A 454,985-nucleotide genomic window follows, 5' to 3' on the forward strand; every position below is an offset into this window, starting at 1 on the left:
CCGGGCGGTCGCCCAGCGGCGTGCCGGGCCGGGGGTTGAGGAAGTTCAGCGGCACCTCGTGCGGGTTGAGCTCGGCGAGCTGCGCGGCGAACTCGGCGCGCTGCTCGACGGTCTCGCCGAGGCCGAGGATGCCGCCGCAGCACACCTCCATGCCGGAGTCGCGGACCATCCGCAGCGTCTCCCAGCGCTCCTCCCAGGAGTGCGTGGTGACCACGTTGGGGAAGTACGACCGGCAGGTCTCCAGGTTGTGGTTGTAGCGGTGCACACCCATGTCGACCAGGTCGTCGACCTGCTCCTGGGAGAGCATGCCCAGCGACGCGGCGACCTGGATGTCGACCTCCGCCTTGATGGCGGCGACGCCCTCGCGCATCTGCTTCATCAGCCGGTCGTCCGGGCCACGCACCGCGGCCACGATGCAGAACTCGGTCGCCCCGGTCTTCGCGGTCTGCTTCGCGGCCTCGACCAGGGACGGGATGTCCAGCCAGACCGAGCGCACCGGGGAGGTGAACAGGCCGGACTGGGAGCAGAAGTGGCAGTCCTCCGGGCAGCCGCCCGTCTTCAGCGAGACGATGCCCTCGACCTCGACCTCCGGGCCACACCACCGCATCCGCACGTCGTGGGCGAGCTGGAGTGCGGCGGGCAGGTGCTCGTCGGGCAGGTTCAGCACGGCGAGGACGCCGGCCTCGTCGAGGCCGACGCCGTCACCCAGGACCTGCGTCCGGGCCTGGTCGAGGATCTCTGGCATGGCTCGTACCCTACAAGGCTCCCCGGTCAGCCGGAACGGCCCGCCGGCCGGTCGATCCCGGTGTGAGCAGCGCTCACTGGCCGGATGACCGTGCCGGTTCGGCGGCGGCGACGAGCAGCGCGGCGGCCAGTGGATTCGTCGGGCCGGTGGTGGCGGGTGGTAATTTCGCCCGGCGGGTGTCGGCGTGACCGGCGCGGACGGTGGCGAAGGGGTGACGGTGGCGGACTGGCTGGCGGCGCTCGACCGCCGTGCGGAGTTGCGGGCGAAGGCCGGGCTGACCCGGCGGCTGCACCCGCGTCCGGCCGCGGACGGGATGACCGACCTGGCCGGCAACGACTACCTCGGCCTGGCCACCCACCCGGAGGTCACCGGCGCGGCCGCGGCGGCGCTGTCGGCGTACGGGCTGGGGGCGACCGGGTCGCGCCTGGTCCGTGGCTCCACGGACGCGCACCAGGCGCTGGAGGACGAGCTGGCCCAGTGGCTGGGCACCGACCGGTCCCTCGTCTTCTCCTCCGGCTACCTGGCCAACCTCGGCGCGTTGCGTGCCCTCGTCCAGCCCCGCACGCTGCTCGTCTCGGACGCGCACAACCACGCGTCCCTGATCGACGGCTGCCGGATCTCCGGCGCGGAGACCGTGGTCACCGCGCACGCCGACGTGACGGCCGTCGCCGCCGCTCTCGCGGTGGCCCCGGGTCGCCCGGCCGTGGTGGTCACCGAGTCGGTCTTCTCGGTCGACGGCGATCTCGCCCCGCTGGCCCAGCTGCACGCCGTGGCCCGCCGCTACGGCGCGCTGCTGCTGGTCGACGACGCGCACGCGCTCGGCGTGACCGGTCCGGCCGGCGCCGGCGCGGTCGCCGCCGCGGGGCTCACCGGCGAACCGGACGTGGTGGTCACGGCGACCCTGTCCAAGGCGCTCGGTGGCGCGGGCGGGGTGGTCGCCGGCCCCGCCGAGTTCGTCCGGCACCTGGTCGAGACGGGTCGTACGTTCATCTTCGACACCGCGCTGCCGCCGGCGGTCGCCGCCGGCGTGCACGCCGCGCTGCGGCTGGCCCGGGCCGGTGACGATCTGCGTGCCGAGCTGGCCGAGCGGGTGGCGCTGGCCGTCGAGCGGCTGCGTGCGGCCGGCCTGACCGTGTCCGCGCCGGACGCGGCCGTGATCTCGGTGACCGCCCCCGGGCCGGAGGCGGCGACCGCCTGGGCCGCCGACTGCCGGGACCGGGGCGTCGCGGTGGGCTGCTTCCGGCCGCCCTCCACTCCGGACAGCCGCTCCCGGCTGCGGCTCACGGTCAGCGCGGGGGTGCCCCGGGCGGCATTCGAGCGTGCCCTGGACGTCATCGTCGAGGTTGCCCCGTGAGCGCGAGGAGTGAGCCGGTGTTGCGAGCCCCGCAGTCGCCAACAGAGGTTGGCCCGTGAGCGCGAGGAGTGAGCCGGTGTTGCGAGCCCCGCAGTCGCGAACAGAGGTTGGCCCGTGAGCGGGTGGCAGGGGGCGGTGCTGGTCACCGGTACCGACACCGAGGTCGGCAAGACCGTGGTGACCGCGGCGATCGCCGCCGCCGCGCAGGCGGCGGGCCTGCGCGTGGCGGTGGTCAAACCGGGCCAGACCGGTACGGCCAGCGGTGAGCCGGGCGATGTGGACGCGGTCAACCGGCTGGCGGCCCCGCTCACCGGCCGCACCCTGGCGAGCTATCCGGACCCGCTCGCCCCGCTGGCCGCCGCCCGGGTTGCCGAGTTGCCGCCGCTGGAGCTGTACACCGCCGTGGACGCCGTCCGCGACGAGACCGACAAGCATGACCTGGTGCTGGTCGAGGGTGCCGGCGGGCTGCTGGTGCCGATGGGGCTGCGCCCGTCCGGCGAGCCGTGGACGATGGCGGATCTGGCGGTGTCGCTCGGCGCGCCCGCCGTGGTGGTCGCCCGCGCCGGGCTGGGCACCCTCAACCACACCGCGCTGACGCTGGAGGCGCTGGACCGCCGGGCGGTGCCGGCCGGCGTGGTGATCGGCGCCTGGCCGAGCACGCCGGAGTTGGTGCACTGGACCAACCTCACCGATCTGGTGCCGAACCTGCTCGGCGCGGTGCCCGCCGGCGCCGGCGCGATGGACCCGGGCGTGTTCCGGCGCTCCGCGCCGGGCTGGCTCACCCCGTCGCTGCACGGGGTGCTCGACGACTGGCGGACCTGGGCCGAGGAGAGCAGCTGAACACCTGACTTTCGTCGGTGTCCGCGCAGGTCGGGCGTGGGTAGCCTGGCCGCCGTGAGGATCGCGGGGTGGCCGTCGGCGGTGGCGCGGCGGCAGGGTCTGCCGGATGTGCTGCTCTGGGCGGTGCTCGCCGCCCCGATCGCGTACGCCGGGCTGACCCCGCCGCACTCGGGCCACGACCTGGCGTTGCTGGTCGGCGGGCTGACGGTGCTGACCGTGGCGGTGGCACTGGCACGGCGTCGGCCGCTGGTCGGCCTGCTGCTGGTGGTGCTCGGGTCGCTGGTGGACGGCAATTTCGTGTTCGCCATCCCGGTGTTCAGTTATCTGACCGGGCGGCGCAGCGCCATCGCCGCCCCGGCGGCTGTGCTGTTCGGAGTTATCGCGGTCGGTGGCACGGTGCTGAACCTGGGGTTGCTCGGCACCGGGGCGGGCACCTGGTTCCTGTTGGCCTCGGTGCTGCTGTTCGCCGGGGTCTTCCCGTGGCTGGTCGGCCGGTACCGCCGGCAGCAGCAGGAGCTGGCCGACGCGGGCCGCCGGCACGCCGACGCGCGGGCCCGCGAGCAGCGTGGCGCCGCCGAGCGGATCCGGTTGCGCGAGCGCGCCCGGATCGCCGAGGAGATGCACGACTCGCTCGGCCACGACCTCAGCCTGATCGCGCTGCGCGCCGCCGCGCTGGAACTCGCCGACGACCTCGACCCCCGGCACCGGGGGGCGGTGGGGGAGCTGCGGGCCAGCGTCGCCGCTGCCACCGAGCGCCTGCACGGCATCATCGGTGTCCTCCGGGAGGAGGGCGGCCGGGCGGGGCTCCGACCGGCCGGCGAGACCGTCGCCGATCTGGTGGACGGGGCTCGGGAGGCCGGGATGGCGGTCCGGTTGGACGCTCCACCCGGCGTCGTGGAGCTGCCCGGGATGACCGGGGCGGCCGCGCACGGGGTGGTCCGGGAGGCGCTCACCAACGCCGCCCGGTACGCCCCGGGCGCCCCGGTCCGCGTCACTCTCTCCCCCTTCGCGGACGGGATCGAGGTAGGGGTGCGGAACGGGCCACCACCGGCTGGACCGCTGCCCAGCCCGCCGTCCTCCGGGAGTGGTCTGCTCGCCCTCGCCGAGCGCGTCCGGCTGGCCGGCGGTGTCCTGGACGCCGGTCCGGGCCCGGACGGTGGCTTCGCGGTACGGGCACGCCTGCCGCTGCCCGCCGCCAGCGTCCTCGCCGACCCGGCCGGTGGCGTACCCGCCGATCTCGCGGCCGGCGTACCCGCCGATCTGTCCGCGGGCGTAACCGCCGGGCGGTGGTCGGCGGCGCTCGCCGAGCCCGGCGGCGGTTCGGTCGACGGCGAGGTGGAGCGGCCGGTCGACGCCGAGCGGCGGCTGCGCGAGGCCCGCCGCCGGGTACGGCGCAGCCTGTTGACCGCGCTCGCCGCCCCGGCCGGGCTGGCGCTGGCCCTGTCACTCGTCTACCACTCGTTCGCCACGGCGGGCACGGTGCTGGACGAGTCGACGTTCGACCGGATGCGGCCCGGCACCGCCCGCACCGACCTGGTCGGGTTGCCCCGCCGGCAGCTCACCCCGCCGAGCGGCGCCGGGGTGGCGGGTTGCGAGTACTACACCGACGGCAACTTCCCGCTTGCCGCGCCGACCTGGCGGCTCTGCTTCACCGACGGCCGGCTGGCCAGCAAGGAGCGAATCCCGCAGTGAACAGCGACACGGCCGTAGCCACCCCGGTCCGGGTGGTCCTCGCCGACGACGAGGCGATGATCCGGGCCGGCGTCCGCGCCATCCTCGCCGCCGATCCGACCATCGAGGTGGTCGCCGAGGCCGGAGACGGGCGGGCGGCGGTGGAGCTGGTCCGCGCGCACCGGCCCCGCGTGGCGCTGCTGGACATCCGGATGCCGCGGCTGGACGGGCTGGCCGCCGCCGCCGAGATCCGTCGGGTGGTGCCGGAGACGGCGACGCTCATGCTGACCACCTTCGGCGAGGACGACCACGTGGCCCGGGCGCTCGGGCACGGCGCCAGCGGGTTCCTGCTCAAGGCCGGCGACCCCCGCGAGCTGATCGCCGGGGTGCACGCGGTCGCCGAGGGCGGGGCGTACCTGTCGCCGCGGGTGGCCCGCCGGGTGATCGAGCTGGGCGCCGGGCGGCTGGCCCGCCGGCCCGCCGCTCGGGACCGGACGGCCGGGCTGACCGAGCGGGAACGGGAGGTGCTGGCCCTGGTCGGGGCGGGGCTGTCCAACGCGGAGATCGCCCGCCGGCTGCACCTGGTGGAGGGCACCGTGAAGGGTTACGTGACCAGCATCTTCACCCGGCTGGACGTCCGCAACCGGGTGCAGGCGGCGATCCTGGCGTACGAGGCGGGGCTGGTCGACGGCTGAGCGGGGGCCCGCGAGCCCCCGCTCAGTCCTCAGGCGTCGCGGCGGTGCAGCGCGGCCCGTCCCAGCAGCAGCGCCGCGCCGGCCCACCCGGCGAGCAGCAGCAGCCCGACCGCGCCCGGGTACGGCTCGGTGTCGCCGGCCAGGAAGTGCGCTCCGGCCACACCGGGGAAGATGTCGGCGATCCGGTTCAGCACGGCGATGTCCGGCTCCTGAAGCGACAGGGGCACGATCATCAGGGTGGCGAAGAGCACGGTGAGGGTGAGCACCGCGCTGCGCAGCGCCGCACCGAGGCCCAGCGCGAACACGCCGACCAGCGCGAGGTAGGTCGCCACCGCCACGACGTCGCCGATCGTGCCGGCGGCGGGCGTACGGCCCCACTCGCCGAGCACCGGCCGGGCGACCAGCGCGCCGACGCCGCCGAGCAGCAGCCCGAGGGCGAAGGTGACCGCGCCGGCGACCGTGGCCTTGGCCAGCAGCACCCGACCGCGGGAGGGGGTGCACTGCAGGGTGGTCCGGATGGTGCCGCTGGTGAACTCGGCGGTGATCGCCAGGAGGCCCAGCGCCAGCACCGCGTACTGGGTCAGCTCCATCGAGTCGATCACCACGCTGCCGGCGGTGACGATCCCCCGGTCGTCGGCCGGGTCGTCGTTGGTGTTGGCGTTGGCGGCGTAGATGGCGAGCTGCCCGGCGCTCGCGGCCATCAGCAGCAGCCCGGCCAGCGCCGTCCACCAGGTGGTCCGCACCGAGAACAGCTTGGTCCACTCGGCGGCCACCGCGCCGCGGAAGGGGGCGGGACGGGTGTCCGGCATGGTGTGGGTGCTCATCGTGCCCCGCTTCCGGTCGGGCCGCCGGCGTACTCGACGCTGCCGGCGGTCAGCTCCATGAACGCCTGCTCCAGCGACGCGCCGTGCGGGCTCAGCTCGTGCAACCGCACGCCCAGCTCGTACGCCAGGTCGCCGATCCGGTCCACGGTGGTCCCGGTGACGGTCAGCTCGTCGAGGCCGGCCGGTTCGACGGTGGCGCCGGCGGCGGTGAGGCGTGCGGCGAGGGTGGCCAGCCCGTCCGGGTGCGGACTGCGGACCCGGACGGCGACGGCGCTGCCGGCGATCACGTCGTCGATCGCCGCGTCGGCGAGCAGCCGTCCCCGGCCGATCACCACGAGCTGGTCGGCGGTGAGCTGCATCTCGCTCATCAGGTGGCTGGAGACGAAGACGGTCCGCCCCTGGTCGGCGAGCGAGCGCATCAGCTGTCGTACCCAGCGCACCCCGTCCGGGTCGAGGCCGTTCACCGGCTCGTCGAACATCAGCACCGGCGGGTCACCGAGCAGCGCGCCGGCGATGCCGAGCCGCTGGCCCATGCCGAGGGAGAGGGTCCGCCCCGGCTTGGCGGCGGCACGCCCGTCCAGACCGACGGTGTCGAGCACCTCGTCCACCCGGCGGTCCGGGATGCCGTTGCTGCGGGCCATGGCCAGCAGGTGCGCCCGACCGGACCGGGCGGGGTGGACGGCCCGGGCGTCGAGCAGCGCGCCCACCTCGTGCAGCGGCCGTCGCAGCTCCCGGTACGCCCGGCCGCCGATCAACGCCTGCCCGGCGGTGGGGCGGTCCAGGCCGAGGACCATCCGCATGGTCGTGGACTTGCCGGCGCCGTTCGGGCCGAGGAAGCCGGTGACCCGGCCGGGCGCGACGTCGACGGTCAGGGCGTCGACCGCGATGGCCGCCCCGAACCGTTTCGTCAACCCACGTAATGTGATCATGCGCTGACGCTAGGCGCGGGGACCGCTGTCCCGCCGCACCCGAACGGCACCACCCGACCCTGACCTTCGTCAGGCCGAGGGCCGGTTGGTCACCGTACGTAATCCTCCAGAAGTGCCGGTGTGAGCCCGGCCCGGTGGATCGCCTTCAGCGCCGCGAGGAGGTCGTCCATGAGCGCCGGCCGGAAGTGCATGAGCAGTACGTCACCGGGCCGTACCACCTTCTCGGGGGTCTGGTAACGAACCTTCCCCTCGTGGACCGTCTCGGTCCAGTGGATGACCGCCTTCGCGCCGCAGTCGTGTGCGGCCTGCAACGTGGTGGAGTCATGTTCACCGAACGGTGGGCGGAACAGCGTCGGCCGCTTGCCGAACAGCGCCTCCAGCCTGTCCGCCGCACCGCAGATCTCCTGCTTCTGGTAGCTGTACGACCGGCCGGCCAGTGAGGTGTGGTTGATGGTGTGGTTCTCGACGACCCCGCCCGCCACCTCGATCTGCCGGAAGTAGACGTCGTGCTCCTGGGCCGCCGGTGAGTTCAGGAACATCGTGACCGGGATGCGGGCCCGCCAGACGAATTCGGCCACCGCGGGCGGGCGGGCCAGACCACCGTCGTCGATGGTGATGAAGGCGACCTTCTGGTCGGTCGGCAGGCGGTGCCAGAACGCGGCCGTACCGGTCGCGGGCAACAGCACCGGTTGCGGTGGTGGCGCCTCGGGAAAGGTCGGCACCTGCGACACGTACCACTCCAAGCTCCCGGGCGCGGGCTTCGCCGTCGGGGACGGCGAGGCCGACGGTGTCGGGGGCGGGGTGGACGGGATCGGCTGGCCCGCGGCGATCTGCCGGGCGTGGGCCGTGTGGCCGGCGCTGGCTGCGCAGGCACTCAGCGCCAGCAGGGCCAGAAGCGCGACGACGACACGGATCCGACGAGCAGGGGTGGCTGACACGCCCGGAAACTTACCGAGGTGATGTCAGGATCCGGTCAGGCGGTGTGCTCCCGAAGAGCGTTGGACGACGAAGGCGTCCGGCATCCGGAAGGTGAGATTGTCCGGGCACCACGGCGGGCGGACCACGGTCGCCCCGTCGAGCAGCGGCGCGGCCTCGGCCACCACCACGGCCGCCTCCATCCGGGCCAGCACGTCGCCGACGCAGCGGTGTGCGCCCGCCCCGAACGCCAGGTGCCGGCGCGATCCCCGCTGGCCCGGGCGGAACTCGTCCGGCGCTTCGACGACCGCCGGGTCCCGGCCGGCGCGGGCCAGCCAGAGTACGAGGCTGGTGCCCGCCGGCACCGTGGTCCCGCCCAGCGTGCTGGCCGCCGCCGCGACCCGCCGCCAGGTGACGATCGGCGGTTCCAGCCGCAGTCCCTCCTCCACCACGTCGGCCACCGCGATCTCGCCGGCGCGGAGCCCGGCCCGCACCGCGGGCTCGCCGGCCAGCCGGTGCAGCAGCAGGGTGAGGAACTGCGAGGTCGTCTCCTGCCCGGCGACGAGCAGGAAGAAGAGCGCCGCGACCACCACGTCCGGCGGGTGCCCGGCCGCACGCAGCTCGGCGGCCAGCCCGCCGCCGGTGGCCGCGAAGGCACGCAGCACCCCGTGGAACCGGCCCACCTCGGTGGCGAGCGCCACCTGTCGGTCGGCGTCCAGCGGGGCCCAGAACAGCTCCAGCGCGGCGCGGGCGAACTCCTTGACCGCCTCGACCGGTGCGTCCGGCAGCTCGACCAGTCGGGCCAGCACCAGCAGTGGCAGGTCGGCGGCGAGTTCGGCGTAGAGGTCGACCGGTGCGCCGGCGTCGAGCGTGGCAGCCAGCCGGGTGACCCGGTCGCGGACCAGCGCGGTGAGCCAGGGGCGCTGTGCCGCGACCCGGGTGGGGTGCAGCGCGTCGGCGACGATCGACCGGATGGCCGGATGGCGGGCACCGGAGTTGTTGGCGAGGGTCGGCGGCAGCCGGAACCGGTGCCCGGCCAGCACCCGCAGAGCCGTCACCGGCATCGGGGTCACCGCGTCGAGCGCGTTGTCCGGCCGGTAGGTGACCGGGTCGGCGAGGACCTGGCGGACCAGCGCGTGTCGGGTGACGACCAGATGGCGTACGCCGACGTGGTCGGTCACCGTGGCGACGTCCGGCCAGGGTGCCTCGACCGCGGACCCCCAGCTCCGGAACAGCACGCCGACACGCTAGCCGGCGGCCCCCGGCAGCCCGGCCCGCAACCGCCAGACGGTGGTGCGCTTCACCCGGACGCTCTCCAGCGCCTCCGGTACCGGTACGTCGTAGTGGGCCAGCTCGTCGAAGCGGTCCCGGGGCAGGAACGCGCGGCCAGGGTCCCCGACCAGCACCAGGGCGCCGGCCCGGGTGGCGCGCAGCAGGAACCGCAGCATCCGGCGGGCCATCGCCTCGCTGTAGAAGGCGTCCCCGGCGAGCACCACCTCGGCGTCCCCGGCGTCGCCGTCGAGGATGTCGGCGAACTCGGCGTCGACGCGTACCCCGTTGGCCTCGGCATTGAGCCCGACGGCCGCGACGGCCAGTTCGTCGACCTCGACGGCCCGCACCGACGCCGCTCCGGCGCGGGCGGCGGCGATGGCCACCAGCCCGGAGCCGGAGGCGAGGTCGAGCACCCGGCGGCCGGCGACCAGCTCCGGATGGTCGGTCACGTGGCGGGCGAGCGCCTGGCCGCCGGCCCAGGCGAAGGCCCAGAACGGCGGCGGCCGGTCGCTGCTGAACTCACCTTCGGTCAGCTCCCAGAGCCCGATCGGCTCGTCCGCCTGGTGCAGCCGCACCTCGGGGACGAAGGCGACCGGGGCGAGCCGGGCGTTGAGCCGGACGAAGGTGGTGGAGAGTTCGGACACCGGGGGATTGTCTCCCACGCGGGATCGCCGGCGACGGACGGAGGCGGGAAGAACCGACGTCCGAAGGTCCGGCTTGGTGAGGGGTTCACCACTCTCGGTGAAATCACCCCCCGTCCTTGACGGCCGATGCGAAGACACCCGTCTGGTTCGCCCACCCGCGTGCTCCTAGCGTTTCCCGGAGGGCCGAGGAGAAGCGAGGCGGTGGTGGTCGTGTGGCGGTACGCGCTGAGGCTCGGGGTGGTGCTGGCCTGTCTGAGCGGCGTGGAGGTGGTCCTCGCCGCTCCGGCGCAGGCGGCGTTCGCCACCGAGCTGAGTGGGCTGCCGGCCCGGTTCAGCGCCGGCGACCAGGTGCGCACGGTCTCCGCGGTGGTCTCCCGGACGGACCGGCGCGGTGGATGCGTGAAGGTGCGCTGGTCGATGGTGCTCAGCGTGCAGGGCATCCGACTCGACCAGGTGAAGATGGACCGGGTGGAGGAGAGCGGCGACTTCCCGCTGGACATCCAGACCGAGGGCGACGTGGCCCGGTTGACGGACCGGCAGCTCGACCCGGGCACGCTCTGCCCGGGCCGCACGGTCACCGCCCGCTACCGGGTGGCCTTCGCCGAGGACGTCACGGATGGGCGGGTCACCCTCGCCGCGGAGGCGTACGACGCGAACCTGCGACTGCTCGCCCGGCAGACGGCCACCCGCTCGGTGGTGGGAGCGGGCGGCACCCCGAGCGCGTCGCCGGAGCCCACCGCCACACCGGCGGAGCCCAGCGCCCCGGCCGCGGAGCAGAGCGGTCCGGCGGAGGAGCCGGCCGTCGACCAACCGGTCGACGCCGCGCCGCCGGAGGCCGGTGCCGGCCGTCCGGTCGCGCAGTCCAGCGGTTTCGGCGTGGTGCAGGCCGCGTTCCTGCTCGGCGGGTTGCTGCTCTTCCTGGGGGCGGGGCTGCTGCTGCGGCTGCGCCACCTGACCCGGGCGGCGGCCGCCGAGGCCGACGACCCACCGGTGGACCGGCGCTGGGAGCGACCGGCCTGGCGCTGATCGGGGGCCGTCGGGGCCGGCGACGGTGCGCCGGCCCCGACGGTGTCACTTCGAGAACGCCTGGAACTCGGCGATCCTGATCTGGTCCCGGGCCGGGCTGGCGGTCGCGCAGTCCGTCGTCGTGGCCGGGTCGTCGTCCTGCTCACCGGCGTAGTGCGGGCCGCCGGTGCACTGGCTGGCCAGCACCTCCAGTCGCAGGTGGGTGGCGAGGGTGGTGGGCACCGCGAACGTCCGGAGGTTGATGTCCCGGCTGTACGCCCGGTACGCCCCGCCGGGGAACGCGTCGCCCGCACTGGTGTAGATCCGCTGCCAGCGCGCCGGATCCGCGCAGTCGGTGGTCTTCGCGTTGCAGGCGGACACCGCGAACGAACGCAGCGCGCTGAGCGCGTTCTGACTGCCGGTGTCGGCGTCACCGACGATCGCGGGGCGCAGCATGGCGCTGACGTTGACCCGCTTGACCACCTGCGGGGCGTCCCCGGGCAGCGCCACGGTGAGCTGCCGGCCAGCCACCCCGTCGAGCGAGGCCCAGTTCGTGGCCTCGGTGTCGTCCGCGACCCGGTCCAGGTTGACCCCGTCGCCGCTGATCGTGGCGCCGGACGCGGTGGACGCGAGGTTGCGGCTCATCCGCAGGTCCACGTACCCGTCGTGACCGGCCTTCGCGACCACGCTGAGCCGCTGGTGCCCGAAGCCGGGTGCCACGGCGAGCAGGTCGTACGTGCCGGCCACCAGCTCCACGGTGTCCGGCAGCGGCGTCGCCGGGTCGGTGTCCGCCACCGGCACCGCCCGCGCCTCGTACTGCCCGACGTACACGCGGATCGGCGCGTCGGCGCTGTCCCCGCGCGGCCGCAGGGTGAGCGTCGCGTTGCCGCTACGCGGCGAGGCGAAGCTCGGCGTGGGGTCGGTGTCGGCGGCGCCGTTGGTGACGGCGTCCCGGCCCATCCCGGAGCGGGCGAACTCGGCCCAGATCAGGTCCTGGTTGGCGCCGCCGAAGCGGAGCAGGTCGGCGGTGAGCATGTTGTCCCGCATGTCGAGCATGCTGACCTGGCTGGCGGCCTGGAGCAGGAACGAGTCGAAGACCAGCTGCGACCAGCGCCGGTTGCCCGGGCACTTGTCCGCGGCGACCTTCCCCTGCGCGCACTCCAGCTGCCGCTGCGGGGTGCCGAGGCCGTACCGCTTCACCAGGGCCGACCGGACCCGGAAGTTGGTGGCGCCCCAGATCTCCCCGTCGGCGTGCACGGCGGGGCCACCGGTGTTGTAGCCGATGTCGGAGTAGTTGAGCGGGCTGCGGCTGAGGTCGTAGTTGCGGATGCCGCTGACCAGGTTGCCGGTGACGTAGCCGCCGGTGACGAAGGGCGACTCGCCGGGGGCGCGCAGCCCGTTCTGGAAGAGGTACTCGGCGGCGAGCAGGTCACCCCACGACTCACCCATCGCCCCGCCCTGGTGGCCGCCGATCCCGCTGTCCGGGCCGGCGATCATCCGGTTGGTGATCGCGTGGGTGTACTCGTGGCCGATCACCGTCATGTCGTAGTCGCCGTCCACACAGGGCGGGTACGGGCCGCCGGCCTGCGGCTGCCACAGGTACATGTTGGTGGTCGGCGGCAGCCCGTCGCGCGGGGTGCCCTGGTTGGCGTTGTTGCGGTTGCCGGTCAGCGCGCCCTGCTGGGCGCGGCCCTGCTCGGCGTCACCGCCCAGCCCGGCCGGGGTGAGGTTGACCGCCTGGAGGTTCCACGCCGACTCGGTGAAGCCCAGCTGGTAGGACCAGTCGTGCATCCGGTTGTGCATGGCGAAGAGGTTGGCGATCGACGCGTCGGCGTCGTTGCGCTGCGCGGAGGTGAACACCGCCGGGTTGCACTTCGCCTGGTGCCACTGGTCGGTGAACGGGTACTCGTAGCGGCGTTCCGGGCTGGGGGTGGCCGGCACGACCGGGGTGCCGGCGCCCCAGGAGAGCACCGTGTTGGCCGAGTTGCCGCGCGAGGTGAAGGTGGGCGTGCCGGTGGCCGCGTCGACGTCCCACGGCTGGCCGGTGGCCGGGTCGCGGAAGGCGGCCTGGCAGCCGGGTGCGGGGTCGCCGCACCAGCGCACCCGAGGGTCCTGCCCGGGGCCGAGGTCGCGCGGTGGGGTGGCCGGGAAGACCGCCCAGCTCGGGTTGTCGGAGTCGAAGTCGACCAGGTCCTCGCGGACCAGCACCTGCCCGGTGATGCCGTCCACGTAGGTGGTGAAGGCGGCCGGGTGGTCGGTGTCGGCACCGATGAGGGTCACCTCGTACGCGGCTCGGGGCCCGTCCAGCGGGGTCGGCACGGCGACCGCCCGGACGGTGTGGCTGGCCACCGCGCTGGCGTCCAGCTTGGCGTCGGCGAGCGCGGCGGCGTACGCCTGCTCGGAGGTCCGGGTGGCCGGCGCGGGTGCGGCGGTGTCGCGGGCCAGCGAGGAGCTGACCGACAGCACCGTGCCCCCGGTGACCGCGATGGTGACCAGGCCGTCCGGCCCGGCCGGCAGGTCGCCGAAGCGCTGCCGCAGGGTGACCACGGCGCCGCTGCCGATCGGCCGGACCAGCACCCGCTCCAGGTCGGCCACCGCGGCGGCGTCCATCCCGAACAGGTCCCGGTTGGCGGACAGGTAGGCGCGGGCGGCGGCCTCCGGGTCGGTGGGCAGCCCGGTGGCGAGTGGGGCGCGGCCGGGGCCGAGGGCGTGCGGGGTGCCGAGCCGGTTCCATCGCACGTCGGGGTCGGCGGCGCGGGCCAACCCGCGTTGGCGGGCGTCCGGCGCCGCCGTACCGACGCGGTTGTCGACGTCGGCGTGCTGGTGCCCTTCGGCGAACGGCCCGGACCGGCGCTCGGCGGACGGTGCGCCGCCGGTGGGGGCGGCGGTGCTCACGCCGGTGGGAAGCAGCGCGGCGATCGTCGCCGTCGACGCCAGGACGGCGATGAGCCGGCGTCGACGCCGGCTCATCGGGGGTGACCACTCGGGTTGTGGCACGGGACCTCCTCGTGGGAGCGGATGGCCGGCGGCCGCCGGCCGGCGATGCGCGGTAACGCATGCGCATCTGTGGATATCAGCCGGTCGGAATGGCGGCAAGGTCCGGGCACGTCGACGCGCCGACGGATCGAGGTAATTCCCGTCGGAAGGATGCTCGGGCGTTCTGGTCGCGCAGGAACGACGCCTCAGCGCGGCTGCCGCCGCTGGGCCGGGTTCGGCGGGCTCAGCCGCCCGGCGTCCAGTCGGCGTCGCGGCCGAAGGCGGCAAGGAGGCGGTCCTGCTCGTCATCGTCGGCGGACGCCCGGGCATGGAACCGGACCAGATCGTTGCGTCGGTAGTCGTCGACCCGGCCGGCGAACCACCGGGCGCACGCCCGCACGACGTCCGGGTCCATCCGCGGCTCGGTCCCGATCGCCACCGCCAGGTCCCAGCCGTGCACCAGGTGCTCGGCGAGAAGTTGCTGGAGGTACTCGTCGGCGGGGGTGTCACCGGCGGACAGATGCACGGTGCGGTCGCGCGTGCCGGGATGGGTGGCGGCGATCTCGGCCTGCGCGGCCGCCTCCCGCGCCATCGTGGCCGGTTCGTCGCCGAGTTGGTCGCCGTCGAACCGGTCGCCCACCTCCTCGATGGTCCGGCCGGCGAGCAGCGGCACGCTCCACCGGTCCTCGCCGACCACGTGGTTGACCAGCGTGCGCACGTCCCAGTCGGGGCACGGTGTCGGATCGGACCACTGACCGGGACGGACCTGGTCCACCCGGTCGACGAACTCGGCCAGGCTCCGGCGGTACGCCTCCAGCAGGTCCATGCTGCCGATTGTTCCGGCCGGCGCGGCGGGCCGAGCTGTTTTGCCGGCCCCGGCCGGGTGATCTGTCCGGGCCCTCGACTGGCCGCCGGCGATCAGTCCAGGTCGGCCGGGTCCAGGCCGAGCTCCCGGGCGGTGACCAGGCGGACCCACTCGCCTAATTGCCGGCGGGAGATCACCCGGTCGTGCACGGCGAGTTGTACGGCCAGGCCGTCCATCACCGCGCTGATCCGCCAGGCGGCGCCGTCCGGGTCGGCGCACTGGAAGGTGCCTTCGATGACCCCGTCGGAGATCACCGCGGCCAGATCCTGCCGCCAGCGCAGGTCGAGCCGGCGGGACACCTTCTCCAGCTCCGGGGTACGCAGCGACTCCGACCAGCCGTCGATCCACATGGACCAGGAGGTGGCCCGCCCGGCCGGGGTGTAGAGCTTGAGGATCCGGCGGAGCTTGGTCAGTGGCGGGGCCAGGGAACGGGTCACCGCGTCCAGTCGGGCGAGATCCTGCTCGACCGCGTACGCGAACGCCTGCGCGAGCAGCCGCTCCTTGGTAACGAAGTGGTAGAAGACCAGTGCTTGACTGACTCCGGCGGCCTGCGCCACGTCCGCTGTCCGGGTGTTGGCCAGACCGCGCTCCACGATCACGTCACAGGCGGTGCGCAGCAGGGCATCCAGGCGGATCTCGGCCGCACGTCTCGTCACGACGTCACCGTAGCCCATTCGATCGAACACGAACAGTTACCAACAGCGTCCGATCCGCGAATGCGAAAGTCGGAAGCCGGACACTTCCTGGAGGCGCCTTCGGTCGTTCTCATAGGGGCGTTTCGTCAAGCTCCGCCGGCACCGACCGGTGCGCACGGACGCCCGTCGGTCGCCGCCGCACCCGGCGATGGCGGTCCCGGCCCGCCGATGTCGGAGTGTGACCGACCGTCGAGCATCAGACCAGCCCCCTAGGAAGCCGGCCGGGGGTGATCGACTCGATCTCGTCGATGTCGCGGTGTCCCGGCGGCTGACGCCCCGAGATCGGCGATCCGGAGTCGATCACCCCCGCGCGGTGCGGAGGGACGCGCCGACGTGGACCCCGAGTTGGCAGTCGTTCACCGGCTCGGCTAAAGTTCTCATCCGTCACCCGGGAACGCCGGGGGCGTGCGGACGTAGCGCAGCTGGTAGCGCATCACCTTGCCAAGGTGAGGGTCGCGGGTTCGAATCCCGTCGTCCGCTCGGAGCTGCCGCCACGTATGACGGGGGCAACCTCGGTGGGGTGGCCGAGAGGCGAGGCAACGGCCTGCAAAGCCGTGTACGCGGGTTCAAATCCCGTCCCCACCTCAGCAACAAGGCACGGGCGATTGGCGCAGTGGGAGCGCGCTTCCTTGACACGGAAGAGGTCACTGGTTCAAACCCAGTATCGCCCACCAGCTATATGAACAGGTCAAACGGCTCGTTACCGAGAATTCGGTAACGAGCCGTTCGTTTCCTGCCCAGGGGCGAACGGGTCCGGTGTGGGCCGGCGGCAAGAGGTAGGAAACGCCTCAGGTCTTCCGCGGATCGTTTCGGGAGTCGACGTAATCCAAGGAAATCGGACCGATCGCGGTTACTTGCGTCACGTATTCGCCGGATTTCGCCCAGTGGAAGTGGGAGGTTCCGCCCGGCAGCACGACGATGGCGCCCGGCGGGTACGCCTCCAGCTTGTTCTCGTCGAACTCGTCGCCACGGCCGATGTAGAAGACACCGGAGATGACCCTGTAGACCCGGTCCTCGTGGTGCCGGTGCGGCATCAGCCTCTCGCCGGCGGGCAGCCTAACCCGGACCACGTACGGCTCGGGCTCCGGCGGCTTGCCCACCATGACGGCGAGGCGGGCCGTAGGCGGAAACCCGGAAACGGTTGCCAGTCGATGTCCTCCTGCAGAACCGACCTGAAGACGTCCTGGCCAACGTGGTGGGTGCCCATCGGAGGTCGGCCGCTTGGGCTGCCCTGCCGCCTGAGCCGCGCCGGGGTCAGTGATGCGACGGAGCGGCCACCTCGACCGAGGCGGCCGCTCCGTCGGGATTGATCCCGCGACTCCACCGGCGACGGCCGGTGGTCGTGTCACAGCGGCGGTGCGATGTCCCGCCGCTCCTCGACCCGCCGGTACTCCACCGGCTCCTCGACCCGCCGGTACTCGACCGGCTGCTCGCTGGTGGTGACCACCTCGCGGCGGCGACCCCAGATCACCGCGGTCATGATCAGGCCGAGCACGCCGGCCGCCATGAGGATCCAGCCGACCACGTCGAGGTTGATGCCGCCGACGCTCGCGTCCAGCGCGAAGGTGAGGATCGCGCCGACCGCGATCAGGAAGATGCTGGTGCCGATACCCACGACAGCCTCCTTAAGGGGATGTGGTGTGCTGTCGAGCCCTTCAGTACCCCACCGCCGACCAGCGCAACCGCCACCGCGCAGGGTGGCGCGTCGGGCGATCTTGCGATCGGGTAGAGTTCACCCGTCGCCGGCGCACGCCGGGGACGTGCGGACGTAGCGCAGCTGGTAGCGCATCACCTTGCCAAGGTGAGGGTCGCGGGTTCGAATCCCGTCGTCCGCTCGCGATCCGCCCCACGGGCCTGGCCGCCGGTTCGGGCGGTCACCACGGGCGATTGGCGCAGTGGGAGCGCGCTTCCTTGACACGGAAGAGGTCACTGGTTCAAACCCAGTATCGCCCACCAGGTGAAACGGCTCGTTACCGCACGTTCGGTAACGGGCCGTCCCCGTATCGGCCACCGTGGCGCACGCCGTGCGCCGACAATAGGGTGGCGATCCCGGACCGGCCGTTGCGAGACTCTGGTCCGTGCGAGATCCCGACCGTTTCCGAGCCGCCGTGGGCGCATGGGCCGCCGGTGGCGCGGACGCCGCGGCGGCGGCCACAGTGGCCCGTCAGGTGGCCGGCGACGGCCTGACGGCGGTCGTGCTCGTCGAAGGGGTCAGCGACCGGTGCGCGGTCGAGGCGCTGGCCGAGCGGCGCGACCGTGATCTGGCCGCCGAGGGCGTGTGTGTCCTGCCAATCGGCGGCGCGATGGGTGTCGCCCGGTTTCTGCGGATCCTCGGCGCGAAGGGGCTCGCCCTGACCGTGCGGGGGCTCTGCGACGAGGCTGAGGAGAGCTTCTTCCGGCGCGGTCTGGAGCAGGCCGGCATGGGCGTCGACCTGACCCGGCCGGAGATGGAGGCGCTCGGCTTCCACGTGTGCGTCGCCGACCTCGAGGACGAGCTGATCCGTGCGCTCGGCAGCACGGGCGTCGAGCGGGTCATCGCGGCCGAACAGGATCTGACCAGATTCCGGGTCTTCCAGAACCAGCCCGCGCAGCGCGGTCGGGCGGTCGAGCGGCAACTGCGCCGGTTCATGGGCACGATGAGCGGCCGCAAGGCCCGGTACGCTCGCGCGCTCGTCCGGGCCCTCGACCCGGCCCGCGTCCCCCGTCCGCTGGATCGCCTCCTCGCCGACACCTGATCAGGGGCGCCGTCGCCGTTCTGCTGTGGGGAGATCCGCTACCGGTGAACACGGGTGCCGCCCGTGGCCGCCACCCGGCAGGGTGGACACATGAGACTGCTGGTGCTGGGCGGGACGGGGTTCGTGGGCGGGGCGACGGTCGCCGAGGGGGTGCGCCGGGGCTGGTCGGTGACGGTGTTCAACCGGGGGCTGCACGGGTCGACGCCGCCGGGCGTACACCGGCTGCGGGGTGACCGGACCGCGCCGGGCGGCCTGGCGGCGCTGGCGGGCGGCGAGTGGGATCTGGTGGTCGACACCTGGGACGGCGCCCCACGGGCGGTGCGGGCCGCGGCCCGCACCCTGGTCGCCGCGGTCCCGCACTACGCCTACATCTCCAGCGGCTCGGTCTACGTCCCGCCGGCACCGGCGCACATGGGCGAGGACGCGCCCACCGTGGACGCGAGCGCCGATGCCTCCGACGGGGAGTACGCCGAGTGCAAGGCGGGCGGGGAGTTGGCGGCGACGGAGGTCTACGGCGAGCGGGCGCTGCTGGTGCGCGCCGGGTTGATCCTCGGGCCGGGCGAGGACGTCGGCCGGCTGCCCTGGTGGTTGCAGCGGGTGGCCCGGGGCGGTGACGTGCTCGCGCCCGGCCCGGTGGACCTGCCCGTGCAGTACATCGACGTGCGGGACCTGGTCGGGTGGACACTGGACCGGGCCGTCGAGGGGGTCGGCGGCGCGTTCAACGTGATCAGCCAACCGGGGCACACCACCATGGGTGAGTTGCTGGACTCGGTCGTCGAGGTGACCGGCTCCGGCGCCACGCTGCGCTGGACGGATCCGGCACCGATCCTCGCCGCAGGCATCGTCCCCTGGAACGACCTGCCGATCTGGATTCCGCCGCGGCACGAGTTCCGGTGGTTGCAGGAGCGCGGCGTGCAGAAGGCGTACGCGGCGGGGCTGACCTGCCGCCCGGTGGCCGACACCGTGGCCGACACCTGGCGCTGGCTGGAGGCGGTGGGGTCGGTGCCACCCCGCGCCGGCAAGCCGCGCCGGGTGACGGTGGGGCTGGACCCGGCGCGGGAGGCGGCGCTGCTCGCCGCGTGAACGGGTTCGTCGAGCGGGGGTGGTGGTGCCGGCTCAGGCCGGCACCACCGGCAGGTCCAGCACCTCGTCGAGGGAACGGCGGGGGGTCGGGCGACCCGGCTGGCCGTACCCGATCCGCAGCACCATCTGCGGCGTCAGCGTTCCCGGACCACGGCGACCGGGCAGTGGGCGTGCTGGATGAGCTGCTGGCTGACCGAGCCCAGCAGCATGCCGGCCAGCCCACCCCGGCCCCGGCTGCCGACCACCACCAGCCGCGCCTCGCTGCTGGCCTCGATCAGCGTGGCCGCCGGGCTGCCCGGTACCAGGTCGACGGTCATGGCCAGTTCGGGGAACGTCCGCCGCCACGGCTTCAGCGTCTCCTCCACCGCCGCCCGCTCGTCCGGCACCCCGGCCGCCCCGCCCGGGCCGGGCGTCCAGGCCCGCAGGACGCGCAGGGGCACCCGCCGCTGGGCCGCGCGTTCGGCGGCGAAGCCGAGCGCCACCAGCGACGGCTCGGAGCCGTCCACGCCGACCGCCACCGGTCCGTCCGGTGTGTTGCGGGCGCCGTCGCGGACCACCACGACCGGGCAGTGGGCGTGCGCGGCGACCGCCACCGCCGTCGACCCGGCGAGCAGCCCCCCGAACCCGCCGTGGCCGCGGCTGCCCAGCACCAGCAGGCCAGCCTCGGCCGACCGTTCCTGCAACACCAGGGCGGGCGGGCCGTCGTACACCTGGCCGGTGACGGTGAGCCCGGAATGCGTGGCGGCCGCCTGCGCCGCCGCATCCCGGACCAGGTCCTCCACCTGCCGGCGGGCGGTGTCGTCCGGCCAGACGCCGGGCGCCATGCCCGGGCCGACCCAGCCGGCCACGGTCAGCCACTCGAAGACGTACGCCAGCCGCACCGGCTGGCCGCTGTGCCGGGCCTCGTCCAGCGCCCAGTCCAGGGCCACCGACGCGTCGGTGGAGCCGTCGTAGCCGACCAGAATCTCCGCGTCACGCACGTCGTCCTCCTCAGCGGTTGGTGGGGTCGGTCTCGCGGACCCAGCGCCACTCCGCGACCTGTGGGTCGTCCTCGCCGTACCGGCGGGTGTAGTCGCGGGCCGACTGCCGGGCGTCGACCATCTGCTGGCGCAGGTGCGCGGCGCGGGCGGCCAGCCCGGGCACCCGGTCGATGACGTCGATGACCAGGTGGAAGCGGTCCAGGTCGTTGAGCATCACCATGTCGAACGGGGTCGTGGTGGTGCCCTCCTCCTTGTAGCCGCGCACGTGCAGGTTGTCGTGGTTGGTACGGCGGTAGGTGAGTCGGTGGATCAGCCACGGATAGCCGTGGTACGCGAAGATGATCGGCCGGTTCGCGGTGAAGATGGTGTCGAACTCGTTGTCCGGCAGGCCGTGCGGGTGCTCGGTGGGCGGCTGGAGCCGCATCAGGTCCACCACGTTGACCAGCCGTACCCGCACGTCCGGCAGGTGCCGGCGCAGCAGGTCGGCGGCGGCCAGCGCCTCCAGCGTGGGCACGTCCCCGCAGCAGGCGAGCACCACGTCCGGCTCGCTGCCGCCGTCGTTGCTGGCCCACTCCCAGATGCCCACGCCGCGCCGGGTGTGCTGGATCGCCTCGGTCATCGACATCCAGTTCGGCGCCGGCTGCTTCCCGGCCACCACCACGTTGATGTAGTGCCGGCTGCGCAGGCAGTGGTCCATCGTGGCGAGCAGGGTGTTGGCGTCCGGCGGCAGGTAGACCCGTACCACCTCGGCCTTCTTGTTGACCACGTGGTCGATGAAGCCCGGGTCCTGGTGGGAGAAGCCGTTGTGGTCCTGCCGCCAGACGTGACTGGAGAGCAGGTAGTTCAGCGACGCGAGCGGTTGCCGCCAGGGGATGCCCCGGGTGACCTTCAGCCACTTGGCGTGCTGGTTGAGCATCGAGTCGACGATGTGGATGAACGCCTCGTAGCTGGTGAACACGCCGTGCCGGCCGGTCAGCAGGTAGCCCTCCAGCCAGCCCTGGCACAGGTGCTCGGAGAGCACCTCCATGATCCGGCCGTCGGGGGAGAGGTGGTCGTCGCCGGGCACCGTGGCGGCCACCCAGGCCCGGTCGGTCACCTCGAAGGCGGCGTCCAGCCGGTTGGAGGCGACCTCGTCCGGGCCGAACAGCCGGAACGTCTGCGGGTTGGCGGCGATGACATCCCGGATCCACGGGCCGAGCACCCCGGTCGCGCCGGCCATCGGCTCGCCCGGCCGGGGGACGTCGACGCCGTACTCGCGGAAGTCGGGCAGGGCCAGGTCGCGGAGCACCACCCCACCGTTGGTGACCGGGTTGGCGCTCATCCGCCGGTCGCCGCGGGGCGGCAGTGTTCGCAGCTCGTCCACGGGCGCGCCGGTGGCGTCGAAAAGCTCCTCCGGCCGGTAGCTGCGCAGCCAGTGCTCCAGCTCGGCCAGGTGCGCGGGATTGGTCCGCACCTGCGACAGCGGCACCTGGTGGGCGCGGTAGGTGCCCTCCACCTGCTTGCCGTCGACGTCGCGCGGGCCGGTCCAGCCCTTCGGCGTCCGCAGGACGATCATCGGCCAGCGGGGGCGCTCGACGACGCCGCCGGAGCGCGCCCGGCGCTGGATCGCCGCGATCTGGTCCAGCGCCCGGTCCAGCGTCGCGGCGAGCGTGCGGTGCACCTGGGCCGGGTCGTCGCCGGCCACCACGTACGGCTGGTAGCCGGAGCCGCGCAGGATGTCGAGCAGGTCCGACTCGGGGATCCGGGCCAGTACGGTCGGGCTCGCGATCTTGTAGCCGTTGAGGTGCAGGATGGGCAGCACCGCGCCGTCGCGCGCCGGGTTGAGGAAGACGTTGGAGAGCCAACTGCCGGCCAGCGGCCCGGTCTCCGCCTCGCCGTCGCCGATCACGCACGCCACCACCAGGTCCGGGTGGTCGAAGGCGGCGCCGTAGGCGTGGCTCAGCGCGTACCCCAGCTCGCCGCCCTCGTGGATCGAGCCCGGCACCTCCGCGGCCACGTGGCTGGGGATGCCGCCGGGGAAGGAGAACTGCCGGAACAGCCGGGCCATCCCCGCCTCGTCGCGCTCCACGTCGTGGTAGCGCTCCGACCAGGTGCCCTCCAGCCAGGTGTTGGCCACGATGGCCGGGCCGCCGTGCCCGGGGCCGGTGACCAGCATGGCGTTCAGGTCGCGTGCGACGATCACCCGGTTGAGGTGGGCGTAGATCAGGTTGAGCCCGGGGCTGGTGCCCCAGTGGCCGAGCAGCCGCGGCTTGATGTCGTCGGGGGTCAGCGGTTCCCGCAGCAACGGGTTGCCCAGCAGGTAGATCTGCCCGACGGTGAGGTAGTTCGCGGCGCGCCAGTAGGCGTGCAGGCGGCGCAGCTCGTCGTCGGTGATGGACCGGTTCGGGTCGAGTGCGGTGTCCATGATGCTGAGCCTCTCGCAGGTCGGGGAGTGGGGCATCCGACGTCCAGCCTCGCCGTCGCCTGCGCCCCGAGGTCAGGGCCGTTGGTCCCGGTCCGGGCGGGCGTCGGGCCCGGTGAACGGAGCCTCGGCCAGCCCGCGGACGACGATCACCGGGGCCGGGGAGTGGTAGAGCAGGGACTGGGCGACCGCGCCCAGCATCCCGCGCCCCGGTTCGTCCCCACGGGCGGCGACCAGCGCAACCTGCGCAGACCGGGACACGTCGACCAGCACCTCCCCGGGGTCGCCACGGATGACGCGGCACTCGGCCGGCACGTCCGTCCGACGGGCGGAGAACTGGGCGAAGACCTCGGCCATCTGGCCGGTGACCAGGTGGGTGTCCTCGTCGGTCTCCACCACCCGCAGCGCCAGCAGTCGCGTGCCGCGCCGGGCCGCGCTCTCGAAGGCCCACTCCAGGGCGAGGTTCGAGCTGGGCGACCCGTCCACCCCGACCAGCACCGGACCCTGCGGGACCGGCCCGCGGCGGACCACCAGCAGCGGGCAGCCGGCCCGCGCGGCCAGTTGCACGGCGGGCGTTTCGGACGGGATGCACTCGCCGCTGGTGGCCATCCCGCTGTCGGCGACCGCGAGCAGGAATGCCGCTTCCGATCGACGGATCAGGATGGGCAGCATGGCCCCCTCGACGATCTCGCCGCGGACGGTCAGCCCTGGCTCGATCTCGTGGGCCAGTTGGGCGCCCCGCGACATCAGATCCTCGGCCTGGTCCCGGGGCGCGGCGACGGAGTCCGCGGCGAAGGCCGCGTGCCAGTCGAAGGTGTGCAGCAGGTGCAGCGGCCGGCCGTGCGCGGCGGCCTCCTGCGCGGCCTGTTGGACGACCGGGAGGTCGCGGTCCGAGCCGAGGCCGACGAGCACCTCCGCATCGGCGGATGCGGCCATCCGACATCACCTCCCGGGCGTCGCGCCCGGCACGACCACGCTCTCCCTGACCGAGGGTAGTCGGGTGCTGACGGCGGCGGGCCGGTTCGGGTGGCGCGAACACCCTCGGGTTCGTCAACTGGGGTTGACAGGAGTGGCGCTGTCAACGTATGTTGACGGCATGAGTCAGGCGACGGAACTCGCGGCGGCAGCCGGCAGCACCGACCCCCGGGTCGGGCTGCGCGCCGTCCGCGCGCTGCGCCGGCTGCTCGAGCGGCTCGAGGTGGTCCAGGTGGACAACGCCCGTCGACAGGGCTGGTCCTGGCAGGAGATCGCCGACGCGCTCGAGGTCAGCCGGCAGGCGGTGCACAAGAAGCACGCCGGGCGACCGGCGGTCAATCAATCCTGGGAGGCGTGATGTTCGAACGGTTCACCGACCGGGCCCGCGGGGTCGTGCGGCGGGCGCTGGAGGAGGCGCGGGCCGAGGGCCAGCGCCCGGTCGGCACCGAGCACCTGCTGCTCGCCCTGACGGCCGACGAGGCGGGTCTGGCCAGCCGGGTGCTGGCCGACGCCGGGGTGCGCGCCGACGACCTGCGCGAGCGGATCCGCCGGCACACCGCCAGCGGCGGCGCCGGCCTCGGCGACGCGGACGCGGCGGCGCTGCGGGAGATCGGCATCGACCTGGCCGCGATCGTGGCCCGCATCGAGCAGTCCTTCGGCCCGGACGCGCTGCGCGAGGCCGTGCCGGCGCCGCGCCGCCGCTGGGGCCGCCGCCGGTTCCTGGGCGGCCCGTTCTCGCCCCGCTCGAAGAAGGCGTTGGAGCTGTCGCTGCGGGAGGCGCTGCGACTGCGCCACCGCCACATCGGCACCGAACACATCCTGCTCGGAGTGCTTCGAGAGGGGCAGGGGCTGGGCGCGCTGGTGCTCACCGAGGCCGGGGCCGACCTCGACGACCTGCGCCGCCGGGTGGAGAGCGCGCTGCGCACGGCGGCCTGAGACGTACGCCGTGGCGAAGCGGTGGCGGTCGCGTTGAAACCTGTCTGTGGCACTTCCGACGCCGGCCGCTCGCGGGCTCGCTGAAGCCGCCTCCGTGCTGCACACTGGCGCCGTGGATCCTGGACAGGACAGGCGACCCTCGGGCGGCGACGGCGGGCTGCGCTCCGCCGTGGTGGTCAACCCGGTGAAGGTCGACGATCTCGACGAGCTGCGCCGCACCGTCAACGACGCCCTGGCCGCCGCCGGCTGGCCCGAGCCGCAGTGGTTCGAGACCACCGTTGACGACCCGGGCCGGGGCCAGACCGAGCAGGCCGTCAAGGCCGGTGTCGACCTGGTCTTCGCCTGCGGCGGCGACGGCACGGTGATGTCCTGCGTCAGCGGGCTGGTCGGCACCGACGTGGCGCTCGCCGTGCTGCCCCAGGGCACCGGCAACCTGCTCGCCGCCAACCTCGGCCTCTCCACCGACATGGCCGCCGGCATCCAGGTCGCCATCGAGCGCGGCCGGCGGCTGCTCGACGTCGGCGCCGTCGGGGACAGATACTTCACGGTGATGGCCGGCATGGGCTTCGACGCCCAGATGCTCGCCGCCACCTCCGAGACCACCAAGGCCCGGATCGGCTGGCCGGCGTACGTGGTGGGGGCCGCGCGGCACCTGCGGGACCGGCCGATGCGGGTGCAGATCCGCATCGACGACCGACCGCCGGTGCGCCGCCGCGCCCGCTCGGTGCTGATCGCCAACGTGGGCCGGCTCCAAGGCGGGGTGCGGCTGCTCACCGAGGCCGAGCCGGACGACGGCTGGCTCGACGTCGCGGTGCTCACCCCGCGCAACCTGCGGCACTGGCTCGCGCTCGGCTGGGCGGTGATCCGCCGCAACGGCCGGGTGCCGCAGATGGAGGTGTTCCGCGGCCGTCGCGTGGTGGTCACCAGCAACCGGGCCCAGCCCCGGGAGCTGGACGGCGACCTCATCTCCCCGGGGCGGCAGTTGCGGGCGGTGGTCCGGCCCCAGGCACTCTGGCTCTGCGTGCCACAGCCCGAGGACGCCCCCGACCTGGCTGTTGACGCGCAGAGCGCCGGAAAGCGGGGCGAGCGGCTGATCGAGGAAGCGCGCCATGAGTAGCACCCGGATCGTGCCGGAGACCCGGCTGATGGCCGACGAGGAGCTCTCCGCCGACGACGCCTGGCGCACGCTGCGCCGCCAGGGCGGCTGGCACCTGCTGCGGGACGCCTTCATCCGGTTCCGCTACGGCGACGGGTTCAGCCACTCCCGGGCCTTCGCGCTGCAACTCTGCCTCGCCGTGGTGCCGTTCCTGATCGCCCTCACCGGTCTGATCAGCGAGCTGGGCGTCGAGGAGGGCGGCCGGGTCGTCGCCGACACCGTGCTGGCGCTCACCCCCGGCCAGAGCGAGCAGGTGGTGGCCGAGCTGCTCGGCGAGGGTGAACGCGTCGAGGAGGCGGGCGAGCTGGCCCTCACCCTCGGTCTGCTCACCGGACTGGTCGCGCTGACCACCACGATGGCCCAGATCGAACGGGGCGCCAACCGGATCTACGGCGTGGAGCGGGACCGCCCGGCGGTGTGGAAGTACCTTCGCGCCGCCTTGCTGGCGGTCGCCGCCGGCCTGCCCGCCCTCGCCGGCTTCCTGATCCTGGTGGGCGGCGGCGCGATGGGCGACTCGGTGCGCGAGCACTACGAGTGGGGCGACGTCGCCGACGGCATCTGGAACGTGGCCCGCTTCCCGCTAAGCCTCGGGCTGACCGTCCTCGCCGTGGCGGTGCTGTTCCGGCACGCGCCGCGCCGCAGGCAACCCGGCCTGTCCTGGCTGTTCTTCGGCGCCGGCATCGCCACGGCGCTGTGGTGGCTCGCCAGCCTGCTGCTCGCCGCGTACGTGCGGTTGAGCGACGGCTTCGGGCAGACCTACGGCGCGCTGACCGGGATGATGGCGCTGCTGCTCTGGGCCAACCTCACCGGCATGGCGCTCTTCGGCGGGCTGGCCTTCGCCGCCCAGTTGGAGGCGCTGCGTATCGGCGCGCAGGAGCCGGCCCAACCGGACCTGTGGGAGCCTGAATCCGACCGCGCCGAGCTCTTCGACACCGGCGACATGACCGCCCTCTAGCGCCATCCGCGTGTACGCGCAGCGCCGATCGGGTAAAGCGCCCTCGCCAGTGGACAAGGGAGGTGCGGGGTGACCGCGGTCAAAGATGTGGCGCGGCGGCCGATCGGGCATTTCACCGAGCGGAGTATCGCCGGTCTGGTGGCGGTCACCGGCGCCGGCGTGGCCTTCGGGTTGCTGTTGTTGCTCGTCCGGGTGCGGTGGAGCCCGTTGCAGGACGCCGACCACGCGGTCGCCGAGTGGTTCAACGACCTCGTCGCCCCGCACCACGCGCTGGTCACCGTGCTCCAGGCGGTGACCGACCTGGGTGGCCGGCCGGTCCTCATCTGGCTGGTCACCATCGCCGTGGTCGGGTTGCTGATCCGGCGGCAGCCGCGGCTGGCCGTCTACCTGATCATCACCGGGGTCGGCGGGCTGATCCTCGACCCGTCCCTGAAGACGCTGGTCGGCCGACTTCGCCCGGTCGTGGACGTGCCGATCGCCAGCGCGCCGGGCAACAGCTTCCCAAGCGGGCACGCGCTGGGCTCGTTCGTCGCGTACGGGGCGTTGCTGCTGGTGTTCCTGCCGGCGATGGCGCCGCGCTGGCGCAAGCCGGCGACCGTCGGCGTCGGCGTGCTGGTGGCGCTGATCGGCCTGACCCGGATCGCGCTGGGCGTGCACTTCATCTCCGACGTGCTGGCCGGCTGGCTGCTCGGCGCCGCCTGGCTGGGCGTCACCGCGTACGCGTTCCGGCTGTGGCGGCGTGAGCGGGGCCGCCCGGTGCCGCCGCTGACCGAGGGCCTGGAACCGGAGGCCGGGCACGACATCGCCCCCGCGCCGGCCGAGCAGCACGTGCTGGCCCACCCCCGCTCGGCGGTGGCCGAGCTGCTGGTCGGCTGGGTGTTGGTCTTCGGTGCGCTGTACGGCTTCGGCATGTACGTCAGCTACCACGCGAAGGGCACCTTCTTCGCCACTCTCGACACCGAGGTGCCACGCTGGTTCGCCGACCGGCACACCGAGGCGCTGACCGAGATCAGCTGGTGGTGGAGCAAGTTCGGCGACACCCACGCCATCCTGCTGATCTCGCTGGTGTTCTGTCCGCTGGTTCTGGCGGTGTGGCGGCGGTGGCGGCCGGTCCTGTTCGTGGCGCTGGCGATGGTCGGCGAGCTGACCCTCTTCCTCGCCTCCGCCCGCGCGGTCGACCGGCCACGCCCACCGGTGGAGAACCTGGACGGGCAGATGCCCACCTCGTCCTTCCCGTCCGGGCACATCGCGGCGACCATCTGCATCTGGCTCGCCATCGCCGTCATCGTGCTGCCCCGCACCGACCGCTGGTGGCGCTGGGTGTTCGTGGCGCTGGCGGTGATCATGCCGGTCGGGGTGGCCACCTCGCGGATGTACCGGGGGATGCACCACCCGACCGACTTCATGGGCGCGATCCTGCTCTCCGCACTCTGGATCGGGCTGCTCTACCTGGTCGTCCGGCCGAACGCCGACGTACGCGAGGGAAACCGGCCGAGCATCGAGTCGGAGGACGTGGACACCCTCGACGACGAGCTGGCCCGGGCGGGCCGGGCCGACTGAGCGCCGCCGTGCTGCGCGTGATGACCTGGAACATCCGCACCGGCGGCCGGGACCGGGGCGGCCCCGACCGGTTGGACGCGGTGGTCCGGGTCGTCACCGCGCAGGCGCCGGACGTGCTGGCCCTTCAGGAGCTGAGCGGCTTCGACCGCGGCGGGCTGCTGGCCGAGGTGGCGGGCCGGCTGGGAATGGCACCGCACCTGGCCCGGTCCTGCTTCGGGCAGCCGGTGGCGGTGCTGGTCCGGCCGCCGCTCGCGGTCGTCGCCGCGGGGGCGCTGCGCCGGCCGTTCCATCACGCCGCCGCCCGTGTCGTGGTGGCCACCTCGGCGGGCCCGCTGACCGTGCTCGGCACCCACCTCTGTCCGTACTCCGGGGGACGGCGTCGGATGGAGGTCGACTGGCTGGTGGCCGCGCTGCGACGCGCGCAGGGGCCGCTGACGCTGGTCACCGGTGATCTCAACTCGCTCGAGCCGACCGTCGACCACACCGCGCGCCTGGCCGGAATGCCCGCCCTCTACCGGCGGCGCCACCTGCGCCGGGGCAACGGCGACGTGGACACCCGCGCCGTCGCCCGGTTGCTGGCCGCCGGAATGGTCGACCTCTGGCTCTCCCGCGCCGCCGGGGCGCCGGAGGCCGACGGCCGCACCGTGCCCACCCGGCTCGGCGGGGCCGAGTTCGCGGGGATGCGGCTGGACTACCTCTTCGGCAGTCCACCGGTGGCGGCGCGGACCCGGAACGTCCGGGTGGTCCGCGACGGGGACGCCGCAACCGCCTCCGACCACTACCCGGTCGTCGCCGAGCTGGACCTCGACCCGGCCTGACCGCTCCCAGTCTCGCTCAGAGGACCAGGTTGACCAGGACGGTCAGCACGATCGAGGCCACGATCGAGAAGAGGATCATCAGGAGGCAGCCGAGGCCACCGCCGAGCGGACGGATCTCCACGTTTCCGAAGCGCATCAGGTCACCTTCTCGTCAGGGTCGGGGAGAGGAGCTGGCGGATCGCGTCGGCGACCGCCGTCGGGGCGGTGGTGGCCACGTTGTGGGCGGCGCCGGGCACGGCCACCGGGCGGGCGTCGGCGACCAGCCGGGCCACCTGGTCCCGCCAGGCTGCCGGCACCACCGGGTCCCGCCCGCCGGTGACCACCAGGGTGGGAGCGGTGATCCGGACCAGGTCCGCCTCGATGGCGTTGCGGACCGAGTGCGACAGGGCCGCGAGCACCCGCCAGGGCCGGGCGTCCCAGACGTCGCGGGCCAGGATCGGCGCCTGCAACGGCGCCTCGCGCAGGGCGTCCACCAGCCACCGGCCGAACTGGCCCCGCCGGGACCGGGCGGCCGGGTCGCTGGTCGGCCCGGCCAGCACCACCGCACGGACCAGCTCCGGGTGGGCCGCGGCGAGCGCGGCGGCGACCTCGGCGCCGAACGAGTGCCCGAGCAGGCAGACCGGCGGCAGCCGGTACGCGGCCAGCCAGGCGGCCAGGTGGTCGGCGTGCCCGCGCACGTCGTACGCGCGCCGGGGGCGCTCGGTCAGGCCGAAGCCGGGCAGGTCCGGCACGTACACCGGATGGGTGGCGGCGAGCGCGACGGCCAGCGGCGTGAGGTAGCGGTGCGAGACCGCCAGGCCGTGCACCAGCACGACCGGCGACGCCCCGGTCTCGGGATCCGCGCTGCGCCGGGTGTGTGTGCGCAGCCCGTCGACCAGCCGCCACTCGCTGGTCAGCCCGGCGGCAGGTCGGGGCGCGGCCCGCGCCAGCCGCAGCTCGGCGAGGCTGAACCGCCCGGCGGGGCTGAGCCTCACAGTTCGCGCAGGCGGGGGAGCAGTTGCTCCTGCGCCCAGTCCAGGAACATCGGCTGGGTCTCCCCGCCGACCTGCACGATCGCCACGTGGGTGAAGCCGGCGTCGACGAACTTCCGGAACGCCTCGACGTGCGCGTCCACGTCCGGGCCGCAGGAGATGCCCTCGGCGACGTCCTCCTCCCGGACGAACTGGGTTGCGGCGGCGAAGGAGTCCGGGCCGGGCAGTTCGGCGTTGACCTTCCAGCCCAGCCCGAACCAGCGGAACTGGTCGTGCACGATCTTGCGGCACTCCGCCTCGTCCGGGCCGTAGCAGATGGCCACCTGGCCGTAGCGGGGCTGGCCGGCGCCGCCGGCGTCGTCGTACATCTCGATGATGTGCCGGTCGGGCTCGGTGGCGATGATGCCGTTGGCGTACTCGGCGGCCAGGGTGGCGGACTGTCGGCCGGAGGCGGCGACGGCCATCGACACCGGCTGGTCCGGCCGGTCCCACACGTAGGCGTCGGGCACGTCGAAGTGGTTGCCGGAGAAGGTGAGCGACTCGCCGTTGAGCAACGGCCGGATGATCTGCAGGGCCTCCTCGAACATCTCGTGCCGCTGCTGCACGTGTGGCCAACCGCCGACCACGTGCTCGTTGAGGTTCTCGCCGGCGCCGAGACCGAGGGTGAACCGGCCGTCCGAGAGCGCTCCGATGGTGCTGGCCTTCTGCGCGACCACGGCGGGGTGGTAGCGGCGGATCGGGCAGGTCACGAAGGACATCAGCTCCGCCCGGGAGGTGGCGTGGGCGACCGCGCCCAGCACCGACCAGGCGTACGGGGAGTGGCCCTGGGCGTCCAGCCAGGGGTAGTAGTGATCGGAGATCACCAGCTGGTCGAAGCCGGCCGCCTCGGCCCGTACCGCATGGTCGACCAGTTGCTTCGGACCGGCCTGCTCGCACAGCAGGGTGTAGCCGACGCTGACCATTCTGGTTTCTCCTTCCGCCCACGGATCGTCCCGGGATACCCAGGTCAGCAGCCGTCAACCCTCCCGTCCGGTTCGGGCGGACGGTCCTTGACGGATGACGGCGAGCTGCCTACGGTCGCTCTTAACCGGTTAAGAGTCCCGGTGTGGCGCACATCCTGTGGTGGGGATGACCGCCCCGTGACGGCCCGCCTTCGCGTGGGCCGTCACGGCTGTCCGCAGCCAGGGGCTGGGCCACTGAACCGGTTGCGCCCATCGATCCATCGCCCTACGCTGATGCGTGCGCCGCCGGGATCCGGGCGGCGGCTGTCGGGCTGCAGCCGCCTTTCCCTGTCACGTCCCACCCCTGTCGGGCACCGGGGGTCCTCCCTGAGGAAGGCCATGAAGACTCGACTCTCCGCCGCCGGCGCGGCCCTGCTCGCGCTGCTCGTCGCCGTGCTGGCGTTCGGCCAGCCGGCGCAGGCCGCGGCCGGTTTCACCGTCGCGGGCGGCAAGTTGTACGACGCCAACGGCACCGAATTCATCATGCGCGGGGTCAACCACGCGCACACCTGGTACCCGCAGCAGACCAGCTCGTTCGCCAACGTGAAGGCCCTCGGCGCGAACAGCGTCCGGGTCGTGCTCTCCAGCGGCGACCGGTGGACCCGCAACACCAACGCCGACGTCGCCAACGTCATCTCGCTGTGCAAGGCCAACCGGCTGATCTGCGTGCTGGAGGTGCACGACACCACCGGGTACGGCGAACAGAGCGGCGCGGTCACCCTCGCCCGGGCCGTCGACTACTGGCTCAGCCTGGCCGACGTCCTCGCCGGGCAGGAGAAGTACGTCATCGTCAACATCGGCAACGAGCCGTACGGCAACCAGAACTACGCCTCCTGGGCCACCGACAACGCCAACGCGATCGCGCGGCTGCGAGGCGGCGGGCTGACCCACACCATCATGGTGGACGCGCCGAACTGGGGGCAGGACTGGTCGTTCACCATGCGCGACAACGCCGCCTCGGTCTTCGCCGCCGACCCGGCCCGCAACACCGTCTTCTCCATCCACATGTACGGGGTCTTCGACACCGCTGCGGAGATCACCGACTATCTGGGGCGGTTCCGCGCGGCGGGGTTGCCCATCGTGGTGGGCGAGTTCGGCTTCAACCACTCCGACGGCGACCCGGACGAGGACACGATTCTCGCCTACAGCCAGGCCAACGGGATCGGCTGGCTGGGCTGGTCGTGGAGTGGCAACGGCGGTGGCGTGGAGTATCTCGACATGGCCACCGCCTTCAACCCGGCCAGCCTGACCAGTTGGGGCCAGCGGATCTTCAACGGCGCCAACGGCATCCGGCAGACCGCCCGGGAGGCCAGCGTCTTCGGCGGTACTCCGCCGCCGACCACGCCACCGCCCACCACTCCGCCGCCGACGACTCCACCCCCGACCACGCCCCCGCCGGCCGGTGGGTGCACGGCGACGTACACGGTCGTCAACCAGTGGCAGGGCGGCTTCCAGGGTGAGGTGCGGGTGACCGCCGGCGCGACCGCGATCACCGGTTGGAGCACCCGGTGGACCTTCGCCAACGGCCAGAGCGTCAGCCAGTCCTGGAACGCGGCGCTGACCAGCAGCGGAGCTACGGTGACCGCCCGCAACGTGGACTACAACGGGCGGCTGGCCGCGGGCGCCAGCGCCAGCTTCGGCTTCATCGGCGGCTGGACGGGCAGCAACGCCAGGCCGGAGGTGAGCTGCACCGCGAGCTGACCGACGCGCAGGTGGCCAGGCCCGTGGTCCGTACCGGGCCCGGCCACCTGTCGTGGTCAGTGCTCGCCGACGAGGTTCACGATGACCACGCCCGCGATGATCAGCGCGATGCCGGCGAGCTTGGCCAGCCCGAGCGGCTCGTCCAGGAAGACCGCCCCGATCGCGACGATGGTTGCCGTGCCCAGACCCGACCAGAGGGCGTACGCCACGCCCACCGGGATCTCCTTCACCGCCTGGGCCAGCAGAATGAACGCCAGCAGGTACCCGCCGAGGCAGGCGACCGTCGGGCCGAGCCGGCTGAACCCTGCGGTGGTCTTGAGCAGGCTGGTCGCCAGCACCTCGGCGGCGATGGCGATCCCCAGCAGCACGTACGCCATGCGGTCCTCAGTCCTGATTGCTCGGCGGGAAATTCATCGCTGGTCAGGCTAGCGCCGCCGCCGCTGCTCGGGGCTCTGGCGATCCGCGACGTGCGAGCCTCGCCCGCCCGGTGGTGGGTGCGGCCTAGGCGGTGGTCGGTCCGGGTTCGGCGGCGAGCCGGGCCGCCCGCATCAGGAGGTAGCGCTGCTCCGGCAGGCTGCTCGTCCGCCCGGCGGCGGCCCGGTACTCGGCGATCGCCAGCGACCGCTCGCCGGCCATCTCGTGCAGGTGCGCCCGGGCGGCGGAGAGCCGGTGGTGTCCGGTCAACCGCGGGTCCTCGGCCAGCGCGTCGAGAGCGGCCAGGCCGGCTGCCGGCCCGTGCACCATGGCGGTCGCCACGGCCCGGTTGAGCGCCACCACCGGGCTGGCGGAGAGCTGTTCCAGCACCCCGTAGAGCGCCAGGATCTGCGGCCAGTCGGTCGCCCCGGTGCTCGGCGCCTCGTCGTGCAACGCGGCGATGGCGGCCTGCACCTGGTACGGGCCGACCGGCCCGCGCGGCAGCGCCCGGGTGACGAGGGCGACGCCCTCAGCGATCGCCGCCGCGTCCCAGAGGGTGCGGTCCTGATCGGCCAACGAGATCAGCTCACCGGACGGCCCGGTCCGCGCCGGGCTGCGCGCCTCGGTGAGCAGCATCAACGCCAGCAACCCGGCCGACTCGCTGTCGCCGGGCAGCAGCGCGTGCAGCGCGCGGGTCAGCCGGATCGCCTCCGCCGCCAGGTCGACGCGGCGCAGGTCCGGGCCGGCGGTGCTGGTGTGCCCCTCGGTGAAGATCAGGTAGAGCACCTGCCGTACGGCGGCCAACCGGTCGGGCCGCTCCGCCGGCTCCGGCATCCGGAACGGCAGGCCGGAGGAGCGGATGCGCTGCTTGGCCCGGCTGATGCGCTGCGCCATGGTCGCCTCGGGCACCAGGAACGCGCGGCCGATCTCGGCGGTGCTCAGCCCACCGACCGCGCGCAGCGTCAGCGCGACGGCCGACGCCGGGCTGAGCGCCGGGTGGCAGCAGAGGAAGAGCAGGACCAGGGCGTCGTCCCGCTCGGCGGTCAGCTCCTCGTCCGCCGCGGGCGCGTACTGTCGGTCGTCCGGGTCCCGGCGGGCGACCAGATCCTCGCGGCGGCGCCGCGCCTGCTCGCCGCGGACCAGCTCGATCATCCGGCGGTAGCCCACCTGGATCAGCCAGCCGCGCGGGTTCGCCGGCAGCCCCTCCACCGGCCACTGGGTGGCGGCGGCCAGCAGCGCCTCCTGCACCGCGTCCTCGGCGGTGGCGAAGTCACCGAACCGGCGCGCGAGCACGCCGAGGACCTGCGGCGCCAGCTCGCGCAGCAGGTCCTCGATGCGGGGATCGGTGGCGGTCAGCCCTCACAGCTCCTGGGATGGGGCGGACATGACCGGGTGCACCTCGATCGGCATGTTCAGCGGCCGGCCGCCGGGGCCGGGCGCGGTGGAGATGTACGCGGCCAGCTCCACCGCACGCTCCGGGCTGTCGCAGTCGACGATCCAGAAGCCGGCGAGGAACTCCTTCGTCTCGGCGAACGGCCCCTCGGTGACCACCGGCGCGCTGCCCTCACCGGCGCGGACGATCCGCGCCTGCTGCGGGCCGCCGAGGCCCTGCCCGTCGACCCACTCCCCGGCGGCGGTGAGCTTGCCGTTGACCTCGCCCATGAACGCGAGGTGCGCCTGGATCTCCTCCGGGGTCCAGGTGTCGATGGGCGGGAAGTCGGTCCCGGCGGCGCTGAACTGCATCAGCAGCATGTACTTCATGGTTTCGCTCCTCAGGCCTGCGCACCATCGTCGGTGCTCTCACCCTGAGGTAGAGGCAGGCGACGCGGTTCTCGACACCCCGGGAGAAGATTTCCCGGATTCTTTTCCCGAGCGGTCACTCGACGGCGGTGACCTCCAGCACCAGGCTCTGCTCCGGGTGCAGGGCGGGCATCTGCACCCCCACCCGGGCCAGTGCCGCCCCGCTGAGCGTGACACCGCCGGCCAGCCAGGCCGGCGCGGACCGGTCGATGGTCGCCGGGGCCGGCACGTCCGACACCGGCCGCACCAGGTAACGCCGGCCCGGGTCCAGGCCGGGCAACCGGACCGCGCCCGGGGACTGTGCCACCGACGTCGTCAGCCGTGCCACCGCGTACACCGCTCGGGTGCCGTCGTGGTCGACCACGCCGTGCGCCCAGACGGCCGGGTCCGGATGGTCGACCCGGACCACCCGACCGGCGTGCAGCAGCGGACGCAGCCGCTTGTGCAGCGCGACCCAGGCGGCCAGCTCGGTCTGCTCGGCGGTGCTGATCGACGCGATGTCCCACTCGATGCCGTGGTGACCGAAGAGTGCGGTGGCTGCCCGGAAACCGAGGTCGTGGACCCGGTTGGTGGTGTGCGAGCGTTCCGGTCCGACGTGCGTGCCGATCAGCTCCGGTGGCAGCAGCAGCCCGGTCCAGCGCTGGATGCTGAGCCGTTCCAGGGCGTCGTTGCAGTCGCTGGCCCAGACCCGGTCGGTGCGCGCCAGGATGCCCAGGTCCACCCGGGCGCCGCCGGACGCGCAGCTCTCGATCTCCACGCCGGGGTGGCGGCGGCGCAGCTCGTCGAGGAGCCGGTAGACCGCCAGGGTCTGACCGTGCACCCCGGGGCGGCCGTGGTGCCCGGCCTCGGTGAGGTCCCGGTTGTGGTCCCACTTGAGGTAGCTGATGCCGGGGTGCTCGGTGAGCAGCTTGTCGAGCCGTTCCAGCAGGTAGTCGTACGCCTCCGGGCGGCCCAGGTCGAGCACCTGCTGATTACGCCAGAGCGGCGGTAGGCGCCCCGGCACGGCGAGCAGCCAGTCGGCGTGCGCGCGGAACAGGTCGGAGTCGGGGTTGACCATCTCCGGCTCGACCCAGAGGCCGAACTCCAGGCCCCGGCCGGTCACGTGGTCGATCAACGGTTGCAGGCCGTCCGGCCACACGCCGTCGTCAACGAACCAGTCGCCCAGCCCGGCCGTGTCGTCGCGTCGACCGCGGAACCAGCCGTCGTCGAGCACGAACCGTTCGACGCCGATCTGGGCGGCCCGGTCCGCGAGCGCCCGCAGCCGGTCCAGGTCGTGGTCGAAGTAGACCGCCTCCCAGACGTTGAGGGTCACCGGGCGGGCGGAGCGTGGGTGCCGGGGCCGGGCCCGCAGGTGGGTGTGCAGTACGTCGCTGAGCCCGTCCAGCCCGGCGTCGGACCAGACCGCGTAGAGCAGGGGAGTGGCGTACGACTCGCCGGGGCCGAGCCGGACCTCGCCGGGGGCCAGCAGCTCGCCGCCGCCGAGGGTCGACTCGCCGGTGGGCCGGCGCTCGGCGAAGGTGACGTGATCGCCGCTCCACGCGGTGTGCACCGCCCAGACCTCGCCGTGGCGGAAGCCGAACCCGGCGGTCCCGGCGACCAGCAGCAGGGTGGCGTCGTGCCCGGTACGCCCGTGCCGGCCTTCCCGGACCCAACTGCCCTGCTGCCACGAATGCCGCTGTGGGGAGCGTTCCCGGCACCACCGGCCGGTCAGGTCGAGCAGTTCGGTGGCGACCGCCGGCACCGGCAGCACCGGGGTCAGCTCACGCAGCTCGTACGCGTCGTCGCCGTCGTTGCGCAGCCGGTGGCGCAGCAGCAGCAACCCGGTCGGGTCCACCTCGATCTCGATGGTCAGGGAGAGCCCTGCGGCCGGGTCGCTGGCCCGCACGGTCACCCGTGCCGCGCCCTCGTCGACGGGTGCGTCGACGTCGAGGCCGTCCAGACGGAACGCCGTGGACCAGCCGGTGCCGTCGCGGTGCCCGGCCAGCCCCGGCCGGCCGCTCCAGCCGGCGCTCGGCTCCGGCAGCAGGGAGAGCACGGTGGGCTCGTCGAAGCTGCTGGGCACCACCGGCGGTACGGTCGCGTCGACGAGCTGACGCAGGGCGTCGTCGTCGAGCTCGCCGATGTCGCCGCCCCAGTGCGCGACCCGGGGCAGCCCCGGGCCGCGCGCGTCGAGCACCAGGCTGGTCCGCGCGCGGCGCAGGTGCAGGATCGTCATCCTTTGGAGGCTCCCAAGGTCAGGCCCCGGACGAAGTGCCGCTGGAGCATAAAGAAGATCACCAGAGTGGGGATCGCGACGAGCACGCTGCCCGCCGAGACCAGGTTGTTGTCGGTGAAGAACTCGCCGCGCAGGTTGTTCAGCGAGCTGGTCACCGGGAACTTGTCGCCGGTGCGCATCAGGACGGTGGCCCAGAAGAACTCGTTGTAGATCCAGGTCACCTCCAGGGTCGCCAGCGCGGCCAGGGCCGGCCGGCACAGCGGCATGGTGACCTGCCAGTACTGCCGCCAGATGCTCGCCCCGTCGACCATCGCCGCCTCGTACAGGTCGCGGGGCAGCGCCTTCATGTAGTTGCTGAGCACGAAGACGCAGAATCCGCACTGGAAGGCCACGTTGATCAGGATCAGCCCCCAGTAGCTGTCGTAGAGCAGCTCCGAGTCGCTCATGAACTCCGGCAGCGGCACCTCGGTGAACAGCCGGAACAGTGGGATGAGCAGCGCCTGCTGGGGCAGCAGGTTGGCCGCGGTGAACACCCCGAGCAGCACGAGGTTGAGCTTCCAACTGAACCGGGCGATGACGAACGCCACGCAGGAGGCGAGGAAGAGCGTCAGCAGCACGGCCGGCACCGTGATGTACACCGAGTTGAGGAAGTGCTTGCCGAACTCCGCGGTCTGCCAGGCGGTGACGTAATTGTCGATGGTCCAGCCGCCGAACGAGACGTAGCCGTTGGCGGCGGTGTACTCGTAGGAGCGCAGTGACGTCAGCACCGCCCAGGCGATCGGGAAGAGCCAGGTCAGCGCGACGGCGATGAGGAAGCCGTGCAGCAGCAGCCGCGCCGGGGTCAGCTTGCGACGGGCCGGGGCCTCGACCCCACCCTCGGTACGCCGGCTCGCGGTCGCGCTGCTCATTGCCGGTTCTCCCTCATCACGGTCGCCAGGTAGATGGCGATGAAGACCAGCGAGACGACCAGCATGATGGTCGCCAGCGCCGAGCCGAACCCGATCCGGCTCGCCTCGCCCACCACGTTCTGGGTGACCAGCGCGGAGATCAGCTCCAACCCGTTACGGCCCTTGTTGACCACCCAGACCAGGTCGAACGCGCGCAGCGACTCGATCACCGTCACCACCAGCACGATGATGTTGATCGGCCGCATCACCGGGAACACCACCCGGAAGAACGTCTTGCTCTCCGAGGCGCCGTCCACCGCGGCGGCCTCCCGCAGCGACGGGTCGACGCCCTTCAGCCCGGCCAGGTAGAGCAGCATGATGTAGCCGACGTGCCGCCAGCCGGAGGCGACCATGACCGCCCAGATGTTGACGTTCGAGTCGCCGTACCAGTCGACGTTGCTGCCGAACACGGCGTTGATCAGACCCTGGTCGCGGGAGTAGAGCAGCTGCCAGACGAAACCGATCAGTGCCAGCGAGAGCACCACCGGCAGGTAGAGAGCGGTCTGGTAGAAGCGGCTGCCACGCAGCTCCTTGTCCAGCAGGACGGCCAGGAACATGCCGAACGGGCTGGCCACCAGGAACAGCACCGCCAGCCAGAGCAGGTTGTGCTGGATCGCCGGCACGAACGGCGGGTAGATGTTCACCACGTCGCTGTAGTTGCGGGCGCCGACGAACTCGATCTCGTTCAGAGGGCCGATGCCGTCCCAGTTGGTGCCCGAGAGCAGCACGGTGGCCGCCGCCGGCAGCCAGACGAATCCGGTGACGAGCAGCAGCGGGACGAGCACCATCAGCGTGATGACCACGCGGTCGGTGCGGGACAGGAGCCGTAGCCGCCGGCGACGACCACCCGAGGGGGTGGTCGCGGCCGGCGGCGGCACGGCGCGATCCGCTTGGATCAGGGGCAGGTCGGACACGATGTCCTCCCCCTTCCGCCGTCAGTCGGTGAAGATCGACTTCTTCTGGTTCTCGATGCTCGAGGTGAGCCCGCCGATGTCCTTGGGGTCCTTGATGAACTGCTGGAGCGCCGGGATGATCACCGTCGAGGCGAAGTCCGGCCGGGTGTCCCGGTCGAGGAACTGGGCGATCTCGGTGGCCGAGCCGACCAGCTCGGCCGCCTTCTTCTGCAGGGCGGTGTAGCCGCTGGTGTCGGCGCCGGTGTTGGCGACGAGGGTGGCCGGGTCGTTCTTGACCGTGATGTCCGCGGCGGCCTTGCCGCCGAAGTACTCCATCAGCTTCCGGGCGTTGGCCTCGTTCTTGGGCTTGCGGGCCATCATGTAGCCGTCGATCGGCGCGTCCAGGGCCTTGGCGCCGATCGACGGGTCGATCTCCGGGAAGGTGAAGAAGTCGAGGTCGCTCTGCTCCTCGTTGCTGAACTGCTGGCCGACGAAGAGACCGAGCAGGTACATGCCGCTCTTCTTCTGCTGCAGCGACTGCGCCGCCTCCTGCCAGGTGCGGCCGAGGCTGTCCGGCTGGTGCAGGGGGAGCAGGCCGGCCCAGGTGTCGAAGACCTTCTTGACCTTGTCGGAGGTCCAGGCCTCCTTGCCGGCCATCAGGTCGATGTGGAACTGGTAGCCGTTGATCCGCAGGTTGAGGATGTCGAAGGTGCCCATCGCCGGCCAGCCGTCCTTGTCGGCGAAGGCGATCGGGGTCAGGCCGTCCTTCTTCATCTGGCCGGCGAGGGTGGTGAAGTCGTCGAGTGTCTTCGGCTGCTGGTAGCCGTGCTGCTGCCAGACCGACTTGCGGTAGAAGACCGCCCACGGGTAGTACGACGCCGGTACGAAGTACTGCTTGCCGTCGTCCCCGGTGGACGCCTTCTTGAAGGCGTCGGAGTAGCCGGAGAGCTTGCCCCACACGTCGCTGATGTCGCTGGCCAGGCCCTTCTGCGCGAAGAAGCGCATCCGGTAGCCGGCGAACCAGGTGAAGACGTCGTCCGGCTTTCCCTGCAGGTAGTTGTTGATGTTCTCCTGGAACGTGTTGTGGTCGACCGTGTTCACCGCGACCTGAACGCCGGACTCGGTCTTGAAACCGTCCGCGACCTTGGCGAGGACGTCCTTCGGTTTCGGGTCGGACTGGTTCGAGCCGAGGGACACGTCCTTCGAGTCGGACCCGCCGGAGTCGTCGCCGCAGCCGGCGAGCAGGCCGGTGCCGAGCAGTGCGCCGGTGCCGGCCGCGCCGGCCAGCAGCGAGCGTCGGTTGATGCCGGCTACGGAGGGCGGTACGAGCCGAGCCAGGTACTCGGCTTGGGATCGGGGACGGGACATCTGTGCCTCCTGCGGATGAAGAGGTGCTACGCCCAAGGGCCGTCAGGGTGGTGAAGGCAGGTCCGGCGTCGTGATCACACATCGGGATCCACCGAGAATCCACATTGGCGAACACGAACGGCCATTGGGGCCTCAAGCTACCCGTCCCGAGGGAGCTGTCAAGAGGGCAGTTCGCCTCTGATAACCCAGTCGTGATACGGCCGTTACGAGGTAAACGTTGGAAAGAAATCGATGTTGGAACCTGTTGACTTCCGTGGTCTGCCAGGTGCACCCTCAGCTCTCATGCGGCGATGGCAGGGTGACGGCATCTATTTCGGCGGGGACTACAACCCCGAGCAGTGGCCCGAGCAGACCTGGTCGGAAGACGTCGAGCTGATGAGGCGGGCCGGCGTCAACCTGGTCTCGGTCGGCATCTTCTCCTGGGCCCTGCTGGAGCCTGTTCCGGGCCGGTTCGAGTTCGGCTGGCTGGACCGTGTGCTGGACCTGCTGCACGACGGCGGCATCCAGGTCGACCTGGCCACCGCCACCGCCAGCCCGCCACCGTGGCTGGCCCGCGCGCACCCGGAGACGCTGCCCCGCCGTGCCGATGGCGCGATCCTGTGGCCGGGCGGGCGGCAGGCGTACTGCCCCAGCTCCCCGGTGTTCCGCGAGCGGTCGCTGGAGCTGGTACGAGCGGTCGCCAGCCGGTACGCCGAGCACCCGGCCGTGGTGATGTGGCACGTCTCCAACGAGCTGGGCTGCCACAACGTGCACTGCTACTGCGACGTCAGCGCCGAGGCGTTCCGTGGCTGGCTGCGCGAGCGTTACGGCGACCTGGACGGGCTCAACGACGCCTGGGGCACCGCGTTCTGGAGCCAGCGCTACGGCGACTGGGCCGAGATCAGCCCGCCGCGCACCGCGCCGACCTTCGCCAACCCCACCCAGCAGCTGGACTTCCTGCGCTTCTCCTCCGACGAGCAGCGGGCCCAGTTGCGCGCCGAGCGCGAGCTGTTGAAGACGCTGGTCCACCAGCCGGTGACCACCAACTTCATGATCGGCACCGGTATCAAGCACATGGACTACCACTCGTGGGCGGACGATGTGGACCTGGTCTCCAACGACCACTACCTGACCGCGGCCGACCCGCAGGCGCACCTCGGGCTGGCGCTCTCCGCCGACCACACCCGCGGCGTCGCGGGCGGCGACCCCTGGCTGCTGATGGAGCACTCCACGAGCGCCGTGAACTGGCAGCCGCGCAACGTGGCCAAGCTGCCGGGGCAGCTGCGCCGCAACAGCCTGGCGCACGTCGCGCGCGGCGCGGACGGGGTGCTGTTCTTCCAGTGGCGCGCCTCCCGCGCCGGCGCCGAGAAGTTCCACTCCGCGCTGGTGCCGCACGCCGGGCCGGAGACCAAGGTGTTCCGCGAGGTCTGCCAGCTGGGTGCGGACCTCAGGGCGCTGGCCGAGGTACGAGGCAGCCGGGTGGACGCCGACGTCGCGATCCTGTTCGACTGGGAGGCGTGGTGGGGCGTCGAGCTGGACTCGCACCCCAGCGTCGACGTTCGCTACGCCGACCGGCTGACCGCCCTGTACGGCGCTCTGTGGCGGGCCGGCGTGACCGCCGACATCGTCCACCCGTCGGCCGACCTCACCGGTTACCGGCTGGTCCTGGCGCCCACCCTCTACCTGGTCCGTGACGCCGACGCCGACGCGCTGCGCCGGTTCGTCGAGGCCGGCGGCACCGCGGCGATCACCTACTTCAGCGGCATCGTGGACGAGAACGACCACATCCGACTGGGCGGCTACCCGGGCGCGTTCCGGGAGCTGCTCGGCGTACGGACCGAGGAGTTCTTCCCGCTGCGCGAGGGCGAGCAGGTCCGGCTGGACGACGGCAGCACGGCCGACGTGTGGACCGAGTGGCTGCACCCGGAGGGCGCCGAGGTGCTCGCCTCGTACACCGACGGGCCGTTGCCGGGCGTGCCGGCCGTGACCCGGCGCCCGGTCGGCGCGGGCGCCGCCTGGTACGTCGGCACCCGGCTGGACGAGCCGGCCACCGACCGGCTGGTCGCCCGGCTGCTCGACGAGGCCGGCGTCCGCCCGGCGGCGCAGGCGCCGACCGGGGTGGAGGTGGTCCGGCGCCGCGCGGGTGAGCAGAGCTGGCTGTTCGCGATCAACCACACCGGGAGCGAGGTACGGCTCGCGGTGACCGGCACCGAGCTGTTGACCGGAACGGAGTGTGCCGGTGAGCTGACAGTCCCGGCCGGCGAGGTCGCCGTGATCCGAGAGGGCCAGGCCGACGGACCGGCCTGACCCGGTGACAGTCACGGCGCGAAGGAGGTTCCCCAGGTGCTCGCCCAGCAGCGGCAGACCGCCATCCTCGATCTGATCCGCCAGCGCGGCGGCGTACGGGTGAGCCAGCTCGTCAGCCGGTTCGGCGTGTCCGACATGACAATCCGGCGTGACCTGGAGGTGCTGGCCGAACGCGGCCTGGTGGACAAGGTGCACGGCGGCGCGACGCTGGCCGGGCCGGGCTCGGCCGAGGAGCCCGGGTTCGCCGCGAAGTCGATCCGCCAGCAGGCGGAGAAGCGGGCCATCGCCGAGCGGGCGGCGACCATGGTGGAGCCGGGGATGGCCATCGCGCTCTCCGCCGGCACCACCACCGCCGCGCTGGCCACCCTGCTCTCCGACGTACGGGGGCTGACCGTGGTGACCAACTCGATCCCGGTGGCGGACGCGCTCTACCAGAATCCGCGCGCCGACCAGACGGTGGTGCTGACCGGTGGCATCCGTACCCCCTCGGACGCGCTGACCGGGCCGGTGGCCGAGGCGGCGATCAGCGCGCTCAACGTCGACCTGCTCTTCCTGGGCGTGCACGGGCTCAGCCCACGGACCGGCTTCACCACGCCCAACCTGCTGGAGGCCGGGGTCAACCGCTGCCTGATCGGCGCCGCCCGCCGACTCGTGGTGCTCGCCGACCACACCAAGTGGGAGACGATCGGCATCGCCACCATCGCCCCGTTGGAGGCGGCCGACGTGCTGATCACCGACCTCGGGTTGCCGGCGGAGGCGCGTACGGCGATCGGCGAGCAGGTCGGCGAGCTCATCGTCGTCCAGGCCGACTGACTGCCTGACGACGTGGCCTCAGGCCGGCCGGCCGCTCCGGCTCGACGGGCGAGCCGCTGGCGCCACCCACCGGATCCCTGCGGAAACGCACCGTCATCAGCGGGCGCGGTTCACAGCCACCTCACAGGGCTGCTGGATAAAGTGCCTGCGAGTCAACGTCCGACTCCATCCTGGAGCGGTCGGCTGTCGCACAGGAGTTCCGATGGTCTTCAAGAAGATGTTGAGCGCGTTCGGTGTCGGCGGTCCCAGCGTGGACACCGTGCTGACCAACCCCAACACCCGGCCTGGCCTGACCCTCGACGGGCAGGTCAACCTCGTCGGCGGTGACAGCCCGGCGGCCATCGAGCAGGTGGTGATCGGCCTGGTCACCCGGGTCGAGGTCGAGGGACACGACACCGAGTACGCGGGCACCATGGAGTTTCACCGGATGGCCGTGAGCGGCCCGCTCCAGCTCGCGCCGAAGCAGGAGCTCTCGATTCCGTTCCAGCTGCCGGTGCCGTGGGAGACCCCGATCACCGACGTGTACGGCCAGCGCCTGCACGGCATGACGATGGGCCTGCGCACCGAGCTGGCGGTGGCCCGCGCCGTCGACAAGAGCGACCTGGACCAGGTGGCGGTGCACCCGCTGCCCGTGCACGAGCGGATCCTGGAGGCGTTCCAGCGGCTCGGCTTCCGTTTCAAGCACGCCGACCTGGAGCGCGGTCACATCCGGGGCGTTCAGCAGACGCTGCCGTTCTACCAGGAGATCGAGTTCTTCGCCTCGCCGCAGTACGCGAGCACCATCAGGGAGGTCGAGCTGACCTTCGTGACCAGCCAGCGCGGGGTGGACGTGATCCTGGAGTGCGACAAGCGGGGCGGCTTCCTCAGCGCCGGGCACGACGCCTTCGGCCGCTACCAGGTGTCGCACGCCGACGTCGACCGGGTCGACTGGGCACAGGTCGTCGACGGCTGGCTGCGGGAGACCACCTCCCGCTACGGCAGCCTGCGGTCACAGGGCTTCGGGCCGGGTCACGGGCACGGCCACGGCCGGGGGCACGGGATGGGCGGCATGGTGGCCGGCGCGGCGCTCGGCGTCGCCGGCGGCATGATCGCCGGCGAGATGATCGAGGACGCCTTCGAGGGTGACTTCGGCGGTGACTTCGGCGGCGAGGAGTAGTCGTCCAGATACGACAGTGGCCTCCGGGAGGTTCTCCCGGAGGCCACTGTTCGATGTGGAGTCGCGTACCCGGTCAGTGCCGGGCCTTGCGCTCCTCAGCGCTGCGGTGATTGCTGCCGGCCTTGGCGAGGCCTCGGCTACCGAGGTAGCCCAGCGTCAGCAGGGTGATCAGGAACCAGGCGTTGTCGGCCCGGAAGATGTCCACCCCAGCGGAGTTCTTCCCGACGACCTGCGAAGCGCCCAGTACGGCTGCCACCGCGATCACGTAGATCCAGAACTCGGTGGTCTTGAACGCCTGCTTGGTCTCCGTACCGGGTGCCTGCATGTCGTTGCGGCGCCCGTCCTGCATGACCGGCATCTGCCGGGTCTGCGTGTTCTGCATCGACGCCGGGTTCTGCACGTCCGACGTCGGCCGGTTCATGGGCCGGGTGGAAGCAGCCTGCGTGCTCATCTGGTCCTCCTCAGGATGCGATGAGTCGTACCTGCATTCCCTCGCCCCGCTACCGCGTTTCGGCCACGGCACGGTTCGTGTTACATGGCGGGGACACCCCCGACTACCCGAGGCCACTGAGCAGGTAACACCCGACCGCCGGCGGAAAAAATCCCGGCCGGCGGTCGGATTTGGTCACCGCAGGCCGTTGCGGACGGCGACGCTCACCAGCAGGTCCGGGTCGTCGGTGATGATGCCGTCGACCCCCAGGTCGATGACCCGCTGCATCACCCGCGCGTCGTCGACGGTGTACGGGATCACCTTCAGGTCGTAGCGCGTCTGAAGGGTCCGTACGTCCGGTCCGTGGAAGTACGCCGGGTTCTCCCGCAGGTACCAGTCGGGCGAGGCGACGGTGCCCTGATGCGGGTCGTGCACCTGCCAGTTCGCCGAGACCGTGCCGGCGCCCGCGGCCTGGGTCAGCTTGCCCAGGTCCTGGTACTTCCACCAGTCCAGCCCGCCGGTCCACGGGCTCTGCACCGACGGGTCGCCGTACACCGCCTCGAGGGAGCACTCGTCGGCGAGGGTGGCGCACTCGGCCGGACCGTACTGCCAGACCAGGCCGACCGTACCGATCCGGCGGTCGAGCTGTCGGGCGTAGGTGATGGTGCGCCAGTCGAACGACTGGATGGTGGCCCGGCTGGTGAAGCCGGCGCGCTGGATCGCGTCGACGAGCTTGCGGGTGAAGCTGCGGTACGGCTCGGTGTCGTTCACCACCGGGCTGATCTTCGTCTCGATGTTCATCCCGATGTCGTTCCGGCCACTGGCCTTCACCAGGGCGAAGACCTCGTCCAGCGTGGGAATCCGGGCACCCGGCGCGGGCACCTGCGCGGGCAGCTCGGGCAGCGTCTTCGTGCCGCAGTCCACGGTCTTGAGCTGCGCCAGGGTCAGCTCGTGCACCGGCTTGCCCACGTACGGGAACTGCCGGTCGCCGGGGCGCACCGGGGCGGTGTCGACGCAGTGCGAGCCGTTGACCGTACGGTCGTGCAGCACCACGAGCTTGCCGTCGGCGGTCACGCCGGTGTCCAGTTCCAGCGTGGAGATGGCCCGGTTGGCGAGCGCGTTGGCGAACGCCGGCAGGGTGTTCTCCGGCCGGGTGGCCCGACCGCCGCGGTGCGCCTGGATGTCGAACGGCGCCGCGTACGCCTTCGGCAGCCGGTAGCCGCGCTGGGCCAGCAGGCCGCGCAGGCGGTCGGGGTAGTCGGTGATGATGCCGTCCACGCCGTCGTCGACGAGCTTGGCCATGGTCGGCAGGTCGTCGACCGTCCACGGGATCACCTTGATCCCGTTGCGGTGCGCCTCGGCGACCATCTCCCGGGTCACGTACGGCTGGTAGCCCGGGTCGGTGACCGTGCCGTTCTGCGGGAAGCCGTGCACCGGGGAGAACGCGCTGGCGCCGAAGCTGCGGATCGCCCGGATCGGGTTGCCACCGAAGTCGTCGATGTCCAGCCCGCCGAGCCACGGCGAGGCGCCCGGCTGGCCGGTCTGGAGGAAGTCGTAATTGGTCAGGGCCACCAGCGGCAGCTTCGGCTCCACCTGGCGCATGCGCATCAGCGCGCCCCAGTCGAAGCTCTGGATGGTCACCTGCTTGAGCAGCCCGGCGGCGCGGATCTCGGCCGCGGTGACCCGGACGAACTGCTCGCGGGGCGCGGTCTCGGTCGGCGCGCCGGCCTCCACCTTGGTCTCGACGTTGAGCGTGACGTCCTTCGCACGGTACCGGTTGACCAGCGCGAACACCTCACGCAGCAGCGGCATCCGGGCGCCCGGCACGGCGAGCTGACCGGGCTTGTCCGCCAGCGTCTTCGAGCCGCAGTCGAGGGTGCGCACCTGGGCCAGGGTGAGCGTGTTGACGTACTTCCCGACGTACGGGAACTCCGGGTCGCCGGGCGTCACCGGGGCGGTGTCGACGCACTTGGTGCCGGTGACCTTCCGGTCGTGGGTGACCACGGCCTGGCCGTCCTCGGTGATCTGCACGTCCAGTTCGAGGGTGCTCACCCCGAGCTGGAGGGCGTTGCCGAAGGAGGCGAGGGTGTTCTCCACCCGCAGCCCGAGGCCGCCGCGGTGGGCCTGCACGTCGAATGTCCGGTCCGGTCGCGGCTTCGCCTGGGCGGGCACCGCGAGCCCGGTCGTCACCGTCGCGGCCACCAGGGCCGCGATGGCGGTACGGCGTACTGTGCGCACGCTGTCATCCCCTCCTGCCGGCGGGCGTCTCCCACCGGTCGCCGGACAGCATGGACACCGGGGACAGCCGGCAGGCGGCCGGCGGACGGCGCGACGGTGAACCGGGGTGGACGACCTCCCGGTCAGGGAGGGTTTGGCCGGCCGGTGGTCGGGCACGCAGTCGGTTCCACAGCTTCTGTGAGGTGATGGACGTGCGTGAGGACGACATGCGGCAGGACGCCGCCCGCCAGGCGGAGAACCGGATCGCCGGCGGCGTGTACGGCGAGGGTGCCCTCGACGAGGTGACGGTGCCGCCCACCGACGTGCTGCGGGTGATCCAGGACGAGGACCCGGACGACCCGGCGCACGAGCCGGTCGACCCGAACGTACTGCGCGACGGCGGGCCCACCGGCGGGCAGGGCGCGGTGACCACCACCGGCGGCACCGCCGGCCCGGCCAGCGCGCGGCGGGTGGCCCGGCAGCCGGAGCGGCACCGAGGCAAGGTGGCGCCGACCACCACCGGTGACGCCACCACCGGTGGGCTGAGCACCCAGATGGGCGGCAGCACCAGCGACCAGTCCACGTCGGCGACCGGGCCGGCGAAGTCCACCCAGGACACGTCCAGGGACTGACCGGCGGAGCACGGACGCCTGTCACCGCCCCCGCCGACCGTCAGGGTCGGCGGGGGCGGCTCGGGTCAGCGGCCGGGGCGCAGGATGCCGAGGCGTTGGGTGGCGCGGGTGAGTGCCACGTACAGGTCGCTGCGCCCACGCGGCGACTCGGCGACCATCCGGTCCGGGTCGACCACCAGCACCGAGTCGAACTCCAGCCCCTTGGCCTGCGCGACGGTCAGCACCACCACCCGGCTCTCCAGCTCCGGATGCTCGCCCACGGCGGCCTCCGGCAGTGCGGCGGTCACCGTCGCGCCGAGCGCGTCGACCCGGCCGGCCGGCACGAGCACGCCGAGCCGGCCCTCGGCCAGTCCGGCCGCCTCCCGGGTGACCGCCGCGACCAGTTCCGCCGCCAACCGCTCGTCGGGCACCGTCCGGTCCCACGGCGGTACGCCGCTCTCCCGGACCGAGCGCGGCGGCCGCAGCGCCGGGTCGATCTCGGCCAGCACGTGAGCGGCGACCGCCATGATCTCGGCCGGGGTGCGGTAGCTGACCGTCAGCTCGGTCAACCGCCAGCGCTGCGCCACGTACGGGGCGAGGGCGTCCGCCCAGGACGGCGTGCCGGTGAGCGCCCCGGTCTGCGCCACGTCCCCGACGATCGTCATCGACCGGCTCGGGCAGCGGCGCATCAGCAGCCGCCAGGCCATCGGCGACAGCTCCTGGGCCTCGTCGATGATGACGTGGCCGAACGCCCAGGTCCGGTCGGCGGCGGCCCGCTGCGCGGTGGTCAGCCGGTCGGCCTCCTCCTGCCGTTCCAGCAGCCGGTCCGCGTCGATCAGGTCGGTCACGCCGAGGATCTCACCGCCCTCGGCCTCGTCCTCGACGTCGATCGAGCGCGAACCCCGGGCGATCTCGAGCACGCCCTCCGCGTACTCCCGTTCCATCCTGCGGATCCGGTCCCGCCGGGCGGCGGCGGCCCGCTCGTCCTCGCCGAGCAGCTCGGCGGCCTCGTCCAGCAGCGGCACGTCGGCCGGCGTCCAGCCACCCGGCTCGCGGTGCAGCAGGGCCCGCTCCTCGTCGGTGAGCATCGGCGCGGCGGCGGCGATCCGGGCCGGGTCGGCGTACAGGTCGGCGAGCAGGCGCTGCGGGGTGAGCACCGGCCAGAGCCGGTCGAGGGTGGCCTGGATCTCCGGTTCGTCGCGCAACTCCCGGCGGATCTCGGCCCGGTCGGCCTCGTCGAGCAGGTTCTCCCCGCCCAGCGGGTCGGCGCCGATCCGCTCGGCCACCTGGTCGGCGAGCGCGTGCACGATCTCCACGTCGAACAGCGCCCGGGCCAGGTTGTGCGGCCGGTCGGTGCGGCGCACCCGGTCCCGGACGGCGCGAACGATCTCCGGGTGGAGGGTCAGCGCCTCGCGCTCCACCTCGATCTCCAGCGGCTCGTCCGGCACCCACTGCCGGTCCCGTACGGCCAGGGCCAGCACCTCGGCGAGCACCGCCCGGCCCTTGAGGGCGGCGGTCTCGGCGGCCTCGGTCCGTTGGGCGCTCACCCCGGGGAAAAGGTCGCCCTGGGTACGCAGCAGCACGCCGGTCTCGGCCAGCGTCGGCAGCACCTGGGAGATGTAGCGCAGGAAGGTCGCGTTCGGGCCGACCAGCAGCACGCCCCGGCTGGACAGCTCCCGGCGGTGTGTGTAGAGCAGGTACGCCGCCCGGTGCAGCGCGACCGCGGTCTTGCCGGTGCCCGGGCCGCCCTGGACCACCATCACCCCGGGCAGGTCGGCGCGGATGATCCGGTCCTGTTCGGCCTGGATGGTCTCCACGATGTCGCGCATCCGGCCGGTCCGCCCCGCGTTGAGTGCGGCGAGCAGCGACGCCTCGCCGGTCAGCTCCTCGTGCGCGCCCGGAGCGGCCGTGTCGATGTCGAGTACCTCGTCGTTGAGCCCGGTCACCTTGCGCTGGCGGGTACGCAGGTGCCGGCGGCGGCGCACGCCCTGCGGGTTGGCGGCGGTGGCGAGGTAGAACGGGCGGGCGGCGGGGGCCCGCCAGTCCATCAGCAGCGGGTCGTAGTCGCCGGTGGTGTCGAAGATGCCGATCCGGCCGATGTAGCGGCGGGAGTCGTCGTCGCCGTCGAGACGCCCGAAACAGAGACCGTCCTCCACGGCGGAGAACTGCTCGACCTGGTCGGCGTACATCGCTACCGAGCTGTCCCGCTGGGAGCGGTCCTGGCGGGTGCCGCCGGTGGTGCGCAGCTCGTCGGTGAGCCGGGAGGCGGCCTGCTCACGCAGCCCGTCCAGCCGGTCGTAGAGCATCGAGACGTACTCCTGCTCGCGACCGATCTCGTCGTCGAGCGGCAATTCGCCCGAACCGCCGGAGTGCCTTGACAAGCCGTCTCCCTAAAGATTAGAATCCTTTGCAGGAACGGCTTTTAAGCCGTTCTTTTTTGTGCCCTCGAACTGTTGAAGATAGCGCGTTCCGCCGGCCTCGACCAAGCTGGCCGGGTCGGCGCGCCCGGCGATCGCGAGGTGGCGGCGGATGATCCTGCGGACCGGGCAACGGGTGGTCTTCATCGGCGACAGCATCACCGACTGCGGCCGCCGAGACACCGCCGCGCCGTACGGCACCGGTTACGTGAGCCTCGTCCGTGCCCTGGTCGGTGCCCGGCATCCCGAGCTGGACGTGCAGTGGGTCAACCGGGGTGTGAGTGGGGACACCGTCCGCCACCTGGCCGCCCGCTGGGACGACGACGCCATCGCCGAGCGCCCCGACTGGCTCTCGGTCATGATCGGCATCAACGACATCTGGCGGCGCTATGGCGACCGGCCGGACGAGGTCGTCCCCATCGACGAGTACGAGCGCACCCTGCGCGACCTGCTCCGCCGCGCGGTGGACGCCACCGGGTGCCGGTTGATCCTCGGCGACCCGTTCCTGATCGAGGCGGACCGCAGCGAGCCGCAGCGCGCCGACACGGACCGGTACGCCGCCGTGGTCGCCGGGCTGGCCGCCGAGTTCGGCGCGGTGCACGTGCCGACCCAGGCGGCGTTCGACCGGGTGCTCGCGGTCAGCCCGGCGAAGCGTTGGGCCGACGACCGGGTGCATCCGCACCTGCCCGGCCACGCGGTGCTCGCCGACGCGTTCCTCACCGCCCTCGGCGCGACCGCCCCCTGACAGAGCGACGCGCCGGGCCGACCGATGGTCGACCCGGCGCGACGACAACCGGCAGATCAGCCGCGGGCGGCCTGGTAGAGCCTCTCCGGGGTGACGGCGCCGGCGAGCACCCGGCCGTCGTCGGTGAGCAGCACGCTGAACAGCTTGCCGGTGAGCAGCCGACCGCTGCCCCAGTCACCGCTGACCGCCTGCAGCCCGCCGAGCAACTTAGACATGTCCATGTCCGGCGTGCCGGCCGGCTTCTCGGCGGCCGGCTTGCCGCCGACGGCCCCGTCGAGGCGGGCGACCAGCACGGTCGTCCAGCCGGTGCCGACGGCGCGCACCTGCGGATCACCCGCCGACTCGACGTGGTCGGGCCGGCCCGCGGACGGGCGCTCGGCCGACTCCTCGGTGACGGTCACCCCGGGCGGCGGGTTGAAGGTGAACTGGTCGGCGTCGGGGCGGCGGTAGTCGACCTCGGTGAAGGCGACCTCGAACGCCGGCTGGTCGCTGCCCCTGGCGAGCACCTCGAAGCGCAGCGGCACGTGCTGCTTGGCGTCGATGGCGATCCGCAGCTGGTGCACCAGCGAGTCGCGGTCGCGGGGCTGGAGCACCAGCTCGTACGCGTCCCGACCGGCGACGGTCGCCGACCGGCCGACGCTCACTTCGGTGCTCGGGTCGACCGCGCGCAACGCCAGGTCGGCTGCCTCCTGCGGCGTGGCCGGCAGGCTCGGCGCCGCCTCGGGCACCGCCTTCTCGGCCACGGCACCACGCAACGTCAGGTGGCGGGCGGTGTTGCTGCGGCTCTCCCAGGTCCACACGTCCCGGCCGTTGCGGATCACGTCCCGCTCGCCGAGGGTGTCCAGCAGCGCGACCCGCTGCTGCTCCGGCCCGGAGTACCAGACCCGCAGGGTGTGCGTGCCGGTCAACAGGGTGGTCAGGTCGTTGCCGGGGACCAGCCCGACCAGCGGCGGCAGACCGAGGTCGGCGCGCTGCACGACCGTGCCGGACAGCCCCTCCAGCCGGGAGGTCTGCAGGTCGACCAGGAGCTGGGCGGCCGTGCGCGGCGGCAGGCTCGGTTCGGCCTCGGCGGCGAACGTGCCGACCGCGGCGCCGCCACCGATGACGGCGACGGCGGCGGTCGCCGGGACCAGCCAACGCAGGACGGGACGGCTTCTCAGAACGGACATGTGGGCACCTCCTGCGACCATCCTGCCCGCTCGGCGCTGTGAACACGCTGAGGATGCCGATCCGGCGCCTTTGACCCAGGTGGCACCCTTGAGCGGTGCGGTTGCTGGTGGTGGAGGACGAGGCCCGGTTGGCGGCTGCGCTGCAGCGTGGGTTGCAGGCGGAGGGGTTCGCCGTGGACGTGGCGGCGACCGGCCCGGCCGGGTTGGACGCCGCCCGGCACGGCGGGTACGACGCGATGATCCTGGACGTGATGCTGCCCGGCCTCTCCGGTTACGAACTGGTCCGGCGGCTGCGCGCGGAGGAGCACTGGCTTCCGGTGCTGATGCTCTCCGCGAAGGACGGCGAGTACGACCAGGCCGACGGCCTGGACTGCGGCGCCGACGACTACCTCACCAAGCCGTTCTCGTACGTGGTGCTGCTGGCTCGCCTGCGGGCGCTGCTGCGCCGGGGCGCGCCGCAACGCCCGGCGGTGCTGGCGGTCGGCGACCTGCGGCTGGACCCGGCCCGGCGGCGGGTCACCCGGGCCGACGCGGAGGTGACGCTGACCGCGCGGGAGTTCGCGTTGCTGGACTACCTGATGCGCCGACCCGGCCAGGTGGTCTCCAAGATCGAGCTGCTGGACCACGTCTGGGACGCGAGCGTGGAGACCGCGCCGAACGCGGTCGAGGTGTACGTCGGCTACCTGCGCCGCAAGCTCGGCCGCGACCTGTTGGAGACCGTCCGGGGCGCCGGCTACCGGCTGGCGACGTGAGCACGGACGTGCCGGCCGACCTGACGCCCGGCGTGCCACCCGTCCCGGCGGCCACCGCGGCGACCGCCGCCGGCCAGGCGACGCCCGCCCGTCCGGCGCCCGTCGACGCGACGCCCGACGTTCGGGCGACTCCCGCCGGTCCGGTCGGCGCGGCCGGTCGGGCGCGCACCGGTCGCCCCTGGCGCGGCCGGCTGCCGGTGCTCGGGCTGCGGGGCCGACTCATGGCGATCGGGGTGCTCGGCCTCACCGTGGGGCTGGCCCTCGGCGGGGTGGTGCTGCTCGGCGCGCTCGGCTACGTGCTCCAGCGCACCGTGGACACCGAGGCGTTCCGGACCGCGGACGCGGTCGCCCTGCTCGCCGCCGAGGACGCTCTGCCCGACCCGCTGCCGGTGGCGGGCGGGCAGGTCCGCGTCCAGGTGATCGACACGCAGGGGCGGATCCGGGCCGCCTCGATCGACGCGGACCGGCTGGTACCGATGGTCCGCCCGGAGCGGCTGGACCGAGACGGTCGGCAGCGGCTGGAGGTGCCGGCCGAGCGGGTGGGGCTCGCCGGCCCGGTCCGGGTGGTCGCCGTGCCCGCCGGCACCGCGGCCGACCCGCTCACCGTGCTGGTCGCCCGCTCGATGGCCGACGTGCGGCACAGCACGCACGTGGTCCGGACCATCCTGCTGGTGGCATTCCCCCTGCTGGTGGCCGTGCTGGCCGCCGTGGCCTGGCGGGTGGTGGGCGCCACCCTGCGTCCGGTGGAGGCGCTGCGGCGGGGTGCCGAGGAGATCACCGGGCGGGCCGGGACCGGACGACTGCCGGTGCCGGCCTCGGCCGACGAGATCCACCGGTTGGCGGTCACCCTCAACGGGATGCTGGGCCGGCTGGAGTCCGCCCGGGCGCGGCAGCGGGCGTTCGTCTCGGACGCGGCACACGAGCTGCGCAGCCCGTTGACCAACATCCGGACCGAGCTGGAGGTCGCCGAGCGCCTCGCCGGCCGGACGGACTGGACGGCGGTGACCGCCAACCTGCTCGCCGACACGGACCGGCTGAGCCGCCTGGTCGACGACCTGCTGCTGCTGGCCCGACTGGACGAGACGCCACCGGCGCGGGGGACGGGGCCGGTGGAGCTGGGCGCCCTGCTGACCGAGGTCGCCGCCCGGTACCCGTCGCCGCCGGTGCGGGTGGTGCCGCCGGAGGGCCCGCTGTGGACGGTCGGGAACGCCGACGAGCTGCGCCGGGTGCTGGCTAACCTGGTCGACAACGCGGTCCGGCACGCGCCCGGCAGCGTCCTGCTCGCGGTGCGGGCGACGCCGGCGAGGCACCGGGAGGCGGCGTACCACCTGGTGACGGTGACCGACGACGGCCCGGGGATTCCGGTGGCCGACCGGGAGCGGGTGTTCGGCCGGTTCACCCGCCTGGACGACGGGCGGGGCCGCGACGACGGTGGGGCCGGCCTGGGCCTGGCCATCGTGTGGGAGCTGGTCCGCCGGGCCGGCGGCACCATCACCCTGACCGACGCCGACGACCAGCCGGGGCTGCGGGTGTGTCTGCTGCTGCCGGCGCTGCCGACGGACGGACCCTGACCAGCCCCGACGATGCCAGCCGGCACGGTCAGCGGCGGCGGGTGCAGACCTCGTCGGCGCTGGCGACGGTGTCGGTGGACCAGACGACGGCCACCGTGAAGCAGTAGTCGTTGGCGCGGTTGAGCGCGTAGACGACGAAGCTGGTGGCGCCGGCGGGCAGCGTGGCGATGGCGTTCTTGCCCTGACCGGCGCGACCCGCGGAGATCACCACCGGCCCCTCGCCGCCGGCCGGGTACGTCCAGCCCAGGGCGATGTTGTCCCGGTTGTCGCGCAGGGTCACCGCGCCCGGTGGGGTGCCCGGCGCAGCCGCGGGCGGCGGCGCGACGGTCGCGGCGCCGGTGGGGGCCGGCGCGCCCGTGCCGGTCGGGCCTGCGCTGGGGGAGCGGGCATCCGGGCCGGCGTCGTCCCGGTCGCCGACGCGGGCCACCCCGGCGATCACCGCCGCGGTGCCCAGCAGCACCACGACCACGCCGGCCACCAGCACCGGCACCAGCCGGTTACGCCGTGCGGGTGGCGCCCGGTGCACGGGCACGGGCAGCAGCCGGGACGGTGTGTACGGCTCGAGCGGCGCGTACGGATCCGGTGGCCCGCCCGTGCCGGGATGCGCGTACGGCTCGGCTGCCGTGTACGGGGGGCTCGGCTCGGCCGGCGCGCCCGGGCGGTGCAGCCGGTACACCCCGGAGGCCTCTTCGGTGCTGCCGGCGAGCCCCACCACGGACGGGGGGACCGGGGTGCCGGTGGGGTGGGGAGCGGATTCGTCCGCCGCAACGGGTGGCCAGGTGAAGCCCGCCGGCGCGCCCGGTTCGTCGGCGGGCGCTCGGGGGGTCGGCACCGCCCCGCCACCGGGCGTGGCCCCGTGCCCGGCCAGGGTTCCCTCCGCACCGAGGGTGTGGCCGGCCGCCGGCGGGTGGTAAAGGCTCTCGACCGGCCCGTCCCCGTGCGGTGGGGTGCGGGCGGCCGGCACCACCGGAGTGTCCGAGGGCGCGTCGTCGGCGCACACGTGGTCGGGGTTGGCCGCCGCCCGCGCCAGCGCCGCCACCTGCACCGCCAGCGGGTCGTCGGCGGCCAGGTGCTGCCGGCACAGCTCACGGGCCAGCGCCAGGTTGTCGTGCGCTTCGGCGAACTGCCCACAGTCGCGCTGCATCGCGCCGAGCCGGGCCAGCATCTTGATGCCGCTGGGGTGCCCGTCGCCGTACACCTCGCGGTGCAGCTCCCACGCGTCCTGGAGTCGGTCGCGGGCCACCGTGCACTGGCCGCGGGCGTACTCGACGGTGGCCAGGTCGGCGTGGGCGGCGAGCACCCGCAGCGACTCGGGGCCGTCCTGCGCGGTCAGCTCGATGATGACGTCCTGGTAGAGCCGGGCGGCCCGGGAGTGGCTGCCGACCCGGTGCAGCACCGCGGCCAGGGTCGCCGCGGCGGCGACGGTGCGCGGGTCGGAGCGGCCGTGCAACCGGGTGGTGGCCGCGTACGCGAAGGCGGCCCATCCCCGGGCGGAGTGCGGCTCGCCGAGCGCGACCAGCACCCGCGCCTGGAGGCTGGCGGCCTCGGCCAGCTCGGGGGTGGCGTTGGCCGGGCGGGGGTCGGCGTCGGTGAGCGCGTCGGAGAGCAGCCGCTGTGCGCCGGCCAGGTCGCCGGTGGACACGAGCTGGTGCGCCTGATCAGTCAGTTCGCCGAAGCCGGAGGGCACGCCCCATCGTGCTCATCCGACGACGGTAAGTACAAGACCCGCGCCGGTGTCGATCGGTCAGGATCTCGTCAGGTGCTCGGCCAGCGTCTCGCTGATCCTGCGCAGCTGGTCGACCTGGGCCGGGCTCAACGCGTCGAACAGGTGCCGGCGTACCCCCTCGACGTGGCCGGGGGCCGCGGCGGCGAGGGTGGCGAAGCCGGCATCGGTGAGCAGCGCGACCTGCCCGCGCCGGTCGGTGGGGCACTCCTCGCGGCGCACCCAGCCGGCCGCCTCCAGACGCGCGACGGCGTGCGAGAGCCGGCTCCGCGACGACCCGGTCGCGTCGGCCAGGTCGCTCATCCGCAGCTGCCGGTCGGGGGCCTCGGAGAGCCGGACCAGGATCTCGTAGTAGGCGTGCGGCATTCCCGCGTCGCGTTGCAGCTCGCGGTCGAGCGTGTCCATCAGCGCGCGGGAGGCGGTGAGGTACGCGCGCCAGGTGCGCTGCTCGTCGGAGTCCAGCCAGCGGGTCATGACCGTCATCATACCCGCAATGGTTGAGCGTTCAACTAAATGGCGCTAGCCTGGAGCCATGGGAATCCACCGGCTCAACCACGCTGTCCTCTACGTCAGTGACCTCGCCCGCAGCGTCGCCTTCTACCGCGAGGTGCTGGGCTTCCGCCCGGTGGCGATGACTCCGGACGGGTTCCGGGGCGCCACGTTCCTCCAGGCGCCCGACTCGACCAACGACCACGACCTCGGCCTGTTCGAGATCGGCGCCGGGGCGGGGCCGTCGACGGCCGGCCGGGCCACCGTCGGGCTCTACCACCTGGCCTGGGAGGTCGACACCCTCGACGAGCTGGCGGCCACCGCCGAGCGGCTCTCGGCCGCCGGCGCGCTGGTCGGCACCTCCGACCACGGCACCACCAAGAGTCTCTACGGGCAGGACCCGGACGGCCTGGAGTTCGAGGTGGTCTGGCTGGTCCCGGCCGACCGGCTCGACGACCACGCGCTGGCCGCCCGCAAGCGGATCGGTCGGCTCGACCTCGCCGCCGAGCGGCAGCGCTACGGCGGGCAGACCCGGGGCGGCGTGGGGATCTCCGTCCCGGCCTGACCGGTCGTAGGGTAGAACGGACCGATGTCGACCGACCGGACCACCGATTTCCTCCGCGAGCTGCTGGTCCGCCAGTTGACGACGTGGCTGCCCGCCGCCCTGCACCGCTCCCGGCGGGCCACCATCGCCCTGGCCTGGGCCGGTGCCGACGCGGGCGGCGCGGAGGCCGCGCTGCGGGTGGTCGCCGGGCACGCCGACCAGGTGCGCGGCCGGCGGGTGACCGTGCTGGTGCTCGCCGACGGCGCGGCCGACCTGCCGGCCCGGCTCGGCCCGGTCGAGGCGGAGTTGCCCGCCGAGGTCACCGTGCACCTGCTGCCGGGCGTCCCGGATCGGCTGCCGGTCGCGGTGAAGGCGGCCGGCGCCGCCGGCTCACCGCTGTTCTGCTTCCTGGACCTGCCCGGCGCCGTGACCCCGGAGCTGGTCGCCGCCGCGAGCAACGGCCGCACGGGGGAGCTGTTGCTGCACGCCGGCAGGGGCGCCCGCGACGCGCTGGTCGGCGCCGGCTTCCCGCTGGTCGCCGAGGTTTCCCCGGTGCTGCCCGACGGCGCGGCGGCCGGCGTGATCGCGTTTGGCAGCCGGTCGGACCGGAGCCTGGAGGCGGTCCGCGACGCGCTCTGGGCGGTCGGCGCGGACCTCGACGTGCGCCTGTCCGACCCGGCCGGCCCGGCGGGCGCGCCGGTCGACGTGGCCGGCGATCCCGACCCCGGGCCGCTGGCCCGTGAGCTGCTGGCCGAGCTGCGCCGAGGCGGGCCGCGGCCGGTCACCGAGCTGCGCCGGCACACCCTCACCGCGACCGTCTACCGGGCCTCCGACGCCACCCGGGCGCTCACCGGCCTGCTCGACGTGGGCGAGGTGCGTCGCGAACGCGAGGTCGGCCGGCTGGCCGGGGACGAGATCATCACGGTACGGCGCTGAGCGGCGCGCCGGCCGGCGTCACCGGCCCACGGACGCCGAGCGGGGTGCCGGTGGAGCACCGGCACCCCGCTCGACCCCCGGGACGCTACGACCGGGACTTGTCCTGCTTCCAGGACAGCGGACCCGGCAGGTCGACCCGGTGCGCCCGGGCCTTGGAGTTCCAGGACCAGCGCCCGATCTTGATGCTCCACGAGGAGAAGCCGTTCTCGGTGAAGTTCAGGATGATCGGGCCGATCTTCTTGCGCTTGCGAAACATGAGGCCCATCGGAGGACTCCCCTCGTCACCGTTCCCTACCGTGTCGAGATCGAACATTCCCGAACCGCTGACTTCCGAAACCCCCTCGACGTCCGGCGTGGACGGTCGCTCGGCGCGGCGTCGTAATCTCTACCCACCAGATAGGTGTTGCGCGGCGGTAAACGCTGCTCGTGACCGCTCGTAACATGGTCGGCGACACAGATCTCACCTTCTGGAAGAGCGTTGACCGGCGCATCTCGCCCCCGGCAGCATGGGGTCATGTCGCAGCGGGACGAGCTCTTCCTCACCGCTCGCGTGCACGTCGACCTGGTCCGGCACGCGAGCGCGCTCTGTTGAGCTGACCGGTCCACCCGGTTCGGCTCCATCGCCGCATCTCCCACCGCCCGCGCTCATCGCGGAGCAGCGTGCCTTCCGCGCCCCCCACCGGGCGTCCCGTACTCCCATCGTGGACACACCAGGAGACTCCTCATGTCCCCACCCCGTCGTGCCGTCCTGCGTACCCTCGCCACCGTCACCGCGCTGGCTCTGCTCACCGGCACCGCCGGCTGCGGCGGCGACGCCGAGGCCGGCGCCGGACAGGCCACCGAGCTGCGCTACCAGGGCTCGGTCGGCCAGGTCACCCTCCCCGAACTGGCAGCCGACCTCGGCTACCTCGGCGACGTCCGACTCAACTGGATCGGCAACGTCACCGGCGGCCCGCAGGACATCCAGGCCACCGCCACCGGGCAGAGCGACTTCGGCGGCGCGTTCAACGGCGCCATCGTCAAGCTCGCCGCCGCCAACGCCCCGATCACCGCCGTCGTCAGCTACTACGGCTCCGACGCGCAGTCCTTCCAGGGTTACTACGTGCTCGACGACAGCCCGATCCGCGGCCCCCGCGACCTGATCGGCAGGAAGGTCGGCATGAACACCCTCGGCGCGCACGCCGAGGCCGTGCTCAAGACGTGGCTCGCCCGCGGCGGCCTCACCCCCGCCGAGATCAAGCAGGTCGAGCTGGTCGCCCTGCCGCCGGTCAACACCGAGCAGTCGCTGCGGCAGAAGCAGATCGACGTCGCGGTGCTCGGCGGGGTGATCCGGGACAAGGCGGCCGCCGACGGTGGCATCCGCACCATCTTCACCGACTACGAGCTGCTCGGCGCGTTCAGCGGCGGCACGTACGTCTTCCGCGACGACTTCATCAAGCGCAACCCCGAGACCGTCAAGGCCTTCGTCACCGGCGTCGGCAAGGCCATCGAGTGGGCCCGCACCCAGCCCCGGGAGACCGTGGTCGCCCGGATGCGCGACATCATCGCCAAGCGTGGCCGCAACGAGGACCCGGCGCTCGTCGCGTACTGGAAGAGCAGCGGCGTCGCCGGTCGCGGCGGCGTGATCAACGACCAGGAGTTCGCCACCTGGATCGACTGGCTCGCCGCCGAGGGCGAGCTCAAGGGCGACCGGCCGAAACCCTCCGACATCTACACCAACCGGTTCAACCCCTACGTGGACGGGGGCGGCGCGTGAGCACCGACAAGATCCTCTTCGACCGGGTGAGCAAGACCTTCCCGGTCCGCGCCACCCGGCGCGGCGCCGCCGGCGCGGTCACCGCGCTGCACGAGGTGACCCTCGGGGTACGCCCCGGCGAGTTCCTGGTCGTCGTCGGCCCCAGCGGCTGCGGCAAGTCCACCCTCCTCGACCTGCTCGGCGGGCTCACCGAGCCGACCGGCGGCCAGGTGCTCGTCGACGGCCGACCGGTCACCGGCCCCGGCCTGGACCGGGGCATCGTCTTCCAGCAGTACGCCCTGCTGCCCTGGCGCACCGCCGCCGGCAACGTCGCGTTCGGGCTGGAGGCCAAGGGGGTGCCCCGGGCGGAGCGCGCCGACCTCATCGACTACCACCTGGACCTGGTGGGCCTGCGCGGCTTCGCCGACCGCTACCCGCACGAGCTGTCCGGCGGGATGAAGCAGCGGGTGGCCATCGCCCGCAGCCTCGCGTACGACCCGGACGTGCTGCTGATGGACGAGCCGTTCGCCGCGCTGGACGCCCAGACCCGCGACTCGCTACAGGACGAGCTGGTGCGGATCTGGGCCCGCACCGGCAAGACCATCGTGTTCATCACCCACGGCATCGACGAGGCCGTGCACCTCGGCCAGCGGGTGGCGGTGCTGACGTCGCGGCCCGGACGGGTCAAGCAGGTCATCGACATCGACCTGGGCGACCGGGACGCCGTCGAGGACGTCCGCTCCACCGACGCGTTCCGCCACCACCGCCACCAGATCTGGACGCTGCTGCGCGACGAGGTACGCGCCGCACAGGCCGCCGAAGGCGCCACCGGCGGCAGCCGCACCGCCCACACCGGAGCAGCCGGTGGTCGTACCCCCGTAGTGGCCGGAGCCGACGCGCGGCGCGCGACGCCGGCGGCGGCCCGCACCGAGGAGGCCCGCGTTGGTTGACATCGCCGAACGTCCCACCCGGCTGGCGCCCCCACCCGCCGTGCCCGGCGCGGCGGCCGGCCCCGCCGGCCCCGGCCTGGCCGGTCGGCTGCTCGGCGTCGGCGCGAAGGTGCTGCACCGCACCGTCGCGATCGCCGCGCTGGCCGCGGTCTGGGAGGGCGCACCCCGGCTCGGGCTGGTGGACCGGGTCTTCCTCCCCCCGCTGTCCGAGGTGCTGGTGGCCTGGTGGGAGCTGCTGCGCAGCGGGCAGCTCGCCGAGCACGTCGGCGCGAGCCTGACCCGGTCGCTGGCCGGGCTCGGCCTGGCCGTGCTCACCGCCATCCCGCTCGGGCTGCTGATCGGCTGGTACCGGCCGCTCGCCGAGCTGCTCAGCCCGCTGCTGGAGGTGTTCCGCAACACCGCCGCGCTCGCCCTGCTGCCGGTCTTCGTGCTGATCCTCGGCCTGGGGGAGACCTCCAAGATCGCCCTGGTGCTGTACGCGTGCTCCTGGCCGATCCTGCTGAACACCATCGCCGGGGTGAAGGGCGTCGACCCGCTGCTGATCCGTTCGGCCCGCTCGATGGGGCTCAACCACCTGCGGCTCTTCCAGAAGGTGATCCTGCCGGCCGCCGTGCCGACCATCTTCACCGGAGTCCGGCTGGCCGGGGCGTACTCGATCCTGGTGCTGGTCGCCGCCGAGATGGTCGGCGCGAAGGCCGGCCTCGGCTACCTCATCAACTACGCGCAGTACAACTTCGCGATCGCCGACATGTACTCCGGGATCATCACGATCTCCGCCATCGGCCTGGTCGTCAACCAGCTCCTCGTCGCCCTGGAACGGCGCTTCTCCACCTGGCGCGTCGACGTCTCCGCCGGATAGGACTGATAACAATGACTCGTACCCTGCACCTCAACGCGTTCCTGATGGGCGTCGGCCACCACGAGGCCGCCTGGCGGCACCCCCGCACCGACCCTCGCCGGGTCACCGACGTGCGGCACTTCCAGGAGCTGGCCCGGATCGCCGAGCGCGGCACCCTCGACTCGCTCTTCCTCGCCGACGGGCTCTCGGTCGGGCCCAACCCCCGGCACAACATCCAGGCCGTCTTCGAGCCGCTGACCCTGCTCGCCTCGCTGGCCGCGGTGACCGAGCACATCGGTCTCATCGCGACGGTCTCCACCACCTACAACGAGCCGTTCCACACCGCCCGCAAGTTCGCGTCGCTGGACTACCTCAGCGGCGGCCGGGCCGGCTGGAACATCGTCACCTCCGCCCAGGAACGGGAGGCGGTCAACTTCAACCGCGACAGCCACCCCGGGCATGCCGACCGGTACCGGCGCGCGGCCGAGTTCGTCGACGTCGCGATCAAGCTCTGGGACAGCTGGGAGGACGACGCGCTGGTCTTCGACACCGCGTCCGGGGTGTTCGCCGAGACCGACCGGGTGCACGAGGTGGCGCACCGCGGGCCGGAGTTCCAGGTCCGCGGCCCACTGAACATCCCCCGCCCGCCGCAGGGTCGGCCACTCCTGGTGCAGGCCGGCTCGTCGCCGGACGGAATCGCGTTCGCCGCCCGGTACGCCGAAGCGGTGTTCACCGCCCAGCAGACCCTCGCCGACGGCCAGCGCTTCTACGCCGAGCTGCGCCGACAGGTCACCACCGTGGGCCGCGACCCCGACCTGGTGAAGGTCCTGCCCGGCATCGCGCCGGTGATCGGCGGCACCGAGGCGGAGGCGCAGGCGCTCGCCGCCGAGCTGGAGGAGCTGATCGTCCCCGACTACGCCCTCGCCCAGCTCTCCGGCATGCTCGGCATCGACCTGACCCGCCTGCCGCTGGACGGGCCGCTGCCCGAGCTGCCGGACGCCGGCACGGTGCAGGCCCACCAGAGCCGCTACCAGCTCGTCACCGAGCTGGCCCGCCGGGAACGGCTCACCATCCGGCAGCTGATCGGTCGGCTCGGCGGCGGCCGTGGCCACCGGGTGCTCGCCGGCACCCCCGAGCAGATCGCCGACCAGATCGAGCTGTGGTTCACCCAGGGCGCCGCCGACGGCTTCAACATCATGCCGCCGCACCTGCCCGGCGGCCTGGCCGACTTCGTCGACCACGTGGTACCGGTGCTGCGCGCCCGCGGCCTGTTCCGCACCGAGTACACCGGCCGGACCCTGCGTGAACACTACGGCCTGCCCCGCCCGGCCAGCACGTACGCCGGGTCGACGCTGGTGCCGGCGTGACCACCGTGGAGCGTCCACCGACGGATGCGGCCGAGCTGCGGCCGGTGGACCCGGGCCTGTTCCGCTCGCTGCTGCGTCGGCAGGCCACCAGCGTCACCGTGGTCACCGCGGTGGCCCGGAGCACCGATCCGGCCTGCCTGGGCGGGATCGGCGCGCCGCTGCGGGCCGGGTTCACCGCCACCTCGTTCACCTCGGTGTCGCTGCACCCGCCGCTGGTCTCGTTCTGCCTCGGGGTGGCCTCGTCGAGCTGGCCGGTGCTGGCCCGCGCCGAGCACGTCGCCGTCCACCTGCTGGCCGCGGGGCAGCGGGAGGCCGCGACGGTCTTCGCCACCAGCGGCATCGACCGGTTCGCCGCGTACCCGGACTGGACGTCCGGGCCGTTCGGGGTGCCGCTGCTGACCGGAGTGCTGGCCCGACTGCTCTGCCGGGTGGTGCACCGGGTGCCGGCCGGCGACCACACGCTGGTGATCGCCGAACCGCTGGCGCTGGGCGACGGCGGCGACGGCGCGCCGCTGGTGCACCACCGGGGCGGCTACACCACGGCCGTCCCGCCGGTGTCGGCGTGAGCGAGCGCAGCGAGCGAACCATGGGGTACAGCAGCGTGGCGCCTCGCGCCGGCACGCAGCGAAGCGGAGTGCCGGCGTGAGCGAGCTGGCCGTGCGCGAGCTGCTCGCGTTGGACCGGGCCGCCCAGGACCTGCTGTTCCGGGCGGCCCGCACGGCGGACACGTTCACCGACGAGCCGGTCACCGACGCCCAGGTCGCGGCCATCCACGACCTGATCCGGTACGGCCCCACCGCGTACAACGGGCAGCCGCTGCGGGTGCTGCTGCTCCGCTCCGGGGCGGCCCGGGCACGGCTGCTGCCGTACGTCTCGTCCGGCAACCGGGCGAAGACGGCCACCGCGCCGCTGGTGGCGGTGCTCGCCGCCGATGTGGACTTCCACGAGCGACTGCCCGAGCTGTACCCGCACCGTCCGCAGGCCCGCGACTGGCTCGCCGATCGGGCGGCCCGGGCCGAGCAGGCCCGGTTCAACGCGGCCCTCCAGATCGGCTACCTGCTGGTGGGCGTACGCGCGGCGGGGCTGGCGGCCGGCCCGATGGCCGGGTTCGACGCCGTCGGCGTGACCCGGGAGTTCTTCCCCGACGGGCGGCACGAGGCGCTGCTGCTGATGAACGTGGGCCACCCCGGCCCGGACGCCTGGCGGGAGCGGCTGCCCCGGCTGGACGCGACGGAGGTGATCCGGACGCTGTGACCCGACCGGGCTCAGGCGTCCCGGTCCAGCGCGAGGACCCGGGTGACGGTGCCGTCCTCCTCGGTCACGTCCTGCTGGTGGACGAAGCCGAGCTTGGCCAGCAGACCCAGCGAGGCGTGGTTGGCGTCGGCGACCGTGGCGTACACCCGGGGCAGGTCGAGGCGGTCGAAGCCGTACCGGACCAGCGCGGTGGCCAGCTCAGTGCCCAGGCCACCGCCCCACGCCGGCTGGGCCAGGGCGTACACGAGTTCGTGGCCCTCGACGTCGTCGGTCCGCTTGATCTCGGCGTGCCCGACGTAGCGGCCGTCCCGGCGGACCGCCCACACGTCGAAGAGGTCGTCGGCGTACACCCGGCTGAACACCCGCCCGAACAGGTCGGCGGCGTCGGACACCGTCATCGGCCCGTCGCCCATGAACCGGCCCACCTCGGGGTCGGCGAGCAGCGCGACGAAATCATCGGCGTCGGCCGGCTGGTAGGGCTCCAGCAGCAGGAGGTCGGTGTGCAGGGTGGGGGTGGGCATCAGCGGGGCTCCCAGGCGTCGGGCAGAGCGGTGAGCTTGCGGACGTGGGCCGGCAGCCGACCGCTGACGATCTCGGCGAGGCTCACCTCGTCGACCACCCGACGGACCGCGGCGCGGACCGCCACCCAGAGGCCGGGCAGGTTCTCCGCCGCGCCCTCGTACCGGGTCTCCTCCGGGCGCAGGCCGCGCACCCCGGCCAGTGGACCCTCCACCGCGCGCAGCACCGCGCCGACGGTCACCTCGCGCGGCGGCCGGGCGAGCGTGTAGCCACCCTCGGCGCCGCGCTGGGCACGGACGATGCCGGCCCGGCGCAGGTCGGCCAGGACCGCCTCCAGGAACTTGCGGGGCATGTCCTGCTCCGCGGCGATGGCCTGGGTGGACAGCAGCGAGGGGTACGCGGTGGCCAGGCTCAGCGCCGCCCGTACCGCGTAGTCGCCGCGCGCGGAGATCTGCACCCTGCCATCATGCCCGGCTCGCGCCGCCACCTGGCCCGGCGGGCTACCCGGGTCGGGCGGCGAGACCGCCGTTGGCCGGTTCCCCGGGGGTGCCGGGACGGAACCGGCCGGCGTTGGCGTTCGTCGTCTCGGCCGGTGGGCGGGGCCGGACCACCCGGGCGGTGGCCGGCTGGTCCCGTGCGGCCCGGAACGCGCCAGGGCTGAGCCCGACCTCCCGGGTGAAGAAGCGGCCGAAGTTGGTGGGTTCGGAGAAGCCCAGCTCCCGGCCGATCTGTGCGATCGGCTCGTCGGTCGCGGCGAGCAGCCGCCCGGCCTGCAACGCGACCCGCTCGTCGATGACCTGCTTGGCGCTGCGCCCGGTGACGGCCAGGCAGGCCCGGGTCAGGGTCCGCACCGAGCAGCCGAGCGCGGCGGCGTAGTCCTCCACCCGCCGGGTGTGCTGGTAGCCGTGCTCCACCTCGCGGCAGAACCGGTGGAACGTCTCCATTTCGGGCCGGCCCGCCGACCGGTCCCCGTCGGGCAGGGCCAGCCGCAGGAGCAGCACGGCGAGCTGGTGGCGGAGCAGCGCACGGCCGGCGGGGCTGTCCCGGTGCCGCTGGCAGTCCACCGCCAGCTGGCTCACCTCGCTGATCACGGCGTCCTCGTCCTCGCCGGCCAGTTGCCGCCAGGTCGGCGGCGCGTCCGGGTCGACGTCCAGACCGCGCAGCGCCCCGGAGTCCCAGCCGACGACGGTGGCGTCGATCTGCGGGCCGGCGCAGCGCAGCACCTGGCCGGCGCGGACCCGCAGCAGCGTGCCGGGCCGGCACGGCAGCAGGCGGAAATCCAGCTCGGCGTCGCCGTGCCCACGGGTGGTGAGGATCAGCAGCTCCCGCTCGACGAACACCGGTCGGCGCCAGCCCCGGTCGCGGGCCAGGTCGGCCAGCGCGAACGTGGCTATCTCATCGGGGACGGGTGGCGCCGTTCCGATCATTGCCGTAGGAAGGGGACCGGTGGAGACCATCGCCTGCGACGGTAGCCCGAACCGCAGGTCACCGCATCCCGACCGGCGGTGCCCGCGCGCTGGCCCTTCCACCGATCGCCGCCGGCGCCCGCACCGGCGCGCCGGTGCGGGCTTGTCCCGATCATGGCGGCCGGGCTACGTTACCCGGCGGTAGCGCCGTCCGGTCCCCGGTCCGCCCGGCGCCCCGCCGGCCGCCCCACCGGACCGGCGGACCCCGCCGACTCGCGATGGGATGGGCATGACGCAGCTGTTCTCGGTCGAAGGCAAGACGGTTCTGGTCACCGGCGGGTCGCGGGGGATCGGCCTGATGATCACCCAGGGCTTCGTCCGGGCCGGCGCCCACGTGATCATCTCGTCCCGCAAGGCGGACGTCTGCGAGGCGGTCGCCAAGGACCTCTCCGCCGAGGGACGCTGCGAGGCGATCCCCGCCGACCTGGGCGCCGACGCCGGCGCCGAGTCGCTGGCCGCCGCCGTCCGGGAGCGCTTCCCCCGCCTCGACGTGCTGGTCAACAACGCCGGCGCGACCTGGGGCGCGCCTCTGGAGGACTACCCGGAGGCCGCGTTCGACAAGCTCTGGGCGGTCAACGTCAAGGCCGTCTTCCGGCTGACCACCGCACTGCTGCCGGCGCTGCGCGCCGCCGCCAGCGCCGACGACCCGGCCCGCGTGATCAACATCGGGTCGATCGACGGCATCCGGGTGCCGTGGATGGAGGTGTACGCGTACTCGGCCACCAAGGCGGCCGTGCACATGCTCACCCGCAGCCTGGCCCACCAGCTGGCCGGTGAGCAGATCACCGTCAACGCGATCGCCCCCGGCCCGTTCGAGAGCAAGATGATGGCGTTCGCGCTGAACGACCCGGCGAGCCGGGCCAGCATCGAGCAGCAGGTGCCGCTGGGCCGCATCGGGCGCCCGGAGGACATGGCCGGCACGGCCATCTACCTCTCCTCCCGGGCCGGCGCGTACCTCACCGGCGCGGTCATCCCGGTCGACGGCGGCATCACCACGCACGGCTGAGCACCGACCGACCCGGGGCGGGCGGGCCCGCGTACCCCCGGGTGTGCCGGAGCCGCGCGGTCGGCAGATCCGCGCGGCCCCGTGATGGCCGGTGTTGCCCGTTCGGGCGGTGGTCAGCGACCGGCGAGCAGCCGGTTCACCGCCGTGTCGACGTCCAGGTGCTCGGCCTCCCGGCCGCGCGGGACGACGACGTAGGTCCGTCGAAGGAATCGCACCAGGACGCTGCGCGGCACCTCGAAGAGGGCGTTGCCGTCCGGTGACGACAGGGCCAGCGCGACGAAGTCGCCGCGCGGGGTGGCCCAGGGCCAGACCCGCACATCGCCGATGCCGGCCGGTTCGTCGAGGCCGGTGACCAGCAGTTCGCGGGCGAAGGACCAGCTCACCGCCTCGCCACCGGCCGATTCGGCATGGAACAGGACATGGACCGCATACGGGTCAGCAGGGTCGTAACGCAGACTGGCACGCACCGGCAATGCGGTGGCGTCAGGTGCGACGAGCCTTAGCGACGTCTCGACCTCTACGGTCGTCGGTCGAATGACACTCATGGACGTTCTCCCCCCGGCACCGCTGCGGAACGCGCGTGTCCCGCTTTTCCCATACTCAGGTGCTACTCCTGGCTACGCTCCGCCATACGCTGACTTCACCCAGTGGTGGGAAGGGGGACGGAAAGGCCTCGTGAATGTGAGGATTCATGTAGGATTTCCGGTTCTGCCCAGTGCGTGATCCCGCCCGGCATCGGGTGGTTCAGTCGTCGACTTACTCCGGTAACGTCCAGTCGACCGTTGCAGTGACGGGCCCGAGCGACACTGGGGGGTGAAATGGTCACGAAACGATCCTCAGTGGATCGGGCGGCGGCGTCCGGTCGGTCGAACGTCGGGGTCCGAGCAGCCGAAAAGCGGGGGTACGCAGTGCCGATGGAGCAGCCCGAGCGGCCCGGACGGCCGGCGTCCGACCGCGGTCGCCCCGGTGCCACGGACGCGGGCCGATCTGGCGGCGGTGGCGCGGATCGCGCCGCCGAAGGAGGGGCCGACCGCGCCGGCGGGGTCCTCGTGGCAGCGGACCCGCCACGGCGCCCCCGCTGGCGGGAGCGCGTCTCCACCACCCTCGACCTGATCCGGGCCAACCCCACCGGGCGGATCACCCTCAAGATCTTCATTGCGATCGCCGGCGCGCTGGTCGTGACCATCGGCATCGCCCTCATCCCGCTACCCGGGCCGGGCTGGCTCCTGGTCATCGCCGGACTGGGCATCTGGGCCGTCGAGTACCACTGGGCCCGCCGGCTGCTCGGCTTCACCCGCCGTCACGTGCACGGCTGGACGCAGTGGGTGAAGCGACAGTCACTGCCCGTGCGAATCGTGCTCGGCTCCGTCGGCCTGGTCTTCGTGGCCGTGGTGGTGTGGCTGTCGCTCAAGTTCAGCCTCGGCATCGACGTGGTCGCCAAAGTGATGCAGTACCTCGCGACGCACTGACCCCGGATTTCCGGTCTGGTTCCACGATCGGGTAGAGTCAGCGGCGCTGAGGGCGATTAGCTCAGCGGGAGAGCGCTTCGTTCACACCGAAGAGGTCACTGGTTCGATCCCAGTATCGCCCACGCAGGTCAAAGGCCACTTCCCAGTCATGGGAGGTGGCCTTTCTGCTGTCGTACAGCAGCTTTGTACAGCAACGGGCAGCGAAAGGGTGACGACAAGGCGATGGGATGTCCGGCTGTGCTGTTACCTTGCCGGCCGTGACTGATCAGCTGACGTGGATCGACCGGATCATCGACGTGACCGGATGGCGCCAGGAGCCTGAGGACGGTGTCGGCTGGGAGCAGGTGGAAGCCCAGCTGGGCGTTCCGCTGCCGACGGACTTCAAGGAACTGTGCCGCCGGTTCGTTCCGGGGGCGTTCTACGCCTACCTGGACCTCTTCCGGCCGACCGACGATCACGCACAACCGCTGTTTCGGGCGTGGGCCTATTCTCGGCAGTGGCCAAGTGAGCCTGACTTCGCGCGGTTGTGGGCCCCCTACGAGATGTACGAGCCCGACAAGGAGACGGGGCTGATCCAATGGGGCAGTGATCAGACCGAAGGGGAGTACTACTGGCTGGCGGACCGCTCTATGGAGCCCGATCGGTGGCCTGTGGTCGCGCGGTGGGACGGCATCGAGCCGTGGCACCAACTCGACATGTCGACGGCCGAGTTCGTCTACCGGGTGATCGCGGATCCGGAGTTCAAGCCGTTTACGGTGGCCGACCCGCCGCGGCGACCGTTCTACCTGCCGTACGGGCAGACGATCTCCAGTGGTGAGGAGTGGGATGCTCTCACCAACCCGAACCGCGAGAGCCGGACCCCCTAGTACTCCAGCAGGAGATCCGTTCTGGTCTGCGGTGACGGTGCGGGTTTGTCCGTGAGCAGCAAGCAGCCACCGTCGAGTCTCCGTGGTCGTCCGTGACTTCTGGGACGGTCCGAACCCTCGCGTCAGGCGCGAGAACCGTCGTTCCGTCGTGAGGCAGCGGCCAAAGTGCCAGGCAATCACCTCAAGTCGTTACTCGTGTGGGCCGGTATCGCACGGCGACCGCCCCCGACTTGAACTCCTGGCGATCCACGAGCTCGAGCTGGATGCGCTCGCGCAGACCGGCGAGCAACGTCGGCCCGTGTCCGGCGAGGACCGGCTGCACAAGGAACGCGTACTCGTCGATCAGTCCCAGATCTGCCAACGCCAGGGGGAGCGTCACGCCACCCACGAACAGGCCCTCGCCGGGCTCCTGCTTGAGCCGCTGAACCGCCTGCCCCAAGTCGTCTCGCACCAGCTCGGCATTCCAATCGGCCTCGCTCAGCGTGCTCGACACGACGTACTTCTTCGCCCGGTCGATGGTCTCGGCGAACGGGATCTCCAACTCACCCATCCAGTCAGGCCACGTGCCCGTGGCCGGCCGCCGCCACGCCGACTCCATCATCTCGTAGGTCACCCGGCCGAATAGCAGGGCATCGGCTCGTTCCATCTCAGTGCTCCAGAAGCCCATCGACTCCTCGTCGGGAGCGAGCCCTGCCTCGTGATGGACGCAGCCGTCGAGTGTGACGTTGATCGAGTATCGAAGTGGTCTCATCTGGTTGCTCCCCTTGATGCGCGCAGCGCGTTCACCGGACCGTACATAGACTGCTGTCGGCGCCATTTCTCATCGGCGCCCCGATCCCACCTACTCAACACCGTCGTGGTGCGAACAGACCGCAGACCGCAGACCGCAGACCGAGCGCGCGACCGAAGCGGCTCCATCACATCGCCGACCGCCGGTACGCTGGCTGGGGCTCTCCGATCTGCATTCCATAGATGGTGGGGAATGCGAGGCCGTTCTCGTGCCACGCCTTTCCGGCGGCTGCTCGTGCCTCGTCGCGTTGTTCGCTCCGCAGCTTGAGCGCCGTCAGGCAGATGTCGGGCAGGGGGAGTGTGGCGTCGGATGCCTGGGTCTTGGTGTCGCGGTGCAGGAGCTGCCCGCGTACGCGTTGGAGCTGGCGGCCGATGGTCAGCTCTCCGGCATCGAGGTCGACATTCTTCCACGTCAGTCCGAGGGCCTCGCCCTTGCGAAGGCTGGTGACGAGGACCAGGGCGTAGGTGGCGTAGAGCGAGTCCTCGTCGGCACGGGCGGATTCGAGGAAGGTTGCGGTGGGGCCATCCCACCGCCGACGACCCGGGACGAGCCGAGCAGACCACCGCCGGGGCCGCCAGCGTCCGTCCGGGCACTCAAACTCAGGCAGAGAACGAACCATTGCCGACGCTAAGTGCAATGGGGCTCAAACCGGCGGTGGGGGAGGAGTGAGCCAGGCGAGGGGTTGTCCGCTGAGGGCGGCGTCGGCGAGGCGGTTGGCGCTCGCGGTTCTCAGCGCCGCTCGTGAGCTGTCGATCCAGCGCTGGACGTTGTCGATGCCCTGATGGCGGTACTCAACCGCTTGTACGAGGCATTCCAACTTGTCGGCGTCGCGGGCGACGATCGCTTCTGGTGTCTCGCCGGCTTCGTACTCGGCAACGGCGGCGGTGATGACGTCGGCGACGGCCGGTGGGCACGCGGCGACCTGGTCGGCGGTGACGGTGGTGTTGGGTACGGCGGTGAGGTAGCGCTTGGCGATATGCGGGATGTCGGTGATCCGGGTTTCCTGGGTGTCGTGCAGGACGCAGAGCATCGACACCCGGGCCGGGTCGGCGCCTTCCATGGCGGCGAGCATCATTCCGATGAGAGCCGTGCGGAAAGAGTGATCGGCGATGGACTCGGGGTGCTTGACGCCGGCGAACCACCAGCCGGTGCGGGCGGCGCGTTTGAGTACGCCGGCCTCGAAGACGAAGCTCATCGCTCCGGCTGCGTCCTGGTCGCTCATCTGCCCGTCCCTGTGCCGGTGAATCCGTCCGCCCGCAGGCTATAGACGATTGAGGTTAGTTCCTGCCGCGACTGCGCGGAGATCCGGTCACTGTCCAGGAGGGGGACACTGCGGTCGAGGAGTGACCGAGTCGCGGCGGGGTTGTCGAGAGCGAGACCGCGTCGCGCGGCCAGCAGAGCCCAGACGTTGTGGATGTTGAGGTCGGCGAAGGGGTGTCCTGGGTCCAGGCGCTGGACCAGGTGCCGAAGAAGGATCGAGCCGTGCCAGTCCGTGATCGTCCCGGGCATGAAGGAGTCGTCGCGGTGGCGGTAAGGGATCTCGCCCACCCAGTAGGCCGAGTAGTTGAGCGCTGCTCGTTCGCAGGCGTCGTCCGGGTGTGCGTGGGCGATGAAGTCCCGCAAAGGGTCCGGGTCGCCCTGGTTGGCGAGGGACGTGACGACGGAGCGGGCGTCCGGCCACAGCGTTGACCAGGTTTGGAAGGTAGTCATCCGGCCGGCGCGGGTTGTGCTCCGGGTGAGCCATCCTGCCGCCGCCTTGGTGGGGTCCATGCCGGCGAGGAAGCAGGCTTGCCGGTGCAGCAGTACGTATGGATCCCGACCTGCGGCTGCGCGTTCGGCGAGCACATGAAGGTGAGCGAAGAACGTGCGTTGTTCGTCAACGGCCACGGTCGGCCCGGACGCGACCGGACCTCGCCGCGGGTGGGCGATGGGTAGCCCTCTGGCGAAGGTGGGTGTCCGTCCGAGGACGGCCCAGAGGATCAGGTCGGTCAGGCGGTGGGTAAGTACGGACCAGCCCAGCGGCTGCTCGGCGATGTCGCAGCGGTCCACCTGTTCGTCGAGGACTGCGGCGAGGATGAAGTCTGCCTCCGCAGCGTCGTCGAGTGCGGCAAGCAGGACTGCGTTCGCGCCGAGCTGTCTGAGCCGGTGCCGGACGGAGACCGCGTGCCCGAGCGGTACCGCGGTGAATGGTCGCCGCCCGGATTCCCAGCTCTGTACGGTCACGCGGTCGACGCCCAGGCCCACGGCGAGCTGCTCCTGCGTCAGCGGGATGGACTCCCGGATCAGCTTGAACAGGTAGCCGGTCACCCCGCCGCGCTGTAGTGCCGATCGTCCGCGACCTGCCATCCGTCATCCCTACATTGACCGGTGGTCGACGTTCCCGCCGCGAAACCAACGCCGCGGAAGGGCATTTTGCCTGCTCACTCGTACTACGAGTGAGTCCAACCGCCGTCCCCGTGATCGTAGCGTCGCAGTTACCGAACGTTCCAGATCCGGTCCCGTGGTTCGGGGTCGGTTATGGAGCGCTGCCCGGCGGAGGGAGGCAGTGATGCGGGACAGAACATCACCATGGCGACGAGTTCCCTACGACCAGTACCTGATCGCCGTCGCGATCACCCTGGCGCGGCGACACCGCCCGGCCTGGTCGTGGCGCAAGTGGGCGTGGGTCTGTCGCTGTCGGGTCGACCTGCCCTGCCGTAACCGACACCGCATCCCGATCAACCGTAAGCACTGGCCCGCCCAGGAGGAGCAATGAGCGACCAGCCGGTAGGCGCGGTCGCTGACGGCGGCGCTGCTCGGCGGCCGCGCATGACCACGCACGGCCCGGTGCTGCCGATCTGGAGCTGCGGCGGCTGCGACGCGCCCTGGCCCTGCCGTACCCGACAGCGCGAGCTGCGTGCGGAGTTCGACGGCGCTCCGATATCCCTGGCTCTCTACCTGGGTGCCCAACTGGCGCGCGCCTCCGAAGACCTGACCTGGGTGCCGGCGGGGGTGCTGCACCAACGCTTCCTCGGCTGGCTGCGGTGAGCATCCTGCGGCCCGGGGACGAGAAGTTCCACTACAGCGACGGCACACACCGGTGGATTCCGCCGGACCCCGACTACGACCAGGAGGTCTGGAACGAACAGGTCCGCCAGCACAAGCAAGGCCACCTCAGGAACGAGCAGCCGAAGGTCAGAATCCAACGCCTCGTCTGACGCCAGCAGTACAGCAAAGTGCAGCAACCCTGCGGGGCGAACGCCAGAACATGATCCAACTATCCTCCGGGTCATGACTTCGCTCGCACCCGATGGGCACGGCGTCGACTCCGCCCTGGACCCGTCCGCGCAGCAGATCCGGGACATGGGTGGCCGCGCCGTCGAGTGGATCGCCGACTACCACGACTCGCTCCGGGACCTGCCGATCAGCCCGCGAACCTCCGCTGCCGCGCTCAAGGAGCTACTCGCCGAGCCGCTGCCCGTCGAGGGCCGTGACTTCGCCGACCTGCTGGAGGTCTTCCGTGACGTGGTCGTGCCCGGCAGCCGGCACAACGGGCATCCCCGCTTCTTCGGGTACGTCTCGGCGCCGGGTACCGCCGTCGCCGCGGTGGCCGACCTCCTCGCGTCGGCGCTGAACGCGAACCTCCCCGCGTGGCGGTCGGCACCGGCTCCCGTCGAGCTGGAGCACGTGGCCATCGACTGGATCAAGGAGGCTCTCGGCTGCGATCCGGGTGCCGGAGGCCTGTTCATGAGTGGCGGCTCGATGGCCAACCTCACCGCGCTCGCCGCCGCCCGACACCGCCACTGCGGCGACACGGTCGCCACCCACGGCATGGCCGCCCACCCGGCGCCGCTGCGCGTCTACGCCTCCACCGAAACCCACCACTCGATCCACAAGGCTGCGGCGTTGCTCGGCATCGGTCGGGCCAACGTCCGCGAGATTCCGGTGGACGTCCGGTTCCGACTGGACGTCAACGCCCTCGTCCGTGCCATCGAGGAAGACCGGGCCGCCGGGGCGGAACCGTTCTGTGTGGTGGCGAACGCCGGCACCGTCGTCACCGGCGCGGTCGACCCGCTCGCCGACATCGCGGTGGTCGCCCGGGAGTACGGGCTGTGGATGCACGTCGACGCGTGCTACGGCGGCTTCGCGCGGCTCGCGCCCTCGGCCCACGCGCTCTTCGACGGCTTGTCGGAGGCCGACTCGATCTCCCTCGACCCGCACAAATGGCTCTACCTGCCCGCAGACTGCGGCTGCCTCATCTACCGCGACCCCGAGGCGGCGCGGCCCGCCTTCAGCCTGGACGCCGACTACACCCGGGTCACGCAAACCGAACCGGCCGAGGCCTTCGCCTTCTGGGACTACGGCCCTGACCTGTCCCGGCGATTCCGAGCGCTCAAGGTCTGGATGACGCTGGCACACGCCGGTTCGCGAACTGTCCGCGATGCGATCGAGAGCAACCTCGACTGTGCCCGTCACCTGGCCGAACTCGTCGACGGCAGCGCGGACTTCGAGCTGCTCGCCCCGGTCGAGCTCTCCATCTTCTGCTTCCGATACCTGCCCCCGGACGCACAGGCCGGCTCGCGGTCACCGACCGGTGAGGAGCACCTCGACCGCCTCAACGAACGAATAATGGTGCTCCTGCAGCAGGCCGGCAGCTCGTACCTGTCGAACGCGACCATCAACGGCCGCTTCGCGCTGCGCGGCTGTGTGCTCAACTACCGCACCACCCGACGCGACATGCAGATCCTCCTCGACGACGTACGCCGCGCTGCCGAGCAGGCGATCGAGGAGACGGGCTGCGGGTGAACTGCGGGCTGCCGGCCCCCGAAGCGACGCTCTTCAGGACGTCGCCGTCGCCTGTCCGGTGTGGTTGCCCGCCCTCGCGGCGTGCCCGGGGCGGTGGGTCAGTACCCGGGGGCCGGCCTTGGTGATCGCGACGGTGTGCTCGGAGTGGGCTGTCCGCGAGCCGTCCGCGGACCGGATCGTCCACCCGTCCTCAGCAAATTTGATCTTGTCGGTGCTGCGGCAGAACCACGGCTCGATCGCGAGCGTCAGGCCGGGCTTGAGCTTCATGCCCCGGCCGGGGCGGCCGTTGTTGGGCACGTGTGGAGCCTCGTGCATGGTGCGGCCGATGCCGTGCCCGCCGAATTCGTTGTTGACCTGGTAGCCGTAGCGGCGGGCGACCTCGCCGATGGCGGCGGAGATGTCGCCGAGCTGGTTGCCCGGTTGCGCGGCGTCGATTCCAGCCTTCAGCGCGACCTCGGTAGCCTCGATCAGCTTCAGGTCGTCCGGGGTGGGGGCGCCGACGACGACGGACAGGGCGGAGTCGGCGACCCAGCCGTCGATCCCGACCGCCATGTCGATGCTCAGGAGGTCGCCGTCGCGCAGGGCGTAGTCGTGCGGCAGGCCGTGCAGCACGGCGTCGTTGACCGAGAGGCACAGGACGTTGCGGAAGGGGCCGCGGCCGAACGACGGTGTGTAGTCCCAGTAGCAGGACTCGGCGCCGCGCTCCTTGATCCGGCGGCGGGCGTGGTGCTCGAGGTCCATCAGGTTGACCCCGACGGCCGCGATGTCCCGCAGCTCCGCCAGCAGCTCGCCGACGAACTGGCCGGTCACGGCCATCCGATCGATCTCCTGGGGGGATTTAAGTTCGATCACGATCAGCCCTTCCCTCTCCGTAGCGGTATATTTATACCACGCTGTTCGGGGCGCCCCGCGAGTTGGCTTTGCCGCCCGGAGACGGCGGATCTATCCTGCTGACATGGTTCGCCCACCGCTCACACCTGCACAGATCGCAGCGGGGCAACGTCTCGGAGCGGCGCTCCGGGTCGCGCGAGGTGGCCGAAGCCTCGTCGAGGTGGCCCTGGCGGCCGGCATCTCGCCGGAGACGCTGCGCAAGATCGAGGTGGGCCGGCTCCCGGCACCCGCGTTCGGCACCGTGGTCTGCCTCAGTGAGGTCCTCGGCGTCGCGCTCAGCGACCTGGCCGGGGTGTGGCTGGCCGACCTGCGCCTCCGCGAAGCGTCCTGAGGGCTCGTTTCAGACGGCCTGATCTGGATGGGTGTTGCAGTCAGCATCAGGACGGCGATGAGTCTGCCGGTGCGCGCGGGTCTACCCCCCGACCGAGACAACCACGTCATTGGGAGTAGGGCATGGGCCTCATCCACATCGAGCTGTTCGCAACCCTCGACCTCGTCGGGCAGGCGCCCGGAGGCCCCGACGAGGACCCGGTGGGGTTCCCGTTCGGTGGCTGGCAGGCGCCCCTGCTGGACGAGGTCGCTGGGGCGCAGGTCGCTGCCGCGTACGAGGGCACGGACGCCCTCCTGCTCGGCCGGCGGACCTATGACATCTTCGCCGCCTACTGGCCGCACCAGGAGGGCGGCCAGGACAACGAGATCGCCACGCTCTTCAACAGCATCCCGAAGTACGTGGCCTCCCGCGGCAGGCCCGACCTGTCGTGGGCCGGGTCCACGCAGCTCGGCCCGGATCTGCCCGGCGCGGTGCGCGAGATCCGTGACCGGCATGAGCACGTGAAGGTCGTCGGGAGCCTGAACCTGGTGCAGACCCTCCTGCGTGAGAAGCTCTTCGACCGTCTCGACCTCTGGGTGCACCCGGTCGTGCTCGGCGTCGGGAAGAAGGTGTTCGACGGCGGTGCGGTGCCCACGAACGTCACACTCCTCGAACCGCCGGTGGCCAACCCGAAGGGCACCGTGTACCTGCGCTACGGGCTGGCCGATGGCACGCCCGCGACGGGGGACATGAGCGCACCCGATCGCGGTGCCGGCCGCGACGACTGAAGCCAGTCCACGGCAGGTGTCGTCGGCGGTGAATCCGCCAGGTCGGCAGTCCGTCACGGCGTCGGCAGTTCGTGGTGCCGACGCCGTGACGAAATGCCTCACCAGAGGGTTGCCGCGCGGGCGGCCTCTGGGTCGACGAGCGCGTTGCCTGCGGCTGGTTGGTTACCGCCGCCTGCCCGCCCGCCGGATGGCAGGGTGGATGTCCATGGACAGGAAACACGTCGCCGATTGGCTCGTCGCCTACGAGCGGGTGTGGCGGACGCCGGGCACGGACGAGCTGGTCACGCTCTTCACCGAGGATGCGAGCTACCAGCAGGGGCCGTACTGGACGCCCGTCGTCGGTCTGCCGGCCATCGGCCGGATGTGGGAGAAGCAGCGCAAAGGTCCCGACGAGGTGTTCCAGATGTCGTGGGAGATCGTCGCGGTCGACGGCGACACCGCGGTGTCGCGCCAGGAGGTCCGCTACGGCGACCCGGTCGACCAGGAGTACCGCGACCTGTGGATCATGCGATTCGCCGACGACGGACGTTGCCGGTCGTTCGAGGAGTGGCCGTTCTGGCCGGGGCAGCAGCCGGCCAACCCTCCGGACGGATCGTGACCCGAGGAATCGCTCCTACCCCGGCCCTACTCGCTGAAATGTGACTGACCATGGGCGGCCGACTTTCCATATCGTCGGCCGACATTGCATTCGATCGGACAATCTGCCGCTCCGCAGGCGTATCCGCCAATTCGCAGGACGCGTGTCGAGCGAGGGCTGACCTGGGTTCGACGGTCGGTGCCGGCCGGACTCCACGGCGTACCGCTGGGTGGTTGGCGTCGCCCCACACCCCTGACCAGCATTTAGTGAGGTCTGTCTATATTGACGTCGGACGTTTGCGGGGACAGGATCTCGGCACCACCACCGTGATCCTGGGAGGCGTCATGAACCGTCCCCACCTGCCGCTCCTGCGGGCAGCCACCCGGTTGGCCGCACTCGCCATGGCCACCGCCGGCGTGCTGCTCACCGTCGCCACACCCGCCAGCGCCGCCGTGCCCACCGGCCGCTACGTCGCGCTGGGCGACTCGTACACCGCCGGCCCGCTGATCCCCACCCAGGTCGACCTGAACTGCCTACGGTCCAACCGCAACTACCCGTCGCTGGTGGCCGCGACCGCCGGCTCGTCGCCGCTCGCCGACGTGAGCTGCTCCGGCGCCACCACGGACGACATCCTCTACGGCGGCAGCGGCCAACTGGGCATCGAGGTGCCGCCGCAGCTCAGTGCGGTCACGTCGAACACGGCACTGGTGACGGTGCAGATCGGCGGCAACGACATCGGCTTCTCGGGGATCATCAGCGAATGTGCGGAGGCGAGTCTCAGCAGCCCGCTCGGATCGCCGTGCAAGAACCGGTACACCGCCGGAGGCACGGACCAGTTGCAGGCCCGGATCGCCGCCGCCGCGCCGAAGGTGACCACCGTGCTCCAGGCGGTCCGCCGCGCCGCGCCGGGCGCGCGGGTCGTGGTGCTCGGGTACCCGGCGATCCTGCCGGACACCGGCTACGGCTGCTGGCCCGTCGTCCCGATCGCCTACCAGGACGTGCCGTACCTGCGCGGCATCGAGAAGTCGCTCAACGCGATGCTGGCCGGCGCCGCGTCGGCGAACGGCGCCACCTACGCCGACGTCTACACCCCGTCGATCGGCCGCGACGCGTGCAAGGGCAGCGGTACGCGGTGGGTCGAGGGACTGGTGCCAGAGAACTCGGCCGCGCCCTTCCACCCGAACGCCCGGGGCGAGCAGGGCATGGCCACCGCTCTCCTCGCCACGCTCAGCTGAGCGGGGCCCGCAATCGGTGAAGCCGGCCCCGTCCCGCAGCGGCGGGGCCGGCTCGCCGGGTCTGTGGTCCCCGGCGTCGCGTTCGGGCCGTCACGTCGTGACCCCGGCCTCCGCCCAGGCCCGTGTGCAAGAGTGACTCATGCCGTTGAGCGCTTATCACCTCAGGACGTCGATCGCCGTGTCCGACATCCAGCAGGCGGTCGCGTTCTACGAGGGCAAACTGGGCCTGCCGGTGCTGCGGTCCGGCCCCAGCGCCACCATCGCCGACGGCAGCCGCGTCTACGGTTCCGGTGGCGGGCCGGCGCTGAACGTGTACCAGTCGGTCACCGCCGGGAAGACCCCGGCGACGCTGGCGACGTGGTACGTCGACGACATCGACCAGATCGTCGACGAACTCGTCTCGTCCGGCGTCGAGTTCATCCGTTACGACCAGCTCGAACACGACGCCAGGGGCATCACCGCCCGGGCCGGCGGTGGACGTATCGCCTGGTTCCAGGACCCGGACGGCAACACGTTCGCCCTCGAAGCCGACGCCTGATTCCCCAACGGGGGACGGACCGGTCGGCCGGCCAGGTCGGTGGCTCAAGGCCCAGGAAGTCTCGGTAGTTTCCCTGTCATGAGTGACGACACCTTCCGCTCGGTGGAGATCGAGCGAACCAGTGTGGGCAACTACGTCGCGCGCAACGTCCGAGGCGGGTCGATGTCGATGGGCACGGGCGAGGACGCCAGCTTCACTCCGGTGGAGCTGCTCCTGGCCGCCATCGGCGGCTGCACCGCAGTGGACGTGGACCACATCACCAGCCGCCGAGCCGAGCCGACCCGGTTCTCCGTCGACGTCACCGGCGACAAGATCCGGGACGAGGCCGGAGGAAACCGGATGCAGAACCTAAGGGTCGAGTTCACCGTCACCTTCCCCGAGGGCGCGGACGGCGACCGGGCGCGCGAGGCACTGCCCCGGTCGCTGCAGCAGTCGCACGAACGACTGTGCACGGTCTCCCGTACCGTCGAACTTGGTACTCCCGTCTCGATCGTCGAGGCCGCCGGATCCACCGGAGACTGACCTCTCCGGGCGGGTGGCGAGGCGTTCGGACCTAGCCGGGCGATTCGCCCAGCCGGGCCAGGGCCCGGGTGACCACCGTCAGATCCTCGGACCCGAGCCCCTGGTCCGTCACCCACTGCCACTCCGCGGCCAGAGCTTCGGCGGCGGGGAGCTGACCGGCCTCCACCTCGCGCAGCGCCAGGTTGACGTCCTTGAGGGCCAGCGCCAGGGGATACTGCGCGCTGTAGTCGTCGCGGCCGATCCGCTCCAGCTTCTCCGCCGCCCAGGGGGCGACGAGCGGGCTCCCGTTCAGGGCTGCCAGGGTCGCCGCGCGATCCAGGCCGAGCCGTTCGCCGAGCGCGATCGCGTCGGCGAGGCCCTCGGCGACGAAGGCGAGCAGCAGGTTGTTGACCAGCTTCAGGCGGGAACCCGCGCCGGTCGGCCCGACCCAGACGGTACGTTTTCCGAGCGCGTCGAACACCGGTGCGATCGGGTCCCTGACCTGCTCCGGTCCGGAGGCGAGAACGATGAGCTCGCCGCGCTCCGCCGGGCCGCGGCTGCCCGCGACCGGGGCGTCCACCATGACCACGTCGGGGCGTTCCGCGGCGACCAGCCGGGCGAGGCGTTCGGTTTCAGTGACGCCGATGGTGCTCATCTGGGCCCAGACCGCGCCCTGCGCCATCGCGGCCAGCATGCCCTGGTCGGTGGCGATGGACCGGACCGCGTCCGCGTCGGTCACCATGGTGATCACCACGTCGGCCCGGCGTACCGCGTCGGCCGGGCTCTGCGCCACCTCCGCGCCCTGCTCACCGAGGCGGCGGGCGGGCTCCGGGCGGCGGTTCCAGGCGACCGTCGGCAGACCCGCCCGGATGATGTTCGCGGCCATCGGCGCACCCATGCCGCCGAGCCCGAGTACCGCCACCTGCTGAACCTGTTTCATCATGTCCCCGATCCTCGTACCTTGGCAGCGTAGGCCGGGGTGGCGCACGGGTGGACCGATCCGGCCGAAGCCGCCTCTGTGCTTGGGATCGGCGAGTCCGGGGTACCGAGGACCTCATGCCGAGTGTGGGGCAATTCGTCGGAGACCGTTACCGCCTGGTCGAGAGCATCGCCAGCGGCGGTATGGGCGATGTGTGGCGCGCGGTTGACGAAACGCTTGACCGCTGCGTGGCCGTCAAGATGCTGCACCCTCGCCTGGTCAGCGACGCCGGCTTCGGCGAACGGTTCCGCCGCGAGGCTCGCGCGATGGCGGCCCTGCGTCACCCGGGTGTCGCCCAGGTCTACGACTACGGCGAGGTGTCCCAGCCCGGAGCGCCGGTCCTCGCGTACATCGTGATGGAGTGCGTGCAGGGGCAGTCCCTGTCGGAGCGGATCGCCGAGGTCGGCCGGCTGGACGTGGCCGAGACGATGTCCGTCGCCGCGCAGACCGCCCGGGCGCTGCAAGCCGCGCATGACGCTGGCGTCGTGCACCGGGACGTCAAGCCCAACAATTTGATCATCGAGCCCGACGGGCACGTCGTACTCGTTGATTTCGGTGTTGCCGTGACGGAGGAAGCGGCGAGCCTGACCGGAACGAACCAGGTCGTCGGCACCGCTCTCTACATGGCGCCCGAGCAGGTCTCCAGGAACGAGACCACGCCGGCGATCGACATCTACGCGCTGGGTGCCGTCGTCTACCACTGCCTCGCCGGTGCACCGCCACACCAGGGTGAGAACGCCCTCGCGGTGGCGCTGCGGCACCTCGAAGAGGAACCGCCGCCGCTGCCCGAAGACGTGCCGGCGGAGGTGCGGCAGCTGGTGGCCACCGCGATGGCCAAGGAGCCCGCTGACCGGTTCCCGACGGCCGCCGCCATGGCCGCCGCCGCGCAGGCTCTGGCGGATTCGTCCGATCAGCTGGTTCGGGCCGCTGCCGGGGCGACCTCGACGTTGCCGCAGACCGAGCACCCGACCGCCCGGCGGTCGGCCCTCGGCGCTGCGGCGGGTCGGGGGATTCGTCCCGGGCACAAGACGCTCGCGGTGCTGCTCGGATCGTTGGCCGCCGCGGCTGCCGTCCTGGTGCTCGCCGATCCCACCGGGATGATGCCGGGCCCGAGCGATCGACCGCCGGTGCCTCCAGCGGTGCCGTCCACGGCGCCGACGTCGGGGGGACCTGGCCCGGGCAGCGGCGGCGGTGAGCCGGCGACCCGCGGTTCCGCCGGTGTGCCGGTTCGGGCGTCCGGATCCGCCACCCCGACGGGCACCCGTCCAGCGGGCGAGAGCCCGGCGGGCCCGTCCACGCCGTCACCCGACGGCACTGCGGCCCCCACCACCTCGGAAAGCGCCTCCCAGGAACCGACCGCGCCATCGACCGTGCAGCCGACGGAGGACCCGACGGCGGACCCGACCGAGGAACCAGCGGCGGACTCGACCCGGGAACCAGAGGCTGAGGAGTCGGCAGCCGGAGGGACCGCGGTGCCGCAGGTCTAGGTCGTTTCGCGGACCCCGGTGTGGCGCGACGGCCGAGACCGCCGCGCCACAGGTGCGATGTCCGGAGCTGGCCGGGGTCAGCCGGTACGGCAGGTGACCGTCGGCCAGGTCCAGTTGCCGTTGGCCATGATCGTCACGCCGAAGTTGTTGCCGTTGCCGTTCGGTCTGGCGGTGATGGTTCCGGTCGTGCCGCTGACGGAGGCGTTCCAGCTGTTCTGCAGACTCTGGCCGCCGCCCAGGCCGAGGGAGACGACCCAGTTGCTGGCGCCGCTGACCGCGACGTTGAGGTTGAACCGGTCGCTCCACTGCTGACCGGCGGACAGCGTCGCAGTGCAGTTCCCGGTTCCGGGCGTGCCGGTGGTGGGGCCGGGGCCGGGGTTGCCGCCACCGCCTTCCCGGACGGTGATGTCGGAGCTGCCGCTGCTCTGGTAGCCCTCGGTGGCCATGATCTGGTAGCTGTGGTTGGTGCCGAGGTTCAAACCGGCGCGGGCCCAGGCGTCGAAGTGGTTGGCGGTGGTGATGGTGCCACTCGAGCGCTTCTGCTGGCGGACGCTCCAGTACTGGTAGAACGTCTGGGTGCCGTCGATCGACGGGGCGTTGACCCGCTGGCTGCGGAGGATGTCGTAGGTGCCGCCGTCAGTGGTGACCGTGCCCATCCGGGTGGCGCCGCTGCTCGGGTTGTAGCTGCCGAAGTTCTCCACCACGTAGTACTCGATGAGCGGGTTGCGCGTCCATCCGTACAGGGCGAGGTAGGTGTTGTTGTTGCCCGGGTTGTAGCTGCCCGAGTAGGTGACCGTCCGTCGGCTGCCGGTCGCCCAACCCTTGCCGCCGACCCAGTTGTTGGTGCTCCTGTCCCAACTGCTGGAGTATCGGCCGTCGGCGCGCAGCGTCATGCTGGCGTTGCCGCTGTCCTTCCAGAACGAGTAGAAGAACCCGTTGTGCGTGCCGGTGGAGTTCGAGCTGACGGTGCGATCGGCCTCGGCGTACGCGTTGGTGGCCAGCATCGTGCTGCCGACGGCCAGCACCGCCGCGCATGCGGCGCCGACGAGCAGCCGTATGCGGCCGCGTCTCCTCGGTCTGGTGGGGGTGTGGTTCGTGTCGGTCATGTGCGTGCTTCCTCCTCGTGACGGCTGGCGGGAGGCCAGCAGTGCGGTACGACCCGGCGGGCTGTCGGTGGCCAGGGGACGGTGGCCGGACATCGGCGTCGTACCGCGTGGTGGTGGTTGCCGGTCGTGCTGCACGACGACCGGGGGAGTGGGTCGCGGTGGATGGCATCGACGGTGATTGAGGTCCGTCGATGGGGACCGTATTGACCCAGCGGTCGGATTGTCAATAATTTCCGGAAGTCTTCTGGCGGACCGACTTGGGCGAGGGGCTTCCCGCAGGGCGAGTGTTAATCCTGGCCAGTTGCCACATCTGGTCAACCATGATCGGGATCGATCACACCTGATCCTCGGCTGGCGGGTTGGGATTCGAACGGGTGTCACCGAAAGTTCCGGAGACTTTCCGGACCGTACGCAGCCGACGGGCTTCGTTACGCCCACGAGCGGGGAGGGGAGCGTCCGTGACGCGACCCGTCACCGACGCCGGCGGGCGTTGAGCCGGGCGGCCTGGCGCGTGAGGTGGTCGCGCTCGGCGAGGTTGGGTGCCTTCCGGGCCGCCTCGGTGTACAGGCGTGCTGCCGTTGCCGGGTCGCCGTCGCGTTCGTGCAGGTACGCCGCCACCGCGAGGTAGCGGGGCAGGGAGTCGTCCAGCACCGCGAGCGCCGCCAGGCCCGCGCGCGGTCCGTCCGCCTCGCCCACGGCCACCGCGCGGTTGAGCCGGACGACCGGGCTGTCGGTCAGGCGCGCGAGTTCGTCGTACCACTCGACGATCTGCACCCAGTCGGTCTCCTCGGCGGTGGGCGCGTCGGCGTGCAGTGCCGCGATGGCGGCCTGGGCCTGGAACTCGCCGAGCCGGTCGCGGGCGAGGGCCGCCTGGAGGATCTCGACGCCCTCGGCGATGGAGGTGGTGTCCCATCGGCCGCGGTCCTGCTCGGCGAGCGGCACCAGGCTGCCGTCGGGCGCGGTCCGGGCGGCGCGCCGGGCGTGGTGGAGCAGCATGAGGGCGAGCAGCCCCGCCACCTCGGGATGGTCGATCGACGCCGTCAGCTGCCGGGTGAGCCGGATGGCCTCGGCGGCGAGGTCGACGTCGCCCGAGTAACCCTCGTTGAAGACGAGGTAGAGGACGCGCAGCACGGTGGCGACGTCACCGGGCTGGTCGAACCGGACACCGGAGACGGTGCGCTTGGCCCGGCTGATGCGCTGCGCCATGGTCGCCTCGGGCACCAGGTACGCCTGGGCGATCTGGCGGGTGGTCAACCCGCCGACGGCGCGCAGCGTGAGCGCGACCGCGGACGACGGCGTCAGCGACGGGTGGGCGCACAGGAAGTAGAGCTGGAGCGTGTCGTCCACCGCGGGCGTGGGCCCCGGCGCCGGCTCCTCGTCGACGAGGTCCTCCCGCCGGCGCCGGGCGGCGTCCGCCCGGGTCGCGTCGAGGAACCGGCGCCAGGCCACGGTGACCAGCCAACCCTTCGCGTCCCGCGGCGGGTCGGCCGGCCAGGTGCGGACCGCCTCGACCAGCGCGTCCTGCACGGCGTCCTCGGCCGCCGCGAAGTCTGCTCCGCGGCGCACGAGGATCCCGAGCACGCTCGGCGTGAGGCTCCGGAGCAGGGCCTCGTTCATCAGAACGGTCACTCCGTGATGGTGGGCGGTTCGGTCAGGAAGGGGCGCAGTTCGAGCCACTCGTGGATCGGCTTCCCGCCCGCCCCGGGGGCGGCCGACAGTTCCCCGGCCAGCTCGACGGCGCGTTCGTAGCTGTCGACGTCGATCACCATCCAGCCGGCGATGAGGTCCTTCGTCTCGGCGAACGGGCCGTCGGTGACCGGCGGCCGGCCCTCGCCGTCGTACCGGACGAACGTCCCCTCGGGGGCGAGCGCCTGACCGTCGACGAACTCGCCGGTGCCCTCGAGCCGGGCCGCGAAGTCCTTCATGTACTGCACGTGCGCGGAGATCTCCTCCGGCGTCCACTGGTCCATCGGTACGTCGTTGACGGCAGCCGGAGCGCCGCGGTAGTGCTTGAGCAGCAGGTACTTGGCCATCCTGGTGTTCTCCTCGGTGCTGGTGCGACCCATTGTCGTCACGTTCACCTCGGGGACGGAGCCAGCCACCGGTTCTCGACACGGCCGTCGGACTTTTTGGGAAGCTCTCGCCGCTCGTGCTGGCGTCCTACCGGGATGGCGACGATGTCCAGCCCTGCTGGTGCAGCCGTTCGATGCCGTCCAGAAGCAGGTCCAACGCGAACTCGAACTCGAACTGGTCGTCACAGCCCTGCCCGAGGACGGACTCGTCGTCGTGGGCCGCCGCCATGGCGATCTCCGCGACGTGCGGGAACCTGGCCGCGATCTCCGGTGGGAGGGCTGACGGTGGCTCCGGTTCGGTCGTACCGGACCGGCCGGCGCGTCGGGAGGGGTCGAACAACTCCTGGCTGAAGCCCAGGATCCGGCTGCCCATCGCGTGCATCACGTGGTGCGCGAGGTCGACGGAGAACCCGCCGGCCCGGAACGTCCCGATCATCGAGTCGAGGTACGCCAGGATGGCCGGCGTCGCCATGTTCCGCGACTCGATCGCGAGCGGCGCCCAGGGGTGGCGCAGCAGCACCTGCCGCGCCGAGAGGATGCGCCGGCGGACCACCTGCTTCCAGCCGGCGTCGGGCTCGGGCGGATCGATCTCGCCGACGACCACGTCGATCATGCCGTTCAGCAGCTCGTCCTTGTTGGCCACGTGCTTGTAGAGGGCCATCGGCACGACGCCCAGATCCTGGGCGAGGTTGCGCATGCTGAGGGACTCGATCCCGGCCTCGTCGGCGAGAGCGACGGCCGCGTGCAGGACCCGGTCCCTGCTCAGCGGCGCGCGGCGCAGCGTCTCAGCCTGCTCAGCCATCTCGCTCCTCATCTTCGGGCGGCGATTGAACCCTAATCCTCTTGACAGGTGTACGGCGTACACCTACCGTGTTTTCCATAAGGTGTACGCCGTACACCTGACGGGAGGGGTAGATGATGAAGGCGATCGTCCAGGACCGATACGGCTCACCGGAAACACTCACGCTCGCCGACGTGGACGCGCCGGTGCCGGCCGGCGACGAGGTGCTGGTGCGGGTGGAGGCCGCCGCGCTCAACGCGTACGACTGGCATGCCATGCGTGGCGATCCGCGGATGGCGCGGTTGGCGATGGGGCGGTCACGGCCCCGGGCGCGCGTCCGTGGCCGGGATTTCGCCGGCCGGGTCGAGGCCGTCGGCCCGCAGGTTCAACAGGTGCGCCCGGGCGACGCCGTCTTCGGCGACCTCGGCGACGCCAACGGCGCGTTCGCGGAGTACGTGTGCGTACGCGAGACCCTGGTCGCGGCGAAGCCGGCGAACCTGACGCCGCAGCAGGCGGCCGCCCTGCCGCTTGCCGGCATCACCGCGCTCATGGGCCTGTGCGACGTCGCGCAGGTCGAGCCCGGTCATCGCGTCCTCATCAACGGCGCCTCCGGCGGCGTCGGCACGCTGGCCGTCCAACTGGCCACGGTGCTCGGCGCGAGCGTGACCGGCGTGTGCAGCACCCGCAACGTCGACCTGGTGTCCTCCCTCGGCGCCGACCACGTCTTCGACTACACCCGAGACGACTTCACCCACGACACCCGCCGCTACGACATCGTGTTCGACCTCGTCGGCAACCGCTCGCTCACCGCGCTCCGGCGCGTGTTGACCCCGACCGGGACGCTGGTGCTCTCCGGCGGCGGCGTCTACCGGGGCGGCAGCCTCATCGGGCCGATGGGTCTCATCGTGCGCGGGCGGCTGCTGGCACCCTTCGTCCGCCACCGCATCGCCATACTGACGACCGCACCCAGCCGGCGGCACCTCGACACGCTCCGCGCCCACGCCGAGAGCGGCCGCCTCACCCCGGTGATCGACCGAACCTATCCGCTCCACGAGGTGCCCCAGGCCATGCGGTACCTCGAAGGTGAGCACGCGCGGGCGAAGGTCGTCATCACCATCTGATGCCCACCCCTGGAGAGGGCTCGACGGGCACGGCGTCGTCGACGCACGACGATGCCGTGTCACCGGCGACGTGGCGTGACCAGTCCCGACTCGTACGCCCACACCACCAGCTGGGCGCGGTCGCGGCAGTGCAGCTTGGTCATCGCCCGGTTGATGTGTGTCTTGGCGGTCAACGGACTGATCACCATGTGTGAGGCGATCTCGTCGTTGCTCAGCCCCCGGGCGACGAGCTCGACGATCTCCTGCTCGCGGGCGGTCAGCACGTCGCGTCCCGCCGCTGGCTCGGCCGGCGACGGGCCGGCCACGAACTCGCTGATGAGCGTACGGGTGACGGCCGGGGCGAGCAGCGCGTCGCCGCGAGCCACGACGGCGATGGCCTGCAGCAGGTCGGCGGGGTCGGCGTCCTTGAGGAGGAAACCGCTGGCGCCCGCGCGGAGTGCGGCGAAGACGTAGGAGTCGAGCCCGTAGTTGGTGAGGATGAGGACGCGGATCGCGGCGAGGTCGGGATCAGCGGCGATACGCCGGGTGGCTTCGATGCCGTCGAGTCCCGGCATCTGCACGTCCATCAGCACGACGTCCGGGCGCTGGCGACGCGACAGCTGGACGGCTGACGTGCCGTCGATGGCCTCGCCGACGACCTCCAGGTCGTCCTCGGCGTCGAGCAGCGCCCGGAATCCAGCTCGCATCAGCGCCTGATCATCGGCGAGCAGCACCCGGATCATGCCGGCTCCTCCCCGCGCGAGCGCTCGGTCATGCCGCGTCCAGCGGGAACGTGGCCCGTACCGCGAACCCGCCGCCGTCGCGGGCGGCGGCCCGCAGTGTGCCGCCCAGCCCGGTCACCCGTTCCCGCATGCCGCGCAGGCCCACACCCGGTGTCGTCGCTCGGGCCGGCGAGGCCTGGCCGTCGTCCGTGACCGAGACGGTCAGCTGTGCCGGGGCGTACTCGACGTGGATCTGCGCGGTGGCCGGGCCGGCGTGGCGGGCCACGTTGGTCAGGGCCTCCTGGACGAGGCGATACCCGGCCTGGTCGACCTCGGCGGGCAGGTCCCGGGGTTGACCGGTGACGGTCACCTGCACGGGTACGCCGGCCGCCCTGGTCCGCTCGGCGAGCTCATCCACCCGGGCCAGTCCGACGTGGTCGCCGTCGGTGGGGGAGCGCAGGACGTCGAGTGTCGTGCGGAGTTCCCGCATCGCGGCGCTGCTGGCCTCCTGGATCGCCAGCAGCGTGGCCGACGGTTCGTCGCCGTGTTTGCGGGCCAGGTGCACGGCGATCCCGGCCTGCACCTTGATCACGGAGATGCTGTGGGTCAGCGAGTCGTGCAGGTCCCGGGCGATGCGCAGGCGCTCCTCCCCGGCGCGACGCAACGCCATCTCCTCGCGGGTGCGTTCGGCCTCGATCGCCCGCTGCTCGACCTGTTCCAGGTACGCCCGGCGCTGCCGCGCGACGAGCCCGGCGACGTTGGCCGCCACGAACCAGCCCAGCAGCAGCGCGGACCGCTCGGCGATCAGCTGGCCGGGCCGGTCGGCGGGCGCGACCGAGATGTCGCGGGCCAGGAAGCCGCCGAGGAAGAGGAGGCTGGCCAGGACGGCGGCCGATCGGCGTCCCCGCCAGGCGGCGACGTAGACCGCGCCGAGGACGGGGAACGCGGCCGACACCCCGGGGTGCACCCGGACGTGGAGGGCCAGCATGGCGGCGGTCACCACGCTCAACGCCACGACCGGGTACCGCCGGCACACCGCCAGGGCCGCCGCCATGGCCAGCACCAGGGCGACGTCGAGCGCCCGAACCGGTGCGGCGTCCGGTGCGAGCGCGGCGTTGCCGAGCAGGAGGCCCCCGAGGGCGAGGCCGCTGAGGGCGTACGGGAGATCGCGGCGCATGGTCGAACTGTAGAACGGGCCGTCATCGGGGAACATCTACCGACTGCGGTAGAGGGGCGTACTGCGGACGCGGTATCGGTGGACGGCAAGTGCCTGCGACGGTACGACGTTCCCGGCCCGTCAAGGCGAGCATCGAGCCCATGACATACCGCTTCTTCACCCCCGCGAAGGCGTCGGCCGCGACCGGTCTTACCGCGGAGGTCTACCGGCAACTGTCGGACGAGTTCCTCGGGCCGTTGCCCACCTTCCAGGCGCTCTCGGCGGTGCCGGAGGTGCTGGCCGCGACCTGGGCGCTGATGCGGGAGGCCCTGCTCGCCGGGGACACGTCCCGGGTCGACCGTGAACTCGTCGCGTCGGCGGTGTCCCGGGCCAATCGCTGTCGGTTCTGCCTCGACGCCCACGTGATGCTGCTGCACGCGCTGGGCGAACACGCGCTGGCCGAGGCCATCGCCCGGGGCGGGACGCCACCGGAGCCGACGCGTGCCGAGCTCGTGCGCTGGGCGGAGGCGAGCCGCAGCCCTGGGACCGCCGGCTGGACCAGCCCGTACGGCCCCGAGATCACCGGCACCCTGCTCGCCTTCCACTTCATCAACCGGATCGTCTCGGCGCTGCTCGACCCCGATCTGCTGCCCGGCGGCCTGCAACGCTCCCCGCTGGTGCGGTCGGTCGGGGGCCGGCTCTACTCCCGGACGGCGCGGGAGTCGAAGGAGCCCGGCGGCAGCCTCGCGCTCCTCGACGTCGGCACGACCGCGCCACCGGCGTGGGCGGGGGACAGCGCGGTCGGCGTCGCGTACGCGGCACTGCGGGACGCCGCCACGCGGGGCGGGGACCTCCTGGGCGACGTGGCGCGCCAGACCGTCGCGGCCACCGTGCGCTGGGAGGACGGGCTATTCCCGGCCCGGCCCGGTGACTGGGCCGTCGACCTGGTCCGGGACGTGCCCGGCGCGGACCGCGTCGGGACGCGGATCGCGTTGCTGGCGGCGTTCGCGCCCAGCGCGATCAGCGTGGGCGACGTCGGCCTCTGGCGGCTCTCCCATCCGGCCGACGCCGATCTCGTGCGGCTGGTCGCGTACGGCGCGATCACGGCCACCGATCACGTCGCCCGGTCACTGTCCTCGGCCCATCTCTAGGAGGTCACCATGCGCAAGGCCCTTGTCGTCGTCAGCGCCCTTCTGCTCGTCTCGTTCGCCCTGCAGTTCGTCTTCGCCGCTGTGGGCGCGTTCACGACACCCGGGGGCGACGGCGCGTACGCGCTGCACAGCGTCAACGGGATGGCGATCATCCCCGTTCTCACCCTGCTGACCATCCTGTTCGCCGCGCTGGCGAGGGCCCCGGGCCGGCTCATCGGACTGACGGTCCTGCCGCTCGGCCTCGTCGTCGTGCAGGCGCTCACCGCCGCGCTCGCGAACGGCTCCACCGACGCCGCGGGCGCCAGTACACCGTTCGGCCTGACCATCGCCGGGCTGCACGCGGTCAACGGGATCATCGCGGTGCACGTCGTGGTCGGCGTCCTCCGGGCCGCGCGGAAGCTGGCCGACCCGGTGCCGGCCGACGTCACGCGGGTGACCGTCCGGGAAGGGGAGCCGGCGTGACCACCGGTTCGCTGCTCGCGGCCGACCTCGTGATCGCGCTCCTGGCCGCCGCGGGATGGCTGGGCGGCGGTGCCGCGTCGGTCGCCCGGCGTCGCCCACTCGCGCTGGGACTGGCCGTCCTCGCGCTGCTCGCCACGCTCGCCCGCGCGATCACGATCACCGCGCTCGCCCGCGCCGGCTGGTGGTTCGCGGCGGAGAAGGTCCTCATCGCGGCCCCACTGTCGCTCGCGGCGGTGGCCGTCGCCGGGCCGCGGCTGCTGCGGCCCCCGGGCGACATCCGGTCCGTCGCGCTCCCGCTTCTCTTCGCCGGGTACGCCGTGAGCGGCGGTCTGCTCGTCACGGTCCTGCACGGCTATCCGGCGTCGGCGGGCGCGGGACTGCTCGCGGTCGCCGGGGTCGTCACGGCGACCGCCGTGTCGTGGCGCGTCCTCGGCGCGCGCCCGTCCCGGACGGTGTCCCGGGCAGCCGTCGTGGTGGCGGTCGCGGCGCTGGTGACCGGAACCGGGCTGGCCGTCGCCCCGAACGCCGCTCCGGCCGTACCGCATGATCATCAAGCTGGGGACGCGCGGACCGTGGGCGAACCGACGCGGCGGTTCACCCTGACGGCCGGGACCGCCACGGCGCGCGTGAGCGGCCGGGACGTCGCGGCGTGGGCGTTCAACGCGCAGGTTCCCGGACCGGAGTTGACCGCCACCGTCGGCGACGTGCTGGAGGTGACCCTGCGCAACCGGGACATCGCGCGGGGCGTCACGCTGCACTGGCACGGGTACGACGTGCCGAACGGTCAGGACGGGGTGCCCGGCGTGACGCAGGCGGCGGTGCTGCCCGGCCAGGAGTTCGTCTACCGGTTCCGCGCCGATCAGGTCGGGACGTACTGGTACCACACGCACGCGGTCTCCGACGTCGGCGTGCGGATGGGGCTCTACGGCGTCCTGGTGGTGCGCCCGGCGCCGGCGGCCGGCGTGGACGTCACGGTGCCGGTGCACACGCTGGAGGGCCTGCCGCTGCCCGCACCGAGGACGGAGTCGGTCGAGGCGGGAGCGCCCGTGCGGCTGCGGCTGATCAACACCGACAGCACGACGCACCGGTACGCCCTGGCCGGGACCCCGTTCCGGGTCGCCGCGATCGACGGATCCGACCTGCGGGGCCCGACCCCGCTCGCGGACACCACCGTGCTGATCCCGGCCGGGGGCCGCTACGACCTGGTGTTCACCGCGCCCGCCACACCGGTGGCGCTGTTCGTCGACGGACGGGCGGTCTGGTCGACCGGACCGGTGTCGGCGCCGGACGACGCGTGGCCGGTGCTGGATCCACTCACCTACGGCGCCGCATCTCCGGTGCCGTGGTCCCGGTTCGACAGGACGTTCACCCTCGTTCTCGACCGCGGCCTCGACCTGCGCGGACTGCTTCCCCGGTACGCCCACACCGTCAACGGCGCGGCCGACCCGGACATCCCTTCCCAGGTCGTACGCCTCGGCGACGTCGTCCGGTTCACGATCGTCAACAGGTCGCAGATCGTGCACCCGTGGCACCTGCACGGCCATCACGTCCTGGTGCTGTCCCGCGACGGACGGCCGGCGACCGGAAGCCCGCTGTGGCTGGACTCCTTCGACGTCCGCCCCGGCGAGGTGTGGGAGGTGGCGTTCCGGGCCGACAACCCGGGAATGTGGGCCAACCACTGCCACAATCTGGCGCACGCCGACGCCGGGATGACGCTGCACCTGATGTACTCCTGATCCGGCTGTTTGATCTGCCACCTCCGGCCTTGCTTTGATCACAGCGAGCAACGGCTCGTTGTGGGTGGCGGGAGGTGCGCAGCTTGGTGGCCAGCCGATCCCTGGGCCGGCAGTTCCGGTGGTTGTGGGCGGCCTACGCGGTGAGCGCCTACGGCTCCGGGCTGGGGTTCGGTGCGTTGCCGCTGATCGCCGTGCTGGTGTTGCATGCCGGCCCCGCCCAGGTGTCCGCGCTGTCCGCGGTGGGGCCGGCGGTTGGCGCGCTCATCGCGTTGCCGCTCGGGCCGTGGGTGGAGTTTCGCCGCAAGCGGCCCGTGATGATCGCGTTGGACCTGGCCCGGTTCGCGGTCCTGATGACGATCCCGATCGCCTACGCCTGCGGCCGACTCAGCTTCGTCCAGTTGCTGGTCGTCACGGTCGTGCTCGCCGCAGCCAAGATCGCCTTCGGCGCGGCGAGCGGCGCCTACCTCAAGACCCTGGTCCGGCCGGACGAGCTGCTCGTGGCGAACGCGCGGTTCGAGTCGACGACCTGGAGCTCCATCGCCGTCGGGCCGCCGCTGGGCGGGGCGGCGGTCGGCCTGTTCGGGCCGGTCACGACCGTGGTGGCCGATGCGGTCAGCTACCTGTTGTCCGCGCTGGGGATCACCGCGATCCGCGGCCGGGAGGAACATCCGCGGCGAACCGGCAAGCGCCGGGTCCGGGCCCGCGAGTTGCGCGAGGGCTGGCGGCACATCCTGGGCCACCCCGGCCTGCGGGCGCTCTACGCCAACCAGCTGCTCGTCAGCGGCCTGATCATGGCCACCGAGCCGCTGCTGGCCGTGCTGCTGCTCGGTGAACTCGGATTTCCACCCTGGCAGTACGGCCTCGCCTTCGCCGTCCCCTGCGTCGGCGGACTCATCGGCTCACGCCTGGCCCGCCGTGTCGTGGCCCGCTACGGCCAACACCGGATCCTCCGGACGGTGGGCACGCTGCGCGCGGTCTGGCTGATCGGCCTCGCCTTCGTCCAGCCCGGTCTCGCCGGCCTCGCGACGGTGATCGCCGTCGAATTCGCGATCATCATCAGCATGAGCCTGTACAACCCGGTACTCGCCACCTACCGACTCGAACACACGCCCACGGACCGCACCGCCCGCACCCTGTCGGCCTGGTCGATCAGCAGCAGCGCCTGCATCGCCGTCCTCAGCGCGCTCGGCGGACTGCTCGCCCACGCCACCAGCCCCCGCACGGCCATCGCGGTCGCGGGGCTGCTCATCCTCGCCAGCCCGCTGTTGCTGCCCCGCCGCCCGGTCCCCGCACCGCTACCCGAGATGGAGCCAGCGACGGCCGGTCCGAGTCACGCCTAGGCGAGGAGGAAGTCGACGGTGCCCGTGCCGCCGGGTTGGCCGGGCGGGACGCGCAGCCTCTACCGGGACTGGCCGGGTTTCGGTGCGACGCGGACGTGCGCGCGTTCGCCCTGCTTGCCGATGAGGCTGAGGAACTCGACCGGACCGGAGCTGGTGGCCCCGAACCAGTGCGGGGTGCGGGTGTCGAACTCCGCGGCCTCCCCGGGCTCGAGGATGAGGTTGTGCTCACCGAGGACCAGGCGCAGCGTGCCGTTGAGGACGTAGACCCAGTCGTAGCCCTCGTGGGTGCGCAGGTCCGGTTCGCGGTCGTCGGCCCCGGTCGGGAGGACGAACTTGTAGGCCTGGATACCTCCGGGCCTGCGGGTCAGGGGCAGGACGGTCGATCCGTCGCCGAAGGCGATGGGGCGCAGGTTGATGCGGGGATCTCCGGTTGGCGGCGCGTCGACGAGTTCGTCGAGAGTGACGCCGTACGCGCGAGCGAGCGGGAGGAGCTGTTCGAGCGTGGGGCGCCGCAGGCCCGCTTCGAGCCTGGACAGCGTGCTGGCGGAGATGCCGGTCTCCTCGGCGAGGTCGGTGAGCGTGCTGTTGCGGCGGAGCCTCAGGTGCTTCAACCTCGGCCCGACCGCGTCGAGCGTGCGGTCCAGTTGGTCATCCATGCCCCCACTTTGCCATTTGGCAAAAGTCTTTGCGGTTCTGCTCCGCTGGGGCGCACGATCGCCGCGGACGGCCGATGACGGTGAAGGGGACGCGCGAGATGCACGGATTCGACAAGGACTACTGGGATCAGCACTGGCACCAGGCGCGCCGCAGCGGTCCCGGAACCACGGACGGCGGCGCCCCGAACCCGTACCTCGCGCACGAGACCGGCGGCCTGACGCCGGGCACGGCGTTGGATGCCGGGTGCGGCACCGGTGTCGAGGCGATCTGGCTCGCCTCCCACGGCTGGGACGTCACCGCGGTCGACATCGCCCCCGAGGCCCTCGCCCGCGCCGCCGAGCGCGCGACGAACAGCGAGGTCTCCGCGCGCGTGCGATGGGTCGAAGCGGACCTGACCGTCTGGGACGCGCCCATGCCGTTCGACCTGGTCACGACGCACTACGCGCATCCGGCGATGCCGCAGTTGGCCTTCTACGACCGTGTCTCCGGGTGGGTCGCGCCCGGCGGCACCCTGCTGATCGTCGGGCACCTGCACACCTCGGCGGCCACCGAGCACGGGCACCACCCGCCCGCCGAGGCGTCGGTCACCCTCGGCGACATCACCGCCGGCCTGGACAGCGCACGGTGGACCGTGGTCACCGCCGAAGAGCACCTCCGCACGGTCACCGGCCCCGAGGGCCAGGCGACCCCGCTGCACGACGTCGTCGTACGCGCCACACGACGCCCCTGAGCACACGGGAATCTGCCCGGCCCGATCGCTGAGACAGCTCGGGCTGGGTGACGCCCGTCACGAGCGCCCGGTGTCACAGCAGGTGACAGGTCGGCGTCTTGTGTGCGACGCAGGCGGGATCGAAGCGACAGGAGCGACGCATGGTCAGCGCAATTCCGGACGCTGGAAGCGCAGTCACGAGGCAGGATCGCGGCCCCGACCCCGCCACCGACGCGTTCGTCTCCCACCGCAACCTGCTCTTCACCGTCGCCTACGAGATGCTCGGCTCGGCCGCCGACGCCGAGGACGTCCTCCAGGAGACGTGGCTACGGTGGGCGGACGTCGATCTGGACACGGTGCGCGACCAGCGCGCGTACCTGGTCCGGATCGCCACCCGCCAGTCCCTCAGCCGGCTGCGTACGCTCGGCCGCCGCAAGGAGTCCTACGTCGGCTCCTGGCTCCCCGAGCCGCTGCTGACCACGCCCGACGTCGCGGACGACGTCGAGCTGGCCGAGAGCGTCTCGATGGCGATGCTGCTGGTGCTGGAAACGCTCGGTCCGATCGAGCGGGCGGTGTTCGTCCTGCGCGAGGTGTTCGATCTGGCCTACGACGAGATCGCCGAGGCCGTCTCCAAGAGCCCGGCCGCGGTCCGCCAGATAGCTCACCGGGCACGGGTGCACGTGGCCGCGCGCCGGCCGCGCGGCGCGGTTACGCCCGCCGAGACCCGAGGTGCGCTCGAGGCGTTCCAGCGGGCGGTCGAGACCGGCGACATGCAGGGTCTGCTCGACATCCTCGCGCCGGACGTCGTGCTCCTCGGTGACGGTGGTGGTATCCGGCAGGCGGTCCCGCGGCCCGTCGCCGGGGCCGGCAAGGTGGCGCGCCTGTTGGTCAGCAGGAAGGCCAGGATCGCTGCCATGTCGCTGCGGCCGGCCCAGGTCAACGGCTACCCGGCGCTGGCTCTCCGGCTCGACGGCGAGATCGACACCGTCGTCGCGGTGCGCATCGACGACGGCCTCATCACCGGCCTCTACGCCGTGCGCAATCCCGAGAAGCTGTCCCACATGCACAGTGAGACCGCCCTGCGGCGCTGAGCCGGTGGCCCACGAAGCGCGGTCGGCGCAGCGGTGGCGACGGTCGCCGTCCCGGAGATCCAGCCTCCTCCCTGCGCCGGTGGTCGCGGGTTGAGGCGGCGGATCGGCCCGTTACCGTTGCCGGTGTGCGGGGGGCGGAGGCGGGCGGGACGATCGGCTTCTCGGTGCTCGGCTCGATCAGGGTCGTCCGCGCCGGCGCCGAGCTGCCCCTGGGCGCCCGCCAGCAGCGCCTGGTGCTCGCGTTGCTGTTGGCCCGGGCCGGTTCGCCGGTCTCCCTGACCGAACTGGTCGACCTGCTCTGGGACGAGGAGGCCCCGCCCAGCGCCGCGAACGTCGTGCACCGGCACGTCGGGGTGCTCCGGCGGCTGCTCGAACCCGACCTGCCCACCCGGTCGGAAGGCCGGCACATCCTCCGCGAGCTCTCGGGCTATCGGCTGCGCGCCGACGAGGAGTCCCTCGACCTGCTGAGGTTCCGGTCGCTGAGCCGGCTGGCGGGGCGCAGCCTCCAGGCCGGCGACCCGGAGTCGGCGCTGCGGCACTCCCTCGACGGGCTGCGGCTGTGGCGCGGCCGGTGCGCCGCGGGCCTGGAACCGGCCTCCCGCCTGCATCCCACGTTCCTCGCCGTGGAGGCCGAACGCGCCGAGGCCGTGCGCGAGGCCGCCGACGCCGCCGAACGCTGCGGCCGGATGAGCGCGGTGCTGGCGCCGTTGCGGCAGGCCGCCGAGCAGCACCCGCTCGACGAATCGCTGCAGAGCCGCTTGCTGCTGGCGCTCGCCGCCGACGGCCGCCAGGCGGAAGCCGTCGAGATGTACCGGGTGGTGCGTCGCCGGCTCGCCGACGACCTCGGCATCGATCCGGGCGAGGAGCTGCGGGAGGCGTACGACCGGCTGCTGCACCAGCGCACCCGGTTCGCGCGTACCGAAGCGCCGCCTGCACTGCCCCGGCCGGCGCAGCTGCCGCCGGACCTGGCCTTCTTCACCGGCCGGGACGACCTCATCGCCGAGGCCCGCGCGGCGGTCGCCCGACCGGGCGGGCCGGCGGTGCTCGCCATCGACGGGATGCCCGGGATCGGCAAGACGGCTCTCGCCGTCCACCTCGCCCACCGGTTCGCCGCCGGCTACCCGGACGGGCAGCTCTATGTCGACCTGCGCGGATACGACGGGCGGGAGCCGGCGATGAGCCCGTCCGAAGCGCTGCGCGGCTTCCTCGGCTCGCTCGGGGTGCCGCAGGAGAGCATTCCCGCCGAGCTGCACGCCCAGGCAGGCATGTACCGCAGCAGCCTTGCCGGCCGACGGCTGCTGATCCTGCTCGACAACTGCCGGGACGCCGAGCAGATCCGGCACCTGCTGCCGGGCAGCCCCGGCTGCCTGGTGATCGTCACCAGCCGCAGCCGGCTCAGCACCCTGCTGACCATGGCCGGCGCCCACCCGTTGCCGGTCGGCCTGCCGAGCGTCGACGAGGCCCGCACGGCGCTGCTGGGGCCCCTCGGTGCACGCCGCGTCGCGGCGGACCCGGCCGCGATCGACGCCATCATCGCCAGCTGCGGCCGGCTGCCGCTCGCGCTGGCCGTCGTGGCCGCCCGCGCGGCGGGCCTGCCGCAGATGCCAGCGGCGCAGATCGCCGCCGAGCTGGCCCAGGCGCCGGAGAGCCTGGACGGCTTCGACGGCGACGACCCGCAGACCGGCCTGCGTGCTGTCTTCTCCTGGTCCTACCGGGCACTCTCCACGGCGGCCGCCCGACTCTTCCGGCTGCTGCCGATCCATCCCGGCCCCGACATCTCGATCGCCGGTGCGGCGGGCCTGGCCGGCGTCTCGCTGCGGAGTTCGCGGGCACTGCTCGGCGAGCTGAGCCGCGCGCACCTGATCAGCGAGGACCTGCCGGGCCGCTACCACACCCACGACCTGCTGCTGGCCTACGCCACGGAGGTCGGTGAGGAGAACGACGGCCCGGCCGAACGGGCTGCCGCGGAGCTGCGCACCCTGCAGTTCTACCGGGCGACCGGCTATCAGGCGCACCGACGGCTGCTGACCTCCGAGCAGCACCCGATGATCGAGCCGGGGCCGGCCGAGACCCCGCTGCGCTTCGCCGGCCACGGCGACGCCATGCGCTGGTTCACCGCCGAGCGGCAGGTCCTGATCGCGCTGATCGGCCGGGCCACCCAGCAGGGCCGGCACACCGAGGCCTGGCAGCTCGCCCTGGGCATGCAGCACTTCTTCGATCTCAGCGGCCGGTGGGCCGACTGGACGACGACCGGCGAGGTGGCCCTCGATGCCGCCCGGGCGGGCGGCGACCTGGTTGGACAGGCGCGGATGCACCGCAGCCTGGCCGGCGCGGCCTACTTCCGGCACGAGCACGAGACCGCGGTCGGGCATCTCGACCAGGCGGTCCAGCTGCTCGCCGGGCTCGGCCTGTACGACGAGATGACCCGGGCCGGGATCAACCGGGCGATGATTCTGAGCGCCCAGGGGCGACACGAGGAGGTCGTCCGGGCGCTGTCCGCGGCGCTGAGGCCGGGGTCGGCCCGCGACGACAAACTGCTCGCGGACGTCCTGGTGATCATGGCTTCGAGCTACGTCGAACTGGGCCGGGAGCAAGAGGCCGTGCGCTGCGCCGAGCAGGCGATGGCGCTGTCGCGCGGAGCGCGCTACCGGCTGGGCGTCGCCGAGGCGTGGGAGGTGCTCGGCCGGGTGCATTCCGCCCGCCGGGAGCTCGGCAAGGCGGTCGACTGCTGGCGCGAGGCGGCCGTCTCCTACCAGGAGGCCGCGGCCTCGGCGCCGGCCGCGGAGGTGCTGGCGCTGCTCGGCGACGCCCTCGCCGCCGCCGGCGACCAGGACGCCGCGGTGCGGGCGTGGCAGGAGGCGCAGGCCCTGATCCCGTACGCGCAGACCCGGACCGGCCGGCGGCTGGCCAGCCTGCTCGCGGCGGCCACGTCCCGTCCGTGACCGATCGCGCTCGGCGACGGCACTCGATTCGCACTCACGCGTCAGTCCATTCGCATCGATCGTCCCTAGGCTCGTGCCGCATTCACCGTTGCTCCTGCATATGGGGGAGATGTCGTGCTGCGGGCACTCGACGGATCACCGGCCGGCCGGGCCGAGCGCATGACCGCGCTGCACGCGGACCACGCCCGTGCCGTGCTGCGTCTCCTGCTCGTGCTGACCCGCGGCCAGCGGCAGACCGCCGAGGATCTGCTCCAGGAGACGATGCTGCGGGCCTGGCGGCACCTCGACTCGGTGCCGACCGAACCCGACGCCGCCCGCCGCTGGCTCGTCACCGTCGCCCGGCGGCTCGTCATCGACGGCGTCCGGCGGCGACAGGGCCGCCCGGCCGAGGTCCATCTCGTCGACATGACCTGGATTCCCGCAGGTGACGACACCACCGGCAGCGCGCTCGCGTCGCACGCCATCCGCCACGCGCTCGGCCGGCTGAGCCCGGCGCAGCGCAGTCTGCTCTCCGAGGTCTACCTGGTCGGGCGGTCGGCGGAAGAGGTCGCGGGCCGGCTGGGAGTGCCGATCGGCACGGTGAAGTCCCGGACCCACTACGCGCTGCGCGCTCTGCGCACCGGCCTGGAGGCGGCCTGAGCAGCGGCGAGCCCGCCGGTGCACTGAGCCGAAGTTCACACTGCCGCCACACGCACCCCTATCATCGCCCCGGTCCTGCGATGCTCTGGCGATCGTGGCAACCGGCCCCAGATGGATCGCAGCACCATGACCAGCCCGCTCTCTTTCGCCGTTCTCGGCCGGGTGCGGGCCTGGCGCGGCCAGGCCGAAATCGACCTGGGCACCCGGCAGCAGCGGCTGATCCTGGCGTTGCTGCTCGCCCGGGCCGGCGGCGCGGTCAGCGTCGCCGAGCTCGTCGACCTGCTCTGGGAGTCCGACCCCCCACCCAGCGCGGTCAATGTGGTGCACCGGCACGTCGGGATGCTCCGGCGGCGCTTCGAGCCGGGCCTGCCGACGCGGGCAGCGGGCTCGGTGCTGATCCGCGACGGCGCCGAATACTGGCTGCGGATCGACGGGGAGTCGCTCGACCTGCTGCGTTTCCGGCGTCTGGTCGCCCAGGCTGGTGGCAGCTCCGGCGAGCCGGCCGTCGAGCTCTACCGGGAGGCGCTGGCGCTGTGGCGCGACCGGTGCGCCTCGGGCCTGCAAACCGGCGGCCGGGCCCATCCGGAGTTCGTCGCTGTCGACGGCGAGCGGTTCGCGGCCGTCCGGGCGGCGACCGACGCCGCCTTGCAGGCCGGGTGCGTCCACGCGGTGCTGCCCGCGATCCGGCTGGCCGCCGAGTACGAGCCGCTGGACGAGGCACTGCAGGCGCGGCTGCTGCTCGCGCTCGCCGCGGACGGCCGGCGGGCCGAGGCCCTCGCGGCTTATGCCGACATCGAGCACCGGCTCGCCGACGAGCTCGGTATCCAGCCGGGCGGCGACCTGCGCGCGGCCCGGGACAGTCTGCTCGACCACGACGCCCCGGCCGACGGCTCCGGGTCGCGGCGTGGCGCCGGACGCGCCGGGCTGGAGTCGCCGCAGTCGACCTGGGCCGAACCCCCGGCGCAGTTGCCGGCCGACCACCCCTACTTCGCCGGCCGCCGCGACGTCGTGGCCGCCGCAGAGGAGCTGCTGGCCGGAGAGCGGCGGACCACCGCACTGGTCATCGACGGAATGCCCGGCGTCGGGAAGACGACCCTCGCGGTGCACCTGGCCCACCAGTTGGCCGCCCGCTACCCCGATGGGCAGTTGCACGCGGACCTGCGCGGTTTCGACTCCGGCGATTCGGTGATGACACCGGCGGAGGGGCTGCGCGGCTTCCTGTGGTCCCTCGGGGTCGCGCCGGCCGCCATCCCGGCCGAACTGCACGCCCAGGCCGGCCTCTACCGCAGCATCCTGGCCGAGCGCCGGATGCTGATCCTGCTCGACAACTGCCGCGACTGGAACCAGATCCGGCACCTGCTGCCCGGCACCGGCGGCAGTCTCGTCATCGCCACCAGCCGCCGCCGGATCACCGGCATGGCCGGCCCGGCTGGCGCCCACCCGCTGCACCTCGACCTTTTGACCGACGCCGAGGCTCGTGAGCTGCTCACCCGCCGGCTCGGCGACGCGGCGGCCGCCGACCCGGCCGCCGTCGACGAGATCATCGCGCGGTGCGGCCGGCTGCCCCTGGCCCTGGCGCTGGTCGCCACCCGCAGCGTCGGCCGGCCCGGACTCAGTCTGCCCGCGGTCGCCGGTGAGCTGGCCGAGGCCGACGGCCGGCTGACCGGCTTCGGTGACGCACACGCCGATCTTGAGGCCATCTTCTCCTGGTCCTACCGGGCACTGACGCCGGAGGCGGCCCGGCTCTTCCGGCTGCTGCCCCTGCACCCGGCGGGGGAGTTGAGCACGGAAACGGCGGCCGCCCTGGGCGGCCTGTCCCTACGCTCCGCCCGCCGCCTGCTCGCCGAGCTCGGGGCGCAGCTGCTGGTCCAGCCCGGCGACGGCCGGTGGCGGATGCATGATCTGCTGCGCGCCTATGCCGTGGAGCTCGGGGAGGAGCACGACGACCCGGCCGAGCGGGACGCTGCCATCGAGCGGGTCTACGACTACTACCAGCTCAGTGCGTACGCGGCGCATCTGCCGTTGCTGCCGCAGGTGCCGCTGCCGGAGCCGGAGCCGTCCGAGCGCGGGGTCACCGGGCGCTGCTTCACCGGACAGGCCGACGCGATGGCCTGGTTCGCCGCCGAGCAGCGGGTGCTGACCGTCATCGTCGCTCAGGCCAAGGGGCGCGGCCGACCTAGCACGGCGTGGCAGATCGCGTTGGCCCTGCAGAACTTCTTCCAGGACACCGCGCAGTTCAAGCAGTGGGCGGCGGTGGCGAGCACCGGCCTCGCCGCGACCGGGGGCGACCCCGCCGCCCAGGCCCTGCTGCACCGCAGCCTCGCCGGCGCCTGCTACTTCCTGGCCGATCTGGACCGCGGGCTGTCACACCTGCAGCACGCCCGGGCGCTTTTCGACCGGCTCGGCCGGCGCACCGAGCAGGGCCACGTGGAGAACAACATCGCCGAGATCCGGCTGGAGCAGCGGCGCTACCACGAGGCGATCCGGCATGCCGAGGCCGCGCGGGCGCTGTTTCGCGGCGAGGGCAATGTGCGCGGCGCCACCACCGCCCTGCTGGCCATCGCGCGGGCACAGGGCTGGCTCGGCCGGCACGCCGAGGCGCTGGGCATGTTCATCGAGGCGCGGCGGCAGTTCGACGCCCTCGACGATCTGCACGGGGTGGGCACCACCCAGACCTGGCTCGCGCACACGTACTCGATGATCGACAACCTGCCGCACGCGATGGCGACCTGGCAGCAGGCGATCGACACCTTCCGCGACGCCCGGGCCGCCCACGACGCCGCGGAGGTGCTGGTCTCCATCGGCGACTTCCACTCCGCCAACGGCGACCCGGCCCTGGCCAGGCAGGCGTGGAGCGAGGCCCTCGCCGAGCTCGACGGGACGGACTCGCCGATGGCCCGGCGGATCGGCGACCGGCTGCTCTGGCACCGGTGACCCGGACGCGGCGCCGGTGGGCGCCGCGTCCGGGACCCATCCTCAGTACCGGTAGGAGCGGATGACGGTCTGCTTGACCGTGTTACCGCTGGTGTCCGTCGCGGCGGCCCGCAGCGAGACGAAGCCGGTGCCGGCCGGGTTGTGCACCCAGGCGACCCCCTTCTCGCCGGACCGATTCACGGTCAGCTGCTGCCAGGTCTTGCCGTCGTCGAACGACGCCTCGACGGTCAAGGCCTTGGTCCGGCCCGGCTCCGCCCCGATCTGGCGGTCGAGCGAGAACGGGATCGCGAACAGCCGGCCGGCCGGCGCCCGGTTGTCGATGTCGAGCTCCGGGGTGTACCGGATCGCCGTCATCGGCAGCTTCGCCAGTTGGCCGTCACTCACGTGCGCGGACTTGAAGGTCCACTCCGCGTCGACCACCGTGGACAGGGTGAACGCCGGGTCGCTGCGGAAGGTCGCGGTCAGCCGGTAGTCACTCATCTCGTCAGGCACGTCCCACGACACGGCGAAGTCGTTCGTCTGGATCGCGCCGTCGATCTTGACCCCGTTGCGATAGAGGTTCAGCTCCCGGCTGCCGCCGGTGCCGTTAACGAACCGGTAGCCCATGTGCCCGGCGCCGTCGCCGTGCAGCGGCACCGACGCGCCGATGACCTCGGTCTTGAACTCGGACCTGAACTCGGGCCCCAAGCCCCAGTAGCGGGTGGCGTACTGCTGGCCGAAGTTCGGCTCCGGGAAGTTCGGCCCGACCACCGCGTTGGCCCACTTCACGTTGTACGTACGCCCGGGCTTGAAGCTGGTCCACGCCGACTCGTAATACGTGTACCCCTCCTGGGCCGAGGACGTCTGCCACACCGCCTGCTTGTCCTGGTTGTAGTACTCTGTGATGGTGCTCGGCACGTCGTAGGTGAAGCCCGGCGTGACCATGCGCCCGTCGTTCGACCGGTAGACCGGCGAGTTGCCGGGCGCGTGCGCGACCGCGGTCCGCGAAACGGGCACGCCGGCCACGTCCGCGCTGATCTGGGAGCGGACCGTGGCGAAGTCGCCCGCGCGCAGCTTGCGGGTCAGCCCGGTCATCATCTTCTCCGGCTCATAGAAGTAGACCCGGTAGAAGTGCGGGCTGTTGTGCAGGCTGCCGTCCTGGGCCGCCTGGCCCCACATCCCGTAGACGTGGGAGACGAAGCCGGGCGTCTTGCCGGCCCCGATCTGCGCGCTCCGCACGTTTTCGAAGGGGACGTTCCACAGCACGCCGTACGGGTCGTTGCTGCCCGAGATCTTCGGCTGCTCGGTCCGGATCGTCCAGCCGGACTCCTGGTGGACCGCGATGGCCTTCGGGTTCGGCACCGACACCGCGATCGGCTTCGCCAAGCGGGCGTCCATGGTGAGCGCCTGGTCCGTGGTCAGGTCAAGGCTCGGGCGCACCAGCGAAGTGAAGTACGAGTGGTCCGAGTCGCCGGTCCACACGTACGTCTGGACCAGGTAGCGCCCCGCGCGGATCCGGTACATGGTGGCCGCGGGGTCGTCGAGCACCAGGATGCTCTGCCGGTCCAGGTCGGTCAGGACGGTGACCCAGCGCTGCTCGGGCGTGGGCGCTCCGCCGTCCGGCCCGATGAGCTTGAGGGTCAGCTGGCGGCGGGCGACGTCGAGCGCGACCGGGGTCTGCACCTGCGCGCCGCCTCCGGTGGCGGTCACCTCACCGCCGAAGTAGCGGTCGGGCAGGCCGGCGCTGGCCTGCACGTTGACGGTCACGGTGGCCGTGCCGCCGGCCGGGACCGTCACCGAGGAGGCGCTGAGGCTGAACAGGCCGGCCGGCGCCGGAGCGCCGTCGGCGTCCTTGGCGTTGAGGGAGACAGCCAGGGTGAGGGCGGAAGAGCCGCTGTTCGCGTACGTGACCGTGCTCTTCTGCGCGGCGGCGGACCGGTCGAAGGCGACGCTGACCGGGCTCGCCGTGACGGTCTGCTGGATCGCCCGGGCGACGTCGAGGAAGCCCGCACCCTGCTCGTAGACACCGATCGTGGCACTCGGCTGCGCGGCCGCCATCAGCGTGGACTTGATCCGCTCAGGCGACCAGTCCGGGTGCTGCTGGGCCAGGATCGCCGCCGCGCCGGCCACGTGCGGAGTCGCCATCGAGGTGCCGGAGAGCATGGCGTACTGCGGGTTCTCGCCGACCGGCTCCAGGTCGGAGGTCGAGCTGCGGGCGGCGAGGATGTCGACGCCGGGCGCGGTGATGTCCGGCTTGATGCCGCCGCTCGCGCTCGGACCGCGGCTGGAGAAGTCGGCCAGTTCACCCGTCTTGGTCACGGCGCCCACGGTCAGCGCCTCGGCCACGCCGCCGGGCGAGTTCACCGTGGACTCGCCGCCCAGGCCGCTGTTGCCCGCGGCGACGACGAAGAGCATGCCGTAGCGGTGGGTGAGGTCGGCCAGGGCCGCCTCGATCGGGTCGGTCCCCGGGGTGTCCGGGCCGCCGAGGCTCATGTTGGCGACCTTGACGCCCTGCTGCGCCGCCCAGGTCATGCCGGCCAGGATCGCCGACTCCGGGCAGCCATCCATGGCGCAGACCTTGGCGCTGTAGAGGGTTGCGCCGGGCGCCACGCCCTTGTAGCGGCCCTGCGACGCGGCCGCGCTGCCGGCGATGGTGGAGGCGACGTGGGTACCGTGGCCGACCCGGTCGAGCGCGTCCGGGTCGGCGGTGAAGTTCTCCGCGGCGGCGACCTGACCGGCCAGGTCGGGATGGGTCTGGTCGACGCCGGTGTCGATCACACCGACCTTCACCCCGGTGCCCGTCCAACCGGCCTTCCAGGCCTGCGGCGCGCCGGTCAGCGGGACGCTGACGTCGAGGGTCGGGTGGCGCAGCCCGTCGAGCCAGACCTTGTCGAACCCGGCCCGCAGCCGCCGCTCGCTGCCACTCCCGGCGGACGTGAGGTTGTTCCAGAAGGACACCGCGTCCGTGCGGCTCTCCGCGACAGCGCTCGCCCCGGAGAGCTGCCGGGTGGTCCGGGCGCCGGCGAGGCCGGCGGGGGTGGCACCGCTGTGCTCGACGATGAGCGGCAGGGTGGCCCGCGTGTCGTCGTAGCCGAAGCCGATCAGCGTCGAGATGTCGAAGAGCCGCTCGTCGAGCTTGCCCCGGTTGAGCAGGCCGACGGCGTCGGCGGGGATGACCCGCACGTCCTCGCCGGCGCTGTGCTTGATGAACGGGATCCGTTCCCGTCCCTTGCCCGGCACCACGTCGACAGCCGTCTGGCCGTTCACGGTGCTGACGTGGACGGTGTCGCCGGTGAGCAGAGTGACCGCCCGGGGCTTGGCCGCGACCGCGGGTGCGGTCGCCGGCTTCGGGACCCGGGGCTTGGACGCGACCGCGGGTGCGGTCGCCGGCTTCGCGACCCGGGGCTGTGCCGACGCCGGCACACCGCCCGGAGCCACCGCCGAGACGCCGAGCACCAGCAGTGCGAGCGCCGATAACGTACGAACTGAACGCATCATTCTCCCTGGATGAACTCGAGAGGTATCCAGGTGCTCCGGACGTGACCGGCCGGTGAAAGTTCACCCCGAGTGACCTGTGTCACAACGGAGGTCGCGGCCGGGAGGTCGGCGCGGGTACGTCCGACCTCCCGTTTGCGAAGCGCCGGGGTCCTCAGCTCACCGCCTGCTTCACGAGCGCGCCGATCCTCGCCTCGTCGTCGGCCATCAGTTCGGTCAGCGCGAAGTAGCACGGCCACATGGTGCCTCCGTCGAGGTTCGCCTGGTCGCTGAAGCCGAGCGTCGCGTACCGCGTCTTGAACTTCGCCGCACTCTGGAAGAAGCAGACCACCTTGCCGTCGCGGGCGTACGCGGGCATCCCGTACCACAGCTTCGGCGTGAGGACCGGCGCGTTGGTCTTGATCAAGGCGTGCAGCCGCTCGGCGATCACCCGGTCGGACTCCGACATCTCGGCGATCTTCGCGAGCACGTCCTTCTCCGTGTCGGCCTTGGCGCCCCGCCGGGCGCCCGCCTTCAGCTCCTTGGCGCGCTCCTTCATCGCGCCCCGCTCCTCGTCGGTGAAGCGCCCGTGCTGTTCGCGATTGGCGGTGGTGGTCTTCGTCGTGGTCGACATGACGACGTCCTCTCTGTTCTGTGCCGTGTGGCGTGGGGCGGTGCTGGTCGGTGTGGCGCTGTCCGTACTGATCCGCGGTCCGGTCACCACGTGCCGGCCTGCTGGCGGGTCGGCACGTTGAGCCGGTTGAAGGCGTTCGTGATCGCGATGTTGAGCAGCAGCGCGGCCAGTTCCCTCTGGTCGAAGTGCTTGGCGGCCACGTCCCACAGCTGGTCCGGCACCGGGTCCGCCTGGTCGGCGAGCCGGGTCACGGCCTCGGTCAGCGCCAGCGCCGCGCGCTCCTCGTCGCTGAACCAGGGCGTCTCGCGCCACGCGGCGACGGCGTGCACCTGGTCCGCGGTCGCGCCGTGCTGGCGGGCCTGGTGGGCGCCCCCGGCCACACACGGGCCGCAGCCGTTGATCTGGCTGGCGCGCAGGTGGCTCAGCGCCAGCAGCTTGCCGTCCACCCCGGCGCCCGCGACCGCCCGGTTGAGGGCCTTCAGGGCCTCCATCGCCTCCGGAAGCAGAACCGCCGGGTTCGGCATGCGCTCGGTCGACATCGCTTCTCCTTCGTCTCCGTCGTCGGTGTCTCCGACGGGAGTCATCCGACCATCGGCGTGCCGGAGCCCGCGTGCTCCGTGGGACACCGTGGGACACCGAGACCCCCGCCCAGCAGCGCAAACGCCTCGCCGATCCGCCTGCGCGGGGCGGGACGGTACGGTGTTGCGGGTGTCCAGCCCGCAGGAGCGACTGGTTGCCCAGCTGGTCCGGATCAAGGAGCTGAGCGGGCTCAGCCTGCGCGCCCTGGCCCGCGAGTCGGGTCTGAGCAGCTCGTCACTGTCCCGGTACCTGACCGGTCGGCTGGTGCCGCCGTGGGAGGCGGTCGTGGCACTGTGCCGGGCCGTGGGTCGCGACCCCCGGCCGCTGCGCGCGGTGTGGGCCGAGGCGGCTCAGGCCGGCCCGGCGCCCGCCCCACGGCGCAACGACCTGCCGGCCGACCTGTTCGACTTCACCGGCCGGGAGGCGGAGCTCGCGCTGGTCGAGAAGCTGCTGCGCACCGCCGGCGCGGTCGCGATCGACGGCATGGCGGGCGTGGGCAAGACCAGCCTGGCCGTGCACGCGGCCCACCGGCTCGCATCCGGGTATCCGGACGGCGGGCTCTACCTCGACCTGCAGGGTTTCACCCCGGGCCAGGAGCCGCTGGAGCCGCAGGTCGCGCTGGGTCGGCTGCTGGGCGCGTTGGACGTCACGCATCCCCCGGCCAGCGCCGCCGAACGCGCGGCGCTCTGGCGGTCGGAGCTGTCCCGCCGGCGGGCGCTCGTCGTGCTCGACAACGCGGTCAACGCGGAGCAGGTGCGCCCACTGCTGCCCGGTGCGGGAAGGTCGACGGTCCTGATCACCAGCCGCCACCGGCTGATCAGCCTGGACGGGGTGCCGCCGGTGTCCCTGGCGCCACTGGCCGACGGCGACGCCGCGAACCTGTTCGGCCGGGCGGCCGGGCTCGATCTCGCCGAGGAGGACGCGGTCGGCCAGGTGCTGCGGCAGTGCGGCGGGCTCCCGCTGGCGCTACGCATGGCGGGCGCGCGGCTTCGCCACCGTCCGGGCTGGACGGTGGCGGTGCTGGCCGAGCGGTTGCGCGACGGTGCCAGCCGCTTCGACTCCGTCTTCGGCATGTCGTTCCAGCAGCTCGACGCGGTCCAGCGCCGCATGTTCCGGCTGCTGGGCGTGCTGCCGGGCACCGACTTCGACGCGGCGGTGGCGGGGGCGCTCACCGACCTGCCGCCCCACCGGCTCGGCGCGGTGCTGGAGGAGCTGGTCGACGCCCACCTGCTCCAGGAGCTCTCGCCCGGGCGGTACCGGATGCACGACCTGATCCGGCAGTACGCGGCAGACCTCGCCGCCGACGGGGAGCCGGAGGCGGAAGCCGCGTTGCGCCGGGTCCTGAGGCACTACCTGGCGCAGGCGGTCGCCCATGATCGGACGCTGCCCTCGCCGTACCGGAAGGAACCTTCGCCGGGCGATCCGGCGGCGGCCATGGCCTGGTTCGACCTCGAGTACGTCAACCTGATCGCCGGTTTCGACGCCGCCGTGCGACTCGGCATGGACGAGGTGGTGGCCGAACTGCCGCAGGCCATGCGGGTCTGGTTCTTCCGGCACCGCGGCAGCGATGACCAGGCACGCCTGTTGGAAGCGGCCGCGGTCGCCGCGGCACGTCTCGGTCGTGACCAGGAGCGGGCCGCGCTGCTCGCGGACCTCGGCTACGCCCGTGCCGCTGCGGGACGCCTCACCGAGGCGCTGTCCGCCTACGAGCTGGCCGAGCGGTCCGGGCCGGACGACGACCTGGCAGCCGGTCTGGCGCTGCGCATCGGCCTCGTCCGTCGGGACCTCGGCGACCTCGAAGCGGCGCAGGCGCACTTCCGGCGGGCACGCGAGCTGTTCGAGAGGATCGGGCGCCGCGCCGGGCAGTCCCAGGCGCTGGCCTTCGACGGTTGGGTGACCCTACGCCTCGGGCGGCGCGGCGAAGCCGTCGAACTCGCCCGGGCATCCGTCGCCCTGGCCGACGGGCCCGCCCAGATCACCGGTCTGGTCACCCTCGGCGTCGCACTGGCAGCGCAGGACCGGGTGGAGTCACTGCGAGCGCTGCACGACGCGTTGCGGCTGTCCGAGCAGAACAACCTGCAACACAACCAGGCGTGGTGCCACAACTACCTCGGCGTCGCGCTGCGGGTCATGGGTTCACCCGAAGAGGCGCTCGAACACCACCGACGCGCCTTCGAGCTGCTGGAACCGCTGGCCGAGGTGCAGATGGAGATCGACTTCCTGCACACCTACGCCGAGACGTGCCGTGCGGCGGGCCGCTACGACGAGGCGCTGGGACTGCTCGACCGGACCATCGAGCTCGCGCGTGAGCTGGGTCGACCGTACGACGAGAAGCTCGCCCGTGCGGCGCGGGACATCGTGCGCGCCGGCGGCTGACCGCCGCCGGCGGGCCACGGCGTCTCCTACGGTGTCGCGGACCGCGCGGCGGCGATGACCCGTCCACGCTCCGACTCGGGAAAGCGGTCGAGCATGGCACGCAGCTCGTCAGCGCTCACGTTGGCGCCGAACAACTCGCTGCCCGGTTCGAGCCGTACGCCCTCGGCGAGGGGACCGGCGACGACCGGGTCGAAGCCGAGCGCGTCGACAAGGGAGGCGACCTCGGTGAGGTTGGCCGCGTCGTCACCGGCGATCGCGATGGCCTTGCGGCCGGCCGCGCCAGCCGGCCGCGCCTCCTCCTCAAGGTCGTGGTATCCCATGTGGTTGAACGCCTTGACGACCCGCGCGCCGGACAGGAACGCCTGGACGGTCTCGCTGGACGAGGTCCGCGGCTCGGTGAGGTCGTCGCGGATGCCGTCGACCTCCCACCAGTAGTTCATCGCGTCGATGACGAGCTTGCCGCGCAGTGTCTCCGCGGGAACGTTGCGGTACTTGCCCAGTGGAAGGGCGAGGATGACGACGTCCGCGTTGGCCGCGGCGTCGACCGCGGTGGTGGCGACCGCTCCGGGCGTGAGCACCTCGACGGTGAGGGCGATCTTCGCCGGGTCGCCCGAGCCGGCGACGAGCACCCGGTAGCCGGCGGCGACGGCGAGTCGGGCGAGCACGGTGCCCACCTTGCCGGCACCGAGGACGCCGAGGGTCTGTGGGCCGTTGCGCCCGTTGTCGTTCATGTCTTCCTCCGGTACGCCGTCCGTGGGACGGGTCAGCTGGCCAGGATGTCCCGGACCAGGGGGATCACCTTGGTGCCGTACAGTTCCACGGCGCGCATCCGGGCGCTCACGGGCTGCGCTCCGGCCGTGTAGATGAGGTCGAACCGGCCGACGCCGAGGCCGCGGATCGCGGCGGCCATCCGGCGGGCCACGGTCTCCGGTGAGCCGATGTACAGGGAGCCGTGCTCCACCTCGGCGTCGAACTCCTGGCGACGGATCGGGGGCCAGCCCCGCAGCGCGCCGATCCGGTCCCGCATGACCCGGTAGTGCGGCCAGAACAGCTCCTTCGCCTCCTCGTCGGTGTCGGCGATGAAGCCCGGCGAGTGCATCCCGACCGGATGCGCCGTCGTGCCGAGCTGTTCGGCCGCCCTCCGGTAGAGGTCGATGTAGGGCGCGAAGCGCTCGGGGGCGCCGCCGATGATGGCGAGCATGAGCGGAAGGCCGTACTGGGCGGTACGCACGACCGACTGCGGCGAGCCACCGACGCCCACCCACGTGGTCAGGCGCCCGGACTCCGTCTTGGGGAAGACGTCCGCGTTCTCCAGCGGAGCCCGCTTCGTGCCGCTCCAGGTGACCGGTTGTTCGTCCAACAGCTTCACGAACAGCTCGATCTTCTCCTCGAACAGCACGTCGTAGTCGCGCAGGTCGTAACCGAACAGCGGGAAGGACTCGGTGAACGAGCCGCGCCCGAGGATGACCTCGGCGCGACCGTGCGACAGCGCGTCGACCGTGGCGAAGCGCTGGAAGACCCGGACCGGGTCGTCGGAACTCAGCACGGTCACGCCGGAGGCGAGGCGGATGCGCGAGGTGCGGGTGGCGATCCCCGCCAGCACGGTCTCCGGCGTCGACACCGAGTACTCCGGCCGGTGGTGCTCGCCGAGGGCGATGACATCGACGCCGAGTTCGTCGGCCAGCACCGCCTCGTCGACGACCTGCCGGATCGCCGCGCCGTAGGAGATGAGCTTGCCGGAGTCGTCCTCCGGCACGTCGCCGAAGGTGTCGAGGCCGAACTCGAGATCAGACATTGGTGGGCTCCTTCGCCAGCAGCTCCCGAACCCGCGGCGCGACCTCGCTGCCCAGCAGCTCGATGGTGCGCGCGCGTGCCTCGCGAGGCAGGTGCATGATGTCGTACTTGAGGTCGAAGCGGCTCAGCCGCATGTCGCGGGCCATGGTCGCGATCTTTTGGGCGACCGTCTCCGGCGACCCGACGAACAGCGCCCCGTGGTCGATCTCGGCCTCGAAGCGTGCGCGGTCCGGCTTGTAGAAGCCGCGTTCCGCGGCGAGCGCCGCCACGACCGGCTGCCAGTACCGCCACCACGTCTCCTTCGCCTCCTCGTCGGTGTCCGCGACGAGGCCGAGCGAGTGCTGCCCGATCGGCTGCACGGGATGCCCGAACTGTTCGAGCGCCTGGAGGTAGAGCTCGACGTGACCGGCGAACCGTTGGGGACGCCCGCCGATGATCGCGAGCATGAGCGGAAGCCCGTACCGGGCGGCGCGGACCAGCGAGTTCGGGCTGCCGCCGACACCGATCCAGGTCGGGATGCCGCCCGGCCGCATCCGCGGATGCAGCCGCTGTGCGACCAGGGGGCTGCGCACCGTCCCGGACCAGGTGACCGCTTCGTCCCGCTGGAGCTGTACGAAAAGGTCGAGCTTCTCCTCGAACAACTGCTCGTAGTTGGCCAGGTCGTACCCGAACAGCGGGAACGACTCGGTCGCCGACGCCCGCCCGAGCACCATCTGGGCCCGGCCGTTGGACACGGCGTCGAGGGTGGCGAACTCGTGGTAGAGCCGTACCGGGTCATTCGTGCTGAGCACCGTGACCGAGGTGCCGAGGCGGATCCGCTGGGTGGCCGTCGCGATCGCCGCGAGCAGGACGGGTGTGGCCGAGTCGTTGTGGCCCTCCCGGTAGTGCTCACCGAGGCTGAACACGTCGAGTCCGACCGACTCCGCGAGCCGCGCCTCGTCGACGAGCAGCCGCACGGTCTCGGCGTCGCTCAGGACCCGGTCGCCGTCGGTGGCCACCTCCCCGAACGAGTTGAGCCCCAGTTCGAAGCCTTCAGTCGTCATGGTCTCCTCCTCGCGAGCCCCCGCCGGTTACCCGTGGCGGAGGTCGCCTAGCGCGATTGACGTGTCAACCATGCTAGCCTCTGAATTGACACGTCAACCAGGAGGGCAGATGACAAGGGCCACACCCGAGCGGCGGAGGGGACGCCAACTGCCGACCACCGAGGAGCTGCGGGTCTGGCGGGACTTCCTCGAGACCACCGAATCCCTCAGGTCCGAGCTCGCGTCACGCCTGCAGGTCGAGTCCTCGCTCTCGCCGGGGGACTACGCCGTGCTGCTCGCCCTCAGCGAGGCGCAGGACCGGCAGATGCGCTCCTCCCAGCTCGCGACGCACATTGGCTGGGAGCGGAGCCGGCTCTCCCACCACCTGGGGCGCATGGAGCGGCGCGGGCTCATCCGCCGCCAGGAGTGCCGCACCTTCCCCCGTGGGGCGGAGGTGCACCTCACGCCGACCGGAGCCGAGGCGTTCCGGGCGTCCACGGTGCCGCACCTGCGCGCCATCCGGGAGCTCTTCGTCGACGCCCTGACGCCGGAACAGCTCCACGCGGCGGGTGAGATCGCGGCGGCCCTTCGGGCGCACCTCGGGCCGCAGCGCGAGGAATGAGCCGGTGCCGGCGAGATCTCGCCGGCCCGGATTCAGCAGGCGGCGAGCAGAGTACGGAGAAGCCCGGCCAGTTGCTCGCGCTGCGCGGCCGGTAGCTGGTTCAGTGCCGCCGTCTGCTCGGCGAGCCCGGCGGTGAGCGCCTCGTCCACCACGCGCCGCCCCTTGGCGGTCAGCCGAGCCCGCAGCGCCCGCCGGTCCGTCGGGTCGGGAATGCGCTGCACCAGCTCGGCCCGCGCCAGCTTGTCCAGCCGGCCCGTCATGCCGCCGGTGGTGAGCATCAGGGCCGCCGACAGCTGGCTCGGCGACAGCGTGTACGGCTCCCCGGACCGGCGCAGGGTGGCGAGTACGTCGAACTCGCCGCGTCCGATGCCGAACGGGGCGTACGCCCGCTCGACCCGGTCTCCCATCAGCCGGGCGATCCGGTAGATCCGGCCGAAGACCTCCATCGGGAGGGTCTCAAGCTCGGGCCGCTCGGCCGCCCACTGCCCGACGATCACGTCCACCCCGTCGCCGGTCGCCGTCACTCTCTCCTGCCGCATGACCCGATTGTCTCACCTCGCACGGTGGTCAGATACTTGCCACTAAGTTTCTTAGCACTAAGCTATCGCTACGCCTGATGGGGGGACACCGCGATGAACCCGATGCTCGTCAGCACCGCCGTCACGCCGATCGTCTGGGGCACGACCTATGCCGTGACCAGCGAGTTCCTACCGGATGACCGGCCGTTGCTGGCCGCGGCGCTGCGAGCGCTGCCGGCTGGCCTCGTGCTGCTCGCGGTGACCCGAGCCCTGCCCCGGGGAGCGTGGTGGTGGAAGGCGGCGGTCCTCGGCACGTTGAACATCGGGGTGTTCTTCGCGATGCTCTTCTTCGCCGCCTACCGGCTACCCGGTGGCGTCGCGGCCGTGCTCGGCGCCACCGGCCCGCTGCTCACGGTCGGCCTCTCGGCGGCCCTGCTCCGGATCCGGCCCAGCACGATCGCGATCGGCGCCGGACTGCTCGGCGTGCTCGGTGTCTCGCTGGTGGTCCTGCGCCCGGACGCCCACCTCGACCTGCTGGGGATCCTGGCCGGTCTGGTCGGTACAGCCTCGATGGCCACCGGCACCGTCCTGACGAAACGATGGGGACGCCCGGCCGGAATTGGCGCGCTGCCGTTCACCGCGTGGCAGCTCACCGCCGGTGGTCTGCTGCTCGCCCCGGTGGCACTCGCCGCGGAGGGACTGCCGGCCACCCTGACGGGCACCAACCTCGCCGGATACGGATACCTGGCCACCGCCGGCACGGCGTTGGCGTACTGGCTCTGGTTCCGTGGGATCGCCGCGCTGCCCGCGACCTCGGTGGCATTCCTCGCCCTGCTCAGCCCGATCACCGCGGCGGTCCTCGGTTGGCTGGCGCTCGGTCAGACGCTGCGCCCGGTGCAGGTGGTGGGACTGGTCGTCGCGCTGGCCGGCACCCTGCTCGGTCAGCTTTCCAACGGCGCCACTGGCCGGGCGGCCGTCCCAGTCTCGGGCCTTGTCCGCCGACCGGTGGGAGTTTGCGCGAACCTTGACCTGGCACCGCCCGCCGCCACCACCATCAGCACGGCGCGTGACCTCGTTTGCCGACCTGGAGCCGGGGAACTCGACTGCTCCAACGGCGAGAGGAGGCCGCACGGTGAACGACAAGGAGTTCCTCGCCCTGGTGGCGACGCGATCCGGGATGTCGTCGGAGCAGGCGACCGCCGTCACACAGGCCACGTTGACCACCCTGGCCGAGCGGATCGACGGCGGTGAGGCGCGCGACCTGGCCGACCAGCTTCCCTCCGGGCTGGGGGCGTACGCCTTCGGCGGCAGCGAGACAGCCGAGCGGTTCGGGCTCGACGTCTTCGTCGACCGGGTCAGCGGTCGCGCGGACCTCGATGTGGACGCGGCGAGGGACGGCGTGACGGCGGTCTTCGATGTCCTCCGGGACGCCCTCGACCCCAGCGGCTACGAGCAGGTGATCACCCAGTTGCCGGCGGAGTACGCGGATGTCGCCGACCAGACCGGGCCGTTCGTCCGCCGGCAGGCCTGACGGTCCGGGTGGCCCGCGTTCACCAGCGGAAGCGATCGTTGCCGCTGGCCGGCCGACGTGCCGCGCGGTCACGAAACCGGGCGCGAGCTGGATCATCGTCAGCCCGGCCTCGTCAGCGACGGTGGCCAGTCGCTCGGCCGCCTCCAGTCGGGCGCGGTCGACTCCGACCTTCGCCAGGCGCAGCATCACCAGTGGCAGGCCGTCGTAGCCTGGCGTGGTGAAGAAGGCGTCGGGCTCCCCGAGCAGGAGGGCCTGCTTCTCTCGTCGCCGACGAACAGCACCGCGATATCCGTGCGGATCAGGCGTGGCCTGCCCGGCCTGCGCTCGGGATAGGACCAGACGAACCCCTTGTCGTTCACCCGGAAGTCGAAGCCCTCGCTGTCGATCTACACGATGTACGGCAGGGCCAGTGCCAGGCGGCGAACATCGTCCGCGTCAGCCACCGAGACCCCTCGCAGAGCGCAGAATCCGCATGTGACCAGGCTACGCGCCGCCATCCCGGGCATCTGCGGTGCGGGCGAACGCTCGGATGAGTTCCGCCTCGTGGTCCGTCCGCCGAATCGTGACCTTGAGAATCGGGCCACCTCCGTGAAGGCTGGTATCCGCCCCAACCTAGGAGATGGTCGTGCGTAGGCTCGTGTACTTCATCGCTGCCACTGTGGACGGTTTCATCGCCGGCCCCGACGGCGCGGACCCCACCGGCCCTGACGGCTTCTGAATGACATCGACCGAGTACGACCTCATCGTGCTGGGTGCGGGCCCGGTCGGCGAGAACGTGGCCGACCGCGCGGTCCAGGGCGGCCTCAGCGCCGTGCTCGTCGAGCACGAACTCGTCGGAGGGGAGTGCTCGTACTGGGCGTGCATGCCGTCCAAGGCGTTGCTGCGCCCCGCGCAGGTCCTGCGGGCTGCCCGGCAGGTCCTCGGTGCCCGGCAGGCGGTGACCGGCGAGCTCGACGTGCCGGCCGTTCTCGCCCGTCGTGACTCGTTCGCGAGCAACTGGTCCGACGAGGGCCAGGCGAACTGGGTCGCTGGCTCGGGTATCTCCCTGGAGCGCGGTCACGGCCGCATCACCGGCCCGAAGGAGGTCACGGTCACCGCTCCCAACGGCCGCGCGACCGTCCTCAGCGCACGGCACGCGGTGGTGGTGAGCACCGGGACCGACGCGCTCATCCCCGACATCGAGGGGCTGCGTGATGCCCGCCCGTGGACGAGCCGGGAGGCGACGAGCGCGAAGAGGGTCCCGGCGAGCCTGGCGATCATCGGTGCCGGCGTCGTCGGCGTCGAGATGGCGACCGCGTACGCCGGCTTCGGCACGGCGGTCACCCTGATCTCCCGGGGCGGCCTGCTCGACGGCATGGAACCCTTCGCGGGGGAGGCCGTCGCGAGGGCGCTGCGGGAGCAGGGCGTCACCGTGCTGCTCGACACCCGGACCACCCGGGTGACCCGCGACGAGGACGGGATCACCGTCGAGACCGGGGACGGGCCCACCGTCACCGTCGAGGAGGTGCTCGTCGCCACCGGCCGAACGCCGCGCACCGGGGACATCGGCCTGGAGACGATCGGTCTGACCCCGGGCGGTTGGGTCGACACCGACGACACGATGCTCGTGCCCGGCTTCGACTGGCTCTACGCCGTCGGCGACGTGAACCACCGCGCGCTGCTCACCCACCAGGGCAAGTACCAGGCGCGGGCCGCGGGTGACGTCATCGCGGCGCGCGCGACCGGCGCACCGGTCGCGGACGCCCGGTGGGGCGCGCACGTCGCGACCGCCGACCACGCGGCGGTGCCGCAGGTCACCTTCACCGACCCGGAGGTCGCCTCCGTCGGCCTGACCGCCGAGAAGGCGCGCAGCGCCGGCTACGACATCCGGGTGGTGGACTACGACCTGGGCCGCGTGGCGGGCGCCGGCGTGCGCGCCGACGGCTACGCGGGGACCGCCCGCATGATCGTCGACGAGAAGCGCCACGTCCTGCTCGGCGTCACCTTCGTCGGCCCCGACGTGGGCGAACTCCTGCACGCGGCCACCATCGCGATCGTCGGCGAGGTCCCACTCGACCGGCTGTGGCACGCCGTACCGGCCTACCCGACGGTGAGCGAGATCTGGCTGCGACTGCTGGAGGCCTACGGGCGTCCGTAGCGCGCGGTGCTGGCAGTAGGGGGAGGGCCCCGGTCGCAACGACCGGGGCCTCGACGTCGGTGACCTCGATCGTGCGGAGCTGGGAACTCGACCCGCAGGCCGAAAACCGTAATGTGATCTCGCCTGCTGGAGTCGTGGTTGACCTGCGGAGATAACGCTCTCACGAATGGTGGGAGAGTCCTTGACGCGCCCGTGACCGAGCCGCAACGATGCATTCACATGTGTCGCGCTCGTGGCGGCGAACGGCAGGCCGGGCGACCGCTACGAGGCCCGGCACCACCCTGCCCACCACCAGGCGTGATCGGCGCACGCCGTCCCCCGCACCGCGAAAGGACCTACCGTGCGCAGATCCCTGAGATCGTGGCTCGGCGCCGTGCTGAGCGCGATCCTCGTCGTGGGCGGCATAGTCGCCGTGCCACCCGTGGCCAGCGCCGCACCGTTCACCGTGCTGGTGTTCAGCAAGACCGCCGGATTCCGGCACGGCTCCATCACCCCGGGCATCACCGCCATCCAACAGCTCGGCGCCGCCAACGGGTTCACCGTCGAGACCACCGAGGACGCGGCCCAGTTCACCGACGCCAACCTGGACCGGTTCGGCGCGGTGATCTGGCTGTCCACCACCGGCGACGTGCTCAACGCCGCCCAGCAGGCCGCGTTCGAGCGCTACATCCAGGGCGGTGGCGGGTACGTGGGCGTGCACGCGGCCTCCGACACCGAGTACGACTGGCCCTGGTACGGCGGGCTGGTCGGGGCGTACTTCGCCTCGCACCCGGCGGAGCAGACCGCCACCGTCAAGGTCGCCGACCAGGTGCACCCGTCCACCGCGACGCTGCCGCAGCGGTGGAGCCGGTTCGACGAGCTGTACAACTACCGCACCAACCCGCGCGGCAACGTGCACGTGCTGGCCACCCTGGACGAGAGCACCTACACCGGCGGGAGCATGGGGTACGACCACCCGATCTCGTGGTGCCAGAACTACTCCGGCGGCCGGTCCTGGTACACCGGCCTCGGCCACACCGACGCGTCGTACACCGACGCGAACTTCCGTCAGCACCTGCTCGGCGGCATCATGACCGCGGCCGGCGCGGTCGACGCGGACTGCGGCCCCACCGTCACCAGCAACTTCCAGCAGGTGGAGCTGGCCAAGGGCGCCGCCGAGACCGGCGAGCCGATGAGCCTCACCGTGCTGCCCGACCGGGGCGTGCTGCACACCTCGCGCAACGGCGTGATCCGGCACACCGACGCGGCCGGCAACACCAAGGTCGCCGCCACCCTGCCCGTCTACACCGGGGACGAGGAGGGCCTCCAGGGCATCAAGGCCGACCCGAACTTCGCCACCAACCGCTGGGTGTACGCGTACTACGCCCCACCACTCAGCACCCCCGGCGGTGGCGCTCCGGCCACCGGCACCCCGGCCGACTTCGCCGTCTGGGACGGCGTCAACCGGCTGTCCCGGTTCACGGTGAACGCCGACAACACCATCAACCTGGCCAGCGAGACGCTGATCCTCAACGTGCCGACCAGCCGGGGCATGTGCTGCCACGTCGGCGGTGACATGGACTTCGACGCGGCCGGCAACCTGTACCTGTCCACCGGCGACGACACCAACCCGTTCGACTCGGCCGGGTTCACCCCGATCGACGAGCGGGCCGGCCGCAACCCGGCCTTCGACGCGCAGCGCACCTCGGCGAACAGCAACGACCTGCGCGGCAAGGTCCTCCGCATCAAGCCGAGCGCGGCCGGCGGGTACACCATCCCGGCCGGCAACATGTTCGCCCCGGGCACCGCGCGGACTCGCCCGGAGATCTACGCGATGGGCTTCCGCAACCCGTTCCGGATGAGCGTGGACAAGGCCACCGGCATCGTCTACCTCGGTGACTACGGTCCCGACGCGGGCACCGCCGACCCGAACCGCGGGCCGGCGGGCAACGTGGAGTTCGCCCGGATCGACCGGCCCGGCTTCTACGGCTGGCCGTACTGCACGGCCCGCAACGACGCCTACAACGACTACACCTTCCCGTCCGGCCCGTCCGGGCCGAAGTTCAACTGCGCCGGCGGGCCGGTGAACAACTCGCCCAACAACACCGGCATCACCCAGCTGCCGCCGGCCGTCCCCGCGTGGCTGCCGTACGGCGGTTCCGGCTCCCCGCCCGAGTTCACCGGCGGTGGCCTGTCCCCGATGGGTGGCCCGGTCTACCGGTACGACCCGAACAACACCTCCGACGTGGCGTTCCCCGAGTACTACGACGGGACCTACTTCGCCGGTGAGTTCGGCCGCCGCTGGATCAAGAACATCAAGCTCGACCCGACCGGCCAACCGTTGAAGATCAACCCGTTCCCGTGGACCGGCACCCAGGTCATGGACATGGAGTTCGGCCCGGACGGCGCGCTCTACGTGCTCGACTACGGCACCGGGTGGTTCAACGGCGACGCCAACTCGGCGCTGTACCGGATCGAGTACGCCCGCGAGGGCAGAGCGCCACGCGCCGTGGTCTCGGCGACCCCGACGAGCGGCACCGCGCCGCTGACCGTGTCGTTCTCCTCGGCCGGCACGCTCGACCCGGACGGTGACCCGTTCACCTACGCGTGGGACTTCGACAACAACGGCACCACCGACTCGACCGCGGCGAACCCGAGCTTCACGTACACCACCAACGGGACCCGCAGCCCGACGTTGACGGTCCGGGACACCACCGGCAAGACGGCCACCGCGAGCGTGGTCGTCACGGTCGGCAACAGCGCGCCGGTGGTCACCGTGAACACCCCGTTGAACGGGCGGACGTTCGCCTTCGGGGACGCGGTGCCGTTCACCGTCACCGTGACCGACGCCCAGGACGGTGCCATCGACTGCGCCCGGGTCAAGGTCAACTACGTCCTCGGTCACGACTCGCACGGCCACCAGCTCAGCAGCGTGCAGGGCTGCACCGGGGTCATCCAGACCTCGGCTGACGGCGAGCACGACACCGCGGCGAACATCTTCGGCATCATCGACGCCGAGTACACCGACCTGGGCGGGGGCGGCCAGCCGCCGCTGACCACGCACACCCAGGCCGTCCTCCAGCCACGGGTGCGCCAGGCCGAGCACTTCGGTGACTCGTCCGGCATCCAGGTCGTCGCCGGGGGCAGCGCGAACGGCGGCGCCGCGATCGGGTACGTCGACAACAACGACTGGATCTCGTTCCGCCCGTACAACCTGACCGGCGTCCAGTCGTTCAGCGCCAGGGTCGGCGCCCCGGCCGGTGGCGGCGGCACGCTGGAGCTGCGGGTCGACTCGCCAACCGGGCCGCTGGTCGGCTCGGCCACCGTCGTACCCACCGGCGGGTACGCCAACTTCGCCACGGTCACCGGCGGGGTCACCGCCCCGACCGGCACCCGGACCCTGTTCCTGGTCTTCAAGGGCGCCGGCCCGTGGTTCGACATCGACGAGTTCACCCTCTCCAGCAGCCCCGGAGGCCCGGGCCCGGACCCGAACCCGCCGGGGGCGAACCTCGCCCAGGGCAAGCCGGCTCGGGCGTCCAGTTTCGAGGGTGCCTTCGTGGCGGCCAACGCGTTCGACGGCCAGCCCGGCACCCGCTGGGGCAGCGCGTTCAGTGACCCGCAGTGGATCGACGTGGACCTGGGCGCCACGTACAGCATCAACCGGGTCAAGCTGACCTGGGAGGCGGCGTACGGCAGCGGGTACCAGATCCAGACCTCGCCGGACGGGGTCAACTTCACCACGATCAGGACGGTGACCGGCGGCGACGGTGGGGTGGACGACCTGACCGGGCTGACCGGCTCCGGCCGGTACGTCCGGCTCACCGGCACCGCCCGGGGCACCGCCTGGGGCTACTCGCTGTTCGAGTTCGAGGTGTACGGCGGCACCGGAGGCCCGACCGGCCCCGGCACCAACCTGCTGTTGAACAAGCCGACCCTGACGTCCAGCACCGAGGGGGCCGACGTGGCCGGCGCCCGGGCGGTCGACGGCAGTCTCACCACCCGGTGGTCGAGCGCGTTCTCCGACCCACAGTGGATTCGCGTCGACCTCGGCAGCCCGACCGCGATCGGCCGGGTCAAGCTGAGCTGGGAGGCGGCATACAGCAGCTCGTACGTCATCCAGACCTCGAACGACGGCACCACCTGGAGCAACGTGAAGACGGTGACCGGGGCCGACGGTGGTGTGGACGAGCACACCGGGCTCGGCGCCAACGGCCGCTACCTGCGGATCTACGGCATCGCCCGGGGCACCGCCTGGGGTCACTCGCTCTGGGAGGTGGAGGCGTACACGAGCTGAACCATCGTCGATGACGTGGCCGGCACGGTTCCCCGTGCCGGCCATGTTCCTGCCCGGTTGCATATACCGGTTGTCAGTATATGCTTCTCGGCATGAGTGAGAGCCCATTGCGGGAGCCGACGTTCCTGGTGCTGACCGCGCTGGCCGAGTCTCCCAGCCACGGCTACGCCGTCATCGAGGACGTGCTGCGCATCTCCGACGGCCGGGTGCGCCTGCGCGCCGGCACCCTCTACGCCGTTCTCGACCGGCTCCGGGCCGACGGCCTCATCGAGGTCGAGCGCGAGGAGGTGGTGCAGTCGCGACTGCGCCGCTACTACCGACTCACCGCCCTCGGCGCGCGTCGGCTCGCCGAGGAGGCGGCCCGCCTGCGGCACAACGCGGACGCGGCTCGCGCACGGCTGCGCCGCGGCGGCCTGCTGACCGAGGGGGGTGCGGCATGAGCAGCGACGACCTGGAACGCCGGTACCGGCGGTTGCTGGCCCTCTATCCCTGGGAGCACCGCCGGGTGTACGAGGACGAGATGCTGGCCGTGCTCCTCGCCGGTGCCCGGCCGGGCCAGCGACGACCCGCCCCCGGTGACGTGCTGAACGTGGTCGGCGCCGGGCTGCGGGCTCGGCTGCGGGTGGGCGCACGGGGGTTCACCGAGCCGACCTGGGCGGAGGCAGCGGCGGTGACCGGCCTGCTGGTCGGGCTCCTGCTGCTCGCCCTCTCCGCCGCATCACTGCTCGATCAGCTCATCCGGAATCCAAGCCTGCCTCCCGGGTACGGGCCGAGCGGCCCCGACCTCGTCGACTGGCTGCGGGTGGCCGGCTGGGCGGGCGTCTGCGTGGCCGTGCTGGTCGGGTGGCGCTGGCTGGCCGCCGGTCTGGCCTGGGCCGGCGTGCTCGGCTGGGGCGCGCTGGTCGCCCCGCAGAGCAGCGACAATCCGACGTACGTGGTGGACACCCTGCCGCAGTTCGCGCTCGCCGTGGTGGCGGCCGCCGCGCTGACCGTGCCGACGCCGCGCCGCCGGCTGCTCGCGCTGCTGGGCGTACGCCGGTTGGTGGCGCTGCTGCTCGCGCCGGCCGCAGCGGTCACGCTGCTGGAGGTCAACCGGGTCACCAGTCCGGCGTTCGACCCCGTCGACGGCGCGACCTACCAGGTCTTCTACGGCATCGAGGCCAGCAGTGAGCTGGTCCTCTGGCTCTACGTCGCCGGTCTGGTCGCCGCCGCGCTGGCCATGCTGGTCGCGCTGGCCACGCTCCACCCGGGGGTACGCCGACGGATCGTCGTCATGCTCCTGCCGGTGGCCGCGCTCGCACTGGTGATCGACAGCGCCCTCGCCGGCTGGGCCACCTCCACCATGCACATGGGACACACCATCCCCCTGGTGCCCGCACAGTGGGCGATGCTGGTTCTCGTCCCAGCGGTGACGTTCCTGGCCGGGGCCCTGCTCGTCCGTCGCCGAGAGGAGACACTGCGCATGGTCGCCATCGGTAGGGCCGCGGATCGCGCGCAGCCAGCAGACTAGCCGCCGACTCCGCGCCAAGATCCGCGCATCTTCCCCGAAACTGCTGCCTGCCGGCGCGTTGAGGCGACAACTTCCCGGAAACTGCGCAGATCATCCGAGGCCGCGCGCCTGACGGCATTCGCCGGCGGGCGTGCAATCGCTGCGGGTACCGCTCAGCCAGCGGATCAGTCGTCGGCGACGGAGACCGGCTCCGAGCCCATGCAGCGCACCTTCAGCTCGTACTCGCCGGCCGACCCCTTGAACCTCACCTCGACGTCGTCGTCCGGGCCCCGGTCCACGTCATGGACCCGGTAACCCTGCGCGGGCGCCCAGGAGACGAGGCGTACCCCGGCGGCGCCGCACTCGGCCACGGCCGTGCCACCCTCGGTCGCGAACACCCGCCGGACCCCGGAGCTGGCGGTCGGCGCCGCCGGGCCGGCGGACGGCGTGGCGCTCGTCGTGCCGGCGGGCTCCGGCTCCGGTGAGGCGAGCGCCGGCTCCGGTGAGGCGAGCGCGCGTTCGATCTCGGCCTCGCTGCGCACCCCGCCCGGGGTACCGGTGATGCTCTCGCCCACCAACCGGATGGCGCCCAGCCCGATCAGGGTGGCCACGGCGGCGGTGGCCACCCAGCCGGTGGCGACGAGGATCGAACGACGGCCCATTCCCCGACTATCCCCGATCCATCGTTGTCGCCGGCACATCACGACGCTAAGGCAGGGTTAACGCGGGCCCCGATCCTGGCGGCAGCGGTTAGCCTGCCAGCTGTGGCCCGCCTGCTGCTCATCGAGGACGACCTGACGATCCGTACGCCGCTGATCCGGGCGTTGCGGGAACGTGGCCACGCGGTGGCCGCCGCCTCGACCGCGATGGCCGGGCTCCGCGACGCGCTGGACGACCGGCCGGACCTCGTCGTGCTCGACCTGGGGCTGCCCGACCTGGACGGACGCGAGCTGCTGCGGATGCTGCGCGCGGTCAGCGCGGTGCCGGTCATCGTGGCCACCGCCCGCGACGACGAGGCCGAGATCGTTCGGGTCCTCGACGCGGGGGCCGACGACTACGTGGTGAAGCCGTTCACGGCGGCGCAGCTCGACGCCCGCGCGCGGGCGGTGCTCCGGCGGGGCACCTCCAACGCGGACGTCCAGGATCCCTCGCTCGTCGTCGGCGGGCTGCGGATCGACCCTCGGGCCCGCCAGGTCACCCTCGACGGCGCGACGGTCGAGCTGACGCCCCGCGAGTTCGACCTGCTGCACCACCTCGCCGGCCGACCGGGTCAGGTGGTCACCAAGCGCGAGCTGCTGACCGAGGTCTGGCAGATCCCGTACGGCGGCGCCGACAAGACCGTGGACGTGCACCTGTCCTGGTTGCGCCGCAAGCTGGGCGAGAGCGCGCAGGAGCCCCGCTACCTGCACACCGTGCGCGGTGTCGGGGTGCGGCTGGAGGCGCCGGGGGAGCAGCGGTGAGGGCGCGGCTCGCGTTGCTGGTCGGCGCGGTCAGCGTGCTCACCCTGATCGCGTTCCTGGTGCCACTCGCGTTGCTGGTCCGCACCGTCGCCGAGGACCGGGCCACGGTCCGCGCCACCGCCGACGCGCAGAGCCTGGTGCCGGTGGTCGGCACCGCCGACGCGGCGACCATCCGGCTCACCGTCGAGCAGCTCGCCGCGGAGTCCGGCCGACCGGTGAGCGTCTTCCTGCCGGACGGCACGGTGCTCGGCGCCCCGGTGCCCCGTACGCCCGCGGTGGCCCTGGCGGCGCGTGGGCAGAGCCTCACCGGCGAGTCCGCGGCCGGCCGGGAGGTGGTCATCGCGGTGCAGGGTCGGGCGGACGGCACCGGAGTGATCCGGACGGTGGTCCCACGGCACGAGCTGACCGCCGGGGTGACCCGGGCCTGGCTGGTGCTGGCCCTGCTCGGAGTGGTCCTGGTGGTGATCGGGCTGGTGGTCGCCGACCGGCTGGCGCGCACCCTGGTCCGGCCGATCAGCGACCTGTCGGCGGTCTCCCACCGGCTGGCGAACGCCGAGCTGGACGCCCGGGTCGTGCCGGCCGGCCCGGCGGAGCTGCGTGAGGTGGCCGGTGCCCTCAACCATCTGGCCGGCCGGATCCAGGTGCTGCTGCACCAGGAGCGGGAGCAGGTCGCCGACCTGTCGCACCGGCTGCGGACGCCGTTGACGGCGCTGCGGCTGGAGGCGGAGTCGCTGCGCGACCCGGACGACGCGGCCCGGATCACCGCCGCCGCCGACGGGCTCGAACGGGCCGTCACCGGGCTGATCCGGCAGGCCCGCTGGCGCCGGTCACCGGCGACGGGAACGGCCGCCTCGGACGCCGCGTCGATCGTCGGCGACCGGGTGGCGTTCTGGTCGGTGCTGGCCGAGGACACCGGCCGGGCCGTCACCCTCGACCTGGCGCCCGGCCCGCTTCCCGTCGGTGTGCCCGCCGACGACCTGACGGCGGCCGTGGACGCCCTGCTCGGCAACGTCTTCGCGCATACCCCCGACGGCACGCCCTTCGCCGTCCGGCTCGCCCGGGACGCGGGCGAGGTGCTGCTCACCGTCACCGACGAGGGCCCGGGAATGCCGCACGGGGCGGTCCGGCGGGGTGCCAGCGCGGCCGGGTCGACCGGCCTCGGTCTGGACATCGCCCGGCGCGCCGCACAGGCCGGCGGCGGTCGGCTGGAGCTGGGTACCGGTCCGGGAGGAGGGGCGCAGGTGCTGCTCCGGCTCGGCCCGCCGATGCCCGAGCGGTTGGCCGCGGACGCGGGCCCGGGACCGTCGGGGATGGCTTAACCCGGCCTTAGCGTCCGCACAGCGCGGCGCTATCCCGATCCGACCGATCCTCGAAGTCGACAACCGAGGAAAGGTGGACATCATGGTGAAGCGCAGCTCTCTGCTCCTGGCGTCGGTCGGCGGCGCGGCGGTGCTGGCGGTGGCCGGGGCGGCCGTCGGCGTCAGCGCCGCTGGCGACTCGCGGGCCACCGGCACGGCACTCGCCGCCGCCACCGTCGACCCGACGGCCACGGACGGGCCGGACGACAGCGCCACCAGCCCCGCGCCGGGGACCAGCGGCACGCCGTCGAGCGGCGCGCCCTCCAGCGGTACGCCGTCGAGCGGCAGCCCCGGCGGAGCGGTCGACCAGCAGCGCGCCGGCGAGATCGCGCTCGCCCGGGCCGGCGGTGGGCAGATCACCGAGGTCGAGGCCGAGCAGGAGCACGGCCGACCGGTCTGGAGCGTCGAGATCGTCGCCGGCGACACCGAGCACGAGGTGGACGTCGACCGGGACAACGGCACGGTGGTCAAGGCCGAGCAGGAGGCGGTCGACGACGACGGGGACGACCGGGACGACGACGGGGACGACCGCGACGACCACGGGGACGACCGGGACGACGATGACGACAGGTCCGGCGACGACGACTGACGCCGGGTTGCCGCCGCCCACCACGGGCTCACCGTGGTGGGCGGTGGTGTGCGGCCACCCTCAGACGGCCGGGACGGGCTCCTCCCGGGCCGCCGGCTCGTCCTGGTCGAACTGGGTGCGGTACAGATCCTGGTAGCGGCCACCAGCGGCGAGAAGCTCGCTGTGTCGCCCGCGTTCGACGATGCGACCGTCCTCGACGACGAGGATCTGGTCGGCCGAACGGATGGTCGAGAGCCGGTGTGCGATGACCACACTGGTCCGGCCGGTCAGCGCCTCGGCGAGGGCGTCCTGCACGGCGGCCTCCGACGTGGAGTCCAGATGCGCCGTGGCCTCGTCGAGGATGACCACCCGGGGACGGGCCAGCAGCAGCCGCGCGATGGTGAGCCGTTGCCGTTCCCCGCCCGACAGGCGGTACCCCCGTTCACCGACGACGGTGTCGAGGCCATTGGGCAGTGAGCGGATCAGGGCGTCGAGCCGGGCCCGTCGCAGTACCTCCCACATTTCCTCCTCGGTCGCGTCCGGCGCGGCGAACAGCAGGTTGGCGCGGATGCTCTCGTGGAACAGGTGCCCGTCCTGGGTCACCACGCCGAGCGCGGTTCGGATCGATTCGGCCGACAGGTCGCGGACGTCGACGTCGGCGAGGCGTACCGCGCCGTCCCCGACGTCGTACAGGCGCGGCAGGAGTTGGGCGATCGTCGACTTGCCCGCCCCGGAGGAGCCGACGAGGGCGACCATCTGCCCCGCCTCGGCGCGGAACGACACGCCGTGCAGCACCTCCTCGTCGCCGCGCGTATCGAGCTTCGTCACATCCTCGAGGGACGCGAGCGACACCTTGTCGGCCGACGGGTAGCCGAACCGTACCCCGTCGAACTCCACCGAGACCGGTCCGTCCGGCAGCGGCCGGGCATCGGACCTGTCCTGGATCAGCGGCTCGAGGTCGAGGATCTCGAACACCCGCTCGAAGCTCACGAGCGCGCTCATCACCTCGACCCGGGCGCTGGCCAGCGACGTCAACGGCGCGTACAGGCGCGACAGCAGCAGCGCGAGCGCGACCACGGTGCCGGCGTCGAGGCTGCCCCGCAGGGCGTAGAGCCCGCCCAGCCCGTAGACCAGGGCCAGCGCCAGCGAGCCGACGACGGTGAGCGCGGTGATGAAGACCCACTGGAGCATGGCGGTACGGATGCCGATGTCGCGTACGCGTCGCGCCCGCGCCGCGAATTCGGCCGACTCCTCGGCCGGACGTCCGTACAGCTTGACCAGTGTCGCGCCGGGTGCCGAGAAGCGTTCGGTCATCCGGGTGCTCATGGCCGCGTTGTGCTCGGCGGCTTCGCGCTGCAACCGGGCGAGCCGCGAACCCATCCGCCGGGCCGGGAGAACGAAGATGGGCAGCAGTACGAGCGCCAGCAGCGTGATCTGCCACGAGAAGCTGAGCATCACCGCCAGCGTCAGGGCCAGTGTGACGGCGTTGCCGACCACACCCGACAGGGTGTCGCTGAACGCCCGCTGCGCGCCGATCACGTCGTTGTTCAAACGGCTCACCAGCGCACCGGTACGGGTCCGGGTGAAGAACGCCACAGGCATGCGCTGGACGTGGTCGAAGACGGTCGTCCGCAGCTGGACGATCAGTCCCTCGCCGATGCTGGCGGACAGGAACCGCGTCACCAGACCCAGACCGGCTTCGGCCAGGGCGATCACGGCGATCAGCACCGCCAACCGGATCACGACGCCGCTGTCGGCGCCGTCGACGATCGCGTCCACGACCCGACCGGCGAGCACCGGTGCCGCCACGGTGAGGACCGCTGTCACCACGCTCAACAGCAGGAACCTGACGATCAGGGCACGGTGCGGCCGGGCGAACCGCGCGATGCGCTTCAGGGTGGCCCGGGACAGTGGTCGTTCGTCCCGCGCGTTCATCGCGTGGCGCAGAGACGTCCACGCGGTAACTTCCATGCTCATGCCGTACCTCCGCGGAGCAGGCTAGAACCTCGTGTGAGGTTGAGGTCAAGCCGGCGTGTCGGAGGCATACGAGGTGCGGTCCCGGGTAGCTGCCGTTCATGGCGCGGTACACGAAACCCGAGCTCAGAGAGCAGATCAAGGAAGAGATCAAGGCCTCCGACAAGGGCGGCAGACCGGGGCAGTGGTCGGCGCGGAAGTCACAACTGGTCACCCAGGAGTACAAGAGGCGCGGCGGGGGATTCCTGGGCCCCAAGGACGAGCGGCAGAAGTCCCTGCAACGGTGGGGTGCGGAGGACTGGCAGACCAGGAAGGGTGACACCCGGGCCCGACACGGCGACACAACCAGTCGCTACCTGCCGAAGAAGGCCTGGGAGGAGTTGTCGGAGGGCGAGAAGCGCGCCACCGACACCAAGAAGCGGAAGGCGTCGCGCACCGGCAGGCAATTCGTGGCGAACACCGGGCCGGCCAGTCGAGCCCGCCGGGACGCCACGACGGCCGGACGGATGTCGGAGATGTCGGTCACCGAGGCGGTCAAGCTGGTCCGTGGCCTCGACACGCGCCAGCTCAGAGCCGCCCTGCGCCGGGAGCGCGACGGTAAGGCCCGCAAGACGCTCATCCAGCGACTCGAGGCGGAGCTAAGCCGCCGCTGACCCGTTACAGGTCGGCCTGTGTGGTCAGGATCTGCCGGAGGTGGGTCTTCGGCCTGGATCCCACGGTCGAGCCGACGACCTCGCCCTGGCGGAAGACCAGCAGGGTCGGCAGGGACATGACGGCGTAGCGCCGGGTGGCCTCCGGGTTCTCGTCGGAGTTGAGCTTGGCGACGACCATCCGGTCGCCGAACTCCCCGGCCAGCTCGGCCAGGCTCTTCTCGATCGCCTTGCAGGGCGGGCACCAGTCAGCCCAGAAGTCGACCACCACCGGCCGGTCGCTGGCGAGCACCAGCTCGGCGAACGTGTCGTCGGTGATGGTGACTAGTGAGCCGACTGACGTTTCCTGGGGCATGGTTCCTCCCGGTGCGCGATGGCGTGGGTGAGCTGGGTGTGGAGCTGCTGGCGTACCGCCCCGAGCCGGTCGAGGTAGGCGTCGACCTCGGCGAGCTTGCGTCGCAGCACCGTCACCGAGTCCGGGCAGACGTCGCCGGACGTGTTGCCGGCCCGGAGGCAGGCGACGAACGGACGGACGTCGTCGAGGCCGAAGCCGACGTCGAGCAGCGCCCGGATCTCCCGTACGACCCGGAGCTCCGCCTCGTCGTAGACGCGGTAGCCGTTGGCGGAGCGCTCTGGGCGCACCAGCCCGTGCGCCTCGTAGTAACGCAGGGCGCGGGTGCTCGTGCCGGCCCGTTCCGCCAGCTCACCGATCAGCATCCGACCCCCTCCGCCAGCCCGTCACGACCACGCTAAACCTTGTCGCCGACGTCAAGGCAAGGGCGCCTAGCCGATGCGGAACTGTTCCCCGTAGACGGCGAACACCAGTGGCGTGTTCAGGTCGAAGTTGCCGTTGTTGAGGAACACCCGCTGGGCCGTGTCGACGCGGGACGTGTCCGAGTGGGCCGCCTCCTTTCTCATCTCGATGACCCGCTCGTCGAGGAAGGCGTTGAGCCAGGTCCGCTCGTCGCCGCCCTGGGCCGGCGGCTTCGCCCGGGCGAGGGCCCGGTTGCGGATCGCCCGCATGCCCTCGTACCCGTGCATCACCGCCGCGTCGTAGTAGGCGAACTGGCCCAGCGCGCGGACCTGGTCGGCCTTGCCGTCGCGTACCGATGGGTTGAAGTAGACCCGGTCCCGCTCGGCTTCCTGGGCGGCCCGGAAGACCGAGTCGGTGGCTGCGGCCCGCCAGTCGCGGGGGAAGTTGGGGTCGAGGCCGGCGTGCGAGGGGGTGCCGTTGACGGCGCGCAGCGCCGGCAGGTACGGGGCCAGCACGTTGCCCGGCTTGGTGCGGGTGTACGCCTCGACCAGTTCAAGCATGTCGCCGGTGCCGGAGCAGAAGCCGATGATGCCGGCGGTGTAGCCCCGCCCGTCGCCGATGTCCTCGATGTAGGAGAACTGCGCGCGCCAGTCGAGCGAGGAGTTCTCCGCCGCCGAGACGAGCTGCATGGCGACGTCCTTCTTCGCGGGGTCGTCGAGGTTGCGCCCGGTCGGGGTGGTGGGTGGCGGGGTGCCGGTGCCGGGCAGGGTCCACCGCTGGTTGGTGCCGCCGGAGCAGCTCCAGATCTGCAACCGGGTGCCGTTCGCCGTGCTCCGGTCCGTGACGTCGAGGCATTTGCCCGAGCTGGTGTTGACCAGCGTGCCGTTGCTGGCCGTCCACCTCTGGGCGCCGGTGTTGTTGCAGTCGTACAGCTGCACCTTGGCGCCGTCGGCGGTCGACGCGGCGGTGACGTCCAGGCACTTGCCGAGTGCCCGGACCGAGCCGTCGGCGTTGCCGACCGTCCACGTCTGGGCCGCGCTGCCGTTGCAGTCGTAGATCTGGACGGCGGTGCCGTTGGCCGGGTTGGCTCCGGCGACGTCGACGCACTTGCCGCCGAGGCCGGTGATCGGGCCGGCGGCCGCCGCGCTGGCCGACGGCAGGCCGTACCCGACCGCCGCGGTGCCGACGAGCAGCGCGCCCATCACGTAGGCGGCTGACCTCTTGCGAAGCATGGGTGCTCCTCGGGGACGGGGCGGGCGTGCCGCCGGACAGGTCGGTGGCCCCCGTGCGGCGGTCGATCCCGGGGGTGCCGCGAGCATCAGGAAACTGTGTTAACAGATAACAGTTCATCAATGTGCTGTCAATCCGAGGAGAGCTGGTCCTTCCGGTTTCCGTGTTACGAGCTGCGACAGGCCGGCGAATCACCCCGCGTCGCGCGGGATGGTGATCGTGACCCGGGTCGGGCCGGCGGCGGGGCTGCTCACGTGCAGGCGGGCGTCGATGGCGTCGAGCCGGCCGATGATGCCGCGCAGTCCCGTGCCCCGGGCCGGATCGGCACCGCCGGCGCCGTTGTCGGTGACGGCGATCCGCACCGTGTCGCGGCTCTGGTCGAACGCCACGGTCGCCTGCGTCGCGCCGCTGTGTTTCGCCACGTTGGTCAGGGCCTCGGCCACCGCGAAGTACGCCGCGGTCTGCACGGCCGGTGGGAGGTCCCCGGGCGGGTCGCCGGTGACGGCAACCGGCACGGCGAGGTCGAGGGCCAGCGCCCGGACGGCGTCACCGAGACCGCGGTCGGCGAGGACCGGCGGGTGGATGCTCTGGGTGACCGTACGGAGGTCGTCGAGGGCGGCGACCGCGGTGGCGCGCGCCTCCTCCAGCAGGCGCTCGGCGCCGTCGGCGTCGCGGCGTACCAGGTCACCGGCCAGGCCGAGGGTCAGCGCCAGGGAGACCAGCCGGGCCTGGGCGCCGTCGTGCAGGTCACGTTCCACCCGTTTGAGCTCGGCCGCCTGGCGATCCACCGCGCCCCGCCGGGAACGGGTCAGGGTGGCGATCCGCTCGGCGAGTTCCCGCTCGCGGGCACCGGGCGGGCGGCTGACCACCCACAGGTGCAGCCCGAGGATCGTCGACAGGCCGAGGAGGGTCCACATCGGCCAGAAGTAGCCGCCGCCGGTCAGCACCCAGACGGTGAGGTCGGCGGCCGCGACCAGCGTGCAGGCGGCGGCGTCGAGGGCCAGCCAGCGGCGTCGAACGGTCGGCACCCGCAGCGCCCGGCGCAGCAGGAGACGGCCGAGCAGCAGGGTGCCGACGCCGAAGTACACCCACCGAGGCCAGAACTCACCGCGGCCGGTGACCAGCCAGGCGACCGTGGCCGCGACGCAGAGCGTCACGGCCAGGGTCGTGCGGGTGGCGGTGGTCATCGGCCCGGACGGTAGGTGATCCGCCGCAGCAGGGTCTCGGCGGGCCCCCGGTGGCCTGCGGCACTCATGGCCTGCGCGGCGGCGAGGGAGACCAGCCAGACCGCGACGGCGGCCCCGGCGGCGGTGTACGTGCCGCTCAGGTGCAGCGCCCACGGCGAGAACAGTGCCAGCCAGGCCGCCGACTGCAGCAGGTACCCGCTCAGCGACCGCTGCCCGAGCGCGAGCACCGGGGCCAGCAGTGCCCGGCCACGACGGGCGCCGCCGAGCCGGAGCGCGAGCAGACCGAACAACGCGACGTAGCCGGGGCCTCCGTACTCGCCACTGACGCCATGCAGGCGTGCCATGGACTCGACGGTAGCGGCGTCGACGTGCACCGCACCAGCGGCGATGAGCGCGTAGGGGAGCGCACCGACGATGGAGATGCCGAGGCAGCCCACGGCGACGCGGCGCAGCAGCGTGCGGTGCGTGGCGGGGTCCTCCAGGACGCGGTGACGGGCGGCCCACACGCCCAGCCACACGATGACGATGAACGGGAGGACTGTGGCGGTGTGCACCGGCCACTCGGCGAGCCGGTCCAGGAGCGACCGGCCGTACGAGGCGGCGGCCAACGACGGGTTCGGCGTGTTCATGAGCACCGCGTCCCCGCCACGCGCGCTGGCGAGCGCGAGCACCGCCAGGAGCCCGGCGTACACGGTCTGGATGGCCCACAGCCACAGCACGACGCGGTGGAACCGGTCGCTCCTGCCCAGCAACAGCAGGGTGGCGGCGATGCCGACGATGCCGTAGGCGCCGAGGAAGTCCCCGAAGTACAGCAGCGTCGCGTGGACCAGACCGAACCCGATCAAAGCGGCGTTGCGACGCAGCAGGATCCGGCGAGCGCCGGTGCCCTGCCGTCGCGCGATCTGCACCAGGCCGTAGCCGAACATGACGGCGAAGACCGGGTAGGCGCGGCTGTCGACGAACGTGGTCATGAGGAGGTTGACGACGCGCTGCACGCCGTGCGGTGTGCCGTCGAGGCCCGGCTGGCCGGCGAACGCGAAGTTCGCGGCGTTGGCGAGTGCGATGAACAGCAGCATGGCGCCGCGGGCGAGGTCGGGAGCGAGCGCGCGTTCGGCGCGGGGGACGGGACCCGCTTGCGGGGTCATGGTGCTCGGGGTTGCGGTCATGACTCCAGGCTCGCCGTCGGCGCGGCTCGTTTCGAGGACCCTGGAACCCCTCCGGTGGTGGTACCAGTACCCCTATGCGTCGAGGTAGGCGAGGACGGCGAGGACCCGCCGGTTGTCGTCCTCGGACGACTGCAGCCCGAGCTTGGCGAAGATGCTGTTGGTGTGCTTCGCGACCGCCTTCTCGGTGATGAAGAGGGCGGTGCCGATCGCGGCGTTGGACCGACCCTGTGCCATCTGCGCGAGGACCTCCCGCTCGCGGGCCGTCAGCCGGTCCAGCGGCAGCACCCGCCCGCGACTGTCGAGCAGCTTCGCCACCACGGTCGGGTCGAGCGCGGTGCCGCCGGCGGCGACCCGGCGGACCGCGTCCACGAACTCGCCGATGTCGGAGACCCGGTCCTTGAGCAGGTAGCCGATCCCGCCGTTGCCGTCGGCGAGCAGTTCCCGCGCGTACAACCGCTCCACGTACTGCGAGAGCACCAGCACCGGCAGCCCCGGCACCTCGGCGCGGGCCGCGAGCGCGGCCCGTAGACCCTCATCGGTGTACGTCGGCGGCAGCCGCACGTCGACCACCGCCACGTCGGGGCGCTGCGCGAGCAGTTCCCGCAACAGCTCCGGCCCGGTGCCCACAGCGGCGACCACCTGGAAGCCGTGCGCCTCCAACAGCCGGATCAGCCCGTCCCGGAGCAACACCAGATCTTCCGCCACCACCGCTCGCACGGCGGCAACGGTAGCCTGGGTCAGCGCAGCCCGGCGAAGAGGTCGTCCTCGGGCAGCGGAGCGCCGGTGGTGTCCCGGACCCGGACGAAGGTCTCCATGCCCATCAGCTCGGTGAACCGCTCCCTGCCCAGTTGCAGGAAGAAGATGTTCTCGGTCTGGCTGGCGTGCGCGGCCAACGCGTCGAACTTCTGCTCGCCGTAGCTGCGCGTGTCCACCCAGGTGGTGATCTGGTCGTCGGGCAGGCCGAGTTCCGGCTGCGGTTCGCCCGACGACGCGTCCGGCTCGGCCCACTCGACGCCGAGCTCCTGCATGATCCGGCCGAACTCCGCGAACGCCGTCCGGGGCACCGTGGTCCAGTACACCTTCGCGGGAATGTCCGTCCTCGCGACAGCGGCCATGGTGATGCGGTGGGCCTGGATGTGGTCCGGGTGGCCGTAGAAGCCGTTCTCGTCGTAGGTGACGACGACGTCCGGCCGGTACTGGCGGATCAGCTCGGCCAGCCGGTCCGCGGCCTCGTCGACCGGCGTGTTCCAGAACGCGCCGGGCAGGTCGTTGGTCGCCCAGCCCATCATCCCGGAATCGGCATAGCCGAGGGTCTCCAGATGGGTGACCTTCAACGCCGCGCAGCTGACCTCCAGCTCGGCCCGGCGCAGCGCCACGACAGCAGCCGGGTCGTGCCCCGGGTCGCCGGGCTTGACCCCGCCGGGACCGTCCCCACATCCACCGTCGGTGCAGGTCACGAGCACGGTCGTGACCCCCTCCGCCGCGTACCGGGCGAGGACGCCACCGGTGCTCGTCGCCTCGTCGTCGGGGTGCGCGTGCACCGCCATCAGGGTCAGGGATCGCTCAGCCATGCCATCACCCTACGAGGGTGGCCGCGACCGTCGTCGCCTGCACACGCAGGGCGGCGGATCCTACCCACCCGGTGGCCGGTCACCAGATCCTTCGGTATTCCGCCATCGGAATCGTCCGGAAACCGTACGATTCGCGGTGATGCAGGACTGACCTCGTCCCTGCCACTAACGGGCCGCACCGCCCGCCGCCCTGCCCGACGGCTCCGGTCGTTCGACGCGGGTGGGATCGCCGCGTACCAGCTCGTCGTGGACGCGCCAGCGGGCGGTGGTGACGGCACGACGGGCTGCCTCGTCGCCGCGCTCGATGCGCTCGCGCAGCAGGCGCAGGGCGATGCGCCGGTTGAGGCTGAACTGCCGCTCGTCGTCCACCACGACGACGATGCCCGAGGGGCGGTGTGTCGCCCGTACCGCCGTGCTGGCCTTGTTCCGGTGCTGGCCGCCGGGGCCGCCGGTACGACAGGCGACGATGTCGACGTCCGACTCGGCGAACGTCGTGGGCGCGGTGTCGGGCCGGGGCGGTTGGGCGATGACGTACCAGTTCTTGCGGCCGGTGCTCGCCCGGTAGGGGCTGGGCGCCTGCCAGCACAGGGTTCCGGTCCACGAGGAGGTGAACGCCTCGTCGCCGGCACCGGAGACCTCGATCAGGACCGACCGGTAGGTGCCCGGCCGGTCACCCGGTACGGCACGGAGCCGCTGAACCGCCAGGCCCTGCCGGCCCGCCTCGCCCTCCAGCCGGCGCAGCAGATGGGCCAGCGCCCAGGCGCACTCCTGCGGGCCGCGCCCGGCCGACAACAACAGCTGGACGCTCACACCCGGCCTCGTTTCCGGCGCTGGTCGCGGCGGTCGGGCCGGGGCGTGGCCCCCAGATCCGGCGTCTTGTACGTGACCAGGGGAGTGGTGGTGGCCACCGGCGTGGCCAGGTCGTGGTCGACGAGGTCGGCGATCACCTGCTCGATGCGCTTGTACGCGGTGGGCGCCTCCTCGAAGAGCAGCTGACGATCGCCGCACACCACCAGCGACCCCACCGGGGTACGGCGCAGCTCGTCGACCGTGTGCTTGGCCCGGCCCCGGCGCAGGGCGTCGGCGCGGGACATCTTGCGGCCCGCGCCGTGCGCCACCGAGTGGTTGGCGTCCGGGCCGGCGTGGGCGGCCACGAGGTAGGACGAGGTACCGCGCGTACCGGCGATGAGCACGTCGCGGTCGTCGCCGGGTGCCGCCCCCTTGCGGTGCAGGTACACCCCGTCGCGGACCTCGACCAGGTTGTGGCACTGGTCGACGATCGGCTCGGTGGGCTCGGCCCCCAGGGCGTACGCGACCCGGGCGGCCATCAACCGCCGGTTGAGCGATCCCCAGCGCACCGCGTCGTCATGGCTGGCCAGGTAGGCGGCCGGGTCGGCAGCGGGGCCCGGGCCGTGCACCTCGGTGTGCGCCCGCAGGATCCGTTCGCCGAGGCCGCGGGAACCACTGTGGACGATGAGCACGAGGTCTCCGGCGTCGAGCCCGAGACGGGTCGCGTGGCCGGAATCGAGGACGCTGTCGACGCGCGCCAGTTCGACGAAGTGGTTGCCCCGGCCGACCGTCCCCAGGCCCTCCAGGTGGCCGGCCGGAATGTCGCCCCGCACGGCGGCCCAGGCCGGGTCGTCCGCGTCCCGCTCCGGGTCCAGCGCACGGTCGAGGTCGGGGAACCGCGCGGCGAGCCGTTCGGGTACGGCGCGCTTGAGCTGGATGGGGAACACGGCGATGCCGCACCCGATGTCGGAGCCCACCAGGAACGGGTACAGCACGGTCGACGCCATGGCGGCGCCGATGGGCGCACCCTTGCCCGGGTGCAGGTCCGGCATGGCGGCAACGTGGATCATGCCGTCGAGGGCGGCCACCTGCCGGCACTGGTCGAGGGCATCGGACTCGATCCAGCTCGCGGGGGAGGCGAACACCGAGACGGTCGCGGGGGTGGACGGGGGCAGGGACTCCCGACGGGAGTGGTGCTCAGACAAGGACGCTCACTCTTCGTGGAAACGCAGGGACGGACGATGAGAACGGGGTCACCGGCGCCGAGCCCGAGACACACCGCGTGACTGGGGCCGGAAACGGTGTCGACGCGCGTACGTACGACGAAGGTGTTGCCCCGGCCGACCGTCCGGATGCCCTCCGGACTGGCGCCCCGCACGACGGCCCAGGCCGGGCCATTGGCGTCCCGCTCGGTCCAGCGCACGGTGGAGGTCGGAGAACCGCGCGGCCGGGCGCTCGGGTACGACGCGCTTGAGCTGGATGGGGAACACAGCCCTGCCGCACCCCGCCGGGAACGGGTACCGCACGGTCGACGTCATGGCGGCGCCGACGGGTGCACCCCTTCCCGGTCGCGGGTCCGGCATGGCGGCAACGTGGATCATGCCGCCGAGCGCGGCCATCTGCTGGCACCGCGCGAGGACAGCGGCCTCGATCCGGCTGACGGGGGAGGCGAACACCGAGACGGTCGCCGGAGTGGACGGGGGCAGAGACTCCCGACGGGAGTGGTGCGCAGACAAGAGACGCTCACCTCTGAGGGAAACGCACGGACGGACGGCAGCACGGCACCGGGGAGGCGTCACCGGTGGCCGGGGCGGGAGGTGGTGTCCGTCAGTACGTCATGGACGCCACTATCTCGGAGCCCGCCACGCGCGGCAACCGAGTTTCGCCGGGCGGGCAGCGACTGTGGTCGGCCGCCGTCAGCGCGCGATTCGCCCAGACCTGTGTGGTGCGTCTGGGGGACGGCCTGCTCTACCTCTCGCGCGAGCGGGAGGAGGCCGTGATCGCTCGTCCGACGACGCAGGGCGAGGACGGGCTGTTGCTGGTGGCCGGGAACCGGAACCGGCGCAGATCCTCGATCACGAACCCGGCCTCGCTGATGGCGGCGACGGTGTCACGGCCCGTGTGGCAGCCGGCGAACAGCTTCGGCCACAGCGTCGCATCGAGCAGCCGTTGGAGCCGGCGCAGACCGCCGGGGCCCTCGGCGGCCACGTGCTCGAAGAACCGCAGTTGACCGCCGGGGCGCAGCACCCGGTCGACCTCGGCGAGCGCGGTCGCCTGGTGGGGCACGGTGCACAACACCAGAGCGACCACGGCCGCGTCGAACTCGCCGTCCCCGACGGGCAGTGCCTCGGCCAGCCCGTCGACGACCGTGACCGGCACCGGTGCCGTCTGGGCGGCCCGGACGGCGGCGGCACGCAGACGTCGTTCCGGCTCGACCGCGACGACCTCGGTCACAGCGGGTGGATAGTGGGGGAACATGCGGCCGTTGCCCGCGCCGATCTCGATCACACGGCCGGACAGGCCGGCGACCAGACTCCGTCGGTGCTCGGCGGTGCCGGCGCGGTCCATGGCCACACTGAGCCGCTCGTAGACCCGGGCGAACACCGGGTGGGACACCGTGGCCATGGCGACCTCCAGATGCGATGGGACGCGGTCCCCATCGTGCGGCACGCACGCAATCATCAGCCGTGACGTCCACCCGCCACGTATCCGCAGCTGCGTAGCGTGGTGTCGTCCGGCGTACGCAGACGGCCTAGCGCCCCGGCGCGGTCGTGTCGGGAGGATCCGCCGGCCTGCCGAGGCGTCGCACCAGCTCACGCGCCGCAGCGGCGAACGACCCGTCGGATTCGTCCGGGCAGTGTCCGTGGATCCGTGGGGGCACACTGTCGCTGGGCGGCGTCACCACATCGCTGGGATCGCGCAGTCGGCGGTCCACCGCGGCCGGTGGGCCTTCGACGACGGTCTGCTCGCCGGGTCGGTGGGCGGAGAAGATCCAGCCGCCGATGGGGTCGGTGTCGCGCCACAGATTCAGCCACCGCCAGCCGATCCGGCCACCGATCTCCCGCAGCGTCGCGTCGTCGACGTAGGCGGGAAAGAGCCGCCCGTACAGCCGGCGCAGTGGCGACCCGAGGGTGAGCAGGGCGACCCGGCTGCCGACCTCCGGCGGCAGTCGGAGCACCGCCGCGGCCAGCAGGACCGAGCCGTGGCTGTGCCCGGTGAGGAGCACCGCGTTGCCCTGTGAGACCAGGTACGTGATCCGTCGGGCGAGCTCCGGCACCGCCCGTTCGGAATAGCAGGATGGCGCGAACGGGTGGGCGGCGCGGGGCCAGAAGGTGCCGAGGTCCCAGAGGACGCCGACGTGGCGCCTGAACGGGAGGCTCCGAAAGGCGAAGACGCCCCCGATGATCAGACCGAGGATGATCGCCGCGATCAGCCAGCTGCCGAAGGCGATGCCGAACGTGACCACGTCGGCCGGCACCTTGATGTTCTGCTCGATGACGTCGCTCGGGAACAGCTCCAGCAGGCCGATGGTGGTGGTGGCCGTGCCGAGCCCGGCGAGGCAGCCGTACGCCACGGCCAACGGCACCAGCTTCTCGGTCAACCGGGCCCGGGCTATCGCCTGCCGCACCTGCCGTAGCCGGGGTTCGGTCTGCCCGGGGGCGTCGGGGTAGTCGCGTTCCACGATCGCCGCCGCGACGCGGTACCGGCCGGGGCGGGAGATCAGGATCATCAGGCCCGCGACGATCAGCGTGATCAGCACCGCGCGGAAGAACCCGTAGATCGCCCAGGTGTACGGCCGGGGCGTGCCGGTGGCGATGCCCTCGCCGGTCGGCAGGTCGCGATCCAGGAAGTCCGCCACCCGGTAGACCAGCTCGGCCGAGTACGCCACCCCCAGGCTGACCGCGGTGGCAGCGATCACCAGCGCTCCCAGCCCGAACAGCGGGGTTACGTCTCCCCGCCGGTCCCGGCGCCAGAGCAGCACCACGCCCAGGGCGGCCAGCAACGTGGTCTGGGTGACGAACAGCCAGGTCAGGGTCGCGTCGTAGCCGGGCAGACCACCCCGTTGGTGCCACGGTGCGGGGCTGGCCAGCACGTCGGCCACGACCACGACGGTCAGGATGACGGCGATCGTCCGCAGCGTGCGGGGCACCCGGTCGAGGCGCCGGTCGGCGGCTGCCCGATCGATGATCGGGGTGAAGCAGAGCAGGGCCACGCAGGTGGCCAGGACCGCCCCGGTGACCACGGCCAGCGCGACCGTGACAGCTGAGGCGCCGCTTGCGGCTCGGGCGGCGAGCAGCGTGAGGTCGAGTGTCGCGAACGCCGCCGCCACGTGGATGGAGCGCAGCCGACCCACCAACGGTTCGGCGTCCCACTGGCCGAGCGCGCCGAGCGGATGATCGGGGGGCGCCTTCTCGGGTGGGCGAAACGCGTCGAACGTCCTTTCCGGGCGGCTGCTGAGCCGCCAGATCAGGCCGATGGCGGCGGCCGGGACCAGCGCGAGCACCGCCAGCCGCAGGCCGACCGGTTGCCCTCCCAGCCAGGACAACCAGCTGCGTCCGGCCAGGCAGCGGGGCGAGGCCAGGCACCTCCAGGCGATCAGGTCCAGGGCGACGCCGGCGATGGCGAGCACGTAGAGCGCGGTGAGCGTGAGCCCCAGCACCCGGCACAGGGACTTGACCACCGTCGTGGAGCCGGGGTTCGCCGGGCGCATCCAGATCGCCACGTTGGCCAGCATGAACGGCAGCAGGAACACCAGCGCGAGCGTGCGGGCCACGGTCCCGGAGGGCAAGTCACCCCAGCGGTACGCCTCCAGCGTGACCCCTCGGGCGCCGTCGGTGTCCGAGCAGCGTGGGAGGGGCCGGTAGAAGCCCCCGCTGCGGTCGCCCGCCACCTGCGCTGTCCGCCGCAGCTCCAGCACCTGCTCGGCACTGGCACCGGACACCCCGTGCACCCGCAGCTCCACGATGCCGCCGGGCGGCTCCGGCCGGCTCAACCGCGCTGACCCATCCGACATCGCCCCCCACGCGTCCGGCAGCCCGCCACGCGGCCCCCCGTGGCAGAGCGGGTCTACCCCACCCAGACGGGCCCAATCGTGGCAACAGCGGACGCGTCGCCGCGCTCGGCTGACGCTCGGATGCGCTGGCCCGGGAGCGCCGGCGGCCAGGATTGATCCGGTCACTGCGGGGTAGGTGCCGCCATGGTCGAGGCCAGTCGGGACGGAGCTGGCGGGAGTACGCCGACCCGCGCCGACGGCACAGACCATTCCGGTCCGGCGACGACTGCGGCCCGGCTCGGCGGCCGTGCGGCGTCCGCCCTGCGGGAGCGGCTGCATCGGGTACGCGCCTTCGGCGGGCTCGCCGTGCAGGCCGGCCTCGCCGCGGCGCTGTCCTGGCTGGTGGTGCACGAGGTGCTGCACATCTCGCAGCCGGTGTTCGCGCCGATCTCGGCGGTGTCGACCCTCGCGGCGTCGGTCGGCCAACGCCTGCGCCGGACGGTCGAGCTGATCATCGGTGTCACGGTCGGCGTGCTGATCGGCGACCTGCTGCTCGTGTTCATCGGCACGGGGTGGTGGCAGCTCGCCCTGATCGTCGTGCTGGCGATCGTCGTCGCGTTGTTCCTCGCCGGCAGCGCGGCGGTGGTGATCCAGGCCGGGGCGACGGCGGTGCTCATCTGCACGCTCAGCCCGTCCGTACGCGACCTGGAGATCCCCCGGTTCGTGGACGCCCTCGTCGGGGGAGCGGTCGCGTTGCTGGTCACCGCCGTCCTGCTGCCGCTGAACCCGCTGCGGGTGCTCAATCGGGCCGCGCGGCCGGCGTTGGACCTCCTGAGTGCCCAACTGGACGCGACCGCTGGCGCGCTGGCCAACCGCGACGCCGCGCCGGCGCGGGTGGCGCGCGATGAGCTGCGGCAGAACAAGGACGAGCTGAAGGCACTCGTCGAGGCGACCCAGGGCGCACGGGAGGCCAGCACCCTGTCCCCGCTGCACTGGCATGAACGGCACGGGCCGGTGGGCCGGTACGCGCAGGCGGCGGAGCCGATCGATCGGGCGATGCGCAACAGCGGGACGCTGATCCGCCGGGCGGTGAGCCTGATCGAGGACGGTGAGCCGGTACCGGAGCCGATGCCGAGGGCGGTCGCCGATCTGGCCGAGACGGTCCGGTTGTTGAAGCGGCAGTTCGCCGCCGGCGACGAACCCAAGCGGGCGCGGGAACAGGCGATGCGGGCGGTGTGCGCGGCCGGTGACGCCTACCGGGAGGGGGTCGGGTTCTCCGGCGCGGTCGTCGTCGCGCAGGTCCGCACGACGGTCAGTGACCTGCTGGTGGCCACCGGCGTGGACCAGGAGGACGCCAATCAGGCCGTCCGGCGCGCTTTCGGTGAGCTGAGGCCGCCCAACCACGCGGGCCGATGAGCAGGGAACATCCGGCCGATGGCACCATTGTGAGCCGATCAGGGTTGCATCCTGAGCCAAAGTGGTGCCATGATGGCGTCATGGACCTGAGGCCGTACGTCGAGAACCTGCGTAACGAGTTCGCTGTCGCCGCGGAGGGGGTCGACCCGGAGGGCCGGGCGTTGGCCGAGCGACTCTCCACCCAACTGGAGGCGGCGACCCGTCTCATGCTGCTCGACGCGCTGTCCGACGCGGCCGACGAGATCACCCGGGAGCTCGCCCCCGGGTCGGTGCACGTCCGGCTGCGCGGGCGCGAGCCCGACTTCGTCGTGACGCCGGCCGGCCCGCCGGCCGACGCGGCGGACGCCGCCGCTGAACCTCCGGCGCTGCCGGCGCCGGTGCTCGCTCCGGCTGGCGACGATGGCGGCACCTCGCGGATCAACCTCCGACTCCCCGACCAGTTGAAGGCCAGCGTCGAGGAGGCCGCCGCCCGGGCCGGGTTGTCGGTCAACGCCTGGCTCGTGCGAGCGGTCGCCGGTGCCATCGGCGCCGGCGAGCCGGATCGTCGCCCGGCGCGCCGGGTGGAGCCGCGCTCCGGCCAGCACTTCACCGGCTGGGCGCGCTGACCCCCCCCGTACCCCACTTTCCTTCCCCGCCGCTCACCTGCGGAGATCTCCGCCGTCCACCTTCCGGGAGACCACCATGCCTGTTTTCGATACACCCGAAGCCATCTCCGTCCAGATCGAGCTGCCGGTCGGGGACGCCTGGATCAGCGCGACCGACCGTGCCGACACGGTCGTCGAGGTGCGACCCCGTAACCCGTCGAGCAAGGCCGACGTGAGCGCGGCGGAGCAGACCACCGTCGAGTACGCCGCCGGGCAACTGATCATCAGGGCGCCGAGGAGTTGGCGTCGCTACGGCTTCGGCAGCGGGCCCTCGGTCGACGTTCTGATCGAGGTGCCGACGGGATCCCGCGTACGCGCCGAGGCGTCGTGGGCCGCATTCCGCGGCGAGGGGCGGCTTGGCGAGTGCCACCTCAAGACCGCGGGCGCGATCCGGCTCGACCAGACCGGGCCGCTGATCGTCGACACCAGCCACGGTGAGGTCGCTGTGGAACGCGTGGTCGGCCCGGTCCGGGTGAAGTCGTCCTCCGGCAAGGTGCGCATCGGCGAGGTCGACGGCGCCGCCGAGATCAAGAACTCCTCCGGCGACTGCTGGATCGGCCGGAGCGGCGGCGACGTCCGGGTCAACACCGCGTACGGCGACATCATCGTCGACGCTCCGCTGGCCTCGGTGGTCGCCCGCACGGCACACGGCAACGTCCGGCTGGGCGAGGTCGTGCGGGGGACGATCGAGCTGCAGACCTCCTACGGGGCCATCGAGGTCGGCGTCCGCCGCGGGACCGCCGCCTGGCTCGACGTCAGCTCCCGGCACGGCCGGGTGCACAACGGGCTCGAAACGACCGACAGCCCGGCGCAGACCGACGAGACGGTCGAGGTCCGGGCGAACACCTCCTACGGCGACATCACGATCCGGCGCGCCTGATGAACGGCGCGCGGCGACACCCCCGTCCACGAATAGAGGAGACCATGGCAAGCGCGACCCGACCCGCGATAGCAGCCACCGGCCTGCGCAAGTCCTACGGCGACAAGGTGGTGCTCGACGGCATCGACCTGGAGATCGCCGAAGGAACCATCTACGCGCTGCTCGGTCCGAACGGCGCCGGCAAGACCACCACGGTGCAGATCCTGTCCACCCTGATCGATGCCGACAGCGGCGACGCCCGTATCGGCGGCCACGACCTGACCCGGGAGCCCGACGCGGTACGTGGACTGATCGGGGTCACGGGGCAGTTCTCCGCCGTCGACAATCTGCTCACCGGCCGGGAGAACCTGAGCCTGATGGCCGACCTGCGCCACCTGGACAGGGCGACCGGGCGGCGACGCGCCGTCGAGCTGCTCGAGCAGTTCGACCTCACGGAGGCGGCGGGCAAGCCGGTGTCGACGTACTCGGGCGGTATGCGTCGGCGGCTCGATCTCGCGATGACCCTGGTCGGTGAGCCGCGCGTCATCTTCCTCGACGAGCCGACGACCGGTCTCGACCCGCGCAGCCGCCGGGCCATGTGGCAGATCATCCGTGATCTCGTCGCCGGTGGCGTCACCATCCTCCTGACGACCCAGTACCTGGAGGAGGCCGATCAACTCGCCGACCGGGTCGCGTTCCTCGACCACGGCCGCCTGATCGCCGAGGGCACCCCGCGCGAGCTCAAGCGGCTCATCCCCGGTGGCCACGTCGTGCTGCAGTTCGCCGACCTGGCGGGGCTCGACTCGGCCGTGCACACGCTCGGGGTGACCACCCGGGACGACACGGCGCTCACCCTGCGGGTCCCGAGCGACGGCGGGGTCGCGTCGCTGCGATCCCTGCTGGACCAGCTCGACCGTGCCTCGATCCACGTGGCCGGCCTCTCCGTGAACACCCCCGATCTCGACGACGTCTTCCTCACCCTCACCGGTCAACCCGACAACGAAGGGGCCCTGGCGCGATGAGCACTCTCACCCTCGCCGCCCGCGACTCGAGCACGATGCTGCGGCGCAACCTCCTGCACATGCTGCGCTATCCGTCGATGACGCTCCTGCTCATCGGGATGCCGGTCATCTTCCTGCTGCTCTTCGTCTACGTCTTCGGTGGCACGCTCGGCGCCGGCCTCGGGCCGACCGGCGACCGGGCCGAGTACGCCAACTACGTCACCCCCGGCATCCTGCTCATCACGGTGGCCAGCGGGGCGCAGGGCACCGCCATCTCGGTTGCCATGGACATGACCGAGGGCATCATCGCCCGGTTCCGTACCATGGCGATCTTCCGGCCGTCGGTCCTCACCGGCCACGTGCTGGGCAGCCTGCTCCAGACGCTGCTGAGTCTCGCGGTCGTGACCGGTGTGGCGCTGCTCGTCGGCTTCCGGCCGACGGCCGACCCCGTCGAGTGGCTCGCCGCGATCGGCGTGCTCGCCATGATCACCTTTGCGCTCACCTGGCTGTCCGTCGCCCTCGGGCTGGTCAGCGAGAGCGTCGAGACGGCCAGCAACCTGCCCATGCCGCTGGTGCTGCTGCCGTTCCTCGGTAGCGGGTTCGTCCCCACCGACTCGATGCCGACGGCGGTGCGGTGGTTCGCCGACTACCAGCCCTTCACCCCCGTCATGGAGACCCTGCGCGGTCTGCTGCTGGGCACCGGGATCGGCTCCAACGCGGTCCTCGCGGTCGGGTGGTGCGCCGTCATCACCGTGCTCTCCTTCTTCTGGGCCAGGGCGCGGTACAACCGCAGTCCCGTCCGCTGATCCCCGCGCCGCTCGCGGTCGACATCCCGCCACACCCGAAGGCCCGGCCGGCAGGCCGGGCCTTCGGCGTTCCACGCTCGGGAGTGCCAACGGCCCCGTGGGCGGGGGTCGTCAGGGCCTCCGGCGTCGGACGGTTGCCGCCCGCTGTCCACATCGGCCTCGTCAACCGGGTTCTCCGCTCGGCGCTGCCCCTGCCCGGCGGCCCGCGCCCGGGTACGCCCGCGGCGGCACCCGTCGACGTTACGGAGCTGTTGCCGGTGAGTGTCTTGACGAGGGTGGATGTGAGCGTTAACACTGGGCCCGTCGACGGTGGAGGTGGACATGATTCCTGTGGACGGAGCTGGCGAACGCTACGTCGTCGGTGTCGACTTCGGCACCCTGTCCGGGCGAGCCCTGGTGGTCCGGGTCGGCGACGGTGCCGAGCTGGGGACCGCGGTGCACGAGTACGGCGACGGAGTGATCAGCGCGGCCCTTCCCGGAGGTCGGCCGCTGCCGCCCGACTGGGCTCTGCAGAACCCGGAGGACTACCGCGACGTGCTGCGGTACGCCGTCCCGGCGGCCGTGTCCGCCGCGGGGGTGGATCCCGCCGCGATCGTCGGCATCGGCATCGACTTCACCGCCTGCACGGTGCTGCCGACGTTCGCCGACGGCACACCGCTCTGCGAGGCACCGGAGCTGCGCGACCGTCCGCACTCCTGGGTGAAGCTCTGGAAGCACCACGCCGCCCAGCCGCACGCCGACCGGATCAACGCCCTGGCGCACGATCGGGCCGAGCCGTGGATCGGCCGGTACGGCGGCAAGATCTCCGCCGAGTGGCAGTTCGCCAAGGGCCTGCAGATCCTGGAGGAGGACCCCGAGGTCTACCACCGGGCCGAGCGCTTCGTCGAAGCCGCCGACTGGGTCGTCTGGCAGCTCAGCGGCACCGAGACCCGCAACGTCTGCACCGCCGGTTACAAGGGCATCCGGCAGGATGGCCGGTATCCGTCGCAGAGCTTCCTGACCGCGCTCAACCCGGACTTCGGCGACTTCGTGGCCAAGCTGGACGGCCCGCTGCTGCCGCTCGGTGCCCGGGCCGGCACGCTGACCGCCCGCGCCGCGGCGTGGACCGGCCTGCCCGAGGGGATCGCGGTGGCCGCCGGCAACGTCGACGCGCACGTCACCGCGGCCTCCGCACAGGCCGTGGAACCCGGTCGGCTGGTGGCCATCATGGGCACCTCCACCTGCCACGTGGTCAACGGCCCGCACGTCGCGGAGGTCGCCGGGATGTGCGGCGTCGTCGACGGGGGCATCAGCCCCGGTGCGTGGGGCTACGAGGCCGGGCAGAGCGGAGTCGGCGACATCTTCGGCTGGTTCGTCGAGCATGCCGCGCCGGCCGGCGTCGACTCCCACGAACGCCTCACCGAGCTGGCCGCCAGCCAGCCGGTCGGCGCGCACGGCCTGGTCGCGCTGGACTGGTGGAACGGCAACCGGTCGCTGCTGGTCAACCACGACCTCAGCGGGCTGATCGTCGGGATGACCCTGGCCACCCGGCCGCAGGACATCTACCGGGCGCTGCTGGAGTCGACCGCGTACGGCACCCGAATGATCATTGAGGCGTTCGTCGAGGCCGGGGTGGCGGTGAACGACCTGGTGATCGCCGGTGGTCTCACCTCCAACGAGCTGCTGATGCAGATCTACGCCGACGTGACCAGGCGGCCGCTGAACATCATCGCCTCCGCGCAGGGGCCCGCGCTCGGGTCGGCGATCCACGCCGCCGTCGCCGCCGGCGAGTACCCGTCGATCCACGAGGCGTCGCAGGCGATGGGCCGGGTGCACGAGGCCGTCTACCGACCGGACCCCGACCGGGCGCGCGCGTACGACGCCCTCTACGCCGAGTACCGGGCGCTGCACGACCACTTCGGTCGCGGTGGCAACGACGTCATGCTCCGCCTGCGGGCGATCCGCAACGCCGCGGTCGGGACCGCCGCGACCCCGCACGAGACCCCGCTGGAGGTGGTCGCATGAACACCGAGGTGACCCGACAGATCAGCCAGCTGCGCGAGACGGTCGCCCGCCTGCACGCCGAGCTGACCCGGTACGGCCTGGTCGCCTGGACGGCCGGCAACATCTCCGCGCGGGTTCCGGGTCGGGACCTCATGGTGATCAAGCCGAGCGGCGTCGGCTACGACGAGCTCTCGGCGGACACCATGGTCGTCTGCGACCTCGACGGCGTCCTCGTCGAGGGAGACCTCGCCCCGTCCAGCGACACCGCCGCCCACGCCTACGTCTACCGCGCGATGCCCGAGGTCGGCGGGGTGGTGCACACGCACAGCTCGTACGCCACCGCCTGGGCCGCCCGTGGGGAGGCGATCCCCTGCCACCTCACCGCGCAGGCCGACGAGTTCGGCGGGGAGATCCCGGTGGGCCCGTTCGCGCTGATCGGCGGGGACGACATCGGCAAGGGCATCGTCACCACGCTCGCCGGGCACCGCTCACCCGCGGTGCTCATGCGTAACCACGGGGTGTTCACCATCGGCCGCGACGCACGGGCGGCGGTCAAGGCGGCGGTCATGTGCGAGGACGTCGCCCGCACCGCGCACCTCGCACGCGCACTCGGGCGGCCGGTGCCGATCGCACAGGCCGACATCGACGCGCTCTACCACCGCTACCAGACCGTCTACGGCCAGCAACCGACCTCACCGACGGGTTCCTGACCGGCAACGGCCACTCCGGAACCCGCCGGCCCGCACCACCGACGGCACCAGCACGCACCATCCGCGTAGGTCGCCCTCCGCACCTTGGCGGCCGCCGCGGGCACCCACCCCCACCGAGCCAAGGAGATCCGATGAGAAAGATGCGACCGCACTCCGCTCCGTGGCGCGCCGCCGCGGTCCTCGCCACCGTGCTGCTCGTCGGCAGCGTGGCGGCCTGCGGTAACAGCGACACTGGCGGCGGGTCCACGGACGACGGCAAGATCACGCTGGGCTTCTCCCAGGTCGGCGCGGAGAGCGGCTGGCGTACCGCGAACACCACCTCGATCAAGGAGGCGGCCGCCGCCGCGGGCGTCGAGCTGAAGTTCGACGACGCGCAGCAGAAGCAGGAGAACCAGATCAAGGCCATCCGCAACTACATCCAGCAGAAGGTCGACGTGATCGCCTTCTCGCCGGTCGTGGAGTCCGGGTGGGACACCGTGCTCAAGGAGGCCAAGGACGCCGGCATCCCGGTGATCCTGACCGACCGCTCGGTCGACTCGGCCGACAAGTCCCTCTACAAGACGTTCCTCGGCTCGGACTTCGTCAAGGAGGGCCGGCTCGCCGGTGAGTGGCTCATCGAGCAGAAGAAGACCGCCTCCGGCCCGGTGAACATCGTGGAGTTGCAGGGCAACACCGGTGCGGCGCCGGCGAACGACCGCAAGAAGGGCTTCGGCGAGGCGATCGCCGCCAACCCGAACCTGAAGATCATCGCCTCCCAGCCGGGTGACTTCACCCGGGCGGGCGGCAAGCAGGTCATGGAGCAGTTCCTCAAGGCCAACCCGAAGATCGACGTGCTGTTCGCGCACAACGACGACATGGGCCTGGGCGCACTCGAGGCGATCACCGCCGCCGGCAAGGTGCCGGGCAAGGACATCACCATCATCACGGTCGACGCCGTCAAGGACGGCATGCAGGCTCTCGCCGACGGGAAGTTCAACTTCATCGCGGAGTGCAGCCCGCTGCTCGGCCCACAGCTGATGGACCTGGCCAAGAAGGTCGACGCCGGCGAGGAGGTGCCTGCCCGGATCGAGACCGAGGAGACCACCTTCACCCAGGAGCAGGCCAAGGAGGCTCTGCCCAACCGTAAGTACTGATCGACGCCCGGGGGTCGCCACGTTCGCGTGGCGGCCCCTGTGCCCACCACCTCTAGAACAGGCCTGATCGGATGACGGATAACCGTCCGGTCGTGACGATGACCGGGATCAGCAAGTCCTTCCCCGGGGTGCGTGCACTCCACGACGTCAACTTCCGGCTCCTCCCCGGCGAGGTGCACGCCCTGATGGGCGAGAACGGCGCCGGCAAGTCGACCCTCATCAAGGTGCTGACCGGCGTCTACGACACCGACGAGGGCACGATCACCCTCGACGGCCAGCCGGTGTCCTTCAGCGGGCCGATGCAGGCCACCGCCGCCGGGGTGAGCACCGTCTTCCAGGAGGTCAACCTCTGCACCAACCTCTCGGTGGCGGAGAACATCTTCATCGGCCGCGAGCCCCGACGCCTCGGCGCCGTCCGCTGGGGGGAGGTTCGCCGCCGCGCCCGGACCCTGCTGGCCCGCCTCGACCTCGACCTCGACGTCAGCGCGCCGCTCGGCTCGTACTCCCTGGCGATCCAGCAGATGGTCGCCATCGCCCGCGCGATCGACATCCAGGCCCGGGTGCTGATCCTCGACGAGCCGACGTCCAGCCTCGACGCCGGCGAGGTGGCGCAGTTGTTCCGCATCATGCGGCAACTGCGCGACGAAGGCATCGCCATCCTGTTCGTGACGCACTTCCTGGACCAGGTCTACGAGATCGCCGACCGCATCACCGTGCTGCGCAACGGCAGGCTCGTCGGCGAGTACCCGACCGCCGAGCTTCCTCAGCTCACCCTGGTCGAGAAGATGATCGGCAAGGAACTCGACGTTCTCGAGGGGATCGAGGAGCACTCCCGGCGGGACGTCGCCGCGCTGGAGAAGGGCACCCCGCTGGTGGCGGTGTCGGACCTCGGTCGGGCGGGTGCGGTCGAGCCGTTCAGCCTCACGATCCACGCCGGCGAGGTGGTCGGCCTGGCCGGCCTGCTGGGCTCCGGCCGTACGGAGGTGGCAAGGCTGCTGTTCGGGGCCGACCGGTCCGACAGCGGTCAGGTCGCGGTGGACGGCAAACCGAGCGGCCTGCGGACCCCCGCACAGGCCATCGGCCACGGCATCGGCTTCTGCTCGGAGAACCGCCGTGCGGAGGGCATCGTCGCCGACCTGTCGGTCCGGGAGAACCTGATCCTCGCCATGCAGGCCGCCCGCGGCTGGCTGCGGCCCATCCCGCGTCGGCGCCAGGACGAGCTGGTCGACAAGTACGTCAAGGCTCTCAGCATCCGGCCGGCCGACCCGGAGGTGCCGGTGCGCAACCTCTCCGGCGGCAACCAGCAGAAGGTGCTCCTGGCCCGGTGGCTGATCACCGAGCCGCGGCTGCTGATCCTCGACGAGCCCACCCGTGGCATCGACATCGGCGCGAAGACCGAGATCCAAAAGCTCGTGACGCAGCTGTCCGACGGCGGCATGGCCGTGCTGTTCATCTCCGCCGAGCTGGAGGAGGTGCTGCGCCTCAGCCACAAGGTCGCCGTGCTGCGGGACCGGCAGATGGTCGCGCAGCTGCCCAACGACGACAGCCTCGACGCCGACCGCGTCATGCAGACCATCGCCAGTGGAACCCACCGGGAGGAGGCAGACCGATGAACGACACCGTGAGCCGCTACCGGGCGATGACTGGTCACCGGCTGTTCTGGCCCGCCGCCGTGCTCGTCGTCATGCTGGCGGCGAACACGATCTACCGGCCCGGGTTCCTGTCCATCGAACTGAAGGACGGGCACCTCTACGGCACACCGATCGACATCCTGCGGCTGAGCGCCCCGCTGATCCTCGTCGCGCTGGGCATGACCCTGGTCATCTCGACCGGTGGCATCGACCTGTCGGTCGGATCGATCTGCGCCATCAGCGGCGCGATCGCCTGCCTGTACATCAGCGAGCAGTCCAACCAGAACAGCCTCGCCGTCGTGCTGACCGCCCTCGCGATGGCGCTGGGGGTCGCGCTCGTGCTCGGCGCCTGGAACGGTGTGCTGGTCGCCGTGATCGGCATCCAACCGATCATCGCCACCCTGATCCTCATGGTGGCCGGCCGAGGTCTCGCCCAGTTGGTCACCCAGGGCCAGATCATCACCATCAACTCCGAGCCGTTCCGGGCGATCGGGCTGGGCCACCTGCTCACCCTGCCGCTGGCCATCTTCATCGCCCTCGCCGCGGCCCTGCTCGTCGCCGCGTTCACCCGCCGCACCGCGCTCGGCATGATCGTGGAATCGGTGGGTGGGAACGCCGAGGCGAGCCGACTCGCCGGAATCCGGTCCGGCCGGGTCATCTTCCTCGCGTACGTGCTCAGCGCCGTCTGCGCCGCGGTCGCCGGTTTCATGATGACGGCCAACGTCTCCAGTGCCGACGGCAACGCCGTCGGCCTGTGGGTGGAACTCGACGCCATCCTCGCGGTCGTCATCGGCGGCACGTCCCTCGCCGGCGGCCGGTTCTTCCTCAGCGGCACCATCCTCGGCGCACTGATCATCCAGACCCTGACCACCACGGTGTACGCCATGAACATCTCGCCGCAGACGTCGCTGCTGTTCAAAGCGGTCGTCGTCATCGCCGTCTGCCTCATCCAGGCGCCGGCCTTCCGGGCCCGGTTCACCCGCCGCAGGAGCAGTGCCCCACCGCCCAGCCCCGTCACCGACTCGCCGAAGGAGCAGGTGCCGGCATGACCACCGGATCGCTCACCGCCGGCCGTACCCGCCTCCGGCTGCCGAGGCGGCAGATACCCGTCCTGGCCACGCTCGCCCTGCTGCTGGTCATGTACGGCGTCGGCGTGTCCCAATACCAGGCGTTCTCCAACGTGCAGGTCATCTTCAACGTCTTCATCGACAACGGCTTCCTGCTCGTCGTCGCGGTGGGGATGACCTTCGTGATCCTCACCGGGGGCATCGACCTGTCGGTCGGATCCGTCGTCGCCATGACGGCGATGGTGTCGGCCTCGCTGCTCCAGAAGGGCCTTCCGGCGGCGCTCGTTCTCGTCATCGCCCTTCTCATCGGCCCGACGCTCGGCCTGCTGATGGGTTGCGCCATCCACTTCTTCGAGATCCAGCCGTTCATCGTCACGCTCGCCGGGATGTTCTTCGCCCGGGGGATGTGCACGTTCATCTCCGGCTCGTCCATCCCGATCTCCGACGGGTTCTGGACCAGGATGTCGCAGGAGCGGATCGGTGATCCCCGGGGCAACTTCGTCTCGATCAGCGTGCTCGTCGCCTTCGCGGTGGTCCTCGTCGCCGCCTACACGCTGGCCTACACCCGTCTGGGGCGCAACGTGCACGCCATCGGCGGCAACCCGCAGTCGGCGCTGCTGATGGGCCTGCCGGTGGGGCGTACGCGGATCGCCGTCTACACGATCAGCGGCCTGTGCTCCGCGATCGGCGGGATCCTGCTGTCCTTCTACACCCTCTCCGGCGCGCCCCTGATCGCCGTCGGCATGGAGTTGGACGTCATCGCGGCCGTCGTCATCGGCGGCACCGTGCTCACCGGTGGCTCGGGTTACGTCTTCGGCACGGTGCTCGGCGTCCTGGTCCTGGGTGTGATCCAGACCCTCATCACGTTCGACGGGAGCCTCAACTCCTGGTGGACCAAGATCGTGATCGGCGGCCTGCTCTTCGCGTTCATCCTCCTCCAGCGGCTCATCGGAATCCGTTACAAGTGATCGCCCCTCTCGCGGAAGGCAACCCCATGGCACCACACACCGCACCCGAGATCTGGTTCCTCACCGGCAGCCAGGGCATGTACGGCGAGGAGACTCTCCGGCAGGTGGCCGAGCAGTCTCGCGTGATCGCGGCCGCGCTCGACGACTCGCCGCAGATCCCCGCCCGGGTGGTCTGGAAGCCGGTCCTGACCAACAGCGGTGACATTCAGCGGGTCTGCCGTGACGCGGCCGCGCAGGGCGCGATCGGGGTGATCGCGTGGATGCACACCTTCTCGCCGGCGAAGATGTGGATCGCCGGCCTGGACGCGCTGCAGACACCGCTGCTGCACCTGCACACCCAGGCCAACGTCCTGCTGCCGTGGGACGAGATCGACATGGACTTCATGAACCTGAACCAGGCCGCACACGGCGACCGCGAGTTCGGGTACATCCAGACCCGTCTCGGTGTCGCGCGCAAGACCGTCGCCGGGCACGTCAGCGATCCGCGGGTGACCGCCCGGGTCGGGGCGTGGGCTCGTGCGGCGCTCGGCTGGTCGGCGATGCGGTCGCTGCGCCTGGCTCGCTTCGGCGACAACATGCGCGACGTCGCCGTGACCGAGGGCGACAAGGTCGAGGCGGAGCTGCGCTTCGGGGTGTCGGTCAACACGTACGGCGTCAACGACCTGGTCGAGGTGGTCGGCGGGGTCGCCGACGCGCAGGTGGACGACCTGGTCAAGGAGTACGACGACAGCTACCGGATCGTCGGCGAGCTGCGGCCCGGGGGCGAGCGGCACGACTCGTTGCGCTACGCCGCACGCCTGGAGCTCGGCATGCGCGCCTTCCTGGACGCCGGCGGGTTCCGGGCGTTCACCACGAACTTCGAGGACCTCGGCGGCCTGCGCCAGCTGCCCGGCATCGCCGTGCAGCGGCTGATGGCGGACGGCTACGGCTTCGGCGGCGAGGGCGACTGGAAGACCTCGGTGCTGGTCCGGACCCTCAAGGCGATGTCCGTGGGCGTGGACGGTGGCACGTCGTTCATGGAGGACTACACCTACGACCTCACCCCGGGCGAGGAGCTGGTGCTCGGCGCGCACATGCTCGAGGTCTGCCCGAGCATCGCGGGCGGCGTGCCGGACGTCGAGATCCACCCGCTGAGCATCGGCGGGCGCGAGGACCCGGTCCGGCTGGTGTTCGACGCGGCACCCGGTCCGGCGGTGGTGCTCGGGCTGGCCGACATGGGTGAGCGCTTCCGGCTCGTGGCCAATGAGATCGACGTGGTGTCACCGCCGCAGCCGCTGCGGCGGCTGCCGGTGGCCCGGGCGGTCTGGCGTCCGCGTCCGCACCTGCCCGGTTCGGCCGAGGCGTGGATCACCGCGGGCGCCCCGCACCACACCGTGCTGTCGCAGGCGGTGGGCGTGGAGGAGTTGCACGACCTGGCCGAGATGAGCCGGACCGAACTCGTCGTCATCGACGCCGGCACCGAGCCCCGCCGCTTCGCCGACGAGATCCGCTGGAACCAGGCCTACTACCGGCTGGCCCGCGGGTTCTAGCGTGATCACGAGACGGTGAGGCGGTGACCGTGACGGGCGGCGTGGGCGGCGGGATGCCCTGCCCAGGCAGGAGACGCGCGCGCCGCCCGCGCCGTCGGCCCCGACCGGCCGGACGCCTGGTCAGGGTGTCGGTTGACGTAGACTGTCGGCCATCCGGCGCTGGTCAGTGGGGGTTCGGCACCGGCGTGGCGGCTGCGCGGCGGGGTCGGCCGACCGCTCTGGTCGACGTCGGCGGGCCGCGGCTTCGGGTACACAGACGGGGGAAGTGACATGGCCGTGCATGGTCCGGCGATGACGGACGTCGCTCGTCTGGCCGGTGTCTCCCACCAGACGGTGTCGCGGGTGCTCAACGGGCACCCCAATGTGCGTGAGCAGACCCGGTTGCGGGTGCGGGCGGCGATCGCTGAGCTGGGCTACCGGCCCAACGGCGCCGCACGTGCGTTGGTGACCGGCCGGTCGCAGGTGATCGGCGTGGTCGCGCAGAACACGACGTTGTACGGGCCGGCGTCCTTGCTGGCCGCGTTGGAGCAGACCGCCGCGGAGGAGGGTTTCGCGGTGAGTGTGGGCAGCGTGCGGGACCTGGACTACCGTTCCATCTCGGCCGCGGTCGAGCGGCACCTGTCGCACCGGGTCGCGGGCATCGTCGTCATCGCGCCGGTGGAGTCGGCCGGTGAGGCGCTGGAACGCCTGCCCAAGGACGTGCCACTGGTCACCGTCGACGGTGACCCCCGCCGGCCGGTGCCGTTGGTGACGGTCGACCAGGTGGCGGGTGCCCGGGCGGCGACCGAGCATCTGCTCGACGCCGGGCACCGCACCGTCTGGCACGTGTCGGGGCCGTCCGACTGGTTCGACAGCGTCGGGCGGATCGAGGGCTGGCGGGAGGCGCTGCTGGCCGCCGGGGTTGACCCGCCACCGTTGATGCAGGGGGACTGGTCCGCGGCCTCGGGCTACCGGTGTGGGCAGCTGCTGGCGCGGATGCCGGAGGTCACCGCGGTCTTCACCGCCAACGACCACCTCGCGCTCGGTGTGCTGCGCGCGTTGCACGAGGCTGGTCGGCGGGTGCCGGACGAGATCAGCATGGTCGGCTTCGACGACGTGCCGGAGGCGGCATACTTCATCCCGCCGCTGACCACCGTCCGGCCGGACTTCGACGCGGTGGCGCAGGCGAGCATCCAGCTGTTGCTGGCCCAGGTCGAGTCGGGCACCGCCGGGGCGCTGCGGCAGACCATCGCCCCGAGCCTGGTTTCCCGCGACAGCGTCGCCGCACCGCCCCGACCCTGACCGGCGCGCCCGCCCGGTGGACGCCGTGCGCCGGCGCACGGCGTCGGTCCTGGTCCAAGGTGGACGACCGTTTCGGCTCCGCTCGCCGACGGGTCCTCCGTTACGAGACCGTGACACCGGTATTTCCGACTAAGTGTTGACGTGCTCTATGTGAGCGCTAACACTACCCGGAAGGTGACAGGTGGCCCCGGCGGTCGGCGGGGGAGTCCAGAGAGGAGAAGCCCGTGGGCAGGAAGTTCCTGGTTGCTCTCGGCAGCGCGGTGCTGGCGCTGAGCCTGGCGGCATGCAGTGGCGAGGGTGCGGGCAGCGGCGGTGACACCAGCGGAGAGAAGCCCGGCGACCTGACCATCGGTGTGTCGATGCCGACCCAGACCTCCGAGCGGTGGATCGCCGACGGCAACGCGGTGAAGCAGAAGCTGGAGGCGAAGGGCTACAAGGTCGACCTCCAGTACGCGGGCGACGACATCCCCACCCAGTCGCAGCAGGTCGACCAGATGATCACCCAGGGCGCCGACGTCCTGGTCGTCGCGGCGATCGACGGTACGGCGCTCAGCGGCCAGTTGCAGGCCGCCGCCGACGCGAAGATCCCGGTGATCGCGTACGACCGACTGATCCGCGGCAGCAAGAACGTCGACTTCTACGTCAGCTTCGACAACTACAAGGTCGGCGTCGCCCAGGCCACCGCGCTGCTGGTCGGCCTCGGCCTGCAGAACAAGGACGGCTCGCAGGGCACCGCGAAGGGCCCGTTCAACGTCGAGTTGTTCGCCGGGTCGCTCGACGACAACAACACCCAGTACTTCTTCGGCGGCGCCATGGACACCCTGAAGCCGTTCATCGACGGCGGGACGCTGAAGGTCAAGTCGCGCCAGACCACCATCGAGCAGGTGGCCATCCTGCGGTGGCAGCAGGAGACCGCGCAGAAGCGGATGGAGGACCTGCTCACCTCCAGCTACAACGACGGCGCGCGGGTCGACGGGGTCCTGTCGCCGTACGACGGCATCTCCCGGGGCATCATCACCGCCCTGCAGAACGCCGGCTACGGCGCCGCCGGCAAGAAGATCCCGGTGGTGACCGGCCAGGACGCGGAGATCGCCTCGATCAAGCTGATCAACGACGGCGTGCAGGGCTCCACCGTCTTCAAGGACACCCGCCTGCTCGCCGACCAGGCCGTGAACGCCGCGGAGGCGTTCCTGCAGGACAAGCAGCCGCAGGCCAACGACACGCAGACGTACAACAACGGCGTCAAGGTCGTGCCGTCGTACCTGCTGCCGATCGCGACCGTCTACAAGGACGACATCAAGGCTACGCTGATCGACTCCGGTTACTGGACGGCGGAAGAGGTCGCCGCCGGTCAGGCCAAGAAGTAGCCGTCCGCCGGGCTCGGCGTTCGCCGCCGGGCCCGGCGCCATGGCGTACCGCGTCCCGATCCTGACGATGAGGACAGTGACCATGGACGACACCATCCTCGAGATGCGTCGTATCACGAAGACCTTCCCCGGGGTGACCGCGCTGGAGGACGTCACCCTCGCGGTGCGCCGGGGCGAGATCCACGCCATCTGCGGCGAGAACGGCGCCGGCAAGTCCACCCTGATGAAGGTGCTGTCCGGCGTCCACCCGGCCGGCTCGTACGACGGTGAGATCCTCTTCGACGGCGAGCCGATGCAGTTCCGCGGGATCCGGGACAGCGAGGCCAACGGCATCGTCATCATCCACCAGGAGCTGGCCCTGGTGCCGTACCTGTCGATCGCCGAGAACCTCTTCCTCGGCAACGAACGACGGGGCCGCAGCGGGCTCATCGACTGGAACCGGGCCAACGCCGACGCGGCGGAGCTGCTGGCGTCGGTCGGGTTGCACGAGAACCCGGTCACCCCCGTCATCCAGCTCGGCGTGGGCAAGCAGCAGCTCGTGGAGATCGCGAAGGCGCTGTCGAAGAAGGTGCGCCTGCTCATCCTCGACGAGCCGACCGCGGCCCTCAACGACGTCGACTCGGCTCACCTGCTCGACCTGTTGCGCCAGCTCAAGGAGCAGGGGATCACCTGCATCATGATCTCCCACAAGCTCAACGAGATCACCGCGATCGCCGACTCGACCACTGTCATCCGCGACGGGCGCGCGGTGGAGACCCTCGACATGAGGGCCGAGGACGTGACCCAGCAGCGGATCATCCGGGGCATGGTCGGGCGCGACCTGGACGCCTTCTATCCCGACCGGGTGTCGTCCCCCGGCGAGGAGGTGCTCCGGATCGAGGACTGGTCGGTGCGGCACCCGACCCAGGAGCGGATGGTCGTCGAGGGTGTCGGCCTGTCCGTGCGGGCCGGTGAGGTCGTCGGCATCGCGGGACTGATGGGTGCCGGGCGCACCGAGCTGGCGATGAGCGTGTTCGGCCGGTCGTACGGCCGCGACATCACCGGACGGCTGTTCGTGCACGGGCGGGAGGTCAGGGCCCGTACCGTCGCGGAGGCGATCGACAACGGCATCGCCTACGTCACGGAGGACCGCAAGCGCTTCGGCCTGAACCTCATCGACGACGTCCGCCGCAACGTCTCCGCCGCCGCGTTGGCCCGGCTGGCCCGGATGGGCTGGGTGAACGGCAACGAGGAGATCAAGGTCGCCGAGGCGAGCCGGCGGGAGATGAACATCAAGACGCCCAGCGTCATGGCGGTGGTCGGCAAGCTCTCCGGCGGCAACCAGCAGAAGGTCGTGCTGTCGAAGTGGCTCTTCACCGACCCAGACGTGCTGATCCTGGACGAGCCGACGCGCGGCATCGACGTCGGCGCCAAGTACGAGATTTACACGATCATCAACCGGCTGGTGGCCGAGGGCAAGGCGGTGGTCATCATCTCCTCCGAGCTGCCGGAGCTGCTCGGGATGTGTGACCGCATCTACACCCTGGCGGCCGGCCGGATCACCGGTGAGAAGCCGGTCGGCGAGGCGACCCAGGAGAGCCTCATGGAGCTGATGACCAAGGACAAGGAGCTCGTCGGATGACCAGCATCAGGACCCCCTCGACGGAGCGCCCGAAGCCCCCGGACAGCACGCCCGCCGCCGCCCTGCACACCGGGACGAGCGACCTGCGGGCCCTGGTGTTGAACAACCTGCGGCAGAGCGGGATCTACGTCGCCCTGGTCGTCATCGTCGCGCTCTTCGCGATCCTCACCGACGGGGTGTCGCTGAGCCCCGGGAACATCACCAACATCGTCCTGCAGTACTCGTACATCCTGGTGCTCGCGATCGGGATGGTCATCCTGATCATCGGTGGGCACATCGACCTGTCGGTGGGGTCGGTGGTCGCGCTGACCGGAGCGGTCTCCGCCGTCCTGGTGATCCAGCAGGGCTATCCGTGGTGGGTCGGCGTCCTGGCCGCGCTGGTCGTCGGCGTCGCGGTCGGCGCCTGGCACGGCTTCTGGGTGGCGTACGCCGGGATCCCGGCCTTCATCGTGACCCTGGCCGGAATGCTGCTGTTCCGTGGCCTCACGCTGCGGGTGCTGGACAACATCTCGCTGTCGCCGTTCCCGGCCGAGTACCAGCGCGTCGCGGCGGGATTCCTCAACGGACTGCTCGGCGGGCAGGGCTTCGACGCCTTCACGCTGCTGATCGGCGCGGTCGCCGTGGCCGGGTACGCGGTGAGCGGCTTCCGTACCCGCGTCGCGCGGATCCGCTACCAGCAGCCCGTCGAGTCGTTCCCGCTGTTCGTCGCCCGGGTCGCCGTGGTCGGCGCGGTCATCATGTACTTCGCCTGGCAGTTGGCGCACGCCCGTGGGCTTCCGATCGTGCTGATCATCCTGGCGGTCCTCGTCCTGGTCTACGGCCTGCTCACCCGGCGCACCGTCTTCGGTCGCCAGGTCTATGCGATCGGCGGCAACCTCTCGGCCGCGGCGCTGTCCGGGGTGAAGGTCCGCACCGTCAACTTCTGGATGTTCGTCAACATGGGCTTCCTGGCGGCGGTGGCCGGCGTCATCTACTCCTCCCGGTCCAACGGCGCGCAGCCCGCCGCCGGCAACATGTTCGAGCTGGACGCGATCGCCGCCGCCTTCATCGGTGGTGCGGCGGTCACCGGCGGGGTGGGCACCGTGGTGGGCGCGATGGTCGGTGGTCTGATCATGGCGGTGATGAGCAACGGCATGCAGTTGATGGGTGTCGACCAGTCGACGCAGTCGGTGGTGAAGGGGCTCGTGCTGCTCGTGGCCGTGGCCTTCGACGTCTACAACAAGCGACGCGCCGCAGGGACCCGCTGACCCCGGGACAGTGCGTGCCGGCACGCCTCCGGGGCTCGTTCGTCCGTGCGCCCTCCTGTCGAGCTGCCCCAGAACTGGGGCAGCTCGACAGCGTTTTGGGCAGGCCCTCGGGCCGGTGGCGGCTCTGCCTCGCCCAAAGGCTCGCCCCGACCCGGGACCCACGGGCGGGGCTGTCTTCGCAACGTCGGCGAGGGTGGTTCCCGCAAGATCGGTCACCGAACGGGCCGACGACCGGGCCGATTCGGTCAGCGGGTCACGGCCTCGAATCGCCGGATGTCAGGTCGTAACGCCAGGGCGCGCGTCCGACCCGGGCACAATCCGGGCGTCCGTGCGCCCGCTGTGAGCCTCGCCACATCGATGCGCCGGTGCTAGACAGGACGAAGACGCAGCGGTGCCAGCCGAGGAGGTGCGGGATGCAGGCTCAGGGGCGGCGGCATCGGATCCTGGAGTTGGTCCGCGCCGAGGGTCAGGTGCTGGTCGCCAAGCTCGCCGTCGAGCTGGCGGCAGCGCCGGAGACCATCCGTCGGGACCTGCGGGTCCTGGAGGAGCACGGGCTCGTGCGGCGTACCCATGGCGGGGCCTACCCGGTGGAGAGCGCGGGCTTCGAGAGCAGCCTGGCGGTGCGCACCACCCGGCGGGTGCACGACAAGCGTCGGATCGCCGCCGCCGCCGTCGGTCTGCTCGAGGACGCGGAGACGGTGTTCATCGACGAGGGGTTCACCCCCCAACTGATCGCCGAGGCGCTGCCCCGGGACCGGCAGCTCACGGTGATCACCGCGTCGCTGATCACGGCCGCCGGCCTCGCGGCCGCCCCGGCGATGACCGTCCTGGTGCTCGGCGGCAGGGTTCGCGGCCGGACACTCGCCACTGTGGACCACTGGGCCGGCGACATGCTGGCCGGTTTCGTCATCGATCTGGCCTTCGTCGGCGCCAACGGGATCACCCGCGACCACGGGCTGACCACGCCCGACCCGGCCGTCGCCCACGTCAAGTCCCGGGCCATGCGGGCCGCCCGGCGCCGGGTCTTCGTCGGCCTGCACACCAAGTTCGGTGCGAGCAGCTTCTGCCGCTTCGCGGACGTCGCCGATCTGGACACCATCGTCACCGACGCCCACCTCGGGGCCGCCGAGGCGCACCGATACTCCGCGCTGGGGCCGCAGGTCATCCGGGTCTGACGCCCGCCGCCACACCACACCGCCATCACCGACTGCCCTCTGGGAGGTTCGTTGTGCCGCATCGTGCCCGAATAGTCGCCGTCGCCGTCCTGGCGGCCACCTCCACCGTCCTGGCGACCGCCGGCTGTAGCGGCGCCGGTGGCGGAGGTGACGCCGGCGGCGCAAAGACGATCAACGTACTCATGGTCAACAACCCGCAGATGCTGGACATCCAGAAGCTGACCGCGGACAACTTCACCAAGCGGACCGGCATCACGGTCAACTACACCGTCCTGCCGGAGAACGACGTCCGTGACAAGATCAGCCAGGAGTTCTCCAGCCAGGCCGGCCAGTACGACGTCGCCACCATCAGCAACTTCGAGGTGCCGTTCTACGCCAAGAACGGCTGGCTGACCCCGCTGGACGACTTCGTCGCCAAGGACAGCGCGTTCAACCAGGGCGACATCCTGCCGCCGATGACGACGTCACTGACCGCCGCCGACGGCAAGCTGTACGCGGAACCGTTCTACGGTGAGTCCTCCTTCCTGATGTACCGCAAGGACGTCTTCGCCGCCAAGGGCCTCACCATGCCCGAGAAGCCGACCTGGCAGCAGGTCGCGGACCTGGCCGCGAAGGCCGACGGGGCGCAGCCCGGGATGAAGGGCATCTGCCTGCGCGGCCAGCCGGGTTGGGGTCAGGTCTTCGCGCCGCTCACCACGGTGGTGAACACCTTCGGCGGCACCTGGTTCACCAAGGACTGGCAGGCCCAGGTCAACTCTGCGGAGTTCACCCGGGCCACGAAGTTCTACGTGGACCTCGTCCGCAGGCACGGTGAGGCAGGTGCGCCGCAGGCCGGTTTCACCGAGTGCCTGAACAACTTCATCCAGGGCAAGGTCGCCATGTGGTACGACGCGACCTCCGCCGCCGGGTCCATCGAGGCCAGCTCCTCGCCGGTCGCCGGCAAGGCCGGGTACGCCCTGGCTCCGGTGGAGCGGACGGCCAGCTCCGGCTGGCTCTACACCTGGGCGTGGGGCATCCAGAAGGCCAGCAGGAACGCGGACAACGCGTGGAAGTTCATCTCCTGGGCGTCCAGCTCCGAGTACGAGCAGTTGGTCGGCAGCCAGCTCGGCTGGGCCAAGGTGCCAGACGGCAAGCGGGCGTCGCTGTACGCCAACCCGCAGTACCAGCAGGCGGCGGGTGCGTTCTACCGGGTGACCGAACAGGCCATCACCACCGCCGACCCGAGCAATCCCGGCGTACAGCCCCGGCCGGCGCCCGGCATCCAGTTCGTCGGCATCCCGGAGTTCACCGACCTCGGCACCCAGGTGTCGCAGGGCGTCAGCTCGGCGATCGCCGGGCGGACCTCGGTCGAGCAGGCCCTCGCCGACGGGCAGCGGCTCGCCGAGCAGGTCGCTGAGAAGTATCGCGGCAAGTGACCGTCAGGTGGTGCCGGTCCCGCCGGGCGGGAACCGGCACCACCACAGGAGTGGAGGCAGCGATGAGCGCTGTGGACCTGCGGGCCGCGAGCGCGACCGGAGACGTACCGGCCCGCGTCCCGTCCGACGGGCGGCGGCAGTGGCGGCGGCAGCAGTGGATCCGCCGGGCACCGCTGTTGCCGGCCCTGATCTTCACGATCGTGGTGACCCAGCTGCCGTTCGTGGCGACCCTGGTCATCTCGTTCCTGAACTGGAACTCGCTCTATCCCGACGAGCGCCGGTTCACCGGTCTGGACAACTACGCGGCGGTCGCCTCGGACCGGGTGCTGCGCGGCTCGGTGGTGACCACCATCCTGCTCACCGTCCTGGTGGTGATCATCAGTCTGCTGATCGGGTTGGGGCTGGCCCTGCTGCTCGACCGTTCGTTCCCGGGCCGGGGGATCGTGCGGACCCTGATGATCGCCCCGTTCCTGGTGGTGCCGGTCGCGGCGGCGCTGCTGTGGAAACACGCGCTCTACAACCCGGAGTACGGCCTGTTCAACGGGATGCTCGCCGTCGTCGCGAACTGGTTCGGGGTGGCCGCGCCGCAACCGGACTGGATCTCGAACTTCCCGCTGCCGGCGGTGGTCGCCTCGCTCGTCTGGCAGTGGACACCGTTCATGATGTTGATCCTGCTGGCCGGCCTGCAGAGCCGTCCGCTGGATGCCCTCGAGGCCGCCCGGGTCGACGGCGCCGGGCCCTGGCAGGTGTTCCGGTACGTGACCCTGCCGCACCTGCGCCGCTACCTCGAACTGGGCGCGCTGCTCGGGTCGATCTACATCGTGCAGAACTTCGACGCCGTCTTCACCATCACCTCGGGTGGTCTCGGCACCGCCAACCTGCCGTACACCATCTACACCACCTTCTACCAGGCACACGACTACGGACGGGCCTCGGCGGCCGGGGTTGTCGTGGTGATCGGCTCGATCATCATCGCCACCTTCGCGTTGCGGGTGGTGCTGTCGTTGTTCCGAGAGGAGACGAAGCGATGACTGCCCCCGCTGTCGCCGTTCGCAGGCCGCGCAGCCGCGGCGGCGCCCTGCTCGGCCTGCTCGCCTGGCTGCTCGGCCTGCTGTTCTTCGCGCCGGTCGGCTGGATGGTGCTGACCTCGCTGCACAGCGAGGCGGACGCGGCCCGCAACCCGCCCGCCTTCACCGCGCCGCTGACCCTCGACGGCTACCGCGAGTTCTTCGGCGCGTCGAGCGGCGCGAGCCCGTGGCCACCGATGCTCAACTCGGTCACCGCCAGCGTCGTGTCGACCCTGATCGTGCTCGCACTGGCCATCCCGGCGGCGTACGCGCTCGCGGTGAAGCCGGTCCGCAAGTGGACCGACGTGCTGTTCTTCTTCCTGTCCACCAAAATGCTGCCGGTGGTCGCCGCGTTGCTGCCGATCTACCTGATCGCCCAGACCGCCGGGCTGCTGGACAACATCTGGTTGCTGGTCATCCTGTACACCTCGATGAACCTGCCGATCGCGGTCTGGATGATGCGGTCGTTCCTGGCCGAGGTGCCGGTCGAGATCCTGGAGGCCGCGGCGCTCGACGGCGCCCGGCTGCCGGCCATCCTGCGTCGGGTCATCCTGCCGGTCACCGCCCCCGGGATCGCCGCGACCGCCCTGATCTGCTTCATCTTCAGCTGGAACGAGATGTTGTTCGCCCGGGTGCTGACCGGCGTCGTGGCCGGCACCGCGCCGGTCTTCCTCACCAGCTTCGTCACCAGCCAGGGCCTCTTCCTGGCCCAGGTGTGCGCCGCCGCGACCGTCATCTCGCTGCCGGTGCTCGCGGCCGGGTTCGCCGCTCAGGACAAACTCGTGCAGGGACTGTCGTTGGGAGCCGTCAAGTGAGAGCCGCAGTGATCACCGCGCCGGGCAAGGTCGAGGTCACCACCGTCGAGGATCCCACCCCGGGCCGCCGCGAGGTGGTGGTGCGCGTCGCCGCCTGTGGCCTCTGCGGGACGGACCTGCACATCCTGCGGGGCGAGTTCGCGCCCACCTTGCCGGTCGTGCCCGGGCACGAGTTCGCCGGCGAGGTGGCCGCGCTCGGCGCCGACGTCACCGAGTTGGCCGTGGGCGACCGGGTCGCGGTCGACCCCTCCCTCTACTGCCACGAATGCCACTACTGCCGGCTCGGGCGCAGCAACCTCTGCGAGCGCTGGGCCGCCATCGGGGTGACCGTCGCCGGCGGCGCCGCCGAGTACGCCGTCGCTCCGGTCGCCAACTGCGTCCGGCTGCCCGAGCACGTCCGCACCGAGGACGCCGCCCTGATCGAACCGTTGTCCTGCGCGGTGCGCGGCTACGACGTGCTGCGAACCCAACTCGGCTCGCACGTGCTCATCTACGGGTCCGGCACGATGGGCCTGATGATGCTCCAACTCGCCAAACGCACCGGCGCGGCCAGCGTGGACGTGGTGGACGTCAACCCGGAGCGTCTGATCACCGCCCGCACCCTCGGCGTCTCCCGCACCGCCGCCAGCCCGGACGAGCTGGACGAGCCGCGCGGCTGGGACCTGGTGGTCGACGCCACCGGAAACGTTGCCGCGATCCAGGACGGCCTCACCCGGGTCGGCAAGGGTGGCACGTTCCTCCAGTTCGGCGTCGCCGACTACGACGCCCGCGCGGTCATCGAGCCGTACCGGATCTACAACCAGGAGATCACCATCACCGGGTCGATGGCCGTTCTGCACAGCTTCGAACGGGCCGCCGACCTGTTCGCACAGGGCGTGCTCGACCCGGAGGTGTTCATCAGTGACCGGCTGAGCCTGGACCGTTACCCCGAGGCGTTGGACCGTTTCGCCGCCGGTTCCGGCCGCAAGATCCAGGTTCGGCCGTAGGCCGCCGGTGCGGACGGGCGGGCGATCCCGCTGCGCCGTGACCGGCGCAGCGGGATCGACCGGTCAGTGGCAGTTGCCGGTGCCGCTGTCGTTGTAGGTCTGCCCGGCGACCGGCACGAACTGCCAGTCGTAGCTGCCGGCGTGCAGGGTGAACTTCAGGACCCCGTACGCCGAGCTGTTGCGGGCCTCGCTGTTGGGCTGGATGGTGCCGAAGCTGTAGTGGCTCGCACCGCCCATCCCGGCGACGAAGCTGCGCATACCCCGGCTGGCGTCGGCGCCACCGGCCGGGTTCATCGGGCCGAACCGCTCGTACACGTGGTTGTGTCCCCAAACGACCACGTCGGCGTTGTGGTCGTAGAGGGCCTGGTACAGCGGACGCGTCGACGTCGACGGCGCGTGGTTGGAGCTGGACGTGAACAGCGGGTGGTGCCAGTAGGCCAGCGTGCACGGCTTGCTGCTGGCCGTCAGGTCGGCGCGCAGCCACTGCTCCTGGGTCGAGCCGGCCGACATGCTGATGTTCGAGTTCAGCGACACGATGTGCCAGTTGCCGAGGTCGTAGGAGTAGTAGCCGCGGCCACTCGGGCCGGCCTGGGTGCCGAAGTAGGTGTAGTAGGGGGTGGCGCCCGACGTGTTGTAGTCGTGGTTGCCCGGCGTCGGGCGGGTGCGGGCCTTGTGCCGGCCCCAGGTGGGGTCGTAGTAGCTGGTGAACTCGGCCGCGGTGCCGTTGTCGTAGACGTTGTCGCCGGTGGTGAAGACCGTCCCGGGGATGGTGTCGAGCAGCGCCGCGGTGGCGCTGTCGCCGGAGCCGGAGTTGGCGATGTCGCCGACCCCGACCAGGACCGGGTCGCCCGACGGCGGCGGCGTGGTCCCGGTCGTGACGACCAGTTGCGGTGCGTCGGCGCCGCTCTCCCGCGAGTCGTAGTAGGCGCCGTCGCCGCTGGCGGAGGTCACTCCGAAGCTGTACGTGCCGTTGCCGGTGACCGCTGCCCGGACGTCGAGCTCGTACCAGGTGTTGCCGCTGACCGCCCCGATGGAGCCGAGGGTGGCCCCGTCGATGGCCGGCTGGTTGCTCCAGGTGGTGCCGGTCTCCGACCAGGTCGTGTTGGACATCCGGCGGAACGTGCCACCGGCGTCGCTGCCGCTGTTGCCGCTGATCGTGCGCAGCCGCAGTTTGGCCGTGGTCACCGTGCCGCTGACGCCGCTCACGGTGAAGCGCAGGAACGACCGTCGGACGGGCGAGTTGTCGGCCACGACCTGCGTGGACGTGCCGTAGTTGGTGGACGTCGTGTCGCTCTGGACGTAGGTGTCGGCGACCGGCGTGAACGTCACGCTCGCCGCCGACGCTGCTCCTGCGCCGCTCACGACGACGGCGGCGGTGGCGGCGACCAGCACCGCGACCGCGCCGAGCGTCACCGACGGGCGAGGGAATCGAATGTCCATCCAGGACCCCTTCTCTGCGTTTGTGAAGCGCAAGGAACGTAGGAGGGTCGCCGAACCGGCGGACTACGGCCACTTGAACAGTACGCTCAAGCAGCGAAACATTCCGATATTACCGAGGTGTTCACCCACCACATGCCCGCTCGCCCCCGACGGACCCTTGTGGCCCCTCCGCTCGATCGCCACGATGGCTGACCGTCGGCCACCGATTCGAGGAGATGCTCGTGTACCTGTCGACCGTCTCCCGACCGGACGGGAATCCGCCCGCCTCCGGCCGGCCCCGCCGCAGGTTGGCCCTGGTCAGCGGCAACGTCGTCGCCCTGGGCACGGTCAGCCTGATCACCGACGTGTCGGCCGAGATGGTGACCGCCGTCCTGCCGCTCTACCTGGTGCTGGGCCTGCAACTCAGCCCCCTGGCCTTCGGCGTGCTCGACGGCGTCCACACCGGCGCGAGCGCCCTGCTGCGCGTCGTCGGCGGCTTCGTCGCCGATCGGTTCCGTCGGCGCAAGCTGGTCGCCGGCGTCGGCTACGCGCTCTCGGCGGTCGCCAAGCTCGGCCTGCTGCTCGCCGGCCGGTCGGTGCCGGCCATCGGCGCCGTCATCGCCGTCGACCGGCTCGGCAAGGGCCTCCGCAGCGCACCGCGGGACGCGCTGATCACCCTGTCGACGCCACCCGAGGCGCTCGGCCGGGCCTTCGGGGTGCACCGGGCCATGGACAGCGTCGGCGCGTTCCTCGGGCCGCTCGCCGCGTTCGCGGTGCTGCTGGCCGTCGGGCAGTCGTATGACGCGGTCTTCGTCACCAGCTTCTGCGTCGCCGCGCTGGCCGTCGTCGTCCTGGTGCTCTTCGTCCGGGAGCGCCCGTCCGGCGAACCGACGGACGGCCCGGACGACCCGAAGGTCTCCGTACGCGAGGCGCTCGGTCTGCTGCGCAGCCGGCCCGCCCGCCGCCTGCTGCTGGCAGCGGCGCTGCTCGGGCTCGCCACGATCGGCGACGGCTTCGTCTATCTGCTGCTGCAACGCCGCGAGGACCTCGGCCTGCGGTGGTTCCCGCTGCTCGCGGTGGGGACCAGCCTGGCCTACCTGGTGCTCGCCGCCCCACTCGGTGTGCTCGCCGACCGGATCGGCCGGCTGCCGGTGGTGGTGGGCGGCTACGCGGCCCTCGGCGTGACGTACCTGCTGCTGGCCGGCCCGGTCGACGGCTGGCCGGTGCTCGCGCTGACACTGGCGCTGTACGGCGCGTTCTACGCGGCCACCGACGGCGTGCTCATCGCGCTCGCCGGGCCGGTGCTGCCACCACGGCTGCGGACCACCGGCATCGCGCTCGTGCAGACCGGGCAGGCGTTGGCGTACCTCGTCTCCTCGGTCCTGTTCGGTCTCGCCTGGCAGGTGTGGGGCCCGCAGACCGCGATCCGGGTCGCGGCCCTGGCCGTGGCCGTCGTCCTCGTCGCCACGGTGCTTCTGCTGGCCTCGCCGTCCCGACTGCTCACCCGGAAGGTGTCCCGATGACGATGTCGACCCGAACGAAGCTCGGTGTGGTGACCGCCTCGGCGGTGCTGCTCGGCGCCGTGGCGGCCGGCTACGCCGCCACGGCCGCGCAACCGGACCGGCCCCCGCCGCCCGCCGCCGGCGCCGACCAGGCGGTCACCCTGGCACCCGGGCCGCGCCTGCTGACGGTCACCGACCGGCACGTGTCCTCCGTCGCCACGGCCGACCCCACCGGGCCACGCACCGTGTCCGGCCTGGAATGCCTGCGGGTGTACGCCGCGGCCGGCACCGGCGTGTGCCTCAGGCCGGAGACCCCCTGGACGTACCAGGTCGTCGTGCTCGACGCCGCGCTCCGCCCGACGCGGTCGGTCGCCGTGCCCGGCCTGCCCAACCGGGCCCGGGTCTCCGCCTCCGGCCGGATGGTCTCCTGGACGACGTTCGTGGGCGGCGACTCCTACACCAGCAGCGGGTTCTCCACCCGTACCGGGATCCTCGACACCACCACCGGCGCCACGGTGACGTCGCTGGAGGAGTTCGCGGTCACCCGGGACGGCCGCGCCTACCGCAACCCCGACGTCAACTACTGGGGCGTCACCTTCACCGCCGACGACAACGTCTTCTACGCGACCATGTCCACCGCCGGGAAGCGGTACCTCGTGCGGGGTGACGTCACCGCCCGCCGGGTGGAGACGGTGAAGGAGAACGTCGAGTGCCCGTCGCTGTCACCGGACGGCACCCGGATCGCCTTCAAGGAGGCCCTCGACGCCGACCCGGGGAAGGGGTGGCGGCTGTCGGTCCTCGACCTGGCGACCATGCGGGTGACCGCGACGGCGGAGACGGCCAGCGTCGACGACCAGGCGGCCTGGCTGGACGCCGGGACGCTTGCCTACACGCTGCGGCAGAGCGACGGCCGGCCCGACGTGTGGGCCGTCCCGGCAGACGGCACCGGCGCGCCGAAGCTGCTGGTGCCCGGGGCCGAATCCCCGTCGCCGCTGACCTGACGTGGCACCTCGACTGTCGTGAGTGGACGTACGGCCGCCGCCGCTGCGAGCGGGCTGAGCAGACCGGATCAGGGGCCGTCCTTCGTCGTCGGAAGGCGGCCCCTGCCGGCCGGCGGGGTCGCCGTCGCGCGTAGGGTGATCGATCCGTCGGAGTGGTCGACCTCGAAGAGCGTCCCGGCGGGGAAGGCCGCCAGCGTCTCCGGCGGCAACTGAATGGTGCCGTCCCCGGCCACCACGGCGAAGTCCCGGCCGTCCCGGCCCTCGGCGCCCACCCGGCCGTCCCGGATGGTGACGGCTCGACCCAGCCGGGCACCCACGTCGCCGTCGTGGGTCACCACGACAACGGTCGTCCCTCGTTCGGAGTTGATGGTGGCCAGCGCCCCGAGCACCTCGTCCCGGCCGGCCCCGTCGAGCTGACTGGTCGGCTCGTCGACGAGGAGCAACCCGGGCCCGGCGGCGAGCCCCTGCGCCAGTGCGGCCCGCTGACGCTGCCCTGGGGTCAGGTCGCCGGAGCGGCGCGCGCCGGCACCGGCGAGACCGACGAGCTCCAGGATCGCCTCCGGCGGATCCAGCCGGCGTCCGGCGATCCGCGCCGCCGGCCGCTGGGCCAACCAGATGTTGCGCCACAGCGACACGTACGGCAGCAGGTTGCGCTCGGCACCCTGCAGCACGGTGCCGACGGTGGGCCCGCGAAGGGCGGCCAGACCGGTCGGGGAGAGCCGGGACAGGTCGTGCTCACCCACGTACACCCGTCCGGCGCTGGGTCGCATGAGACCGCCGAGTATCGACACCAGAGTGGACTTGCCCGAGCCGGACGGGCCGACCAGCGCGAGCATCTCACCGGCGGAGATGGACAGGTCCACACCCGAGAGCGCGACCACGTCGCCGGTCCCGGTGGAGTAGATGTGGATCAGCCGGTGGCAGGTGACCGGTACTCCCGCAGCGGGCGGTGCGGTGGTCATCGGCCGGTCCGGCGACGAATTGAGGCGGCGACGAACCGGCCGAGCACCGCCGCGGTGACGGCGAAGAGCGCGACGGTGGGCGCCGCGAACAGCAGCAACCGGCCGATGTCCGGCCAGTCCGGCAACGGGACCGGCGAACGCCCGTCAGTGAACATGCGCTGCCCACTCCGGGTCAGAAGCCAGATCAACAGGGTGGCGAGACCGCCCGACACGGTGGCGACGCCGACCGGCCACCCGTAGCCGCCGCGGACGGCGCGTGCGGGGAGCCCCTGCCGCCGGAGTGCCACCAGCATCGCGACCCGGTTTCGTTGCTCGGCAGCTGCCGCTGTGATGAGACCGGCCGCCCCGATCAGGACCCCGGCCAACGCGGCGAACAGGTTGAATCGCAACGCCAACGCCGCACCCTGCTGGTCGAACCCCTGTCGCACGCTGGCGATCCTCCGGTCGTACCGAATGACCAGACCCTGTGCCCGCAGCCGGTCGAGCGTGTCGGCGGGTGCCGTCGGCGTCAACCAGACCTCCTTGACGCCGGTCTGGCCGGCGACGGCGAGCCGGTCGGCGTACTCCAGGTCGACGATCATGCCGGATCCGCCGAGCCGCGGCAGCCGGTCCGCCAGGCCCTCGACGGACGCCTGGGTGGGTGTCCCGTCGATCCCGTCGTACGGATGGCTCCGCTGCAGGGGTGTCCCCTTGGACCGGGTCAGCCAACCGGGTAACGGAAGCGGTGCGTCGACCACCCCGATGGTGGTCGGCTTCGACCGCCGACCCTCCACCATGCCCAGGACCAGCGCGGCATCCCCACCACTCCCAGCGGAGAGATAGGTGTCTTCCGGATCGGACAGCCTCCACCGCCTCAGATCGGCCAACTCCGCTCCCGTCAGCCGTGCCGCGTCGCCGTCACCGGTGCGCAACTCGTCGAAGCGCACCGTCAACTGATCGGGCGTGACCGGGGCGACGATCTCAAGGTTGACCAACCGGCATTCCGGTACGCACTCGGGCACGTGCACGAGGTACTCGCGGAGGTTGGGCTTGAGGTCCTTGTGGGCGGTGATCCGGCGGGTGCCGGTCCTGCTGGCGACCGAGACGAAGAGGCGGACACGGTTGCCGCCGAAGGCGGCCTCGTCGTAGCTGGCGGAGAGGACGACGGTGAGCAGACGCCCCCGCAGCAGGACCGGTGCCCCCGGCGGCTCGGGGCGGATGTTTCGTGCGACGTCAGTCAGGGCCACGCCATATGACGGGTGCGGCGCCGCCACCGTCGCCAGCCGATCGGAATCCACGGCGAGCACCGACGTGCCAGCTCCGGTGGCCACCTCCTTCACCACGGCGGCCATCGCGAAGCGGCCCTCGGGATCGGCGGCCCGGACGGACTCCAGCAGGTGCCGATGCGACAACGCGTCGACGCCGACCACGCGGGGTGCTCCGACCTCGACGGTCGCCCGATCCGAGTAGGCGGCCGACGCGACCTCGTTCGTCGCGGCGGTGAAGGTGAGCATCGCGATCACCACGGTGAGCAGTGCGATCAGCGGCCGGAACCGTGGCTGGCGGGCCACCTGGACGAGGGCGAGACCGGACGCGGTCCGGCCTCGTGCCAGCAGCGCCGCGCCCACCGCCGCCCCAGCGATCATGGCGACCCGTGCCAGCAGGACGCCCGCCGCGAGCGCACCGACGACCGGTGCCAACAGCGCCAGCCCGGAGGGTGAACCGCCGAAGCGCAACTGCACCACGGCGGCCACGGCGACGGTCAGCGCGGCGATGTCACCGATAGTCGCTCGCCATCCCCGCATCCGTGCCGGCACCCGACGTAGCAGGTCAACGACCGGCGCGGACATGGTCCGGGCCTGGGCCAGCAGCACCGCGGCCAGCGCACCGACGGCGCCGACGGCGGCGTAGCCGATCGCGGTCGCGCTCAACGTGACGTCGGCATGGGCGGACAGGGTGTGCGCGGCGAGCAGTTTGGCGGCGGCGAGGCCGACCAGGCAGCCGAGTGGGATCGCCACCAACACGGGTACGGCGTGCTCGCCGAGCGCCAGCGCCCACAGCCGTCGGCGCTGGACCCCGCGCAGCAGGAGCAGGCCCTGATCCGGTCGACGCTCGTCCGCCGCCGAACTGACCGCCACGAACAACACCAGCCAACTGAGCAGGACGAGCAGCCCGGCACCCAGCGTCACGCCGGCGGCCAGCTGCCCGCGCTGGAGCGTGACACGGTCGAGCAGCTCCGGCAGAGCGGTGCCCGCACCGACGCCCTCGCGGCTCCCGTCGCGGGTGACCGCCGCGACGGTCGACCGCAGGGCCTCCACCGACCGGGTGCGCAGCAGCTGCTCGGTGACGAACACGTCGGCCGTCGATCGGTACAGGATGACCTGATCGTCGACCAGGGGAGAGGACTCGGCGGTGAAGATGGCATCCTGGGAGCTGCCCACGGCCGACGTGGACGCCGGACCCGGCGCGGGTGGCCGAAGATACTCGTCGCCCAGCCAGAACGGGTCGGAGGCGTCCAACGGCCGGTAGACACCGGCCACGCGCACCGGCACCGCGCCGAATGTGAACTGGTCGCCGGTTGCGACACCCAGGTGGGCTGCGGTGTTGGTGCTGACCATCACCTCGGGTAGCTGGCCCTTCGGAGTGGACCGGGGACACGCGCCGGCAACGACGACCCGCTCGCAGACCTGCGCCCGGAAGATCAGGTTGGAGGTCACCGTCCCGGCCGGGCCGGCGGCGACGCCACCGCTCTGCGCGCCGAGGACGACCTCGAACCCGGCCGGCGTGAGCCGCGCGACCTGAGCGCCGAACACGCCCCGCTCGGGGTTACCGGGCATGCCCGGGTATTCGGTGGGATCGACGAGCCGCAGTCGCAGCTCGTCCGGCTCGGCGGTGGAGAGCTCGTTGCTGGCGAGGGCCTGCCCGGCGGCGGCCACGTAGCTGGGTGCGGCCGCGGCGGCGGCACTGGCGAGCACCGCGAGCAGGAGCACCGCCAGGGCTTGGGCCCGGCGGGCCGCGAGCGCGCCCCAGATGACGGCCAACATTGTTGGTCACGGTATCGAGGGGCCGGGCCAGCCACCGCCCCCCGTACGCGGATCGATACCGACCGGTGACTTACAGCGAACCTCTCAACCGCGCACGATCTCCGCCCGCCCGTCCCCGAGGTGAAGTTCCGCCTCGCAGGCGGCGGCCACCTCCGCGTCGTGGGTGGCGAACACGACGGCCGCCCCCCGCCGGGCCTCGCCATGCAGCAGGTCCAGCACCCGTTGCCGGTTGCCCGCGTCCAGCTCGCTGGTCACCTCGTCGGCCAGCAGCACGCCGCCGCGCAGCGCCAGACCGCGGGCGATGGCCGTCCGCTGCTGCTGGCCGCCGGACAGCTCCTCGACGAGCTGGTCGGCCTGCCCGGACAGGCCCAGCTGAGCCAGCGTCGCGGCCGTCTGCCGGCGCGCCTCGGGCGGTGCCACGCCGTCGGCGACGAGGGCCACCTGCACGTTCTCGGCAGCGGTCAGGATCGGGGCGAGCCCGTTGTCCTGCGGGATGAGGACGATGCGACGGCCCACCGCGTCGTCACGGTCGCGCAGCGTCCGCCCGTCGACGGTCACCGCGCCGTCGCGCGGCCGCAGCAGCCCGGCCATCGCATTGAGCAGGGTGGTCTTGCCCGCGCCCGACGAGCCGGTCAACGCCAGCACCCGACCCGGGCGGACCGCCACCGTAACGTCCCGGAGGACGGGTGGCGCGCCGCCGTACCCGACAGTCACCTCGTGGATGGTCAACATGTTGCAACCGCCCCCTCCGGCCCCGACGACCCGCAGACTGCCACGCGGGGTCGACTCGGCACAATCCTCGTCGATCCGCGGTGGTGTGCGGCGCGACGCCGTCAGTCGACCCGCGCGGTCAAGGTCAGCCTCTCGTACAGGACCAGGGTGGCGAGAAAGGCGGTGAGCAGCCCCATGGCCGCCAGTGCGGGCACGATCCCGGCTACGGGAACCAGCACCAGCGTCACGCCGATCGCGGTGAGCTGACCCGGCGAGGTGCGGACCGTCAGCCGCAGGAACAGGAACCGGCCGACGAGATAGAGGGCCGTCCCGCCGTACAGCACGATCGTCACCAGCCAACCCAGCGGCTCGCCGTCGGCGTGCCCCGGTCCTGCCTGCTCCTGCACTGTCGCGAGCACCAGGTGGATGCCCAGGGCGAGGTAGAGGGCCCCGGCGACCAGCGGCAGGTGCGCCAGCGTGTACGCGTCCGAGGCCAACCGCTGTCGCTGCCTGGTTTGCCGGGGCGCCGCGCTCAGCGCCTTGGCTGCGGCCGGCGCGACGCCCACGAAGTAGAGCCACCACAGGCACACCGTCGCGGCGAAACCGAACGTCGCCGCGACCAGCACCGGCAGGTGGATCACCGTCAACCCGATGCCGGCCCCGGCTGACAGCAGGGACTCGCCGAGCACGATGATCAGCACCAGACCGTGGCGTTCGGCGAAGTGCGCCCCGCTGCGCACCTCCCCGAAGCTGGCGGCGGTGGCGATCCGGCCACCGCCGTAGTCGATGACGAAGGCCACGGTCCACAACAGGGTCTGCCCGGTGCCGCCGAGCACGGCACCCGCGATCAGCGGGGCCCACGCGAGTGTTGTCGACACGGCGAAGCGCCAGGTCTGGCGGCGATACTGCCCGTTACCGGCCGAGGCGTAGAACATGAGGGCGAGGTGCAGCCCTCGTACGACGGTGTAGGCGACGGCCAGGGTCAGCGGCGGGCTCAGCGCCCCGCCCTCGTGCTGCCACGCCTCTGGAATCACCAGCGCCGCCACGAAGATGGCGCCCATCGCCGCGATCATCCCGGTCCGCACCACCCCGACGTCGGCGCGGACCTGGTTGGCCAGCCAGGTGTAGCAACTCCAGGCGTACCAGAACCAGAGCAGGAGCAGGAGCCCCTGGTACAGGGTGAGCGGCCGCAGCGACTCCGCCATGAACCCGATCAGCCGCGTCAGGGCGAAGACCAGAACCAGGTCGAAGAAGATCTCGAAGGTGGTCGCCCGGTGCGCCTCCTCCACCAGCACCGGCCGGGATCGAAGGACGCGGCTCATCAGCTCATCCTCGTCCGTTCACCACCGCATCCGACGGTCGATGCGCCAATTGTCAACGGCTGCTCAGGCACCCGTCGACGAGCCGAAGAGCAGGTCGAGGTGGGCGTCGAGCGCCCTCAGCGCCTGCTCGGCCGTGTACTGCCCACCCAGCAGATAGACGCCCAGCCCCTCCATCAACGCCAGCAGGCCCGCAGCCGCGGCGTCGGCGTCCCGACCGGGGAGGACGCTCGCGATGAACCCGACCAGCCGCACGGTGTCCTCGCGCAGGCTGGGCGCGGCCGCCGGCCGCACCGCCGTGTAGGCGAGGAACGCCAGCGCCACCCGCCCGTCGTCGCGGGTCCGCTCGGCGAGCGGCAACAGGGCGGCGATCATCGTGCGCAGCAGCAGCCGAGGCGAGGGGTCCGGGCCCAGCCGCGCCAACGCCTCGGTGACCCGGATCTGGCTGCGCTCGCGGATCACGGCCAACGCGAACGCCATCATCTCGTCCTTGGTACGGAAGTAGTGCTGGACCATCCCGGCGGACACGCCGGCCTCGGCAGCCACGTGACGGAGGCTGACCGCCTCCAGGCCCTGGTCCGCGGCGACCCGCATCAACGCGTCCGCGATGAGGGTGCGTCGCTCCTGGTGATCGACCTTCTTGGGCATGACCTCGATCATTTCAGAGTGGGTGGCCCGGGCACTGCGCCGACGGGCGGCAGCTACCGGCTGACGGCTCCGGGAGCGGGGGTGCCGCGTGCGCTGCGCAGGAGGCCGTCGGGGTCGTCGGCGTACAGCCGCAACTCGTCCATCGGCTCCGAGCGGCCCTTCGGCAGGTCGAAGGCCGTCGGCCGGCGCAGCACGACGTCGATGCTCGTCTGGCTGCCGACCGAGATGAACAGGACCCGGCGCTCGCCCTCCTGCTCGACCTGGATGGACCTGCTGGAGGGCAACGAGCGGTACCGCTTGCGCAGGGCCTCGATGTCCGTCCAGGGGATCCAGATGTCGATGCCCGAACTCTGCCGTACCCGCAGGCCCCGGTCACCGACGATGTGCGGGTGGATCTTCATGCTCGCGTAGAGACCGACCATCCAGAGCAGACCCCAGACGCCCAGGCCGAGCACGATCCAGCGGGCCGGCCGCCACGGCACCACGTGGGTGACGATGAGGTCGAAGATCGGAATCTCCACGACCGACAGGCCGATGAAGATGCCCAGGATCGGCTTGACCACGCCGAGGTAGCCGAACGGGTCGTCGCCCGGGCCCAGCGGCAGCGGCCGGCGCCGGGCCCAGACGTAGAGGCTGCGCCACATCGCTGCCTCCATTGCGGCGACCCGGCGCAGCAGCGGATCTACCGTCGTCCTGGCCGGGGCCTTCATGTCGGTCATTGCTCGTCCTCGGGGTCGTGGGCGGCGGTCAGTGGACGGTGACGGTTCCGGCACCGCCGTCGACGGTGACGACCTGGCCGGTGGAGATGGTCCGGGTCGCGTCGGGCACGCAGATGACGGCGGGTATGCCGTACTCCCGGGCCACCGTGGGGCCGTGCGCCATGATCGCGCCGGTCTCGGTGACCAGCGCCGCGGCGGTGAGGAACAGCGGGGTCCAGCCGGGGTCGGTGGTCGCGGCGACCAGGACCTCGCCGGGCTCGACGTGGGCGGTGGCCGGGTCGTGCACGACCCGGGCGGGGCCGGTCACCCGGCCCGCCGACGCGCCCACCCCGGCGAGGGTGCCGTCGCGGGCGGGCGCCGCCGGCAGGACGGTCTCGACATCGGTGCCGTCGGACAGCAGCGCCACCGGTACGGACCTGCGGCGCAGCTCCCGGCGGTGCACGGCCCGGCGGGAAGCCACCGTGGCCCGGTGGTCGGTGCCCTCGTGCACCGCCGTCTCGGCCTCGTCCAGGGTCAGGAACATGATGTCGTCGGGCTGGTCCAGCAGGCCGGCGGCGTTCAGTTCGGCGCAGATCAGCAGCAGTTGCCGGCGCGTCTCCCGCAGCGGGTACAGCCCGGCGAACTTGCCAGCCTCGCGCAGGCCGGCCAGCGACCGGGCCCGGCGGAGCAGGAACCCGGCGACGCGGCCGCGTACCGGCCGGCGACGGCGGGCCCGCGCGACCAGTTCCTCCAACGCGGTTTCGGCCGCCGCGGCGGCCCGTTGGAAGCGCTGGTCGGGCCCCTGCCGCGGATCGGTGACCCGCAGGTAGTTGGCGATGGCCGCGAAGACCGGCGCCGGATCCTCCGCCCAGCGCGGCACGCCGAGGTCGACCTCGGCGACGCCGCGATGACCGTAGGCGTCCAGGAACGCGGCGATCCCGATGTCGGGCAGCGCCCCGCGCAGGTAGCGCGCGGCCAACTCGTCCGGCGGGGTGTCGAGCAGGAGTTGGCGATGCTCGCCCGCGTTCCGGGCCAGCTGCCAGAGTGCCAGATCCATCTCGATGGTGACGTTGTGCGGCATCCCGCCCAGCACGCTGTGGATCTCGTCCGGGCTCGCGACGCCCTTGAGCAGCGAGGCCGGCAACGCGGCGGCGAGCATCCCCGTCACGATGGGCCACATGATGTCGTCGGCGCTGTCGTCGGTGTCCCGCGCCCGTAGGAAGCGCAGTCGGTCGGCGGCGGTCCGCAGGTCGTCGGGTGCCGCCGACCGTACTCTCATCTGCTCGATCGCCTGGAACATCCGGACCCGCGCCGCGTCGGGGCGGGCCAGCGCGCGCAGGATGCCCACCACCGCGCGGCCGGCCGTGCGCAGGGACGCGGCCCCTGCCGCGGCGCCGCGCTGGCTGCCGCCCGTGGTCGGGGCGAACCGCGGATCCGCCAGGACGTGCTCCATCACCGTCTGTGCCCGCGGCCCGAAGTCGACGGCCATGAGCTTGACCAGCCGCTGGCGGGACGACCTGCTCCGGGCCAGGTCGGTCAGGTCACCGTAGAGGCGTCCACCGATGTCGACGATCTCCACCCGGATGCCGAGCGAGGCGAGCATCGCCGCGACCTGCGACCGGAGTGTGGACATGCCCATCGGCGTGACCGGTTGCAGCATGCCCTGAACGTGGCCGAACTCCAGGTAGACCCGGGGGAGGGGCTTCGCGGTCTCCGGAGGGAGGGGGAAAAGGCTGGTGATCGGCCGGGACTGGAGCAACCACAGCAGGCCGCCTCCGTCGATCGCCCATTCCACGTCCTGCGGGCAGCCGAAGTGACCCTGCACCCGCTCACCCGTGGTCCGCAGCTCCTCCAGGTGCGCCGACGTCAGGCATCCCGCGTCGTCCCGGGTGACGCCGTCGAGGACGTAGTGGTCCACGGTCGTCGCGCCGTCCACCACCGTCGTGCCGAGCCCCGGCGCCGCGTCGACAGCCATCTCGTCGCGGCGGCCCGTCAGGGGGTTCGCGGTGAACAGCACTCCCGCCACCGCGGGTGTGATCATGCGTTGCACGACGACGGCCATCCGCACCGCCTCCTGATCGATGTCGCGGGCGTCGCGGTAGGCGGTGGCGCGGACGGTGTGCAGAGAGTCCCAGCACTTTCCGATCGCGGCGATCAGCGCGGTGGCGCCCACGACGTTCAGGACGGTGTCCTGCTGCCCGGCGAAACTCGCGTCCGGCAGGTCCTCCGCGGTGGCGCTGGAGCGCACCGCCACAGCGCCCGCGCCGAGCCGCTCGTACGCGGCGACGATCTCCGCTTGGGGGATGACGCCGTGCCGGTGGGCCTCGGTGGTGACGCAGAACCCGTCGGGGACCCGTTCGCCCAGCCGGATCAGCTCGCCCAGCCCGGCCGCCTTGCCACCCACCAGGTCGATCATGTCGGCGGTTGCCTCGGACAGCGCGATCACGTGCATCTGGGGCCTTCTCCCTATGCAATGCAACTGCATTGCATCCACCGTACCCGGTTGGCGATACGACTGCAATGTGACGTCGGTGCGGCCGGAACGGCAGTGGTAACCCGGTGCCGGGGCGTTGCCGCGGTCTGCCATGCTCGGTGCGGTGACGACCGGCCAGCTCACCAGAATCCGCACGCACCGCCGCGTCCGCGGCCGCCGCATCACCTGGCTTCTCGTCGCCCTCGTCGCGGTCGTGGCCGCCCTCGCCGCCGCCCTCGTCGTCGTGCCCCTGCTGCGACCGCCAGGCCCGCGTCCGCTCTTCCAACTCCCGGTCGGCTGCGGCGAGACGTGGCAGCTCAGCACCTACCCCGGCCACGACGACTACGACGTCGACCTGTTCCCGACCGAGGGTGAGGCGTGGGGGCGGCCCGTGCTGGCGTCCTACGCCGGCACGGTCACCGAGGCGGGCGTCAACGGCGCGGTGGGCGGGCGTAACCCGGAGAACCCGGAGGGCCCCCGCGGTCGCGGTGGCGGTTACTGGGTGAAGATCGACCACGGTGGCAAGTGGGAAACCCAGTACCTGCACCTGCTCGAACCGCCGCTGGTCCGGGTGGGTCAGCGCGTCGCCCAGGGCGACCAGATCGGCCGCCTCGGCAGCACCGGCAACTCCGGCGCCCCCCACCTGCACTATGAGCAGCGCCGAGGCTGGGACAAGGTCGAGACGCACTTCGACGGGGAGCCCTCGGGTATCACCACCGACGAACGCGAGCACATCGTCAAGCGGACGAGCAACAACTGCCAACCCGGGTGACCGCCAGCGGCACCGTCTGCTGAGGACCGAGCAGCCCACGTTTGTCCCAGAACGGCTCCGGGCAACTGGTGTGGTGACAGTTCAGACGCAGGGAGGAGCCGGCGATGGTCAAGGGTGACGTCGACACGTACCACGAGGACGGGCAGTGGAAGAACCGGCCCGAGGGCAACGAGCGGGCCAGCAGCACGCACGACTCCAAGGCCGACGCGCAGGGCCAGGGTCGCGAGATGGCCGCCGACCGTGGCGTCGAGCACGTGATCAAGAAGCAGGACGGCACGATCGGTGAGAAGAACACCTACCCGCGCAGCCGCGACCCGCGAGACATCGAGGGCTGACAGCTTCCAGCCCCCCGCGGACCGGCCTCTTCGGTACGACCGAGGAGGCCGGTCCGCTTCGGCATGCGGCCGAGCGTGGGCTGTCTGGAGCCTGACCCGCCGCGTCGGATAGCGGCCGAGGAGGACCGATCAGGCCGGCACCACGTACGGGAACGTGTCGGCGCGGGCGGCCTTGGTCACGTCCGAGGTGAGGCCGGAGGTCATGCCGGTGTTCAGCACCAGGGAGAACATCACCTCGGGTGCGTTGTCGGCCATCGTGCGACCGTTGCGGACCGCGAAGCCGTAGTTGGCCGCCGTCCCGACCTGGTACGACAGCACGTCCGGATACACCGCCCGCGCGACGCTCCAGCCGTACGCCTCGGGATCGGGCGCGGTCCCGTTCGCCGCGACCACCCGCGCGACCGCGGACGCGATCTCCTCGCCGTCCTCCTTGAGGTCGTTGCTCGGGTGCCGGGCGTTCGCCGGGTTGGAGAAGTCGGTGTCGGTGGGCCAGAAGATCGGCCACATCATCGGGTGGCCGCCACGGTTGATCGGCCGCCACCCCCCGGCGTCGGTCGCCAGCTTGGTGGTGCACCAGACACCGATCTGTGTGCCGTCGCGCAGCATCGGCTCATCCTGGGAGACCTCGAGGACGATCGACTCGACGGTGGTGCCGGCGAAGCTGTTCTTGGCCGCGTCGGGCTTCCACGCCGAGCGGTCGAGCTTCGCGCCGTTCTTGAACGCGGCGTTGACGGTCGCGAGCTGGCCGAGGTCGATGTAGAACGGGTCGGTGATCCGCCCGGCCCAGATCCGGAAGTTCCCACCGCTCGACACCTCCCCGGTCCGACCCTCGACGACGGGGGTGCCCATCGCGGCGTCGTCGCGGGCATCCGCTCCGGTGAGCTCGTAGACCATCAGCGTCTGCTTCCCGGCGCCGTCCGGTTCGCCGAACGCCACCCGGTAGGTCATCTCCTCGAACTCCCCGCCGTTGACGTGAATCTTGAATTCGTAGCGCGCCTCGGCGTGGAAGCCGCGCTTGATGTCGGCCTTCGTCACCGAGCTGTTGACGTCCATGACGAACACGGTCGAGCGGTCACCGTTGAAGACGTACAGGTCGTTGATGTAGAGCTGGCCGTTCTGGGCGGCGAGGGGCGTGTCGAGGTGGTGCGACATGAGTTCACTCCCGGTGCTGCCGGACTTGTTGGGCAAATCCGAACATAGCCGGCATCCTGGTGGCCCTCGCGCCATCGGCCAAATCCCGCGTCCCGCCGGTTGTGCGTCGGCCGATCAGGAGTCGGTGGCCGTGGCGCGGACCGCGGGGGACGCCGTGCGCTGGGGGAGGGCGACGATCGCCGAGCGGAGGCGGTCGAGGGCTTCCGCGCGGGCGCCGGTCAGCGACGGCTCCTCCGTCAGCAGTGCCGGGCGTACCTCGACGTGCCGGGGCAGCTGGGAGAACGCGGTGGTGATGGCGTCGAGCACCGCCGGTTGGCTGCCCCAGGGGCCGCCGACGATGACCAGCCGCGGATCGGCGAGCGCGACGATGGCGGCGAGCACGCCGCTGACGGCGCGCCCCAGGGCGGCACGTGTGGCCACGGTGAGCTGACGGACGCGTTCGACGTCGATGGCCGTCGTGCCGGCGCGGCGCAGGTCGAGGTCGGCGAACACGTCGATGAACCGTGTCGCCTGGCCGTGCGGGCCGATGGTCACCAGGTGGGCGATCTCGCCGGCGAGCCCGGAGTGGCCGCGGCGTACCTCGCCGTCGCTCACGACCGCGCAGCCCAGTCCCTCGCCAAGGAAGACGTAGGCGAAGTCGCCCAGGCCGGTCGGATCGGTGTTCCGTTCGGCCTGTGCCGCCCAGTTGACGTCGTTGTCGACGATGACCGGGCCGTCGACCTGTGGCGCCAGCACGTCGACCGGGTCGAGTTCACCGAGCAGGAACGGCGCGTCGGGCAGTCGGACCAGTCGACCGCTGGCGCGTTCCACCGGGTCGGCCGCGCTGACGACCGCCAGTCGGATCGGCCCTCCGACGCTCTCCCGTGCCTGTGCGGCGGCGGTGCGCAGGGCGGCCGCCACCTGCTCGGCCCGTGCCGGCCGGCTGATGTCGTGCCGGGTCCGCCCGAGGACGTCGCCGTGGGCGTCCACCCGCTCGACCACCACCCCGTCGGGCGCGATGCTGACGGCCAGGGCGGTGCCGGCGGTGTCCGCGAGCGCGTAGTACGAGCCGACCCGGCCGCGCCCGCGCCCGCCGGGTGTCCGTTCCCCGGTGTCCACGACCAGGCCGGCCTCGGTCAGCCGGCGCACGCTCTCGCCCACGGTGGGCTTGGACAGGCCGCTGCGGGCCGCCAGGTCCGCCCGGGTCAGCCGCCGCGCCCGCATCAGCTCCCGCAGCACGTGCTCGTCGGTCAGCGAGCGGAGCAGCTCCAGCGAGGGCTTGGTGGTGGTCACCCCCCGATTCTAGGCAGGAGTCTTGCCTAGAAGGACGACCGGCCCTACAGTCTTTTCCAAGAAGGAGCCCTAACTAGAAGGAGTCGCGCCGTGAACGCCCACCCCTCCCTGGCCGTCACTTCGCTCCCGCCGCTGCCGCACTGGGAGCAGCCCCCGGACGACCTTCCCGCCGCCATCCGCCAGATCAAGGCCGCGCTGCGAGCCCGGATCGAGGCCTCCGGCCGTACGGTCGAGGAGGTGTTCGCGGTCGTCGAGCAGCGGGTCCGGGCGAAGGTCGACGAGATCGCCGCCGACAGGGACCGCGGCGAGACGATCTGGCCGGTCATCGAGTACGCGGACATCGAGGCCGGCACGGTGTCAGCCGAGGCGGTGCAGAAGCTGCGCCAGCGGGGCTGCCTCGTCGTACGCGGACACTTCGACCGCCAGCAGGCCCTCGACTGGGACCGCGACATCGTCGACTACGTGGACGGCAACGGCTTCTTCGACGCGTACCGAGGCCCTGGCGACGACTTCTTCGGCAGTGTGGGGTCGAAGCCCGAGATCTACCCGATCTACTGGTCGCCGGCCCAGATGCAGGCCCGCCAGAGCGACCGGATGGCCCGGGTGCAGGCGTTCCTCAACAGCCAGTGGAAGCACGAGTCCGAGGGCGTGCGGTGGTTCGACCCCAACCGCGACTCGCTCTACCCGGACCGGATCCGCCGCCGGCCGCCGGGCGCCGACTCGGGCGGCCTGGGCACCCACCTCGACCCCGGCACCCTCGACCTGTGGATGACCGAGGCGTACCAGAAGACCTTCCGCCACCTCTTCAGCGGCACGGTCGAGCAGTACGACCCCTGGGACGCCGCCCACCGCACCGCCGGCCCCCAGTATCCCGGCACCACCATGTGCTCGGCCTTCCGCACCTTCCAGGGCTGGACCGCGCTCTCCGACATGGACCACGACCAGGGGGTGCTGCACACCGTCCCGATCCCCGAGGCGATGGCCTACCTGATGCTCCGGCCGCTGCTGGCCGACGTGCCCGCCGACGACATGTGCGGCGTCACGGTCAACCAGGTCTTCCCCGCCAACGAGAGGTGGCACCCGCTGCTCATGCGGGCCCTCGCCGGCATCCCCGACGTCCGGGCGGGCGACTCCGTCTGGTGGCACTGCGACATGATCCACAGCGTGGCTCCCGTGCGGGGTCAACAGGGGTGGGGCAACGTCATGTACATCCCCGCGGCCCCGTGGTGCCCCCGCAACGAGCGGTACGCGGTCGCCGTCCGGGAGGCGTTCGAGACCGGGTCCAGCCCGACCGACTTCCCGGCGGAGCACTACGAGCGTGCCTGGCCCAACCGCTTCCAGCCGGACGGTCTCAACCCCGTCGGGCGGCGCGGGCTCGGCCTCGGCTGACCGCCGCACACGCCAGCGGGCCGCCCGAGTGTGCTGCTCGGGCGGCCCAGGCGCTGGTGGTACGGGTTGCGCGCGTCCTCAGACGCGGGACCACTTCTGGTTCGCGGCGCCGATGCAGTCCCACAGGTGCAGCTTGCCGCCGTTGTTGGGGTTGGCGTCCCGCACGTCCACGCACCGGTTGGCGCTGAGGTTGACCAGGTCGCCGGCGGCGTTGAGCGTGAAGCGTTGGGCGGGATTGCCGTTGCAGGAGACCAGATTGACCTCGGTGCCGTTGGCGGTGCCGGCCCAGGCGGGGTCCATGCACTTGCCCATCGCGCGGACGGTCCCGTCAGAGGCGAACGTCCAGGCCTGCGCCGCGGTGGTGTTGCAGTCCCAGATCTGCAGCTTGGCGCCCTCGACCGGGTCGGCGTTGGGGATGTCGATGCAGCGTCCGCTCTGCGCACCCCTGATCCGGCTGGTGCCGGGGGCCGGGTCGCCGCCACCGCCGGAGGTGTAGCCGGACACCCGGACGTAGTCGACGAGCATCTGCTGCGGGAACTGCGTGGAACCGTCCGGGTAGCCGGGCCAGTTACCGCCGACCGCCACGTTGAGGATCATGAAGAACGGGTGGTCGAACACCCACCGGTTGCCGCCCAGCCGGGCGGGGTCGACCCGGTGGTACTGCACGCCGTCCAGGTACCAGGTGATCACGTTCGGCTCCCAGTCCACCCGGTAGGTGTGGAAACCGTCGGCGAGCGGCCCGCCGAGCGTGCGGCTGCCGGTGATGCCTCCGCCGCCGGAGTAGCCGGGCCCGTGCACGGTGCCGTAGACGGTGTTGGGCTCCCGGCCGATGTTCTCCATGATGTCGATCTCGCCGACGTTGGGCCACCCGCCGCTGCCCGTGCCGAGCATCCAGAACGCCGGCCAGATGCCCTGACCGCGCGGGATCTTGATGCGGGCCTCGAACCGGCCGTACGTCTGGGTGAAGGTGGCCGCGGTGAGCAGCCGCGCCGAGGTGTACTCGCAGCGCCCGTAGTGGCACTGGTAGTTGGCGGGATTGTCCCGACGGGCGGTGATCACCAGGTTGCCCTGCCCGTCGTGGACGGCGTTGCTGGTGCTGTTGGTGTAGTACTGCCGCTCGTTGTTGCCCCAGCCACTGCCGCCGATGTCGAAGCGCCATTTGTTCTGGTCCACGGCTGCGCCGGCCGGAGCGTTGAACTCGTCCTGCCAGGTGATCGGGCCGATGGCGGCCTCGGCCCGGTCGGGGTGCGCCGGGAGGACGAGCGACGCCGCGGTGGCGATGAGAGCGACCGCGGCGAGGACGAGGGGTCGGAAACGGGGGGCGGGACGGGCTTTGAACACGGGGGCTCCTCAGCGAGGGGGTGGCGGAGCTGTGCACCGGAGGCATGAGAGCGCTCTCTACAACGAAGCATGTCGATGTCGTAGCCGTTTTGTCAAGAGTGTTTCCAATGCGACGACAGTCCGTTACCACCTGATGCCGTCGGGTGGCCGCTACGGGTCCGTCAGCACATTCCTCCGATAGGGGTCGAATCGATCCTTCCTATTGCCGTGGGGCGTCCATGGGGGACAGGATGACGAGGCTCGCCGGAAACATCCCCGTAACCTGCGCGCTGCTGGTCTCTGTCACGAGGAAGTGGGAGTCAGTCATGAGCGACGTGTCGACGGCGCTGGGTGTGCGCCTCTACCCGGACCTGGTCGAGCCGGGTGGTCTGGCCCCCGCGCTCATCGAGATCGCTGCGCGCCACCAGCTCGATCTCGGCCGGGTCACCGCCCCCGAGCAGGGGCGTGCGCGGTTCACCTGCGCCGAGCTGCACTCCGACCAGGGCGTGGTCTGCGTCGGGCTGGGTTCTCAGGCCCGGTACTTCATGGTGGACCTTCGGGTTGCCGACGAGGTTCACGCACGAGGCGACGCCATGGACCTCGTCCAGGTGGCCCAGCTGGCCGCGGCCTGGCGGGCCGGGCTGACGCTCGCCGAGCTCACCGCCCGGTTCCCGTTCATGGAGGAGATGAAGCGCCGCCCCGCGCCCGTGGCCCAGGTCAGCTAGCGCGTCAGCAGCGCAGCCGGGGCGGCAACGCCGACCCGGTGGTGGCCTCGCGGTCCAGGTAGGTCGCCTCGACGAAGGTGAGGAAGCGTTCCGCGTCGTTCGCGTTGGAGGCCAGACCGAAGGAGACGCGGACCGCGCCACCGGTCGGCAGCCGCAGCGCCCCGAGGTACTGGTCGATCGTGTCGATCCGCGCGAGCAGCCGCCGGCGCAGCGAACCTCGGCTGATCCCGAACGCGCCCTCACCCGCGCCCGGGTTGCAGAAGCAGCCGGTACGCAGGGAGAAACCGGCCGCCGCGGACTCCTGCGCGACGAGCCGCTCGTCGACCAGGGAGCCGTCCGGGTGGCGGAGGTTGAACGTCACCGTGCCGCCCCGGCCCTCGCCCGTCGCCGGCCCGTACACCTGGACCAGTGGCCGCCCGGTGCGGTGCCGCAGCGTGGTCAGCCGGTGCAGTAGCCACTCGGTGAGCAGGCCGACCCGGGTGTGCACGAGGTCCACGCCGACCGAGTCGAGCCAGCGCAGCCCGAACTCCACGTCCGGGATGCTCAGGAAGTTGAGCGTGCCGTCCTCGAACGCCGACTCGTCGTCCATCGACCGGTGCCAGTCACCCTGCACGCTGACCGCCCGGATCGTGCCGCCGGCGAACCACGGCCGGCGCAGCCGGGCCAGCGCGTCGCGGCGGGCCAGCAGCGCACCGACCCCGGTGGGGTAGCCGAAGAGCTTGTACCAGCTCAGGCAGACGAAGTCGGGCCGGACGGCGCTAAGATCCAGCCGGTTCGTCGGGGCGTACGCGGCGGCGTCGAGCAGCACGTCGTACCCGTGCCGGTGGGCCAGCTCCACCCAGCTCAGCGGGTGCTGCACCCCGGAGAAGTTGCTCTGCGCCGGGTACGCGAACAAGCCCCGAGCGCCGGGCCGACCCCACCGCGCGGCCAGCCCGCCACGGCTGCCGTCCAGCACGTCGACCAGGTCCGCCTCGGCGACCCGCAGCTCCGGGCCGGTCAGCGGTACGTAGCGCACCGGCGCGCCGGCCGCCCGGGCGTACTCGCGGATGCCGTTGACCGAGTTGTGGTTGTCCCAGGTCAGCACGAACGGTGCGGCCCGGCCGAAGTCGTACGCCTCGCCGACCAGTCGGCAGGCGCCGCTGGCGTTCGGGGTGAAGACGACCGCGTACTCCGCCGGGTCGGCGCGGAAGAAGTCGAGCACCGCCTGCCGGGCCGACTCCACCAGCGACCCGGCCGCCTCGGAGGTGGGGTTCTCCGAGTGCGGATTGCTGTAGAGGCCCGCGAGCAGCCGGTCGTGGTGGGCTCGCACCTGGGCCTGTGCGGCCACCCCGGCCCCGGCGTAGTCGAGGTAGACGTGGCCGTGCCGGTCGAGATGCTGATACTCGGTGGCGCGCAGTTCGTCGAGCCGGGCCGTGCCGGCGTACCCCGCCAGGGTGGCTGGCGTGGTGCCGGCGGAGGCGGGGGATGTCGGCTCAGGAGGCACGGTGGGGCTCCCGCCGGACCAGCACCACCCAGGTGGCGCCCAGGAAGAGCACCACGAAGCCGCCGAGCACCAGCCAGTTCACCCACACCGGCCGGGAGAAGCTGTCGCCGTACGTCGCCAGCAGGGGCGGACCGAGCGGGGAGGCGCCGTCCCGCCAGAGCCGCTCCACCCCGGCCGTGTGGCCCAGGCCCTCGAACGCCCACCGGTTCGACATCGCGTAGCTGAGCCACTGACCGCCAACCGCCATGGCCGGCACGGGCAGGATCGCGCCGACGAACAGCACCTGCGGGAAGCAGAGCATCGGCAGCATGAGCGTCGCCTGGGCGGCGTCCGACACGGCCGCGGAGCACAGCAGGCCGAGGGTGAGCGCGGCGGCCGAGGACAGCAGCAGCGTCGTGTACAGGGCGGCGAAGTCTGCGCCGTCGACCGGTGGCAGCCGGTCGATGCCGCGCAGCACACCGAGCAGGGCGAGGTCCACCAGGGCCAGCAGTGGCAGCAGCACGGCCACCTTCGCCACCAGGTACGGCACCAGGCGGACACCCGCCAGCCGCTCCCGGCGCAGGATCGGCAGCTCGGTGCAGATCTGGAGCAGGCCGTAGGTCAGCCCGAAGAAGAAGCCCCCGAACGCGATCCAGAACAGGATCATCACGGTCACGGTCGGGCTCGGGTGCGCCGGGTCGAACGCCCCGGGGCGGAACAGCAACGCGAACATGCCGAGCACCATCAGCGGCGAGCCGAGCAGGATCGCCAGGGTGAGCCGGTTGCGGGCGACGATCTCGGCGTTGCGTGCGGCGAGGACGGCCAACTGGCGCAGCCGGCCGACCTGCCGCTGCCCCGGGGGTGAGGCGCCCGGACGGCCCGAGCGGGTCGGCGGGTCGGTGTCGCGGTGCGCGGCGAAGCGGTCGGGCCACGCGGCCGGGTCCGTCTCCTCGTCGAGCCGCAGGTGCACCTCGGCGAGGGACGCCAGGCCGAAGAACCCCCGGGCGTCCGCCGGCGTGCCGGCGAACGCCAACCGGCCCTGACGGGTCAGCACGACGACCCGGTCGCAGTGGTCCACGTCGGTGATCTGGTGGGTGGTGAGCACCACCGTGGTGCCGGCGTCGGCGAGCGTACGCAGCACCCGGAGCAGGTCGACGGCGATCGCCGGATCCAGCCCGGAGGTGGGCTCGTCCAGGAAGAACACGCCCGGCCGGGTGAGCAGCTCGACGGCGATGCTGGCGCGTTTGCGCTCCCCGCCGCTGAGCCGGCCCACCGCGACGGCGGCCCGTTCGGTCAGCCGCAGCGCGGCGAGCACCTCGGCGACCCGGCCGGTCACCTCGGCCGGGCCGGCGTCGGGTGGCAGGCGCAGTCGGGCCGCGTACCGCAGCGTGCGTTGCAGGGGCAGCTCGCGGTGGATGATGTCGTCCTGCGGGACGTAGCCGATCGGGCCCTCGCCGTCGTAAGACACCGTGCCCGTGGCCGGTGGCCGTATCCGGGCGAGCGTCTCCAGCAGGGTGGTCTTGCCGGCGCCGCTGGCGCCGATGATGGCCACCACCTCGCCCGGCCGGACGGCCAACGAGATGTCGTCCAGGATCGCTCGCCCGTCCCGGACGCGCTGACCCAGGCCGCTGCCCGTGATGCCGACGCCGGTACGCGGGGGAGAGGTCGTCTGCTCGGTCGTCATGTGCGGTGTGCCCGATCCGGTGGGGGAGTGGTCCGCCTGAATATCGTGCATCGCCGATGCTACGTCCGGCCGCCGACTTCCCGGTCTCGACCGGCGCGGCGTTCGTGCCACCTGTTCGGTGGCATGAACGCCGCGGCTGCGGGAAGAACGTCGTCCGCCGCCGGAGTGGGGGAGTCGGGATGAGGGCCGTCGTCTACGCGGACGTCCGCACCGTCGCGGTGCGGGAGGTGCCGGACGCGACGCTGGAGGCGGAGACCGACGCGCTCGTGCGGATCACCTCCACCGCCCTGTGCGGCACCGACCTGCACATGTACGACGGGCGCACCGGCGCCGACCCCGGCCTGGTGCTCGGTCACGAGCCGCTGGGCGTGATCGAGCAGGTGGGCGGCGCCGTGCAGACGGTCCGCCCGGGCACCCGGGTGGTGATCCCCACCCACCTGTTCTGCGGGACCTGCGTGATGTGCGCCCGTGGGCTCTCGGCGGCGTGCCTGCGTGCCCGGGCCGAGGCGCCGGGTGCCGCGTACGGCTACGCCGGGATGGGCCCGTACCGGGGCGCCCAGGCCGACCTGCTGCGGGTGCCGTGGGCCGACGCGAACTGCGTACCCCTGCCGGGGGAGCCGGGCGACGGGTACGAGGACGACTTCGTGCTGCTCGCCGACGCGTTCGTCACCGGCTGGCACGCCGCCGCGACCCTCGCCGGGGTCCAGGCCGGCGACACGGTGGCCGTGTTCGGCGCCGGCGCCATCGGCCTGCTCAGCGCCTACTCGGCGTTGATCCGGGGGGCCCGGGTCGTGTACTGCGTGGACGGGGTGGACGCCCGGCTCGACAAGGCCGGTGAGATCGGCGCGGTGCCGGTCGACTTCCGCCGGGGAGACCCGGTCGAGCTGATCCGCGCGGACCGCGCTCGGGCGGGGCTGCCGCTGGGCGAGGAGAAGCTGGGTGGGATCGACAAGGTCATCGACGCGGTCGGGTTCCAGGCCCGCGACCGCGTACGCCCCGACCAGGAGCGTCCCGACCAGGTCATCGCCGACGCTGCCCGGCTGGTCAACGCCGCCGGCGCCATCGCCGTCGCCGGGGTGTACCCGGACAAGGACCTGCATCCCGGCCCCGGTGCGAACGCCCACGAGGACCTGGTCGCACCCTGGGGGACGCTGTTCAGCAAGGGCGTCTCGGTCCGCTTCGGCCGTACCCACGACCGCCGCTACACGGTGCTGCTGCGCGACCTGGTCGTCTCCGGCCGGGCCCGGCCCAGCGTGATCGTCACCCACCACGGCGCCCTCGCCGACGCCCCCGAGCTGTACCGCAGCTTCGACCGCCGGGAGAACGGGGTGATCAAGGCGGTGCTGCGCCCGTGAGCGCCGGTCGGCCGGCCCTCAGAGGTTGAGTGGCACCGGGTCGGTCGCCAGCTCCCGCAACCGTCCACCCGGGTCGGGCACCAGCCGCCGGGCCGACAGATCCAGCAGCCCGCCCACCCCGGTCAGCCGCGCCACCGGGGTCCCGTCCGCGCGGGTGTAGTCCTGGTCGATGTGGAACGCCCGACCCTCGCCCCAGCGGAACTGGCAGGTGACATCGACCTCGTCGCCGCCGCGCAGCTCCCGCAGGTACGTCACGGTCACCTCCATGGCGACCGGTCCGACGCCCGCGGCGAGCAGCCGGTCCTGCGGGATGCCGGCGGCGCGCAGGCACTCCCACCGGGCGTGCTCGGCGTACTGGAGGTAGACGGCCTGGTTCAGGTGGCCCTGGGTGTCCAGCTCGTAGCCGCGGACGGTGATGCGTACCTGGAAGGGATCTGCCATGTGCCGAGGGTAGTGGGACGCCACCGACCAGGAGGGCGTGCGATGGGCCACATTCACGACGGCGAGTCCCTCGGATGGCCGCGCGGCCGACGCCTTCGTCAAGATCGTCGGCAGGACACAGCAGGACGACGATGTCGACCCATTCTTCCTGCTCCTGGCCGCGTTGAGCGGCGTGGATCACATCGCGGCCCCCGGCCCACCCGCGTCGTCCCGGCCGTGGGGGCCCGGGACCGGCCGAATCAAGATCGTTCGATCGCGCTGGGCGCTCGGGGAGCTGTCCTGCGGCGGATCTTCGGGCGTCGTGCCTGGTGGGGGCCCTGCCGGCAGTGGCTGGTGTCGATCAAGGCGCATTTCCTCCTTGATCGACGTGCGACGAGTGCGCCGGAGATGCGGATGGGGCAGCGGGGGCTGCCGGGACCGGGCGAACACTGTGCTACGTCTATATTGCCGGATTGTTACATTTTCAACAGGCCCTCGCCTTGCGGATGACCCTTCCACCGCAATACGTTGCCGTCAACAACAAAACCGAGTGAAGGTCAAACCTTCCGGAGGCACCGATGACGTTGGCGAGGTGGTACGAGCGATGAGCGACGTGCCCATCCTCCTTGAGATGCGTTCCATCACCAAGGAGTTCCCCGGAGTCAAGGCCCTCTCCGACGTCAACCTGGTGGTTCGCGCCGGCGAGATCCATGCCATCTGCGGCGAGAACGGCGCGGGCAAGTCCACGCTGATGAAGGTCCTCAGCGGGGTCTACCCGTATGGCACGTACGACGGCCAGATCATCTACCAGGGCGCGGAGACCCGGTTCTCCGACATCCGCGCCAGCGAGAACGCCGGTATCGTGATCATCCACCAGGAGCTCGCGCTCATCCCGGGCATGTCGATCACCGAGAACATCTTCCTCGGTAACGAGCCGCGCAAGCGGGGCGCGATCGACTGGACGGCCGCGAACCGGATGGCGCTGGACCTGATGGCCCGGGTCGGTCTCGAGGAAGACCCGGACACCCTGATCAAGGACATCGGTGTCGGCAAGCAGCAGCTCGTGGAGATCGCCAAGGCGTTCGCCAAGGACGTGAAGCTGCTCATCCTGGACGAGCCGACGGCCGCCCTGAATGAGGCGGACTCCCGGCACCTGCTGGACCTGCTGCGCGGCTTCCGCTCGCGTGGCATCACCTCGATCATGATCTCGCACAAGCTGAACGAGATCGAGGCGATCGCCGACCAGATCACCATCCTCCGCGACGGCCGGACGGTCGAGACGCTGGACGTCAAGGCGGACGGCGTCGACGAGGACCGGATCGTGCGGGGCATGGTCGGTCGCGAGCTGAGCAGCCGGTTCCCGGAGCACACGCCGAAGATCGGCGAGGTCTTCTTCGAGGTTCGCGACTGGAACGTCCGGCACCCGATCTCCGCCGAGCGCCAGGTCTGCAAGAACGAGAGCTTCGTGGTGCGCCGCGGCGAGATCGTCGGCTTCGCCGGCCTGATGGGCGCCGGCCGCACCGAACTGGCGATGAGTGTCTTCGGCCGCTCCTACGGGGTGTACGAGTCGGGCACGATCATCAAGGACGGCAAGGAGATCGTGCTGAAGTCGGTGGCGGACGCCATCGACAACGGGCTCGCGTACGTCAGTGAGGACCGCAAGGCGATCGGTCTCAACCTGCTCGACGACATCAAGGCGTCGACGGTGGCCGCCAAGCTGTCCAAGATCTCGCACCACGGCGTCCTCGACGAGGTGGAGGAGTACAAGGCGGCCGAGGCGTACCGCAAGGAGTTGCGGACCAAGGCCCCGACGGTCGACGAGAGCGTCTCCAAGCTCTCCGGCGGCAACCAGCAGAAGGTGGTGCTGGCGAAGTGGATGTTCACCGACCCGGACCTGCTGATCCTCGACGAGCCGACGCGCGGCATCGACGTGGGTGCCAAGTACGAGATCTACGGCATCATCCAGCGGCTCGCCGACCAGGGGAAGGGCGTCGTCGTCATCTCCTCGGAGCTGCCTGAGCTGATCGGGCTCTGCGACCGCATCTACACCGTGTTCGAAGGCACCATCACGGGCGAGATCGCCCGGGCGGACGCCACCCCGGAAAACCTCATGAAGCAGATGACCTCTACGAAGAAGATGCTGACACGATGAGCCGATTGAAGGACCTTCAGAAGAACCTGTTCGGAGGCACCACCTCCAACGCTCGCCAGTTCGGGATGATCTTCACCCTGGTGGCGATCGTCGTCCTGTTCCAGATCCTGACCGACGGCCTGACCCTGCGGTCGGACAACCTGATCGCGCTGTTCCAGCAGAACTCGTACATTCTGATCCTGGCCATCGGCATGCTCATGGTGATCGTGGCCGGGCACATCGACCTCTCGGTCGGCTCCGTCGCCGCCTTCGCGGGCATCCTGGTGGCCAAGTCGATGTCCGACTGGTCGCTGCCCTGGCCCGTCGCCATCCTCTTCGGCCTCGCGATCGGCGCGATCATCGGCGCCTGGCAGGGCTTCTGGGTGGCGTACATCGGGGTCCCGGCGTTCATCGTCACCCTGGCCGGCATGCTGCTGTTCCGTGGTGGCAACCAGTACATCGGTAACGCCAACACGATCCCGGTGCCGGAGGGCTTCCGGGAGATCGGCTCCGGCTTCCTGCCCGAGTTCGGTCCGAACACCGGCTACAACAACGCCACGCTGCTGCTCGGCCTGGCCGCGGCGGTGGCCGTGGTGTGGCGCGAGATCCAGGCCCGCAAGACCCGTCGGGCGATGGACGCCGACCCGGCGCCGATGTGGATCTCGGTCCTGCGGATGGCCATCATGGTCGGGGTGATCGCCTTCGCGGCGCTGCGTTTCGCCAGCGGTCGTGTCGGCACCAGCTTCCCGATCTCCGGCATCATCCTGCTGGCCCTGGTGATCGCGTACTCCTTCTACACCCGCAACACGGCCGGTGGCCGGCACATCTACGCGGTGGGCGGCAACTCCCGGGCGGCCGAGCTGTCCGGCGTGAAGCTCAAGCGGGTCAACTTCTTCGTCATGATGAACATGTCCGTCCTGGCCGCGCTGGCCGGCATGATCTTCGTGGCCCGTTCGGCGGCCTCCGGACCGCAGGACGGCAACGGCTGGGAACTGGACGCCATCGCCGCGGTCTTCATCGGTGGCGCGGCCGTCTCCGGCGGCATCGGCACCATCAGCGGGTCGATCGTTGGTGGTCTCGTCATGGCCGTGCTCAACAACGGCCTGCAACTGATGGGCGTCGGCACCGACCGCGTCCAGATCATCAAGGGCCTGGTCCTGCTGCTGGCCGTCGCGATCGACGTCTACAACAAGAGCCAGGGGCGCTTCTCCATCATCGGAAGTCTGATGCGACCGTTCCGTCGCGACGACTCCGCCTCACCCGCCTCACCGCCGGAAGCGGAGCGCGAGCCCGCCAAGGCAGCGGTGTCCGGCTGACGGCCACCGACCTCTCCACCCCTTCTCAATTCCCAGAAAGGCAAGTCCGAGATGCGTAAATTCTTCGGCACGTCGGTGGTGGCCATCAGCGCCGCCGCCATGCTGGCCCTCGCCGGCTGCGGCTCCGGCCGTGACGGCGAGTCCGGTGGCTCCAGCGGAGACGCCAAGGGCTTCGCGGCGAACTCCCTGATCGGCGTGGCCCTGCCGGCCAAGACCTCGGAGAACTGGGTCCTCGCCGGTGACCTGTTCACCAACGGTCTCAAGGAGGCCGGTTTCCAGGCTGACGTGCAGTACGCCGGCGCGTCGACCACGGTGGCCGACCAGCAGGCCCAGATCACCGCGATGACGACCAAGGGTGCCAAGGTCATCGTCATCGGCGCGACCGACGCCGCGCAGCTGTCGACCCAGGTCGCCGCGGCCCACGCCGCCGGCGCGAAGGTCATCGCGTACGACCGGCTCATCACCAACACGCCGGACCTCGACTACTACGTCGCGTTCGACAACTTCAAGGTCGGCCAGCTCCAGGGCCAGGCCCTGCTGGACGGCATGAAGGCCAAGAAGCCGAACGGCCCGTACAACATCGAGCTGTTCTCCGGCTCGCCGGACGACAACAACGCCGGTGTCTTCTTCAACGGCGCGATGAGCGTGCTCAAGCCGGAGATCGACAAGGGCAACGTGGTCGTCGCCTCGAAGCAGACCGACGTCAAGCAGACCGCCATCCAGGGCTGGAAGGCCGAGGGTGCGCAGGCCCGCATGGACCAGCTGCTGACCTCGACCTACGGCAACAAGGAGCTGGACGGCGTCCTCTCCCCGAACGACACCCTGGCCCGCGCGATCATCACCTCGATCAAGGGTGCTGGCAAGCAGGTCCCGATCGTCACCGGTCAGGACTCCGAGGTCGAGTCGGTCAAGTCGATCGTCGCTGGCGAGCAGTACATGACGATCAACAAGGACACGCGGAACCTGGTCAAGGAGACCATCAACATGGTCAAGGCCCTCCAGGCCGGTAACACCCCGCAGGTGAACGACACCAAGTCCTACAACAACGGCAGCAAGGTCGTCGACACGTACCTGCTCCCGCCGGTCGCCGTCACCAAGGCGAACGCGGCTGAGGCGTACGCCAACGACCCGAAGCTCGCGCCGCTCACCAAGTAAGCACACGGTAGGCAGCAACGCCGATGGGTCCCGGATCTCCTCTTCCGGGACCCATCGTCGTCCTGGCACCCCCGCACCAGCCGGTGCCGATCCGGAAGGAGGTCTGACCGTGGCGACACCCGTCCGGGCCAGGCCCGCCGGCGTCGGCCGTAACGCGGAATCCCCGCTGCCCTCGGTCCCCGGCGCCAGCCAGGAGGAGATCCGGCGGCAGAACCTCGGCGCCGTCCTGCGCTACGTGCACCTGCAGGGGCCGACGTCCCGGGCCGAGCTGACCAGCCGGCTCGGCCTCAACCGCAGCACCATCGGCGCTCTCGCGGCCGACCTGGTCGCCAGCGGTCTGGTGACCGAGGAGGCGCCGACCACCGCCCGCCGTGCCGGCCGCCCCTCGCTGGTGGTCAGCCCTCGCTCCGACCGGGTCTACGCCCACGCCCTCAGCATCGACGGGGACCGGCTGCGCGCCGCCCGCGTGGGCCTCGGCGGTCGTGTGCTCGACCTGCGTGAGGTCGCCCGCCCCGGTGGCATGTCGGCAGCCGACGCGGTCCGGCCGCTGGCCGACCTCGTCCGCGACATGGAACGCTCCGTGGCCGCCGACGCGCTGCTGGTCGGCGGCGCGGTCGCGGTCACCGACACCACCCGAGACGGGGACGGCGTGATCCGGATCGCCGGCGTCGACGAGACGCTCGGCGTCGCGCTCGGGGCCGAACTCACCGACGGCCCGGGTTTCGTGGCCGGCGACCTGGCCGACATCGCCGGCCTGGCCGAGCACATCCGGGGCGTGGCCGCCGGCGTCGACGATCTCATCTATCTGCATGGTGACCTCGGCGTCAGCGCCGGCCTCATCGTCGGTGGCCGACTGGTGGTCGGGCACCGGGGCCACAGCGGCAAGGTCGGTCACATGGTGGTCAACCCGAACGGGCTGCCCTGCGGCTGTGGCTCCCGTGGCTGCTGGGAGACCGAGATCGGTGACGCCGCGCTGCTGCGACACGCCGGCCGGAACCCCGAGGAGCGTGGGGCGGTGGCCGAGGTGCTGCGCGCGGCGGCGGACGGCGACCCGATCGCCCGGCAGGCGGTCGAGCGGGTCGCCGACTGGCTCGGCTTCGGCGTGGCCAACCTGGTCAACGTGGTCAACCCGGACGCCGTGGTGTTCGGCGGCTCGCTGCGCGACATCTTCGTCGCCGGCGCGGACACGGTCCGCAGCCGGTTGGCGGCCATGCCACTGCCGTTCTCCCGGGAGCACCTGCGGCTGGAGCCGGCCGCACTCGGCTGTGACGCCGTCCTGGTCGGCGCCGCCGAACTGGCCTTCGACAAGCTGCTGGCCGACCCGCTGAACGTCGGCGTCGCCGGCCAGTCGGGTGCCGACGACCCGGCGTAGTGCCGCCGTGGGTGAGCCACGCGCTGTCCGTGTCGGCGCCCGACCGGGCGAGGCGTGCTCGCCCGGTCGGCACGCCATCGGTCAGCCGGCGGGGCGCAGCACGCGCCCAGGGCCGGCCGCGTTGTCGGCCGCCGCCTGGGTGCGCTGGGCGCCGGTGACGCAGACGTCGTCGCCGAGGAACGCCTCGCGCCACACGTAGCCGGCGACGCAGGTGTGCGGGCCGTACGGGCCGCTGACCCAGCGGCTCGCGGCGACCGCGTTGTCGGCGAGCACCTGTGAACGGGTCGCGCCGGTCACGCAGACGTAGTCGGACTGGTCCGCGTCGCGCCAGACGTACCCGCTGACGCAGGTGTTCGGGCCGGACACCAGCCGGGCGGGGTTGCGCCGCGACGCGGCGGCGGCGTTGTCCGCGGCGGCCTGGGTGCGCTGGGCGCCGGTGACGCAGACGTCGTCGCCGGCGTACGCCTCGCGCCACACGTAGCCGCTGACGCAGGTGTGCGGGCCGTACGGGCCGTTCACCCAGCGGCTCGGCGCGGCGGCGTTGTCCGCCCACACCTGGCTGCGGGTGGCGCCGGTGACGCAGACCAGGTCACCGGGGCGGGCCTCCCGCCAGACGTACCCCTGGAGGCAGCGGTTGACCACGTCGGTGGTCACCGTCACCGACGCGGCGTTGCCGGACACCCAGTTCACGCCGATCTGCACGCCGTTGGCGTTGAGCGACTGGGCCGGCCCGCCGCCGGGCCCGGTGCGCAGCAGGGTGGGGGTGCCGTTGCGGACCTCGTGCAGCAGCACCGTGTCACCCGGGATGCCGGCGCTCCAGCCGGTCTTCCGGCGGAACTCGACGGTGTAGTAGTGGAACAGGTCGGCCGGGTCGAACGGGATCCGGACCAGCTGCGGGCCGCTCGCCGCGGGCACCTCCAGCGGCGCCAGGGTGAGGGTGCGCGAGCCGACCCCGTCGGCGGCCATGGTGAACACCCGGTTCTTGGGCAGCCAGCCCAGCTCGTCACGGTGCGGCCCGTTGAGCCCGACCGCGCTGGTGCCGTAGTTCGCGGTGGCGAAGGCGTAGATGTGCATCGCGCTCATCTCGTCCCACGGGTCGTCGTACTCGCCGGGCTGGGACCATGGCGCGTTCTGGTAGGTGGTGTCGTTGGAGAACGAGTGGCCCAGGTTGTAGCCGTGCAGCATCTCGTGCGCGGCGAAGCCGACGTTCCAGGCGCCGGGGTCGAGCAGCACCCGGCCGCCGGCCGCGCCGGAATCCACCCAGTCGTTGAGCATGACCGCGATCCGGTTGCCGGCGGGCACCCCGTAGCCGGCGGCCGCGGCGGTGTCCACGCAGCGCTGGATGCGGGTCCACCGGTCGATCGACTGGAACTGCGCCAGCGTGTACGGCATCGTGTACCAGCCCCGGACCACCGAGCCGGCCAGCGACACCCGACCGCCGGACTGGTCGGCGAGGTAGTCCGCCACACCGCCCGTGCCGACACCGGCCGCGGTGAGGAAGTTGGCGAAGTGCGACGGCGGTCGCGGCTCGGCCGGCTTGTCGCTGAACTTGCACAGCAGCACCGACCAGGCGGTCGCGTTGCGAATCGGGCTGGCGGTCGCCGGCGCGGCCGGTAGCGCCACCGCGCCCAGGACGGCGCAGGCGAGCGCCACGGTCGACGCGGCGACCCGGCGGAGGATTGTGGACTTCACTCGTACGCTCCCATCCCTGCGGCCCGACCGACGCGGGCCCTGCGGTCCACATCGGAGCACTCGTGGTGATCGGATGGGCACGTTCAGTCGCGTTGGCGACGGGCTGGAATCCGACTCCATGGGTTCCCCCGCTGTCGGGGGTCGCCGTTAGGCTCGACGTCGTGGTGCATCAGCTGGGCCGGGCGCAGGCGCGGCGGATCGCCGTCCGGGCCCAACTGCTCGCCGCCCCGCGGCCGACCGACCTGCTGACCGTGGTGCGTCAGCTGACGCTGCTGCAGATCGACCCGACGGCCGCCGTCGCGCCGAGCGCTGACCTGGTCGCCTGGAGCCGGCTCGGCCCGTCGTACCGGCCGGCCGAGTTGCAGCGGGCGCTGGAACGGGACCGGTCGCTCTTCGAGCACCAGGCGATGGTGCGGCCGATGGACGATCTGGGGCTCTACCTTGCCGCCATGGCGGCAAGGCCGAGTCACGAGCGGCAGCGCGAGTGGCTGCGCGCCAACGACTCGTTCCGCCGCGACGTGCTCGACCTGCTCGGCCGCTCCGGGCCGCTGCTCTCCCGCGACATCCCGGACACGTGCGTCGTGCCGTGGCCGTCGTCGGGGTGGACCAACAACCGCAACGTCACACAGATGCTGGAGTTCCTGGTCCTGCGCGGCGAGGTGGCGATCGCCGGCCGCCAGGGCCGGCAGCGACTGTGGGACGTGGCGCAGCGGGTCTACCCGCCCGGCACGCCCGTCGTCCCGCTGGAGCGGGCGCTGCGGCTCCGCAACGAGCGGCGGCTGCGGGCGCTGGGCATCGCCCGGGAGCGGGCGGTGGTCGTCCCCGGCGAGCCGGCGGACGTCGGCGAGGCCGGTGAGCGGGCGGTCGTCGAGGGCGTCCCGGGGGTCTGGCGGGTGGACCCGGCCGCGCTCGGGCAGCCCTTCACCGGGCGTACGGCGGTGTTGTCGCCCTTCGACCGGCTGGTGCACGACCGGGTCCGCCTCGCCGAGCTGTTCGAGTACGAGTACGTGCTGGAGATGTACAAGCCGAAGGCCAGCCGACGGTGGGGCTACTTCGCGTTGCCGATCCTGCACGGCGACCGGCTGGTCGGGAAGGTCGACGCCACCGCGGACCGCCGGCGCGGTGCCTTCACCGTGCACGCCATCCACGAGGACGTGCCCTTCACCCCGGAGCTGACCCGGGCCCTGCACGACGAGCTGCGCGACCTCGCGGCCTGGCTGAAACTGACCGCCGAGGGCCTGCGCTGACGGGTGATCGCCAGGCCCCGTGGCCCCGACGACCACCCGTCCCGAGCTAGGCGATCCGGCGGACCCGGCGGACGGCGAGATACAGCAGGAGTAGGGCCAGGGCGACGAAGATGCCGGTCTCGATGCCCTGGAACAGCCAGAACCGGTCCGCCGGCTGGTAGAGCTGCCAGTTGTACGCGCCCGGCTCGAGGCCCAACTCGGACCCACAGATCCGACCGTCCGGTCCCTTTCCGCCCGGCGGACACTGGATCCGGGTGTCCTCGGCGATCATCGTCCCGTCGGGGTTGCGGACGCCCTGGGTGAGGATCCAGTCACCCCGGCTGATCTCCGGAGGCCCGTCCCTTTCGATCGGGAAGGTCTGGGTGCGGGCGGGCTGGTAGTGCGGGCGGGCCAGGATCTCCACCGCCGCCCGTACGCCGATGAACCCGGCCAGGGTGATGCCCATGGCGGGCAGCATCCGCTTCCACACCGTCCCGGCGAAGACGCCGAGGGCCACCGCGAAGAGGGTGTACCCGATCGGGACGACCCCCTGCAGGTCGAAGACGATCACGCCGAGCCGGCCCTCCTGGGCGGCCTGGGTCAGCGGGTCGACCCACCACGAGATGCCCAGCCCGTAGCCGACCGCGAGGACCACCACGGCCGCGCCGACCAGCCCGAACTTCACCAGCGCCCAGCGGGTCCTGCCCACGCCCTGGGTCCAGACGAAGCGGTGCGTGCCGTGCTCCACCTCGCGGGCGACCAGCGGTGCGCCCCAGAACAGGCCGACCAGGATCGGCAGGGTGATCAGCAGCACGGCCAGCAGGTTGAGGCTGCCGTAGCGGTTGCTGAAGCGGTGGAAGGCCGCGTCGCAGCCCTCCCGGGTCGCGGCGGCCAGGTTCGGGTCGTTCAGTTGGCGTACGCACTCCGCCAGCCCGAGGTCGGCGAAGCTGCTCCGCATCGACAGGCCGATCGGCACCATCAGGGCGGCCAGCGCCGCGAACCCCAGCAGGGTGAAGAACGCCTGCTTGCGGTGTTGCCGCCAGGTCAGCCAGATCATGCCGGGACCCCCCATTCGCTGTGCTTGGTCTGTGCGGTGCCCTCGGCCAGGTAGGCCAGGACGACGTCCTCCAGGCCGACCTCGCGCACCGTCCAGGCGGGATCGGTGACCGGGCCGTCGGTGCGCACCAGCAGCGTGGACTGCCGGTCGGTGTGGCTGGCTCGGACGACGACGGCGACGCCCCCGATCGGGCCGCCGTCGTGCCGTGGGCCGATCAGCTGCCGGTGCCCGGCCACCAGGTCGTCGACCGCGCCGGCGAGCTGCACCTGGGCGGCGTTGAGGACGATCAGGTAGTCGCAGACCCGTTCCAGGTCGGTCAGCAGGTGCGAGGAGAGCAGGACGGTGGTGCCCGAATCCGCGACGCTGCCCATCAGCGACTGGAGGAACTCGCGCCGGGCGAGGGGGTCGAGGCTGGCGACCGGCTCGTCGAGCAGCAGCAGCCGGGGCTGTTTGGCCAGCGCCAGGGCGAGCGCCACCTGGGCACGTTGCCCACCGGAGAGTTTCCCGACCGGCCGGTCCGGCGGTATGCCGAGTTGGGCCAGCCGCGTACGGGCCAACGACGCGTCCCACCGCCGGTTCAGCTTGCCGCCGGCGATGACCAGCTCCGCGGCGGTGAAGTCCCGGTACAGCGGGGTGTCCTGAGCGACGAACCCGATGTCGGCCAGGCCCTCCGTGTCGCCGTACGGCGACCTGCCGAACACCCGCACCGCGCCCGCGTCGGGCTTGAGCAGCCCCACGGACAGGTGCAGCAGCGTGCTCTTGCCGGCGCCGTTCGGCCCGACCAGCGCGGCGATCCGGCCGGCCGGCAGGTGCAGCGAGCAGTCCCGCAATGCCCAGGTGCTGCCGTACCGCTTGCCCAGCCGGTCGGCCTCCAAGACCATGTCCATCCTCTGTCCTCTCGTCCCGCTCGCTTGTGCTCGCTGCTGTGCCTGATAGTTCGCTCGCGTGCGCTCGCTCACGCCACCGCTTCGCGGCGGCGCGAGCGCCTGCTGCTGTGCCTGATGGTTCGCTCGCTTGCGCTCGCTCACGCGAGCTCCTTCTGCGGGGTGTCGTCGGCGAGGGTGGCCCGCAGCGTGGTCTCCACCAGGGCGACGACGTCCTCGGCCGTGAGGCCGGCGGCGTGCGCCCGGTGCAGCCACGCGACCAGGTCTTCGCGCAGCTCGGCCTGGTTGGGCAGGGACGCGCCGGCCAGGGTGCGCTGGACGAACGTGCCCACCCCCGGCCGGCCACCGACCAGACCCTCGATCTCCAGCTCGCGGTACGCCTTCAGCACCGTGTTCGGGTTGATCGCCAGCGACTGGGCGACGTCCCGGACCTTTGGCAACTGGTCGCCCGGCACCAGCAGACCGACCCGCAGCGCCTGTTTCACCTGCTGCACGAGCTGCATGTAGGTGTTCACCTTCGACCGGCTGTCCAACACGAACTCGATCACTCGAGATGATCCTTTCTGTTGTCCTACGACAGTAGGACTAATAGACAGCTTCATCGGGAGCCGCACCGCTGTCAAGGGCGACGCGGCACGTCACCCGAACGGGTCGGGGTGTTGGCACCGGCGGGCCAGGATCTGGCACCGACGGGTCACCCGGCCGGGAAGGGCGAGAGCACGCGATCCGTGTGGACGGGAGGTGTTCGATGGTCACCAACGAACTCGCGGTGACGACGGCGACGCCGTTGCAGATCGCCGGCTGAGCCGGGCCGGGCGGGAGCCGGGCGGGGCGTGTAGGCCGAGGCGGAGCGGGTACCGCGTTCGGGCTGGTCCCCAGGGCGTGACCGGCGACGAGCCGAGGTGCCGTGCCGTACTGCGGAAGGGTCCTGCCGTGGGGTCGTACCGGATCGGGTGGGCGGGCGGAAGCCGGGTGCGACCGGATCGGGCGGCCGGCAGGCCGCTGACCAGGCTCGCCACGGCGGGCCTCGCGGCGCACGTCTTCTTCGAGCTGGGCGCCGGCGTCGGCATGCCGGCGGCCTCCGTCCTCGGCCCGGTGCCCGCCGCCGGGCTGTGGGCCCTGGGCTCCGGGGCGCTGTGGCGGACGGCCGGCACCCGCCCCGCGTCCAGCGACCGGGTCTTCGCCGTCTGCAACGGCGTGGGGCTGGCCGCAGTGACCGCCCACCTGCGGGGCTGGCCGCGCCAGCGCACCCGGCTGGGCCTGCCCTGGCTGCGCGAGTGCGAAGGGCTGGGGCCGGAGCTGATGCGGTACTACAACCCCATCCTGTACACCGCGGGCGCGGCGGCCCTGGGCGCGCTGCTGCGGGAGAACCGTTCGGCGCCGCGCTACCTGCCGCTGCTGACGCTCGGCCTGGTGCCGCTGCTCATCGTCACACAGCACGCCGAGCACTGGCGGCTGCGCGCGATCGCCCGCCAGCGCCCGGGCTGGTGGAACCGCAGGCTGCGGCGACTCGACTGAAACACCCGGTCAGGTCCGGCGGCCCTCGTCGCGGGTGGGGATCCCCTGACGCTGTTCGAGGGCGTCCGCCGGGTTGGCATCGGCCGGAAGCGACGTCGCATCCTCCAGCGTGCCCGCCGGTAGGGCACCCTGCTCCGCCAGGTCGGCCTCGGACGCCTCCGGGTCCACGTCACCCGACATCCGGTCCGGCGGCCCCGGGTCGATCGCGTCCTGCCGTTGCTCGAGGGCGTCCGCCTCCGGCGGAGGAGTCACATCATTCTGCTCGTCCCGATACGTGCTCATCGCGGCCTCCTGCCGGCGGGTGTCGACATGCCGCCTACCCGTCACCGTCGCGCTCACGCCTGGTGCCACCATCCGAGCACCGGCCGGAGGTCGCTCCGCGGACCGTGGTGGCGGCGCCGAGGTCGACCGGAGCCGGGCCGCGGCCCGAGCAGACCAGCGACCCCACCTGACCGCCGGCGAGGATCGGCGCCGTCGCGGTGCCGGCCAGCACCAGCGGACCGGTCACCCGCGCCCCCACCACCGTGACGTGGTCGGTGGTGCCGGTCAGGGTCACCGCGCCGCGTACGTCGGTGTTCAACAACTCGACGGTGGTGGCACCGGTCGACACCAGGCTCCCGGCGATCGAGGACCGCTCGGCGACCAGGCTGGCACCGGGTCGGACGGTCACCCCGCCGGACACCGTCGCCGCGCGCAGGCAGGTGACACCGGTGCTGACCACCAGCGGGCCGGCGTGCCGGTCGGAGACCACGCTGGTGCAGGCCGGCGGCGCCGGGATCAGCGTGGCCACGAACGCGCGGGCCGCGCCGATGTTGCCCACCGCGTCGATGCCCCGGTACTCGATGGTGTGCCGGCCGTAGCCGGGCGAACGCTCGGCGAACGGGGACACCGACAGGCCGCCCGAACCGAGGTTGCCATAGACCAGGCCGTCCACGTCGGTGCCGGTGGCGGTGAACAGGAAGGGCGCCCGGGCGTCGGTGGGCCAGCCGTAGTAGTTGTGCCAGCCGTCGCCGTCGAGCCGGAACTCCGAGGTGACCTGGCCGGCGCCGTCGTCGGTGCCGGTCAGCCCCATGGTGAACGGGCCGTTGTACACGTACTCGGTGGGCCGGCCGGGCCGGGTGAGGGTGAGCACCGGCTCGGAGAGGGCGTACCCGACGTCGGGGCGGGTCGCGTCGACCGTCCAGCTGCGGGTCACCGTCTCCCGGGTCACCCGGTCGTCGACCCGGGCGGTCAGCCGGTGGGTGCCCCGGGACAGGCGCAGGCTGCCCAGATCGAGGTCCCGGTCGTTGCCGGTGTCGGCCACCGGCCGGCCGTCGAGCGACCAGCGCACGCCGGGCACCCGGTCGGTGGGCTGGCTGGTCTGCACGTACACCACGTCGTGAGCCCCGACCGGCCGGTCGATCGCCGTGGAGCCGGTGATCTCCAGCGGCGGGGCCACCGGTGGGGTGCGCAGCGCGGTGTCCACGGTCCAGGCGCGGGTCTGGGTCAGCGCGGGCGAGCTGCGTACCGCCGGGTCGCGGACGAACGGGGTCGGGTCGGTCACCGTGGCGGTGACCGTGTGCCGGCCGGGCGCGAGCCGCAGCGCCCGCAGGTCCAGGTGGCGGGCGTTGCCGGTACGCGGCACCGACCTGCCGTCCACCGACCAGGTGACGGCCAGCGCGTGGCTCACCGGGTGCAGGGTGTCCACCCAGAGCACCCGGTCGGCGCCGACCAGCTGATCGGTGGCCGTGCCGCCCTGCACGATGCCGACCCGGTCGGCGATCCGCTCGGTCATCTGTTCCCGGGCGACCTGGTCGAAGTAGAAGCCGAGCGACTTCATCATCGAGTGCCGGCTCGGCCGCCACACCCCGCGCTGGAGGTACAGCCCGCCCTCGTACCGGCCGATCTCGCCGCCGGACTCGCTCGGCTCGCCCAGCCAGCGCCACCATTTGGCCCGGGTGTCGCGCATCTGCTGCTCGGTCAGCACCGTGTGGTGCACCGAGTCGGGCTCCGGCCCGGTGTACGTGTCGCCCGGCACCCCACGGCCGTAGTAGTCGTACTCGTCCTGCAAGCCGCCGAGCGAGTGCCCCAGCTCGTGCGGGCTGATCAGCGCGGAGAGCGCGTTGCCCCCGGAGGCGGTGGCGTTGCGGCCGCCAGCGCCGCCGTAGGTGCCACTGTTGGCCAGGGCGATCAGCTGCCGGTTGCCCGGGTTTGTCCCGACGGCCAGGTCGGCGTACGCGTTCGCCGCCGCGCCGTCGACCGTCAACAGCCGCTGCACGCTGGCCGGGTTGCAGCCACCCCAGAAGCCCATGTCCAGTGCGGTGTCCCGCTGCGGCGCGGACAGGCTCGGATCGCAGTCCACGCCGGACTCCGCGGACGTGATCTCGACGGCGTAGACGTTGAAGTAGCTGCGGTAGGACTTGAACGGCTCGATCGTCCACAGCGTGTTGAGGTGCCGGTCCACGTGTGACCGGAAGGTGGGCAGGTCGGCCGCGGTGTAGCCGTCGCCGAGCAGCACCAGGTTGAACCGTTTCGCCGGGTCTCCGGTGACCTGGATCGGCACCACGGTGGCGTTGTCCACCGGCGCGGCGGCGGCCGGTGTGGGGGCCACCAGCCCCGCCGCGAGCATCGCCGCGACCCACAGTCCCGCTCTGATCCGCACCCCTGGCTCCCCTCCGTGTGCCGGGCGGCCCGACCGGTGGCGACGCCGTCGCCCGCGCCTGCCGTGACCGTGGTCATCTCGGACCGTACCGGGGTGCGGGCCGGCGCAAAACCCTCCGCCAGCCGCCCTGTCCTCAGTGGACCTCGACGGGTCAGTCGACCAGCGCCACCGGGGACCGGTCGCGGCGGGGTTCGGCGGCCAACCCCAGTGCCAGCAGCGCGCACACCGCGCCGACCAGGAAGAGCAGCGAGGCCGTCGGCTGGCCCAGCCACTCCCACAGCGGGTGCCACGCCGGGTGCGGCTCGTCCAGGTGGTGCCCCACCAGCGACGGCGCGGTGAGGAGCACCGGCAGCCACCACAGCACCATCGTCACGCCGAAGAGGAAGGTCGCCGCGCCGCTGACCCGGCGGCCCTCGGTGCGTCGGCTGGCCCAGCCGAAGAGCAGGAAACCGGCCACCGCGCCCAGCAGCGCGCCGAGCACCCCGGCGGGGACCACCGCGGGCGGCGGCGCGCGGTGCAGTTCGACCGCCAGGTACGAGGCGTCGGCGGCGGTCTGCGTGGAGATCGAGGCGTTCAGGATGGTGTCGCCGCGCCGGGCGGTCAGGGTGGTGTCGGTGATCGGCAGCGGTGTGGCGCACAGCTTGTCGGTGCAACCGGTGTAAGCGGACACCTGCGGGTCGTACAACCGCCAGCCGGCGTCGGTCAGGCGTTGCCGGGCCACCGCGATGATCTGCTCGGCGGGCACCGGTGGCGCGCCGAAGGCGGTGGCGCCGGTGGCGCTCTCCTGGTACTCGCCGCCGTCGCCGATCAGCACCGTCTTGACGGTGCGCAGGGTCAGCGCGTGCCCGTAGACGACGAAGAGCGCGGGTGGGACGTCGATGTCGCCCAGGTCGTGCCCCGGGAAGACCTCGGTCAGGATGGCGCCGGCCTCGGCGCGGTCGGGCTGCGGTCGAGAGGTCTCCCAGGCCGCCCGGCTGGCCAGCGCGCCGGTGAAGAGGCCGCAGATGACGGTGGCCAGCGCGGCCCAGGCGACGACGCTGAAGCTGGCCGGGCGGCCGAGCCGGCAACGCAGCCCACCCCGGACCAGGTCGACGGTCTCCCGGGCGGTGGGCCGGGTGCGGCCGGGCGGCGCCGTGTCCAGCAGAAGCGCCATCACCTCCGCCGCACGGGCTCGCCGCCAGTCACGCGGATACCAGCGCAGCAGCCGCCGGTACCGGCGGGCCAACGGGTCTGTCGTCGGCATGGCCATCCTTCGGGTCAGGCGGGGCGCGACCGCAGGTGACGCAGTCGCGCCTCGGCGGCGGTGGTGAGCTGGCGGAGCCGGGCGGTCTCCGCGTCGAGCGCGGCGATGCCGCGGTCGGTGAGCCGGTAGTAGCGGCGCAGCCGCCCGTCGACGGTCTCATCGTGGTCGTGTGTGATCAGTCCTTCGGCGGCCAGCCGGTCCAGCGCGGTGTAGAGGGTGCCGGCCAGCAGGGTGACCCGCCCGGCCGACAGCTCCGTGACCTCACGGACGATGCCGTAGCCGTGCCGTGGACCGCTGGCGAGCGCGGTGAGGATGAGGAACGTGGGCTCGCGCATCCCTGCCATGCCGGCACTATAGATAGATCATCGATATATGAGCAAGGATGTCAGCGTCGTCCCCGCGATGGCCACCACCGGGTGGTCGGGATCGGCCAGGATGGGCGAGGTGGCCGGCCACGGCCGGGCGAGGAGGGCGGGCGATGCGGGTGCGGGCTCGGGTGACCCGGGGGCGGCACGCCCGCGCGGGAGCGGTGCTGGTCGCCCTGCTCGTCGGCGCGGTCCCGCTGTCCCCGGTGCTGGCACCGGGCACGGCGCTGGCCGGCGCGCCCGGGGCCGGCACGCCGGTCTGCCAGGTGCGCGACGACCGGCTCAGGGAGATCTCCGGGATGGTCGCCACGGACGACGGGTACGTGGTGGTCAACGACGGCGCCGACGACGAGTCCCGCCGCCGGATCTTCTTCCTGGACCGGCGCTGCGAGGTGGTGCGGACGGTCGCCTACCCCTCCCGGCCCCGCGACACGGAGGACCTGGCCGTCGGCCCGGACGGCACGATCTGGGTCGCCGACATCGGCGACAACGACCGCACGCGCGAGACGATCGCGCTGTGGCGGCTCGCGCCCGACGCGGACCAGCCGGTGCTGCACCGGATGGCGTACCCGGACCGCCCGCACGACGCGGAGGCGCTGCTGCTCGACGCGAACGGCCGGCCGCTGATCGTGACCAAGGGGGGCAGCGGCACCGTCTTCCTGTACGCACCGACCACCGCGCTGCGGCCCGCGGTGACGACGCCGCTGGCCGCGCTCGGTCAGGTGGTCCTGCCGGCCAGCACGACCAGCAACCCGTACTCGTTCCTCGGTCGGGGCGTGATCACCGGCGCGGCGAGCGCACCGGACGGGCGCCGGGTGGTGCTGCGCAGCTACGCCGACGCCTTCGAGTACGACGTGCCCGACGCCGACCTGGTCGCCGCGCTGACCACGGGCACCCCGCGGGTCGTCCCGCTGCCGGACGAACCCCAGGGCGAGTCGATCACCTACGGCCGGGACGGTCGGTCGCTGTTCACCGTCTCCGAGTCGGCCGACCAGCCGCCGGGCACCCGGCCGGCGATCCTGCGGTACCCCGTCGCGGCGGCGACGGCCGCCACTCCACGCCCGACGGAGTCCGCCACCGTCGACCCGCTGACACCCAGCGCGGCCCGTCCGGCGGCGGAGCGGGTGAGCACCGAGGGCGATCGGACCTGGCCGCTGGTGGCCGGCGCCGGGACGCTGCTGGCGCTGCTCGGGCTGGCCGGCGTGCTGCGGTGGCGGCACCTGACCCGACGGTGACGGCCGCGCCGTCGACCACCGCCGGCCGGCGCCGGGGCCTCATCCGCCGCAACCGGCCCGCCCCGCGCTGACGGACCCACCGACCGGCCGGTCGCCGGGCGGGTCGGTGCGACAGGATGGATGGATGTCCGTGCTGTCCGCGTTGCGCCACCCGATCGTCGCCGCCCCGATGGCCGGCGGTCCGTCCACGCCGGCGCTCGTGTCGGCCGTCTCCTCGGCCGGCGGGCTGGGGTTCCTGGCCGCCGGGATGACCGACACCGACCGGCTGGCCGCCGACATCGCCGAGGTCCGCGCCCGCACCGACCGGCCGTTCGGTGTCAACGTCTTCCTGCCCGGTTCCGGCGCCGTCGACGAGGCCGCCATCCGGGCGTACGCCGACCGGCTCGCACCGCAGGCCGACCAGCGCGGCGTGACCCTGGGCGACCCGGTGGGCGGCGACGACGGGTACCCGGACAAGCTCGCCATGCTGCTCGCCGACCCGGTCCCGGTGGTGTCCTTCGTCTTCGGGCTGCCCGACCGGGCCGCGGTGACCGCGCTGCGCGAGCGGGGCACCGAGGTGTGGGCCACGGTCACCCGGCCGGCCGCCGCGACGGCCGCCGCCGACCTCGGCGTGCACGCCGTGGTGGTGCAGGGCACCGAGGCGGGTGGGCATCGCGGTGGCCTGCCGGACGACGACGACTACGGGCTGCTGCCGCTGCTCCGGCTGGTCGCCGCCGGCTGTGACCGCCCGCTGGTGGCGGCCGGAGGCATCGTCGACGGCCCCGGGGTGGCCGCCGCGCTGGCCGCCGGCGCCGCCGCCGCGCAGCTCGGCACGGCGTTCCTGCGCTGCCCGGAGGCGGGCAGTTCGCCGATGCACCGCGCGGCGGTGGCCAGTTCCGCGCCGACGGCCCTGACTCGGGCGTACACCGGCAAGCGGGCTCGCGGCGTGGTCAACGACTTTCTGCGCCGGCACGACCCGGCGGCACCGGCCGGCTACCCGCAGGTGCTGCACCTGACCCGCCCGCTGCTCGCCGCCGCCCGGCGCGACGGGGACGCCTCGGTACCCAACCTGTGGGCCGGGCAGGCGCACCCGCTGGCCCGGGACCTGCCGGCGGCCGAGCTGGTCGCCGAGGTGAGCGCCGAGGCCCGGACGGCGTTGGCGGCGGCGGCCGAGCGGGCGACCCGCTGGGCGTGACCGGATCGCCGGCGAGCCGGGCGGGCGGGACGGGGCGGGGCGAAAGCCGTAGAGTCTCGCCGTGATCGAGATCGGCGCGCAGGTCGACCTGTCCCACCCACCGGACCGGGTGTGGCTCGCTTTGACGGATCGGGAGCTGCTCGGCCGGTGGTTCGCCGAGGCCGAAACGGTGGCGGGAGTCCCGGACCGTCTGGTGCTGCACACGGCCGGGTTGCCCGGCTTCGACGCCGACGTCGAGGTCGAGGTGACCGAGCGGCAGGTGCCGGAGCTGCTCGCGATGCGCTGCGACGAGGCCGGCCGGCTCACCGAGGTGACCTGTGCCGTCACCGCCACGAAGCAGGGCAGCCGGCTGGAAGTCCGCGAGGTCACGACGCACGGCGCCTGGTCCGCCGAGCAGCACGACCCGCGTGAGCAGCAGCTCCGGCAGGCGCTGACCGTGCGCCTACCGGCCATTCTCGACTGGCTCGCCTTCCAGCAGGTCGACCTGCGGCGTGGCGAAGCCGGAATGACAACCGAACTGCCGACGATCGGCGCGCTCGGCGCTGGCCCCGCCCGGGCCCGCCGCCGTCGCCGCGCAGTGGTCGCGGTGCTGGCCGGGGCCGTACTGGTCGCGGGGCTGGCGGCGTGGGTCGCGTTGCCGGGCGAGCCGGACAGCGCCGCCGCGCCGCCCCCGCCAACGTCGTCGCCGTCGCCGTCGTCGTCGACCGGGGCGGCTGTCGCGTCCACCGGCACACCGAAGGCGACGCCCTCGGCGCGCCCCTCGCGGACCGGCGCGTCGGCGAGCCCCCGCCCGAGCCGCACCCCGTCCGGCAAGCCGTCGAGCAATCCCGCCTCGGTTCCGCCACCCCCACCGCCGCTGACCGCCAACTACCGCACGGACTCCAGCCGACTGTTCGGCTACACGGGCGAGGTGGTGGTCGGCAACCCGGGAGGCGCGCCGGCGGCGGACTGGGTCGTGGTGGTCACCCTGGCCGAGGGCAGCAGCGTCGACGACGTCGACGGCGCGGACTGGCGGCAGGACGGGCGGGCGATCACGTTCACCGGAGCGGCCGTGCCGGCCGGTGGGTCGCGGACGGTCCGCTTCGACGTCCGCGACAGCCGGCCGAAGGCCAGGGAACCGGAGGGCTGCACGGTGGGCGGCAACCCGTGCGCGGGCCTGTGAAAGGTGCCCGGCGACAGGCGGTGCCAGCGCCGCGGCGGTGACCGTCGTGCCGCCTCCACGGGGTCTCGCCGCCGACGCCGGGCGGCACGCCCCGGGGTCGGTCGGCGGGTGGTCGTCCCTAGGCTGGCGCCATGGCACTGCTGCACCGGGCGACCCTGCGCCCCTCGAAGATCGACCTGCTGGCCACCTGGCTGCCCGCTCGACCCTGGTACCGGGGGCCGGCCGGCGCCGACGTGGTGAGCCGGGGCGCCTACCGCTTCGACGACCCCGCCGGCGCGGTCGGCATCGAGACGATGCTGGTCGGCGCCGCCGACGGGCCGGTCCACCAGGTCCCGCTCACCTACCGTGCCGCGCCCCTCGACGGCGCCGACGACTGGCTCGTCGGCACCACCGAGCACTCGGTGCTCGGCCCGCGCTGGGTGTACGACGGCTGCGGTGACCCGGTGTACGCGGCGGCGCTGGCCCACGCGATCCTCGCGGGCACCGGTCAGGCCGAGCAGTACTTCGAGGTCGACGGGCGACGCGAGCTGCGCGCGCCGACCATGACGGTCGTGGCCAGCGGTGCCGGGACGCCCCCGGTCGGCGACGGGGGACCGGTGGCCGACGAGGACGCCACGCTCATCGTCACCGACTCCGTCGAGCTGGTCGTCGTCCGCCGGCCCGGCACCACGTCCACCGGTGCCGCCGGGGCGGTCCTCAGTGGCAACTGGGACGGGCAGCCGACGACCGTGCCGCTGGCGTACGCCCGGGCGCGCTGACGACACCGCGGCCCGGCCTCCCCGCAACCGGTCGACGGGCGGGCCGGCCAGCCGTTACGGTCGGGGCGTGGTAACCGTCGCCGACGTGCGGGCCCTTGCCCGGACGCTGCCACGCAGCAGTGAGCACCTGATCCGGGACCGGGTGAAGTTCCGGGTCGGGTCGATCGTCTACGTCGCTTTCTCCCGGGACGAGACGACGATGGGCTTCGGGTTCCCGAAACAGGAGCGGACCGGGCTGGTCGCCGCCGAGCCGGAGCTGTTCTTCCTGCCCGGCGAATCGGACCTGCGCTTCAACTGGGTGTGCTGCCACACCGCCCGCCTGGAGCACGGGTACATGACCGAGCTGGTCACCGAGGCCTGGCGGATGGTGGTGCCGAAGTTCCTGGCCCGGCAGCGGCTGGGCAGCTGACAGCGGACGGGGGCCCGGATGTCCGGGCCCCCGTCGCGTCACCACTGTGCGGGCGGCGGTGGCGGCGACACCGGCGGCCGGTCGTCGCAGGTGATGGTGTTCGGCAGCAGCCACGGGGCCAACCAGCCGCCGTCGTTGCCGCCCAGGTCGGTCAGCGTGAACTCCGAGCCGGCCGGGGTGAAGTGGAACGACCCGCAGTTGTTGACGCCCACCGCACCCACGTTGCGGGCATCCACATTGGCGAACGAGGCCGACCCGGCCGACCGGGCGCTGACCACCGAGGTGCCGGTGCCGTCGACCCGGATGTCCCGGAAGCGCACGTTGGTGATGGAGTAGAGGTCCTTCACCGGCCAGTCGCTGACCAGCATGATCGCGTTGTAGGTGTTGTCCAGGTACGCGTCGCCGACCACCTCGATGGACGCGTCGATGCTCCGGTCCAGAGCGAAGATCCAGATCGCGCCCAACCCGATGTTCCAGTTGAGCTCGTACGTGCCGGCCCGGGCCGTGGTGTTGTTGGTGATCCCCAGGCGCCCGGTGAACGGCTCCGCGCCGAACCGGGAACCGACGTGGATGCCGCTGCCCTCGCGGACCGGGTCGGCGATGAGGTTGTGCGAGACGGTGTTGTCCGTGCCGCCGTAGATGGCGATGCCGTTGGCCAGCGTCGGCGACTGCACGGTGTTGTGGTCGAACGTGTTCCGCGCGTTGGCCGTCGTCTCCGACCACATCGCCAGGCCGTCGTCGCCGGTGTTGCGGACGAAGTTGTGCGCGACGAGCGAGTCCGTCACGCCGGTGTGGAAGTTGAGCGCGTCCGCGATCTGGTCGACGACGATGTTGTTGGTGACGCGCACGTTCCGCATCGGCCCGTCGAACCAGAGCCCGACCTTGGTGTGGTGCAGGTAGAGCCCGTCGATGGTCGAGTCGCTCATCGCCCCGCCGATCGCGTTGACCTGGTCGGTGTCGATGCGTTCCCGGACGTCGCCCTCGATGGCGAAGCCGGAGAGGTGGACGTTGCGGCTGCCGCCGTCGGCGGCGTCGCGGCCGTAGAAGCCGACGCCGGTGTGCACCGAGCCGTCCGGTGCCGGCGTCGCCAGCGCGACCTCGCGGCCCTTGATGACGGTGTACCAGCTGCCGGCGCCCTCGATGGTCACGTCGTCGACGATGATGTGCCGGTTGACCTGGTAGGTGCCCGGCGGGATGTACACCTTCAGGTGCGCTCGCCGAGCGAAGGCGATGGCCCGGTCCAGGGCGCCGGCGGAGTCCCGCCGGCCGGTGGGGTCGGCGCCGAAGGCCAGCACGTTCGCCGCCAGGAGCCGGACGCGCGGCGGCCCGACCAGCTCGGAGTCGAGCAGGTCGATGACCGTCCAGGCGGCGGTGCTGCCGGCCGGCGCGGTGAGCCGCACCCGGTCACCGGCCCGGTAGGTGCGCCCGAGTAGGAGCCGCTGCTCGTCGTAGAAGTGGGTGGGCCGAAACGGCGTGCTGATGGTCGGATACGGCGTGGTGGCCGACGGCACGCACGAGCACTCGGTGATCCACCAGTCCGGGTGCAGCAGCCCCGCCTGGGGATCGTTGGAGAACGGGTACTGGTTGTAGAGCCACGAGTACTGCGAGGTCAACGTCATGCTGCGCAGGTGTCGGCCGTTGACCGCGACGCCCAGCGGGGCGGTGATCCCGCCGCCGCGCGGCGCGTCCGGGATGCTGTACCGCACGGTGATCGCGTTGGCCGCGCTGGGCAGGACGAACTCGACGTACTCGCCGGGGGTGAGCCGGACCGCCCGGCGCCCGGAGGCCTCCGCGGGCAGGGTGTAGGCGGACCGGTCCGGGCCGATGACCTCGCCGTTGGTGCGGGCGTTCTCCGCCTCCTGCTCGACGAAGTCGACGTCGGCGCCGCGACCCGCGACCAGCGCCGGGTCGAGGGCGGCCCGGGTCACCACCGGCTGCGCGCCGGCGGGCGGCGCGGCGGCCGCGGCGGGCCCGGCGCTCAGCAGCGCGAGGACGGTCGCGGCCACGACCGCGCCCGCGGTCAGTGGACGGTGGGGGCGTCGCCGCGCCGGGATTCCGCTCCGGGACATGGGACTCTCCTCTGTGGTCCGCGGCGCTCTCACCGGCGCTCGGCATCGAGCGTCATGATGCCAGTGGCGAACGTCACGTTGCAAGAGCAAGATGGAAACATGAAAGGCGGCGACTCGTAAACGGAAAGAAACCGACAACGCGAGTCGATGGTGAGCTCCCGTGGACCAGCTCCCGACCGGCGTAGGCTGAACAGCGTGGATCAAGAAGACCGGATCGCCCTGTTCCTCGACTACGAGAACCTCGCGTTGGGGGCTCGCGACCACCGTGGCGACGTGGCCTTCGACTTTCGTCCCATCGGCGACGCGCTGGCCGAGCGGGGGCGGGTGGTGGTGCGCCGGGCGTACGCCGACTGGTCGTACTTCGACGAGGACCGCCGCATGCTCACCCGGTCCCACGTCGAGCTGATCGAGATCCCGCAGCGGATGGGCGCCTCCCGCAAGAACGCGGCCGACATCAAGATGGCCGTGGACGCGATCGAGCTGGCCTTCGAGCGCGACTACATCTCCACCTTCGTGATCTGTAGCGGCGACAGTGACTTCACCCCGCTGGTGCACAAGCTCCGCGAGCTGAACAAGCGGGTCATCGGCGTCGGCGTCGAGGGGTCGACCTCGGCGCTGCTCCCGCCGGCGTGTGACGAGTTCCTCTACTACGACCGCCTGGAGGGTGTGGACATCCCGCCGACCCGCGGCCGGCGCGGCCGTCCGACGCGGCAACCCGGCCCGGACCAGCGCCCGCCGGAGCAGGAGCGGGAGCCCGAGCCGGAGCCGGAGGAGGAGCCCGGGCGGGACGTGGACGCCCTCGCCGTGCAGGTGGCCCAGACGGTGGCCGGGTTGCAGGGCAGCGCCAGCGGCGAGGTGACCGCCTCCCGGCTCAAGCGCACCCTGCTGCGCAAGGACCCGACGTTCAGCGAGTCCGACTACGGGTTCCGCACCTTCGGCGAACTGCTGCGCCACCTCGCCGCGCACAACGTGATCGAGCTGGCGGAGGGTCCGGCGAAGGGTGACCCGGAGGTCTCGCTGCCGGAACACGGCGATCGCGAGGTGGCCTTCGGTCTGCTCCGTGGCGTCGTGGGAGACCTCGGCAGCGGGGGCAACCCGGTGGCGCTGTCCGGGCTCAAGAACCAGCTGCGCCGGGCCCGGCCCGACTTCAGCGAGAAGAAGCTCGGCTACCGCAGCTTCCTTCAGTTCTGCAAGGCCGCCGCCACCAGCGGTGCGGTCGACCTTCGGTGGAGCCCCGAAGCCGACGACTACCTGCTCACCGCGCAGGGGTGAGCGCCGGCCGGCCCCGCGCCGGCGTGCGCACCGGCGCCTCGCCCCGTCCTGATCCGCTGCTCAGGGCCGGAGGAGTGGCCCCGGTGGCTTCTTCCTGTCGACAGTTGACCCGAACTGCGCCCGAATTAGGGCTGTCGTCCTGCTTCAGGCCCACCTGCGCCGTACCCCTGGCCGGCGAATTGCTATACGGTCGGCGAATGATGGTGGAGGAGCACTGGTGGAACGGTGACACGACCCCGCGCGGGCGCCGGGACGTGTACATCCGTACTGACGGGCAGGGTTGGGAGGTCCGCGCCCAGATTGGTGGGGCGTCGGGTCGTGAGCGGGTACAGCAGTGCCCCAGCCGGGCCTCGGCGGCCATCCTCGCCGACGCCTGGCGCGGCACCCACCCTTCCTGGCGCGAACTGAAGCGCTGATCCGGCACCGGGCCGGGCCGGCAACGCTCCAGGGCTCCAAGCCCGGCGCGGCACCGGCCGGCCCGGCGCTTGGCCCCCACCCGCACGCGTACCAGGCCGTTCGTCCCTGATCAGCGGCTGGTCCCCTCGATCACCTGATGCTGAGCAGTCGTCGACGGGCTGATCCGACTACCGAGCATCAAGTGATCAAGGGGCCCGGCGCGTTCCTGCAATCCCGTGTCTCCCGCGTCAGGTGGGGTACACCGAAGCAGGCCGGTACGCCCCCTTGGAGGTCGCCATGTCGCAGGGTCCCGATGAGGAGAACCTGAGGATCGAGGAGGAGGCGCGGGAGGCCGAGCGTCGGCTGGCCGCGCTCGGCGACCGGTCCGAAGACGCGCTGACCGACGAGGAAGCCCGGGTGCCGGACGACGCCCGCACCGAGCAGGACGCCGGCTAGGGCCGCCCAGCCGAGGGGTCAGGCTTTCGGGTTCGGCGGGACCGGGAGCACCACGCCCTCGGCAGCCGACCGGTGCGCCAGCTCGATCAGCTCGACGGTGGTGACCGAATCGCGCGGATCCACCGGCATCGGGGCGCCGTCCCGCAGCGCCGCCGCCACCTGCTCGTAGAAGCTCTGGTACGAGCCGGGCTCGGTCGGCACCGGCCGCAGCTCACCGTCGACGCCGAGCAGGCCGTACCGCTCCGGGGGGACCTCGCCCCAGCCCGGCTGGTCCGGCCGGCCGCCCTCGTGCAGCGCCGCTTCCTGCACGTCCAGCCCGTACGTCGTGTAGCCGGCCCGGTCACCGAGCACCCGCAGCCGGGGCCCGAGCTGAGCGGTGATCGCGCCCATCCACAGGTGCGAGTGGACGCCGTTGGCGTGGGTCAACGCCACGAACGCGTCGTCGTCGACGGCGGCACCCGCCCGACGGCGGTCGACCTCGGCGTAGACGCGGTCGACCGGGCCGAACAGCTGCACCGCCTGGTCGATGAGGTGGGCACCGAGGTCGAAGAGCGCGCCTCCGGCCTCCTCGGGGCCGGCAAGCTCGCGCCAGCCCGGCTTGATCGTCGGACGGAACCGCTCGAACCGGGACTCGAAGCGCAGCACCCGCCCCAGCTCGCCCTGCTCCACGAGGCGGCGTGCGGTCAGGAAGTCGCCGTCCCACCGCCGGTTCTGGAACACCGTCAGCGGCACTCCCCGGCGGTCGGCCTCCTCGACCAGCGCCGCACTCTCGGCGGCGGTGGGGGCCAGCGGCTTGTCGACGACGACCGGCAGACCGGCGGCCACCGCGGCCCGGGCCATCGGCACGTGCAGGCGGTTCGGTGTCGCCACCACGACCAGGTCCAGCGCGTCCGGCGTACGCCACAGCTCGTCGGCGTCGTCGACCAGGCGGGCGTCCGGGTGGTGCTGCCGGGCCTGCTCGCGCTTCTGCGGATCACGGGTCATGATGGCGTCCAGCCGCAGCCCGGGCGTCGCGGCGATCAGCGGTGCGTGGAACACCCGGCCCGCCAGCCCGTAACCCAGCAGACCGACCCGCAGCGCCTCCGCCATGCCGTACTCCCGTCTCCCGGTCCGCGCCCTGGTGACGGCGGTCCCGCTGATCGAATCTACGCCCCGGCCGGCCGGCTCCGACCCGCGCCCGGCGCTGCTCAGCTGGCCGGGTCGGCCCGCAGGTAGGTGAGCACCGCGAGTACCCGGCGGTTGGTGTCGTCGCTGGGCGGCAGGTCGAGCTTCAGCAGGATGTTGCCGACGTGCTTGCCGACCGCCGCCTCGGTGACGTGCAGCCGGGCGGCGATCGACGCGTTGGACCGGCCCTCGGCCAGCAGCGCCAGCACCTCACGTTCCCGGGCGGAGAGCGCGGCGAGCGGGTCGCGCGGGCGGTGCAGCAGCTGCCGGACCACGTCCGGGTCGATGGCGGTGCCGCCGGCGGTGACCCGATGCAGCGTGTCGACGAACTCGGTGACCTCCGCGACCCGATCCTTGAGCAGGTAGCCCACCCGCTGGCCGTCGCCGCTGTCCAGCAGGGCCGCGGCGTACCCGGTCTGCACGTACTGGCTGAGCACCACGACCGGGAGCCGGGGTCGCTCGGCGCGCAACGCCACGGCGGCGCGCAATCCGTCGTCGCGCCGGCCGGGTGGCATCCGGATGTCGGTCAGCACCAGGTCCGGCTGGTGCGTGCCGGCCGCGTCCAGCAGCTCCCCGGCGGAGCCGACGGCCGCGCACACCGCGAAGTCGAACCGGGTGAGCAGCGCGACCAGGCCCTCGCGCAGCAGCACCTCGTCCTCGGCCACCACCACACGGGTCACGGACGGCACGGCAGCTCCACCCGGACCAGAGTAGGCCCGCCGGGCGGGCTGGAGAGCAGCAGCCGGCCGTCCGCGGCGGCGACCCGGTCGGCGAGGCCGGTCAGGCCGGTACCCCGGGCGGGGTCGGCGCCCCCGCGGCCGTCGTCGGACACCTCGACGACGAGGTCCCCGCCGGTGCGGGTGAGGCGCACCTCGGCGTTGGTCGCCGCGGCGTGCCGGGCCACGTTGCCCAGCGCCTCCGACACCACGAAGTAGGCGGTGGTCTCGACGATCTCCGGTAGCTCGCCGTCGAGGTCGGCCCGTACGGTGACCGGGACGGTGGCCGCGGCGGCCAGTTCCCGTACCGCTCCGGCGAGGCCGAGGTCGGTGAGGCTCTGCGGCCGGATGCCGTGCACCAACTGCCGCAGCATCATCATCAGGCCCCGCGCCTGGTCGTGCGCGACGGCGAGGGGCCGGGCGGCGGGGGAGTCCTCGGGTACGTCCAGCCGGGCCAGGCCCAACTGAAGGGTGAGGCTGGTCAGCCGGGGCTGCGCGCCGTCGTGCAGGTCACGCTCGATGCGGCGACGTTCGGCCTCGTACGCGCCGACCAGCCGGGTCCGGGAGCGGGTGACCTCGCGCAGCGCCGCCGCGTCGACCGGCCACGCCAGCGCCCACCGGGCCACGGCGGCCTGGGCGGCGGCGAGCAGACCGGCGGCGTACCAGAGCACCGGGATCAGCAGGACACCCACGATCGCGTACGGAATGGCTTCGCCCGTGGTGTCGATCGGCCGCACGATCACGACGGGCTGGTGAGAATCGCCGGCCAGCCAGGGGCTGGTGACCATCCCGAGGTCGAGCAGCACCACCAGCAGCAGCACCCAGTACGCGACCGGCAGGAACCCGCCCAGCCAGAACAGGTACGCCACCTCCCGCCAGGTCGCGGCGTTGCGGTAGCGGGCGGCCAGGCCCGGCCAGGGTGACGCGGGCAGCGGACGGCCGTCCACCAGGCGGAGCCGCCATCGCTCGACGGCGGCCACCGGGAAACTCACGATCGGGGCCAACGCCAGCAGGATGAGGCTGCCGGTGGCCAGGAACAGCATCAGCGCGATGCTGGGCGGTCGGCCGTGCAGCCGGAGCGCGTTGACGGCGGCCAGCAGGGGTCCGCCGATGACGAGCAGCCCGACGGCGAGCAGGCCGGCGATCGGCACGGTGGTCACCAGGTAGGCCAGCGCGCGCCAGGGCCAGGCGGACAGCAGCCAGCGGCGGCGGCGCAGCGCCTCCGCCAGGTGCGAAGGGTGTTCCGGGGTCATGCAGCAGACGCTAATCGGGGGCGACCGGGTGCCCCAGCCGTCCAGATCCACTCTCCGGGTATGCCCAGCACTACCGGCCGAACGGGTGTGCGGGGTCCAGAAACGGGAAGAACGCGCCGTCACGCGACCCGCGTGACCTGTGCTGGCGGCGGCTGGAGAGACATGGGTGCCAGAACCTTCGTGGTGGTCGGCGGGACCAGCGGTCTCGGCCTTGCGGTGGCCCGGCTGCTGGTCGACGAGCACCAGGTCGTGGTGTTCGGCAACGAGCCGGCCGAGGTGGCCGCGGCGACCGACGAGCTGGGTTGCGACGGTGCGGTCTGCGACATCTCCTCCTACGAGCAGGTCCGCGACGGGTTCGCCGCGGTGGTGCAGCGCTACGGCACGATCGACGGGGTGGCGGCCTGCGCCTCGATGTGGGCGGGCGGCGACCTGGGGAACCTGTCGGTGGAGCACATCCGCCGGGCCGTGGAGATCAACGTTCTGGGTCTCACGTACCTGCTGCGCGAGGCGGTGCAGCACCTGCACCGGCAGGGCCACGGGAACGTCGTGTACATCGGCGCGCTGGCGCTGGCGGCCCCTCGGCCGGGCATCCCCGTCTACCGGGCCACCAAGAGCTACGGCAACAGTCTGGTCGACTCGCTGGCCGAGGCCCAGCACAGCAACCAGGTCAAGGTGATGCAGCTGCATCCCGGGCCGATGCCGACGCGGCTACAGGAACGGGTGGGAGCCGAGTTCCTGGACGAGGTGTACGCCATGCCCGAACAGGTCGCCACCGAGGTCGTCCGGCTGCTGCTGCTCGAACCCGACGACCTCTACGTCTCCGGCGAGCGCGTGCTGCGCGCGGACGGGCGGTGGTGACGGCGGCAGCCGGACCCGACGACCGTCCGGCCTCGGCGTGGGCGCCGCTGCGGACGGCGGTCTACCGCAACCTGTGGCTGGCGCTGCTCGCCGCCAACATCGGCACCTGGATGCAGACCGTCGGCGCGCAGTGGCTGCTGATTCACCACTCCAACGCCTCCACCCTGGTCGCGCTGGTGCAGACCGCCAGCCTGCTGCCGGTGCTGCTGCTGGCGCTGCCCGCCGGGGTGCTGGCCGACAGTTTCGACCGCCGGCACCTGCTGATCGCCGTGCAGCTGTTCCTGGTGGCGGTGGCGGCGGCGTTGACGCTGCTCACCCTGACCGACCGGATGCCGCCGGCGCTGCTGCTCACGCTCACCTTCGCGTTCGGGGTCGGGCAGGCGCTCACCCTGCCGGCCTGGGCGGCGGTGATCCCGGAGCTGGTGCCGCAGGACCAGTTGCGCTCGGCGTCCGCGCTCGGTTCGATCAGCGTGAACGTCGCGCGGGCGGTCGGGCCGGCGGTGGCCGGTGTACTGATCGCCCATAGCGGGGTCGCCCCGGTCTTCGCGTTCAACGCGGTGGCGTTCGGAATCTTCGCGTACGCGCTGTGGCGCTGGCGGCCCGGCAACGCCCGCGCGGTCGAGGTGCCCGAACGGTTCACCGCCGCGCTGCGCGCCGGTAGCCGCTACGTACGCCACTCGCCGATCGTGCGCCGGTTGCTGCGTCGGGCGCTGGTCTTCGTGATCCCGGCCAGCGCGCTGTGGGCGTTGCTGCCGCTGGTGGCGAACCGACGGCTGGGGTTGGGCTCCGGCGGGTACGGGCTGCTGCTGGCCGCCCTCGGGGTGGGGGCCATCGCGGGCGGTGTGCTGCTGGCCGTGATCCGCACCCGCCTGTCGGCCAACCAGCTCCTGCTCATCGCCGGGGCGGTGTTCACCGTCGCGCTGACCGTGGTCGCCACCGTGCAGGTGGTGCCGCTGGTGCTTCTCGCCCTGCTGCCCGCCGGTATGGCCTGGGTGACCGTGCTGGCCAACGTCAACGCCGAGATGCAGCTCTTCCTGCCGAGCTGGGTACGCGCCCGAGGGCTGGCCGTCTACCAGGTGTGTTTCGCCGGGGGGCAGGCGGTGGGCGCGCTGGTGTGGGGGCTGGTGGCCGACATGGCCGGGCTGGTCCTCGCCTATCTGGCGGCGGCGGCGCTGATGCTCGTCGGCACCGTGACAAGTCGGATCTGGCCGCTGCCCGACCTGCGGACCGTGAACCGGGAACCGGCGGCCTACTGGCCGCAACTGCACCTGGCGTACACACCGGACCCGGGTGTGGGGCCGGTGCTGGTGATGGTGCAGTACACCGTCCGGCCGGAGCAGAGCCAGGCGTTCCTGGCGGCGATGGATCTGGTCCGCGGCGCGCGACAGCGGACCGGCGCGATGCGCTGGGCGCTGTTCCGCCCGGCCGAGACCACGGACTGTTTCGTCGAGGTGTACCTGGTGCCGTCCTGGGACGAGCACCTGCGCCAGCACGGCGGCCGGTTGACCGGCGAGGACCGTGCGGCCGAGGAGAGGGCCCGGGAGTACACCGACGGCGCCCCGGAGGTGCGGCACCTGGTGCCCGCCGCCGCGGGACCGACACTGTCCGACGACCGCGAGGCGCTCTGACCCCGCTCGGGTACGTGAAGGGGGCGTCACAATCGCCCCGATCGGCGTAGCGGACGCGTGAAAACCCTCCCGGGCACCGGACTCCCCGAGCTTCGATGGGTTCGGCGGGTCCGAGGTACGGGCCGTCGCCTCGCCGGAGGCGTGCTGTGGTTGTCGAGCGGGAGCAGAAGACCGCTGTGGTCGGTGGGTCGACGCCCACCGGGGTGAGCGTGGCGATCGGATGGGTGGTGATGATCGGCGCGGCGCTGCTCGCGGGCGCGCTGTTCTCCCCGGTGGAGCTGCCGGCCCGGACGCTGGTGATGTCTGTCGCCGCCGGGGCGTACGCGGCGGTGGTGGCCGATCTACGGGCGGTCGCCGCGGTGACCGGGCTGGGCATGGCCACCTTCGTCGGCTTCCTCGTGCACCGCTTCGGTGACCTGACCGCCGGCGCGGACGCCTGGTCGTACGCCGTGGTGATCGCGTTCGCGGCCACCCTCGGCGCGGGATACCGCTGGCTGCGCTCGATCGCCCGGTGACCGACTGAGCGCCGGGTCGATCCACGGCGTACGGCGTACGGCGTAGGATGGCCACACCATGGCCAGTGAGCGCAAGGCGACCCCGGACCCGGCCCGCAGTCTGGCCATCCTGTGGCGCACGCGGGAGCCGACCAGCCGCAGCGCCGGGCCGGGGCTGAGCGTCGACCGGATCGTCCGGGCCGCCATCGCCATCGCCGACGCCGAGGGCCTCGACGCGCTGACCATGCGCCGGGTCGCCGAGGCGTTGGGCGTCGGCACGATGTCGGTCTACACCTACGTGCCGGGCAAGGCCGAACTCGTCGACGTCATGGTCGACACCGCGTACGGCGAGATGCCCCGCGCCGCCGTCGCCGGGGACTGGCGGGCCCGGCTGGAGCGGATCGCCCGGGACAATCTCGCGCTCTACCAGCGCCATCCCTGGATGCTGCGGGCCGAGACGACCCGGCCGGTGCTCGGCCCCCACCTGCTGGCCAAGTACGACCACGAGCTCAACGCGGTCGCCGACATCGGGCTCACCGACGTGGAGATGGACGCCGTGCTCACCCTCGTCCTCGGGCACGTGAAGAGCGCCGCGCGCGCCGCGTCCGAGGTGGTCGACCTGGAGCGGGAGACCGGCATGACCGACGGCCAGTGGTGGCAGTCGCACGCGCCCTGGCTGGAGACGTTCATGACGGCCGGCAGCTACCCGACCGCCGCCCGGGTCGGCACCGCCGCCGGGCAGCAGCACGGCGCCGCGTACGGGCCGGAGTACGCCTTCGAGTTCGGCCTGCAACGCGTCCTCGACGGCATCTCGGTGGTGGTCGCCGAGCGGGCGGCCACTCGGCAACCCGGCTAGCCGCCGACGTCCGTCACTGGTACTGGCCCGCAGGCAGGGATCGCCCGAACGAACGGGTTGCCGGGCCGGGCGGAATCGACCCGGGCCAGACGCTGCGGGTGGTACGACTGGAGGCGGCGGCACCGGGGGCCGGGAAGGGTGGCGATGACGAACGGGCTACCGGGGCGGCTGCTGCAGCGGCGAGAAGATCCGCGGCGGGCCTCGTTCCTGGAGCTCTTCTTCGACCTGGCCATCATCTTCGCGCTGACCCGACTGTCCCGGACGCTGCTCAGCGACCTCACCGTCCACGGCGGCTTCCGGGTGCTCCTGCTGCTGGCGGCGATCTGGTGGGTGTGGTTCGTGACCGCGTGGTCGGCGGACTGGTTCGATCCGCGGACGTCGCTGATCGTCGTCCTGCTGCTCTGGGTGATGTTCGGCGGCCTCCTGATGGCCGCCGCCGTGCCCACCGCGTTCGATGCGCACGCCATGGTGTTCGCCCTCGCGTACGTGTCCATCCACCTGGGCCGCGCCTTCCTGCTGATCCCCGCCCTGCGGGGGCATCCACTGCAACTGCGTACCGCGCGGGTGGCTATCTGGTTCGCCGTCTCCGGCGTGCTCTGGGTGGTCGGGGCGGCCGTCGCTCCAGCCCGGGAGCTGCTCTGGGCGCTCGCCCTGATCCTGGACTACACCATGGCGCGGCTGGGCTGGCCAACGCCGCGGCTGGGCCGCAGCTCGTGGCCGGACCTCCAGGTGAACGGGGAACATCTCTCCGAGCGTTACCAGCAGATCTTCATCATCGCGCTCGGTGAACTGATCCTGATTTCCGGCATCACCTACAGCGACTCCGGCCTGGACCGGGAGAGCACCATGGCGTTCGCCGTGGCGTTCCTGACCGCGGTGGCCCTCGCGCGGCTCTACCTGTCGCCCGCCGGAGGACGGCTGGGCGCCGCCATCGAAGCGGCCGGTCCGCCCGGCAGCCGGCTGGCGCTGCAGGCCGGGTACCTGCACCTCGTCATGATCGCCGGGGTTCTGGCCACCTCTGTCGGGATGGAGCTGACGATCGGCGACCCCGGGTCGTCCGCCCCGGCCCGGCTGACCGTGGTCGTCGCCGGCCCGGTGCTGTTCCTGATCGGCCGGCTCCTGCTCTCGGCGGTGATCGACGGCAGCGTCTCCCGGCCCCGGCTGATCGGGCTGGCGATCATCGTCCTGGGTGGCTTCGCCAGCGCACAGCTGCCGCTGCTCGGGGCCGCCGCGATCATCACCGCTCTGTTCCTGCTGATGATCGTGGCCGAGGCGCTGCTCGACCGCCGTGAGCGGCGTCGCGCGGCCGTGGCGGACGGGTCGCCTGACCGGCGGCGGACCGATGTCTGAGGGGCCCCCGCGCCACCGTGACGAGCCGGCGCGACACGACATCGTGGAGCTGCGGGTGCACGGCGTGTCAGGGGCTCGACCGGAGCGGGTCCTCGACCGGACGGACGTCCGGCAGATCGCCGGTGACAGCAGCGGCGGCTTCCACCGCCCGGTCTCCGACCAACTCTGCGGGCCGTGCCGTCGGGAGCGCAGCCTCATCGTTCCTCCGGCAGCCGTTCGGTCTCGGCGACCACCGCCCGGACCTTGCGTAGCGTGGCGTCGGGGGAGCGGATCGCGGCACGCCACCGGTCCAGCGTCCGGGTGAGCACCCGGACCACGAACTGCAACTGGTTGACCTGCTCGCGCAGCACCCCCAGCTCCGACCGTGCGTTCAACGCCGCCTCCTCCAGTTCGGTGATCCGGGCCTGCAACGGTTGCACCAGGGTGAGGGCGGCTTCGGTGAGGGTGTCGGCGGCGTCGGCCTTGAACTTGCCCCGCTGCACCACGACGGTGGCGATGGCGGCCAGGCCGGTGGTGCCGCCGAGGATGCCCAACGCGCTGAGCGCCACCTGCAACCACGGGGGTGCGTTGGGCGCCGGGGCCGAAATCACGTGACACCGCCTTCTAGCGGTTCATGAGCCAGGCACTGGCTGGCCTGAGCCAGCCGGCGCAGGTCGTTGGCGATCTGAGCGGCCCGCCACAGCGACCCGACCGCGAGCGCGGTGATGAACGACGCCGCGGCGATGGACTGCCGGCCCGACACGACCACCAGCGCCATCGCGTACATGCCGCTGATGGTGCCGAACACAACGACCGACGCGAACTCGATGCCCAACCCGGTGGCGAGCCGGCCGGGCCACATGATGCCCAGCAGACCACCCACGCCGACCAGGACGAGGCCGATCTCCCAGCCGATCTGGATCGGCGCCGGCATGGAGATCTGGACCGAGGCCGGCCGGACGCCGAGCAGGAGGAGCAGTGCGCCGCAGACGGGAGCCATGACCAGTGCGGCCACCTCGAACGGCTGGTGCCGGGACCGAATACGCAGGGATCCCACGACGACTCCTTGGTCGAGGACCGTCGTCACCCGCCGCGTCCGTCGGTCGCTGCCGTGGGTGGGTGTGACCGCGCTGCGGTCGATGCGGCGAAGCCCGGCGGTGGTGACGGTACGTGCCGACGGTCGATGGTCGAGGAGGTGAGCGACTCGCCGTCGTTGGCTGGCCGATATCTGCCTGTGTAGCACCGATGAACGGTTCGCGTCCACCTGGTGTAACGTCACATATGGGCAGGTCAGAGGCCATTTTTGTAGGGTGCGTGGCCGTTGGTGCGTGTTCGGGCCGGGGAAGGGTGCCGGCCGACCGAGCCACGGCATCCAGTAACGCAGAGTGTCGGATATCTTACGTTTGATGACATGGCATGCGGCCGGCCGGGGTTGGCTAGCGTGCCAGCAGGTCGCGCAGCGCGCGGACCACCTCCGCGGGTGCCTCCTCGGCCGAGAAGTGGCCGCAGGTGACCGTCCGGTGCGACAGGTCCGACGCCCAGGCCCGCCACAGCCCGGCCGCGTCGTAACCGAGCGCCGCGCCCCAGTCCTGCTGCAGCACCGTCACCGGCATCCGAAGCTGGTTGCCGGCCGCCCGGTCGGCGCTGTCGTGGACGACGTCGATCCTGGCGGATGCCCGGTAGTCGGCGACGATCGAGGTGACCGCGGCGCGTGACGCGCTCAGGTACGCGGCCCGCACCTCGGCCGGCAGGGCCTCCGGGTCGCGGGTCCAGACGTCCAGAAAATGCCCGAAGAAGGCGTCCGGGCTGCCGCCGATCAGCTCCTCGGGCAGGCCGGGTGGCTGCGCCATCAGATAAAGGTGGAAGGCGACGGCGGCGGTGGAGCCGTGCAGCACGTCCCACATGTCCAGGGTGGGCAGCACGTCGAGCAGGGCGAGGTGGCTGACCGCCTCCGGATGGTCGAGACCGGCGCGGAACGCGACCAGGGCGCCCCGGTCGTGGCCGGCCAGCGCGAAGCGCTCCTGGCCGAGCGCCCGGGCCAGCGCCACGACGTCGGCGGCCATGGTGCGCTTCGCGTACCCGCTGCCGTCGCCGTCGACGGGCTTGTCGCTGTCGCCGTAGCCGCGCAGGTCCGGGCAGATGACCGTGTGGTCGGCGGCCAGATCGGCCGCGACATGCCGCCACATGAGGTGGGTCTGCGGAAAACCGTGCAGCAGCACGATCGGGGGCCCGGAGCCGCCCACGGCGACGTTGAGCGACACGCCCTCGGCGACGGTGACCCGCCGGTAGTCGAATCCGTTGATCCTGGGGTCCACGGGGAACCTTTCTGGTGAGCGGGGCCGGCGGGGGCGGTGGCCCGCGCCGTCGTACGCCGTCGAGCCTGACCCGTGGGGATCAGCAGCCGGTCAGCGTCGGATCAGTGCCGGCTGACCGGGGCCGGCCGGGCCGCCCGCCTAGATTGGTGCCATGACCAGGCGGCGGTGGCAGCCGTGGCGGTGACCTTCGGTGTGCTCGGGCCGGTGACCGCCGCGACCGGACGTGGCCCGGTCCCGATCAGGGGGCTTCGGCAGCGCACGGTGCTGGCCCGGCTGCTGATCGCCCGGGGCCGCGTCGTGCCGGTGGACCGGCTCGTCAACGACCTGTGGGACGTTCCCCCGGAGGGCGCGGTGGGCGCGATCCGGACCTTCGTCGCCGACCTGCGCCGGGCCCTGGAGCCCGACCGGCCGCCCCGGCAACCGTCCCGGCTCCTGGTCACCGAGTCACCGGGGTACGTGCTGCGGACCGCCGCGGAGGCGCTGGACGCCGGACGGTTCGAGGCGGCGGTCGGCCAGGCGGGCCGGCTGCTGGCGGAGGGACTCCCCGCACCGGCCCTGGCCGCGCTGGACACGGCGCTCGGGCTCTGGCGCGGTCCCGCGTACGTCGACTGCGCGGGCGAGCCCTGGGCGGTCGCGGAGATCAATCGACTGGAGGAGCTGCGGATGCTCGCCATCGAGCGGCGGGCGGAGGCGCTGTTGGCGCTGGGCCGGCCGGACGAGGCCGCCGCCGACCTGCCGGTCCACCTCGCCAGCCATCCGCTGCGCGAGGACGCCTGGCGGCTGCTCGCGGTGGCCCGGTACCGCTCGGGTCGGCAGGGCGACGCGCTGGCCGCGCTGCGCGAGGCCCGGGACGTCCTGGTCACCGAGCTGGGTGTGGACCCGGGGCCCGAGCTGCGGCGGCTGGAGGCCGACATCCTGGCCCAGGCCCCGCACCTCATCCCGCCCGCCGTCGCCCCACCCGTCCCGGACCTGGCCGGAGCCGGTCGACCCGGCGGCCCGGTACCCGTGCGGGAGCGTGCGTTCGTCGGCCGCGACGCGGAGCTGGACCGGCTGCGGCGGGCCGCCGAGGCCGCCTCCCGGCGTGGGCGACCGACCCTCGCCCTGCTCAGCGGCGACCCCGGCGCCGGCAAGACGGCTCTGGCCGAGGCGTTGACCCGGCAGCTCGCCACCGGGGGCTGGGCCACGGCGTGGGGCCGCAGCCCGGAGTACGAGGGCGCCCCGGCAGCCTGGCCGTGGACGCAGATCACGGACGCGCTCGCCGGCCCGACGGAGTCGACCGGGGGCGCTCAGACCGACGGCGCGCTTGATGGCGCCGAGGCCCCGAGCGATCCGGCCGTGGCACGCTTCCGCCGGCACCGCGCGGTGGCGTCGCTGGTCTCGGCGGTCGCCGACCGGGGGCCGGTGCTGCTGGTCCTCGACGACCTGCACCGCGCCGACGGGGACACCCTGGACCTGCTGACCGTGCTGCTCACCGGCCCACAGCCGGCCACCGGACCGGTGCTGATCCTCGGCACCTACCGGGCCACCGAGATCAGCCCGGAGCTGACCGCCGCGCTGGCCCGCGCCGCCCGGCTGGAGCCGGTCCGGGAGTACCTCGGCGGTCTGTCCGCGCCCGCGACCGGCGACCTGGCCCGCGTCGTGGCCGGGGCGGAGCTGGACCAGCCCACCGTGCGGTTGATCCACCATCGCAGCGGCGGCAACCCGTTCTTCGTACGGGAGCTGGCCCAGCTGTACGCGGTCGAGGGCGCGGCGGCGCTGGCCGCGGTGCCACCCGGGGTGCGCGACGTCATCCGGCATCGGGTGGCGCAGCTGCCCGCGCCGACCCGGACGGTGCTGCGGCAGGCGGCCGTGCTCGGCCGGGACGTCGACCCGGAGGTGCTCGGCGCGCTGACCGGCGACCCCGCGACGCTGCTGGACGCCGTGGACCGTGCGCTGCAGGCCGGCTTCCTCAGCGAGCAGGAGCCCGATGGGCGGCTGCGGTTCACCCACATTCTGGTCCGCGACACGCTGTACGCCGACCTTTCCGCGCCGCGCCGCGCCGCCCTGCACGCGGCCGTGGCGGAGGTGTTGCAGCGGCGTCAGCCCAGTGATCCCGCCGCGCTGGCCCACCACCTGCTGAACGCCGGTGGCCCGGCGGCCGCCCGGCCCGCCGCCGGCTACGCCGGTACCGCCGCGGCACAGGCCGAGCGGGCCGGCAACCCGCACGAGGCGGCCCGGCTGTGGGCGCAGGCGCTCGACGCGTACGACCGCGCCGGCGGGAACGAGCGGCGCGCGCGGCTGAGTGCGATGCTCGGCCTGGGGCGCGCGCTGGCCGTGACGGGCCGCCTGGCCGAGGCGCGACGGCGCCGGGCCGAGGCGATCGCCGACGCCGAGTCGATCGGCGACCCCCACCTGATCGCGGAGGTGCTGGCCGGCTTCGACGTGCCCGCGATCTGGACCCGCAACGACGACGACCAGCTCTCCGGGCGGATCGTGCAGGCCGCCGAGCACGCCCTCACCGCTCTCGGCCCGACCAACCCGGCGCAGCGCAGCCGCCTGCTCAGCACCCTCGCGCTGGAGCTGCGCGGCACCACCACCGACCGTGGCCGCCGGGCGGCGGAGGAGGCCGAGCGGCTCGCCCGGATCGCCGCCGACCCCGGGCTGCTGGCCTTCGCGCTCAACGCCCGCTTCATGCACGCCTTCCACCGCGTCGGCCTGGCCGGTGAGCGGGCCCGGATCGGCGCGGAGCTGGTCGACCTGGCCGCCCGGCACCAGCTGGTGACCTTCGAGGTGCTGGGCCACCTCGTCCTGGTGCAGGCCCGCTGCGCGCTGGCCGACCGCGCCGGCGCCGACGCGCACGCCCGCGCCGCCGACGGCCTCGCCGAGCGGTACGAGCTGCCGCTGGTCGGTGTCTTCACCCGGTGGTACGCCGCCCTGCGGCTGGCGCTCGACGGCGAGCGGGTCGCGGCGGCGCACGCGTACCGGGCGGCCGCCGACGGGCTGCCCACCGACGGAATGCCGGGCCTGACCCGGGGGCTGCTCCCGCTCGCCCTGCTCGGGCTGCGCCTGGCCGCCGCCGTCGACGCCGACCGGTCGTCGCCCGGGCCGGACCATGCCGTCGGCCAGCCCGTCCACGGGCTCGACGGCGCGGACTGGGCCGGCCTGGACTGGGGCCCCCACGAGCCGTGGGTCCGCCCGCTGCTGCACGTCGCCGCCGGCGACCGGGACGCGGCCGGAGCCGCCCTGCGTGCCCTCCCGGACGGGCCGCACGATCTGCTGCGGGAGGTACGGCTCTGCCTGACCGCCCGCGCGGCGCTCGCCCTGGACGACCGGGCCACGATGCGACGCGTCGCCGCCCAGCTCCGGCCGGCCGCCGATGAACTGGCGGCCGGCAGCGGGGTGCTCACCGTCGGCCCGGTGGCCGGGCACCTCGCCGACCTGGCCGCGGCACTCGGCCGCGACGACGAGGCCGCCGGGTACCGCCGTACCGCTCGCGCGGTCACCGCCCGCATCCGCGCCGCCGCCTCCCCGACCTGACCGCCGGCGACGGGTGTCCGCCCGCCGCCCGGCGACTTGCCGGTTCCCCGGGAACCAACCGGCAGCGTGCGGTCAGATGGAACCACGGCGCGGTCGCGGTCGGCCGTGCGGCAAGGGGGTACGCGTGGAGGCGCTCGTCCTGATCGTGGTGCTGGGCGTCACCGTCCTCGTGGGCACCACGCTCGGCGGCCGGTACAGCGTCGCCCCACCGGTCCTGCTCATCGGGTTCGGGGTGCTGCTCGGGCTGGCGCCGCCGCTGTCCGAGCTGACCCTGGAGCCCGACCTGGTACTGCTGATCTTCCTCCCGGCGATCCTCTACCGGGAGAGCCTCACCATCAGTCTGCGCGAGATCCGGGCCAACTTGCCGACGATCGGGCTGCTCGCCGTGGTGCTGGTGGTGCTCACCATGGTCACGGTGTCGCTGACCGCGCAGGCGTTCGGGGTGAACCCCGCCGCGGCCTGGGTGCTCGGGGCGGTCCTCGCGCCGACCGACGCCGCCGCGGTCACCGGCCTGGCCAAGCGACTGCCCCGGAAGCTCCTGACCACCCTGCACGCGGAGAGCCTGATCAACGACGGCACCGCCCTGGTGCTCTTCGCGGTGACCGTGGGCCTGCTCGCCGGGGACGGGGCCCCGGGCGCGCTCGGCATCGGCGAGGAGTTCCTCGGGGCCAGCGCCGGGGGAGTGATCGCCGGCGTGCTGGTCGGCGCGGCCGTGGTGCTGATCCGCAAGCGGCTCGACGACCCCCTGCGCGAGGGAGGGCTGAGCGTGCTGACGCCGTTCGCCGCGTTCCTGCTCGCCGACGCGGTGCACGCCAGCGGCGTGCTGGCGGTCGTGGTCGCCGGCCTGGTGCTGGCCTACGCCGGCCCCCGGGTGATCCGCGCCCGGTCCCGGGTGCTGGCGTACGCGTTCTGGGACCTGTCCACGTTCCTGATCAACGGTGGACTGTTCGTCCTGCTCGGCACGCAGATCCCCCGGGCGGTGCGGAACATCACCAGCGCCTCCCCGCAGCGCGCGGTGACGATCGTGCTGGTGGTCACCCTGGTCGTCCTCGTGACCCGGCTGCTCTTCGTCTACCTGGCGGCGGAATCGGTGAATCTGCTGAGCCCCGGGAGGATCGTGGGTCAGGGTGGCTGGCGGGTGGGCACCGTCGCCGGCTGGTCGGGTTTTCGGGGTGCCGTCTCGCTCGCCGCCGCCCTGGCGGTCCCGACGACGACCGTCTCCGGTCAACCGGTGGCCGAACGCGATCTGATCATCTTCGTCACCGCGCTGGTGATCGTGCTGATCATGCTTCTCCAGGGCACCACCCTGCCGGTGGTGGTGCGCTGGGCGGGGCTGGTCGGCGACCCCGAGCGCGCCGACGAGCTGCGGCAGGCACGGCTGCGGGCCACTGAGGTCGGCCTGGCCGCGCTGCCCCAGTTCGCCGCCGAGATCGGCGCCGGGGACGAGGTGGTGCGCCGGATGAAGGCCGAGTATCAGCGGCACCTGGAGGACGTCGACGAGGGCGGTGGACGTACCGCCGAGGATCGCCGCCTGGAACGCAAACTGCGCCTCAAGGTCCTCGAGCACAAACGGCGGGAGGTCACCCGGTTGCGCGACAGCCGGGAGATCGACGACATCGTGCTGCGTGAGCTTCAGGAAGCGCTGGACAACGAGGAGATCCGCCTGCTGGGCCGCGGCTCCACCGACTGACCGCGCTCGCCCGACCCCCGGTGCGGCGTGTCCGGGACGAGCCGGACCGGCGGCCGAGCCACGGCGGACCGACGGATTCGTGACAGTTGCCGTGCCGCGCGTGCGGCTCTGGTCGCTGCGCCGCCCGGTACGGTGGAACGGTTCGGCGCCGGTCGATGCGTTCGGTCCCTTGGGGGGTGTGTCCATGACAACCGGGGCGACAGAGGCCGACCTGCGGGTGGTCACCGAGCGGGAATTCCTCGACGAGCTGGCCTCGGTCACCCGCGAGCGCGGCGCGACCGAGTTCCTCTACCTGATGGCACAGGGCGACGGCGTCATCGGCGTGCAGTGGGAGCAGCCCGGCGTCGACCATCTGCGCCGCTACCGCGTGCGCGACTCCAGCGGCCCGGCCTGCCCGCACTGCACCATCGTCGAGGCGGTGCTGGCGCTGGCACCCGTGCTGCCACTGGACCTGATGCGGACCGCGCGTACCCGACCGCAGTACGAGACGGTGCTGCGCACCGGGCAGCTGCCCCACCTGGCGTTCGCCCGCCCGACCGGCCAGCCCGGGGCGAGCTGGCTCGGCGACTGCCATGCGGTCACCGGCGACCCGCACACCGACGCCGACTGCCCGCGGCACGCGGTGCCCGCACCGAGCGGCGACCCGCTGGACCTGCGTCTCGGGTCGCTGCCCCGGGCGCTGCGGGAGATGTACCCGCACGACGCCGCCGCGACGGCGGACCTCCAGCAGCGGCTGCGCATCGCCCGGGACTGGCGGGCCGACGCGCAGGCCGTCGCGAGCGGCGTCCGCGAGGCCGCCGCGACCTGGGCGTTCCTGCGCAACTCCTGCGTGCTGGGCGTGCCGGTGCCCGGCGTCAACGGTCTTGTCCTCACCCTCCCACCGGGCCGGACGACGGACGACCGGCCGCTGGCCGAGCTGCACGCCGCGGCGGTGCGCGCGCTGCCCACCGACGGCCCGTTGGCCTATCAGGAGCGGGCCTGCCTGGTGCCGGAGCCGGGCCCGGGAGCGCAGCGGATGCCCTCGTACGCCGGCGCGGTGGACCTGACCGGCGCGGCGCCCGTACGCACGCTGCGGCTGCCGGCGCCCCGCCGGCCGCTGAGCACTACCGGCCGGGGCGTGTTGCTGCTCTACGAGGCCCGGCACGCGATGGGCCGGCACGTCGCAGGCGCGCCGGAGCGCAACGAGGCCTACTGGGAGTCCGAGGCGGCGTTGAACGTCTTCGAGTTCACCCTGCTGGAGCGGGTCGCCGGCCGGCACTACCAGGAGGCGGTGGCCGCCTACCTGCAGGCCCTGCGCCGCGAGGGCGACCTGCTCGCCCGCCCGCACAAGGTGCTCGACCGGCGTCGGCGCAAGGCGTTGTCGCTGGCGTTCGGCGGGCTGGACGACGAGGAGCTGCACCTGTGGGCGTCGGTCGCGTACCGCAACGCCATCCTGGTGCTGCTCGGCGACCTGAAGGCGTTCGCCGCGCACCTGCGCCGCCAGGCCTCCTGACGCGAGGGAAGGACGGTTCAGAGCACCTGGGCGAGGAAACGGCGTAGCCGGGGATGCTCGGCCCGCTCGAAGATGGCCTCCGGTGGGCCGGCCTCCAGCACCACGCCCCGGTCCATGAAGGCGACGGTGTCGGCGACCTGCCGGGCGAAGCCCATCTCGTGGGTGACCACCACCATGGTCATGCCGCCGGCGGACAGGTCGGCCATCACCCCGAGCACCCCCTTGACCAGCTCCGGGTCGAGTGCGGAGGTGGCCTCGTCGAAGAGCATCACCTCCGGCCGCAGCGCCAGCGCCCGGGCGATCGCCACCCGTTGCTGCTGACCGCCGGAGAGCTGCGCCGGCCGGGAGTCGGCCTTGCCGGCCAGCCCGACCAGCTCCAACTGGGCCCGCGCGACCGCCTCCGCCTCGTCCTCGCCGAGCTTGCGCAGGCGGCGCAGCGCCAGGGTGACGTTGCGCAGCACGCTCATGTGCGGGAAGAGGTTGAACTGCTGGAAGACCATGCCCACCCGCTGCCGTAACGCGTCCGGGTCGTCGCCCAGCACGCTGCGCCCGTCCAGCAGCACGTCGCCCTGGTCCGGCTCGATCAGCCGGTTGATGGTGCGCAGCAGGGTGGACTTGCCCGACCCGGACGGCCCGATCACGCAGGCCGTCGCGCCGCGCGGCACGATCAGGTCGACGCCGCGCAGCACCCGGTTCGGTCCGAAGGCGAGGTGCACGTCGCGTACGTCGAGGCTGACCGAGGTGGTCGTGCTGACGGTCATCGCCGGTCCCCTTCCGTCGCGCCGGACAGCGCCGGCTCGGTGTCGTCCTCGTCCTCGTCGGCCGGGCCGGTGGCCGGCCGGCCGTGGCGCAGCCGCCGGTCGATCCAGTTGACCGCGTGCGTCAGAGGCACGGTCAGCGCCAGGTAGCAGAGCCCGGCCAGCAGCAGCGCGGACTCGTTGCCGGTGGTGGCCGCGTAGTCCTGTCCGATCCGGAACAGCTCCCGCTGGCTGGCCACCAGGCCGAGGAAGTAGACGAGGCTGGAGTCCTTGATCAGCGCGATGAGCTGGTTCACCCAGGCCGGCAGCACCCGCCGGATGCCCTGCGGGACGATCACCAGCCGCATCGCGTCGCCCCAGGAGAAGCCGAGCGCCCGGGCGCCCTCCAACTGCGCGGCCTCCACCGACTGGATGCCGGAGCGGAAGATCTCCCCGATGTACGCCGCCGCGATCAGCGACAGCGCCAGGATGCCCAGCGGGTAGGGGTCGGGGCCCCACACCTGCATGCCCAGCGGCGCGAGCCCGACGCCGATCAGCAGGATCGTCGCGGCGGCCGGCAGCCCCCGGAACACGTCGGTGTAGACCCGCGCCGGCCAGCGCAGCCACCGGCTGCGGGAAATGCCGGCGACGGCCAGCAGCAGGCCCAGCACCGAGCCGAGCAGGGCGGCGGAGACCGCCAGGATCAGCGTGTTCGGCAACCCGACGGTCAGCATCTCGGGTAGTGCCTCGCGCATCGCGTCCCAGTCGAAGAAGGTCTCCCACAGGGTGCTCAACGGATCCATCGGTCGCCTCTCCTACCGCCCTGCTCGCTCGTCACCGGTCGTGCCTCAGGACGCGGCCGACGCCGACGGCACCGGCACCGTGCCGCTGCCGGGCTTGAAGTCCGCCGGGACCGGCCGGCCCGGGTAGTACTGCGCCTGCAACCGGCTCCAGGTGCCGTCCGCGATGACCTCGTCGAGGCCCTTGTTCAGCGCCTCGCGCAGCTTGTCGCTGCCCTTGGCGACGGCGTACGCGGTCGGTGCCGGGCTGAGCTGCTTGGCCGCCACGGTGATCTTGCCGTTGCTGTCGGCGGCCGACTTCTCGCCGATCTCGGCCGGGGCGATCCACGCGTCGGCGGTGCCCGCCTTCAGCTGGTTGATCGCGCCGTTGTAGTCCGGCACCCGGACCGGGTTGAGCTGCTCGCCGGTGGCGTAGTCGTCCTGGACGGTGCCCTGCACCACCACGACCCGCTTCCCGGCGAGCTGATCGAAGCGGGTGATCGGCGAGCCGGCCGGCACGTCGAGGCCGAAGTAGCCGAAGTCGTAGCCGTTGCCGAAGTCGACGGTCTTCTTCCGCGCCTCGGTAATGGTGATCGAGGAGCTGCCGACGTCGAACTTGCGGTTGTTGACCTGGGAGAGCAGCGCGGAGAAGTCGGTGCCGACGAACTCGACCTTCAGGCCGAGCTTGCCGGCCACCGCGGTCAGCAGGTCGTTGTCGAAGCCGGTGAACTTGCCGTCCTTGAGGTACACGTTCGGCGGTGCGTCGGTCAGCGTGCCGGTGCGCAGCACGCCCGGCTGCGCCAGGCCGTACGGGTTGCCGGCGGCGTCGGACGAGGTGTCGTCGCCGCAGGCGGTGAGCGCGGTGGCGGCCAGGATCGTGGCCGCGCCGAGGGCGGCGGCCCGGGTCAGGGCAGGAAGGAATCGCACTGGTGTCTCCGAAGGTTGCGCGGCGGCGGGCACAGGCGTACGCCGCCGACGGTGCGCCCGGTGGGGCGTACCGCTGGGGTGGGTTCGGGAAAGGGGTGCGCTAGTGCGCGGCGCGGCCGCGACAGGCGGCGCTGCAGACCCGCATCATGTCCACGTGCCGCCGGCGGGTCAGTGCCGGTGGTGGCCAGCCAGTGCGGGAATCCGCGGCGTCGGCCGATGGGGTGGTGCGGAGGATTCGCATGGTTCTCCCAGGTCTGTGCTGACCTGGGTGCCAGGCCACGCTTGCACCGACGTCGTGCCGGTGCCTGGTCTTCACCCGGGGCACCCCACCGCGGAGGAGGGTTGCCGGCCAGCGAGCCGGGGCTTCGCGCTGGCGCTCATGACCTGGGACGAGGCTAGCAGGCCGGTGCGGCGGATCGTCCAGTCGTTATGACCACGCTCACCGTGCGCGACGGGCATCCGGCCGGCAGGTCACCCGGCGTGCACGTGCGGCCGGTGGCGCCGGTCGGGCTCCTGGCGGCGCAGGATCTCGCGGGTGACGGGGGCGATCTCGCCCTGGCCGAAGGCCAGGTAGCGCAGGAAGTTTCCGCCCGGATTGCCCTCGGTCCACTCGAAGTAGATGTGCGGGCACCGCCCGGCCCGGTCGCGGATCTCCAGCAGCAGGGCGGCCAACGCGCTGGGCACCGCGGAGCTGGTAAGTCTGAACACCGGGTACCGGTCGTGCTCCACGCTGCCGCGCACCGCCAGCTCGGTCTCGAAGTCCGACGGGTCGGTGACCGTCACCTCCACGAAGATCACGGCGCTGTCGGCCGGGAAGTCGTTGTCCGCGACGGTCTGGGCGAGCTTGGCGCGGTACTCGGCGCGGTCCCCGGTGGCCGGCTCGTGGGCGATGAGGCGGATACGGCGCCCGCCACACTCCTCGATCAGCCGGATGGCCTCGGGGTCCAGGTCCACCCGGTCGACCCGCAGCTCGAAGGCCCGCACCAGCCGGGACAGCGCCGACACCAGAATCATCCCACCGATGAAGCAGGCCGCGATCTTCACGCCGTCGGGACGTTCCACCACGTTCGCCGCGGTGGTGTAGACGAAGGCGACCGCGATCGTCCCGAACGCGATGGTCCGGCCTCGCTGGCGCCGCCGCCGCGCCGCGAGGGTCACCGCCGTCGCCGCCGAGGTGATCAAGACCAGGACCCCGGTGGCGTACGCGCCGCCCTGCGCGTCCACGCTCGCCTCGAAGACGACCGTGATCAGGAACGCCACCGTGGTGAAGACGAGGACCAGCGGCCGGACGGCCCGGGCCCAGGCCGGCGCCATGCCGTAGCGGGGCAGGTAGCGGGGTACGAGGTTGAGCAGCCCGGCCATCGCGGAGGCGCCCGCGAACCAGAGGATGCCGATGGTGGACAGGTCGTAGACCGTGCCGAACACCTCGCCGAGGTACTCGTGTGCCAGGTAGGCGAGCGCCCGGCCGTTCGCCGGCCCGCCCGGCTGGAACGCCTCCGGCGGGATCAGGACGGTGGTGGCCACGCTGCTGGTGACCAGGAAGACACTCATGATCACGGCGGCGGTGGTGAGCAGCCGGCGGGCGCCGCGGATGCGGCCCAGCGGTCGGTCCTCGGAGTCCTGCCGGTCCCCGCGGATGTGCGGCATCACCGCCACCCCGGTCTCGAAGCCGGACAGGCCCAGCGCCAGCTTCGGGAACACCAGCAGCGACAGCCCGATCACCAGCAGGGGATCGCCGTGGCCGGTGGTCAGTGCGGTGGTCCAGTCCGTGACCGCGCTCGGGTGGGTGACCACCCGCCACAACGCGTTGACGATCACCACCGCGTTCAGTGTCAGGTAGATCGCGACCAGGACGACGGCGATCCCGATGGCCTCGCCGAACCCCTTGAGGAACACCGCGCCCAGCAGCGCCACCAACAGCAGCGTGAGCAGGACCTTGTGTCCCTGGAGCGCGCTGGGCAGGAACGGGTTCTCATCGATGTGCGCGGTCGCGTCGGCCGCGGAGAGGGTGATGGTGATGATGAAGTCGGTGGCCGCGAAACCGAGCAGCACCAGCACGAACAGCTTGCCCGGCCAGTAGCTCAGCAGGCGTACCAGCATCGCGATGGAACCCTCGCCGTGCGGGCTCTCCACCGCCACCCGGCGGTAGACCGGCAGCGCGCCCAGCAGCGTCACCAGCACCAGCACCAGGGTCGCCACCGGGGACAGCGCGCCGGCGGCCAGGGCCGCGATGCCCGGCTGGTAGCCGAGCGTCGAGAAGTAGTCGACGCCGGTCAGGCACATCACCTTCCACCACGGGTGGTGCCGACGCTCCGGCGGGCGTCCGTGCGGCCCGTGCTGCTGCACCGTCTGCTCGGAGCCGCCGTCGAACAGCCACGCCTGCAGCCGACCGGTCCGGCGGCCGGTGCGCCTGTCGACCTCCATCGGCGCTTCCCCCGTCATCCGCCCACGGTCACCGCGAGTATCCGTCAGCGGGCCCGGGCCCGTCCGCCGGTGCGGGGAACCCGCCCGGCCCGGGTGCCCCGGCAGCCGGCGCGTCAGCGGGTTTCGGGCCGTGGGCACCGGGGAAGCAGGGCCCTCCGGCGTCCCGCCCCGAACGGTCCGCGTGGTTCGGGCAGCCGCCGGACGGTGCGTGCGGGAGGGAGCGGGTCATGGTCGGCGGCCGTCGTTTCCGCCCGGGCGGTGGCTTCGGCCGCCGGCTCGACGAGCACGAGGTCCGCGTCGGCGCGACGCCGCGCACCGAGCCGGCCGCACCGCCCAGCGACGGCCTGGTCGACAGCGCCGTCTACATCCGGGGGCACCGGTTCGCGTCGCCGGCCGGCCTCGCCGAGACGTACCGCTGCCTGCAGGAGCAGGACGGCGCGATGGCCTGGATCGGGTTGTACCGGCCCGACATCGACCAGATCACGTCGCTGGCCCGGGAGTTCCGGCTGCACGACCTGGCGGTGGAGGACGCGATCAACGCCCACCAGCGGCCCAAGCTGGAACGGTACGGACACACGCTCTTCGTGGTGCTGCGCGCGGCCCGCTACGACGACCAGCGGGAAGAGGTCGAGTTCTCCGAGCTGCACCTGTTCATCGGGCCCGGCTTCGTGATCACCGTCCGGCACGGTGAGGCGCCGGACCTGGCCGCGGTGCGGCGGCGGATGGAGACCGACGCGCAGATGCTCGCCCAGGGCCCGGAGGCGGTCCTGTACGCGATCCTCGACCAGGTGGTCGACGGCTACGCGCCGGTGGTGGCCGGGTTGGAGAACGACATCGACGAGATCGAGACCGAGGTCTTCGGCGGCGACCCGAACGCCAGCCGGCGCATCTACGGGCTCAGCCGCGAGGTCATCCAGTTCCAGCGGGCCGCCCGCCCGCTGCTCACCGTGCTCGACGCGCTGGCGGTCGGCGCCGGCAGCTACGGCACGGACGAGGAGCTGCGCCGCTACCTGCGGGACGTGACCGACCACCTCACCCAGGTGGTGGAGCGGGTGGACGGCTTCCGGCACCTGCTGCAGAACATCCTCACCGTCAATGCCACTCTCGTCTCGCAGCAGCAGAACGAGGAGATGCGCACCCTCACCGCGGCCAGTTACGCGCAGAACGAGGAGCTGAAGAAGGTCTCCTCCTGGGCGGCCATCCTGTTCGCACCCACGCTGATCGGCACGGTGTACGGAATGAACTTCGTACACATGCCGGAGCTGAACTGGCGCTACGGCTACCTGTTCGCGCTCCTGCTGATGGCCCTGGTCTGCGGCAGCCTCTACCTGATCTTCAAGCGGCGCGGCTGGCTCTGACCGGACGCCCGAGGGTCACTCGATGCCGCGCAGGATGTGCCGCTCGTCCTCGCTGTCGTCCTCGCCGGCGCCGATCCGGCCGAGCAGCACGGCAGCGGCCCAGATGGTCAGGGGCGTGGCCGCTCCGGTCATGCCGCCGCCGGTCCGGTCGTCCCGGGTCTGGCTCCGCTCCGTACGCGGTGGCCTGCGCTGAGCCTGCATGGGCACTGCCTCTCCTCGTCGAAGCCGCCCCGGGGCCGCGCGGCGTGCGCCCGCGCCTCCGGCCGGGCAACCCGCGGGTGGGCGGGTCGCCACCGGTACAGCAGCCATCTCGCACCATCCCACGCCCAGCCTCGTCCGCACCCCTTGTTTTCGGTTTCCCGACTGTCAACGACTCGGCGGCGGGTCAGGACAGTGGGTGGGCGATGCCGCGGGCGTGGTCGGTGAGCGCCGCGCCGACCACGGTCGCGGTCACCGGCAGCACCTCCAGGCAGCGGCGCACCGCGGCGGCCATCAGCGCGTTCGGCACCCGCATCGAGAGCGTGCAGTGTGGCACCCAGCGGCCCGGCTGGTAGTGCTCGACCAGGCTGATGCCGCCGGCGGCGAGCCGGTCGTGCACCAGCCGGTGGTGGGCCAGCAGCTCCGGGGTGACCGTCGGGCCGAGCCAGAGCACCCGGCCGACGAACTGCCCGGCATGCTGGAAGTCGAGGCGCAGCGGCGCCGCCACCACCGTGCCGCGCAGCGCCGCGGCGACCTGCTCGGGGTCGAGGCGGGGCGCCACGGCGAGCGAGACGTGCGGGCGGTGGCGCTGTTCCAGCAGCGACCGCATGCTCTGCACGCCCTCGGCCTCCAGCGCGTCCCAGAGCACCCGGATGCGTCGGGTGGCGTCCGGGTCCAGATACAGCTCCACCGCGGCGACCACGTGATCACCGTAACGGCAGAGGTTTGCCCGCCGGTCTCGGCGGTACCTGAACGGAAACAGACCAGGAGGCGTGGCCCGTGGACGTGAGTGACCTGCTGACGGAGGCGTACGACCGGCTGCCCGACCTCGTCCGCGCGGCGGTCGACGGCCTCAGCCCGGAGCAGCTGCGCTGGGCACCCGGCCCGGGAGCCAACACGATCGGCTGGCTGGTCTGGCATCTGACCCGGATCCAGGACGACCACGTGGCCGACGTGCTCGACACCGAGCAGGTCTGGGTGAGCGGCGACTGGGCGCGGCGGTTCGGGCTCACCGCCGACCCGCACGACACCGGTTACGGTCACTCGCCCGCCCAGGTCGCCGCCGTGCGGCCGGAGAGCGCGCAGGCCCTGATCGACTACTACCAGGCGGTCTCGGGGCGCACCCGCCAGTTCCTCGCCGGGCTGCGGCCGGCGGACCTGGACCGCGTGGTGGACGAGGCGTGGGACCCGCCGGTCACCCTCGGCGTCCGGCTGGTCAGCGTCGCCGAGGACGACCTGCAACACGTCGGCCAGGCCGGCTACGTGCGCGGGCTCATCGGGGCCGGCTGACCGGCCGCGTCCGTCGGGCCCCCGGGCACCCGGCGTCACCCCGTTCGGGTGAGCCGGTCTCACCCCGTCGCGGGCCATCCTCAGGGCAAGTGGGGGGAGGGGACGTGATGGGCGCGACGGTGGGGGAATATCTGCGACAGCTGGGCTCCGGCCGGCGTGCCGACCTGCCGGAGACGACCGCTGGGACCATGCGGCTGGACGCGCGGGAGGACGGCCACACCGAGCACTGGTACCTGACCATCGCCGACCAGCACGTGCGGGTGACCCAGTCGGGCGACGACGCGGATCTGGTCATCCGCGCCGCTCCGGCGGCCCTCGACCGGTTGGCGCGCGGGGAGACCCACGTGGCGGCGGCGCTGCTGCGCAACGAGCTGAGCGTGCAGGGCAAACTCCAGCTGCTGATGCTGCTGCGGCGCATCTTTCCCGGGCCGGCCGGTGCCCGGCATCCGCGCGAGCTCGGTCGGGCCGCGATGGCCGGGCGAGAGGGGCGCCGGTGAGCCGGGAAGGGGTGCACGTGATCGCCGGGAACGCCTTCGCGATCAGCGACGGGCGGGGCGACGTGGCGGAGGACCCGGGCACTCCGGTGGGGCTCTTCTCGTTCGACACCCGCTTCCTGTCCCGCTGGATACTCAGTGTCGGCGGGGAAGAGCTGAACGTGCTCTCCCGCGACGACATGACGTACTTCGAGACCCGGTTCTTCCTGGTGCCGGGCGCGGCGAGTCACTACGTCGACGCCGACGTGTCGGTGATCCGGCACCGCTCGATCAACGACAGCTTCAACGAGCGCATCACGTTGCTCAACCACTCCGCCCAGCCGGCCGAGTTCACCGTGCGGATGGACATGGGCAGCGACTTCGCCGACCTGGCCGACCTGGCCGACGTCGCCGCGGGCCGGGAGCTGCGACAGCGAGCCGTCGAGGTCACCGCCGACTCCGCGCGCAACCAGCTCGTACTGCGGTACGGGCGGGAGCGGTTCGTCCGCGAGACCGTCGTGAGCAGCACGGCTCCGGCCGATGTGGACGAGCGGGGAATGACGTTCCGGATCCGGATCGAGCCCGAGGGCACGTGGGAGACCGACCTGCAGGTCACCATGACCATCCGGGGCGAGGGCGGCCGGGACCTGCGCAACGACCTGGAGTCGCACCGGGAGCACGTACGCGGGGGGATGCGCGAGGAGCTGGCGGGCTGGCTGGATCGGGCCCCGGAGCTGGTGGCCGAACGGGAGAGCTTGGAGGAGATCTACCGGGGCAGCCTGGCCGACCTGGGGGCGCTGCGGTACATGCCGCTGTCGTACAACACGCGGGTGCCGGTGGGCGGCCTGCCGTGGGCGATGGGGCTGTGCGGGCGGGACAGCATCATGACCTGCCTGCAGACCATGGCGTTCACCCCCGAGCTGGCCCCCGCGACGCTGCGGTTGCTGGCGCTGTTGCAGGGCGGTCAGCTGGACGACGTACACGACGAGGAGCCGGGCAAGATCCTGGCGCAGCTCCGCTACGGCGAGTCGGCCGCGTTCGGCGACCGGCCGGACGCGCTGTACTACGGCGCGGCGGACACCACCCCGCTGTTCGTCGTCCTGCTCGACGAGTACGAGCGCTGGTCCGGCGACGCGGACCTGGTCCGCGAGCTGCACCACGCGGCCCGGATGGCACTGGACTGGATCGACGAGTACGGCGACATGACCGGAGACGGGTACCTGCGCTACCAGCGCCGCAACGAGCGGCACGGCGTGATCAACCAGAGCTGGAAGAACTCTCCGGACGCGATCACCGACGCGTGCGGGTGGCAGCCGGCGCTTCCCCGGGCCACCTGCGAGTTGCAGGGCTACGCGTACGACGCGAAACGGCGCGGCGCGCGGCTCGCCCGCACGTTCTGGGATGACCCGGTGTACGCCGACCGGCTGGACCGGGAGGCGGCGGAGCTGAAGGACCGGTTCAACCGGGACTTCTGGTTGCCGGAACGGGAGTACTACGCGCTGGCGCTGGGGCCGCACGGCGAGCCGGTCGATGCGCTGTCGTCCAACATCGGGCACCTGCTGTGGAGCGGGATCGTCGCGGACGACCGCGCCGAGGCGGTCGCCGAGCACCTGGTCGGGCCGCGGCTGTTCAGCGGTTGGGGAGTGCGCACCTTCGCCAAGGGACAGCGGCCGTACAACCCGGTGGGCTCACACCTGGGGGCGGTGTGGCCGTCGGACAACGCCCTGATCGCCGCCGGGCTGCGGCACTACCGCTTCGACGCGCAGGCGGCCCGGATCGCGGCCGGCATCTTCGACGCGGCGCAGACGCTGGGCGGGCCGGTGCCGGAGCTGATCGCCGGCTACGAGCGCCGCCTGACGAAGTACCCCGTCCAGCTGCCCTCGGCCGGTCGCCCGCAGTCGTGGTCCTCGGGCGCGCTGCTGATGCTGCTGGGCACCCTGCTGGGGCTGCGGCCCACCGGCGAGAACCTGCTGGTCAATCCGGCCCTGCCAGCGGGCTTCGGCAGGATCGAGCTGCTGGACATCCCGGGCCGGTGGGGTCTGTCCGACGCGTACGCCGGGGACCGCTCCACCGCCGGCAGCGACCGCCGCCGACTTCGGTGACCGGGAAGACCGCGTCACGGTACGCCGTCGGCGGTGACACCGACGTCCTGGTCACTGTGTGCGGCGGGGGTGGGTGGGGTGGGGGTACGGCGGCGGGAGAGCGTGCGGTCGATGCCGACGAAGAGCAGGCCGAGCAGCCAGAACGCGATGGCGAAGAAGAGGGCGCTCACCGCCACCCCGGCGTAGCCCAGCTCGCCCGCGTCCAGGAACGGGTACGGGTACCCGTGCACGACCAGCCCTCGTAGCAGGGCGAAACCGAGGTAGCCCAGCGGAAACGCCAGCCACCAGGCCGCGTACCGGAGGCGCAGCCGGCCGCGTTGGTCGAACAGCACCCAGTCGGCGACCGCCAGCAGTGGCACCACCGTGTGCAGCAGCTGATTGCCGAGCGCCTCGCCGACGGTCCGGTCCGGCTGGGCCATCGCGAACGGACTGGCGGGGTTGGCCAGCACCAGGTGGTAGACCACGCCGGTGATGGTGATGTAGAGGGTGACCGCGCCGCGGAGCGTCGGCGGCGGGTCGGGTCGGTCCCGCCACGCGCTGAGGCCGGCGTACGCCGCGAGAGCGCCGACCGCGACGTTGCTCTGGATGGTGAAGTACGGCAGCAGCCCGGTGACGGTGGCCGGGCCGAGCGCGGTGAGCACGACGCCGGCCAGCACGCCGAGTACCAGCACCAGGCGCAGGAGCGCCGCCGCGTGTCGCCGCCGCAGACTCATCGGGGCAAGCTATCAGTCCACCGGCGGCCGGCGCTGTGGTGGACGGACGGACCGAACGGCACGCCGTGCGAGGGCCTGGGGCGTCGTCAGCGTGTGCGCCGGCTGGTCGGTTCGGTGGGCCGCTCGGGCGTGGCGGGCCGGCGGTCGGCCGGTGCGGTGCGGTCGGGCCCGCCAGCGGTGGGCGGGTGGTCCTGCGGGCCGGACGGATGGTCCTGCGGGCCGGACGGGTGTGGGCGCCCGGGTGTGGTGCCGGGCCGCCCGGCGGTGGCCCCGCCCGGCGTGGTTCGGACGGTCAGGAGCCGCGCGCAGTAGCCGGGCACCGCCTGCCGGTCACCGGCGGCGGTTATCAACTCGGAGAAGACCGGGTTGTCGAGGGCCCGGCCGCGGCCGTCCCCGGAGACGGACCGGAACGCCCGGCACAGGGCCGTCGTCCCGGCGGAGACGGAGGCGGGCGGCACGATCCCGCTCGTGGCGTGTGCGCCCGACGTGACCTGCCCACCGGTGGCCGGTGCGGTCGCGGCGGGTGGACCGGCGGGCACCGGCGGGGTGGCCGTGGGCGGATGCGACGGTCGGGGCGCGGAACCGGTGCCGGCGGCCAGCGCCACGCCGCCGGTGGCGGCGAGGGCCAGGGCCGCCACGGCCGCCCTGCCACCGAAAGCGGCGAGGGTGCGGGAGCGGCGGGCGGGCGGGCGGGGAACGGCCAGCGGGTCGCTGCCTGCGGCGTGCCGGATGGGCTTCGCGTGCACGCGGCTCTGCCGCTCACGGTGGAAGGCCCGCACGGCGACGCCCTCGCCGGCCAGTTCGGCGGGGCTGGGCGCGGCGCGTACGGCGGTCAGCAGCAGCACGACCGGCCGTGGGCCTGCTGATGGCACTACGGCCCCGCCGAGCAGCCGCTCGGCGGTCTCCTGGTCGATCCGGTCTGCGTTCATCTCGTGTCCCTCAGCGCCGCTCACCTGCGCGATGTCACATCCGGCACGCAGGGCGGGCTGTGACATCGGGTGGTGGACGGTGGGGACGCCGGCGGACGCTCGGGCCCGGTCAGCCCATGGTCTTGGTGCCGTCGATCGCCTCGCGCAGGATGTCGGCATGCCCGGCGTGCTGAGACGTCTCGGCGATCAGGTGCAGCAGCACCCGGCGGACCGTCCAGCTCGCTCCCGGCTCGAACCAGGGCGCCTGCGGCAGCGGGTGCGCCGCGTCCAGGTCGAGGGTGGCGATCAGACCGTCGGTGTGGTCGGCAACCTGCCGGAACCGCTCGATCAACCCGGCGAGGGTCTCGCCCGGCGCCATCCGGAACTGGCCGACCCAGTCGACCTCCTCGCGCTGCATCGCCTCGGCGCCGCCCACCGCGAAGAGCATCCACCGCTGCTCGGTGCCGGCCACGTGCTTGATGAGGCCGCCGAGGCAGAGCTCGCTGACCGTGGTGCAGGTGGCCGCCTGCTCGTCGGTCAGCCCATCGACGGTCTGCAGGAGAAAGCCCCGGTGTCGGCGCAGCGTCTGCAGCAGGTCGGCCCGCTCGCTGGTGAGCTGCTCGGTGCTGGTCATGGTGCCGCCCTTCGTCGATGTCCGCTCGGCGCCAGCGTAGGACGTGGCACTGACACTTCTCCGGCTCGACACGACGGCGGTGCGGGCCGCCAGCGGTTGCCGATCCGCGCGTCGGGCGGTCCACTGAATGACATGGGTGTGATTAAGGTGGGCACGTCGTCCTGGGCCGACCAGTCGCTGCTGCGCTCCGGGTGGTACCCGCGCTCGGCCAACACCCCGGCCGGCCGCCTCGGTTTCTACGCCGGGCGGTTTCCTCTGGTCGAGGTGGACACCTCCTACTACGCGATCCCGGCGCCGGAGACCACCCAGGGCTGGGTCGACGCCACGCCGGCCGAGTTCACGTTCGACGTCAAGGCGTTCAGCCTCTTCACCGGTCACCCGACGCCGCTCGCCGCGCTGCCCCGCGACCTGCGTCCGGCCGCCGGCCCCAGCCGGGTCCGTCGCCGCGACCTGCCGGAGCGGGCGTACGACGAGCTGTGGTCCCGGTTCCGGGCGGCGCTGGACCCGATCGCGGCGGCCGGCAAGCTCGGTGTGCTGCTGTTGCAGTTCCCGCCGTGGCTGGCGCGCGGCGCCGCCGCCGAACGCCGGATCGTCGAACTGGCACAGCGGTGCCGGCCGTGGCGGGTGGCCGTGGAGCTGCGGCACGCGTCCTGGTTCGACGGCCCGGCGGCACCGGACACTCTGGACCTGCTGCGCTCGCACGACCTCTCGTACGTCTGCGTCGACATGCCGCAGGGGCACCCGTCGTCGGTGCCGCCCATCCTGACCACCACGGCGGAGCCGGCGATCGTCCGGTTTCACGGTCACAGCGACGCCTGGCGCGACGGCGACAAGCAGGACAAGTTCCGCTACGCGTACGCCGAGGAGGAGCTACGGCACTGGGCCGGGCTGCTGGCCGGGCTGGCCGGCCCGGCTGACGAACTGCACGTGCTGTTCAACAACTGCTGCGCTGGTCAGGCCCAGCGCGACGCCACCCTCCTGGCGCGGCTGCTCACCGAGACGATGATCGGCCCGGAGCGCCGGCCCGTGCCGGCCCGCGCCACGCCGACCGGCTGACGGTCCCGCGTCCGGCGCGCGGGTCCCCGCCCGGTGGTGCCGCTAGGAGCGGCGTCCCCGGGTGCGCAGAGCGTCCTCGGACCGCTCGTTGATGTCGGCATCGTCGGGGAAGGACCGGTGGCCGGGTGCCGGGTCCGGGGGCGCACCGGGTCCGGCAGCCGGGGTGCGGGTCGGTTCCACCGAGCCGAAGCCGTGCCGACCGGCCGGGCCGGACCGGCCCGCCGGGGCGCCCGCGCGGCGCTCCCCGCGCCGCCCCTCGGGCACCGCCGTCTCCTCGCTGCCCTCGTCCATCGGCGAGTCCTCGTCCGCGCCCCAGGGCGGCTCGGCGTCGAAGCCGTCCTCGGTCTTCCACGGCTGGACCGCCTCCGGCTCCAACCGGTCGCCGCTGCCACTGGGTCCCTTGTGCGCCGTCATGGCCACCTCGCTCATCGGGTCCACCGCTACCGGCGGACGACTGCCCTCCCCGGGCCGGTCCGGCCTGCCCGGCCGCACGCCGTACCCCGTCGTGCGGGCGGGCGCAGAGCCGGCCGCCGCCCCGCCGTCGAGGTGCCGGCGGGACGCCGGCCAGCCCGGCGCTCAGCGCCCGGCCATCGCCATCTGCCGCTTGCCAGCGCCCATGCCCGCCATCTTGGCCATCCCCTTCGGGGCGCTGGCCAACATGCCGGCCCGGCCGAGCATCCCCCGGAACACCTGCCCCGGCTTCTGCTGCTCACCCATGTACGCGGTCACCACGACCAGCGTCCCGGTCAGCGCCGGGATGGCCCACTGGAGCAGCTTCATCTGCCGCTGCGAGGCGGCCACGTTGGCCGGCGTCTGGTGATTCGGCTCGGTGGCGCCGTTCACCGGTGGGCTGCCGGCCTTCTCCAGCCGCATGCCGAGCAACCGGCTGTAGCCGGTCACCGCGAGGGCCCCGATCGTCAACGCCGTCTTGATGGTGCTGGCCCGGGCCACCCCGGCCTGAGTGGCCACCCGTGGGCTCTCCGTCACCAGCTCACCGACCGCCCCGGCCAGGTGGGCGCCGATCGCGGCCGCGTTGACCGGGGTCCACTTGGACCATCCGGCCGAGGCGACCGGAAGCCGCTGGGTGGAGTCACTGATCTTCGCCGCTGCGCCGTTGACGCCGAGCGCTCCCATGAGGGAGCCGCCGAACCAGGCCGCCAGGCCCAGATCGTGCATCGAGCGCAGAGCGGTATGCCGTTCGGACATCTGATCCCCTTCCGCCGTGTCGGGCGATGCGGCTTACCCGCCGCCCCGGCGGCTAACCCCGCCCCTGGCCGGTCGATTCGCGCCGCATCCGGCACTCCGGAGACATCCGGGCCGCGCGGTGCCGCATCGTCGCCGGCAGGAGTCGTTCGGTCCGTGGTGGGTAGCTCTCGACGGACGCTGAAGGAGAGGGGAACGGGATGTCGCAGCCCGAGGAGAGCCGGGAGAAGACCGCACGTACCGACGCGGTGCTCATGCACCCGGACAACGACCCGCACAAGAACACCGCGGAGGTCCCGCCGCGCAAGGAGCACGGCCAGGTCCGGGTCGAGCGCGACGGCGACCTGGTGCCGCTGGACCAGGAGGAGTGAGCGGGCCGGCCGGGCCGTGCGGCGGCCGGCCGGTGCCTCTCAGCGGGCCGGCAGGTCGCCGGCGAAGCGGGCGACCCGCCGTGCCAGCGGCGTGCCCGCGCGGACCCAGCTGAAGTGGTCCAGCGCCGAGCCGGCCTGCGCCACCGTGTACCGCTCCCGGGTCAGCGGCGCCGCGGCGAGCTTCGCGCACAGGTGGTCCATGGTCTGGTGTGGCGTGTACTGGTCGTCGTCCACACTGACCGCCAGCACCGGGGTCCGTACCGCGCGTACGGCCGCCTCGGTGTCCGTGCCGTCCAGCCGGGGGAAACGGCCGGTCCGGGCGGTGTACGCCCAGTCCCGGATCACCCCGGAGGCCTGCCGGCCGCCGAAACCCCAGCCCGGCCAGACCCCGAGCAGCGCCGCGGTCGCGGCGATCCCCTGGGTGTACGGCAGCACCCCGATGCCGCGCCGGCCCGGATAGCTCCGCCAGTAGGGGATGCCGACCGCCACCAGCGCCAGCCCGTCCACCGCGTCAGCACCGTGCAGGGCGAGGTGCAGCAGCGCGGCCTGCCCGCCGAGCGAGTGCCCCAGCAGCAGCCGGGTACGCCCGTCCAGCCGTGACTTGAGCGCGGCCAGCACGGCGCCAACGTCGCCGGCCAGCTCGCTGTAGCCGTGCCGGTCCGCCCGGCTCGGCGCGGGGGTGCTCGTCCCGGTGCCGCGCAGGTCGGCGACGACGACCGCCAGCCCGGCGGCACGCAGCGCGGCGGCGAACGGCCGGTAGTAGCGGGCGCGGACCCCCATCGCCGGCCAGATCAGCACCATCGGCGCTCCCGCCGGTCCCGCCGGCTCCGGATAGACCTGCACGCCGAGCCGACCACCGTCGACCTCGACGAATTCCTGCGCGTACTCCGGGTCCCCGTTCACCAGGCCAGCTTACGGGCCGACGTTACCGGCGGGTAGCCCGTCGGTGTCGGGCGACAGCCGGCTCCGGCGTGGCCGGACGCGACGGAGGCCCCGCCGGGTGGCGGGGCCTCCGGGTGACGGCTTCGGTCAGGAGACGGAGATCGTCCCGTTGCTGGCCCGCACGCAGGCCACCGCACGGGCGCTGGTGGTGGCGGCGCCACTGAGGCACTGGCCGAGCACCTGGTGCCCGGTGGCGTTCGGGTGCCACGACTCCTGGCAGGTCTGGAAGTAGCTGACGCAGGTGTTGGCGATCCGCTGGATGGCGATCTTGTCCTTGCCGGAGAGGCTGGTGACGAACGTGCCGTTCGGGCTGTCCTGCAACCGGATCGGGGTGGCCAGCGCGCCGGTCGGGCTGGTCGACGACTCGCAGAGCCGGGCGCCGTCGAAGGCCCGCTGCACGTTGAGGTAGACCAGGTCGGCGGCGGGGAACTCGGCGGCCAGGGTGTCCCGGGTGGACTTCACGATCGTGCCCAGGCCCTGCGAGAAGCGGTGCCCGGGCGCGAGGCTGGCCCGGTGGATCGGGCAACCGGCCGCGTACCGCTCGGCGCCCAGGTCGCGGAACTTGTCCCGGGTGTCGTCCCGGCCGTCCTCCTCGTGGTACGCCGGGTCCAGATCCAACGGCAGCGGGTTGGTGTAGTCCTGGAAGACGACCCGGTGCTGACCGTCCGCGTCCACCTGGTCGAGGGTGGTCAGCAGTTGGCGTACCGCGGCAGTGGTCTCCGCGGTGGCGGCGCTGAGCTGCGCGGCGGTGGCCAGGTCGGCGTCCGTGCACGGCTTCTGCTCCACCGGGCCGCCCAGGTACGCCCAGAACTCCCACCAGCCCGTCCAGGCGTCGGCGATGAACCGGTTGGCGCACTTCTCCGCCACGCTGCCGAAGGTGAACGAGCTGTTGTTCGAACCCAGGCCGATCAGCACCAGGTCGATGTCCTGGGTCTGCGCGACGGCGCGCAGCTGGTCGAGCTGCGCGGCCACCGTGCGGCCGTTGGCGCGGGCGCTCGACGCGGTGGCGATGTCGTGGGGCTGGCCGCCGGAGCAGGCCAGGTTGAACCGGTTCTGGATGCCCGGCAGGGTGGCCTGGTTCAGCGAGGCGTTCGCCGAGCGGTGGCAGAAGAACGCGTTGTTGTTCGGCGCCGTCCAGCCGGGGAAGCCCTGGGCGACACCGTTGACATCGACGACGGGGGTGTACGCCCCGGCGCCCTCGCCGCTGATGAAGCTGTCGCCGAGCGCCACCGCGGCGGTGGGCAGCGCGGCGGACGCGGGGGCGGGCAGCGCGACGGCGGTCGACAGCGCGGCCGTGACGATCGTGAGTGCCGCGGCGAGCGCGGTACGCCGGAACCTGGGCATGGGGCTCCCATCCATCGAAAGATGAAAGATTCTCTGAGAGCGCGATCAGATCACCCCGGCGCGACGGGCGTCAATGGCCCGTAACATCATCGTTCGATGAAAGACACGTCCGTGTGGGTGGGCCGTTCGGGGGTCCACCTGTCAGCGGCGATGCTGGTGACGCCGGGAGCGCGGGCCGATAGCGTCCGGCCGCTGCCCTACTTCGACCCGTACGCCGTCGGGTGTCAGCCCCGCGAGCGGGTCTTCCCCGGTCGGACCGCGACACGGGCACTCCACGACGGGCAGAGCGGCAACTACCCGGTGGTGGCGGACCTACCGGTCGGGCTGCCGGCGCCGTCTCAGCAGGGCCGCGCCGAAGGCGTTCAGACCGACACCCCAGATCAGGAGGACGGTCAGCCACTGTGCCCACCGCAGGACGCTCATCTCGCCGGAGAGCAGGTGACGCACGCTGCCGTACGGGGTGAGCCAGGCCTGGGCGGGCCGGAGGGCGTCCACGGCGCCCAGCAGCCCGAACAGGCCCAACGGCAGGACGATGGTGGCGAGGAACGCCACGACCGCCGAGCGCAGCAGCAGGCCCAGCCCGGTGCCCACCAGCCCGGCGACGACCTGCACCAGCACGCTGCCCACCGCGACCGTGCCGGCGTGCCGCCACGGCTCGTCGGCGACGTCCGCCGGGGTGAGGGCGAGCGTCGCGGCGCAGATCAGCACTCCGCCGACGCCGATGACGACGGCCGGCAGCCCCACCGCCAGCACGGTGGGGAAGACCCGGACGGCGTCGGGCGCCCGCCGCAGGTCGCGCACCAGCAGGATGCCGAAGAGCGGCGTCACGACCGACATCAGGCTCTGCACCGTGTCGGAGAGTGCGGCGAACGTCCGGTCGGCAGGTGCCGCCGCCGCGGTCAGCGCCACGGCGGCGAGCAGCCCCGCCAGCAGGGTGCCCGCGAGCAGCCACCGCCGGGCCCGTGTGCCGATGGCGCGCCGGAGAGCGCCGCGAGTCGTGTCGTCCACCGCGCGCTGCTCGTCGGCGCGGCCGGCGGCCAACGACGGGGCGGCCAACCGCCCGGTCGCCTCGTGCCCGTCCATGTCGGCTCCCACCCCGCGCCGGCGCGTGCCGGACGCGATCGCCGGTCAGTTTAGCGGCCGAACAGCCGCTGTGTGATCCCGTGATCACCGACCGGTGCCCGGCTCGGGAGGACGCGGGCTGTTCGTTCGCTCACGTCCGACGGTCGCCGCGCGGCGGGTCGCGTAGGTCCTCCAGGAGTTGTCCCAGCCTCGGGCTAGGCTCGCTGCGGCGCGCCACGCCGGCTGATCTCGCCGGTGACCGGCAGCACACCGCCGAGACCGGGGAGTACGACCAGTTGACCGCAGAGCCTGACACCCTGTACGGGGCCGATGACCTCACCCACCTTGAGGGGCTGGACGCTGTCCGCAAGCGGCCCGGCATGTACATCGGTTCCACCGACAGCCGTGGCGTGGGTCACCTCGTCAACGAGATCCTCGACAACTCCACCGACGAGGGTGTCGCCGGTCACGCCACCAGCGTCGAGGTGACACTGCACGCCGACGGCTCCGTCCAGGTCGACGACGACGGCCGGGGCATCCCCACCGACGTGCACGCCAAGTCCGGCATCTCCGGCGTGGAGCTGGTGCTCACCCGGCTGCACGCGGGCGGCAAGTTCGGCGGCTCCGGCTACAAGACATCCGGCGGCCTGCACGGTGTGGGCGCTTCCGCGGTCAACGCGCTGTCCCACCGGTTCGACGTGACCGTCCGCCGGGCCGGCAAGATCCACTCGATGTCCTTCCGGCACGGCGTGCCGGGGATCTTCGACGGCGACGGGCCGGACGCGCCGTTCACCGCCGGCCCCGGGCTCCAGGTGGTCGGCGCGATGAAGCGCCGGCAGTCCACCGGCACCTCGATCCGCTGGTGGCACGACGCCCGTTACTTCGAGACCGGCGCGGCACTCGACGTCGACGCGGTCCGGATGAAGCTGCGCAACACCGCGTTCCTGGTCCCCGGCGTGGCGTACCTGCTGCGTGACCTGACCGGTGAGACTCCCACCGAGGAGCGGTTCCACTACCCCAACGGGCTCAGCGACATGGTCGAGTTTCTCGCCCCGGCCGGCGACCGGCCGGTCTCCGGCACCCTGCTGGTCAACGGCGAGGGGACGTACCGGGAGAACGCCGCCGACGCCAACGGCGTCATGCAGTCCAACGTGCAGCGCCGCGCCGAGGTCGAGGTGGCGTTCCGCTGGGGCACCGGCTACGAGCGCACCGTCGAGTGCTTCACCAACACCATCCGCAACGCCCACGGCGGCACGCACCGCAAGGGTTTCGAGCGGGCCCTGGCGCGCACCCTGGCCGACGCCGTCCGCAACACCCGCGGGCTGCTCAAGGCCAAGGAGGAGCCGCCCACTCTGGACGACGTCCTGGAGGGGATGACGGCGGTGGTGCACGTGCGGATCCCCGAGCCGCAGTTCACCTCGCAGACCAAGGACGAGCTGTCCACCACCGGCATCACCAAGGTGATCCACACCCTGGTCGAGGCGCACCTCAAGGCGTGGCTGGAGGACCGGCGCACCAAGGCCGAGGCACGCACCGTCCTGCAGAAGATCGTCGACGCGGCGCGGGTCCGGCTCACCCAGAAGCAGCAGAAGGACGCCGCCCGGCGCAAGACCGCCCTGGAGGGCGCGTCCATGCCGCCGAAGCTGGTCGACTGCCGCGCCACCGGCATCGACCGCAGCGAGCTGTTCATCGTCGAGGGCGACAGCGCCCTGGGCACGAGCCGGATGGCCCGCTCCTCGGAATACCAGGCGCTGCTGCCGATCCGGGGCAAGATCCTCAATGTGCAGAAGGCGAACCTCCAGCAGGTACTTGACAACGCCGAGTGCGCGGCGATCGTCCAGGTGCTCGGCGCCGGCTCGGGGCGTACCTTCGACCTCTCCGCACTGCGCTACGGCCGGGTGCTGATCATGGCCGACGCGGACGTGGACGGCGCGCACATCCGCACGCTGCTGATCACCCTCTTCGCCCGGTACATGCGCCCGCTGATCGAGGCCGGCCGGCTCTACGCCGCGATGCCGCCCCTGCACAAGATCACCACCAAGGGGCGCAACCCGCAGACCACCTACACCTACACCCAGGCCGAGATGGAGGCGACGGTCCGCAAGCTGGAGAAGGCCGGCAAGCAGATCGTCACGCCCATCCCACGGTTCAAGGGCCTCGGTGAGATGAACGCCGACGAGCTGTGGGACACCACCATGAACCCGGCCACCCGCGCCGTCCGCCGGATCACCCTCGACGACGTGGACGCCGCCGAGCGGATCCTCGAACTGCTGATGGGGGAGAAGGTCGAGCCGCGCCGCAACTGGCTGATCGACTCGGCTGACCGGGTCGACCGCGAGGCGATCGACGCGTGAGCGAGCGGCAGCGAAGCGGAGCGACGGCATGAGCACGCGCACGGTCCGAGGGGAAAGTTGAGTCATGGCACGCCGTAAGGAAAACAAGGTCGATCTCTCCTCGTTCGACCAGGCCGGTGCGCGGGTCTTCGACAATCCACTGGTCACCGAGGTCTCCGACTCCTATCTGGAGTACGCGTTCTCGGTCATCCACTCCCGCGCCCTGCCCGATGCCCGCGACGGCCTCAAGCCCGTGCACCGGCGCATCCTCTGGTCGATGTACGAGCAGGGCTACCGGCCCGACCGGGGTCACGTGAAGTCCGCCCGCATCGTGGGCGACACAATGGGCAAGTACCATCCACACGGGGACACGGCGATCTACGACGCGATGGTCCGCCTCGCGCAGGACTTCTCGCTCAACGTGCCGCTGATCGACGGGCACGGCAACTTCGGCTCCCCGGACGACGGCCCGGCGGCGGCGCGCTACACCGAAGCGCGGATGTCACGCGAGGCGATGCTGCTCGTCGGCGAGCTCGGCGAGGACACCGTCGACGTCGAGCCCAACTACGACGGGTCGCTGACCCAGCCGACCGTGCTGCCGGCGGCCTTCCCCAACCTGCTCGTCAACGGCGCGTCCGGGATCGCGGTCGGGATGGCCACCAACATGATCCCGCACAACCTGGCCGAGGTGGTCACCGCCGCCCGCTGGCTCATCAACCACCCGGACGCCACTCTGGACAAGCTCATGGAGTTCGTCCCCGGCCCCGACCTGCCCACCGGTGGCGTGCTGCTCGGCCTGGACGAGGTGCGCCGGGCGTACGAGACCGGGCGCGGCGTGGTGCGGATGCGCGGCAAGGTGGAGATCGGCCCGATCGAGGGCAGTCGCGGGCGCCAGGGGATCACCGTGGTCGAGCTGCCGTACGGCGTCGGCGCCGAGAAGGTCATCGCGGCGATCACCAACGAGGTCACCAAGACCAAGCGGCTGACCGGCATCGCCGACGTGAAGGACCTCACCGACCGGGAGAGCGGCACCCGGCTGGTCATCGAGTGCAAGGTCGGGGTCAACCCGCAGGCGCTGCTCGCCGACCTCTACCGGCTCACCCCGCTGGAGCAGTCGTTCGGCGTCAACAACCTGGTCCTGGTGGACGGGCAGCCCCGCACCCTCGGGCTGAAGGCGCTGCTGGAGGTGTTCCTGGCCCACCGGTACGAGGTGGTCACCCGGCGCAGCTCGTACCGCCGCCGCAAGCGTCAGGAGCGGCTGCACCTGGTCGACGGTCTGCTGATCGCACTGCTGGACATCGACCGGGTGGTCCGGCTGATCCGGGGCAGCGACGACGCGCAGGCCGCCAAGGACGGGCTGATGAGCCAGTTCGGCCTCTCCGACATCCAGGCCACCTACATCCTGGACACTCCGCTGCGCCGCCTGACCAAGTACGACCGGATCGAGCTGGAGGCCGAGCAGGAGCGGCTGCGCGGCGAGATCGCCGAGTTGTCCACCATCCTCGACGACGAGCGGGTGCTCAAGAAGCTGGTCTCCGACGAGCTGGCGGCCGTGGTCAAGCAGTTCGGCAGCGAACGGCGCACCACGCTGGTCGACGGCGACCTCAAGGAGGTGCTGGCCGCGTCCGCGCCGGCCGGGCCGCTGGAGGTCGCGGACGACCCGTGTCAGGTGATCCTCTCCGCGACCGGGCTGGTCGCCCGGACCGCGGCCGAGTCGGAGGAGAGCGCCGAGGGGCGTCGCCGCAACGGCCGGGTCAAGCACGACACGGTCCGCGCGATCGTGCACTCCACCGCCCGTGGTCGGGTGCTGCTGGTGACGAGCGCCGGTCGAGCCTTCAAGATCGACGTTCTGCCGCTGCCGGTGCTGCCGGAGCAGGCCGGCACGGTGTCGCTGCGGGGCGGCATGTCCGCCGCCGAGCTGGTGCCGCTGGAGGCGGGGGAGACGGTGGTCGGCCTGGCCCCGCTCGGTGGGCCGGCGGACGGTTCGCCGGGGCTGGCGCTCGGCACCCGGCAGGGCGTGGTGAAGGTCTGCGCGCCGGAGTGGCCGGTGCGGTCCGACGAGTTCGAGGTGATCGGCCTGCGCGACGGCGACGAGGTGGTCGGGGCGACCTGGCTGACCGACGGTGCCGAGACGCTGACGTTCGTCACCTCGGAGGCGTCGCTGCTGCGCTTCGCCGCCGGGCTGGTGCGCCCGCAGGGCCTCAAGGGTGGCGGCATGGCCGGTATCAACCTGCCGGCCGGGGCGCGGGTGGTCTTCTTCGGCGCGGTGCGCACCGACGATCCGGGGCACGGCGAGCCGATGGTGGTCACCTCGACCGGGGCGACGGTCAAGGTGACGCCGTTCAAGGCGTACCCGGCGAAGGGGCGGGCGACCGGCGGCGTGCGCGCCCACCGCTTCCTCAAGGACGAGACGGACGTGGCGGTCGCCTGGGTGGGGCCGCGGCCGGTCGGTGCGACCGGCACCGGCGAACCGGTCGAGCTGCCCGCCGCCGACCCGCGCCGCGACGGCTCCGGCTTCGCGGTCATGCTCGGCCCAACCGTGGTGGGCCACCTCATCGAACGCGACTGACCCCCCGAACCCCCGCCCTGGCTTCGTTGATCAGGAAGTTGTTGCGGCGACACGCCGACGTTGCCGGCAACACCTTCATGATCGACGGGGCTCGGGGGTCGGGGCTCGGGGGTCAGGCGACGTTGATGGGGCGGAACTGGACGCTGACCCGGGGGCCGACGGGGCGGGTGGTCTTCGGGATGGCGTGTTCCCATGTGCGTTGGCAGGAGCCGCCCATCACGATCAGGTCGCCGTGACCTACGGGGAAGCGCAGGCTGTCGCCGCCGCCGCGGGGGCGCAGCAGCAGCGGCCGGGGCGACCCGAACGAGACGATCGCGACGACGGTGTCGGTGTGGGCGGAGCGGCCGATGGTGTCGCCGTGCCAGGCCACGCTGTCGCGCCCGGACCGGTAGAGGCACATGCCGGCGGTGACGAACGGCTCGCCCAGCTCGGGGGCGTAGTGCCGGGTCAGCGCCGCCCGTGCCGCGGTGAGCACCGGGTGCGGCAGTTGCCGGTCGCCGTCGTACCAGCAGAGCAGGCGGGGCACGTCGACCTCGCTGTCGTACATGGTGCGCCGCTCGGCCCGCCAGGGCACCTCGGTGAGCAGGGTGTCGAGGACCGTGTCGGAGCCCCGCACCCAGCCGGGGAGGTGGTCGACCCAGGCGCCCCGGGTGAGCTGGTGCCGGCGGATCTGACCGGCCAGTGGCCCCAGGGTCGGGCCGGCGTCGGCCAGGTCGAGCATCGACGGCTGGTAGGCGGCCTGCGTCATGGGCCCACCCTAGCAGCACTTTCGTACACCCGTGCCAATGCGGGGTGTGGGTCAGTGGGTAATGGTGGCGGGGCGTACGGCGTCGAACACCGCGTCCACGACCCGGGCCCGGCCCCGCCCGTCGACGGTGGACCAGGCCCGCGCGGCCAGTGCCGTCCGTCGCTGCGGGGAACTGAGCAGCCCGTGCAGGGTCCGCGCGGCCGTCGCGCGGGCGGCCCGCCCGGCGACGCCGGCGGCGGTCAGCTCCGGCAGTTCACCGAGGCCGCCGGCCAGACCGTGCCGCACCACCCGGGCGTACGACTCGCGCTGGTTGTCCACCACGCAGACCAGCGCGGAGGGTGCGCCGAGGCAGCAGAGTTCCCAGGTGGACGTGCCGGCGGCGCTGACCACCAGGTCGGCCTCGGTGATCAGTGTCGGCAGCGAGCCGGTGGGTGCGACCGGTCGGAGGATCTGCCCGCGTCCGGGGGTGATCTCCTCCAGCTCCGTCTCGATCTCCGGTCGGCCGACGACGACCGTGAGGTCCATCGGATGGCCGGTGGCCAGCAGCACCCGGGTCAGCACCGGGGCCGCGCCGACGGCGTCGGTGCCGCCGAAGAAGGCCAGCACCCGGGGCCGGCTGACCGCCGTGGCGGGCCGGGGCGCCGCCGGGCGGGCGGCCACCACCGAGTCGCGCAGCAGGGCGTACCCGCTGCCGGCGAGCAGCCGTCCGGGCAGCGCCGAAGCCTGCGCTCCGAAGTTCTGGTCGAGGTAGAGGTCGGCGTCCTGGCCCCGGCTGTCCCCGTCGATCACGGCGAGGGTGAACACTCCGGCTGCCCGCAGCGCGCCGGCGCCGGCCGGGTCCAGCTCGTAGGAGTCGAGGACCAGCACGTCCAGCTCGTGGCGGCGGGCCGCGTCGACCAGTTCGGCCGGGGAATCCGGGCCCGGATGCAGGGGGATGCCCCGCGCGGCCAGCTCCGCGGTGGCCCAGGCGAGGCGTTCGACCGCGCCGAACACCGCGACGTGGGCGCCCCGAGCCTGGAACTCCTCGGCGAGCGCGAGGCAGCGGACGAGGTGGCCGACGCCGCGCCGCGGCCCGGCGTCGCAGCGCAGTCCGACCCGTAGCGTGCTCAGGACTCCTCCAGCCGCTTCTGCCGGACGTCGGCGTTGAGGGCGCGCAGCCGGGGCTGCCCGTCGAGCCAGTCGGCGAGCTTGGCCAGCGGCACGCTGACGTCGCCGAAGTGGTCGGTCACCGCGCGGACCAGCGCCCAGTCCTGCTCGGTGTCGAGGGTCAGGCGCAGCGCCGACCGGTCCGGCGTGAGCGTCACCCCGAGCACCCGGAACAGCTCCGGATGGGTGTACGCGTACGAGGTCACGTGCACCCGGTGGTGACCGGTGGCGAGCCGGTCCAGGGTGCGCAGCGTCTCCGCGCGGATGATCTCGACGTCCAGCCCCCGGGGCAGGGTGCGGGCGATCGACGTGCTCGCGTAGTCCAGCCCGGGCACCGCCCGGTAAACCGAGGCGACCAGCGTGATGATCTCCGGGTCGAGCAGCGGGCAGTCGGCGGTGAACCGCATGACCGCGTCGCCCGGGTGTGCGGCCAGCGCGCCCACGAACCGGTCCAGCACGTCGTCGACCGGCCCGCGGTGGCAGGGCACGCCGAGGCGTGCGCACTCGGCCACGACCTCGTCGTCGACCGGGTCGGTGCTGGTCGCGACCACCAGGTCGGCGAGGACGCCGCTGTCCCGGGCGGCGCGCACCACCCGGCCCAGCACGGACCGCCCGGCGAGCGGGCGGAGCACCTTGCCGGGCAGCCGGGACGACCCCATCCGGGCCTGCACGATCCCCACGATCCGTGGCCCGGCGGCTGCTCCCGTGCCCTCCGTCGGCACCGGGCCGCCCGCCACCACGTCGGTGCGGGCGGCGTCCGCGCTGTCGTGACCGTTCACTGCTGCTCCTCCTGCTTCGGGGCGAGCGCCATGCGAGCCCGGCGCTTGGCGGCGCGGGCGCCCCGCTTCGCCAGCCGGGCCGGGGTGATGGCGAGTCGGCCCACCCGGTAGCTGAGGGACCCGCTGAGCAGGCCGATCGTCGCGTCCGCCCGGCGCAACGCCCGTTCCCGCGAGGTGAGCAGCTCGTCGGTCCACTTGGTCAGTGCGGCGAGCCGGCTGATCTCCTCGCGCTGGCGCAGCCATGCCTCCCGCAGCTGCTGGTAGCTGCGGGCGCCGACCGGCGGGTCGGTCTGTTCGACGGCGCGCAGCTCGGCGGCGAGGCTCACCCGGGCGTTGTTGTCCAGCCCGTGCAGCGCCGCGGTGATCGCCGCCTCGGCGTCCACCGCCTGCGCCACGGTCTCCCGGTCCAGGTCGTGGCCGGCGAGCCCGCCGAGCACGACGGTCAGACCCGCCACGTCGAGGGTGGACGACCACGGATGGGCGTACCCGCCGGTGAGCAGGCCCGCCGCGAAGCGCCACAGCCCGCGTGCCAGCACCACGTCGCCGGGCAGCGCGTCGGTGGCCCGCCAGCTCGGGTCGAGCACCGCGTAGCGGTCGCCGTCGACCACCACGTTGTCGGTGCTGGCCAGCGCCGCCGCGCCGGCGATCCGGCCGTCGGGGCCGGCCTGGTCGGCGAGCCAGCCCGCGTACCCGTGCAGCAGCGTGCGCAGCGTCCCCAGGTCGCGGCGCAGCGCGGCGTCCAGCAGCAGGGTCCGCAGCAGCCGCCCGGCGGGCACCGGCCCGGTCAGCGCGCCCGGGTCCCGGTACGCGGGCTCCCGGCTGGCGAACGGCGCGGCGGCCGGCACGACCGCACTGGTCGGCGTGGCGAGCCCCCACTGCCAGCCGGCCGGGCCGTCGAGCACCTCGAGCACGCCGATCCCGGGTTGCCCGGTCTGCACCAGGGCCACCGGCAGGTCTCCGCCGACGGTCGGCGTGGCCCGGTTCTCGGGGCCTGCGGGCCGGAGGGCCAGCATCAGCCAGCCCGGCGCGAGGTCGGCGGCGCGCCCGGCGTGCAGCGCGTCCACCGCCAGCCGGGCCGGGTCCTGGAGCACCGTCGCGGTGGCGAAGCCCCCGGCGCACGCGCCGTGCAGCACCGCGTCGAACAGCCCGGAGTCGGCGCCCCGGTCGAGCCGGTCCGCGTCGAGCAGCGCCGTCGCGGTGCTGGTGTCGGGGTAGCCGGCCCAGCAGGCGGTCGGCCGCAACCCGGCGTTGGTGAGCCGCTCGCGCAGCTGGTCACGGTTGGCGGGATGAGCGCGGTCCAGCACTCCGCCGATCGTCCAGGCGGAGTCGTCCCGGCCCGCGTACCAGGGCGTCGTGGAGACCAGCCGGTGCAGGCCGAGCGGGTTGTCCAGGCGCAGCAGCAGCGCGCCCCCCGGGCGTACCGCGGCGACCAGGCGCGCCAGCACGCCGTCCCAGCCGAGCCGGGCGCCCTCCACCGACTCCACCGAGTCCAGCCCGGCGGCGGCGATGACCACGTCGTACGTCTCGCCGGCGGGCAGCCCTGCCGGGCCGCCCACCACGACACGCGCGGCCCGCTGGGCCAGCGCCACCGCGTCCGGGTGGCTGCGCAGCAGGCAGGTCACCTCGGCGTGGGCCAGTCGGTCGAGCAGCGCCGGGTCGTGCGGCCCGGCGAGCAGGACCCGGGCTCCGGCCGGAACGATCCGGGCGGCCAGCGCGGCCAGGGGACCACCGTCGGCCAACCGCTCCTCCGGCAGGTCGGACCAGGCCAGCATCTCGCCGCCCGGCAGGGTGATCCGGCCGGCGGGTGCCGTCTCAGTCGTCACGGTCTTCCTCTTCCTCCTGAAGGTTCGCCCAACCGAGCAGCTCGCGCAGCTCGGCCGGCGTGCAGCGGTGGTCGATGCCCAGTTCGGCGCGGGCGATCCCGACCGCGGTGGGCAGGTCGACCGCGGCGCCGTGCAGCTCCGGCCACTGCCGTCGGATGCGGGCGGTCCCGCCGAAGGTCGGGTCCTCGTTGGACAGGATCATCGGGTCGCCGTAGACCGCCGGTTCGCAGCCGGCCGCGATGCCGTAGAAGATCGCGCTGGTCAGCCGGTTGGATGCTACCCGGCGGTGCCGGCGCAGCTCGGTCAGTTGCTTGTCGAGGAACTCCGGGTCGGTGTCCTTCCACCAGTGCCCCCGGTAGCCGTGGCAGATCACCCGGAACCCGGCGCGCTCGTAGAGCCGGCGGACATGGCGCATGCCGTACTCGTGCCAGTAGAGGCAGACCGTGACCGGGCCGGGCTCGGTGTCCCGGATGCGGGCGATCAACTCCCGGTGGTCGCCCTTGACGTGCTGGCCCTCCCAGCCGTGGAACGGGTACCAGATGGTGCCCTCCCGCTCCTCGACCGGTGGCTCCTCGGGCCGCATCGCCAGCAGGTAGACGAACGGGGCGCCGATGACGACAACGTTGCGTCGCCCCACCGACCAGGCCCGGCGACGGGTCTGCTCCGACCAGAGCAGGCTCGGGGTGCGGTCGGCGTACGGGTGGCCGGGGGCCAGGCCGTCGCCGATGTTCCAGCCGTGCTGCACGTACCCGTTGATCCGCGGCGGGTGCCGGTCGCCGAGGCCGGCGTAGCGGGCCAGCACGTGCGCGTGGCCGTAGAAGTGGTTCGCGTGGTGCATCAGGATCCCATCAGGCGGCGGAGCGCACCGAGCCGGCCCGCAGGGCCGTGGCCAGCGCGTCGATGACGCGGTCCTGGTCGGCGTCGCTGAGTCCCGGGTAGAGCGGCAGCGACAGCTGCTGGGAGTAGAACGACTCGGCCACCGGGCAGGATCCGCGCCGGTAGCCCAGGTCGGCGAAGGCCGGGTGCCAGTGCACCGGAATGTAGTTGACCTGGACGCCGATGCCGGCGGCGCGCATCCGGTCGTACACCTCGCGGCGACGCCCGTCGAGCACCCGGATCGGGTAGAGGTGCCAGGCGGGTCGGGCCCACTCCCGCCGGACCGGAAGCCGGATGCCCGGCAGGTCGGCGAGGGCCTCGTCGTAGCGGGCCACCAACTGGTCGCGGCGGATCAGGAACTCGCCCAGCCGGCGCAGCTGGCTGCGGCCCAGCGCGCAGAGCACGTCCGGCAGCCGGTAGTTCAGCCCGAACTCGTGCACCTCCTGGTGCCAGCCACCCTCGTCCGGCCAGCGCTGCTCGTCGCGCTCGCGCACCAGGCCGATGTTGCGGAACCGGCGGGCCCTCTTCAGCAGCTCCGGGTGCGGGCTGGCCACGGCGCCGCCCTCGGCGGTGGTGAGGTTCTTGGTGGGGAAGAACGACAGCGTGGTCAGGTCGGCCAGCGAGCCGACCGGCCGTCCCTTGTAGCTGGCGCCGATGGAGTGCGCCGCGTCGGCGAGCAGCAGCGCGTCGTGCCCGCCCAGCGCGGTGCGCAGGGCGTCGTAGTCGGCCGGGTGGCCGGCGTAGTCGACCGCGGACACCACGCGGGTGCGCGAGGTGGTCGCGGCCGCGACCGCCGCCGGGTCGAGGGTGAAGGTGCCCTCCTCGACGTCGGCGAAGACGATCTTCGCGCCGAGCGCGACGGCGCTGCTGGCGGTCGCCACGAAGGTCATCGGCGGAACGATCACCTCGTCGCCGGGGCCGACGCCGGCCGCCGCGTACGCCACGTGCAGCGCCGCGGTGCCGTTGGAGACGGTGGCGCAGCCCGCGCCGCCGGTCCAACCGGCCAGGTCGGCCTCGAACGCCTCGACCTGCGGCCCGGTGGTGAGCCAGTCGCCGCGCAGCACGCCGGCCACCGCGGCGATGTCGTCCTCGGTGACCGAGTGCCGGCCGTACGGAAGCATTGCCGTCATGCGGTGATGCCGAGCATGTCGCGCAGCTGCTCGACGCTGAGCCACTCGTCGTTGGTGTCCGACTGGTAGGCGAAGCCGTCCGGCACCGGCTCGCAGTCGACCGGCGGCTGGTAGCCCCAACCGGCGATGGTCGGCTGGACGATGTAGCGGTCCTTGGCGCGCAGCGTCCGCCGGCTGTCGTCCGGCGCGATCATCTCCTCGTGCAGCTTCTCGCCGGGCCGGATACCGATCTCGTGGGTGGTGGCGTCCGGAGCGACGGCCCCGACCAGGTCGAGGATGCGCATGCTGGGGATCCGCGGCACGAACAGCTCGCCGCCCTGCATCTGGTCGAACGAGTCCATGACGAACTGCACGGCCTGCTCCAGCGTGATCCAGAACCGGGTCATCCGCTTGTCGGTGATCGGCAGGCTCTTGCCCTCGGCGGCCAGCCGGCTGAACAGCGGGACCACCGAGCCACGGCTGCCCACCACGTTGCCGTAGCGGACCACGGCGAAGCGGGTCGGGTGGTGGGCGGCGTAGTGGTTGGCCGAGACGAACAGCTTGTCGCCGACCAGCTTGGTGGCGCCGTACAGGTTGATCGGGCTCGACGCCTTGTCGGTGGAGAGCGCGATGACCTTCTTGACGCCGGCCTCGATCGCGGCGTCGACCACGTGCTCGGAGCCGGTGATGTTGGTGGCGATGTACTCGGTGGGGTTGTACTCCGCGGTGTCCACCTGCTTGAGGGCGGCGGCGTGCACCACGTGGTCCACGCCGTGCATCGCCCGGGTGAGGCGGTGCCGGTCCCGGATGTCGCCGATGAACCAGCGCAGCCGCGGGTCGTCGCCGAGCTGCTGGCGCAGCTCGTACTGCTTGAGCTCGTCGCGGGAGAACACCACCACCCGGGCGGGGTCGGCCTCGGTGAGGATGTGCTTGAGGAAGGTCCTGCCGAAGGAACCCGTTCCCCCGGTGATCAGAATGGACGATCCATTCAACTCACTCAATTTGGTGCTCCCGTGTTCGTGGATGAACCGGCGGCCCTCGGCCGGCCGACCGGGGTGAGACGCTAACCCCGGCGGGTTAACGGGCCGGCGCTCGCGGGTTAACCGCTACCCCTGCCTCCGTGAATGCGGGGCACCGCGCAGGAGAACACTTACGACCACCCCGAGATCGTGCTGACCAGGCCGGATCCGGCCGCTACAGTGGCCGCGCGAGCGCCCCGGCCACCCCTGTGCGCCGCCGGTTCCCGTGTTCACCCGACATTCGCGCCACCTCGGTGCGAGCGGTTCATCCCCGAGCGTCACCGGCCGGACCGGTTGTGCCCCCGGCCGCGCGGGCCCCGGTCCGGCCGGCAATTCAGGAGGCGTTGATGGCATCCGGCAGTGACGTGATGGAACGGCCGGCGGTACCGGCCGAGACACCACCTGCCGCATCGGGGCGGCGCTGGCTGGTGCCGGTGCTGCTGCTCGTCGGCTGGGCGCTCAGCGTCGCCTGGCGGATGTGGCTGTCCCGGCACATCGTGCTGCCGATCGCGCACACCGACGAGGACAGCTACCTGAACACCGCCCGCGCGCTGGCCGGCGGGCCGGGTGGATTCAGCAGCGAGAACGACCTGCTGCGCCGGGTCGGTTACCCGATGCTGATCTCGCCGGCGTTCCTCGGGGACCGGGACTTCACCGACAGCTACCGCCTGGTCCAGCTGATCAACGCGATGGTGAACTCGACGCTGCTGCCGCTGGCGTACCTGCTCGGCCGGCGGCTGCTCCAGCTGCGGCGGTCGTACGCCCTGCTCGGGGCCGTGGTGGCGGCGACCCTGCCGGCCGCCGCCTTCTACGCCGGCGTCGCCATGATCGACACGGTGATGGCGCCGCTGGTGATCGCCTGGCTGCTGGCGGTGCACCGGTGGGTCGAGCGGCCCGGCCCGCTCGCCGCGGCCACCGTCGGCCTGCTGGTCGGCGCGTTCCACCTGCTGCACTCCCGTGGCCTGGTGATCGTGGCGGTGCACGCCGGGCTGGTCCTGCTGCTGCTGATCCGTCGGCGGATCACCCCGGCCGGAGTGCTCGCGGCGCTGCTGCCGGTGCTCGCCCTGGCGCTGGCCAACGAGGCCGTCATCCGGCTGCTCGGGGACAAGGTCTACCTGCTGGGCAGCACCCCGGGCGGCAGCATGGTCGAGGCGGTCGCCTCCGGCCCGGGCGTGGTCCGGGTGGGCGCGGCGGTCGCCACCCAGCTCTGGTACCTCGTGGTGATCACCTTCGGGATGGCCGGGGTGGCCTGGGCCGCCGCCGTCCGGGAGCTGTGGCGCCCCCGACGCGGCGACGCCACCCGCTGGACGATGGGTGTGGCGCTGGTGGTGAGCGTCGGGGTGGCCAGCGGTGCGTCGGTGATCCTGGCCGGCATCACCGGGAAGCCGCTGGACGCGATCTACGGCCGCTACGTGCAGATGCTGGCGCCGTTCTGGCTGCTGGTCGGTCTCGGGGTGCTGCTCACCGCCGGCCGCCGGGTCGTGCTGCGCCGCGCGGCCGTCGCGGTGGCCCTGCTCGTCGCGGGCGGCGCGCTGATCGCCGTCCGGCTCGCGTACGTGGCCAGCCGGGGGCACACGTTGCGCTACGGCGGCTTCGGCGCACCGGACCTGATGGCGCTGACCGGAGGGTGGCGGGAGATGCGGCCGGTCGTCGGCTCGCTGATCGGCATCGCCGCCTGCCTGCTGCTCGTCGCCGCGGTCCAGGTGCCCCGGCTCCGGCTGCCACTGCTCGGCGCCCTCGTCGTGGTCAACCTGATCACCATGCAGGTGATCGATCAGCGGTTGGTGCGGCCGATGGCGGCGAGCACCGCGCCGACGCCCCGGGTGGCCGACGTCGGGGTGCGCCCCGGCGAGCGGGTGTGGGCGTCCACCGGTGTGCACTACATCCTGCGGTTCAACCTCAGCCACCAGGTGACCTGGGCCGACGTGCGGTGGTTCCGCGAGCAGCCGCCGGCCGCGGCGCAGGTGGTGTTCACCCGCTGGGCGCCCGGCCAACCCGACGACTGGGACGGCGCGAAGTACGGCTTCGTCCGGCTCGGTGGAAACGTGGAACAGCACTGGGCGGCCTGGCGGCGAGCCTGATCCGCTCCGCGTCGCGCACCGGTGGACATCGCCTTTCATGAACGGCGGATGTCCACCGGGCGCACGGGCGGTTAATGGTGCCGGACAATTGCGGAATGCGCGCCGGCGCTCAACGGTTGCGGCGGTCCGCCCGGTTGAGGGAAATGGGGATGACGATGATTTCCCGGCCATCGGACGTCTCCTGTCGAGGGGTGCCCTCGACGAATCGGAAACGCCGGTTCATCTGTCGTACGACGGTGTTGTGCGCGAGCACCTCCCCGTCGAGCCGATCGAGGTGCAGCCCGTCGAAGGCGTACTCGACGGCCTCCCGCATGACCCCCAGCCAGGCGGGCAGCGTCTCGTCCCGCGCGGCCAGGCCGTCGGCGTCCAGATAGAAGCCCCAGGCGCCGGTCCGAGGGCCGTCCAGTCGCAGGTCGAAGAAGGTGACCACCCCGCAGGGCAGGTCGTCACGGACGTACACCAGCACCCGCCGGGACGGGTCGTCACGGACCGCCGACCACCACCGCGCGTGCTCGTCGGCGGTGATTTCGTGACTGGTCTTGCTGACCTGCCGGTTGGTTTCCTGATTACGCCAGGACAACATCAGGTGAACGTCGTCCACCGTCGCTTCGCGCAGCACGTACCTCTCGCTTTCCTGACTGAACACGTCCGGTCCCGGCACCTTACCCGGGCGTACCGGGAAATCAGATATCCATTCGCTGGGTTGTAGACTCCGCCGCATGAACGAATTGAGTCGCGCGCAGATCCGCGACCTCATGGCTCAGGTGCTCAAGAACCAGGACAAGGAGCTGCCCGCCGACGACGCGGCGCAACTGCGCGACATCGGCTTCCGGTCGCTGGACTTCTCCGAGCTGGCCCTGCGGGTCGAGGACGAGACGGGGGAGGAGCTCAACTTCGACGCCCCTGGTCTTCGCCGCATCGCCACCGTCGGTGACGTCCTCGACTTCCTCGTCGAGCTTCAGCACCAGTGACCGTCGCGACACCCCACCCCCGGGCAGCCGGGCACCCGGAGCCGGCCGGCGTCGACAACCGGCTCGTCGTCGGCGGTGCCGCGCGGACCTGGCGGTCGCTGCCGACGCCGGCGCTGCCGGATCCCGCCGCGGTGCTCGCGCACTCCGCCGGGGACGCGCTCGCCGCCGCCCGGCAGCACGCCGTGCACGGCGGCGAGCTGCTGCTCAGCACCGCGAGCCGGGTCGACGCGGCGATGCGCGCCGAGCTGCTGGACGCCGGGTTCACCGTGACGGTCCTCGACGAGGACGGCGTGCATCCGAGCGCGCCGCCCCGACCGCGCGCCGCCGAACCCGGCCGGCTCTGGCTGCTGACCTCCGGCTCGACCGGTCGTCCCAAGCGGGTCGGGCACACCCTCGACACGCTGACCACCGTGCGCGCCGACCAGCCCGACCGCACCTGGCTCTGCCCCTACGCCCCCGGCACGTACGCCTGGTGGCAGGTCGTCACCCTGTCGCTGACCCAACCCGGTCAGCACCTGGTGGTGGTGGAGCCGGACGAGCTGGACGACTGGCCGGCGGTCGCCGCCGCGCACGGGGTCGACGCCGCGTCCGGCACGCCGACCTTCTGGCGGCGCACCCTCTACCGGGACGCCGCCGCACTGGCGCGGGTGCCGCTGCGCCAGATCACCCTCGGCGGGGAGCCGGTGGACCAGGCGATCCTGGACCAGCTGCGGGAGGTCTTCCCCGCCGCCCGGATCTCCTGGATCTACGCGTCCTCCGAGGTGGGTGCGTCGATCGTGGTGCACGACGGGCGGGCCGGGTTCCCGGTCGGCTGGCTGGACCGGGAGACCCCCGGCCGGCCGACCCTCTCCATCCAGGACGACGAGCTGGTCGTCACCTCGCCGTACCACGGTGCCGGGCTGGCCGGCCCGGTCCGCACCGGCGACCGCGTGCAGGTGGTGGACGACCGGGTGCTGATCACCGGCCGGCTGGATTCCGACGAGATCAACGTCGGGGGGAGCAAGGTCTCCGCCGGCGTGGTTCGCGGTGTGCTGACCGGGCACCCCGCGGTGGCCTGGGCGCGGGTCACCGGCCGCCGTGCCCCGGTGCTCGGCCGGATGGTGGTCGCCGAGGTGGTCCTCGCCGCCGCCGCCCCGTCCGACCGCCCCGACGTCACCGTGCCGGACGAGGCCGAGCTGGTCCGCTGGTGCGCCGACCGGTTGCCCGAGCACGCGGTGCCACGCCGGATCCGTGTGCTGACCGAAATCCCCGTCAAGGAGACCCTGAAGAGCGATGTCTGACCTCGCCGACACCCAGCTCGTCCCGCCCAGTTCCGTGGTGCTCGTCTCCGGCGGCTCCCGGGGGCTGGGCCTGGCCATCGTCACCGACCTGCTCGATCGGGGCGTACGGGTGGCCGCGTTCGCCCGCACCGTCACCCCGGAGCTGGAGAAGCTCGCCGCCGAGCACCCCGACCGGGTGCACGTCGGCTCGGTGGACGTCACCGACCTGCGCGCCGCCCAGGGCTTCGTCCGCGAGGTGGAACAGCGGCTCGGCCCGATCGACGGCGTCGTCAACAACGCCGCCATCGGGCAGGACTCCCTGCACGTGCACACCGCCACCGACGACATCGCCCGGATCATCGAGACCAACCTGACCGCGCCGTTGCAGCTGACCCGGCTGGTGGTCCGGCGGATGCTCGGCAAGGGGCTGCGGGGGCGGATCGTCAACATCACGTCGATCTGCGCGCAGCGCGGCTTCCCCGGGCTGGTCGCGTACTCGGCGACCAAGGGTGGCATGGACGCCGCCACCCGCTCGCTCGCCCGGGAGCTGGGTGGTCGGGTGCTGGTGAACGCGGTCGCCCCCGGCTTCTTCGCCTCGGAGATGTCCGCGGTGCTCGGCCCCACCCAGCTCGACCAGATCGTGCGCCGTACCCCGACCGGCCACCTGACCGAGCCGGTGGAGGTCGTGCCGGTGGTCCGGATGCTGCTGCGGGAGCACACCAACATCAACGGCCAGGTCATCGTGGTGGACGGTGCCGCCTCTATCTGACCTGCGACCGGTTCCGCTGGAAGCGGCGACCGGGCCGGTCACCATCGCCGGCCCGGTCGCGCCGCCGCGACCGAATGGCGCCGGCGGGCCGCGCCCGGTGCCGGGACTGCTGGCCGCCGCCGAGCGGCACCTGCGCATCGGGACCCCGGCCGCGCTGGCCGACGCGGTGACCCGCAGCCACCTCGACGACGGACGCTGCGTCGGCTGGTACGGACCGCCCGCGCCCGGGTGGCGGGTGGCGATCGACGCGGAGCGCGCCGACGCCCCGGTACCTCCCGCGCTGGCCCGCCGGTTCGGCGCGGCGGACTTCTGGGCGCGCTGGACCCGGGCCGAGTGCTGCTGCAAGCTGGCCGACATGCCGGTGGTCGCCTGGTGGCGCCGCTACGGCCTGGGTACGCCGGCCGACGGCGCAGCGGTCTGGCGGACCCTGCGGCTGGCCGACCTGGTGGTCACCGTCGGCTTCGCCCCGTCGCCCCACCCCTACCGTCGATAGGGGCGGGGCGGGGCGGGGTCAGATCAGGTCCCAGCTCAGGGGAGTGCCGCGCGGCACGTCGGTGGTGAAGGTCCGACCGAGGACCCGGTCGATCTCCACCGGGGCCAGCCCGCCGGCCGGCCGGATGGACCGGACGTTGCGCGCGGTGACCGGGTCGCCGGCCCGCACGTCCTCGACCACGAACAGCGAGCGGCGGAACCGGAGCCCCTCCCGCTCGGCCGGGGTCGGGCCGATCGCGGTGCCGCCCAGCGCCGCGTACGCCCGGCCCGATTCGGCGACCAGCGCCGTCAGCTCGGTCGGGTTCAGCGAGAAGTCGGAATCCACGCCGCCGTCGGCCCGGTCCAGGGTCACGTGCTTCTCGATGAAGCAGGCGCCGAGCGCCACCGAGGCGACCGCCACCCCGATGCCGGGCGTGTGGTCGGAGAGCCCCACCGGCACGTCGAACGCGCCGGCCAGCACCGGCAGCCGGCGCAGGTTGCTGTCCGCCGGGGGAGCCGGGTAGGAGGCGGTGCAGGCCAGCAGCACGATGCCCGCCGCGCCGCCGTCGCGGGCGGTCCGCACGGCGGCGTCGATCTCGGCCACCGTCGCCATCCCGGTGGAGATCACCATCGGCTTGCCGGTGCTGGCCACCAACCGGATCAGCGGCAGGTCGACCAGCTCCGACGAAGCGATCTTGTACGCCGGTGCGTCCAGCGACTCCAGCAGCTCCACGGCCGTCGCGTCGAACGGTGACGAGAAGACGGTCAGGCCGCGCTCGCGGGCCCGCTCGAAGATCGGGGCGTGCCACTCGTACGGGGTGTGCGCCCGCTCGTAGAGGCGGTACAGGTTCTCCCCGCCCCACAGCTCGTGCCCACTGGAGATCCGGAACGCCGGGGTGTCGACGTCGATCGTGATCGTGTCCGGCCGGTACGTCTGGAGCTTGAGCGCGTGCGCCCCGCTCTCCGCCACCGCGTCGACGATGGCCAGCGCCCGGTCCAGGTCACCGTTGTGGTTACCGGACATCTCGGCGACCACGAAGGGTCGCTCGCCGGCACCGACCGCGTGCGGTCCGATCTTGATTGTCGCCGTCATTCCGACCTCTGCTCAGGTACGCCCGCACCGGGGTGCGGTGGTGCTGTCGTCGTCCACCCTGCGGGCGGACGACCTGGAAAACCAGGGCGCCGGGAGCCGACCCGGCTCCCGGCGTGGTGTGTGGTGCGGGTGGTCACGGCAGGCGGCCCCCGGCCAGCGCGTCGCGCTGCCCCGCCGTCAGGTCGGCGGCGAGTCCGTCGCCCGCCGGTCGGCCCGGGTCCTCGTCCGCGGTGGCCGATCCGGCACCGTCGGTGGCGCCTCCCGCCGGGCCGGGCCTGCGCAGCCGGCCGGCCACCCGGTGGGCCTGGCGCAGCGCCGAGTACGCCAGGTAGTCACCGCGCCCGACCAGCCGGTGCTTCAGCCCGGTCACTCCCGGGGGCATCGGGTAGCCACCGGTCGGCAGGTAGCGGCGGTAGTGCTCGGCGACCCGGTGGAAGAAGGCCCGCCGCAGGTGCGGGTGGAGGCGGTCGTCGTTGCCGACCACCACCAGATAGTGGCTGATCATGAGCTGGAAGAGCTCGGCCTCGAGACCCTCGTCCGGGTGCCGCCGGCGGACCCAGTCCATCAGCCGCTCGTACTGCCCGAACGCGTCGAAGTGCCGGCCGCTGCGGGTGGAGGTGATGGCGCCCTGCCGACCCTGCCGGTACAGATAGCAGACCCGGTCCAGCACGGAGATCTTCTCCGCGCCGATCAGCAGCGGGTGGCTGAACGGGATGTCCTCGTACCAGCCGGGGAAGAACCGCAGCTCCAACTCGTCCAGGAAGGCGCGGCGGACCACCTTGTTCCACGCGGTGTGCTGTACGCGCAGCAGCTGCGGCTGGTCGGCGAGGCGGGCCACGCCCGACACCCCGCGCAGCAGGTGGCTGCTCGCGTCGACCTCCCGCCGGCCGTCCTCGTGCACCCGCAGGTGGTCCAGCATCAGCACGTCGGGCTCGTGCTGGCGCAGCCGGTCCAGCACAGCGGAGATGGTGCCCGGCGGCAGCCAGTCGTCGCTGTCGACGAACCAGACGTACCGGCCGGTGGCCACCTCGAGGCCGGCGTTACGGGCCAGGCCCAGACCGACGTTGCTGGTCAGGTGCACGACGCGGACGCCCTCGCGGCCGGCGGCGTACGAGCGCAGCATCGCGCCGCAGCCGTCCGGGGACGCGTCGTCGACGGCGATCAGCTCAACCGCGTCCGACTCTCCGGCCGGGATGTCCGCCCGGATCGACTCGAGGCACTGGTAGAGGTACGCCTCGACGCCGTACACGGGCACGACGATGCTGAGCAGCGGTGCGTGCGTCGGCTCATTGACCACGCCGCCACCTTCGACGACCCGGGTGGCCAGCCGCGGAATCCCACATGGCTGCCGGTGGTGGGGTTTTTGAACAGCGGGCCAGGTTCAGGTTAACGAAAGGCCCGACCGGGACTTTCGGATCGTGGGGGTGCCGGAGAGCCGCGACTGGATCCTGGGCGTGATGGCCACCGTCCAGGACGGCGTCTGCACGAGCGGTCCGGCCCGTCCGCTTCGCGTTCGTCACCCATGAGACACGTCCGGTTCACCCGGTAGTGACCCGGTAGTGTGCCCCGGGTGCGGCCCGCCGGGCCGTCGTGGGCGTCGCGGCCCACGCCGCGTCGAGGAGGAGACGTACGTGCTGGTGACCCTGTGGAGCCCCGGGATCCCGGCATGACGAGCACCCCCGCCGCGTCGGTCGTCCGGCCCGCGAGCGCCCCGGCACGGCTGCCCTCACTGACCGGCCTGCGCTGGATCGCCGCGTTGCTGGTCTTCGGCTTCCACGCCGCCACCATGCGGATCATCGCCGAACCCGACTACAAGGCGTTGATCGACTCGACGTTCGCCCTCGGCCTGTCCGGGGTGCAGTTCTTCTTCGTCCTCAGTGGATTCGTACTGGTCTGGTCGGCCCGCCCCGGCGACTCCCGGCGGACCTTCTGGCGCCGTCGGATCGCCAAGATCTATCCGAACCACCTGGTGCTGTGGGCGGCGGCGTTGCTGGTGGCCTGGTGGTTCGCCGACCCGGTGCTGCCGGCCGCCGCGCTGGAGAACGTGCTGCTCCTGCAGGCCTGGGATCCCCGGCCGGGCTGGTTCTACAGCATCAACACGGTGAGCTGGTCGCTGTCCTGCGAGTTCTTCTTCTACCTCTGCCTGCCGCTGGCACTGCCGCTGCTGCGGCGGGCCCGGCCGGCGCTGCTCTGGACGCTGGTCGTCGCCCTGCCGCTGCTGATCCTCGCGCTCTGGCCGGCCCAGCACCTGGTGCCGGAGGCCAGCCGCTGGTGGTTCACCCAGATCTTTCCGCCGGTGCGGTCGCTGGAGTTCTGGTTGGGCGCGGTGGCGGCCGAGTTGATGTTGCGGGGCCGGTGGCGTGGCCCCGGGCTCACCGCGGCCAGCGTCATCTTCGTGGCCACCTGGATCGCCGCCGCACAGTGGATCCGCGCCGAGCTGTGGACGACCCTGCTCGCGGTGGCGTACCTGCTGGTGATCACCGCTGCGGCGGACGCTGACGTGCGGGGCCGGCCCTCGCCGTGGCGATCCCGCCCGTTGGTCTGGCTCGGTGAGGTCTCGTTCGCCTTCTACCTGGTGCACGTGCTGGTGATGACGACGGTCCTTCGCTGGACCGGCGACTGGGGGACCGGTTTCGGCGGCTGGCGCGGGCCGGCGGTGGTTGTCGGCTTCCTGCTGGTCAACCTGGTCCTCGCCGGGCTGCTGCACCGGTTCGTCGAGACCCCGATGATGCGCCGGCTCGCTCCACGCCGCCCGACCCGGCCGGCGATCATCCCCCGACAGCGCACCGGCGACGCCGAGGCCCGCGGCGGTGCGGCCCGCGGCGGTGCGGCCCACAGCGTCGAGGCCCGCGGCGTCGAATCGGGCGGCGTCGGGGCGCGCAGGGCCGGCCAGGTCGGCGAGCGATCGACGTACGCCGACTCGCGCTGACACCGTCCACCCTGGTCAGCGGCGTCGACGCGGTCGGCGCGGCGCGGGTCGACACGCCCGGCTGCGATGCGGTCGGTCGATCTCGGCGGTAGCGTGGGACCGTGCTTCCGGTCGCGCTCACCTGTCCGCTGTGGTGGGTGGCGCGCTGGGCGACACGAGTGCTGACCAGTCTCGCCGTCGTCGCCGCCCTGGCGCTCGGCGCCGGCCAGGCCCCGGCCTCGGCCGCCTGGCCGGAGGCACCGGCCGCCGCGCCGGCGGCGTACACCCCCGGGCCGCTCGCGTCGTCGTATCGGTCCGCCTCCGCGGACGCTGCCGAGCGGGCGACCGCCGAGAGCCCCGCCGCGCAATGGTCGGCCGACCCGCGGGCGGTCCCGCCGGGCGGGCTGAGCGTCCCCGCCGCTCCGACCGATGCGACCCCGGTGCGCGACGCCGGATCAGACCCGCTGCCCCGCACCGACGGCCGCGCCAGCCAGGCTCCCCGGGCCCCACCCGGGCGCTGAGCCCACCGGGACGAGCGTCCCGCCCACCCGCGCCTGTCGACCCGTCAGCTCCCCGCACCGCCGACCCGTGGCCCCGCCGCGACCGTCGGCCCCCATCGCACAGCTCTCTTCCCGAGGTGCCGACCATGGAGACCGTCGTCTTCTACCAGTTCCTGACCGAAGTGCCCCAGGCCGCCGCCATCTGGTCGGCTCTGTTCCTGCTGGCGCTGACCGTGCTCGCCGTGCTGGTCGCCCGCCCGGAGCGGGACCAGGCGGCGGTCGACCCGATCCCGGCGGCGCCCACCGCCCGGGAGGCGGCCAGAGCCGACGCCGCCGACCTGCGCCGGTACGCCGAGGAGGTGGCCGTCGCCGCGGCGGGCGCCGCGCAGACCGCCCGCCGACGGCGCGCCGACTGGTTGGTTGCTCAGGAGCAGGTGGAGCAGGCGTGGGCCCGGTACGACGAGGCGGACACCGCCGCCCGTCGGTTCGCCGGCGCCGGGGCGCTGCCCACCCCGCGTACCCCACGCACCCCCGCCGAGTACGCCGGCCGGGAGCGCTACCTGCACCGCACGGCGATGGCGGCGCACTGGCGCGGCGAGCTGTCCATGCGGCAGCTCGGCGAGGTGTTCGCGCATCGGCACGGCTGGGATCCCCGGCGGCACCCGGTCGAGCAGGAGGTGCTGCTCAGTCGGGCGGTCCGGGACGCGCGGCTGGCCGACTACCGGGCTGCCGCCGGTTTGGAGCGCTCGGCCTGGCGCGACGCGGAACTGTCCGCCGAGTCGGCCCGTGCCCTCGCGGCAGAGGCGTACGCGGCGGCGGCCCGGCTGCGGCCGAACCCGGTGCCGGCTCCCCGTGCGGTGACGGCGACGTCCCGTCCGGCGACCGCGACGCGGTGGAGTCCGGCCCGGGTGGGTTGACTTGGGTGAGCCCCGTCACATCTGCCGGAAATCGGGCGCTCGGCGCGATCGGCCGAATTTTTCCCACGAATGCGGTGCTTTTGTCGACGGCCTGTCCGGTTGTCGCCCGCCAGTGCCGCCGTAACCGGTTGTCCCATCGAGTCACGTCAGTGGCAATACGCGCAGAAATTGCCGCGCGATTTCAGGTTTACGCAGGTGAACCTGGCTTGGCAGGGCTTGAACCGACCAGTAGTGTCGTCCCGTCTGGTGCGGTAATCGATCGCAAGAGGCGACGCCGCGCCGACCCGCTCAATCGTGATCAACGAACCGGGGACCCATCAGTAAGTCCGGGGTGAATCCGCGAGCCACGGCCCGCGGTAGGGCGATCTTCCCGCCCGAATCCGTCAGCTAACCCGGTAGGCGGCGTCGGAAGGAGTTCCATCCTCGTGCAGCACCTCTCCACCCCTCGGTTGTTCCTTCGCCTCCACGGCGCCGCGGTGCCCCCGCTCATCCGTCGGGTGAGCTGACCCCCCGGGTCACCGCCTCTCCCGCCCGGCCACGCCGGGCAGCCCCCTGAGCGGTTCACCATTCGCGGACCACGGTCCGCGCGCTGGCGCCTGCCCGGATAACGGTCCGGCCCGGTGTGCCGCTCTCCCCCCCCATCCGTGGAGAACCCCATGAAGCACACCCTGAAGCGTCAGCTCCGTCGTCTCGCCACCGAGCGCCCTTACCAGATCGTCGCCGCCTCCGCCGCGGCCCTCGCGCTCGCGACCACCACCGGCGCCCTGATCGCCGGCGCTGACGAGGCCCCGGCCAGTCAGCACACCGCGACCACGGTCGCCGAGATGCGCAGCGACACCGTCGCATCGCGCGGCGAGGCCCGCGTCGTGCCCCCCTCGGCCAGCGCCTCGCCGAGCACCGCCGCCCCGACGGCCAGTGCCGCGTCGCCCGCCGCCAAGGCGAGCAGCAACCCCGATCTCACCCGTAAGCCGGCACCGCCGAAGCCGCCCGCGACCAAGGTGCTCGACTACGACTACCAGGCGCAGAACACGTACTTCAACTGTGGACCGGCAGCCACCCGCAACGCGCTCAGCGCCACCGGCATCGACCGCACCCAGGACGAGCTGGGCGTCGAGCTGGGCACCACCGAGATGGGCACCAACTCGGCCCTGGACACCACCCGGGTGCTCAACGCCGAGGTGAAGGGCTCCCCGTACCGGACCCGGATGTTCGCCGGCACGCCCAGCCCGGCCCAGATGGACCGGCTCCAGGCCGACGTGGTCGCGGCGATCACCGCCGGCCGCGGGGTGGTGGCCAACGTCGTCGGCGACGCCACCGACACCGATGGTGGCTGGCACTCCTACGGCGGCGGGCACTACATCGCCGTGGTGGGCTACAAGGACAACGGCCGGACCGTGCGGATCGCCGACTCGGCGAACGCCGCCGACCCGGCGTACTGGATCACCACGATCGACCTGGCGAACTGGATCGCCACTCGGGGCTACTCCGCCTGACCCGGGCGCAGCCCGCCGCGGGCGCCGTTCCCCACGAGGGGCCGGCGCCCGCGGCGTTTTCGTGCGGTCAGTAGCCGATGAAGCCGTACAGCGCGAGGTGGTTCGACTTCGTCCCGCTGACCGTGTGGTCGATGCTGGACGGTTGCACGCTGCCCGTTCCCGGTCCAGGTCGCGCACTCTACAGTGGACCTTCCTGCGTCGGGCGTGGCGTGGATGACGACTCTCGTACCGGGCCGTGAACCGTGGGAGACTGCGGCCGTGGTGGATGAATCGGGTGGTCACGCCGGTCGTAGGCCGGTCTTGCTGCTGCTGCACGGCATGGGGGCGACCGGCGACGTGTGGTTGCCCTGGGCGCCGCACCTTGAGCAGCGCTGGCCCGGGCGGTGGCTGGCACCGGATCTCGCCGGCCACGGTTGGGCGCCGCCGCTGCCGTCGTACTCCTTTGCGGGCTTCGCCCAGCGGATCGCGCAGGCCCTCGCCCCCGACGACCGGCTCGTCGTGCTCGGGCACTCGCTGGGTGGGGTGGTCGGCCTGGCGCTGGCCGCCCGCGACGCCGGGATCCCGGTGGACGCGGTGGTCGGGCTGGGCATCAAGGCGCTCTGGTCACCCGCGGAGCTGACCCGTGCCGCCGAGGTCGCCGCCCGCCCGGTGAGCTGGTTCGCCAGCCGCACCGAGGCGGCTCGTCGCTACCTGCGCGTCTCCGGACTGGCCGGCCTGGTTCCACCCGACCACGCGGTCGTGGACGCCGGGCTGCGCCAGGTCGACGGCCGGTGGCGCCTCGCCATGGACCCCACCGCCTTCGCCGTCGGCGAGCCCGACCTGGCCGCGCTGTTGGCGGCGACCGACGTGCCGGTGGTGCTGGCGCGCGGGGAAAACGACCCGATGGTCACCGACGAGCAGCTCAAGGAGTACGGCGTACCGGTCGCCACGCTGCCCGGTCTCGGGCACAACGCGCACGTGGAGGACCCGGCGGCGGTGCTGGCGCTGCTCGACCCGTACCGCTAGACCGGCGTGGGTGCGGCGAGCGCCTGCGTCGGCGCCAGCTCCCGGCGGGCGGCGGTCAGGAACGCGTCGGCGTACGACTCGGCCGGGAAGTCACCCAGGTAGTGACGCCGGGTGGCCCAGCGCGACTCGGCCAGCGGGTCGGTGTCCAGCAGCCCGGTCAGCACCTCGTCGACGTTCGACATGTCGCGGCGCAGCACGTAGCCCGCCCCGGCCAGGGGGAAGTGCTCCACGAACCGCACGCCCTCGTCGCCCATGTCGGTGACCGCGTACGGCTTGCCGGAGTAGAGGTAGTCCGAGATCACTCCGGACACGTCGGAGACCAGCGCGTCGGACCGGTTGACGCACTCGGTCAGGCTCAGCTCCCGGGCCGCCGCGCCGGTGACGTGCTGCCGGCCGGTGCGGGCCCGGTCGGCGACCAGCAGCTCGGTCAACCGGCCCAGCTGCCGGGCCGAGGCCGGGTTCTGCGCGGTGTACGGGTGGGCGCGCAGGATCACCGTCGCGCCGCGCTCCAGCAGCCGCCGCAGCAGCTCCTCGGCGACCGGCAGCGAGCAGTAGTCGGCGTCGGCGTGGTGACCGGTCCAGGTCGGGGTGTAGAGCACGGTCGGGTACGCCAGGCCGCGTACCGGCTCCGGGCGCACCTCGATCGACTCGACCTGCGGCCGGCCCACCACCACGAACTTCTCCGCCGGGATCTGCACCCCGGCTCGGGCGTACCGGTCGATCGCCGCCGGGCCGGCCACGAAGATCCGGTCGAAGATCCCGGACACCGGGTTGGCGCTGGGCGCCTTGTCGCTGTCGCCGTGGTGCAGCTGCACGTGGGTGAGCTGGGTGAACCGGATGCAGTGGCTGTTCTTCGCACCGTGGTTGACGTAGAACGCCGCTCGCAGGCTCGGCACCAGCGCCTCGTCCAACGCCCGCAGCGTGGGGCAGTAGACCACCGGTGCGCTGGTGGCGGCGGCGATCGGCGCCAGGAACTCCGGCTCCCGCAGCACGACCATGAACGGCCGGCCGATCCGCTCCAGGTACGGCAGCCACATGGTGACCTGGTACTCCGAGCCGGGCGGCGCGGAGAAGTAGAGCAGGAACTCCGGCTGGTGCCGGCGCAGCGCCCGGGCGACCGCCCCGCCGCCGGCACCCGGCCGGAACCGGCGCCGGGCCAGGTCCAGAGCGACCACCCCGGCCCCGACGCCGACCAGCAGGCTGGCGACCAGCGCCACGGCGGCGGGCAGGGCCAGCGCGGCGGCCACGGTCACCGCGGCGAGCAGCCCGAGCAGGGCGGTGCCGAGCTGGTCGGCGATCAGCGGCGTCCAGGACCGCACCGGCAGGTTGGCCACCCGGATCTCCAGGTTGCCGGCGGTCCGCAGCGGCCCCACCAGCAGCACCAGCCCCAGCAGGACCAGCGCGGTGGCGACCAGCGCCGGGTCGAGCCCGTCGTCCAGCCGCCGGGAGTAGCCGACCAGCACGGCGGCGGCGATCAGCGCCGTCTCGGCGACGAGGTCAGCGCCGGGCCGGATCCGCTGCTCGGCGGCCGCCGCGGCCAGCGCGGCGACGGCCAGCGCCAGCCCCCATCCGGTGGCGCCGGTCAGCGCCACCACGACGAAGGCCAGCACAGCCAGGCCGGTGCTCAGGCACCGGGCGGCCAGCTTCTGGACCAGATCACCACGCATGTCGCTCCGTTCGCCGCCGTCCGGGTTCCGCCGCCGTCGGCGTCAGTTCGCGGAGGCCGCAGCGGCCGGGGAGCCGACCCGGTCCGGCCCGGCCTGGGCCGGCACGGTGGGGGAGGGCCCGTCGCCGGGCGCCCGGCGTACGTCGATCACCTGGCCGGTCAGGTCGGAGATCAGCACGTCCAGCGAGGACTGGGCGACGGCCTCCGCGGCGAGCAGGGTGTGCTCCGGCTCCTCGCCGAAGGCCCGCGTCCGCATCGGGGTGGCGGTGCGCTCCGGGTTGATGCAGTTGACCCGTACGCCGACGTCGGCCCACTCGTCGGCCAGCGCCTGGGTGAGGTTGACCAGCGCGGCCTTGGTGGCCGAGTAGAGCGCGTAGCGGGCCCGCCCCCGGGTGTAGGAGCTGGAGGTGTAGAGCAGCAGCTGGCCCTTGGTCTGCTGGAGGTACGGCAGGGACTGCCGGGCGATGGTCACCGGGCCGACGAAGTTGACCTGGAGCAGCCGGTCCATCGTCTCCTCGTCCATCTCGGCGAGGGCGCCCTTCTCCAGGATCCCGGCGGTGACCACCACGTGGTCGATCCGGCCGGTGGCCTCGAAGGCGGTCTTCAGCGCGGCCTCGACGTCCTCGGCCCGCTCCACGTGCGTGCCGGTGGTGGAGCGGCTGAACGGGAAGACCTGGGCGCCGAGGCGCCGGGCCAGCTCGGTCAGCTCGTGGCCGATGCCGTAGCTGCCGCCGAACACCACGATGGTGCGGCCGGTCAGCTCCTCGGTGTAGCTGCGGTGGTCGGTCAGCCGGGGCGCCTGCGCGGCGGCGAGCTGGAAGAGTTTGTCCGCCAGGTGCACGTCGACCGGGTGGGTGACCTTGATGTTCTCGTCCGAGCCGTCGATCACCTTGATCGGGGTGCCCGGCAGGTAGCGCAGCACGACGCCGCAGTCGTCGGTGGCGGCGAAGTCCGGGTCACCCTCGGCGATCCGGTACGCCTCGCGGATGGTGGGGGAGCGGAACGCCTGCGGGGTCTGCCCGCGGCGCAGCCGGGAGCGCACCGGGATGTCGGTGATGCAGTCGTTCTCGTCCACCTGGATGATCGTGTCGGCGGACGGGATGGCCACGTCCACGGCGGCGTAGGTCCAGAGGGCGTTGACGCACTCGCGCACGATCCGGCCGCTGAGCAGCGGGCGCACCGCGTCGTGGAAGAGGATGTTGCAGTCGGCCGGGCCGACCGCGTCCAGCGCGATCCGGGTGGTCGCGTTACGGGTGTCGCCGCCCTCGATCACCTTGGTGACCTTGCGCAGGCCGGCCTTCTCGACGATCTGCCGGGCGTCCTCGACGTGCCCGGTGGCCATCAGCACGATGACCTCGTCGATCTCCGGAGCGGCCTCGAAGACCGCCAGGGTGTGCTCGATGATCGGCTTACCGGCGATCTTCAGCAGCTGCTTCGGGATGCCGAGGCCCAGCCGGGTCCCTGTACCGCCGGCCAGCACCACCGCCACGGTCCGCGAGGGCCGCCACGGTGCCGGGGTCTCCGGTGCGGCGTCGGGGCCAGTGGTCTGGTCCTGCGTCATTGCCGGATCCTCACTCTCAGGGATGCGTTAACGGAAGGTTCCGCCCGAGCGGCGACGGAATGAACCTTAACGCGGGAACCGCGTCGCCCCAACGCGGGCGACGCGGTTCATGGCGCCGTGTCGATGCCGGACGTTCGCCGGCACTCTACTTGCTGTTCGCGTACGCCTCGTATGCCCGGATGACCTCGTTGGTGGGCCCGTCCATGCGCAGGACGCCGGATTCCAGCCAGATGGTCCGTTCACAGGTGTCGCGCACCGAGGAGAGCTGGTGGCTGACCAGGAACACCGTGCCGGCGCCCTCCCGCAGCTCCCGCACCCGCTGCTCGCTGCGCTTGCGGAAGCCCTTGTCGCCGGTGGCGAGCGCCTCGTCGATGAGCAGCACGTCGTGCTTCTTGGCGGCGGCGATGGAGAACCGCAGCCGGGCCGCCATGCCGGAGGAGTACGTGCGCATCGGCAGGCTGGCGAAGTCACCCCGCTCGTTGATCCCGGAGAAGTCGATGATCCCCGCGGCCTGCTGGGCCACCTCGTCGGGATGCATCCCCATGGCCAGGCAGCCGAGAGTGACGTTGCGCTCACCCGACAGGTCGTTGAGCAGGGCCGCGTTCACGCCCAGCAGTGAGGGCTGCCCCTGGGTGTGGATCGCGCCCCGGTTGACCGGCAGCAGACCGGCGATGGCCCGCAGCAGGGTGGACTTGCCGGAGCCGTTGCTGCCGATCAGCCCGATCGCCTCGCCCCGGTACGCGGTGAACGAGACCCCCTTCACCGCGTGCACCTCCCGCACGTTCGGCGCGGAGGTGCGCTTGACCAGCCGGCGCAGCGCGGCCACCGGGGTGGTGCCACCGGTGGCGCCCTTGTGAACCCGGTAGATGATGTGCGCGTCGTCGACCACCACGGTCGGGACCCGCTCGGTCAGCACGGGCAGGGAGACGGTCGCCTCGTCGGCGGCGTGCATGTGCTCAACCACGGCCGTACTCCTGTTCGCCGCGCCAGAAGTAGATGAACCCGCCGATTCCGGCCACCAGCGCCCACGCCGCGCCGACCAGCCAGAGCTGGGTCAGCGACTCGTTGAGCAGTGGCGCCTGCTCGAGCAGCGCGTACCGGGCCAGCTCGATGTAGACCAGCAGCGGGTTGAACTGGACCAGCGTCGTCGCCCAGCCGGGCAGCCGCTCGAAGAGGCTGACGCTGTAGAGGACGCCGGACCCGTACATCCAGGTGCGCAGGATGAACGGCATGACCTGCTTCAGGTCGCTCGCCTTGGCGCCCATCCGGGCCACCAGCAGGACGACGCCGGCGTTGAACACCGCCTGCAGGAGCAGGGCCGGCACCAGCAGCAGCCAGTCCAGGGTGATCGGCTCGCCGGTGACCAGCACGATGCCGATCAGCACCACCATCGAGGCGAGCAGCTGCTGGAACTGGGTCACCGTCGTGGACAGCGGCAGGCTGGCCCGGGGGAAGTGCAGCGCCCGGATCAGCCCCAGGTTGCTGCTGATCGACTGGGTGCCGGCCAGCACCGCGCTCTGGGTGAAGTTGAAGATGAACAGGCCGGTGGTCAGGTAGGCGATGTAGTTCGGGATGGTGTTCTGGGCCAGTACCAACCCGAAGATCAGGTAGTAGACCGCCGCGTTGGTGAGCGGGGTGAGCACCTGCCAGAGCTGACCCAGCTTGGCGTTGCTGTACGACGCGACCAGCTTGGCGTTGGCGTACGCGGCGATGAAGTGCCGGTAGGCCCAGAGTCGGCGGCTGTACTCGACGAGGGTGGGTCGCTCACCAGCGACCCGGAGCCCGTGCCGAGCGGCCAGCTGCGCCTGGGTCAGGCCCGTGTCGGGGTCGACCAGCGCGGTGGTGGCCATGGAAATGGCGCTCCGATCTTTCGTGCAGACGGGTTGCTCGCGACGATGGAATCCTAGTGGGAGCTGTGCGCGGAGCGCCGCCTCGTCGCTGCGTGGACAGTAGTCCGAAACACGTCGGGACGCAACCGTACCGTCGTTGCGCTACTCTGGTCGTCGTGACCTGCGAGAAGAGTCCCTGGTGACGACCGAGAAGAGGCGGGCCCCGGCCGGCGCGGCGGTGCTCCGTGGCGAGATCACCACGGCCATCCGGCGCGCGCTGATGCAGGAGCTCGCCGCGGTCGGGTACGGCCGGCTCTCGATCGAGGCGGTGGCCCGGCGGGCCGGCGTCAGCAAGACGGCGATCTACCGGCGGTGGAGCTCGAAGGTCGACCTGGTGCTGGAGATCGTCGCCGCCGCCGCGCACGGCAAGCTGCCCGTGCTGGACACCGGCACCCTGCGCGGCGACCTCGCGCTGCTCTTCCAGGCGGTCGCGCACGCGCTGCGCCATCCGCTCGCCTCGCAGATCATCCCGGACCTGCTGGCCGAGGCCGCCCGCAATCCCAGCATCGACGCGACCCTGCGTCAGGTGCTGCACGCCCGCCAGCAGGAGATTGGTGGCCGCCTGGTCACCCGCGCGGTGCAGCGCGGCGAGCTGCCGGCCGACACCGACCCGGACGCCGCGATCGACCTCATCGTCGGCCCGCTCTACTGGCGGCTCGCCATCGCCCGCCTCCCGCTCACCGACAGCTACCTCGACAACCTGGTCGAATCCGTGGCCGTCGGGCTCGGCGCGGACACCGCAGTGCCGCGCCAACGCGACTCCTCGGTGGTCAGCTGACCCTGTCCTGACGGCTTGGAGGACGTGGCGCCGTGACCGATTCCGCTAGGCTGGCGCCCGCTGTGCCGGAGCCCCGCCTCGCCACTCCTGTGTGACTTAAAGTTTCTCGCGAATTCGTTCGTATGACGACAAGGACGTCCCGTGCCCCACGTCGAACAGGTCGCCGACGCGCCCGCCGAGCCCACCTCGACAGGTGCGGGGCCGGAGCCGAAGCAGAACCACGCCAACGAGCTCCGGCCAACCCCCGGCGCGCGACTGCGCGCCCTCATGGCCGCCGCCCCGGTGCTGCTGACCGACGCCGGCGTACTGGCGTTCGCGCTCTGGACCGTCTTCTATCACCTGGCGTTCCTGTTCGACCTGGCCCCGTCGACGACGTTCCTGGTCTGGGCCGCCAGTTGCATCGTCGCGCTCGGCGGGTGGCTGTGGTGGCGCCGCCGGTCCCGTCCGTCGTCCGCCGCTGACCCTGCCGATCGGGAGGCCGTCGAGGCCGTCGGGGACGCCGCCCCGGCGTACCCGCGTCCCCTGCTGGCCCTGGTGCTCGGCGCGGGCACCGTCGCGGCCGTCACGGCAGGGCTGACCGCCGCCGATGATGGCATCGGCGCAGGTATCCCGTGGTGGATCCCCGGTGGCTTCGGCGCCCTCGCCGCGGTGGGGGCCCTGTACCTCGCTCGGCACCGCTGGCTCAATACACCCGCGGGCGCCGCCCCGGCCGCCGCCGCGACCCCGCTCTCGTCGGCGTACGCCTTGATCGTCGCCGTGCTGGCCGCGGTCTCCGGGCTCTTCTTCGCCCGCAACTCCGTCGACGACGCCTTCTTCGTCGGTAAGTCGGTCTGGGTGGCGGAACGCGACCAGGTGCCGCTGCGGGACTTCCTGTTCACCGACGGCGTCGCACCTGCGATGAACTCACAGCCGCCGGTACCCTCGATCGAGGTGTTCTACGGCGCCTTCGCCCACGTCTTCGGCCTGCACGCCGCCTCCGCCACCTGGTACGTCGTGCTGCCGGTCATGTCCGTGCTGGCGGTGCTGGCCCTGTGGCGGCTCGTGCAGCGATGGGCGTCGGGCCGTGCCGCGCTCGCCTTCACCGTTGCCGTGGCCTACCTCTACCTGGTCGCCGGTCAAGACGCGGCCCTGGGCACCTTCCACCTGACGAGGCTGCACCAGGGCAAGACCATGTTCGTGGCGGCGGTGGTGCCGCTCATGTGGGTCTACCTGACCGAGTGGTTCGACTCGCGGTCCCGTCGCGGGCTGGTGCTCATCGCCGCGCTCTCGATCGTGGCCACCGGCCTCACCACCACCGCCGCCATCGTCCTTCCGCTGCTGGTCGGCGGCGCGGCGTTCGCGATGATGGTCGTCGGCCGTTGGCGGGACGCGATCCTGGCCGGGGCGGCGGCTCTGGTCTACCCCATCGGCGCGACCATCTGGTCGCGGCTCAACGCCGGCCCCATCACCGAGAACGCGGCCGCGGCCTTCTACGACGCCGAGATCACGTACCGGCGGACCATCCTGTTCGGTGTGCTTGGCGTGATTGGCGGCCTGGCCCTGTGGCTCGGCCCCCTGATCGCTCGCCGTCGGACCCCCCAGCTGCTCGTCGCGGGCAGCACGCTGGCGATGAGCGTGCTGCTCTTCCCCGGCGTCCTCGAGGTGATCAACAGCCTGACCGGCATCGGCGTCGTGCTCTGGCGGCTGCCCTGGATGTTCGCCCTCCCGGCGGTGATCGGCATCCTCTGCACCGTCGAACTGCCGCGCGTGCGGGTGTTCGGCAGCCTCGCGATCGCAGCGGCGCTGATAGCCGGCTTCGCACTCTTCGGCACGCCGATGTGGTCGCCGAAGAGCTACGTCACGGTGCACGAACAGCCCGTCTGGAAGCTGCCTCAGCAGCGCAAGACGATCGTCTTCTGGATGACCCGGCTCGACCGGCCCGACGGCGTGGTGCTGGCTCCGTCCACCCTCATGCACACCGCACCGATGGTGACCAGCAGGATGCGCGTGGTCAGCCCCAACGACCGCTACCTGCCCGACTACGGCATCGACACGCCGTTTGTTCAGGATCGCTTGAAGTTGGTCGCACTGGCCAACGGCAAGGCCGACCTGGCGCCGGTGCCCGAGTTGGCCGGGGCGATCGAGCGGCTCAACGTCACCACGATCTGTGTCTATTCGAGCAACCGGGTGGCCCGTGATCTGGCTCCGCAGTTGGGCTTTGAGCAGTTCGCCACCCGCAAACGGCCGGGAGCGATGACCTGCTTCCGTCGCGGATGAGAACCCCGTACCCGCCCTCGTTCACCGTCGGCTGCGGGCGCGTCCAACGCCGAGCAGGTAGCGAGTTTCGACCGGTAAGGGCATTGATACCCGAGCGGCACCCCGATGTCCCCTCGCGTTAAGGTCGTATGTGTACGAGCGGCACGTAGGAGATCGGGTCTTCGCCGTTCAGGCTGTCCTGCGGGAGAACCGAGCTGTGATGCGACCGCCGGCTTGTCGACGGCCGTCCAGCTCGACGACAGTCACTCACAGTGACGACAGGGCGGGCCGGGCCGCGACTCCCGACCTGACCGCGTGCGGTGATGCGTGACGACCTCGGGCCCCGCCCGTAAACGATCTAGTAGGGAGCGAACTCGTTGTTCGGCACGTTGACAGGACGCATCGGAGTGGCCGCCCGCAGTGCGCTGCTGGTGCTGTCCTACCTGGTCATGCTCGTCGCTGGGGCCCTCGGCTGGGTCGGCCTGTTCGCCGTCGCCGGGCTGGCCGCGGTGATCGGCGAGTTCGCCGTCGCCCGCTGGTCGCCGCCGTCGCAGCTGCTGCTGGAGAAGGTCGGCCTCCAGTGGTCGTACCGGCAGTTGACCCGGGACCTGGCGGCCGTGCTGCTGGTCGTCGCGGAGGTGACCCTCAGCGGCGTCGAGCTGACCCTGCTGCTGGCCCTGCCGGCGGCGGTGTGGGTCGTCTCGGTCTTCGCCGGCGCGCTCTCCACCATGATCGACCGTCGTAACCCGCTCTCCGCCCTGGTGCGCAACATCGAGCTGGGCCCACTGCGCTCGGCCCCCCGGCCGCCGGCCTGGGCGGCGGCGGTCGCCGGTGACCGGATGCCCCTGCTCAACCTGCTCCTGGTGCCGGCCGCCGTGGCAGCCGCGGTGCAGCACGACTCGACGCCGTTCTTCGTCGCCGCGGCGGTGGCGGTGGCGGCGACCGGCGTGGTGGGCGCGATCATCGCGCTGACCTGGCTGCGCGGCCGGGGCTCCGGGCAGAGCCCGCTGCTGCCCGCCGTCCAACGCTGGCTCGACTCCTACAAGCCCGAGGTGGCGCTCTACTTCGCCGGCCCGGCCAAGGACGTCTACCAGGCGAACATGTGGCTCGCCCCGACCGAGGCGCTGGAGCAGCGCGCGGTGGTGCTGATGCGCAGCCGGGAGGCGTTCACCGAGCTGGCCGACACCCGCCTGCCGGTCATCTGCGTACCGGCCGGCGTGGACTTCATGAACCTCGAGCTCGGCAGCGTCCGCGCGGCGCTCTACGCCGCGAACGTCGGCGCGAACATCCACATGCTCCGCGAGCCCGGCACGAAGCACGTCTTCGTCGGGCACGGCGACAGCGACAAGCAGGCCAGCGTCAACCCGTACAGCAAGGTGTACGACGAGGTCTGGGTCGCCGGTCTGGCCGGCCGGGAGCGGTACGCCCGGGCCGGGGTGGGCGTGCTCGACTCGGACATCGTCGAGATCGGCCGGCCGCAGCTCGCCGGCGTGCACACCTTCGGCGCCGAGTCGGTGGAGCGACCGTTCACCGTGCTCTACGCGCCCACCTGGGAGGGTTGGCTCGACGACGACCCATACCACACCTCGCTGGTGCTGATGGGTGAGCGGATCGTCAAGGGGCTGCTGGCCACCAACCCCCGGGTACGCCTGATCTACAAGCCGCACCCGCTCACCGGGTCGCGGTCCAAGGCGGCCAGGGCGGTGCACGAGCGGGTGGTGCAGGCGATCCGCGCCGCCGGCGGCAACCCGGACGCGTCCTCCCTGGACGGCACCGACCACCTGGTGGTCACCGGCCGCACGCCGGCGCTGTTCGACTGCTTCAACCAGACCGACCTGCTGATCAGCGACGTGTCCAGTGTGGTCTCCGACTTCGTGCAGAGCCAGCGTCCGTACGTGGTGGCCAACCCGGCCGGCCTGTCGGAGGACGAGTTCCGCCGGGAGTACCCGACGGCGCGGGCCGCGTACCTGCTCTCCACCGACTGCGGCGAGCTGGAGAAGATCGTGACGGTGACCCGGGCCGGCGACGACCCGATGACCGAGGCGCGCCGGGAGCTGAAGACCTACCTGCTCGGCCCCGCCGAGGCCAACCCGATGGACCGGTTCCAGGAGGAGATCGGCCGCCTCTGCCGCTGAGCCTCGTCTCGCCGATCCGCGCCCGGCCCGACACCCGTCGGACCGGGCGCGGTCGCGTCAGCCCAGCAGGGCGGCGACCGCGTCGGCGGCCGGGACGTCCGCCGGCAACGCCTGAGCCGCCGCCACCGCCGGCACCGGCAGCGGGCCGTACAGGTGGGGGAAGAGCTGACCGCCCCGCGACGGCTCCCACCGCAGCGCGTCGCCCAGTTGCTCCTCCTCGACGCTGAGCAGGGTCAGCCCGGTCGCGCCGGCGAAGTGTCGCCGGGCGGTCTCCACCACCTGGTCGGGACCGGAGAGGTGGATGAACCCGGACTCGTGGTCCATGGCCGTGCCGGGGAAGGCACCGGCGGCCAGGGCGTCGGTCCACTCCGCGCTCGACAGCAGTTTGTAGATCACAGCGGCAGCCTAACGGGCATCTCGCCGCCGCCCGGTTTTCGCCGGTACCGCCGCGGTCGTCGCCCACCACCGGGCATGCTCAGGTGGAGCGGCCGCGGAGGGATGGGCGATGGCGAGTTACGACGACGACTGGACCGACAGCCAGCGCGGGCTGTACGACGAGTGCTACCGGGCTGGCGGCGAGTGGGCCGAGGACCCGGACACCCCGTCCGACGACGTACAGCACGTGATCAACCTGGCCGAGGCGGACGACGACGCCTTCACCGACGCCGAGATCGACTACCCGCCCCTGATCGACGCGGTCACCCAGGCCAGCGGGGTCAACGTCACCAGCGTGCCGGTCCGCCACGACGACCCGGGTTTCCGAGGCTTCGTGGACGGCGTCCGGGACGCCGTCGCCGACGACGTCTTCGGCCTCTAGGCGAGCTGCCCGGGAGGCGGCCCTCCCGCTTCCGCCACCCTTCTGCCACCATTCGCAGGACGAAACTGCGACGGACGGGGGCACGGGTGCGGATCCTGCTGGTGGAGGACGACCGCCGGGTGGCCGCCGCGCTCTCCTCGGCCCTCACCCGGCGCGGATACCAGGTCGAGCACGCCGCCACCGTCGCCGCCGCGCTCTCCGCCGCCCCGTGCGACCTGGTGCTGCTCGACCTGACCCTGCCGGACGGGGACGGCACCGACCTGTGCCGGGAGCTGCGTCGCCGCAGCAGCCAGCTCGGCATCATCGCGGTGACCGCGCGCGGAGAGGAACGCGACCGGGTGCTCGGCCTGCGCCTCGGCGCGGACGACTACGTGGTCAAGCCGTTCTCGATGGTGGAGTTGCAGGCCCGCATCGAGGCGGTGCTGCGCCGGGCCGCGAACGCCGCACCGGAGCGGCACCTGATCGAGGCCGGCCCGGTGCGCATCGACGTCGCCGCCCGGACGGTGACGGTGGACGGCCAACCGGTCGCGCTGACCCGCAAGGAATTCGACGTGCTGCTCTCGCTGGCCCGCCAGCCCGGGGTGGCGGTGCCACGCGATCGCATCCTGCTCGACGCCTGGGGCACCACCTGGACCGACCGGCACACCGTCGAGGTGCACGTCGGGTCGCTGCGCGGCAAGCTGGGCGACGCCCGCCTGGTCGAGACCGTACGCGGGGTCGGCTACCGGCTGCGCGATGCGTAGGAGGCTGCCGTGCGCCGTCGACTGGTGATCAGCTATCTGCTGCTGATGGTGCTCGTCCTCATCGCGTTGGAGACCCCGCTGGCCGCCACCCTGGCCAGCCGCGAGACCGAACGGGTACGCGCCGACCGGCTCGCCGACGCCACCCGGTTCGCCTCGCTGGCCGGGCCGGCGCTGCGCGGCGGCGGGCCGGGCCCGCTGGAGGCGGAGCTGCGCAGCTACGACGAGCTGTACGCGATCGGCGCGGCGGTCGTCGACCGGGAACGGGGCACCGTGGTCGCCTCGGGGAGCTGGCGGCCAGCCGCGGGGACCACCACGGCGCTGGACATCGCGCTGTCCGGGCAGCAGACCAGCGCCCCCGGGTCGGTGTGGCCGTGGACGGCCGGCGCGGTGGTGGTGGCGGTGCCGATCAACGACGGCGGCGAGGTCCTCGGCGCGGTGGTGATCGTGACGCCGTCCGGCCCGATCCGCCAGGCCGTCACCGCGTGGTGGCTGCTGCTCGCCCTGGCCGGCCTGCTCGCCGTGCTCGCCTGCGTGCTCACCGCGTTCGGGCTGGCCGGCTGGGTGCTGCGCCCGGTCACCGAGCTGGACGCGGTCACCCACGAGATCGCCGAGGGCGACCGGAGTGCCCGGGTGCTGCACCGGCTCGGCCCGCCGGAGCTGCGCCGGCTCGCGGCGAGCTTCAACCACATGGCCGACGTCGTCTCCGACGTGATGGACCGGCAGCGGGCGTTCGTCGCGCACGCCAGCCACCAGCTGCGCAATCCGCTCACCGCGCTGCGGCTGCGGGTGGAGGAGCTGGGTCCCAGCCTCACCGACCCGGACGGGCGCTCTGAGCATCAGCTGGCCCTGGAGGAGACCGACCGGCTGGCCCTGGTGCTCGACGCGCTGCTCACCCTGGCCCGGGCCGAGCGCGAGGAGAACGAGCGGGTCACCGTGGACGCCGCCGCGGTGGCCGCGTCCCGGGTGGCCGCGTGGGCGCCGCTGGCCCGGCACCGGTCGGTCGCGCTGCGGCTCGCCACGACCGACGCCCCGGCCTACGCCCGGACCGTGCCGACCGCCGTCGACCAGGCGCTGGACGCGTTGATCGACAACGCGGTCAAGTTCAGCGGAGCCGGCGGGGCGGTGACCGTGACCGTGGCCAGGCGCGACCAGGGAGTGGCCCTGGAGGTGCGCGACACCGGTCCGGGCATGACCGAGAGTCAGCTCGGCCAGGCCACCGAACGGTTCTGGCGGGCACCGGACGCGCAGAACGTGGACGGCGCCGGGCTCGGCCTGACCATCGCCGCGGTGCTGGTGGACGCCTCCGACGGGCGGCTCACCATGCGCCCGGGGCAGCCGCGCGGGCTGGTCGCCGGCCTGTGGTTCCCGGCGCCTCAGCCCGGCCCCTCAGCCGAGCCGGCGGACGAGGAACCGCCCGCCGACCTGCGCTCCACCACCCTCGCCCGGTAGCGGGCCGGGCGTCACGGTTTGGCCGCGCGGTACCAGGCGGCCGCTCCGGGGTGCAGCGGCAGCGGCGCGGTGGCGATCGCCGAGCGGGGGCTCATCCGCCCCGCCGCCGGATGTGCCGCGCCCAGCTCGGCCCGGCGCTCCATCAGCAGCCGGGTCACCTCCCGGACCAGCCGCTCCGGGAGGTCGGCCTGAACGATCAGGTAGTTCGGGTTGGCCACCGTGGTCACCGGATCGACGCCGTACACGGAGCGGGGGATGTCCCGGGAGACGTAGACCTCGCCGTACCGGGCACGCAGTGGTTCCGTCCACTCGCCGAGGTCGACGATCCGGGTGGCGCTGCGCCCGGCCAGCTCCTTGATGCCCCGCACGGGCAGCCCGCCAGAGAAGAAGAACGCGTCGATCCGCCCGGCGCGGAGTGCGATCACCGAGTCGTCCAGCCCGAGCCGTTCCTGGCGCACCCCGTCGCCGCCGAGCCGGGCCACCTCCAGCAGCCGGGTGGCAGTGATCTCGGTGCCCGACCCGGGCGCGCCGACGGAGACCCGCCGGCCGCGCAGGTCGGCGACCGTGCGGACCGGCCCGCCGCCGGTGGTGACCAGGTGCAGCTGGTCGTCGTACACGCGGGCGACGGCGTCGACCGTCGGGCTGTCCGTCGTGCCGGTGGGCAGCACGTCGGCCTGGGTGAAACCCAGCTCGGCCGCGCCGGAGCCGACCAGCCGGACGTTCTCCGCCGAGGCGGCGGTGACGACCACGCTGGCCCGCACGCCCGGCAGCTCGCGGTTGAGAATGGCCGCGAGGGACTGCCCGAAGGCGTAATAGACGGCGGTGGGGCTGCCGGTAGCGATCCGGATCGGCAGCGGCTCGGCCGGGGCGTCCTGGCAGCCGGCGGCCCCGGTCAGGGTCGCGGCCAGCAGCAGGGTCAGCAGCGCCGCCGTCCCGGCGCGGCGGCGACCGGGCCGGCTGGGCGAGGTACGACTCACGCGGTGCACTGTGCGCCGTCGGACCGGCGCGCGCAAGCCCGGAGCCGACCGGCGGGGTGTGCCCCCGGCCGGCGTCAGCAGGCGGGTCGGGACTCCGACCGCGTCGCCGTGGTGCGCGCCGGCTCCATCGCCGTGGTGCGCGCCGGCTCCATCGCCGCGCTGCGCAGAATCCGGTCCCGGTCCGGCCCGTCGGCGACGCTGACCAGGAAACAGCCCGTGCCCGGACGGAGCAGGGCCGGCACGTCGAGCACGGCCGCGCCGCGGATCAGCACCGCGGCCAGTTCCCGGTCGGTGAGTCGCACGCCGAGGATGTGCCGGCGGACGTGCCGGCCGCCGGCCAGCAGCGCCGAACGCCAGGCCGCCGCGGCGAGCCGGGACACCCACCGCCGGCGGGCCGGCGAGGCACCCGGCAGCGGGCCGCCGAGCAGTTCCCGGCGCCCCTGCCACCAACCGGCGTCCAGCATCCGGGCGTACGCCCCACGGTGCTCCCGGGGCACCCACAGGCGGTGCAGCTCGTAGCGGCGGCGCAGGCCGCCGACGGCCACCTCGTGGGTCACCGGGATGTCCAGCCGGGCGAGCAACTGCCGCATCCGCTGGGCGGCGTCCTCCCGGTTGAACTCGACCCCCGGCGAGTGCGGCGACAGCGTCGCCGTCGGCGATGCGGTGGTCGGCCGTGGCGTGCAGCGCAGCAGGCAGGCGGCCTCGAACGCGTCGCCCAGGGTCAGCCAGTCCAGCGGGGGTGGCGTCGCCGGCGAGCGCGGCCGGTCGAGCAGGGCGGGTTCGCGGGCCAACGGAGGGGCTCCCTTGTCGGAGTCTGGGTTCCCCTACCGTTGCCCCTGCACGGCCGTTGCGGAACCGGTCCCGCCCAGCCTTGAGGAAATCTTGCGACTGCCCGCCGTCCCTAGAGGTCGGTGACCACCAGATCCACCTGCCGCGCCCGGCCCGGGGCGGCCGCCTGCTCCAGGACGGTGTGCTTCAGGTCGCGCAGCGTGCCGATCAGCTCCGCGACCGTACGCGGCCGAGCCCCGGCGATCAGCAGGTCCCGGACCAGCCGCCCCTTGGTCGCCTTGTTGAAGTGGCTCACCACCGAACGGACCGGCACCCCGTCGACCTCCCGCTCGTGCAGCACCCGCAGGGTCACCGTCCGCTCGGCCAGCTCCCCGCGTGGCGTCCAGGTGGCCGCGTACGCGCCGGAGCGCAGGTCGAGCACCGGCCCGGAGCCCGCGGCGGCCGACAGCACCGGCGCCAGGACCGGCCGCCAGTACGCCGACAGCGCCCCCACACCGGGCAGCCGGGCGCCGATGGGGCAGCGGTACGGAGGGATCCGGTCGGTCAGCCGGACCGCGCCCCACAGGCCGGAGCTGATCAGGATCGACCGGCGGGCCGCCCGCTGCGCCGCCGCCGGCAACGAGGCCAGCTCCAGTGCCTCGTAGAGCACCCCGGTGTAGACCTGCGCCGCCGGCGCGGTGGCCGCCACCCGCAGCCGCGCGTTGCGGCGCAGCTCGCCACGCTGGCCCTCGCTGAGCCCGAGCGCGGTCAGCGCCGCCGCCTCGTCCGGCCCGGCGCTCACCGCCACCAGCGCGTCGAGCACCCGCTCCCGGGCGGGGTTCAGCTCGGGCAGCGCGAGCCGGTCCGGGGACCACCGTCGACCGGTGCCGGCGTCGGCCTTCCCCTCCGAGGGCGGGAGCAGGATGAGCATCGGGTCTCCTCGACGGGCGGACGCGGCGCCCCACGCGCCGGCCCGGCCAGCGTACGACCCGGAGCTACCGCCAGGGCCGGACCGGGGTGTCGGGGTGGTACACGCGATAGCCGCCGACCTCGCGTACCGGTGCGGCGTCGGGCCGGTCGGCGAGCAGCCGGCGCAGCCGTCGGTCCATCGGCGAGTCGACCTCCACCACGTAGCCGGGTCGCTCGGCCCGGCCCACCTGTCGCCAGTACGGCAGGTAGCGGTTCTGCCCGGGGGACAGGTCGCCGTCGAGCACACCGCAGACCACCGTCTCGTCGGTGTTGAAGATCAGCCGGTTGCAGGTCCAGTAGTCCCCGTACACCTCGTGGGGGCCGTTGGCCCGCAGCGCGCCGGCCAGCTCCCGGGCCTGGCGCTCCTCGGTCCGCGACGCCCGGACGTCGCTGGTCGCGAAGATCACGGTGATCACCAGCGTCGTCGCGGTCAGCGCGGCCAGCACGGCGGTGGCCAGCGCGCCGGTGAGCCGGCCGAGCGCGCCGACCGTGCCCCGCCAGCACGCGACGGCGGCCACCCAGAGCGGCCAGAGCACCGCCGGTAGCGACAGTTGCAGCACCGACAGGTAGCGGGCGTTGTCCAGCGGGTTGGTCGCGGCGAGCGGGGTGCGCACGTACGACAGCAGGGTCAACGCGGCACCGGTGACCAGCGCGAGCTGCACCACGGGCCGGACCCGCTCCCGGCGTGGGGCCCCGGCGGCCCGGCGGTACGCGAGCACCGCGAGCACCGCGGCGACCACCAGCAGCACCGGATAGAGCAGCCCGAACCACTGCTGCCAGCGACCGCAGCCGTCCACCGGGCAGAGCCCGTGCGCCAACGGCACCCCCTCCAGCAGGCCGCCTCGGACCCGGTCCGACCACGGCGGCAGCGGGCCCGCCTTGGTGCTGACCTCCCGCAACACCGACAGTGAGTCGTCACCCGGCCCCGCCCGCAGGTTGTCGTAGATCATCGGCACCACGCCGATCAGGAAGCCCGCCACCAGCAGCAGGCCGGACCAGCCGAGCAGCTCCCGCCGCAGCGCCCACACGAGGGCCAGCCCGGCCACCGCCAGGTACGGCAGGATCAGCCAATCCGACCAGGCAGCCAGCCCGGCGAGCAGGCCGAACAGGGCGACGGCGAGCCGCCGACGGTGGACCGTGCCGGCCGCCAGGCCCACGGTGATCAGCAGCATCAGCAGCACCGCCGGCTTCACCTCGGGGCGCCCGCCGACGGCGGTGAGCTGGTCACGCACCACCCGCTCCGGTCCGAGTGCCAGCAGGCCGACGACGAAGGTGGCGAACCACGGCGTCCCGAGCCGACGGGTCAGCCGGTGGATCAGGTAGAGGAAGACCGCGTACAGCGCGAGCATTGGCAGCCGCAGCACCGGCCAGCTCGGCCCGGTCACCGCGATCAGCGGCGCGGCCAGGTACGACTCCAGCATCCCCATGTAGTGCTGGCCGTAGAGGAAGACCGGCCGTTCCCGGCCCTGCCCGATGTGCAGCGCCGCGAGACCGAAGGTGGCCTCGTCGCTGTTCGACACCGGCACGGTGTACAGCGTCAGGACCAGCCGGTACCCCACGCCGACCAGCCCGAACAGCAGCGCGACGAGCGCCGGCCGGTCGAGTCGCGGGCGCCGTCGCCCACGGTGCTGCTCTGGATGCGACACGACCACGCCCCCGTCGTCGTCCCGACCGGAGTGTTTCACGGCCGGAGGGTCGGCCGGGGTGGTTCGCGAGAGCCGGCGGCGGCTCGCGTGGCCGTGTTCGTCGACGTGTGGCAGGGTTGGCGGGTGCCACCCACTCCCGCCGGCCAGCTGGCCGTTCCGAACCTGCACCGGGCTGCGCGGATCGAGGACGCCGTGCACCAGTTGGTGGAGCGTCGGTTGCGGCGCACCGGCTGGCGGATCAACATCATCGCGTACACCGGCTACGGCTCCCCGGGCTGGGTGCGGGTGATGTGCCGGGTGCTGCTGGGTCGTCCCGACACCCGCCAGCGGGGCCGGCTGGAGACGGTCCGCGGCTGGCGCAGCTTCACCACCCTGCCGGCCAAGCACGTCACGGTGACCATCGAGGCCGGCGGGGTGCGCTGCGAGGCGCGGGCCGACCGTAGCGGCTTCGTCGACACGCTCGTCGAGGCCAACCTGCCGCCCGGGTGGGGCACGGTCCGGCTCAGCGTCCCGGACGCCGATCCGGTCGACGCGCCGGTGCGCATCCTCGACCCGGAGGTCCGGTTCGGCATCCTGTCCGACATCGACGACACCGTGATGGTGACCGCGCTGCCCCGGCCGCTGCTCGCCGCGTGGAACACCTTCGTCCTCGACGAGCACGCCCGCGCCGCCGTGCCCGGCATGGCGGTGCTCTACGAGCGGCTGGTCACCGCGCACCCCGGCGCGCCGGTCTTCTACCTCTCCACCGGCGCGTGGAACGTGGCGCCGACGCTGACCCGGTTCCTGTCCCGGCACCTCTACCCGGCCGGCCCGCTGCTGCTCACCGACTGGGGCCCGACCGCGGACCGCTGGTTCCGCAGCGGCATGGAGCACAAGCGGGTCACCCTGGCCCGGCTGGCCCGGGAGTTCCCCGAGGTGCGCTGGCTGCTGGTCGGCGACGACGGCCAGCACGACCAGGAGATCTACCGAGAGTTCGCCGCCGCCCACCCGGAGAACGTGGCCGGGGTGGCGATCCGCCGGCTCTCCCCGACCCAGTCGGTGCTGGCCGGCAGCCTGCCCGCGCCGGCGGGCCGCCCGTCGGCGGGGCCGGTGGGGCAGAAGTGGCTCTCCGCCCCGGACGGCGCCGGCCTGTGGAAGCTCCTGCGCGACGCCGGCCTGGTCTGACTCATGATCACTTTGTCCTGAGTCGGACTCACCCTTCCATGGGGTCTGCGTCTCATGGGAGATCAGTCCTGGCGGAGCCAGACGACGCCCAGCGGGGGCACCTGGAGGGCGGCGGAGGCGACCATGCCGTGCCAGGGCACGTCCTCGGCGTGCACCGCGCCCATGTTGCCCACGCCGGAGCCGCCGTAGTGGTGGGCGTCGGTGTTGAGCACCTCGGTCCAGGTGCCGCCGGCCGGCAGCCCGATCCGGTAGTCGTGCAGGGGCAGCGCGGAGAAGTTCGCCACGCAGACCAGCGTCGAGCCGTCCGGGGCGATCCGGACGAACGACACGGTGTTGTTGGCGACGTCGTCGCCGGCGATCCAGCGGAAACCGGCCGGGTCGGTGTCCTGCGACCAGAGGGCCGGCGTGGCCCGGTAGACCCGGTTCAGGTCACCGACGAGGCGCTGCACGCCAGCTCGGGCCGGGTCGTGCAGCAGGTACCAGTCGAGGCCGCGCTCCTCGCTCCACTCCCGGTCGTCGGCCAGCTCGGAGCCCATGAAGAGCAGCTGCTTGCCCGGGTGCGCCCACATGTACGCCAGCAGCGCCCGGACGTTGGCCAGCCGCTGCCAGGTGTCGCCCGGCATCTTGCCGGCGAGTGAGCCCTTGCCGTGTACCACCTCGTCGTGGCTGATCGGCAGGACGTAGTTCTCGCTCCAGGCGTACGCCAGGGAGAAGGTGAGCTGGTGGTGGTGGTGCTGGCGGTAGACCGGGTCCTTCGAGGTGTAGAGCAGGGTGTCGTGCATCCAGCCCATGTTCCACTTGAAGCCGAAGCCCAGCCCGCCGTCGGCGGTGGGCCGGGTGACCCCGGGCCAGGCGGTGGACTCCTCGGCGATCATCACCACGCCGGCGTGGTGCTTGTAGACGGTCGCGTTCACCTCCTGCATGAACGTGATGGCCTCCAGGTTCTCCCGGCCGCCGTACTGGTTGGGGGCCCACTCGCCGTCCTTGCGCGAGTAGTCCAGGTAGAGCATCGAGGCGACGGCGTCCACGCGGAGCCCGTCGACGTGGAACTGGTCGCACCAGTAGAGCGCGTTGGCGACCAGGAAGTTGCGGACCTCGCGGCGGCCGAAGTCGAAGACGTACGTGCCCCAGTCGGGGTGCTCGCCGCGCCGCGGGTCGGGGTGCTCGTAGAGCGGGGTGCCGTCGAAGCGTGCGAGGGCCCACTCGTCCTTGGGGAAGTGCGCGGGCACCCAGTCCAGGATCACGCCGATGCCGGCGGCGTGCAGCTGGTCGACGAGGTGCCGGAAATCGTCCGGGTCGCCGAACCGGGAGGTCGGCGCGTAGTAGCCGGTCACCTGGTAGCCCCAGGAACCGCCGAACGGGTGCTCCATGACCGGCAGGAACTCCACGTGGGTGAAGCCCAGCTCGGTGACGTACGCGGTGAGCTGCTCGGCCAGCTCGCGGTAGCCCAGGCCGGGCCGCCACGAGCCGAGGTGCACCTCGTAGACGCTCATCGGCTCCTGGTGCGGCTGCCGCTCGGCGCGCCGGGCCAGCCAGTCGGCGTCGGACCACCGGTACGTCGAGTGGTGCACCACCGAGGCGGTGGCCGGCGGCACCTCGGCGTACGCCGCCAGGGGGTCGGCCTTGTCCCGCCACTGCCCGTCGGCGCCGAGGACGCGGTACTTGTAGCGGGCTCCGACCCGGGCGTTGGGGACGAACAGCTCCCACACCCCGCTGGAGCCGAGCGAGCGCATCGGCCACCCGTCGTCCGGTGCCCAGCCGGTGAAGTCGCCGACGACCCGCACCCCGCGGGCGTTGGGCGCCCACACGCTGAACGCCACCCCCTCGTCGAAGACCCGGGCGCCGAGGGCCTCCCACAGCCGCTCGTGCCGGCCCTCGCCGATCAGGTGCAGGTCCAGCTCGCCCAGGGTCGGCGGGTAGCGGTACGGGTCGTCGTGGACGGCGCCGTCGACCTCCACCCGGTAGTCGAGCACGGTGCCCTCGACCTGGATCTCGAAGACGCCGACGTCGTGCACCCGCTTCATCGGGTGCCGCTCGTCGCCGACGAGCAGCGCCACGTCGCCGGCGCCCCGGCGCAACGTGCGGATCGTCGTCGACCCGTCGGCGGGGTGTGCGCCGAGCAGCGCGTGCGGGTCGTGCGTCGCGCCGGTGATCAGCTGGTCCATCGGTCGTCCTTCGGGGCGGGGGCGGTCGGCGCGGAACGGGACGGGCGGGCGGCAGACGAACGGGCAGCGGACAGGCGGGCCGCCACCGTGGCCGGGGTCGTCGGCGCGGTGCCGCCGGAGAGGTCGTCGGGCACCTCGGCGACGGTGAGGTCGGCCGGTTCGGTGCCCGCCGGCTGCGGCACGCTCGGCGGGGTCGGGCGGCGCACGGTCAACACGTGTGCCGGTTGCAGGTACGGGTCGAGCCGGACCGCGTTGCGCTGACCCCAGTCGTAGCTGGTGTCGGTGAGCTCGTCGTGCACGGTGAACCGCTCGTGCCAGTCGAAGCCGAGCGCCGGCATGTCGAGGGTGGTGTTGCCCCACTGCACCCCGCGCGAGTCGAACGAGCAGATCACGACGACGGTGTTGCCGGTCTCCGGGTCGTGCTTGGACCAGCAGAGCAGCGCCGGGTTGTCGATCTCGTGGAAGCGCAGGTTGCGTAGCTGGTGCAGGGCCGGATTGTCCCGGCGGACCCGGTTGAGGGTGGCGATGAACGGCGCCAGCGAGCGACCCTGCGCCTCGGCGCCGGCCCAGTCCCGGGGGCGCAGCTCGTACTTCTCGTTGTCCAGGTACTCCTCGGCGCCGGGGCGGGCCACGTGCTCGAACAGCTCGTAGCCGGCGTACATGCCCCAGGAGGGGGAGAGCAGCGCGGCCAGCACCGCCCGGATCTTGAACATCGGCGGGCCGCCGTGCTGCAACGACTCGTGCAGGATGTCGGGAGTGTTCGGCCAGAAGTTGGGCCGCATGTAGTCGGCCGCCGCGAGCAGCTCCTCGCAGTACTCCCGCATCTCGGCGGCCGACGTGCGCCAGGTGAAATAGGTGTACGACTGGGTGAAGCCGATCTTGCCGAGGCCGTGCATGATGGCCGGCCGGGTGAACGCCTCGGCCAGGAACAGCACGTCCGGGTCGACCTTCTTCACCTCGGCGATCAGCCAGTGCCAGAAGTCGAACGGCTTGGTGTGCGGGTTGTCCACCCGGAAGATCCGGATGCCCTCGCCGACCCAGTGCAGCACCACCCGCAGCACCTCGGCCCGGATGCCCACCGGATCGTTGTCGAAGTTCACCGGGTAGATGTCCTGGTACTTCTTCGGCGGGTTCTCCGCGTACGCGATGCTGCCGTCGGCCCGGGTGGTGAACCACTCCGGGTGCTCGCTGACCCACGGGTGGTCCGGCGCGCACTGCAACGCCAAGTCCATCGCCACCTCCAGGCCCTGCGCCGCCGCCGCGTCGATGAAGGCCCGGAAGTCCGCCGGCGTACCCAGGTCGGGGTGGATGGCGTCGTGGCCGCCCTCGGCGGCGCCGATCGCCCACGGCGAGCCCACGTCGTCCGGCCCGGCGGTGAGCGCGTTGTTGCGGCCCTTGCGGTTGACCCGGCCGATCGGGTGGATCGGCGGCAGGTAGAGCACGTCGAAGCCCATCGCGGCGACACCGGGCAGCCGCTCGGTGGCGGTGGCGAAGGTGCCCGATCGGCCGCCCGCCGCCCCCTCGGAGCGGGGGAAGAACTCGTACCAGGAGGAGAAGAGGGCGCGCTTGCGGTCCACCCAGATGAAGTACGGCTCACCGATGGTGACCAGCTCCCGCACCGGGTGCTCCCAGAGCAGGTCGGCCAGGGCCAGCGCCGGATCGACCCGCTGCGGCAGCGGCAGGTCGGTGTCGACCAGCGCGGTGAGCGCGTCGGCGACCCGGGCCCGGTCGGCGGTCGGCACCAGGCCCCGGGCGGCGGCGAGCACCCGAGCGCCCTCGGCCAGGTCGTTGGCCAGATCCTCCGGCCCCTGCCCAGCGGCGATCTTCTTGGTCACCGCGTTCTGCCAGGTCAGATACGGGTCCTGGAACGCCTCGACGGAGAAGGTCCACGAGCCGACGGCGTCCGGCCGGATGGTGGCGTGCCAACGGTCCTGGCCGGGCTCGCCGGGCCGCATCCGGGTGAACGGCCGGCTCGCGCCGTCCGGGCCGGCCCACACCACGTTGCAGCCAAGCGCGTCGTGCCCCTCCCGGTAGGCGCGCGCCGACACCAGAACCGGCTCGTCGACCACCGCCTTGGCCGGGTATCGCCCGCACGAGACGACGGGGGAGACGTCTTCGATCGGGAACCGTCCAGTCACCCCGCCAACCTACTGCGCGAGATCCGTTCGCGCGCGGCCAAGCCTGCGGGTCCGTCCCACACGCGGGGCCGCGAGTCTTCGCGGTGCCGGTGAGGTGACATCACCTGGAGTGCCCACGGTCGGACGGTGGCCCCGCACCCCTGCCGGTGTTCGTCGCCCGCCAGGACGGCCAACCCTGTGGCCAGGTGTCGGGCCAGTTGTCGACCCGGCTGGCCGGCACGATCGCGGCGGGGCTGAGGACGCCTCGGGTGATCCGTTCGGCGATATCACCGATGTCCGTCGCCGTCAGCGGCACCCAATTGTCGAACCGCTTGCCGAACGCGCCCTCGACCAGCGCCAGCGCCTGTTGCGGCGGCACGCCAGTGGCCGTGAGAAGCCAGCGCAGGACGAGCTCGCACCACCCCTGCCAGCCGTCGTCGTCGGCGACGGGGGCGACGGTGAACATCATTAATTTCCCGATGGCGGCCTCCCAAGCGGCGGCGACCTCAGCCGCACCAACGGCCCGCTCCGGATCGAGCGACGGCAGAATTTGGTCGAGACGTTCAGCCAGGCTCTCCAACCAACGCCGCCAGGCCAGCAGCGACTCGGCGACGAACGCCGGCGCCCGATCCGGCGTCGGGACACGGTCGGCCACCCAGCCCAGTCGCTCATTCACGCCGGGACCCCAGTACCAGCGGTAGGCCCACTGGCCGTACCGGTCAGACAGGATCACGCTGACGGATTCAACCCAGGCGAAGTCCTCTGATCCTTGGTCCCGCCGACCATCTCGGAACACCGGCCGGGGAGGCGGCGGAGGAACCAACGCCCGGACCGTCACCGACATCTCGGCCGGATCGAACGGGTGCCGCGCCGGGTCGACCTCTGCCCACGACTCCAGGAGAGGTCGCCTGTTCGACCGGTCGTCCGCCATGGCTCAGCATCGTGGCAGTCGGCCATCCCAGCGTCGAGCCAATACCCGCTAATGGTGTCCCAGGGAGTCAGGCGGGCGGTTCTGCGGCTACGAACGAGCCCTTGCCCTGGTGTACCTCGATCCAGCCCCGCTCGTCCATGATCCACAAAGCCCGCTTGATCGGGTTGTCGGACGCGTTGTACTGGCGGGCGAGTTCAGCGATGGTCGGCAACTTGTCGCCGGGCTTGAGGGTGCCACTTCGGATCGACGTCGTGATGTCATCGACGACCTGCTCGTAGACAGGCTTGCGGGGCATGGTGGGACCACCTCTCGTCAGCCTGTACAGAGTCTCACCACGCGCGACACAGTCTGGACCCTGTGTTGACTCTTGCTACTTAGGGTCCTAAGTTGGATCGCGTTGGAGGTCCTCTCGTCAGCAGCGGAGTGCCTCATCAGAGGCGGGGTGGTTCCCGTGGCATAACGCCCCTGAACTGCATCACCCACCCTTTCGTCGCGTCGCGAGGAGGCACAGTTGGACGAGCGTTTGCCGGATGGGCCGCTGCCGCCCGCGTACCCGATTGTTGGGGCGCGGCCTCCGCAGCCGGACGGAGATCGGGTGCCCGGCCCGTCCCAGCCGACGCGGGCGCCGCTCACCCGACGGCAGTACGCCTACGGCATCGCGATCGCGGTGGTCGTACTCGTGCTGTTTGTGGTTGGGGTCCTGCGGTGAGCGCGATGGGCCGGCGGTGAACGAGCTGCCGGTGGGCCGGCGGGTCGCGCAGTGGCGGGTACGGCGGAACATGACGCAGCAGCAGTTCGCCGACCGTCTCGGCAAGTCGAAGAGTTGGGTGGACAAGGTCGAGCGTGGGGTACGCCGGTTGGAGCGGGTGTCCAACCTTCGGGAGGTCGCCGAGACGCTCCGCATCGACGTGGAGGTCCTGCTGGCGGCCCGGCCCGTGCGGCCGACTCCGGTCGCCGCAGGGGTGGACGGGATCCGGACGGCGCTGGCCCGGTATCACCTGCGGGGCACGACCAAGCCGCCGCTGGTCGAGGAGTTGCGTGCCCGGCTGGACCATGCCGAGCAGAGCTATCGGCATGCCCGGTACCCGGCGTTGCTGGCACTGCTGCCCGGCCTGCTCGACGCCGCGCGCGAAGCGCAGGCCGCCCGCCCCGGCGCGACGGACGCGCTGCTGGTGCGGGTGTACGCGCTCACCGCGCTGGTGCTGGTCAAGGTCGACCAGGGGGAGTTGGCCTGGCTGGCCGCCGACCGTGGAATGACCGTCGCGCTCGCCACGAACGACCCACAGGTGGCCGCTGTCGCCACCGTGTCACTGAGCCAGGCTCTGCGGTCCCGTGGTCGACGGCGGCCCGCCCTGGACGCCGCGCTCGTCGCCGCGGACCGCATCGGTGCGCACGAGGTCGGCGGTGTGTCCCCAGCCAGCGTGGCGCTGCGGGCGACGCTGCTCCTTCAAGCCGCCCTCGCCGCCGCGAGCGGGGGAGACAAACGCCTCGCCCACCAGTCACTCGACCAGGCCGCGACGATCGCCGGAGACATCGGCCCGGGCCGGGCGGCGGTCGAGGCGGCCCGGGTGGTGGCCGACGCGGCCCTCGGCGACGTCACCACGGCGACGGCCCGGCACGAGCGGCTGGTAGCCGGCGATGGGTGGCTGTGCCTGCCGCCCGAGCACCGGGCCGCGTACCTCCTCGATGTGGCCCGCGCGTACGCCCTGGGCGGCGACCTGCACCGCGCGGGCCGGGCCGTCCTCGACGCGGAGCGCGCCGCTCGCAATGAGGTGCACGACCGGCCGGCGGTACGGAAGCTGGTCGCTGTCGTGTGGCGGTCCGCCGACGCACCGGCCGGCCTGGCCCAGCTCGCCGCCGCCCTCCGCGTCACCTGACGCAGGCCCGCGATCGGGCTGCGGCCAACTCCGTCGCTGGCTATCTGCGCGGGTGGTAGTGGTTGCGGCGGGGGACCTGTTCGGGGTCGAGCCAGGCGGGTGGCACGAACTCTGGATGCCCATCACCGCCGAGTCGGACGGCCCAGTCGCCGCTGTGCACGTGTCGGTGATGGTGGCCGCAGAGCAGCACGGCGTTGGCCAGGCTGGTGTCGCCGTCGTCGGCCCAGTGCTGGATGTGGTGGGCGTCGCACCAGCGCGGTGGGCGGTCGCAGCCGGGGAACGCGCAACCCTGGTCGCGCAGCACGAGGGCGCGTCGCAGCGGACCGGTGATGAGGCGGCGTTGCCGGCCGACGTCGAGGACCTGGCCGGTGCTGCCGAGCACGGCGGGCAGGATGCCTGCGTCGCAGGCCAAGCGGCGCACGGCCTCGGGGGTGAGGTGCAGGCCGGTGTCGAGAGCGCCGGTGCCCAACTGGCGGCTCAGCTCGTCGTAGCTGCTGGTGACGACGACCTGGGCCAGGTCGCCGCCGTTCTCGGGTAGCTCACCGGTACGAAGGGCGAGCCGGCACACGTCGGCCAGAGCGTCGTGGCGGCGTTGCCCCGGGGTGCGGGCGTCGTCGGGCCCGGTGGGCGTGGTGAGCGGGTCGATGGCGGCGCGCAACGCGGCGGCGGCTTCGGTGTCGAGGATGCCGGCGAGGCGTAGCCGGCCGTCGGTCTGCTCGCTGATGGTGATGTGCCGATCCCGGGCGGCCCGCGACTCGTCCGCCCGCAGGGCCGCTTCGGCGGCCGCGTCGGCGACGTCCGGGGCGACGTGGTCGAGGATGTGGGTGCCGAGCCTGCGCAGCAGAGTGGCGTCGAACTGCGCCGCCCAGTCGACGAGGACGCCAACGGCCTTGTCGGCGGCCTCCGAGCCGGCCGTGCTCTGGACGGTCTCGACCGTGGCGGCGATGACCCGGACCTGCTCCACATCGACCACCCCGCCGGCCAACGCGTCACGCACTCCGGGCGGGGCGGCGTCGAGGGTGGCGGCCAGCTCGACCAGCCGGCGGGCGGCACCGACCCCGAGACGCAGCCGGTCCCGCAGCCACACCGCCGTCGAGGACGCGCCCTGCGCGGTCGCGGTGCCTCGGCCGTCCAGCTCGCGCACGAGGCTCAGCTTGACCGCCGCCAGGCGTTGCTCCAGGCGATGCGCCGCATCCAACGCTGCCACGAGATCGTGCTCGGTGGCGGCCCAGGCGGCCGTGTCGAAGCAGGCCGCCACCGCCGCCTCGGCCTGCTCCAACGCATCGATCACAGATGGAGATTAGAACACCTGTACGACACTCTCCGGCGCCGTTGACGGTCCCGCCGGGGCGGACGGCCGAACCGGAGGTGCCGTAGCCTCCGGCCATGATCGAACGGGTGAAAGCCGCGGTTGTTGGTGTCGGTAACAACACCTCGGCACTGGTGCAGGGGCTTGCTCTCCACCGCCAGAGCGGCAGCCTGGTCGGAATCCGCAGGCCGATGATCGACGGGCTCGGGGTGGGGGATGTCGACGTCGTGGCGGCCTTCGCCACCTCCGAGGAGAAGATCGGTCGGGACCTGACCGAGGCGATCTTCCTGGCGCCCAACAACTTCCCTCGGCTGAACTGCGACCTGCCCAGAGCGGGTGTGCCGGTCACGAAGGGCCTGGTCGACGCGAGCGAGGTGCAGCGGGTGGCAGCGGCGCTGGCAGGGGCGGAGGTGCTGCTCTACTCGGCACCGAGTGGCCGGCCGGAGACCGCCCAGGCGTACGCCGAGGCAGCCCACACGGCGGGCGTCGCCTTCATCAACACGACCTCCGACCCGGTCGCCCGCGATCCACGCTGGATCGACAGGTTCGAGGCAGCCGGGCTGCCGCTGCTCGGCGACGACCTGGCCAGCCAGTTCGGCACCTCGGTGCTGCACAACGCGCTGCTGCGGCTCCTCAAGGAGCGGGGCCTCACCCTGGTCAGCTCCTACCAGGTCAATCTGGGCGGCACCGAAGACTTCCGCAACCTGGTCGAGAACCCCAACACCAAGAAGCAGTCCAAGCTCAACGCCCTGTCCGGCGCTGACAGCGTCGAGGTGGCCCCGCTCGGGTACCTGCCGCATCTCGCGTCGCAGAAGGTGGCTCACCTCAACCTTGAGGCGCAGGGTTGGGGTGAGACAGCAGTGAGCCTCGACGTGAAACTGAAGGTGCATGACCCGAGTGGCGCCGCGGGGGTCAACATCGACCTGATCCGCATCGCCGCGAGCGCGCTACGGAACGGGCGTGGTGGTCATTGCGCCGAGGCGGCGCCGTTGCTCAAGTCTCCACCGGGAACGGCGATCTGAGCGCGGGCGCCCTCCTCAGTTGAGCAGGGGTGGTCTCCCTCAGGCCGCGCCGACGGAGCGGTAGACCTCCAGGGTCTGCCGGGCGATGGCGTCCCAGGAGAAATGCTGCACGGCGCGCTGCCGGCCGGCCTGGCCGAACCGCGTGGTGCGCGCCGGGTCGGCCAGCAGCGTGTTGATCGCCGCCGCCAGGTCGGCGACGAACTTCTCCGGTGCCAGCGGTCGGCCGGACCCGTCGGTGGCCTGCTCGATCGGCACCAACAGGCCCGTCTCGCCGTCGGCCACGACCTCGGGGATGCCGCCGGTCGCGGTCGCCACCACGGCCGTCTCGCAGGCCATCGCCTCCAGGTTGACGATGCCCATCGGCTCGTAGACCGACGGGCAGACGAAGACGGTGGCGTGTGTCAGCACCTGGATCACCTCGGGCTTGGGCAGCATCTCCGCCACCCAGACCACACCGGAGCGGTTGGCCCGTAGCTCGGCGACCAGCTCCTCCACCTCGGCGGCGATCTCGGCCGTGTCCGGCGCGCCGGCGAGCAGCACGAGCTGCGTGTCCGCCGGCAGGTCCCGGGCGGCCCGCAGCAGGTACGGCAGCCCCTTCTGCCGGGTGATCCTGCCCACGTAGACCACGCTGGGGCGGGACGGGTCGATCCCGAGCCGGTCGAGCACGTCGGTGCCCTGATCCGGCGCGTACTGGATGGTGTCGATGCCGTTGTAGACCACCCGGACCCGGGACGGGTCGATCTGCGGGTAGGCGGTGAGCACGTCGGTGCGCATCCCCCCGCTGACCGCGATCACCGCGTCGGCGGCCTCCATCGCGGTGCGCTCGATCCAGGAGGAGAGCGCGTAACCGCCGCCGAGCTGCTCGGCCTTCCACGGCCGCAGCGGCTCCAGGCTGTGCGCGGTCACCACGTGCGGCACCCCGTGCAGCAGCTTCGCGGTGTGACCGGCCAGGTTCGCGTACCAGGTGTGGCTGTGCACCACGTCGGTGCCGGCCGCGCCGGCGGCCATCTCCAGGTCCACGCCCATCGTGCGCAGCGCGGCGTTCGCGCCGGTCAGGCCGGGCGGTTCGGCGTACGCGGTGACGCCCGGCTCGGTGCGCGGCAGGCCGAAGCAGTGCACCCGTACGTCGGCCAGGCGGCGCAGCTCCCGGGCCAGGTACTCGACGTGCACGCCGGCGCCGCCGTAGACCTCCGGCGGGTATTCGCGGGTGAGCAGGTCGACGCGGAGCGGGGTGGGTTCCGTCATGACCCCGCACCCTAGTGCAGAAACGTGCCCGTACGAGTGGTGAAGTGGGACGAGGGTGGATAGCGTCGTGGCATGGCTGCCAAGGTGCTCGCGATCGTCCTGGCGGGTGGGGAGGGCAAGCGCCTGATGCCACTCACCACGGACCGGGCCAAGCCGGCCGTCCCGTTCGGCGGGATGTACCGCATGGTCGACTTCGTCCTCTCCAACCTGGCCAACGCCGGCTATCTCAAGATCGTCGTGCTGACCCAGTACAAGTCCCACTCCCTCGACCGGCACATCACCAAGACCTGGCGGATGTCCACGCTGCTCGGCAACTACGTCACCCCGGTGCCCGCGCAACAGCGTCGCGGCCCGTGGTGGTTCGCCGGCTCGGCCGACGCCATCTACCAGAGCTTCAACCTGATCAACGACGAGCAGCCCGACTACGTGATCGTCTTCGGCGCGGACCACATCTACCGGATGGACCCGCGGCAGATGGTGGAGGACCACATCGCCTCCGGCGCCGCGGTGACCGTCGCCGGCATCCGCCAGCCGCTGTCGATGGCCGACCAGTTCGGCGTCATCGAGGTCGGCGAGGACGGCCGGCGCATCCGGGCGTTCCGCGAGAAGCCCACCGACGCGGTCGGCCTGCCCGACGCGCCGGACCAGATCTACGCCTCGATGGGCAACTATGTCTTCACCACCCGCGCGCTCTGCGAGGCCGTCGAGCGCGACGCGGAGGACAAGACCAGCAAGCACGACATGGGCGGCAGCATCATCCCGATGCTCGTCGAGCGGGGCGAGGCCAACGTCTACGACTTCCGCGACAACGAGGTGCCGGGCAGCACCGACCGGGACCGGGGGTACTGGCGCGACGTCGGGACGCTCGACTCGTTCTACGACGCGCACATGGATCTGATCAACGTGCACCCGGTGTTCAACATGTACAACTTCGACTGGCCGATCTACACGGAGCAGCCGCCGTGGCCGCCGGCGAAGTTCGTGCACCAGTGGGGCGAGCGGGTCGGCCGGGCGGTCGGCTCGATGGTCTCCCCGGGCGTGGTGATCTCCGGCTCGCTGGTGGAGAACTCGATCGTCTCGCCGAAGGTGCGGGTGCACTCGTGGGCGCACGTCGAGGGCTCGGTGCTGATGGAGGGTGTGGAGATCGGCCGGCACGCGGTCGTCCGGCGGGCCATCCTGGACAAGAACGTGTTCGTCCCGGAGGGCGCCGAGATCGGCGTCGACCTGGAGAAGGACCGGCAGCGCTACACCGTCTCCGACAACGGCATCGTGGTGATCGGCAAGGGCCAGAGGGTCGAGCCGTGACCCCGGCCCGTCCGTCGTCCGTCGCAGTACCGAGGAGGTAGACCCCCGTGACCCATCCCCGTGCCGGCCAGCCCGCCGAGCCCGCCGACCTGGTCGACGTGCCGCGCCTGGTGACCGCCTACTACGCCGAGCATCCGGACCCAGCGGACCCGGCGCAGCAGGTCTCCTTCGGCACCTCCGGCCACCGGGGCTCCAGCCTGCGCAACGCGTTCAACTCCGACCACATCCTGGCGGTCACCCAGGCGCTCTGCGACTACCGGCGGGAGCAGGGCCTGGACGGGCCGCTCTTCCTCGCCCGGGACACCCACGCGCTGTCCGCGCCGGCCGCGGTGGACGCCCTGGAGGTGCTCGCCGCCAACGGGGTCACCGTGCTGGTGGACAGCCGCGACGGCTACACCCCGACGCCGGCGCTGTCGCACGCGATCCTGACCCACAACCGGGGGCGCACCAGCGGGCTGGCCGACGGCATCGTCATCACCCCGTCGCACAACCCGCCGGACGACGGCGGCTTCAAGTACAACCCGACCAACGGCGGGCCGGCCGACACCGACGTCACCCGGTGGATCCAGGACCGGGCCAACGCGATCCTCGCCGCCGGGCTCAAGGAGGTCCGCCGGATCACCTACGCGCGGGCCCGGGCCGCCGATACCACCGGGGAGTACGACTTCCTCGCCAGCTACGTCGACGACCTGCCGGCGGCGATCGACATCGACGCCATCCGTGACGCCGGGGTCCGCATCGGCGCGGATCCGCTCGGCGGGGCCAGCGTGGCGTACTGGGGCGAGATCGCCGAGCGGCACCGGTTGGACCTGACGGTGGTCAACCCGACGGTGGACCCGACCTGGCGGTTCATGACCCTCGACGGCGATGGCAAGATCCGGATGGACTGCTCCTCGCCGAACGCGATGGCGTCGCTGATCGCCGCCCGCGCCGACTACCAGATCTCCACCGGTAACGACGCCGACGCCGACCGGCACGGCATCGTCACCCCGGACGCCGGCCTGATGAACCCCAACCACTACCTCGCGGTGGCGATCAACCACCTGTTCCGTACCCGCACCGACTGGGGTCCGGCCGCGGCGGTGGGCAAGACCCTGGTCTCCTCGTCGATGATCGACCGGGTCGCCGCCGACCTGGGCCGGCCGCTGCTGGAGGTGCCGGTCGGCTTCAAGTGGTTCGTGCCCGGGCTGCTGGACGGCGCGGTCGGCTTCGGTGGCGAGGAGAGCGCGGGCGCCTCGTTCCTGCGTCGCGACGGCTCCACCTGGACGACCGACAAGGACGGCCTGCTGCTCTGCCTGCTCGCCGCCGAGATCCAGGCCAGCACCGGGCGCAGCCCGAGCGAGCACTGGGCGGAGCTGGCGGAGCGGTTCGGCGCGCCCGCGTACGCCCGGATCGACGCCCCGGCCACCCGGGAGCAGAAGGCCGTGCTCGGCAAGCTCTCCCCGGAGCAGGTCACGGCCACCGAACTGGCCGGCGAGCGGATCACCGCGACGCTGACCAGCGCGCCCGGCAATGGCGCGGCCATCGGCGGGCTCAAGGTCAGCACGAAGTCCGGCTGGTTCGCCGCCCGCCCCTCCGGCACGGAGGACGTCTACAAGATCTACGCCGAGTCGTTCCAGGGTCCGGATCACCTGGCGCGCATCCAGCAGGAGGCCAAGGCCCTGGTCGACGGCGTGCTCGAGCAGGCCTAACCCCACCCCACCCCACCCACCCCCCGACCCTCGGCCGGCCCCGCCTCCCCGCGTTGACCATGAAGTTATTGCCGCGACACGCCGCGCCGAATGGCAACAACTTCATGATCAACCATGTGGGAGCGGGGTGGGGGAGCGGGGTGGGGGGGTTAGCAGGGCGGTGGTAGTTCCCGCTGGGTGCGTCGTCGCAACTCGTCGGGGAGCAGCTCGCTCAGCTGCTCGGGCAGGAACGGCAGGTCGAGCAGGGTCATCTTCAACTGGTTGCGCTCCTGGTAGCGCAACGGGTCGAGGCGGACCACCAGGCCGGCGTTGCGGCGGTAGCTGATGTCCACCGCGCCCTCGGTCGCCGCGTCCCGGAAGACCAGCCCGTCCATCTCCACCACGACCGCCGACGAGTTGGGCTCCAGCTCCAGCCGGATCTTCTCGTCGGGCGAGAGCACCACCGACCGGGAGATGCCGGCCATCGGCGCCGACGGCGTGACCACCAGCGCGTCCGCCGCAGGGGAGATCAGCGGGCCGCCCGCGGCGTAGCTGTACGCCGTGGAGCCGGTCGGCGTGCTGACCACCACGGCGTCGGCCCGGTAGTAGCCGTACTGCTGGCCGTCCACCGCGAGGGTGGCGGTGACGAAGCCGGAGCCCGGCTGGCGGACCAGCGCGATGTCGTTGAACGCCACCACGTCGTCGCCGCACACGTCGCAGGCCAGGCAGGCGTGCGACTCGATGGTGAAGTCCTTGGACAGCAGCCGGCTCAGCGCCTCGGGCAGCTCCGGCGGCTCGACCTCGACCAGGAAGCCGAGCCGACCCAGGTGTACGCCGAGCACCGGCTTCGGATCGAGGACGGCGGAGCGTAGCGCGCCCAGCATGGTGCCGTCACCACCGATGCTGATCAACGCGTCGGCGAGGACGGCCACCTGGTCCGCCGGAACGGGCGTGACGCTGGCCGGCACGCGGTGCTTGTCCTCCGCGCGCACCATCAACGACTTGTGGTGACGATTGGCCCACCGTTCGATGATCCCGACCACCTCGGTGACATCCCGGGTGGGGTGCAGCACCAGACCCAGACCCAGACCCGACACCCGTACAGCTCACCACATCGGTGGTGGCTGCGCCCGTCGTACACCGAAGGTGCGCGTGCGGTCCGGGGAGCGCCTGCGTACCTCGCCGCAGTCATGGCGGGGCCGGCCGGTCAGGTGGGTCAGCGAGCGGGCCACCAGGGTGTCGCGGACCGCCGGTGGCCCGACCACCGTCCAGCCGCCCAGGTCGGCCGACCCGAACGAGGTCTCCGCCTCGTTCAGGTAGTCCCGGACAGCCAGCTCGGTGTCCAGCGCCGCCTTGGCCATGCCGGATTTCCGTCGGTGCTCGCGTGTGACGAAACCGTCCTCACATCACCGGTCCAGGTGCTGCACAATCGCCTGGCAGAACACCGCCTCAATGTCACAGCGCTCGGGTACCGAGTGCCACTCCCCGCGCGTCTTCACGTAATACTGACTCGACTTCTCGGCCGTGACCGTGCCGAAATGAATGCACTGGAACTCGATCAAATGGAAGTCGCTGCCGTCGAAGCCAATGTCCAAGGAGGCTGTAGGTGTGCCCAGCGTGTCACTGATGCGCGCCGCATAGTCGAGTAGGGCCGATCTGTCTGCCCCGCCGGTATCGTCGAAATCCCAGATGCCGCTGCCGCTGGCACGGAAGTCACCCGGTCGATTCCGCCGCCACAGCGTGTAGAAGCGGTCACCGAATCGCAGCACCTTGAAGTCGCCCGACAAGCCGGGAACGAACTCCTGGACGATGAACTTCTGCCTGTGCAGCGACCGTGGCTGGTGCCGGTCGCGCCGCAGGATCCGCTTGGCGTGCTCCCGCGCCGTCCCGCCAAGGTCGCGGGTGCGACCGATCCGCCGGGCCGCCTTCAACAGCGCGTTCCGGCCGTCGACAAGGGCCACGTTGGTGGCGCCAGCGCCCTCGGACGGCTTGATGACCTTTGGCCAGGAACCTGCCCACTCAGTGACGGCCGCTAACTCCTCGAAGGTGCCGAAACTGCGGGTGCGCAGGAGTGCGGCCTCCTTGGGGAATAGTTGGGTGCGCAGCGCCTCCATCATCACCTTGTTGTGGTGGGCCCGCAGGAATCGGTAGGAGGGGACGGTCCGGGCGCCGGAGGTCTCGAGGGCCAGCACCAGATCCTCGATCCAGCTGCGGTATTCGAGGCCTCGGTCCTCCGACGACGTGTAGAGCACGGGCACGCCTTGTAGATCGGCGCTGAGGTCGAGGTCCGCATACGTGGTCACTTGCGGTTCGTACCCCGCCTGCCGGAAGTTGTCGGCGAGACGTCCGACATCCATAGTGGGCAGCGGATACGCCGACCGACAGGTGGAGTAGAACGCGCCGAGATAGTCGGTGATGAGCACCAACCGCTGCATGATGACTTCCCTGACTGTGGAGCGTGGGACCGGGGTGGCGGGTGCCCGACGCCGCGAACGCTGACTCTACCGGCTCAAATATCGACAAACAACCGCATATCGTGCGAAGGTGTGCGGTATGTCTGAATGGACAGCTCCGCCGCCGTGTCTGCTGGTGATCTCCTCGTATCGGCTCCCCGATGGTGACGCCATGTCCAACCGAGTTCTGGGCCTTGTTCGCAGCGCCGTCGTGGCTGAGGAAGCTGTCGTGGTCAACGATTGGCCGTCCGGTACGACCCGCCCGGCGGCCGGACAGATGCCGGCCGGCATCCGACTTGTCAGCCTCGATCGCCGCGCATCGAGCCGTCCGGCCCGGTTGTGGTATCGCTACTGGCTGCCGGTGCGGGTCGCCTTCGCGTTGCATCGCGCCGGCATCCGACGGTCGGAGTTGGCGTCGGTCTACCTGACCCTGGGGCAGTGGAGCCTGACGATGTGGGTGGTGCTGCGGCTCGTGGTGCGCCGGCCGGTGATCGTGGACGTGATGGAGCGATTCGACCCGCAGCAGTTCCGCTGGGGGCGATTCGACGCTCGGCTGTTGCGGCATCGCTGGCAGACCTACCTCGCCGCCCACCTGGCTGACCGGGTCATAGCGATCTCCACTGAGCTGTACCGGCGCTTCTCTCACCGGCGCCCGACTCTCGTGGTGCCCCCACAGGTCGACCTGTCCCGGTACCCGCCGTCCTCGGCGCCGCCGCTGGCTGGCGGCCTGCGGCTGCTCTATGCCGGTACGGCCGGGCCGAAGGACCTCTTGGCTGTGGTGGTTGACGCGATCCGACAGCTTCCCGCGGCGGACCGCGGTCGGGTGCGGTTGACTATTGCCGGCATGACTCGCGCGCAGGCCGCTGACATGTCCGACCTGGACCCGGCCTGCCTCGATGGGCTCGATCTGCAGGTGATGTTCCTCGGCCGGGTGTCACGCGACCGAGTCCTCGCCGAACTGGCTCGCACGCACTTCGCGGTGCTGGTCCGCCCCGATGCCGGCTACGCGAGGTCCGGGTTCCCGTCGAAGGTGCCGGAGGCGCTGGCGGCCGGATGTCCGGTGTTGTTGAACCATACCGGCGACCTGGCGCGGTATGTGACCGACGGTCGGGAAGGACTGGTGCTGGCGGGCCCCTCGGCTGCTGACGTGCGTGATGGACTGCTGCGGGCGCTCACTCTTAGCGACGGCGAGTGGTGGGAGATGAGCAGGGCCGCCCGTTCGCGGGCTGCCGACTTCGACTTCCGGGCCTGGACGGAGACCGTCAGCAAGTTCGTGGTCGGGGCACATCGAGATGTTGGGGCTTCGCAGGTCAGTAGAGTCCTGGGCCACTAGTGTCCGGTGCCGGAATCCCGCTGGGATCGAGCCGGTAGTGGTCAAAGGCGTGGTGGAAGCTCCCGGCGGTCGAGCTGTTCGCGCAGGCGGGAGCTGTTCGCGGTAGCGGCGCGGGTCCAGGCATACCACCAGACCCGCCTCCCGGCGGAAGTCGATATCGACCGAGCCTTCGGTGCTGCATTGCGGATCACTACGCCGTCCGTCAACCCCGCCGGCGGAGGTTTCAGCCTCTGACCGACGGATCGTCCGTTTTGCGTTACTGGAGGTGGCTTCTTTCGTTGATCGGGCGGATGGCGAAGGCCCGGGGATGGGTCGTGCCCGGAGCAGTCCAGCCAGAGGCGATAACCGGTGGTCATGCCACCCCCAAGGAGGATCAGTGAAGATCGTCGTAACCGGTGGTGCCGGTTTCATCGGCTCCAACCTGGTGCGGGCGCTGACCGACCTGCCCCGGGTCACCGAGGTCGTGGCGGTCGATGACCTCTCGACCGGCGCGCTGGACAATCTTCTGGACCTGCCCGCCCGGCTGGTCACCGGTACGATCCTCGATCCGGCGGTGCTCGACGAGGCGATGAGCGGCGCGGCGAGCGTCGTGCACCTGGGCGCTCTCGGCTCGGTGCCTCGTTCGATTGACGATCCGCTGCGTAGCCACCATGCGAACGCGACCGGCACCCTCATGGTCCTCGAAGCGGTCCGCCGCCACCGGGTGCCCCAGCTCGTGCTCGCCTCCTCGTCATCGGTCTACGGCGCAAACCCGGTGTTGCCACGCCAGGAGGCGTTGCGGCCGATTCCGGTCAGTCCGTACGCGGTCTCGAAGCTGGCCACCGAGGCGTACGCGGTGGCGTACGCCTCTTGCTACGGGATGGATGTACTGCCGTTTCGGTTCTTCAACGTCTACGGGCCGCGGCAAGCGTCGAACCATGCGTACGCCGCCGTGGTGCCCCGGTTCGTCTCCGCAGCGCTCGAGGGCCGTCCGCTGCAGGTGCACGGTGACGGCACGCAGACCCGGGACTTCACGTACGTCGGCAGCGTCACCTCGGTGATCGTGGAGGCGATCCTTCGTAGAGTCTCGTCGCCGGACGTGGTCAATCTGGCGTTCGGCGCACGGATCTCGCTGCTCGAACTGATCGCTGAATTGGAGCGGGTGCTCGGGCGCCGCCTGGAAGTCGTGCACGGACCGCCCCGGGCCGGCGATGTGCGCGACTCGCAGGCCGACTGCTCACGCCTGCGCGAACTCTTCCCGGCTCCCCGTCGGTACTCAATTAGGGAAGGGCTGGAGGCGACCGTCGCCTGGATGTCTCAGCGCGGCCTGGTCCGTCGCTGAACCCGGCTATGCGCCCCACTACCCAGAGGACACTTGACCGCGGCGCCGGGTCGCGGCAGACGGCACGGCCCCGGCGTCGGTCGAGTCGGGAGCTGCGGAGCTGGAGCGGGTGCCGCACCGGGCGGCACGGCTGTCCGATCGGGCGCGCGGAGATGCGTACGGCCGCGCGGGCGACCGCCGAGACGGCGTTCGACCACCGACGGTACGCGCAGCCGCTGGCCGCGTTCCTCGACGCGCTGCCGTCCGGCCGGTGACGTCGCCCGCTCTTTCCGCGCAACCATCAGGCCGCTCAGCGAGAGGCGTACGCATGACGACGACCACCCGTCCGGAAGCCCACCGGACCGATTCGCCGCGCCGTCAGGAGACGAACTGCTTCGACTTTCTCCGGCTGCTCGCGGCGCTCGCGGTCGTCGTCCAGCACGCCGTCGAACACACCGGCAGCGGCTTCCTCTGGTACGCGCCGGGCAGTGGGCGATGGTTCGGCGACGGCGTCGCCGTCTTCTTCGTCATCAGCGGCGGGCTCGTCTTCGCGTCCGCGCTCCGCTGCCACGAGAGTGGTCGGGGCTGGTCCGAGTATTTCCGCAACCGGCTGCTGCGGATCGCGCCGGCGATCTACGTCTATCTCGTGCTTATGGTCGGGCTTCTGCTTCTCACCGGGGTCGTCGGAACACGATCGCTCGCCGATCCGCATTTCCTCGCCTGGGCGGGCAGTACCCTGCTGCTGGTCCCGGTCTACCACCCGCTGCTCCTGGCCGATTTCGGCACTGGCGTCGTCAACGGCAGCCTGTGGACGATCCCGGCCGAGGTCGGCTTCTACCTGATCGTGCCGGGCCTGGTCCTGTTGGCCGTCCGCCGATCGGTCCGGCTGATGGTCCTGGTGACGGCCGTGGCCGCCGTGCTCGGCTGTGGGCTGCACGCCTACCTGGCGGGCGTGGACCCGGACGCGCTGCTGAGCAGACTGGTCAGCGTCTCCGTCGTGCCGTGGATCGGCTACTTCCTGCTCGGCATGATCCTGGTCCGGGTGTGGGACCGGCTTCCGCAGTCGGGGCCGGTGGCGCTCGCAGCCCTGGGCGGGTACGCCGTGTTGACGTGGACGCAGCATCAGGTGGGCGCCTCGGGGCGGGCCGTCATCGCCCTGCTGGCCGCCGTCCCCCTGGCCTACCTCGTGTACTGGGTAGGACATCGCGGGCCGCGGGTGCTGCGGGGGTTGACCGCGCGGATCGGTGACCTGAGCTTCGGCGCCTACATCTGGCATATGCCGGTCATCAACCTGCTGCTCTGGGCCGGTGTGGACAACTGGCGGGTCCGCGGTACGCCACTGGTCCTGCTGGTGGTGGCGATCACCCTCGCCTGCGCGTACGCGTCGTGGAATCTGGTGGAGAGGCCCGCCCTGCAGTTGAAGCGGTACTCCGTCAGAGGCGGCGTGAGCAGGCCGGCATGATTCGGTCCGTGCGGCGGGTCCGCCCGGTCGGGCGGTGACGGCGATGTCCTCCCCGGATGCCGCGGTGGAGACGCCGGTCCGGTCGGAGCCGTCGCGACCGGCGACGGGCGCACCCGCCCCGGACGCGTCGCCCGCCACGACCCGCCAACGTCGGCTGCTCACCGGTATCGCGGCCACCGTCGTGTGCCGCGGTGTCGGCGTGGTCACCCCGATCGTCCTGCTTCCGGTGACCCTCGCGGACCTCGGGCCAGATCTCTACGGACTCTGGGCCGCGGTCGGCGCGCTGACCGCCATGGCGGCCTTCGCCGACCTGGGTCTGGGCAACGGCCTGATGACCAAGCTCGCGCCCTGCTATGCCGCGGGTGACGCCGTACGTGCCCGCCGCTACATCTCGAGCGCCTACCTCCTGCTGACCGGCATCGCCGGCGCGATCCTGCTGGTGCTGTGGTCGGTGTCGCCGTTGGTGCCGTGGTCAGCGATCTTCGACGTGCGCGATCAGGCCATCGGCCGGCACGCAGGGCCGATCGCGCTCACGTGCCTCACCGTGTTCCTGATCAACATTCCCCTGTCGTTGGTGGTCCGGGTGCAGTTCGCCTACCAGCAGGTGGCGCAGAGCAACCTGTGGCAGGCGTCTGGCGGGCTGCTGGCGCTGCCGCTCGTGCTGACCGCGGTGCACCTCGACCTGCCGCCGGCCGGCGTCGTCGCGGCGACCGTGCTGGGCCCCGTGGTGGCGAACCTGGTGAACAGCGGGTGGGTCTACGGGTGGAGGCTGCGACAGCTGCGGCCGGGCCTGCGCGCCGTCGACCGGGCCGCCACCCGGGAGGTGCTGGGTCTCGGGGCGCTCTTCCTGGTCCTGACGATCGTGATGTCCGTGGCGAGCAACGTCGACGCGTTGGTGATCGCGCACGTGCGGGAGTTGAGCGAGGTAACCGACTTCGCCGTCGCGGCGCGGCTCTTCGCCCAACTGGGGATCCTCATCTCCCTGGTCAACGTGCCGCTCTGGCCGGCGAACGGCGACGCGCTCGCTCGCGGTGAGCTGGCCTGGGTGCGGCGGACCACACGTCGGATGACACTCGCCTCCACTGTCACCGCCGTCGTGCTCGGCGGCGGCCTGGTGGTCGCCGGGGGTCCGTTGCTCGCCGTGTGGGTCGGCTTGCACCTCGACGGAGGCACCTGGCTGCTGCTCGGTCTCGCCGCCTGGTGGGTCCTCCTGGCCGCGATCTCACCGTGCTTCATGGTGCAGAACGCCGCCGGCATCGTCCGACCGCAACTGGTCGGCTGGACGATCTACCTCATCGTCTCCATACCCCTGAAGTGGTACGGCGCGCTCCGGTTCGGGGTCGCGGCCGTGCCGATCGTCGGCGCCGCCACGTACCTGGTCGCGGTGGTGCCCGGCGCCCTTTACGGATACCGCGCGGTGTTCACGAGGCGCGCGGACGCGACGGAGGCCCAGAGATGACGCGAGTGTCGGAGCATCCCCGGGTGCTGGTGGTCGGCGCGGAGCCCTTCGGTCGCTCCAGTGGCACCGGCATCACGCTGTCCAACCTGTTCGACGGCTGGCCAAAGGACCGACTCGCCCAGGTGTACACGGCCCGCACCGAGCCGTCGCCGGAGGTCTGCGACCAGTTCTTCGCGGTCGATCCGCGCAACGCGCCGGTGGACCACCTGGTACGGCGCGTGGTGACCCGGGGGAGGCCGGCGGGCAGCGGGGACGCGGTGGTGGCCGCGATCCCGGCGGGCGGCACCGGCTCCTGGCGGGGGCAGGTTCGGCGGACCATGCGCGCCATGGCCGATCTGAGCCCGATCCTGGTGCCCGCCGACCTCCGCGACTGGGCCCGGCGGTTCCGTCCCGATGTCGTCTACTCGGTGCTCGGCAGCGTCCGGGTGATGCGCCTCGCCCGGAGGCTCGCGGCGGCGTGCGCGGTTCCGATCGTGCCGCACTTCATGGACGACTGGCCCGGGACGCTCTACTCGGACGGGGAGTTGTTCGGGCTCGGCCGGCGTGCCGTCGCTGCGGGGCTCGGCGGCGTCGTCCGGCGAGCCAGCTCCGGCCTCTGCATCAGCGCGCCCATGGCTGAGGAGTACCGGCGGCGCTACGGCATCCCCTTCGCCCCGTTCATGAACTGCGTGCAGGAGAGCGCCTTCGACGACCATCGGGAGGCGGCATCGGCGGCCCCTGGCACTGGGCCCGTCGAGTTCGTCTATGTCGGAGGGCTGCACCTCGACCGGTGGGCGTCGCTGGCCCGGCTCGGCGCCGCGCTGAAGCGACTTTCGTCGCCGCTCGGCCCAGCCCGCCTCACGCTGTACGCACCCGAGCGTGACCTCGCCCGCTACGGCGACGTCTTCGCCGACCTGCCCGCGGTCCGCCTCGCCCGGTCCATCGGGAGCGCGGAGGTCGCACCGGTCCTGTGGGCCGCGGACGTCCTCGTCCACGTCGAGTCCTTCAAACCCGAGATCGCGCAGTACACGCGGCTGTCGCTCTCCACGAAACTGCCGCAGTACCTCGCGGCGGGCCGGCCGATCCTCGGGCACGGACCGGGGGATCTCGCGTCCATGCGACACATCGTGACGACCGGCGCCGGCCTGGTGGTGGGCGAGGAGGACCTGGACCTGCTCACCCGGCGCGCCGGTGAGCTGTACGGCGACCCGTTGCTTCGCCGCCGGCTGGGGGACAGCGGCTACGTCTACGCGAAGGTCCACCACGCCAAGAAGGAGGTGGCGGCACGGTTCGCGGATCACCTCTCCCGGGTCGCGAACCGGGTGGGAGCAGCGCGATGAGTCGTCCCGTTCGCGTCACCCTCGTCTCTCCGTTGCCGCCTCCGCAGGGCGGCATCGCGCGGTGGACGCGCATGATCGACGGGATGGCGCGCGGGTCGGCGGAGGTCGACCTGGCGGTGGTGGACCTCGCGCTCCGCGGGAGGTCCATCCACCAGACCTCCGTCCTGCGCCGGCTCGCCGCCGGCGGCATCCAGCTGGTCCGCAGTGCCGCTCTGCTGTGCTGGCGCATGCTGCGGAGGCGGCCGGACGTGGTGCATGTGAACACGTCCGGGCACCTCGGCACAGTTAGGGACCTCGTGCTGCTCGCCGTCTGCCGGGCGTTCCGGGTCCCGTTCGTGTACCACATCAGGTTCGGTCGGGTCCCGGAGATCGCCGCGCGCGACAGCAGGGAGTGGCGGCTGATGTGGCGTGTGGTCAGGGGCGCCGCTGCCGTCATCGCCCTCGATGCCCGTACCGAGCAGGTGATCGCCACACGGGGCGGCTCGTCGTCGGTGACCAGGATCGCCAACTGTGTCGACCTGTCGAGCCTCCCGCAGCCACGACCCGCCGGTGTGCACCCCCGGAAGAGGGTGCTCTTCGCCGGCTGGGTGATCCCGGCGAAGGGCGTCGAGGACCTGCTGGCGGCGTGGCAGGCCGTCGGCGACCCAGCGTGGGAGCTGGTGATCGCCGGGCCGTGCGAGGAGGGCTACCTGCGGAAGCTGCGTGGCGCCGCCGCCCCCGGCACCGCCGTCTCCTTCCTCGGTGAGCTTCCGGGCGCCGAGCTGCTGAGGCTGATGGCGGCCTGTGAGATCTTCGTGCTGCCCAGCCACTCGGAGGGCTTCCCGAACGCGATCCTCGAGGCCATGGCCCTGGGCCGTGCGGTGGTGGGCACCGACGTCGGCGCCGTGGGGGACATGTTGAGCGGCGGCTGCGGAGAAGTCGTGCCGCCGGCCGATCCGCGGCGACTGGCGACCGCTCTCGCCACGCTGATGATGAGCGACGGTCGCCGGGCCGAGGTCGGGGAACGCGCACGGGCGAAGGCGTCCGAGGAGTACTCGCTGACGGTGGTCTTCGCCCGGTACGTCGAGCTGTGGCGGAGCGTGTCGGGCCACGACCTGGTCCAGGGCGGTCCGTCCCCGCAGCGGGTGGCCGACCGCGCCTGACCGAATCAGGAACGCCGGTGGCGCCCGGCCCGAACCGTCGCACTGGGCAGCGCCGTGAGCAGGCCGAGGGTCAGCCAGGCGCCGAGCGACGTCTCCCAGTGACCGGTCAGCCAGATGGGAAACAGCGTCACCAGGTAGGCGCCGGCCCGCTGGCGTGCCGGCGCGGACTGCCGGGCGTACCTGCCGAGGGCAAGCGTGAACACCGCGGCGTAGCCGAGCACGCCGAGCAGCCCGAGGTCGTTGCCGACCGTGAGAAGAAGATTGTGCGCGCCCACGCCGACCGAGTTGACGATCGGGAAGCTCCCCGCGCCGATCCCCAGGAACACGTTGTCGGACCAGGTGGCGAGGGCCTCTGGCCAGACGAGAAGTCGGCCGGACAGGTCACCGGTCGACCGCTGGCCGAAGCTCGTGTCGAATTGGCGCAGAGAGTCGTCGCCCATGCCGAGCGGGACGAGGATCAGCAACGCCGGCACCAGAACCGTCACGGTGGCCAGTGCCAAGCGCGGGGACAGCCTGCTCGTGACCAGGTAGACGGGGATCAGGGTGATTGCGACCAGCGCGCCCTTCGTGCCGTTCAACAGCACGCCGCAGGCGAGTACCGGCAGCGGCAACGCCAGCAGGACCCGGACGGCCGGGTGCTGCCCCCGGACAGTCAGCAGCAGCGACGCGAGGAGGCACCCGGTCGCCAGCGTGTACGCGGTGAAGTTGAGGTTGACGCCCTCGACGCCGAAGCGGACGGTCAGATCGAGGGCGTCGCTTCGTGCCGGCAGGTTGCCGCCGAGAGCGGCTCGGACCACGTCCCATGCCCTCACGACGCAGCCGAGCAGGTAGCAGCCGCCCACCACGAGAGCCGTCACCACCCGGGCTGCCAGGTGGCGGATGGCGACGAAGATCAGGGCGGCGGACGCGTAGGTCAGGGCGGTTTTCAGCGTCGTGCCGCTGTCCACCGTCCACATCATGGTGACACCGGCCCAGGCCGCGACGGCCAGGGCGACGACATCGGCAGGTTGCAGTCGCGGGGCCCGTCCGGTGAGCGCGATCGCTCCCACGACCAGCGCCAGGCAGAGGTTGGGATGGTCCTGTGACCAGGCGGACACAAGGGCGGCGGTGCCGAGCAGCGCGACGGCGAGCAGGTCGGAACTGCTCCGGGAGGCAGCGTAACCGGCAGTTGAGCGGGAGGCTCCCACCCGCCCTGTGACGGTGGGCCTACCGACGGCGTTGGGCATCGCGCTCGCTCCTCCCGTGCGGCCAGCCAGCTGTGCCGGCCGCGGTGGACAGGGAGGGCATGTCCGAACAGGTCGCCCGACGGGCGATCTACCCTCGTTCGGATAACGACCGGCAGCGCCCCGCGCAGCTATCGAGTTACCTCCCGACCGGGCTCAGGCCGACCTGCCGACCCAGGCCCACGGGCACGCCGGCACGTTGCCGGCGGGCCACCGGCACAGCGCGGGGATCCTCCGCGGTGGCCAGCCGTTGACCGACCCGGCTCGCCACAGAGAGCACGCAGAGTGAGGCGAACGCGATCAGGGCGGGGCGGGTCTGGCCCAGCTGATTGTTGGCGGGCACGAAGGCGACGAGCAACGCCAGTTGGCCGAACAGCGCCATCGACAGGATCCTGCGCTGCCGGACGGACTCCAGCCAGAACTTGGCGAGGAACCATCCGACGAGAGCCATGAAGGCGATCGAGCCCGGATAGGTCAGATCCGACGCCAGCCACGGGAAGACCGTCGACCAGTACATTCCGTCGGGCCAGCCGGTCGCGAGTTCAGTCCGGGCGGTATATCGGGTGTCGTAGCGCGGATCGATGCCGGCATACTGCTCGAGGTAGCTGCCGAGGGCGGGCGAGGCGCCCACACCCTTCGTCCACTCGAAGGGCACGGTCAGGTTGTGGCTCAGTCCGAGGTAACCGTGCGTGGGGTACGACAGGGTGATGGCCAGGCCGGCGGCGAGGTCCTCTCCGACGACCCGCGCCACCACGGGATTGCCCGCCGCGGCGGGGCTCTGCCCCGCGCTCTTGGCCCGCGCGCTCTGGTTGAACGCCATGTACCCGAGGAAGACCACCAGCATGGTGCAGACCGCGAGCACGTGCGGCCATCGTCGTGACCGGCCGGCCCGACGGGACCGTGCGGATCGCGCCGACCGGTAGCCGAGCAGCACCAGGTAACTGGCGCCCCACCAGATCAGCATGTCCCCGAGTCCCTTGAGGACCCCGATCGCCATGTAGTAGAGGGCGTAGGTGCCGATGCCGCCCAGCACGTACAGGCGCAGCGCCCCGCCGAGCTTCGACCAGTGCACGACCGCAAGGGGGATGAGGAGCGGGTACAGCACCGCGAGCAGCGTGAGTAGCTGGACCGGCCGGGAGAACTGGCCCTCCTGCTGCAACTGGTGGAAGTACCGCTCGCCGGGGTTCGTCACGGCGTGGAGCAGGTCGACCGGGGTCGAGACACCGATGAGGCCGAGCTGGGCGATGCCGAGCAGGAGGACGTACGTGGCGCAGACGAGCACGAGCACCCGCGGGGCCTGCGGGGTCTCCTTCTGGCTGGCGGATTCCGGCGGTGCCGGACGCTGCCGCCGCACGTGGACGACGTAGCCGAGGCACAGGGCCACGACGGCGGACGAGACGAAGAGGGTCAACGTGACCAGGTTGGGGCTCTCGGCCGCTCTGCCCAGGGTCAGGAAGAGCAGGTAGGTGCCGACCAGGTACCCGACCGCCAGCTTGAGGGGGGTGTATGTCCCGGAAGTCAACTGGCGCGGCGTGTTCATTAACGATTGCACCGGAGTGTTATAACAAGCGGCAATTGGGAAATATGTGAGTTCTAAGAAATAAAGTCCCTCTCGTCTCATCTCTGCCTGTCACTACCCTGCTGACCCGCCGTCCCGGTGCGATGTTCGTCCTGTTTCCGCCGTTTCCGGAGCAAGTTCTGCTCGTTGCCCGAGTTGTGACTGCCGCCGCCCCTGACCAGGCGCGCGCCGTCGCGATCCGCCCAGACGAGACGGGGAGCAAGCTGTGACTTTCTCTACCACCGGACGCCGCGTGCTCATCACGGGCGGCACGGGTTCCTTCGGCCAGACCATGGTGCGCCGGCTCCTCGACCGGGATGTCGGCGAGATCCGGGTGCTCAGCCGCGACGAGGCCAAGCAGGAGACGATGCGCCGGTCGCTCGGCGACGAGCGGGTCCGCTACTACGTCGGGGACGTGCGCGACTACGACTCGGTGCTGCGGGCCAGCCGCGGCATCGACTACGTCTTCCACGCCGCCGCCCTCAAGCAGGTGCCGTCGTGCGAGTTCTTCCCGCTGGAGGCGGTCCGGACGAACGTGCTGGGCAGCTCCAACGTGGTCGAGGCGGCCGAGCGCAACGGCGTCGGCTCGGTCGTGGTGCTCAGCACCGACAAGGCCGTCTACCCGGTGAACGCGATGGGCATGAGCAAGGCGATGATGGAGAAGGTCGCCCAGGCGCACGCCCGGAACAACCCGAACAGCGCCACTACGATCTCCTGCGTCCGGTACGGCAACGTCATGTACTCGCGTGGGTCGGTGATTCCGCTCTTCATCGAGCAGATCAAGGCGGGCCGGGCGCCGACCGTGACCGACCCTGCGATGACCCGGTTCCTGATGTCGCTCGCTGACTCGGTCGAGCTGGTCGAGCACGCCTTCCAGCACGCCCGGGCCGGCGACATCTTCATCCGCAAGGCCGCCGCCTGCACTGTCGGCGACCTGGCGGAGGCGGTCTGTCAGCTCTTCGACGTGCCCGCCAAGCTCGACGTGATCGGCGTACGGCACGGTGAGAAGCAGGCCGAGACGCTGGCCAGCCGGGAGGAGCTCGCCCAGGCGGAGGACTTCGGGGACTTCCTCCGGGTGCCGCTGGACGCCCGCGATCTCAACTATGCGCTCTACGTCTCCGAAGGCGACCTGGGCGACGGGCCAACCGACGACTTCAACTCCGCAAACGCGCCGCAGCTCGGTGTACCTGAGATCATCGAGCTGCTCAAGACGCTGCCCGAGGTGCGCGCGGAGCTGGCGCTGCGGGATCCGGTGCTGGCGTGCTGAGGCTCGCCGTCACCGGCGCCGGAGGATTCCTCGGCTGGCACGTCCGGGTGCTGCTGCGCGCGCTGGGTTGGCCGGAGCCGACCGTGCTGACCCGCGCGGACCTCGCCGATCCCGGCATGGTGGCGGCCAAGGTCTCCGGGGTCGACCGGGTTCTGCACCTGGCCGGCGTGAACCGGGGGGAGCCGGCCGACGTCGCCGCCGGCAACGTCCAGCTCGGCGCGCAGCTCGCCGATGGTCTCAAGCACTGTGCGAACCCGCCGGCGCGGGTGATCTACGCCAACTCGGTGCAGGCCGGCAACGGCACCCCGTACGGCGACGCCAAGGCCAGCGCGGCGCGAGTGCTGGCCAGCACCGGTGTCGACTTCGACGACGTGTTGCTGCCGAATCTCTACGGCGAGCACGGCCGTCCGTACTACAACTCGGCGGTGGCGACGTTCTGCCGAATGCTCGCCGAGGGCGGCCGACCGGAGGTGCACGCCGACCGCGAGCTGAGCCTGGTGCACGTCACCGACGCGGCTGCCCGACTTATCGGCGTGCCGTCGGGCGGGACGTGGGATCCGACCATGCCGGCGCTACGGATCGGCGTCCGGGACCTGGTCGACCGGCTCACCGGGGTGGCCACGACGTATCGGGCGGGGGAGATTCCGCCGCTGGTGGATCGGCACGACGTGCGGCTGTTCAACACCTACCGGTCGCACTGCTTCCCGGCGCACTACCCGCTCGCGCTGCCCCGACGGGCGGACGCCCGGGGTGAGCTGGTCGAGACGGTCAAGGCGCACGGTGGCGCCGGGCAGACCTTCTGCTCCACCACGCATCCCGGGATCACCCGCGGCGAGCACTTCCACCTGGCCAAGGTCGAGCGGTTCGTGGTGTTGCGCGGCTCGGCCGAGATCAGCCTGCGTCGAGTCGGCGACAGCGAGGTGCTGCGGTTTCCGGTGAGCGGCGATGAGCCGGTGCTGGTGGACATGCCCACCATGTGGGCGCACAGGCTGACGAACACCGGCTCGGACGAGTTGGTCACCATGTTCTGGACCAACGAGCTGTTCGACCCGGACCGGCCGGACACCTGGCCGGAGCCGGTTGAGGCACCCCGGCCGGCTCCGGTGGCGGTCGGCGCGTGAAGATCGGCCTGATCAGCCAGTGGTACCCGCCGGAAGGGGTGTTCATCCCCGGCAACCTGGCGCACCAACTCGCCGACCGGGGCCACGAGGTGCGGGTCCTCACCACCTTCCCGAGCTATCCGTACGGCCGGATCTTCCCGGGCTGGCGACAGCGCTGGCGGCATCGGGAGACCGATGGGCCCGTTGCCATCCGGCGGGTGCCCGCCTACCCCAGCCATGACACGTCCGCAGCCCGGCGGGCATTGAGCCACCTCTCCTTTGGCGCCACCAGTGCGGCGGCCGGGGCGCGGTGGCTCGTTGGCGTCGACGTCACGTACGTCTACCACCCGCCACCCACGGCCATCGCCGCCGCGGCCCTGCTGCGCGCTACCCAGAGGACGCCGATCGTGCTGCACGTGCACGACCTGTGGCCGGAGTCCGTGGTGCAGTCCGGGATGGCGCCCACCGGTCGGGCCGGGCGCTCGCTGGAGCGGACACTCGACGCGTTGATGCGTCGGACGTATCGGCTTGCCGACGCCATCGTGGTGATCTCGCCGACGATGGCCGAGCGGGCCGTGGCGCGTGGCGCCGATCCGGACCGGGTGCGCGTGGTCTGGAACTGGACCGACGACGCGCTCTTCCGGCCGGTGCCAGCCACCGACGACGCCCGCGCGGCGCTCGGTCACCGAGGCAGGTGCACCGTGATGTTCGCCGGCAACATCGGCCTGTTGCAGGGCATCGAGACGGCCATTCGGGCGGCGGCCGCCGCCCGGGACCAGCTTGACCTGGTGCTGGTCGGCTCTGGCGCCGGAGAGGACGCCGCCCGCCGGCTTGCGGCGGACCTCGGCGCCGACAACGTGCGGTTCGTGGGCCGGCGCCCGCCTGAGCAGATGGCGGAGCTGTATGCCGCCGCGGACTGGCAGCTGATCTGCCTGCGTGACGTACCGGCCGTGCGGGCCGCCGTCCCGTCAAAGCTACAGGCCGCGCTTGCCTGCGGCGTGCCGGTGATCGCCTCGCTGGGTGGGGACGCCGCAGCCCTGGTCCATTCGACCGGGATCGGCCTCACCTGTCCACCCGAGGACTCGCAGGCGCTCGCCGACCGGTTCGTGGAGGCGGCCGCGCTGCCCGTCGACGTCCGGCGCGAGATGGGTCGCCGGGCCCGACACGTCTACCAGGAGCGGATGTCGCTGCGGGTGGGCGTCGACCAGTTCGAGGACATCCTGACCAAGGCAGCTGTACAGGGAGTACGGGCATGACCAGGATCATGACGGTGGTCGGCACTCGACCGGAGATCATCAGGCTGTCCCGGGTGCTCGCCCGGCTCGACGACACGGTGGACCACATGCTGGTGCACACCGGACAGAACTGGGACAGCACGCTGTCGGACGTGTTCTTCAAGGAGTTGCGCCTGCGGGAGCCGGACCGACTCCTCCGCGTCGACACGTCGTCGCTCGGGCGGGTGCTCGGCGGGGTGCTGGTCGGCATGGAGGCGGCGATCGCCGAGGTGCGCCCGGACGCGCTGCTGGTGCTCGGCGACACCAACAGCTGCATCGCCGCGCTGATGGCCCGCCGGATGCGGGTGCCGGTGTACCACATGGAGGCCGGCAACCGCTGCTTCGACCTGAACGTGCCGGAGGAGACCAACCGGCGGCTGGTCGACCACGTGGCCGACTTCAACCTGGTCTACACCGAGCACGCCCGGCGCAACCTGCTCGCCGAGGGCCTGCACCCGCGCCGGATCCTGCACACCGGCTCGCCGATGCGGGAGGTGCTGGAGCACTACCGGGCGCCGATCGCCAGCTCGACCATCCTGCGTCAGCTGGAACTCGATCGGGGCGGGTACTTCCTGGTCAGCGCCCACCGGGAGGAGAACGTCGACCGTCCCGACCGACTCCGCCGGCTGCTGGACTGCCTGGTCGCGGTACGCGACCGGTGGGGCCTCCCGGTGCTGGTCTCCACCCACCCGCGGACCCGCAAGCGGCTGGAGGCCCTGGCACCGGACGCCACCGCGCTGGACGGCATCGCCTTCCACGAGCCGTTCGGCCTGCTCGACTACGTGCACCTGCAGACCAGGGCGTACTGCACGCTGTCGGACAGCGGGACGATCAGCGAGGAGGCCGCCATCCTCGGCTTCCCCGCGGTGACCCTGCGCGAGTCGATCGAACGCCCGGAGGCCCTCGACGCCGGCGGCATCATCATGACCGGCCTCGACCCGCAGGGCGTGGTCGAGGCCGTCGAGGTGACGGTGGCCCAGGTGGCCGCGCAGGGAGTGCCGTGCCCGGTCGACTACCAGGTGCCGGACACCTCCCGGCGGGTGGTCGACTTCATCCTCTCCACCGTCCGCCGGCACCACGACTGGGCGGGCATCCGCCGCTGAACCAGGCACCCAGCAGGGCCGGCTGACCGCGAACCCGCGATCGCCGGCCCTGCTTTGATTGCACCCGCTTCCCGGCCTCGGGCTGCTCTGGACGCCATGACTGCGGGGAGTCCCCGGCCCTGCGACGAACGGGGGTGACGCCGCGCGCCGTCACCCCGTCCGATTCCGCCCAGGTTCGCCTGGCGAGTGCCCAGGTCGATCAGTGCGACTGCAGCGGTACGCCCAACTGCCCGTCCACCACCGGATCGACCGGCAGGGCGCAGAGCAGCGAGAATTGCTCGACGACCTTCGCCGCATCGTCGTACGGGTCGAGCCCGCTCACCTCCATCGGGTCGAGCGGCGGCACGGCCACGTGCGACACCAGGGGGTGGAACGGCCGGGTGTCGACCTCGCCGTCCCCGAGCAGGTCCTCGTGCAGCTTCTCCCCGGGCCGCAGACCGGTGTAGACAATGGGCGCGGAGCTGGACGCCTGATCGGCCATCTGACGGGCCAGATCGACGATTCGTATGGGCTCGCCCATGTCGAGCACCAGCGCCTCCCCGTCCCGGCCTATCTCGGCGGCCTGGAGCACCAGATGGACGGCTTCCTGGACGGTCATCAGGTAGCGGGTGACCTCCGGGTGGGTGACGGTCAGCGGCTGCCCGGTCTCGATCTGCCGTTGGAAGGCTGTCACCACCGAGCCGCGGCTGCTCAGCACGTTGCCGAACCGGACGCTGAGGAACGTCCCTGGGAAACGCGACGCCGCGTGCGCGGTCAACCGCTCGGTGATCCGCTTTGAGTAGCCGAGGACGCTGATCGGGTTGGCCGCCTTGTCCGTGGAGATGTTGACGAACTTCGCCACGTCCTGACAGGCGTCCAGCACTGAGAGGGTGCCCCAGACGTTGGTCTTGACCGCCTCGCCCGGGTGCCGCTGCAGCAGTGTCAGGTGCTTGAGCGCCGCCGCGTGAAAGATGATTTCCGGGCGGCGCTCCCGGATGATCCGCCGAATTCCCTCGTCGTCCCGCAGGTCGGCGAGGATCAGCTCGGGACCGTCCAGCATGGCCCGCCCAGCGAGCGACATCTGGAGGCTGTGCAGGGCGGACTCGTCCCGGTCCAGCATCATCAACTCACCCGGGTTGGCCTTCATCACCTGACGGCAGAGTTCGGAGCCGATCGACCCGCCGGCACCGGTGACCAGGATCCGCCGGCCGGTCAGACTGTTCGTGCTCAGTGGCAGGTCACCGACCACCTGGCGGCGGCCAAGCAGGTCGCTGATCTGTACGTCTCGGACGTCGGTGACGGTGATCCGGTGGTCGACCAGGTCCCGCACCGGGGGCAGCACCTTGAACACCGCGCCGGCCTCCAGGGTGGCCTCGCGAATCTGGCGGATCAGCGCGGCGTCGGCGTTGGCCACCGAGAAGATGACGGCGGTGGCGCCGGTACGTCGGACCGAACGGGCGACATCGTGCCGTCCGCCGAGCACGCGCACCCCGCCGATGCGCAGGTCGCGCTTGTCCGGGTCGTCGTCCAGTGCAGCGACCGGTAGGTAACGGCCGCGCGGGTCGCTGAGCATGGCGCGCAGCAGCCCTTGCCCCGCGTCACCCATTCCGAACAGCAGCACTGGCGTTGACGACCGGACATCCGGCCGCATGGCGAGGTCGCGACGGTGCCGGTACGCGAACCGGGCGCCGAGCATGAACAGCAGGGCGAGCGCGCCGCCGACCAGCGGGGTGCTCGCCGGAACGGGCCGGTCGCCGGACGGCAGCAAACCGAGCAGCACGATGGCGGCCGTCATGATGGTGGTGCCGGCGACGCCTTGGACCTCCTGCAGACTGCCCAGCGGGTGACGTCCGGAGTAGAGCCGCCGCAGCGCCGCTACCGCCACGTGCACGACTGCCGCAACAACGCCGGCCGCCGCGGCCCGGCCCAGCTGCCCCGGGGGGAGCTGGAACTCGAATCGGGTCCACGCGGCCGCGACGAACCCGCCGACCCAGGCGGCGGTGTCGGTGACGAGGAACCCAGCGGTGCGACGGCGGGCCCTGGCCCGCCGCATTCGCCGGTCCGCGCCTTGCGTGTTCTCGGTGTCCTGCGGCATGTGCTGGCTCCCCTGTCCCGACTGCTTCCGCCACACGGCAGAAGGAGCCTCTAGGCTCTTTGTCCTTGTTACATGCCCAAGCAGCATCATTGGGCGTTTTCGGGGTGAATGAGCCTAATATGCTGCCGGTTCTGATGGTCTCAGCGGGCTGGAACGCCCTTGACCGTCACCTGATCGGGCACATCCCGGACGACGCACGCTCCGGCTCCGACGGTGCTGTCCCGCCCGACCCGCAGGCCCTGCAGCACCGCGGCGTTGGTTCCGATCAGCACGCCCTCTGCGAGGTGGCAATCACCCGACACGGCGGCGAGCGGGTTGACCGAGACGTAGTCGGCGAGGCTGCTGTCATGGCCGACGGTGGCGTTCTGGTTGAGATGAACGTGACGGCCGATGGTGACGTTCGTGGTGACCCGGGCTCCCGCAAAGGCGACGAACCCCGGCCCGTGCCCGGTGTCCGGCCCGATGGTGGCGTCCGGGTGGACGAGGCTTGCGGCCGGGATGCCGTGCCCGTCGATCCGGTTCCCGACGGCTCGGCGGATCCGGGGGTCTCCGATGCCGATGACGTGTTGGGTGTCCGGGGGCGCGTCGCGCAACCAGGCCATGTCCCCGAGGTACGGCACGTCGAGTCGCTGCAGCCGCTTCAGGTTCTCCTCGGTGGGTCGGTCGTCGACGATGCCCAGGAGCTGCCAGATCTGCCGTCCGGCGGCCTCGTTCACCGCTCGGGCGATGGTGAGCACCTCCCGGCTGTGCCCGCCGCAGCCCACCACCACCAGTCCGGTCGTCACGCCGTGGACCCTCCCGTCCGGACGGTCAGGAACTCGTCGATCGCGGCGAACACCCGGGCAATCTGCGGCTCGGTCAGCGCACTCCCGCTGGGCAGGGTGAGCCCGTCGGCGAAGAGCCGCTCCGCCGCGCCGGTGAGCAGGCTCTCCGCACCGGCGTGCATGGGCTGCAGGTGCATCGGCTTCCACACCGGCCGGGTCTCGATGTCCCGAGCGGCCAGGTGGGCCGCCAAGTCGTCCGCCCGCCAAGCGCACCGCTCCCGCTCGACGGTGATGACGGTGAGCCAGCAGTTCGACTCGGTGTCCTCCTCGCCCAGCAGCCGGACGCCCGGCACCGCTGCGAAGAGCTTGGCGTAGTGGTCGCGCAGCTGGCGGCGTCGCGCGATCATCCCGTCCAGCCGGAGCAACTGCGCCCGGCCGAGCGCCGCGAGGAGGTTGCTGAGGCGGTAGTTGTAACCCGTCTCGCGATGCTCGTAGTGCCGCGTCGGTTCGCGCGCCTGCGTGGAGAGGTGACGAGCCCGGGCGAGGAGCGCAGCGTCGTCGGACACGAGCATTCCGCCACCGGAGGTAGTCATGATCTTGTTGCCGTTGAAGGAGAGCACACCGGCGCGCCCGAAGGAGCCGGCCGCCCGTCCGCCGTGGCTGGCGCCGAGGGCCTCCGCGGCATCCTCGACCAGCGGAACGTCGGCCTCGATGCAGACCGGGACCAGGGCTTGATAATCGGCGCAGCTGCCAAACATGTCCACCGGGACTACCGCGCCGACCTGCTCGCCGCGAGATCGGAGCCGGCGCAGCAGGTCGGTGACGAGGCCGACGTCGACGTTTCCGGTCTGCGGGTCGCAGTCGACGAAGACCGGACGTGCGCCGATGTACCGGGCCGCGTTGGCGGTGGCGACGAAGGTGAGCGTGGGCACGATGACCACGTCGCCGGGTCCGACCCCGACGCCGAGCAGGGCCAGGTGCAGGGCAGCGGTGCCGGAGCTGACCCCGACGGCTCCGCCGGTGCCGACTCGCTCGGCGATGTCGCGTTCGAACGCCTGGAGGTCTGGGCCGGCCGGGGCCACCCAGCCCGAACGCAGGGCGGCGACCAGGTACGACTCCTCGAGCGGCCCGACGTCGGGCGGGGACAGGTGGATCATCTGGCTCATCGGCCGGCTCCCTGGCGAGTCGTCATGCCGGTGTCCGGTCCCGCTGCGGCGGTGCCGGGCGCCGAGGCGTGCCGAGGAACTCCGGGGCGGTGGCCGATCCCGCTGCGTTGATGCCCTCGCGGCCCAGCACGGTGCGCACGGTCGCGACGAGGATCGACGCGTCCAGGCGGAAGCTGCGCGTGTCCACGTATCGCACGTCGAGGTCGAGCTTTTCCTCCCAGCTCAGGCTGTTGCGTCCGCGCACCTGTGCCAGCCCGGTGACGCCGGGCCGTACCTCGTGCCGCCGGGCCTGGCTGGCGGAGTAGCGATCGAGGTACTCCGGCAGTAGCGGGCGCGGGCCCACCAGGCTCATGTCGCCGCGCAGCACGTTCCAGAGCGTGGGCAGCTCGTCCAGGCTGGTGGCGCGCAGCCAGCGCCCCAGCGGGGTGAGTCGGTCGCCGTCACCAACCGGACCACCGCCGTGGTTGGGCGGCCGCATGGTGCGGAACTTGACCACCTCGAAGGGCCGTCCATACAGCCCGGCGCGGCACTGGCGGAACAACACCGGCCGGCCGAGGCCCACCACGACCAGGACCGCCACCACCGCCAGAACCGGCGTGATCAGCACCAGCAGCAGGGCCGCGAGGATCGCGTCGAGGATGCGCTTGCCCGGGTCGGGGCGAGGCAGCAGTAGCGGGTTTTCCGGAGCGTTCACGAGACCACCAGGCACCGGCACCGTTCCGACCTCCGAGAAAAGCGACGTTAAGCGACGTATGGGTCTTACCAGGACAAGCTAGTAGAGCAGTTCCGAATGCCGACACTCGGGTTGCTTCGACCCGATCAACCCTGAAACGCCACGCATGGACACGGCCTGCTCAGGGCCCTCGTGCGGTCCGTGCCATCAGAGGTCGAGCGGTAGAGTCGCGACCGCCCGGTCGGGCGAGGGGGACAACCCGGTCGGGTGAGGGGGAGACTGTGCTGCACCTGAGGGTGATCGCCCCGGCGGACCGGTCGACCGAGGTCATCGACCTGCTGTCGGCGGAGGCGGGGGTGACCCACCTGGCCGTGCTGCCCGGCGCGGCCCGGCAGCCGCAGGGCGACCTGATCCTCTGCGACGTGGTGCGGGAGAGCGCCGACCGGGTGCTCCAGGGGTTGCAGCGGATCGGCGTGGACACGAGTGGCGGCATCGCCGCTGACGACGTCGAGCTGACGATCTCCGCGGCGGCCGACCGAGCGGCGGAGAAGGCGCCCGGCAGCGGCGCCGACGCGGTGGTGTGGGACGAGATCGCGGCGAAGACCGGCGAGCAGACCGAACTCTCCGCCACCTACCTGGTGCTGATCATCATCGCCACCATGATCGCCGGTATCGGTGTGCTGCTGGACCAGCCGATCCTCATCGTCGGGGCGATGGTGGTCGGTCCGGAGTTCGGCCCCCTAGCCGCGCTCTGTGTCGCGCTGCTGCGCCGCCGGCTCGGGGTGATCGTCCGGTCGGTGCAAGCCCTCACGGTCGGCTTTCTGGCGGCCATGGTCGCGACCGTGCTGAGCACCTGGGCGCTGAACGCCGCCGGTCTGGTCAGCAAGGAGATGCTGCTCGCCGAGCGTCCGCTCACCGACTTCATCTGGCGGCCGGACGCGCTGTCCTGGGTGGTGGGCCTGCTCGCCGGGGTCGCCGGCATGCTCTCGTTGACCTCGAAGAAGTCGGGCAGCCTGGTCGGGGTGCTGATCTCGGTGACCACCGTGCCGGCGGCGGCGAACGTGGCGGTCGCCGGTGCCTACGGCGTGTGGGACGAGGCGGGCGGGTCGGCCGTCCAGCTGGTGATCAACCTGTGCGCGATCGTCCTGGCCGGGACGCTCACCCTCGTGGTGCAGCAGGTGTCGTGGTGGAGCCTGGCCCGTCGGTCCCGCCGCCGTCCAGCAGCCGGGTGAGCAGCGTCCGCAACGGGATCGACTCGCCGTCGCGGCCGCCCGCGCCGACGACCAGCGGTGCCGGGCTGGGTTGCGGATCGACGCCGAACAGCCGGGCCCGCAGGCCGCCCGGCACGGTCAGCAGGTGGAACCGCCCGGCCACGTCCACCGCCCGGGTCCCGGCCCGGTCCACGTACCAGCCGGTCAGCCGGGTCCGGTAGCGCCCGCGCCCGTCGTAGCCGCGGGCGACCAGCCGGGTGGTGGGCAGCCCTCGTCGGGTCGCCTCGGCCACGAACCAGGCCACCAGTTCGGCCGCCTCCGCCCGCTCGGCGGCCCGCCGCCGCGCGTCCGCGTCGGCGTGCGCCCGCACCGCCTGTCGCTGCCGCTCCCGCCACTCCCGGCCGTCCCGCTCACCCACGACGCCGACGGTACGCCCGCGAGTGCGTCGTGGCTCAGTCGAGTACGGCCCACAGGGTGTACCGGGCGATGTCGGCCATCACCGGGTTGGTCTCGACGTAGTACGGCAGCGCGTTGATCGCCTGCAGCAGGGCCCAGCCGCGCCCCCGCTCCCACGTGGCGTCGTCCACGCCGAGCGCCCGCCGGTACGTCTCCCGCGACCTGGCGTCGAGCAGGTTCCACGCCGGCATCAGGTCCACCGCCGGATCGCCGACGTTGACGGTGCCGAGGTCGATGACCGCGGCCAGCCGGTCGTCGCGGACCAGCAGGTTGCCCGGCATCAGGTCGGCGTGGATCCACACGTCACCGTCGTCGTGCCGGGGAGCCTCCCGGCACCGGTCCCACACACCCGCGAGCCGGCCGGTGTCGGTGAGCTGGCGACTGTCGGCGAGGGCCGACCGCACACCGGCGTCCTGGGCGGCCAGCGGACCGCCCCGACCGGACCCGGGCCAGGCCCGACCGCCGGTGTCGATGCCGCGCAGGGCGGTGACGACGCCCGCGAGGTCGCGGGCGAAGGCGTCCGGGTCGCCGATCCGGCCGCGCCGGGCCGGCTCGCCGGGGATCCAGCGGTACGCCGTCCACGGCCCGGGATACCCCTCGCCCGGCTCACCGAGGCCGAGCGGTTCGGGCACCGCGACGGGCAGGTGCGCGGCGAGCAGCCGTGCGTGCTCCTGCTCCCGCCGCAACTCGCTGTGGAGCTCAGGGTCGCCGGTCGGCCGGAGCGGGAACCGCAGGACGACCTCCGGGCCGAGCCGGAAGAGGCCGTTCACCGTGCCGGGCGACGGAAGCGGGCGCACCGGGAGGGCCCGCCACTCGGGAAACTGCTCGGCCACCAGCGCGGCAACCACGTCCGCGGTGACGTCGACCTGATCGGCGTGCATCTTCACCGCGAGATCATCACCCCGAATCCCACCACGAGGCGATCCGTTTTCCCGCGTTCGCGAGCCGGGAGACGCGGCCGGGGCCACAGATCTTGGACAGTTTCCGTCAGCCGCTGACGGAAACTGTCCAAGATCTGGACGGGCGGCGACGCTGCTTCTGCTCGACGGGGGTGTTGCGCGAAGTGCAGCAGAGCAGGGCGCACCAGGCAGGTGCGGGCGAGCTGCCTTTACCTGATTCCGGGTGGGCGCTCTGCCCCAGGGATGGGGCAGCTCGACAGTGTCCGCGGGGGGCTCGACGAGTCGGGCACGGAGGTCCCTACGGAACCGCGAGGCGCCCGGGATGCCCGCCCGTCCTGGGGCATCCCGGGCGCGCGTCAACGCGCGAGGTTACGGTCAGGCCAGTCCGGCGCGGCGCAGGGCGTCCGCCATCGCGTCGTTGGCGGGCGCGGGCGCGCTCTGCCGCTGCTGCCCGTCGCGACCACCCTGCCCGCCGCGACCACCCTGCGCCCCGCGACCACCCTGCCCGCCGCGACCACCCTGCCCGCCGCGACCACCCTGCGCCCCGCGGCCACCCTGCCCGCCGCTGCCGCTCTGCGCCCCGCGCTGGGCCGGTCCGCCGCGACCGACCTGGCCGCCGCCACGGCCGGCGTCGGCGCCCGGCTCGTCCTCGAGGCGCAGGGTCAGCGAGATCCGCTTGCGGGGTACGTCCACGTCGAGCACCCGGACCTTGACCACGTCGCCGGACTTGACCACCTCGCGGGGGTCCTTCACGAAGGTCCGGGACATCGCCGAGACGTGCACCAGGCCGTCCTGGTGCACCCCGACGTCCACGAACGCGCCGAACGCGGCCACGTTGGTGACCACGCCCTCCAGCACCATCCCCGGCGTCAGGTCACCGATCTTCTCCACGCCCTCGACGAAGGTGGCGGTGCGGAACTCCGGTCGCGGGTCGCGGCCCGGCTTCTCCAGCTCGGCGAGGATGTCGGTGACGGTGGGCAGGCCGAACCGGTCGTCGACGAAGTCGGTTGCCCGCAGCCCGCGCAGGATCCCGCTCTTGCCGATCACCGAGCGCAGGTCCTGCCCGGTGCTGGCGAGGATGCGGCGCACCACCGGGTACGCCTCGGGGTGCACGCTGGAGGAGTCCAGCGGGTCGTCGCCGTCGGGGATGCGCAGGAAGCCGGCGCACTGCTCGAACGCCTTCGGGCCGAGCCGGGCCACCTTCTTCAGCTCGGTGCGCGACCGGAACGGCCCGTTGGCGTCGCGGTGCAGCACGATGTTCTCGGCCAGCCCGGCGCCGATCCCGGAGACCCGGGTCAGCAGGGGCGCGGAGGCGGTGTTGACGTCCACCCCGACCGCGTTGACGCAGTCCTCCACCACCGCGTCCAGCGAGCGGGACAGCTTCACCTCGGACAGGTCGTGCTGGTACTGACCGACCCCGATCGACCGGGGATCGATCTTGACCAGCTCGGCGAGCGGGTCCTGGAGCCGGCGGGCGATGGACACCGCGCCGCGCAGCGAGACGTCCATCCCGGGCAGCTCCTGCGAGGCGTACGCGGAGGCCGAGTAGACCGACGCGCCGGCCTCGGAGACCATCACCTTGGTCAGGTTGAGCCGCGGGTGTCGCGCGATCAGGTCACCGGCCAGCTTGTCGGTCTCCCGCGAGGCGGTGCCGTTGCCGATCGCCACCAGCTCGACGCCGTGCGCGCCGGCCAGCCGGGCGAGGGTCTCGATCGACGCGTCCCACCGCCGGCGCGGCTCGTGGGGATAGATGGTGTCGGTGGCGACCACCTTGCCGGTGGCGTCCACCACGGCCACCTTGACCCCGGTACGCAGGCCCGGGTCCAGCCCCATCGTGGGCCGGGTGCCGGCCGGCGCGGCGAGCAGCAGGTCCCGCAGGTTCATGGCGAAGACGCGTACCGCCTCCTCCTCGGCCGCCTGCCAGAGCCGCATCCGCAGGTCCGCGCCGAGGTGGATGAGGATCCGGGTACGCCACGCCCAGCGGACCGTGTCGACCAGCCAGCGGTCGGCCGGGCGGCCGGCGTCGGACACGCCGAACCGGCCGGCGATGGCCGCCTCGTACCGGCTCGGGCCGGTCGGCGCGGCGTCCGCCTCGCCGGCCTCCTCCGGTTCCATGGTCAGGTCGAGCACGCCCTCCTTCTCGCCCCGGAACATCGCCAGGATCCGGTGCGAGGGCAGCTTCGGGTACGGCTCGGAGAAGTCGAAGTAGTCGGCGAACTTGGCGCCGGCGGCCTCCTGGCCCTCGCGTACCCGGGACGCCAGCCGGCCCCGCGACCACATCTGCTCGCGCAGCGTGCCGATCAGGTCGGCGTCCTCGGCGAAGGTCTCGATCAGGATCGCGCGGGCGCCCTCCAGCGCGGCGGCGGCGTCGGCGACGCCCCTCTCCGCGTCGACGAACCCGGCGGCGCTGGCGCGCGGGTCCTGCGTGGGGTCGGCCAGCAGCGCCTCGGCCAGCGGCGCCAGCCCGGCCTCGCGGGCGATCTGCGCCCGGGTCCGCCGCTTCGGCTTGTACGGGAGGTAGATGTCCTCCAGCCGGGACTTCGAGTCGGCGGCCATGATCTGTGCTTCCAGGGCCTCGTCCAGCTTGCCCTGGCCGCGGATCGACTCCAGGACGGCGGCCCGCCGTTCGTCCAGCTCGCGCAGGTAGCGCAGCCGCTCCTCCAGGGTGCGCAGCTGGGTGTCGTCGAGCAGGCCGGTGGCCTCCTTGCGGTAGCGGGCGATGAACGGCACGGTGGCGCCGCCGTCGAGCAGCTCCACGGCCGCTCGCACCTGACGCTCGGCCACGCCGAGCTCGTCGGCGATCCGCTGATGAACAGACTGGGTCACGATCTCGATCCGCCTTCGACTCGATCCGCCTTCAAAGAGCGGGTACCGCCTGCATTGTGCCGGGCCGCGCCCGACGCTGTCGCCGCGCCCGGCCGGGGCGACCCGGCGGCGGCTCCCCGGCGCCTGCGCTAGCGTGGCGATCATGGAAACAGCTGCGGAGCCGCGCGCCCGGCGGCTCTTCGGCGGCAGCGCCCGGGCCCTCGGTGACCTCGCGGCCAACCCGTTCCGCGCCGACCGGGACCGGATCGTCGGCTCGCCGTTCTTCGCCCGCCTGGGGGGCGTCACCCAGGTCATCAGCCCGGTCGGCTCCGGCCTGCTCGTGCACAACCGGCTCACCCACAGCCTGAAGGTCGCCCAGGTGGCCCGGGCGATCGCCGAGCGGCTGACGGGTGACGAGCGATGGCGCGACCTGCTGGACAAGCTCGGCGGCTGCGACCCGGAAGTGGTGGAGGCCGCGGCGCTCGCCCACGACCTCGGCCACCCGCCGTTCGGGCACCTGGGGGAGCGGGTGCTGGACCGGCTGGCCCGGCATCGCCTCGGCCTCAGCGACGGCTTCGAGGGCAACGCCCAGTCGTACCGGATCGTGACCAGCACCGAGATCCGCGGCGCGGCCACCACCGGGCTGGACCTGACCGCCGCCGTCCGCGCGGCGATGCTGAAGTACCCGTGGACCCGGCTGGACCATCCCGACCCGCACCCGCGCCTGCTGGACCCGCCGCCGCGCGGGGCCACCCCGCCGCCGGACGACCCGGAGAGCGGGTCGTCGAAGTTCGGCGCGTACCGGACCGAGCTGGACGACCTGCGTCAGGCCCGGGAGCCGTTCGCCGGCCGCATCCCGGACTGGCAGCAGACCGTGGAGGCGTCCGTGATGGACACCGCCGACGACATCGCGTACGCCATCCACGACGTGGAGGACTTCTACCGGGTCGGGGTGCTCCAGCAGGGCGCGGTCTCCGCCGAGCTGATGGCCTGGCAGCGCGAGAGCGGGCACTTCCGGGCGATCACCGACGCGGCGCTGGCCACGGCGGCCCGGCGGCCCGGCGCGGCGATCGAGCGGCTGCGCCGGCAGTTGCACCGCAAGGACGCCTGGATCGCCGACGACGACGCGTTCGCCGCCGCCGTCGAGCACGTCCGGGAAGAGCTGGTCGACGGGCTGCTGGCGATGCCGTTCGACGGCTCGATCGAGGCCGAGCAGTACGTGGCCCGGTTCTCCGCCCGATGGTCGACCCGCTTCGTCGAGGCGATCACAGTGACCGAGCACCCGTCCGTGCGCTCCGGGTACGTGCTGCTCGGCTGCGCCCAGTGGCACGAGGTGCAGGTGCTCAAGTTCGTCCACCACCGGTTCGTGCTGGCCCGCCCCGACCTCGCCCTGCACCAGCGGGGCCAGGCCCGGCTGCTGGGCACCCTGGTCGAGGCGCTGTGGGAGTGGCTGCTCGACCCGGAGGAGGAGTCCCGGCTGCCCCGCCGGCTGCACGACCTGGTGGAGCTGGCCGAGGCGGAGCTGCACCCACGCACCCCGGACCGGATCGGCCGGGCCCGGGGGCGGGCCATCGTGGACTTCGTCGCGCAACTCACCGACGGCCAGGCGGTGGCCATGCTGGACGCGCTCTCCGGCCGCTCCGGCGCGCTGTGGACCGACGCCTTCGTGCTCTGAGATCAGGCGATCGCCTGCCACCAGCCGTCCACTGCGGGTGGGTCGTCGACCACCACGCGCTCGCCCGGGCGCGGCACGGCCAGCCGGACGTCGCGGGCCTTCGCCTCGGCCCAGAGGCGGTTCACCGGCTCGGACCAGTCGTGCAGCGCCAGGTTGAACGTCGCCCAGTGCACCGGGATGAACAGCCCGCCCCGCAGGTCGAGGTGGGCGTCGACCGCCTCCTCCGGGAACATGTGGATGCTCGGCCAGGCCCGGTCGTACGCGCCGATCTGCATCAGCGTGACGTCGAACGGCCCGTGTTCCGCGCCGATCTCGGCGTAGCCCGCGAAGTAGCCGGAGTCGCCGGTGTAGAAGACCTTGCGACGCTCGCCGGCGACCACCCAGGAGCTCCAGAGTGTGCCGTCGCGGCGCAGCCCCCGGCCGGAGAAGTGCTGCGCGGCGGTGGCGGTGATGGTCAGACCGGCGACCCGGTGCGACTCGGACCAGTCCAGCTCGACGATCCGCTCGGCCGGTACGCCCCACCGGTCCAGGTGTGCGCCCACGCCCAACGGCACGAGGAACGGCGCGGTCTGACCGGTGAGCAGCCCCTGCACGGTGGCCATGTCGAGGTGGTCGTAGTGGTCGTGCGAGATCAGGATGGCGTCCAGCGCGGGCAGCTCGTCGAGGCGTACCGGCGGCTCGTGCAGCCGACGGGGGCCGACCAGGGCCGAGGGCGAGCAGCGCTCGCTCCAGACCGGGTCGATCAGCACCCGCCGGCCCTCGATCTCGATCAGCGCCGAGGCGTGCCCGTACCAGACGATGTTGAGCTCGTCGGCGGCGTCGGTGGGGTGCGGTGCGCTCGGGCGCAGCAGCGGCACGGCGTTGCTCGGGCGACGCTTCTGCTTGCCGAAAATCAGCTCCCGGAGCAGGTTGCGGCCCGGGTCGGCGACCATGGTGCGGGTGCCGGCCTGGTTGTGGAAGGTGCCGTCGCGAAACTGTGGTGAGCGGGCCGCCCGTTCGGCCCGGGCGCCGACGAGCCGGCCGCCCAGTGCCGCCGGCACGTCCCGGGCGACCCAGGCCAGGCCGGCCAGCGCTGCCAGCCCTGCCGCGCCGCCCATCCGTCGCCCGAGCGACCGTTCGACGTCCGTGCGTTCCGCTGGTGCCATCGCCGTCCCTCCGCCGTGTCCCGCACTACACGGTAGTCACCCGGGCCGGCTCGCGCCCCAGCGGCCGGCCCGGGAGCGTGCTCAGCCGCCGTTGCTGGGCCGCCGGGTCGCGATGCGGTACGCCGTGCCGGCACCGGCGAGCCGGTCCACCGCGGCCAGGAACCGGGGGCCCATGGCAGCCCGGGCCTGCACCGCCGGGTGGGTGGCACCGAAGTCGTCCGGGTCGGCCTGCCCGTCGGCGAACAGCGCGTAGGTGAGCACCGCGGCGCCGGACCGGTCGAAGATCACGCCGGCCTCGTGCCGGGCGTCGGCGAACCAGCCCGCCTTGGTGGCGATCCGGGCCCGCTCGTCGGAGGACATGGTGCGCCGGATGCCGTCGGTGAACGCCACCGGGGCGCGCAGCAGCCCGAGCAGGAACGCCGTCGACGCGGGGGAGAGCAGGGTGCCGGCGACCAGGGCGCGCAGCAGGTCGTGCGTCTCCCGGGGGGTGCTGGTGCCGAGGAAGAACCGGTTCGGGTTGGCCACCGGCTCGACCTGGGTGTTCGGGAAGCCCTTGGCGACCAGAATGGCGTTCAGTTCGGCGGCCGGGCAGACCGACCCGCACAGCCGCACCGCCGTGTCGTCGGAGACGGTGAGCAGCGTGGCCAGGACGTGCCCGAGGGTCACGCTGCTCGGGTACGCGCCGTCCAGGCTGAAGATGCCGTCGCCGCCCGGCACCACGATGGCCGCGGTCACCTCGACCCGCTGGTCCAGGGTGAGCAGCCCGCGGTCGACCTTGTCGAGCACCGCCGTGGCCACCGCGATCTTGTTGACGCTGTACGCCTCGATCCGCCGGTCCGCCTCGGCCGCCACCGCGACGACGGGCGGGCCGGCCGGGTCGGCCACGCTGACGTACGCCTGCCAGTTGCCGCCGGCCTCGGTGCTGTACCGGGTGTAGGCGGCGGCGACCCGACGGGCGGCCCGGGCCGGGGTGGTCGGGGCGACCTCGGTGCCCACGGCGGCGCTCGCCGGCCCGGTGGCGCCGAGCACCGTACCGGCGGTGGCCACCGTGCCGAGCCCGAGTGCGGTCCTGCGGTTCAGTCGGATGGTCAATCGTCTCCCCCATCGTGGTGCGCCGGAGCGCTTGCCGGACCACCACCCTAGGCGAGTTGATCGATGCAAGGTGACCCCCCGGACCGCTCAGCCGAGCCGCCGGCGCAGCGCGGCACCGACCGGCCCGGGCACGCTGCGGGCGAGCTGTCGCAGGTCAGGCAGGTGACCGCCGCGCAAGGCCTCGCCGGCCGGGTTCGGGGCGAAAACCGTGCCATCGTGCGCGGCGACCGGGCGACCGCTCAGCCCGGCCAACCGCATCAATGGGCCGACCAGGACGTCGTACACGCCCGGCAGCAGGGTGAAGCCGACCCGCATCACCACGTTCAGCCGACCCACGGAGACCTCCCGGCGGGGCCGGTCCACGCAGTCCACGATGGCCCGCGCCACCCGCTGCGGGCCGGTGACCGGCGGTGGGGGCCGGCCGACCCGGCCCAGGTAGTTGGCGGCCTGCTGGTACACCGGGGTGTCCACGCTGCCCGGGTTGACCAGGCACAGCCGGATCTCCGGGCTGTCGCGCAGCTCCTGCTGCACCGTCCGGGCCAGTCCCTGCAACCCCCATTTGCTGGCCACGTAGGCGCTCATGTACGGCGCGGTGATGTGGCCGAGGACCGAGCCGGTGAGGATCAGGGTGCCTGCTCCGGTGGCCCGGAAATGCCGCACCGCCACCCGCGCCGAGCCGGCGGCGGCCAGCAGGTCGGTCCGCACCACCTGCTCGAAGACGTGCTCCGGCAGCTCGTCGAAGCGCCCGTAGGCCATGACCGCCGCCGTGTGCACCCAGACGTCGATGCGGCCGAACCGGTCGAGCGCGGCCTCCGCGAGCGCGTCCAGCGCGCCCGCCTCGGTGACGTCGGTGGGCACGGTCAGCACGTCGGCGTCGGCGCACTCCGCGCGTACCTCGGCCAGGGTCCGTGTGGCGCGGGCGGCGAGGACGAGGCGGTCGCCGCGCTCGGCGAATGCCCGCGCCGTCGCCCGGCCGATCCCGCTGGTCGCACCGGCGATCACCACGACCCGGCTCACGGAGCCAGCACAACCTTGATGCAGCCGTCCTCCTTCTTCTGGAACATCTCGTACGCCTCCGGAGCCCGGGCCAGCGGCACCCGGTGGGTGCGCAGGTCCTCCACGCCCAGCGGGTCGTCGTCACCGGCGAGCAGCGGCAGGATCTCGTCGGTCCACCGGCGTACGTGGCACTGCCCCATCCGCAGTTGGAGGCCCCGGTCGAACATCTCCATCAGCGGCATCGGGTCCGCCTCACCGCCGTAGACGCCGGAGAGCGAGACGGTGCCGCCGCGGCGGACCGACTTGAGCGCGGCGTGCAGGACGGAGAGCCGGTCCATGCCGACCCGGTCGGTCATCGTCCGGGCCAGCTCGTCCGGCAGCAGTCCGACGGCGGCGTGGGCGAGCTTGCCGGCGGGCGACCCGTGCGCCTCCATGCCGACGGCGTCGATCACCGCGTCCGGGCCGCGTCCGTCGACCAGGTCGATCAGCGCGCCCGGCACGTCGTCGAGCTCGCCGACGTCGAGTACCTCGATGCCGTGCCGGCGGGCCAGCTCCAGCCGCTCCGGTACCAGGTCCAGACCGATCACGCGGCCGGCACCGAGGTGGCGGCCGATCCGGCCGCAGAACTGGCCGACCGGGCCCAGACCGAACACGGCCAGGGTGCCGCCGGGCGGGGTGTCGGCGTACTTCACCGCCTGCCAGGCGGTGGGCAGGATGTCGGAGAGGTACAGGTAGCGCTCGTCGGCGCCGGTCTGCGGGACGGTGATCGGTCCGAAGTGGGCCTGCGGGACACGCAGGTACTCGGCCTGACCGCCGGGGACCGAGCCGTAGAGCGAGGTGTAGCCGAACAGCGCGGCACCCTTGCCCTCGCTGCTGACCTGGGTGGTCTCGCACTGGGCGTAGAGCTGGCGCTGGCACATCCAGCAGCTGCCGCAGGCGATGTTGAACGGCACCACGACCCGGTCGCCGGGCTTGAGTCGGGTGACCTCCGACCCGACCTCCTCGACGATGCCCATCGGCTCGTGACCGAGGATGTCGCCGGGCTTCAGGTACGGCCCCAGCACCTCGTACAGGTGCAGGTCCGAGCCGCAGATCGCGGTCGAGGTGATCTTGACAATCGCGTCGGTCGGCTCCTCGATCCGGGGGTCCGGCACCTCTTCAACCCGTACATCCCGCTTGCCCTGCCAGGTCAACGCCTTCATGCCCGTCCCCTCTCGTCGCCGTCTCTGGAGACTGCTACCCGTCGCGGAGGGCTTGAACCGGCTGACCAGATCGCGGACGGGGCCGGCGGAAACGACGCGACCGCCGCGCCAACGAGGTGGCACGGCGGTCGCGTCGTGGAACTGCCCCGGGCGGGGCGGGCGGTCAGGCGCCGGGGGTGTTGTCGGCCCGCTTCGAGGTGGCCATCAGGTAGTCGCGGTTGAGCCGACCGATGGTGTTCAGCGGGATGCCCTTCGGGCAGGCCGGGGTGCACTCACCGGCGTTGGTGCAGCCGCCGAAGCCCGCCTCGTCGTGCGCGTCGACCATGCCGATCACCCGGGTGTAGCGCTCCGGCTGGCCCTGCGGCAGCAGCGAGAGCTGGGTCAGCTTGGCGGCGGTGAAGAGCATGCCGGAGCCGTTCGGGCAGGCCGCGACGCACGCGCCGCAGCCGATGCAGGCGGCCGACTCGAAGGCGGCGTCCGCGTTGGCCTTGGCCACCGGGGTGGAGTGCGCCTCGGGCGCGCTGCCGGTCGGCGCGGTGATGTAGCCACCGGCGGCGATGATCTTGTCGAAGGCGCCCCGGTTGACCACCAGGTCCTTGATCACCGGGAAGGCGCTGGCCCGCCACGGCTCGATGTCGATCGTCTCGCCGTCGGTGAACTGCCGCATGTGCAGCTGGCACGCCGTGGTGCCACGCTGCGGCCCGTGCGCGTCCCCGTTGATCATCAGACCGCACATGCCGCAGATGCCCTCGCGGCAGTCGTGGTCGAACGCCACCGGGTCCTCGCCGGCGAGGATCAGCCGCTCGTTGAGCACGTCGAGCATCTCGAGGAACGACATGTCCGGGGACACGTCGTCGACCTGGTAGGTCACCATCCGACCCTTGTCCTCAGGGCCCTTCTGGCGCCAGATGCGCAGGGTCAGGTTCACTTGTAGCTCCGCTGCGTGGGGTGGACGTATTCGAACTTCAGGTCTTCCTTGTGCAGCACCGAGGGCTCACCGGTGGCGGTGAACTCCCAGGCCGCCACGTACGCGAACCGGTCGTCGTCGCGCTGGGCCTCACCGTCCGGGGTCTGGTGCTCGGCCCGGAAGTGGCCGCCGCAGGACTCCTCGCGGTGCAGGGCGTCGATGCACATCAGCTCGGCCAGCTCGAAGAAGTCGGCCACCCGGCCGGCCTTCTCCAGCGACTGGTTGAGCTCCTCGCCGGCGCCGGACACCCGGACCCGCTGCCAGAACTGGTCGCGCAGGGCGCGGATCTCGCCGATCGCCTTGCGCAGCCCCGCCTCGCTGCGCTCCATGCCGCAGTGCTCCCACATGATCTGGCCCAGCTCCCGGTGGAACGAGTCCACCGTCCGGTCGCCGTTGACCGCCAGCAGCCGCTGGATCCGGTCCTCGACGTCGGTGCGGGCCTCGACCGCGGCCGGGTGGCTGGCGTCGACCTTCTCCAGCGGGCCCGAGGCCAGGTAGTTGGCGATCGTCGTCGGCAGCACGAAGTAGCCGTCGGCCAGACCCTGCATCAGCGCCGAGGCGCCGAGGCGGTTCGCGCCGTGGTCGGAGAAGTTCGCCTCGCCGATCACGAACAGGCCCGGGATGCTCGACTGGAGGTCGTAGTCGACCCAGAGACCACCCATCGTGTAGTGCACGGCGGGGTAGATCCGCATCGGCACCTCGTACGGGTCCTCGCCGGTGATCCGCTCGTACATCTCGAAGAGGTTGCCGTACTTGGCCTCGATGGCCTTGCGGCCCAACCGGCCGATCGCGTCGGCGAAGTCGAGGTAGACGCCGAGCTTGGTCGGCCCGACACCCCGTCCCTCGTCGCAGACGTTCTTCGCGGCGCGGGAGGCGATGTCGCGGGGGACCAGGTTGCCGAAGGACGGGTAGATCCGCTCCAGGTAGTAGTCCCGCTCGTCCTCCGGGATGTCCCGGGGGTTACGGTCGTCGCCCTTGGTCTTCGGCACCCACACCCGGCCGTCGTTGCGCAGCGACTCGCTCATCAGCGTCAGCTTCGACTGGTGGTCGCCGGAGACGGGGATGCAGGTCGGGTGGATCTGCGTGTAGCAGGGGTTGGCGAAGTACGCGCCCTTGCGGTGCGCCCGCCAGGTGGCGGTGACGTTGCAGCCCTTGGCGTTGGTGGAGAGGTAGAAGACATTTCCGTAGCCGCCCGAGGCGAGCACGACCGCGTCGGCCATCTCGGTGCTGATCTCGCCGGTGACCAGGTCCCGGACCACGATGCCCCGGGCCTTGCCGTCGACGATGACCAACTCCAGCATCTCGTGCCGGGCGTTCATCTCCACGTTGCCGAGGCCGATCTGCCGCTCCAGCGCCTGGTACGCGCCGAGCAGCAGCTGCTGACCCGTCTGCCCCCGGGCGTAGAAGGTGCGCTGCACCTGCGCGCCGCCGAAGGAGCGGGTGTCCAGCAGGCCGCCGTACTCGCGGGCGAACGGCACGCCCTGGGCGACGCACTGGTCGATGATGTTGACCGAGACCTCGGCCAGCCGGTGCACGTTCGACTCGCGGGAGCGGAAGTCGCCGCCCTTGACGGTGTCGTAGAACAGCCGGTGCACCGAGTCGCCGTCGTTGCGGTAGTTCTTCGCGGCGTTGATGCCGCCCTGCGCCGCAATCGAGTGCGCCCGGCGCGGGCTGTCCTGGTAGCAGTAGGACTTGACGTGGTAGCCCTGCTCGGCGAGCGTGGCGGCGGCCGAGCCGCCGGCCAGGCCGGTGCCGACCACGATCACCGTCATCTTGCGGCGGTTGGCGGGGTTGACCAGCTTGGCCTCGAAGCGCCGGGTGTCCCAGCGCTTCTCGATCGGGCCGGTCGGAGCCTTGGTGTCGGCGATCGGGTCGCCCTCGGTGAAGAGTTCCATGTCAGGACACCAATCCGGTGAGAACGGCGAACGGGACCACCAGGTATCCGGCGCAGAGCAGCACGGCGAAGACCAGCGCGGCGGTGCGTGCCCGGCGCTCGCCCCGCGGCGTCTGCTGCCCGAGGCTGCGGAACGCGCTGAAGGCGCCGTGTCGCAGGTGGAAGCCCACCGCGACGATGGCGAGGGTGTAGAAGAGCGTGACGTACCAGCGCTCCGGCGCGAAGTCCGCGACGACGTTGCCGTACGGCTTGCTCTCGTCACCGACCGGGTTCAGCGTGCCGGTGGTCAGGTCCAGAAGGTGGTAGATCACGAAGAGCAGGATGATCACGCCGCCCCAGCGCATGGTGCGGGCCGCGTAGCTGCCGTTGACCTTCTTGCGGTGGGCGTACTTCACGGGGCGGGCGGCGCGGGCCCGGCGGGCCAGCACGGTCGCGGCCACGATGTGGGCGACGACCGCCACCACCAGCACGGTGCGCAGGATCCACAGGAACCAGACGCCGGGCAGCAGCGGCTTGCCGATGTCGCGCAGCCAGTGCGCGTAGTGGTCGAACGAGGTCTCCCCCGTGAATACCTTCAGGTTGCCGAACATGTGCGCGATGAGGAACAGCGCCAGCAGGATGCCCGTCACCGCCATGACGGCCTTGAGGCCGACGTTGGAGCGGATGGGCGACCGAGTTTTCGTGACTACCACAGGATCGACGCTAGGAGGACTTCGATCAGTCGTCCAATGCATCAAACTCGCAGTGTTGATAGCCGTAAGCTATGTAGATGCAGCTCCATCAGCTCCGGTACTTCGTCGCGGTGGCCGAAGTACGACATTTCACCCAAGCGGCCGACCTCGTCGGCATAACTCAGCCCTCACTCAGTAAGCAAATTCACGCTCTGGAGACCGACCTCGGGGCCCCGCTGTTCGAACGGATACGGGGCAACATCGCCCTCACCGCGGCCGGCGAGGTGCTGCTGCCGTTGGCCACCCGGATCCTCGCCGACGTGGAGACCGCGACCCGTGAGGTCCAGGAACTGGTCGGGCTGCGCCGGGGCCGGGTCCGGCTCGGTGCCACCCCCAGCCTCGCCACGTCCCTCGCCCCGCCGGTGCTGCGCCGGTTCCGGGACGCGCACCCGACCGTCGACCTGAAGGTCGAGGAGGGCGGCTCCCAGGACCTGGTGCGCGACCTGCTCCGCGGCGACCTCGACCTGGCCCTGATCATCATGCCGGCCCAGGGTGCCGACCCGGGGCTGCGCGTCGACCCGATCCTGCAGGAGAGCCTGGTGGTCGCCTCGGTGGGGGAGGTGCCGACCGCCTCGGTGAGCGGGGAACTGCGCATCACCGACCTGCGTGATCAGCCGATGGTGATGTTCCGGGAGGGCTACGACCTGCGCGACGCCACCATCGAGGCGTGCCGCGCGGCGGGCTTCGAGCCGACCTTCGCGGTCGACGGCGGTGAGATGGACGCGGTGCTCAGCTTCGTCGAGGCGGGGCTCGGCGTCGCGCTGGTGCCGGGCATCGTGCTGGCGCGCCGGCCGGGCGTGCGGATCACCCCGCTGGCGCCGCCCGGCGTGCGACGGACCATCGCGGTGGCCCGCCGACGGGACGTCGTGCCGACCCACGCCGGCCGGGAGCTACGCCGGATCCTGCTCGACTACGTACAGTCCGCGATCGACCACGACGACCTCCCGCCGGGTGTGGATCCACGCTGACCGCCCGTCATCTGCCTTCGGCGTCGTCCATTGCCCGGTAGATCCGCTGCTCCGACACGGGGTACGGGGTGCCCAGCGCCTGGGCGAAGACGTTCACCCGCAACTCCTCGATCATCCAGCGGATCTGCCGGACGGCGGTCTCCTGCCGCCGCGCCGGTGGCAGCGCCGCGAGCAGGTCGTCGTACTCCTTCTGCACCGCCGCGATCCGGTCCTGCTGCTGGCGGTCCCGTTGCGGGTTGCCGCCCAGCCGGTCCAGTCGGCGCTCGATGGCGGTGAGGTAGCGCAGCAGGTCGGGCAGGCGGGCGTACCCGGTCTCGGTGATGAAACCGGCGTGCACCAGCCCGGCGAGCTGGTTGCGGATGTCGGCCAGCGCGGCCACCACGGCGAGGTTGCGGGTGGCGCCGAGCCGCTGCTCGACGGCGTACGCGGCGGCGAGGACCTTGCGGACCCGGTCCATCACCTCGACGACGGTGTCGACCAGGTCGGCGCGGACCTTCTCGCGCAGCGCCGCGAAGCCCTCAGCGTCCCAGGCCGGCCCACCTGCCGCACCGATCAGCCGGTCGATGGCGGCGCCCGCCGCGTCCTCGATCAGCTCCTGCACGCCGCCGTGCGGGTTGCGGCTGAGCGCCAGCTTCGCCTCGTTGCTCAGCCGGCCCTGCAGGAACCGGGCCGGGGACGGCACGGTGAGCCGCAGCAGCCGGCGGGTGCCCGCCCAGTGCGCCGCCTCCGCCTCGGCCGGGGAGTCGAAGACCCTCACCCCGACCGTGGCGCCCTCGTCGACCAGCGCGGGGTACGCGGTGACCGCGTAGCCGGCGCGGACCTGCTCGATGGTGCGTGGCAGGGTGCCCATGCTCCACTCGCGCAGCCCGGTACGGGCCACCTCCGGCGCGGCGGCGGCCACCACCTGGCGTACCTCCTGGCGGAGCTGGCGTTGCAGGGCCGGTAGGTCCTTGCCCTCGGCGACCGGCTTGTCGTCGTCGCCCAGCACCCGGAAGGTGACCCGCAGGTGGGCCGGGAGCTTGCCCGGTTCCCAGGCGTCGCGGGGCACGGTGACCCCGGTCATCCGGCGCAGTTGCCGGGTGAGCGCGTCCAGCAGCGGCTCCTCGCCGGGGGTGATCGCCGCCAGGGCGGCCCGGGCGAAGTCCGGCACCGGGACGAAGTTGCGGCGGATCGCCTTGGGCAGCGAGCGGATCAGCGCGATCACCGTCTCCTCGCGCAGGCCGGGCACCTGCCAGTCGAAGCTCTCCGCCGGCACCTGGTTGAGCAGCGGCAGCGGGATGTCCACGGTGACGCCGTCGGTCGGTGTGCCCGGCTCGAAGCGGTAGGTCAGCGGCAGCGTCACCCCGTCGGCCCGCCACTCGTCCGGGTAGTCGCCCTCGTCGACCCCCGCCCGGCCGTCGTTGACCAGCAGGTCGCGGGTGAAGGTGAGCAGGTCGGGCTGGTCCCGGCGGGTCTTCTTCCACCAGGCGTCGAAGTGCCGGCCGGAGACCACGTCGGCCGGGATCCGCTGGTCGTAGAAGCCGAAGATCGTCTCGTCGTCGACCAGGATGTCCCGGCGCCGGGCCCGGCTCTCCAACTCCTCGATCTCGCCCAGCAGCCGCTGGTTGTCACTCCAGAACTGGTGGTGGGTCTGCCAGTCGCCCTCGACGAGGGCGTGCCGGATGAACAGCTCCCGGCTCAGCGGCGGGTCGATCCGGCCGAAATTGACCTTGCGGGAGGTGACCAGAGGGATGCCGTACAGGGTGACCTTCTCGTAGGCCATCACGGCGGCCTGCTTCTTCTCCCAGTGCGGCTCGCTGTAGCTGCGCTTGACCAGGTGCTGCGCGAGCGGCTCGACCCACTCCGGCTCGACCCGGCCGGCGATCCGGCCCCACAGCCGGGAGGTCTCCACCAGCTCGGCGGCCATCACCCAGCGCGGCGGCTTCTTGAACAGCGCCGAGCCGGGGAAGAGGGCGAACTTCGCGCCCCGCGCCCCCAGGTACTCGTGCTTCTGTGCGTCCTTCAGGCCGATGTGCGACAGGAGGCCGGGCAGGAGCGACTGGTGCACCTTCGGGGTGTCGATCTCCTCCGGCAGGTCGGCTCCGCCCCGGCGGCCCGCACCCCGGCCGGCGTCCGCGCCGTCCGCCGTGTCGCGCGCCGGCCGCCCGCCGCGCCGGTCGCCGTTCTCCGGGGTACGCAGCACCTGGCGCAGCTGCCCGACGATGTCCTGCCACTCGCGCACCCGCAGGTAGTTGAGGTACTCCGCCTTGCACATCCGGCGGAACGCGCTGGAGGACAGCTCCCGCTGCTGCTCCCGCAGGTACCGCCAGAGGTTGAGGAAGGCGACGAAGTCCGACTCCTTGTCGGCGAACCGGGCGTGCGCCTGGTCGGCCTGGGCCTGCTTCTCCGCCGGCCGCTCGCGAGGGTCCTGGATGGAGAGCGCGGCGGCGATCACCAGCACCTCGGTGGCGCAACCGTTGCGCTCGCCCTCGACGACCATGCGGGCCAGTCGCGGGTCGACCGGCAGCTGGGCCAGCCGCCGGCCCAGCGCGGTGAGCCGCTTCGCCGGGTCGGCCTCGGCCGGGTCGAGCGCGCCCAGCTCGTGCAGCAGATTGACACCGTCGGTGATGTTGCGCCGGTCCGGCGGGTCGATGAACGGGAACGCGGCGAGGTCGCCGAGCCCGATCGCGGTCATCTGGAGGATGACCGAGGCCAGGTTGGTGCGCAGGATCTCCGGGTCGGTGAACTCCGGCCGGGAGAGGAAGTCCTGCTCGTCGTAGAGGCGGATGCAGATGCCGTCCGAGGTCCGGCCGCAGCGCCCCTTGCGCTGGTTGGCCGACGCCTGGGAGATCGGCTCGATGGGCAGCCGCTGCACCTTCAGGCGACTGGAGTAGCGGGAGATCCGGGCGGTGCCCGGGTCCACCACGTACTTGATGCCGGGCACGGTCAGCGAGGTCTCCGCGACGTTGGTGGCGAGCACCACCCGACGTGCGGTGTGCGCAGCGAAGACCCGGTGCTGCTCGGCGGAGGAGAGCCGGGCGTACAGCGGCAGGATCTCGGTGCCGAGCAGCGAGCGCTTCTTCTGCACCAGCTTGCCCAGCGCGTCGGCGGTGTCCCGGATCTCCCGTTCCCCGCTGAGGAAGACCAGGATGTCGCCGGGGCCCTCGGCGGCCAGCTCCTCGACGGCGTCGCCGATCGCCTGGATCTGGTCGCGGACGTTCTCCTCGTCGCCGTCGCCGTCCTCCTCGCCCTCGGCCACCTCGACCAGCGGCCGGTAGCGCACCTCCACCGGGTAGGTCCGCCCCGAGACCTCGACCACCGGCGCCGGTACGCCCTGTGGCTCGTCGGCGGTGGGCGGCCCGGCGAAGTGTCGGGCGAAGCGGTCCGTCTCGATGGTCGCCGAGGTGATGATCACCTTGAGGTCGGGTCGGCGGGGCAGCAGTTCCCGCAGGTACCCGAGGATGAAGTCGATGTTGAGGCTGCGCTCGTGCGCCTCGTCGATGATCAACGTGTCGTACTGGCGCAGCATCCGGTCGGTCTGCAACTCGGCCAGCAGGATGCCGTCGGTCATCAGCTTGACCAGGCTGCGCTCGCTGACCTGGTCGGTGAAGCGCACCTTGTAACCGACCACGTCACCCAGCTCGGTGCCCAGCTCGTCGGCGATCCGGTCGGCCACCGTCCGGGCGGCCAGCCGCCGAGGCTGGGTGTGCCCGATCAGGCCGTGCACCCCGCGCCCCAGCTCGAGGCAGATCTTGGGTAGCTGGGTCGTCTTGCCGGAGCCCGTCTCGCCGGCGACGATCACCACCTGGTGGTCGCGGATGGCGGCGGCGATGTCGTCCTTGCGCTCGCTGACCGGCAACCCCGCCGGGTACGTGATCACGGGCACTGCAGCCCGGCGGGCGGCGAGACGCTGCTCGGCCCGGTCGACCTCGGCGGTGATCTCGGCCAGCGCCGACTCCCGACGCTGCGGGTCGCGGACCTTGCGCGCGCCGTCCAGCCGCCGCTGGAGCCGGCGCTGGTCGCGGAACATCAGGGGGGTGAGGCGGCGGTGCAGCTCGCGGAAGGGATCGGTCGCGGCGGAGGCGGCTGGATTCTGCATGTCGTGCCCAAGGATAGGCAGCCCGGCCGCGTACCGCCCCTGGGTTACCGCGCCGCCGCTCTCCGGGTGCCGCGCGGCGGTCTAGAGTTGGCGGCCGACGTCGAGCGCTGGGGGGCCGGGATGGAGCTGCGGGACACCGACCGCGCGCTGGTGCAGGCCGCCACGGCGGTCGCGAAGCTGCGGTGCCGCAGCGAGAACCACAGCGTGGCGGCCGCCGCCCGGACCGCCGACGGGCGGGTCTTCACCGGGGTGAACGTCTACCACTTCACCGGCGGCCCGTGCGCCGAGATCGTCGCGGTCGGCGCCGCCGCCACCCAGGGCGTGACCGAGCTGGAGACCATCGTCGCGGTGGGGGACCGGGGACGTGGGGTCATTCCGCCGTGTGGGCGGTGCCGGCAGGTGCTGCGGGACTACTTCCCGGCCCTGCGGGTGATCGTCGGTCCGGCGGACGCCCTGCGGGTGGTCGAGATCTCCGAGCTGCTGCCGGAGACGTACGTCTGGGCCGACCAGCAGGTCGACCCGGGGGCGACCGGGGGTGTGGTGCCGGTGGCCCGGACCGGCGCCACCGGCTGACCCCACCGGCGTCGGGTCAGTCGCCGGCCGCGGCCTCCAGCATCGACCGGGGCACCGGCACGCTCTCGAACCGCACGTTGCCCTCCGGCACCAGCCAGCTCATCACCCGCACGGCCAGCCGCCCGGCCCGCACGGCCGGGTCGTTGGCGTAGAGCGCGCGGGCCTCGTCCGGGGCGATGGACAGCACGACGAAGCCCCGCAGCCGGTCGTCGTCGGGGTGCAGGAACGGCCCGGCCGCGAGCACCAGTCCCTGCTCCACGAGCCCCGCCTGGTGGGCCAGGTGCGCGTCCTGCAACCGGTCGATCGCGTCCTGCGGCAGCTCCGGGGCGTCCTCCGGCCGGACCAGAAGCACGACCGTGTGCTGGTCGAATCGCATGCTCCCACCCTAGGCGGGCCGCCCCCTCGGCGCGGGCGTCCGCCCTGCTCAGCCGCCCCCGGATCGACGAGCGCCAGTTAGGCGACCCTCAGCGCGTCGGCTAAGGTAAGGCGAACCTAAGCGCGAACGTGCAGGAGACTCGTGACCACCCTCGCCACCCGGCCGGCCCCGGCCCGCAACCGGTCCGGCACACGCACCGGCCGTCGGGTGGCCGTCACCGTCGTCGCCGCGCTGGTGCTGCTGCTCACCGTGCTGGCCAGCTTCGCTCTCGGCAGTCGGCAACTCGGCGTCGACCAGGTCTGGCACGCCCTCGTCGCGCCGGACGGCAGTGACGCCAGCACCATCGTCCGGGAGTTGCGGGTGCCGCGCACCGCGCTCGGCCTCGCCGTCGGGCTCGCCCTCGCCGTTGCCGGCGTGCTGTTCCAGGCGCTCACCCGCAACCCACTCGCCGAGCCGCGCATCCTCGGCATCAGCGCCGGCGCGTCGTTCGGCGTGGTGCTGGCCATCTCCGTCTTCGGTGTCGGCACGCTCGCCGGGTACGTCTGGTTCGGCATCGCGGGCGCACTGCTCGCCGGAATCCTCGTCTTCGCCATCGCCGCGCGGGCCCGCGAGGGCGCCAGCCCGGTCACCCTCGCGCTGGTCGGCGCGGCGCTCGACGCCAGCCTGGCCTCCGGGGTGTACGCGCTGCTCAGCATCGACGCGCGCACCTTCGAGGAGTACCGGTTCTGGGTGGTCGGCGGGCTGGCCGGGCGGGACCTGTCGGTCACCGCACAGGTCCTGCCCTTCGTCCTCGCCGGGCTGCTGCTGGCCGCCCTGGTGGCCCGGGGTCTGGACGCGCTGGCCCTCGGCGACGACGTGGCCCGCGGCCTCGGCAACCGGGTCGGCCTGGTCCGCCTCGGCGGTGGCCTCGCCGCGGTGCTGCTGACCGGTGCCGCGGTGGCGGCGGCCGGCCCGGTCGCCTTCGTCGGGTTGGCCGTGCCGCACCTGGCGCGCGCCCTGGTCGGCGCCGACCACCGCTGGACCCTCGCCGTCTCCGCCCTGCTCGGGCCGGCGCTGCTGCTCGGCGCCGACGTCGTCGGCCGGCTCGTCGCCCCGCCCGGCGAGATACCGGCCGGGATCGTCACCGCCCTGATCGGCGCGCCACTGCTGGCCGTGCTGGTCCGCCGCGCCCGGGTGGTGACCGCGTGACCACCACCGACCGCCGCCCCGACTCCTCGGCCACCGCACCCGACGCCGACGCGTCGCCCGGTGCCGCCGGCGCGCGACTGCCCGGGCGGTCGCTGCTGCGGATCGGCCCGATCAGCCTGCAGGTCCGCCGCCGCGCGGTGCTGGTGGCCGCGACGCTGACCGTGCTGCTCCTGCTCGCCGTGGTGCTCAGCCTCTCCCTGGGCACCCCGTACGTCGCCCCGGCCGACGTGCTGCGCGCGCTCTCCGGGGCGGGCACCCCGTACGACCTGATCGTCTTCGATCTGCGGTTGCCCCGGATCGTGCTGGCCGCAGTGGCGGGCGCAGCCTTCGGCGTGGCCGGCACACTGATCCAGAGCGTGGCGCGCAACCCCCTCGCGAGTCCGGACGTCATCGGCATCACTCAGGGCGCTGGGCTCGCCGCGACCGTGGCGTTGACCAGCGGCACGGCCGCGGTGCTGGTGGCGCCCACCGCGCTGGTGGGCGGGCTGCTCGCCGCGGTGCTGCTGTTCGCCCTCGGCGCCCGACACGGGCTGGCCGCGCAGCGCTTCGTGCTCGCCGGGGTGGCGGTCGCGTTCGCCTTCCGGGCGCTGACCGAGGTGGTCATGCTCACCGCCGACCCGATCGACGGGCTGCGCGCGCAGATCTGGCTGATCGGCACCCTGGCCGGCAAGGGCTGGACCGAGGCCGCCTGGATCGCCGGCACGCTGCTGGTGCTGCTGCCGGTGCTGGCCTGGGCCGGTTGGGCGCTGAACAGCACCGCGCTGGACGACGACACCGCTCGCGGGGTGGGGCTGCGCCCGGTGGCCCGCCGGATCGGGCTCGCCGGCACTGGCGTGCTCGTCGCCGCGATGGTCACCGCCCAGGTCGGCGCCGTCGACTTCGTGGCCCTGGTCGCCCCCCAGGTGGCCCGGCGGCTGGTCCGGGCCGAACGACCGCCGCTGGTCTGCGCGGCGCTGCTCGGCGCGTTGCTGCTGGTGCTGGCCGACCTGGCCGGCCGGCGACTGATCGCGCCCACCCAACTCCCGGCCGGCGTGCTGACCGCCGCGATCGGCGGGCCGTACCTGATCTTCCTGCTGCTGCGCGGACGGCGGCGGTCCTCGTGACGCCTCTAAGGAGTCGTGTGATGCTCTCCACCCGCGACCTGGTCGCCGGCTACGACCAGCGGACCGTGCTCGACGGGCTCGACCTGGACCTGCCGACCGACGCGTTCACCGTGATCGTCGGCCCGAACGCGTGCGGCAAGTCCACCCTGCTGCGCACCATGGCCCGGCTGCTCACCCCCCGTCGCGGCACGGTGCTGCTGGACGGCAGCGCCATCCGCGACCTGCCGACCCGGGAGGTCGCCCGCCGGCTCGGCGTACTGCCGCAGAGCCCGCTGGTGCCCGAGGGCGTCACCGTGGCCGACCTGGTCGGGCGCGGCCGGCAGCCGTACCAGCGGTGGTGGCGGCAGTGGTCACCGGAGGACGGCACGGCCGTGGACCGGGCGATGGCCCTGGCCGACGTGGCCGGCCTGGCCGACCGGCCGGTGGACAGCCTCTCCGGCGGCCAGCGCCAGCGGGTGTGGATCGCCATGACGCTGGCCCAGGACACCGACGCCCTGCTGCTGGACGAGCCGACCACGTTCCTCGACCTGGCCCACCAGGTGGAGGTGCTGGACCTGCTGCACCGGCTGCGCGTCGAGCGGGGCCGCACCGTGGTGGCGGTGCTGCACGACCTCAACCAGGCCGCCCGCTACGCCGACCACCTGGTCGCGATGCGCGCCGGCGCGGTGGTGGCCGCCGGGCCGCCCCGGGAGATCCTCACCGCGGACCTGGTCCGTGACGTCTTCGGGCTGGCCTGCGTGGTCGTGCCCTGCCCGGTAACCGGGGCACCGCTGGTGGTGCCCGCGCAGACCGGCGGCACCGCCCGTCCGGTCACCCCCTCCGCCTCATCCGCCGACGACGGGAACATCCCGCTCGCCGGCTCGTACCCCTCGAAAGGACTCTGATGCGTCGTCTCGTCGCCGCCCTCACCGCGGCCGTCGCCCTCGGCGTCGGACTCACCGCCTGCGGTGAGAGCGACCCGGTCGCCGGCTCCACCACCGGGGAGACCCGGGAGATCACCCACGTCATGGGCACCACCAAGGTCCCGGCCGACCCCAAGCGCGTCGTCGTGCTCGACACCGACAAGATCGACACGGCGCTCTCGCTGGGCGTCACCCCGGTCGGCGCCGCCACCGCCGGTGAGGCCAAGAGCTGGCCGACCTACTTCGGTGCGGACAAACTCGCCAGCATCAAGGAGGTCGGGGTGCTCACCGAGCCCGACCTGGAGGCGATCAACGCGCTGAAGCCGGACCTCATCCTGGGCAGCAAGTTCCGCCAGGAGAAGTTCTACGACGAGCTCGCCGCCATCGCGCCGACCGTGTTCACCGACAAGGTCGGCATCACCTGGAAGGAGAACTTCCTCCTCGACGGCAAGGCGCTCGGCCGTGAGCAGCAGGCCAAGGACCTGCTCGCCGCGTACGAGAAGCGGGCCAAGGACTTCGGCGGCACGCTCGGAGATGCCGCCTCCCGCAAGGTGTCGATCGTCCGGTTCATGCCCGGCGCCATCCGGGTCTACGGCCCGGACTCGTTCTCCGGCATCGTCATCGGCGACACCGGCCTCGGCCGCCCCGAGCGGCAGCTGCTGGCCAACAAGGAGGACAAGCGCTTCGACCAGGTCAGCCCCGAGCGGATCAACGAGGTCGACGGTGACGTCATCTTCGTGACGGCGTACGGCGACAAGGCCGCCGCCGAGCAGGCCAAGATGACCGGCGGCACCCTGTGGAAGGGCCTCGGCGCGGTCAAGGCCGGCAAGGCGTACCCGGTGGCCGACGAGACCTGGATGACCGGCATCGGCGTCGGCGCCGCCAACAAGATCCTCGACGACCTGACCAAGTACCTCCCCGCCGCCTAACCCCCGCCGCCGCGCGTCGCGCGGCGCACGACCCGCCCAAGATCCGCGCAACTTCGGGGAAACTGCTGCCTCATGAGCTGTCGAGACGGCAGTATCCCTGAAGTTGCGCGGATCTTGGCCTGTCTGGGTTAGTGGGATCGCGTGTGGAGGGCCTGGCGGAGTTCGGCCAGGAAACCGGCGAAGTCCTCGCGGAGTCGTTTCGCGGTGACGTGCAGGACGATCCAGTCCTCGCCGAGCAGGCGGTTGAGTCGGCGTCTGTCCCGGTGGAACTGCTCCGGATCGTGATGCCACAGACCGTCGTACTCGACGGCGACTCTGAGGTGCGGCCAGGCCAGGTCGAGGCGTGCCACGAACCTGCCGTCGCGTTCGACCACGAACTGGGTCACCGGCGGTGGCAGCCCGGCGAGCACGATCCGCACTCTGAGCCGGGACTCCTGGGCCGACTCCGCCCCCGCGTCGGCCAGATCGGCCACCCGTACCGCCCGCTTCCAGCCTCGGCTGCCCACCCGCGCCCGGGCCTCGCCGCGTAGTTGAGCGAGCACCACCATCCGGCGGGCGGCCAGCCGGTCCACGATGGCGACGGCCTCTTCCGTCGGGAGCCACTGAGCCAGGTCCCAGCAGGTGCGGACCGGCGTGGTCAGCGGAATCCCGGCGCGCACCACGACGTCGGTCTCGGCGACCGCACCGGTGTGCACGACGAGCCCCGAGACCGGCCCGAACCGCTGCCCGGCGGGCACGAGCACGTCGATGGGCTCGTGGTCGGCGACCGAGGCCGCGCCGTAGAGAGCTGCCGCGCTGCGCCCGGCGATGACCACGCCCGGCGGCAGCACCCACCGCACCGCGGCCGCACAGCGAGTGTGGTGGGTGACGACCAGCTGGGCATCCGCGTAGACGTCCCGGAACAGGGGGCGCCACGCGGTGCTGCGTAGCTCCGTGCTGGTCAGCAGGCCTTGGGCGACGGCGTGGGAGCCGCGGAAGACGCGTCGCTGCAACCGCGTCGGCCGACGTGGGGGAACGGGCATGACGACACCCTGACCGGCGCGCCTGGTCGCCGGCAGCCCCTGTGGATAACCCTCGCCAGTTCCCGTCATGCCAAGATCCGCGCAACTTCCCTGATGCTGTCGCCTCCCATCGTCGGGAGGCAGCAAGAACAGCGAAGTTGCGCGGATCTGGTGGGGAGGCGGGTGGGTGGGCTTGTTAGGCGGCGGTGGACCAGATGGCGCGGAAGGCGGCGGCTTCGCCGGCCAGCCAGCGTTCGATCTGGTCGGGCTTGGCGTCGGTGGGCATGTGGTGGGCCTGGCCGCGCCGGACGTCGACCAGGACCGGCTCGGCGTGCGGCAGCACCGCGTCCATGTGCCGGGCCATCAGGTGCAGGGTGGCGAGCACCGATTCCTCGCTCGGCGGGGCCTCGTCGAAGTGCAGCCGGATCGCCTCGGCTCGGCCGTCGGCGTACCGTACCCCGAAGTGGGGGTTGATCTTGACGGGTAGGTCGCCCAGCATGGCCAGGGCGTCGCGGGTCTGGGCCAGGTCGACGGCGGCCGGCTCGCCCAGGGAGTGCAGCCAGGCCGTGGCGCCGGGCACCAGCGCCTGGTAGAGCGGGCGCCAGCGCGGCTTGACCACGTCGACCACGCCGGCGAGGTGGGTGCCGCCGGTGTGGAAGGCGATGTCGGCCTTGAGCGCCTTGACGAACTGGCCGTGCGGGTTGAAGCCGGAACGGCTGGCCCGTTGCTTGCGCAGGCCGCCCACGAAGGTCGCCTTGGTGGGGCCGTTGCGGTCGACGTAGCGGGTGAAGCCGAGCAGCGTGGCGTAGGGGGTGAGGGGCGTGGAGGCGGGCGCGGTCACGGGCGTCCTCCCAGGTCAGGAACTCGATTAGTACATACATTCTAATCGACAGGTCTGACATTGCCCAGCGAAACCGGGGCAGGGTGGAGGTCGCCGGAGCGCCCCGGTCGCACCCGTACGAAACCCTCGCCCCGCAACGCCCGCAGCCTGCCCGGCGCGCGGGCATTCGGTGTCGTGACCGCCGGTGGCGACTGATGCCGGGCCGGCCCTCGCCGGTCAGTCGGCCCAGGGCGGTTTCGGAGCCGCGAGGGCGGCGGTCAGGCGGATGATGCCGAACTCGAAGGCCTCGTCGAGGTCGCCGCCGAGGTTGAAGGCGCCCGCGAACTCCATGCTGACGAAGCCGTTGGCCCAGGCGGTGACCATGCGGGCGGCCTCCAGGGCGTGCTCGGGCCCGGCGAGGTCGGCGGCGAGGCGCAGGGCGGGGGCGCTGGCCTCGGTGAGGGTGTCGAGGCTCGGCCGGGTCTCCTCGCGGCCGTTGGCGAAGATCAGCTGATAGCCGGCCGGGTGTGCGTGGGCGAACGCGCGGAAGGCGCGGGCCAGTTCGCCGAGGTCCCGGCCCGGGTCGCCGCTGCTGGCGACGGAGCTGAGCTGCTCGCCCAGGTCGCGCACGATGGCCTCCGCCACGAGCCGGATCAGGGCGTCGCGGTTGCGGACCCGCTTGTAGAGCGACGGGGCACGCACGCCGACCCGCTCGGCGACCGCCTGCATGGTCAGGCGCGGGAGTCCTTCCGATTCCAGGATGTCGCGGGCGGCCTCCACGATGTCGGCGAGCGACGTCCGGTCGGGGGTCGGCATGCGGGTGCTCCTTTCGCGGTCAGGCGACGGCCGTCACCATGATAGCTATAGCTTTTAGCCATCATAGCTATGTACCGTAGCCATACGGGACGTGACGTCACTTCGGGAGGCACCCATGAAGCTCGGGCCGCACCTGCACCGCATCGGCAACGACATCGTCGCCGTCTATCTGATCGAGACCGAGGAGGGTGTGACCGTGGTGGACGCCGGGCTCTCCGGCCACTGGTCTGAGCTGGTGGCGGAGCTGTCCGGCATGGGCCGCTCGCTCGCCGACGTCCGCGGCCTGATCCTCACCCACGGCGACACCGACCACATCGGGTTCGCCGAGCGGCTTCGCCGCGATCACGGCGTGCCGGTCCACGTGCACAGCGCGGACGCCGCCCGCGCCCGCGGCGAGGTCAAGTCCAAGGCGTCCTTCGGACCGTTCAAGGTGGGTGCGACGGCGCGCTTCCTCTGGTACGCGAGCCGCAAGGGCGGGTTGCGCACGACCCACCTCACCGAGGTGACCGCCGTGGAGGACGGTCAGGTGCTCGACCTGCCCGGTGCCCCGCGCGTGATCGGGATGCCCGGTCACTCGCCGGGCAGCATCGCCGTGCACGTGCCGGTCGCCGACGCGGTGTTCGTCGGGGACGCGCTCACCACCCGCAACGTGCTGACCGGCCGGCAGGGGCCGCAGCCGGGGCCGTTCACCGACGACCCGGCGCTGGCGCTCGCCTCACTCGCCCGTATCGAGGACCTGCCGGTGACGTGGATCCTCCCCGGCCACGGCACCCCGTGGAACGGAGGCGTCCGCGAGGCGGTACGCCGGATCAGGGCGGTGGCCGAGGCCCGGTGAGTGGAGCCGGGCCTCGGTCGTCGCCGGTGCCCGGGTCAGAGCTGGCCGACGTCGGTGATCCGGATGGCCGCGGCGCCGATCTCGTCGGAGGCGGCCAGGTCGACCTCGGCGCTGATGCCCCAGTCGTGGTCGCCGTCCGGGTCGTCCAGGATCTGCCGGACGGTCCACCGCTCCCGACCCTGCTCGATCATGAGCAGCGCCGGCCCGCGCGCGTCCGGACCGGTCCCGATCGAGTCGTACGCCTCGAAGTACGGCCGCAGCGCGTCGGCCCACGCGTCGTAGTCCCACCCGTCGCCGGCGTCCAGCTCGGCGAGCAGGTCCCAGCGGCGCAGCGCGGCCAGCTCCACCCGGCGGAACAGCGCGTTGCGCACCAGCACCCGGAACGCCCGCGCGTTGCGCGTCACCGCCGGTGGCCGGTCGTTCAGGGCAGCGTGCGCCTGGGCCACCTCCGCCACGTCGGACGGGTTGCGCAGCCGCTCCCACTCGTCGATCAGGCTGGAGTCGACCTGGCGCACCAGCTCGCCCAGCCACTCGATGAGGTCGATCAGCTCCTCGGTCTTGGCGTCCTCGGGGACGGTCTGGCGCAGCGTCTTGTACGCGTCGGCCAGGTAGCGCAGCACGAGGCCCTCCGAGCGGGTCAGCCCGTAGAACTGCACGTACTCGGTGAAGGTCATCGCCCGCTCGTACATGTCGCGGACCACGGCCTTGGGGGAGAGCTGGTGGTCGGCGACCCAGGGGTGGCCCTGCCGGTACATCTCGTACGCGGCCTCCAGCAGCTCCGCGAGGGGCTTCGGGTGGGTCACCTCGTCGAGCAGTTCGAGGCGGGCCTCGTACTCGATGCCCTCGGCCTTCATGGCGGCGACCGCCTCGCCACGGGCCTTGAACTGCTGCGCGGAGAGGATCTGCCGGGGGTCGTCGAGGATCGACTCGATGACCGAGAGGACGTCGAGGGCGTACGACGGGGACTCGACGTCGAGCAGCTCGATGGCGGCCAGCGCGAGGGGGGAGAGTGGCTGGTTGAGCGCGAAGTCGAGCTGGAGGTCGACGGTGAGCCGGACCCGCCGGCCGGTCTCGTCCGGCTCGGGCAGCTCCTCGACCACCCCGCCGGCACGCAGGGCACGGTAGATGGCGATCGCCCGGCGGATGTGCCGGCGCTGCGCGGCGGCGTCCTCGTGGTTGTCGGTGAGCAGGTGCCGCATCGCCGTGAACGCGTCTCCGGGACGGCCGATGACGTTCAGCAGCATCGAGTGGCTGACCTGGAAGCTGGAGGTCAGCGGCTCCGGCTCGGCGTCGACCAGCCGGTCGAAGGTGGGCTGGCCCCAGCCGATCGAGCCCTCCGGCGGCTTCTTGCGGACAACCTTGCGCCGCTTCTTCGGGTCGTCCCCGGCCTTGGCAAGGGCCTTCTCGTTGTCGATCACGTGCTCGGGGGCCTGCACCACCACCCGTCCGATGGTGTCGAAGCCGGCCCGGCCGGCCCGCCCGGCGATCTGGTGGAACTCCCGGGCCTTGAGCAGCCGGGTGCGGACCCCGTCGTACTTGGACAGGCCGGTGAACAGCACGGTGCGGATCGGCACGTTGATGCCGACGCCGAGGGTGTCGGTGCCGCAGATGACCTTGAGCAGGCCGGCCTGCGCGAGGGTCTCCACCAGCCGGCGGTACTTGGGCAGCATGCCGGCGTGGTGCACGCCGATGCCGTGCCGGACCAGCCGGGACAGCGTCTTGCCGAAGCCGGAGGTGAAGCGGAAGCCGCCGATCGCCTCGGCGATCATGTCCTTCTCGGCGCGGGTGCAGACGTTGACACTCATCAGCGCCTGGGCGCGCTCCAGGGCGGCGGCCTGGGTGAAGTGCACCACGTACACCGGGGCCTGCTTGGTCTCCAGCAGCTCCTCGAGCGTCTCGTGCAGCGGCGTCATGGCGTACGAGAAGATCAGCGGGACCGGCCGCTCCGCCGAGCGCACGACGGCGGTCGGCCGCCCGGTGCGCCGGGTGAGGTCGTCGACGAACCGGGTGGTGTCGCCCAGGGTCGCGGACATCAGGATGAACTGGGCCTGCGGCAGCTCGATGATCGGCACCTGCCAGGCCCAGCCCCGGTCGGGCTCGGCGTAGAAGTGGAACTCGTCCATGATCACCTGGCCGACGTCGGCCCGGTCACCCTCGCGCAGCGCCAGGTTGGCCAGGATCTCCGCGGTGCAGCAGATGATCGGGGCGTCCGCGTTGACGCTGGCGTCGCCGGTCAGCATGCCGACGTTCTCGGCGCCGAACACCTCGCAGAGAGCGAAGAACTTCTCCGACACCAGCGCCTTGATCGGCGCGGTGTAGAAGGTCGTCCGGCTGTCGGCGAGCGCCGCGAAGTGCGCGGCCACCGCGACCAGGCTCTTGCCCGAGCCGGTCGGCGTGTTCATGATCAGGTTGGCGCCGGAGACGATCTCGATGACCGCCTCCTCCTGATGGGGGTAGAGGTCGAGGCCGCGCTCCTTCGCCCAGCCGGCGAACGCGTCGAAGAGGGTGTCGGGGTCGGCGCTTGTCGGCAGCGCGGCGGTGAGCGTCATATCCCGTCCATGGTGCCTGGATCATGCCCTCGAGCGCCAACCCGCCGTCCGCCGGGACCCCGTCCGGGCCCTCGGGTCACCGCCGGCGGTAGATCAGGTCGGCGACCGGCCGGCCGGCCGTGAGCGCCCGGCGCTCGAACTTCGTCACCGGACGGTGCGCCGGACGCGGGGCGAACCCGCCGTGCGCGTCCACCAGCCCCGGGTCCGCGTCCAGGGTCTCCCGCATCGCCTCGGCGTACTCGGCCCAGTCGGTCGCGCAGTGCAGCGTGCCGCCCGAGGCCAGGCGGGAGCGCAGCAGCGCCACGTGCGCCGGCTGGATGATCCGCCGTTTGTGGTGGCGGGCCTTCGGCCACGGGTCCGGAAAGAAGATGTGCACGGCATCCAGGACGCCCTCGGGCAGGCCACGGACCAGCTCCAACGCGTCGCCCTGCGCCACCCGCACGTTGCCCAGGCCGCCCCGGTCGATGAGGTCGAGCAGGTTCGCGATTCCCGGCGTGTGCACCTCGACCGCCAGATAATCTCGGTCCGGGTCGGCCGCGGCCATCGCGGCGGTGCTGTCGCCCATGCCCGAGCCGATCTCCAGCACCACCGGCGCGCGGCGGCCGAACAGGTCGGCCAGGTCGACGGGCTCGTCCGAGACGTCCAGGCCGTACGTCGGCCAGAGCCGGTCCAGCGCGTCGGTCTGCCGGCCGCTCATCCGGCCCCGTCGGGGGTGGAAGGTGCGGATCGCCCAGCTCGCGGGCGGGGCGGCGGGGTCATTGTCAGTGGTGGTCACAGCGACCCGAGCGTACGCGACGCGGTCGGCGGATCGGATGTGATGTGCGACCGGGAGTGAGAGGATCCAACTGGTACGGCAGGCCGGGCGGTCCGCTGCCCGGCACGTGTGCACGGCGTCGAAAAGGGGGGCATCGTGACAGTGACCCGCTGCGGCGTGACCCTGTCGGTGGTGACCCTGGTCGCCGGCCCCCTGCTGGCCGCCGCCCCCGCATACGCAGCGTCCTCCACCCCTGCGGCCCCCGCCGGCCATGTGCTCGCCGCGCCCGCCGCCCTGGCGCCCGCGACCGTTTCCGTGCACACGGCCGCGCCGGTGCTCGGGGCACCGCAGCCCAGCCCGGTGGTGGACGTCTTCGTCGAGGTGAGCCCGAGCACCGTGCAGCCCGGCTTTCTGGTCGGCATCCGGGCCAGTTGCCGGGACAACTCGGTGGGCGCCACGGTGGTCTCGGACGCCTTCGGCCGGGTCGGCGTACAGCCGCAGCGCGGGGTGCTCACCGCCGCGCCGATGGTGCGCGAGCGGACCCGTCCCGGCAACTACCGGGTCAAGCTGGAGTGCCGTGACGGCGAGACGGCCTCGACGATGCTCCAGGTGGTCAAGAAGATCCAACCCAGTCGGGGCCCGGCCACCGGCTTCGGCGGCGGCGCCGGCGGGTTGACCGACAAGCTGCTGCTGCCCGGTGGCGCGGCGCTCACCATCACCGGGTTGATCCTCGCCGTGGTGGCCCTGCGTCGGCCGCGTGGCCTCTCCCGCCGCTGAGACCGTCATGGAGATCTTCCGCCCCGCGCAACCGCCCGCCGACCGTCCACGGCCCGCTGGCCGTCCACGGCCCGCTGGCCGTCCGCGGCCCGCTGACCGTCCGCGGCCCGCTGACCGCGCGCCGGCCGACGACCGCCCGTCGGTGGCCCCCCGTCCGCCGATCGCCGTCACGCCTCGGCGCAGCCGTCCGCCCGGTCGCAGCCCCTGGTCGGTGCCGCTGGCCGTGGTGCTCGTGCTGGCCGGGGTCTTCGCCACCGGGGCGGGCCTGGGCCGCTCGGTCGGCCCGTTCGACTGGGCGCCGGCCGGCGGTGACCAGCCGGCCCGCAGCGAAAGGGTCGGGCTGTCGGCCAGCCGCCCGGTACGCCTCTCGGTGCCGGCGATCAAGGTTGCCGCGCCGGTCGCGCCCGTCGGGCAGGCCCGGGACGGCTCGATCGCCGTACCCCCGTTGGAGCGGCACAACGAGACCGGCTGGTACGACCGTGGGCCCACGCCCGGGGAGCCCGGCCCGGCGGTGATCGTCGGGCACGTGGACACCAAGGACGGCCCGTCGGTCTTCTACGACCTGGGCAAGCTGCACCCCGGTGACCTGATCGAGGTGGCCCGGGCGGACCGGTCGGTGCTGGTGTTCAAAATCGACACCGTGGAGCACTTCCCGAAGGACCAACTGCCCGCCGAGCGGATCTACGGCCACGACGGGCCTCCCGGATTACGCCTGATCACCTGCGGGGGCCAGTTCATCGGCGGCCGCACCGGCTACGCCGACAACATCATCGCGTTCGCCACCCTCCAGAGCTCCCGCACCCCGTAATCGCCCCCGGTCACGGGCGTGATCGACCTGGAGTCCCGCGCTGAGGGCAACCGGCCGCGCCCGCCGTCGATCATGGGGTTGACGGGTGCATCGGAGATCGACAGCCCCGCTAACCCCATGATCACCGCCGGCCGCCGGGCCGCCGGGCCGCCGGGGGAGGGTCAAGGGGTGGGGTCAGGGTTGGGGGACGTGGAGGGCCACCTCGAACTCCAGGAGGGTGGCGCCGGTGGAGACCGGGGGGCGTGGCTTCTCGCCGGGGGTGGCGGCGTGGGCGGCGCGGGACGGGCCGGCGGCCCATGCCTGGTACGCCTCCTCGCTCTCCCAACGGGTGTAGACGAAGTAACGGGTCTCCCCGGCCACCGGGCGGAGCAGCTCGAAGCCGAGAAAGCCGGGGGAGTTTTCCACGGCGCCGGCGCGAGCCGCGAAGCGCTTCTCCAACTCCGCGCCCGCACCCGGTGGGACGTCGATCGCGTTGATCTTCACGACTGCCATCTGCCCACCCTAACCAGGCTCAGAACGCCTCGACGACGGGTACCAGATCGGCGTCGACCACGATCGGGGCGTGATCGGAGGGGCCCTTGCCCTTGCGGGCCTCCCGGTCCACGTACGCCGAGCGGACCGCCCGGGTGAACGGGGCCGAGGCGTACACCAGGTCGATCCGCATGCCCTTGTTCTGGTGGAACATCCCGGCGCGGTAGTCCCAGTACGTGAACGGGTGCGGCCCCTTCATGGGCGTCGGCACCACGTCGTCGAGCCCCAGGTCGCGCAGCGCCGCGAGGGCGGCCCGCTCGGGCGGTGTGACGTGCGTGGAGTGGGTGAAGACGGCCGGGTCCCACACGTCGGCGTCGGTGGGGGCGACGTTGAAGTCGCCGCAGACGGCCAGCGGCAGCCCGCCGGCCAGCTCCGCCTCCAGCGCGTCGCGCAGCGCCGCGAACCAGGCCAGCTTGTACGCGTAGTGCGGGTCGTCCGGCGTCCGGCCGTTGGGCACGTACACCGACCAGACCCGCACCCCGTCGCAGGTGGCGGAGATGGCACGGGCCTCCGGCTCGGGAAAGCCGGGTTCACCGGCGAACCCGACCCGGACGTCGGCCAGGCCGACCCGGGACAGGATGGCCACCCCGTTCCACCGGCCGTCGCTGTGGCTGGCCACGGTGTAGCCCAGCTCGCCCACCTCGGCCACCGGGAAGGCGCCGTCCGGGCACTTGGTCTCCTGTAGGCAGACCACGTCCGGCCCGGTGTCGGCCAGCCACTCCAGCAGCCGGGGCAGCCGGGCCTTCACCGAGTTCACGTTCCAGGTTGCCAGGCGCATGTCCCCAGCCTGCCGCATCCGCCCCCGCGACGCCGGGTCAGCTGCCCGGGGTGTCGCCGGGACGGGTCTGTTCGGCCAGGAATCGCTCCAGCTCCGCGCCGAGTTCGTCGGCGGTGGGCAGCGGGCCGGCGTCCGGGGCGAGCAGGCTCTTCTCACCGCGGCCCCGGGCGAACGCGTCGTACTGCTCCTCCAGGGCCTGGACCAGGGCGGCGGCGTCCTCGGTCTGGGCGACCTGCCGGTCGATCTCCACCCGGACCACCTCGGCGGCCGAGCGCAGCCCGTCGCCGGGCAGCAGCAGCCCGGTGCTGCGGGACACCGAGGTGAGCAGCACCTCGGCGGCGGCCGGGTACTCGGTCTGCGCCACGTAGTGCGGCACGTGGGCGGCGAAGCCGAGCGCGTCGCGGCCCTGCTCGCCGAGGCGGAACTCCAGGAGGTGACCGACGCTGCCGGGCACCTGGACCCGTTGCAGCCAGGGCTCGTACCCGGCGATCAGCTCGGGTCGGGTGGCGTGCGCGGTCACCCCGGTGGGCCGGGTGTGCGGCACCGCCATCGGGATCGAGTTGAGGCCCACCGTGAGCCGGACGTCCAGGCGGGCGGCGAGCCCGGCGACCGCAGCCACGAACCGCTCCCACTGCAGGTCCGGCTCGGGGCCGGTGAGCAGCAGGAACGGGGTCTCGTCGTCGTCGTGCAGCAGGTGCAGCTCAAGCTCGGGCGCGTCGACGCTCTCCCAGTGGTCCTCGACGAAGGTCATCACCGGGCGGCGCGATCGGTAGTCGAAGAGCTGGTCCACGTCGAAGGTGGCGATCGGCCGGCTCTCCAGCGAGGTGAGCAGCTGCTCGCGGGCCAGCCGGCTTGCGTTGCCGGCGTCCACGAACCCGGTGAGGGCCTGGATCATGACCGGTTGCCCGAGGTCGGGCAGATCATCGGTGAGCTGGTAGAGCTCGTGTGGGTCGAGCACCGGTGCGGACCTCCCTGAAATGTGCCTACGGGATGCCGACGCGACGGACGGCACCCGGTTCGGGCAACGTACCCGCCATCCTGGTGCATTCCTGCGTCGGGCGATCCGCCGCCCGGCGGATGGACGCGACCGGACCAATCACCCGATTACCTCGGCAGGGGCGGCACTGCCGGCCGATCGGCGGAGGGCGGTTCAGCCCAAAGGTCGAATTTGTCGATCATGTCGGTGCACGGGGTGGGATGTCCGCCGTTGTCGCGGGCCGTGCCGGCCTGCGTGCCGTGCCCGCTTCATCCGGTACGCGAGGTCCCTTCCCCGACCGGGTCGACCCGCCCCGGTCGTCCACCAGGATGACCCGGATCTGTGGTGAGCGCCACGTGATCACCGTGTGTGATCGGCGTTTCGGCCTGCCTAGCCTCGTTTGATGCGTGACGACGGCACCCTCGACGACCCGTACGCCCCGAGCAGGCCCACTGCCGATACGGAGGATGGCACCTCAGCCGAACGGACAACCGCCGCAAGTCGGCTCCGGGCGTACGCCCGGGACCTGACCGGTCGACGCCGGGCGCAGGTGGCCCTGGCCACCGGCGTGGTCTGCTGCCTCGGCCTGGCCGCCGTCGCGCAGGTTCGCGACGAGAGCGCCGACGCGGTGGGCCGCGATCCGCGCGCCGGAAGCTCGGAGCTGGTGCAGCGCGCCGAGCAGCAGAGCGCCTCCCGTGGACTCGACCGGGCCGCCGTCCCGACCACCCCCGCCGCCACCCCGTCCGCCGCGGACCCGGACACCACCTCGTCGGCGCGTAAGGCCGCACCGGCCCGGCCGACCGACCCGGCGCCGGTCGCGGGACTCGACGAGGACCAGATGGAGAACGCCGAGGCGATCGTCCGCACCGGTCGCGAGATGGGGGTGGCGCGCCGTGGTCTGGTGATCGCGGTGGCCACCGCCATGCAGGAGAGCAACCTGTACAACGTGGCCAGCGGCGTGCTGCCCGAGTCGCAGGACTACCCGCACCAGGGCGTCGGCTGGGACCACGACTCGGTCGGGCTGTTCCAGCAGCGTTCCAGCAGCGGCTGGGGCCCGGTGGGCCGGCTGATGGACCCCGAGTTCGCCACCCGGCAGTTCCTCGCGGCGCTGGAGCAGGTGCCCGGCTGGCAGCAGATGCGGCTCACCGACGCCGCCCAGGCGGTGCAGGTCTCCGCGTATCCCGAGCACTACCAGCAGCACGAGTGGCGGGCCACCAGGGTCGTCGGCGCCATCCTCCCCGCGGGGCGCTAACCTACCGACCACTGTGGACGGTGGGGGGTTGAGCCTGTCGCGTCCCGGGTACATCCGTTGCGGGTTCGGGGTACACATGACAGAGGGATCGTCGACAGGAGGACGTTATGTCACTGATGCAGCGGATCAGCACGTTCCTGAGGTCACCCAAGGGGCAGCAGTTGGTCGACCGGGGTCGGCGCGAGCTGGCCAAGCCCGGCAACCAGCAGAAGCTCAAGGGGTTGGCGGCCCGACTCTCCAACCGCCGCCGCTGACCGTTCCACCGGCCGTACCGACCCCTGGGGAGACCCGGTGACCGACACCCCGCCCGTCGGCGGCCAGCCCGCCGCCCCCCAACCGCCCGCCAACCTGCCGGCCCCGCCGGTGGACGCCCCCGAGGGTCCGCCGGCACGACTGTGGGACCGGATGCGCGCGGATCCGCAGTACGCCCCCGAGCACCTCGCCCTGGAGGCGGTGCGCCGGCTCGGGCCGGAGGGCGCCCAGTGGGCCGCCCGGGCCCGGGCCGATCAGCCCGGTGTCTCGGCCGATGTCCTGGCCGACCAGGCGGCCCGGAAGTTCCTCAACCTGGCCCGCCTCTCCGGGGCTGTCTCCGGCGCGGCCGGGCTGCCCGGCGCCGTGCTCGACGTGGGCGTGCTGGCCTGGACCCAGGCGCGGATGGTGCTGCACATCGCCGCCGTGTACGACGTCGACCCGTTGCACCCCGACCGCGCCACCGATCTGCTGGTGCTCCAGCGGGTGCACAAGGTCGCCGAGAGTGCCCGCCTGGCGCTCGGCGTGGCCGCCGGCCGGGAACGCGCCGACGCGCTCTTCGGCCTGGGCGGCCAGCGTCCGCTCGGTCACGTCATGCTGCGACTCGGCGTGCGGCTGGCGCAGATGGCCGGCGTCCGGGCGGCCAAGCGGATGGTGGCCAAGATCGTGCCCGGCGCGGCGATCGTGCTCGGCACCTGGGCCAACTCGTCGGCCACCAAGGACCTCGCGGAGCGTTCCCGGGCGCTCTACCGCCCGCGCGGCGCCGCCGTGCCGGAGCCCCGCCACCGCTGACCCGCTGCTGGCGGCGCCGAGGATGGTCAGTCGGCCAGGCCCGAGGCGCGCCAGGTCACCTCGGCGAGCCGGCCCTGCCCGGTGACGTTGGGGTGGAACCAGTCCAGCGGGTTCAGCATGTCGAGGGTGAACCGGACCCCGTGCACGGCGCCGCCGTCGTGCCGGCACCGCGAGCCGTACGCCCGGCAGGCGGTCACCAGTTGCGCGTTGTACGCGTCGATCCGGTCCCGCACCGCGGCACGGCGGGCCCGGTCGGCGGGTGCCGTCGAGGTCGCGTTCGCCAGCAGGGCCGGGCAGACGCCCCGCCGCCAGGCGCGCACCGCCCGCGAGTCGCCGTGCCCGACCTCCCAGAGCCGGTACAGGTCGGGAACGCTCACCACCAGCACGCGGGCCTTCGGCCGGCCGGTCCGCAGCACCCGCAGACCCCGGTCGACGTCGGCCCGGAACTCGGTCACCGGCGTCATCGCGTCCACCCCACCCCGGCAGACGTCGTTGGCGCCGATCAGCACCGTGACGTAGTCGGCGCGGTCGCGTACCGCCGCGCGGGCCTGGCCCTCCAGCGCGTCGGCGCGGGCCCCCGGTCGAGCGTGGTTGTACCTCCGGTCGCGGATCGCCGGGTCCTGGTCGAGCAGCCGCCGGTAGTGGCTGCGCACCCGCAGGCCGTCCCCCGTCGACCAGGAGTTGCGCTCGCAGGAGGTGAGCACCAGGCAGGAGGCGAAGCCGGTGCTGATCGAGTCGCCGAGCGCGGCGATGCCACCCGGCCCGCCGGGTTGAGCGCTCCTGGTGGGGCGGGGGGTCGCGGAGGGATCGCCCTCGCAGGCCAGCGCGACCAGCGCGGCGAGGCAGGCCAGCGCGGCGACCCAGCGTCGAGGCATGACATCCCCCGTCTCGGCAGCACAGAGCGACAGCGCGGTAACTCTATGCGTAGGACGTGGTTTGCCGGGAAGTTGCTGTCGGGTATGCGGCAGAGCGTCGGCGCCGGCGCGTCGAGGTGTTATGAGCTCCGCCAGGGAGCCGGCTGGCCGTGCAGCCACCAGTGCAGCGCCCGGGTGATCCGGGGCAGCACCAGGTAGGTCATCAGCGGGGTCAGGCAGAGCGTCATCATCAGCACCCGGGCCGCCAGCGGCACGTCGGCGAGGAACCGGCTGGTCAGCAGCGTGGCCGTGAGGCTCAGCGGGAAGAACGCCAACCAGATGGTCACCGCCTGCTTCCACCTCGGCGGCGACGCCGGCGGAATCGCCTCGACCGGGTCCACCCAGTGCTCCAGCGGCGGGTCGAACCAACCCTCGATACCGGTGCGCCGCTCGACCCGGGTGTGCTCGACGATGCCCTGCGCGGAGCTGAGCCACCAGTGCCGCTGCGGCGACTCCTCCCACCGGTGCAGCGTCTCCGCGTCCGCGAACCGGTAGAGCATGTGCCACTCCGGCGAGCCCGGACCGCTCTGCACCCAGCCCGCGCCGAGGAACCCGGGGAACGCCTCGGCCAGCGCCGTGCCGGCCCGCATCCAGGCCACCATCTCGCTGGCCCGGGCCGGATCGGCGCGCCGGGCGATCGCGACGGTCACCGGCACGGTCTGGGTCATGGACATGGATCCATCCTGCGGTCCACGGGGCCGTGGGGCGAACGGATGTAACCGAGCACACCGGCGCGCCCCGCCCGGTTAACGCCGGCGATCGGGGGTAGGTCGGAGGGTATGACGAGAGCGCAGCCCCGGCGTGCCCGTGGCACGGTCGGCCACGCGTACAGCGCGCTGAACCTCCGGCTCACCCTCGCCGGCTTCGGGCTGGTGATCATGGTGCTCTTCGCGGTGCTGGCGTTCTGGGCCGACCTCGCCTGGCTCGGCGTACTCTGCGCGATCTTCGCCGTGGTCGCCGTGGTCGACCTCGTCGTGATCCAGCGCCGCCGCGCCGCCCGCCGCCGCGAGGAACCGGGCGTCAGGCACTCGCTGTTCGAGTGACAGGAGGACGAGATGCCCATCGCCACCACCAACCCCGCCACCGGACAGGTGCTCAAGACCTACGAGGCGATGTCCACCGAGCAGCTCGACGCCGCCATCGAGCGCGCCGACCTCGCGTACCAGCAGCTGCGCGGGACCACGGTCGACCAGCGCGCCGGGTGGATGCACGCCGCCGCCGACCTGCTGGAGGCCGACCGGGACGAGATCGCCCGGATCATGACCACCGAGATGGGCAAGACGTACGTCGCGGCGCAGGCCGAGGTGACCAAGTGCGCCTCGGCCTGCCGCTTCTACGCCGACCGGGCGCCGTCGTTCCTCGCCGACGAGCCGGCCGACGCGAAGGCGGTGTCGGCGACCCGGGCGTTCATCCGCTACCAACCGATCGGCCCGGTGCTCGCGGTGATGCCGTGGAACTTCCCGCTCTGGCAGGTGATGCGCTTCGCCGCACCGGCGCTGATGGCCGGCAACACCGGCCTGCTCAAGCACGCCTCAAACGTGCCGCAGACCGCGCTGCTGCTGGAGGACGTGTTCCGGCGGGCCGGCTACCCGGAGGGGGCGTTCACCACCCTGCTGGTGGGTTCGGACGCCGTCGACCGGATCCTCAGTGATCCCCGGGTGCGCGCCGCCACGCTCACCGGCAGCGAGAGCGCCGGTCGGTCCATCGGCCAGATCGCCGGCCGCGAGCTGAAGAAGACCGTGCTCGAGCTGGGCGGCAGCGACCCGTTCGTGGTGATGCCCTCGGCCGACCTGGACCGGGCCGCCGAGGTGGCCACCACCGCGCGCTGCCAGAACAACGGCCAGTCCTGCATCGCGGCGAAGCGGTTCATCGTGCACACCGACGTCTTCGACGCCTTCGCCGAGAAGTTCGCCGCGAACATGGCGGCCCTGCGGGTCGGCGACCCGATGGATCCGAACACCGACGTGGGGCCGCTGGCCAGCAAGGGCGGTCGCGACGAGGTGCACGCCCAGGTGCGCGACGCGGTGGACAACGGCGCGACCGTGCTCTGCGGTGGCGAGCTACCGGCCGGTGACGGCTGGTTCTACCCGCCGACCGTGGTCACCGACCTCACCCCGCAGATGAGGATGTGGCGCGAGGAGGTCTTCGGCCCGGTCGCCGGGCTGTACCGGGTGTCGTCGTACGAGGAGGCGATCGAGGTGGCCAACGGCACCTCCTTCGGGCTCGGCTCGAACGCCTGGACCCGGGACCCGGCCGAGCAGGAGCGCTTCGCCACCGACCTGGACGCCGGCAACGTCTTCATCAACGGCATGACCACGTCCTTCCCCGAGCTGCCGTTCGGCGGCGTGAAGAACTCCGGCTACGGCCGGGAGCTGTCGGCGTTGGGGATGCGGGAGTTCTGCAACACCAAGACGGTCTGGGTGGGCGAGGGCGCCGCCTCGGCCGGCGCGGGCGCGCACGCCGAGTAGGTCGCGGGCAGCCGCCCGGGCGGTTCAGCCGGACGCCGTCGTGGGTAGGAAGTGCGTCCATGACGGTGTTCGGCTTTCACGCCTCGCATGAGCAGATCCCCCCTCGCGCCCTGCTGGAGGCGGTGATGCACGCCGAGCGGGCCGGCTTCGACGCCGCCATGTGCTCCGATCACTTCTCCCCGTGGAGCGCTCGGCAGGGCGAGTCCGGCTTCGCCTGGTCCTGGCTGGGCGCCGCGTTGCAGGCCACCGGCATGTCGTTCGGCGTGGTCAACGCCCCCGGCCAGCGCTACCACCCGGCGATCATCGCGCAGGCCATCGGCACCCTCGGCGCGATGTACCCGGGCCGGTTCTGGGCCGCGCTGGGCACCGGCGAGGCCAGCAACGAGCACATCACCGGCGACCCGTGGCCCCGCAAGGACGTCCGTGCGGCCCGGCTGCGGGAGTGCGTGGACGTGATCCGGGCACTGCTGGCCGGCGAGGAGGTCAGCCACGACGGCCTGGTCCGGGTGGACCGGGCCCGGCTGTGGACCCGGCCCGAGCAACCGCCCGCGCTGGTCGGGGCCGCGGTCAGTGTGGCCACCGCCCGCTGGTGCGCCGAGTGGGCGGACGGGCTGATCACCGTGAACGCGCCGGTGGCGCACCTGCGCGAGATGATCGACGCGTACCGCGACGCCGGCGGGCGTGGGCCGCTGCACCTGCAGGTGCACGTCAGCTGGGCGCCGGAGCAGGCGCAGGCCGAGGCGCTCGCGTACGACCAGTGGCGCAGCAACGTCTTCGCCCCGCCGGTCTGCTGGGACCTGGAGACCGTCGAGCACTTCGACGCGGTCTCGGCCGACGTGCCGCCGGAGCGGGTCGCGCAGGTCGTGAACGTCTCCGCTGACCTGGGCCGGCACGTGGGCTGGCTGGAGGAGTACGTGGAGCTGGGCTTCGACCAGATCGCCCTGCACCACGTCGGGCAGGAGCAGCGCGGGTTCATCGACGCGTTCGGTGCCGAGGTGCTGCCGAAGCTGCGCCCCGCCGGCTGATCGGGGCTCGGCTCCCTCGCGCCCTAGGCTCGTACCCCATGGAAAGCCTGTTTCCGGTCGTCGTCTTCCTGGCGGTCGCCACCCTGGGCGCGGCGCTGGCCCGCCGGCTCGGCCTGCTCGCGCCGATCCTGCTGGTCGTGCTCGGGCTGGCGCTCTCGTTCGTGCCGGGCTTCCCGCAGGTCCACCTCGACCCGGAGCTGGTGCTGGTCGGCATCCTGCCGCCGCTGCTCTACGTGGCGGCGCTGGAGACCTCGGTGCCGGCGTTCAAGAACAACATTCGGCCGATCCTGCTGCTCGCCGTCGGCCTGGTGCTGTTCACGGCGTTCGTGGTCGGCCTGGTGGTGCACCTGTTGCTGCCGCAGGTGCCGTTCGCGATCTGCCTGGCCCTCGGCGCGGTGGTCGCGCCGCCGGACGCGGTGGCCGCCACCGCGGTCGCCCGGCGGGTCGGGCTGCCCCGCCGGGTGGTCACGATCCTGGAGGGGGAGAGCCTGATCAACGACGCGACGGCGCTGGTGCTGCTGCGGGTCGCGACGCTCGCCGTCGCCGGGTCGGCCGTCGGTGCCGCCGACGTCGCCGTCGAGGTGCTGCGGGCCACCGGCGGCGGCATCCTGATCGGTGGGCTCGGCGCGCTGCTCTTCGGCTTCCTGCACCGGCGGATCAACGATCCGCTGCTGGACAACGCGCTGTCGTTGATCATCCCGTTCGCGGTGGTGTTCGCCGCCGAGGAGGTGCACTCCTCCGGCGTGGTCGCGGTGGTGGTCACCGGTCTGGCGCTCGGTCACAAGCTGCCGCAGCTGCTGTCGGCGGCGTCCCGGTTGCAGGTCGGCGCGTTCTGGCGGCTGGCCCGGTTCCTGCTGGAGGGGCTGGTCTTCCTGCTGGTCGGTCTCCAGCTGCCGGAGGTGCTGCGGGACCTCGATGAGCCGTTCGGTTCGCTCACCACGGTCACCCTCGCCGTGCTCGCCGCGGTGATCCTCACCCGGTTCGTCTGGCTGTTCCCGGCCACCTACCTGGCCCGGCTGGTGCCCCGGGTCCGCCGCCGGGACGAGGCGCCGTCGCCGAAGTTCCCGATCATCATCGGCTGGGCCGGGATGCGGGGCGTGGTGACGCTGGCCGCCGCGCTGGCCCTGCCGCTGACCCTGGCCGACGACGCGCCCTACCCCCGGGCGCTGTTCATCTGGCTGGCCTTCGCGGTGATCGTGGTCACCCTGGTCGGCCAGGGGGCGACGCTGCCGCTCGTCGCCCGGCGGCTGAAGCTCCCGCCCGACGACCCGGTGCAGGACGCGCTGTCGGCCGCCGGCGTGCAACAGCAGGCCAGCAAGGCCGCCCGCGACCGCCTGGACGAGTTGGCCGACACCGCGCCGGCGGCCGTCGTGGACCGGCTGCGCCGGCGGTTGGACGACCGCACCAACCTGGCCTGGGAACGCCTCGGCGGCGCCGAGCGGGAAACCCCGTCCCAGGCGTACGGTCGGCTGCGACAAGAGATGATCGACGCCGAGCGGGATGTCTTCCGGGCCGCCCGGGATGCCGGTCGGATCCCGGAGGAGGTGCTGGTGCGGGCCTATCGTGACCTGGACCTTGAAGAGTCCCTGCTGCGGCGACAGGAGGTCGAGGGATGAGCTGCCAGCACCTGACCGAGGCCGGTGCCCCGGAGGTGGCTGGCACTGAGCAGTGCCCGGACTGCGTCGCCATCGGCAACGACGACTGGGTGCACCTGCGGGCCTGCCTGACCTGCGGGCACGTCGGCTGCTGCGACTCGTCGCCGTACCAGCACGCGACGAAGCACTTCGAGTCGACCGGCCACCCGGTGATCCGCTCGGTGCAGCCCGGTGAGGCCTGGCGGTGGTGCTACATCGACGAGGAGATCGGCTGACCGCCCCGTTCAGGCGGTCAGCGCTCAGGCGAGGCGGCGGACGAGGAGCTGTCCCGGCCACGGGTCGCGTCCCGGGCGTGTGACGGTGAACGGGTCGGTGGCGGTGAAGCCGCAGCGCTCATAGAAGCCGACCAGCGCCCGATCGTCGCCGCCGTAGCAGTCCACCCGGAGCAGCCCCAGCCCTCGCGACCGGGCCAGTTCCGCGGCGTGCTCCAGCAGCCGCGCCCCGATCCCCAGGCCGGCGTGCTCCCGGTCGGTGACCAGCAGCCGCACGTAGAGTTCCGGCTCGGTGGCCGGGGGCACGTCGTCGCTGGCGGCGCCGACCACCAGGGCGCCGACCGGGCGGTCGTCGCGCATCGCCAGGTGCAGGCCGCCGCCCGAGGCCCAGCCATCGGCCTGGGCGATCCGGCGCGGATCCGTCGACGCCGGCTCGGTACCCCACTGACGGGTCCGGCCGCGCGCCGCCAGCCAGGCGGTGGCGCCGTCGAGCAGCCGCAGTACGGTCGCGGCATCGTCGGGACCACCGGGGCGAATGGTGATGCTCTGCTGGTCGGTCATGCCCACCATGCTGCTACGCCCCGGGCGGGTGGCCAACGCCCACCCGGTCAACGCCGTGGTGGCCAGGCCCACCACGGCGAAGAGCCCGCCGACGGCCAGCCAGCCGGGCACGCCGCCGTCGAGCACCACCAGCGTCAGCAGGGCCGGGGCGACGGCGCGGGCCAGACCGGCGAGCATCCCGTCGGCACCCTGGTACGCGCCGACCGCGTCCGGCGGAGCGAGATCGTAGGCGAGACCGGCCGCGGCGGTGCTGTGCCACAGATCGCCGACGGTGTAGACGACGGTGGCGACCAGCAGCAGCGTGACCGCCGACGTGGTGGGCAGGGTGGCGGTGGCCGCGTACAGCAGCATCGCGGCGGCCAGCACCAGGCCGGCGCGGCGCATCTTCCGGGCCGCCGGGGCCGCGGCGTCCGCGCCCCGGCTCAGCCGCACCGCCAGCAGTACGGTGAGCAGCGTGTTGGTCAGCAGCACAGCCGACACGACGGGCGGGGGCGCCCCGATGAGGGTCACCGCCCAGAGCGGCACCACCAGCGTGAGTACCGTCTGGTGCAGGGCGAGCACCGCCGACGCACCGCTGACCGCGAGGAAGCGGCCGTCGTGCAGCGGACGGCCCCGGCGCAGAGCAGCGGCCGTCGCGGGATGCGGGGGCGGCGGGAAGGCCGGCAGCCGCAACAGCAGCGCCGCCGACACCAGATAGCTGGCCGCGTTGCCTGCCACCAGGATCTGGTACGCCAGATGCGTGTCGGCGGCCAGCGCGAACCCGGCCAGCCCCGCCCCGAGCGCGATGCCCAGGTTCGCCACCGCCCGCAGCGTGGCGAAGGCGTGCACCCGAGCCTGCGGGCCGGCAACGGCGGCGACCAGCGCGGCGCGGACCGCGAGGTTGCCGGAGGTCAACAAAAGCTCGAGCACCGCGACGACGAGGAACACCGGGAACGAGCCGACCAGCAGGTACGCCGCGGCAACCGCCGCCTGGAGCACCTGCAGGGCGGCTCGCAGCGTACGCGGGTCGCGCCGGTCCGCGAGCCCGCCGAGCGGCACGCTGGCGGTCAGCCCGACCAGCCCGGCGACGCTGAGCCCGGCGCCCACCTGGACAGCGGAGAGTCCCACGACCCGGGTGAGGTAGAGAGCCGCGCCGGTCAACCACAGCCCCGCGCCGACGGAGTTCGCCAGGGTGGCGAGGGAGAGGGTGCGCAGCCGCCCGGACGGGGGAAGCGGCGACATGTCCGGCATCAGCGCCGGCAGGGCAGTAGGGCCGGGACCGCCATGGTCAGCTCGACGCTGTCGGTGTCGAACGTCATGTCCCCGTTGGCAGTCATGGCGCCGACGCTAGGCAGGCTGGGCGGAGCCGGCAGTCCCGAACGACGCGAGGTCGGTCACAACGCCCGGACCGGCGTCACGAGACACGACGACGACCGCCAGCGGCCCCGAGGCCCCGCGGGTGGCCGCCCACAGCGGACGGCCACCCGGAGTCGGGGTCAGGAGAGGGTGCAGGGCGCCCCGTTGACGGTGACCAGGCCCGGGTTGGGGTTGGCGCCGCCGCCGGTTGTCGCGTTGAAGCCGAACGTCACCGTTCCGCCCGGCGCGATCTTCGCGTTGTACGACTCGTTGCGCGCGGTCACCGTAGCCCCGGACTGGGTGAGCTTCGCCAGCCACGCCTCGCGCACCCGCTGGTCGCCGGTGAACGCGAACCGCACGCTCCAGCCGTTGACGGTCGTGGCGCCGGTGTTGCGGACGGTCAGCTGTGCGGTGAACCCGGTCCCGCCCTGCCAGGCGCCGTAGTTGGTGTAGCGGACCGCGCAGGTGGTGGGCGGCACGGCGCCGGCGTCACCCTGGTCGGCCAGGAACGAGGCGATCCAGGCCAGTGCAGAGTTCCAGTTGATCGCCACCTCGTTGGTCGCGTACGAGTTGATGTCGTCGACGTAGCAGAACATCGGTGCGCAGCCGGCGAGCAGTTGCGCCGCGAACGGGTCCTGGAGTGCGGCGTTCGCCCCGCCGGCGAGGGAGCCGGCGGGTGGGCGCGGCAGCTTCGGGTCGAGCTGGTGGCCGAAGATCCGGCTGTGCTGGTTCTCCGCCGCGTGCTCACCCCACCCGGTGACGTAGGAGATGTTCAGCGCGTTGCGGCCGAACAGGTAGTCCATCGCCTGGACCGCGCCGTCGCGGTACCTGGCGTCGCCGGTCAGGTCGAAGGCGGTGGCCAGGACGACGGCGTTGTTGATGATGTTGCTGTTGGCGCCCCAGAAGTAGCTGCCGGCGTCCCCGGGCATCGGCAGCCCGTACGCCTGCCGGCGCAGCTCGGCGAGGTACGCGTCGGCGGCGGCGGTGACCGAGGCGCGGATCCGGGTCAGCTCGGCGGCGGGGAGCCCGTTCGGCACGGTGGCCAGGTCCAGCCGGCCGAGCGCGGCGGTGCCCTGCCAGCCGAAGCCCCGCGGGTCGAACACGTTGCCGGTGTGGTGCGGCGAGGCGGTCAGGTCGGTCCGGTACCCCTGCGCGCCGGTGCTCAGGTACAGCTGGACGGCGGCCCAGTAGAACTCGTCGGTGACGGTCGTGTCGTCGTACGCGCCGCCGCCGGTGCTGTCGCTCGGGCTGGCGTACACCGCCGGGTGGGCCTTGGCCGCGGCGTAGGCGGTCGTCGCGGCGGTGGCGCAGCGGGCTGCGAACGCCGCGTCGTAGGGGGCGTAGAGCCGTGCGCACTGGGCGGCGGTGGCGGCCAGGTTGAGGGTGGCCGCGGTGGACGGTGGGTGCAGCTCGCGCGGTTGCGGGTCGTCGTGCGGGGCGAGCGGCAGCCCGGTCCAGTTCCGGTCGTGGATCTTGTGGTGAGCCATTCCGGCCAGCGGTCGGCCGGCCGGCACCTGCATGCGCAGCAGGAACTCCAGTTCCCAGCGGGCCTCGTCGAGGATGTCCGGCACGCCGTTGCCGCGCTCGGGCACCCGCAGCGTGCCGTCGGCGAGCCCGGCACCGCCGGCCGCGGTGGCCGCCGTCCTGGTTCGCTCGAAGGTGTTCAGCAGCTGGTAGGTGGCGATGCCGCCGTTGACCACGTACTTGCCGTGGTCGCCGGCGTCGTACCAGCCGCCGCGCACGTCCAGCGAGTAGTCGCAGACGCCCGGCTGGCAGGGCACGTTGGTGTCGCCCTGGTTGGGCGCCACGCCGAGGTGGCCGGCGGGCCGCGCGTACTCGTCGCCGATCAGGTCGCCGTCGATGGCGATGCCGCTGCGCTGGGCGTAGAAGAACTGGAGCGAGTCGGCGCGCAGCCGGTCGTAGAGGGTGCCCGAGATGTCGAACGGGTGGCTGGTCTCACCGTCCACGGTGAGCGTGAGACCGCTGCCGGGCGTGCGGTAGCTGGAGAAGTCGACGGTCTGCACGTTCTGCCCGGAGGCGGCGTCGACACCGCGCACCGTGGTCGTGCCGCTGGCGAGGACCGCGCCGGCGGCCGAGCGCAGCTGCCAGGGCAGCGGCTCGGTGGCGGTGGTGACCACGGTGGCGTTCTTCGGCCCACCGGGGAGGTAGCCCACCTGGTTGACCCGCACCCGTGGCCCGGTGTCCGGCTCGTACGGCTCGGGCGGCTCGCCGCCGCGCAGCGAGACGTCGTCCAGGCAGACGGTCTGCGTCTCGGCGGCACCGCCGACCTGGAAGATCAGCTGGGCGGCGGGGTTGCCGTCCGGGACGGTGAAGGTCTGCTCGACCCGCTGGGCGGTGCCGGTGGCGGTGGCGTCCACGGCGGCGTACGTGGTGTACGGGGCGCTGCCGAGCTGGAGGACGGCCTTGAGCGCGGCGCCGGGAGTGGCGGACACGGTGAAGCCGAGGGTGTACTCGGCGCCGGCGACGAGCGGTACGCCGTCCTGTCCGATGCCGGCGTCCCACGGGTTGGCCAGCCCGCCCGGGACGGTGGTGCAGAGCTGGCCGTCGGTCACCGCCAGTGCGCCGGTGCCGTAGGAGAACCAGGGGCTCACGCCGGCGCTGAAGTCGCCGTTGTCGATCTGCTCGGGGGCGTCCGGTGGTGGGTCGGCGGAGGCCGCGCCGGCGCCCACGCCGGTGAGGGCCAGGGTGGTCGCCGCGGCCAGCAGGAGGCGGCGTCGGGATGGCGTCACGGGGAGTCCTTCCGGGACGGAGTGGGACGGGTGGTGGTGGCGGAAACTGGGAGCGCTCCCAAGTGTCGGCTCGATGTTTCCAGCGACCGCGCGTCGTGTCAATCGATCCGACTGGATGGCTTTCGGCGTCCGACAAGGGCGGTAGGCTCAGCACCACGCCGGGTCGGAGCGCCACGACGCGCCGTGGCGGACACGTGAGATTGGCCGCGCCACGCGTCGTCGTCCTGATCTCCTAGAGACAACTGCGCCCTTCGCCTGGCAGGCTGCCTCCCATGACCCTGAAGCTGCGTTCCGTGGGAACGAGCGACCGTGGGCTGATCCGCAGTGGAAACCAGGACGCCCTGCACGCCGGGACCTGGCTCGTCGCCGTCGCCGACGGCATGGGCGGGATGGCGGCCGGTGACCTGGCCAGCGCACTCACCATCGACGCGGTCGCTCCTCTGGACGTGGAGACCCCTGAGGACGCCCTGGTGGCCGCTCTCCAGGGTGGCATCGCGCTGGCCACCACCCGGATCCGGCAGGCGGTCGCCGAGGACCCGGAGCGGCAGGGCATGGGCACCACACTGACCGCCCTGCTCTTCGCCCGCACCGGCAGCTGCCTCGCCCTCGCGCACGTCGGTGACTCGCGGGCCTATCTGCTCCGCGAGGGAGTGCTCAAACAGGTCACCCGGGACGACACCTTCGTCCAGATGCTGGTGGACCAGGGCGTGATCACCGCGGACCAGGCAAGCAGCCACCCGCGCCGGGCGGTGGTCACCCAGGCGTTGCAGGGCGACGACGTCTCCCCGTCGTACGCGACGATGGTGCCCCGGGCCGGCGACCGGTGGTTGCTGTGCAGCGACGGACTCTCCAACGTGGTCCGCCCGGACACCCTCGCCGAGGTGCTCACCGGTTATCCGGACCGGACCGCCTGCGCCGGCAAGCTGATCGACCTCGCGCTGCACGCCGGTGGGCCGGACAACGTCACCGTGGTGGTGGCCGACGTGGTGGAGGAGTAACCGGCGTTCAGCGCCGGCGCGGTGCGGCGCGCCGGGTGGGCGTCGCGGTGGCCGGATCCTCCGGCCACGGGTGCCGGGGATAGCGGCCACGCAGCTCGGAGCGGACCTGCGGGTAGCCGGTGCGCCAGAACGACGGCAGGTCGGCGGTGACCGCCACCGGCCGGCCGGCGGGGGAGAGCAGGTGCAGCAGCACCGGCACCCGGCCGCCGCCGATGCGCGGGGCCGCGGGCCAGCCGAACGTCTCCTGGAGCTTCACCGCGAGCACGGGCGCTGCCGGGTCGGCGTAGTCCACCCGGATCCGGGAACCACTGGGCACCTCGATCCGTTCCGGGGCCAGCTCGTCCAAGCGGGCCGCCTGCGCCCACGGCAGCAGCCGGCGCAGCGCGGAGGCCACGTCGACCCGGGCCAGGTCGGCGCGGCGTCGGGCGGCGGCCAGCTCCGGGCCCAGCCAGGTCGGCGCGGCGGCGAGCAACGCCTCGTCGCTGACGTCGGGCCACGGTGCGCCGAGGTGGTGCCGGGTGAACGCCAGCCGCTCGCGCAGGGCCAGCGCCGCCGGCGTCCAGGACAGCAGCCCCAACCCCTCCTGGCGCAGGCCGGTCAGCAGCGCCGCCGCCACCTCCGCCCGGTCCGGACGGTCCAGCCGGCGCTCCTGCAGCACGATCGCCCCCAGGCGGGTCACCTCCCGGGCCACCACGTCCCCCTCGGACCAGCCGACCTCCCGGCGCGTGGACAGCAGGGGACCGGCCGCCTCCCGGGCCGTCGCCTCGTCCAGCGGGGTGGCCCGGCGGATCCGCGCCGACGGCGCGCCGGGGGTACGGTCCGCCACGGCCACCGCCAGCCAGTCCGACCCGGTCAGCCCCGACCCGGCCGCCAGCTCCGCGGCGGTCCCACCGGTCATCAGGTACGCCGAACCCCCCGGCCGCCGCACCCGGGCCAACCGCTCGGGGTACGCCAGCCCGACCAGCAGCCCGGCGGCCAGGTCGTCGGTGAGCCCACCGGGACCGCCGCGCCCCCGCCCGCCGGCCTGCACGGCAGTGCCGCCACGTCCCGGACCGCCCGCTGGATCGGCGGCGCGGCCCTCGGGTGCGGAGCCTGCGGGCAGGGCGGCCCGAAGCCGGCGCACCTCGGCCCGCCAGCGGGCGGTCGCGCCCGCGTCCGCCCCGGCGCGCAGCCGACGCCAACCGGCGACCAGATCGTCGCCCGGGCCGGCTGCGTTCTCCTCCGCGAGCAGGGCCACCACCTCGGCCGCCCGGTCGGCGCCGACCCGACCGGCGCCGTCGATGAGCGCCCGGGCCAGTCGTGGATGCGCCCCGGCGGCGGCGATCGCCCGCCCCCGCCCGGTGATCCGGCCGTCCGCGTCGACCGCGCCCAGGGTGGTCAGCGTGTCCCGGGCCACCGCCATCGCCGCCGCCGGCGGCGGGTCGGGCAGCGCCAGCCCGACGCCGTCCGGCCGTCCCCAGGCGGCCAGCTCCAGCGCGAAGCCGGTCAGGTCGGCGGTGGCGATCTCCGGCTCCGGCCGGGCGGGGAGCCGCTCGTGGGTCGCCGCGGACCAGCAGCGGTAGACGGTCCCGGGGGCCTCCCGGCCGGCCCGGCCGGCCCGCTGGGTGGCGGCGGCCCGGGAGACCGGCACGGTGACCAACGCGCCCAGCCCACGGGCCAGGTCGGTGCGGGGCACCCGGGACAGTCCGGCGTCCACCACCACCCGCACGCCCGGCACGGTCAGGCTGGTCTCGGCCAGCGCGGTGGCCAGCACCACCCGGCGTCGATCTTCCGCGACCGTTCCGGCTCCCGGCGCCCGGGACGGTCGTGAACGCAGGGCGGCGTCCTGCTCGGCGCCGCGCTGCCGTCCGTGCAGCGGCAGCAGGTCGACGGTGTCCCGCAGGTCGGCCAGCCGCCCGCTGACCGCGGCGATCTCCCCGGCTCCGGGCAGGAAGACCAGCACGTCGCCGTCGCGCTCGCGTAGCGCCCGCCGGACGGTGGCCGCCACGTGGTCGAGCAGGGCGCGGTCCACCGGCCCGGCTCCGGGCGGGGCGATCGGTCGTGACGGCGGAACCCAGATCCGCTGCACCGGGTGCAGCGCCGACTCGGCGCGGACGACCGGGGCCGGCGTGGGCCCGCCGAGCAGCGCGGCGAACCGGTCCGTGTCCGGGGTGGCGGACATCGCCAGCAGCCACAGGTCCGGCCGGAGGGTGGCCCGTGCCTCGACCGCGAAGGCCAGCGCGAGGTCGGCGTCGAGCTGGCGCTCGTGGCACTCGTCGAGCAGCACCGCGCCCGTGCCGGGCAGTTCCGGGTCGTGGTGCAGCCGGCGGACCAGCAGCCCGGTGGTGACCACCTCCACCCGGGTGGCACGGCTGACCTGGCGCTCGCCGCGGACCGCGTAGCCGACCCGGTCGCCCACCCGCTCGCCGAGCAGGTCGGCCATCCGCCGGGCGGCGGCGCGCGCGGCCACCCGACGGGGCTGCGCGATCACCACGCGGCCGGTGACCCGGTCGGCCACGGCCAACGGCGCGAGCGTCGTCTTGCCGGTGCCCGGCGGGGCCACCAGGACCCCGGCGCCGGCCGCGTCGAGCGCCGCGACCAGCGCCGGCAGCACCGGGCGTACCGGCAGGTCCAGGGTTACGTCGGAGAGCACGGCCCAGTCTCGCACCGGCCCCGGTGGCTCAGCTGCGGCGGACCTCGCCGACCCCGTGCAGGAACGTGCGCCAGGCCGACGGGTCGAAGGCGAGCACCGGGCCCGACCGGTCCTTGCTGTCCCGGACGGCGACCTGCCCGTCGGCTGTCGCGACCTCCACGCAGTTGCCGTTGCCGCTGCTGCGCGTGCTGGTCCGCCAGTCCACCCGGGTCAGGTCGTACGCCGTCATCCGCGATGCCTCTCGTCTGGGTCGGCGTGCCGCAGACGCGGTCACGCAAAGTTACGAGAAGCCTGCTCCAGGCGGCTCATCGACGCCGCCGGATCGAGCGCCATCCGGCACAGCTCCTCGTGCAGAAGGCTATACCCGAGCACCTGATCGGCGTCCTCCAGCGCCAGCCCCATCGTGAGGTTATCCAGGTAAACCACGGACGCGTCGGCGGTGTCGGCGAAGTTGAGGAGCACGTACGGGGTGCTCATGGCGGGGTGCCCGCCGGCCGCGAACGGAAGTACCTGGATCGTAACGTTAGGTAGTTGCGCGATCCGACTCATGTGGGCCAGTTGTTCCGCCATCACGTCGGTGCCACCGACCGGGCGCAGCAGCACCGCCTCGTTGAGCACCACCGACAACTGGACCCGGTCGTCGCCCCGCAGCACCTCCTGCCGGTGCAACCGGGCCGCCACCTTGCGCTCCAAGCCCTCCTCGCCCGCGGTGCGCCGGTAGATCTCCCGGGCGTACGCCTCGGTCTGCAACAAACCCGGCACCGACTCGGCCTCGTACGTGCGCAGCGCCGCCGCCTCGGCCTCCAGCCCGACGTAGAACTCGAACCACTCGGGCAGCACGTCGCTGTAGTTCTGCCACCAGCCCCGCTGCTGTGCGCTCCGGGCGATCTCGATGAGTGCCTCGGCGTCCGCCCCGGTCACCTCGTAGAGGGCGAGCGCCGCCCGGACGTCGCGGGGTTTGATGCCGATCTGCGCGTTCTCGATCCGGGAGAGGTTGCTCTTGGACATGTCGAGCTGGCGGGCCGCCACATCGAGCGTCATGCCCGCGCGTTCCCGGAGCTGGCGAAGCTCCCGGGCGATGCGTCGACGGCGCACGGTCGGGCTGGCGGTGGGTCGGCTGGTGGGGGTGGCGGTCACCGTCCGAGTCTGTCACGACAAGATCCGCAGGTCGGGCCTGTACGGAGTGCAACTTTCAAATCTGGGAGTTGCATTGCGGTAGCTGTCGGTGCATCCTTTCCCGGTCGCGATCACTGTGGACACACCCCTACGGGAGGACCGTTTGCTCATCGCCGACGAGTTCTTCCTGATCGCGCACAACGACAGTCGCGGCAAGGCCAGACTCCACCCGGCCGCGACCGGGCTCGGCCTGGCCGGCGGCCTGCTCGGCGAGCTGATCCTGTATGGACACATCACCGTCTCGAACGGACATGTCACGGTCATCGACCGGCGCCCGCCGGGCGACGCGCTCGCGCACACCGTGCTCGACCAGCTGATCGGCGAGTCCCAGCACCAGGCGGTCCGCACCTGGCTCAGCTTCCTGGCGCAGAGCGCGACGACCTCGGTGGGGGAGCGGTTGGCCCGGGCCGGAGTGCTGCGTCGCCAGGAGAGCCGGCGGCTGCTGCGCACCTCGGTCAGCTACCTGCCGATCGACCTCAACGCCTCGGCGTGGCCGGCCACCCGGCTGCGGGCCCTGCTGGACCGGCCGGACCCGCCGAGCGTGCCGGATGCCCTGCTGCTCGGCCTCGTGGTGGCCGCCGGGCTGACCCGCGAGGTGCTGTGGAGCGCCGGCCCCCGCGCCCATCACCGGCTGAACGTCCTCATCCCCGCGCTGCCGGCGCCCCTGAAGGAACTCGTCGGGCACACCGAGGCCGCCGTCGGCGCCGCCGTCCTCCGCGGCATCCCCTGATCCCCCCGGAGTAACCCCCAACCCTCCCCTCGACGACCGGAGTAGTCGTATGCCCCCGACATCGACAGTCGACCGACCCAGCAACGTCTCCGAATCCCTTGCCCGAGGCCGCCTCGGCGTCCCTTCGGTGATCTTCTTCGTGCTCTCCGCCGCCGCGCCCCTGACCGTGGTGGCCGGCGTCGTCACCACCGGCTACGGCGTCATCGGCGTGACCGGCATCCCGCTGGCCTTCCTGGTGGTCGCCGCGGTGCTCGCCCTGTTCTCGGTGGGCTACGTGGCGATGTCCCGCCGGGTGGAGAACGCCGGCGCCTTCTACGCCTACGTCTCCCGGGGCCTGGGACGACCGGCCGGCGTCGGCGCCGCCTGGGTGGCGCTGATCGCGTACAACGCGCTTCAGGTCGGGCTCTACGGCACCATCGGCGTGGCCGCCGAGCCGGTGCTCGACCGCATCTTCGGTGGCCATCCGCACTGGTCGATCGTCGCCCTGGTGGCGTGGGCACTGGTGGGCCTGCTCGGCCTCCTCCGGGTGGACATCAACGGCCTGGTGCTGGCGGCGCTGCTGGTCGCCGAGATCGTGGTGATCCTGATCTTCGACCTGGGGCAGCTCGGCAACCCGGCCGACGGCCAGGTCAGCTTCGCCGCGCTGTCGCCGGACAACCTCTTCGTGCCGGGCCTGGGCGCGGTGCTGGTACTGGCCATCCTCGGCTTCGTCGGCTTCGAGTCCGCTGTGGTCTTCAGCGAGGAGAGCAAGGACCCGAAGCGCACCGTGCCGCTGGCGACGTACCTCTCGGTCGCGATTATCGCCGGGCTGTACGCGCTCTCCTCCTGGACCATGACGGTCGCCGTCGGACCGGACCGGATCGTCGCCGAGGCCGGTGAGCAGAGCGTCGGGCTGATCTTCAACCTGGCGGGCGCGCAGCTCGGCGACACCGCGGTCACCATCGGCCAGGCGCTCTTCCTGACCTCGGTGCTGGCGGCGATGATCTCGTTCCACAACACCACGGCCCGCTACACGTTCGCGCTCGGTCGGGAGCGGGTGCTGCCGGCGGTGTTCGGGCAGACCTCACCGCGCAGCGGTGCGCCCCGGGCCGCCTCGCTGGCGCAGAGCGTCCTCGGCCTGCTGGTCATCGTGCTGTACGCGGTCAACGGCTGGGATCCGGTGGTCAAGCTGTTCTTCTGGGGTGGCACCACCGGCGGGTTCGGTGTGCTGCTGCTGATCGCGACGACCTCGGTGGCGGTGATCGCCTACTTCGTCCGCTCCGGCGGCGGCGAGACGCTCTGGCGGCGGGTCATCGCACCCGGCCTGGCCACCATCGCGCTCTTTGTGATCATCTGGCTGGCCGTGTCGAACTTCGCCAACCTGCTCGGCGTGGCGCCGGACTCCACCCTGCGCTGGGCGCTGCCCGCGGTGTACCCGGTGGCGGCCGCGCTGGGCGTCGGCTGGGCGTTGGTGCTGCGCGGCAGCCGCCCGGGCACGTACGCCCGGATCGGCCTCGGCGCGGAGAGCGCCACGGCCACGGTCCGGCCGGTGGAGCAGCCGCCGGCACCGGCCGGAGCGGAGGTGCCGCGATGAGCGTGGCCATCGACCGCCTCGGGCCGGAGGACAGCGCGCTGGTGGCCGGCCGGATCGCGCAGGCGTTCACCGCGCTGGAGGTGACCCGCTGGCTGGTGCCCGACGCCAGCAAGCGGGAGGCCGTGCTGGCCGGCAACTTCGAGATCCTGGTCGAGCACGCGATGCGGCACGGCCTGGTGTACGCCACCGCGGATCGCGCCGCGGTCGCGGTCTGGTTCCCCTCGGTCGGCGAGCCGACCCCGCCGCCGCCGGACTACGAGGCCCGGCTCGCGGCGGCCTGCGGTGAGTGGACCGACCGGTTCGAGCATCTCGACGAGTTGTTCGCGGCCAACCACCCGCACCCGGACCACCACCACCTCGCCTTCCTGGCGGTTGAGCCGGACCGGCAGGGACAGGGGCTGGGCACCGCGCTGCTTCGGCACCACCATGCCTGGCTGGACGCCAACGGGATGCCCGGCTACCTGGAGGCGAGCAGCCCGCGCAGCCGGGACCTGTACGCGCAGCACGGCTACCGGGTCGGCGAGCCGTTCCGACTGCCCGACGGCACGCCGTTCTGGCCGATGTGGCGGGAGCCGGTGAGCCGCTGACGGAACCGGCCGGGCGACTGTCGCCCGGCCGTACGCGCTGTCACGTTCGCGTGACATTTCGTGCCCACGGTCGAGGGCCGGGTCCGCCGACCCGGCCCTCGACCGTGCATCACCTAGTACGTGCCGTCGAGCTGACCGCGCAGCTTGGTCAGCGCCCGGGCCAGCAGCCGGGAGACGTGCATCTGCGAGACGCCGATCTGCTCGGCGATCTGCGACTGCGTCAGGTTGCCGTAGAACCGCAGGGTGAGGATCTTCTGCTCCCGCTCGTCGAGCGTGGCCAGCGCCGGGCCGAGCGCGACCCGCAGCTCAGCCAGCTCGAACTCCGCGTCCTCGCCGCCGAGCATGTCGCCCAGCTCGGTGGCGCGCTCGCCGTCGCCGGTGGGGGTGGACAGCGACACCGCGTTGTACGCGCGGGCGCCTTCCAGGCCCTCCAGCACCTCTTCCTCGGTGAGCTGGAGGTGGGCGGCGATGTCGGCGACCGTCGGCGAGCGGCCGAGGGTCTGCAGGAGCGAGCTGTTGGCGTCGGAGATGGACAGCCGCAGCTCCTGGAGCCGGCGGGGCACCCGGATGTCCCACGTGCGGTCGCGGAAGTGCCGCTTGAGCTCGCCGATGATCGTGGGGATGGCGTACCCGGCGAAGTCGACGCCGCGGGACGGGTCGAACTTGTCGATGGCCTTGATGAGACCGACCGCGGCGGTCTGCGCCAGGTCGTCCGTGGGCTCGCCCCGCCCGCTGTAGCGGTGGGCGAGGTGGTTGGCCAGCGGCAGCCAGGCTTCGATAGCCCGGTCGCGCAGGGCGGCGCGCGACGGGTGGTTGGCGGGCAGCGCCGCCATGGCGTTGAGCACGTCGGTGGCGCTGTCGGTGAGCGCGCGCGGGTCGAGCTTCGTGCTCGTGGCCGTGGTGCTCGACTGCTCAGTGATCGTTGGCGCGGTCATGGGTGGTCCTCCCTGCACCTCGTCCGCGGACAAAAAGGCGTGGCTCTTTGGTTTAGCTTCGTATGGGCCGTTCGGGACTCACCTTAGCCTGATCGTCTCCCCGAAATCTAGCCGAAAGGCTGATGCACTTAAGCCATTTTCCGCCAGGAAAGACGCAAATGGTGCGGAAGGTTGGGCAGCTGTGAGGTCTCTTACTGGTTCTCCGGTCCATGTCCCGCGGTCCGGTCACCCCACCCGGGCCACCCGGTCGGCCACCGGTGCTGGCCGAGCGGTCAACATGAAACCCGACATCTGGGCCGAGTTGTCGACTATCCGTCGTTGTCCCGCCGGTGGGACCGGCCGTAGCGTCGCGTGTACACACCCGGTTCGGAGGCACCGTGCTCGATCCAACCGCTCCCCAGCTCGTCGTGAACAGCCGCACGCTCTACTTCAGCTGGCTGCCGGCGGATCCCGACGCGGTGGCCGCTCTGGTCCCCGCCGGCCTGCGTCCCCGCCCGGACCGACAGGTGTTCCTCAACCAGTACATCGTCGACGACGAGACGCAGACCTCCGGCTTCGGCGCCTACTCGCTGACCTACCTCGGCGTCTCGCTGACCGGCGTGGACGCCCCGGGCGGCCTCAGCCCCGGCGGCTGGTGGACGCACTACGTGGGATCGAGCCGCACGGTCCGCGAGTACGCCGCCGCCCGTGGCGCCCCCGCGATCACCGGCCACACCAGCATCGACGTACGCGGCAGCGACCTCGTCTCGGTGACCGAGGCCGACGGGGCACCGCTGATCCGGGCCCGCTGTCGGGTGGGGGAGACCGGCCACGTCATCAGCAGCGGGCACCACCGTTACTTCACCCGCCGCGACGGCCAACTGCTCAGCGCCGTCTACCCGTTCGTGGCGGAGCCGGTCGCCCCGTTCGAGATCGAGTCGGTCGAGTTCCTCGAGCCCGGCCACCCGATGTACGCGCTACGACCGGCGAACCCGCTGACCATCGGTTTCGGCTACTACTCGCCGCGCTCCTCGTTCGCCTACCCCGGCGGGCTGAGCGTGTACCCCGGCGGGAGCAGCCCGCCGCTGCCGCCGGTCCGGTCGGTTCACCAGGTGCCGGCCAACCTGGCCCGCAGCGGCCGGCCGTCCGGGTCGTAGACCAGCCGGTACACCGGCAGCGCCCAGGCGCGGGTGTACCAGGGCAGTCGTTCGGGGCGGTGCGGGCGTAGCCGACCGGGTGGACGGTCGCCGACCTGGCCGCCGTCGTACCACCGTTGCAGCGCGTCGGCAGCGGCCGTGACGGCCGCGACGGCGTCCGTCGGGTCGAGCAGGTCGGCGTCGTCCGCACCGGCCGGGTCACGGTCCAGGTGCTCGCGCCAGAGCCGCAGCCGCAACTCCCGGGCGAAGGCCCGCGCCCCATCGCCCTGCCCGCCCGGATCGGTGGGCTCCCGCTGGTCTCGGGTGTCGTCGAGCACCGCACAGGACAACTCGCTGTCGTGCGTCCAGGAGCGGCGGTTGAAGTTGTCGCTGCCCACGCTGGCCCAGACGTCGTCCACCACGCAGACCTTCGCGTGCACGTAGACCGGGCCGCCGGCGTGGTTCTCCACGTCGAACACGTGCACCCGGTCCGGCGCGGCCTGCTCGCACAGCGACAGCGCCTGCTCACGGCCGACCATGTTCGGAGGCAGCGCGAGTCTGCCGTCCACGTCCGGGTGGCGGGGCACCACGGCGATCAGGTGCAGCTCCGGGTTGTCCCGCAGGGCGTGCGCGAACAGGTCGGCCACCTCACTCGACCAGAGGTACTGGTCCTCCAGGTAGATGAGCCGGCGGGCGCGGCGTACCGCCTTGGTGTAGCCCCGGGCCACCGTCCGCTCGCCGTCCGGCGCGAAGGAGTAGCGCGGCCGGACGGCGGGGTAGGTGCGCAGCACCTGGATCTGGTGCGGGCCGAGAGCCGGCGGGTCCGCCGGCTGCTCGGGCAGCGGATCCGGGCGCAGGTCGGCACCGCGTAGCCGGTCCCGCAGGTAGGCCATCGGGTTCTCCGAGTCCAGCGGCATCGGGTCGGTCCACCGCTCCCGGAACAGGGTGTCCAGCGCGCCGACGACCGGACCGCGCAGCGCGAGCTGCACGTCGTGCCAGGGCGGGTTGGGGCCGTACCGGGGAGACATCTGCACCGGTTGCGGATCGCCGCGGTGCGCGGCGTCGTCACGCCGGCTGTGGCACAGGTCGATTCCCCCGGCGAAGGCGATGTCCCGTTCCGGGGCGTTCGGATGCCGCAGCACGACCAGCTTCTGGTGGTGCGAGCCGCCACGGCGGACCCGCTGGTCGAGCAGCACCTCCCCGCCGGCCGCGGAGATCGTCTCGCTGAGGTCGCGGTTCTCCGCCTCGCTGTAGGCCAGGGCGTCGAGGTGGGAGCGCCAGATCAGTCCCTTGACCACCACTCCGCGCTGCGCGGCCTGGGCGAAGAGCTGGGCCACGGTCGGGCCGTCCGGACGCAGCCGCTGGTCCGGGTCACCGCGCCAGTCGGTGAAGAAGAGATGGTCGCCGGCCGTGAGCGACTGCACCTCGTCGACCAGCCGGTCGAAGTACGCCGCACCGTGAATCAGTGGCTCGGCGAGGTTTCCGGTCGTCCAGACGGGTAACCCAGAGACCGGGTTGGCCCGTTCCTGTGCGGTGAGGAACCAGTCCTGCAACGGCAACGTCCAGCCCCCCGGAGGTCGGCAACGTCCTCACGGTAGGACCACCGACGCGGGTCCGCACGCCAGAGCCGGCTGAACGACGAGCCGGGATCCACCCGAAACGACGCGACACCACCGAGGAGGCCACACCATGCCCCGCGAGACGACGAACCCCGTGACCGAATACCGCGAGCCGGCGGTGGAGAGCGAACGGGGGGCGTTGGTAGCGGTGTTGCTCATGGTGATTCTCGGGGTCGCTGGGATATTCGCCGTCTCCTGAGGTCGGCGCCGGCGCCCCGCGGTGAACGGGGCGCCGGCGCCGACCTCAGCGGTTGACCGCGGTCAGGGCCGGGCGCCCTGACCGCCGGTGTGCGGCAGCCGCTCGGTCGGGATCACGCCGAGCCGACCGGCCTGGTAGTCCTCGAACGCCTGGATCAGCTCGTCGCGGGTGTTCATCACGAACGGGCCGTACTGCGCCACCGGCTCGCGGATCGGCTGGCCGCCCATGATGTAGAGGTCCAGTGCGGAGGTGTTGCTGTCCTGCGTGGGGTTCGCGCTGAAGCGCAGCGCGTCGCCGGGACCGTGCACCGCGAGCTGACCGGTCCGTACCGGCCGCCGGTCGGCGCCGACGGTGCCGCGCCCACCGAGCACGTACACCAGGGCGTTGAACTCCGGCTGCCAGGGCAGGTCGACCTGCGCTCCCGGCTGGACGGTGACGTGCGTGATGGTGATCGGGGTGAAGGTGGAACCCGGGCCGCGGTGCCCGGCCACCTCACCGGCGATGACCCGGATCAGCGCGCCGCCGTCGGGCGTCGTGAGCAGCGCCGACTCCCGGCCCCGGATGTCCTGGTAGCGGGGCGGGTTCATCTTGGCGGCGCGGGGCAGGTTGACCCAGAGCTGGGTGCCGTGGAAGAGCCCACCGCTGGTCACCAGGTGCTCCGGCGGGGCCTCGATGTGCAGCAGGCCGCTGCCGGCGGTCATCCACTGGGTGTCGCCGTCGGTGATGGTGCCGCCGCCACCCTGCGAGTCCTGGTGGTCGAAGATGCCGTCGATGATGTACGTGACGGTCTCGAAGCCGCGGTGCGGGTGCCACGGAGTGCCCTTCGGCTCGCCCGGCGCGTAGTCCACCTCACCCATCTGGTCGAGGTGGATGAACGGGTCCAGGTCGGTCGTCGACACACCGGCGAAGGCCCGGCGGACCGGGAAACCCTCACCCTCGAAGCCGCTGGGCGCGGTGGTCACGGTGCGGACCGGGCGGATCCTGGTGGACTCGTCGAGCCGGGGCAGGCGGGGCAGGACGAGGACGTTCTCAACGGTGATCGCGGGCATCGGGGGCTCCTAGTTCGTGGCGTGGGTGGTCGAGGTCGCCCGGGCCGCCCGCAGGCGGTTGCCGAGCCGGTCGAAGACCCGGGTGAGGCAGGCGACCTCGGCGTCGTCGAGGTCGTCCATCAGGTGGGTACGCACCGACGCCAGATGGTGGGGTGCGGCTTCGGAGAGGGCGAGCAGGCCGGCGGCGGTGAGCACGGCCTCGCTGCCCCGTCGGTCCTGCGGGCAGGCCTCCTTGCTGACCAGGCCGCGGCGCTGCATGGAGGTGATCTGGTACGTCAGCCGGCTGGGTGAGAAGACCAGTCGGCCGGCCAGCTCGCCCATCCGTAGCCGCTGCCCGGGTGCCTCGGAGAGCAGGACCAGCACGTGGTAGTCGGCGAAGCTGAGGTCGCTGTCGGCCCGCAGGTCCTCTTCCAGCTGGGTGTAGAGACGCTGGCTGGCCTCGATATAGGCGCGCCAGGCGGCGGCTCGGGCGCTGTCCAGGTTCTCGGTCACGCTGACGACGATAGCACTCTTTCAAAGTTTAACTAGTAGCTCCGAGCGTCGCGTGGATCACGTCGATGGGCCGACGAGGCCGCTTCGTGCAGCTTTGAAATAACCGGGCGGTAATCCGGCGGCGGGCCGGGCGGACGATGTGCCAGACTCTGCCCTCGTGGAACAGGTGGAACACGTGGAGCTCGTCGCCGCCGACCTGTTGCTGCGCCCCTGGCGCGACGCGGACGCCCCGGCAGTCCGTGGCGCCCTGCGCGACCCGGACATCGCCCGGTGGAACCCGCAGTCCGACGGCCCGGTCGACGACGAGTTCGCCCTGCTCTGGGTCCGCCGCCGGGCCGACTGGTCCGCCGGTGACCACGTCTCGCTGGCGGTCACCGACGTGGCCGGCGGTGAGCTGCTGGGCTCGGTGTCCCTGCACCACATCCACCACGGCGACGCGTCCATCGGCTACTGGACGATGCCTGCGGCGCGCGGGCGCGGGGTGGCGGTCCGCGCCGTCGTCCGGCTCACCGACTGGGCGTTCACCGACCTGCGGCTGCACCGGGTGGAGTTGTGCCACGCGGTGGCCAACCGGGCGTCCTGCCGGGTGGCGGACCGGGCCGGCTACCCCGTCGAGGGGACGCTGCGCGAGTCGTACCAGTACGGCGACGGCCGCCGCCACGACGAGCACCTGCACGCCCGCCTGGCCACCGACCGCTGATCCAGACGGCCGTCACTCGACGACCCTGCGCAGGAAGGCGTCGAGGGTGACCCGCGTTCGGGTGATCTTCTCCTCCACGGTGATGGTCTCGTCCAGGCGGCGCCCGGCGTGCTTCCTGCCCCGCAGGTAGAGCGAGCAGGCCAGGTCGGAGCAGATGTACACGCCCACCGAGTTGCCCTGCCGGCCGTCCCGGCCGGCCTTGCGGGCGGTCATCAGCGAGACGCCGTCCCCGGTGTGCGTGGTCAGGCACAGCGAGCACATGCTGCGCCGGACGCGCGCGGCCTGCGGGGCCACCCGTAGCGCCACCCCCACCAGCCCGTTGTCGGCCTCGGCGACCAGGTAGGCCCGCTGCGTGGCGGCCGGGTCCCGCCAGCCGAAGAAGTCCAGGTCGTCCCATGGCCGCGCGTCAAGATCGGTCGGTACGGCCAGCCGCTTCGCCTCGCCCTGGGTGCAGTTGACGAAGGACGCGCGGATGGCGCGCTCGGTTATATCCAGCATAGGTAGTAGCCTAGCTCTCCTAGGCAAACGAATAAGACGACTAGGTTTGAGGGTGGTGCATGGCACGGGCCGGGGTGACCGCCGAACGCCTGACCCGGGCGGCGGCGGAGCTGGCCGACGAGGTCGGCCTGGAGAACGTGACCGTCGCGGCGCTCGCCCGCCACTTCGGCGTGAAGGACGCGAGCCTGTACTTCCACATCAGGAACGGCCAGGAGCTGCGGGTGCGGGTGGCGCTGCTGGCCCTCGCGGAACTCGCGGACCGGGTCGCCGTCGCGCTCGCCGGTCGCGCCGGCAAGGACGCGCTGGTGGCCTTCGCCAACGCCTACCGGGACTACGCCACCGAGCATCCGGGCCGGTACGCGGCCATGCAGATCGACCTCGACCCGGAGACGGCGGCGGCGAGCGCCGGCGTCCGGCACGCGGAGATGACGCGGGCGATCCTGCGCGGCTACCGGCTGTCCGAGCCCGACCAGACGGACGCGGTACGGATGATGCACAGCACGTTCCACGGGTTCGTGAGCCTGGAGAAGACCGGCGGATTCCGCCACACCCCCCGGACGACCGACGCCTCCTGGTCCCGAACCCTGGACGCCCTCGACGCGCTCCTGCGCAACTGGCCGCCCACCGCGAGCACCGATGCGGACACCGCTCGGTGACCGACGGCGACCGCCTAGGCTCGACGACGTGGATGATCTGGAACTGGCCGACTGGCGGGAGCGGGTAGCCCGGCTGTACCTGTCCGACGTCGACCTGGCCGGCTTCCGCGCCGGGCGCGACGAGCTCTTCGCCACCCACCCGCAGAGCCCGATCCCGCCGGCGGAGCGAGCCGGCTTCCCCGGGGTGCGGTACTTCCCGCCCGACCCGGCCGCCGTGGTGGAAGCGCCCCTGCACCCGGCCAGCGGTGAGCTGCGGGTGGACACCGGGGGCCCGGACGGGGTGGTCGCGTACCGGCGGGTCGCGGTGGCCGAGACGCCGTGGGGGCCGTTGACCCTGTGGTGGATCGAGGCGTACGGGGGCGGGTTGTTCGTGCCGCTGCGCGACGGCACCTGCGGCCAGGAGACCTACGGCGGGGGCCGGTACCTCACCGACACGGTGAAGGGCACCTTCGGCCGGGGCGTCGAGCTGCTGCCCGGCGACCGGGTGCGGCTGGACGCCAACTATCTCTACAACCCGAGCTGCGCCTACGACGACCGCTGGGCCTGCCCACTGGCGCCGCCGGAGAACCGGGTCGACGTGCCGCTGCGGGCCGGCGAGCTGGCGTACCACGGCTGAACGGCCGCCCCGGCCTGCTGCCGGGACGGCCGGTCGAAGCGCGGTCAGCCGGCGTTCGTGGCCGAGTCGGACGTCCGCATCCGACCCAGCAACTGCCGGGCCTGGTCAGCGAACTGCGCGTCGACGATCACCGCGTACTGGCCGGCGCGTAGTGAGCTGGCCGAGGTGAAGTCCCGCTGACCGCCGGTCATCGCGTGCGCGACCGCGCCGAACACGGCACCCCAGATGGCGCCGATGACCAGCCCGACGACGATCACCGCCAGCCAGTTGCCGACCGTGAAGATGCCGAACAGCAGGCCGATGAAGAGCCCGAACCAGGCGCCGGTGCCGGCGCCGAGCAGGGCGGAGCGGCCGGTGGTCATCCGCCCGAGCACCGTCTCCACCAGCGTGAGGTTGGTGCCGACGATCGCGCTGTGCTCCACCGGGAAGCGGTTGTCGGCGAGATAGTCGACGACGCGCTGCGCGGCCGGATAGTCCGGATACGAGCCGATCGTCACGGTGGGTGGGCCCATTTCCGGCCCGTGCCCGTCACCGGACGGTGCCGACGGGCGGCCGGCCGGGCCGGACGGAAGCAGATCGCCACCCTGTGTGCCGGGCCGCCAGGCGGCGGCCGGCCCCGAAGCTGAGGTCATGAGCATCCTCCCTCGTCAAGCCGTCCGGGTTCCCGCCCGCGCCCTCCGATAACGCCGGCAACCACGGTGGATGGCGCCCCGCCCGGAAGGAATGCCCCGACGCGCCCCTGAGCCTGACCTGACCGAGCCCGGGGGATCGGGGGACAATGCCGGGATGCGGCTGGTGCTCACGGCGGACACCCACCTACCGAAGCGGGCCCGGGACCTGCCCGAGCCGCTCTGGGCGGCGATCGAGGCGGCGGACGTGGTGCTGCACGCCGGCGACTGGGTGGACGAGTCGCTGCTCGACGCGATGACCGCGCGCTCGCGCCGGCTGGTCGGCGTGTACGGCAACAACGACGGCCCGGCGCTGCGCGCCCGGCTGCCGGAGGTGGCGCGGGTCGACCTCGACGGCCTGCGGGTCGCCGTGGTGCACGAGACCGGGCCCCGGACAGGTCGCGAGCAGCGGAGCGCCGCCCGCTTCCCCGACGTCGACCTGCTGGTCTTCGGGCACTCGCACATCCCTTGGGACACCGAAGCCCCCGGCGGGCTGCGCCTGCTGAACCCCGGCTCACCCACCGACCGCCGCTCGCAGCCCCACGCCACCTACCTCACGGCCGAGGTGAGCGCCGGCCGCCTGGCCCGGGTCGAGCTGCACCGGCTGCCCCGCCGCTGACCCCGGGTGTCACTGGCCCCGGCCGGTCTCGGCCTGGAGCTCGTCGATCCGCTTGGACGCCTCGGCCTTGGTGAGGTCGTCCGGTAGCTCCGCGTCCGCCTCCCGGGCGAGAGTGGCCAGGTAGGACTCCTGGGCCGCGGTGGGCCGCTCGTCGCCGGTGACCCACTCGTCCGGGTCCTTGATCGCGCCGCGCGGGTCGGCCTGCTCGTTGGTGCGGTCCGTCATCGTCATCACCCTTTCTTCGAACAGGTGTGCCAGTACCCGGATCTTCGCGGGTTCATGCCTGCCCGGCGCGTCCGCCGGCACCTACGATCACCGGGTGAGCGTGGACCGGTCGGGTGTCGTGGTGGTCGGTGCGGGCATCGCCGGGGTGGCCTGTGCGGTGGAGTTGGCCGCGGCCGGGGTGCCGGTGCAGGTCTGGGAGCGGGGGCACGTCCGTGGTGGCCGGATGGCCAGCAAACGCTTCGACGGCCGTCCCGCGGACATCGGCGCCGCCTACTTCACCGCCAGCGACCCCGACTTCGCCGCGCTGGTCGAGCAGTGGCGCGCCGCCGGCCTGGTCCGCGAATGGACCGACACCTTCCAGGCGTACGACCGGGACGGGCGCCGGGACGTGCCCGGCCCGATGCGGTTCGCCGCGCCGCGCGGGCTGCGCTCAGTGGTCGAACACCTGGCCGGCGCGGTGCCGGTGACCGTCGACCGGTTGGTGCTCACCGTGGAACCCGGGCCCGCCGTGGACGGCCAGCCGTGTGCCGCGGTGGCGCTGGCCATGCCGGGCCCGCAGGCCGCCCTGCTGCTCGACCCGACCCTGGTCGACGCCACCCGGGTCGTGCAGGCGCAGCGCTGGTCGCCGTCGCTGGCCGCGGTGCTGCGGTTCCCGGCCCGGCGCTGGCCGGACTTCCGGGGCGCGTTCGTCAACGACCACCCGGTGCTCGGCCTGGTCTGCGACGACGGCGACCGGCGGGGCGACGGCGCGCCGGTGCTGGTCGCGCACACCGTGCCCGAGTTCGCCGCCGGCCACCTGGCGCAGCCGACCGGGGCCGGCCCGGCGATCGAACAGGCCGTCCGGGACCTGCTGGGGTTGCCCGAGGCGGCGGCCGACGTGCACGTGCACCGCTGGACGTACGCGAAACCCACCACCAACCCGGGCGGCGGCGACACCCATCACCTGGACTCCGACGGGATCGGCCTGGCCGGCGACGCGTTCGGCACACCCCGGGTGCAGAGCGCCTGGCGCTCCGGTCGCGACCTCGGCCGCGCCCTGGCGGCCCGCCTCACCTGACGTCTCCGGTCCCGGGTGACCGCCGGGCCCGTGGCCGATCGGCGGGCCCGTGCTCAGGCGCGCCCGGCGACGGGCTCGGCGGGAGCGTCCCGTTCGGCCGGGTCGCTGGTCCGCTCGCCCTTGCCGTCCAGCAACTGCATGACCGGGGTTGCCGCGATGCCGTGCACCACCACCGAGACGAGCACCACCAGCCCGACCGTGGCCCAGAGCACCTCCGCCTGCGGGAAGTCGGCCTTGGTGGTGGCGTACGCCAGGTAGTAGAACGAGCCCACCCCGCGGATGCCGAACAACGAGATCACCCAGTGCTCGGCCGGCCGGCCCGGTGCGCCCCGCAGCGACAACCAGCCGACCAGCGGCCGCACCAGGAACACCAGCGCCACCCCGACGGCCGCCGCCGGCCAGGTCAACGGAGCGAGCAGGCCGCCGACGATCGCGCCGCCGAGCAGCAGCAAGAGCACCAGGGTGAGCAGCCGTTCGATCTGCTCGGCGAAGTCGTGCAGCACCGAGTGGAACTCGTGGGTCCGCTCGGCGGCCCGGATCGCGCGGGCGGCCATGAACACCGCCAGGAAGCCGTACCCGCCGACGACCTCCACCAGCCCGTACGCCAGGAAGGTGGCGGCCAGCGCCAGGAAACCCTCCGCGTGCCGGGCCAGCCGCAGGTGGCTGGGCGCCCGGAAGAACAGTTTGCCGAGCAGCCAGCCGATGAGCAGGCCCCCGCCGACCCCGACACCCACCTTCCACAGCACGTCCACGGCGAGCCAGTCGGCCAGCCAGTCGCGCGGGGCGAGGCTGGTCGACGCGATGGCGATGGCCGCGTAGACGAACGGGAACGCCAGCCCGTCGTTGAGGCCGGCCTCGGAGGTCAACGCGAAGCGGACCTCGTCCTCGGAGTCCTCCACGTCCGTCGGCTCGCCGACCTGCACGTCGGCGGCGAGCACCGGATCGGTCGGAGCCAGCGCGGCGCCCAGCAGCAGGGCGGCCGCGGGCACCAGCCCGGCCCACCACCAGCCGAGCAGCGCCACCGCCGCGATGCACAGCGGCATCGCGATGACCAGCAGACGCCAGGTGGACGACCACCGGGCCCAGCTCAACGGTCGGTCGATCTTGAGCCCGGCGCCCATCAGGGCGACGATCACCCCGATCTCGGTCAGGTGGGTGGCCAGCTCCGGGTGCGCCAGCGGGTCCGGTGTCGGCAGCCCGACCGGCAGCAGGAAGACCAGCATCCCGAGGGCGAGGAAGGCGATCGGCATGGACAGCGGTCGCCGCTCCAGCACCCGGGGCAGGATGCCTGCGAGCAGGGCGCCCAAGCCCACCAGCGCGAACGCCACGTCTACCGGCTCCACCGTGCCACCCTCCCGGCCGCGCCCACGAGGTGCGGGCAGGTGGTGACAGACCATGCCCCGCGAGTCGTACCCCTAAGCCTGCCGGGCGAGGGCGATCCTCAGCGCGGACGGGTGACCGGCGAATCGTCCAGAGTGGCCAGGAGCGCCGCCGGGTCGTCGTACACCGCCACCGCGCCCGCGCCGGCCAGCTCACCCCGGCTCGTGCCGCCGCAGGTCAACCCGACGCAGGGGATGTCCAGCTTGCCGGCCGCCGCGACGTCCCAGACGGAGTCGCCGACGAAGATCGACCGCTCGGCGGCCAGGCCGGACTGCTCCAGCGCGGCGACCAGGATGTCCGGCGCCGGCTTGCTCTGCTCGGCGTCCGCCGAGGAGGTGACCGTGTCGACCACGTCGTCGGCGTCCAGCGCCCGGCGCAGCGCGCCGACCTCGTGCTCCGAGGCGGAGGTGGCGAGCACCACCCGCAGCCCCCGCTCGGCGCAGGCACGCAACAGGTCCGCCGCCCCGGGTAGCGGCGTGAGCCGTTCCCAGTACTCGGCGTACAGGGTGTCGTGTGCGTCGCGCAGCTTCCCGTCGTCGTCGTGGTCCCGCTCCGGGCCGAGCAGGTGATCCAGGAGCTTGTCCGCGCCCATCCCGATCGACCGGTGCACGGTCGCCATCGGCACCGGCCGATCGGACTGGCGCAGTGCCTCCCACCAGCTGACGGTGTGCAGGTAGGTGGTGTCGACGAGGGTGCCGTCGACGTCGAAGAGGACCCCGGTGGGCCGGTCGGTGCGCATGAGGGTCCTCCTACCCGCTCACGGTCCGGCTGACCCATCCGGGCCGGGTTGCCCGGCCGGTGTCAGCGGCGCTCCGCCGGCGGGATGAGGATCTCGAACCAGACGGTGGAGCCCCGGACCGTCGGGTCGGTGCCCCACGCGTCGCTGAGCTGCTCGATCAGGCCGAGCCCCCGCCCGCGACTGCTCAACGTGTCGGTGCGGGCCCGGGTCACGGTGCCCCGGGTGCCGGAGTCGGCGACCGAGACCAGCAGCCGCTCGGGGCTGAGGTCGATCTCCACCCGGGCGGCCGTGCCGGCGTGCAGCAACGCGTTGGTGGTCAACTCGCTGGTGCACAGCACCGCCGCGCCGATCACGGCCTCGGGCACCTGCCACTCGGTGAGCTGGCCGGTCATCCAGTGCCGTACCCGGCTGGGGGCGGTCGGCTCCGCCGGCACCTCCATGCTCGCCGAACGGCTCGGCATGAGCGCGTGCTCGACCGCCAGCACGGCAACGTCGTCCTCGGTGCCGCCGGGCACCGCGGCGGTGGCCACCGCGCAGAGCGCGCGGGGATCGCTGCTGCCGGCCTTGGCGACCGCGTCGCCGAGGGTGTCCAGCCCGGCGGTGAGGCTCTGCCGGCGGCGCTCCACCACGCCGTCGCTGAACAGCAGCAGGGTGTCGCCGGGGCGGAACGCCACGGTGGTGGTGGCCGGCCGGCCACCGAGCCCGAGCGGGGGACCGGCCGGAACCTCCAGGTACTCGGCGTGTGGGCGACCGTCCGGGGCGCAGCGGCGGATCAACGGCGCGGGGTGACCGGCGCTGGCCAGGGTCAGCTCCTGCCGTTCCGCGTCGACCACCCCGAACACCACGGTGACGAAGAGTTCGTGCGTGCCGGCCTCCGCGCCCAGGCTGGTCACCAGCCGGTCCAGCCCGGCCAGCACCGCGTCCGGCGCCGGGTCGGCCAGGGCCAGCGCACGCAGCGCCGCGCGGACCTGCCCCATCCGGGCGGCCGCCTGTACGTCGTGTCCGGCGACGTCGCCCAGCACGACACCGAGCCCGCCGGTGGGTAGCAGGAACGCGTCGTAGAAGTCCCCGCCCGCCGCGTTGCCGTCCACGCCCGGGTCGTAACGGGCGGCGATGCGCAGTCGGGGCAGGTCCGGCAGGGTCTCCGGCAGCATGCTGCGTTGCAGCAACTGGGCCGTGCCGTGCTGGGTCTCGAACCGGCGGGCCCGCTCCGCCGCCTGGCCGATCAGCTCGGCCGAGGCGGCCAGCAGCGCCCGCTCGGCGGCCGACCAGGTGTGCGGCACCTGGTAGCCGACCGCCAGCCCGCCGCGGACCACCGAGGTGCCCAGCGGCAACGCGGCCAGCGAGCGGACCTTCTGGTCGTGGCGGTCCACCGCGGTCTCCCGCAGCGGCTGGTCGTCGCGGGCGAACGACGGCGCGCCGGAGCGGGCGGCCTGCACCACCGGCGCCGACCAGTCCGCGGGGATGCGCCGCCAGAGCGGTGGCAGGCGCTCGTCGGCCTCGTCCATCAACTCACCGCGCACCCGCCGCACCATCCGCCATCCGCCGCCGCCCTCGTCGACCGCGAACGCGACCTGGTCGGCGTCGAACGTGGTGATCGCGTACCGGAGTGCCACCCGGGCCACGTCGTCGAGGGTGAGGGTGCCGGCGAGCGCGGCGGCGACGTCGCTGAGGCTCTGCAACTGCTCGGTGACGTGGGTGGTTTCGGCGGCCACCGTCAACATCCCGACGATCTGTCCCGTGGTGTCGCGGACGGGGGAGTAGCTCCGCGTGAAGACGGCCTGCTCGGCGACGCCGGAGCGGCCCCGGACCATCGGGAGGGTGCTCTCCTTCTCCAGGAACGGCTCGCCCTGCCGGTACGCGCGCTCGATCACCTCGCCGACACCGGGCAGCGCCCAGATCTCGGCGTACACCTCGGCGGACGGGCGGCCGAGGGCCGCGGGGTGCTTGCTGCCCAGCAGCTCGGCGTAGCCGTCGTTGTAGAGCAGGACGAGGTCGTCGCCGTACGCCAGCGCCATCGGCATCGGGGACGCGAGGATCAGGTCGACCACGGCCCGGATCGCCGGGTCCCACCGCTCGGGTGGGCCGAGCGAGGTGCCGGCCCAGTCGTGGGCGAGGACGGCGGCAGCGCCGGGCCGGGTGGACGCCCCCGGGACCGGAGTTGCTGGCGTCGGGACCCGCCCGACCGTTCCTGGCATGTGTCGCAGCCTAGCCGGCCGGCCGGCCACAGCATCCGATCATGGCCGTGGGCCGACGCCGGCCCCGGCGCGTCGGACGTTCGGGCAGTTCACGGCCCCTCTCCGGCGGCTTGTCGGAAAAAACGCGGCGAGCCGCGCGGACTGTCGCACGGGTGGCCGGGTATGCGCCCGGCGGAGTCCATGCGACAGGAGGGACATCATGCTGAAAACCCTCGCGGTCCGGCAGGCCGACATCGGTGACGCCATCGCCGACACCTGGAGGTCGGTGCTGCTCTTCATCCCGAAGGCCGTGGCCTTCATCGTGATCCTCGTGGTCGGCTGGCTCATCGCCAGAGCGGTCCTGAAGATCGTGGACACGGTGCTGGAACGGGTGCACTTCGACGAGGCGGTCGAACGCGGCGGCATCAAACGGGCACTGGAGAGAACGAAGTACGACGCGAGCGACATCCTCGCCAGACTGGCGTACTACGCGGTACTGCTGTTCACGCTGCAGTTCGCGTTCGGAGTCTGGGGACCCAACGCGATCAGTGACCTGATCAGCGGCGTGGTGGCCTGGCTGCCGCGGGCGTTTGTGGCGATCATCATCGTGGTCGTGGCGGCCGCGATCGCGAACGCCGCCCGGGATCTGGTCACCGGGGCGCTGGGCGGGCTCTCGTACGGCAAGGTTCTGGGAGACGTGACGGCGATCTTCATCATCGCGCTCGGCGTGATCGCCGCGCTGAACCAGGTGGGCATCGCCACCACGGTGACGACGCCGGTGCTGATCGCGGTGCTCGCCACGGTGGCCGGCATCCTGATCATCGGTGTCGGTGGTGGTCTGGTGCGGCCCATGCAGAACCGATGGGAACGCTGGCTGAACCGGGCGGCCGAGGAGGCTCGCGCGGTGCAGGAGAACCGGCGGGCGAGCACGGCCGGTCGCGGCGACGTGGAGCGGCAGATGGCCGACCGTGGGGGCGAACGCACCCAGGCCATGCCCCGGGTCGACGAGCAGGCGGCACAGAACCGCCCGTAGGAACGGCACAACCGGTGGGGAGGGTGTTCCGCGCGCGGCGCGGGCGCCCTCCCCGCGCGCTACCGGTCGCCCGCTGCGCCGAAGCCGGCGCCCGTGGCGCGGCCGTTGGCGGTCAGGACCGGTCGAGGGCGCGCGCCAGCGCGCAGACCGCGACCAGCCGGGTGAGCAGCCACTCCGGCTCGCTCCAGTCCACCGGGCCGATCGGCGGCGCCCACCCGTGCTCCAGGGCGGCCGCGCGGACCCCCTCGGCGTAGCCGGCGAGCGCCGCGGCGGTCAGCGGGCGGCGGTCCCCGTCGAGGCTGTCCCGCACGGCGGCCGCGTGCTGGTCGACCATGGCCAGCAGCCCGGGTCGCGCGGCGGCGGCGGCGAGCCCGGCGGTCCCCACGGAGACGGTGAGAGCGGCCAGGCTGGACCGCGCCGAGTCGACGGCGGTACGGGAGGCGACCCGGTTGAACGGCACACGCATGGTGACCGAGGCTAGCCGACCGGTGATCGCGTCGACCTCGGCCGCTCGGCGGCTGTCGGGTGCGCCACTGGACGACTCCGGGCTGTCCGCGAGGGTTGATCCGGCACAGACGGGGCAGCAGGAGTGCCAGGGCACACGGCGGCACAGAGCACGGAGGAACGGATGGGACAGCAGGCGGACGGGCCGGACGAGCAGCACCGCCGGCCGGCCGGGGTGAGTGACGCCACCGTCGCCGCGCTCGGCAAGCTCAGCGAGGCGCTGGAGTGCGTCGAGCGGGTGCGGGGACACCTCTACTCGCTGCACCAACTGATCGGGCACGCCGACCTGATGCTCGACGACGCGGTGGAGCAGTTCCGCGCCGCCGGGCATCCGCAGCTGGCCGACCGCATCGACACCGAGCTGCTGGGCCGGAACGTGATCGCCGGCCGGTGGACGTTCCAGATCGTCGAGGACTTCGACGACGGCTACTACGCCCTGTTCCGGGAGCTGGACCGGCAGGCCCGCGAGGAGCTGGTCGGTGGGCGGCGCCACCTGTACGAGGCGGAGATGAAGGAGCGGCGCCGCAGCCGGGGCCGGCCGGGACACGAGGCCCGGCCGGGCAGCGAGAGCTAGTCGCCGGTCGCGTCGGCCGGGCGCCGCCGGGCCGCGTCGTCGGCGATGATCACGGTGGCGACCATCAGCGCGACGCAGAGGCTGAACAGCCAGGACTCGTCGGAGACGAGCCAGGCGGAGACGGGCGCCTGCAGCGCGGCGAGCAGGAAGCCGAGCCAGGCGAGCCGGCGTTGACGCGTGGAGAGGATTCCGGAGCCTTGATGCATCCCGAAATTCTTACGCGAACTGCTCGCTCTGCCGTCCTCCGATCGGCCGATTCTGGATGAGCTGTCCGTTTTCTCGACCTTACGGACAGCACTTCTTGCCGCCGTGAGCGACCGCCCGCGGCTGGCGGTAGGGTGCCACTGCGGCAGGATGGTGTCCCGTGCCCACCCCGCCCGCGCCACCCCGCGCCTCGCTGCTCCTGCTGGCGTATCTCGCCTTCGTCAGTCTCGGCCTGCCGGACAGCCTGCTCGGGGTCGGCTGGCCCTCCATCAGCGGCGACTTCGGCGTACCGACCGAGGCGGTCGGCCTGCTGCTCACCGCGGGCACCGTCGGCTACCTCACCTCCAGCGTCCTGGCCGGGTTCACGCTGGCCCGGGTGGGGGTGGGCGCGCTGGTCGCCGGCAGCACGCTGCTGGCCAGCCTGGCGCTGATCGGGTATGCCGTGAGCCCCGGGCTGGCCGTCGTGGTGGGCTGCGCGCTGCTGCTCGGGCTGGGCTCCGGCGCGATCGACTCCGGGCTCAACGCGTACGCCGCCGGGGCCTTCGGCCCGCGTCACATGAACTGGTTGCACGCCTTCTTCGGGCTGGGTGTGGCGATCGGTCCGCTGATCATGACGGGGGTGCTGAGCGCGGGGCTGGCCTGGCGGTGGGGGTACGGCATCGTGGCCGCCGCCCAGCTCGCCCTCGCCGCCGCGTTCGCGCTCACCGTGCGGGCCTGGCAGCGCGTTCCGGCCCCCGAGCCCGGTGCCGCACCCGCACCACGGGCGGTTCAGGTGCCGATCTCGGCCACGCTGCGGCTGCCCGCGGTCTGGTCGGGGGCGCTCGCCTTCGCGCTGTACGTGGCCATCGAGGTGTCCGCCGGGCTGTGGGCGTTCCTGCTCCTGACCGAGGGGCGCGGGCTGAGCGCCGCGGTGGCCGGTGGCTGCGTCTCCGCGTACTGGGGGAGCCTCTTCGTCGGCCGGGTGGTGCAGGGCGTGGTGGCCGAGCGGCTGGGGGCCCGACTGGTGCTGCGCGGCAGCCTCACCGGGATGGCCGCCGGCGCGGCGCTGATCGCCGTACCCGGGTCGGCCGTGCTGGCCGTGCTCGGCCTGGTCGTGGTCGGTTTCGCCGCCGCGCCGGTGTTCCCGCTGCTCACCCTCACCACCGCGGACCGCGTCGGTGCGGCGCACGCGGACCGGGCCATCGGGCTCCAGATCGGCGCCGCCGGCGTCGGTGCGGCGCTCGTTCCGGCCGGGCTCGGCGTGCTGATCGGCGCCACGTCGGTGCAGGTGCTCGGCACCGCTCTGGTGGTGCTGGCACTGGCGCTGATCGGACTGTACGAGCTGGGCGCCCGCCGGCCCGGCCCGCAACAGCCCGTGCCCGGCGCGCCCGTGGGAGCCGCGTCCGTGCCTGCCGCGGCCGGGCCGGACCAGCCCGGGGTCGCCGCCACCTGATCGGACCGCTCGGCCGCAGGTGCGGCCCGGGACATCCCGTTCAGCCGTTGTCCGGTCCGGTCCTGCCGGTGGTGGACGGCCGGTAGGCGCGGTCCGGGTCGGTCGGCTCCCGGCCGGCGCCCCTGGCCTGACCGCCGCGGTCCGCTGCCGCCGGTCCGTGCCCGAAAGCGGCCTCCTCGCCGGCGTCGTTGCCGGTCACGTCGTCGGCCTGCCCGTCGATGCTGGAGCCCGCCACGGCGCGTTCCAGTTCCTCCAGCGGAATCCGTTCCTCGTCGCGCCACACCCTGTTGTCGTCCGTCATGTCATCAGCGGTACCCGGGCGTGATGATCGCAAACGGTGGCGGCCGGCCCGGGAGACGGCGATGGCCGCCGGAGGACTCCGGCGGCCATCGGACATCCGTGCCGAGGGTCACGGCTGCGGGCGGTCGACCTTGCCACGCCAGGCGCCGGTCTCCTGACCGCGCCGCTCGATGTAGGTCTTGAACCGCTCCAGGTCGCCCTTGGCCCGCCGGTCGACGATGCCGAGCTTGTCACCGGCCTGCTCGACCACTCCGTGCGGCTCGAACTCGAGCTGGAGGGTGACCCGGGTCTTGTCCTGGTCCAGCCGGTGGAAGGTCACCACGCCGGCCTGCTGGGTGCCGCCGGTGGAACGCCAGGCGACCCGCTCGTCGGGCAGCTGCTCGGTGATCTCGGCGTCGAACTCGCGCTTCACCCCGCCGATGTCCACGGTCCAGTGGGTCATCGTGTCGGAGAGCTGCCGGACCTCCTGCACGCCCTCCATGAACTCGGGGAACTCCTCGAACTGCGTCCACTGGTCGTACGCGGTGCGAACCGGTACGGAAACGTCGACATGTTCGGTAACGCCACTCATCAGGGAACCTCCTTCGTCCTCGGGTGATCGTCCGGATCGGGGGGTGATCCGGTCACCAGCGAGTCGTCTCGTTCTTGTGGCCGAGCGCTGCCCACACCTCGGAGACCGTCTGGTAGCGGGTGCCCTCGGGCAGCCGCTCCAGCTCCGCGACGATGTCGTCGGGCGCGTCGTTGTCGCGCGCGTTGGCGACCAGCGCGTCCCGGTCGCCGGGCAGGGCGCTCATGGTGATGAACCGGCCCAGCCGGCTGCGCCGCTCGACGTCCTCGGAGCTCATCCCCTGGGGTGAACCGGTGCGCAGTTCACCCGCGGGGGCGGTGGTCGCCTCGGGCTGGTCCTCACCGGCCGGTTCCGGCACGCGGGACTCGTCGACCCGAGAGCCGCCGGTCCCCGGCCCCTGCACGAGGCCGCTGACCTCCTGGCTCATCTGCTCGTCGATCCTCGGTCCGTGCTTGCTGTTGCCACGCTCCATGCCTTCTGCGCTACCCGGCACCCCGGCCGGTAAACCGGCACCCGGTCACGAACCGGCCCCCGGCCCGGCCCCGAACCGGACACTCCGTCGGGTAAGCCGCTCAGGACTCGGCCGGCTTCCGTGGCGGCAGCACCGGCTCCTCCGGGTCCGGGTCGCCGGCCTGCAACCGCCGACCGCGCTGCACCTCGGCGTTGATCTGCACCCCCAGCATCAGCGCCGAGTTGGACAGGTAGAGCCAGACCAGGAACGCGATGGCCGCGCCCAGGCTGCCGTAGGTGGCGTCGTACGAGCCGAAGTTGGCGACGTAGAGACCGAAACCGAAGGAGGCCACCGCCCAGGCGAACAGGGCCACCGCGCCGCCCGGGGTGAGCCAGCGGAACCGGGGCTGCCGCACGTTGGGGGCGATCCAGAACAGCAGGGACAGCAGCACCATCATGATCAGGGCGAGCACCGGCCACTTCGCCACGCTCCACACCGTGCGGGCCAGGCCACCGGCGTTGATCAGGTCGCCGACCGCGTCGGTGACCGGGCCGCTGACGATCAGCCCGAGAGCGACCACCGCGAGCAGCACCAGCGTGATCGCGGCCAGGCCGATCTGCAACGGGCGCAGCTTCCAGACCGGGCGGCCCTCGTTCACGCCGTAGATGGCGTTGGAGGCGCGGGTGAACGCCCCGATGAAGCCCGACGCCGACCAGAGCGCTCCGAGCAGACCGAAGCTGAGCAGCGCCTTCGCGGAGCTCTCCTGGTCCACCACCTCGCCGATCACCTTGACGATGCCGTCGTCGGCCACCACCGACCCGGCGCCCATCTGCTTGGCCAGGTCGACCACCGTGGCCACGGTCTGTTCGCCGTTGGAGACCAGGCCGACCAGGGCCACCACCACGATGGCGGACGGGAAGAGCGCCAGTACCCCGTAGTACGTGAGCGCGGCGGCCCAGTCGGAGCAGTTGTCGGTGACGAAGTTGCGTGCGCTGCGGACCACCACCCCACGCCAGGTCCGCCAGCTCAGCTGCCGCATCCGCCGGGGAACCCGCGCGCCGGGTGTGCCGCCGAGCGTCGTACCGGGCTCCGTGGTCGTCATGCCCGCTCCCTGTGCGCCGGCCGCGGATGACCGGTCGTCCGGTCGGGCCTGGCCCGGCCGGTACCCGCGCCGGGAATTCGACAAACCCGCCCGCCGACACGCGACCGCCGCGTATGGTTTGCCGCCCCGTCACGGGGGAACGGTCACGGTGATCCTGTCGACACGGAGGAGGACGAGATGCCCGGGCGCGAGGACCTGCCCAGCACGCTGCGACGCTCCCCGGACAAGGCGCAGCGCACCTGGGAGAAGACGCACGACTCGGCGGTGGAGACCTACGGCGAGGGGGAGCGGTCGCACCGCACCGCCTTCGCCGCGGTGAAGCACCAGTTCGAGAAGGTCGGCGACCACTGGGAGCCGAAGGGCCGCAAGGGCCCGAGCGACCGCCAGGCGGCCGGCGGCGGGCCGGAACGGCGGGCACCCACCGCGGGTGGGGTGGACGCCAACGCCACCAAGGACCACCTGATGTCGGTGGCCCGTGAGCTGGACGTACCCGGCCGGTCCAGCATGACCAAGCCGGAGCTGGTCAAGGCGATCGAGAAGGCCAACGACCGGGCCACCCGCAAGGCCCGCGGCGACTGACCGCCGCGACGCCGGTGCCGACCCGCACCGGACAAGACCCGGATGAGGTACGGGCGGACGCGGACCTCCGCGCCCGCCCGTTCCGCTCACCAGTGACCGCCGCCCGGTGCCTCGATGTGCACCGCCTTGGTGGCGGTGAACTCGTCCAGCAACTCCGGGCCGTACCCGAAGCCCTGGCCACTGGCCCGGCGCGGATGCGCGGCGCCGCCCGGTGCGCCGCCGAAGACCGAATTGATCTTCACGGTGCCCACCGGCAGCTCCCGCCAGGCCCGCTGTGCGTGGCTCATCGACGCGGTCAGCACCGTGGCCGCCAGCCCGTACGGGGAGTCGGCCGCGCAGCGCAGGGCCTCGTCGAACGAGTCGACCACCACCACCGGCGCGACCGGCCCGAACGTCTCCTCCCGCACCAGCGGCATGTCGTGCCGGCAGTCGGTGACCACCGTGGCCGGGTAGAACGCGCCCGGCCCGTCCGGCAGTTCGCCGCCCGTCCGCACCCGCGCGCCGGCCGCCACCGCCGCCGTCACCTGCCCGTGCACGTGGTCACGGTGCCGCCGGTCGACCAGCGGGCCCAGCTCGGTGCCCGGGTCCCGACCCGGGCCGACCCGCAGCGCGCCGGCCCGCTGCACGAGCGCCGCCACGAAGTCCTCGGCCACCTCCCGGTGCACGTAGACGCGCTCCACGGCGACGCAGATCTGCCCGGCGTTGGCGAACGCGCCGAGCGCCGCCTGCCCGGCCGCCCAGCCGGCGTCGACACCTGCGTCGACGACCAGCGGATCACTGCCGCCGTTCTCCAGGAGCACCTTGGCGCCGGTGCGGGCCGTGGCGGCGGCGATCGCCCGCCCGGTCGCCGTGGAGCCGACGTGCGCGACCACGTCCACCTCCTGGCCGGCCAGCGCCGCGCCGACCTCCGGCCCGCCGGTGAGCAGCGACAGCACGCCGGCCGGGAGGGCCTGGTCCAGCGCCCGGGCCAGCAACCAGCCCGTCGCCGGGGTCCGTTCGCTGGGTTTGTAGAGCACCACGTTTCCGGTGACCAGGGCCGCGCCCAGCAACCCGCAGGAGACCGCCACCGGGTCGTTCCACGGGGTGATCGCGGCGACCACGCCACGCGGCTGCGGGGTCATGAAGTCCACCGCGTCCGGCTCGCCGTGCAGCGTCCGCCCACCGCGCAGCGGGGACAGCTCCGCGTACTGTCGCAGGGTGCCGATGCCCGCCTCGACGCCGCCGCGGGCATCCGCCAGCGGCTTGCCCATCTCCGCGGTGACCGCCGCGGCCAGCTCCTCGGTCACGGCCGCCACCGCGTCCGCGGCCCGGTGCACCGCCGCCGCCCGCGCGGCCGGCGCGGTCGCCGCCCACGCCGCCGCCGCCTCGCGCGCCGCCCCCACCGCCTTGGCGACCTCGTCGGCCGTGGCCACCGGCACCGAGCTGACCGGCGAACCGTCCGCCGGGTCATGGACGACCAGCTCGCCGCCCCCGCCGCCCGCGCCCCACACCCCGCCTACCAACTGCGCAACCGTGTACATGCGACGCTGGATGCCCCGGCCCCGGCGAGGCAAACGCGTTTCGCCCGGTTGCGCGCCGGGTAGGCGGATCGGATGACTAGCACCGGCGCGGAGAGCGCGGACGCGGTCGTCGTCGGAGCCGGCCACAACGGCCTGGTAGCGGCCAATCTGCTGGCCGACGCCGGCTGGGACGTGGTGGTGCTGGAGGCGACCGCCGTGCCCGGGGGCGCGGTCCGCTCCGCCGAGGTGACCGCGCCGGGCTACCTCAGCGACCTCTACAGCTCCTTCTACCCCCTCGGTTACGCCTCACCCGTGCTGCGCGGGCTCGACCTGGGCCGGTACGGGTTGTCCTGGCGGCACTCGCCGGACGTGCTGGCGCACCTGCTGCCGGACGGCCGCGCCGCGGTGATCAACCGGGACCCGGACGTCACCGCCGCGTCGCTGGAGCAGTTCGCTCCCGGCGACGGCAAGCGCTGGATCAACGCGTACACCGACTGGCTCGAGGTGGCCGAGCCGATGCTGGAGACCATCACCACGCCGTTCCCGCCCGTGCGGGGCGGGTTGGCCCTGCTGCGGCGGATGCGGGTCGCCGGGGCGCTGCGGCTGGCCCGGCGGCTGGTGGTGCCGGTCCGCAAGCTCGGCGACGAACTCTTCGACGGCGACGGCGGGCCGGCGCTGCTGGCCGGCTGCGCCCTGCACACCGACCTGTCCCCGGAGGAGGCCGGCTCCGGGGTGTACGGCTGGCTGCTGGCCATGCTCGGTCAGCAGGTCGGCTGGCCGGTGCCCGACGGCGGCGCGCAGCGGATCACCAACGCGCTGGTGGCCCGCCTGGAGGAACGCGGCGGCCGGATCCTCTACGGCGCCCGGGTCGACCGGGTGCTCACCGCCCGGGGCCGGGCGATGGGGGTACGCACCGTGGGTGGCGCGCTGTGGCGGGCCCGCCGCGCCGTGCTCGCCGACGTGCCGGCGCCGGCGCTCTACCTCGACCTGGTCGGCGCGGCGGCGCTGCCGTCGCGGCTGGTGGAGGACCTGGCGCACTTCCGCTGGGACGGCTCGACGCTGAAGGTGGACTGGGCGCTCTCCGCGCCGATGCCGTGGACGACCCGGGAGGTGGCCGGCGCCGGCACGGTGCACCTCGGGGCGGACCTGAACGGGCTGACCCGCTACGCCGGTGAGCTGGCCCGCGGTGAGCTGCCGCGCGACCCGTTCCTGCTGCTGGGGCAGATGTCGGTGGCCGACCCCAGCCACTCCCCGCCGGGCACCGAGTCGCTCTGGTCGTACACCCACCTGCCGTTCCGGCGGGACTGGCGGGCCGAGGACGTCGCCGGGCACGTGCAGCGGATGGAGGACGTGCTGGAGGCGGCGGCCCCCGGTTTCCGGCAGCTGATCGTCGGCCGACACGTGGCGGGGCCGGCCGACCTGGAGAGGGGCGACCCGAGCCTGGTCGGCGGCGCTATCGGCGGTGGCACCGCCGCCGCGTACCAGCAGCTGTTCCTGCGCCCGATCCCCGGCCTGGGCCGGGCGGACACCCCGGTGGACCGGCTCTTCCTGGCCAGCGCGTCGGCGCATCCCGGTGGCGGGGTGCACGGCGCACCCGGCGCGAACGCGGCCCGTGCGGCGCTCGCGCGCGACCGTGCGCTCACCGGCCGGGCCTACGCCGCCGCCATCTCCACCGCGCACCGCGTCGTCTACCCCGACTGACCGCCGTGCCCGGCCGGCCCGCCCACGCCGAGGGGCGGGCCGGAGACGGATCAGCGGGTGATGTTGCGGTGCTTGCTGCGCAGGCGGAACGGCATCAGCGCACTTTCGATCTTGGTAGCGGTGGTCATCTTGGATTCCCCGTCACGCCGCTCCTCGAAGCGGATCGGCACCTCCAGGATGGTGTGCCCCAGCTTGGTGGCCAGGTAGTGCATCTCCACCTGGAAGCTGTAGCCGTTGGACTGCACCCGGTCGAGGCCGATGTCCCGCAGCGCGTCGGCCCGCCAGATCTTGAAGCCGGCGGTCAGGTCCCGGATCCGCACCCGCAGCAGGGTGTGCACGTAGAGGTTCGCCCAGCCGCTGAGCGCCCGGCGGTACAGCGGCCAGTTCTCGTCCAGCTCGCCGCCGGGCACGTACCGGGAACCGATCACCACGCCGGCCTGGGTGGAGAGCAGCGCGCCCAGCATCCCCGGGAGCGCCTCCGGCGGGTGGGACAGGTCCGCGTCCATCTGCGCCACGTACTCGGCGCCGCCGTCGAGCGCCCGGCTCATCCCGTCGACGTAGGCCCGGCCCAGGCCCTCCTTGCCGGCCCGGTGCACCACCTCCACCCGGTCCGGGTGCTCGATGGCCAACTTGTCGGCCACCTCGCCCGTGCCGTCGGGGGAGTTGTCGTCGGCAACGAGGATGCGCAGCCCCGGCAGCGGCAGCGCGAGCAGCCGCTCGACCAGCGCCGGGAGGTTGCCCGCCTCGTTGTAGGTGGGCACCACGACGGTCAGGCGCGCGTCCCGCCACGGCGACGGCAGCTGCACGGGCTCGATCATGTCGGACATCCTCGGTTTGCGGACAGGGCTACCTGAGAGGGTAGCCAGTTGCCACATCCGGGTTGAAAAGGCTCCCCTTCCGGGCGCTGCGGATGGCGGCCCGCACGGCCTGCGCGACGCGCTCCCGGTGGTGCGGCGCAGGTCAGCGTGGGCGTCGGGCCGCCGCGACGAGGGCCAGCGGTGCCGTGGTCGGCGGCCCAGAGGATCGCCCGGCGCTCGCGCCGGTCACCACCACGGTCCGCGTCACCGCTACCCCTTCTGCCGCGTGGCGATGTCGGACAGTCGGTTCAGCGTCTCCCGGTTACGCAGGTGCAGCACCAGATCGTTGATCTTGCTGCGGACCCAGCGCAGCGGACCGGCGGCGAAGTCCTCCCCGATGCGGACCCGGGTGGCGCCCTCGCCGACCGGTTGCAGGGTGAAGGCCACGATCGCCTCGCCGGCCGGCCAGAGACCGGCCCGCAGCACGAGTCGGTGCGGTGGCTCGCAGACCAGCACGGTCGAGGCGTCCTGCAACGAGAACGGCCACGGCCCGGCGCGGTGGTGAAGTTGGCTGCCCACCCGCGGCCAGGCCTCGTCCACGCCCCGTACGTGCGCGGTGCCGACCACCCAGTCGCTGTACGTCCACCCGTCGGCGAGCACGTCGAACACCTGCTGCGGGGGAGCCTCGATCACTTTCTCCACAATCGCCACTGGGCTCCCATACCCCGGCGGAACGGAGGCTAACGGCGCCCGGGTTAGCTTCTCCGGGGCGGCGGGTAAGGCCGACGCGGGGCACCGCCGGCGGCGCTGGCCCACCGTGCCGACGACGACGTTTACTCCTCGGGGCGCAGGGAACCCGCCGCCTGTGCGACAGGACCAGGAGGATCCGGATCAGCGCAGGTCAGCCCGGGTGTACGCCGGTGCTGGCCGGGCCGGTTCCGGGCCTGTCGAGGGGGCCCGCCCCGTCCTGTACGACGCGGTGCTGCTGGACCGCGACGGCACCCTGATCGAGGACGTGCCGTACAACGGTGACCCGGAGAAGGTGCGGCCCGTGCCGGGGGCGCGAGCGGCGCTGGACCGGTTGCGGGCCGCCGGGCTGCGGCTGGCGGTGGTGACGAACCAGTCCGGCCTGGCCCGGGGCTACTTCAGCGAGGAGCAGATGCGGGCGGTGCACGCCCGGGTCGAGGAGCTGCTGGGTCGCTTCGACGCGTGGTTGGTCTGCCCGCACGACGACGCCGACGGCTGTGACTGCCGCAAACCGGCCCCCGGCCTGGTGCACGCGGCAGCCCGGGAGCTGGGCACGAGCGCGTCGCGGTGCGTGGTGGTTGGCGACATCGGCCGGGACGTGGCCGCCGCGCTGGCGGCCGGGGCGGCGGGAGTGCTGGTGCCCACCCCGGTGACCCGACCGGAGGAGATCGCCGCCGCCGGCTGGCTGGCCAGCGATTTGCCGGCGGCGGTGGACGAGATCCTGCGCCGCCAGCAGGCGGTGCACCCCGTGTCGGGCGCGGCCGGCGAGCGGGTGGGGACAGCGCTGGTGGTGCGGTCGGACTCCGCCGGCGACGTGCTGGTCACCGGGCCGGCGATCCGCGCCGTCGCGGCCGGCGCGCAGCGGGTGGTGCTGCTGTGCGGGCCCCGCGGACGCGCTGCCGCCGACCTGCTGCCCGGCATCGACGAGATCATCGAGCATCCGCTGCCGTGGATCGACCCCACGCCGGCGCCGGTCGACCCGGACGCCATGCGGAGCCTGACCGCGCGTCTCGCCGCGGTCGGCGCGGACCAGGCGGTGGTGTTCACCTCGTTCCACCAGTCCGCCCTGCCGCTGGCGCTGCTGCTGCGGATGGCGGGGATCGGCAGGATCGCCGCCATCAGCGACGACTACCCGGGCTCCCTGCTGGACGTCCGCCACCGGGTACCCGTCGGCGTCCCCGAACCCGAACGGGCCCTCTCCCTCGCCGCCGCCGCCGGCCACCGGCTGCCCGTCGACGACGAACCCGTGCTCCGGCTGCGGCCGGGCGCCCTGCCGCCCCGACCGGCCCACCTCGGTGACCCCGGCTACGTGGTGCTGCACCCCGGCTCGGCCGCGTCGAGCCGGGCCTGCCCGCTCGAGCTGGCGGCCCGGATCGCCGGGTCGCTGACCGCTGCCGGGCACCGGGTGCTGGTCACCGGCGGCCCCGAGGAACGGGACGTCACCGCCCGCGTCGCGGCGGCCGGCGGCACCGACCTGGGTGGCCGGACCGACCTGCCCGGGCTGGCCGCGATCGTCGCCGACGCCAGCGCGGTGGTGGTCGGCAACACCGGGCCCGCGCACCTGGCCGCCGCGGCCGGGGTGCCGGTGGTGAGTCTCTTCGCGCCGACCGTCCCGTTCGGACAGTGGGGGCCGTACCGGGTGCCCACCGTCCGGCTCGGTGACGCCGGTGCGCCCTGCCGGGACACCCGGGCGGCCAGCTGCCCGGTGCCCGGGCACCCCTGCGTGAGCGGCGTCGACCCGGCCGAGGTGGTCGACGCGGTGCGGGTGCTGGCCGTCAGCGGTGGTGGCGGCCGATGAACATCCTGCTCTGGCACGTGCACGGCTCCTGGACCACGTCCTTCGTGCACGGCAGCCACCGCTACCTGGTCCCCACCACACCCGACCGCGGCCCCTACGGCCTCGGCCGTGCCCGCACCTACCCCTGGCCCGACACGGCCGTCGAGGTCGCCCCCGCCGACCTGCCCGGCGCCGACGTCGACCTGGTCATCCTGCAACGTCCCGAGGAGGTCGACCTCGCCGAGGAGTGGCTGCGCCGCCGCCCCGGCCGCGACGTCCCGGCCATCTACGTCGAGCACAACACGCCCAAGGGCGACGTGCCGAACACCCGGCACCCGATGGCCGACCGCGACGACCTGCTCATCGCCCACGTCACCGGGTTCAACCAGATCTTCTGGGACACCGGCGCCACCCGCACCACCGTGATCGACCACGGCATCGTCGCTCCCGCCGTGTCGTACACCGGTGAGCTGGACCGGCTCGCCGTGGTGATCAACGAGCCGGTCCGGCGGGGCCGGGTCACCGGCACCGACCTGCTGTCCCGGTTCGCCGAGATCGCACCGCTGGACGTGTTCGGCATGGGCGTGGCCGGCCTCGCCGACCACCTCGGCCTGCCCGCCGACCGGCTCACCAGCCACGACGACGTACCCCAGGACCGGATGCACGCCGAGTTGGCCCGGCGGCGCGCGTACCTGCACCTGTGCCGGTGGACCTCACTCGGGCTCAGCCTCATCGAGGCGATGGCGATCGGCATGCCGGTCGTCGCGCTCGCCACCACCGAGGCGGTGACGGCGGTGCCCCCGGCGGCGGGGGCCCTCGCCACCCGGATGGACACCCTGCTCGACGCCGCCCGCCGGTTCATCGCCGATCCGGCGGTCGCGCGGCAGGCCGGCGCGGCGGCACGAACGGCCGCGCGGGACAGGTACTGCCTCGACCGTTTCCTCGCTGACTGGGACCGGCTGCTGGAGGAGGAAGTATGCGGATCGCGATGATCTCGGAGCACGCCAGCCCGCTCGCCATCCTCGGAGGGGAGGACGCCGGCGGCCAGAACACGCACGTCGCGGAGCTGTCCGCCGCGCTCGCCGACGCCGGGCACGACGTGCGGGTCTACACCCGCCGGGACGCGCTCGACCTGCCGGTGACCGTCCGCAGCCCGGACGGGTACGACGTGGTGCACGTGCCCGCCGGTCCGGCCGAGCCGGTGGCCAAGGACGCGCTGCTGCCGCACATGCGGGAGTTCAGCCGGTGGCTCGTCGAGCGGTGGCGGGGCGGGGAGTGGGTGCCCGAGGTAATCCACGCGCACTTCTGGATGAGTGGCCTGGCCGCGCTGAACGCCGGCCGGCAGACCGGCGTGCCGGTGGTGCAGACGTACCACGCGCTGGGCACCGTGAAGCGCCGCTACCAGGGCGTACAGGACACCAGCCCGGCCCGGCGGATCTCCTACGAGCGGGAGTTGGGCCGCTCGGTGGACCGGGTCGTCGCGCAGTGTCGCGACGAGGTCGGTGAGCTGGTCCGGATGGGGGTGCCCCGGTCCCGGATGACCGTCGTCCCGTCCGGGGTCAACCTCGCCTCGTTCGCCCCGCTCGGGCCGGTCGCGGACCGCGAGCCGGGCCGGCCCCGGATCCTGACCGTGGGCCGGCTGGTCGAGCGCAAGGGCTTCCAGACGGTGATCCGCGCGATGGCGCTGGTGCCGGACGCCGAGTGCGTGGTGGTGGGCGGGCCGCCCGAGGGACTGCTGGAGACCGACCCGTACGCCCGGCGGCTGCGGGCGCTGGCCGAGACCTGCGGGGTGGCCGACCGGGTACGCCTGGTCGGCGCGGTGCCCCGGGAGGAGATGGGCCGCTGGTACCGCTCGGCGGACCTGCTGGTCGCCGCCCCCTGGTACGAGCCGTTCGGGTTGACCCCGCTGGAGGCGATGGCCTGCGGCGTGCCGGTGGTCGGCACCGCCGTGGGCGGCATCCGGGACACCGTGGTCGACGGGACCACCGGTGACCTCGTACCGGCCCGCGACCCCCGTGCCCTGGCCACCGCGATCCAGCGGCTGCTCGACGACCGCATCCGGCGCCTCCGGTACGCCACGGCCGCGCGCGAGCGCGCCCGGTCGCGCTACTCGTGGGCGGCCACGGCCGAGCGGCTGGCCGAGCTCTACGGCGAGGTGGCCGCCGTGCGCCGGCCGACCCGGGTGGTGGCCTGATGCCGGCGGGCAGCCCGCTCGACACCCACCTGACGAATCTCGCCGCGGCGCTGGTCCCCTACCGGCGGTGCGAGTCGCAGCTGGCGCGCTGGGGCACGGAGCTGGCGCACCGGCTGGCGGCCGGCGGGCGGTTGCTGGTGGCCGGTAACGGCGGCAGCGCCGCCGAAGCCCAGCACCTCACCGCCGAACTCGTCGGCAAGCTCCACCACGACCGCCAGCCGCTGTCCGCCATCGCCCTGCACGCCGAGACCAGCGCCGTGACCGCCATCGCCAACGACTACGGCTACACCGACGTCTACGCCCGCCAGGTCCGCGCCCACGGCCGACCCGGCGACATCGTGCTGCTGCTCAGCACCAGCGGCACCAGCGCGAACCTGCTCAGCGCCGCGCACGCCGCCCGCGACGCCGGCCTCACCACCTGGGCGCTCACCGGGCCCACCCCCAACCCCCTCGCCGACGTCTGCGCCGACGCCCTCGCCGTCGCGTCCCCCGACTCCCAGGTGGTGCAGGAACTGCACCTGGTCACCAGCCACCTGCTCTGCGAGTACCTCGAACAGGAGCTGCCCGCCGCGCTGGCCGCCGCCACCGGGCCCGCGCCGGCCGAGCCCGCGCCGGCCGGTCGGCTCCCGTCCGGGCCGGTGCGTACCGGGATCGAGGTGGTGCTCGACGGCGGGACCGGACAGCAGGTCGACGCGTGAGGATGAGGAGGCAAGCGTGAGGGGACCCGTGGTGGTGGTCGGGGACACCCTGCTCGACCGGGACGTGGAAGGGGTCGTGAACCGACTCTGCCCGGACTCCCCGGTGCCCGTGCTCGACGAGACCGCGGCCACCGACCGGCCCGGCGGCGCCGGCCTGGCGGCGGTCTTCGCCGCCACGCAGGGCGCCGAGGTGGTGCTGGTGACCGCGCTCGCCGACGACGCCGGTGGCGCCCGGCTGAGCGCACTGCTGGCCGCCGCGGGCGTGCAGGTGTACCCGCTGGCCCTGTCCGGGGCGACGCCGGAGAAGATCCGCCTGCGGGCCCGTGGGCGGGTGCTGCTGCGCCACGACCGCGGCGGCGCGCCGGGCGAACCGGGCGAGCCCTCCGACGAGGTGCTGCGGGTGATCGGTGCGGCGTCGGCCGTGCTGGTCAGCGACTACGGCCGGGGGGTGGCCGGGCAGCCCGCGCTGCGCGCCGCGCTGGCCGCCACCCGCGCGCCGGTGGTGTGGGATCCGCACCCGCGCGGACCGGCCGCGGTGCCCGGCGTCCACCTGGCCACCCCGAACGAGTCGGAGGTGCGCGAGCTGGTCCCCGCGCTGCCCGGGGCGTCCCGCCTGGCCACCGCCTCGCGGGGCGCGCAGGGGCTGCGGCGGCGCTGGCGGGCCGGTGCGGTCGCGGTGACGCTGGGCGGGGACGGCGCGCTGCTCTGCCACGCCGGCTCCACACCGCTGGTGGTGCCCACCCCGGGCAGCGCCGAGGGGGACACCTGCGGCGCCGGCGACCGGTTCGCGGCCACCGCCAGTCTCGCGCTGGCCGAGGGCGCGCTGGTCTCCGAGGCGGTGCAGGCGGCGGTCGCCGAGGCGTCCGCGTACGTGGCGGGCGGGGGAGTGGCCGCGGCCCTGCCGCCGCCGGTGCGCCCGGTGCCCAGCGGCGTGGTCGGCCTGGGCGGCGACCGGGTGGGTGTGGCGGCGGTCGCCGCGCTGCTCGCCGACGTACGCGCCGCCGGAGGCACGGTCGTGGCCACCGGAGGCTGCTTCGACCTGCTGCACGCCGGGCACGTGGCCACCCTCCAGGCCGCCCGGCAGCTCGGCGACTGCCTGATCGTCTGCCTCAACTCCGACGCCAGCGTGGCCGGGTTGAAGGGGCCGGACCGGCCGGTGATGTCCGAGGGTGACCGGGGCCGGCTGCTGGCCGCACTCAGCTGCGTGGACGCCGTCATGATCTTCGACGAGCCGACCCCGGACGCGGCGCTGTCCTGGCTGCGCCCGGACATCTGGGCCAAGGGCGGGGACTACGCCACCGGCGGCGGGGACGCCGCGACGCTGCCCGAGGCGGAGGTCCTGCGCCGCTGGGGCGGGCACACGGTGGTGGTGCCGTACCTGGACGGCCGGTCCACCACCGACATGATCGCCCGCTCCGGCGGAGGGCACGCCACCGGCGCGTGCGGCGCGACCGGCCACCCGACGGAGCCGGCCCGCTCCGCCGCGCCGTCCTCGGTGACGCCCGGCCGGGAGCGGACCCGATGAGCGCCGCGTCGCCCGGTGCCGGGCCCACCGTCCTGGTCACCGGCGGCTCCAGTGGACTCGGCGCGGCGGTGGTCGCCGCGGTGGCCGCCTCCGGTGGCCGGCCGCTCGTGCTGGACCGGCAGCCACCGGTCGACGGCGTGTCCTGGACCCAGTGCGACCTGGCCGACACCCGGGCCGCCGAGGTGGCCACCCACCACCTCGCCGAGCAGAACGGCGGCCTGGACGCGGTGGTCACCGCCGCCGGCATGGACGTGCCGGGCCGGCTCGCCGACGTGCCGGGGGAGACCTGGGACCGGATCGTCGCCGTCGACCTGCTGGCCACCGCCGCGGTGATCCGGGCCGCCCTGCCGTTCCTGCAGACCTCCCGGGGCCGCATCGTCACCGTCGCCTCCACTTTGGGCGTCAAGGCGGTCAGCGACGCCACTGCGTACTGCGCGGCGAAGTTCGGGGTGGTCGGCTTCACCCGCGCCCTCGCCGCCGAACTCGCCGGCCAGGTCGGCGTCACCCTGCTCATCCCCGGCGGGATGCGCACCGCGTTCTTCGACGAGCGTGACCCGCAGTACAAGCCGGGGCCGGACGCCATCCTCAACGATCCCGTCGACACCGCTGCCGCGATCATGTACGCGCTCAACCAGCCGCCCGGCTGCGCCGTGCGGGAGATGGTGGTCTGCGCCGAGCAGGAGACGTCGTACCCGTGATCCTCGTCCTGCGCGCCCTCGGCGTCGGCGACCTGGTCACCGCGGTGCCCGCGCTGCGGGCGCTGCGGGCCGCGTACCCCGGTCGGGAGTTGGCTCTCGCCGCGCCCGCCTGGCTGGCCCCGCTGGTCGACCTGGTCGGTGGCGTCGACCGGCTGGTGGACACCGCCGGGCTGGACCGGCCGCTCTGGCCGGGCCCGGCGCCGGAGGTCGCGGTGAACCTGCACGGGCGCGGCCCGCAGTCGCACCGGCTGCTCGCCGCCACCCGCCCCGGACGCCTGCTGGCCTTCGCCAACACCGACGCCGGTGTCACCGACGGCCCGCGGTGGGCCGCCGACGAGCACGAGGTGGACCGGTGGTGCCGGCTGCTGTCGTGGTACGAGATCCCGGCCGACCGCGCCGACCTCGGTCTGCGCCGTCCCGGCCCGGCGCGGCTGCCCACCGGGGCGACCGTGCTGCACCCCGGCAGCAAGATCCCCGCCAAGCGTTGGCCGGCGGAGCGGTTCGCCGCGCTGGCCCGGGCGCTCACCGACCGGGGCCACCGGGTGCTGCTCACCGGCTCGGCCGACGAACGCGCGCTGGCCGCCCGGGTCGCCGACGCGGCCGGCCTGCCGCCGACCGCCGTGCTGGCCGGCCGGACCGACCTCGGGGCGCTGGCGGCGCTGGTCGCCACCGCCCGGCTGGTGGTCAGCGGGGATACCGGCGTGGCCCACCTGGCCACCGGGTTCGGCACCGCCTCGGTCGTGCTCTTCGGGCCGGTGCCCCCGGCCCACTGGGGGCCGCCCCCGGACCGGCCCCGGCACCGGGTGCTCTGGGCCGGCGAGGGTGACTGGCCCCGGTGGGACGGGGTAGGAAGCCACCCGACATTGGCGGCTCTGCGACTCGACGAGGTGCTGACCGCCGTGGACGAGGTGGAACGGGTGGTGCGGGTCTCCGGTGCGATTGCGGCGTAGTGATCCGGGCCGGCCGGGATACGGGCGTCGCCGGCGCGGCAGGGGCTGGCACTTCGTCGACCCGACCGGCGCCCCGGTGCGGGATCCGGATCAGCTGGCCCGGCTGCGGGAGCTGGTCATCCCGCCGGCGTGGCAGGACGTCTGGATCTCGCCGTACCCGAACGGGCACATCCAGGCGACCGGTATCGACGCGGCCGGGCGCAAGCAGTACCTCTACCACCCGCTGTGGCGGGAGAAGCAGGACGAGGCGAAGTTCGACCACATGCTCGAGGTGGCCCGGCGGCTGCCGGTGCTGCGGGAGCGGGTGGGGCGCGACCTGGGCGGCCGGGGCCTGGGCCGGGAGCGGGTGCTGGCCACCGTGGCCCGGTTGCTGGACATGGGGATGTTCCGGGTCGGCAGCGACCAGTACGCGGCCGGCGACGAGCCGACGTTCGGGGTGTCCACCCTGCGCCCCGAGCACGCCCGGTCCCGGCGCGGCTGCGTGGTCCTCGAGTTTCCCGCCAAGGGCGGCATCGCGCAGGTACGCCGGATCGAGGACCCGGAGCTGTGCCAGGTGCTGACCAACCTGCGTCGCCGCCGACGGCGGGCGGACCGGCTGTTCGGCTACTGGGACGGCCGGGAGTGGCGTGACGTGCGCAGCGACGAGGTCAACGGGTACCTGCGCGACGCCAGTGGTGGCGAGATGACCGCCAAGGACTTCCGCACCTGGCACGCCACGGTGCTCGCCGCGACCGAGTTGGCCACCGTCGGGCCGGGTCGGTCGATGACCGCGCGGCGCAAGGCGGTGGTCGCGGTGATGCGCGAGGTCGCCCAGCTGCTGGGCAACACCCCCACCGTGGCCCGTACGTCCTACGTGGACCCCCGCGTGGTGGACCTCTACCACGACGGGGTGGTGGTGCCGGTGGACCCGAGGGCGCCGCGCGAGGAGGCCGAGCGGGTCCTGCTGGAGCTGCTGGAGAAGGTGTGACCGGCCCCGCCGACGATCCTGGGGGGAGAGCGACGGGGCCGGAGCCTCAGTGCGCGGTCGGGGCGCACCGGGCGGCCGCCCGCCGCGCCTGGCGGCGGGCGCCTCGCCACGGCCCCCGTTGGCGACCACCGCCGCCCGTCTGGGCGGGCAGCGGGTCGGTCGCGTTGGTTGTCAGTCTGCCCGCGAGGAGTTGACCATGGACGCCGGGCGGTTGACGATCCGCGCCGGATCCGAGTGGCTCTCCCGGTACGCCTGCGGGCTCATCCCGTACGTCGCCCGGAATGCCCGGCTGAAGTGCGCCTTGTCGGGAAACCCCCAGCGGGCGGCGATGACCTGCACGGGCTGGGTGCGCAGAGTCAGGTCGGTCAGGTCGCGCCGGCACCGGGCCAGCCGCAGGTCGCGGATGTACGACGCCACCGTGGCCTCTTCGCGCTCGAACAACCGGTGCAGCGAGCGCAGCGAGATGTGGTGGGCGTCCGCGACGGTCTGCGGGCTCAGCGTCGCGTCGCCGAGGTGGCGGTGGACGTACGCCTGCACCTGGGTGACCAGCGCGCGTCGGCGGACCTCGGTGGGCACCGCGTCCTCGGCGACCAGGTGCCGACCCAGCATGGTGGTGGCCAGGTCCAGCCCCACCGCGCCGAGCCGGCTGGCGTCGGCGGCATGGTACTGCTCCGGATGCCCGGTGACCTGGAGCAGGAACTGCGCCAGCAACGCGCCGATGCCCTCGCTGCCCGACATCCGGCCGCCGTAGAGCGCGGACATCCGCTGCGGCGGCAGCGGCAGCGCGGCGTGCGGGATCAGCGTGATGATCGAGGTGGCCTGGTCCCGTTCCGGGTCGGTGGCGTGGTGGCAGACGTCGTGCGGACGCGACGCGTCGTAGAAGGTGAACTCGCCGGCCAGGATCTCGCTGCGGCGACCGTCCTGGCTGGACGTGCCGACTCCGCCGGTGGTGAGTGCGAGCACGTACAGTTCCGGGTCGGAGCGGCTGACCAGCTTGCGCGTCCGGGTGGCGTCCAGCGACGGGTACCGGTACTCGACCAGTTGGATCGCGCCGAGGTCGATGAAGTCGGCCCGGGCGGCGAAGTCGTCGGCGTGCGCGGACTGGATCCGCAGCGGCGCCGAGGTGCGCGCCACCAGATCCAGCCACATGCCGAACCGCTCACCGGGCGGCAGGACTGTGGTGTCGATGGTGTCCCTGTACAGCATCCGGCGCTCCTCAGATCGCTCGCCGGCGGATCAGGGCCTCGATGCCGTCGAGGATCCGGTCGAGGCCGAAGGTGAACTCCTCGTCCGGGTCGTCGTCCTGGTTCAGCACGCCGGAGGTCAGCACCCGGTGCAGCGCCGGGAAGCGGGCCGGGTCGATGAGCCGGCTGACCGTCCGGGCGTACGCCGGCATCATCTCGCCCGGCTCGATGCCGGCGGCCCGGCTGCCCTCGGCGATCTGCGTGGTGAGGGTGGCCTCGTTGCGGACGTACCCGGTGATCAGCAGCAGTGCCGACATCTGCTCGCCCTCGGCCAGCGCGGTGCCGTCGAGGCAGCGCAGCCCGTCCTCCAACCAGCCGAGCTGCTGCGGGGTGATCGGCGGGCCGGTGATCGGCACGTGCAGCAGCCAGGGCCGCTGCCGCAGCACGTCGTGCTCGGCCCAGGCCCAGCGGGTGAGGCCGGCACGCCAGTCGGCGTCCGGTGGGGGCGGGCCGGGGGGAGGGCCGTACCCGGCGTCCACCATGAGCGTCAGCAGCTCGTCCTTGGAGCCGATGTACCGGTAGAGCGCCATGGTGGCGGCGCCCAGTTCCCTGGCCACCCGGCTCATCGAGACGGCCGCGAGCCCGTCGGCGTCGGCCACCCGTACGGCGGCGTCCACGATGCCGTTCACGGTCAGCCCGGGCCGGGGCCCCTTGGGTGGCCGCTCACGTAGCCCCCAGGCGCTCTCGATGGCCGGCGGGATCGCCGGGCCGTTGTCGTCTGTCCTCGCCGCCACATTTCCTCCTTGCCCCGCCATCCTAGTTCTGCGTATGGTCTACGCATAAGAGCGTACGCAATACGCAGAAGGAGTTCTCCCATGACGACGACGAGCGCACCGGCCCCCCGAGCGGGCCGGCGGGAGTGGATCGGGTTCACGGTGCTGATGCTGCCGCTGCTCCTGGTCTCGATGGACGTGTCGGTGCTCTACTTCGCCGTCCCGTTCATCAGCGAGGAGCTGCGCCCCACCGGCACCCAACAGCTCTGGATCTTCGACATCTACGGCTTCGTCCTGGCCGGGCTGCTGATCACCATGGGCGCTCTGGGCGACCGGATCGGCCGGCGCCGGCTGCTGCTGTGCGGCGCGGCCGCGTTCGGAGCCGCGTCCCTGCTGGCCGCGTACGCCGACAGCGCCGGGACGCTGATCGCCGCGCGTGCCCTGCTCGGCGTGGGCGGGGCCACCCTGATGCCCTCCACGCTCGCCCTGGTGCGCAACATGTTCCACGACGCCAAGCAGCGCGGCACCGCGATCGGCATCTGGACCGCCACGCTCACCGGAGGCATCGCGATCGGGCCGGTGCTCAGCGGCGTCCTGCTGGAGCACTTCTGGTGGGGCTCGATCTTCCTGATCAACATTCCGGCGATGGTGCTGCTGCTCCTGCTCGCCCCGGTGCTGGTGCCCGAGTTCCGCAACCCGATCGCCGGCCGGTTCGACCTGCTCAGCGCGCTGCTGTCGCTGGGCGCGCTGCTGCCGGTGATCTACGGCATCAAGGAGATGGCCCGCGACGGCGTCAGTACCGAGCGCGGGCTCGCCATCGTCGCCGGCGTTCTGGTCGGGGCGCTGTTCCTGCACCGGCAGCGGACCCGGGCGTATCCGATGATCGACCTGGCGCTGTTTCGCCGCCGCGGCTTCGCCGGATCCCTCGCGGTCAACGTGCTGGCGATGTTCGCCCTCGTCGGCTTCGCCATCTTCACCACCCAGTACCTCCAGCTGGTGCTCGGCCTGAGCCCACTGCGGGCGGCACTGTGGAGCCTGGTGCCGTCCCTGGCCGTGGGCGGGATCGCCCCGGCCGCCGCCGCGCTCGCCCAGCGCGTCGAGCGGGCGTACCTGATCGCGACGGGTTTCGGGATCGCCGTGGTCGGCTTCCTGGTGCTGACCCGGGTCACGCCGGAGTCGCCGCTCTGGCTGCTGCTGCTCGGCGCCAGCATCTACGCGGCCGGGTTGGTGATGGTGATGTCGCTGGTCACCGAGCTGGTCCTCGGTGCGGCGCCGCCGGAGCAGGCCGGTGTCGCCTCGGCGCTGACCGAGTCCAGCAGCGAGCTGGGCGGCGCGCTGGGAATGGCCATCCTGGGCAGCGTGGGCGCGGCGATCTACCGCCGCGAGGTCCCCGACGGCCTGCCCGCCGGGCTGCCGGCGGACGCCCGTGACGCGGCCCGGGAGACGTTGGGCGGCGCGCTGGCGGTGGCCGAGGGACTGCCGACCCACCTGAGCGACGCCGTGCTGCACGCCGCTCGGCTCGCGTTCGCCGACGGGCTGCACCTCGCCGCGGTCGCCGCCACGGTGGCGATGCTGCTGGGAGCGGTGACCGCGCTGGTCGCGCTGCGCGGCACCGCGGGAAAGAGCCCCCTGTCACCGCCCGAGGCGGAACAGGGGGCCCTCGTCACCGCGTCGTCGTCCGACGAACCGCCGGTCGTCCGGTGAGCACGTGCGGGTCGGTCAGTCGTTGAGCACGTGCGCGAGCCGGTCCCGGAAGCGCCGCTCGGAGTCGCTGACCGACTCGCCGCCCAGCCCGAGCAGCCCACCGCTGGAGGCGGCGCCGACCACCTGCTCGGCAATCTTCACCAGCCAGTGCTTGTACGCGCCGGCCGCACCCTCGTCGACCCGGGCGCCCAGCAGCGCGGCGGCCTCGGCGGCCCGCAGCAGCACGTCGTCGATCATCGCCCGGGGGTCGGCGGGTTCGATGACCGGCAGTTCCTCACCGCTCTCGGGGTCGCCGACCCGGGTCACGATCTCGCCGGCCACGGCGGCGACCAGCGGGCTGGCGGACTCCCGGCCGGCGGCGATGGTCTCCAACCCGGCCGCGTTCTCCGCCATGGTCCGGCGGGTGCCGTCGGACTCGGCGGCGCTCGCGGCGGTCAGCACCGACTGCGGCAGGCCGACCAGCAGCCCCCACTCCTCGTCGGAGAAACCGAAACCGGTGTACGCCGGCTGCTCGATCACGGCAACGCCCCTTCCGCCCTGCTCTGCTCTGCTCGGTCAGTCGATGGGCGCCGCATCGGCGCCCGGCTCAGGCTAGTCCAGTGTCAGCAGGCCCTGTTCGGACACCACGCGCACGGACAGCGTCTTGTACCCCACCTCGTCGAAGAGAACCGTCATCTTGTCCTCCTCGTAGCCGAGCACCAGGCCGTGCCCCCACTCCGGGTGACGCACCTGGCTGTGCACCGGGAAAGGCCCGACCGCACCGTCGTCGGCGACGCTGGTGCCGGCATGGCAGTTGTCGCAGTGCCCGCAGACCTCGGTCATCTGCTCGCCGAAGTAGGCCAGCAGGGTCTGGCCCCGGCAGGCGGTGGTCTCGGCGAAGGCCCGCATCATGTCGGTCCGTGACCGGGTCACGGTCTGCTGCCGTTCCGCCTCGGCGAGCGCCGCGGCGGCGGCGTCCACCGGGGTCGGGGCGTAGCGGGGGGCACCGATGCGCTGCCGGGCGCGCGGCTCGGCCGCCCCGACCTGCTCCAGAAGGGACACGTACTGGCCGAGCTTGCGTGGCCCGAGACCGGTGGTCTCGCGCAGCTCGGTCTTGGTGGCCGGCTTGCGGCGCAGCAGCGCCGCCAGGTCGCGCAGCTCGGTCTCGTCCGGCAGGCCCCCGCTGAAGAACCGTTGCAGGCCCACGTCCTCGGCCTGCCAGAGCAGCAGGACCCGGGCCGGCTGACCGTCGCGCCCGGCCCGGCCGATCTCCTGGAAGTAGCTGTCCGGCGAGTCGGGCAGTGCCATGTGCACCACCCAGGCGATGTTCGGCTTGTCGATGCCCATCCCGAACGCCGACGTGGCCACCATGATGGGCACCCGGTCGGCGAGGAACGCCTCGTGCAGCTCGGCGCGGGCGCCGGCCGCCATCCCGCCGTGGTAGCACTGCGCCGGGAAGCCGGCGTCGGTCAGCCGGGCGGCCAGCTCCTCCGCGGAACGGCGGGTCGGCACGTAGATGATCCCCGGCCGCTCCTCGTCGCGCAGCAGCGCGACCAGGCGCCGCCACCGGTAGTCCTCGGTGGGGCAGTGCGCCACCTCCAGGAACAGGTTGGGCCGGTCCAGCCCGGAGACCACCACCTCCGGCTTGCGCAGCCGCAGCCGGGCGATGATGTCGTCGCGTACCGGCGGGGACGCGGTGGCGGTCAGCGCGACCACCGGCGGCCGGCCGATGCCCTCGATCAGGTGCCCGAGTGCCAGGTAGTCGGGACGGAAGTCGTGCCCCCAGGCCGAGATGCAGTGCGCCTCGTCGATCGCCACCAGCGCCGGCCCGAGCGAGGCGACCTCGGCCATCCGGTCGGGGTTGCTCAGCTGCTCCGGGGTGATGAACAGGAACTCCGCCCGACCCTCGCGGATCTCGGCGATCGCCTCGGCCTGCTGGGCAGGCGTCTCGTTCGAGCTGATCCGCACCGCCCGCAGTTCCGGGCGCTGGCGCTCGTTGAGGGCCGCGATCTGGTCCTGCTGGAGGGCCAGCAGCGGAGAGATCACGACGGTGGGACCGGGGATCAGGCTGGCCGGGATCTGGTAGATGGCCGACTTGCCGGCGCCGGTGGGCAGCACCACCAGGGCGTCCCGTCGCTTCATCACGGCCCGCATGGCGGCCAGCTGGTTGGGCCGCAGAGCGGTCCAGCCGAAGAGGCTCCGCGCCGCGCGGCGCAAGGTCATCGAGTGCGTGGACAGTTTCATCGAGGGCCGGAGGTACCCGAGCCGATGACCGCCGAAACCGTCGGATGTCGTGACGGCCGTCAACCGCCGCCGGGCTCACCGCAGGCGGGGCAGGACCTCGTGCTGGTAGAGGTCGAACAGACCCTGGTGGTTCGGCCCGACGTTGGCCACGTACACCTCGTCGAAGCCGGCCTTGGCGTACCTGTCGATCATCTCCAGGTTCGCTTCGGCGCTGTTGCCGCAGACGATCGCCTCCTTCACCATCTCCGGCCTGACCAGTTCCGCGGCCTGCTCGAAGTGGCGCGGGGAGGGGAGCACCTGGGACAGCTCGCCCGGCACCCCGGCGTTGGGCCAGCGCTCGTACGCGATCCGCATGCCCTCGTCCTCGCTGTCCGCGTACGCCGCCTTGAAGCCGGCCTGGCACGGCTTGTCGCCGCCGCCGTTCTCCCGGAAGCGCCGCACCATCTCGGCGTCGGGCATGGTGCTCACGTAGCCGTCACCGATCCGCGCGGCCAGATCGATGGACTTCGGGCCGAAGCCGGAGACGTAGATCGGCGGGGGAGTGTCCGGCAGCGTGTAGATGCGGGCGTGTTCGACGGTGTAGTGCCTGCCGTGGTGGTTGACGAAGTCGCCCGCCCACAGCTCGCGCATCACCTCGACGGCCTCCTCCAGCATCTCCAGCCGGACGTCGGTCTGCGGCCAGGCGTCGCCGAGGATGTGCTCGTTGAGCGCCTCGCCGCTGCCGACACCGAGCACGAACCGACCGCCGTGCAGCACCGCGCTGGTCGCCGCCGCCTGCGCGATCACGGCCGGGTGGATCCGCACGGTCGGGCAGGTCACCGCGGTGGTCACCGGCAGCGAACAGACCTGGCTCAGCGCGCCGATCATCGACCAGACGAACGGGCTCTGCCCCTGCGCGTCCACCCAGGGGTGGTAGTGGTCGGAGATCCACAGCGCCTCGAAGCCGGCCTGTTCGGCACCGCGCGCCTGCTCCAGCAGCTCGGCCGGCGTGAACTCCTCACTGGACAGAAAGTAACCGATCTTCATCGTTCCCCCTCGGCGCGCGGACCTGCTGATGGGGAAAGCCGTACCCCGGCCACCGTCGGCCACACGCGGCGCGCGGGTGCTCTATCGGGTGGGTCGCGTTCAGCGTCGGCCGAACATCGCCCGGATCGCGGCGAGCAGCAGCAGGGCGCCGACGACCAGGCCGAGCAGGCGTACGCCGGGGATGTCGGCGGGGCTCGTCGCGTCGGCCAGCAGGGCGGGGTCCATCCCCGCACTCTCCCCGGGGACCGTGCCCTCCGGCAACTGTAAGGTTTATTGACTATTGAATCGCCCAGTGTGACCATGGCAGCACCGCCTGCCGGTGGCGGTGCGCCGAGGGCGCGCGAGAGATGGGGTACGGGGGCCGCATGAGCGAGCGCAACCAGCGGGTCGGCGTGGGCGCGCCGGCACCGGGGACCGACGCCGACCGCCACGAGGGGGCGGCGTGACCGCGCCCACCGGGCACCTCCCGGCGCTGGCCGCCGCCGTCCTGCAACCCGGGTTCGTGGGCACCACGCCGCCACCGTGGGTGTGCCGCTGGCTCGGCGAGGGGCTCGGCTCGGTGGTGCTCTTCGCCCGCAACGTCGTCGACTCCGACCAGGTGGCGGCACTCACCGCGACCCTGCGCGCCGAGCGGCCGGACGTCATCGTGGCGATCGACGAGGAGGCCGGCGACGTCACCCGGATCGAGTCGGTCCGGGGCAGTTCCCGACCGGGCAACTTCGCCCTCGGCGCGGTCGACGACCCGGAGCTGACCGAGGCGGTCGCCCGGGACCTCGGCGTCGAGCTGGCCGCCGCCGGGATCACCCTCGACTACGCCCCGGACGCCGACGTCAACTCCAACCCGGCCAACCCGGTGATCGGGGTCCGCTCGTTCGGGGCCGACCCGGCGCTGGTCGCCCGGCACACCGCCGCCTGGGTACGCGGGCTCCAGGCCGGCGGTGTCGCCGCCTGCGCCAAGCACTTCCCCGGGCACGGCGACACCCGCGTCGACTCACACCACGACCTGCCCCGGATCACCGCCGACCGGGACCGGCTGGACGCCTGCGAGCTGGCCCCGTTCCGGGCCGCCGTGACGGCCGGGGTGCAGGCCGTGATGACCGGCCACCTGCTGGTGCCGGCGCTGGACCCGCACCTGCCGGCCACGCTGAGCCAGCGGATCCTGGGTGGCCTGCTCCGCGACGAGCTGGGCTTCTCCGGCGTGGTGGTGACCGACGCCGTGGAGATGCGCGCCGTCGCCGACCGGTACGGCTTCGCCGGCGCGACGGTCCGCGCCCTCGCCGCCGGCGCCGACGCGATCTGCATCGGCGGCGAACGGGCCGACGAGGGTGCGGCCCGGGAGCTGCGCGACGCCATCGTGGCCGCGGTCGTCTCCGGCGAGCTGCCCGAGGAGCGCCTCGCCGAGGCGGCCAAGCGGGTCGGCCAGCTCGCCGCCTGGACGGTGGCCGCCCGCACCGCCCGGGAGGCCGGAGCGGGCGACGCCGCCGGTGTCGGGCTGGTCGCCGCCCGCCGCGCCATCCGGGTCACCGCCACGGAGACCGGAGGTGGCGTCCTGCCGCTGACCCGCGCGGCGCACGTGGTCGAGTTCGAGCCGCCGCGCAACATCGCCATCGGCGCGGAGACGCCGTGGGGCATCGGGCTGCCGCTGGGCGAGCTGCTGCCCGGCACCAGCACGGTCCGCTACGCCGAGCCCGACGTGCCGGGTGATCCGGGCGCCGGGGCGGACGGTCGCCCCCTGGTGCTGGTGGTCCGCGACCTGCACCGGCACGACTGGATGCGCGCCGCGGTGCAGCGGGCGCTGGCCGCCCGGCCGGACGCGGTCGTGGTCGAGCTGGGTGTGCCCGAGCTGGTCACCGGCGCGGTGCACCTCGCCACCCACGGTGCCACCCGGGCCAGCGGGCAGGCCGCCGCCGAGGTGCTGACCGGCGCCCGCTGACCCCCGGCCGGCCCGGGGTCACGGGTACACGGCGACCAGGTCGGCGTACTCGGGGTGCTTGTCGATGTACGCCGCCATGAACGGGCACTGCGGCACCACCGTGCCGCCACGCGCGCGCACCTGGTCCAGCGTGCCCCGGATCAGCGCCCCGCCCACGCCCATGTTCTGGAAGGCCGGGTCCACCTCGGTGTGGGTGAAGACCAGCACCTCCCCACGCAGCAGGTACGCGGTGAAGCCGGCCAGCGCATCGTCGACCAGGATCTCGAAACGGTGCTTGGCGGGGTTGTCCTCGACCAGGTTGCTCACCGGCCCATTGTCCCCGCACCGTCGGCCAGCACGTCCAGTTCGGCGAGCAACCGGTCCACCTCGTCGGCGGTGTTGTAGTGGTAGATGCTGGCCCGGACGGCGCCGCCGCTGTCCCGCAGGCCCATCATCTGGAAGTACTCGTAGGCGTAGTAGTCGCCGGCGGAGAGGCAGAACCCGGCGGCCCCCAGTGCCTCCTGCGTGGCCGCCGGCGACATCCCGGCGACGCGGAAGGACACCGTCGGGCAGCGCCGGGCCGGGGAACCGTAGACGGTGATCGCGGGCCGCTCGGCCAGCCCGGCGAGCAGCCGGTCCAGCAGCGCCTCCTCGTGCGCCTGGGCGGCGGCCAGCCCGGCCCGCAGCCGCGCCCGCCGGTCGCCCACCGCGTCCGGGTCCAGCCCGGCCAGGTGGTCCACCGCGGCGGCCACGCCGGCCAGCAGCGGGAAGCTGGGGGTGCCGTACTCGAACCGCTCCGGCACCGCGTCGGCCGACGGCAGCAGCTTCGCCGGGCGCAGCGCCGCCCACCGGGCCGGGTCGGCGACCATCGCCGCCAGGTGCGGGCCGGACCACTTGTAGGCGCTGGTGACCAGCACGTCGGCGCCGAGCGAGGCCAGGTCGGTCGGCCCGTGCGGCACCGAGTGCACCCCGTCGACGCAGACCAGCGCGCCGACGGCGTGCGCGGTCTTCGCGATCGCCGGCACGTCCGGCACGGTGCCGATGGCGTTGCTGCCGGCGGTCACCGCGACCAGCCGGGTGCGCTCACCGACCAGCTCGGCGTACTGGCCGGCGGGCAGCTCGCCGGTGTGCCGGTCGACCTCGGCCCAGCGCACCGTCGCGCCGGCCGCCTCGGCGGCCTGCACCCACGGCCGCACGTTGGCGTCGTGGTCGAGCCGGGAGACCACCACCTCGTCGCCGGGACGCCAGCCCGCGCCGAGCGTGCGGGCCAGGGTGTACGTCAGCGCGGTGGCGCTCGGGCCGAGCACCACCCCGGCCGGGTCCGCGCCCAGCAGGTCGGCCACCGCCGAGCGGGCCGCCGCCACCAGCTCCAGCGACCGGCGACCCGGTACGAAGGCGGAGCTACGGTTGCCGACGGCGCTGCGCATGGCGTCGGCGACCGCGTCGATCACACCGTCCGCGGTCTGGGTGCCCCCGGCCCCGTCGAAGTGGACGAAGCCCTCGGTCAGGGCGGGGTAGGCGGCCCGGGTGCGGGCGATGTCGAACGGCATGTCCCGGACCCTAGCCGGTGCCCGGGCCGGGCCCGCTCGCCCCCGGGTGGCCGTCCCGATGATCGCCGGTCGGCGGCGTTCTCGCGGTCGTCTCGTACCCTTGGCGAGGTGACGAAACGACCCGCCACCATTCCGCTGACCCCCGTCCGCCGCGCCGCCGGCCTGTTCGCCGGTCTGGCGCTCGGCCTCGCCGTGCTCGCCGGCTGCAGTTCGCAGGGCGCCTCCACCGACTGTGGGCTGGGCGCCTGCACGGTCACCTTCGAGCGGGGTGTCGACGCGAGCGCCACCATCCTGGGCGTCGAGGCCAAGCTGGTCGGCGCAGAGGGCGACCAGGTGACCGTCGAGGTCGCCGGCGAGCAGCTCACGCTCACCACCGGCCAGCAGGCCACCGAGGCCGGGGGCTTCGCGGTCACCCTGGACAGCGTCACCGACCAGCAGGTCAAGATTCGCGTTTCACGCAACCCGGGCAACTGACCAGGGCGGGAGGCGGTGGCCGACGTTTGGGGATCTCCGCAAACGGAGATTGTGGCGCCATGTCACTCACCCGTAGCGCCGAAGCCACCGCCTCCCGTACGGCGGACAGCCGGTGGCTGGAACTCCTCGCCCGGGCCGGCTTCATCGGCTACGGCATCGTGCACCTTCTCTTCGCCTGGCTGGCGTTGCAGATCGCGTTCGGGACGTCGTCCGACGACGGCGACCAGTCCGGCGCCCTGCGGACCCTCGCCGCGCAGCCGCTGGGCAAGGTCCTGGTCATCGCCACCGCGGTGGGCCTGCTCGCGATGGCCATCTGGCAGGCGCTGGAGGCGGCGGTGGGGCACCGCGCCGAGCGGGGCAGGGAGCGGGTCGTGGAGCGGCTCGCCTCGGCCGGCCGGACCATCGTCTACCTCTACTTCGCCTGGACCGCGTTCAAGGTCTTCAAGGACGCCGGGTCGAACAGCGCCGACCAGCAGGAGGCGTTGACCGGCAAGCTGATGACCTCCAGCGGTGGTCGCTGGCTGGTCGGTCTGGCCGGGCTGCTGCTCGCCGCGATCGGCGTGGGTCTGGTGATCTACGGCCTCGTCAAGCGGTTCGAGAAGCACCTCAAGACCGGTGAGATGAGCCCCGGCACCCGCAAGCTGGCGCGCCGGCTGGGCATCGCCGGGTACGTCGCCAAGGGCATCGCGTACGGCATCGCCGGCCTGCTGATCATCGTGGCGGCGGTGAACTACGACCCGGAGAAGGCCCGCGGTCTGGACGCGGCGCTGCGCACGCTGCGCGAGCAGTCCTACGGCGGCGTGCTGCTCACCCTGGTCGCCCTCGGCATCGCCGCCTTCGGCCTCTTCTGCTTCCTCCAGTCCCGGTACCGCAAGGTCTGAGCTGGCTGATTCCAGATTCGTCGGGCATTATTGGGCTTTTGCCCGAAGCATTGTCGCCCGGCCGGAGGGGAGTACCACCCGCGTGCAGAGTTACCTCGGAACGGCCGTCGTCGCGCTCGTCGCGGCGGCGGTCGCCCTTTTCCTGGTTGAGGTCATCCACCGGATCACCCGGCGGCTCGGCCGCCGGTCGCTGCTGATGACCGAGCTGACCGAACATGCGCACCGGCCGTTCCAGGTCACCGCGACGGTCCTCGCCGTGCAGTTCGGCGCCCGGTTCAGCACCGGGTACGCGGTTGGCGAACCCTGGCGGCGGATGCTGCTGCACCTGCTCATCCTCGGCGTCATCGCCAGCGTCGCCTGGCTGGTGGCCGCGCTGCTGATCGTCGTGGAGGACACCGCGCTGGCCCGGTTCCGCGTCGACGTGCCGGACAACCGCCACGCCCGGCGCGTACGGACCCAGGTGGTGATGCTGCGCCGGCTGACCATCGCGGTGATCGTGATCCTGGCCGTCGGCGTCATGCTGATGACGTTCCCGAGCGTGCGCGGAATCGGCGCCGGCGTGCTGACCTCCGCCGGTTTGGTCGGTGTCGTCGCCGCGCTGGCCGCGCAGAGCCTGCTCGGCAACGTGTTCGCCGGTCTCCAGCTCGCCTTCAGCGACGCGGTGCGCCTCGACGACGTGGTGGTCGTCGAGGGGGAGTGGGGCCGGATCGAGGAACTGACCCTCAGCTACGTGGTGGTGCAGATCTGGGACGACCGACGGCTGATCCTGCCCACCTCGTACTTCACCAGCAAGCCGTTCCAGAACTGGACCCGGACCGAGGCGGCGGTGCTCGGCACGGCCGAGTTCGACGTGGACTGGGCGGTGCCGGTGCAGACCATGCGGGAGGAGCTGCGCCGCCTGGTGGAGGGCACCGAGCTGTGGGACGGCAGGGTCTGCGTACTCCAGGTGACCGACGCCACGGGTGGGACGGTGCGGGTGCGCGCGCTGGTCAGCGCCGCCGACGCCGGCAGCCTGTGGGACCTGCGCTGCCTGGTCCGCGAGCACCTGGTGGCCTGGATCCGGGACAACCGCCCCACCGCGATGCCCCGGCTGCGCACCGAGCTGGGCGACTCCGGCAGCAACCTGCCCTGGCAGTGGGTGCAGCCGAGGCGGCCGGCGCGCCGGACGACGGAGACCGACGTGCCGGACGACGCCCGCGTCTTCGGCGGCAGCGACGACGGCGACGCCCGCAGCGAAGCCTTCGTGGGCCCCGAAGAAACCCCAGCCCCCCGCCCCTAACCCGCCCGACTTCCCGACTTTCCCCCGTTGATCATGAGGTTGGCGACGGCTGCGACGGCGTGTCGTGTCGCTAACTCCATGATCGACGGGGGTGAGGGTGGAGCCTGGGCGTGGGGCGGGGGAGTGCGGTCCGGTGCGTTCCGGGAGGTTTGACCGGGCTTAGGCGGGGGACGTGCTGCCGGACGTCTCTACCGTGAACGGGGCGGCCGGACGCCGTGCCGGGGGCGCGGAACCGGACAACGGGAACGGCGACCGGGTCGACGTTCGTTGAGGATTGACGGGCGGCGACTTCGGGCATACAGCGCGGTGATGAGGAAAGGAGGACAGCATGGCTGACGTGGCGAACGCCCGCACATCCCACAACGGGAGCGAGCCCTCCACCGCCGAGTTGGTGCAGCGGGCCACCGAGCAGGTCTCCCGTCTGGTGCGGGACGAACTGGCGCTGGCCCGGGCGGAGTTGACCGAGAAGGGCAAGCACGCCGGCATCGGGATCGGTCTGTTCGGCGGCGGCGGCGCGCTCGCGTTCTTCGGTCTGGGCGCCCTGGTCGCCACGGCGATCCTGCTGCTCGACCTGGTGCTGCCCGCCTGGGCCGCCGCGCTGATCGTGGCGGTGGTCCTGTTCCTGCTGGCTGGCATCCTCGCCCTGGTCGGCAAGAAGCAGGTCAGCCGTGCGGTCCCGCCGGTTCCGGAGGCGACGGTCCGCAGCCTGCGCGCTGACGTGGACACCGTCACCGCCGCCGTGAAGGACAGGGGACGGGCATGACGGGCAACGGGACGGGCGACACGGAGGCTCTCCGCGAGGAGATCCGTCGTACCCGGGTCGAGTTGGGCGAGACGATGGAGGCGCTGGCCGCCAAGGCGGACGTCAAGGCGCGACTGAAGGAGTCCGCCGGGCAGGCGCGGGAGCGGATGCGCGAGCAGGCGGCGCAGACCGTGGCCCGGGTTCGCGGGCAGGCGATGCGCCGCGCCGAGGTGGCGCGAGTGCAGGCGCACGAGAAGGGCGAGCTGGTTCGACACAACCCGGTGCCGTGGGCGGCCATCGCCGCCGGTGCGGTGGCCACCGTGGTGGTGCTGATGATCGTGCGGGGGAGGCGTAGGTGAGCAAGGGCATCAGCAGGGTCGCGTACCGGCCGGTGGGTGTGCTGTTGGGTGTCGCCGCCGGTGCGGTGGCCGGCGCGATCTTCCGGCAGGTCTGGAAGGTCACCGCGGGCGACGGCGACGCGCCCAGCGCCACCGACGAGGAGCGCGGCTGGGGCGAGATCCTGGCCGCCGCGGCGTTGCAGGGGGCCATCTTCGCGGTGGTCCGGGCCGCCGTGGACCGGGGCGGCGCGGTCGGCGTCCGCCGGATGACCGGCCAGTGGCCGGACTGACCCGCGCATTGGCATCGGCCCCCTTCCCGTATCGACGGGTGGGGGGCCTTTCGCATGGCGTCGCACGCCGCCCAGCGGATCTCGGGCATCCGTCAGGTCACATGTCGGAGAAATTCGTCGGAGAGGTCGTGCAGAGTTTTTGCGTACGTGATTTGCTGTTCCACGCTGTTGCGAGATGGCGTGGGTTGAGAGAAGTCTCCTTCGTGGGGCCGCCTCAGACGCCGCTGGCTCGAAAACGGCCAATCGGCCGCACGGCGTGCACGGCCGCCAGTTTTAGAAGGAGATACACATGGCGCAGGGAACCGTGAAGTGGTTCAACGCTGACAAGGGCTTCGGCTTCATCACCGTCGACGGCGGGGGTGCTGACGTGTTCGTCCACTTCTCGGCCATCCAGACCAGCGGCTACCGCACGCTGGAGGAGAACCAGCGGGTGGAGTTCGAGATCGCTCAGGGTCAGAAGGGCCCGCAGGCTGAGCAGGTCCGTCCCATCTGAGTAGTGTGGCCGGCCCCCGCCGGCCAGTGGGACGATCCGGCCAGGGGTCGTTGAAGCCCCGTATCCCTCCGGGATGCGGGGCTTTCCACGTGCCGGTCGCGCCGGCGCCACTGTGGAGACCGGCGAGCCGCCGGGTCAACGGCGACGGCGGGAACGCAGGCCGAGCCAGAGCAGCACGAGCCCGGCCAGGGCAACGACCGGGCCGAGCACGGCCCAGACCGGCTCGTCGGTCATCACGCTGCCGCTGACGTAGCCCAGGCCCTGCACCGTCCACACCGCACCGATCACGACCGCCAGCAGGCCGAGGGTGAGCGAAAGCCAGCCTCTCATCGCGTCCCCTCTCCGCCCGATCGGGCCGCGCACCGCCCCGCACCGCTCGCCCGGCGGGCCGGGCGAGACGGTGCGAACACCGAGGGTGCCCGGGTCACCACCGGTCGTGCACCTGCGGGCGGATCAGCTCGTCGTAGACCTCGCGTACGCCGGCCAACTGCTCCGCCGAGAGCGGCGACAGGTCGGCCGCCGCCGCGTTGCGCCGGGCCTGGTCCGCGTCGCGGGCGCCGGGGATGACGACGGTGACGCCCGGCTGGTCCAGCACCCACCGCAGCGCGAACTGCGCCATCGTGCGGTCCGCGTCGACCAGCGGCGCCAGCCGGCGTACGGCGGCCAGCCCCCGCTCGAAGTCGACGCCGGAGAACGTCTCGCCGACGTCGAACGCCTCGCCGTGCCGGTTGTAGTTGCGGTGGTCGTCGGCCGGGAACTCGGTGTGCTCGTCGTACCGGCCGGAGAGCAGACCGCTGGCCAGCGGCACCCGGGCGATGACGCCGACCCCGGCGGCCGCGGCGGCCGGCAGCACCTGCTCCAGCGGCTTGTGCCGCACCGCGTTCAGGATGATCTGGACGCTGGCAACCCCGGGCCGGGCGATCGCGGTGAGCGCCTGGTCGCAGGTCTCCACGCTGACCCCGTACCCGGCGATGGCCTTCTCGGCGACCAGGGTGTCCAGGGCGTCGAAGACCTCGTCCGAGGAGAAGACGGCCGTGGGCGGGCAGTGCAGCTGGACCAGGTCCAGGGTGTCCATCCCCAGGTTGGCCCGGGACCGGTCGGTCCACTGCCGGAAGTTGGCCAGGGTGTACGCCTCGGGCCGCTGCTCGACCCGGCGACCCATCTTGGTGGCGACGGTCAGCCCGGCGTCGGGCCGGGAGCGCAGGAAGCGGCCGATCAAGTGCTCGCTGCGGCCGTCGCCGTACACGTCTGCGGTGTCCAGGAAGGTGACCCCGGCGTCCACGGCGGCGGCCAACACGGCCATCGCGTCGTCCTCGCTGACGGTGCCCCAGTCCGCGCCGAGCTGCCAGGCGCCCAGGCCGACCATCCCGACGGTCCGGCCGAGCCGGTTGAAGCTGCGCTGTTCCATGGCCCGAGCCTAGTGATCGGGTTGCCGGCCTGCCAGACGAGCCGTATCGTAAACAAGACGGACGTACGGTTTGGGAGGCGGCGATGTGGGATCCGACGACGTACCTGCGCTACGGCGACGAGCGGTCCCGGCCGTTCCACGACATGGTCGCCCGGATCCCGGCCGAACGGCCCCGCACGGTGGTCGACCTCGGCTGCGGCCCCGGCCAGCTCACCGCCACCCTCGCCGAGCGCTGGCCCGCGAGCCGGGTGCTCGGCCTCGACTCCTCGCCGGAGATGATCGACCGGGCCGCCGCCCTGGACGCCCCGGTCGACTTCGCGGTCGCCGACCTGCGTGACTGGCGGCCGACCGGCGACGAGGACGTGGTGGTCACCAACGCGGCGCTCCAGTGGGTCCCGGGCCACCAGGAGCTGCTGCGCCGCTGGGCCGGCGAGCTGCCCGCCGGCGCGTGGCTCGCCATGCAGGTCCCCGGCAACTTCGCCGCCCCCTCGCACCGGGCGCTGCGCGAGGTCGCCGACCGGCCGCGCTGGCGGGCCGAGCTGGCCCCGCTGCTGCGCGCCGACCCCGTCGACGACCCGGCCGACTACGCCGAGCTGCTGACCGGTGCCGGCTGCGCGGTGGACGCCTGGGAGACTACCTACGTGCACCTGCTGCCGGTCCGGCCCGCCGCCGACCACCCGGTGCTGGCCTGGATGGAGGGCACCGCGCTGCGCCCGGTCCGGGCGGCCCTGGACGCCGCCGGCTGGTCCGCCTTCCGGGCCGAGCTGGGGGTACGACTCGCCGCCGCGTACCCGGTGCGGCAGGGTCAGGTGTACTTCCCGTTCCGCCGCGTCTTCGTCGTCGCCCGCACCGGCGACCGTGCCGAGGAGAACCTGTGACCGACCTGTCCACCTTCATCGCCGGACTGCCCAAGGTGGAGCTGCACGTGCACCACGTCGGCTCCGCCTCGCCCCGCATCGTCGCCGAACTGGCCGCCCGCCACGAGGCGCGCACCCCGGTGCCGGCCGACCCGGCGGCGCTCGCCGACTACTTCGAGTTCCGCGACTTCGCGCACTTCATCGAGGTCTACCTGAGCGTGGTGGACCTCATCCGCGACCCCGAGGACGTCTGGATCCTCACCCACGAGGTGGCCCGGGAGCTGGCCCGCCAGCAGGTCCGGTACGCGGAGCTGACCATCACGCCGTACTCACACGTGCGCCGGGGCATCCCCGCTCCCGCGTTCTGCGAGGCGATCGAGGACGCCCGCAAACGCGCGTCGGTCGACTTCGGCCTCGACCTGCGCTGGTGCTTCGACATCCCGGGCGAGGCGGGCCTGCCGGCCGCCGAGGAGACGCTGCGCATCGCGCTGGACGAGCGGCCCGACGGCCTGATCAGCTTCGGCCTGGGCGGCCCGGAGATCGGCGTACCCCGGCCGCAGTTCCGCCCCTACTTCGACCAGGCCCGGGCGGCCGGGCTGCGGTCGGTGCCGCACGCGGGGGAGACCACCGGCCCGCAGACGATCTGGGACGCGCTGAACGAGCTGGGCGCCGAGCGGATCGGGCACGGCATCTCCGCCGCGCAGGACCCGGAGCTGCTCACGTACCTGGCCGAGCGGCAGATCGGGATGGAGATCTGCCCCACGTCCAACGTGCGGACCCGGGCGGTGGCGAACCTCGACGCGCACCCGCTGCCCCGGCTGGTCGAGGCCGGGCTGCTGGTCACCATCAACTCCGACGACCCGCCGATGTTCGGCACCACCCTCAACGACGAGTACGCGGTGGCGGCCCGGCTGCTCGGGGTGGGCCCGGAGGGGCTGGCCGGGCTGGCCCGCAACGGGGTGACCGCGTCCTTCCTCGACGCGGCCGGCAAGCAGCGGCTGACCGCGGAGATCGACACGTACCTCGCCGCCGCCGGCTGAGCCGTTCGGGGGAGCAGGGCGCGCGGCGGGAGCGTGGGTGTGGGGGGACCTGGACTCCCGCCGCGCGCGCGGCTCCACCGGCACGTGGGTACGCGGTGCGCTGGCCGGTGGAACTGGTGGGTTCGTGCTCTGATCCTGACAGCCCGTGGCCGCCTCGCCGCCGCCGTTAACCGCGATCTAAGGAAGACTTGCGCCGCCGCACAGCCCCGGGCCGGTCAGCCGTCGGTGGGGCGTTGGCGGGGCCAGCGGCGGGCGGTGGCCTTCTGCTCCCGGGCGTCCCGCGCCATCCGGCCGACCAGGCCGAACCGGCTGACCTGCCGGGGCGTCGCCTCCGGGTCGGCGAGCAGCATCACCACGCTGGCTCCGCCCAGCCGGGCGCGGTCGATGCTCACCGACCCGTTGGCCTGCAACGACACCCGCTTGGCGATGTCCAGGCCGAGCCCGGTCGAGCCCTGGTCACTGGTGCCGCGGCGCAGTGCGCGGTCCGGGTTGGCGATGCCGTTGCCGGCGTCGTCGATCCGGATCGCCACGTAGCCGTCGCGGCGGGACACGGCCACCTCGAACGCGGTGCCCTGCGGCGTGTAGCGGAAGACGTTGCCGATCACCGCGTCCAGGGCGGCGGCCAACTCGGCACGCGGCACCGGTGCGGGGATGCGCAGTTGTGCGCCGATGACCCGGTGCGGCCGGTTCTGGTCGCCGGCCAGCGCCGCCCAGAACACCATCCGGTCCCGGACCACCTCGCTGACGTCACACATCGCCGGCCCGGCCTCGTGCGCCACCGCCTTACGGGTGGTCTTGATCAGCACGTCGATCTCACCCTCCAGGGTCACGATCGCCTGACGGATCCGCCGGATGCCACGCCGCCGGTCCAACTCCGCCTCGGAGAACGAGCCCACGCTGGTGTCGTCGGACTCCAACGCCTCCGCGTCCAGCCGGAGCACGGTCAGCGGGGTACGCAGCCGGTGCGACAGGTCGGCCACCAGTTCCCGCTCGTCGGTGCGGGCCGCGTCCAGCCGGTCGGCCATCCGGTTGAAGGCGTACCCGGCCTCGGCCAGTTCGCGTGGGCCGGTCGGCTCCACGCGTACACCCAGGTCGCCGTCGCCGATCGAGAGCGCGGCCTTGACCAGCCCCCGGGTCGAGTCCACCGCGCGGGCGGCAACCCGGTCGACGACCAGCACCGCGGCGCCGGCCATCGCCGCGCCGACCGCGAGCAGCAGCAGCCAGGTGCCGCCGGCACCCTCGCCCAGCGTCGAATCCGGTACGAACACCTCGACCACGGCCGTCCGGTCACCGAGAACCACCGGGTCGAGCCGGACCACCCCACCATCGACGTCGACGACCAGCGAGCGCCGGTCGGCACGTGCCCGGTCCAGGTCGGCGCCGCTGGCGCGGCCGGCGGACTCGTCGAGACCCAGCCCGTGCACCACCGGTCGGGCCGGCGCGCCCTCGCCGCTGGCCACCACCGCCCGCTCGACCACCGCCGGCTCGGTGCTCACCGCCAGCGCCCCGGTCACCAGCGCGCTACGCCGGGCGGCGTCGCCGATCGCCTCCTCCCGGGTCTGCTCACGCAGACTCAGACCGAGCGGGATCAGGAAGGCGAGCGCGACGAGGCTGCACATGCCGGCCGTGAGCAGGGCCAGCGCAGTCCTCAGTCCGGTGCCACCAGCCGGAACCCGACCCCCCGCACGGTGCGCAGGTAGCGCGGCTTCGCCGCGGACTCGCCCATCTTTCGGCGAAGCCAGTACAGGTGAACGTCGATGGTCTGGTCCTCGCCGACCGATGGCTGCCGCCATACCTCCTCCAAGAGCTCCCGGCGGGACACTACCCGCCCGGGACGTGCGGCGAGATACGCCAGCAGGTCGAATTCCTTGCGGGTCAGCGCCAGCGGCTCCCCGTCGAGGTGGGCGCTGCGCTCCCCGACATCCACCCGCAGCCCGCCGACGGTGTGCACCGCGGGCTGCACCGTCCGGCTTGCCCGGCCGGCCCGGCGCAGCACGGTGGTGATCCGGGCGTCCAGGTGGGCGCCGGTGAACGGCTTGACCATGTAGTCGTCGGCGCCGGCACGCAGCAGCTTCACCACCGACTGCTCGTCGTCACGGGCGGTGGCGATGATGATCGGGATGTCGGTGATGCCGCGCAGCATCCGCAGCGCGTCCGAGCCGTCCAGGTCGGGCAGGCCGAGGTCCAGCACCACCAGGTCGGGTGTCTCCGCCGCGACCCGGCGCAGGGCGTCCAGCGCCGTGCCCACGGCGTGCACGGCGTGCCCCCGGTCGGCGAGGGACCGCAGCATCGCGCCGCGTACGACGTGATCGTCTTCGACCAGGAGCACTGAGGCCACCCCAAGACCGTACTTGGCCTGGCAAGTTGATCGCGTTGCGGCGTACCTGACGAGCGGGCAAGCTGGTACGACGATGTCCTTCACTCTGTTCGCCGATGCCCGCCTGGCGCTCGCCCGGGACAGCCTCGCCGGTCTCTCCACCGGCGACGCGCTCGGCGCGCGGTACTTCGCTCCCGGGGCACGCCCAGCGGATCTCGCCGAGGGCATCCTGCCGCCGCAGCCCTGGGAGTGGACCGACGACACCGAGATGGCCTGCTCCGTCCTCGCCGGGCTGGCCGAGTCCGGCGGCGTCGACCGGGACCGGCTGGCTCTGGCGTTCGCCGAGCGCTGCGATCCGCGCCGCGGCTACGGCGCGGGCGCGATGCTGATCCTTCGGCTGATCCGCACCGGTACGCCGTGGCCGGTGGCCGCCGCGTCCGCCTTCGACGGCCAGGGCTCCTGCGGCAACGGCGCGGCCATGCGGGTGGGTCCGCTCGGCGCGTACTTCGCCGACTCGACCGTCCGCGCCGCCGCCCAGGCCCGCGCCTCGGCCGAGGTGACCCATGCGCACCCGGAGGGGGTCGCCGGCGCGGTCGCGGTGGCGGTCGCCGCCGCGCTGGCCGCCCGGGCCCGCCTCGACGGGCACCGCCCGGCCCCGGAGCGGCTGCTCGCCGGGATCGCCGCCGCGGTCGATCCGGGCACCGAGGTGCACCGCAGCGTGAACCGGGCGGCGGGGCTGCTCGGCCGGCCGCTGTCCCGGGTGGTGGCGGCGCTCGGCAACGGCTCGCGGGTGACCGCCCAGGACACCGTCGGCTTCACTCTCTGGGTGGCCGCCACCCACCTCGACGACTACCCGGAGGCGATCCGCATCTGCGTGCAGGCCGGCGGGGACGTGGACACCACCGCCGCCATCGCCGGGGCGGTGGTGGCGGCGTACACCGGCGTCGGCACGCCCGGCGGCGTACCCGAGCCGTGGCTGGCCGCCCGCGAGCCGCTGCCCCCCTGGGCGCCCTGACCTCATCGCCGTGTCGGGCCGGGCCCACTGCCGCCTGGCGGCTCTTCGCGGCGTGGTGCCCTTCGTGGCGTGGCGTGGCGCTCTTCGTGGCCTGGTACCCCTCTGCGGCCTTTGCTCTGCTTCAACCGACGCAACACTCACGGCCCGGAACCGTTGCGTGGGTTGAAGCAGAGCAAAGGCCGCGTGGTGCTGTCGGCTCGGGTGGTGCTCGGCCCCCGGTGAGGCCGCCGTCGACCGCCGGCCGCGCTGCCGGGTGGTCCGGAGACGATGCGGGCCGCGGACAGTGGCGGCCCTGACGGTGTGGGCCGGCTGACGGCGAGCCGGCCTCAGCCGGCGCGGACCGGGGTGGCGGTCGCGGTCTGCACATCGGCGGGCGGCGTCTCCGCGAGCGATGCGACGGCGGGCTGCGCGTTGGCGGGCTGCGCGTTGGCGGGCTGCGCGTTGGCGGGCTGCGCGTCCGCGGACGGCGCTTCGGGGGACGCCGCCGTGGCACCGCGGGCCGCCGGCACCGCATCGGCTGGCGCGGGTGCGTCGTCGTCTCCGCCGGTCACCTCGGCGAGCGCCGCGTCCTCGGCCGGGTCGCGGCGCCGCCAGCGGCTGACCAGCCAGCCGATCGCCGCGCCGCCGCCCAGCCCGGCCAGCAGGCCGGCGGCCAGCATCGCGTCGGCGCTGCCGGACTCCTCGTCGGCGCCGTCGGCGCGGTCCGCGGGCGCGGCGTCGCCGCCGGCGTCGGGATTGGTCGCCGTCCCGGCAGCCGGGGCGCCGTGTCCGCCGTGTCCGCCGTGCCCGGCCGGGCCGGCCGCGCCGGGCGCGGGCGGCAGCAGGGTGAGCACCGGGGCCCGGTGCGTGCCGGTGGCGTCCGCCCAGCGGACGACCGTGCCGTCGGCGTACGTCTGGACGACCTCGAAGGTGAGCCGCTCGGCCTGCGGCAGGGGGCCCATGGACAGGGCCAGCCGGGCGGGCCCCGGTTCGCCTCCGCCGACCCGGATCCAGGTCACCGCGGTCGTGACCGTGGTGACCCCGGAGGAGTGGATGCCGGCCACCGGCTGGTCCAGGGTGCGGGAACTGATCCGGGGCGCCCATCCGGTCACCGACATCGGGTACACCTCGGCCACCGGCGCGTCGGCCGGCAACCGAACCTCGATCTGGCGGGTCGTCGTGCCGGCCCGCTCCTCCGGCACGGTGAACTCCAGCCGGACCGCGTCGCCCTGCCGGGCCTCGGTCGGGGTGGTCGTCACGTCCGCCGCGTGCGCCGTACCGGGCCAGAGCAGCAGCCCGGCGGCGGTCAGCGCGGTCACCGCCGCGATCCGCTGCCGGCGGCCACCGCCGTACGTGCTCGCCATCTCGTGCCCCCATCCGTGTCGACGCGACCGGCACCGGTTTCCGGCCACACCTCCTAGTTCGGCTCGGAGGGCCGAAAGGTTCAACGTCACCGTCGACAACGCGCCCTTCCGCCACCGGAGGCGTTAGGAAGGTGCCCTTCCCTGCCTGGGGTGGGTGGACCGATAGCATCGGCAGGAGCCGAGGATCGGCTTCCGTTTCGTACCGCTTGGAGGAGTCACCGTGTCCGCACCCCGTACCCCCGCCGTGGCCGACCCTGTCGTCGTCGCCGCCGGGACGACGGCGGCCGACGCGGTGGCCGCGGCCGGACTGCCCGCGAACGGCCCTAAGGCGATCGTCGTGGTCCGCGACCCCGAGGGTCGGCTGCGCGACCTGGACTGGTCGCCGGCCGAGGAGACCGTCGTCGAGCCGGTCAGCCTGGACTCGCCCGACGGGCTCACCGTGCTGCGCCACTCCACCGCGCACGTGCTCGCCCAGGCCGTGCAGGACATCTTCCCCGAGGCGAAGCTGGGCATCGGCCCGCCGATCGAGAACGGCTTCTACTACGACTTCGACGTCGACAAGCCGTTCCAGCCCGACGACCTCAGCAAGCTCGAGAAGCGGATGCAGGAGATCGTCAAGTCGGGGCAGCGGTTCCGGCGGCGCCGCTTCGGCAGCCTCGACGAGGCCCGCGCCGAGCTGGCCGACGAGCCGTTCAAGCTGGAGCTGATCGACGTCAAGGGCGAGGGCCTGGACACCGACGAGGTGATGGAGGTCGGCGGCGGCGAGCTGACCATCTACGACAACCTCGACGCCAAGGAGGAGAAGGTCTGCTGGTCGGACCTGTGCCGGGGCCCGCACCTGCCGAACACCCGGCTGATCGGCGCGTTCAAGCTGATGCGCTCCGCCGCCGCGTACTGGCGCGGGTCGGAGAAGAACCCCCAGTTGCAGCGGGTGTACGGCACCGCGTGGCCGACCCGCGACGAGCTGAAGGCGTACCTGAAGCTCCTGGAGGAGGCCGCCCGGCGCGACCACCGCAAGCTCGGCGCGGACCTGGACCTGTTCAGCTTCCCCGACGAGATCGGCTCCGGTCTGGCGGTCTTCCACCCCAAGGGCGGCATCATCCGCCGGGAGATGGAGCACTACTCGCGGCGCCGGCACGAGGAGGCGGGGTACGAGTTCGTCAACACCCCGCACATCACCAAGGCGCAGCTGTTCCAGACGTCGGGGCACCTGCCGTACTACGCGGACACCATGTTCCCGCCCATGCAGCTGGAGGGCGCGGACTACTACCTCAAGGCCATGAACTGCCCGATGCACAACCTGATCTTCAGGTCGCGTGGGCGGTCGTACCGGGAACTTCCGCTGCGGATGTTCGAGTTCGGCACCGTCTACCGGTACGAGAAGTCCGGCGTGGTGCACGGCCTGACCCGGGTGCGCGGCCTGACCCAGGACGACTCGCACATCTACTGCACGCGCGAGCAGATGGCCGGCGAGCTGTCCACGCTGCTCAGCTTCGTGCTGGACCTGCTGCGTGACTACGGCCTGGACGACTTCTACCTGGAGCTGTCCACCCGCGACGACTCGCCGAAGTTCATCGGCGACGACGAGGACTGGGCGGAGGCGACCGAGGCCCTGCGGACCGCCGCCGCGACCTCCGGCCTGGAGCTGGTGCCCGACCCGGGCGGCGCGGCGTTCTACGGGCCGAAGATCTCGGTGCAGGCCCGGGACGCGATCGGCCGGACCTGGCAGATGTCCACGATCCAGGTCGACTTCAACCAGCCGGAGCGCTTCGGCCTGGAGTACCAGGCCGCCGACGGCAGCCGGCAGCGGCCGGTGATGATCCACCGGGCGCTGTTCGGCTCGATCGAGCGGTTCTTCGGGGTGCTCACCGAGCACTACGCGGGGGCGTTCCCGGCCTGGCTGGCCCCGGTCCAGGTGGTCGGCATCCCGATCCGCGAGGACCACACCGACTACCTGCGCGGGTTCGTCGCGGCGCTGCGCGCGGAGGGGATCCGGGCGCAGGTGGACGCGGGTGACGACCGGATGCAGAAGAAGATCCGTACCGCCCAGCAGCAGAAGATCCCGTTCATGGTGATCGCGGGCGACGACGACGTGGCCGCCGGCACGGTCTCCTTCCGCTACCGCGACGGCTCGCAGCGCAACGGGGTGCCGGTCGCCGAGGCGGTGCCGCACGTCCTCGACGTGGTCACCTCTCGTACGAACGTCGGCCCCTCCGCCGCCGCGGAGTAGCGTGCCGGCCGCGATCGGTGCTGATCGCGCCCGATCCAGGACGTAGTGGCCTCCTCGCGTCGGGGAGGCCACTACGTCCATGTTCGAGCGCGGTCACGGCGGGGCGGCAGGGCCGCCCGGCGTCAGATTCCGCAGGTGGGGGCGGACCAGGTCCGGGTGGACTTGTGCGCGACGTGGGTGTGGTCGTCGTGGCCCGGGTATCCGGGGCCGAGGATCTCGTTGAAGCCGTGGCTGCGGGCCTGCTGTGCGAGGCGGCACAGTGAGTGCGGGGTGGCGCCGAGGTCGGTGGCGTCCCCGTAGAGGTGCCGGCTGGTCGACGACCCGCCGACCGCGCTGTTGCAGGCGTAGCTGCGGAACGCGCTGGTCACCCTGATCTGCTGGTCGCCGAGAGCATGCCGCATGGCCTGGAGCTTCCACATCGAGACCCGGGCGTTGAACCGGGCGGTGCTGGCCGACACCGCCCCGCCGGACCAGTCGCTGTTGCAGTCGTTGAACTCGGCGTAGTCGAAGTTGACCGGCGTGCAGTCGTCGTCCTGGAGGGCGTAGATCCGGTTGAAGGTCTGCGGGCCGGCGATGCCGTCCGCGGGCAGCCCGTACGCCTGCTGGAAGCGGAGCACGGCGGACCGGGTGGCCGGGCCGTACGCGCCGTCGATGGTGAGCACGGCGCCGTAGTCGGGGTAGCCGGCGACCCGGACCTGGAGTTGCCGCACGTCCTCGCCGGACATCCCCTGGGACAGCATGCGTCCCCAGGTGTAGCAGCCGTCCGCGTGCGCGGCTCCGGCGGTCAGGGTGACGCCGAGCACGGTGCTGACGGCGGTCAGCGCGATGGCCGCGAGAAAGGTGCCGATTCGTCGGATCACAGAACCCTCCATCGGTTCATGGAAGTACATGAATGAATGGAAGTTTCAGGGCTGGGCCTTCGTTCGTCAACAACTTCCATCCGACGCGATCCTGAACAGCCGACAATCCGGTCGGCCCTCGGCGCCGGGTGGCAGGCGTCGCCGACGTCCGGAACGGTCCGTAGGATCGCCTCTGTGACTGGGGCGGAACGGCACACGGACAGCGGCGGGATGGCCGACGGCCTGGAGCGGCTCTGGACGCCGCACCGGATGACGTACATCTCCGGCGAGGACCGCCCGGCCGAGGGCTACGAGAAGCCCAGCGGGTGCCCGTTCTGCCGGGCTCCCGGGCTGCCGCCCGAGGAGAGCCTGGTGGTGGCCCGCGGCGAGCACGTCTTCGTGGTGCTCAACCTCTACCCGTACAACCCGGGGCACCTGCTGGTCTGCCCGTACCGGCACGTCGCCGACTACACCGACCTCGACGGGCCGGAGACCACCGAGCTGGCGTCGTTCACCCAGGCCGCGATGCGGGTGATCCGCAAGGTGAGCAACGCGCACGGCTTCAACCTGGGCATGAACCAGGGCGGGGTGGCCGGCGCCGGCATCGCCGCGCACCTGCACCAGCACGTGGTGCCCCGCTGGGGCGGCGACGCGAACTTCATGCCGGTGATCGGCCGCACGAAGGTGCTGCCGCAACTGCTCGGCGACACCCGCGACCTGCTCGCGCGGGCCTGGCCGTCCTGACCCGCCGCGCCGGCACGCGCCGGTCCGGCTAGCCGGCGCGCAGCAGGGTGGCCAGCTCCGGCCAGCTCTCCACCCGGTGTACGAGGGGCAGCAGCGCGGCGTGCGCGGCGACCTCCGCCGGGCGGGGGTGGAACAGGTAGCGGTGCGTCACCGAGCCGAGGTAGCCGAGCACCTCCAGCTTGTCGTCCACGAAGTGGGTCAGCCCGAGCCGCCGGGCGATCGGCGCCTTGTCCGGCCGGGTCCGGCAGAAGTGCACCCGCTCGACCGGGATGCCGATGCGGGCCGGAAAGTCGTGGTGGGCGAGCCACTCCCGGGTCCGGCGCTCGGTGGCCTCGCCGCACTTGGAGACCAGGTGCACCTCGTCGAACGCCGGACCGAGCGCCGCAAGCGCGTCGAACGCGCCGTTGACGGCGGGGGTACGCAGGTAGTGCGCGCCGAAGAAGGACGTGTCGGCGTCGTCGTCCGCCGGCTCGATGATCACGCCGCCGATGTCCACACCCAGCCGTCGCATGCGCCCGATCATGCCGCACCGCACCGGCCGTTCGCGCCGCGGCGTGCCCGGCCGGGAACCGCTACGCGCCGACCGATGGAGGTGGCACGATCGTTCGATGGCAGTCACGACACGGACGTTGGGGCGCAGCGGCATCGAGGTCAGCGCCCTCGGCATGGGGTGCTGGGCGATTGGGGGCCCCTGGGCGGAGGGAACCCAGCCGCTGGGCTGGGGCGCGGTCGACGACGACGAGTCCGTACGCGCCGTACGCCGCGCGCTCGACCTGGGCGTGACCCTGTTCGACACCGCCGACACCTACGGAGCCGGGCACGGTGAGCGGGTGCTCGGGCGGGCGCTCGCCGGCCGCCGGGACGAGGCCGTGATCGCCACCAAGTGGGGCTACACCTTCGACGAGGCGAGCCGCCAGGCGACCGGCGTGGACGCGTCGCCCGCGTACCTGCGGCGGGCGGTCACCGACTCGCTGCGCCGGCTGGACACCGACCGGATCGACCTGTACCAGCTGCACCTGGCCGACCTGCCGGTGCCTCGGGCCGAGGCGCTGATCGGCACCTGCGAGGACCTGGTCACCGAGGGCCTGATCCGGGCGTACGGGTGGAGCACCGACCGCCCCGACCGGGCGACCGCGTTCGGGCACGCGGCCGCCGGCGCCACCGCCGTGCAGCACACCCTGTCGGTGCTGCGCGACGCCCCCGAGCTGCTCGCCGTCTGCGACAAGTACGACCTGGCCAGCGTCAACCGGGGGCCGTTGGGGATGGGGCTGCTCACCGGCAAGTACTCGGCCGCCTCCACGCTGCCCCGCGACGACGTGCGGGGGCTGACCCCGGGCTGGCTGGAGTGGTTCCGTGGCGGCCGGCCGGCGCCGGAGTGGCTGCGCCGGGTGGGCGCGGTCCGTGCCGCGCTCACCGCCGACGGGCGCACCCTGGCGCAGGGCGCGCTGGGGTGGATCTGGGCCCGCAGCGGGCGCACCATCCCGATCCCGGGCTGCCGTACGGTCGTACAGGTCGAGGAGAACGCCGGCGCCCTGCACCGGGGCCCGCTGCCGCCGGACCAGTTCGCCGAGGTGGAGCGCCAACTGGCCGCCCTGCGCACCGCCGCCCTGCGCGACGCCGACCGCCCCCACTGGCCCCGCCCCGCCCACCCCGTCACCCACCCCTGAAGCACCCCCTCCCGCTCGGGTCTGCTGCCCGAGGGGTCAGGGAGTGTGTTCCTTGCGGGCCTGGTCGGCCAGGTGGGCGGGCATGGGGTCGTGGCGGACGAAGTGGCGGCGGAAGGTGCCGGTGCCGGCGGTCATCGAGCGCAGCTCGACGGCGTAGCGCAGCAGCTCGGTGGCCGGCACCTCGGCGCGGACCAGGGTGCGGCCCTCGGCGTCCGGGTCCGGCTCGGTGCCGAGCACCCGACCGCGCCGGCCGGACAGGTCGCCCATCACCGCGCCCACCGAGCCGTCCGGCACCCGGATGGTCACCTCGTCGATCGGCTCCAGCAGCGCCGGCTGGCCGCGTTCGGCGGCGTCGCGCAGCGCCAGCGCCCCGGCGGTCTGGAAGGCCGCGTCGGAGGAGTCGACGCTGTGCGCCTTACCGTCGACGAGGGCCACCCGCAGGTCCACCACCGGGTGGCCGGCGACCAGGCCGCGTTCCAGCTGGGCGCGGACACCCTTCTCCACCGACGGGATGTAGTTGTGCGGCACGGCGCCGCCGACCACCCGGTCGACGAACTCGAAGCCGCTGCCTCGGGGCAGCGGCTCCACCTCGATGTCGCAGATCGCGTACTGGCCGTGGCCACCGGACTGCTTGACGTGCCGGCCGTGCCCCTTCGCGGGGACGGTCAGCGTCTCGCGCAGCGACACCCGGACCGGCTCGGTGTCCAACTCCACGCCGCCGGCGCGCAGCCGGTCCAGCACCACGTCCGCGTGCGCCTCGCCCATGCACCAGAGCACCAGCTGGTGGGTCTCCGGGTTGCGCTCCAGCCGCAGCGTGGGGTCGCCGGCGACCAGCCGGGCCAGGTTGCGGGCCAGAGCGTCCTCGTCGGCGCGGCTGCGGGCGACGATCG

At 72.6% G+C, this 454,985-nt stretch carries 417 protein-coding genes, 6 tRNA genes, 4 pseudogenes and 2 riboswitches (2 of these 429 only partly in view); of the genes and pseudogenes, 219 read left to right on the forward strand and 208 right to left on the reverse strand.

Annotated elements, in window-relative coordinates:
* On the reverse strand, positions 1-745 hold the 5' portion of the coding sequence (bioB, locus tag AB0K07_RS07465; protein ID WP_109816669.1) for a biotin synthase BioB. 251 nt of this gene lie to the left of the window's left edge; the window shows 745 of its 996 coding nt (coding positions 1-745); the start codon lies at positions 743-745; the stop codon falls past the left edge of the window.
* Positions 746-962: 217 nt separating this feature from the next.
* Here bioB and AB0K07_RS07470 point away from each other — a divergent pair, with 217 nt between their 5' ends.
* The 4 genes from AB0K07_RS07470 (at position 963) to AB0K07_RS07485 (ending at position 5,305) form a co-directional block, all read left to right on the forward strand.
* Entirely contained in the window at positions 963-2,099 is a 1,137-nt protein-coding gene (locus AB0K07_RS07470) for an 8-amino-7-oxononanoate synthase (protein WP_363752762.1), read from the forward strand.
* Positions 2,100-2,234: 135 nt separating this feature from the next.
* Complete coding sequence (gene bioD, locus AB0K07_RS07475) at positions 2,235-2,939, forward strand: dethiobiotin synthase (protein WP_363752764.1); 705 nt, start codon at positions 2,235-2,237, stop codon at positions 2,937-2,939.
* Between the two features lie 54 nt (positions 2,940-2,993).
* Positions 2,994-4,631: a histidine kinase gene (locus AB0K07_RS07480; RefSeq protein WP_363751761.1), complete on the forward strand. Its 1,638-nt coding sequence runs from the start codon at positions 2,994-2,996 to the stop codon at positions 4,629-4,631.
* A complete protein-coding gene (locus tag AB0K07_RS07485) occupies positions 4,628-5,305 on the forward strand; it encodes a response regulator transcription factor (protein ID WP_363751762.1) in 678 nt (225 codons plus the stop codon). The genes AB0K07_RS07480 and AB0K07_RS07485 overlap by 4 nt, the downstream gene beginning before the upstream one ends.
* Positions 5,306-5,334: 29 nt before the next feature.
* On the opposite strand, the gene AB0K07_RS07490 is transcribed toward AB0K07_RS07485, so the two are convergent.
* The 5 genes from AB0K07_RS07490 to AB0K07_RS07510 form a co-directional block, all read right to left on the reverse strand.
* Entirely contained in the window at positions 5,335-6,129 is a 795-nt protein-coding gene (locus AB0K07_RS07490; protein WP_363751763.1) for an ABC transporter permease subunit, read from the reverse strand.
* Positions 6,126-7,058, reverse strand: a complete 933-nt coding sequence (locus tag AB0K07_RS07495) for an ATP-binding cassette domain-containing protein (RefSeq protein ID WP_363751764.1) — start codon at positions 7,056-7,058, stop codon at positions 6,126-6,128. Before AB0K07_RS07495 ends, AB0K07_RS07490 begins: the two co-directional genes overlap by 4 nt.
* Positions 7,059-7,147: 89 nt before the next feature.
* On the reverse strand, positions 7,148-7,996 hold the full coding sequence (locus AB0K07_RS07500; RefSeq protein ID WP_363751765.1) for a polysaccharide deacetylase family protein: 849 nt from the start codon (positions 7,994-7,996) through the stop codon (positions 7,148-7,150).
* A 24-nt stretch (positions 7,997-8,020) separates the two neighbouring features.
* Positions 8,021-9,154 carry a cytochrome P450 gene (locus tag AB0K07_RS07505; RefSeq protein WP_363752766.1) on the reverse strand — a complete coding sequence of 378 codons (1,134 nt, stop codon included), beginning with the start codon at positions 9,152-9,154 and terminating at the stop codon, positions 8,021-8,023.
* 66 nt (positions 9,155-9,220) lie between these two features.
* Positions 9,221-9,889, reverse strand: a complete 669-nt coding sequence (locus tag AB0K07_RS07510; RefSeq protein WP_363751766.1) for a 50S ribosomal protein L11 methyltransferase — start codon at positions 9,887-9,889, stop codon at positions 9,221-9,223.
* Between the two features lie 201 nt (positions 9,890-10,090).
* Here AB0K07_RS07510 and AB0K07_RS07515 point away from each other — a divergent pair, with 201 nt between their 5' ends.
* A complete protein-coding gene (locus tag AB0K07_RS07515; protein WP_363751767.1) occupies positions 10,091-10,915 on the forward strand; it encodes a hypothetical protein in 825 nt (274 codons plus the stop codon).
* A 45-nt stretch (positions 10,916-10,960) separates the two neighbouring features.
* Here the strand turns inward: AB0K07_RS07515 and AB0K07_RS07520 are convergent, their stop codons facing one another.
* The 3 genes from AB0K07_RS07520 to AB0K07_RS07530 all read right to left on the reverse strand — a co-directional run bounded on the left by AB0K07_RS07520 (position 10,961) and on the right by AB0K07_RS07530 (position 15,391).
* Positions 10,961-13,891, reverse strand: a complete 2,931-nt coding sequence (locus tag AB0K07_RS07520; protein ID WP_363751768.1) for a M36 family metallopeptidase — start codon at positions 13,889-13,891, stop codon at positions 10,961-10,963.
* 223 nt (positions 13,892-14,114) lie between these two features.
* Positions 14,115-14,696 (reverse strand): TIGR03086 family metal-binding protein, encoded by a 582-nt coding sequence (locus AB0K07_RS07525; protein WP_363751769.1) that lies wholly within the window; start codon positions 14,694-14,696, stop codon positions 14,115-14,117.
* A 92-nt stretch (positions 14,697-14,788) separates the two neighbouring features.
* Positions 14,789-15,391 carry a TetR/AcrR family transcriptional regulator gene (locus AB0K07_RS07530; protein WP_363751771.1) on the reverse strand — a complete coding sequence of 201 codons (603 nt, stop codon included), beginning with the start codon at positions 15,389-15,391 and terminating at the stop codon, positions 14,789-14,791.
* A 446-nt stretch (positions 15,392-15,837) separates the two neighbouring features.
* Between AB0K07_RS07530 and AB0K07_RS07535 the strand changes: the two genes are divergently transcribed.
* The 3 genes from AB0K07_RS07535 to AB0K07_RS07545 all read left to right on the forward strand — a co-directional run bounded on the left by AB0K07_RS07535 (position 15,838) and on the right by AB0K07_RS07545 (position 16,104).
* A tRNA-Gly gene (locus tag AB0K07_RS07535) sits at positions 15,838-15,910 on the forward strand.
* 34 nt (positions 15,911-15,944) lie between these two features.
* Positions 15,945-16,015: transfer RNA gene (locus AB0K07_RS07540), tRNA-Cys, on the forward strand.
* A gap of 14 nt (positions 16,016-16,029) precedes the next feature.
* Positions 16,030-16,104, forward strand: a tRNA-Val gene (locus AB0K07_RS07545).
* A 114-nt stretch (positions 16,105-16,218) separates the two neighbouring features.
* Here the strand turns inward: AB0K07_RS07545 and AB0K07_RS07550 are convergent.
* Both AB0K07_RS07550 and AB0K07_RS07555 read right to left on the reverse strand, forming a co-directional pair.
* A complete protein-coding gene (locus tag AB0K07_RS07550; RefSeq protein ID WP_363751772.1) occupies positions 16,219-16,533 on the reverse strand; it encodes a cupin domain-containing protein in 315 nt (104 codons plus the stop codon).
* Positions 16,534-16,775: 242 nt separating this feature from the next.
* On the reverse strand, positions 16,776-17,045 hold the full coding sequence (locus tag AB0K07_RS07555) for a DUF6458 family protein (protein ID WP_363751773.1): 270 nt from the start codon (positions 17,043-17,045) through the stop codon (positions 16,776-16,778).
* 147 nt (positions 17,046-17,192) lie between these two features.
* Between AB0K07_RS07555 and AB0K07_RS07560 the strand changes: the two genes are divergently transcribed.
* The 4 genes from AB0K07_RS07560 to AB0K07_RS07575 all read left to right on the forward strand — a co-directional run bounded on the left by AB0K07_RS07560 (position 17,193) and on the right by AB0K07_RS07575 (position 19,248).
* A tRNA-Gly gene (locus AB0K07_RS07560) sits at positions 17,193-17,265 on the forward strand.
* Positions 17,266-17,311: 46 nt separating this feature from the next.
* Positions 17,312-17,386: transfer RNA gene (locus AB0K07_RS07565), tRNA-Val, on the forward strand.
* A gap of 122 nt (positions 17,387-17,508) precedes the next feature.
* Positions 17,509-18,165, forward strand: a complete 657-nt coding sequence (locus tag AB0K07_RS07570; protein WP_363751774.1) for an ATP-dependent endonuclease — start codon at positions 17,509-17,511, stop codon at positions 18,163-18,165.
* Positions 18,166-18,255: 90 nt separating this feature from the next.
* Positions 18,256-19,248, forward strand: a complete 993-nt coding sequence (locus AB0K07_RS07575) for an NAD-dependent epimerase/dehydratase family protein (protein WP_363751775.1) — start codon at positions 18,256-18,258, stop codon at positions 19,246-19,248.
* A gap of 134 nt (positions 19,249-19,382) precedes the next feature.
* Here the strand turns inward: AB0K07_RS07575 and AB0K07_RS07580 are convergent, their stop codons facing one another.
* From AB0K07_RS07580 to AB0K07_RS07590, 3 genes are all read right to left on the reverse strand, one after another.
* Positions 19,383-20,228, reverse strand: coding sequence for a universal stress protein (locus AB0K07_RS07580; RefSeq protein ID WP_363751776.1), 846 nt, complete (start codon positions 20,226-20,228; stop codon positions 19,383-19,385).
* 10 nt (positions 20,229-20,238) lie between these two features.
* Complete coding sequence (locus AB0K07_RS07585; protein ID WP_363751777.1) at positions 20,239-22,632, reverse strand: phosphoketolase family protein; 2,394 nt, start codon at positions 22,630-22,632, stop codon at positions 20,239-20,241.
* A gap of 72 nt (positions 22,633-22,704) precedes the next feature.
* Positions 22,705-23,565, reverse strand: a complete 861-nt coding sequence (locus tag AB0K07_RS07590) for a universal stress protein (protein WP_363751778.1) — start codon at positions 23,563-23,565, stop codon at positions 22,705-22,707.
* 160 nt (positions 23,566-23,725) lie between these two features.
* Here AB0K07_RS07590 and AB0K07_RS07595 point away from each other — a divergent pair, with 160 nt between their 5' ends.
* The 7 genes and pseudogenes from AB0K07_RS07595 (at position 23,726) to AB0K07_RS07625 (ending at position 29,029) form a co-directional block, all read left to right on the forward strand.
* A complete protein-coding gene (locus AB0K07_RS07595) occupies positions 23,726-23,962 on the forward strand; it encodes an HTH domain-containing protein (protein WP_074318164.1) in 237 nt (78 codons plus the stop codon).
* Positions 23,962-24,144 (forward strand): annotated as a pseudogene (locus tag AB0K07_RS07600) (Clp protease N-terminal domain-containing protein); the annotation flags it as partial. The gene AB0K07_RS07595 and the pseudogene AB0K07_RS07600, both read left to right, overlap by 1 nt.
* 189 nt (positions 24,145-24,333) lie before the next feature.
* A pseudogene (locus tag AB0K07_RS07605) lies at positions 24,334-24,513 on the forward strand (Clp protease N-terminal domain-containing protein); the annotation flags it as partial.
* A gap of 139 nt (positions 24,514-24,652) precedes the next feature.
* Positions 24,653-25,657, forward strand: a complete 1,005-nt coding sequence (locus AB0K07_RS07610) for a diacylglycerol kinase family protein (protein ID WP_363751780.1) — start codon at positions 24,653-24,655, stop codon at positions 25,655-25,657.
* Positions 25,650-26,651 carry a YihY/virulence factor BrkB family protein gene (locus tag AB0K07_RS07615; protein ID WP_363751782.1) on the forward strand — a complete coding sequence of 334 codons (1,002 nt, stop codon included), beginning with the start codon at positions 25,650-25,652 and terminating at the stop codon, positions 26,649-26,651. Before AB0K07_RS07610 ends, AB0K07_RS07615 begins: the two co-directional genes overlap by 8 nt.
* Positions 26,652-26,720: 69 nt before the next feature.
* The gene (locus AB0K07_RS07620) at positions 26,721-28,211 is read left to right on the forward strand and encodes a phosphatase PAP2 family protein (RefSeq protein ID WP_363751784.1); all 1,491 of its coding nucleotides are present in this window, start codon (positions 26,721-26,723) and stop codon (positions 28,209-28,211) included.
* An 8-nt stretch (positions 28,212-28,219) separates the two neighbouring features.
* Entirely contained in the window at positions 28,220-29,029 is an 810-nt protein-coding gene (locus AB0K07_RS07625) for an endonuclease/exonuclease/phosphatase family protein (protein ID WP_363751786.1), read from the forward strand.
* A 140-nt stretch (positions 29,030-29,169) separates the two neighbouring features.
* On the opposite strand, the gene AB0K07_RS07630 is transcribed toward AB0K07_RS07625, so the two are convergent.
* Positions 29,170-30,003: an alpha/beta fold hydrolase gene (locus AB0K07_RS07630; RefSeq protein ID WP_363751787.1), complete on the reverse strand. Its 834-nt coding sequence runs from the start codon at positions 30,001-30,003 to the stop codon at positions 29,170-29,172.
* On the reverse strand, positions 30,000-30,962 hold the full coding sequence (locus AB0K07_RS07635; protein ID WP_363751789.1) for a TIGR03557 family F420-dependent LLM class oxidoreductase: 963 nt from the start codon (positions 30,960-30,962) through the stop codon (positions 30,000-30,002). Before AB0K07_RS07635 ends, AB0K07_RS07630 begins: the two co-directional genes overlap by 4 nt.
* Before the next feature lie 378 nt (positions 30,963-31,340).
* Between AB0K07_RS07635 and AB0K07_RS07640 the strand changes: the two genes are divergently transcribed.
* Positions 31,341-32,702, forward strand: a complete 1,362-nt coding sequence (locus tag AB0K07_RS07640; RefSeq protein ID WP_363751791.1) for a cellulase family glycosylhydrolase — start codon at positions 31,341-31,343, stop codon at positions 32,700-32,702.
* Between the two features lie 56 nt (positions 32,703-32,758).
* Here AB0K07_RS07640 and AB0K07_RS07645 read toward each other — a convergent pair whose 3' ends face one another.
* The 7 genes from AB0K07_RS07645 to AB0K07_RS07675 all read right to left on the reverse strand — a co-directional run bounded on the left by AB0K07_RS07645 (position 32,759) and on the right by AB0K07_RS07675 (position 40,339).
* Entirely contained in the window at positions 32,759-33,112 is a 354-nt protein-coding gene (locus AB0K07_RS07645) for a multidrug efflux SMR transporter (RefSeq protein ID WP_363752768.1), read from the reverse strand.
* 91 nt (positions 33,113-33,203) lie between these two features.
* Positions 33,204-34,472: a sigma-70 family RNA polymerase sigma factor gene (locus AB0K07_RS07650; RefSeq protein ID WP_363752770.1), complete on the reverse strand. Its 1,269-nt coding sequence runs from the start codon at positions 34,470-34,472 to the stop codon at positions 33,204-33,206.
* Positions 34,473-34,475: 3 nt separating this feature from the next.
* Positions 34,476-34,877, reverse strand: coding sequence for a YciI family protein (locus AB0K07_RS07655; protein ID WP_363751793.1), 402 nt, complete (start codon positions 34,875-34,877; stop codon positions 34,476-34,478).
* Positions 34,878-34,992: 115 nt separating this feature from the next.
* Positions 34,993-37,131, reverse strand: coding sequence for an alpha-galactosidase (locus AB0K07_RS07660; protein ID WP_363751795.1), 2,139 nt, complete (start codon positions 37,129-37,131; stop codon positions 34,993-34,995).
* Positions 37,128-38,039, reverse strand: coding sequence for a carbohydrate ABC transporter permease (locus AB0K07_RS07665; RefSeq protein WP_363751797.1), 912 nt, complete (start codon positions 38,037-38,039; stop codon positions 37,128-37,130). Before AB0K07_RS07665 ends, AB0K07_RS07660 begins: the two co-directional genes overlap by 4 nt.
* Positions 38,036-38,992, reverse strand: a complete 957-nt coding sequence (locus AB0K07_RS07670) for a sugar ABC transporter permease (protein ID WP_363751799.1) — start codon at positions 38,990-38,992, stop codon at positions 38,036-38,038. Before AB0K07_RS07670 ends, AB0K07_RS07665 begins: the two co-directional genes overlap by 4 nt.
* Positions 38,993-39,013: 21 nt before the next feature.
* Positions 39,014-40,339 carry an ABC transporter substrate-binding protein gene (locus AB0K07_RS07675; RefSeq protein ID WP_363751801.1) on the reverse strand — a complete coding sequence of 442 codons (1,326 nt, stop codon included), beginning with the start codon at positions 40,337-40,339 and terminating at the stop codon, positions 39,014-39,016.
* Positions 40,340-40,621: 282 nt separating this feature from the next.
* On the opposite strand from AB0K07_RS07675, the gene AB0K07_RS07680 reads away from it, so the two are divergent.
* The 3 genes from AB0K07_RS07680 (at position 40,622) to AB0K07_RS07690 (ending at position 44,594) form a co-directional block, all read left to right on the forward strand.
* Positions 40,622-42,625: a beta-galactosidase gene (locus AB0K07_RS07680; RefSeq protein ID WP_363751803.1), complete on the forward strand. Its 2,004-nt coding sequence runs from the start codon at positions 40,622-40,624 to the stop codon at positions 42,623-42,625.
* A 36-nt stretch (positions 42,626-42,661) separates the two neighbouring features.
* Entirely contained in the window at positions 42,662-43,438 is a 777-nt protein-coding gene (locus AB0K07_RS07685) for a DeoR/GlpR family DNA-binding transcription regulator (protein WP_363751805.1), read from the forward strand.
* Positions 43,439-43,640: 202 nt separating this feature from the next.
* A complete protein-coding gene (locus AB0K07_RS07690; RefSeq protein WP_363751807.1) occupies positions 43,641-44,594 on the forward strand; it encodes a sporulation protein in 954 nt (317 codons plus the stop codon).
* 73 nt (positions 44,595-44,667) lie between these two features.
* Here the strand turns inward: AB0K07_RS07690 and AB0K07_RS07695 are convergent, their stop codons facing one another.
* Positions 44,668-45,045 carry a hypothetical protein gene (locus AB0K07_RS07695; RefSeq protein WP_363751809.1) on the reverse strand — a complete coding sequence of 126 codons (378 nt, stop codon included), beginning with the start codon at positions 45,043-45,045 and terminating at the stop codon, positions 44,668-44,670.
* 174 nt (positions 45,046-45,219) lie between these two features.
* Positions 45,220-47,262, reverse strand: a complete 2,043-nt coding sequence (locus AB0K07_RS07700; protein ID WP_363751810.1) for a glycerophosphodiester phosphodiesterase family protein — start codon at positions 47,260-47,262, stop codon at positions 45,220-45,222.
* Positions 47,263-47,453: 191 nt separating this feature from the next.
* Here AB0K07_RS07700 and AB0K07_RS07705 point away from each other — a divergent pair, with 191 nt between their 5' ends.
* Positions 47,454-47,873 carry a hypothetical protein gene (locus tag AB0K07_RS07705; RefSeq protein ID WP_363751811.1) on the forward strand — a complete coding sequence of 140 codons (420 nt, stop codon included), beginning with the start codon at positions 47,454-47,456 and terminating at the stop codon, positions 47,871-47,873.
* Positions 47,874-47,938: 65 nt separating this feature from the next.
* Here AB0K07_RS07705 and AB0K07_RS07710 read toward each other — a convergent pair whose 3' ends face one another.
* Complete coding sequence (locus tag AB0K07_RS07710; RefSeq protein ID WP_363752772.1) at positions 47,939-50,158, reverse strand: AAA family ATPase; 2,220 nt, start codon at positions 50,156-50,158, stop codon at positions 47,939-47,941.
* A 223-nt stretch (positions 50,159-50,381) separates the two neighbouring features.
* Here AB0K07_RS07710 and AB0K07_RS07715 point away from each other — a divergent pair, with 223 nt between their 5' ends.
* The gene (locus AB0K07_RS07715; protein WP_363751812.1) at positions 50,382-51,014 is read left to right on the forward strand and encodes an SGNH/GDSL hydrolase family protein; all 633 of its coding nucleotides are present in this window, start codon (positions 50,382-50,384) and stop codon (positions 51,012-51,014) included.
* Between the two features lie 56 nt (positions 51,015-51,070).
* Here AB0K07_RS07715 and AB0K07_RS07720 read toward each other — a convergent pair whose 3' ends face one another.
* Entirely contained in the window at positions 51,071-52,183 is a 1,113-nt protein-coding gene (locus AB0K07_RS07720; RefSeq protein WP_363751813.1) for a sigma-E factor regulatory protein RseB domain-containing protein, read from the reverse strand.
* 95 nt (positions 52,184-52,278) lie between these two features.
* On the opposite strand from AB0K07_RS07720, the gene AB0K07_RS07725 reads away from it, so the two are divergent.
* Together AB0K07_RS07725 and AB0K07_RS07730 are read left to right on the forward strand one after the other, a co-directional pair.
* A complete protein-coding gene (locus tag AB0K07_RS07725; RefSeq protein ID WP_363751814.1) occupies positions 52,279-52,935 on the forward strand; it encodes a response regulator transcription factor in 657 nt (218 codons plus the stop codon).
* A gap of 221 nt (positions 52,936-53,156) precedes the next feature.
* The gene (locus tag AB0K07_RS07730) at positions 53,157-54,506 is read left to right on the forward strand and encodes an ATP-binding protein (RefSeq protein ID WP_363752774.1); all 1,350 of its coding nucleotides are present in this window, start codon (positions 53,157-53,159) and stop codon (positions 54,504-54,506) included.
* A gap of 28 nt (positions 54,507-54,534) precedes the next feature.
* Here AB0K07_RS07730 and AB0K07_RS07735 read toward each other — a convergent pair whose 3' ends face one another.
* Positions 54,535-56,193 (reverse strand): tetratricopeptide repeat protein, encoded by a 1,659-nt coding sequence (locus tag AB0K07_RS07735; RefSeq protein WP_363751815.1) that lies wholly within the window; start codon positions 56,191-56,193, stop codon positions 54,535-54,537.
* 57 nt (positions 56,194-56,250) lie between these two features.
* Positions 56,251-56,712 (reverse strand): MarR family transcriptional regulator, encoded by a 462-nt coding sequence (locus tag AB0K07_RS07740; RefSeq protein ID WP_363752776.1) that lies wholly within the window; start codon positions 56,710-56,712, stop codon positions 56,251-56,253.
* Positions 56,713-56,761: 49 nt separating this feature from the next.
* On the opposite strand from AB0K07_RS07740, the gene AB0K07_RS07745 reads away from it, so the two are divergent.
* Together AB0K07_RS07745 and AB0K07_RS07750 are read left to right on the forward strand one after the other, a co-directional pair.
* Positions 56,762-57,283 carry a VOC family protein gene (locus tag AB0K07_RS07745; protein ID WP_363751817.1) on the forward strand — a complete coding sequence of 174 codons (522 nt, stop codon included), beginning with the start codon at positions 56,762-56,764 and terminating at the stop codon, positions 57,281-57,283.
* A gap of 24 nt (positions 57,284-57,307) precedes the next feature.
* Positions 57,308-58,198 carry a hypothetical protein gene (locus AB0K07_RS07750; RefSeq protein WP_363751819.1) on the forward strand — a complete coding sequence of 297 codons (891 nt, stop codon included), beginning with the start codon at positions 57,308-57,310 and terminating at the stop codon, positions 58,196-58,198.
* Between the two features lie 85 nt (positions 58,199-58,283).
* Here the strand turns inward: AB0K07_RS07750 and AB0K07_RS07755 are convergent, their stop codons facing one another.
* Entirely contained in the window at positions 58,284-58,463 is a 180-nt protein-coding gene (locus AB0K07_RS07755; RefSeq protein ID WP_121656932.1) for a DUF4236 domain-containing protein, read from the reverse strand.
* A gap of 249 nt (positions 58,464-58,712) precedes the next feature.
* On the opposite strand from AB0K07_RS07755, the gene AB0K07_RS07760 reads away from it, so the two are divergent.
* From AB0K07_RS07760 to AB0K07_RS07790, 7 genes are all read left to right on the forward strand, one after another.
* Positions 58,713-58,790: a putative leader peptide gene (locus AB0K07_RS07760; RefSeq protein ID WP_354993610.1), complete on the forward strand. Its 78-nt coding sequence runs from the start codon at positions 58,713-58,715 to the stop codon at positions 58,788-58,790.
* 132 nt (positions 58,791-58,922) lie between these two features.
* On the forward strand, positions 58,923-59,954 hold the full coding sequence (locus tag AB0K07_RS07765) for an ABC transporter substrate-binding protein (RefSeq protein ID WP_363751820.1): 1,032 nt from the start codon (positions 58,923-58,925) through the stop codon (positions 59,952-59,954).
* A complete protein-coding gene (locus AB0K07_RS07770; protein ID WP_363751821.1) occupies positions 59,951-60,883 on the forward strand; it encodes an ABC transporter ATP-binding protein in 933 nt (310 codons plus the stop codon). Before AB0K07_RS07765 ends, AB0K07_RS07770 begins: the two co-directional genes overlap by 4 nt.
* Positions 60,876-61,742, forward strand: a complete 867-nt coding sequence (locus tag AB0K07_RS07775) for an ABC transporter permease (RefSeq protein WP_363751822.1) — start codon at positions 60,876-60,878, stop codon at positions 61,740-61,742. Before AB0K07_RS07770 ends, AB0K07_RS07775 begins: the two co-directional genes overlap by 8 nt.
* A gap of 11 nt (positions 61,743-61,753) precedes the next feature.
* A complete protein-coding gene (locus AB0K07_RS07780; protein ID WP_363751824.1) occupies positions 61,754-63,088 on the forward strand; it encodes an LLM class flavin-dependent oxidoreductase in 1,335 nt (444 codons plus the stop codon).
* Positions 63,085-63,654, forward strand: a complete 570-nt coding sequence (locus tag AB0K07_RS07785) for a flavin reductase family protein (protein ID WP_363751826.1) — start codon at positions 63,085-63,087, stop codon at positions 63,652-63,654. The genes AB0K07_RS07780 and AB0K07_RS07785 overlap by 4 nt, the downstream gene beginning before the upstream one ends.
* Positions 63,655-63,730: 76 nt before the next feature.
* Positions 63,731-64,342, forward strand: a complete 612-nt coding sequence (locus AB0K07_RS07790; protein ID WP_363751828.1) for a malonic semialdehyde reductase — start codon at positions 63,731-63,733, stop codon at positions 64,340-64,342.
* An 11-nt stretch (positions 64,343-64,353) separates the two neighbouring features.
* On the opposite strand, the gene AB0K07_RS07795 is transcribed toward AB0K07_RS07790, so the two are convergent.
* The 3 genes from AB0K07_RS07795 to AB0K07_RS07805 are packed head-to-tail and all read right to left on the reverse strand — an operon-like array spanning position 64,354 to position 66,288.
* A complete protein-coding gene (locus tag AB0K07_RS07795) occupies positions 64,354-64,863 on the reverse strand; it encodes a GNAT family N-acetyltransferase (RefSeq protein WP_363751830.1) in 510 nt (169 codons plus the stop codon).
* A complete protein-coding gene (locus tag AB0K07_RS07800; protein ID WP_007457237.1) occupies positions 64,863-65,318 on the reverse strand; it encodes an Rrf2 family transcriptional regulator in 456 nt (151 codons plus the stop codon). Before AB0K07_RS07800 ends, AB0K07_RS07795 begins: the two co-directional genes overlap by 1 nt.
* A gap of 43 nt (positions 65,319-65,361) precedes the next feature.
* Positions 65,362-66,288 (reverse strand): AraC family transcriptional regulator, encoded by a 927-nt coding sequence (locus tag AB0K07_RS07805; protein WP_363751831.1) that lies wholly within the window; start codon positions 66,286-66,288, stop codon positions 65,362-65,364.
* 268 nt (positions 66,289-66,556) lie between these two features.
* Here AB0K07_RS07805 and AB0K07_RS07810 point away from each other — a divergent pair, with 268 nt between their 5' ends.
* Positions 66,557-67,333, forward strand: a complete 777-nt coding sequence (locus tag AB0K07_RS07810) for a glucose 1-dehydrogenase (protein ID WP_363751832.1) — start codon at positions 66,557-66,559, stop codon at positions 67,331-67,333.
* 113 nt (positions 67,334-67,446) lie between these two features.
* Here the strand turns inward: AB0K07_RS07810 and AB0K07_RS07815 are convergent, their stop codons facing one another.
* Entirely contained in the window at positions 67,447-67,878 is a 432-nt protein-coding gene (locus tag AB0K07_RS07815) for an SsgA family sporulation/cell division regulator (protein ID WP_007457244.1), read from the reverse strand.
* 273 nt (positions 67,879-68,151) lie between these two features.
* On the opposite strand from AB0K07_RS07815, the gene AB0K07_RS07820 reads away from it, so the two are divergent.
* The 3 genes from AB0K07_RS07820 (at position 68,152) to AB0K07_RS07830 (ending at position 69,668) form a co-directional block, all read left to right on the forward strand.
* The gene (locus tag AB0K07_RS07820) at positions 68,152-68,802 is read left to right on the forward strand and encodes a TIGR02611 family protein (RefSeq protein ID WP_363751833.1); all 651 of its coding nucleotides are present in this window, start codon (positions 68,152-68,154) and stop codon (positions 68,800-68,802) included.
* Between the two features lie 50 nt (positions 68,803-68,852).
* A tRNA-Val gene (locus AB0K07_RS07825) sits at positions 68,853-68,924 on the forward strand.
* Positions 68,925-69,059: 135 nt separating this feature from the next.
* Positions 69,060-69,668: a hypothetical protein gene (locus tag AB0K07_RS07830; protein ID WP_363751834.1), complete on the forward strand. Its 609-nt coding sequence runs from the start codon at positions 69,060-69,062 to the stop codon at positions 69,666-69,668.
* Positions 69,669-69,849: 181 nt separating this feature from the next.
* Here AB0K07_RS07830 and AB0K07_RS07835 read toward each other — a convergent pair whose 3' ends face one another.
* From AB0K07_RS07835 to AB0K07_RS07850, 4 genes are all read right to left on the reverse strand, one after another.
* Complete coding sequence (locus AB0K07_RS07835; RefSeq protein WP_363751836.1) at positions 69,850-70,419, reverse strand: dihydrofolate reductase family protein; 570 nt, start codon at positions 70,417-70,419, stop codon at positions 69,850-69,852.
* Between the two features lie 166 nt (positions 70,420-70,585).
* Positions 70,586-71,077: a hypothetical protein gene (locus AB0K07_RS07840; protein ID WP_363751837.1), complete on the reverse strand. Its 492-nt coding sequence runs from the start codon at positions 71,075-71,077 to the stop codon at positions 70,586-70,588.
* A gap of 24 nt (positions 71,078-71,101) precedes the next feature.
* Positions 71,102-71,680: an HD domain-containing protein gene (locus AB0K07_RS07845; RefSeq protein WP_363751838.1), complete on the reverse strand. Its 579-nt coding sequence runs from the start codon at positions 71,678-71,680 to the stop codon at positions 71,102-71,104.
* Positions 71,677-72,804: a helix-turn-helix transcriptional regulator gene (locus AB0K07_RS07850; RefSeq protein WP_363751839.1), complete on the reverse strand. Its 1,128-nt coding sequence runs from the start codon at positions 72,802-72,804 to the stop codon at positions 71,677-71,679. Before AB0K07_RS07850 ends, AB0K07_RS07845 begins: the two co-directional genes overlap by 4 nt.
* A 462-nt stretch (positions 72,805-73,266) precedes the next feature.
* Here AB0K07_RS07850 and AB0K07_RS07855 point away from each other — a divergent pair, with 462 nt between their 5' ends.
* The 3 genes from AB0K07_RS07855 (at position 73,267) to AB0K07_RS07865 (ending at position 75,243) form a co-directional block, all read left to right on the forward strand.
* The gene (locus AB0K07_RS07855; RefSeq protein ID WP_363752778.1) at positions 73,267-73,485 is read left to right on the forward strand and encodes a hypothetical protein; all 219 of its coding nucleotides are present in this window, start codon (positions 73,267-73,269) and stop codon (positions 73,483-73,485) included.
* The gene (locus AB0K07_RS07860) at positions 73,482-73,655 is read left to right on the forward strand and encodes a hypothetical protein (RefSeq protein ID WP_363751840.1); all 174 of its coding nucleotides are present in this window, start codon (positions 73,482-73,484) and stop codon (positions 73,653-73,655) included. Before AB0K07_RS07855 ends, AB0K07_RS07860 begins: the two co-directional genes overlap by 4 nt.
* Before the next feature lie 73 nt (positions 73,656-73,728).
* Positions 73,729-75,243 carry an aminotransferase class I/II-fold pyridoxal phosphate-dependent enzyme gene (locus tag AB0K07_RS07865; RefSeq protein WP_363751841.1) on the forward strand — a complete coding sequence of 505 codons (1,515 nt, stop codon included), beginning with the start codon at positions 73,729-73,731 and terminating at the stop codon, positions 75,241-75,243.
* A gap of 33 nt (positions 75,244-75,276) precedes the next feature.
* Here AB0K07_RS07865 and map read toward each other — a convergent pair whose 3' ends face one another.
* The gene (gene map, locus AB0K07_RS07870; RefSeq protein ID WP_363751842.1) at positions 75,277-76,095 is read right to left on the reverse strand and encodes a type I methionyl aminopeptidase; all 819 of its coding nucleotides are present in this window, start codon (positions 76,093-76,095) and stop codon (positions 75,277-75,279) included.
* Between the two features lie 103 nt (positions 76,096-76,198).
* Between map and AB0K07_RS07875 the strand changes: the two genes are divergently transcribed.
* The 6 genes from AB0K07_RS07875 (at position 76,199) to AB0K07_RS07900 (ending at position 80,104) form a co-directional block, all read left to right on the forward strand.
* Entirely contained in the window at positions 76,199-76,465 is a 267-nt protein-coding gene (locus AB0K07_RS07875) for a helix-turn-helix transcriptional regulator (RefSeq protein ID WP_363751843.1), read from the forward strand.
* A gap of 122 nt (positions 76,466-76,587) precedes the next feature.
* On the forward strand, positions 76,588-77,232 hold the full coding sequence (locus AB0K07_RS07880; RefSeq protein WP_363751844.1) for a dihydrofolate reductase family protein: 645 nt from the start codon (positions 76,588-76,590) through the stop codon (positions 77,230-77,232).
* A gap of 205 nt (positions 77,233-77,437) precedes the next feature.
* A complete protein-coding gene (locus AB0K07_RS07885) occupies positions 77,438-77,830 on the forward strand; it encodes a nuclear transport factor 2 family protein (protein ID WP_363751846.1) in 393 nt (130 codons plus the stop codon).
* Between the two features lie 323 nt (positions 77,831-78,153).
* On the forward strand, positions 78,154-79,044 hold the full coding sequence (locus AB0K07_RS07890; RefSeq protein WP_363751848.1) for an SGNH/GDSL hydrolase family protein: 891 nt from the start codon (positions 78,154-78,156) through the stop codon (positions 79,042-79,044).
* 178 nt (positions 79,045-79,222) lie between these two features.
* Entirely contained in the window at positions 79,223-79,582 is a 360-nt protein-coding gene (locus AB0K07_RS07895) for a VOC family protein (RefSeq protein WP_363751850.1), read from the forward strand.
* A 78-nt stretch (positions 79,583-79,660) separates the two neighbouring features.
* The gene (locus tag AB0K07_RS07900) at positions 79,661-80,104 is read left to right on the forward strand and encodes an OsmC family protein (RefSeq protein WP_363751851.1); all 444 of its coding nucleotides are present in this window, start codon (positions 79,661-79,663) and stop codon (positions 80,102-80,104) included.
* Between the two features lie 31 nt (positions 80,105-80,135).
* Here AB0K07_RS07900 and AB0K07_RS07905 read toward each other — a convergent pair whose 3' ends face one another.
* Positions 80,136-81,026 (reverse strand): NAD(P)-dependent oxidoreductase, encoded by an 891-nt coding sequence (locus AB0K07_RS07905; RefSeq protein WP_363751852.1) that lies wholly within the window; start codon positions 81,024-81,026, stop codon positions 80,136-80,138.
* A gap of 113 nt (positions 81,027-81,139) precedes the next feature.
* On the opposite strand from AB0K07_RS07905, the gene AB0K07_RS07910 reads away from it, so the two are divergent.
* The gene (locus AB0K07_RS07910) at positions 81,140-82,549 is read left to right on the forward strand and encodes a protein kinase (protein ID WP_363751853.1); all 1,410 of its coding nucleotides are present in this window, start codon (positions 81,140-81,142) and stop codon (positions 82,547-82,549) included.
* Positions 82,550-82,626: 77 nt separating this feature from the next.
* Here AB0K07_RS07910 and AB0K07_RS07915 read toward each other — a convergent pair whose 3' ends face one another.
* The 4 genes from AB0K07_RS07915 to AB0K07_RS07930 form a co-directional block, all read right to left on the reverse strand.
* Positions 82,627-83,655: a glycoside hydrolase family 11 protein gene (locus tag AB0K07_RS07915; protein ID WP_363751854.1), complete on the reverse strand. Its 1,029-nt coding sequence runs from the start codon at positions 83,653-83,655 to the stop codon at positions 82,627-82,629.
* 471 nt (positions 83,656-84,126) lie between these two features.
* Complete coding sequence (locus AB0K07_RS07920) at positions 84,127-85,272, reverse strand: DUF6596 domain-containing protein (RefSeq protein ID WP_363752781.1); 1,146 nt, start codon at positions 85,270-85,272, stop codon at positions 84,127-84,129.
* Positions 85,273-85,280: 8 nt separating this feature from the next.
* The gene (locus AB0K07_RS07925; protein ID WP_363752783.1) at positions 85,281-85,688 is read right to left on the reverse strand and encodes a YciI family protein; all 408 of its coding nucleotides are present in this window, start codon (positions 85,686-85,688) and stop codon (positions 85,281-85,283) included.
* Between the two features lie 127 nt (positions 85,689-85,815).
* Positions 85,816-86,529 carry a TetR/AcrR family transcriptional regulator C-terminal domain-containing protein gene (locus tag AB0K07_RS07930; RefSeq protein ID WP_363751855.1) on the reverse strand — a complete coding sequence of 238 codons (714 nt, stop codon included), beginning with the start codon at positions 86,527-86,529 and terminating at the stop codon, positions 85,816-85,818.
* Positions 86,530-86,645: 116 nt separating this feature from the next.
* Here AB0K07_RS07930 and AB0K07_RS07935 point away from each other — a divergent pair, with 116 nt between their 5' ends.
* Positions 86,646-87,629 (forward strand): NAD(P)-dependent alcohol dehydrogenase, encoded by a 984-nt coding sequence (locus AB0K07_RS07935; protein WP_363752785.1) that lies wholly within the window; start codon positions 86,646-86,648, stop codon positions 87,627-87,629.
* A gap of 59 nt (positions 87,630-87,688) precedes the next feature.
* On the opposite strand, the gene AB0K07_RS07940 is transcribed toward AB0K07_RS07935, so the two are convergent.
* Both AB0K07_RS07940 and AB0K07_RS07945 read right to left on the reverse strand, forming a co-directional pair.
* On the reverse strand, positions 87,689-88,351 hold the full coding sequence (locus AB0K07_RS07940; protein ID WP_363751856.1) for a response regulator transcription factor: 663 nt from the start codon (positions 88,349-88,351) through the stop codon (positions 87,689-87,691).
* A gap of 28 nt (positions 88,352-88,379) precedes the next feature.
* Positions 88,380-89,507 carry a sensor histidine kinase gene (locus tag AB0K07_RS07945; RefSeq protein WP_363751857.1) on the reverse strand — a complete coding sequence of 376 codons (1,128 nt, stop codon included), beginning with the start codon at positions 89,505-89,507 and terminating at the stop codon, positions 88,380-88,382.
* Positions 89,508-89,647: 140 nt separating this feature from the next.
* Here AB0K07_RS07945 and AB0K07_RS07950 point away from each other — a divergent pair, with 140 nt between their 5' ends.
* From AB0K07_RS07950 to AB0K07_RS07965, 4 genes are all read left to right on the forward strand, one after another.
* Entirely contained in the window at positions 89,648-90,637 is a 990-nt protein-coding gene (locus AB0K07_RS07950; RefSeq protein WP_363751858.1) for a carboxymuconolactone decarboxylase family protein, read from the forward strand.
* Between the two features lie 9 nt (positions 90,638-90,646).
* Positions 90,647-91,099, forward strand: a complete 453-nt coding sequence (locus tag AB0K07_RS07955; protein WP_363751859.1) for a DUF6220 domain-containing protein — start codon at positions 90,647-90,649, stop codon at positions 91,097-91,099.
* Positions 91,096-92,835, forward strand: a complete 1,740-nt coding sequence (locus AB0K07_RS07960; protein WP_363751860.1) for a multicopper oxidase family protein — start codon at positions 91,096-91,098, stop codon at positions 92,833-92,835. The genes AB0K07_RS07955 and AB0K07_RS07960 overlap by 4 nt, the downstream gene beginning before the upstream one ends.
* A gap of 86 nt (positions 92,836-92,921) precedes the next feature.
* Positions 92,922-94,175 (forward strand): MFS transporter, encoded by a 1,254-nt coding sequence (locus tag AB0K07_RS07965; RefSeq protein WP_363751862.1) that lies wholly within the window; start codon positions 92,922-92,924, stop codon positions 94,173-94,175.
* A 59-nt stretch (positions 94,176-94,234) separates the two neighbouring features.
* Here AB0K07_RS07965 and AB0K07_RS07970 read toward each other — a convergent pair whose 3' ends face one another.
* Positions 94,235-94,831: an XRE family transcriptional regulator gene (locus AB0K07_RS07970; RefSeq protein WP_363751863.1), complete on the reverse strand. Its 597-nt coding sequence runs from the start codon at positions 94,829-94,831 to the stop codon at positions 94,235-94,237.
* 98 nt (positions 94,832-94,929) lie between these two features.
* On the opposite strand from AB0K07_RS07970, the gene AB0K07_RS07975 reads away from it, so the two are divergent.
* The 5 genes from AB0K07_RS07975 to AB0K07_RS07995 all read left to right on the forward strand — a co-directional run bounded on the left by AB0K07_RS07975 (position 94,930) and on the right by AB0K07_RS07995 (position 103,147).
* Entirely contained in the window at positions 94,930-95,562 is a 633-nt protein-coding gene (locus AB0K07_RS07975) for a class I SAM-dependent methyltransferase (protein WP_363751864.1), read from the forward strand.
* Between the two features lie 140 nt (positions 95,563-95,702).
* Positions 95,703-96,632, forward strand: coding sequence for an RNA polymerase sigma-70 factor (locus tag AB0K07_RS07980; RefSeq protein WP_363751865.1), 930 nt, complete (start codon positions 95,703-95,705; stop codon positions 96,630-96,632).
* Between the two features lie 125 nt (positions 96,633-96,757).
* Positions 96,758-99,574 carry a BTAD domain-containing putative transcriptional regulator gene (locus AB0K07_RS07985; RefSeq protein WP_363751867.1) on the forward strand — a complete coding sequence of 939 codons (2,817 nt, stop codon included), beginning with the start codon at positions 96,758-96,760 and terminating at the stop codon, positions 99,572-99,574.
* A gap of 114 nt (positions 99,575-99,688) precedes the next feature.
* Entirely contained in the window at positions 99,689-100,213 is a 525-nt protein-coding gene (locus tag AB0K07_RS07990) for a sigma-70 family RNA polymerase sigma factor (protein ID WP_363751868.1), read from the forward strand.
* A gap of 111 nt (positions 100,214-100,324) precedes the next feature.
* Positions 100,325-103,147, forward strand: a complete 2,823-nt coding sequence (locus AB0K07_RS07995) for a BTAD domain-containing putative transcriptional regulator (RefSeq protein WP_363751869.1) — start codon at positions 100,325-100,327, stop codon at positions 103,145-103,147.
* 42 nt (positions 103,148-103,189) lie between these two features.
* On the opposite strand, the gene AB0K07_RS08000 is transcribed toward AB0K07_RS07995, so the two are convergent.
* From AB0K07_RS08000 to AB0K07_RS08010, 3 genes are all read right to left on the reverse strand, one after another.
* Positions 103,190-106,621, reverse strand: coding sequence for a S8 family serine peptidase (locus tag AB0K07_RS08000; RefSeq protein WP_363751871.1), 3,432 nt, complete (start codon positions 106,619-106,621; stop codon positions 103,190-103,192).
* A 154-nt stretch (positions 106,622-106,775) separates the two neighbouring features.
* Positions 106,776-107,234: a DUF1801 domain-containing protein gene (locus AB0K07_RS08005; RefSeq protein ID WP_363751872.1), complete on the reverse strand. Its 459-nt coding sequence runs from the start codon at positions 107,232-107,234 to the stop codon at positions 106,776-106,778.
* A gap of 83 nt (positions 107,235-107,317) precedes the next feature.
* A complete protein-coding gene (locus AB0K07_RS08010; protein WP_363751874.1) occupies positions 107,318-107,773 on the reverse strand; it encodes a carboxymuconolactone decarboxylase family protein in 456 nt (151 codons plus the stop codon).
* A 169-nt stretch (positions 107,774-107,942) separates the two neighbouring features.
* Here AB0K07_RS08010 and AB0K07_RS08015 point away from each other — a divergent pair, with 169 nt between their 5' ends.
* Positions 107,943-110,189: a helix-turn-helix domain-containing protein gene (locus AB0K07_RS08015; RefSeq protein WP_363751875.1), complete on the forward strand. Its 2,247-nt coding sequence runs from the start codon at positions 107,943-107,945 to the stop codon at positions 110,187-110,189.
* A gap of 26 nt (positions 110,190-110,215) precedes the next feature.
* On the opposite strand, the gene AB0K07_RS08020 is transcribed toward AB0K07_RS08015, so the two are convergent.
* The 3 genes from AB0K07_RS08020 to AB0K07_RS08030 are packed head-to-tail and all read right to left on the reverse strand — an operon-like array spanning position 110,216 to position 113,026.
* A complete protein-coding gene (locus AB0K07_RS08020) occupies positions 110,216-110,920 on the reverse strand; it encodes an NAD(P)-binding domain-containing protein (protein WP_363751876.1) in 705 nt (234 codons plus the stop codon).
* Positions 110,921-110,952: 32 nt separating this feature from the next.
* Complete coding sequence (locus tag AB0K07_RS08025; protein ID WP_363751877.1) at positions 110,953-111,984, reverse strand: LLM class flavin-dependent oxidoreductase; 1,032 nt, start codon at positions 111,982-111,984, stop codon at positions 110,953-110,955.
* Entirely contained in the window at positions 111,977-113,026 is a 1,050-nt protein-coding gene (locus tag AB0K07_RS08030; protein ID WP_363751878.1) for an LLM class flavin-dependent oxidoreductase, read from the reverse strand. The genes AB0K07_RS08025 and AB0K07_RS08030 overlap by 8 nt, the downstream gene beginning before the upstream one ends.
* A 109-nt stretch (positions 113,027-113,135) precedes the next feature.
* Here AB0K07_RS08030 and AB0K07_RS08035 point away from each other — a divergent pair, with 109 nt between their 5' ends.
* Positions 113,136-113,627: a MarR family transcriptional regulator gene (locus AB0K07_RS08035; RefSeq protein ID WP_363751879.1), complete on the forward strand. Its 492-nt coding sequence runs from the start codon at positions 113,136-113,138 to the stop codon at positions 113,625-113,627.
* A 32-nt stretch (positions 113,628-113,659) separates the two neighbouring features.
* On the opposite strand, the gene AB0K07_RS08040 is transcribed toward AB0K07_RS08035, so the two are convergent.
* Positions 113,660-114,166 (reverse strand): MarR family transcriptional regulator, encoded by a 507-nt coding sequence (locus AB0K07_RS08040; RefSeq protein ID WP_363751880.1) that lies wholly within the window; start codon positions 114,164-114,166, stop codon positions 113,660-113,662.
* A gap of 93 nt (positions 114,167-114,259) precedes the next feature.
* Between AB0K07_RS08040 and AB0K07_RS08045 the strand changes: the two genes are divergently transcribed.
* Together AB0K07_RS08045 and AB0K07_RS08050 are read left to right on the forward strand one after the other, a co-directional pair.
* Positions 114,260-115,396 carry an EamA family transporter gene (locus AB0K07_RS08045; protein WP_363751881.1) on the forward strand — a complete coding sequence of 379 codons (1,137 nt, stop codon included), beginning with the start codon at positions 114,260-114,262 and terminating at the stop codon, positions 115,394-115,396.
* Positions 115,323-115,676 (forward strand): DUF2267 domain-containing protein, encoded by a 354-nt coding sequence (locus AB0K07_RS08050; protein ID WP_363751882.1) that lies wholly within the window; start codon positions 115,323-115,325, stop codon positions 115,674-115,676. Before AB0K07_RS08045 ends, AB0K07_RS08050 begins: the two co-directional genes overlap by 74 nt.
* A 153-nt stretch (positions 115,677-115,829) precedes the next feature.
* On the opposite strand, the pseudogene AB0K07_RS08055 reads toward AB0K07_RS08050, so the two are convergent.
* A pseudogene (locus AB0K07_RS08055) lies at positions 115,830-116,062 on the reverse strand (hypothetical protein); the annotation flags it as partial.
* 332 nt (positions 116,063-116,394) lie between these two features.
* Here AB0K07_RS08055 and AB0K07_RS08060 point away from each other — a divergent pair.
* The 4 genes from AB0K07_RS08060 to AB0K07_RS08075 all read left to right on the forward strand — a co-directional run bounded on the left by AB0K07_RS08060 (position 116,395) and on the right by AB0K07_RS08075 (position 123,596).
* Positions 116,395-117,813: an NAD(P)/FAD-dependent oxidoreductase gene (locus AB0K07_RS08060; RefSeq protein WP_363751883.1), complete on the forward strand. Its 1,419-nt coding sequence runs from the start codon at positions 116,395-116,397 to the stop codon at positions 117,811-117,813.
* Between the two features lie 340 nt (positions 117,814-118,153).
* Positions 118,154-122,086 carry a ThuA domain-containing protein gene (locus tag AB0K07_RS08065; RefSeq protein WP_363751884.1) on the forward strand — a complete coding sequence of 1,311 codons (3,933 nt, stop codon included), beginning with the start codon at positions 118,154-118,156 and terminating at the stop codon, positions 122,084-122,086.
* Between the two features lie 92 nt (positions 122,087-122,178).
* Positions 122,179-122,526 carry a PadR family transcriptional regulator gene (locus tag AB0K07_RS08070; RefSeq protein WP_363751885.1) on the forward strand — a complete coding sequence of 116 codons (348 nt, stop codon included), beginning with the start codon at positions 122,179-122,181 and terminating at the stop codon, positions 122,524-122,526.
* Positions 122,523-123,596, forward strand: coding sequence for a hypothetical protein (locus AB0K07_RS08075; protein WP_363751886.1), 1,074 nt, complete (start codon positions 122,523-122,525; stop codon positions 123,594-123,596). Before AB0K07_RS08070 ends, AB0K07_RS08075 begins: the two co-directional genes overlap by 4 nt.
* 164 nt (positions 123,597-123,760) lie before the next feature.
* On the opposite strand, the gene AB0K07_RS08080 is transcribed toward AB0K07_RS08075, so the two are convergent.
* On the reverse strand, positions 123,761-124,237 hold the full coding sequence (locus AB0K07_RS08080; RefSeq protein ID WP_363751887.1) for a septum formation initiator: 477 nt from the start codon (positions 124,235-124,237) through the stop codon (positions 123,761-123,763).
* A gap of 102 nt (positions 124,238-124,339) precedes the next feature.
* On the opposite strand from AB0K07_RS08080, the gene AB0K07_RS08085 reads away from it, so the two are divergent.
* The 3 genes from AB0K07_RS08085 to AB0K07_RS08095 all read left to right on the forward strand — a co-directional run bounded on the left by AB0K07_RS08085 (position 124,340) and on the right by AB0K07_RS08095 (position 126,982).
* On the forward strand, positions 124,340-125,035 hold the full coding sequence (locus tag AB0K07_RS08085; RefSeq protein ID WP_363751888.1) for a response regulator transcription factor: 696 nt from the start codon (positions 124,340-124,342) through the stop codon (positions 125,033-125,035).
* Positions 125,032-126,354, forward strand: a complete 1,323-nt coding sequence (locus AB0K07_RS08090; protein ID WP_363751889.1) for a HAMP domain-containing sensor histidine kinase — start codon at positions 125,032-125,034, stop codon at positions 126,352-126,354. The genes AB0K07_RS08085 and AB0K07_RS08090 overlap by 4 nt, the downstream gene beginning before the upstream one ends.
* A gap of 82 nt (positions 126,355-126,436) precedes the next feature.
* Positions 126,437-126,982, forward strand: a complete 546-nt coding sequence (locus tag AB0K07_RS08095) for a PepSY domain-containing protein (RefSeq protein WP_363751890.1) — start codon at positions 126,437-126,439, stop codon at positions 126,980-126,982.
* Between the two features lie 60 nt (positions 126,983-127,042).
* On the opposite strand, the gene AB0K07_RS08100 is transcribed toward AB0K07_RS08095, so the two are convergent.
* Positions 127,043-128,938 (reverse strand): ABC transporter ATP-binding protein, encoded by a 1,896-nt coding sequence (locus tag AB0K07_RS08100; RefSeq protein WP_363751891.1) that lies wholly within the window; start codon positions 128,936-128,938, stop codon positions 127,043-127,045.
* Positions 128,939-129,036: 98 nt separating this feature from the next.
* Here AB0K07_RS08100 and AB0K07_RS08105 point away from each other — a divergent pair, with 98 nt between their 5' ends.
* Entirely contained in the window at positions 129,037-129,588 is a 552-nt protein-coding gene (locus AB0K07_RS08105; RefSeq protein WP_363751892.1) for a DUF5872 domain-containing protein, read from the forward strand.
* Between the two features lie 4 nt (positions 129,589-129,592).
* Here the strand turns inward: AB0K07_RS08105 and trxA are convergent, their stop codons facing one another.
* From trxA to AB0K07_RS08165, 12 genes and pseudogenes are all read right to left on the reverse strand, one after another.
* Positions 129,593-129,940, reverse strand: a complete 348-nt coding sequence (gene trxA / locus AB0K07_RS08110) for a thioredoxin (RefSeq protein ID WP_363751893.1) — start codon at positions 129,938-129,940, stop codon at positions 129,593-129,595.
* Positions 129,910-130,302: a MerR family transcriptional regulator gene (locus AB0K07_RS08115; protein ID WP_363751894.1), complete on the reverse strand. Its 393-nt coding sequence runs from the start codon at positions 130,300-130,302 to the stop codon at positions 129,910-129,912. Before AB0K07_RS08115 ends, trxA begins: the two co-directional genes overlap by 31 nt.
* Before the next feature lie 66 nt (positions 130,303-130,368).
* Positions 130,369-131,571 (reverse strand): lectin, encoded by a 1,203-nt coding sequence (locus AB0K07_RS08120; protein ID WP_363751895.1) that lies wholly within the window; start codon positions 131,569-131,571, stop codon positions 130,369-130,371.
* Between the two features lie 189 nt (positions 131,572-131,760).
* The gene (locus tag AB0K07_RS08125) at positions 131,761-132,756 is read right to left on the reverse strand and encodes a histidine kinase (protein ID WP_363751896.1); all 996 of its coding nucleotides are present in this window, start codon (positions 132,754-132,756) and stop codon (positions 131,761-131,763) included.
* Positions 132,753-133,922, reverse strand: coding sequence for a DUF418 domain-containing protein (locus AB0K07_RS08130; RefSeq protein WP_363751897.1), 1,170 nt, complete (start codon positions 133,920-133,922; stop codon positions 132,753-132,755). Before AB0K07_RS08130 ends, AB0K07_RS08125 begins: the two co-directional genes overlap by 4 nt.
* Before the next feature lie 72 nt (positions 133,923-133,994).
* Entirely contained in the window at positions 133,995-134,639 is a 645-nt protein-coding gene (locus AB0K07_RS08135) for a response regulator transcription factor (protein ID WP_363751898.1), read from the reverse strand.
* Between the two features lie 20 nt (positions 134,640-134,659).
* The gene (locus AB0K07_RS08140; RefSeq protein ID WP_363751900.1) at positions 134,660-135,493 is read right to left on the reverse strand and encodes a PIG-L family deacetylase; all 834 of its coding nucleotides are present in this window, start codon (positions 135,491-135,493) and stop codon (positions 134,660-134,662) included.
* A gap of 165 nt (positions 135,494-135,658) precedes the next feature.
* Complete coding sequence (prfH, locus tag AB0K07_RS08145; protein WP_363751903.1) at positions 135,659-136,303, reverse strand: peptide chain release factor H; 645 nt, start codon at positions 136,301-136,303, stop codon at positions 135,659-135,661.
* Positions 136,300-137,487: an RNA ligase RtcB family protein gene (locus tag AB0K07_RS08150; RefSeq protein WP_363751906.1), complete on the reverse strand. Its 1,188-nt coding sequence runs from the start codon at positions 137,485-137,487 to the stop codon at positions 136,300-136,302. Before AB0K07_RS08150 ends, prfH begins: the two co-directional genes overlap by 4 nt.
* Before the next feature lie 32 nt (positions 137,488-137,519).
* A pseudogene (locus AB0K07_RS08155) lies at positions 137,520-138,018 on the reverse strand (RNA ligase RtcB family protein); the annotation flags it as partial.
* A 232-nt stretch (positions 138,019-138,250) separates the two neighbouring features.
* Entirely contained in the window at positions 138,251-138,907 is a 657-nt protein-coding gene (locus tag AB0K07_RS08160) for a methyltransferase domain-containing protein (RefSeq protein ID WP_363751908.1), read from the reverse strand.
* Between the two features lie 127 nt (positions 138,908-139,034).
* Complete coding sequence (locus AB0K07_RS08165; protein WP_363751910.1) at positions 139,035-141,275, reverse strand: hypothetical protein; 2,241 nt, start codon at positions 141,273-141,275, stop codon at positions 139,035-139,037.
* A 204-nt stretch (positions 141,276-141,479) separates the two neighbouring features.
* Between AB0K07_RS08165 and AB0K07_RS08170 the strand changes: the two genes are divergently transcribed.
* The 21 genes from AB0K07_RS08170 (at position 141,480) to AB0K07_RS08270 (ending at position 165,996) form a co-directional block, all read left to right on the forward strand.
* On the forward strand, positions 141,480-142,691 hold the full coding sequence (locus AB0K07_RS08170) for an FUSC family protein (RefSeq protein WP_363751911.1): 1,212 nt from the start codon (positions 141,480-141,482) through the stop codon (positions 142,689-142,691).
* Positions 142,692-142,771: 80 nt separating this feature from the next.
* The gene (locus tag AB0K07_RS08175) at positions 142,772-143,296 is read left to right on the forward strand and encodes a toxin-antitoxin system HicB family antitoxin (protein WP_363751912.1); all 525 of its coding nucleotides are present in this window, start codon (positions 142,772-142,774) and stop codon (positions 143,294-143,296) included.
* Between the two features lie 76 nt (positions 143,297-143,372).
* A complete protein-coding gene (locus tag AB0K07_RS08180) occupies positions 143,373-144,215 on the forward strand; it encodes a DUF4097 family beta strand repeat-containing protein (RefSeq protein ID WP_363751913.1) in 843 nt (280 codons plus the stop codon).
* 44 nt (positions 144,216-144,259) lie between these two features.
* Positions 144,260-145,216 carry an ATP-binding cassette domain-containing protein gene (locus AB0K07_RS08185; protein WP_363751915.1) on the forward strand — a complete coding sequence of 319 codons (957 nt, stop codon included), beginning with the start codon at positions 144,260-144,262 and terminating at the stop codon, positions 145,214-145,216.
* On the forward strand, positions 145,213-146,001 hold the full coding sequence (locus AB0K07_RS08190) for an ABC transporter permease (RefSeq protein WP_363751918.1): 789 nt from the start codon (positions 145,213-145,215) through the stop codon (positions 145,999-146,001). Before AB0K07_RS08185 ends, AB0K07_RS08190 begins: the two co-directional genes overlap by 4 nt.
* A gap of 321 nt (positions 146,002-146,322) precedes the next feature.
* A complete protein-coding gene (gene araB, locus AB0K07_RS08195) occupies positions 146,323-148,005 on the forward strand; it encodes a ribulokinase (protein ID WP_363751921.1) in 1,683 nt (560 codons plus the stop codon).
* On the forward strand, positions 148,002-148,694 hold the full coding sequence (locus AB0K07_RS08200) for an L-ribulose-5-phosphate 4-epimerase (protein WP_363751924.1): 693 nt from the start codon (positions 148,002-148,004) through the stop codon (positions 148,692-148,694). The genes araB and AB0K07_RS08200 overlap by 4 nt, the downstream gene beginning before the upstream one ends.
* A 131-nt stretch (positions 148,695-148,825) precedes the next feature.
* Positions 148,826-149,827: an ABC transporter substrate-binding protein gene (locus AB0K07_RS08205; RefSeq protein WP_363751927.1), complete on the forward strand. Its 1,002-nt coding sequence runs from the start codon at positions 148,826-148,828 to the stop codon at positions 149,825-149,827.
* A gap of 71 nt (positions 149,828-149,898) precedes the next feature.
* A complete protein-coding gene (locus tag AB0K07_RS08210; protein ID WP_363751930.1) occupies positions 149,899-151,440 on the forward strand; it encodes a sugar ABC transporter ATP-binding protein in 1,542 nt (513 codons plus the stop codon).
* A complete protein-coding gene (locus AB0K07_RS08215; RefSeq protein WP_363751932.1) occupies positions 151,437-152,507 on the forward strand; it encodes an ABC transporter permease in 1,071 nt (356 codons plus the stop codon). The genes AB0K07_RS08210 and AB0K07_RS08215 overlap by 4 nt, the downstream gene beginning before the upstream one ends.
* Positions 152,504-153,493 carry a galactofuranose ABC transporter, permease protein YjfF gene (gene yjfF, locus AB0K07_RS08220; protein ID WP_363751934.1) on the forward strand — a complete coding sequence of 330 codons (990 nt, stop codon included), beginning with the start codon at positions 152,504-152,506 and terminating at the stop codon, positions 153,491-153,493. Before AB0K07_RS08215 ends, yjfF begins: the two co-directional genes overlap by 4 nt.
* 26 nt (positions 153,494-153,519) lie before the next feature.
* Positions 153,520-155,022 carry an L-arabinose isomerase gene (araA, locus tag AB0K07_RS08225; RefSeq protein WP_363751937.1) on the forward strand — a complete coding sequence of 501 codons (1,503 nt, stop codon included), beginning with the start codon at positions 153,520-153,522 and terminating at the stop codon, positions 155,020-155,022.
* 291 nt (positions 155,023-155,313) lie between these two features.
* Positions 155,314-156,303 carry a LacI family DNA-binding transcriptional regulator gene (locus tag AB0K07_RS08230; RefSeq protein WP_363751940.1) on the forward strand — a complete coding sequence of 330 codons (990 nt, stop codon included), beginning with the start codon at positions 155,314-155,316 and terminating at the stop codon, positions 156,301-156,303.
* A 224-nt stretch (positions 156,304-156,527) separates the two neighbouring features.
* Positions 156,528-157,670, forward strand: coding sequence for a multiple monosaccharide ABC transporter substrate-binding protein (gene chvE / locus AB0K07_RS08235; RefSeq protein ID WP_363751943.1), 1,143 nt, complete (start codon positions 156,528-156,530; stop codon positions 157,668-157,670).
* A gap of 82 nt (positions 157,671-157,752) precedes the next feature.
* Positions 157,753-159,291, forward strand: coding sequence for a multiple monosaccharide ABC transporter ATP-binding protein (gene mmsA / locus AB0K07_RS08240; RefSeq protein WP_363751945.1), 1,539 nt, complete (start codon positions 157,753-157,755; stop codon positions 159,289-159,291).
* A complete protein-coding gene (gene mmsB / locus AB0K07_RS08245; protein ID WP_363751947.1) occupies positions 159,288-160,538 on the forward strand; it encodes a multiple monosaccharide ABC transporter permease in 1,251 nt (416 codons plus the stop codon). Before mmsA (AB0K07_RS08240) ends, mmsB (AB0K07_RS08245) begins: the two co-directional genes overlap by 4 nt.
* A 413-nt stretch (positions 160,539-160,951) precedes the next feature.
* A complete protein-coding gene (locus AB0K07_RS08250; protein ID WP_363751950.1) occupies positions 160,952-161,713 on the forward strand; it encodes a DeoR/GlpR family DNA-binding transcription regulator in 762 nt (253 codons plus the stop codon).
* 53 nt (positions 161,714-161,766) lie between these two features.
* Positions 161,767-163,128, forward strand: a complete 1,362-nt coding sequence (locus AB0K07_RS08255) for a sugar ABC transporter substrate-binding protein (protein ID WP_363751952.1) — start codon at positions 161,767-161,769, stop codon at positions 163,126-163,128.
* 62 nt (positions 163,129-163,190) lie between these two features.
* Positions 163,191-164,159 (forward strand): sugar ABC transporter permease, encoded by a 969-nt coding sequence (locus tag AB0K07_RS08260; protein WP_363751954.1) that lies wholly within the window; start codon positions 163,191-163,193, stop codon positions 164,157-164,159.
* Complete coding sequence (locus AB0K07_RS08265; RefSeq protein ID WP_363751956.1) at positions 164,156-165,010, forward strand: carbohydrate ABC transporter permease; 855 nt, start codon at positions 164,156-164,158, stop codon at positions 165,008-165,010. Before AB0K07_RS08260 ends, AB0K07_RS08265 begins: the two co-directional genes overlap by 4 nt.
* On the forward strand, positions 165,007-165,996 hold the full coding sequence (locus AB0K07_RS08270; RefSeq protein WP_363751958.1) for a zinc-dependent alcohol dehydrogenase family protein: 990 nt from the start codon (positions 165,007-165,009) through the stop codon (positions 165,994-165,996). The genes AB0K07_RS08265 and AB0K07_RS08270 overlap by 4 nt, the downstream gene beginning before the upstream one ends.
* A 63-nt stretch (positions 165,997-166,059) precedes the next feature.
* Here AB0K07_RS08270 and AB0K07_RS08275 read toward each other — a convergent pair whose 3' ends face one another.
* Positions 166,060-167,436 (reverse strand): DNRLRE domain-containing protein, encoded by a 1,377-nt coding sequence (locus AB0K07_RS08275; RefSeq protein ID WP_363751961.1) that lies wholly within the window; start codon positions 167,434-167,436, stop codon positions 166,060-166,062.
* Between the two features lie 221 nt (positions 167,437-167,657).
* On the opposite strand from AB0K07_RS08275, the gene AB0K07_RS08280 reads away from it, so the two are divergent.
* Entirely contained in the window at positions 167,658-168,938 is a 1,281-nt protein-coding gene (locus tag AB0K07_RS08280) for an MFS transporter (protein ID WP_363751963.1), read from the forward strand.
* Positions 168,935-169,918, forward strand: a complete 984-nt coding sequence (locus AB0K07_RS08285) for a hypothetical protein (protein ID WP_363751966.1) — start codon at positions 168,935-168,937, stop codon at positions 169,916-169,918. The genes AB0K07_RS08280 and AB0K07_RS08285 overlap by 4 nt, the downstream gene beginning before the upstream one ends.
* A 68-nt stretch (positions 169,919-169,986) precedes the next feature.
* Here the strand turns inward: AB0K07_RS08285 and AB0K07_RS08290 are convergent, their stop codons facing one another.
* The 7 genes from AB0K07_RS08290 to AB0K07_RS08320 all read right to left on the reverse strand — a co-directional run bounded on the left by AB0K07_RS08290 (position 169,987) and on the right by AB0K07_RS08320 (position 179,731).
* Positions 169,987-170,880, reverse strand: coding sequence for an ATP-binding cassette domain-containing protein (locus AB0K07_RS08290; protein ID WP_363751969.1), 894 nt, complete (start codon positions 170,878-170,880; stop codon positions 169,987-169,989).
* Positions 170,877-173,903, reverse strand: a complete 3,027-nt coding sequence (locus AB0K07_RS08295; RefSeq protein ID WP_363751971.1) for an FtsX-like permease family protein — start codon at positions 173,901-173,903, stop codon at positions 170,877-170,879. Before AB0K07_RS08295 ends, AB0K07_RS08290 begins: the two co-directional genes overlap by 4 nt.
* Positions 173,904-173,987: 84 nt before the next feature.
* Positions 173,988-174,635: an ATP-binding cassette domain-containing protein gene (locus AB0K07_RS08300; protein ID WP_363751974.1), complete on the reverse strand. Its 648-nt coding sequence runs from the start codon at positions 174,633-174,635 to the stop codon at positions 173,988-173,990.
* A 101-nt stretch (positions 174,636-174,736) separates the two neighbouring features.
* Positions 174,737-175,936, reverse strand: coding sequence for a low temperature requirement protein A (locus AB0K07_RS08305; RefSeq protein ID WP_363751977.1), 1,200 nt, complete (start codon positions 175,934-175,936; stop codon positions 174,737-174,739).
* A 63-nt stretch (positions 175,937-175,999) separates the two neighbouring features.
* The gene (locus AB0K07_RS08310) at positions 176,000-176,581 is read right to left on the reverse strand and encodes a TetR family transcriptional regulator C-terminal domain-containing protein (RefSeq protein WP_363751980.1); all 582 of its coding nucleotides are present in this window, start codon (positions 176,579-176,581) and stop codon (positions 176,000-176,002) included.
* A gap of 53 nt (positions 176,582-176,634) precedes the next feature.
* A complete protein-coding gene (locus tag AB0K07_RS08315) occupies positions 176,635-177,300 on the reverse strand; it encodes a hypothetical protein (RefSeq protein ID WP_363751982.1) in 666 nt (221 codons plus the stop codon).
* A 28-nt stretch (positions 177,301-177,328) separates the two neighbouring features.
* The gene (locus tag AB0K07_RS08320) at positions 177,329-179,731 is read right to left on the reverse strand and encodes a PEP/pyruvate-binding domain-containing protein (protein ID WP_363751985.1); all 2,403 of its coding nucleotides are present in this window, start codon (positions 179,729-179,731) and stop codon (positions 177,329-177,331) included.
* A gap of 145 nt (positions 179,732-179,876) precedes the next feature.
* Between AB0K07_RS08320 and AB0K07_RS08325 the strand changes: the two genes are divergently transcribed.
* Together AB0K07_RS08325 and AB0K07_RS08330 are read left to right on the forward strand one after the other, a co-directional pair.
* The gene (locus tag AB0K07_RS08325; protein WP_363751987.1) at positions 179,877-180,524 is read left to right on the forward strand and encodes a M23 family metallopeptidase; all 648 of its coding nucleotides are present in this window, start codon (positions 179,877-179,879) and stop codon (positions 180,522-180,524) included.
* A 104-nt stretch (positions 180,525-180,628) separates the two neighbouring features.
* Positions 180,629-180,859: a DUF2188 domain-containing protein gene (locus tag AB0K07_RS08330; protein WP_363751990.1), complete on the forward strand. Its 231-nt coding sequence runs from the start codon at positions 180,629-180,631 to the stop codon at positions 180,857-180,859.
* 129 nt (positions 180,860-180,988) lie between these two features.
* Here AB0K07_RS08330 and AB0K07_RS08335 read toward each other — a convergent pair whose 3' ends face one another.
* Positions 180,989-182,011, reverse strand: a complete 1,023-nt coding sequence (locus tag AB0K07_RS08335) for a DUF4331 family protein (RefSeq protein ID WP_363751993.1) — start codon at positions 182,009-182,011, stop codon at positions 180,989-180,991.
* Between the two features lie 114 nt (positions 182,012-182,125).
* Positions 182,126-183,283 carry an ROK family transcriptional regulator gene (locus AB0K07_RS08340; RefSeq protein WP_363751996.1) on the reverse strand — a complete coding sequence of 386 codons (1,158 nt, stop codon included), beginning with the start codon at positions 183,281-183,283 and terminating at the stop codon, positions 182,126-182,128.
* Positions 183,284-183,373: 90 nt separating this feature from the next.
* Between AB0K07_RS08340 and AB0K07_RS08345 the strand changes: the two genes are divergently transcribed.
* Positions 183,374-184,672: a DUF1479 domain-containing protein gene (locus AB0K07_RS08345; protein ID WP_363751999.1), complete on the forward strand. Its 1,299-nt coding sequence runs from the start codon at positions 183,374-183,376 to the stop codon at positions 184,670-184,672.
* Between the two features lie 78 nt (positions 184,673-184,750).
* On the opposite strand, the gene AB0K07_RS08350 is transcribed toward AB0K07_RS08345, so the two are convergent.
* A complete protein-coding gene (locus tag AB0K07_RS08350) occupies positions 184,751-186,013 on the reverse strand; it encodes a family 16 glycosylhydrolase (protein WP_363752002.1) in 1,263 nt (420 codons plus the stop codon).
* Positions 186,014-186,318: 305 nt separating this feature from the next.
* Between AB0K07_RS08350 and AB0K07_RS08355 the strand changes: the two genes are divergently transcribed.
* Positions 186,319-186,717, forward strand: coding sequence for a hypothetical protein (locus tag AB0K07_RS08355; protein ID WP_363752004.1), 399 nt, complete (start codon positions 186,319-186,321; stop codon positions 186,715-186,717).
* Positions 186,718-186,721: 4 nt separating this feature from the next.
* Here the strand turns inward: AB0K07_RS08355 and AB0K07_RS08360 are convergent, their stop codons facing one another.
* Both AB0K07_RS08360 and AB0K07_RS08365 read right to left on the reverse strand, forming a co-directional pair.
* Positions 186,722-188,200, reverse strand: a complete 1,479-nt coding sequence (locus AB0K07_RS08360; RefSeq protein WP_363752006.1) for an aminotransferase class V-fold PLP-dependent enzyme — start codon at positions 188,198-188,200, stop codon at positions 186,722-186,724.
* Positions 188,190-189,863, reverse strand: a complete 1,674-nt coding sequence (locus tag AB0K07_RS08365; protein ID WP_363752009.1) for an ATP-binding cassette domain-containing protein — start codon at positions 189,861-189,863, stop codon at positions 188,190-188,192. The genes AB0K07_RS08360 and AB0K07_RS08365 overlap by 11 nt, the downstream gene beginning before the upstream one ends.
* A gap of 179 nt (positions 189,864-190,042) precedes the next feature.
* On the opposite strand from AB0K07_RS08365, the gene AB0K07_RS08370 reads away from it, so the two are divergent.
* Positions 190,043-191,218 carry an alcohol dehydrogenase catalytic domain-containing protein gene (locus AB0K07_RS08370; protein WP_363752012.1) on the forward strand — a complete coding sequence of 392 codons (1,176 nt, stop codon included), beginning with the start codon at positions 190,043-190,045 and terminating at the stop codon, positions 191,216-191,218.
* A gap of 18 nt (positions 191,219-191,236) precedes the next feature.
* On the opposite strand, the gene AB0K07_RS08375 is transcribed toward AB0K07_RS08370, so the two are convergent.
* Entirely contained in the window at positions 191,237-191,659 is a 423-nt protein-coding gene (locus AB0K07_RS08375; protein ID WP_363752014.1) for an acyl-CoA thioesterase, read from the reverse strand.
* A 583-nt stretch (positions 191,660-192,242) separates the two neighbouring features.
* Between AB0K07_RS08375 and mmsA (AB0K07_RS08380) the strand changes: the two genes are divergently transcribed.
* The 4 genes from mmsA (AB0K07_RS08380) (at position 192,243) to AB0K07_RS08395 (ending at position 197,612) form a co-directional block, all read left to right on the forward strand.
* Positions 192,243-193,790: a multiple monosaccharide ABC transporter ATP-binding protein gene (gene mmsA, locus AB0K07_RS08380; protein ID WP_363752017.1), complete on the forward strand. Its 1,548-nt coding sequence runs from the start codon at positions 192,243-192,245 to the stop codon at positions 193,788-193,790.
* On the forward strand, positions 193,787-195,085 hold the full coding sequence (mmsB, locus tag AB0K07_RS08385) for a multiple monosaccharide ABC transporter permease (protein ID WP_363752020.1): 1,299 nt from the start codon (positions 193,787-193,789) through the stop codon (positions 195,083-195,085). The genes mmsA (AB0K07_RS08380) and mmsB (AB0K07_RS08385) overlap by 4 nt, the downstream gene beginning before the upstream one ends.
* A 51-nt stretch (positions 195,086-195,136) precedes the next feature.
* Complete coding sequence (locus AB0K07_RS08390; RefSeq protein ID WP_363752023.1) at positions 195,137-196,240, forward strand: sugar-binding protein; 1,104 nt, start codon at positions 195,137-195,139, stop codon at positions 196,238-196,240.
* Positions 196,241-196,406: 166 nt separating this feature from the next.
* Positions 196,407-197,612 carry an ROK family transcriptional regulator gene (locus tag AB0K07_RS08395; RefSeq protein WP_363752787.1) on the forward strand — a complete coding sequence of 402 codons (1,206 nt, stop codon included), beginning with the start codon at positions 196,407-196,409 and terminating at the stop codon, positions 197,610-197,612.
* 81 nt (positions 197,613-197,693) lie between these two features.
* Here AB0K07_RS08395 and AB0K07_RS08400 read toward each other — a convergent pair whose 3' ends face one another.
* Positions 197,694-199,304: a hypothetical protein gene (locus AB0K07_RS08400; protein WP_363752026.1), complete on the reverse strand. Its 1,611-nt coding sequence runs from the start codon at positions 199,302-199,304 to the stop codon at positions 197,694-197,696.
* 161 nt (positions 199,305-199,465) lie between these two features.
* Between AB0K07_RS08400 and AB0K07_RS08405 the strand changes: the two genes are divergently transcribed.
* Entirely contained in the window at positions 199,466-200,551 is a 1,086-nt protein-coding gene (locus AB0K07_RS08405; RefSeq protein WP_363752029.1) for a crosslink repair DNA glycosylase YcaQ family protein, read from the forward strand.
* A gap of 46 nt (positions 200,552-200,597) precedes the next feature.
* Here AB0K07_RS08405 and AB0K07_RS08410 read toward each other — a convergent pair whose 3' ends face one another.
* From AB0K07_RS08410 to AB0K07_RS08420, 3 genes are all read right to left on the reverse strand, one after another.
* Entirely contained in the window at positions 200,598-201,587 is a 990-nt protein-coding gene (locus tag AB0K07_RS08410) for a transporter (protein WP_363752032.1), read from the reverse strand.
* A complete protein-coding gene (locus tag AB0K07_RS08415) occupies positions 201,584-202,474 on the reverse strand; it encodes an ABC transporter ATP-binding protein (protein ID WP_363752035.1) in 891 nt (296 codons plus the stop codon). The genes AB0K07_RS08410 and AB0K07_RS08415 overlap by 4 nt, the downstream gene beginning before the upstream one ends.
* Positions 202,475-202,611: 137 nt before the next feature.
* Entirely contained in the window at positions 202,612-203,019 is a 408-nt protein-coding gene (locus AB0K07_RS08420) for a GntR family transcriptional regulator (protein ID WP_363752038.1), read from the reverse strand.
* Positions 203,020-203,443: 424 nt separating this feature from the next.
* Here AB0K07_RS08420 and AB0K07_RS08425 point away from each other — a divergent pair, with 424 nt between their 5' ends.
* Positions 203,444-203,989, forward strand: a complete 546-nt coding sequence (locus tag AB0K07_RS08425) for a hypothetical protein (RefSeq protein ID WP_363752041.1) — start codon at positions 203,444-203,446, stop codon at positions 203,987-203,989.
* 9 nt (positions 203,990-203,998) lie between these two features.
* Here AB0K07_RS08425 and AB0K07_RS08430 read toward each other — a convergent pair whose 3' ends face one another.
* From AB0K07_RS08430 to AB0K07_RS08445, 4 genes are all read right to left on the reverse strand, one after another.
* Entirely contained in the window at positions 203,999-204,271 is a 273-nt protein-coding gene (locus AB0K07_RS08430; protein ID WP_363752044.1) for a hypothetical protein, read from the reverse strand.
* A 34-nt stretch (positions 204,272-204,305) separates the two neighbouring features.
* Entirely contained in the window at positions 204,306-206,630 is a 2,325-nt protein-coding gene (locus tag AB0K07_RS08435) for a M64 family metallopeptidase (RefSeq protein WP_363752046.1), read from the reverse strand.
* Positions 206,631-206,781: 151 nt separating this feature from the next.
* A complete protein-coding gene (locus AB0K07_RS08440) occupies positions 206,782-207,873 on the reverse strand; it encodes a hypothetical protein (RefSeq protein WP_363752049.1) in 1,092 nt (363 codons plus the stop codon).
* Positions 207,874-207,887: 14 nt separating this feature from the next.
* A complete protein-coding gene (locus AB0K07_RS08445) occupies positions 207,888-208,208 on the reverse strand; it encodes a helix-turn-helix transcriptional regulator (protein ID WP_363752789.1) in 321 nt (106 codons plus the stop codon).
* Between the two features lie 143 nt (positions 208,209-208,351).
* Between AB0K07_RS08445 and AB0K07_RS08450 the strand changes: the two genes are divergently transcribed.
* The 5 genes from AB0K07_RS08450 to AB0K07_RS08470 all read left to right on the forward strand — a co-directional run bounded on the left by AB0K07_RS08450 (position 208,352) and on the right by AB0K07_RS08470 (position 212,976).
* A complete protein-coding gene (locus AB0K07_RS08450) occupies positions 208,352-209,473 on the forward strand; it encodes a hypothetical protein (protein WP_363752052.1) in 1,122 nt (373 codons plus the stop codon).
* A gap of 124 nt (positions 209,474-209,597) precedes the next feature.
* Entirely contained in the window at positions 209,598-210,647 is a 1,050-nt protein-coding gene (locus tag AB0K07_RS08455; RefSeq protein WP_363752055.1) for a nitronate monooxygenase, read from the forward strand.
* 61 nt (positions 210,648-210,708) lie between these two features.
* A complete protein-coding gene (locus AB0K07_RS08460; RefSeq protein ID WP_363752057.1) occupies positions 210,709-211,809 on the forward strand; it encodes an SRPBCC domain-containing protein in 1,101 nt (366 codons plus the stop codon).
* A 131-nt stretch (positions 211,810-211,940) separates the two neighbouring features.
* Positions 211,941-212,567 (forward strand): hypothetical protein, encoded by a 627-nt coding sequence (locus AB0K07_RS08465; RefSeq protein WP_363752060.1) that lies wholly within the window; start codon positions 211,941-211,943, stop codon positions 212,565-212,567.
* 67 nt (positions 212,568-212,634) lie between these two features.
* On the forward strand, positions 212,635-212,976 hold the full coding sequence (locus AB0K07_RS08470; protein WP_363752063.1) for an MmcQ/YjbR family DNA-binding protein: 342 nt from the start codon (positions 212,635-212,637) through the stop codon (positions 212,974-212,976).
* A 38-nt stretch (positions 212,977-213,014) separates the two neighbouring features.
* Here AB0K07_RS08470 and AB0K07_RS08475 read toward each other — a convergent pair whose 3' ends face one another.
* Positions 213,015-215,045, reverse strand: a complete 2,031-nt coding sequence (locus tag AB0K07_RS08475) for a glycosyl hydrolase family 28-related protein (RefSeq protein WP_363752065.1) — start codon at positions 215,043-215,045, stop codon at positions 213,015-213,017.
* Between the two features lie 195 nt (positions 215,046-215,240).
* Here AB0K07_RS08475 and AB0K07_RS08480 point away from each other — a divergent pair, with 195 nt between their 5' ends.
* The 3 genes from AB0K07_RS08480 (at position 215,241) to AB0K07_RS08490 (ending at position 217,169) form a co-directional block, all read left to right on the forward strand.
* Positions 215,241-216,317: a PIN domain-containing protein gene (locus tag AB0K07_RS08480; RefSeq protein ID WP_363752068.1), complete on the forward strand. Its 1,077-nt coding sequence runs from the start codon at positions 215,241-215,243 to the stop codon at positions 216,315-216,317.
* A gap of 197 nt (positions 216,318-216,514) precedes the next feature.
* Positions 216,515-216,733: a hypothetical protein gene (locus AB0K07_RS08485; protein ID WP_252419515.1), complete on the forward strand. Its 219-nt coding sequence runs from the start codon at positions 216,515-216,517 to the stop codon at positions 216,731-216,733.
* A gap of 277 nt (positions 216,734-217,010) precedes the next feature.
* Positions 217,011-217,169, forward strand: coding sequence for a hypothetical protein (locus tag AB0K07_RS08490; RefSeq protein ID WP_363752071.1), 159 nt, complete (start codon positions 217,011-217,013; stop codon positions 217,167-217,169).
* Between the two features lie 18 nt (positions 217,170-217,187).
* On the opposite strand, the gene AB0K07_RS08495 is transcribed toward AB0K07_RS08490, so the two are convergent.
* From AB0K07_RS08495 to AB0K07_RS08505, 3 genes are all read right to left on the reverse strand, one after another.
* Positions 217,188-218,258, reverse strand: coding sequence for a Gfo/Idh/MocA family oxidoreductase (locus AB0K07_RS08495; RefSeq protein WP_363752074.1), 1,071 nt, complete (start codon positions 218,256-218,258; stop codon positions 217,188-217,190).
* A gap of 98 nt (positions 218,259-218,356) precedes the next feature.
* Entirely contained in the window at positions 218,357-219,022 is a 666-nt protein-coding gene (locus AB0K07_RS08500) for a response regulator transcription factor (protein WP_363752076.1), read from the reverse strand.
* Entirely contained in the window at positions 219,010-220,302 is a 1,293-nt protein-coding gene (locus tag AB0K07_RS08505; RefSeq protein WP_363752078.1) for a sensor domain-containing protein, read from the reverse strand. Before AB0K07_RS08505 ends, AB0K07_RS08500 begins: the two co-directional genes overlap by 13 nt.
* 162 nt (positions 220,303-220,464) lie before the next feature.
* Here AB0K07_RS08505 and AB0K07_RS08510 point away from each other — a divergent pair, with 162 nt between their 5' ends.
* From AB0K07_RS08510 to AB0K07_RS08530, 5 genes are all read left to right on the forward strand, one after another.
* Positions 220,465-221,160: an SDR family oxidoreductase gene (locus AB0K07_RS08510; protein WP_363752080.1), complete on the forward strand. Its 696-nt coding sequence runs from the start codon at positions 220,465-220,467 to the stop codon at positions 221,158-221,160.
* Complete coding sequence (locus AB0K07_RS08515; protein WP_363752082.1) at positions 221,154-222,788, forward strand: MFS transporter; 1,635 nt, start codon at positions 221,154-221,156, stop codon at positions 222,786-222,788. Before AB0K07_RS08510 ends, AB0K07_RS08515 begins: the two co-directional genes overlap by 7 nt.
* 146 nt (positions 222,789-222,934) lie before the next feature.
* Positions 222,935-223,303: a hypothetical protein gene (locus AB0K07_RS08520; RefSeq protein ID WP_363752084.1), complete on the forward strand. Its 369-nt coding sequence runs from the start codon at positions 222,935-222,937 to the stop codon at positions 223,301-223,303.
* Positions 223,304-223,361: 58 nt separating this feature from the next.
* Positions 223,362-224,138, forward strand: a complete 777-nt coding sequence (locus tag AB0K07_RS08525; RefSeq protein ID WP_363752086.1) for a TetR/AcrR family transcriptional regulator — start codon at positions 223,362-223,364, stop codon at positions 224,136-224,138.
* A 144-nt stretch (positions 224,139-224,282) separates the two neighbouring features.
* Positions 224,283-225,488 carry a low temperature requirement protein A gene (locus tag AB0K07_RS08530; protein WP_363752088.1) on the forward strand — a complete coding sequence of 402 codons (1,206 nt, stop codon included), beginning with the start codon at positions 224,283-224,285 and terminating at the stop codon, positions 225,486-225,488.
* 194 nt (positions 225,489-225,682) lie between these two features.
* Here the strand turns inward: AB0K07_RS08530 and AB0K07_RS08535 are convergent, their stop codons facing one another.
* From AB0K07_RS08535 to AB0K07_RS08545, 3 genes are all read right to left on the reverse strand, one after another.
* The gene (locus tag AB0K07_RS08535; protein ID WP_363752090.1) at positions 225,683-226,078 is read right to left on the reverse strand and encodes a hypothetical protein; all 396 of its coding nucleotides are present in this window, start codon (positions 226,076-226,078) and stop codon (positions 225,683-225,685) included.
* Positions 226,075-226,524, reverse strand: a complete 450-nt coding sequence (locus AB0K07_RS08540) for a hypothetical protein (RefSeq protein ID WP_363752092.1) — start codon at positions 226,522-226,524, stop codon at positions 226,075-226,077. The genes AB0K07_RS08535 and AB0K07_RS08540 overlap by 4 nt, the downstream gene beginning before the upstream one ends.
* A 379-nt stretch (positions 226,525-226,903) precedes the next feature.
* Positions 226,904-227,782 (reverse strand): alpha/beta hydrolase, encoded by an 879-nt coding sequence (locus AB0K07_RS08545; RefSeq protein ID WP_363752095.1) that lies wholly within the window; start codon positions 227,780-227,782, stop codon positions 226,904-226,906.
* Between the two features lie 174 nt (positions 227,783-227,956).
* On the opposite strand from AB0K07_RS08545, the gene AB0K07_RS08550 reads away from it, so the two are divergent.
* The 3 genes from AB0K07_RS08550 (at position 227,957) to AB0K07_RS08560 (ending at position 234,480) form a co-directional block, all read left to right on the forward strand.
* Complete coding sequence (locus AB0K07_RS08550) at positions 227,957-231,298, forward strand: BTAD domain-containing putative transcriptional regulator (RefSeq protein ID WP_363752098.1); 3,342 nt, start codon at positions 227,957-227,959, stop codon at positions 231,296-231,298.
* Positions 231,299-231,422: 124 nt separating this feature from the next.
* Positions 231,423-232,988 (forward strand): Na+/H+ antiporter, encoded by a 1,566-nt coding sequence (locus tag AB0K07_RS08555; RefSeq protein ID WP_363752101.1) that lies wholly within the window; start codon positions 231,423-231,425, stop codon positions 232,986-232,988.
* 184 nt (positions 232,989-233,172) lie between these two features.
* Positions 233,173-234,480 carry a hypothetical protein gene (locus AB0K07_RS08560; RefSeq protein WP_363752104.1) on the forward strand — a complete coding sequence of 436 codons (1,308 nt, stop codon included), beginning with the start codon at positions 233,173-233,175 and terminating at the stop codon, positions 234,478-234,480.
* Between the two features lie 17 nt (positions 234,481-234,497).
* Here AB0K07_RS08560 and AB0K07_RS08565 read toward each other — a convergent pair whose 3' ends face one another.
* The 4 genes from AB0K07_RS08565 to AB0K07_RS08580 all read right to left on the reverse strand — a co-directional run bounded on the left by AB0K07_RS08565 (position 234,498) and on the right by AB0K07_RS08580 (position 239,365).
* Positions 234,498-235,241 carry an amino acid ABC transporter ATP-binding protein gene (locus AB0K07_RS08565; protein WP_363752107.1) on the reverse strand — a complete coding sequence of 248 codons (744 nt, stop codon included), beginning with the start codon at positions 235,239-235,241 and terminating at the stop codon, positions 234,498-234,500.
* Positions 235,238-236,020, reverse strand: a complete 783-nt coding sequence (locus AB0K07_RS08570; protein WP_363752110.1) for an amino acid ABC transporter permease — start codon at positions 236,018-236,020, stop codon at positions 235,238-235,240. Before AB0K07_RS08570 ends, AB0K07_RS08565 begins: the two co-directional genes overlap by 4 nt.
* 45 nt (positions 236,021-236,065) lie before the next feature.
* Positions 236,066-236,923: an ABC transporter substrate-binding protein gene (locus tag AB0K07_RS08575; RefSeq protein WP_363752113.1), complete on the reverse strand. Its 858-nt coding sequence runs from the start codon at positions 236,921-236,923 to the stop codon at positions 236,066-236,068.
* Between the two features lie 273 nt (positions 236,924-237,196).
* Positions 237,197-237,308: riboswitch (SAM riboswitch) on the reverse strand.
* 86 nt (positions 237,309-237,394) lie between these two features.
* Positions 237,395-239,365, reverse strand: a complete 1,971-nt coding sequence (locus AB0K07_RS08580; protein WP_363752116.1) for an amino acid transporter — start codon at positions 239,363-239,365, stop codon at positions 237,395-237,397.
* A gap of 209 nt (positions 239,366-239,574) precedes the next feature.
* Here AB0K07_RS08580 and corA point away from each other — a divergent pair, with 209 nt between their 5' ends.
* Positions 239,575-240,705, forward strand: coding sequence for a magnesium/cobalt transporter CorA (gene corA, locus AB0K07_RS08585; RefSeq protein WP_363752119.1), 1,131 nt, complete (start codon positions 239,575-239,577; stop codon positions 240,703-240,705).
* Positions 240,706-240,720: 15 nt separating this feature from the next.
* On the opposite strand, the gene AB0K07_RS08590 is transcribed toward corA, so the two are convergent.
* Positions 240,721-240,912: a hypothetical protein gene (locus AB0K07_RS08590; protein WP_328425564.1), complete on the reverse strand. Its 192-nt coding sequence runs from the start codon at positions 240,910-240,912 to the stop codon at positions 240,721-240,723.
* Between the two features lie 178 nt (positions 240,913-241,090).
* Positions 241,091-241,606, reverse strand: coding sequence for a 2'-5' RNA ligase family protein (locus AB0K07_RS08595; protein ID WP_363752122.1), 516 nt, complete (start codon positions 241,604-241,606; stop codon positions 241,091-241,093).
* Between the two features lie 77 nt (positions 241,607-241,683).
* On the opposite strand from AB0K07_RS08595, the gene AB0K07_RS08600 reads away from it, so the two are divergent.
* The 3 genes from AB0K07_RS08600 to AB0K07_RS08610 all read left to right on the forward strand — a co-directional run bounded on the left by AB0K07_RS08600 (position 241,684) and on the right by AB0K07_RS08610 (position 244,768).
* Positions 241,684-242,193: a DUF664 domain-containing protein gene (locus tag AB0K07_RS08600; RefSeq protein WP_363752124.1), complete on the forward strand. Its 510-nt coding sequence runs from the start codon at positions 241,684-241,686 to the stop codon at positions 242,191-242,193.
* A gap of 107 nt (positions 242,194-242,300) precedes the next feature.
* Positions 242,301-242,690 (forward strand): SCP2 sterol-binding domain-containing protein, encoded by a 390-nt coding sequence (locus tag AB0K07_RS08605; protein ID WP_363752791.1) that lies wholly within the window; start codon positions 242,301-242,303, stop codon positions 242,688-242,690.
* The gene (locus tag AB0K07_RS08610; RefSeq protein WP_363752126.1) at positions 242,687-244,768 is read left to right on the forward strand and encodes a glycogen debranching N-terminal domain-containing protein; all 2,082 of its coding nucleotides are present in this window, start codon (positions 242,687-242,689) and stop codon (positions 244,766-244,768) included. Before AB0K07_RS08605 ends, AB0K07_RS08610 begins: the two co-directional genes overlap by 4 nt.
* Positions 244,769-244,782: 14 nt before the next feature.
* On the opposite strand, the gene AB0K07_RS08615 is transcribed toward AB0K07_RS08610, so the two are convergent.
* The 3 genes from AB0K07_RS08615 to AB0K07_RS08625 all read right to left on the reverse strand — a co-directional run bounded on the left by AB0K07_RS08615 (position 244,783) and on the right by AB0K07_RS08625 (position 247,023).
* Positions 244,783-245,481, reverse strand: coding sequence for a Pr6Pr family membrane protein (locus AB0K07_RS08615; RefSeq protein WP_363752128.1), 699 nt, complete (start codon positions 245,479-245,481; stop codon positions 244,783-244,785).
* Between the two features lie 86 nt (positions 245,482-245,567).
* A complete protein-coding gene (locus tag AB0K07_RS08620; RefSeq protein WP_363752130.1) occupies positions 245,568-246,410 on the reverse strand; it encodes a hypothetical protein in 843 nt (280 codons plus the stop codon).
* A 109-nt stretch (positions 246,411-246,519) separates the two neighbouring features.
* Positions 246,520-247,023 carry a DinB family protein gene (locus AB0K07_RS08625; protein ID WP_363752132.1) on the reverse strand — a complete coding sequence of 168 codons (504 nt, stop codon included), beginning with the start codon at positions 247,021-247,023 and terminating at the stop codon, positions 246,520-246,522.
* 132 nt (positions 247,024-247,155) lie between these two features.
* Between AB0K07_RS08625 and AB0K07_RS08630 the strand changes: the two genes are divergently transcribed.
* Positions 247,156-248,079 (forward strand): DUF72 domain-containing protein, encoded by a 924-nt coding sequence (locus tag AB0K07_RS08630; RefSeq protein ID WP_363752134.1) that lies wholly within the window; start codon positions 247,156-247,158, stop codon positions 248,077-248,079.
* Between the two features lie 42 nt (positions 248,080-248,121).
* On the opposite strand, the gene AB0K07_RS08635 is transcribed toward AB0K07_RS08630, so the two are convergent.
* A complete protein-coding gene (locus tag AB0K07_RS08635; protein ID WP_363752136.1) occupies positions 248,122-248,508 on the reverse strand; it encodes a hypothetical protein in 387 nt (128 codons plus the stop codon).
* Positions 248,509-248,655: 147 nt separating this feature from the next.
* Positions 248,656-249,285: a hypothetical protein gene (locus AB0K07_RS08640; RefSeq protein ID WP_363752138.1), complete on the reverse strand. Its 630-nt coding sequence runs from the start codon at positions 249,283-249,285 to the stop codon at positions 248,656-248,658.
* 197 nt (positions 249,286-249,482) lie between these two features.
* Here AB0K07_RS08640 and AB0K07_RS08645 point away from each other — a divergent pair, with 197 nt between their 5' ends.
* Complete coding sequence (locus AB0K07_RS08645; protein ID WP_363752140.1) at positions 249,483-249,653, forward strand: hypothetical protein; 171 nt, start codon at positions 249,483-249,485, stop codon at positions 249,651-249,653.
* Positions 249,654-249,692: 39 nt separating this feature from the next.
* Here the strand turns inward: AB0K07_RS08645 and AB0K07_RS08650 are convergent, their stop codons facing one another.
* The 3 genes from AB0K07_RS08650 to AB0K07_RS08660 all read right to left on the reverse strand — a co-directional run bounded on the left by AB0K07_RS08650 (position 249,693) and on the right by AB0K07_RS08660 (position 253,022).
* Positions 249,693-250,556: an alpha/beta fold hydrolase gene (locus AB0K07_RS08650; RefSeq protein ID WP_363752142.1), complete on the reverse strand. Its 864-nt coding sequence runs from the start codon at positions 250,554-250,556 to the stop codon at positions 249,693-249,695.
* Between the two features lie 126 nt (positions 250,557-250,682).
* Positions 250,683-251,939: a hypothetical protein gene (locus AB0K07_RS08655; RefSeq protein ID WP_363752145.1), complete on the reverse strand. Its 1,257-nt coding sequence runs from the start codon at positions 251,937-251,939 to the stop codon at positions 250,683-250,685.
* A 312-nt stretch (positions 251,940-252,251) separates the two neighbouring features.
* On the reverse strand, positions 252,252-253,022 hold the full coding sequence (locus AB0K07_RS08660; protein WP_363752147.1) for a hypothetical protein: 771 nt from the start codon (positions 253,020-253,022) through the stop codon (positions 252,252-252,254).
* Positions 253,023-253,225: 203 nt separating this feature from the next.
* On the opposite strand from AB0K07_RS08660, the gene AB0K07_RS08665 reads away from it, so the two are divergent.
* Positions 253,226-255,355 carry a DNA topoisomerase IV subunit B gene (locus AB0K07_RS08665; protein WP_363752793.1) on the forward strand — a complete coding sequence of 710 codons (2,130 nt, stop codon included), beginning with the start codon at positions 253,226-253,228 and terminating at the stop codon, positions 255,353-255,355.
* Between the two features lie 64 nt (positions 255,356-255,419).
* Positions 255,420-257,903 carry a DNA topoisomerase IV subunit A gene (locus tag AB0K07_RS08670; protein WP_363752149.1) on the forward strand — a complete coding sequence of 828 codons (2,484 nt, stop codon included), beginning with the start codon at positions 255,420-255,422 and terminating at the stop codon, positions 257,901-257,903.
* A 112-nt stretch (positions 257,904-258,015) separates the two neighbouring features.
* Here the strand turns inward: AB0K07_RS08670 and AB0K07_RS08675 are convergent, their stop codons facing one another.
* The 7 genes from AB0K07_RS08675 to pseB form a co-directional block, all read right to left on the reverse strand.
* Positions 258,016-258,651, reverse strand: a complete 636-nt coding sequence (locus AB0K07_RS08675) for an alpha-ketoglutarate-dependent dioxygenase AlkB (protein WP_363752151.1) — start codon at positions 258,649-258,651, stop codon at positions 258,016-258,018.
* 51 nt (positions 258,652-258,702) lie between these two features.
* On the reverse strand, positions 258,703-259,761 hold the full coding sequence (locus AB0K07_RS08680; protein WP_363752795.1) for a spore coat protein: 1,059 nt from the start codon (positions 259,759-259,761) through the stop codon (positions 258,703-258,705).
* The gene (locus AB0K07_RS08685) at positions 259,758-260,480 is read right to left on the reverse strand and encodes a glycosyltransferase family protein (RefSeq protein ID WP_363752797.1); all 723 of its coding nucleotides are present in this window, start codon (positions 260,478-260,480) and stop codon (positions 259,758-259,760) included. Before AB0K07_RS08685 ends, AB0K07_RS08680 begins: the two co-directional genes overlap by 4 nt.
* A gap of 92 nt (positions 260,481-260,572) precedes the next feature.
* Positions 260,573-262,399, reverse strand: a complete 1,827-nt coding sequence (locus tag AB0K07_RS08690) for a class I SAM-dependent methyltransferase (protein WP_363752153.1) — start codon at positions 262,397-262,399, stop codon at positions 260,573-260,575.
* On the reverse strand, positions 262,389-263,237 hold the full coding sequence (locus tag AB0K07_RS08695; protein WP_363752155.1) for a hypothetical protein: 849 nt from the start codon (positions 263,235-263,237) through the stop codon (positions 262,389-262,391). Before AB0K07_RS08695 ends, AB0K07_RS08690 begins: the two co-directional genes overlap by 11 nt.
* A gap of 10 nt (positions 263,238-263,247) precedes the next feature.
* Positions 263,248-264,405, reverse strand: coding sequence for an aminotransferase class I/II-fold pyridoxal phosphate-dependent enzyme (locus AB0K07_RS08700; protein WP_363752157.1), 1,158 nt, complete (start codon positions 264,403-264,405; stop codon positions 263,248-263,250).
* Entirely contained in the window at positions 264,402-265,385 is a 984-nt protein-coding gene (pseB, locus tag AB0K07_RS08705) for a UDP-N-acetylglucosamine 4,6-dehydratase (inverting) (protein ID WP_363752160.1), read from the reverse strand. The genes AB0K07_RS08700 and pseB overlap by 4 nt, the downstream gene beginning before the upstream one ends.
* A 365-nt stretch (positions 265,386-265,750) precedes the next feature.
* Here pseB and AB0K07_RS08710 point away from each other — a divergent pair, with 365 nt between their 5' ends.
* Positions 265,751-267,484, forward strand: coding sequence for a hypothetical protein (locus AB0K07_RS08710; RefSeq protein WP_363752162.1), 1,734 nt, complete (start codon positions 265,751-265,753; stop codon positions 267,482-267,484).
* Positions 267,485-267,593: 109 nt separating this feature from the next.
* On the opposite strand, the gene AB0K07_RS08715 is transcribed toward AB0K07_RS08710, so the two are convergent.
* Positions 267,594-268,130 (reverse strand): GNAT family N-acetyltransferase, encoded by a 537-nt coding sequence (locus tag AB0K07_RS08715; RefSeq protein WP_363752164.1) that lies wholly within the window; start codon positions 268,128-268,130, stop codon positions 267,594-267,596.
* 73 nt (positions 268,131-268,203) lie between these two features.
* Between AB0K07_RS08715 and AB0K07_RS08720 the strand changes: the two genes are divergently transcribed.
* The 4 genes from AB0K07_RS08720 to AB0K07_RS08735 are packed head-to-tail and all read left to right on the forward strand — an operon-like array spanning position 268,204 to position 270,976.
* Positions 268,204-268,455 (forward strand): acyl carrier protein, encoded by a 252-nt coding sequence (locus tag AB0K07_RS08720; RefSeq protein WP_363752166.1) that lies wholly within the window; start codon positions 268,204-268,206, stop codon positions 268,453-268,455.
* Positions 268,452-269,735, forward strand: coding sequence for an AMP-binding protein (locus AB0K07_RS08725; RefSeq protein ID WP_363752168.1), 1,284 nt, complete (start codon positions 268,452-268,454; stop codon positions 269,733-269,735). Before AB0K07_RS08720 ends, AB0K07_RS08725 begins: the two co-directional genes overlap by 4 nt.
* Positions 269,728-270,483, forward strand: coding sequence for an SDR family NAD(P)-dependent oxidoreductase (locus AB0K07_RS08730; RefSeq protein WP_363752170.1), 756 nt, complete (start codon positions 269,728-269,730; stop codon positions 270,481-270,483). Before AB0K07_RS08725 ends, AB0K07_RS08730 begins: the two co-directional genes overlap by 8 nt.
* On the forward strand, positions 270,467-270,976 hold the full coding sequence (locus AB0K07_RS08735) for a hypothetical protein (protein WP_363752173.1): 510 nt from the start codon (positions 270,467-270,469) through the stop codon (positions 270,974-270,976). The genes AB0K07_RS08730 and AB0K07_RS08735 overlap by 17 nt, the downstream gene beginning before the upstream one ends.
* An 18-nt stretch (positions 270,977-270,994) precedes the next feature.
* On the opposite strand, the gene pseI is transcribed toward AB0K07_RS08735, so the two are convergent.
* The gene (pseI, locus tag AB0K07_RS08740; RefSeq protein WP_363752175.1) at positions 270,995-272,047 is read right to left on the reverse strand and encodes a pseudaminic acid synthase; all 1,053 of its coding nucleotides are present in this window, start codon (positions 272,045-272,047) and stop codon (positions 270,995-270,997) included.
* A 133-nt stretch (positions 272,048-272,180) separates the two neighbouring features.
* Positions 272,181-273,344: a glycosyltransferase gene (locus AB0K07_RS08745; RefSeq protein WP_363752178.1), complete on the reverse strand. Its 1,164-nt coding sequence runs from the start codon at positions 273,342-273,344 to the stop codon at positions 272,181-272,183.
* Between the two features lie 369 nt (positions 273,345-273,713).
* On the opposite strand from AB0K07_RS08745, the gene AB0K07_RS08750 reads away from it, so the two are divergent.
* From AB0K07_RS08750 to AB0K07_RS08770, 5 genes are all read left to right on the forward strand, one after another.
* Positions 273,714-274,976, forward strand: a complete 1,263-nt coding sequence (locus AB0K07_RS08750; protein WP_363752180.1) for an acyltransferase — start codon at positions 273,714-273,716, stop codon at positions 274,974-274,976.
* A 101-nt stretch (positions 274,977-275,077) separates the two neighbouring features.
* On the forward strand, positions 275,078-275,476 hold the full coding sequence (locus tag AB0K07_RS08755) for a hypothetical protein (protein ID WP_363752182.1): 399 nt from the start codon (positions 275,078-275,080) through the stop codon (positions 275,474-275,476).
* A 125-nt stretch (positions 275,477-275,601) separates the two neighbouring features.
* Complete coding sequence (locus tag AB0K07_RS08760; protein WP_363752184.1) at positions 275,602-276,372, forward strand: hypothetical protein; 771 nt, start codon at positions 275,602-275,604, stop codon at positions 276,370-276,372.
* A gap of 275 nt (positions 276,373-276,647) precedes the next feature.
* A riboswitch (cyclic di-AMP (ydaO/yuaA leader) is annotated at positions 276,648-276,789 on the forward strand.
* 239 nt (positions 276,790-277,028) lie between these two features.
* Positions 277,029-277,865, forward strand: coding sequence for a C39 family peptidase (locus AB0K07_RS08765; RefSeq protein WP_363752186.1), 837 nt, complete (start codon positions 277,029-277,031; stop codon positions 277,863-277,865).
* A gap of 258 nt (positions 277,866-278,123) precedes the next feature.
* Positions 278,124-278,870, forward strand: a complete 747-nt coding sequence (locus AB0K07_RS08770) for an alpha/beta fold hydrolase (protein ID WP_363752189.1) — start codon at positions 278,124-278,126, stop codon at positions 278,868-278,870.
* On the opposite strand, the gene AB0K07_RS08775 is transcribed toward AB0K07_RS08770, so the two are convergent.
* The 4 genes from AB0K07_RS08775 to AB0K07_RS08790 form a co-directional block, all read right to left on the reverse strand.
* The gene (locus tag AB0K07_RS08775; protein ID WP_363752192.1) at positions 278,867-280,537 is read right to left on the reverse strand and encodes a CDP-glycerol glycerophosphotransferase family protein; all 1,671 of its coding nucleotides are present in this window, start codon (positions 280,535-280,537) and stop codon (positions 278,867-278,869) included. The two genes, AB0K07_RS08770 and AB0K07_RS08775, sit on opposite strands and share 4 nt — an antisense overlap.
* 42 nt (positions 280,538-280,579) lie before the next feature.
* The gene (locus AB0K07_RS08780; RefSeq protein WP_363752194.1) at positions 280,580-282,097 is read right to left on the reverse strand and encodes a bifunctional cytidylyltransferase/SDR family oxidoreductase; all 1,518 of its coding nucleotides are present in this window, start codon (positions 282,095-282,097) and stop codon (positions 280,580-280,582) included.
* Positions 282,098-282,242: 145 nt separating this feature from the next.
* Positions 282,243-283,049, reverse strand: coding sequence for an ABC transporter ATP-binding protein (locus tag AB0K07_RS08785; protein WP_363752799.1), 807 nt, complete (start codon positions 283,047-283,049; stop codon positions 282,243-282,245).
* 4 nt (positions 283,050-283,053) lie between these two features.
* Complete coding sequence (locus AB0K07_RS08790; RefSeq protein WP_363752196.1) at positions 283,054-283,947, reverse strand: ABC transporter permease; 894 nt, start codon at positions 283,945-283,947, stop codon at positions 283,054-283,056.
* Between the two features lie 217 nt (positions 283,948-284,164).
* Between AB0K07_RS08790 and AB0K07_RS08795 the strand changes: the two genes are divergently transcribed.
* The 3 genes from AB0K07_RS08795 to AB0K07_RS08805 all read left to right on the forward strand — a co-directional run bounded on the left by AB0K07_RS08795 (position 284,165) and on the right by AB0K07_RS08805 (position 289,134).
* Positions 284,165-284,764: a TetR/AcrR family transcriptional regulator gene (locus AB0K07_RS08795; RefSeq protein WP_363752801.1), complete on the forward strand. Its 600-nt coding sequence runs from the start codon at positions 284,165-284,167 to the stop codon at positions 284,762-284,764.
* Between the two features lie 141 nt (positions 284,765-284,905).
* Positions 284,906-287,020 (forward strand): DUF6077 domain-containing protein, encoded by a 2,115-nt coding sequence (locus tag AB0K07_RS08800; protein WP_363752198.1) that lies wholly within the window; start codon positions 284,906-284,908, stop codon positions 287,018-287,020.
* Between the two features lie 356 nt (positions 287,021-287,376).
* A complete protein-coding gene (locus tag AB0K07_RS08805; RefSeq protein WP_363752200.1) occupies positions 287,377-289,134 on the forward strand; it encodes a CDP-glycerol glycerophosphotransferase family protein in 1,758 nt (585 codons plus the stop codon).
* A gap of 57 nt (positions 289,135-289,191) precedes the next feature.
* Here AB0K07_RS08805 and AB0K07_RS08810 read toward each other — a convergent pair whose 3' ends face one another.
* The gene (locus AB0K07_RS08810) at positions 289,192-289,530 is read right to left on the reverse strand and encodes a DUF952 domain-containing protein (protein ID WP_363752203.1); all 339 of its coding nucleotides are present in this window, start codon (positions 289,528-289,530) and stop codon (positions 289,192-289,194) included.
* A gap of 109 nt (positions 289,531-289,639) precedes the next feature.
* On the opposite strand from AB0K07_RS08810, the gene AB0K07_RS08815 reads away from it, so the two are divergent.
* The 3 genes from AB0K07_RS08815 to AB0K07_RS08825 all read left to right on the forward strand — a co-directional run bounded on the left by AB0K07_RS08815 (position 289,640) and on the right by AB0K07_RS08825 (position 292,143).
* Positions 289,640-289,951: a hypothetical protein gene (locus tag AB0K07_RS08815; RefSeq protein WP_363752205.1), complete on the forward strand. Its 312-nt coding sequence runs from the start codon at positions 289,640-289,642 to the stop codon at positions 289,949-289,951.
* An 86-nt stretch (positions 289,952-290,037) separates the two neighbouring features.
* A complete protein-coding gene (locus AB0K07_RS08820) occupies positions 290,038-290,694 on the forward strand; it encodes a response regulator transcription factor (protein ID WP_363752207.1) in 657 nt (218 codons plus the stop codon).
* A 9-nt stretch (positions 290,695-290,703) separates the two neighbouring features.
* Positions 290,704-292,143: a HAMP domain-containing sensor histidine kinase gene (locus tag AB0K07_RS08825; RefSeq protein ID WP_363752209.1), complete on the forward strand. Its 1,440-nt coding sequence runs from the start codon at positions 290,704-290,706 to the stop codon at positions 292,141-292,143.
* Between the two features lie 11 nt (positions 292,144-292,154).
* Here the strand turns inward: AB0K07_RS08825 and AB0K07_RS08830 are convergent, their stop codons facing one another.
* The 4 genes from AB0K07_RS08830 to AB0K07_RS08845 all read right to left on the reverse strand — a co-directional run bounded on the left by AB0K07_RS08830 (position 292,155) and on the right by AB0K07_RS08845 (position 296,503).
* Positions 292,155-293,120: a TAXI family TRAP transporter solute-binding subunit gene (locus AB0K07_RS08830; RefSeq protein ID WP_363752211.1), complete on the reverse strand. Its 966-nt coding sequence runs from the start codon at positions 293,118-293,120 to the stop codon at positions 292,155-292,157.
* A gap of 74 nt (positions 293,121-293,194) precedes the next feature.
* A complete protein-coding gene (locus tag AB0K07_RS08835) occupies positions 293,195-293,911 on the reverse strand; it encodes a hypothetical protein (protein WP_363752213.1) in 717 nt (238 codons plus the stop codon).
* A 110-nt stretch (positions 293,912-294,021) separates the two neighbouring features.
* Positions 294,022-294,819: a peroxide stress protein YaaA gene (yaaA, locus tag AB0K07_RS08840; RefSeq protein ID WP_363752215.1), complete on the reverse strand. Its 798-nt coding sequence runs from the start codon at positions 294,817-294,819 to the stop codon at positions 294,022-294,024.
* A 64-nt stretch (positions 294,820-294,883) separates the two neighbouring features.
* Positions 294,884-296,503 carry a hypothetical protein gene (locus AB0K07_RS08845; RefSeq protein ID WP_363752803.1) on the reverse strand — a complete coding sequence of 540 codons (1,620 nt, stop codon included), beginning with the start codon at positions 296,501-296,503 and terminating at the stop codon, positions 294,884-294,886.
* Positions 296,504-296,626: 123 nt separating this feature from the next.
* Between AB0K07_RS08845 and AB0K07_RS08850 the strand changes: the two genes are divergently transcribed.
* Positions 296,627-297,667: a phosphatase domain-containing protein gene (locus tag AB0K07_RS08850; RefSeq protein WP_363752805.1), complete on the forward strand. Its 1,041-nt coding sequence runs from the start codon at positions 296,627-296,629 to the stop codon at positions 297,665-297,667.
* Between the two features lie 62 nt (positions 297,668-297,729).
* Here AB0K07_RS08850 and glgB read toward each other — a convergent pair whose 3' ends face one another.
* From glgB to AB0K07_RS08870, 4 genes are all read right to left on the reverse strand, one after another.
* Positions 297,730-299,832, reverse strand: coding sequence for a 1,4-alpha-glucan branching protein GlgB (glgB, locus tag AB0K07_RS08855; RefSeq protein WP_363752217.1), 2,103 nt, complete (start codon positions 299,830-299,832; stop codon positions 297,730-297,732).
* Positions 299,820-301,970 carry a maltotransferase domain-containing protein gene (locus AB0K07_RS08860; protein ID WP_363752219.1) on the reverse strand — a complete coding sequence of 717 codons (2,151 nt, stop codon included), beginning with the start codon at positions 301,968-301,970 and terminating at the stop codon, positions 299,820-299,822. Before AB0K07_RS08860 ends, glgB begins: the two co-directional genes overlap by 13 nt.
* 100 nt (positions 301,971-302,070) lie before the next feature.
* Positions 302,071-302,625 carry a hypothetical protein gene (locus AB0K07_RS08865; RefSeq protein WP_363752221.1) on the reverse strand — a complete coding sequence of 185 codons (555 nt, stop codon included), beginning with the start codon at positions 302,623-302,625 and terminating at the stop codon, positions 302,071-302,073.
* Positions 302,626-302,947: 322 nt separating this feature from the next.
* Positions 302,948-303,175: a winged helix-turn-helix domain-containing protein gene (locus AB0K07_RS08870; protein ID WP_363752223.1), complete on the reverse strand. Its 228-nt coding sequence runs from the start codon at positions 303,173-303,175 to the stop codon at positions 302,948-302,950.
* A gap of 430 nt (positions 303,176-303,605) precedes the next feature.
* Here AB0K07_RS08870 and AB0K07_RS08875 point away from each other — a divergent pair, with 430 nt between their 5' ends.
* Positions 303,606-304,757, forward strand: coding sequence for a helix-turn-helix domain-containing protein (locus AB0K07_RS08875; protein ID WP_363752225.1), 1,152 nt, complete (start codon positions 303,606-303,608; stop codon positions 304,755-304,757).
* 40 nt (positions 304,758-304,797) lie between these two features.
* Here the strand turns inward: AB0K07_RS08875 and AB0K07_RS08880 are convergent, their stop codons facing one another.
* Positions 304,798-306,048: a DUF222 domain-containing protein gene (locus AB0K07_RS08880; protein WP_363752227.1), complete on the reverse strand. Its 1,251-nt coding sequence runs from the start codon at positions 306,046-306,048 to the stop codon at positions 304,798-304,800.
* Between the two features lie 95 nt (positions 306,049-306,143).
* Between AB0K07_RS08880 and AB0K07_RS08885 the strand changes: the two genes are divergently transcribed.
* On the forward strand, positions 306,144-307,088 hold the full coding sequence (locus AB0K07_RS08885) for an inositol-3-phosphate synthase (protein WP_363752229.1): 945 nt from the start codon (positions 306,144-306,146) through the stop codon (positions 307,086-307,088).
* 39 nt (positions 307,089-307,127) lie between these two features.
* On the opposite strand, the gene glgA is transcribed toward AB0K07_RS08885, so the two are convergent.
* Positions 307,128-308,333 carry a glycogen synthase gene (glgA, locus tag AB0K07_RS08890; RefSeq protein WP_363752231.1) on the reverse strand — a complete coding sequence of 402 codons (1,206 nt, stop codon included), beginning with the start codon at positions 308,331-308,333 and terminating at the stop codon, positions 307,128-307,130.
* A gap of 72 nt (positions 308,334-308,405) precedes the next feature.
* Between glgA and glgC the strand changes: the two genes are divergently transcribed.
* Both glgC and pgm read left to right on the forward strand, forming a co-directional pair.
* On the forward strand, positions 308,406-309,638 hold the full coding sequence (gene glgC / locus AB0K07_RS08895; protein ID WP_363752233.1) for a glucose-1-phosphate adenylyltransferase: 1,233 nt from the start codon (positions 308,406-308,408) through the stop codon (positions 309,636-309,638).
* Positions 309,639-309,685: 47 nt separating this feature from the next.
* Positions 309,686-311,329, forward strand: coding sequence for a phosphoglucomutase (alpha-D-glucose-1,6-bisphosphate-dependent) (gene pgm, locus AB0K07_RS08900; RefSeq protein WP_363752235.1), 1,644 nt, complete (start codon positions 309,686-309,688; stop codon positions 311,327-311,329).
* Between the two features lie 149 nt (positions 311,330-311,478).
* Here pgm and AB0K07_RS08905 read toward each other — a convergent pair whose 3' ends face one another.
* From AB0K07_RS08905 to AB0K07_RS08915, 3 genes are read right to left on the reverse strand one after another with little or no spacing between them, the layout of a single operon-like run.
* The gene (locus AB0K07_RS08905) at positions 311,479-312,405 is read right to left on the reverse strand and encodes an NAD(+)/NADH kinase (protein WP_363752237.1); all 927 of its coding nucleotides are present in this window, start codon (positions 312,403-312,405) and stop codon (positions 311,479-311,481) included.
* Between the two features lie 9 nt (positions 312,406-312,414).
* Positions 312,415-312,669: a hypothetical protein gene (locus tag AB0K07_RS08910; protein ID WP_363752239.1), complete on the reverse strand. Its 255-nt coding sequence runs from the start codon at positions 312,667-312,669 to the stop codon at positions 312,415-312,417.
* Positions 312,670-312,714: 45 nt separating this feature from the next.
* Positions 312,715-313,743, reverse strand: coding sequence for a hypothetical protein (locus AB0K07_RS08915; RefSeq protein WP_363752241.1), 1,029 nt, complete (start codon positions 313,741-313,743; stop codon positions 312,715-312,717).
* Positions 313,744-313,861: 118 nt separating this feature from the next.
* Here AB0K07_RS08915 and AB0K07_RS08920 point away from each other — a divergent pair, with 118 nt between their 5' ends.
* The 6 genes from AB0K07_RS08920 to AB0K07_RS08945 all read left to right on the forward strand — a co-directional run bounded on the left by AB0K07_RS08920 (position 313,862) and on the right by AB0K07_RS08945 (position 321,776).
* Complete coding sequence (locus AB0K07_RS08920; protein ID WP_363752243.1) at positions 313,862-315,094, forward strand: glycosyltransferase; 1,233 nt, start codon at positions 313,862-313,864, stop codon at positions 315,092-315,094.
* Between the two features lie 376 nt (positions 315,095-315,470).
* Positions 315,471-316,415: an NAD-dependent epimerase/dehydratase family protein gene (locus AB0K07_RS08925; protein WP_363752245.1), complete on the forward strand. Its 945-nt coding sequence runs from the start codon at positions 315,471-315,473 to the stop codon at positions 316,413-316,415.
* Between the two features lie 307 nt (positions 316,416-316,722).
* Complete coding sequence (locus AB0K07_RS08930) at positions 316,723-317,856, forward strand: acyltransferase (RefSeq protein WP_363752247.1); 1,134 nt, start codon at positions 316,723-316,725, stop codon at positions 317,854-317,856.
* A 43-nt stretch (positions 317,857-317,899) separates the two neighbouring features.
* The gene (locus tag AB0K07_RS08935; RefSeq protein ID WP_363752250.1) at positions 317,900-319,315 is read left to right on the forward strand and encodes a lipopolysaccharide biosynthesis protein; all 1,416 of its coding nucleotides are present in this window, start codon (positions 317,900-317,902) and stop codon (positions 319,313-319,315) included.
* Entirely contained in the window at positions 319,312-320,634 is a 1,323-nt protein-coding gene (locus AB0K07_RS08940) for a glycosyl transferase family 1 (RefSeq protein ID WP_363752252.1), read from the forward strand. The genes AB0K07_RS08935 and AB0K07_RS08940 overlap by 4 nt, the downstream gene beginning before the upstream one ends.
* Positions 320,631-321,776, forward strand: a complete 1,146-nt coding sequence (locus AB0K07_RS08945; RefSeq protein WP_363752255.1) for a glycosyltransferase family 4 protein — start codon at positions 320,631-320,633, stop codon at positions 321,774-321,776. The genes AB0K07_RS08940 and AB0K07_RS08945 overlap by 4 nt, the downstream gene beginning before the upstream one ends.
* Positions 321,777-321,781: 5 nt before the next feature.
* Here AB0K07_RS08945 and AB0K07_RS08950 read toward each other — a convergent pair whose 3' ends face one another.
* A complete protein-coding gene (locus AB0K07_RS08950) occupies positions 321,782-322,963 on the reverse strand; it encodes an O-antigen ligase family protein (protein WP_363752258.1) in 1,182 nt (393 codons plus the stop codon).
* Between the two features lie 175 nt (positions 322,964-323,138).
* Entirely contained in the window at positions 323,139-324,521 is a 1,383-nt protein-coding gene (locus tag AB0K07_RS08955) for a hypothetical protein (RefSeq protein ID WP_363752260.1), read from the reverse strand.
* 262 nt (positions 324,522-324,783) lie between these two features.
* Between AB0K07_RS08955 and AB0K07_RS08960 the strand changes: the two genes are divergently transcribed.
* Genes AB0K07_RS08960 through wecB form a run of 4 tightly spaced genes read left to right on the forward strand, consistent with a single transcriptional unit; the run spans position 324,784 to position 329,301 of the window.
* Positions 324,784-325,824 (forward strand): SDR family NAD(P)-dependent oxidoreductase, encoded by a 1,041-nt coding sequence (locus AB0K07_RS08960; protein ID WP_363752263.1) that lies wholly within the window; start codon positions 324,784-324,786, stop codon positions 325,822-325,824.
* Positions 325,818-326,945 carry an NAD-dependent epimerase/dehydratase family protein gene (locus tag AB0K07_RS08965; RefSeq protein ID WP_363752266.1) on the forward strand — a complete coding sequence of 376 codons (1,128 nt, stop codon included), beginning with the start codon at positions 325,818-325,820 and terminating at the stop codon, positions 326,943-326,945. Before AB0K07_RS08960 ends, AB0K07_RS08965 begins: the two co-directional genes overlap by 7 nt.
* On the forward strand, positions 326,942-328,180 hold the full coding sequence (locus AB0K07_RS08970) for a glycosyltransferase family 4 protein (RefSeq protein ID WP_363752269.1): 1,239 nt from the start codon (positions 326,942-326,944) through the stop codon (positions 328,178-328,180). Before AB0K07_RS08965 ends, AB0K07_RS08970 begins: the two co-directional genes overlap by 4 nt.
* Positions 328,177-329,301: a UDP-N-acetylglucosamine 2-epimerase (non-hydrolyzing) gene (gene wecB / locus AB0K07_RS08975; RefSeq protein ID WP_363752272.1), complete on the forward strand. Its 1,125-nt coding sequence runs from the start codon at positions 328,177-328,179 to the stop codon at positions 329,299-329,301. The genes AB0K07_RS08970 and wecB overlap by 4 nt, the downstream gene beginning before the upstream one ends.
* Positions 329,302-329,500: 199 nt before the next feature.
* Here wecB and AB0K07_RS08980 read toward each other — a convergent pair whose 3' ends face one another.
* From AB0K07_RS08980 to AB0K07_RS08995, 4 genes are all read right to left on the reverse strand, one after another.
* Positions 329,501-331,375, reverse strand: coding sequence for a nucleoside-diphosphate sugar epimerase/dehydratase (locus AB0K07_RS08980; protein WP_363752275.1), 1,875 nt, complete (start codon positions 331,373-331,375; stop codon positions 329,501-329,503).
* A 140-nt stretch (positions 331,376-331,515) separates the two neighbouring features.
* Positions 331,516-332,160, reverse strand: coding sequence for an acetyltransferase (locus AB0K07_RS08985; RefSeq protein WP_363752278.1), 645 nt, complete (start codon positions 332,158-332,160; stop codon positions 331,516-331,518).
* A complete protein-coding gene (locus tag AB0K07_RS08990) occupies positions 332,157-333,305 on the reverse strand; it encodes an aminotransferase class I/II-fold pyridoxal phosphate-dependent enzyme (RefSeq protein WP_363752280.1) in 1,149 nt (382 codons plus the stop codon). The genes AB0K07_RS08985 and AB0K07_RS08990 overlap by 4 nt, the downstream gene beginning before the upstream one ends.
* 22 nt (positions 333,306-333,327) lie before the next feature.
* Positions 333,328-333,999: a sugar transferase gene (locus AB0K07_RS08995; RefSeq protein WP_363752283.1), complete on the reverse strand. Its 672-nt coding sequence runs from the start codon at positions 333,997-333,999 to the stop codon at positions 333,328-333,330.
* A gap of 260 nt (positions 334,000-334,259) precedes the next feature.
* Here AB0K07_RS08995 and AB0K07_RS09000 point away from each other — a divergent pair, with 260 nt between their 5' ends.
* The gene (locus tag AB0K07_RS09000) at positions 334,260-335,210 is read left to right on the forward strand and encodes a DUF389 domain-containing protein (RefSeq protein WP_363752286.1); all 951 of its coding nucleotides are present in this window, start codon (positions 334,260-334,262) and stop codon (positions 335,208-335,210) included.
* Here the strand turns inward: AB0K07_RS09000 and AB0K07_RS09005 are convergent.
* From AB0K07_RS09005 to AB0K07_RS09015, 3 genes are all read right to left on the reverse strand, one after another.
* Entirely contained in the window at positions 335,137-335,607 is a 471-nt protein-coding gene (locus tag AB0K07_RS09005; protein ID WP_363752289.1) for a hypothetical protein, read from the reverse strand. The two genes, AB0K07_RS09000 and AB0K07_RS09005, sit on opposite strands and share 74 nt — an antisense overlap.
* 34 nt (positions 335,608-335,641) lie before the next feature.
* A complete protein-coding gene (locus AB0K07_RS09010; protein WP_363752808.1) occupies positions 335,642-336,526 on the reverse strand; it encodes an aminoglycoside phosphotransferase family protein in 885 nt (294 codons plus the stop codon).
* Between the two features lie 393 nt (positions 336,527-336,919).
* Positions 336,920-339,370 (reverse strand): Tex family protein, encoded by a 2,451-nt coding sequence (locus AB0K07_RS09015; protein ID WP_363752292.1) that lies wholly within the window; start codon positions 339,368-339,370, stop codon positions 336,920-336,922.
* A gap of 142 nt (positions 339,371-339,512) precedes the next feature.
* On the opposite strand from AB0K07_RS09015, the gene dgt reads away from it, so the two are divergent.
* On the forward strand, positions 339,513-341,024 hold the full coding sequence (dgt, locus tag AB0K07_RS09020; RefSeq protein WP_363752294.1) for a dGTP triphosphohydrolase: 1,512 nt from the start codon (positions 339,513-339,515) through the stop codon (positions 341,022-341,024).
* A gap of 2 nt (positions 341,025-341,026) precedes the next feature.
* Here dgt and AB0K07_RS09025 read toward each other — a convergent pair whose 3' ends face one another.
* The 7 genes from AB0K07_RS09025 to AB0K07_RS09055 form a co-directional block, all read right to left on the reverse strand.
* Positions 341,027-342,121 (reverse strand): MBL fold metallo-hydrolase, encoded by a 1,095-nt coding sequence (locus AB0K07_RS09025; RefSeq protein WP_363752811.1) that lies wholly within the window; start codon positions 342,119-342,121, stop codon positions 341,027-341,029.
* 129 nt (positions 342,122-342,250) lie between these two features.
* A complete protein-coding gene (locus AB0K07_RS09030; protein ID WP_363752296.1) occupies positions 342,251-343,261 on the reverse strand; it encodes a serine hydrolase in 1,011 nt (336 codons plus the stop codon).
* 87 nt (positions 343,262-343,348) lie between these two features.
* Positions 343,349-344,278, reverse strand: coding sequence for an SDR family NAD(P)-dependent oxidoreductase (locus tag AB0K07_RS09035; RefSeq protein ID WP_363752298.1), 930 nt, complete (start codon positions 344,276-344,278; stop codon positions 343,349-343,351).
* The gene (locus AB0K07_RS09040; RefSeq protein ID WP_363752300.1) at positions 344,275-345,459 is read right to left on the reverse strand and encodes a zinc-dependent alcohol dehydrogenase; all 1,185 of its coding nucleotides are present in this window, start codon (positions 345,457-345,459) and stop codon (positions 344,275-344,277) included. The genes AB0K07_RS09035 and AB0K07_RS09040 overlap by 4 nt, the downstream gene beginning before the upstream one ends.
* A gap of 163 nt (positions 345,460-345,622) precedes the next feature.
* Positions 345,623-346,387, reverse strand: a complete 765-nt coding sequence (locus AB0K07_RS09045) for a succinate dehydrogenase/fumarate reductase iron-sulfur subunit (RefSeq protein ID WP_363752302.1) — start codon at positions 346,385-346,387, stop codon at positions 345,623-345,625.
* Positions 346,384-348,321 carry a fumarate reductase/succinate dehydrogenase flavoprotein subunit gene (locus AB0K07_RS09050; protein ID WP_363752305.1) on the reverse strand — a complete coding sequence of 646 codons (1,938 nt, stop codon included), beginning with the start codon at positions 348,319-348,321 and terminating at the stop codon, positions 346,384-346,386. The genes AB0K07_RS09045 and AB0K07_RS09050 overlap by 4 nt, the downstream gene beginning before the upstream one ends.
* 1 nt (position 348,322) lies before the next feature.
* Entirely contained in the window at positions 348,323-349,012 is a 690-nt protein-coding gene (locus AB0K07_RS09055; protein ID WP_363752308.1) for a succinate dehydrogenase cytochrome b subunit, read from the reverse strand.
* Positions 349,013-349,089: 77 nt separating this feature from the next.
* Here AB0K07_RS09055 and AB0K07_RS09060 point away from each other — a divergent pair, with 77 nt between their 5' ends.
* Positions 349,090-350,019 (forward strand): LysR family transcriptional regulator, encoded by a 930-nt coding sequence (locus AB0K07_RS09060; RefSeq protein ID WP_363752311.1) that lies wholly within the window; start codon positions 349,090-349,092, stop codon positions 350,017-350,019.
* Positions 350,020-350,026: 7 nt separating this feature from the next.
* Here the strand turns inward: AB0K07_RS09060 and hrpA are convergent, their stop codons facing one another.
* Positions 350,027-354,097 (reverse strand): ATP-dependent RNA helicase HrpA, encoded by a 4,071-nt coding sequence (hrpA, locus tag AB0K07_RS09065; protein WP_363752314.1) that lies wholly within the window; start codon positions 354,095-354,097, stop codon positions 350,027-350,029.
* A gap of 3 nt (positions 354,098-354,100) precedes the next feature.
* Between hrpA and AB0K07_RS09070 the strand changes: the two genes are divergently transcribed.
* Positions 354,101-354,670: a cytidine deaminase gene (locus AB0K07_RS09070; RefSeq protein ID WP_363752317.1), complete on the forward strand. Its 570-nt coding sequence runs from the start codon at positions 354,101-354,103 to the stop codon at positions 354,668-354,670.
* Positions 354,671-354,686: 16 nt separating this feature from the next.
* Here AB0K07_RS09070 and AB0K07_RS09075 read toward each other — a convergent pair whose 3' ends face one another.
* Complete coding sequence (locus AB0K07_RS09075; protein ID WP_363752320.1) at positions 354,687-355,046, reverse strand: YciI family protein; 360 nt, start codon at positions 355,044-355,046, stop codon at positions 354,687-354,689.
* Positions 355,047-355,187: 141 nt separating this feature from the next.
* On the opposite strand from AB0K07_RS09075, the gene AB0K07_RS09080 reads away from it, so the two are divergent.
* From AB0K07_RS09080 to AB0K07_RS09095, 4 genes are read left to right on the forward strand one after another with little or no spacing between them, the layout of a single operon-like run.
* On the forward strand, positions 355,188-356,234 hold the full coding sequence (locus tag AB0K07_RS09080) for an iron ABC transporter permease (protein WP_363752323.1): 1,047 nt from the start codon (positions 355,188-355,190) through the stop codon (positions 356,232-356,234).
* A complete protein-coding gene (locus AB0K07_RS09085; protein WP_363752326.1) occupies positions 356,231-357,337 on the forward strand; it encodes an iron ABC transporter permease in 1,107 nt (368 codons plus the stop codon). Before AB0K07_RS09080 ends, AB0K07_RS09085 begins: the two co-directional genes overlap by 4 nt.
* Before the next feature lie 20 nt (positions 357,338-357,357).
* Positions 357,358-358,221, forward strand: coding sequence for an ABC transporter ATP-binding protein (locus AB0K07_RS09090; RefSeq protein ID WP_363752329.1), 864 nt, complete (start codon positions 357,358-357,360; stop codon positions 358,219-358,221).
* Complete coding sequence (locus AB0K07_RS09095) at positions 358,221-359,168, forward strand: iron-siderophore ABC transporter substrate-binding protein (RefSeq protein WP_363752332.1); 948 nt, start codon at positions 358,221-358,223, stop codon at positions 359,166-359,168. Before AB0K07_RS09090 ends, AB0K07_RS09095 begins: the two co-directional genes overlap by 1 nt.
* A gap of 128 nt (positions 359,169-359,296) precedes the next feature.
* On the opposite strand, the gene AB0K07_RS09100 is transcribed toward AB0K07_RS09095, so the two are convergent.
* The 3 genes from AB0K07_RS09100 to AB0K07_RS09110 form a co-directional block, all read right to left on the reverse strand.
* Positions 359,297-360,190: a hypothetical protein gene (locus AB0K07_RS09100; RefSeq protein ID WP_363752335.1), complete on the reverse strand. Its 894-nt coding sequence runs from the start codon at positions 360,188-360,190 to the stop codon at positions 359,297-359,299.
* A gap of 175 nt (positions 360,191-360,365) precedes the next feature.
* Positions 360,366-361,010: a hypothetical protein gene (locus AB0K07_RS09105; RefSeq protein WP_363752338.1), complete on the reverse strand. Its 645-nt coding sequence runs from the start codon at positions 361,008-361,010 to the stop codon at positions 360,366-360,368.
* A 216-nt stretch (positions 361,011-361,226) separates the two neighbouring features.
* Positions 361,227-361,805: a TetR/AcrR family transcriptional regulator gene (locus tag AB0K07_RS09110; RefSeq protein ID WP_363752341.1), complete on the reverse strand. Its 579-nt coding sequence runs from the start codon at positions 361,803-361,805 to the stop codon at positions 361,227-361,229.
* Between the two features lie 115 nt (positions 361,806-361,920).
* Here AB0K07_RS09110 and AB0K07_RS09115 point away from each other — a divergent pair, with 115 nt between their 5' ends.
* The gene (locus tag AB0K07_RS09115; protein WP_363752343.1) at positions 361,921-362,640 is read left to right on the forward strand and encodes an MBL fold metallo-hydrolase; all 720 of its coding nucleotides are present in this window, start codon (positions 361,921-361,923) and stop codon (positions 362,638-362,640) included.
* 35 nt (positions 362,641-362,675) lie between these two features.
* Here AB0K07_RS09115 and AB0K07_RS09120 read toward each other — a convergent pair whose 3' ends face one another.
* Together AB0K07_RS09120 and trmB are read right to left on the reverse strand one after the other, a co-directional pair.
* Positions 362,676-365,189, reverse strand: a complete 2,514-nt coding sequence (locus AB0K07_RS09120) for a DUF3516 domain-containing protein (RefSeq protein WP_363752346.1) — start codon at positions 365,187-365,189, stop codon at positions 362,676-362,678.
* A 76-nt stretch (positions 365,190-365,265) separates the two neighbouring features.
* A complete protein-coding gene (gene trmB, locus AB0K07_RS09125; protein WP_363752349.1) occupies positions 365,266-365,964 on the reverse strand; it encodes a tRNA (guanosine(46)-N7)-methyltransferase TrmB in 699 nt (232 codons plus the stop codon).
* 132 nt (positions 365,965-366,096) lie between these two features.
* Between trmB and AB0K07_RS09130 the strand changes: the two genes are divergently transcribed.
* Positions 366,097-366,720: a hypothetical protein gene (locus AB0K07_RS09130; RefSeq protein ID WP_363752813.1), complete on the forward strand. Its 624-nt coding sequence runs from the start codon at positions 366,097-366,099 to the stop codon at positions 366,718-366,720.
* A gap of 160 nt (positions 366,721-366,880) precedes the next feature.
* Positions 366,881-367,528, forward strand: a complete 648-nt coding sequence (locus tag AB0K07_RS09135; protein WP_363752816.1) for a class F sortase — start codon at positions 366,881-366,883, stop codon at positions 367,526-367,528.
* A gap of 174 nt (positions 367,529-367,702) precedes the next feature.
* Here the strand turns inward: AB0K07_RS09135 and AB0K07_RS09140 are convergent, their stop codons facing one another.
* From AB0K07_RS09140 to AB0K07_RS09150, 3 genes are read right to left on the reverse strand one after another with little or no spacing between them, the layout of a single operon-like run.
* Positions 367,703-368,020, reverse strand: coding sequence for an antibiotic biosynthesis monooxygenase (locus AB0K07_RS09140; protein WP_363752351.1), 318 nt, complete (start codon positions 368,018-368,020; stop codon positions 367,703-367,705).
* Between the two features lie 19 nt (positions 368,021-368,039).
* Positions 368,040-368,837, reverse strand: coding sequence for an exodeoxyribonuclease III (locus AB0K07_RS09145; protein WP_363752354.1), 798 nt, complete (start codon positions 368,835-368,837; stop codon positions 368,040-368,042).
* Between the two features lie 37 nt (positions 368,838-368,874).
* Positions 368,875-369,795 carry a PAC2 family protein gene (locus AB0K07_RS09150; protein ID WP_363752357.1) on the reverse strand — a complete coding sequence of 307 codons (921 nt, stop codon included), beginning with the start codon at positions 369,793-369,795 and terminating at the stop codon, positions 368,875-368,877.
* A 421-nt stretch (positions 369,796-370,216) separates the two neighbouring features.
* Here AB0K07_RS09150 and AB0K07_RS09155 point away from each other — a divergent pair, with 421 nt between their 5' ends.
* From AB0K07_RS09155 to AB0K07_RS09165, 3 genes are all read left to right on the forward strand, one after another.
* Positions 370,217-371,065, forward strand: a complete 849-nt coding sequence (locus AB0K07_RS09155) for a peptidase M23 (RefSeq protein ID WP_363752359.1) — start codon at positions 370,217-370,219, stop codon at positions 371,063-371,065.
* 107 nt (positions 371,066-371,172) lie between these two features.
* Positions 371,173-371,319 (forward strand): hypothetical protein, encoded by a 147-nt coding sequence (locus AB0K07_RS09160; RefSeq protein WP_355595714.1) that lies wholly within the window; start codon positions 371,173-371,175, stop codon positions 371,317-371,319.
* 37 nt (positions 371,320-371,356) lie between these two features.
* A complete protein-coding gene (locus tag AB0K07_RS09165; RefSeq protein ID WP_363752362.1) occupies positions 371,357-372,106 on the forward strand; it encodes an EcsC family protein in 750 nt (249 codons plus the stop codon).
* Positions 372,107-372,132: 26 nt separating this feature from the next.
* Here the strand turns inward: AB0K07_RS09165 and AB0K07_RS09170 are convergent, their stop codons facing one another.
* Entirely contained in the window at positions 372,133-372,981 is an 849-nt protein-coding gene (locus tag AB0K07_RS09170) for a GDSL-type esterase/lipase family protein (protein ID WP_363752365.1), read from the reverse strand.
* Between the two features lie 119 nt (positions 372,982-373,100).
* Positions 373,101-373,694 carry an antibiotic biosynthesis monooxygenase gene (locus tag AB0K07_RS09175; RefSeq protein ID WP_363752368.1) on the reverse strand — a complete coding sequence of 198 codons (594 nt, stop codon included), beginning with the start codon at positions 373,692-373,694 and terminating at the stop codon, positions 373,101-373,103.
* Between the two features lie 105 nt (positions 373,695-373,799).
* Here AB0K07_RS09175 and AB0K07_RS09180 point away from each other — a divergent pair, with 105 nt between their 5' ends.
* Genes AB0K07_RS09180 through AB0K07_RS09200 form a run of 5 tightly spaced genes read left to right on the forward strand, consistent with a single transcriptional unit; the run spans position 373,800 to position 378,383 of the window.
* Positions 373,800-374,063, forward strand: coding sequence for a DUF6343 family protein (locus AB0K07_RS09180; RefSeq protein WP_363752370.1), 264 nt, complete (start codon positions 373,800-373,802; stop codon positions 374,061-374,063).
* Positions 374,064-374,075: 12 nt separating this feature from the next.
* The gene (locus AB0K07_RS09185; RefSeq protein WP_363752372.1) at positions 374,076-375,488 is read left to right on the forward strand and encodes an NADP-dependent succinic semialdehyde dehydrogenase; all 1,413 of its coding nucleotides are present in this window, start codon (positions 374,076-374,078) and stop codon (positions 375,486-375,488) included.
* A gap of 59 nt (positions 375,489-375,547) precedes the next feature.
* A complete protein-coding gene (locus AB0K07_RS09190) occupies positions 375,548-376,513 on the forward strand; it encodes a TIGR03885 family FMN-dependent LLM class oxidoreductase (RefSeq protein ID WP_363752375.1) in 966 nt (321 codons plus the stop codon).
* 38 nt (positions 376,514-376,551) lie between these two features.
* The gene (locus AB0K07_RS09195; RefSeq protein WP_363752377.1) at positions 376,552-378,129 is read left to right on the forward strand and encodes a Na+/H+ antiporter; all 1,578 of its coding nucleotides are present in this window, start codon (positions 376,552-376,554) and stop codon (positions 378,127-378,129) included.
* Entirely contained in the window at positions 378,126-378,383 is a 258-nt protein-coding gene (locus AB0K07_RS09200; protein ID WP_363752380.1) for a UBP-type zinc finger domain-containing protein, read from the forward strand. Before AB0K07_RS09195 ends, AB0K07_RS09200 begins: the two co-directional genes overlap by 4 nt.
* 24 nt (positions 378,384-378,407) lie before the next feature.
* Here AB0K07_RS09200 and AB0K07_RS09205 read toward each other — a convergent pair whose 3' ends face one another.
* Both AB0K07_RS09205 and AB0K07_RS09210 read right to left on the reverse strand, forming a co-directional pair.
* Positions 378,408-380,162 (reverse strand): MFS transporter, encoded by a 1,755-nt coding sequence (locus AB0K07_RS09205; protein ID WP_363752383.1) that lies wholly within the window; start codon positions 380,160-380,162, stop codon positions 378,408-378,410.
* Between the two features lie 254 nt (positions 380,163-380,416).
* Entirely contained in the window at positions 380,417-383,026 is a 2,610-nt protein-coding gene (locus tag AB0K07_RS09210; protein ID WP_363752385.1) for a glycoside hydrolase family 9 protein, read from the reverse strand.
* Positions 383,027-383,298: 272 nt separating this feature from the next.
* Between AB0K07_RS09210 and AB0K07_RS09215 the strand changes: the two genes are divergently transcribed.
* Positions 383,299-384,024: a protein phosphatase 2C domain-containing protein gene (locus tag AB0K07_RS09215; RefSeq protein ID WP_363752388.1), complete on the forward strand. Its 726-nt coding sequence runs from the start codon at positions 383,299-383,301 to the stop codon at positions 384,022-384,024.
* A 7-nt stretch (positions 384,025-384,031) separates the two neighbouring features.
* Here AB0K07_RS09215 and hrpB read toward each other — a convergent pair whose 3' ends face one another.
* The 3 genes from hrpB to AB0K07_RS09230 are packed head-to-tail and all read right to left on the reverse strand — an operon-like array spanning position 384,032 to position 387,751.
* Positions 384,032-386,656, reverse strand: coding sequence for an ATP-dependent helicase HrpB (gene hrpB, locus AB0K07_RS09220; RefSeq protein ID WP_363752390.1), 2,625 nt, complete (start codon positions 386,654-386,656; stop codon positions 384,032-384,034).
* 28 nt (positions 386,657-386,684) lie between these two features.
* Entirely contained in the window at positions 386,685-386,885 is a 201-nt protein-coding gene (locus tag AB0K07_RS09225) for a DUF397 domain-containing protein (RefSeq protein WP_363752393.1), read from the reverse strand.
* 41 nt (positions 386,886-386,926) lie between these two features.
* Positions 386,927-387,751 carry a helix-turn-helix transcriptional regulator gene (locus AB0K07_RS09230; protein ID WP_363752819.1) on the reverse strand — a complete coding sequence of 275 codons (825 nt, stop codon included), beginning with the start codon at positions 387,749-387,751 and terminating at the stop codon, positions 386,927-386,929.
* Between the two features lie 184 nt (positions 387,752-387,935).
* On the opposite strand from AB0K07_RS09230, the gene AB0K07_RS09235 reads away from it, so the two are divergent.
* The 3 genes from AB0K07_RS09235 to AB0K07_RS09245 are packed head-to-tail and all read left to right on the forward strand — an operon-like array spanning position 387,936 to position 390,722.
* Positions 387,936-388,562: a GPP34 family phosphoprotein gene (locus AB0K07_RS09235; RefSeq protein ID WP_363752395.1), complete on the forward strand. Its 627-nt coding sequence runs from the start codon at positions 387,936-387,938 to the stop codon at positions 388,560-388,562.
* A 49-nt stretch (positions 388,563-388,611) separates the two neighbouring features.
* The gene (locus AB0K07_RS09240) at positions 388,612-390,135 is read left to right on the forward strand and encodes an APC family permease (RefSeq protein WP_363752397.1); all 1,524 of its coding nucleotides are present in this window, start codon (positions 388,612-388,614) and stop codon (positions 390,133-390,135) included.
* Entirely contained in the window at positions 390,132-390,722 is a 591-nt protein-coding gene (locus tag AB0K07_RS09245) for a GNAT family N-acetyltransferase (RefSeq protein WP_363752399.1), read from the forward strand. The genes AB0K07_RS09240 and AB0K07_RS09245 overlap by 4 nt, the downstream gene beginning before the upstream one ends.
* 113 nt (positions 390,723-390,835) lie before the next feature.
* Here AB0K07_RS09245 and AB0K07_RS09250 read toward each other — a convergent pair whose 3' ends face one another.
* The gene (locus AB0K07_RS09250) at positions 390,836-391,657 is read right to left on the reverse strand and encodes a SigB/SigF/SigG family RNA polymerase sigma factor (RefSeq protein ID WP_363752401.1); all 822 of its coding nucleotides are present in this window, start codon (positions 391,655-391,657) and stop codon (positions 390,836-390,838) included.
* 377 nt (positions 391,658-392,034) lie between these two features.
* Here AB0K07_RS09250 and AB0K07_RS09255 point away from each other — a divergent pair, with 377 nt between their 5' ends.
* On the forward strand, positions 392,035-392,793 hold the full coding sequence (locus AB0K07_RS09255; RefSeq protein ID WP_363752403.1) for a hypothetical protein: 759 nt from the start codon (positions 392,035-392,037) through the stop codon (positions 392,791-392,793).
* Here the strand turns inward: AB0K07_RS09255 and AB0K07_RS09260 are convergent.
* A complete protein-coding gene (locus tag AB0K07_RS09260) occupies positions 392,742-394,331 on the reverse strand; it encodes a phospholipase D-like domain-containing protein (protein WP_363752405.1) in 1,590 nt (529 codons plus the stop codon). The two genes, AB0K07_RS09255 and AB0K07_RS09260, sit on opposite strands and share 52 nt — an antisense overlap.
* A gap of 130 nt (positions 394,332-394,461) precedes the next feature.
* Between AB0K07_RS09260 and AB0K07_RS09265 the strand changes: the two genes are divergently transcribed.
* Complete coding sequence (locus tag AB0K07_RS09265) at positions 394,462-394,590, forward strand: hypothetical protein (RefSeq protein WP_255787601.1); 129 nt, start codon at positions 394,462-394,464, stop codon at positions 394,588-394,590.
* A 62-nt stretch (positions 394,591-394,652) separates the two neighbouring features.
* Here the strand turns inward: AB0K07_RS09265 and AB0K07_RS09270 are convergent, their stop codons facing one another.
* Positions 394,653-395,639, reverse strand: a complete 987-nt coding sequence (locus AB0K07_RS09270) for a pirin family protein (RefSeq protein WP_363752407.1) — start codon at positions 395,637-395,639, stop codon at positions 394,653-394,655.
* A gap of 9 nt (positions 395,640-395,648) precedes the next feature.
* Positions 395,649-396,131 carry a MarR family transcriptional regulator gene (locus AB0K07_RS09275; protein ID WP_363752409.1) on the reverse strand — a complete coding sequence of 161 codons (483 nt, stop codon included), beginning with the start codon at positions 396,129-396,131 and terminating at the stop codon, positions 395,649-395,651.
* Positions 396,132-396,297: 166 nt separating this feature from the next.
* Between AB0K07_RS09275 and AB0K07_RS09280 the strand changes: the two genes are divergently transcribed.
* Positions 396,298-396,831: a GNAT family N-acetyltransferase gene (locus AB0K07_RS09280; RefSeq protein WP_363752822.1), complete on the forward strand. Its 534-nt coding sequence runs from the start codon at positions 396,298-396,300 to the stop codon at positions 396,829-396,831.
* A 12-nt stretch (positions 396,832-396,843) separates the two neighbouring features.
* Here AB0K07_RS09280 and AB0K07_RS09285 read toward each other — a convergent pair whose 3' ends face one another.
* A complete protein-coding gene (locus AB0K07_RS09285) occupies positions 396,844-397,329 on the reverse strand; it encodes an FBP domain-containing protein (protein WP_363752411.1) in 486 nt (161 codons plus the stop codon).
* Positions 397,330-397,388: 59 nt separating this feature from the next.
* Between AB0K07_RS09285 and AB0K07_RS09290 the strand changes: the two genes are divergently transcribed.
* The gene (locus AB0K07_RS09290; protein ID WP_363752413.1) at positions 397,389-397,985 is read left to right on the forward strand and encodes a WHG domain-containing protein; all 597 of its coding nucleotides are present in this window, start codon (positions 397,389-397,391) and stop codon (positions 397,983-397,985) included.
* A 28-nt stretch (positions 397,986-398,013) separates the two neighbouring features.
* Positions 398,014-398,601 carry a DUF1684 domain-containing protein gene (locus AB0K07_RS09295; protein WP_363752415.1) on the forward strand — a complete coding sequence of 196 codons (588 nt, stop codon included), beginning with the start codon at positions 398,014-398,016 and terminating at the stop codon, positions 398,599-398,601.
* A 44-nt stretch (positions 398,602-398,645) separates the two neighbouring features.
* Here the strand turns inward: AB0K07_RS09295 and AB0K07_RS09300 are convergent, their stop codons facing one another.
* The gene (locus tag AB0K07_RS09300) at positions 398,646-399,113 is read right to left on the reverse strand and encodes a general stress protein (protein WP_363752825.1); all 468 of its coding nucleotides are present in this window, start codon (positions 399,111-399,113) and stop codon (positions 398,646-398,648) included.
* 274 nt (positions 399,114-399,387) lie between these two features.
* On the opposite strand from AB0K07_RS09300, the gene AB0K07_RS09305 reads away from it, so the two are divergent.
* Positions 399,388-399,888: a metallophosphoesterase gene (locus AB0K07_RS09305; protein ID WP_363752417.1), complete on the forward strand. Its 501-nt coding sequence runs from the start codon at positions 399,388-399,390 to the stop codon at positions 399,886-399,888.
* Between the two features lie 9 nt (positions 399,889-399,897).
* Here AB0K07_RS09305 and AB0K07_RS09310 read toward each other — a convergent pair whose 3' ends face one another.
* A complete protein-coding gene (locus AB0K07_RS09310; RefSeq protein WP_363752419.1) occupies positions 399,898-400,113 on the reverse strand; it encodes a DUF3072 domain-containing protein in 216 nt (71 codons plus the stop codon).
* A gap of 94 nt (positions 400,114-400,207) precedes the next feature.
* Here AB0K07_RS09310 and AB0K07_RS09315 point away from each other — a divergent pair, with 94 nt between their 5' ends.
* Positions 400,208-401,170 (forward strand): FAD-dependent oxidoreductase, encoded by a 963-nt coding sequence (locus tag AB0K07_RS09315; protein ID WP_363752421.1) that lies wholly within the window; start codon positions 400,208-400,210, stop codon positions 401,168-401,170.
* Between the two features lie 53 nt (positions 401,171-401,223).
* Here AB0K07_RS09315 and AB0K07_RS09320 read toward each other — a convergent pair whose 3' ends face one another.
* The 3 genes from AB0K07_RS09320 to AB0K07_RS09330 all read right to left on the reverse strand — a co-directional run bounded on the left by AB0K07_RS09320 (position 401,224) and on the right by AB0K07_RS09330 (position 405,487).
* Positions 401,224-402,513 (reverse strand): cation:proton antiporter, encoded by a 1,290-nt coding sequence (locus tag AB0K07_RS09320; protein ID WP_363752423.1) that lies wholly within the window; start codon positions 402,511-402,513, stop codon positions 401,224-401,226.
* Between the two features lie 98 nt (positions 402,514-402,611).
* On the reverse strand, positions 402,612-403,289 hold the full coding sequence (locus AB0K07_RS09325; RefSeq protein ID WP_363752425.1) for an HAD family hydrolase: 678 nt from the start codon (positions 403,287-403,289) through the stop codon (positions 402,612-402,614).
* Between the two features lie 62 nt (positions 403,290-403,351).
* Positions 403,352-405,487, reverse strand: a complete 2,136-nt coding sequence (locus tag AB0K07_RS09330; RefSeq protein WP_363752428.1) for a SpoIIE family protein phosphatase — start codon at positions 405,485-405,487, stop codon at positions 403,352-403,354.
* A 199-nt stretch (positions 405,488-405,686) separates the two neighbouring features.
* On the opposite strand from AB0K07_RS09330, the gene AB0K07_RS09335 reads away from it, so the two are divergent.
* On the forward strand, positions 405,687-406,499 hold the full coding sequence (locus AB0K07_RS09335) for a hypothetical protein (RefSeq protein WP_363752431.1): 813 nt from the start codon (positions 405,687-405,689) through the stop codon (positions 406,497-406,499).
* 112 nt (positions 406,500-406,611) lie between these two features.
* On the opposite strand, the gene AB0K07_RS09340 is transcribed toward AB0K07_RS09335, so the two are convergent.
* Entirely contained in the window at positions 406,612-406,965 is a 354-nt protein-coding gene (locus tag AB0K07_RS09340) for a DUF6401 family natural product biosynthesis protein (protein WP_363752434.1), read from the reverse strand.
* 162 nt (positions 406,966-407,127) lie between these two features.
* Between AB0K07_RS09340 and AB0K07_RS09345 the strand changes: the two genes are divergently transcribed.
* A complete protein-coding gene (locus AB0K07_RS09345; protein WP_363752437.1) occupies positions 407,128-407,577 on the forward strand; it encodes a hypothetical protein in 450 nt (149 codons plus the stop codon).
* Here AB0K07_RS09345 and AB0K07_RS09350 read toward each other — a convergent pair.
* On the reverse strand, positions 407,574-407,783 hold the full coding sequence (locus AB0K07_RS09350; RefSeq protein WP_363752439.1) for a hypothetical protein: 210 nt from the start codon (positions 407,781-407,783) through the stop codon (positions 407,574-407,576). The genes AB0K07_RS09345 and AB0K07_RS09350 overlap by 4 nt on opposite strands.
* A 158-nt stretch (positions 407,784-407,941) precedes the next feature.
* Between AB0K07_RS09350 and AB0K07_RS09355 the strand changes: the two genes are divergently transcribed.
* Positions 407,942-409,213 (forward strand): MFS transporter, encoded by a 1,272-nt coding sequence (locus AB0K07_RS09355; protein WP_363752442.1) that lies wholly within the window; start codon positions 407,942-407,944, stop codon positions 409,211-409,213.
* A 40-nt stretch (positions 409,214-409,253) separates the two neighbouring features.
* Here AB0K07_RS09355 and AB0K07_RS09360 read toward each other — a convergent pair whose 3' ends face one another.
* From AB0K07_RS09360 to AB0K07_RS09375, 4 genes are all read right to left on the reverse strand, one after another.
* The gene (locus tag AB0K07_RS09360) at positions 409,254-409,514 is read right to left on the reverse strand and encodes a hypothetical protein (protein WP_363752445.1); all 261 of its coding nucleotides are present in this window, start codon (positions 409,512-409,514) and stop codon (positions 409,254-409,256) included.
* 108 nt (positions 409,515-409,622) lie between these two features.
* On the reverse strand, positions 409,623-410,084 hold the full coding sequence (locus AB0K07_RS09365) for an SRPBCC family protein (protein ID WP_363752447.1): 462 nt from the start codon (positions 410,082-410,084) through the stop codon (positions 409,623-409,625).
* Positions 410,085-410,136: 52 nt separating this feature from the next.
* Positions 410,137-410,553, reverse strand: a complete 417-nt coding sequence (locus tag AB0K07_RS09370; protein WP_363752449.1) for a DUF2795 domain-containing protein — start codon at positions 410,551-410,553, stop codon at positions 410,137-410,139.
* A 100-nt stretch (positions 410,554-410,653) separates the two neighbouring features.
* Complete coding sequence (locus AB0K07_RS09375) at positions 410,654-411,634, reverse strand: YihY/virulence factor BrkB family protein (RefSeq protein WP_363752451.1); 981 nt, start codon at positions 411,632-411,634, stop codon at positions 410,654-410,656.
* 177 nt (positions 411,635-411,811) lie between these two features.
* Between AB0K07_RS09375 and AB0K07_RS09380 the strand changes: the two genes are divergently transcribed.
* The gene (locus AB0K07_RS09380; RefSeq protein ID WP_109819038.1) at positions 411,812-412,213 is read left to right on the forward strand and encodes a ChaB family protein; all 402 of its coding nucleotides are present in this window, start codon (positions 411,812-411,814) and stop codon (positions 412,211-412,213) included.
* Between the two features lie 86 nt (positions 412,214-412,299).
* Here the strand turns inward: AB0K07_RS09380 and AB0K07_RS09385 are convergent, their stop codons facing one another.
* Positions 412,300-413,733 (reverse strand): aldehyde dehydrogenase family protein, encoded by a 1,434-nt coding sequence (locus tag AB0K07_RS09385; RefSeq protein ID WP_363752453.1) that lies wholly within the window; start codon positions 413,731-413,733, stop codon positions 412,300-412,302.
* Positions 413,734-413,805: 72 nt separating this feature from the next.
* Between AB0K07_RS09385 and AB0K07_RS09390 the strand changes: the two genes are divergently transcribed.
* The gene (locus AB0K07_RS09390; protein ID WP_363752456.1) at positions 413,806-415,413 is read left to right on the forward strand and encodes an NAD(P)/FAD-dependent oxidoreductase; all 1,608 of its coding nucleotides are present in this window, start codon (positions 413,806-413,808) and stop codon (positions 415,411-415,413) included.
* 50 nt (positions 415,414-415,463) lie between these two features.
* Here the strand turns inward: AB0K07_RS09390 and AB0K07_RS09395 are convergent, their stop codons facing one another.
* Both AB0K07_RS09395 and AB0K07_RS09400 read right to left on the reverse strand, forming a co-directional pair.
* Complete coding sequence (locus AB0K07_RS09395) at positions 415,464-416,231, reverse strand: polyprenol monophosphomannose synthase (RefSeq protein WP_363752459.1); 768 nt, start codon at positions 416,229-416,231, stop codon at positions 415,464-415,466.
* Positions 416,232-416,480: 249 nt separating this feature from the next.
* Positions 416,481-416,903 (reverse strand): SRPBCC family protein, encoded by a 423-nt coding sequence (locus tag AB0K07_RS09400; protein ID WP_363752462.1) that lies wholly within the window; start codon positions 416,901-416,903, stop codon positions 416,481-416,483.
* Positions 416,904-417,120: 217 nt separating this feature from the next.
* On the opposite strand from AB0K07_RS09400, the gene AB0K07_RS09405 reads away from it, so the two are divergent.
* Genes AB0K07_RS09405 through AB0K07_RS09440 form a run of 8 tightly spaced genes read left to right on the forward strand, consistent with a single transcriptional unit; the run spans position 417,121 to position 425,766 of the window.
* Positions 417,121-418,755 (forward strand): HAD-IIIA family hydrolase, encoded by a 1,635-nt coding sequence (locus tag AB0K07_RS09405; protein WP_363752465.1) that lies wholly within the window; start codon positions 417,121-417,123, stop codon positions 418,753-418,755.
* Positions 418,752-419,726: a glycosyltransferase gene (locus AB0K07_RS09410; protein WP_363752468.1), complete on the forward strand. Its 975-nt coding sequence runs from the start codon at positions 418,752-418,754 to the stop codon at positions 419,724-419,726. Before AB0K07_RS09405 ends, AB0K07_RS09410 begins: the two co-directional genes overlap by 4 nt.
* A complete protein-coding gene (locus AB0K07_RS09415; protein ID WP_363752471.1) occupies positions 419,711-420,928 on the forward strand; it encodes a glycosyltransferase in 1,218 nt (405 codons plus the stop codon). The genes AB0K07_RS09410 and AB0K07_RS09415 overlap by 16 nt, the downstream gene beginning before the upstream one ends.
* Positions 420,925-421,626, forward strand: a complete 702-nt coding sequence (locus tag AB0K07_RS09420; RefSeq protein WP_363752828.1) for an SIS domain-containing protein — start codon at positions 420,925-420,927, stop codon at positions 421,624-421,626. Before AB0K07_RS09415 ends, AB0K07_RS09420 begins: the two co-directional genes overlap by 4 nt.
* A gap of 16 nt (positions 421,627-421,642) precedes the next feature.
* Positions 421,643-423,151, forward strand: a complete 1,509-nt coding sequence (locus tag AB0K07_RS09425) for a PfkB family carbohydrate kinase (RefSeq protein ID WP_363752474.1) — start codon at positions 421,643-421,645, stop codon at positions 423,149-423,151.
* Complete coding sequence (locus tag AB0K07_RS09430) at positions 423,148-423,849, forward strand: SDR family oxidoreductase (protein WP_363752477.1); 702 nt, start codon at positions 423,148-423,150, stop codon at positions 423,847-423,849. The genes AB0K07_RS09425 and AB0K07_RS09430 overlap by 4 nt, the downstream gene beginning before the upstream one ends.
* On the forward strand, positions 423,846-424,799 hold the full coding sequence (locus AB0K07_RS09435) for a glycosyltransferase family 9 protein (protein ID WP_363752480.1): 954 nt from the start codon (positions 423,846-423,848) through the stop codon (positions 424,797-424,799). Before AB0K07_RS09430 ends, AB0K07_RS09435 begins: the two co-directional genes overlap by 4 nt.
* Complete coding sequence (locus tag AB0K07_RS09440) at positions 424,783-425,766, forward strand: DNA topoisomerase IB (protein ID WP_363752483.1); 984 nt, start codon at positions 424,783-424,785, stop codon at positions 425,764-425,766. Before AB0K07_RS09435 ends, AB0K07_RS09440 begins: the two co-directional genes overlap by 17 nt.
* A 171-nt stretch (positions 425,767-425,937) precedes the next feature.
* On the opposite strand, the gene AB0K07_RS09445 is transcribed toward AB0K07_RS09440, so the two are convergent.
* The gene (locus tag AB0K07_RS09445) at positions 425,938-426,972 is read right to left on the reverse strand and encodes a helix-turn-helix domain-containing protein (RefSeq protein WP_363752486.1); all 1,035 of its coding nucleotides are present in this window, start codon (positions 426,970-426,972) and stop codon (positions 425,938-425,940) included.
* 10 nt (positions 426,973-426,982) lie between these two features.
* Positions 426,983-427,744, reverse strand: a complete 762-nt coding sequence (locus AB0K07_RS09450) for a TetR/AcrR family transcriptional regulator (protein ID WP_363752489.1) — start codon at positions 427,742-427,744, stop codon at positions 426,983-426,985.
* 81 nt (positions 427,745-427,825) lie between these two features.
* On the opposite strand from AB0K07_RS09450, the gene AB0K07_RS09455 reads away from it, so the two are divergent.
* On the forward strand, positions 427,826-429,427 hold the full coding sequence (locus AB0K07_RS09455; RefSeq protein WP_363752492.1) for an MFS transporter: 1,602 nt from the start codon (positions 427,826-427,828) through the stop codon (positions 429,425-429,427).
* A gap of 15 nt (positions 429,428-429,442) precedes the next feature.
* Here AB0K07_RS09455 and AB0K07_RS09460 read toward each other — a convergent pair whose 3' ends face one another.
* The 4 genes from AB0K07_RS09460 to AB0K07_RS09475 form a co-directional block, all read right to left on the reverse strand.
* The gene (locus tag AB0K07_RS09460; protein WP_363752495.1) at positions 429,443-429,946 is read right to left on the reverse strand and encodes a hypothetical protein; all 504 of its coding nucleotides are present in this window, start codon (positions 429,944-429,946) and stop codon (positions 429,443-429,445) included.
* 72 nt (positions 429,947-430,018) lie between these two features.
* Positions 430,019-431,650 carry an ATP-dependent DNA helicase RecQ gene (locus AB0K07_RS09465; protein WP_363752498.1) on the reverse strand — a complete coding sequence of 544 codons (1,632 nt, stop codon included), beginning with the start codon at positions 431,648-431,650 and terminating at the stop codon, positions 430,019-430,021.
* Between the two features lie 75 nt (positions 431,651-431,725).
* Positions 431,726-432,676 carry a TIGR03557 family F420-dependent LLM class oxidoreductase gene (locus AB0K07_RS09470; RefSeq protein ID WP_363752501.1) on the reverse strand — a complete coding sequence of 317 codons (951 nt, stop codon included), beginning with the start codon at positions 432,674-432,676 and terminating at the stop codon, positions 431,726-431,728.
* A 99-nt stretch (positions 432,677-432,775) separates the two neighbouring features.
* Entirely contained in the window at positions 432,776-432,901 is a 126-nt protein-coding gene (locus AB0K07_RS09475) for a hypothetical protein (RefSeq protein ID WP_255421242.1), read from the reverse strand.
* 217 nt (positions 432,902-433,118) lie between these two features.
* On the opposite strand from AB0K07_RS09475, the gene AB0K07_RS09480 reads away from it, so the two are divergent.
* Positions 433,119-434,609 carry a glycoside hydrolase family 3 protein gene (locus AB0K07_RS09480; protein ID WP_363752504.1) on the forward strand — a complete coding sequence of 497 codons (1,491 nt, stop codon included), beginning with the start codon at positions 433,119-433,121 and terminating at the stop codon, positions 434,607-434,609.
* 18 nt (positions 434,610-434,627) lie between these two features.
* Here the strand turns inward: AB0K07_RS09480 and AB0K07_RS09485 are convergent, their stop codons facing one another.
* Positions 434,628-434,915, reverse strand: coding sequence for a GNAT family N-acetyltransferase (locus AB0K07_RS09485; protein ID WP_363752507.1), 288 nt, complete (start codon positions 434,913-434,915; stop codon positions 434,628-434,630).
* Positions 434,912-436,138, reverse strand: coding sequence for a cysteine desulfurase-like protein (locus tag AB0K07_RS09490; protein ID WP_363752510.1), 1,227 nt, complete (start codon positions 436,136-436,138; stop codon positions 434,912-434,914). The genes AB0K07_RS09485 and AB0K07_RS09490 overlap by 4 nt, the downstream gene beginning before the upstream one ends.
* Positions 436,139-436,246: 108 nt before the next feature.
* On the opposite strand from AB0K07_RS09490, the gene AB0K07_RS09495 reads away from it, so the two are divergent.
* The 7 genes from AB0K07_RS09495 to AB0K07_RS09525 all read left to right on the forward strand — a co-directional run bounded on the left by AB0K07_RS09495 (position 436,247) and on the right by AB0K07_RS09525 (position 440,635).
* Positions 436,247-436,612: a hypothetical protein gene (locus tag AB0K07_RS09495; protein ID WP_363752513.1), complete on the forward strand. Its 366-nt coding sequence runs from the start codon at positions 436,247-436,249 to the stop codon at positions 436,610-436,612.
* A 59-nt stretch (positions 436,613-436,671) separates the two neighbouring features.
* Complete coding sequence (locus tag AB0K07_RS09500) at positions 436,672-437,493, forward strand: DUF1206 domain-containing protein (protein WP_363752515.1); 822 nt, start codon at positions 436,672-436,674, stop codon at positions 437,491-437,493.
* An 82-nt stretch (positions 437,494-437,575) separates the two neighbouring features.
* Positions 437,576-438,772: a mechanosensitive ion channel domain-containing protein gene (locus AB0K07_RS09505; protein WP_363752518.1), complete on the forward strand. Its 1,197-nt coding sequence runs from the start codon at positions 437,576-437,578 to the stop codon at positions 438,770-438,772.
* Between the two features lie 328 nt (positions 438,773-439,100).
* Positions 439,101-439,535 (forward strand): phage holin family protein, encoded by a 435-nt coding sequence (locus AB0K07_RS09510; RefSeq protein WP_363752520.1) that lies wholly within the window; start codon positions 439,101-439,103, stop codon positions 439,533-439,535.
* Positions 439,532-439,873, forward strand: a complete 342-nt coding sequence (locus AB0K07_RS09515; protein ID WP_363752523.1) for a DUF3618 domain-containing protein — start codon at positions 439,532-439,534, stop codon at positions 439,871-439,873. Before AB0K07_RS09510 ends, AB0K07_RS09515 begins: the two co-directional genes overlap by 4 nt.
* Positions 439,870-440,142, forward strand: a complete 273-nt coding sequence (locus AB0K07_RS09520) for a DUF4235 domain-containing protein (protein WP_363752526.1) — start codon at positions 439,870-439,872, stop codon at positions 440,140-440,142. The genes AB0K07_RS09515 and AB0K07_RS09520 overlap by 4 nt, the downstream gene beginning before the upstream one ends.
* 289 nt (positions 440,143-440,431) lie before the next feature.
* Positions 440,432-440,635, forward strand: coding sequence for a cold-shock protein (locus AB0K07_RS09525; protein ID WP_007075740.1), 204 nt, complete (start codon positions 440,432-440,434; stop codon positions 440,633-440,635).
* A 135-nt stretch (positions 440,636-440,770) separates the two neighbouring features.
* On the opposite strand, the gene AB0K07_RS09530 is transcribed toward AB0K07_RS09525, so the two are convergent.
* Together AB0K07_RS09530 and AB0K07_RS09535 are read right to left on the reverse strand one after the other, a co-directional pair.
* Positions 440,771-440,965, reverse strand: coding sequence for a hypothetical protein (locus tag AB0K07_RS09530; RefSeq protein WP_363752528.1), 195 nt, complete (start codon positions 440,963-440,965; stop codon positions 440,771-440,773).
* 94 nt (positions 440,966-441,059) lie between these two features.
* Positions 441,060-442,043, reverse strand: coding sequence for an aldo/keto reductase (locus tag AB0K07_RS09535; protein ID WP_363752531.1), 984 nt, complete (start codon positions 442,041-442,043; stop codon positions 441,060-441,062).
* Positions 442,044-442,126: 83 nt separating this feature from the next.
* On the opposite strand from AB0K07_RS09535, the gene AB0K07_RS09540 reads away from it, so the two are divergent.
* Positions 442,127-442,921, forward strand: coding sequence for a trans-aconitate 2-methyltransferase (locus AB0K07_RS09540; RefSeq protein WP_363752533.1), 795 nt, complete (start codon positions 442,127-442,129; stop codon positions 442,919-442,921).
* On the forward strand, positions 442,918-443,940 hold the full coding sequence (locus tag AB0K07_RS09545) for an adenosine deaminase (RefSeq protein WP_363752536.1): 1,023 nt from the start codon (positions 442,918-442,920) through the stop codon (positions 443,938-443,940). The genes AB0K07_RS09540 and AB0K07_RS09545 overlap by 4 nt, the downstream gene beginning before the upstream one ends.
* Before the next feature lie 215 nt (positions 443,941-444,155).
* Here AB0K07_RS09545 and AB0K07_RS09550 read toward each other — a convergent pair whose 3' ends face one another.
* Positions 444,156-445,559 (reverse strand): HAMP domain-containing sensor histidine kinase, encoded by a 1,404-nt coding sequence (locus tag AB0K07_RS09550; RefSeq protein WP_363752539.1) that lies wholly within the window; start codon positions 445,557-445,559, stop codon positions 444,156-444,158.
* A gap of 29 nt (positions 445,560-445,588) precedes the next feature.
* Positions 445,589-446,278, reverse strand: a complete 690-nt coding sequence (locus AB0K07_RS09555; RefSeq protein ID WP_074318485.1) for a response regulator transcription factor — start codon at positions 446,276-446,278, stop codon at positions 445,589-445,591.
* A gap of 73 nt (positions 446,279-446,351) precedes the next feature.
* On the opposite strand from AB0K07_RS09555, the gene AB0K07_RS09560 reads away from it, so the two are divergent.
* Positions 446,352-447,272 (forward strand): ADP-ribosylglycohydrolase family protein, encoded by a 921-nt coding sequence (locus AB0K07_RS09560; protein WP_363752542.1) that lies wholly within the window; start codon positions 446,352-446,354, stop codon positions 447,270-447,272.
* 326 nt (positions 447,273-447,598) lie between these two features.
* On the opposite strand, the gene AB0K07_RS09565 is transcribed toward AB0K07_RS09560, so the two are convergent.
* Positions 447,599-448,615: a DUF1775 domain-containing protein gene (locus AB0K07_RS09565; protein ID WP_363752545.1), complete on the reverse strand. Its 1,017-nt coding sequence runs from the start codon at positions 448,613-448,615 to the stop codon at positions 447,599-447,601.
* Positions 448,616-448,835: 220 nt separating this feature from the next.
* On the opposite strand from AB0K07_RS09565, the gene thrS reads away from it, so the two are divergent.
* Positions 448,836-450,845, forward strand: a complete 2,010-nt coding sequence (gene thrS / locus AB0K07_RS09570) for a threonine--tRNA ligase (RefSeq protein WP_363752548.1) — start codon at positions 448,836-448,838, stop codon at positions 450,843-450,845.
* Between the two features lie 122 nt (positions 450,846-450,967).
* Here the strand turns inward: thrS and AB0K07_RS09575 are convergent, their stop codons facing one another.
* Entirely contained in the window at positions 450,968-451,705 is a 738-nt protein-coding gene (locus AB0K07_RS09575; RefSeq protein WP_363752551.1) for a D-Ala-D-Ala carboxypeptidase family metallohydrolase, read from the reverse strand.
* A gap of 210 nt (positions 451,706-451,915) precedes the next feature.
* On the opposite strand from AB0K07_RS09575, the gene AB0K07_RS09580 reads away from it, so the two are divergent.
* Positions 451,916-452,428: an HIT domain-containing protein gene (locus AB0K07_RS09580; RefSeq protein WP_363752831.1), complete on the forward strand. Its 513-nt coding sequence runs from the start codon at positions 451,916-451,918 to the stop codon at positions 452,426-452,428.
* Positions 452,429-452,456: 28 nt separating this feature from the next.
* Here AB0K07_RS09580 and AB0K07_RS09585 read toward each other — a convergent pair whose 3' ends face one another.
* The gene (locus tag AB0K07_RS09585; protein WP_363752554.1) at positions 452,457-452,939 is read right to left on the reverse strand and encodes a hypothetical protein; all 483 of its coding nucleotides are present in this window, start codon (positions 452,937-452,939) and stop codon (positions 452,457-452,459) included.
* A gap of 97 nt (positions 452,940-453,036) precedes the next feature.
* Between AB0K07_RS09585 and AB0K07_RS09590 the strand changes: the two genes are divergently transcribed.
* The gene (locus tag AB0K07_RS09590; protein ID WP_363752557.1) at positions 453,037-454,095 is read left to right on the forward strand and encodes an aldo/keto reductase; all 1,059 of its coding nucleotides are present in this window, start codon (positions 453,037-453,039) and stop codon (positions 454,093-454,095) included.
* Between the two features lie 36 nt (positions 454,096-454,131).
* Here AB0K07_RS09590 and AB0K07_RS09595 read toward each other — a convergent pair whose 3' ends face one another.
* Positions 454,132-454,985, reverse strand: partial view of an elongation factor G-like protein EF-G2 gene (locus tag AB0K07_RS09595; protein ID WP_363752560.1) — the final stretch only. 1,303 nt of this gene lie beyond the right edge of the window; the window shows 854 of its 2,157 coding nt (coding positions 1,304-2,157); its start codon lies beyond the right edge, outside the window; it ends in the stop codon at positions 454,132-454,134.

Source organism: Micromonospora sp. NPDC049301 (assembly GCF_040678715.1).
GTDB lineage: Bacteria > Actinomycetota > Actinomycetes > Mycobacteriales > Micromonosporaceae > Micromonospora.

Coding starts and splice junctions, on each gene's coding strand:
- AB0K07_RS07695 (WP_363751809.1), bottom strand. CDS start 45,045: ATGAGCACGCAGGCTGCTTCCACCCGGCCCATGAACCGGCCGACGTCG.
- AB0K07_RS08750 (WP_363752180.1), top strand. CDS start 273,714: ATGACGAGCACCCCCGCCGCGTCGGTCGTCCGGCCCGCGAGCGCCCCG.
- mmsB (WP_363752020.1), top strand. CDS start 193,787: ATGAGCCGATTGAAGGACCTTCAGAAGAACCTGTTCGGAGGCACCACC.
- AB0K07_RS07815 (WP_007457244.1), bottom strand. CDS start 67,878: ATGAGTGTCATTCGACCGACGACCGTAGAGGTCGAGACGTCGCTAAGG.
- AB0K07_RS09430 (WP_363752477.1), top strand. CDS start 423,148: ATGAGCGCCGCGTCGCCCGGTGCCGGGCCCACCGTCCTGGTCACCGGC.
- AB0K07_RS08870 (WP_363752223.1), bottom strand. CDS start 303,175: ATGCCCCGCAAGCCTGTCTACGAGCAGGTCGTCGATGACATCACGACG.
- AB0K07_RS08660 (WP_363752147.1), bottom strand. CDS start 253,022: ATGGACGGGCACGAGGCGACCGGGCGGTTGGCCGCCCCGTCGTTGGCC.
- AB0K07_RS09155 (WP_363752359.1), top strand. CDS start 370,217: ATGCGTGACGACGGCACCCTCGACGACCCGTACGCCCCGAGCAGGCCC.
- AB0K07_RS07910 (WP_363751853.1), top strand. CDS start 81,140: ATGCCGAGTGTGGGGCAATTCGTCGGAGACCGTTACCGCCTGGTCGAG.
- AB0K07_RS07585 (WP_363751777.1), bottom strand. CDS start 22,632: ATGGACACCGCACTCGACCCGAACCGGTCCATCACCGACGACGAGCTG.
- AB0K07_RS07780 (WP_363751824.1), top strand. CDS start 61,754: ATGACTCGTACCCTGCACCTCAACGCGTTCCTGATGGGCGTCGGCCAC.
- AB0K07_RS09375 (WP_363752451.1), bottom strand. CDS start 411,634: ATGACGACCACGGAGCCCGGTACGACGCTCGGCGGCACACCCGGCGCG.
- AB0K07_RS09140 (WP_363752351.1), bottom strand. CDS start 368,020: ATGGCAGTCGTGAAGATCAACGCGATCGACGTCCCACCGGGTGCGGGC.
- AB0K07_RS09465 (WP_363752498.1), bottom strand. CDS start 431,650: ATGAAACTGTCCACGCACTCGATGACCTTGCGCCGCGCGGCGCGGAGC.
- AB0K07_RS09325 (WP_363752425.1), bottom strand. CDS start 403,289: ATGCGCACCGACCGGCCCACCGGGGTCCTCTTCGACGTCGACGGCACC.
- AB0K07_RS07890 (WP_363751848.1), top strand. CDS start 78,154: ATGAACCGTCCCCACCTGCCGCTCCTGCGGGCAGCCACCCGGTTGGCC.
- AB0K07_RS07635 (WP_363751789.1), bottom strand. CDS start 30,962: ATGGTCAGCGTCGGCTACACCCTGCTGTGCGAGCAGGCCGGTCCGAAG.
- AB0K07_RS07710 (WP_363752772.1), bottom strand. CDS start 50,158: ATGCTCTACGACCGGCTGGACGGGCTGCGTGAGCAGGCCGCCTCCCGG.
- AB0K07_RS07900 (WP_363751851.1), top strand. CDS start 79,661: ATGAGTGACGACACCTTCCGCTCGGTGGAGATCGAGCGAACCAGTGTG.
- AB0K07_RS08185 (WP_363751915.1), top strand. CDS start 144,260: ATGGCAAGCGCGACCCGACCCGCGATAGCAGCCACCGGCCTGCGCAAG.
- AB0K07_RS07715 (WP_363751812.1), top strand. CDS start 50,382: ATGATCCTGCGGACCGGGCAACGGGTGGTCTTCATCGGCGACAGCATC.
- AB0K07_RS07680 (WP_363751803.1), top strand. CDS start 40,622: ATGCGGCGATGGCAGGGTGACGGCATCTATTTCGGCGGGGACTACAAC.
- AB0K07_RS07935 (WP_363752785.1), top strand. CDS start 86,646: ATGAAGGCGATCGTCCAGGACCGATACGGCTCACCGGAAACACTCACG.
- AB0K07_RS09240 (WP_363752397.1), top strand. CDS start 388,612: ATGCCCCCGACATCGACAGTCGACCGACCCAGCAACGTCTCCGAATCC.
- AB0K07_RS09075 (WP_363752320.1), bottom strand. CDS start 355,046: ATGCGATTCGACCAGCACACGGTCGTGCTTCTGGTCCGGCCGGAGGAC.
- AB0K07_RS08030 (WP_363751878.1), bottom strand. CDS start 113,026: ATGACGACTGAAGGCTTCGAACTGGGGCTCAACTCGTTCGGGGAGGTG.
- AB0K07_RS09195 (WP_363752377.1), top strand. CDS start 376,552: ATGGAAAGCCTGTTTCCGGTCGTCGTCTTCCTGGCGGTCGCCACCCTG.
- AB0K07_RS09455 (WP_363752492.1), top strand. CDS start 427,826: ATGACGACGACGAGCGCACCGGCCCCCCGAGCGGGCCGGCGGGAGTGG.
- AB0K07_RS07855 (WP_363752778.1), top strand. CDS start 73,267: ATGACCACGCACGGCCCGGTGCTGCCGATCTGGAGCTGCGGCGGCTGC.
- AB0K07_RS08355 (WP_363752004.1), top strand. CDS start 186,319: ATGAGCGACGTGTCGACGGCGCTGGGTGTGCGCCTCTACCCGGACCTG.
- AB0K07_RS09310 (WP_363752419.1), bottom strand. CDS start 400,113: ATGACGGACCGCACCAACGAGCAGGCCGACCCGCGCGGCGCGATCAAG.
- AB0K07_RS08640 (WP_363752138.1), bottom strand. CDS start 249,285: ATGTCCGAACGGCATACCGCTCTGCGCTCGATGCACGATCTGGGCCTG.
- AB0K07_RS08005 (WP_363751872.1), bottom strand. CDS start 107,234: ATGTCGACCACGACGAAGACCACCACCGCCAATCGCGAACAGCACGGG.
- AB0K07_RS07640 (WP_363751791.1), top strand. CDS start 31,341: ATGAAGACTCGACTCTCCGCCGCCGGCGCGGCCCTGCTCGCGCTGCTC.
- AB0K07_RS07730 (WP_363752774.1), top strand. CDS start 53,157: ATGGCGATCGGGGTGCTCGGCCTCACCGTGGGGCTGGCCCTCGGCGGG.
- AB0K07_RS09180 (WP_363752370.1), top strand. CDS start 373,800: ATGACGAGAGCGCAGCCCCGGCGTGCCCGTGGCACGGTCGGCCACGCG.
- AB0K07_RS08910 (WP_363752239.1), bottom strand. CDS start 312,669: ATGGCCAAGGCGGCGCTGGACACCGAGCTGGCTGTCCGGGACTACCTG.
- AB0K07_RS08000 (WP_363751871.1), bottom strand. CDS start 106,621: ATGCGTTCAGTTCGTACGTTATCGGCGCTCGCACTGCTGGTGCTCGGC.
- AB0K07_RS07820 (WP_363751833.1), top strand. CDS start 68,152: ATGGTCACGAAACGATCCTCAGTGGATCGGGCGGCGGCGTCCGGTCGG.
- AB0K07_RS07525 (WP_363751769.1), bottom strand. CDS start 14,696: ATGGACCTGCTGGAGGCGTACCGCCGGAGCCTGGCCGAGTTCGTCGAC.
- AB0K07_RS07550 (WP_363751772.1), bottom strand. CDS start 16,533: ATGGTGGGCAAGCCGCCGGAGCCCGAGCCGTACGTGGTCCGGGTTAGG.
- AB0K07_RS08720 (WP_363752166.1), top strand. CDS start 268,204: ATGAACGAATTGAGTCGCGCGCAGATCCGCGACCTCATGGCTCAGGTG.
- AB0K07_RS08675 (WP_363752151.1), bottom strand. CDS start 258,651: ATGACGCAGGCCGCCTACCAGCCGTCGATGCTCGACCTGGCCGACGCC.
- AB0K07_RS08180 (WP_363751913.1), top strand. CDS start 143,373: ATGCCTGTTTTCGATACACCCGAAGCCATCTCCGTCCAGATCGAGCTG.
- AB0K07_RS08885 (WP_363752229.1), top strand. CDS start 306,144: ATGATCGAACGGGTGAAAGCCGCGGTTGTTGGTGTCGGTAACAACACC.
- AB0K07_RS08615 (WP_363752128.1), bottom strand. CDS start 245,481: ATGAGTCTGCGGCGGCGACACGCGGCGGCGCTCCTGCGCCTGGTGCTG.
- AB0K07_RS08945 (WP_363752255.1), top strand. CDS start 320,631: ATGAGTCGTCCCGTTCGCGTCACCCTCGTCTCTCCGTTGCCGCCTCCG.
- AB0K07_RS08655 (WP_363752145.1), bottom strand. CDS start 251,939: ATGCCCAGGTTCCGGCGTACCGCGCTCGCCGCGGCACTCACGATCGTC.
- glgC (WP_363752233.1), top strand. CDS start 308,406: ATGGCTGCCAAGGTGCTCGCGATCGTCCTGGCGGGTGGGGAGGGCAAG.
- AB0K07_RS09380 (WP_109819038.1), top strand. CDS start 411,812: ATGCCCGGGCGCGAGGACCTGCCCAGCACGCTGCGACGCTCCCCGGAC.
- AB0K07_RS08915 (WP_363752241.1), bottom strand. CDS start 313,743: ATGCAGCGGTTGGTGCTCATCACCGACTATCTCGGCGCGTTCTACTCC.
- AB0K07_RS08785 (WP_363752799.1), bottom strand. CDS start 283,049: ATGCACGCCGCCGACGAGGCGACCGTCTCCCTGCCCGTGCTGACCGAG.
- AB0K07_RS07945 (WP_363751857.1), bottom strand. CDS start 89,507: ATGCGCCGCGATCTCCCGTACGCCCTCAGCGGCCTCGCCCTCGGGGGC.
- trxA (WP_363751893.1), bottom strand. CDS start 129,940: ATGCCCCAGGAAACGTCAGTCGGCTCACTAGTCACCATCACCGACGAC.
- AB0K07_RS09330 (WP_363752428.1), bottom strand. CDS start 405,487: ATGCCAGGAACGGTCGGGCGGGTCCCGACGCCAGCAACTCCGGTCCCG.
- AB0K07_RS09265 (WP_255787601.1), top strand. CDS start 394,462: ATGCCCCGCGAGACGACGAACCCCGTGACCGAATACCGCGAGCCGGCG.
- AB0K07_RS08120 (WP_363751895.1), bottom strand. CDS start 131,571: ATGCTTCGCAAGAGGTCAGCCGCCTACGTGATGGGCGCGCTGCTCGTC.
- AB0K07_RS07495 (WP_363751764.1), bottom strand. CDS start 7,058: ATGATCACATTACGTGGGTTGACGAAACGGTTCGGGGCGGCCATCGCG.
- AB0K07_RS07575 (WP_363751775.1), top strand. CDS start 18,256: ATGAGACTGCTGGTGCTGGGCGGGACGGGGTTCGTGGGCGGGGCGACG.
- AB0K07_RS08215 (WP_363751932.1), top strand. CDS start 151,437: ATGAACGACACCGTGAGCCGCTACCGGGCGATGACTGGTCACCGGCTG.
- AB0K07_RS08275 (WP_363751961.1), bottom strand. CDS start 167,436: ATGGACATTCGATTCCCTCGCCCGTCGGTGACGCTCGGCGCGGTCGCG.
- AB0K07_RS09010 (WP_363752808.1), bottom strand. CDS start 336,526: ATGCACGCCGATCAGGTCGACGTCACCGCGGACGTGGTTGCCGCGCTG.
- AB0K07_RS08560 (WP_363752104.1), top strand. CDS start 233,173: ATGACAACCGGGGCGACAGAGGCCGACCTGCGGGTGGTCACCGAGCGG.
- AB0K07_RS08430 (WP_363752044.1), bottom strand. CDS start 204,271: ATGAGCACGTATCGGGACGAGCAGAATGATGTGACTCCTCCGCCGGAG.
- AB0K07_RS07665 (WP_363751797.1), bottom strand. CDS start 38,039: ATGAGCAGCGCGACCGCGAGCCGGCGTACCGAGGGTGGGGTCGAGGCC.
- AB0K07_RS09525 (WP_007075740.1), top strand. CDS start 440,432: ATGGCGCAGGGAACCGTGAAGTGGTTCAACGCTGACAAGGGCTTCGGC.
- AB0K07_RS09300 (WP_363752825.1), bottom strand. CDS start 399,113: ATGGGCCCACCCACCGTGACGATCGGCTCGTATCCGGACTATCCGGCC.
- AB0K07_RS07915 (WP_363751854.1), bottom strand. CDS start 83,655: ATGACCGACACGAACCACACCCCCACCAGACCGAGGAGACGCGGCCGC.
- AB0K07_RS09025 (WP_363752811.1), bottom strand. CDS start 342,121: ATGGGCGGCGCGGCAGGGCTGGCAGCGCTGGCCGGCCTGGCCTGGGTC.
- AB0K07_RS09560 (WP_363752542.1), top strand. CDS start 446,352: ATGTCCTTCACTCTGTTCGCCGATGCCCGCCTGGCGCTCGCCCGGGAC.
- AB0K07_RS09270 (WP_363752407.1), bottom strand. CDS start 395,639: ATGCCCGCGATCACCGTTGAGAACGTCCTCGTCCTGCCCCGCCTGCCC.
- AB0K07_RS08565 (WP_363752107.1), bottom strand. CDS start 235,241: ATGACCGTCAGCACGACCACCTCGGTCAGCCTCGACGTACGCGACGTG.
- araB (WP_363751921.1), top strand. CDS start 146,323: ATGATTCCTGTGGACGGAGCTGGCGAACGCTACGTCGTCGGTGTCGAC.
- AB0K07_RS08580 (WP_363752116.1), bottom strand. CDS start 239,365: ATGACGGGGGAAGCGCCGATGGAGGTCGACAGGCGCACCGGCCGCCGG.
- AB0K07_RS08635 (WP_363752136.1), bottom strand. CDS start 248,508: ATGAGCGAGGTGGCCATGACGGCGCACAAGGGACCCAGTGGCAGCGGC.
- mmsB (WP_363751947.1), top strand. CDS start 159,288: ATGACCAGCATCAGGACCCCCTCGACGGAGCGCCCGAAGCCCCCGGAC.
- AB0K07_RS09370 (WP_363752449.1), bottom strand. CDS start 410,553: ATGGAGCGTGGCAACAGCAAGCACGGACCGAGGATCGACGAGCAGATG.
- AB0K07_RS08310 (WP_363751980.1), bottom strand. CDS start 176,581: ATGCCCAAGAAGGTCGATCACCAGGAGCGACGCACCCTCATCGCGGAC.
- AB0K07_RS08285 (WP_363751966.1), top strand. CDS start 168,935: ATGACGATGTCGACCCGAACGAAGCTCGGTGTGGTGACCGCCTCGGCG.
- AB0K07_RS07835 (WP_363751836.1), bottom strand. CDS start 70,419: ATGAGACCACTTCGATACTCGATCAACGTCACACTCGACGGCTGCGTC.
- AB0K07_RS09410 (WP_363752468.1), top strand. CDS start 418,752: ATGAACATCCTGCTCTGGCACGTGCACGGCTCCTGGACCACGTCCTTC.
- AB0K07_RS09040 (WP_363752300.1), bottom strand. CDS start 345,459: ATGAAGGCGTTGACCTGGCAGGGCAAGCGGGATGTACGGGTTGAAGAG.
- AB0K07_RS08140 (WP_363751900.1), bottom strand. CDS start 135,493: ATGGCTGAGCGATCCCTGACCCTGATGGCGGTGCACGCGCACCCCGAC.
- AB0K07_RS08315 (WP_363751982.1), bottom strand. CDS start 177,300: ATGACCGACATGAAGGCCCCGGCCAGGACGACGGTAGATCCGCTGCTG.
- AB0K07_RS09390 (WP_363752456.1), top strand. CDS start 413,806: ATGACTAGCACCGGCGCGGAGAGCGCGGACGCGGTCGTCGTCGGAGCC.
- AB0K07_RS08060 (WP_363751883.1), top strand. CDS start 116,395: ATGACATCGACCGAGTACGACCTCATCGTGCTGGGTGCGGGCCCGGTC.
- AB0K07_RS07850 (WP_363751839.1), bottom strand. CDS start 72,804: ATGGCAGGTCGCGGACGATCGGCACTACAGCGCGGCGGGGTGACCGGC.
- AB0K07_RS08695 (WP_363752155.1), bottom strand. CDS start 263,237: ATGCACCACGCGAACCACTTCTACGGCCACGCGCACGTGCTGGCCCGC.
- AB0K07_RS08045 (WP_363751881.1), top strand. CDS start 114,260: ATGAACCCGATGCTCGTCAGCACCGCCGTCACGCCGATCGTCTGGGGC.
- AB0K07_RS08010 (WP_363751874.1), bottom strand. CDS start 107,773: ATGTCGACCGAGCGCATGCCGAACCCGGCGGTTCTGCTTCCGGAGGCG.
- AB0K07_RS07970 (WP_363751863.1), bottom strand. CDS start 94,831: ATGGATGACCAACTGGACCGCACGCTCGACGCGGTCGGGCCGAGGTTG.
- AB0K07_RS07660 (WP_363751795.1), bottom strand. CDS start 37,131: ATGACGATCCTGCACCTGCGCCGCGCGCGGACCAGCCTGGTGCTCGAC.
- AB0K07_RS08020 (WP_363751876.1), bottom strand. CDS start 110,920: ATGAACGACAACGGGCGCAACGGCCCACAGACCCTCGGCGTCCTCGGT.
- AB0K07_RS08765 (WP_363752186.1), top strand. CDS start 277,029: ATGAAGCACACCCTGAAGCGTCAGCTCCGTCGTCTCGCCACCGAGCGC.
- AB0K07_RS08495 (WP_363752074.1), bottom strand. CDS start 218,258: ATGGCGGAGGCGCTGCGGGTCGGTCTGCTGGGTTACGGGCTGGCGGGC.
- AB0K07_RS09190 (WP_363752375.1), top strand. CDS start 375,548: ATGACGGTGTTCGGCTTTCACGCCTCGCATGAGCAGATCCCCCCTCGC.
- AB0K07_RS08100 (WP_363751891.1), bottom strand. CDS start 128,938: ATGAGCATGGAAGTTACCGCGTGGACGTCTCTGCGCCACGCGATGAAC.
- AB0K07_RS07615 (WP_363751782.1), top strand. CDS start 25,650: ATGAGTAGCACCCGGATCGTGCCGGAGACCCGGCTGATGGCCGACGAG.
- AB0K07_RS09100 (WP_363752335.1), bottom strand. CDS start 360,190: ATGCCCGTTCCCCCACGTCGGCCGACGCGGTTGCAGCGACGCGTCTTC.
- AB0K07_RS08290 (WP_363751969.1), bottom strand. CDS start 170,880: ATGACCACCGCACCGCCCGCTGCGGGAGTACCGGTCACCTGCCACCGG.
- AB0K07_RS07940 (WP_363751856.1), bottom strand. CDS start 88,351: ATGATCCGGGTGCTGCTCGCCGATGATCAGGCGCTGATGCGAGCTGGA.
- AB0K07_RS09250 (WP_363752401.1), bottom strand. CDS start 391,657: ATGACCGCGCCAACGATCACTGAGCAGTCGAGCACCACGGCCACGAGC.
- AB0K07_RS07875 (WP_363751843.1), top strand. CDS start 76,199: ATGGTTCGCCCACCGCTCACACCTGCACAGATCGCAGCGGGGCAACGT.
- AB0K07_RS07690 (WP_363751807.1), top strand. CDS start 43,641: ATGGTCTTCAAGAAGATGTTGAGCGCGTTCGGTGTCGGCGGTCCCAGC.
- AB0K07_RS09335 (WP_363752431.1), top strand. CDS start 405,687: ATGCTGAAAACCCTCGCGGTCCGGCAGGCCGACATCGGTGACGCCATC.
- AB0K07_RS08040 (WP_363751880.1), bottom strand. CDS start 114,166: ATGCGGCAGGAGAGAGTGACGGCGACCGGCGACGGGGTGGACGTGATC.
- AB0K07_RS09245 (WP_363752399.1), top strand. CDS start 390,132: ATGAGCGTGGCCATCGACCGCCTCGGGCCGGAGGACAGCGCGCTGGTG.
- AB0K07_RS09095 (WP_363752332.1), top strand. CDS start 358,221: ATGCGTCGTCTCGTCGCCGCCCTCACCGCGGCCGTCGCCCTCGGCGTC.
- AB0K07_RS08455 (WP_363752055.1), top strand. CDS start 209,598: ATGTCCGTGCTGTCCGCGTTGCGCCACCCGATCGTCGCCGCCCCGATG.
- AB0K07_RS07880 (WP_363751844.1), top strand. CDS start 76,588: ATGGGCCTCATCCACATCGAGCTGTTCGCAACCCTCGACCTCGTCGGG.
- AB0K07_RS08390 (WP_363752023.1), top strand. CDS start 195,137: ATGCGTAAATTCTTCGGCACGTCGGTGGTGGCCATCAGCGCCGCCGCC.
- AB0K07_RS08300 (WP_363751974.1), bottom strand. CDS start 174,635: ATGTTGACCATCCACGAGGTGACTGTCGGGTACGGCGGCGCGCCACCC.
- AB0K07_RS07720 (WP_363751813.1), bottom strand. CDS start 52,183: ATGTCCGTTCTGAGAAGCCGTCCCGTCCTGCGTTGGCTGGTCCCGGCG.
- AB0K07_RS09170 (WP_363752365.1), bottom strand. CDS start 372,981: ATGCCTCGACGCTGGGTCGCCGCGCTGGCCTGCCTCGCCGCGCTGGTC.
- AB0K07_RS09350 (WP_363752439.1), bottom strand. CDS start 407,783: ATGCATCAAGGCTCCGGAATCCTCTCCACGCGTCAACGCCGGCTCGCC.
- AB0K07_RS08175 (WP_363751912.1), top strand. CDS start 142,772: ATGGACCTGAGGCCGTACGTCGAGAACCTGCGTAACGAGTTCGCTGTC.
- AB0K07_RS09060 (WP_363752311.1), top strand. CDS start 349,090: ATGCAGCTCCATCAGCTCCGGTACTTCGTCGCGGTGGCCGAAGTACGA.
- araA (WP_363751937.1), top strand. CDS start 153,520: ATGGCACCACACACCGCACCCGAGATCTGGTTCCTCACCGGCAGCCAG.
- AB0K07_RS08375 (WP_363752014.1), bottom strand. CDS start 191,659: ATGGCAGATCCCTTCCAGGTACGCATCACCGTCCGCGGCTACGAGCTG.
- AB0K07_RS08630 (WP_363752134.1), top strand. CDS start 247,156: ATGGGTGTGATTAAGGTGGGCACGTCGTCCTGGGCCGACCAGTCGCTG.
- AB0K07_RS08130 (WP_363751897.1), bottom strand. CDS start 133,922: ATGACCGCAACCCCGAGCACCATGACCCCGCAAGCGGGTCCCGTCCCC.
- AB0K07_RS09565 (WP_363752545.1), bottom strand. CDS start 448,615: ATGGCGAGCACGTACGGCGGTGGCCGCCGGCAGCGGATCGCGGCGGTG.
- AB0K07_RS08330 (WP_363751990.1), top strand. CDS start 180,629: ATGGTCAAGGGTGACGTCGACACGTACCACGAGGACGGGCAGTGGAAG.
- AB0K07_RS08080 (WP_363751887.1), bottom strand. CDS start 124,237: ATGGGCCGTCGTTCGATCCTCGTCGCCACCGGCTGGGTGGCCACCGCC.
- AB0K07_RS09490 (WP_363752510.1), bottom strand. CDS start 436,138: ATGCCGTTCGACATCGCCCGCACCCGGGCCGCCTACCCCGCCCTGACC.
- AB0K07_RS08990 (WP_363752280.1), bottom strand. CDS start 333,305: ATGAGCCAGATGATCCACCTGTCCCCGCCCGACGTCGGGCCGCTCGAG.
- AB0K07_RS09550 (WP_363752539.1), bottom strand. CDS start 445,559: ATGTGCAGCCTCGTCGCGCTCGCCTTCCTGATCCCGCTCGGTCTGAGT.
- AB0K07_RS08920 (WP_363752243.1), top strand. CDS start 313,862: ATGTCTGAATGGACAGCTCCGCCGCCGTGTCTGCTGGTGATCTCCTCG.
- AB0K07_RS08295 (WP_363751971.1), bottom strand. CDS start 173,903: ATGTTGGCCGTCATCTGGGGCGCGCTCGCGGCCCGCCGGGCCCAAGCC.
- AB0K07_RS07750 (WP_363751819.1), top strand. CDS start 57,308: ATGTCGACCGACCGGACCACCGATTTCCTCCGCGAGCTGCTGGTCCGC.
- wecB (WP_363752272.1), top strand. CDS start 328,177: ATGACCAGGATCATGACGGTGGTCGGCACTCGACCGGAGATCATCAGG.
- mmsA (WP_363752017.1), top strand. CDS start 192,243: ATGAGCGACGTGCCCATCCTCCTTGAGATGCGTTCCATCACCAAGGAG.
- AB0K07_RS08530 (WP_363752088.1), top strand. CDS start 224,283: ATGACGAACGGGCTACCGGGGCGGCTGCTGCAGCGGCGAGAAGATCCG.
- AB0K07_RS08475 (WP_363752065.1), bottom strand. CDS start 215,045: ATGTCCCGGAGCGGAATCCCGGCGCGGCGACGCCCCCACCGTCCACTG.
- AB0K07_RS09365 (WP_363752447.1), bottom strand. CDS start 410,084: ATGAGTGGCGTTACCGAACATGTCGACGTTTCCGTACCGGTTCGCACC.
- AB0K07_RS08320 (WP_363751985.1), bottom strand. CDS start 179,731: ATGCACGTGATCGCGCTGTCCGAGGCAACCGCCGACATGATCGACCTG.
- AB0K07_RS07845 (WP_363751838.1), bottom strand. CDS start 71,680: ATGAGCGACCAGGACGCAGCCGGAGCGATGAGCTTCGTCTTCGAGGCC.
- AB0K07_RS09185 (WP_363752372.1), top strand. CDS start 374,076: ATGCCCATCGCCACCACCAACCCCGCCACCGGACAGGTGCTCAAGACC.
- AB0K07_RS08510 (WP_363752080.1), top strand. CDS start 220,465: ATGGGTGCCAGAACCTTCGTGGTGGTCGGCGGGACCAGCGGTCTCGGC.
- glgB (WP_363752217.1), bottom strand. CDS start 299,832: ATGGACCAGCTGATCACCGGCGCGACGCACGACCCGCACGCGCTGCTC.
- AB0K07_RS07765 (WP_363751820.1), top strand. CDS start 58,923: ATGTCCCCACCCCGTCGTGCCGTCCTGCGTACCCTCGCCACCGTCACC.
- AB0K07_RS08620 (WP_363752130.1), bottom strand. CDS start 246,410: ATGAACGCAGACCGGATCGACCAGGAGACCGCCGAGCGGCTGCTCGGC.
- corA (WP_363752119.1), top strand. CDS start 239,575: ATGGTCGGCGGCCGTCGTTTCCGCCCGGGCGGTGGCTTCGGCCGCCGG.
- AB0K07_RS08160 (WP_363751908.1), bottom strand. CDS start 138,907: ATGGCCACGGTGTCCCACCCGGTGTTCGCCCGGGTCTACGAGCGGCTC.
- AB0K07_RS09175 (WP_363752368.1), bottom strand. CDS start 373,694: ATGTCCATGACCCAGACCGTGCCGGTGACCGTCGCGATCGCCCGGCGC.
- AB0K07_RS08930 (WP_363752247.1), top strand. CDS start 316,723: ATGACGACGACCACCCGTCCGGAAGCCCACCGGACCGATTCGCCGCGC.
- AB0K07_RS07675 (WP_363751801.1), bottom strand. CDS start 40,339: ATGTCCCGTCCCCGATCCCAAGCCGAGTACCTGGCTCGGCTCGTACCG.
- AB0K07_RS08440 (WP_363752049.1), bottom strand. CDS start 207,873: ATGCCGACGACAGACCCGTTGGCCCGCCGGTACCGGCGGCTGCTGCGC.
- AB0K07_RS09415 (WP_363752471.1), top strand. CDS start 419,711: ATGCGGATCGCGATGATCTCGGAGCACGCCAGCCCGCTCGCCATCCTC.
- AB0K07_RS08450 (WP_363752052.1), top strand. CDS start 208,352: ATGCGGGTGCGGGCTCGGGTGACCCGGGGGCGGCACGCCCGCGCGGGA.
- AB0K07_RS07980 (WP_363751865.1), top strand. CDS start 95,703: ATGGTCAGCGCAATTCCGGACGCTGGAAGCGCAGTCACGAGGCAGGAT.
- AB0K07_RS09530 (WP_363752528.1), bottom strand. CDS start 440,965: ATGAGAGGCTGGCTTTCGCTCACCCTCGGCCTGCTGGCGGTCGTGATC.
- AB0K07_RS08250 (WP_363751950.1), top strand. CDS start 160,952: ATGCAGGCTCAGGGGCGGCGGCATCGGATCCTGGAGTTGGTCCGCGCC.
- AB0K07_RS08935 (WP_363752250.1), top strand. CDS start 317,900: ATGTCCTCCCCGGATGCCGCGGTGGAGACGCCGGTCCGGTCGGAGCCG.
- AB0K07_RS09050 (WP_363752305.1), bottom strand. CDS start 348,321: ATGGAACTCTTCACCGAGGGCGACCCGATCGCCGACACCAAGGCTCCG.
- AB0K07_RS08505 (WP_363752078.1), bottom strand. CDS start 220,302: ATGACCCCGGAACACCCTTCGCACCTGGCGGAGGCGCTGCGCCGCCGC.
- AB0K07_RS09500 (WP_363752515.1), top strand. CDS start 436,672: ATGTCACTCACCCGTAGCGCCGAAGCCACCGCCTCCCGTACGGCGGAC.
- AB0K07_RS08095 (WP_363751890.1), top strand. CDS start 126,437: ATGGTGAAGCGCAGCTCTCTGCTCCTGGCGTCGGTCGGCGGCGCGGCG.
- AB0K07_RS07995 (WP_363751869.1), top strand. CDS start 100,325: ATGGATCGCAGCACCATGACCAGCCCGCTCTCTTTCGCCGTTCTCGGC.
- AB0K07_RS08570 (WP_363752110.1), bottom strand. CDS start 236,020: ATGGATCCGTTGAGCACCCTGTGGGAGACCTTCTTCGACTGGGACGCG.
- AB0K07_RS09385 (WP_363752453.1), bottom strand. CDS start 413,733: ATGTACACGGTTGCGCAGTTGGTAGGCGGGGTGTGGGGCGCGGGCGGC.
- AB0K07_RS09285 (WP_363752411.1), bottom strand. CDS start 397,329: ATGCTGGATATAACCGAGCGCGCCATCCGCGCGTCCTTCGTCAACTGC.
- AB0K07_RS08190 (WP_363751918.1), top strand. CDS start 145,213: ATGAGCACTCTCACCCTCGCCGCCCGCGACTCGAGCACGATGCTGCGG.
- AB0K07_RS08700 (WP_363752157.1), bottom strand. CDS start 264,405: ATGACGGCAATGCTTCCGTACGGCCGGCACTCGGTCACCGAGGACGAC.
- AB0K07_RS08605 (WP_363752791.1), top strand. CDS start 242,301: ATGGGCGCGACGGTGGGGGAATATCTGCGACAGCTGGGCTCCGGCCGG.
- AB0K07_RS07740 (WP_363752776.1), bottom strand. CDS start 56,712: ATGACGGTCATGACCCGCTGGCTGGACTCCGACGAGCAGCGCACCTGG.
- AB0K07_RS08105 (WP_363751892.1), top strand. CDS start 129,037: ATGGCGCGGTACACGAAACCCGAGCTCAGAGAGCAGATCAAGGAAGAG.
- AB0K07_RS08200 (WP_363751924.1), top strand. CDS start 148,002: ATGAACACCGAGGTGACCCGACAGATCAGCCAGCTGCGCGAGACGGTC.
- AB0K07_RS08710 (WP_363752162.1), top strand. CDS start 265,751: ATGGCATCCGGCAGTGACGTGATGGAACGGCCGGCGGTACCGGCCGAG.
- AB0K07_RS09290 (WP_363752413.1), top strand. CDS start 397,389: ATGGCACGGGCCGGGGTGACCGCCGAACGCCTGACCCGGGCGGCGGCG.
- AB0K07_RS09580 (WP_363752831.1), top strand. CDS start 451,916: ATGGCCGACGGCCTGGAGCGGCTCTGGACGCCGCACCGGATGACGTAC.
- AB0K07_RS09205 (WP_363752383.1), bottom strand. CDS start 380,162: ATGTCGCCGCTTCCCCCGTCCGGGCGGCTGCGCACCCTCTCCCTCGCC.
- AB0K07_RS08035 (WP_363751879.1), top strand. CDS start 113,136: ATGACAAGGGCCACACCCGAGCGGCGGAGGGGACGCCAACTGCCGACC.
- AB0K07_RS09200 (WP_363752380.1), top strand. CDS start 378,126: ATGAGCTGCCAGCACCTGACCGAGGCCGGTGCCCCGGAGGTGGCTGGC.
- AB0K07_RS09475 (WP_255421242.1), bottom strand. CDS start 432,901: ATGGACCCCGCCCTGCTGGCCGACGCGACGAGCCCCGCCGACATCCCC.
- AB0K07_RS09585 (WP_363752554.1), bottom strand. CDS start 452,939: ATGCGACGGCTGGGTGTGGACATCGGCGGCGTGATCATCGAGCCGGCG.
- AB0K07_RS08760 (WP_363752184.1), top strand. CDS start 275,602: ATGGAGACCGTCGTCTTCTACCAGTTCCTGACCGAAGTGCCCCAGGCC.
- AB0K07_RS09225 (WP_363752393.1), bottom strand. CDS start 386,885: ATGACGGCGTACGACCTGACCCGGGTGGACTGGCGGACCAGCACGCGC.
- AB0K07_RS07595 (WP_074318164.1), top strand. CDS start 23,726: ATGAGTCAGGCGACGGAACTCGCGGCGGCAGCCGGCAGCACCGACCCC.
- AB0K07_RS08410 (WP_363752032.1), bottom strand. CDS start 201,587: ATGATCTGGCTGACCTGGCGGCAACACCGCAAGCAGGCGTTCTTCACC.
- AB0K07_RS08335 (WP_363751993.1), bottom strand. CDS start 182,011: ATGTCGCACCACCTCGACACGCCCCTCGCCGCCCAGAACGGCCAGCTC.
- AB0K07_RS08790 (WP_363752196.1), bottom strand. CDS start 283,947: ATGGCCACCACCGCGCTGGTCGACCCCGACACGGGCCTGACCCAGGCG.
- yjfF (WP_363751934.1), top strand. CDS start 152,504: ATGACCACCGGATCGCTCACCGCCGGCCGTACCCGCCTCCGGCTGCCG.
- dgt (WP_363752294.1), top strand. CDS start 339,513: ATGGAAACAGCTGCGGAGCCGCGCGCCCGGCGGCTCTTCGGCGGCAGC.
- AB0K07_RS09535 (WP_363752531.1), bottom strand. CDS start 442,043: ATGGAACAGCGCAGCTTCAACCGGCTCGGCCGGACCGTCGGGATGGTC.
- mmsA (WP_363751945.1), top strand. CDS start 157,753: ATGGACGACACCATCCTCGAGATGCGTCGTATCACGAAGACCTTCCCC.
- glgA (WP_363752231.1), bottom strand. CDS start 308,333: ATGACGGAACCCACCCCGCTCCGCGTCGACCTGCTCACCCGCGAATAC.
- AB0K07_RS08025 (WP_363751877.1), bottom strand. CDS start 111,984: ATGTCTGATCTCGAGTTCGGCCTCGACACCTTCGGCGACGTGCCGGAG.
- AB0K07_RS09510 (WP_363752520.1), top strand. CDS start 439,101: ATGGCTGACGTGGCGAACGCCCGCACATCCCACAACGGGAGCGAGCCC.
- AB0K07_RS09215 (WP_363752388.1), top strand. CDS start 383,299: ATGACCCTGAAGCTGCGTTCCGTGGGAACGAGCGACCGTGGGCTGATC.
- AB0K07_RS08980 (WP_363752275.1), bottom strand. CDS start 331,375: ATGCCGCAGGACACCGAGAACACGCAAGGCGCGGACCGGCGAATGCGG.
- AB0K07_RS07795 (WP_363751830.1), bottom strand. CDS start 64,863: ATGCCCACCCCCACCCTGCACACCGACCTCCTGCTGCTGGAGCCCTAC.
- AB0K07_RS08115 (WP_363751894.1), bottom strand. CDS start 130,302: ATGCTGATCGGTGAGCTGGCGGAACGGGCCGGCACGAGCACCCGCGCC.
- AB0K07_RS09305 (WP_363752417.1), top strand. CDS start 399,388: ATGCGGCTGGTGCTCACGGCGGACACCCACCTACCGAAGCGGGCCCGG.
- AB0K07_RS09340 (WP_363752434.1), bottom strand. CDS start 406,965: ATGCGTGTGCCGTTCAACCGGGTCGCCTCCCGTACCGCCGTCGACTCG.
- AB0K07_RS09120 (WP_363752346.1), bottom strand. CDS start 365,189: ATGACGCTCACCGCCGCGCTGCCGACAAGCGCCGACCCCGACACCCTC.
- AB0K07_RS08485 (WP_252419515.1), top strand. CDS start 216,515: ATGATGGTGGAGGAGCACTGGTGGAACGGTGACACGACCCCGCGCGGG.
- AB0K07_RS07755 (WP_121656932.1), bottom strand. CDS start 58,463: ATGGGCCTCATGTTTCGCAAGCGCAAGAAGATCGGCCCGATCATCCTG.
- AB0K07_RS07955 (WP_363751859.1), top strand. CDS start 90,647: ATGCGCAAGGCCCTTGTCGTCGTCAGCGCCCTTCTGCTCGTCTCGTTC.
- hrpA (WP_363752314.1), bottom strand. CDS start 354,097: ATGCAGAATCCAGCCGCCTCCGCCGCGACCGATCCCTTCCGCGAGCTG.
- AB0K07_RS07805 (WP_363751831.1), bottom strand. CDS start 66,288: ATGATCGGAACGGCGCCACCCGTCCCCGATGAGATAGCCACGTTCGCG.
- AB0K07_RS08465 (WP_363752060.1), top strand. CDS start 211,941: ATGGCACTGCTGCACCGGGCGACCCTGCGCCCCTCGAAGATCGACCTG.
- AB0K07_RS09540 (WP_363752533.1), top strand. CDS start 442,127: ATGTGGGATCCGACGACGTACCTGCGCTACGGCGACGAGCGGTCCCGG.
- AB0K07_RS07760 (WP_354993610.1), top strand. CDS start 58,713: ATGTCGCAGCGGGACGAGCTCTTCCTCACCGCTCGCGTGCACGTCGAC.
- AB0K07_RS08445 (WP_363752789.1), bottom strand. CDS start 208,208: ATGCGCGAGCCCACGTTCCTCATCCTCACCGCGCTCGCCAGCGGTCCA.
- AB0K07_RS07975 (WP_363751864.1), top strand. CDS start 94,930: ATGCACGGATTCGACAAGGACTACTGGGATCAGCACTGGCACCAGGCG.
- AB0K07_RS07840 (WP_363751837.1), bottom strand. CDS start 71,077: ATGGTTCGTTCTCTGCCTGAGTTTGAGTGCCCGGACGGACGCTGGCGG.
- AB0K07_RS08260 (WP_363751954.1), top strand. CDS start 163,191: ATGAGCGCTGTGGACCTGCGGGCCGCGAGCGCGACCGGAGACGTACCG.
- AB0K07_RS08075 (WP_363751886.1), top strand. CDS start 122,523: ATGAGCAGCGACGACCTGGAACGCCGGTACCGGCGGTTGCTGGCCCTC.
- AB0K07_RS07905 (WP_363751852.1), bottom strand. CDS start 81,026: ATGATGAAACAGGTTCAGCAGGTGGCGGTACTCGGGCTCGGCGGCATG.
- AB0K07_RS08070 (WP_363751885.1), top strand. CDS start 122,179: ATGAGTGAGAGCCCATTGCGGGAGCCGACGTTCCTGGTGCTGACCGCG.
- AB0K07_RS07950 (WP_363751858.1), top strand. CDS start 89,648: ATGACATACCGCTTCTTCACCCCCGCGAAGGCGTCGGCCGCGACCGGT.
- AB0K07_RS08210 (WP_363751930.1), top strand. CDS start 149,899: ATGACGGATAACCGTCCGGTCGTGACGATGACCGGGATCAGCAAGTCC.
- AB0K07_RS08940 (WP_363752252.1), top strand. CDS start 319,312: ATGACGCGAGTGTCGGAGCATCCCCGGGTGCTGGTGGTCGGCGCGGAG.
- AB0K07_RS07655 (WP_363751793.1), bottom strand. CDS start 34,877: ATGAAGTACATGCTGCTGATGCAGTTCAGCGCCGCCGGGACCGACTTC.
- AB0K07_RS08370 (WP_363752012.1), top strand. CDS start 190,043: ATGAGGGCCGTCGTCTACGCGGACGTCCGCACCGTCGCGGTGCGGGAG.
- AB0K07_RS08265 (WP_363751956.1), top strand. CDS start 164,156: ATGACTGCCCCCGCTGTCGCCGTTCGCAGGCCGCGCAGCCGCGGCGGC.
- AB0K07_RS09445 (WP_363752486.1), bottom strand. CDS start 426,972: ATGCTGTACAGGGACACCATCGACACCACAGTCCTGCCGCCCGGTGAG.
- AB0K07_RS07590 (WP_363751778.1), bottom strand. CDS start 23,565: ATGGCCGCATCCGCCGATGCGGAGGTGCTCGTCGGCCTCGGCTCGGAC.
- AB0K07_RS08730 (WP_363752170.1), top strand. CDS start 269,728: ATGTCTGACCTCGCCGACACCCAGCTCGTCCCGCCCAGTTCCGTGGTG.
- AB0K07_RS08365 (WP_363752009.1), bottom strand. CDS start 189,863: ATGACGACCGAGCAGACGACCTCTCCCCCGCGTACCGGCGTCGGCATC.
- AB0K07_RS08050 (WP_363751882.1), top strand. CDS start 115,323: ATGTCGTCGGAGCAGGCGACCGCCGTCACACAGGCCACGTTGACCACC.
- AB0K07_RS09115 (WP_363752343.1), top strand. CDS start 361,921: ATGAAGCTCGGGCCGCACCTGCACCGCATCGGCAACGACATCGTCGCC.
- AB0K07_RS08305 (WP_363751977.1), bottom strand. CDS start 175,936: ATGAGCCGCGTCCTTCGATCCCGGCCGGTGCTGGTGGAGGAGGCGCAC.
- AB0K07_RS09470 (WP_363752501.1), bottom strand. CDS start 432,676: ATGAAGATCGGTTACTTTCTGTCCAGTGAGGAGTTCACGCCGGCCGAG.
- AB0K07_RS09360 (WP_363752445.1), bottom strand. CDS start 409,514: ATGACGGACGACAACAGGGTGTGGCGCGACGAGGAACGGATTCCGCTG.
- AB0K07_RS07490 (WP_363751763.1), bottom strand. CDS start 6,129: ATGAGCACCCACACCATGCCGGACACCCGTCCCGCCCCCTTCCGCGGC.
- AB0K07_RS09160 (WP_355595714.1), top strand. CDS start 371,173: ATGTCACTGATGCAGCGGATCAGCACGTTCCTGAGGTCACCCAAGGGG.
- AB0K07_RS09110 (WP_363752341.1), bottom strand. CDS start 361,805: ATGCCGACCCCCGACCGGACGTCGCTCGCCGACATCGTGGAGGCCGCC.
- AB0K07_RS08775 (WP_363752192.1), bottom strand. CDS start 280,537: ATGCGTGGTGATCTGGTCCAGAAGCTGGCCGCCCGGTGCCTGAGCACC.
- AB0K07_RS08205 (WP_363751927.1), top strand. CDS start 148,826: ATGAGAAAGATGCGACCGCACTCCGCTCCGTGGCGCGCCGCCGCGGTC.
- AB0K07_RS08415 (WP_363752035.1), bottom strand. CDS start 202,474: ATGGACATGGTCTTGGAGGCCGACCGGCTGGGCAAGCGGTACGGCAGC.
- AB0K07_RS08670 (WP_363752149.1), top strand. CDS start 255,420: ATGGCACGCCGTAAGGAAAACAAGGTCGATCTCTCCTCGTTCGACCAG.
- AB0K07_RS07865 (WP_363751841.1), top strand. CDS start 73,729: ATGACTTCGCTCGCACCCGATGGGCACGGCGTCGACTCCGCCCTGGAC.
- AB0K07_RS08125 (WP_363751896.1), bottom strand. CDS start 132,756: ATGACCACCGCCACCCGCACGACCCTGGCCGTGACGCTCTGCGTCGCG.
- AB0K07_RS09345 (WP_363752437.1), top strand. CDS start 407,128: ATGGGACAGCAGGCGGACGGGCCGGACGAGCAGCACCGCCGGCCGGCC.
- AB0K07_RS07885 (WP_363751846.1), top strand. CDS start 77,438: ATGGACAGGAAACACGTCGCCGATTGGCTCGTCGCCTACGAGCGGGTG.
- AB0K07_RS08170 (WP_363751911.1), top strand. CDS start 141,480: ATGGTCGAGGCCAGTCGGGACGGAGCTGGCGGGAGTACGCCGACCCGC.
- AB0K07_RS09515 (WP_363752523.1), top strand. CDS start 439,532: ATGACGGGCAACGGGACGGGCGACACGGAGGCTCTCCGCGAGGAGATC.
- AB0K07_RS07920 (WP_363752781.1), bottom strand. CDS start 85,272: ATGAACGAGGCCCTGCTCCGGAGCCTCACGCCGAGCGTGCTCGGGATC.
- AB0K07_RS08230 (WP_363751940.1), top strand. CDS start 155,314: ATGACGGACGTCGCTCGTCTGGCCGGTGTCTCCCACCAGACGGTGTCG.
- AB0K07_RS08490 (WP_363752071.1), top strand. CDS start 217,011: ATGTCGCAGGGTCCCGATGAGGAGAACCTGAGGATCGAGGAGGAGGCG.
- AB0K07_RS07930 (WP_363751855.1), bottom strand. CDS start 86,529: ATGGCTGAGCAGGCTGAGACGCTGCGCCGCGCGCCGCTGAGCAGGGAC.
- AB0K07_RS08780 (WP_363752194.1), bottom strand. CDS start 282,097: ATGACGCAGGACCAGACCACTGGCCCCGACGCCGCACCGGAGACCCCG.
- AB0K07_RS09090 (WP_363752329.1), top strand. CDS start 357,358: ATGCTCTCCACCCGCGACCTGGTCGCCGGCTACGACCAGCGGACCGTG.
- AB0K07_RS08625 (WP_363752132.1), bottom strand. CDS start 247,023: ATGACCAGCACCGAGCAGCTCACCAGCGAGCGGGCCGACCTGCTGCAG.
- AB0K07_RS08815 (WP_363752205.1), top strand. CDS start 289,640: ATGGCGAGTTACGACGACGACTGGACCGACAGCCAGCGCGGGCTGTAC.
- AB0K07_RS09590 (WP_363752557.1), top strand. CDS start 453,037: ATGGCAGTCACGACACGGACGTTGGGGCGCAGCGGCATCGAGGTCAGC.
- AB0K07_RS08645 (WP_363752140.1), top strand. CDS start 249,483: ATGTCGCAGCCCGAGGAGAGCCGGGAGAAGACCGCACGTACCGACGCG.
- AB0K07_RS07810 (WP_363751832.1), top strand. CDS start 66,557: ATGACGCAGCTGTTCTCGGTCGAAGGCAAGACGGTTCTGGTCACCGGC.
- AB0K07_RS07925 (WP_363752783.1), bottom strand. CDS start 85,688: ATGGCCAAGTACCTGCTGCTCAAGCACTACCGCGGCGCTCCGGCTGCC.
- AB0K07_RS07745 (WP_363751817.1), top strand. CDS start 56,762: ATGGGAATCCACCGGCTCAACCACGCTGTCCTCTACGTCAGTGACCTC.
- AB0K07_RS09145 (WP_363752354.1), bottom strand. CDS start 368,837: ATGCGCCTGGCAACCTGGAACGTGAACTCGGTGAAGGCCCGGCTGCCC.
- AB0K07_RS08525 (WP_363752086.1), top strand. CDS start 223,362: ATGGCCAGTGAGCGCAAGGCGACCCCGGACCCGGCCCGCAGTCTGGCC.
- AB0K07_RS09395 (WP_363752459.1), bottom strand. CDS start 416,231: ATGATCGAGCCCGTGCAGCTGCCGTCGCCGTGGCGGGACGCGCGCCTG.
- pseI (WP_363752175.1), bottom strand. CDS start 272,047: ATGACGGCGACAATCAAGATCGGACCGCACGCGGTCGGTGCCGGCGAG.
- yaaA (WP_363752215.1), bottom strand. CDS start 294,819: ATGCTCATCCTGCTCCCGCCCTCGGAGGGGAAGGCCGACGCCGGCACC.